At 66.2% G+C, this 461,373-nt stretch carries 437 protein-coding genes, 3 tRNA genes, 3 pseudogenes and 1 riboswitch (2 of these 444 running past the window's edge); of the genes and pseudogenes, 227 read left to right on the top strand and 216 right to left on the bottom strand.

Annotated features, from left to right (window positions below; translation table 11 throughout):
* Positions 1–633, top strand: partial view of an ABC transporter ATP-binding protein gene (locus tag JOF56_RS28655; RefSeq protein ID WP_209642591.1) — the 3' portion only. The gene continues 66 nt to the left of window position 1, outside the view; only the last 633 of its 699 coding nucleotides appear in the window; its start codon lies off the left edge, out of view; the stop codon is at positions 631–633.
* Positions 630–1,931: an ABC transporter permease gene (locus tag JOF56_RS28650; protein WP_307855297.1), complete on the top strand. Its 1,302-nt coding sequence runs from the start codon at positions 630–632 to the stop codon at positions 1,929–1,931. The genes JOF56_RS28655 and JOF56_RS28650 overlap by 4 nt, the downstream gene beginning before the upstream one ends.
* A 175-nt stretch (positions 1,932–2,106) precedes the next feature.
* On the opposite strand, the gene JOF56_RS28645 is transcribed toward JOF56_RS28650, so the two are convergent.
* Positions 2,107–3,018 carry a proteasome assembly chaperone family protein gene (locus JOF56_RS28645; protein WP_209642590.1) on the bottom strand — a complete coding sequence of 304 codons (912 nt, stop codon included), beginning with the start codon at positions 3,016–3,018 and terminating at the stop codon, positions 2,107–2,109.
* Between the two features lie 89 nt (positions 3,019–3,107).
* Positions 3,108–6,209: a family 78 glycoside hydrolase catalytic domain gene (locus JOF56_RS28640; RefSeq protein ID WP_209642589.1), complete on the bottom strand. Its 3,102-nt coding sequence runs from the start codon at positions 6,207–6,209 to the stop codon at positions 3,108–3,110.
* A gap of 369 nt (positions 6,210–6,578) precedes the next feature.
* Here JOF56_RS28640 and gltB point away from each other — a divergent pair, with 369 nt between their 5' ends.
* Complete coding sequence (gltB, locus tag JOF56_RS28635; RefSeq protein WP_307855296.1) at positions 6,579–11,069, top strand: glutamate synthase large subunit; 4,491 nt, start codon at positions 6,579–6,581, stop codon at positions 11,067–11,069.
* Positions 11,062–12,513, top strand: a complete 1,452-nt coding sequence (locus JOF56_RS28630) for a glutamate synthase subunit beta (protein ID WP_209642587.1) — start codon at positions 11,062–11,064, stop codon at positions 12,511–12,513. The genes gltB and JOF56_RS28630 overlap by 8 nt, the downstream gene beginning before the upstream one ends.
* Positions 12,514–12,566: 53 nt before the next feature.
* Here the strand turns inward: JOF56_RS28630 and JOF56_RS28625 are convergent, their stop codons facing one another.
* From JOF56_RS28625 to JOF56_RS28610, 4 genes are all read right to left on the bottom strand, one after another.
* Positions 12,567–13,220 carry a DUF3558 domain-containing protein gene (locus JOF56_RS28625; RefSeq protein ID WP_209642586.1) on the bottom strand — a complete coding sequence of 218 codons (654 nt, stop codon included), beginning with the start codon at positions 13,218–13,220 and terminating at the stop codon, positions 12,567–12,569.
* A complete protein-coding gene (locus JOF56_RS28620; RefSeq protein WP_209642585.1) occupies positions 13,217–14,074 on the bottom strand; it encodes a hypothetical protein in 858 nt (285 codons plus the stop codon). The genes JOF56_RS28625 and JOF56_RS28620 overlap by 4 nt, the downstream gene beginning before the upstream one ends.
* A gap of 251 nt (positions 14,075–14,325) precedes the next feature.
* On the bottom strand, positions 14,326–14,526 hold the full coding sequence (locus JOF56_RS28615; RefSeq protein ID WP_209642584.1) for a hypothetical protein: 201 nt from the start codon (positions 14,524–14,526) through the stop codon (positions 14,326–14,328).
* Between the two features lie 342 nt (positions 14,527–14,868).
* Positions 14,869–15,993, bottom strand: coding sequence for an FAD-dependent monooxygenase (locus tag JOF56_RS28610; protein WP_209642583.1), 1,125 nt, complete (start codon positions 15,991–15,993; stop codon positions 14,869–14,871).
* Between the two features lie 119 nt (positions 15,994–16,112).
* Between JOF56_RS28610 and JOF56_RS28605 the strand changes: the two genes are divergently transcribed.
* The 4 genes from JOF56_RS28605 (at position 16,113) to JOF56_RS28590 (ending at position 19,722) form a co-directional block, all read left to right on the top strand.
* Positions 16,113–17,057, top strand: coding sequence for a TetR/AcrR family transcriptional regulator (locus tag JOF56_RS28605; RefSeq protein WP_209642582.1), 945 nt, complete (start codon positions 16,113–16,115; stop codon positions 17,055–17,057).
* 11 nt (positions 17,058–17,068) lie between these two features.
* A complete protein-coding gene (locus tag JOF56_RS28600; RefSeq protein ID WP_245378436.1) occupies positions 17,069–18,424 on the top strand; it encodes a phenylacetate--CoA ligase family protein in 1,356 nt (451 codons plus the stop codon).
* 45 nt (positions 18,425–18,469) lie between these two features.
* Positions 18,470–18,967 (top strand): hypothetical protein, encoded by a 498-nt coding sequence (locus JOF56_RS28595; protein ID WP_209642581.1) that lies wholly within the window; start codon positions 18,470–18,472, stop codon positions 18,965–18,967.
* Between the two features lie 269 nt (positions 18,968–19,236).
* A complete protein-coding gene (locus tag JOF56_RS28590) occupies positions 19,237–19,722 on the top strand; it encodes a DUF3592 domain-containing protein (protein WP_209642580.1) in 486 nt (161 codons plus the stop codon).
* Here JOF56_RS28590 and cobN read toward each other — a convergent pair.
* Complete coding sequence (gene cobN, locus JOF56_RS28585) at positions 19,705–23,286, bottom strand: cobaltochelatase subunit CobN (RefSeq protein WP_209642579.1); 3,582 nt, start codon at positions 23,284–23,286, stop codon at positions 19,705–19,707. The two genes, JOF56_RS28590 and cobN, sit on opposite strands and share 18 nt — an antisense overlap.
* A gap of 56 nt (positions 23,287–23,342) precedes the next feature.
* A riboswitch (cobalamin riboswitch) is annotated at positions 23,343–23,410 on the bottom strand.
* A gap of 93 nt (positions 23,411–23,503) precedes the next feature.
* Here cobN and JOF56_RS28580 point away from each other — a divergent pair.
* The 6 genes from JOF56_RS28580 to JOF56_RS28555 all read left to right on the top strand — a co-directional run bounded on the left by JOF56_RS28580 (position 23,504) and on the right by JOF56_RS28555 (position 29,198).
* Complete coding sequence (locus JOF56_RS28580) at positions 23,504–23,794, top strand: hypothetical protein (RefSeq protein WP_209642578.1); 291 nt, start codon at positions 23,504–23,506, stop codon at positions 23,792–23,794.
* Between the two features lie 4 nt (positions 23,795–23,798).
* Positions 23,799–25,508, top strand: a complete 1,710-nt coding sequence (locus JOF56_RS28575; RefSeq protein ID WP_209642577.1) for an alpha/beta hydrolase — start codon at positions 23,799–23,801, stop codon at positions 25,506–25,508.
* A gap of 68 nt (positions 25,509–25,576) precedes the next feature.
* Positions 25,577–26,041: an LppA family lipoprotein gene (locus JOF56_RS28570; protein ID WP_209642576.1), complete on the top strand. Its 465-nt coding sequence runs from the start codon at positions 25,577–25,579 to the stop codon at positions 26,039–26,041.
* A gap of 15 nt (positions 26,042–26,056) precedes the next feature.
* Positions 26,057–27,097: a ferredoxin-like domain-containing protein gene (locus tag JOF56_RS28565; RefSeq protein ID WP_307855295.1), complete on the top strand. Its 1,041-nt coding sequence runs from the start codon at positions 26,057–26,059 to the stop codon at positions 27,095–27,097.
* Complete coding sequence (locus tag JOF56_RS28560; protein WP_209642575.1) at positions 27,094–27,720, top strand: precorrin-8X methylmutase; 627 nt, start codon at positions 27,094–27,096, stop codon at positions 27,718–27,720. The genes JOF56_RS28565 and JOF56_RS28560 overlap by 4 nt, the downstream gene beginning before the upstream one ends.
* Complete coding sequence (locus JOF56_RS28555) at positions 27,717–29,198, top strand: precorrin-2 C(20)-methyltransferase (RefSeq protein ID WP_209642574.1); 1,482 nt, start codon at positions 27,717–27,719, stop codon at positions 29,196–29,198. Before JOF56_RS28560 ends, JOF56_RS28555 begins: the two co-directional genes overlap by 4 nt.
* Before the next feature lie 217 nt (positions 29,199–29,415).
* On the opposite strand, the gene JOF56_RS28550 is transcribed toward JOF56_RS28555, so the two are convergent.
* The 5 genes from JOF56_RS28550 to JOF56_RS28530 all read right to left on the bottom strand — a co-directional run bounded on the left by JOF56_RS28550 (position 29,416) and on the right by JOF56_RS28530 (position 33,411).
* Entirely contained in the window at positions 29,416–29,874 is a 459-nt protein-coding gene (locus JOF56_RS28550; protein ID WP_209642573.1) for an NUDIX domain-containing protein, read from the bottom strand.
* On the bottom strand, positions 29,871–30,869 hold the full coding sequence (hemC, locus tag JOF56_RS28545) for a hydroxymethylbilane synthase (protein ID WP_209642572.1): 999 nt from the start codon (positions 30,867–30,869) through the stop codon (positions 29,871–29,873). The genes JOF56_RS28550 and hemC overlap by 4 nt, the downstream gene beginning before the upstream one ends.
* A 538-nt stretch (positions 30,870–31,407) precedes the next feature.
* Entirely contained in the window at positions 31,408–32,217 is an 810-nt protein-coding gene (locus tag JOF56_RS28540) for a S1 family peptidase (RefSeq protein WP_372448393.1), read from the bottom strand.
* A 403-nt stretch (positions 32,218–32,620) separates the two neighbouring features.
* On the bottom strand, positions 32,621–32,776 hold the full coding sequence (locus JOF56_RS28535; protein WP_209642571.1) for a hypothetical protein: 156 nt from the start codon (positions 32,774–32,776) through the stop codon (positions 32,621–32,623).
* A 419-nt stretch (positions 32,777–33,195) separates the two neighbouring features.
* Positions 33,196–33,411 carry a hypothetical protein gene (locus tag JOF56_RS28530; protein ID WP_209642570.1) on the bottom strand — a complete coding sequence of 72 codons (216 nt, stop codon included), beginning with the start codon at positions 33,409–33,411 and terminating at the stop codon, positions 33,196–33,198.
* Between the two features lie 188 nt (positions 33,412–33,599).
* On the opposite strand from JOF56_RS28530, the gene JOF56_RS28525 reads away from it, so the two are divergent.
* Positions 33,600–34,919 (top strand): NsdA family TPR-like regulatory protein, encoded by a 1,320-nt coding sequence (locus JOF56_RS28525; RefSeq protein ID WP_245378435.1) that lies wholly within the window; start codon positions 33,600–33,602, stop codon positions 34,917–34,919.
* On the top strand, positions 34,916–35,791 hold the full coding sequence (locus tag JOF56_RS28520; protein ID WP_209642569.1) for an aminoglycoside phosphotransferase family protein: 876 nt from the start codon (positions 34,916–34,918) through the stop codon (positions 35,789–35,791). Before JOF56_RS28525 ends, JOF56_RS28520 begins: the two co-directional genes overlap by 4 nt.
* A gap of 586 nt (positions 35,792–36,377) precedes the next feature.
* Here the strand turns inward: JOF56_RS28520 and JOF56_RS28515 are convergent.
* The gene (locus JOF56_RS28515; RefSeq protein ID WP_209642568.1) at positions 36,378–36,782 is read right to left on the bottom strand and encodes an IolE/MocC family protein; all 405 of its coding nucleotides are present in this window, start codon (positions 36,780–36,782) and stop codon (positions 36,378–36,380) included.
* Positions 36,783–37,285: 503 nt separating this feature from the next.
* Here JOF56_RS28515 and JOF56_RS28510 point away from each other — a divergent pair.
* Genes JOF56_RS28510 through JOF56_RS28485 form a run of 6 tightly spaced genes read left to right on the top strand, consistent with a single transcriptional unit; the run spans position 37,286 to position 40,756 of the window.
* The gene (locus JOF56_RS28510; protein WP_209642567.1) at positions 37,286–37,642 is read left to right on the top strand and encodes a hypothetical protein; all 357 of its coding nucleotides are present in this window, start codon (positions 37,286–37,288) and stop codon (positions 37,640–37,642) included.
* Complete coding sequence (locus JOF56_RS28505) at positions 37,639–38,118, top strand: hypothetical protein (RefSeq protein WP_209642566.1); 480 nt, start codon at positions 37,639–37,641, stop codon at positions 38,116–38,118. The genes JOF56_RS28510 and JOF56_RS28505 overlap by 4 nt, the downstream gene beginning before the upstream one ends.
* On the top strand, positions 38,115–38,336 hold the full coding sequence (locus JOF56_RS28500) for a hypothetical protein (RefSeq protein ID WP_209642565.1): 222 nt from the start codon (positions 38,115–38,117) through the stop codon (positions 38,334–38,336). Before JOF56_RS28505 ends, JOF56_RS28500 begins: the two co-directional genes overlap by 4 nt.
* A gap of 16 nt (positions 38,337–38,352) precedes the next feature.
* On the top strand, positions 38,353–39,495 hold the full coding sequence (locus JOF56_RS28495) for a hypothetical protein (protein ID WP_209642564.1): 1,143 nt from the start codon (positions 38,353–38,355) through the stop codon (positions 39,493–39,495).
* Complete coding sequence (locus tag JOF56_RS28490; protein WP_209642563.1) at positions 39,492–40,019, top strand: hypothetical protein; 528 nt, start codon at positions 39,492–39,494, stop codon at positions 40,017–40,019. The genes JOF56_RS28495 and JOF56_RS28490 overlap by 4 nt, the downstream gene beginning before the upstream one ends.
* Entirely contained in the window at positions 40,016–40,756 is a 741-nt protein-coding gene (locus tag JOF56_RS28485; protein WP_209642562.1) for a DUF7341 domain-containing protein, read from the top strand. The genes JOF56_RS28490 and JOF56_RS28485 overlap by 4 nt, the downstream gene beginning before the upstream one ends.
* Positions 40,757–41,105: 349 nt before the next feature.
* On the opposite strand, the gene JOF56_RS28480 is transcribed toward JOF56_RS28485, so the two are convergent.
* Positions 41,106–41,477 carry a hypothetical protein gene (locus JOF56_RS28480; RefSeq protein WP_209642561.1) on the bottom strand — a complete coding sequence of 124 codons (372 nt, stop codon included), beginning with the start codon at positions 41,475–41,477 and terminating at the stop codon, positions 41,106–41,108.
* Between the two features lie 249 nt (positions 41,478–41,726).
* On the opposite strand from JOF56_RS28480, the gene JOF56_RS28475 reads away from it, so the two are divergent.
* From JOF56_RS28475 to JOF56_RS28440, 8 genes are all read left to right on the top strand, one after another.
* Positions 41,727–42,329, top strand: coding sequence for a ParB/RepB/Spo0J family partition protein (locus JOF56_RS28475; RefSeq protein ID WP_209642560.1), 603 nt, complete (start codon positions 41,727–41,729; stop codon positions 42,327–42,329).
* On the top strand, positions 42,326–43,240 hold the full coding sequence (locus JOF56_RS28470) for a hypothetical protein (RefSeq protein WP_209642559.1): 915 nt from the start codon (positions 42,326–42,328) through the stop codon (positions 43,238–43,240). The genes JOF56_RS28475 and JOF56_RS28470 overlap by 4 nt, the downstream gene beginning before the upstream one ends.
* Before the next feature lies 1 nt (position 43,241).
* Positions 43,242–43,637 carry a hypothetical protein gene (locus JOF56_RS28465; protein WP_209642558.1) on the top strand — a complete coding sequence of 132 codons (396 nt, stop codon included), beginning with the start codon at positions 43,242–43,244 and terminating at the stop codon, positions 43,635–43,637.
* Between the two features lie 2 nt (positions 43,638–43,639).
* Positions 43,640–44,092 (top strand): 6-pyruvoyl trahydropterin synthase family protein, encoded by a 453-nt coding sequence (locus JOF56_RS28460; protein WP_209642557.1) that lies wholly within the window; start codon positions 43,640–43,642, stop codon positions 44,090–44,092.
* Complete coding sequence (locus tag JOF56_RS28455) at positions 44,089–44,811, top strand: 7-carboxy-7-deazaguanine synthase QueE (protein ID WP_209642556.1); 723 nt, start codon at positions 44,089–44,091, stop codon at positions 44,809–44,811. The genes JOF56_RS28460 and JOF56_RS28455 overlap by 4 nt, the downstream gene beginning before the upstream one ends.
* Positions 44,812–44,814: 3 nt before the next feature.
* Positions 44,815–45,420 (top strand): GTP cyclohydrolase I, encoded by a 606-nt coding sequence (folE, locus tag JOF56_RS28450; RefSeq protein ID WP_209642555.1) that lies wholly within the window; start codon positions 44,815–44,817, stop codon positions 45,418–45,420.
* Between the two features lie 33 nt (positions 45,421–45,453).
* Positions 45,454–45,852: a hypothetical protein gene (locus tag JOF56_RS28445; protein ID WP_209642554.1), complete on the top strand. Its 399-nt coding sequence runs from the start codon at positions 45,454–45,456 to the stop codon at positions 45,850–45,852.
* 180 nt (positions 45,853–46,032) lie between these two features.
* The gene (locus JOF56_RS28440; RefSeq protein ID WP_209642553.1) at positions 46,033–47,256 is read left to right on the top strand and encodes a C-type lectin-like domain-containing protein; all 1,224 of its coding nucleotides are present in this window, start codon (positions 46,033–46,035) and stop codon (positions 47,254–47,256) included.
* Between the two features lie 99 nt (positions 47,257–47,355).
* Here JOF56_RS28440 and JOF56_RS28435 read toward each other — a convergent pair whose 3' ends face one another.
* Positions 47,356–48,741, bottom strand: a complete 1,386-nt coding sequence (locus JOF56_RS28435) for an IS1380 family transposase (RefSeq protein WP_443667647.1) — start codon at positions 48,739–48,741, stop codon at positions 47,356–47,358.
* On the opposite strand from JOF56_RS28435, the gene JOF56_RS58310 reads away from it, so the two are divergent.
* The 14 genes from JOF56_RS58310 (at position 48,623) to JOF56_RS28365 (ending at position 59,500) form a co-directional block, all read left to right on the top strand.
* The gene (locus JOF56_RS58310; RefSeq protein WP_245381305.1) at positions 48,623–49,162 is read left to right on the top strand and encodes a hypothetical protein; all 540 of its coding nucleotides are present in this window, start codon (positions 48,623–48,625) and stop codon (positions 49,160–49,162) included. The two genes, JOF56_RS28435 and JOF56_RS58310, sit on opposite strands and share 119 nt — an antisense overlap.
* Positions 49,163–49,671: 509 nt before the next feature.
* Positions 49,672–50,709 carry a hypothetical protein gene (locus JOF56_RS28425; protein WP_209642550.1) on the top strand — a complete coding sequence of 346 codons (1,038 nt, stop codon included), beginning with the start codon at positions 49,672–49,674 and terminating at the stop codon, positions 50,707–50,709.
* Positions 50,710–50,726: 17 nt separating this feature from the next.
* On the top strand, positions 50,727–51,152 hold the full coding sequence (locus JOF56_RS28420; RefSeq protein ID WP_209642549.1) for a phage terminase small subunit: 426 nt from the start codon (positions 50,727–50,729) through the stop codon (positions 51,150–51,152).
* 16 nt (positions 51,153–51,168) lie between these two features.
* Positions 51,169–52,746, top strand: coding sequence for a terminase large subunit domain-containing protein (locus JOF56_RS28415; protein ID WP_209642548.1), 1,578 nt, complete (start codon positions 51,169–51,171; stop codon positions 52,744–52,746).
* A gap of 10 nt (positions 52,747–52,756) precedes the next feature.
* Positions 52,757–52,912 carry a hypothetical protein gene (locus tag JOF56_RS28410; protein WP_209642547.1) on the top strand — a complete coding sequence of 52 codons (156 nt, stop codon included), beginning with the start codon at positions 52,757–52,759 and terminating at the stop codon, positions 52,910–52,912.
* Positions 52,909–54,258: a phage portal protein gene (locus JOF56_RS28405; protein ID WP_209642546.1), complete on the top strand. Its 1,350-nt coding sequence runs from the start codon at positions 52,909–52,911 to the stop codon at positions 54,256–54,258. Before JOF56_RS28410 ends, JOF56_RS28405 begins: the two co-directional genes overlap by 4 nt.
* Complete coding sequence (locus JOF56_RS28400; protein ID WP_209642545.1) at positions 54,258–54,983, top strand: HK97 family phage prohead protease; 726 nt, start codon at positions 54,258–54,260, stop codon at positions 54,981–54,983. Before JOF56_RS28405 ends, JOF56_RS28400 begins: the two co-directional genes overlap by 1 nt.
* 27 nt (positions 54,984–55,010) lie before the next feature.
* Positions 55,011–56,237 carry a phage major capsid protein gene (locus tag JOF56_RS28395; protein ID WP_209642544.1) on the top strand — a complete coding sequence of 409 codons (1,227 nt, stop codon included), beginning with the start codon at positions 55,011–55,013 and terminating at the stop codon, positions 56,235–56,237.
* 13 nt (positions 56,238–56,250) lie between these two features.
* Positions 56,251–56,667 carry a hypothetical protein gene (locus tag JOF56_RS28390; protein WP_209642543.1) on the top strand — a complete coding sequence of 139 codons (417 nt, stop codon included), beginning with the start codon at positions 56,251–56,253 and terminating at the stop codon, positions 56,665–56,667.
* Positions 56,668–56,679: 12 nt separating this feature from the next.
* The gene (locus tag JOF56_RS28385; RefSeq protein ID WP_209642542.1) at positions 56,680–56,931 is read left to right on the top strand and encodes a hypothetical protein; all 252 of its coding nucleotides are present in this window, start codon (positions 56,680–56,682) and stop codon (positions 56,929–56,931) included.
* Between the two features lie 13 nt (positions 56,932–56,944).
* Positions 56,945–57,769 (top strand): head-tail connector protein, encoded by an 825-nt coding sequence (locus tag JOF56_RS28380; RefSeq protein WP_209642541.1) that lies wholly within the window; start codon positions 56,945–56,947, stop codon positions 57,767–57,769.
* Between the two features lie 3 nt (positions 57,770–57,772).
* Positions 57,773–58,255, top strand: a complete 483-nt coding sequence (locus JOF56_RS28375) for a hypothetical protein (protein ID WP_209642540.1) — start codon at positions 57,773–57,775, stop codon at positions 58,253–58,255.
* A 12-nt stretch (positions 58,256–58,267) separates the two neighbouring features.
* Positions 58,268–58,462 (top strand): hypothetical protein, encoded by a 195-nt coding sequence (locus JOF56_RS28370; RefSeq protein WP_209642539.1) that lies wholly within the window; start codon positions 58,268–58,270, stop codon positions 58,460–58,462.
* A gap of 6 nt (positions 58,463–58,468) precedes the next feature.
* On the top strand, positions 58,469–59,500 hold the full coding sequence (locus JOF56_RS28365) for a phage tail tube protein (protein WP_209642538.1): 1,032 nt from the start codon (positions 58,469–58,471) through the stop codon (positions 59,498–59,500).
* 22 nt (positions 59,501–59,522) lie between these two features.
* On the opposite strand, the gene JOF56_RS28360 is transcribed toward JOF56_RS28365, so the two are convergent.
* Entirely contained in the window at positions 59,523–60,620 is a 1,098-nt protein-coding gene (locus JOF56_RS28360; RefSeq protein WP_209642537.1) for a hypothetical protein, read from the bottom strand.
* A gap of 274 nt (positions 60,621–60,894) precedes the next feature.
* On the opposite strand from JOF56_RS28360, the gene JOF56_RS28355 reads away from it, so the two are divergent.
* From JOF56_RS28355 to JOF56_RS28335, 5 genes are all read left to right on the top strand, one after another.
* A complete protein-coding gene (locus JOF56_RS28355) occupies positions 60,895–61,455 on the top strand; it encodes a hypothetical protein (protein ID WP_209642536.1) in 561 nt (186 codons plus the stop codon).
* 9 nt (positions 61,456–61,464) lie between these two features.
* Complete coding sequence (locus JOF56_RS28350; RefSeq protein WP_209642535.1) at positions 61,465–61,806, top strand: hypothetical protein; 342 nt, start codon at positions 61,465–61,467, stop codon at positions 61,804–61,806.
* A 152-nt stretch (positions 61,807–61,958) separates the two neighbouring features.
* Complete coding sequence (locus JOF56_RS28345; protein WP_209642534.1) at positions 61,959–64,259, top strand: hypothetical protein; 2,301 nt, start codon at positions 61,959–61,961, stop codon at positions 64,257–64,259.
* A 6-nt stretch (positions 64,260–64,265) separates the two neighbouring features.
* On the top strand, positions 64,266–65,108 hold the full coding sequence (locus JOF56_RS28340; RefSeq protein ID WP_209642533.1) for a hypothetical protein: 843 nt from the start codon (positions 64,266–64,268) through the stop codon (positions 65,106–65,108).
* Positions 65,109–65,670: 562 nt separating this feature from the next.
* A complete protein-coding gene (locus JOF56_RS28335; RefSeq protein WP_209642532.1) occupies positions 65,671–66,864 on the top strand; it encodes a restriction endonuclease in 1,194 nt (397 codons plus the stop codon).
* A gap of 39 nt (positions 66,865–66,903) precedes the next feature.
* Here the strand turns inward: JOF56_RS28335 and JOF56_RS28330 are convergent, their stop codons facing one another.
* The gene (locus JOF56_RS28330; protein ID WP_209642531.1) at positions 66,904–67,494 is read right to left on the bottom strand and encodes a hypothetical protein; all 591 of its coding nucleotides are present in this window, start codon (positions 67,492–67,494) and stop codon (positions 66,904–66,906) included.
* A gap of 88 nt (positions 67,495–67,582) precedes the next feature.
* Here JOF56_RS28330 and JOF56_RS28325 point away from each other — a divergent pair, with 88 nt between their 5' ends.
* Both JOF56_RS28325 and JOF56_RS28320 read left to right on the top strand, forming a co-directional pair.
* Positions 67,583–67,885, top strand: coding sequence for a hypothetical protein (locus tag JOF56_RS28325; RefSeq protein ID WP_209642530.1), 303 nt, complete (start codon positions 67,583–67,585; stop codon positions 67,883–67,885).
* A 30-nt stretch (positions 67,886–67,915) separates the two neighbouring features.
* A complete protein-coding gene (locus tag JOF56_RS28320) occupies positions 67,916–70,180 on the top strand; it encodes a hypothetical protein (protein ID WP_209642529.1) in 2,265 nt (754 codons plus the stop codon).
* Positions 70,181–70,188: 8 nt separating this feature from the next.
* Here JOF56_RS28320 and JOF56_RS28315 read toward each other — a convergent pair whose 3' ends face one another.
* Positions 70,189–70,392 carry a hypothetical protein gene (locus JOF56_RS28315; RefSeq protein WP_209642528.1) on the bottom strand — a complete coding sequence of 68 codons (204 nt, stop codon included), beginning with the start codon at positions 70,390–70,392 and terminating at the stop codon, positions 70,189–70,191.
* A gap of 267 nt (positions 70,393–70,659) precedes the next feature.
* On the opposite strand from JOF56_RS28315, the gene JOF56_RS28310 reads away from it, so the two are divergent.
* From JOF56_RS28310 to JOF56_RS28300, 3 genes are all read left to right on the top strand, one after another.
* Positions 70,660–71,616: a LysM peptidoglycan-binding domain-containing protein gene (locus JOF56_RS28310; protein WP_209642527.1), complete on the top strand. Its 957-nt coding sequence runs from the start codon at positions 70,660–70,662 to the stop codon at positions 71,614–71,616.
* A 406-nt stretch (positions 71,617–72,022) separates the two neighbouring features.
* Positions 72,023–72,409, top strand: coding sequence for a hypothetical protein (locus tag JOF56_RS28305; RefSeq protein WP_245378433.1), 387 nt, complete (start codon positions 72,023–72,025; stop codon positions 72,407–72,409).
* Positions 72,406–72,582 (top strand): hypothetical protein, encoded by a 177-nt coding sequence (locus JOF56_RS28300; RefSeq protein ID WP_209642526.1) that lies wholly within the window; start codon positions 72,406–72,408, stop codon positions 72,580–72,582. Before JOF56_RS28305 ends, JOF56_RS28300 begins: the two co-directional genes overlap by 4 nt.
* Before the next feature lie 56 nt (positions 72,583–72,638).
* On the opposite strand, the gene JOF56_RS28295 is transcribed toward JOF56_RS28300, so the two are convergent.
* On the bottom strand, positions 72,639–74,372 hold the full coding sequence (locus JOF56_RS28295) for a recombinase family protein (protein WP_209642525.1): 1,734 nt from the start codon (positions 74,370–74,372) through the stop codon (positions 72,639–72,641).
* 814 nt (positions 74,373–75,186) lie between these two features.
* Here JOF56_RS28295 and JOF56_RS28290 point away from each other — a divergent pair.
* Positions 75,187–76,413: an HNH endonuclease signature motif containing protein gene (locus tag JOF56_RS28290; RefSeq protein WP_307855294.1), complete on the top strand. Its 1,227-nt coding sequence runs from the start codon at positions 75,187–75,189 to the stop codon at positions 76,411–76,413.
* Here the strand turns inward: JOF56_RS28290 and JOF56_RS28285 are convergent.
* From JOF56_RS28285 to sucC, 5 genes are read right to left on the bottom strand one after another with little or no spacing between them, the layout of a single operon-like run.
* A complete protein-coding gene (locus JOF56_RS28285; RefSeq protein ID WP_209642523.1) occupies positions 76,345–77,070 on the bottom strand; it encodes a cobalt-precorrin-6A reductase in 726 nt (241 codons plus the stop codon). The two genes, JOF56_RS28290 and JOF56_RS28285, sit on opposite strands and share 69 nt — an antisense overlap.
* The gene (gene cobM / locus JOF56_RS28280; protein ID WP_209642522.1) at positions 77,067–77,810 is read right to left on the bottom strand and encodes a precorrin-4 C(11)-methyltransferase; all 744 of its coding nucleotides are present in this window, start codon (positions 77,808–77,810) and stop codon (positions 77,067–77,069) included. The genes JOF56_RS28285 and cobM overlap by 4 nt, the downstream gene beginning before the upstream one ends.
* Complete coding sequence (gene cbiE / locus JOF56_RS28275; RefSeq protein WP_209642521.1) at positions 77,807–78,988, bottom strand: precorrin-6y C5,15-methyltransferase (decarboxylating) subunit CbiE; 1,182 nt, start codon at positions 78,986–78,988, stop codon at positions 77,807–77,809. The genes cobM and cbiE overlap by 4 nt, the downstream gene beginning before the upstream one ends.
* A 24-nt stretch (positions 78,989–79,012) precedes the next feature.
* Positions 79,013–79,897, bottom strand: a complete 885-nt coding sequence (gene sucD, locus JOF56_RS28270; RefSeq protein ID WP_209642520.1) for a succinate--CoA ligase subunit alpha — start codon at positions 79,895–79,897, stop codon at positions 79,013–79,015.
* 1 nt (position 79,898) lies between these two features.
* On the bottom strand, positions 79,899–81,035 hold the full coding sequence (gene sucC, locus JOF56_RS28265) for an ADP-forming succinate--CoA ligase subunit beta (protein ID WP_209642519.1): 1,137 nt from the start codon (positions 81,033–81,035) through the stop codon (positions 79,899–79,901).
* A gap of 53 nt (positions 81,036–81,088) precedes the next feature.
* Here sucC and JOF56_RS28260 point away from each other — a divergent pair, with 53 nt between their 5' ends.
* Both JOF56_RS28260 and JOF56_RS28255 read left to right on the top strand, forming a co-directional pair.
* On the top strand, positions 81,089–82,429 hold the full coding sequence (locus JOF56_RS28260; RefSeq protein WP_209642518.1) for an OFA family MFS transporter: 1,341 nt from the start codon (positions 81,089–81,091) through the stop codon (positions 82,427–82,429).
* A 29-nt stretch (positions 82,430–82,458) separates the two neighbouring features.
* On the top strand, positions 82,459–83,169 hold the full coding sequence (locus JOF56_RS28255) for a GntR family transcriptional regulator (RefSeq protein WP_209648535.1): 711 nt from the start codon (positions 82,459–82,461) through the stop codon (positions 83,167–83,169).
* 1 nt (position 83,170) lies between these two features.
* Here JOF56_RS28255 and JOF56_RS28250 read toward each other — a convergent pair whose 3' ends face one another.
* Complete coding sequence (locus tag JOF56_RS28250; RefSeq protein ID WP_209642517.1) at positions 83,171–84,547, bottom strand: OFA family MFS transporter; 1,377 nt, start codon at positions 84,545–84,547, stop codon at positions 83,171–83,173.
* A gap of 626 nt (positions 84,548–85,173) precedes the next feature.
* Between JOF56_RS28250 and JOF56_RS28245 the strand changes: the two genes are divergently transcribed.
* Positions 85,174–85,353, top strand: a complete 180-nt coding sequence (locus JOF56_RS28245) for a hypothetical protein (RefSeq protein WP_209642516.1) — start codon at positions 85,174–85,176, stop codon at positions 85,351–85,353.
* 33 nt (positions 85,354–85,386) lie between these two features.
* Here the strand turns inward: JOF56_RS28245 and JOF56_RS28240 are convergent, their stop codons facing one another.
* The 8 genes from JOF56_RS28240 to JOF56_RS28205 form a co-directional block, all read right to left on the bottom strand.
* A complete protein-coding gene (locus tag JOF56_RS28240; protein ID WP_209642515.1) occupies positions 85,387–86,370 on the bottom strand; it encodes a TerC family protein in 984 nt (327 codons plus the stop codon).
* Positions 86,367–86,909 carry a hypothetical protein gene (locus JOF56_RS28235; RefSeq protein ID WP_209642514.1) on the bottom strand — a complete coding sequence of 181 codons (543 nt, stop codon included), beginning with the start codon at positions 86,907–86,909 and terminating at the stop codon, positions 86,367–86,369. Before JOF56_RS28235 ends, JOF56_RS28240 begins: the two co-directional genes overlap by 4 nt.
* Positions 86,909–88,315, bottom strand: coding sequence for an Nramp family divalent metal transporter (locus JOF56_RS28230; protein WP_245378431.1), 1,407 nt, complete (start codon positions 88,313–88,315; stop codon positions 86,909–86,911). Before JOF56_RS28230 ends, JOF56_RS28235 begins: the two co-directional genes overlap by 1 nt.
* A 217-nt stretch (positions 88,316–88,532) precedes the next feature.
* Positions 88,533–90,665, bottom strand: coding sequence for an acetate--CoA ligase family protein (locus tag JOF56_RS28225; RefSeq protein WP_209642513.1), 2,133 nt, complete (start codon positions 90,663–90,665; stop codon positions 88,533–88,535).
* A 4-nt stretch (positions 90,666–90,669) separates the two neighbouring features.
* Entirely contained in the window at positions 90,670–91,899 is a 1,230-nt protein-coding gene (gene frc / locus JOF56_RS28220) for a formyl-CoA transferase (protein WP_209642512.1), read from the bottom strand.
* A 13-nt stretch (positions 91,900–91,912) separates the two neighbouring features.
* Complete coding sequence (locus JOF56_RS28215) at positions 91,913–93,637, bottom strand: thiamine pyrophosphate-binding protein (RefSeq protein ID WP_209642511.1); 1,725 nt, start codon at positions 93,635–93,637, stop codon at positions 91,913–91,915.
* A gap of 92 nt (positions 93,638–93,729) precedes the next feature.
* Positions 93,730–93,990, bottom strand: a complete 261-nt coding sequence (locus JOF56_RS28210; RefSeq protein ID WP_209642510.1) for a DUF6457 domain-containing protein — start codon at positions 93,988–93,990, stop codon at positions 93,730–93,732.
* Positions 93,987–95,675: a SelB domain-containing protein gene (locus tag JOF56_RS28205; RefSeq protein WP_209642509.1), complete on the bottom strand. Its 1,689-nt coding sequence runs from the start codon at positions 95,673–95,675 to the stop codon at positions 93,987–93,989. The genes JOF56_RS28210 and JOF56_RS28205 overlap by 4 nt, the downstream gene beginning before the upstream one ends.
* 108 nt (positions 95,676–95,783) lie before the next feature.
* On the opposite strand from JOF56_RS28205, the gene JOF56_RS28200 reads away from it, so the two are divergent.
* Positions 95,784–96,758 (top strand): 2-dehydropantoate 2-reductase, encoded by a 975-nt coding sequence (locus tag JOF56_RS28200; protein ID WP_209642508.1) that lies wholly within the window; start codon positions 95,784–95,786, stop codon positions 96,756–96,758.
* Between the two features lie 158 nt (positions 96,759–96,916).
* Here the strand turns inward: JOF56_RS28200 and JOF56_RS28195 are convergent, their stop codons facing one another.
* Positions 96,917–97,732 carry a 2,3-diaminopropionate biosynthesis protein SbnB gene (locus tag JOF56_RS28195; RefSeq protein WP_209642507.1) on the bottom strand — a complete coding sequence of 272 codons (816 nt, stop codon included), beginning with the start codon at positions 97,730–97,732 and terminating at the stop codon, positions 96,917–96,919.
* Positions 97,733–97,914: 182 nt separating this feature from the next.
* Between JOF56_RS28195 and JOF56_RS28190 the strand changes: the two genes are divergently transcribed.
* Positions 97,915–98,808 carry an anti-sigma factor RsbA family regulatory protein gene (locus tag JOF56_RS28190; RefSeq protein ID WP_209642506.1) on the top strand — a complete coding sequence of 298 codons (894 nt, stop codon included), beginning with the start codon at positions 97,915–97,917 and terminating at the stop codon, positions 98,806–98,808.
* Here JOF56_RS28190 and JOF56_RS28185 read toward each other — a convergent pair.
* Both JOF56_RS28185 and JOF56_RS28180 read right to left on the bottom strand, forming a co-directional pair.
* Entirely contained in the window at positions 98,789–99,886 is a 1,098-nt protein-coding gene (locus JOF56_RS28185) for a Gfo/Idh/MocA family protein (RefSeq protein ID WP_307855292.1), read from the bottom strand. The genes JOF56_RS28190 and JOF56_RS28185 overlap by 20 nt on opposite strands.
* Before the next feature lie 239 nt (positions 99,887–100,125).
* Positions 100,126–100,719, bottom strand: a complete 594-nt coding sequence (locus tag JOF56_RS28180; RefSeq protein ID WP_209642504.1) for a hypothetical protein — start codon at positions 100,717–100,719, stop codon at positions 100,126–100,128.
* A gap of 145 nt (positions 100,720–100,864) precedes the next feature.
* Here JOF56_RS28180 and JOF56_RS28175 point away from each other — a divergent pair, with 145 nt between their 5' ends.
* On the top strand, positions 100,865–102,004 hold the full coding sequence (locus JOF56_RS28175) for an MAB_1171c family putative transporter (protein ID WP_209642503.1): 1,140 nt from the start codon (positions 100,865–100,867) through the stop codon (positions 102,002–102,004).
* Here JOF56_RS28175 and JOF56_RS28170 read toward each other — a convergent pair.
* Entirely contained in the window at positions 101,955–103,643 is a 1,689-nt protein-coding gene (locus JOF56_RS28170) for a serine/threonine-protein kinase (RefSeq protein WP_209642502.1), read from the bottom strand. The two genes, JOF56_RS28175 and JOF56_RS28170, sit on opposite strands and share 50 nt — an antisense overlap.
* Complete coding sequence (locus tag JOF56_RS28165) at positions 103,643–104,443, bottom strand: hypothetical protein (RefSeq protein ID WP_209642501.1); 801 nt, start codon at positions 104,441–104,443, stop codon at positions 103,643–103,645. The genes JOF56_RS28170 and JOF56_RS28165 overlap by 1 nt, the downstream gene beginning before the upstream one ends.
* Before the next feature lie 154 nt (positions 104,444–104,597).
* Here JOF56_RS28165 and JOF56_RS59615 point away from each other — a divergent pair, with 154 nt between their 5' ends.
* The 5 genes from JOF56_RS59615 (at position 104,598) to JOF56_RS28140 (ending at position 112,605) form a co-directional block, all read left to right on the top strand.
* Complete coding sequence (locus JOF56_RS59615) at positions 104,598–105,509, top strand: hypothetical protein (protein ID WP_281065502.1); 912 nt, start codon at positions 104,598–104,600, stop codon at positions 105,507–105,509.
* 87 nt (positions 105,510–105,596) lie between these two features.
* Positions 105,597–107,174 carry a DUF4331 domain-containing protein gene (locus tag JOF56_RS28155; protein WP_209642500.1) on the top strand — a complete coding sequence of 526 codons (1,578 nt, stop codon included), beginning with the start codon at positions 105,597–105,599 and terminating at the stop codon, positions 107,172–107,174.
* A gap of 73 nt (positions 107,175–107,247) precedes the next feature.
* Positions 107,248–108,507 (top strand): tetratricopeptide repeat protein, encoded by a 1,260-nt coding sequence (locus JOF56_RS28150; RefSeq protein ID WP_209642499.1) that lies wholly within the window; start codon positions 107,248–107,250, stop codon positions 108,505–108,507.
* Positions 108,507–109,841, top strand: coding sequence for a nickel/cobalt transporter (locus JOF56_RS28145; RefSeq protein ID WP_209642498.1), 1,335 nt, complete (start codon positions 108,507–108,509; stop codon positions 109,839–109,841). Before JOF56_RS28150 ends, JOF56_RS28145 begins: the two co-directional genes overlap by 1 nt.
* A 109-nt stretch (positions 109,842–109,950) precedes the next feature.
* Positions 109,951–112,605 (top strand): glycoside hydrolase family 3 protein, encoded by a 2,655-nt coding sequence (locus JOF56_RS28140; protein WP_209642497.1) that lies wholly within the window; start codon positions 109,951–109,953, stop codon positions 112,603–112,605.
* 74 nt (positions 112,606–112,679) lie between these two features.
* Here JOF56_RS28140 and JOF56_RS28135 read toward each other — a convergent pair whose 3' ends face one another.
* From JOF56_RS28135 to JOF56_RS59610, 4 genes are all read right to left on the bottom strand, one after another.
* Complete coding sequence (locus JOF56_RS28135; protein WP_209642496.1) at positions 112,680–114,857, bottom strand: xanthine dehydrogenase family protein molybdopterin-binding subunit; 2,178 nt, start codon at positions 114,855–114,857, stop codon at positions 112,680–112,682.
* Between the two features lie 11 nt (positions 114,858–114,868).
* Positions 114,869–115,846, bottom strand: coding sequence for an FAD binding domain-containing protein (locus JOF56_RS28130; protein ID WP_209642495.1), 978 nt, complete (start codon positions 115,844–115,846; stop codon positions 114,869–114,871).
* Positions 115,846–116,445 (bottom strand): (2Fe-2S)-binding protein, encoded by a 600-nt coding sequence (locus tag JOF56_RS28125; RefSeq protein ID WP_372448249.1) that lies wholly within the window; start codon positions 116,443–116,445, stop codon positions 115,846–115,848. The genes JOF56_RS28130 and JOF56_RS28125 overlap by 1 nt, the downstream gene beginning before the upstream one ends.
* 75 nt (positions 116,446–116,520) lie before the next feature.
* Positions 116,521–116,706: a ClpX C4-type zinc finger protein gene (locus JOF56_RS59610; RefSeq protein ID WP_209642494.1), complete on the bottom strand. Its 186-nt coding sequence runs from the start codon at positions 116,704–116,706 to the stop codon at positions 116,521–116,523.
* Positions 116,707–116,741: 35 nt separating this feature from the next.
* Here JOF56_RS59610 and JOF56_RS28115 point away from each other — a divergent pair, with 35 nt between their 5' ends.
* From JOF56_RS28115 to JOF56_RS28100, 4 genes are all read left to right on the top strand, one after another.
* On the top strand, positions 116,742–117,815 hold the full coding sequence (locus JOF56_RS28115; RefSeq protein ID WP_209642493.1) for a M20 family metallopeptidase: 1,074 nt from the start codon (positions 116,742–116,744) through the stop codon (positions 117,813–117,815).
* A 9-nt stretch (positions 117,816–117,824) separates the two neighbouring features.
* The gene (locus JOF56_RS28110) at positions 117,825–118,769 is read left to right on the top strand and encodes an SAM-dependent methyltransferase (RefSeq protein WP_209642492.1); all 945 of its coding nucleotides are present in this window, start codon (positions 117,825–117,827) and stop codon (positions 118,767–118,769) included.
* Entirely contained in the window at positions 118,766–119,905 is a 1,140-nt protein-coding gene (locus JOF56_RS28105; protein ID WP_209642491.1) for an NADH-quinone oxidoreductase subunit D, read from the top strand. The genes JOF56_RS28110 and JOF56_RS28105 overlap by 4 nt, the downstream gene beginning before the upstream one ends.
* Before the next feature lie 128 nt (positions 119,906–120,033).
* Positions 120,034–121,383 carry a S8 family peptidase gene (locus JOF56_RS28100; RefSeq protein ID WP_209642490.1) on the top strand — a complete coding sequence of 450 codons (1,350 nt, stop codon included), beginning with the start codon at positions 120,034–120,036 and terminating at the stop codon, positions 121,381–121,383.
* Between the two features lie 10 nt (positions 121,384–121,393).
* On the opposite strand, the gene JOF56_RS28095 is transcribed toward JOF56_RS28100, so the two are convergent.
* From JOF56_RS28095 to JOF56_RS28045, 11 genes are read right to left on the bottom strand one after another with little or no spacing between them, the layout of a single operon-like run.
* Complete coding sequence (locus tag JOF56_RS28095; protein WP_209642489.1) at positions 121,394–121,615, bottom strand: hypothetical protein; 222 nt, start codon at positions 121,613–121,615, stop codon at positions 121,394–121,396.
* Positions 121,596–123,050 (bottom strand): NADH-quinone oxidoreductase subunit N, encoded by a 1,455-nt coding sequence (locus JOF56_RS28090; protein ID WP_209642488.1) that lies wholly within the window; start codon positions 123,048–123,050, stop codon positions 121,596–121,598. Before JOF56_RS28090 ends, JOF56_RS28095 begins: the two co-directional genes overlap by 20 nt.
* 3 nt (positions 123,051–123,053) lie before the next feature.
* Positions 123,054–124,547 (bottom strand): complex I subunit 4 family protein, encoded by a 1,494-nt coding sequence (locus JOF56_RS28085; protein ID WP_209642487.1) that lies wholly within the window; start codon positions 124,545–124,547, stop codon positions 123,054–123,056.
* Entirely contained in the window at positions 124,544–126,301 is a 1,758-nt protein-coding gene (locus JOF56_RS28080; RefSeq protein WP_209642486.1) for an NADH-quinone oxidoreductase subunit 5 family protein, read from the bottom strand. The genes JOF56_RS28085 and JOF56_RS28080 overlap by 4 nt, the downstream gene beginning before the upstream one ends.
* Entirely contained in the window at positions 126,298–126,621 is a 324-nt protein-coding gene (nuoK, locus tag JOF56_RS28075; protein ID WP_209642485.1) for an NADH-quinone oxidoreductase subunit NuoK, read from the bottom strand. Before nuoK ends, JOF56_RS28080 begins: the two co-directional genes overlap by 4 nt.
* Positions 126,621–127,145, bottom strand: a complete 525-nt coding sequence (locus JOF56_RS28070) for an NADH-quinone oxidoreductase subunit J family protein (protein WP_209642484.1) — start codon at positions 127,143–127,145, stop codon at positions 126,621–126,623. The genes nuoK and JOF56_RS28070 overlap by 1 nt, the downstream gene beginning before the upstream one ends.
* On the bottom strand, positions 127,142–127,585 hold the full coding sequence (locus JOF56_RS28065) for a NuoI/complex I 23 kDa subunit family protein (RefSeq protein WP_307855291.1): 444 nt from the start codon (positions 127,583–127,585) through the stop codon (positions 127,142–127,144). Before JOF56_RS28065 ends, JOF56_RS28070 begins: the two co-directional genes overlap by 4 nt.
* Complete coding sequence (locus JOF56_RS28060; RefSeq protein ID WP_209642483.1) at positions 127,582–128,541, bottom strand: complex I subunit 1/NuoH family protein; 960 nt, start codon at positions 128,539–128,541, stop codon at positions 127,582–127,584. Before JOF56_RS28060 ends, JOF56_RS28065 begins: the two co-directional genes overlap by 4 nt.
* A complete protein-coding gene (locus JOF56_RS28055) occupies positions 128,538–129,068 on the bottom strand; it encodes an NADH-quinone oxidoreductase subunit C (RefSeq protein ID WP_209642482.1) in 531 nt (176 codons plus the stop codon). The genes JOF56_RS28060 and JOF56_RS28055 overlap by 4 nt, the downstream gene beginning before the upstream one ends.
* The gene (locus JOF56_RS28050; RefSeq protein ID WP_307855290.1) at positions 129,058–129,582 is read right to left on the bottom strand and encodes an NADH-quinone oxidoreductase subunit B; all 525 of its coding nucleotides are present in this window, start codon (positions 129,580–129,582) and stop codon (positions 129,058–129,060) included. Before JOF56_RS28050 ends, JOF56_RS28055 begins: the two co-directional genes overlap by 11 nt.
* Positions 129,573–129,944: an NADH-quinone oxidoreductase subunit A gene (locus tag JOF56_RS28045; protein ID WP_307855289.1), complete on the bottom strand. Its 372-nt coding sequence runs from the start codon at positions 129,942–129,944 to the stop codon at positions 129,573–129,575. Before JOF56_RS28045 ends, JOF56_RS28050 begins: the two co-directional genes overlap by 10 nt.
* A 270-nt stretch (positions 129,945–130,214) precedes the next feature.
* Here JOF56_RS28045 and JOF56_RS28040 point away from each other — a divergent pair, with 270 nt between their 5' ends.
* From JOF56_RS28040 to JOF56_RS28030, 3 genes are all read left to right on the top strand, one after another.
* Complete coding sequence (locus tag JOF56_RS28040; protein ID WP_209642480.1) at positions 130,215–131,099, top strand: DMT family transporter; 885 nt, start codon at positions 130,215–130,217, stop codon at positions 131,097–131,099.
* A gap of 96 nt (positions 131,100–131,195) precedes the next feature.
* Positions 131,196–131,549 (top strand): YciI family protein, encoded by a 354-nt coding sequence (locus JOF56_RS28035; protein ID WP_209642479.1) that lies wholly within the window; start codon positions 131,196–131,198, stop codon positions 131,547–131,549.
* A 47-nt stretch (positions 131,550–131,596) separates the two neighbouring features.
* The gene (locus tag JOF56_RS28030) at positions 131,597–132,166 is read left to right on the top strand and encodes a methyltransferase family protein (protein WP_209642478.1); all 570 of its coding nucleotides are present in this window, start codon (positions 131,597–131,599) and stop codon (positions 132,164–132,166) included.
* On the opposite strand, the gene gcl is transcribed toward JOF56_RS28030, so the two are convergent.
* The 9 genes from gcl to JOF56_RS27985 all read right to left on the bottom strand — a co-directional run bounded on the left by gcl (position 132,167) and on the right by JOF56_RS27985 (position 140,881).
* Positions 132,167–133,882 carry a glyoxylate carboligase gene (gcl, locus tag JOF56_RS28025; RefSeq protein WP_209642477.1) on the bottom strand — a complete coding sequence of 572 codons (1,716 nt, stop codon included), beginning with the start codon at positions 133,880–133,882 and terminating at the stop codon, positions 132,167–132,169.
* Positions 133,883–133,896: 14 nt separating this feature from the next.
* Positions 133,897–134,772 carry a 2-hydroxy-3-oxopropionate reductase gene (locus JOF56_RS28020; protein ID WP_209642476.1) on the bottom strand — a complete coding sequence of 292 codons (876 nt, stop codon included), beginning with the start codon at positions 134,770–134,772 and terminating at the stop codon, positions 133,897–133,899.
* 14 nt (positions 134,773–134,786) lie between these two features.
* Positions 134,787–135,602 (bottom strand): hydroxypyruvate isomerase family protein, encoded by an 816-nt coding sequence (locus tag JOF56_RS28015; protein WP_307855288.1) that lies wholly within the window; start codon positions 135,600–135,602, stop codon positions 134,787–134,789.
* A gap of 185 nt (positions 135,603–135,787) precedes the next feature.
* Positions 135,788–137,881 carry a hypothetical protein gene (locus tag JOF56_RS28010; RefSeq protein ID WP_209642475.1) on the bottom strand — a complete coding sequence of 698 codons (2,094 nt, stop codon included), beginning with the start codon at positions 137,879–137,881 and terminating at the stop codon, positions 135,788–135,790.
* Between the two features lie 90 nt (positions 137,882–137,971).
* Positions 137,972–138,289 carry a hypothetical protein gene (locus JOF56_RS28005; protein ID WP_209642474.1) on the bottom strand — a complete coding sequence of 106 codons (318 nt, stop codon included), beginning with the start codon at positions 138,287–138,289 and terminating at the stop codon, positions 137,972–137,974.
* Positions 138,290–138,379: 90 nt separating this feature from the next.
* Complete coding sequence (locus tag JOF56_RS28000) at positions 138,380–138,892, bottom strand: DinB family protein (protein WP_209642473.1); 513 nt, start codon at positions 138,890–138,892, stop codon at positions 138,380–138,382.
* 79 nt (positions 138,893–138,971) lie between these two features.
* On the bottom strand, positions 138,972–139,415 hold the full coding sequence (locus JOF56_RS27995; RefSeq protein WP_209642472.1) for a YdeI/OmpD-associated family protein: 444 nt from the start codon (positions 139,413–139,415) through the stop codon (positions 138,972–138,974).
* A 3-nt stretch (positions 139,416–139,418) separates the two neighbouring features.
* The gene (locus tag JOF56_RS27990) at positions 139,419–140,198 is read right to left on the bottom strand and encodes an alpha/beta fold hydrolase (protein ID WP_209642471.1); all 780 of its coding nucleotides are present in this window, start codon (positions 140,196–140,198) and stop codon (positions 139,419–139,421) included.
* Between the two features lie 5 nt (positions 140,199–140,203).
* On the bottom strand, positions 140,204–140,881 hold the full coding sequence (locus tag JOF56_RS27985; protein ID WP_209642470.1) for a DUF998 domain-containing protein: 678 nt from the start codon (positions 140,879–140,881) through the stop codon (positions 140,204–140,206).
* A 105-nt stretch (positions 140,882–140,986) separates the two neighbouring features.
* On the opposite strand from JOF56_RS27985, the gene JOF56_RS27980 reads away from it, so the two are divergent.
* A complete protein-coding gene (locus JOF56_RS27980) occupies positions 140,987–141,640 on the top strand; it encodes a TetR/AcrR family transcriptional regulator (RefSeq protein ID WP_209642469.1) in 654 nt (217 codons plus the stop codon).
* Here the strand turns inward: JOF56_RS27980 and JOF56_RS27975 are convergent.
* Both JOF56_RS27975 and JOF56_RS27970 read right to left on the bottom strand, forming a co-directional pair.
* Positions 141,629–142,102 (bottom strand): PaaI family thioesterase, encoded by a 474-nt coding sequence (locus JOF56_RS27975; protein ID WP_209642468.1) that lies wholly within the window; start codon positions 142,100–142,102, stop codon positions 141,629–141,631. The genes JOF56_RS27980 and JOF56_RS27975 overlap by 12 nt on opposite strands.
* 63 nt (positions 142,103–142,165) lie before the next feature.
* The gene (locus JOF56_RS27970) at positions 142,166–142,618 is read right to left on the bottom strand and encodes an Lrp/AsnC family transcriptional regulator (RefSeq protein ID WP_209648528.1); all 453 of its coding nucleotides are present in this window, start codon (positions 142,616–142,618) and stop codon (positions 142,166–142,168) included.
* Positions 142,619–142,706: 88 nt separating this feature from the next.
* Here JOF56_RS27970 and JOF56_RS27965 point away from each other — a divergent pair, with 88 nt between their 5' ends.
* The 3 genes from JOF56_RS27965 (at position 142,707) to yidC (ending at position 144,214) form a co-directional block, all read left to right on the top strand.
* Positions 142,707–143,195 carry a DUF2000 domain-containing protein gene (locus tag JOF56_RS27965; RefSeq protein WP_209642467.1) on the top strand — a complete coding sequence of 163 codons (489 nt, stop codon included), beginning with the start codon at positions 142,707–142,709 and terminating at the stop codon, positions 143,193–143,195.
* Between the two features lie 39 nt (positions 143,196–143,234).
* Positions 143,235–143,519: a DUF6412 domain-containing protein gene (locus tag JOF56_RS27960; RefSeq protein ID WP_209642466.1), complete on the top strand. Its 285-nt coding sequence runs from the start codon at positions 143,235–143,237 to the stop codon at positions 143,517–143,519.
* Between the two features lie 62 nt (positions 143,520–143,581).
* The gene (gene yidC, locus JOF56_RS27955) at positions 143,582–144,214 is read left to right on the top strand and encodes a membrane protein insertase YidC (protein ID WP_209642465.1); all 633 of its coding nucleotides are present in this window, start codon (positions 143,582–143,584) and stop codon (positions 144,212–144,214) included.
* On the opposite strand, the gene JOF56_RS27950 is transcribed toward yidC, so the two are convergent.
* The gene (locus JOF56_RS27950) at positions 144,203–144,934 is read right to left on the bottom strand and encodes an alpha/beta fold hydrolase (RefSeq protein WP_245378430.1); all 732 of its coding nucleotides are present in this window, start codon (positions 144,932–144,934) and stop codon (positions 144,203–144,205) included. The genes yidC and JOF56_RS27950 overlap by 12 nt on opposite strands.
* A gap of 130 nt (positions 144,935–145,064) precedes the next feature.
* Between JOF56_RS27950 and JOF56_RS27945 the strand changes: the two genes are divergently transcribed.
* The 3 genes from JOF56_RS27945 to JOF56_RS27935 all read left to right on the top strand — a co-directional run bounded on the left by JOF56_RS27945 (position 145,065) and on the right by JOF56_RS27935 (position 147,596).
* Positions 145,065–146,060 carry a LacI family DNA-binding transcriptional regulator gene (locus JOF56_RS27945; protein WP_209642464.1) on the top strand — a complete coding sequence of 332 codons (996 nt, stop codon included), beginning with the start codon at positions 145,065–145,067 and terminating at the stop codon, positions 146,058–146,060.
* Positions 146,061–146,168: 108 nt separating this feature from the next.
* Positions 146,169–146,819 (top strand): SAM-dependent methyltransferase, encoded by a 651-nt coding sequence (locus JOF56_RS27940; RefSeq protein ID WP_209642463.1) that lies wholly within the window; start codon positions 146,169–146,171, stop codon positions 146,817–146,819.
* A gap of 39 nt (positions 146,820–146,858) precedes the next feature.
* Positions 146,859–147,596, top strand: a complete 738-nt coding sequence (locus JOF56_RS27935; protein ID WP_209642462.1) for a pentapeptide repeat-containing protein — start codon at positions 146,859–146,861, stop codon at positions 147,594–147,596.
* Here JOF56_RS27935 and JOF56_RS27930 read toward each other — a convergent pair.
* Positions 147,593–148,183: a TetR/AcrR family transcriptional regulator gene (locus JOF56_RS27930; protein ID WP_209642461.1), complete on the bottom strand. Its 591-nt coding sequence runs from the start codon at positions 148,181–148,183 to the stop codon at positions 147,593–147,595. The two genes, JOF56_RS27935 and JOF56_RS27930, sit on opposite strands and share 4 nt — an antisense overlap.
* 132 nt (positions 148,184–148,315) lie before the next feature.
* Between JOF56_RS27930 and JOF56_RS27925 the strand changes: the two genes are divergently transcribed.
* Positions 148,316–150,151 carry a M64 family metallopeptidase gene (locus tag JOF56_RS27925; RefSeq protein WP_209642460.1) on the top strand — a complete coding sequence of 612 codons (1,836 nt, stop codon included), beginning with the start codon at positions 148,316–148,318 and terminating at the stop codon, positions 150,149–150,151.
* Between the two features lie 9 nt (positions 150,152–150,160).
* Here JOF56_RS27925 and JOF56_RS27920 read toward each other — a convergent pair whose 3' ends face one another.
* Positions 150,161–151,027: a LysR family transcriptional regulator gene (locus tag JOF56_RS27920; RefSeq protein WP_209642459.1), complete on the bottom strand. Its 867-nt coding sequence runs from the start codon at positions 151,025–151,027 to the stop codon at positions 150,161–150,163.
* A gap of 70 nt (positions 151,028–151,097) precedes the next feature.
* Here JOF56_RS27920 and JOF56_RS27915 point away from each other — a divergent pair, with 70 nt between their 5' ends.
* Complete coding sequence (locus JOF56_RS27915; protein ID WP_209642458.1) at positions 151,098–151,451, top strand: YybH family protein; 354 nt, start codon at positions 151,098–151,100, stop codon at positions 151,449–151,451.
* Here JOF56_RS27915 and JOF56_RS27910 read toward each other — a convergent pair.
* The 3 genes from JOF56_RS27910 to JOF56_RS27900 are packed head-to-tail and all read right to left on the bottom strand — an operon-like array spanning position 151,446 to position 152,857.
* Positions 151,446–151,715 (bottom strand): isocitrate/isopropylmalate family dehydrogenase, encoded by a 270-nt coding sequence (locus JOF56_RS27910; RefSeq protein ID WP_307855287.1) that lies wholly within the window; start codon positions 151,713–151,715, stop codon positions 151,446–151,448. The two genes, JOF56_RS27915 and JOF56_RS27910, sit on opposite strands and share 6 nt — an antisense overlap.
* A 32-nt stretch (positions 151,716–151,747) precedes the next feature.
* The gene (locus JOF56_RS27905) at positions 151,748–152,146 is read right to left on the bottom strand and encodes a type III secretion system chaperone family protein (RefSeq protein ID WP_209642457.1); all 399 of its coding nucleotides are present in this window, start codon (positions 152,144–152,146) and stop codon (positions 151,748–151,750) included.
* A gap of 9 nt (positions 152,147–152,155) precedes the next feature.
* Positions 152,156–152,857, bottom strand: a complete 702-nt coding sequence (locus JOF56_RS27900) for a fibronectin type III domain-containing protein (RefSeq protein ID WP_307855286.1) — start codon at positions 152,855–152,857, stop codon at positions 152,156–152,158.
* Between the two features lie 137 nt (positions 152,858–152,994).
* Here JOF56_RS27900 and JOF56_RS27895 point away from each other — a divergent pair, with 137 nt between their 5' ends.
* Together JOF56_RS27895 and JOF56_RS58295 are read left to right on the top strand one after the other, a co-directional pair.
* Positions 152,995–153,966 carry a LacI family DNA-binding transcriptional regulator gene (locus tag JOF56_RS27895; protein ID WP_245378429.1) on the top strand — a complete coding sequence of 324 codons (972 nt, stop codon included), beginning with the start codon at positions 152,995–152,997 and terminating at the stop codon, positions 153,964–153,966.
* Positions 153,967–154,053: 87 nt separating this feature from the next.
* Positions 154,054–156,942 carry a glycoside hydrolase family 2 TIM barrel-domain containing protein gene (locus tag JOF56_RS58295; RefSeq protein WP_245378428.1) on the top strand — a complete coding sequence of 963 codons (2,889 nt, stop codon included), beginning with the start codon at positions 154,054–154,056 and terminating at the stop codon, positions 156,940–156,942.
* Here JOF56_RS58295 and JOF56_RS27885 read toward each other — a convergent pair.
* Positions 156,914–157,375: a MarR family winged helix-turn-helix transcriptional regulator gene (locus JOF56_RS27885; protein ID WP_209642456.1), complete on the bottom strand. Its 462-nt coding sequence runs from the start codon at positions 157,373–157,375 to the stop codon at positions 156,914–156,916. The genes JOF56_RS58295 and JOF56_RS27885 overlap by 29 nt on opposite strands.
* A 125-nt stretch (positions 157,376–157,500) precedes the next feature.
* Between JOF56_RS27885 and JOF56_RS27880 the strand changes: the two genes are divergently transcribed.
* Positions 157,501–158,451: an alpha/beta hydrolase gene (locus JOF56_RS27880; protein ID WP_209642455.1), complete on the top strand. Its 951-nt coding sequence runs from the start codon at positions 157,501–157,503 to the stop codon at positions 158,449–158,451.
* Here the strand turns inward: JOF56_RS27880 and JOF56_RS27875 are convergent.
* The 8 genes from JOF56_RS27875 to JOF56_RS27840 form a co-directional block, all read right to left on the bottom strand.
* Positions 158,444–159,655 (bottom strand): FAD-binding protein, encoded by a 1,212-nt coding sequence (locus tag JOF56_RS27875; RefSeq protein WP_307855285.1) that lies wholly within the window; start codon positions 159,653–159,655, stop codon positions 158,444–158,446. The genes JOF56_RS27880 and JOF56_RS27875 overlap by 8 nt on opposite strands.
* Positions 159,656–159,714: 59 nt before the next feature.
* On the bottom strand, positions 159,715–160,476 hold the full coding sequence (locus tag JOF56_RS27870) for a hypothetical protein (RefSeq protein ID WP_209642454.1): 762 nt from the start codon (positions 160,474–160,476) through the stop codon (positions 159,715–159,717).
* 291 nt (positions 160,477–160,767) lie between these two features.
* The gene (locus JOF56_RS27865; protein WP_209642453.1) at positions 160,768–161,439 is read right to left on the bottom strand and encodes a DUF899 domain-containing protein; all 672 of its coding nucleotides are present in this window, start codon (positions 161,437–161,439) and stop codon (positions 160,768–160,770) included.
* Positions 161,440–161,495: 56 nt separating this feature from the next.
* Positions 161,496–162,434 carry a phosphotransferase family protein gene (locus JOF56_RS27860; RefSeq protein ID WP_209642452.1) on the bottom strand — a complete coding sequence of 313 codons (939 nt, stop codon included), beginning with the start codon at positions 162,432–162,434 and terminating at the stop codon, positions 161,496–161,498.
* Positions 162,431–163,465: an acyl-CoA dehydrogenase family protein gene (locus JOF56_RS27855; RefSeq protein WP_209642451.1), complete on the bottom strand. Its 1,035-nt coding sequence runs from the start codon at positions 163,463–163,465 to the stop codon at positions 162,431–162,433. The genes JOF56_RS27860 and JOF56_RS27855 overlap by 4 nt, the downstream gene beginning before the upstream one ends.
* Positions 163,466–163,474: 9 nt before the next feature.
* On the bottom strand, positions 163,475–164,671 hold the full coding sequence (locus JOF56_RS27850; protein WP_245378427.1) for an acyl-CoA dehydrogenase family protein: 1,197 nt from the start codon (positions 164,669–164,671) through the stop codon (positions 163,475–163,477).
* Positions 164,672–164,700: 29 nt separating this feature from the next.
* Complete coding sequence (locus tag JOF56_RS27845; RefSeq protein ID WP_307855284.1) at positions 164,701–165,081, bottom strand: winged helix-turn-helix transcriptional regulator; 381 nt, start codon at positions 165,079–165,081, stop codon at positions 164,701–164,703.
* 30 nt (positions 165,082–165,111) lie between these two features.
* Entirely contained in the window at positions 165,112–165,819 is a 708-nt protein-coding gene (locus tag JOF56_RS27840) for a Gfo/Idh/MocA family protein (RefSeq protein WP_245380137.1), read from the bottom strand.
* Positions 165,820–166,099: 280 nt separating this feature from the next.
* Here JOF56_RS27840 and JOF56_RS27835 point away from each other — a divergent pair, with 280 nt between their 5' ends.
* Together JOF56_RS27835 and JOF56_RS27830 are read left to right on the top strand one after the other, a co-directional pair.
* Positions 166,100–166,522, top strand: a complete 423-nt coding sequence (locus JOF56_RS27835) for a YciI family protein (protein WP_209642449.1) — start codon at positions 166,100–166,102, stop codon at positions 166,520–166,522.
* Positions 166,522–167,754, top strand: coding sequence for an RNA polymerase sigma factor (locus JOF56_RS27830; protein ID WP_209642448.1), 1,233 nt, complete (start codon positions 166,522–166,524; stop codon positions 167,752–167,754). The genes JOF56_RS27835 and JOF56_RS27830 overlap by 1 nt, the downstream gene beginning before the upstream one ends.
* Here JOF56_RS27830 and JOF56_RS27825 read toward each other — a convergent pair.
* Both JOF56_RS27825 and JOF56_RS27820 read right to left on the bottom strand, forming a co-directional pair.
* A complete protein-coding gene (locus JOF56_RS27825; protein ID WP_209642447.1) occupies positions 167,751–169,979 on the bottom strand; it encodes a helix-turn-helix domain-containing protein in 2,229 nt (742 codons plus the stop codon). The genes JOF56_RS27830 and JOF56_RS27825 overlap by 4 nt on opposite strands.
* Positions 169,976–170,554 (bottom strand): TetR/AcrR family transcriptional regulator, encoded by a 579-nt coding sequence (locus JOF56_RS27820; protein WP_209642446.1) that lies wholly within the window; start codon positions 170,552–170,554, stop codon positions 169,976–169,978. The genes JOF56_RS27825 and JOF56_RS27820 overlap by 4 nt, the downstream gene beginning before the upstream one ends.
* Positions 170,555–170,609: 55 nt before the next feature.
* Between JOF56_RS27820 and JOF56_RS27815 the strand changes: the two genes are divergently transcribed.
* From JOF56_RS27815 to JOF56_RS27780, 9 genes are all read left to right on the top strand, one after another.
* The gene (locus tag JOF56_RS27815) at positions 170,610–171,809 is read left to right on the top strand and encodes a cytochrome P450 (RefSeq protein ID WP_209642445.1); all 1,200 of its coding nucleotides are present in this window, start codon (positions 170,610–170,612) and stop codon (positions 171,807–171,809) included.
* Between the two features lie 108 nt (positions 171,810–171,917).
* Positions 171,918–172,892: an ABC transporter substrate-binding protein gene (locus JOF56_RS27810; protein ID WP_209642444.1), complete on the top strand. Its 975-nt coding sequence runs from the start codon at positions 171,918–171,920 to the stop codon at positions 172,890–172,892.
* A gap of 188 nt (positions 172,893–173,080) precedes the next feature.
* Positions 173,081–174,292, top strand: coding sequence for an ABC transporter substrate-binding protein (locus JOF56_RS27805; protein ID WP_209642443.1), 1,212 nt, complete (start codon positions 173,081–173,083; stop codon positions 174,290–174,292).
* 2 nt (positions 174,293–174,294) lie between these two features.
* The gene (locus tag JOF56_RS27800; protein WP_209642442.1) at positions 174,295–175,185 is read left to right on the top strand and encodes a branched-chain amino acid ABC transporter permease; all 891 of its coding nucleotides are present in this window, start codon (positions 174,295–174,297) and stop codon (positions 175,183–175,185) included.
* Positions 175,182–176,141 carry a branched-chain amino acid ABC transporter permease gene (locus JOF56_RS27795; RefSeq protein ID WP_209642441.1) on the top strand — a complete coding sequence of 320 codons (960 nt, stop codon included), beginning with the start codon at positions 175,182–175,184 and terminating at the stop codon, positions 176,139–176,141. Before JOF56_RS27800 ends, JOF56_RS27795 begins: the two co-directional genes overlap by 4 nt.
* The gene (locus tag JOF56_RS27790) at positions 176,138–176,893 is read left to right on the top strand and encodes an ABC transporter ATP-binding protein (protein WP_209642440.1); all 756 of its coding nucleotides are present in this window, start codon (positions 176,138–176,140) and stop codon (positions 176,891–176,893) included. The genes JOF56_RS27795 and JOF56_RS27790 overlap by 4 nt, the downstream gene beginning before the upstream one ends.
* Positions 176,890–177,594 (top strand): ABC transporter ATP-binding protein, encoded by a 705-nt coding sequence (locus JOF56_RS27785; protein WP_209642439.1) that lies wholly within the window; start codon positions 176,890–176,892, stop codon positions 177,592–177,594. Before JOF56_RS27790 ends, JOF56_RS27785 begins: the two co-directional genes overlap by 4 nt.
* 62 nt (positions 177,595–177,656) lie before the next feature.
* Positions 177,657–178,067 carry a glycine-rich domain-containing protein gene (locus tag JOF56_RS61165; protein WP_504739842.1) on the top strand — a complete coding sequence of 137 codons (411 nt, stop codon included), beginning with the start codon at positions 177,657–177,659 and terminating at the stop codon, positions 178,065–178,067.
* A 12-nt stretch (positions 178,068–178,079) separates the two neighbouring features.
* Positions 178,080–178,949, top strand: a complete 870-nt coding sequence (locus JOF56_RS27780; protein ID WP_209642438.1) for a phosphotransferase — start codon at positions 178,080–178,082, stop codon at positions 178,947–178,949.
* Between the two features lie 22 nt (positions 178,950–178,971).
* Here JOF56_RS27780 and JOF56_RS27775 read toward each other — a convergent pair whose 3' ends face one another.
* The 4 genes from JOF56_RS27775 to boxC are packed head-to-tail and all read right to left on the bottom strand — an operon-like array spanning position 178,972 to position 184,481.
* Entirely contained in the window at positions 178,972–179,808 is an 837-nt protein-coding gene (locus JOF56_RS27775; RefSeq protein ID WP_209642437.1) for an amidohydrolase family protein, read from the bottom strand.
* Positions 179,809–181,401, bottom strand: coding sequence for a benzoate-CoA ligase family protein (locus JOF56_RS27770; RefSeq protein ID WP_209642436.1), 1,593 nt, complete (start codon positions 181,399–181,401; stop codon positions 179,809–179,811).
* A gap of 12 nt (positions 181,402–181,413) precedes the next feature.
* Positions 181,414–182,835 (bottom strand): benzoyl-CoA 2,3-epoxidase subunit BoxB, encoded by a 1,422-nt coding sequence (gene boxB, locus JOF56_RS27765; protein WP_209642435.1) that lies wholly within the window; start codon positions 182,833–182,835, stop codon positions 181,414–181,416.
* Between the two features lie 2 nt (positions 182,836–182,837).
* Positions 182,838–184,481 carry a 2,3-epoxybenzoyl-CoA dihydrolase gene (gene boxC / locus JOF56_RS27760; protein WP_209642434.1) on the bottom strand — a complete coding sequence of 548 codons (1,644 nt, stop codon included), beginning with the start codon at positions 184,479–184,481 and terminating at the stop codon, positions 182,838–182,840.
* Between the two features lie 119 nt (positions 184,482–184,600).
* Here boxC and JOF56_RS27755 point away from each other — a divergent pair, with 119 nt between their 5' ends.
* Positions 184,601–185,044 (top strand): GNAT family N-acetyltransferase, encoded by a 444-nt coding sequence (locus tag JOF56_RS27755; protein WP_209642433.1) that lies wholly within the window; start codon positions 184,601–184,603, stop codon positions 185,042–185,044.
* Between the two features lie 103 nt (positions 185,045–185,147).
* Here the strand turns inward: JOF56_RS27755 and JOF56_RS27750 are convergent, their stop codons facing one another.
* Together JOF56_RS27750 and JOF56_RS27745 are read right to left on the bottom strand one after the other, a co-directional pair.
* Entirely contained in the window at positions 185,148–185,624 is a 477-nt protein-coding gene (locus tag JOF56_RS27750; protein WP_209642432.1) for a hypothetical protein, read from the bottom strand.
* Positions 185,625–185,780: 156 nt separating this feature from the next.
* A complete protein-coding gene (locus tag JOF56_RS27745) occupies positions 185,781–186,983 on the bottom strand; it encodes a kynureninase (protein WP_209642431.1) in 1,203 nt (400 codons plus the stop codon).
* Between the two features lie 200 nt (positions 186,984–187,183).
* Here JOF56_RS27745 and JOF56_RS27740 point away from each other — a divergent pair, with 200 nt between their 5' ends.
* Both JOF56_RS27740 and JOF56_RS27735 read left to right on the top strand, forming a co-directional pair.
* Positions 187,184–188,962 (top strand): glycoside hydrolase family 76 protein, encoded by a 1,779-nt coding sequence (locus JOF56_RS27740; protein WP_209642430.1) that lies wholly within the window; start codon positions 187,184–187,186, stop codon positions 188,960–188,962.
* Between the two features lie 24 nt (positions 188,963–188,986).
* A complete protein-coding gene (locus JOF56_RS27735) occupies positions 188,987–191,722 on the top strand; it encodes an AbfB domain-containing protein (RefSeq protein ID WP_209642429.1) in 2,736 nt (911 codons plus the stop codon).
* Positions 191,723–191,782: 60 nt separating this feature from the next.
* Here JOF56_RS27735 and JOF56_RS27730 read toward each other — a convergent pair whose 3' ends face one another.
* Entirely contained in the window at positions 191,783–192,493 is a 711-nt protein-coding gene (locus JOF56_RS27730) for an anti-sigma factor family protein (RefSeq protein ID WP_209642428.1), read from the bottom strand.
* Positions 192,493–193,038: a sigma-70 family RNA polymerase sigma factor gene (locus tag JOF56_RS27725; protein ID WP_209642427.1), complete on the bottom strand. Its 546-nt coding sequence runs from the start codon at positions 193,036–193,038 to the stop codon at positions 192,493–192,495. The genes JOF56_RS27730 and JOF56_RS27725 overlap by 1 nt, the downstream gene beginning before the upstream one ends.
* 134 nt (positions 193,039–193,172) lie before the next feature.
* Between JOF56_RS27725 and JOF56_RS27720 the strand changes: the two genes are divergently transcribed.
* Both JOF56_RS27720 and JOF56_RS27715 read left to right on the top strand, forming a co-directional pair.
* Positions 193,173–194,099, top strand: a complete 927-nt coding sequence (locus tag JOF56_RS27720; protein WP_307855283.1) for a DUF1996 domain-containing protein — start codon at positions 193,173–193,175, stop codon at positions 194,097–194,099.
* Between the two features lie 120 nt (positions 194,100–194,219).
* Positions 194,220–195,143: a hypothetical protein gene (locus JOF56_RS27715; protein ID WP_209642425.1), complete on the top strand. Its 924-nt coding sequence runs from the start codon at positions 194,220–194,222 to the stop codon at positions 195,141–195,143.
* Positions 195,144–195,219: 76 nt separating this feature from the next.
* Here JOF56_RS27715 and JOF56_RS27710 read toward each other — a convergent pair whose 3' ends face one another.
* The 6 genes from JOF56_RS27710 to JOF56_RS27685 all read right to left on the bottom strand — a co-directional run bounded on the left by JOF56_RS27710 (position 195,220) and on the right by JOF56_RS27685 (position 200,988).
* Positions 195,220–196,101, bottom strand: a complete 882-nt coding sequence (locus tag JOF56_RS27710; protein ID WP_307855282.1) for an endonuclease/exonuclease/phosphatase family protein — start codon at positions 196,099–196,101, stop codon at positions 195,220–195,222.
* Positions 196,102–196,367: 266 nt separating this feature from the next.
* Positions 196,368–196,838, bottom strand: coding sequence for a MarR family winged helix-turn-helix transcriptional regulator (locus tag JOF56_RS27705; protein WP_209642423.1), 471 nt, complete (start codon positions 196,836–196,838; stop codon positions 196,368–196,370).
* Between the two features lie 33 nt (positions 196,839–196,871).
* Positions 196,872–197,723 carry an LLM class flavin-dependent oxidoreductase gene (locus tag JOF56_RS27700; RefSeq protein WP_307855281.1) on the bottom strand — a complete coding sequence of 284 codons (852 nt, stop codon included), beginning with the start codon at positions 197,721–197,723 and terminating at the stop codon, positions 196,872–196,874.
* Positions 197,724–197,752: 29 nt separating this feature from the next.
* Positions 197,753–199,270, bottom strand: coding sequence for an alpha/beta hydrolase (locus JOF56_RS27695; RefSeq protein ID WP_307855280.1), 1,518 nt, complete (start codon positions 199,268–199,270; stop codon positions 197,753–197,755).
* A 72-nt stretch (positions 199,271–199,342) separates the two neighbouring features.
* On the bottom strand, positions 199,343–200,074 hold the full coding sequence (locus JOF56_RS27690) for an ABC transporter permease (RefSeq protein WP_245378426.1): 732 nt from the start codon (positions 200,072–200,074) through the stop codon (positions 199,343–199,345).
* A gap of 59 nt (positions 200,075–200,133) precedes the next feature.
* A complete protein-coding gene (locus JOF56_RS27685) occupies positions 200,134–200,988 on the bottom strand; it encodes an ABC transporter ATP-binding protein (RefSeq protein WP_209642421.1) in 855 nt (284 codons plus the stop codon).
* 103 nt (positions 200,989–201,091) lie between these two features.
* Between JOF56_RS27685 and JOF56_RS27680 the strand changes: the two genes are divergently transcribed.
* On the top strand, positions 201,092–201,772 hold the full coding sequence (locus JOF56_RS27680; RefSeq protein ID WP_245378425.1) for a MerR family transcriptional regulator: 681 nt from the start codon (positions 201,092–201,094) through the stop codon (positions 201,770–201,772).
* Here JOF56_RS27680 and JOF56_RS27675 read toward each other — a convergent pair.
* Positions 201,760–202,641 carry a hypothetical protein gene (locus JOF56_RS27675; RefSeq protein WP_209642420.1) on the bottom strand — a complete coding sequence of 294 codons (882 nt, stop codon included), beginning with the start codon at positions 202,639–202,641 and terminating at the stop codon, positions 201,760–201,762. The two genes, JOF56_RS27680 and JOF56_RS27675, sit on opposite strands and share 13 nt — an antisense overlap.
* Before the next feature lie 86 nt (positions 202,642–202,727).
* On the opposite strand from JOF56_RS27675, the gene JOF56_RS27670 reads away from it, so the two are divergent.
* The 6 genes from JOF56_RS27670 (at position 202,728) to JOF56_RS27645 (ending at position 206,702) form a co-directional block, all read left to right on the top strand.
* Entirely contained in the window at positions 202,728–203,288 is a 561-nt protein-coding gene (locus JOF56_RS27670) for a hypothetical protein (RefSeq protein WP_209642419.1), read from the top strand.
* Positions 203,289–203,494: 206 nt separating this feature from the next.
* On the top strand, positions 203,495–203,710 hold the full coding sequence (locus JOF56_RS27665) for a putative signal transducing protein (RefSeq protein WP_209642418.1): 216 nt from the start codon (positions 203,495–203,497) through the stop codon (positions 203,708–203,710).
* A 74-nt stretch (positions 203,711–203,784) separates the two neighbouring features.
* A complete protein-coding gene (locus tag JOF56_RS27660) occupies positions 203,785–204,408 on the top strand; it encodes a response regulator transcription factor (protein WP_209642417.1) in 624 nt (207 codons plus the stop codon).
* A gap of 70 nt (positions 204,409–204,478) precedes the next feature.
* A complete protein-coding gene (locus tag JOF56_RS27655; RefSeq protein ID WP_209642416.1) occupies positions 204,479–204,886 on the top strand; it encodes an ATP-binding protein in 408 nt (135 codons plus the stop codon).
* A gap of 23 nt (positions 204,887–204,909) precedes the next feature.
* On the top strand, positions 204,910–206,334 hold the full coding sequence (locus JOF56_RS27650; RefSeq protein WP_209642415.1) for a PAS domain-containing sensor histidine kinase: 1,425 nt from the start codon (positions 204,910–204,912) through the stop codon (positions 206,332–206,334).
* On the top strand, positions 206,331–206,702 hold the full coding sequence (locus JOF56_RS27645) for a response regulator (RefSeq protein WP_209642414.1): 372 nt from the start codon (positions 206,331–206,333) through the stop codon (positions 206,700–206,702). The genes JOF56_RS27650 and JOF56_RS27645 overlap by 4 nt, the downstream gene beginning before the upstream one ends.
* Here the strand turns inward: JOF56_RS27645 and JOF56_RS27640 are convergent.
* Together JOF56_RS27640 and JOF56_RS59605 are read right to left on the bottom strand one after the other, a co-directional pair.
* Positions 206,643–207,044: an STAS domain-containing protein gene (locus tag JOF56_RS27640; RefSeq protein WP_209642413.1), complete on the bottom strand. Its 402-nt coding sequence runs from the start codon at positions 207,042–207,044 to the stop codon at positions 206,643–206,645. The two genes, JOF56_RS27645 and JOF56_RS27640, sit on opposite strands and share 60 nt — an antisense overlap.
* Positions 207,045–207,444: 400 nt before the next feature.
* Positions 207,445–207,573, bottom strand: coding sequence for a hypothetical protein (locus JOF56_RS59605; protein WP_281065498.1), 129 nt, complete (start codon positions 207,571–207,573; stop codon positions 207,445–207,447).
* A 45-nt stretch (positions 207,574–207,618) separates the two neighbouring features.
* On the opposite strand from JOF56_RS59605, the pseudogene JOF56_RS27635 reads away from it, so the two are divergent.
* Positions 207,619–207,992, top strand: a pseudogene (locus JOF56_RS27635) (response regulator); the annotation flags it as partial.
* A 77-nt stretch (positions 207,993–208,069) separates the two neighbouring features.
* Here the strand turns inward: JOF56_RS27635 and JOF56_RS27630 are convergent.
* The 5 genes from JOF56_RS27630 to JOF56_RS27610 all read right to left on the bottom strand — a co-directional run bounded on the left by JOF56_RS27630 (position 208,070) and on the right by JOF56_RS27610 (position 210,300).
* Positions 208,070–208,696, bottom strand: coding sequence for a DUF4360 domain-containing protein (locus JOF56_RS27630; RefSeq protein ID WP_245378424.1), 627 nt, complete (start codon positions 208,694–208,696; stop codon positions 208,070–208,072).
* 247 nt (positions 208,697–208,943) lie between these two features.
* Positions 208,944–209,029 (bottom strand) — tRNA-Ser (locus JOF56_RS27625).
* Between the two features lie 11 nt (positions 209,030–209,040).
* Positions 209,041–209,124: transfer RNA gene (locus tag JOF56_RS27620), tRNA-Leu, on the bottom strand.
* A gap of 17 nt (positions 209,125–209,141) precedes the next feature.
* Positions 209,142–209,214, bottom strand: a tRNA-Gly gene (locus JOF56_RS27615).
* Between the two features lie 339 nt (positions 209,215–209,553).
* Positions 209,554–210,300 (bottom strand): helix-turn-helix domain-containing protein, encoded by a 747-nt coding sequence (locus JOF56_RS27610; protein ID WP_209642412.1) that lies wholly within the window; start codon positions 210,298–210,300, stop codon positions 209,554–209,556.
* A gap of 75 nt (positions 210,301–210,375) precedes the next feature.
* Between JOF56_RS27610 and JOF56_RS27605 the strand changes: the two genes are divergently transcribed.
* Both JOF56_RS27605 and JOF56_RS27600 read left to right on the top strand, forming a co-directional pair.
* Complete coding sequence (locus JOF56_RS27605) at positions 210,376–211,215, top strand: SDR family oxidoreductase (RefSeq protein ID WP_209642411.1); 840 nt, start codon at positions 210,376–210,378, stop codon at positions 211,213–211,215.
* A gap of 68 nt (positions 211,216–211,283) precedes the next feature.
* The gene (locus JOF56_RS27600) at positions 211,284–213,686 is read left to right on the top strand and encodes an ATP-binding protein (RefSeq protein WP_307855279.1); all 2,403 of its coding nucleotides are present in this window, start codon (positions 211,284–211,286) and stop codon (positions 213,684–213,686) included.
* Here JOF56_RS27600 and JOF56_RS27595 read toward each other — a convergent pair.
* Positions 213,681–214,562, bottom strand: coding sequence for a radical SAM/SPASM domain-containing protein (locus tag JOF56_RS27595; protein WP_209642410.1), 882 nt, complete (start codon positions 214,560–214,562; stop codon positions 213,681–213,683). The genes JOF56_RS27600 and JOF56_RS27595 overlap by 6 nt on opposite strands.
* Before the next feature lie 84 nt (positions 214,563–214,646).
* On the opposite strand from JOF56_RS27595, the gene JOF56_RS27590 reads away from it, so the two are divergent.
* Positions 214,647–215,606, top strand: coding sequence for a GGDEF domain-containing protein (locus JOF56_RS27590; RefSeq protein ID WP_209642409.1), 960 nt, complete (start codon positions 214,647–214,649; stop codon positions 215,604–215,606).
* A 3-nt stretch (positions 215,607–215,609) separates the two neighbouring features.
* Here the strand turns inward: JOF56_RS27590 and JOF56_RS27585 are convergent, their stop codons facing one another.
* A complete protein-coding gene (locus tag JOF56_RS27585; RefSeq protein ID WP_209642408.1) occupies positions 215,610–217,217 on the bottom strand; it encodes an FAD-binding oxidoreductase in 1,608 nt (535 codons plus the stop codon).
* Positions 217,218–217,328: 111 nt separating this feature from the next.
* Here JOF56_RS27585 and JOF56_RS27580 point away from each other — a divergent pair, with 111 nt between their 5' ends.
* A complete protein-coding gene (locus JOF56_RS27580; RefSeq protein ID WP_209642407.1) occupies positions 217,329–219,425 on the top strand; it encodes a BTAD domain-containing putative transcriptional regulator in 2,097 nt (698 codons plus the stop codon).
* On the opposite strand, the gene JOF56_RS27575 is transcribed toward JOF56_RS27580, so the two are convergent.
* Genes JOF56_RS27575 through JOF56_RS27560 form a run of 4 tightly spaced genes read right to left on the bottom strand, consistent with a single transcriptional unit; the run spans position 219,426 to position 224,564 of the window.
* Entirely contained in the window at positions 219,426–220,598 is a 1,173-nt protein-coding gene (locus JOF56_RS27575) for a cation:proton antiporter (RefSeq protein ID WP_209642406.1), read from the bottom strand.
* A gap of 11 nt (positions 220,599–220,609) precedes the next feature.
* A complete protein-coding gene (locus JOF56_RS27570) occupies positions 220,610–221,092 on the bottom strand; it encodes a cation:proton antiporter regulatory subunit (RefSeq protein ID WP_209642405.1) in 483 nt (160 codons plus the stop codon).
* Positions 221,093–221,094: 2 nt separating this feature from the next.
* Entirely contained in the window at positions 221,095–222,888 is a 1,794-nt protein-coding gene (locus JOF56_RS27565) for an ABC transporter ATP-binding protein (protein WP_209642404.1), read from the bottom strand.
* The gene (locus tag JOF56_RS27560) at positions 222,885–224,564 is read right to left on the bottom strand and encodes an ABC transporter ATP-binding protein (RefSeq protein WP_209642403.1); all 1,680 of its coding nucleotides are present in this window, start codon (positions 224,562–224,564) and stop codon (positions 222,885–222,887) included. The genes JOF56_RS27565 and JOF56_RS27560 overlap by 4 nt, the downstream gene beginning before the upstream one ends.
* Before the next feature lie 107 nt (positions 224,565–224,671).
* Here JOF56_RS27560 and JOF56_RS27555 point away from each other — a divergent pair, with 107 nt between their 5' ends.
* From JOF56_RS27555 to JOF56_RS27545, 3 genes are read left to right on the top strand one after another with little or no spacing between them, the layout of a single operon-like run.
* Positions 224,672–225,439 (top strand): siderophore-interacting protein, encoded by a 768-nt coding sequence (locus JOF56_RS27555; protein WP_209642402.1) that lies wholly within the window; start codon positions 224,672–224,674, stop codon positions 225,437–225,439.
* Between the two features lie 59 nt (positions 225,440–225,498).
* On the top strand, positions 225,499–226,284 hold the full coding sequence (locus tag JOF56_RS27550; RefSeq protein ID WP_209642401.1) for an AfsR/SARP family transcriptional regulator: 786 nt from the start codon (positions 225,499–225,501) through the stop codon (positions 226,282–226,284).
* 43 nt (positions 226,285–226,327) lie between these two features.
* Positions 226,328–227,782, top strand: a complete 1,455-nt coding sequence (locus tag JOF56_RS27545) for a hypothetical protein (RefSeq protein WP_209642400.1) — start codon at positions 226,328–226,330, stop codon at positions 227,780–227,782.
* 72 nt (positions 227,783–227,854) lie between these two features.
* Here the strand turns inward: JOF56_RS27545 and JOF56_RS27540 are convergent, their stop codons facing one another.
* Positions 227,855–229,492, bottom strand: a complete 1,638-nt coding sequence (locus JOF56_RS27540) for a hypothetical protein (protein WP_209642399.1) — start codon at positions 229,490–229,492, stop codon at positions 227,855–227,857.
* A gap of 59 nt (positions 229,493–229,551) precedes the next feature.
* Positions 229,552–232,620 (bottom strand): AAA family ATPase, encoded by a 3,069-nt coding sequence (locus JOF56_RS27535; protein ID WP_209642398.1) that lies wholly within the window; start codon positions 232,618–232,620, stop codon positions 229,552–229,554.
* Positions 232,621–232,765: 145 nt separating this feature from the next.
* Between JOF56_RS27535 and JOF56_RS27530 the strand changes: the two genes are divergently transcribed.
* Positions 232,766–233,140 (top strand): YccF domain-containing protein, encoded by a 375-nt coding sequence (locus JOF56_RS27530; protein WP_209642397.1) that lies wholly within the window; start codon positions 232,766–232,768, stop codon positions 233,138–233,140.
* A gap of 19 nt (positions 233,141–233,159) precedes the next feature.
* Positions 233,160–233,639 (top strand): alpha/beta fold hydrolase, encoded by a 480-nt coding sequence (locus JOF56_RS27525; RefSeq protein WP_209642396.1) that lies wholly within the window; start codon positions 233,160–233,162, stop codon positions 233,637–233,639.
* A 46-nt stretch (positions 233,640–233,685) separates the two neighbouring features.
* Here JOF56_RS27525 and JOF56_RS27520 read toward each other — a convergent pair whose 3' ends face one another.
* Positions 233,686–234,027, bottom strand: coding sequence for a hypothetical protein (locus JOF56_RS27520; RefSeq protein ID WP_209642395.1), 342 nt, complete (start codon positions 234,025–234,027; stop codon positions 233,686–233,688).
* 291 nt (positions 234,028–234,318) lie between these two features.
* On the opposite strand from JOF56_RS27520, the gene JOF56_RS27515 reads away from it, so the two are divergent.
* Positions 234,319–234,819 carry a DinB family protein gene (locus tag JOF56_RS27515; RefSeq protein WP_209642394.1) on the top strand — a complete coding sequence of 167 codons (501 nt, stop codon included), beginning with the start codon at positions 234,319–234,321 and terminating at the stop codon, positions 234,817–234,819.
* 45 nt (positions 234,820–234,864) lie between these two features.
* Here JOF56_RS27515 and JOF56_RS27510 read toward each other — a convergent pair whose 3' ends face one another.
* Positions 234,865–235,827 carry a sporulation protein gene (locus JOF56_RS27510; RefSeq protein ID WP_209642393.1) on the bottom strand — a complete coding sequence of 321 codons (963 nt, stop codon included), beginning with the start codon at positions 235,825–235,827 and terminating at the stop codon, positions 234,865–234,867.
* A gap of 181 nt (positions 235,828–236,008) precedes the next feature.
* Here JOF56_RS27510 and JOF56_RS27505 point away from each other — a divergent pair, with 181 nt between their 5' ends.
* Complete coding sequence (locus JOF56_RS27505) at positions 236,009–236,629, top strand: lipoprotein (protein WP_209642392.1); 621 nt, start codon at positions 236,009–236,011, stop codon at positions 236,627–236,629.
* A 50-nt stretch (positions 236,630–236,679) separates the two neighbouring features.
* Complete coding sequence (locus JOF56_RS27500; RefSeq protein ID WP_209642391.1) at positions 236,680–237,000, top strand: hypothetical protein; 321 nt, start codon at positions 236,680–236,682, stop codon at positions 236,998–237,000.
* Positions 237,001–237,158: 158 nt separating this feature from the next.
* Here JOF56_RS27500 and JOF56_RS27495 read toward each other — a convergent pair whose 3' ends face one another.
* Positions 237,159–237,653, bottom strand: coding sequence for a DinB family protein (locus tag JOF56_RS27495; protein ID WP_307855278.1), 495 nt, complete (start codon positions 237,651–237,653; stop codon positions 237,159–237,161).
* A gap of 13 nt (positions 237,654–237,666) precedes the next feature.
* Positions 237,667–240,375: an ATP-binding protein gene (locus tag JOF56_RS27490; RefSeq protein WP_209642390.1), complete on the bottom strand. Its 2,709-nt coding sequence runs from the start codon at positions 240,373–240,375 to the stop codon at positions 237,667–237,669.
* 78 nt (positions 240,376–240,453) lie between these two features.
* Here JOF56_RS27490 and JOF56_RS27485 point away from each other — a divergent pair, with 78 nt between their 5' ends.
* Together JOF56_RS27485 and JOF56_RS27480 are read left to right on the top strand one after the other, a co-directional pair.
* Positions 240,454–240,756 (top strand): hypothetical protein, encoded by a 303-nt coding sequence (locus JOF56_RS27485; RefSeq protein ID WP_209642389.1) that lies wholly within the window; start codon positions 240,454–240,456, stop codon positions 240,754–240,756.
* Between the two features lies 1 nt (position 240,757).
* Positions 240,758–241,264: a YceI family protein gene (locus JOF56_RS27480; RefSeq protein WP_209642388.1), complete on the top strand. Its 507-nt coding sequence runs from the start codon at positions 240,758–240,760 to the stop codon at positions 241,262–241,264.
* 18 nt (positions 241,265–241,282) lie between these two features.
* On the opposite strand, the gene JOF56_RS27475 is transcribed toward JOF56_RS27480, so the two are convergent.
* Positions 241,283–241,687: a PaaI family thioesterase gene (locus tag JOF56_RS27475; protein WP_245378423.1), complete on the bottom strand. Its 405-nt coding sequence runs from the start codon at positions 241,685–241,687 to the stop codon at positions 241,283–241,285.
* A gap of 84 nt (positions 241,688–241,771) precedes the next feature.
* On the opposite strand from JOF56_RS27475, the gene JOF56_RS27470 reads away from it, so the two are divergent.
* Both JOF56_RS27470 and secD read left to right on the top strand, forming a co-directional pair.
* Positions 241,772–242,119 (top strand): hypothetical protein, encoded by a 348-nt coding sequence (locus tag JOF56_RS27470; RefSeq protein ID WP_209642387.1) that lies wholly within the window; start codon positions 241,772–241,774, stop codon positions 242,117–242,119.
* 49 nt (positions 242,120–242,168) lie between these two features.
* Positions 242,169–244,409: a protein translocase subunit SecD gene (gene secD / locus JOF56_RS27465; protein ID WP_209642386.1), complete on the top strand. Its 2,241-nt coding sequence runs from the start codon at positions 242,169–242,171 to the stop codon at positions 244,407–244,409.
* Between the two features lie 34 nt (positions 244,410–244,443).
* Here the strand turns inward: secD and JOF56_RS27460 are convergent, their stop codons facing one another.
* A complete protein-coding gene (locus JOF56_RS27460; RefSeq protein WP_209642385.1) occupies positions 244,444–245,076 on the bottom strand; it encodes a TetR/AcrR family transcriptional regulator in 633 nt (210 codons plus the stop codon).
* Positions 245,077–245,157: 81 nt separating this feature from the next.
* On the opposite strand from JOF56_RS27460, the gene JOF56_RS27455 reads away from it, so the two are divergent.
* Both JOF56_RS27455 and JOF56_RS27450 read left to right on the top strand, forming a co-directional pair.
* The gene (locus JOF56_RS27455) at positions 245,158–245,901 is read left to right on the top strand and encodes an enoyl-CoA hydratase/isomerase family protein (protein ID WP_209642384.1); all 744 of its coding nucleotides are present in this window, start codon (positions 245,158–245,160) and stop codon (positions 245,899–245,901) included.
* Positions 245,894–247,318: an AMP-binding protein gene (locus JOF56_RS27450; RefSeq protein WP_209642383.1), complete on the top strand. Its 1,425-nt coding sequence runs from the start codon at positions 245,894–245,896 to the stop codon at positions 247,316–247,318. Before JOF56_RS27455 ends, JOF56_RS27450 begins: the two co-directional genes overlap by 8 nt.
* A gap of 25 nt (positions 247,319–247,343) precedes the next feature.
* Here the strand turns inward: JOF56_RS27450 and JOF56_RS27445 are convergent, their stop codons facing one another.
* The 3 genes from JOF56_RS27445 to JOF56_RS27435 all read right to left on the bottom strand — a co-directional run bounded on the left by JOF56_RS27445 (position 247,344) and on the right by JOF56_RS27435 (position 250,613).
* Positions 247,344–247,859 (bottom strand): AMIN-like domain-containing (lipo)protein, encoded by a 516-nt coding sequence (locus tag JOF56_RS27445; RefSeq protein WP_245378422.1) that lies wholly within the window; start codon positions 247,857–247,859, stop codon positions 247,344–247,346.
* A 194-nt stretch (positions 247,860–248,053) separates the two neighbouring features.
* Positions 248,054–249,403 (bottom strand): helix-turn-helix transcriptional regulator, encoded by a 1,350-nt coding sequence (locus tag JOF56_RS27440; RefSeq protein WP_209642381.1) that lies wholly within the window; start codon positions 249,401–249,403, stop codon positions 248,054–248,056.
* Positions 249,404–249,455: 52 nt separating this feature from the next.
* The gene (locus JOF56_RS27435; RefSeq protein ID WP_209642380.1) at positions 249,456–250,613 is read right to left on the bottom strand and encodes a VanZ family protein; all 1,158 of its coding nucleotides are present in this window, start codon (positions 250,611–250,613) and stop codon (positions 249,456–249,458) included.
* 256 nt (positions 250,614–250,869) lie between these two features.
* On the opposite strand from JOF56_RS27435, the gene JOF56_RS27430 reads away from it, so the two are divergent.
* The gene (locus tag JOF56_RS27430) at positions 250,870–251,646 is read left to right on the top strand and encodes a GAF domain-containing protein (protein WP_209642379.1); all 777 of its coding nucleotides are present in this window, start codon (positions 250,870–250,872) and stop codon (positions 251,644–251,646) included.
* Between the two features lie 131 nt (positions 251,647–251,777).
* Positions 251,778–252,935: a GAF domain-containing sensor histidine kinase gene (locus JOF56_RS27425; protein ID WP_209642378.1), complete on the top strand. Its 1,158-nt coding sequence runs from the start codon at positions 251,778–251,780 to the stop codon at positions 252,933–252,935.
* On the opposite strand, the gene JOF56_RS27420 is transcribed toward JOF56_RS27425, so the two are convergent.
* From JOF56_RS27420 to JOF56_RS27410, 3 genes are read right to left on the bottom strand one after another with little or no spacing between them, the layout of a single operon-like run.
* Positions 252,927–253,577 carry a response regulator gene (locus JOF56_RS27420; RefSeq protein WP_209642377.1) on the bottom strand — a complete coding sequence of 217 codons (651 nt, stop codon included), beginning with the start codon at positions 253,575–253,577 and terminating at the stop codon, positions 252,927–252,929. The two genes, JOF56_RS27425 and JOF56_RS27420, sit on opposite strands and share 9 nt — an antisense overlap.
* A complete protein-coding gene (locus JOF56_RS27415; RefSeq protein ID WP_209642376.1) occupies positions 253,543–254,535 on the bottom strand; it encodes a glycosyltransferase family 2 protein in 993 nt (330 codons plus the stop codon). The genes JOF56_RS27420 and JOF56_RS27415 overlap by 35 nt, the downstream gene beginning before the upstream one ends.
* On the bottom strand, positions 254,532–254,843 hold the full coding sequence (locus JOF56_RS27410) for a hypothetical protein (protein ID WP_209642375.1): 312 nt from the start codon (positions 254,841–254,843) through the stop codon (positions 254,532–254,534). Before JOF56_RS27410 ends, JOF56_RS27415 begins: the two co-directional genes overlap by 4 nt.
* 242 nt (positions 254,844–255,085) lie before the next feature.
* On the opposite strand from JOF56_RS27410, the gene JOF56_RS27405 reads away from it, so the two are divergent.
* Together JOF56_RS27405 and JOF56_RS27400 are read left to right on the top strand one after the other, a co-directional pair.
* Positions 255,086–255,499 carry a pyridoxamine 5'-phosphate oxidase family protein gene (locus tag JOF56_RS27405; RefSeq protein ID WP_209642374.1) on the top strand — a complete coding sequence of 138 codons (414 nt, stop codon included), beginning with the start codon at positions 255,086–255,088 and terminating at the stop codon, positions 255,497–255,499.
* Positions 255,500–255,642: 143 nt separating this feature from the next.
* The gene (locus JOF56_RS27400) at positions 255,643–256,041 is read left to right on the top strand and encodes a hypothetical protein (RefSeq protein WP_245378421.1); all 399 of its coding nucleotides are present in this window, start codon (positions 255,643–255,645) and stop codon (positions 256,039–256,041) included.
* Here JOF56_RS27400 and JOF56_RS27395 read toward each other — a convergent pair.
* Positions 256,038–257,537, bottom strand: a complete 1,500-nt coding sequence (locus JOF56_RS27395; protein ID WP_209642373.1) for an MFS transporter — start codon at positions 257,535–257,537, stop codon at positions 256,038–256,040. The genes JOF56_RS27400 and JOF56_RS27395 overlap by 4 nt on opposite strands.
* Positions 257,538–257,616: 79 nt before the next feature.
* Here JOF56_RS27395 and JOF56_RS27390 point away from each other — a divergent pair, with 79 nt between their 5' ends.
* Entirely contained in the window at positions 257,617–258,240 is a 624-nt protein-coding gene (locus tag JOF56_RS27390; protein WP_209642372.1) for a TetR/AcrR family transcriptional regulator, read from the top strand.
* Here JOF56_RS27390 and JOF56_RS27385 read toward each other — a convergent pair whose 3' ends face one another.
* The 3 genes from JOF56_RS27385 to JOF56_RS27375 are packed head-to-tail and all read right to left on the bottom strand — an operon-like array spanning position 258,241 to position 260,823.
* Complete coding sequence (locus tag JOF56_RS27385; protein ID WP_245378420.1) at positions 258,241–258,435, bottom strand: NAD(P)-dependent oxidoreductase; 195 nt, start codon at positions 258,433–258,435, stop codon at positions 258,241–258,243. It abuts the gene before it with no gap.
* Positions 258,436–258,479: 44 nt separating this feature from the next.
* A complete protein-coding gene (locus tag JOF56_RS27380) occupies positions 258,480–259,007 on the bottom strand; it encodes a DUF305 domain-containing protein (RefSeq protein ID WP_209642371.1) in 528 nt (175 codons plus the stop codon).
* Positions 259,008–259,038: 31 nt separating this feature from the next.
* Positions 259,039–260,823: a sigma-54-dependent Fis family transcriptional regulator gene (locus tag JOF56_RS27375; protein ID WP_209642370.1), complete on the bottom strand. Its 1,785-nt coding sequence runs from the start codon at positions 260,821–260,823 to the stop codon at positions 259,039–259,041.
* A gap of 161 nt (positions 260,824–260,984) precedes the next feature.
* On the opposite strand from JOF56_RS27375, the gene JOF56_RS27370 reads away from it, so the two are divergent.
* The 10 genes from JOF56_RS27370 to JOF56_RS27325 all read left to right on the top strand — a co-directional run bounded on the left by JOF56_RS27370 (position 260,985) and on the right by JOF56_RS27325 (position 271,496).
* Positions 260,985–261,215, top strand: coding sequence for a hypothetical protein (locus JOF56_RS27370; protein ID WP_209642369.1), 231 nt, complete (start codon positions 260,985–260,987; stop codon positions 261,213–261,215).
* An 88-nt stretch (positions 261,216–261,303) separates the two neighbouring features.
* Complete coding sequence (locus JOF56_RS27365; RefSeq protein WP_209642368.1) at positions 261,304–262,953, top strand: ferritin family protein; 1,650 nt, start codon at positions 261,304–261,306, stop codon at positions 262,951–262,953.
* A gap of 4 nt (positions 262,954–262,957) precedes the next feature.
* On the top strand, positions 262,958–264,007 hold the full coding sequence (locus JOF56_RS27360) for an FAD-binding oxidoreductase (protein ID WP_209642367.1): 1,050 nt from the start codon (positions 262,958–262,960) through the stop codon (positions 264,005–264,007).
* Entirely contained in the window at positions 264,004–265,173 is a 1,170-nt protein-coding gene (locus JOF56_RS27355; RefSeq protein WP_209642366.1) for a ferritin family protein, read from the top strand. Before JOF56_RS27360 ends, JOF56_RS27355 begins: the two co-directional genes overlap by 4 nt.
* Complete coding sequence (gene mimD / locus JOF56_RS27350) at positions 265,170–265,553, top strand: propane 2-monooxygenase effector subunit MimD (RefSeq protein ID WP_372448233.1); 384 nt, start codon at positions 265,170–265,172, stop codon at positions 265,551–265,553. Before JOF56_RS27355 ends, mimD begins: the two co-directional genes overlap by 4 nt.
* A 9-nt stretch (positions 265,554–265,562) precedes the next feature.
* Positions 265,563–266,600, top strand: a complete 1,038-nt coding sequence (locus JOF56_RS27345; protein ID WP_209642365.1) for an amidohydrolase family protein — start codon at positions 265,563–265,565, stop codon at positions 266,598–266,600.
* A complete protein-coding gene (locus JOF56_RS27340) occupies positions 266,597–267,301 on the top strand; it encodes a metal-sulfur cluster assembly factor (protein ID WP_209642364.1) in 705 nt (234 codons plus the stop codon). The genes JOF56_RS27345 and JOF56_RS27340 overlap by 4 nt, the downstream gene beginning before the upstream one ends.
* Entirely contained in the window at positions 267,298–268,323 is a 1,026-nt protein-coding gene (locus JOF56_RS27335; protein ID WP_209642363.1) for an NAD(P)-dependent alcohol dehydrogenase, read from the top strand. The genes JOF56_RS27340 and JOF56_RS27335 overlap by 4 nt, the downstream gene beginning before the upstream one ends.
* Positions 268,324–268,339: 16 nt before the next feature.
* The gene (gene groL / locus JOF56_RS27330; protein ID WP_209642362.1) at positions 268,340–270,031 is read left to right on the top strand and encodes a chaperonin GroEL; all 1,692 of its coding nucleotides are present in this window, start codon (positions 268,340–268,342) and stop codon (positions 270,029–270,031) included.
* 259 nt (positions 270,032–270,290) lie between these two features.
* Entirely contained in the window at positions 270,291–271,496 is a 1,206-nt protein-coding gene (locus JOF56_RS27325; protein WP_209642361.1) for an Nramp family divalent metal transporter, read from the top strand.
* Here the strand turns inward: JOF56_RS27325 and JOF56_RS27320 are convergent.
* From JOF56_RS27320 to JOF56_RS27265, 12 genes are all read right to left on the bottom strand, one after another.
* Entirely contained in the window at positions 271,459–271,815 is a 357-nt protein-coding gene (locus tag JOF56_RS27320; RefSeq protein ID WP_209642360.1) for a hypothetical protein, read from the bottom strand. The two genes, JOF56_RS27325 and JOF56_RS27320, sit on opposite strands and share 38 nt — an antisense overlap.
* Entirely contained in the window at positions 271,812–272,144 is a 333-nt protein-coding gene (locus JOF56_RS27315; protein ID WP_307855277.1) for a hypothetical protein, read from the bottom strand. The genes JOF56_RS27320 and JOF56_RS27315 overlap by 4 nt, the downstream gene beginning before the upstream one ends.
* The gene (locus JOF56_RS27310) at positions 272,141–272,425 is read right to left on the bottom strand and encodes a hypothetical protein (RefSeq protein WP_209642359.1); all 285 of its coding nucleotides are present in this window, start codon (positions 272,423–272,425) and stop codon (positions 272,141–272,143) included. Before JOF56_RS27310 ends, JOF56_RS27315 begins: the two co-directional genes overlap by 4 nt.
* Before the next feature lies 1 nt (position 272,426).
* On the bottom strand, positions 272,427–272,666 hold the full coding sequence (locus JOF56_RS27305; protein WP_209642358.1) for a hypothetical protein: 240 nt from the start codon (positions 272,664–272,666) through the stop codon (positions 272,427–272,429).
* An 11-nt stretch (positions 272,667–272,677) separates the two neighbouring features.
* Complete coding sequence (locus JOF56_RS27300; RefSeq protein WP_209642357.1) at positions 272,678–272,905, bottom strand: hypothetical protein; 228 nt, start codon at positions 272,903–272,905, stop codon at positions 272,678–272,680.
* Positions 272,906–272,916: 11 nt separating this feature from the next.
* Positions 272,917–273,174 carry a hypothetical protein gene (locus JOF56_RS27295; RefSeq protein WP_209642356.1) on the bottom strand — a complete coding sequence of 86 codons (258 nt, stop codon included), beginning with the start codon at positions 273,172–273,174 and terminating at the stop codon, positions 272,917–272,919.
* Positions 273,171–273,737 (bottom strand): SRPBCC family protein, encoded by a 567-nt coding sequence (locus tag JOF56_RS27290; protein WP_209642355.1) that lies wholly within the window; start codon positions 273,735–273,737, stop codon positions 273,171–273,173. The genes JOF56_RS27295 and JOF56_RS27290 overlap by 4 nt, the downstream gene beginning before the upstream one ends.
* Positions 273,737–276,115: an aerobic carbon-monoxide dehydrogenase large subunit gene (locus tag JOF56_RS27285; RefSeq protein ID WP_209642354.1), complete on the bottom strand. Its 2,379-nt coding sequence runs from the start codon at positions 276,113–276,115 to the stop codon at positions 273,737–273,739. Before JOF56_RS27285 ends, JOF56_RS27290 begins: the two co-directional genes overlap by 1 nt.
* Positions 276,112–276,627 carry a (2Fe-2S)-binding protein gene (locus tag JOF56_RS27280; RefSeq protein WP_209642353.1) on the bottom strand — a complete coding sequence of 172 codons (516 nt, stop codon included), beginning with the start codon at positions 276,625–276,627 and terminating at the stop codon, positions 276,112–276,114. The genes JOF56_RS27285 and JOF56_RS27280 overlap by 4 nt, the downstream gene beginning before the upstream one ends.
* A gap of 1 nt (position 276,628) precedes the next feature.
* A complete protein-coding gene (locus JOF56_RS27275; RefSeq protein ID WP_209642352.1) occupies positions 276,629–277,495 on the bottom strand; it encodes an FAD binding domain-containing protein in 867 nt (288 codons plus the stop codon).
* The gene (locus JOF56_RS27270) at positions 277,495–277,689 is read right to left on the bottom strand and encodes a hypothetical protein (protein ID WP_209642351.1); all 195 of its coding nucleotides are present in this window, start codon (positions 277,687–277,689) and stop codon (positions 277,495–277,497) included. The genes JOF56_RS27275 and JOF56_RS27270 overlap by 1 nt, the downstream gene beginning before the upstream one ends.
* Positions 277,690–277,791: 102 nt before the next feature.
* Positions 277,792–278,727 (bottom strand): LysR family transcriptional regulator, encoded by a 936-nt coding sequence (locus JOF56_RS27265; protein WP_209642350.1) that lies wholly within the window; start codon positions 278,725–278,727, stop codon positions 277,792–277,794.
* A 103-nt stretch (positions 278,728–278,830) separates the two neighbouring features.
* Here JOF56_RS27265 and JOF56_RS27260 point away from each other — a divergent pair, with 103 nt between their 5' ends.
* Genes JOF56_RS27260 through JOF56_RS27245 form a run of 4 tightly spaced genes read left to right on the top strand, consistent with a single transcriptional unit; the run spans position 278,831 to position 283,263 of the window.
* Entirely contained in the window at positions 278,831–279,688 is an 858-nt protein-coding gene (locus JOF56_RS27260) for an FAD binding domain-containing protein (protein ID WP_209642349.1), read from the top strand.
* Position 279,689: 1 nt separating this feature from the next.
* Complete coding sequence (locus tag JOF56_RS27255) at positions 279,690–280,145, top strand: (2Fe-2S)-binding protein (protein ID WP_209642348.1); 456 nt, start codon at positions 279,690–279,692, stop codon at positions 280,143–280,145.
* Between the two features lie 17 nt (positions 280,146–280,162).
* On the top strand, positions 280,163–282,511 hold the full coding sequence (locus JOF56_RS27250) for an aerobic carbon-monoxide dehydrogenase large subunit (RefSeq protein WP_209648509.1): 2,349 nt from the start codon (positions 280,163–280,165) through the stop codon (positions 282,509–282,511).
* 11 nt (positions 282,512–282,522) lie between these two features.
* Positions 282,523–283,263, top strand: coding sequence for an XdhC family protein (locus JOF56_RS27245; RefSeq protein ID WP_209642347.1), 741 nt, complete (start codon positions 282,523–282,525; stop codon positions 283,261–283,263).
* Here JOF56_RS27245 and JOF56_RS27240 read toward each other — a convergent pair whose 3' ends face one another.
* Complete coding sequence (locus JOF56_RS27240; RefSeq protein WP_209642346.1) at positions 283,264–284,178, bottom strand: LysR family transcriptional regulator; 915 nt, start codon at positions 284,176–284,178, stop codon at positions 283,264–283,266.
* A gap of 103 nt (positions 284,179–284,281) precedes the next feature.
* Between JOF56_RS27240 and JOF56_RS27235 the strand changes: the two genes are divergently transcribed.
* From JOF56_RS27235 to JOF56_RS27225, 3 genes are read left to right on the top strand one after another with little or no spacing between them, the layout of a single operon-like run.
* A complete protein-coding gene (locus JOF56_RS27235) occupies positions 284,282–284,470 on the top strand; it encodes a hypothetical protein (protein WP_209642345.1) in 189 nt (62 codons plus the stop codon).
* Positions 284,467–285,297: an AAA family ATPase gene (locus JOF56_RS27230; RefSeq protein ID WP_209642344.1), complete on the top strand. Its 831-nt coding sequence runs from the start codon at positions 284,467–284,469 to the stop codon at positions 285,295–285,297. The genes JOF56_RS27235 and JOF56_RS27230 overlap by 4 nt, the downstream gene beginning before the upstream one ends.
* Positions 285,290–286,351, top strand: coding sequence for a vWA domain-containing protein (locus JOF56_RS27225; RefSeq protein ID WP_209642343.1), 1,062 nt, complete (start codon positions 285,290–285,292; stop codon positions 286,349–286,351). The genes JOF56_RS27230 and JOF56_RS27225 overlap by 8 nt, the downstream gene beginning before the upstream one ends.
* 372 nt (positions 286,352–286,723) lie before the next feature.
* On the opposite strand, the gene JOF56_RS27220 is transcribed toward JOF56_RS27225, so the two are convergent.
* Entirely contained in the window at positions 286,724–289,147 is a 2,424-nt protein-coding gene (locus JOF56_RS27220; protein ID WP_209642342.1) for a TIM-barrel domain-containing protein, read from the bottom strand.
* A 301-nt stretch (positions 289,148–289,448) separates the two neighbouring features.
* On the opposite strand from JOF56_RS27220, the gene JOF56_RS27215 reads away from it, so the two are divergent.
* From JOF56_RS27215 to JOF56_RS27205, 3 genes are all read left to right on the top strand, one after another.
* Positions 289,449–290,558 (top strand): ANTAR domain-containing protein, encoded by a 1,110-nt coding sequence (locus JOF56_RS27215; RefSeq protein WP_209642341.1) that lies wholly within the window; start codon positions 289,449–289,451, stop codon positions 290,556–290,558.
* Between the two features lie 114 nt (positions 290,559–290,672).
* A complete protein-coding gene (locus JOF56_RS27210) occupies positions 290,673–291,104 on the top strand; it encodes a DUF6194 family protein (protein ID WP_209642340.1) in 432 nt (143 codons plus the stop codon).
* Positions 291,105–291,399: 295 nt separating this feature from the next.
* Positions 291,400–292,581, top strand: a complete 1,182-nt coding sequence (locus tag JOF56_RS27205) for an alpha/beta hydrolase (protein WP_209642339.1) — start codon at positions 291,400–291,402, stop codon at positions 292,579–292,581.
* A gap of 67 nt (positions 292,582–292,648) precedes the next feature.
* Here JOF56_RS27205 and JOF56_RS27200 read toward each other — a convergent pair whose 3' ends face one another.
* Complete coding sequence (locus tag JOF56_RS27200; RefSeq protein WP_209642338.1) at positions 292,649–293,605, bottom strand: RhiA family protein; 957 nt, start codon at positions 293,603–293,605, stop codon at positions 292,649–292,651.
* Positions 293,606–293,883: 278 nt separating this feature from the next.
* Here JOF56_RS27200 and JOF56_RS27195 point away from each other — a divergent pair, with 278 nt between their 5' ends.
* Positions 293,884–296,670, top strand: a complete 2,787-nt coding sequence (locus JOF56_RS27195; protein WP_209642337.1) for an ATP-binding protein — start codon at positions 293,884–293,886, stop codon at positions 296,668–296,670.
* On the opposite strand, the gene JOF56_RS27190 is transcribed toward JOF56_RS27195, so the two are convergent.
* Positions 296,667–297,017 carry a DUF1801 domain-containing protein gene (locus JOF56_RS27190; RefSeq protein WP_209642336.1) on the bottom strand — a complete coding sequence of 117 codons (351 nt, stop codon included), beginning with the start codon at positions 297,015–297,017 and terminating at the stop codon, positions 296,667–296,669. The genes JOF56_RS27195 and JOF56_RS27190 overlap by 4 nt on opposite strands.
* Positions 297,018–297,144: 127 nt before the next feature.
* On the opposite strand from JOF56_RS27190, the gene JOF56_RS27185 reads away from it, so the two are divergent.
* Together JOF56_RS27185 and JOF56_RS27180 are read left to right on the top strand one after the other, a co-directional pair.
* Positions 297,145–297,471, top strand: coding sequence for a YciI family protein (locus tag JOF56_RS27185; RefSeq protein WP_209642335.1), 327 nt, complete (start codon positions 297,145–297,147; stop codon positions 297,469–297,471).
* The gene (locus tag JOF56_RS27180) at positions 297,468–299,300 is read left to right on the top strand and encodes a sigma-70 family RNA polymerase sigma factor (protein ID WP_209642334.1); all 1,833 of its coding nucleotides are present in this window, start codon (positions 297,468–297,470) and stop codon (positions 299,298–299,300) included. The genes JOF56_RS27185 and JOF56_RS27180 overlap by 4 nt, the downstream gene beginning before the upstream one ends.
* Here JOF56_RS27180 and JOF56_RS27175 read toward each other — a convergent pair.
* Positions 299,281–299,739, bottom strand: coding sequence for a YczE/YyaS/YitT family protein (locus JOF56_RS27175; RefSeq protein ID WP_209642333.1), 459 nt, complete (start codon positions 299,737–299,739; stop codon positions 299,281–299,283). The genes JOF56_RS27180 and JOF56_RS27175 overlap by 20 nt on opposite strands.
* A 4-nt stretch (positions 299,740–299,743) precedes the next feature.
* On the opposite strand from JOF56_RS27175, the gene JOF56_RS27170 reads away from it, so the two are divergent.
* Positions 299,744–300,127, top strand: coding sequence for a hypothetical protein (locus JOF56_RS27170; RefSeq protein WP_209642332.1), 384 nt, complete (start codon positions 299,744–299,746; stop codon positions 300,125–300,127).
* A gap of 5 nt (positions 300,128–300,132) precedes the next feature.
* Here the strand turns inward: JOF56_RS27170 and JOF56_RS27165 are convergent, their stop codons facing one another.
* A complete protein-coding gene (locus JOF56_RS27165) occupies positions 300,133–301,131 on the bottom strand; it encodes a zinc-binding dehydrogenase (protein WP_307855276.1) in 999 nt (332 codons plus the stop codon).
* Positions 301,132–301,302: 171 nt separating this feature from the next.
* The gene (locus JOF56_RS27160; RefSeq protein ID WP_245378419.1) at positions 301,303–303,492 is read right to left on the bottom strand and encodes a patatin-like phospholipase domain-containing protein; all 2,190 of its coding nucleotides are present in this window, start codon (positions 303,490–303,492) and stop codon (positions 301,303–301,305) included.
* A 190-nt stretch (positions 303,493–303,682) separates the two neighbouring features.
* Here JOF56_RS27160 and JOF56_RS27155 point away from each other — a divergent pair, with 190 nt between their 5' ends.
* Both JOF56_RS27155 and JOF56_RS27150 read left to right on the top strand, forming a co-directional pair.
* A complete protein-coding gene (locus JOF56_RS27155; protein ID WP_209642331.1) occupies positions 303,683–307,072 on the top strand; it encodes an EAL domain-containing protein in 3,390 nt (1,129 codons plus the stop codon).
* 84 nt (positions 307,073–307,156) lie between these two features.
* Complete coding sequence (locus JOF56_RS27150) at positions 307,157–310,627, top strand: TM0106 family RecB-like putative nuclease (protein ID WP_209648506.1); 3,471 nt, start codon at positions 307,157–307,159, stop codon at positions 310,625–310,627.
* 73 nt (positions 310,628–310,700) lie between these two features.
* Here the strand turns inward: JOF56_RS27150 and JOF56_RS27145 are convergent, their stop codons facing one another.
* The gene (locus tag JOF56_RS27145; protein ID WP_209642330.1) at positions 310,701–311,192 is read right to left on the bottom strand and encodes an NUDIX domain-containing protein; all 492 of its coding nucleotides are present in this window, start codon (positions 311,190–311,192) and stop codon (positions 310,701–310,703) included.
* Between the two features lie 44 nt (positions 311,193–311,236).
* The gene (locus JOF56_RS27140; protein WP_209642329.1) at positions 311,237–312,331 is read right to left on the bottom strand and encodes a calcium:cation antiporter; all 1,095 of its coding nucleotides are present in this window, start codon (positions 312,329–312,331) and stop codon (positions 311,237–311,239) included.
* A gap of 221 nt (positions 312,332–312,552) precedes the next feature.
* Between JOF56_RS27140 and JOF56_RS27135 the strand changes: the two genes are divergently transcribed.
* Positions 312,553–313,080, top strand: coding sequence for an EF-hand domain-containing protein (locus JOF56_RS27135; RefSeq protein ID WP_209642328.1), 528 nt, complete (start codon positions 312,553–312,555; stop codon positions 313,078–313,080).
* Between the two features lie 283 nt (positions 313,081–313,363).
* On the top strand, positions 313,364–313,750 hold the full coding sequence (locus tag JOF56_RS27130; RefSeq protein WP_209642327.1) for a bacteriophage spanin2 family protein: 387 nt from the start codon (positions 313,364–313,366) through the stop codon (positions 313,748–313,750).
* A 74-nt stretch (positions 313,751–313,824) separates the two neighbouring features.
* On the opposite strand, the gene JOF56_RS27125 is transcribed toward JOF56_RS27130, so the two are convergent.
* From JOF56_RS27125 to JOF56_RS27080, 11 genes are all read right to left on the bottom strand, one after another.
* Entirely contained in the window at positions 313,825–314,964 is a 1,140-nt protein-coding gene (locus JOF56_RS27125; RefSeq protein ID WP_209642326.1) for a glycoside hydrolase family 3 N-terminal domain-containing protein, read from the bottom strand.
* A 188-nt stretch (positions 314,965–315,152) separates the two neighbouring features.
* Positions 315,153–315,629: a GNAT family N-acetyltransferase gene (locus JOF56_RS27120; RefSeq protein WP_209642325.1), complete on the bottom strand. Its 477-nt coding sequence runs from the start codon at positions 315,627–315,629 to the stop codon at positions 315,153–315,155.
* On the bottom strand, positions 315,626–316,006 hold the full coding sequence (locus tag JOF56_RS27115) for a Rossmann-fold NAD(P)-binding domain-containing protein (protein WP_209642324.1): 381 nt from the start codon (positions 316,004–316,006) through the stop codon (positions 315,626–315,628). The genes JOF56_RS27120 and JOF56_RS27115 overlap by 4 nt, the downstream gene beginning before the upstream one ends.
* 63 nt (positions 316,007–316,069) lie before the next feature.
* Complete coding sequence (locus tag JOF56_RS27110; protein WP_209642323.1) at positions 316,070–317,014, bottom strand: Ppx/GppA phosphatase family protein; 945 nt, start codon at positions 317,012–317,014, stop codon at positions 316,070–316,072.
* Between the two features lie 217 nt (positions 317,015–317,231).
* Complete coding sequence (locus tag JOF56_RS27105; protein WP_209642322.1) at positions 317,232–317,558, bottom strand: hypothetical protein; 327 nt, start codon at positions 317,556–317,558, stop codon at positions 317,232–317,234.
* A gap of 184 nt (positions 317,559–317,742) precedes the next feature.
* Positions 317,743–318,858, bottom strand: a complete 1,116-nt coding sequence (locus tag JOF56_RS27100; protein WP_307855803.1) for a cytochrome P450 family protein — start codon at positions 318,856–318,858, stop codon at positions 317,743–317,745.
* Positions 318,840–320,216, bottom strand: coding sequence for a cytochrome P450 (locus JOF56_RS58290; protein WP_307855275.1), 1,377 nt, complete (start codon positions 320,214–320,216; stop codon positions 318,840–318,842). Before JOF56_RS58290 ends, JOF56_RS27100 begins: the two co-directional genes overlap by 19 nt.
* Positions 320,213–320,809 carry a GTP-binding protein gene (locus tag JOF56_RS27095; protein WP_209642320.1) on the bottom strand — a complete coding sequence of 199 codons (597 nt, stop codon included), beginning with the start codon at positions 320,807–320,809 and terminating at the stop codon, positions 320,213–320,215. The genes JOF56_RS58290 and JOF56_RS27095 overlap by 4 nt, the downstream gene beginning before the upstream one ends.
* The gene (locus tag JOF56_RS27090) at positions 320,787–321,149 is read right to left on the bottom strand and encodes a DUF742 domain-containing protein (RefSeq protein WP_209642319.1); all 363 of its coding nucleotides are present in this window, start codon (positions 321,147–321,149) and stop codon (positions 320,787–320,789) included. The genes JOF56_RS27095 and JOF56_RS27090 overlap by 23 nt, the downstream gene beginning before the upstream one ends.
* On the bottom strand, positions 321,146–321,544 hold the full coding sequence (locus tag JOF56_RS27085) for a roadblock/LC7 domain-containing protein (protein ID WP_209642318.1): 399 nt from the start codon (positions 321,542–321,544) through the stop codon (positions 321,146–321,148). The genes JOF56_RS27090 and JOF56_RS27085 overlap by 4 nt, the downstream gene beginning before the upstream one ends.
* Complete coding sequence (locus JOF56_RS27080) at positions 321,541–322,794, bottom strand: ATP-binding protein (protein ID WP_209642317.1); 1,254 nt, start codon at positions 322,792–322,794, stop codon at positions 321,541–321,543. Before JOF56_RS27080 ends, JOF56_RS27085 begins: the two co-directional genes overlap by 4 nt.
* Before the next feature lie 385 nt (positions 322,795–323,179).
* Here JOF56_RS27080 and JOF56_RS27075 point away from each other — a divergent pair, with 385 nt between their 5' ends.
* The 5 genes from JOF56_RS27075 (at position 323,180) to JOF56_RS27055 (ending at position 328,563) form a co-directional block, all read left to right on the top strand.
* On the top strand, positions 323,180–323,524 hold the full coding sequence (locus JOF56_RS27075) for a hypothetical protein (RefSeq protein ID WP_209642316.1): 345 nt from the start codon (positions 323,180–323,182) through the stop codon (positions 323,522–323,524).
* The gene (locus JOF56_RS27070; RefSeq protein ID WP_209642315.1) at positions 323,473–324,153 is read left to right on the top strand and encodes a pectate lyase-like domain-containing protein; all 681 of its coding nucleotides are present in this window, start codon (positions 323,473–323,475) and stop codon (positions 324,151–324,153) included. Before JOF56_RS27075 ends, JOF56_RS27070 begins: the two co-directional genes overlap by 52 nt.
* A gap of 175 nt (positions 324,154–324,328) precedes the next feature.
* The gene (locus tag JOF56_RS27065) at positions 324,329–325,426 is read left to right on the top strand and encodes a 5-methyltetrahydropteroyltriglutamate--homocysteine S-methyltransferase (RefSeq protein WP_209642314.1); all 1,098 of its coding nucleotides are present in this window, start codon (positions 324,329–324,331) and stop codon (positions 325,424–325,426) included.
* A gap of 244 nt (positions 325,427–325,670) precedes the next feature.
* Positions 325,671–326,720 carry a LacI family DNA-binding transcriptional regulator gene (locus JOF56_RS27060; RefSeq protein WP_209642313.1) on the top strand — a complete coding sequence of 350 codons (1,050 nt, stop codon included), beginning with the start codon at positions 325,671–325,673 and terminating at the stop codon, positions 326,718–326,720.
* 898 nt (positions 326,721–327,618) lie between these two features.
* Positions 327,619–328,563 (top strand): extracellular catalytic domain type 1 short-chain-length polyhydroxyalkanoate depolymerase, encoded by a 945-nt coding sequence (locus tag JOF56_RS27055; protein WP_209642312.1) that lies wholly within the window; start codon positions 327,619–327,621, stop codon positions 328,561–328,563.
* Here JOF56_RS27055 and JOF56_RS27050 read toward each other — a convergent pair.
* Complete coding sequence (locus JOF56_RS27050) at positions 328,532–329,137, bottom strand: TetR/AcrR family transcriptional regulator (RefSeq protein WP_307855274.1); 606 nt, start codon at positions 329,135–329,137, stop codon at positions 328,532–328,534. The two genes, JOF56_RS27055 and JOF56_RS27050, sit on opposite strands and share 32 nt — an antisense overlap.
* Before the next feature lie 88 nt (positions 329,138–329,225).
* Between JOF56_RS27050 and JOF56_RS27045 the strand changes: the two genes are divergently transcribed.
* The 8 genes and pseudogenes from JOF56_RS27045 (at position 329,226) to JOF56_RS58285 (ending at position 336,972) form a co-directional block, all read left to right on the top strand.
* On the top strand, positions 329,226–330,578 hold the full coding sequence (locus JOF56_RS27045; RefSeq protein ID WP_209642311.1) for a cytochrome P450: 1,353 nt from the start codon (positions 329,226–329,228) through the stop codon (positions 330,576–330,578).
* Positions 330,559–331,410 (top strand): SDR family NAD(P)-dependent oxidoreductase, encoded by an 852-nt coding sequence (locus JOF56_RS27040; protein WP_209642310.1) that lies wholly within the window; start codon positions 330,559–330,561, stop codon positions 331,408–331,410. The genes JOF56_RS27045 and JOF56_RS27040 overlap by 20 nt, the downstream gene beginning before the upstream one ends.
* A complete protein-coding gene (locus JOF56_RS27035) occupies positions 331,407–332,858 on the top strand; it encodes a flavin-containing monooxygenase (RefSeq protein ID WP_209642309.1) in 1,452 nt (483 codons plus the stop codon). Before JOF56_RS27040 ends, JOF56_RS27035 begins: the two co-directional genes overlap by 4 nt.
* Positions 332,859–332,958: 100 nt before the next feature.
* Positions 332,959–333,321 carry a hypothetical protein gene (locus JOF56_RS27030; RefSeq protein ID WP_209642308.1) on the top strand — a complete coding sequence of 121 codons (363 nt, stop codon included), beginning with the start codon at positions 332,959–332,961 and terminating at the stop codon, positions 333,319–333,321.
* A gap of 21 nt (positions 333,322–333,342) precedes the next feature.
* A complete protein-coding gene (locus JOF56_RS27025; protein WP_209642307.1) occupies positions 333,343–334,128 on the top strand; it encodes an E3 ubiquitin ligase family protein in 786 nt (261 codons plus the stop codon).
* A 55-nt stretch (positions 334,129–334,183) separates the two neighbouring features.
* Positions 334,184–334,324: pseudogene (locus JOF56_RS27020) on the top strand (phosphotransferase); the annotation flags it as partial.
* Positions 334,325–334,396: 72 nt separating this feature from the next.
* A complete protein-coding gene (locus JOF56_RS27015; RefSeq protein ID WP_209642305.1) occupies positions 334,397–335,077 on the top strand; it encodes a Crp/Fnr family transcriptional regulator in 681 nt (226 codons plus the stop codon).
* Positions 335,078–335,379: 302 nt separating this feature from the next.
* Positions 335,380–336,972, top strand: a complete 1,593-nt coding sequence (locus tag JOF56_RS58285; protein ID WP_372448213.1) for an endo-1,4-beta-xylanase — start codon at positions 335,380–335,382, stop codon at positions 336,970–336,972.
* A gap of 48 nt (positions 336,973–337,020) precedes the next feature.
* On the opposite strand, the gene JOF56_RS27000 is transcribed toward JOF56_RS58285, so the two are convergent.
* From JOF56_RS27000 to JOF56_RS26990, 3 genes are read right to left on the bottom strand one after another with little or no spacing between them, the layout of a single operon-like run.
* Complete coding sequence (locus JOF56_RS27000) at positions 337,021–339,189, bottom strand: xanthine dehydrogenase family protein molybdopterin-binding subunit (RefSeq protein ID WP_209642304.1); 2,169 nt, start codon at positions 339,187–339,189, stop codon at positions 337,021–337,023.
* Positions 339,189–340,139 carry an FAD binding domain-containing protein gene (locus tag JOF56_RS26995; protein WP_209642303.1) on the bottom strand — a complete coding sequence of 317 codons (951 nt, stop codon included), beginning with the start codon at positions 340,137–340,139 and terminating at the stop codon, positions 339,189–339,191. Before JOF56_RS26995 ends, JOF56_RS27000 begins: the two co-directional genes overlap by 1 nt.
* Entirely contained in the window at positions 340,126–340,578 is a 453-nt protein-coding gene (locus tag JOF56_RS26990) for a (2Fe-2S)-binding protein (RefSeq protein WP_209642302.1), read from the bottom strand. Before JOF56_RS26990 ends, JOF56_RS26995 begins: the two co-directional genes overlap by 14 nt.
* Before the next feature lie 151 nt (positions 340,579–340,729).
* On the opposite strand from JOF56_RS26990, the gene JOF56_RS26985 reads away from it, so the two are divergent.
* Complete coding sequence (locus JOF56_RS26985) at positions 340,730–341,299, top strand: TetR/AcrR family transcriptional regulator (protein ID WP_209642301.1); 570 nt, start codon at positions 340,730–340,732, stop codon at positions 341,297–341,299.
* A 297-nt stretch (positions 341,300–341,596) separates the two neighbouring features.
* Here the strand turns inward: JOF56_RS26985 and JOF56_RS26980 are convergent, their stop codons facing one another.
* The 3 genes from JOF56_RS26980 to argG form a co-directional block, all read right to left on the bottom strand.
* Positions 341,597–342,727: an HNH endonuclease signature motif containing protein gene (locus JOF56_RS26980; RefSeq protein ID WP_209642300.1), complete on the bottom strand. Its 1,131-nt coding sequence runs from the start codon at positions 342,725–342,727 to the stop codon at positions 341,597–341,599.
* 475 nt (positions 342,728–343,202) lie between these two features.
* Positions 343,203–343,865, bottom strand: a complete 663-nt coding sequence (gene lexA / locus JOF56_RS26975) for a transcriptional repressor LexA (RefSeq protein ID WP_209642299.1) — start codon at positions 343,863–343,865, stop codon at positions 343,203–343,205.
* A 52-nt stretch (positions 343,866–343,917) separates the two neighbouring features.
* Positions 343,918–345,366, bottom strand: a complete 1,449-nt coding sequence (gene argG, locus JOF56_RS26970; RefSeq protein ID WP_209642298.1) for an argininosuccinate synthase — start codon at positions 345,364–345,366, stop codon at positions 343,918–343,920.
* Between the two features lie 180 nt (positions 345,367–345,546).
* Here argG and JOF56_RS26965 point away from each other — a divergent pair, with 180 nt between their 5' ends.
* Positions 345,547–346,392 (top strand): geranyl diphosphate 2-C-methyltransferase, encoded by an 846-nt coding sequence (locus tag JOF56_RS26965; protein WP_209642297.1) that lies wholly within the window; start codon positions 345,547–345,549, stop codon positions 346,390–346,392.
* Positions 346,393–346,400: 8 nt separating this feature from the next.
* A complete protein-coding gene (locus JOF56_RS26960; RefSeq protein WP_209642296.1) occupies positions 346,401–347,462 on the top strand; it encodes a family 2 encapsulin nanocompartment cargo protein terpene cyclase in 1,062 nt (353 codons plus the stop codon).
* 3 nt (positions 347,463–347,465) lie between these two features.
* Here JOF56_RS26960 and JOF56_RS26955 read toward each other — a convergent pair whose 3' ends face one another.
* Together JOF56_RS26955 and JOF56_RS26950 are read right to left on the bottom strand one after the other, a co-directional pair.
* Positions 347,466–348,353: a S1 family peptidase gene (locus JOF56_RS26955; protein WP_245378416.1), complete on the bottom strand. Its 888-nt coding sequence runs from the start codon at positions 348,351–348,353 to the stop codon at positions 347,466–347,468.
* Between the two features lie 74 nt (positions 348,354–348,427).
* Positions 348,428–350,848, bottom strand: coding sequence for an AfsR/SARP family transcriptional regulator (locus JOF56_RS26950; RefSeq protein ID WP_209642295.1), 2,421 nt, complete (start codon positions 350,846–350,848; stop codon positions 348,428–348,430).
* Positions 350,849–350,982: 134 nt separating this feature from the next.
* Between JOF56_RS26950 and JOF56_RS26945 the strand changes: the two genes are divergently transcribed.
* Genes JOF56_RS26945 through JOF56_RS26915 form a run of 7 tightly spaced genes read left to right on the top strand, consistent with a single transcriptional unit; the run spans position 350,983 to position 357,276 of the window.
* A complete protein-coding gene (locus JOF56_RS26945; RefSeq protein WP_245378415.1) occupies positions 350,983–351,396 on the top strand; it encodes a hypothetical protein in 414 nt (137 codons plus the stop codon).
* A 34-nt stretch (positions 351,397–351,430) separates the two neighbouring features.
* Entirely contained in the window at positions 351,431–353,218 is a 1,788-nt protein-coding gene (locus JOF56_RS59600; RefSeq protein WP_209642294.1) for a hypothetical protein, read from the top strand.
* Positions 353,219–353,222: 4 nt separating this feature from the next.
* A complete protein-coding gene (locus JOF56_RS26935; protein WP_209642293.1) occupies positions 353,223–354,032 on the top strand; it encodes an ESX secretion-associated protein EspG in 810 nt (269 codons plus the stop codon).
* 28 nt (positions 354,033–354,060) lie between these two features.
* Entirely contained in the window at positions 354,061–354,414 is a 354-nt protein-coding gene (locus tag JOF56_RS26930; RefSeq protein WP_209642292.1) for a type VII secretion target, read from the top strand.
* An 18-nt stretch (positions 354,415–354,432) separates the two neighbouring features.
* Positions 354,433–355,029, top strand: a complete 597-nt coding sequence (locus JOF56_RS26925) for a YbaB/EbfC family nucleoid-associated protein (protein ID WP_209642291.1) — start codon at positions 354,433–354,435, stop codon at positions 355,027–355,029.
* 9 nt (positions 355,030–355,038) lie between these two features.
* On the top strand, positions 355,039–356,703 hold the full coding sequence (locus JOF56_RS60790; RefSeq protein WP_209642290.1) for a WXG100 family type VII secretion target: 1,665 nt from the start codon (positions 355,039–355,041) through the stop codon (positions 356,701–356,703).
* Between the two features lie 42 nt (positions 356,704–356,745).
* Positions 356,746–357,276, top strand: coding sequence for a type VII secretion system-associated protein (locus JOF56_RS26915; RefSeq protein ID WP_209642289.1), 531 nt, complete (start codon positions 356,746–356,748; stop codon positions 357,274–357,276).
* An 8-nt stretch (positions 357,277–357,284) separates the two neighbouring features.
* Here JOF56_RS26915 and JOF56_RS26910 read toward each other — a convergent pair whose 3' ends face one another.
* From JOF56_RS26910 to JOF56_RS26885, 6 genes are all read right to left on the bottom strand, one after another.
* Positions 357,285–357,848: a MauE/DoxX family redox-associated membrane protein gene (locus JOF56_RS26910; protein ID WP_209642288.1), complete on the bottom strand. Its 564-nt coding sequence runs from the start codon at positions 357,846–357,848 to the stop codon at positions 357,285–357,287.
* A gap of 3 nt (positions 357,849–357,851) precedes the next feature.
* Positions 357,852–358,277 (bottom strand): S26 family signal peptidase, encoded by a 426-nt coding sequence (locus tag JOF56_RS26905; RefSeq protein ID WP_209642287.1) that lies wholly within the window; start codon positions 358,275–358,277, stop codon positions 357,852–357,854.
* Entirely contained in the window at positions 358,274–360,106 is a 1,833-nt protein-coding gene (locus JOF56_RS26900) for an ABC transporter ATP-binding protein (protein ID WP_209642286.1), read from the bottom strand. The genes JOF56_RS26905 and JOF56_RS26900 overlap by 4 nt, the downstream gene beginning before the upstream one ends.
* The gene (locus JOF56_RS26895; RefSeq protein WP_209642285.1) at positions 360,103–360,654 is read right to left on the bottom strand and encodes a TlpA family protein disulfide reductase; all 552 of its coding nucleotides are present in this window, start codon (positions 360,652–360,654) and stop codon (positions 360,103–360,105) included. Before JOF56_RS26895 ends, JOF56_RS26900 begins: the two co-directional genes overlap by 4 nt.
* 70 nt (positions 360,655–360,724) lie before the next feature.
* A complete protein-coding gene (locus tag JOF56_RS26890; protein WP_209642284.1) occupies positions 360,725–360,931 on the bottom strand; it encodes a hypothetical protein in 207 nt (68 codons plus the stop codon).
* A gap of 191 nt (positions 360,932–361,122) precedes the next feature.
* Positions 361,123–361,326, bottom strand: a complete 204-nt coding sequence (locus JOF56_RS26885; protein WP_209642283.1) for a hypothetical protein — start codon at positions 361,324–361,326, stop codon at positions 361,123–361,125.
* Between the two features lie 295 nt (positions 361,327–361,621).
* Here JOF56_RS26885 and JOF56_RS26880 point away from each other — a divergent pair, with 295 nt between their 5' ends.
* The gene (locus tag JOF56_RS26880) at positions 361,622–363,433 is read left to right on the top strand and encodes an AfsR/SARP family transcriptional regulator (RefSeq protein WP_209642282.1); all 1,812 of its coding nucleotides are present in this window, start codon (positions 361,622–361,624) and stop codon (positions 363,431–363,433) included.
* 234 nt (positions 363,434–363,667) lie between these two features.
* Here the strand turns inward: JOF56_RS26880 and glpD are convergent, their stop codons facing one another.
* The 3 genes from glpD to JOF56_RS26865 are packed head-to-tail and all read right to left on the bottom strand — an operon-like array spanning position 363,668 to position 367,716.
* Positions 363,668–365,353, bottom strand: a complete 1,686-nt coding sequence (gene glpD / locus JOF56_RS26875; RefSeq protein ID WP_209642281.1) for a glycerol-3-phosphate dehydrogenase — start codon at positions 365,351–365,353, stop codon at positions 363,668–363,670.
* Positions 365,354–365,362: 9 nt separating this feature from the next.
* On the bottom strand, positions 365,363–366,874 hold the full coding sequence (gene glpK / locus JOF56_RS26870; RefSeq protein WP_209642280.1) for a glycerol kinase GlpK: 1,512 nt from the start codon (positions 366,872–366,874) through the stop codon (positions 365,363–365,365).
* A gap of 14 nt (positions 366,875–366,888) precedes the next feature.
* Positions 366,889–367,716 carry an MIP/aquaporin family protein gene (locus tag JOF56_RS26865; protein WP_209642279.1) on the bottom strand — a complete coding sequence of 276 codons (828 nt, stop codon included), beginning with the start codon at positions 367,714–367,716 and terminating at the stop codon, positions 366,889–366,891.
* Between the two features lie 154 nt (positions 367,717–367,870).
* Here JOF56_RS26865 and JOF56_RS26860 point away from each other — a divergent pair, with 154 nt between their 5' ends.
* The gene (locus tag JOF56_RS26860; RefSeq protein WP_209642278.1) at positions 367,871–368,638 is read left to right on the top strand and encodes an IclR family transcriptional regulator; all 768 of its coding nucleotides are present in this window, start codon (positions 367,871–367,873) and stop codon (positions 368,636–368,638) included.
* Positions 368,639–368,827: 189 nt separating this feature from the next.
* Entirely contained in the window at positions 368,828–370,747 is a 1,920-nt protein-coding gene (gene glpK, locus JOF56_RS26855; RefSeq protein ID WP_209642277.1) for a glycerol kinase GlpK, read from the top strand.
* 1 nt (position 370,748) lies between these two features.
* On the opposite strand, the gene JOF56_RS26850 is transcribed toward glpK (JOF56_RS26855), so the two are convergent.
* The gene (locus JOF56_RS26850; RefSeq protein WP_209642276.1) at positions 370,749–371,639 is read right to left on the bottom strand and encodes a DUF1444 domain-containing protein; all 891 of its coding nucleotides are present in this window, start codon (positions 371,637–371,639) and stop codon (positions 370,749–370,751) included.
* Between the two features lie 280 nt (positions 371,640–371,919).
* Between JOF56_RS26850 and JOF56_RS26845 the strand changes: the two genes are divergently transcribed.
* Positions 371,920–377,406 carry an ATP-binding protein gene (locus tag JOF56_RS26845; RefSeq protein ID WP_209642275.1) on the top strand — a complete coding sequence of 1,829 codons (5,487 nt, stop codon included), beginning with the start codon at positions 371,920–371,922 and terminating at the stop codon, positions 377,404–377,406.
* A gap of 146 nt (positions 377,407–377,552) precedes the next feature.
* Positions 377,553–380,270 (top strand): AAA family ATPase, encoded by a 2,718-nt coding sequence (locus JOF56_RS26840; protein WP_209642274.1) that lies wholly within the window; start codon positions 377,553–377,555, stop codon positions 380,268–380,270.
* Between the two features lie 41 nt (positions 380,271–380,311).
* On the opposite strand, the gene JOF56_RS26835 is transcribed toward JOF56_RS26840, so the two are convergent.
* On the bottom strand, positions 380,312–381,124 hold the full coding sequence (locus JOF56_RS26835) for an alpha/beta hydrolase family protein (RefSeq protein WP_209642273.1): 813 nt from the start codon (positions 381,122–381,124) through the stop codon (positions 380,312–380,314).
* 405 nt (positions 381,125–381,529) lie between these two features.
* Here JOF56_RS26835 and JOF56_RS26830 point away from each other — a divergent pair, with 405 nt between their 5' ends.
* Positions 381,530–387,505 carry a ThuA domain-containing protein gene (locus tag JOF56_RS26830; protein WP_209642272.1) on the top strand — a complete coding sequence of 1,992 codons (5,976 nt, stop codon included), beginning with the start codon at positions 381,530–381,532 and terminating at the stop codon, positions 387,503–387,505.
* 59 nt (positions 387,506–387,564) lie between these two features.
* Positions 387,565–388,053 carry a hypothetical protein gene (locus JOF56_RS26825; protein ID WP_209642271.1) on the top strand — a complete coding sequence of 163 codons (489 nt, stop codon included), beginning with the start codon at positions 387,565–387,567 and terminating at the stop codon, positions 388,051–388,053.
* On the opposite strand, the gene JOF56_RS26820 is transcribed toward JOF56_RS26825, so the two are convergent.
* The 6 genes from JOF56_RS26820 to JOF56_RS26795 all read right to left on the bottom strand — a co-directional run bounded on the left by JOF56_RS26820 (position 388,054) and on the right by JOF56_RS26795 (position 391,550).
* A complete protein-coding gene (locus JOF56_RS26820) occupies positions 388,054–388,563 on the bottom strand; it encodes a hypothetical protein (RefSeq protein ID WP_209642270.1) in 510 nt (169 codons plus the stop codon).
* An 18-nt stretch (positions 388,564–388,581) separates the two neighbouring features.
* The gene (locus JOF56_RS26815) at positions 388,582–389,079 is read right to left on the bottom strand and encodes a nuclear transport factor 2-like protein (RefSeq protein ID WP_209642269.1); all 498 of its coding nucleotides are present in this window, start codon (positions 389,077–389,079) and stop codon (positions 388,582–388,584) included.
* A gap of 14 nt (positions 389,080–389,093) precedes the next feature.
* Positions 389,094–389,915, bottom strand: a complete 822-nt coding sequence (locus JOF56_RS26810) for an alpha/beta fold hydrolase (protein ID WP_245378413.1) — start codon at positions 389,913–389,915, stop codon at positions 389,094–389,096.
* Complete coding sequence (locus tag JOF56_RS26805; protein WP_209642268.1) at positions 389,912–390,856, bottom strand: M56 family metallopeptidase; 945 nt, start codon at positions 390,854–390,856, stop codon at positions 389,912–389,914. Before JOF56_RS26805 ends, JOF56_RS26810 begins: the two co-directional genes overlap by 4 nt.
* Positions 390,853–391,215 carry a BlaI/MecI/CopY family transcriptional regulator gene (locus JOF56_RS26800; protein ID WP_209642267.1) on the bottom strand — a complete coding sequence of 121 codons (363 nt, stop codon included), beginning with the start codon at positions 391,213–391,215 and terminating at the stop codon, positions 390,853–390,855. Before JOF56_RS26800 ends, JOF56_RS26805 begins: the two co-directional genes overlap by 4 nt.
* A 77-nt stretch (positions 391,216–391,292) precedes the next feature.
* Positions 391,293–391,550: a hypothetical protein gene (locus tag JOF56_RS26795; RefSeq protein ID WP_209642266.1), complete on the bottom strand. Its 258-nt coding sequence runs from the start codon at positions 391,548–391,550 to the stop codon at positions 391,293–391,295.
* A gap of 350 nt (positions 391,551–391,900) precedes the next feature.
* Here JOF56_RS26795 and JOF56_RS59595 point away from each other — a divergent pair.
* A pseudogene (locus JOF56_RS59595) lies at positions 391,901–392,035 on the top strand (DUF1996 domain-containing protein); the annotation flags it as partial.
* A 51-nt stretch (positions 392,036–392,086) separates the two neighbouring features.
* On the opposite strand, the gene JOF56_RS26790 reads toward JOF56_RS59595, so the two are convergent.
* The 10 genes from JOF56_RS26790 to JOF56_RS26745 are packed head-to-tail and all read right to left on the bottom strand — an operon-like array spanning position 392,087 to position 403,244.
* Positions 392,087–393,448, bottom strand: a complete 1,362-nt coding sequence (locus JOF56_RS26790) for an FAD-binding oxidoreductase (RefSeq protein WP_209642265.1) — start codon at positions 393,446–393,448, stop codon at positions 392,087–392,089.
* On the bottom strand, positions 393,445–394,905 hold the full coding sequence (locus JOF56_RS26785; protein WP_209642264.1) for an MFS transporter: 1,461 nt from the start codon (positions 394,903–394,905) through the stop codon (positions 393,445–393,447). Before JOF56_RS26785 ends, JOF56_RS26790 begins: the two co-directional genes overlap by 4 nt.
* 22 nt (positions 394,906–394,927) lie before the next feature.
* On the bottom strand, positions 394,928–395,461 hold the full coding sequence (locus JOF56_RS26780) for an adenylyl-sulfate kinase (protein ID WP_209642263.1): 534 nt from the start codon (positions 395,459–395,461) through the stop codon (positions 394,928–394,930).
* The gene (locus tag JOF56_RS26775) at positions 395,458–396,195 is read right to left on the bottom strand and encodes a phosphocholine cytidylyltransferase family protein (RefSeq protein ID WP_209642262.1); all 738 of its coding nucleotides are present in this window, start codon (positions 396,193–396,195) and stop codon (positions 395,458–395,460) included. Before JOF56_RS26775 ends, JOF56_RS26780 begins: the two co-directional genes overlap by 4 nt.
* Positions 396,192–396,791 (bottom strand): gamma-glutamyl-gamma-aminobutyrate hydrolase family protein, encoded by a 600-nt coding sequence (locus JOF56_RS26770; protein ID WP_209642261.1) that lies wholly within the window; start codon positions 396,789–396,791, stop codon positions 396,192–396,194. The genes JOF56_RS26775 and JOF56_RS26770 overlap by 4 nt, the downstream gene beginning before the upstream one ends.
* Positions 396,788–399,100, bottom strand: a complete 2,313-nt coding sequence (locus JOF56_RS26765) for a PEP/pyruvate-binding domain-containing protein (RefSeq protein WP_209642260.1) — start codon at positions 399,098–399,100, stop codon at positions 396,788–396,790. Before JOF56_RS26765 ends, JOF56_RS26770 begins: the two co-directional genes overlap by 4 nt.
* Complete coding sequence (locus JOF56_RS26760) at positions 399,097–399,867, bottom strand: class I SAM-dependent methyltransferase (RefSeq protein WP_209642259.1); 771 nt, start codon at positions 399,865–399,867, stop codon at positions 399,097–399,099. Before JOF56_RS26760 ends, JOF56_RS26765 begins: the two co-directional genes overlap by 4 nt.
* Before the next feature lie 13 nt (positions 399,868–399,880).
* Positions 399,881–400,789, bottom strand: a complete 909-nt coding sequence (locus tag JOF56_RS26755; RefSeq protein WP_209642258.1) for a sulfotransferase domain-containing protein — start codon at positions 400,787–400,789, stop codon at positions 399,881–399,883.
* A 30-nt stretch (positions 400,790–400,819) separates the two neighbouring features.
* Entirely contained in the window at positions 400,820–402,172 is a 1,353-nt protein-coding gene (locus tag JOF56_RS26750) for an aldehyde dehydrogenase family protein (protein ID WP_307855273.1), read from the bottom strand.
* A 1-nt stretch (position 402,173) separates the two neighbouring features.
* Positions 402,174–403,244: a phenylacetate--CoA ligase family protein gene (locus JOF56_RS26745; protein WP_209642257.1), complete on the bottom strand. Its 1,071-nt coding sequence runs from the start codon at positions 403,242–403,244 to the stop codon at positions 402,174–402,176.
* A gap of 276 nt (positions 403,245–403,520) precedes the next feature.
* Here JOF56_RS26745 and JOF56_RS26740 point away from each other — a divergent pair, with 276 nt between their 5' ends.
* Complete coding sequence (locus tag JOF56_RS26740; protein ID WP_209642256.1) at positions 403,521–404,495, top strand: ParB/RepB/Spo0J family partition protein; 975 nt, start codon at positions 403,521–403,523, stop codon at positions 404,493–404,495.
* 41 nt (positions 404,496–404,536) lie between these two features.
* On the opposite strand, the gene JOF56_RS26735 is transcribed toward JOF56_RS26740, so the two are convergent.
* The 3 genes from JOF56_RS26735 to JOF56_RS26725 are packed head-to-tail and all read right to left on the bottom strand — an operon-like array spanning position 404,537 to position 408,185.
* Positions 404,537–406,384 (bottom strand): anthranilate synthase family protein, encoded by a 1,848-nt coding sequence (locus JOF56_RS26735; RefSeq protein WP_307855271.1) that lies wholly within the window; start codon positions 406,382–406,384, stop codon positions 404,537–404,539.
* Positions 406,381–407,004 (bottom strand): isochorismatase family protein, encoded by a 624-nt coding sequence (locus tag JOF56_RS26730; RefSeq protein WP_209642255.1) that lies wholly within the window; start codon positions 407,002–407,004, stop codon positions 406,381–406,383. Before JOF56_RS26730 ends, JOF56_RS26735 begins: the two co-directional genes overlap by 4 nt.
* Positions 407,005–407,021: 17 nt before the next feature.
* Positions 407,022–408,185 carry a 3-deoxy-7-phosphoheptulonate synthase gene (locus JOF56_RS26725; protein ID WP_209642254.1) on the bottom strand — a complete coding sequence of 388 codons (1,164 nt, stop codon included), beginning with the start codon at positions 408,183–408,185 and terminating at the stop codon, positions 407,022–407,024.
* Between the two features lie 193 nt (positions 408,186–408,378).
* Between JOF56_RS26725 and JOF56_RS26720 the strand changes: the two genes are divergently transcribed.
* The 6 genes from JOF56_RS26720 (at position 408,379) to JOF56_RS26695 (ending at position 413,756) form a co-directional block, all read left to right on the top strand.
* Positions 408,379–408,870, top strand: a complete 492-nt coding sequence (locus JOF56_RS26720) for a PhzA/PhzB family protein (protein WP_209642253.1) — start codon at positions 408,379–408,381, stop codon at positions 408,868–408,870.
* A 1-nt stretch (position 408,871) separates the two neighbouring features.
* Positions 408,872–409,177, top strand: a complete 306-nt coding sequence (locus tag JOF56_RS26715) for a hypothetical protein (RefSeq protein ID WP_209642252.1) — start codon at positions 408,872–408,874, stop codon at positions 409,175–409,177.
* Positions 409,174–410,022 carry a PhzF family phenazine biosynthesis protein gene (locus tag JOF56_RS26710; RefSeq protein ID WP_209642251.1) on the top strand — a complete coding sequence of 283 codons (849 nt, stop codon included), beginning with the start codon at positions 409,174–409,176 and terminating at the stop codon, positions 410,020–410,022. The genes JOF56_RS26715 and JOF56_RS26710 overlap by 4 nt, the downstream gene beginning before the upstream one ends.
* Positions 410,019–410,633, top strand: coding sequence for a phenazine biosynthesis FMN-dependent oxidase PhzG (gene phzG / locus JOF56_RS26705; protein WP_307855270.1), 615 nt, complete (start codon positions 410,019–410,021; stop codon positions 410,631–410,633). The genes JOF56_RS26710 and phzG overlap by 4 nt, the downstream gene beginning before the upstream one ends.
* Before the next feature lie 109 nt (positions 410,634–410,742).
* Positions 410,743–412,980, top strand: a complete 2,238-nt coding sequence (metE, locus tag JOF56_RS26700; protein WP_209642249.1) for a 5-methyltetrahydropteroyltriglutamate--homocysteine S-methyltransferase — start codon at positions 410,743–410,745, stop codon at positions 412,978–412,980.
* Positions 412,977–413,756, top strand: coding sequence for a 3'(2'),5'-bisphosphate nucleotidase CysQ (locus JOF56_RS26695; protein ID WP_209642248.1), 780 nt, complete (start codon positions 412,977–412,979; stop codon positions 413,754–413,756). Before metE ends, JOF56_RS26695 begins: the two co-directional genes overlap by 4 nt.
* Here the strand turns inward: JOF56_RS26695 and JOF56_RS26690 are convergent.
* Positions 413,709–414,506, bottom strand: a complete 798-nt coding sequence (locus JOF56_RS26690) for an SAM-dependent methyltransferase (protein ID WP_209642247.1) — start codon at positions 414,504–414,506, stop codon at positions 413,709–413,711. The genes JOF56_RS26695 and JOF56_RS26690 overlap by 48 nt on opposite strands.
* 198 nt (positions 414,507–414,704) lie before the next feature.
* Between JOF56_RS26690 and JOF56_RS26685 the strand changes: the two genes are divergently transcribed.
* Positions 414,705–415,364, top strand: a complete 660-nt coding sequence (locus JOF56_RS26685; RefSeq protein WP_209642246.1) for a hypothetical protein — start codon at positions 414,705–414,707, stop codon at positions 415,362–415,364.
* Positions 415,365–415,377: 13 nt separating this feature from the next.
* Here the strand turns inward: JOF56_RS26685 and JOF56_RS26680 are convergent, their stop codons facing one another.
* The 5 genes from JOF56_RS26680 to JOF56_RS26660 all read right to left on the bottom strand — a co-directional run bounded on the left by JOF56_RS26680 (position 415,378) and on the right by JOF56_RS26660 (position 419,797).
* Positions 415,378–416,064 carry a response regulator gene (locus tag JOF56_RS26680; RefSeq protein WP_209642245.1) on the bottom strand — a complete coding sequence of 229 codons (687 nt, stop codon included), beginning with the start codon at positions 416,062–416,064 and terminating at the stop codon, positions 415,378–415,380.
* 9 nt (positions 416,065–416,073) lie between these two features.
* The gene (locus JOF56_RS26675) at positions 416,074–417,246 is read right to left on the bottom strand and encodes a sensor histidine kinase (protein WP_209642244.1); all 1,173 of its coding nucleotides are present in this window, start codon (positions 417,244–417,246) and stop codon (positions 416,074–416,076) included.
* Between the two features lie 37 nt (positions 417,247–417,283).
* Complete coding sequence (locus tag JOF56_RS26670) at positions 417,284–418,417, bottom strand: right-handed parallel beta-helix repeat-containing protein (protein WP_209642243.1); 1,134 nt, start codon at positions 418,415–418,417, stop codon at positions 417,284–417,286.
* Between the two features lie 8 nt (positions 418,418–418,425).
* Complete coding sequence (locus JOF56_RS26665; protein WP_209642242.1) at positions 418,426–418,707, bottom strand: RICIN domain-containing protein; 282 nt, start codon at positions 418,705–418,707, stop codon at positions 418,426–418,428.
* A gap of 124 nt (positions 418,708–418,831) precedes the next feature.
* Positions 418,832–419,797 (bottom strand): ArsR/SmtB family transcription factor, encoded by a 966-nt coding sequence (locus tag JOF56_RS26660; protein WP_209642241.1) that lies wholly within the window; start codon positions 419,795–419,797, stop codon positions 418,832–418,834.
* 117 nt (positions 419,798–419,914) lie between these two features.
* Between JOF56_RS26660 and JOF56_RS60785 the strand changes: the two genes are divergently transcribed.
* Both JOF56_RS60785 and JOF56_RS26655 read left to right on the top strand, forming a co-directional pair.
* Positions 419,915–420,151: an aromatic-ring hydroxylase C-terminal domain-containing protein gene (locus JOF56_RS60785; RefSeq protein ID WP_372448188.1), complete on the top strand. Its 237-nt coding sequence runs from the start codon at positions 419,915–419,917 to the stop codon at positions 420,149–420,151.
* A 292-nt stretch (positions 420,152–420,443) separates the two neighbouring features.
* Complete coding sequence (locus JOF56_RS26655) at positions 420,444–421,574, top strand: HNH endonuclease signature motif containing protein (protein WP_209642240.1); 1,131 nt, start codon at positions 420,444–420,446, stop codon at positions 421,572–421,574.
* Between the two features lie 247 nt (positions 421,575–421,821).
* On the opposite strand, the gene JOF56_RS26650 is transcribed toward JOF56_RS26655, so the two are convergent.
* Positions 421,822–422,727, bottom strand: coding sequence for an alpha/beta hydrolase family protein (locus tag JOF56_RS26650; RefSeq protein WP_245378412.1), 906 nt, complete (start codon positions 422,725–422,727; stop codon positions 421,822–421,824).
* Positions 422,728–422,784: 57 nt separating this feature from the next.
* On the opposite strand from JOF56_RS26650, the gene JOF56_RS26645 reads away from it, so the two are divergent.
* Positions 422,785–423,303, top strand: a complete 519-nt coding sequence (locus tag JOF56_RS26645) for a helix-turn-helix domain-containing protein (RefSeq protein WP_209642239.1) — start codon at positions 422,785–422,787, stop codon at positions 423,301–423,303.
* A gap of 1 nt (position 423,304) precedes the next feature.
* On the opposite strand, the gene JOF56_RS26640 is transcribed toward JOF56_RS26645, so the two are convergent.
* Positions 423,305–424,387 (bottom strand): ArsR/SmtB family transcription factor, encoded by a 1,083-nt coding sequence (locus JOF56_RS26640; RefSeq protein ID WP_209642238.1) that lies wholly within the window; start codon positions 424,385–424,387, stop codon positions 423,305–423,307.
* Between the two features lie 119 nt (positions 424,388–424,506).
* Here JOF56_RS26640 and JOF56_RS26635 point away from each other — a divergent pair, with 119 nt between their 5' ends.
* The 6 genes from JOF56_RS26635 to JOF56_RS26610 all read left to right on the top strand — a co-directional run bounded on the left by JOF56_RS26635 (position 424,507) and on the right by JOF56_RS26610 (position 432,248).
* The gene (locus tag JOF56_RS26635; RefSeq protein ID WP_209642237.1) at positions 424,507–425,676 is read left to right on the top strand and encodes an amidohydrolase; all 1,170 of its coding nucleotides are present in this window, start codon (positions 424,507–424,509) and stop codon (positions 425,674–425,676) included.
* Position 425,677: 1 nt separating this feature from the next.
* Complete coding sequence (locus JOF56_RS26630) at positions 425,678–426,373, top strand: amino acid ABC transporter permease (protein ID WP_209642236.1); 696 nt, start codon at positions 425,678–425,680, stop codon at positions 426,371–426,373.
* Positions 426,370–427,101, top strand: a complete 732-nt coding sequence (locus tag JOF56_RS26625) for an amino acid ABC transporter ATP-binding protein (RefSeq protein WP_209642235.1) — start codon at positions 426,370–426,372, stop codon at positions 427,099–427,101. Before JOF56_RS26630 ends, JOF56_RS26625 begins: the two co-directional genes overlap by 4 nt.
* A 15-nt stretch (positions 427,102–427,116) precedes the next feature.
* Positions 427,117–427,950, top strand: a complete 834-nt coding sequence (locus JOF56_RS26620) for a substrate-binding periplasmic protein (protein ID WP_209642234.1) — start codon at positions 427,117–427,119, stop codon at positions 427,948–427,950.
* Positions 427,951–428,056: 106 nt separating this feature from the next.
* The gene (locus JOF56_RS26615; protein ID WP_245380089.1) at positions 428,057–428,998 is read left to right on the top strand and encodes a helix-turn-helix domain-containing protein; all 942 of its coding nucleotides are present in this window, start codon (positions 428,057–428,059) and stop codon (positions 428,996–428,998) included.
* Positions 428,999–429,176: 178 nt separating this feature from the next.
* On the top strand, positions 429,177–432,248 hold the full coding sequence (locus JOF56_RS26610; protein ID WP_209642233.1) for a S8 family peptidase: 3,072 nt from the start codon (positions 429,177–429,179) through the stop codon (positions 432,246–432,248).
* Here the strand turns inward: JOF56_RS26610 and JOF56_RS26605 are convergent.
* The gene (locus JOF56_RS26605) at positions 432,226–433,062 is read right to left on the bottom strand and encodes a CPBP family intramembrane glutamic endopeptidase (RefSeq protein WP_209642232.1); all 837 of its coding nucleotides are present in this window, start codon (positions 433,060–433,062) and stop codon (positions 432,226–432,228) included. The two genes, JOF56_RS26610 and JOF56_RS26605, sit on opposite strands and share 23 nt — an antisense overlap.
* A gap of 181 nt (positions 433,063–433,243) precedes the next feature.
* Here JOF56_RS26605 and JOF56_RS26600 point away from each other — a divergent pair, with 181 nt between their 5' ends.
* Positions 433,244–434,182 carry an ATP-binding cassette domain-containing protein gene (locus JOF56_RS26600; protein ID WP_209642231.1) on the top strand — a complete coding sequence of 313 codons (939 nt, stop codon included), beginning with the start codon at positions 433,244–433,246 and terminating at the stop codon, positions 434,180–434,182.
* Between the two features lie 5 nt (positions 434,183–434,187).
* Positions 434,188–434,910, top strand: a complete 723-nt coding sequence (locus JOF56_RS26595; protein WP_209642230.1) for a hypothetical protein — start codon at positions 434,188–434,190, stop codon at positions 434,908–434,910.
* Positions 434,911–434,941: 31 nt separating this feature from the next.
* Here the strand turns inward: JOF56_RS26595 and JOF56_RS26590 are convergent, their stop codons facing one another.
* The 3 genes from JOF56_RS26590 to JOF56_RS26580 are packed head-to-tail and all read right to left on the bottom strand — an operon-like array spanning position 434,942 to position 436,523.
* Positions 434,942–435,586, bottom strand: coding sequence for a response regulator transcription factor (locus tag JOF56_RS26590; protein ID WP_209642229.1), 645 nt, complete (start codon positions 435,584–435,586; stop codon positions 434,942–434,944).
* Complete coding sequence (locus tag JOF56_RS26585; RefSeq protein WP_209642228.1) at positions 435,577–436,158, bottom strand: sensor histidine kinase; 582 nt, start codon at positions 436,156–436,158, stop codon at positions 435,577–435,579. Before JOF56_RS26585 ends, JOF56_RS26590 begins: the two co-directional genes overlap by 10 nt.
* 2 nt (positions 436,159–436,160) lie before the next feature.
* Positions 436,161–436,523 (bottom strand): response regulator, encoded by a 363-nt coding sequence (locus JOF56_RS26580; RefSeq protein ID WP_209642227.1) that lies wholly within the window; start codon positions 436,521–436,523, stop codon positions 436,161–436,163.
* A 95-nt stretch (positions 436,524–436,618) separates the two neighbouring features.
* Here JOF56_RS26580 and JOF56_RS60230 point away from each other — a divergent pair, with 95 nt between their 5' ends.
* Entirely contained in the window at positions 436,619–438,337 is a 1,719-nt protein-coding gene (locus JOF56_RS60230) for a sensor histidine kinase (RefSeq protein ID WP_209642226.1), read from the top strand.
* Here JOF56_RS60230 and JOF56_RS26570 read toward each other — a convergent pair whose 3' ends face one another.
* Complete coding sequence (locus JOF56_RS26570; protein ID WP_307855269.1) at positions 438,338–439,429, bottom strand: winged helix DNA-binding domain-containing protein; 1,092 nt, start codon at positions 439,427–439,429, stop codon at positions 438,338–438,340.
* A gap of 98 nt (positions 439,430–439,527) precedes the next feature.
* On the opposite strand from JOF56_RS26570, the gene JOF56_RS26565 reads away from it, so the two are divergent.
* The 12 genes from JOF56_RS26565 (at position 439,528) to JOF56_RS26510 (ending at position 448,904) form a co-directional block, all read left to right on the top strand.
* Positions 439,528–440,457 (top strand): helix-turn-helix transcriptional regulator, encoded by a 930-nt coding sequence (locus JOF56_RS26565; RefSeq protein ID WP_209642224.1) that lies wholly within the window; start codon positions 439,528–439,530, stop codon positions 440,455–440,457.
* An 8-nt stretch (positions 440,458–440,465) separates the two neighbouring features.
* Positions 440,466–441,509: an amidohydrolase family protein gene (locus JOF56_RS26560; protein WP_209642223.1), complete on the top strand. Its 1,044-nt coding sequence runs from the start codon at positions 440,466–440,468 to the stop codon at positions 441,507–441,509.
* An 81-nt stretch (positions 441,510–441,590) separates the two neighbouring features.
* Positions 441,591–442,511 (top strand): RNA polymerase sigma-70 factor, encoded by a 921-nt coding sequence (locus tag JOF56_RS26555; RefSeq protein WP_209642222.1) that lies wholly within the window; start codon positions 441,591–441,593, stop codon positions 442,509–442,511.
* Between the two features lie 42 nt (positions 442,512–442,553).
* On the top strand, positions 442,554–443,933 hold the full coding sequence (locus JOF56_RS26550) for an NAD(P)/FAD-dependent oxidoreductase (protein WP_209642221.1): 1,380 nt from the start codon (positions 442,554–442,556) through the stop codon (positions 443,931–443,933).
* Positions 443,917–444,279: a sigma-70 family RNA polymerase sigma factor family protein gene (locus JOF56_RS26545; protein ID WP_209642220.1), complete on the top strand. Its 363-nt coding sequence runs from the start codon at positions 443,917–443,919 to the stop codon at positions 444,277–444,279. Before JOF56_RS26550 ends, JOF56_RS26545 begins: the two co-directional genes overlap by 17 nt.
* Before the next feature lie 94 nt (positions 444,280–444,373).
* A complete protein-coding gene (locus JOF56_RS26540) occupies positions 444,374–445,129 on the top strand; it encodes an SDR family oxidoreductase (RefSeq protein ID WP_209642219.1) in 756 nt (251 codons plus the stop codon).
* Between the two features lie 26 nt (positions 445,130–445,155).
* Complete coding sequence (locus tag JOF56_RS26535; protein ID WP_209642218.1) at positions 445,156–445,362, top strand: hypothetical protein; 207 nt, start codon at positions 445,156–445,158, stop codon at positions 445,360–445,362.
* A gap of 133 nt (positions 445,363–445,495) precedes the next feature.
* Entirely contained in the window at positions 445,496–446,314 is an 819-nt protein-coding gene (locus JOF56_RS26530) for an NAD(P)H-binding protein (RefSeq protein ID WP_209642217.1), read from the top strand.
* 50 nt (positions 446,315–446,364) lie between these two features.
* On the top strand, positions 446,365–447,009 hold the full coding sequence (locus JOF56_RS26525) for a TetR/AcrR family transcriptional regulator (RefSeq protein ID WP_209642216.1): 645 nt from the start codon (positions 446,365–446,367) through the stop codon (positions 447,007–447,009).
* Between the two features lie 3 nt (positions 447,010–447,012).
* The gene (locus JOF56_RS26520; protein WP_209642215.1) at positions 447,013–447,390 is read left to right on the top strand and encodes a hypothetical protein; all 378 of its coding nucleotides are present in this window, start codon (positions 447,013–447,015) and stop codon (positions 447,388–447,390) included.
* A gap of 236 nt (positions 447,391–447,626) precedes the next feature.
* Positions 447,627–448,394 (top strand): 5'/3'-nucleotidase SurE, encoded by a 768-nt coding sequence (gene surE, locus JOF56_RS26515; protein WP_307855268.1) that lies wholly within the window; start codon positions 447,627–447,629, stop codon positions 448,392–448,394.
* 78 nt (positions 448,395–448,472) lie between these two features.
* Complete coding sequence (locus JOF56_RS26510; RefSeq protein WP_209642214.1) at positions 448,473–448,904, top strand: cupin domain-containing protein; 432 nt, start codon at positions 448,473–448,475, stop codon at positions 448,902–448,904.
* Positions 448,905–448,960: 56 nt separating this feature from the next.
* On the opposite strand, the gene JOF56_RS26505 is transcribed toward JOF56_RS26510, so the two are convergent.
* Together JOF56_RS26505 and JOF56_RS26500 are read right to left on the bottom strand one after the other, a co-directional pair.
* Complete coding sequence (locus JOF56_RS26505; RefSeq protein ID WP_209642213.1) at positions 448,961–450,691, bottom strand: L-aspartate oxidase; 1,731 nt, start codon at positions 450,689–450,691, stop codon at positions 448,961–448,963.
* Positions 450,691–451,437, bottom strand: coding sequence for an SDR family oxidoreductase (locus JOF56_RS26500; RefSeq protein WP_209642212.1), 747 nt, complete (start codon positions 451,435–451,437; stop codon positions 450,691–450,693). The genes JOF56_RS26505 and JOF56_RS26500 overlap by 1 nt, the downstream gene beginning before the upstream one ends.
* A gap of 97 nt (positions 451,438–451,534) precedes the next feature.
* Here JOF56_RS26500 and JOF56_RS26495 point away from each other — a divergent pair, with 97 nt between their 5' ends.
* Positions 451,535–454,672 carry an NACHT domain-containing protein gene (locus tag JOF56_RS26495; RefSeq protein WP_209642211.1) on the top strand — a complete coding sequence of 1,046 codons (3,138 nt, stop codon included), beginning with the start codon at positions 451,535–451,537 and terminating at the stop codon, positions 454,670–454,672.
* Between the two features lie 60 nt (positions 454,673–454,732).
* Here the strand turns inward: JOF56_RS26495 and JOF56_RS26490 are convergent, their stop codons facing one another.
* Positions 454,733–455,152: a hypothetical protein gene (locus JOF56_RS26490; RefSeq protein ID WP_209642210.1), complete on the bottom strand. Its 420-nt coding sequence runs from the start codon at positions 455,150–455,152 to the stop codon at positions 454,733–454,735.
* Positions 455,153–455,303: 151 nt separating this feature from the next.
* On the opposite strand from JOF56_RS26490, the gene JOF56_RS26485 reads away from it, so the two are divergent.
* Positions 455,304–457,946 carry an ATP-binding protein gene (locus JOF56_RS26485; protein WP_209642209.1) on the top strand — a complete coding sequence of 881 codons (2,643 nt, stop codon included), beginning with the start codon at positions 455,304–455,306 and terminating at the stop codon, positions 457,944–457,946.
* A gap of 6 nt (positions 457,947–457,952) precedes the next feature.
* On the opposite strand, the gene JOF56_RS26480 is transcribed toward JOF56_RS26485, so the two are convergent.
* Positions 457,953–458,408: a pyridoxamine 5'-phosphate oxidase family protein gene (locus tag JOF56_RS26480; RefSeq protein WP_209642208.1), complete on the bottom strand. Its 456-nt coding sequence runs from the start codon at positions 458,406–458,408 to the stop codon at positions 457,953–457,955.
* A 57-nt stretch (positions 458,409–458,465) separates the two neighbouring features.
* A complete protein-coding gene (locus JOF56_RS26475; RefSeq protein ID WP_209642207.1) occupies positions 458,466–459,359 on the bottom strand; it encodes a LysR substrate-binding domain-containing protein in 894 nt (297 codons plus the stop codon).
* A gap of 90 nt (positions 459,360–459,449) precedes the next feature.
* On the opposite strand from JOF56_RS26475, the gene JOF56_RS26470 reads away from it, so the two are divergent.
* Both JOF56_RS26470 and JOF56_RS26465 read left to right on the top strand, forming a co-directional pair.
* A complete protein-coding gene (locus tag JOF56_RS26470; protein ID WP_209642206.1) occupies positions 459,450–460,415 on the top strand; it encodes an MBL fold metallo-hydrolase in 966 nt (321 codons plus the stop codon).
* A gap of 1 nt (position 460,416) precedes the next feature.
* Positions 460,417–461,373, top strand: the 5' portion of a protein-coding gene (locus JOF56_RS26465; protein ID WP_209642205.1) for an FAD-dependent monooxygenase. The gene runs 636 nt beyond the window's last position; the window shows 957 of its 1,593 coding nt (coding positions 1–957); its start codon is at positions 460,417–460,419; its stop codon lies beyond the right edge, outside the window.

Raw genomic sequence — 461,373 nt, 5'->3', positions numbered from 1 at the left:
ATCCTGGCCGGCGTGGACCTGACCGTCCACAGTGGTGAGAGCGTGGCCATCCTCGGCCGGTCCGGCTCGGGCAAGTCCACCCTGCTGAGCCTGATCGGCCTGTTCGACCGGCCCGACAGCGGCCAGTACCTGCTGGGTGCCGACGACATCTCCCGGATCGCCGAACGCAAGGCCGCCGCGTTGCGCAGCGCCCAGTTCGGATTCGTCTTCCAGCGGTTCTTCCTGCTCAAGAACCTGACCGCGGCCCAGAACGTGGCGATGGCCCTGGTCAACGGCCAGGGCTGGCAGCCACGCCGGATGCGCAAGGCCCGCGTGATGGCCGCGCTGGAGCAGGTCGGCATCGCCCATCTGGCCCGCAACAAGCCGCCCCGGCTGTCCGGTGGTGAGCAGCAGCGTGTGGCCATCGCGCGTGCGCTGGTCCGTGAACCGAAGATCCTGCTGGCCGACGAGCCCACCGGAGCGCTGGACACCGAGACGGGCAACCTCGTCATCGACGCGCTGCACTCGGCCACCCAGCGCGGCTGCGGACTGATTCTGGTGACCCACGACCATGACCACGCCAACCGGATGGGCCGGGTCCTGCGCCTGACCGACGGACGGCTCTCCCCCGCCCACGAGCGGGTGGTCGCGTGATCAGGCTGTCCGGCCGGCTGCGGTCCGCGCTGATCATTGGCGGGCAGGGCATCCGGGCCCGCAAGCTGCGCACTTTGCTGTCCATGCTGAGCTTGTTCCTCGGTGTGCTCGCGGTTGTCGTGGTGCAGGCCGGTTCGGAGTTCGCGCAGAAGGAGTTGCTGGCCGACTCCGAGCTGAGCATGGCCAAGGACGGCACCCTGCAGATGTGGGTACCGCCGCACGCGGGCTCAGGCCAGGTGGCACTGGATACGTTGCAGGGCAGAGGGGACGCTGTCGCCGCGTTGAGCACGCAGGCGACCATCGGTGAACCCGGCGTCTCGCCGGTGAACCCGGGCGGTTCACCGATCGATCAGCCGGGCGGCCGCGGGCGGTCCTACCGGTGTGATTCCCAGGGCAACTGCAAGGAGCACCTGGCTGACGCGCCACCGGGCAAGGCGATCGAACTGAACCTGACCGCGTTGACCGGCGACATCCGGGTTTTCCGGCCTTTCCGGCCGGAATCCGGCCAGTGGCTGGACTTCGGCAGCGCACCCGCGCTGGCGCCCAGGATCGTGCTCAACAAAGAGGCCGCCAAGGGCTTCAACCGCTACCAGGTACCGGCGCAGATGCGGATACCGGGCAACACCGCGGACTCCACACCGCAGATCGTCGGCGTGGTCGACGACGGCGGTTACGGTCCGGCGGCCTACATCCGCGTCGACGAGCTGCTGAACTGGCTGCCCGCGGATGCCTTGAGCAAGCCCGAGAACGGCGGCCGGCTGCAGGTGCTGATCTCCCCGGCCGCGCCGGACGTCGAACAGACCCTGAAGGCCAGACTGGTCGCTCTGGGCATCGACCCGCAGCAGATCTACACCGACCGGGTCAACTCCCGCCAACGCGTGGAGTCGCAGCTGTCGCTGATGCGGCTGATCTTCCTGGGCATGGCGGCACTGGTCCTGCTGATCGGCACGGCGGGAATCCTGAACGTCGGCCTGGCGACCGTCGGTGAGCGAGTCGAGGAGTTCGCCCTGCGGCGAGCAGTCGGCACCCCCAGAATGCTGCTGGCCGGAATCGTGCTCGCCGAGACATTGCTGACGGGATTGATGACCGCGGCGGCAGCGATCGGCGCCGGCGCGGTCGGCATCAGATTCGGCGCGTCGATGTTCGGCTCACGCTTCCCGTCCCTGCGCGCGATCGACTTCCCCTGGCAGGCAGGCGTCGCCGGAGTGATCGCGGGCCTGGTGGCCGGCCTGCTCGGCGGCCTCATCCCCGCCATCCGGGCAGCCCGCATCCCCATCGCGACAGTGATGCGGGCCTAGGCTGTGTCGACGCCGACAGGATGAACCCGTGCGAATGGGCCGTTCGCACGGGTTCACCGTGCCTGAGCGGAACTGTTGCCGGGGCCGCGTTCGTTCCGTAGTCGAAGTCGTGCACGGGGAGGCCGGGGCTCAGGCAGATCTCGATACAGGCCCCACAGGACAGGCCCCAAGTGGCTCAGTCTGATTTGCCCTGTTGTTCGGCCAGGAAGCGTTCCAGCTCGGCGCCGAGTTCCTCGGCACTGGGCAGTTCGTCCGGGTTGATCAGCAGGTTGTTGTTCTGCTGGCTGGCGCTGGTGTAGGTGTCGTACTGCCGCTCGAGGGCCGCGACGATCTCGGCGACCTGGTCGGACTCGCCGACCTGGCGTTCGATCTCCTCGTCGGCGCGCCGGGATGTCTCGGTGAGCGCGCCCGGCGGCAGGGCCAGGCCGCAGGCCTTGGCGATGGCGTCCAGCAGGACCAGCGCCGAGGCCGGGTAGGTGGACTGGACCAGGTAGTGCGGAACGTGCGCGGCGAAGCCGATCGCGTCGTGGCGGGACTCACCCAGGCGGAACTCGAGCAGTCCGGAGACGTTGCCCGGCACCTGCACCTGGCTGAACAACGACGGGTAACCCGCGATCAGGTCGGGACGGCTGCCGTGCGCGGTCAGGCCCAGCGGCCGGGTGTGCGGCACGCCCATCGGGATGCCGTGGAAGCCCACGGTCAGGCGCACGCCCCAGCGGTCCACCAGCTGCCGGACCGCCTCCACGAACGACTCCCAGCGGAAGTCCGGCTCGGGGCCGGTCAGCAGCAGGAACGGTGTTCCCACCTTGTCGTGCAGCAGCCGCACCACCAGTTCCGGCGCCTGGTAGTCCTCCCAGTGATCAGTCACGAACGTCATCGTCGGGCGCCGCGACCGGTAGTCGAGCAGGCTGTCGACGTCGAACCGGGCGATCACACGGTTCTCGTAGGCCGACAGCAACTGCTCCACCACCGTTGCACCTGCGGACCCGGCGTCCATGAAGCCGTCGAAGTGGTGCAACAGCACCGTGCCGGTCAAGTCCGGCACATCCGAATCGACCTCGTACAGGTTCTCCGGCTCCAGCACCACAGCCTCCCAAGCGCGCGTTCAACCACCAACCTTCATTACAACGCGCGCGCAGCACGATTCCATTCCACGACGCCCGAAATAAGGGCTCGTTAGGGGTGATCCATATCACCGGCGAAGGTCCAGAACCCCGAAGGCACCTGGTAGACCTGGAAACCAGGCTCCACCCGGAGCAACTCCAGCTTCGGTGTCGCAGTCGCCGATCCACCTGGCACGAAAACCTCCGCCACACTGCCAACTGGCACGGCGACGGTCAAGTGCACTGTGGAGCCCACCCGGTTCCAGGCCACCGAAGCCAAGCCCCGCACGGTCCTGATCGACGTCTGCGCCCAGTTCACGCCGACCCGTGCGTCCGGCTTGACGGTGAACCGCTGATAGCCGGCGTCACCTGGCCGCAGACCTGCGACGTTCTCGTACAACCACTGCACGACCGTGCCCTGGAAGTAGTGGTCACGCGAGCGTGAGTCCAGCGGCCACATCTCCCACATCGTGTCGGCGCCGTTGTCGAACCAGTAGCCCCAACTGGGGTAGGTGCGCTGCGTGGCCACCGCGTAGGCGACGTCTGCGTACCCGTGCGCGGTCAGCACTCGCAGCAGCACGCTGGTCCCCAGAGCGCCTGTGTTCAGGTGGTTTCCCCGTGTTCTGATGTCCGCCACCAGGTTCTCCACAACCTGGCGGACCGAGCCCGACGGGACCAGGCCGAACATCAGCGGGATCGCGTTGGACGTCTGCCGGTAGTCCGGGTCCTTGTCCGTGCGATAACGGCCGTCTCGCAAGAAAGTCGCGTTCAGGGCAGTACGGCAGTTGTTCGCGACCGCGCGATAGCGTGCGGAGGTTTCGCTATGGCCCAACAGATCGCCGAGCTCCGCTATGTCGGTCAATGCGCGGTACAGGTACGCGGTCGCAGTCAGCCGTGTGTCCTCGGGCGGGTTGCCGCCGTAGCCAGGTGGCAGGTAGTCACCGAGCGCGGTGATCGCGAGATTGTTCTGCAGGCGGCCGATTTCCCAGTCCAGGTACTTGGTCACCGCCGGCCAGTGCTCCGCGGCGATCTTGTCGTCGCCGTAGATCCGGTACATCTCGCGCAGCAGGAACGGATACACCGTGGTCCATTCCGGCGAAGGCGCTGCCTCCTGATAGCCCCAGCTGCCGCTCGGCACGATCACCGGAAGCGCACCCGCGCTGGTCTGACTGTCGGCAAGGTCGTTGAGCCACTTGGAAAGGAAACGTGCGGCGCCGAACGCGTACATCATCACCGGCGCACCGAGCTGGGCGTCGCCCGTCCAGCCGTTCTTCTCGTACATCGGGGTGTCGGTGGGGATGCCGTGCATGTTGTTACGCAGAGTGCGGCTCATCGCCCGGTCCAGGCGCTCGAAAAACGGCTCCGAGCAACGGAAAGTGCCCGTGTCCGGGACCTTGCTCTGCACGACCTTGCCGTGCAGGGCGTCCGGCCGGGCACCGGTCACCTGGATGTACCGGAACCCCTTGTAGGAGAACTTGGGCTCCCAAGTCTCCACGCCTTTGCCGGCACAGATGTACTCGTCGGTCTGGTGCCTGCCGGGCACGTGCCCGTTCTGCCAGACCACATTCCCGCTCGCGTCCAGCTTCTCGCCGTGCTGCAGCCGGACCACAGTTCCCTCCGGCGCACGGACAGTCAGCTGCGTCCAACCGGCGATGGTCCGGCCGAGGTCGGCGAGGTACACGCCTGGACGCGGTTCGGTGATCGTGGCCGGCACGGTTTCGATGATCTCGATCGGCTCGTGCTGCTGGGCGACCACTGTCCCCTTGGGAGTGGGCAGGACCTGCGCCTGCCGCCAGGTCAGGGTCTTGCGGGCGTCGTAGGTCTCCCCCGCGTACAGGGAGTTCGACACGATCCGGCTCTCGGCCAGCCGCCAGTCCGGGCCGGTGGCGATCGTCGTACGGGTGCCGTCCGGGTGGTCGATCTCCAGCTGGGCGAGCAGCCGCGGTTCGCCGTGCCAGGTCGCTTTGTGCCAGTTCCACACGTTCGGTGTGGTCATGCCGTAGAAACCCCGGCCCAGCAGTACTTCGAGCGCGTTGCCACCCTGGGTGACCTGACTGGTCACGTCATGTGTCGCGTACAGCACGGTTTCGTCGTAATCGGTGAATCCCGGGTCGAGTACTTGAGTACCGACACGCTTTCCGTTGACCGTGGCGTCGTAGTAGGCCAGGCCGCTGATGTACAGCCGCGCCTTGCTGACGCGCTTGCTCAGCGTGAACTCCTTGCGCAGCAAAGGAGCTGGAGCCTCGGGAACCAGCACAGTCACTCCACTGCCCCAGGCACCCTGACCGTACGGTGCGATGACGGTAGCCGCAGTCCACGCACTGTCATCGAATTCCGGCCGCTGCCAACCAGGTTGCTCGGTTTCCGCAACCTTCCAGCCAGGTCCGGTGACCGCCAGTTGCTCCCCGGTCGCCGAGACCACCCGCACGAGCAGTCCCGCCGGATTCGTCGAGCCCGCCACGCCCCGGTTGGTCGCGACGGCCGCGATCACGACCCGCCCGGACAGCTCCGGCAACTGCGCGGTCAGTCCGGTTCTCCAGCTGTCGGTCGCCTCGGGCGCGTGCAGGATCTGCTGCCCGCCGACAAAAAGTGTGAAGTCGTCATCGGCCGTGGCCACGATCCGTGCCCCGGACACAGTCGCAGGCAGTTCGAAGGAGCCACGCAACCACCGTGTCCCTGGCGGCGAGGCCGCGGTCCAGATCCACGACGCGCCTTGCAGTCCCGGCGGCGCTTCGGGTGCGGGAGCGCCGATCCACTGGGCCTGCCAGGCGCTGCCGAGCAACGCGGTCTCCCACCAGCCCGCCGGTCCCCACTCCGACGGCCGGTCGAGTTCGTCCCAGACCCGGACCTGCCAGTCATACCGGGTACGTGGCCGCAAAGGCGGGCCGGCGTAGGGGACAGCGACCGACTTGGCCGAGGAAACCTTGCCAGAATCCCAGATTCCGTGCACCCGGATCTGGTAGGCCGTCTGGCGGGCACCAGGCGCGTCCGAACCGAGCACCCAGGACAGCCTGGGCTGCAGGACATCCGTGCCCAGCAACCTGACTGCGTACTCGGCTGATGTCTGCTCGACCCACACCCGCTGAGGTCCGATCACGCGGCCAGGGCCGGCCAACGCACCGGCGCTCATCGCTGTTCCCTGTAAGAAGACACGACGGTTCATACCCTCGCTCATTGCAGTCCTCCGTGCACATCTCAACGACACCAGTGGGTTGAAACGTTTCAATCACGCGCCGGACAACATCCCCGATCACGATGGGGATGCGGGGGATGCTACGGACAACCGGGACACTTGGCCAGAGTCCACATCGTGGAATGAGACCGCGAACACGCCCGCCGCGGGCAGCTGTCAACGGTCACGTGGGATTTGCCACGTGACATCAGGCATAACCGTGTGTTCACATTACTGTCACGAGAACCCCGGATGACCCCGGGTACCCGCCCTGCGCTGCATATTGTCCCGATATCCGGAACACCGCAGCACCCCTTTTCGCACAACGACGTGCGGCACCAGCCCCATTCGATCCCTGGGAGGGCCGCTGCTGTGACCCGCCATCAGACCGAGGGCCTGTACGACGAGCAGTTCGAGCACGACGCTTGTGGCGTCTCGTTCGTCGCAGATCTCGCCGGCCGCAAGAATCACGACATCGTGGCGAAAGCCCTGATCGCGTTGCGAAATCTGGAGCATCGCGGGGCTCGCGGCGCGGAACCAGACACCGGTGATGGCGCCGGCCTGCTGATCCAGGTACCGCACGAGTTCTTCGCCGGCGTGGTGGACTTCGCTCTGCCGCCGGCCGGCGACTACGTGGCCGGTACCGCGTTCCTGCCCGTGGAGCAGGCCGCGAGAGCCGAGGTCGTCGCCGGAATCGAAGCCGTCGTCGCCGAGGAGGGCGCGCGGGTCCTGGGCTGGCGCGAACTGCCCGTGGACACCGAACACGTCGGCCCCACGGCCAAGACGACAATGCCGTACTTCAGCCAGCTCTTCATCGCCGCCGACGGCTTGTCCGGGCTGGAGCTGGAGCGCCTGGCGTTCGTGGTGCGCAAACGGGCCGAACACGCGGTGGACGTGTACTTCCCGAGCCTGTCGTCGCGCACGATCGTCTACAAGGGCATGCTCACCGAGACCCAGGTCGACCGCTTCTTCCCGGACCTGACCGACTCCCGGGTCAAGAGCTCGATCGGCCTGGTGCACTCCCGGTTCTCCACCAACACGTTCCCGTCCTGGCCGCTGGCCCACCCGTACCGGTACGTGGCGCACAACGGCGAGATCAACACGTTGCGTGGCAACCGGAACTGGATGGACGCCCGCGAGTCGATGCTGTCGACCGACCTGATCGACGGCGACATCGAGCGGATCTTCCCGGTGATCACCCGCGGCGCCAGCGACTCGGCGAGTTTCGACGAGGTGCTGGAGCTGCTGCATCTCGGCGGCCGCAGCCTGCCGCACGCGGTGCTGATGATGATCCCGGAGGCGTGGGAGAACCACGAGGAGATGGACCCGGCCCGCCGGGCCTTCTACGAGTACCACTCCAACCTGATGGAGCCGTGGGACGGGCCCGCGCTGGTCTCGTTCACCGACGGCACGCTCATCGGCGGTGTGCTGGACCGCAATGGCCTGCGTCCGGCCCGTTACTGGGTCACTGAGGACGGTCTGGTCGTGCTCGGCAGCGAGGCCGGGGTGCTGGAGATCGATCCGGCGACCGTGGTGCGCAAGGGCCGGCTGGAGCCGGGCCGGATGTTCCTCGTGGACACCGCGGCCGGGCGGATCATCGATGATGACGAGATCAAGGGCCAGCTTGCGGCTGAGCACCCGTATGACGACTGGCTGCATGCCGGAGTAATCCGGCTGGAAGACCTGCCGTCGCGGGAACGTGAGGTACCCACACACGCCTCCCTGGTACGCCGCCAGCAGGCGTTCGGGTACACCGAGGAAGAACTGACCGTCCTGCTGCGGCCGATGGCGGCCTCCGGTGCCGAACCGATCGGCTCGATGGGCAACGACTCGCCGCTGGCGCCGTTGTCCAGCCGGCCCCGGCAGCTGTTCGACTACTTCACCCAGCTGTTCGCCCAGGTGACCAACCCGCCGCTGGACTCCATCCGGGAGGAGCTGATCACGTCCCTGCGGACGTCGATCGGGTCCGAGCCCAACCTGTTCTCCACCGTCGCGAGCGCGTGCCGGCGGATCTCGTTGTCGTTCCCCGTACTGGACAACGACGAGCTCGCCAAGATCGTGCACATCAACGACGACGGAGACCTGCCGGGGTTCCAGGCTTTCACCGTGCACGGCACCTACGACGTGCACGGCGGCGGCGCAGCGTTGCGCCGACGGCTTTCGGAGATCAGAAGCGAGGTGTCGGACGCAATTTTCCAGGGCGCCCGACTGATCATCCTGTCCGACCGCGGTGTCGACGAGAACCGCGCGCCGATCCCGTCACTGCTGCTGACCGGTGCGGTGCACCACCACCTGGTCCGGGAGAAGACCCGTACCCAGGTCGGGCTGATCGTGGAGGCGGGCGACGCACGCGAAGTGCATCACATCGCCCTGCTGATCGGTTACGGCGCCGCGGCTGTGAACCCGTACCTGGCAATGGCCAGTGTCGAGGAGATGTCGCTGGCGGAGACGTCCGAGCACGCCACCCGCAACCTGATCAAGGCGCTGGGCAAGGGTGTCCGCAAGACCATGTCCAAAATGGGTGTGTCCACTGTGGCCTCGTACACCGGTGCGCAGATCTTCGAGGCGATCGGGCTCGGCAGCGAGGTCATCGACGAGTGCTTCACGGGCACCACGTCCCGGCTCGGCGGCGTCGGTTTCGACGTGCTGGCCGACGAGGTCGCACACCGCCACCGCAAGGCGTTCCCGGCCGACGGCGTCCGCCCGAGCCACCGGGAGCTGGAGACCGGCGGCGACTACCAGTGGCGTCGTGAGGGCGAACCGCACCTGTTCAACCCGCAGACGGTCTTCAAGCTGCAGCACTCCACCCGCAGCGGCCGGTACGAGATCTTCAAGGAATACACGCGGGCGGTGGACGAGCAGTCCGCGCACCTGATGACGTTGCGTGGCCTGTTCGCCTTCAAGGTCCGCGAACCCGTGCCGATCGAGGAGGTCGAGCCGGTCAGCGACATCGTCAGGCGGTTCGCCACCGGCGCGATCTCCTACGGTTCGATCTCCAAGGAGATGCACGAGGTCCTGGCGATCGCGATGAACCGGATCGGCGGCAAGTCGAACACCGGTGAGGGCGGCGAGGATCCCGACCGCTACACCGTGGACGCCAACGGCGATCTGCGGCGTTCGGCGATCAAGCAGGTCGCCAGCGGCCGGTTCGGTGTGACGAGCGAGTACCTGGTCAACGCCGACGACATCCAGATCAAGATGGCGCAGGGCGCCAAGCCCGGCGAGGGCGGCCAGCTACCGGGTACGAAGGTGTACCCGTGGATCGCGCGGACCCGGCATTCCACGCCGGGCGTCGGGCTGATCTCGCCGCCACCGCACCACGACATCTACTCGATCGAGGATCTGGCGCAGCTGATCCACGACCTGAAGAACGCCAACCCCCAGGCCCGGATCCACGTCAAGCTGGTGTCCGAGGTCGGTGTGGGCACGGTCGCGGCGGGCGTTTCCAAGGCGCACGCGGATGTCGTGCTGATCTCCGGGCACGACGGCGGCACGGGCGCCTCTCCCCTGTCGTCGATCAAGCACGCCGGTGGGCCGTGGGAACTCGGCCTGGCCGAGACGCAGCAGACGTTGCTGGCCAACAGGTTGCGTGACCGGATCGTCGTGCAGACCGACGGCCAGCTCAAGACCGGCCGGGACGTGATGATCGCCGCGCTGCTGGGCGCGGAGGAGTTCGGCTTCGCCACCGCACCGCTGGTCGTGTCGGGCTGCATCATGATGCGGGTCTGCCACCTGGACACCTGCCCGGTCGGCGTGGCCACGCAGAACCCGGTGCTGCGTGAGAAGTTCAGCGGCAAGGCCGAGTACGTGGTGAACTTCTTCGAGTTCATCGCCCAGGAAGTCCGGGAATACCTGGCGCAGCTGGGTTTCCGGTCGATGGCCGAGGCGATCGGGCATGCCGAGCTGCTCGACACCCGGGCCGCGGTGGATCACTGGAAGGCGGCCGGGCTGGACCTGTCGCCGATCTTCCACGTGCCTTCGCTGCCGCCGCGGGCCGTCCGGCACCAGGCGGTCGCGCAGGACCACGGGCTGCAACGGGCTCTGGACAACACTTTGATCCAGCTCGCCGAGGGTGCCTTGGCGTCCGGTGACCGGGTCCGGCTGGAGCTGCCGGTCCGTAACGTCAACCGGACTGTCGGCACGATGCTCGGCTCCGAGGTCACCCGCATCTGGGGTGGTGCCGGGCTTCCGGACGACACCATCGACGTGACGTTCACCGGGACGGCCGGCCAGTCGTTCGGCGCGTTCATCCCGCAGGGCGTGACTCTGCGGCTTGTCGGTGACGCGAACGACTATGTCGCAAAAGGACTGTCCGGTGGCCGGATCACGGTCCGGCCTGATCCCTCGGCGCCGTTCGCGGCCGAGGAGAACATCATCGCGGGCAACGTGATCTGCTACGGCGCGACGTCGGGCGAGATCTTCATCCGCGGCAAGGTCGGGGAACGGTTCTGTGTGCGTAACTCCGGCGCGCTGGCGGTCGTCGAAGGCGTCGGCGACCACGGCTGTGAGTACATGACCGGCGGCCGGGTGATCGTGCTCGGCCAGACCGGGCGCAACTTCGCGGCGGGCATGTCCGGCGGTATCGCGTACGTGCTGGATCTGGCCGCGCACCGGGTCAACCGGGAGATGGTCGACCTCGACCCGCTCGACGACGCGGATCTGGTGTTCCTACGGGAGACCGTGGAACGCCACCTGGCCGAGACCGATTCGGTCGTGGCGCACGATCTGCTCGTCGACTGGGCCCCTGAACGGTTCACGAAGGTGATGCCGAAGGACTACAAGCGCGTCCTGGCGGCGCGGGCGCGGGCCGAACGGGATGGCCGTGACGTGAACGAGGCGATCATGGAGGCCGCTCATGGCTGACCCCAAGGGTTTCATCACCACACCGCGGGAGAACGCCAGCACCCGCCCGGTGTTCCTGCGGCTGCAGGACTGGCGTGAGGTCTACGAGGACTTCGCGACCGACAGGACGCAGCGCCAGGCCGGGCGCTGCATGGACTGCGGAATCCCGTTCTGCCACCAGGGCTGCCCGCTGGGCAACCTCATCCCGGAGTGGAACAACCTGGTCTGGCGGCAGGACTGGCTGGCGGCGAGCGAACGGCTGCACGCGACCAACAACTTCCCGGAGTTCACCGGGACGTTGTGCCCGGCGCCGTGCGAAACCGCCTGCGTGGTCGGGATCAACGGCGATCCCGTCACCATCAAGCGCGTCGAGATCTCCATCATCGACCGGGCCTGGGACGAAGGCTGGGTGACCCCACAGGTCCCCACCACCTTGACCGGCAAGAAGGTCGCGGTCGTCGGTTCCGGCCCAGCCGGGCTCGCCGCCGCGCAGCAACTCACCCGCGCCGGGCATCTGGTTACCGTGTTCGAGCGAGCCGACGCCATCGGTGGCCTGCTGCGCTACGGGATCCCCGAGTTCAAGATGGAGAAGTGGCGGCTGGACCGCCGGCTGGACCAGATGCGCGCCGAAGGCACCCAGTTCAAGACCAGCGTGAACGTCGGCGTCGACATCACGGTGACCGAGCTGCGTACCTCGTTCGACGCGGTCGTCCTGGCCGGAGGCGCCACCGCCGCCCGGGACCTGCCGATCCCAGGCCGCACGCTTTCCGGCGTGTACCAGGCAATGGAGTACCTGCCACCAGCGAACCGAGTCGCCCGCGGCGACCTGGCAAGCTCCCCCATCAGCGCCGCGGGGAAGCACGTCGTGGTCATCGGCGGCGGCGACACCGGCGCCGACTGCGTCGGCACAGCACACCGCCAGGGCGCTGCTTCGGTGACACAGCTGGAGATCATGCCGCGCCCGCCGGAGTCCCGCTCCGCGGCACACCCGTGGCCGACCTACCCGATGATCTACCGCGTCTCCTCAGCACACGAGGAAGGCGGCGACCGGATCTACTCGGTGTCCACAGTGGAGTTCACCGGCTCGGCCACCGGTGAGGTCGAATCGCTGAAGCTGGTCGAAGTCAAGATGGACGCCGGGAAGTTCGTACCGGTCGAGGGCACCGAACGCGAGATCCCGGCCCAGCTGGTCACACTGGCCATGGGCTTCGTCGGCCCCCAGCAGGAAGGCCTGCTCAACGATCTCGGGGTCGCCTACGACCCCAGAGGCAATGTCGCCCGCGACGAGTCCTTCGCCACCAGCGTCGATGGCGTATTCGTCGCGGGCGACATGGGCCGCGGCCAGTCCCTCATCGTCTGGGCAATCGCCGAGGGCCGATCCGCCGCAGCAGGCGTCGACGCCTACCTGATGAACCGAACAGTCCTGCCCACCCCCATCGCCCCCACGGACCGGCCTATCGCCTGACAGCAGATCGCACTGAGCGCCACAGCAACGCAGCCGTGGCGCTCAGTGTCGTTCTACTGGTTGCGGATCGTGTCCAGCACCGCCTCCGCGATCGGACGGAGAACCGCGCACGAGCCCGTTTCCCAAGGCTCCAAGCGGACCGAACGGTCAAACCTGTCCAAACGGATACCGGCGTAGCTTGTGTCCGAGGTGGCAATCGAGACATCGCAAGTCGTGGGCGACATATTGCTGGAGTAATACACCACCGGGTAACCGGCAATCTCTCCGGGCGCCCAATACCCAGGCAAGAAACCCTTGGCATGTTTATCGTACACCGCAGAGATCCCCTCGCCCTCCCTATAAGACAACGCGACGTAGATTCCCATTTGCCCATAGTTGATATCGCCGAAAAAACAGTTCGGCACAGATACCCGATCATCCCGCGCCCCGGGCTGCAGTACGACACCCTTTTCGCTGAGCGCCCGTTTCTGAGGTTCGGTGATGCCTTTGCAAGGCTCAGCGACAAACGCCTTGATATCAAGCGGAACGCGCACAGACGGAACACCAGCCGACAGTTTCGCGCTGGACGTCGTAGTGTTGGAGGCTGGCGGCGTGGTAGCTGACGCCGGACTGGTCGGTGCCGCACCACCACCATCACTACAGGCAGCGAGGAGCCCGGCAAACACCACGACGCAAACCGCCGCGATCAATCGCCGACGTGCGATCATGCTCGCCACCCCTGCGCGTAGTCGAGGAACTGCGGCGCCATGTTGGAGTTGACTTCGGTGAGCCGGTTCACGTATCGCCGATCCTGTTCGAGCTGAACGACCTTCGTGTGTAGATGCAGCGAGAGACCGCTGATCGCCGAAGCAGTGTCTCGCTCGATTTTGGCCATCGCGTCCAAGTATTGCTTGACGGTGTCGACGATCAGCGGGTGGTCGTCAATGGGGTTGCTCGTCTCCTGCCCATTGTCCTTCGCCGTCTTCCCAGCGTCGCCGACCATCTGGGTTGCCACTTCGGCAATGGTCTTGACCTTGAACACAGTGGACAGGCCACCGGTGATCACTGCGCAGGCGACTTCCACCAGTCCGGTGAGCAGAAACGAACGCAGGTCGATATTGATGCCCTTGCCTTGGCCGTAAGAGGCGAAACGCTGGGTGAGAGCGTCCATCAGCTTCGCCATGTCCGCACCGGCCTGCTGGAAGATCGCCCGGTACTTCACCAGATGCTCAGCGACCCGCAGGTACCCATTCTCCACATAGATCTGGAAACGGATGAGGTCATTCTCGAAGAGCTGAGAGTGGATGCCCTCGGGAGAGATTATGCTGAGGCGCATGTTCACCCATTCCACCCGGATCTGACCGAGCTCGCCATACATGTCCCCGTCTCGAATCGGGCTTTCGGGAGTTCTACCAGGCGGTGGGGCGCTTGGTGATTGGGTTGCTGGCGGCGGGAAAGTGAAGCATCCCTGGGTAAGGGCCGCGTACGCCTCGTTAATGGCAGTTTCGCTTACGCCGCTGACAGCCTCGGCGGCCTTGAACAGTTCGCTGGGGTCTGCCGCGTAGCCCTCCAGAACGGACACGACGTGGTAATTCGGATCTGCCTCCGTATCGACTGCCCTCGGCGAAGGTATGTCGTGACGGGTGCCCATGTCAGGCGTGAGTTCGCGGCCGGGTACGGGCCGGTAGATGCGCGGACCGCCATTGGTCTTGGGGTGCGACAGGTAGTCGACCCACGCGTTCAGTTCAGCTGCGGCCTTGGCGAGAACCGGGTCGGTGGTCGCGTTGATACCGGGCCATGGGATCGGCTGACGGCCAGGAGGGAGCACCATGGTTACCGCGCCTCCGGCATTTCGTTGGCGAGGTTGTTGAAGCGTTGCGCCTGCTCGGCGTCCATACGCTCAGCCCACGCGACGTGCTTCAGGAGCATGTCCTTGTACATGTTCAGTGAATCGATGACCTGGCCCTGATCGATGCGCAGGAACTGCAACGACGCACTGACCTGCCCGAAGAACGACATGGATGCTTCCCGCACGTCGCCGTGCCCTTCACCACCCAGCCGGACGCACCTGACCGTCCCCGCTCAACCGTCTCCTTCGCTGTGGCGTACGAATTGTTGATCTCACCGAGCCGGTGGATGACCGGATCGAGCCACAGCGCCACACCCTCCCGAACGGCCGCAGGGTTGACCGCGAATTCCTGCGTGTGGTCTCCCACTTTCCGATATCCCCCGTATGGATTGTCACCGTCGCACGCAGGGCGCGTGCGTGCGCCCATAGTGACAGGCGTGCACGTACGGTGTTTGGAAAACCACGGATTGCACTCATTGACGGTCCAGTTGGCTGGTTGATATCTGCCGTCAGTGCACGGGCTGATTTCACGCCTCGGTGAGTGCGTCCAGGGAGATGCTGTTCTTGGCGTGGGCTATCGACTCCTCGGAGGCGGGGCCGCCTGGGTTCTCGGTGGCCAGGGCCTGGTTGAGTGCCACGAATGGGCGCATTCGCTGTTCGTAGGCGGCGAAGGCGGCTGTGTGGCTGGCATTGCGGCCCAGCTCCTGCGCGAGTATGTAGGCGCCGACGAGGGCGAGGCTGGTGCCCTGCCCGGACAGTACTGAGGCGCAGTAGCCCGCGTCACCGACCAGTGCGATGCGGCCGGTGCTCCAGTTCTCCATGTGGATCTGGGCCATGGCGTCGAAGTAGAAGTTCGGTGCGCCGGTCATGGCGGCGAGGAGTTTCGGCATTTCCCAGCGCAGGCCGGCGAGCCGGTCGGCGACCATCTGTTTCTGTCCTTCGATGTCGCGGTGGTCGTAGTCCACCGGCTCGGACACGAAGCCGAGCGTGACTCGCAGTTCGGTGTTGTCCCGCACGGGATAGATGCCGCCGCCCGCGCCGGTGGCCCGGTCCTGGATCCACATCTGCCAGTTGTCCAGCTCGAGGAAGTTGGCCGCCGGGAAGATCGCCAGATACTGGCCGAGGTGCCGCACGAACTCGTGCTCCGGGCCGAAGGCGAGCCTGCGCACGGCGGAATGTGACCCGTCCGCGCCGACGACGAAGTCGAAGGTCCGGAAGCCTGCACGCTCGAATTCGACCCGGACGCCGTGCTTCTCCTGGTACAGAGCGGTGATCGAGTCGCCGAAGAGGTACTCCACCTCGTGCTTGGTCGCCTCGTACACCATCGCGGTCAGGTCTTCGCGCAGCAACTCGACGTCCTCGCTGTCGAGCCGTCCGCTGCTGATCGTGCGCTCCTCCGAGCGGAACAGCTCGTTGCCGTCACTGTCCAGCATGGACATTCCGCGCATCCGGGTGCGCGCCGCCCGCATCTGCTCGCCGAGTCCCATCCGGCCCATCACCTCGAGCGCGACGCCACGGACGTCGACCGCCTGACCGCCCTGTCGTAGATCGAGTGACCGCTCCACGACGGTCACCGAGAAACCGTTCCGAGTCAGCCAGTAGGCCAGGACCGAACCGGCGACTCCGGCTCCCGAGACGAGGACGTTCCGCATGACTGCTCCATTTGATGAGTTGTACGCTACGCCGCATACATTGGCATTAAGCTGGGACGCCGTGCCAAAACTGACCTAGTACAGACGATAATCTGTGCTAGCACAGACTGGGAGTGCGCATGCCGCCGGAACCTCGCTACCTTGGCATCGCCGACGAACTCCGGCGGCGGATCACACAGGGCGAACTGGTGCCCGGCGCCAAGGTGCCCTCAGTCCGCAAGATCGCCGCCGAGTGGGGCGTGGCCACGGCGACCGCGGCCAAGGCACTGGACACGCTGAGCCAGGCCGGGCTGGTGCGCGCCGAACCCCGCTCCGGCTTCGTGGTCGCGGACGCGAAACGTGCCGCTCCGAAACAACCTCAGTCTGTTCGTCTGCCGACGCCTCGAAACCAGGACCTGACCCGCGAACGGCTGGTACGAACTGCCATCGAGATCGCCGATGCCGAAGGCCTGGCGGCGTTGTCCATGCGCAGCGTCACGGCCAGGCTCGGCATCACAGCGATGGCGCCCTACCGGCACGTGAGAAGCAAGGACGAACTGGTCGTCCTGATGGCCGACGCCGCGTTCGGGGAGCGCGGCTACCCGGCGAAGGCGCCTGCAGACTGGCGTGCCTGCCTGGAAATCGGCGCACGGACCCTGTGGTCGCTGTACCGGCGGCACCCGTGGCTGGCCCAGCTCGGCCCGATCACCCGCCCGATGCCGTTGCCGAACCTCGCCGTGCACGCCGAGTGGGCACTCGCCGCACTGTCCGGTTTCGGGCTCAGCGCGGCCGCCCTGTGCGACCTGCACGTGCTGTTCTTCAGCTATATCCAGGGAATCGCGATCCACCTCGAACGTGAGCAGCAGGCGTTCAGCATGTCCGGATTGTCGGAGGACCAGTGGATGGACGCCCACGAGGGCGCGTTGCAGGCGGTGACCGGCATGGGCCGCTACCCCACGTTCGCCGGGATGCTCGGCACGCTGTCGGTGGAGGGCTACGACCTGGTCCTGGACGACTTGTTCGAACTGGGGCTGCGGTCGCTGCTGGACGGACTGGCGATCCGGTTCGGGCAGCCTGATGGGTGACAATCGCGGGTATGGATGATGTGGTCGCGTTCTTCCACGATGTCGTGGCGTCGGTGCCGGCGTATCCGAAGTTCCTGGGTGAGCACGGGGTCGACCCTGGATCGGTCAGGACACTGACGGACTTCCAGGTGTTGCCCATGACGTCGAAGGCCACCTATCAGAGCCGGTATCCGCTGCCGGAGTTGTGCCGGGACGGCCGGATCGGCGACATGATCGCGGTGTCGTCCGGTTCGTCCGGAACGCCCACCATCTGGCCTCGGTCCACCAGCGACGAACTGCACATCAGCGAACGGTTCGAGCAGGTGTTCCGAGAGTTCGGCGCGGACCGCAAGAGCACGCTGGCGATCGTGTGCTTCCCGTTGGGTACGTGGGTCGGCGGTCTGTTCACGCTGGCGTGCGTCCGGCATCTGGCCGAGCGGGGTTTCCCGGTCACGACAGTGGCTCCGGGCAACAACAAGGCCGAGATCCTGCGGGTCTTCCCGGAACTGGCGCCCCATTTCGACCAGGTCGTCCTGCTGGGGTACCCGCCGTTCGTCAAGGACGTGATCGACTCGGGCACCGGCTGGGCGGACCACGACATCAAGATGGTGTTCGCGGGCGAGGTGTTCAGCGAGGAATGGCGGGATCTCGTGGCCTCTCGCGGCGGTGTCCAGGACCCCGTGCGCGGCATGGCATCCCTTTACGGCACAGCGGATGCCGGTGTCCTGGGCAACGAGACGCCGCAGTCGGTGTCGATCAGGCGGTTCCTGGCCGGGAAACCGGACCTGGCCAGGGACCTGTTCGGCGATTCGCGGCTGCCGACGCTGGTCCAGTACGACCCGGCGAGCCGGTTCTTCGAGGTCCACAATGGAACACTCTTGTTCTCCGGCGACAACGGGGTGCCATTGATCCGGTATCACATCGCCGACGAGGGCGGCGTAATCCCGCACCAGGACATGCTGGACTTCTGTACCCGCAACGGTTTCACCCCGGTCAACGGGCCGGGAACGCCGTTCGTGTTCGTGTTCGGCAGGTCCTTGTTCACGGTGTCGTTCTTCGGCGCGAACATCTACCCCGAGAACGTGACCGTCGGGCTGGAACAGCCGGGCATCAGCGACTGGGTGACCGGGAAGTTCGTGCTGGAGACGTACGAGGACGCAGACCGGAACCTGAAACTGCGGATCACAGTCGAGCTGGCCAAGGACAAGCAAGGTGATCCAGCCGTGCTCGCCGAGTCGATCCGGGACCAGCTGCTACGGCTCAACAGCGAGTTCGCACACTACGTCCCGGCCGAGCGGCAGTTGCCCGAAGTCGTGCTGCGGCCACCCGGTGACCCGGAATACTTTCCCATTGGCATCAAACACCGGTCCACCCGGCCTGCCCGATAGGGCGGACACTACTGAAACAGGCGGCTGGCCTGGTTCCATGTCCACATGGACGCCGATCGCCCGGGTATCCCGCCGAAGGCCTGGCTGTTGCCGATCGGTCTTCTCACGCTGGGCACGCTGCTGACCGGATCGTATCTCGTCATCCTTCTCAGCGACGTGTCGCAGGAGACCAAGACCATCGGGATAATCATCAACCCGTTTGGTTCGGTCAGCCTGGCCATCGGCGGAGTGATAGCCTGGCAGGTCGGCAAGCTGCACCGGCTGGCGCGATCCGGTGTCACCGCCAGGGCGACTGTCACCTCGATCGACACGACCCGTAAGGTCGTCAACGGCAGGCGAGAACTGCGGATAGGCATGTCGGTCACCGTCGGCGAACTGCCGAAGTACCAGGTGACTGTCCGCGACTCACCGCCATCCCACCTCGTGAGCCTGCTTCACCCCGGCGCGTCCATACCGGTGGTGGCCGTCCCGGACGCGCCGAAACTTGTGCTGATCGACTGGAAGACGGCGGAACGGGAGATCGGTCCCGACCGACCGGAGTGAATGTCCTCGGCCAACCGATCGCCGGCCGCCAACCGCAGGCTCTCCAGGCGATCCGCGTCCTCGCCAAGCAAGAGAGGATCTCGAAGGCCTGAGAGGCCACGCCGGCACTCCGCCCCGACAACAGCTCCCAGAAGTGATGCTGTGCCCGGCGGGCGACCCCGAGTACTTTCCCATTGGCGTCAAACATCGCTACACGCGCCCGGCACGATAGGGCGGACTTCCGGAACATTCCGGTGAAATGCCCGGGCGGTCCTGCTTCCATGACAGGTATGGAGACAAGCCTGCCACGCAAAAGCTACCTCGGGCCGACGGTGCTGGCGGTAGCCGGTGTCCTGCTGCTCGGTTTCCTCCTGGTCTGCCAGGTCGCCGACGTGCCGCGCGGACTATGGGTCACATCGCTGTCACTCAGCCCGTGGGGACCGATCTGCCTGATCGTCGCGTTCCTGGTGGCGCGGCACGTGCGAAAAGTGAACCGGCTCGTGGACCACGGCATCGCGGCCAGGGCGACCGTCGAGTCGATCGACTCGACCAGCTCCAGCATCAACGGCCGCCAGGTGCTGCGGATCGGGATGTCGGTCACCGTCGACGAATTGCCGGAGTATCCGGTGACCGTCCGCAACGCGCCGCCGTACCACCTCGTCGGCATGCTCCGCCCCGGCGCGTCGATACCGGTCGTGGTCGACCCGGACACACCGGAACAAGTGCTGATCGACTGGAAACGAGCCGAACGGGAACCGTCAGGTCCCGGCCTCTAGATCACCTTCTGTGCTCAGGTACACCGACCGCAGAGCGTCCAAGGTGCTCTGCTCGGGGTGCTGCCACATGCCGCGGTCGGCGGCTTCCAGCAGACGCTCGGAAATGCCGTGCAGTGCCCAGGGATTCGACTCGGCCAGGAATTTCTGGTTCTCCGGGTCGAGGACGTAACTCGCGGCCAACTGCTCGTACATCCAGTCGGCCACCACTCCGGTTGTGGCGTCGTAGCCGAACAGGTAGTCCACTGTGGCCGCGAGTTCGAAAGCGCCCTTGTAGCCGTGTTTCCGCATGGCCGCGAGCCATCTCGGGTTGACCACCCGGGCCCGGAAGATCCGCGTGGTCTCCTCGTTGAGTGTCCTGGTGCGCACCGCGTCGGGCCGGGTGCTGTCGCCGACGTACGCCGCCGGGGCCTTGCCGGTCAACGCCCGCACTGTCGCGATCATGCCACCGTGGTACTGGAAGTAGTCGTCCGAGTCGGCGATGTCGTGCTCACGTGTGTCGATGTTCTTTGCTGCCACCGCGATCCGCCGGTATGACGTCTCCATGTCCTGGCGTGCTTGGACTCCGTCCAGGTCCCGGCCGTAGGCGTAACCGCCCCACACCGCGTAGACCTCGGCCAGGTCGGCGTCGTCACGCCAGTTCCGGCTGTCGATCAGCGGCAACAGCCCGGCACCGTACGCACCCGGCTTGGACCCGAAGATCCGCATGGTCGCACGACGCGAGTCGCCGTGTTCCTGCTGGTCAGCCTGCACGTGCGCGCGGACGAAGTTCTTGTCCAGCGGCTCGTCTAGCGCGGCGACCATCAGCACGGCGTCGTCCAGCAACGCCACCACGTGCGGGAACGCATCCCGGAAGAAACCACTGATCCGCACGGTCACGTCGATCCGGGGACGGCCCAGCTCCGCCAGCGGGATCACTTCGAGGCCCGACACCCGCCGGGACTGGTCGTCCCAGACAGGCCGGACACCGATCAGCGCAAGCACTTCGGCGATGTCGTCACCGGCCGTCCGCATCGCTGACGTGCCCCAGATCGACAGTCCGACCGAAGGCGGCCACTCCCCCGTGTCCTCGCGATAGCGCGCGAGCAGCGAGTCGGCCATGGCCTGGCCGGTCTCCCACGCGAGCCTGCTCGGGACCGCCTTCGGGTCGACCGAGTAGAAGTTGCGGCCGGTCGGCAGCACGTTGATCAGACCACGCAACGGCGACCCGCTCGGCCCGGCCGGAATGTAGCCGCCGTCCAGCGCGTGCAGGACGTGGTCCAGTTCGTCGGTGGTCCGGGCCAGCCTGGGCACGACCTCGACGGCCGCGAACCGGAGGATCTCGGTGACCACGTCGTCCGAACGCTCAAGCACCTCAGCGACGACACCAGCAGCGGCCGAGGCCGACCAGCCGGCGTCCTCCATGCCCTGGACAAGCGCTCGGGCGACCGCCTCGACAGTGTCGGTCGCGGTGCGGTCGGAGTCCTTTTCGGACAAACCAAGCGCCTCGCGCAGGCCGGGCAGCGCGGCGACCTGACCGCCCCACATCTGCCGGGCCTGCAGCATCGCCAGCACCAGGTTGACGCGAGCCTCGCCCTCGGGTGCGGCGCCCAGGACGTGCAGGCCGTCACGGATCTGCACGTCCTTGATCTCGCAGAGCCAGCCGTCTACGTGCAGCAGGAAGTCGTCGAACTCGGCGTCGTGCGGCCGATCCTCCAGGCCCAGGTCATGGTCCAGCTTGGCCGCCTGGATCAAGGTCCAGATCTGGGCCCGGACAGCCGCCAGTTTGGCCGGGTCCATCGCGGCGATGTTCGCGTGCTCGTCGAGCAACTGCTCCAGGCGTGCGATGTCGCCGTAGCTGTCGGCCCGGGACATCGGCGGCACCAGGTGGTCGACGAGTGTGGCGTGCGTGCGGCGCTTGGCCTGTGTGCCCTCGCCGGGGTCGTTGACCAGGAACGGGTAGATCAACGGGATGTCGCCGAGCGCCGCGTCCGGGCCGCATCCGGCGGACATGCCGACGGTCTTGCCCGGCAGCCATTCGAGGTTTCCGTGCTTGCCGACGTGCACCATCGCGTGCGCGCCGAACTCTTCGGCCAGCCAGCGGTACGCGGCCAGGTAGTGGTGGCTGGGCGGCAGGTCCGGGTCGTGGTAGATCGCGATCGGGTTCTCGCCGAACCCGCGCGGCGGCTGGACCATCACCACAATGTTGTCGGCCTGCAGGGCAGCCAGCACGATCTCACCGTCCGGATCGGACGACCGATCGACGAACAGCTCACCGGGCGCCTGGCCCCAGTGCTGCTCGATCTGCGCACGCGCGTCCTGTGGGAGTTTCGAGTAGGACTCGCGGTAGCGGGCCGCCGAGATCCGGATCGGGTTGCCGCTGATCTGCTCCTCGGTCAGCCAGTCCGCGTCCTGCCCGCCTGCCGCGATCAGCGCGTGGATCAGGGCGTCGCCGTCCAGCGAATCCAGGCCTGGCAGGTCGCCCACGTCGTAACCGCGTTCCCGCATCGCGGTCAGCAGCCGGACCACGCTCGCCGGGGTGTCCAGGCCGACCGCGTTGCCGATCCGGGAGTGCTTGGTCGGGTACGCCGAGAGCATGATCACGATCCGACGCTCGGCCGGTGGGATGTGCCGCAGCGCCGCGTGCCGCACGGCAATGCCCGCGACTCGTGCAGCGCGCTCCGGGTCGGCCACGTACACCGTCAGACCGTCGGGGTCGATCTCCTTGAAGGAGAACGGAACCGTGATGATCCGGCCGTCGAACTCCGGGATCGCGACCTGAGTCGCGGTGTCCAGCGGGGAGAGCCCGTCGTCGTTCTCATCCCAGCTCGCGCGGCTCGACGTCAGGCAAAGTCCTTGCAGGATGGGCACATCCAGGGCGGCGAGCGCGCCGACGTCCCACGCGTCCTCGTCACCACCGGCCGACGCGGCCGCAGGTTTGGTGCCGCCCGCTGCCAGCACAGTCACCACGAGCGCGTCCGCTTTGCCCAGCGTGGCAAGCAGTTCGGGCTCGGCGGTACGCAGCGACGAACAGTAGACCGGCAGCGCTTGGCCGCCTGCCTCTTCGATCGCGTCACACAACGTGTGCACAAAAGCCGTGTTCCCGGCCATGTGGTGGGCGCGGTAGTACAGGACCGCCACGACAGGCCCTGTGCCCGTGGTCGAGCGCTCCAGCAGGCCCCAGGTGGGCGTGGGCTCCGGTGGCGCGAATCCGAGACCGGTGAGCAGCACGGTGTCGGAGAGGAAGTTGAACAGCTCGGTGAGGTTCGCGGGCCCGCCGTGCGCCAGGTAGGCGTGCGCCTCGGCGACCACGCCGCCGGGCACCGAAGACAGCTCCATCAGCTCCGCGTCGGGCTGCTGCTCCCCGCCGAGCACGACCACCGGACGCGGCCCGGCGAGCAGCGCGTCCAGGCCTTCCTCCCAGGCACGGCGGCCGCCAAGGATGCGGACAACCACGAGGTCGACGCCGTCGACCAGCTCGGGCAGGTCGTCGACACCGAGCCGGGCCGGGTTGCCCAACCGGTAGCCGGCGCCGCTGGCACGGGCGGACAGCAAGTCGGTGTCAGAGGTCGACAGCAGCAGGATCACGCAGCACACTCCACTCCCCCGAGGTCCTCGCCCCGAGACGCAGGGACACCGCGCAGGAGTATCTGGCTCCCAGGTCGCCCTGGTGACAGTGGCGGGACCGCACCGGACTCACACCGGTTTCCTCCTGACACGCCGTTCGGACTGACCATACCCGCTGACCGGGTCTCGTTTGCCCGAAAGACCGGCTGGAGAGTGTGAAGTCCGTTATTGTCCGCTCGTGGGCTACGAGGTCGTGATCGAGTCGATGCGCAAGGCGTCCACCGCGGCGGGTGACGCGGCCGCGGCAGCGGGCAAGGTCGACCTGGGCGGTGCGGTCGACGATGTGGACACAGCCATGCCGGGCAGCACCTCGGGCCCGGCCGCGGACGCCCTGGCCAAAACTTGGGCTGATCAGGTGAAAGCCTGGAGCTCGGACGCGAACGGCTACGCGAAGGACCTGTCGACCGCGGCTGATCACTACGCCGCCAGCGAGGAAGCCGCGAGGGCCGACTTCCAAGGGTTGGGGTAGCGACATGGTGGCCTACGGCGATGTCCGCAAATGGAACTCCGGCCCGCTGGACACCGCGGTCGGCGACCTCAACAAACGCTGTGACGAGCTGCTCGGCCTGAGCGACGAGCTCGCGGCGTCCGGCAGCCCGCAGGGCTGGACCGGGCAGTCCGCCGACGCCGCCCGCCAAAAGCGTGAAGACCTCAACAACCGGATGGAGAAGCTGGTCGCCGGCGTGGCCGCGGTCCGCCGTGGCATGGGCGAGGCCGCCGACGCGGTGGAAGCCCTGTCGCACGCGGTGAAGGAAACCGACGACATCGCCCAGCACCACCACTTCATCATCCGTGACGACGGCACCGTGGTCGACAACGCGCCGGAGACCGTGCACGACCCGAAGCACATCGACGAGTACTTCCGGGAACGGCAACGGGTCCAGACCGAGCTGGTGGACCGCGTCGAGCAGGCGCTACGCCGTGCGAACGACATCGACGCCGACCTGACCGCGATCCTGAGCAAGGCCGAACGCGGCCAGATCGACGACCAGGGCGCCACCTCCCTGCAAGCCGCGCTGGACGCGGGCGCCAAACAGGGCGGGCTGTCCACACTGGAGCCGCCCAAAGGCGGATCTCCTTGGGACAACGCGGGTTGGTGGGACTCGCTGTCGGACGCGGAACGTGCCCAGCTCATCAAGGACCACCCGGACTGGATCGGCAACCTCGACGGCGTGCCCGGCGAGGCCCGTGACGAGGCTAACCGCAACCGGCTCGACGACGAACGCGCCAAGCTCGAGGCCCGCAAGCGTGAGCTGGAAGCAGACCTGGACGACAACTGGTTCGGCGGCACGTTCACCAACGCCGACGCCGAACTCGACCAGGTCAACGCCAAGCTGGACTCGCTGAACAAGATCGAGTCGACCCTGAACAAGCCCGGTGAGCGCCAGCTGTTGCTGCTGAACATGTCGAACGAACGTGCCGAGGCCGCGATCGCCAACGGCAACATCGACACAGCCGACCACGTCGCCGTGTTCACGCCCGGCCTGACGTCGACGGTCAACGGCAGCATGGACGGCTACGACAACTCCATGCAGCAGTTGCAGCTGCGTACCCAGGAGGAGCTGGAGCGCTACGGCAAGGAGGGCACGGTCGCGACGGTCACGTGGATCGGCTACCAAGCCCCACAGTTGAGCGTCGGTGGCGTGCTCTTCGACGAGAACACCGTGGCCAGCGACCACTCAGCGCAGGAAGGCGCCAAGAAGCTCGCGCCGTTCCTCAACGGGATCGACGCGTCGCGGGACAAGGACCCGAACCTGACCGCGCTCGGCCACTCCTACGGCTCCACCACGACCGGAATCGCGTTGCAGCAGAACACCGGCGTCGACAACGCCGTGTTCTACGGCTCACCAGGGCTCGGCACCAGCGATGTCGACAAGATCAACGTCCCGACCGGCAACGCGTACTACATCGAGGCCCGCAACGACCCGGTCGGCGACCTCGGCTACTTCGGGATCGACCCCAGTCACATGGACGGCATGGGCCACGTGTCCGCCAGGGAGACGACCCTGCCCGACGGCCGTCATCTGAGCGAGTCCACCGGGCACAGCGCCTACATGGACGACAGGAGCACCAGTCAGTACAACATGAGTGTCGTGGTCGGCGGGATGCCCGAACGTGCCGTGCACGACAGCGGCCGGGGTGCCGGCGATGTCCTGTCCTGGCCGATTCCAGGGACGTATTGATGCGATTGTTCGCTCTGCTCTGCACGCTTGTCCTGCTCGCCGGAGCATGCGATTCGAAAGGTGGCTCCATGTCGAAGGACGAGGCGTACGCCGAGCTGCGCAAGCGGCCGGACCTCGAACAGACCGAGGCGGACGCCCGCAAGATGCTCGACGAGATCCGCGCTGAGCTGGTCAGCCGGATCGGCATCGCGCCGTGGGAGCCCGGCAAGGGCGAGGCGTACACGGGGTCGGCGTGCGGCGGCGACTTCCAGAACATCCCGGGCGCGGAGAAACGCCGCTTCAGCTCGGGCCGCTCACCCGGCAACCTGCCGGACGCCAAATGGGCCGAGGCGCTGGAGCTGGTCAAGTCGATCGCCGGCCGGTACGGGTTCAACCGGCAGGGCACTGTCGTCGACCGGCCCAGCGACCACGAGGTCACGTTCGGCAACGACTACGGCGCCGAGTTGTGGTTCGGCACAGCCGTGAACACCACGTTGAGCCTGACCACCGGCTGCCACCTCACCCGTGAGGCCCATCAGCGCGGTACACCCTGACGTAACATCCGGCGCGTGCCCGCCTCAGCTGACCGATCGCGCCCGGACGCCTGTCCCGGCGCGATCGCCGTGCACCAGGCGGCGGACGGCGGCTTGGCGCGTGTCCGTGTCCCCGGCGGAACGCTGACAAATGCCCAGCTCAGCGTGCTTGCCACGGCTTCCGCCGAGTTGGGCAGCGGTGGCCTGGAGCTGACCTCGCGAGCCAACATCCAGATCCGGGGGCTGGCAGCGGGGGCCGAGGTCGAGCTGGCAGACCGGCTGTGGCAAGCAGGGCTTCTGCCGTCTTTGAGCCATGAACGTGTGCGCAACATCATCGCCTCGCCCCTGGGTGATGATCAACACTTGGTGGATTCCTTGGACCGCGCGTTGTGCGCGGAGCCTTCGCTGGCCGGGTTACCCGGGCGGTTCCTGATCACTGTGGACGATGGTCGCGGTGATGTGAGCGGTCTTGGCGGGGATATCGGGCTGCACGGCAACGCTTTGCTGCTCGCCGGTACCGACACCGGGTTGCGGTTCGCGGATCCGGTGCCTGCGGTGATCGTGGCGGCGTCGGAGTTCCTGGCGATCCGTGGCGTTGCCTGGCGGATCAGTGAGGTTCCTGATGGGGTTCGGCGGATTGCTTCCACTCTGGGTACGCCCGGAGCCGATCTGATCTCAGTCCCGCCACCGGTTGCGACTCCGATCGGGCAGGCCGGCGATCTGACTGTGGCCGGGGTTCCGTTGGGACGGCTCACCCGAAAGCAAGCGGATGTGTTGTGTGACATCGCACCCTGGGTTCGGATCACTCCTTGGCGTAGCGTCGTCGTGCCTGGGCAGGCCGACACCGGCCTGATCACCGATCCGCGGTCGCCGTGGCTCGGGGTGACCGCGTGCACGGGCCGGCCCGGTTGCGCGAAATCCCTTGCCGACGTGCAGGCGGACGCGGCTGCGTGGGTGCGGAATCGCACTGAGGACGTGCCGGTGCACTGGTCGGGGTGTGAGCGGCGGTGCGGTCGACCGGCGGGGCACGTGGTGGAAATGATCGCCACAGGCGAGGGATATCGGAGGAATGGGTGACCGGCTACATCCGGGACGGCGCTGAGATCTACCGCCAGTCCTTCGCCACGATCCGCGCTGAGGCGGATCTCAGCGGCCTGCCTCCGGACGTCGCGCAGGTCGCGGTCCGGATGGTGCACGCGTGTGGCATGGTCGACCTCGTTTCCGACATCTCCTACTCGCCGAAAGTCGTTGCCTCGGCACGGGCCGCCCTTCGAGGCGGGGCTCCGATTCTTTGTGACGCCCAGATGGTCGCCGCCGGGGTGACCCGCAAGCGCTTGCCCGCGGACAATGATGTTGTTTGCATGCTGGGCGATCCCCGGGTTCCCTCGTTGGCCGCGTCGCTCGGGAACACCCGGAGTGTTGCCGGGTTCGAGTTGTTGCGTGACCGGCTCGAAGGTTCCGTTGTGGCAATTGGAAACGCTCCGACTGCGCTGTTCTACTTGCTGGACATGATCGCGTCGGGAGCGGGGCGGCCCGCTGCCGTGCTGGGGATTCCTGTGGGGTTCATCGGTGCCGCCGAGTCCAAGGAAGCTTTGGCCGCCAACGATTCAGGGTTGGAATATCTGGTTGTTCGCGGACGGCGGGGTGGCAGCGCCATCACCGCCGCGGCCGTGAACGCGATCGCTAGCGAGGTGGAATGAACGGGCGGCTCTGGGGTGTGGGGCTTGGGCCGGGCGACCCGGAACTGGTCACGGTCAAGGCGGCACGGCTGATCTCCGAAGCAGGCGTGATCGCCTTCCACATGGCCCGGCACGGCCGTAGCATCGCCCGTTCCATTGCCGCGCAGTACATGCGGGACGGGCAGATCGAAGAGCCCTTGATGTACCCGGTCACGACTGAGACCACCTCGCACCCGGGTGGATATCAAGGTGCTTTGGATGATTTCTACGAGGAGTGCGCGGCTCGGCTCGCCGCACACCTGGATGCCGGGCGGGATGTTGTTGTCCTCGCTGAAGGGGATCCGTTCTTTTATGGGTCCTACATGCATCTGCACAAACGGCTGGCGCATCGGTATCCGACTCAGGTCGTGCCGGGGGTGACTTCCGTCAGTGCCGCTTCGGCTGAGCTGGGGCGGCCGTTGGTGGAGCGGGATGAGATCCTTACCGTGCTTCCAGGAACCTTGGATCCGTCGGTGCTCGCGTCCCGGCTCGCCGACACCGATTCGGCTGCGATCATCAAGCTGGGGCGTACTTTTCCGGGTGTGCGTTCGGCTTTGGAAGAGGCTGGGCGGCTTGACGATGCTTGGTATGTCGAGCGGGCCACTACCGACAAGCAGCGTGTGGAGTCTCTGAGGGACGTTGATCCTTCGACCGTTCCTTATTTCTCCCTGGCTTTGCTCTCCACGCGCGCTGGCGCTCCCGTTGCTGCTCCTCCTGTTGTTGAGGCAGCGGGTGAAGTTGTTGTTGTGGGGCTTGGGCCCGCTGGGCGCCAGTGGCTGACACCTGAGGCTCAGGACGCTCTCGCCACAGCCACCGATCTTGTCGGGTACGGGCCTTACGTTGACCGCGTTCCCCCGAATCCTCGGCAGAAACGGCATTCCTCAGACAACCGCGTGGAGGCCGAGCGGGCTGCTTTCGCTCTCGACCTGGCTCTTCGCGGTTCCCGCGTGGCCGTGGTCTCGTCTGGAGACCCTGGCGTGTTCGCCATGGCCAGCGCAGTCCTGGAAGTCGCGGATTCAGTCGAGTATTCATCGATTCCCGTCCGGATCCTGCCCGGCTTGACCGCCGCCAACGCCGTCGCCAGTCGCGTTGGGGCTCCACTGGGGCACGACTACTGCGTACTCTCGTTGTCCGACAGGCTCAAGCCTTGGGACGTCATCGCCGGCCGGTTGTCCGCCGCAGCGGCCGCCGACCTGGTGATCGCCATCTACAACCCCGCGTCGCGCAGCCGTACTTGGCAGGTCGAGACAGCCCGGGATCTGTTGCTGGAACACCGGTCCGCGGACACACCAGTAGTGATCGGCCGGGACGTCGGCTACCCAACCGAGACAATCACCGTCGCCCAGTTGGGCGAGCTTGACGGTTCCACAGTGGACATGCGATGCCTGCTGCTGGTCGGGTCGTCCAAGACCCGGCTGACCGATCGCGGGGTGGTCTTCACGCCTCGCCGGTACTCGTAGTCCCGGGCTTTGTGGTTACGCTCTCGCCTGTGATTGCGTCTCCTTTTCTGTTGAGAGATATGCCCTGCCGGGCGGGCGAACCTCCCTCAGATGAGGACGGAAAAGCGGTTCGTGCCCCCACCCTCGGTCGGCCTAGTCAAGTTCACACTTGAGCACATTAGCCACAGATACCCGTTTCCCCAGGTCAAGGGCTGAAAGTGTGCCCTCCGCGACCATGTTACGGATGGCCGGATGCCTCGACGTAGACCGCGCTGGGCGGAGTAGTCCGGGCGGCGGTCAGCCGCTCGGCCACGTCACGGTGTAGAACACTCAGCGCCTCATCCGGGGGTGACCATTGCCAGATGTCCAGTTCGCGCGTCTGCAGGCGAATCATGCGCGAGAGGGCGTCGGGGTTGTGGGTGCCCATATCGAAGATGAACGAGAACCGAGCGTGGCGGCCGGGTCGGCGTGGTGGGTTCCAGCCCAGTGCGTACAGCGGGCCGGGCGCGAGGTCTACGCCGAGTTCTTCCCGGAGTTCTCGGCGGCAGGCGTCAGCCGGGGACTCGTCCTGTTCGATCAGTCCGCCCGGCAGGTGCCAACGATGGTCACCGACTGGGCGGACGATCAGCCAGCGCCCGGCATCGTCGTGAATCAGGCCGCGGGCTGTGGCCGGGTGCGCGGGCGGGATGCGCCTCATTTTCGGGTGGCAGTGATCAGCCGTCGTGCGCCTTGGCGCAGCAGGTCCCCTGCTACCCAGGCCCCCAAGCTGGCCGGGTCGTCGGTCGGTCCCCATCCGTGCGAGCGGACCCACTGAGAACCGTCTCGGTTGAACACCATTCCGAACAACGACAGTTGCCCGTCTGCCGTGGTGTGTGCGTGTCCGGCGATTGGGCTGTTGCAATGCCCACGCAGCATATGCAGCATGGTCCGTTCGGCCGTGATGTGCAGGGCGGTGTCAGGGTCGTTGATCTCGTCCAGTAGCCGCATGACCGGCTCGTCCGATGTCCTGGCCTGTACACCGATTACGGCCGCGCCCACGGCGGGCACCATGGCCATTGTGGCCCCGTCCGCCCATGTAGCGGGCAACACTTCGGTGATCCGGTCGTCCAGGTTGATTCGCTGCAACCCGGTGCGTGCCAACAGGATTGCGTCGTACTCCCCGGCGTCCAATTTCTTGATCCGGCTGTCGATGCCGCCCCGGACACGTTCAATAGTGAAGTCGGGCCGGTAGAGGCTCAGCTGTGCTCGGCGACGTACGGCCGACGTGCCGATCTTGGAGCCGGGTGGGAGATCGGCCAGGGGGCGACCGTCACGGGAGATCACTACATCGTGTACGTCCCCGCGGTGCAGGTACGCGCCGAACTCGGTGCCTTTCGGTAGGGGCACGTCCCCGGGTACGTCCTTCATGGAGTGCACGGCGATGTCGATCTTGCCGGAGATCAGCGATTTGTCGATTTCCTTAGTGAAGTTTCCTTTGCCGCCCAACTGCGACAGGTCACCAGGCCACAGGTCGGCCGACGTCTGGATCGCCACGACCTCGACCGGCAGGCCGGGCACGACCTGTTCAATCTGGGCGATCACGCGTTGGGTCTGTGCCTTGGCGAGCGGAGTGGTACGGGTTCCGATGCGTAGCTTGGCGTCCGCGAATCGGTCGCTCAACTCGGCGGCCAGGGTGTCGGTTGCGTTGGTCATGGTGGGTGCGCTCCGCTCGGTTCAGGATCGGGCTATGGTCTCGCATGGTGGGCACAGTCGGTCATGGGGGCAGGTCAGTCGCACGCCACTCCCGGCAGCCACCCTGGTCTGGGCTGGTCCGGGTAATCGTGCCTGTCACGAGACCATCCACATCGGACTAAAGTGTGTCCATCTGCACCGCAATCGCTGCGCGCAAACCGGAGTCATACCCTGGACCGGGTGATGGACGCTCATAAGGGCGGCCGAGATCTGGGAGCCGGAGGCGGCTGCCTGCACGGCCCCCGGTGCGGATTCGCCCACGACAGCGCGACCCCGACCACCGCGCCGGCGATGGCAGGCAACAGCAGTGCCTCACAGAACTGTCCGATCAGACTCCACACGGGTGCCCCCGTCATCAGACGTCGATTGTTCGTGGCCTGCCAGGATGTGCCGCCGCGTCAGCAGCACATCCTGGCTGCCTCGCCTGAAGGACCGGCCAGCCCAGGAGGAGGAAGCTAGACCGGCCAAGCCAGGCGAGAATTTCCCCTTCTCGGAGCGGCTAGCTCACGCCGCCGGGATCGAACGGCAACCCGTACCCGGGGTCTTTCGGCGGCACCGGCAACGCCCCAACCGGCGACGGAACAGGCACACCGCGTGCCGTGTCGTAGATCCACTGCCGGTACTCCGGCGAGCTGGTGTAAACCGACTTGATGGTGCCGCACCACTGACTGCCGCCACGGCTGGCGCCGCCCGCGAGCTTCCAGCGGCCGTTCTCCTTCTTCAGGGCTGGGCCGCCAGAGTCGCCGTTGCACGGTCCGTCCGTGCCGTGCGGGTTGTCGATGCAGCTTTCCCCACCGGAGATGAGCGCGTCCGCACACTGCGAGGCTGGCACCGCTCTCGTGTCCAACTCCTGCAGCATGGTGGGCAGCGGCCCGGTGCCGTCCGGCTCGGTGATGCCCCAGCCGAGCAAACGCACTGTGTCACCAGGCTTGGCCGGGGTGCTGGCCAGCTCGATGGTTTGCAGGTTCAGCTTGCGGTCCAGCTTGAGCACGGCAAGGTCGGCGACCCGCTTCTGGGGTGCGCCTGCTGCCCAGGCCCATTCCGGGTGCACCGTGATCTTGGTGACGCCGGCGGTTTCGCCGCCCGTCGTGCGGTTGTGCGAGCCGACCCGCACATGCCAGCCCAACTCGGGAATGGTCTGGCCGGGCGGATCGGTGACACAGTGCGCGTTGGTCACCACCTGGTCGCGGAACAGCAGCACGCCGCCGCAGGTGTGAAAGTTCGGGTCGCCCTTCCAGTTGATCTGGAGCGACACCATCCAAGGGTACGGCTCCGAGGCCGCATGCCCGCCAATGATGTTCGGCTGCACACCGCCCGGTGTCTCACCGGCCGCAGCCGCTGTGGGCACTAGCACGACGGCTGCTGTTGCGGCCAGGACCGCACGCACGGCTAACCGTCGCGAACGTGGGCGGGCTTTCCGAGATGAGTCCACCTCGGACAGATTTTGCTTCACAGCTCTGGATCGTCCTTTCTTCTCTTTGCCAACAAAATCCCGGGCAGCAAACATGCGCTGGCCTGGGAAGATCGGAGTGGTCCGCACATCGGCCAGCAGATCCGGCAGTACGGCCAGGTCGGATCGGGCCGAGTGACCGGGGCCGCCGCCGTGCCACACACAGCGATCCACACCGTCACCCGGTCGATCCGGAAAGTCTTGGCATCCAACGGAAGCCGGTGCACCATCTGACGGAGGAGACCTGCCGCGGTGTCCACGGCTACTGGTCTTGCCAGTCTGCACAGCGCCCCGGCATGCCGTGAGCCCACAGCGTCGTCCCGGTGAGCGCGGCAATCACTCGGTCCCGCCGCACGATCCACGCCATATCCGTCACGACCGTGTCGACCTCCACAGCCGACTCCATGGCCTGATCCATGGCGATCTCCTTTGCAGGTAAGGCGGCACACGGATTCCGTCTGGGTAGGTGATGGGTCGGTACGGCATAGGCGGAGTAGGCGCGTCCAGCCACCACGCGGTAATTGGCTGGGTCGGTACTGCGTCCCACAACAACTCAGTGACCGGCTCTTGCTGCACATTCGGACGCGGCGCCCGTCCACGACGCCAGCCACGCTCCCGGCCGCGTTCATGACGCCCCATGGACGGCGGCCGACGCCGAGGCGCGGTCACCGGCGCCAGCCGCCAGATCAGGACCCGCGACCAGCCGAGGTGTCGAAAGGTCGGTCGCGGGCATAGGCCGGATCACGGGCGAGGTGCGGGAAATCGTCGCCGCCATGATCCGGGCGGACAAGGGAAGGGCAGGACGCGCAGGGAGGGTCGGTCGGTACTCGTCCCAGCTCACGGAACACGCTCCACAGCGGACCTCATGGCGTGGTGGCAGGCCCGGCACAGGTCCGGGTAGTCATCGGGAACGGCGACCAACTGAGCGACCGAAAACCGCCCACAACGGCCGAGCGGCTCGATCGCCACGTACCCGGCGTCCAGATCAATCTGCGCAAAGCTGTGCGCGAGCCGCGCCTCCCGAGACGTTCGCCGCATCCACGCCACGTCCACGCCGTCACCTCCTCTTGCGAGGGCTGAATTGCCCGACTTCCTCAGCCTTGACGATCAACGCGAAGATCGGGACGACCAGATACGGAGCTGTCAAGGGGCAGATTGAGGGCAGATTGCAGAGCAGTTCGGTTTGCGCGAGCAACCACGCATTGTGGGACGATCGTTGCCGTCAGCACGAAGGGACAGCCATGCGGGAAGCCAACGATCACCTTCGGCGGGCCCGGGAGCGGATGGAATCCCCGACTGCGCGCGGCGAACCGCTTACCAGGCAGGAACTGGCCGAACTGGTCAACGCGTGGGTCTATGAGAACCGCAAGCGGGTCGTTGAACTGACCGCCAACTACATCGGGAAGATGGAGCGGGGGGCGCTCCGCTGGCCAGGCACGGACTACCGTGACGGACTGTGCGCAGTACTCGGGGTGGGCACATACGTCGAACTCGGTTTCCGTAGGCCGCGCCGAACTGCATCTACTGTGGCAAACGTGGACCGCAAGGAGTTTCTTCGGACAGCCCTCGGTGTCGGTGCTGCAGCCGTGACAGGGCCGGTCGCGTTCGTCGACCTGATCACCACGTCCGAGCCCACCCCTGTGCCCTCGGTCATCGGGACAGTCGAGATCGAAGAGGTACGGACTGCAGCACGTGTTTTCTCGTCTTGGGATCACACCTATGGCGGAGGCCTGGTGCGCGAAGCTGTAGCGGCTCAGCTCCGCCACGCCGTGAACCTGCTCGGTGCGCGTTGTCCGGAACGGCTTCGCAGCGAGTTGTACTCATCTGTCGGCTACCTGGGTAACACGGCCGCGTTTATGGCGTTCGACGCCTACGCCCACGAAGACGCCCGCAAGATGTTCAGACTTGCACTGGCGTGCGCCGAAGAGGCAGGAGACTGGCATCTACGAGCTAAGGTGCTGTCCTCAATGGCGCGCCAGGCGATCTGGTGTGGTGATCCAGACAATGGGTTGACGCTAGTCGAACTTGCAATGGTCCGTGCCGACCGGCTGACTCCAGCCGAACGGGCCATGTTGCTGTCCGCTCGTGCTCGTGCGCTGGCCAAGCTGGAGCGTGCACAAGACACCGTCGGGACTGTGGGGATGGCTGATGAAGAGTTCAGCAAGATCAGCCGAAATGACGAGTCTCCGTGGATGCGGTATTACGACGCGGCCCAGCACTCTGGTGATACTGGACACGCACTGTGGGACCTCGCCGTACAGGGCCAATTCATTGGTGAGGCGCGTAACCGGCTCGCCGCAGCGGTAGCGGGTCACAGCGATGACTACCCACGGTCCCGCGCGATCAGCGGAACCAAGCTGGCGGCCCTCGTCATGGTGACAGGTGATCCTTGCGAGGCCGCGATGATCGGTTCTCGCGCGATCGCTGACGCCGGCACTGTTCGTTCCCGGCGCGCCGTTGACGATATGCGCGAGCTGCGGAGACTGGCTGCCAAGCATGAGCACGTGACTGAGGTAGCCGAGCTTCGCAACCGAATCGGTGGCCTGGTGGCTACGAAATGACAGAGATCGAGTTGCTACATGTGGCTTGCCGACAGGCCGGGCTGGATGCTTCCCGTGCCGAACTGATCCGGTCTGGTGAGAATGCGATCTATCGACTCCCGGGCGGTGTCGTGGCACGTGTGACTAGGACAGGACAACTTGCCACGGCAGCGAAGGAGGTCGCTGTTGCCAGATGGTTGGAGGAGCACGGCGTTGACGCTGTCCAGCCTCTCCAGGATGTCGAGCAGCCCATCGCAGTTGACGACCGCGCGGTGACGTTCTGGCACGAGTTGCCCCCGCACACTCAGGGTTCCACTCTGGACGTCGCCGTGATGCTGCGGCAATTGCACCGCCTCCCGCCACCGGCGTTCGCGTTACCGCGTTTGGACCCGTTCGTGCGCATCGCTGAACGAATCGAGGGTGCAGATACCCTTGCCGAGGACGACCGCGAGTGGCTACGCGAGCACCTTGAGTCGCTAAGGAAACAGTACGCGGTCCTACCTCCTGGCCTACCGACGAGCGTCGTACACGGCGACGCATGGATCGGCAACATTGCAGTCACGGCACATAGGCGCGTGCTCCTAGACTTTGAACGTTGCTCACTCGGCCCACCTGAGTGGGATCTAATCCAAAGCGCTATGAAGGTCAGATCATTCGGGTCGGCTCCAGCCGCAGAATACGTGGAGTTCGTGGCCGCATACGGCCACGACGTCACCAACTGGTCGGGCTTCCCAACGTTGCGGGATATCCGTGAACTGCGTATGACCACAATGGCCGCCCAGATGGCTGTGGCAAACCCAGCGAAGTATCACGAGCAGGCTTCGCATCGCCTGGCTTGCCTTCGCGGCGAACGCGGACCGCGGCCCTGGGCATCGTGGACGCCAGTTCCTTAGCGCAGGGGAGTTTCTGTCGTGAACGCACCCCGTCACGTGCACGGGGCTCGACCCGACATTAGGTCAGTCTGGATCACGTTCCGGGGTTGTCGCTTCGATCATGAGCTAGGCGTCACGGGCGACATGTCCATGCGTGCATAGAAAGAAGTGGACGTCCAGCGTTCGCGACGTAGTTTCGCCGGCCGCGTGAGCCCCTGGCTTGAGGTTCGTCGTTGAAAGGGAACGACATTGGAAGTCCCTATCGAGTCGTCATCTGAAGACGCCGCCCGTCGTGCGATGACATCGATGAGGAGTTGGACGAAGCCAGCGGTGATCGTGGCGCTCTCGTCGACCGCGATCGATAGCGTGCCGTTGGGATTCCGTAAGAGCTGGTAGGGCTCATCAGGTGGCAGGCTGCGTGGTGGTACGAAGACCACGATTGGATGTCTGGGCACTGCGCGTCCTCTCTTTGCACACCCCCCGGTAGGCGTGCCCTCCTGTTGGCGTGTCCGGCTTCCCTCCCCAGGGGCGCCGGACGCACCGATTGTTGATCACTGAACAGTTTTCGTGTTTGACCCTATCGTTGTTACCACAACTGTGTTGCCGCTTAGCAACCGGCGGCGTGTTGAGTCGGTGTGACCTGGTGGGGGAACTGCTCGAAGCATTCGAGTATGCCCCGCAATCGTGCCTGGTCGGTCTCGGTCAAGGCACGGTAGCGCTGTATCAGTTGCCGCTCTCCCGGGGTGATCTCCTCGCCATCGGACGGCAAGCCCGCGTCACGGATGAATGCTCTGCTGACAACGAGCACGTCAACGCCCAGCGCGGCGGCGAACCGTTCTACGACGTCGAGTGAGGGCGGACGCTTGGTGTCGGGTGAGGACGGTTTGAGGTAGTAGGCGATGGTGCCTTCCCTGAGCCCGGCGTCGCGTTCGATCTGTTTGACCGACCGGGGATCACTGTCGACCAGCGCCCGCACATGAGACTTCGGATTCGCGTGGGAACCTGACTTCACGCGGTTTCCCCCTTCTTACATTGGCCCAACCGAGTGAAATCCGCTGGGACAGCTAGCCCACCTGGCGGCAGGCGTGATCGTGCACCCGGGTCAGTCCGGGTGTCTGCATGGTCGTAGATCATCGCAGGTCCGGCCCGGCTCCAGACACCTGCGTATGTCTGGATTCTTCGCGCTGCGTAACGAGTAGCGCGACGACCTGCGCGCAGCCAGAAGGCGCGAACGTCATTCACTGTGAAGTATCCTTGACACGGCTCTCAAGATCCGGAAATGTGGACTCACCGGATGATCGTCCGGTTTACGGATTGCGGCGCCGGGGGGCGCCGTGCTAGCCGAGGCACCGGGAGGGGGCTTCGTTGCGTACTCGCGCGCTCATTTCCAGCACGCCAGGTGCATTGCTCGCTGCCTGGCTGGCGGCCATACCCGGGGCCGGGCACCTGCATGAGGTGACCGGCCGCCCGCGTTCTCATCGCCCGCGTTCATGGCATCGAAGGAGCGGCACGCCAATGGCTTCCACTACACCTACAACTCCGCGCGAGAACACCAGTCCCCCTGAGCAGTCCACCACTCCGGCCGCGAAGGTCGTCGAGCTGACCGGCTTGGACACGGTCATGGACGCTCTTGCCGTTGCGGCAGAGGACAAGAAGCTCGCCACCCAGCTGTATGACGACCTGGCGGGGATCATCAAGGCCCGCATGGGCACTGCGGAAATCGGCACTCTGGGCGGGCAGCCGGTGGTGTCATACACGCAGACCGAGCGGATCATCTTGCGGGACAAACTTGTTCGCGAGCTGCACCCGGACGTTGCCCGGGAGTGCGAGGACATCATTCCTGTCCGTACTTTTCGGTTGCTTAACCCATGACCGTCCGGCGCACGCGCCGGTCACGAGGAGCGGACGGCCCTGCACGTCCGATCCCGAACGATCCGGCGGCGATCGCGGACGAGGTCACCCGCCTGGCGGTGGCGTTGCCACTGGACTACGGCGACACGCTGGCCAGCATCACCAGGTTGTTGGTCATCGATCCGCTCAACCAGTCGCACATGGACGCCATAGTCGAGGCCGTCATTCGGTCGGCGCTGATGGACCCGTTCTACGAAACCACCGCCAACCGGTGGCGGGCACTCGTACCGCCATGGGTACGGACACAGTCCATGAGCGGTGCGACCGTGAACATGTTGCTACGCATAGGAATTCTGGTGACCACGGGGCGTTACGCGCGGTGCGACAACACAGCCTCGCGCAATGCCAACAAATGGCAGCCGATCTATGCCCTGGATCTGGTCGCGTTGCGTGATCTGCTGAGGCCCGACGCTGCGGCGTCGGCCGGGACGGCGTGATCAGCCAGGCCGGTCACGCTGACGCTGAAGCCGCCCGGCGGTGCCTGCGCGGGGACCTGCTCGCCGAGGAGCTATCTACAACGGCTCGTGAGCTGGTCGTCACTTGGCTGCACCGTGCGGGTCTGGCTGACCGTGAGGTCGCGTCGCAGACCGGCATGACTACTTACACCGCCGCGCGTATCCGTGCACGGCTGGCACTTCCTGCTGTTCAACCTTGATCTTTAGGGGATTCTCGTGGCACGTGACCATGCCCGTCTCTTAGCGTCCATTTGGGACGATGATGATTTCCTGAACCTGTCTGGTGATGCCCAGCGGTTGTACTTCCTGCTGTTGTCGCAGCGGGATCTGTCGTATGCCGGTTTGCTGCCCATGCGGCTCAAGCGGTGGGCGTCGCTGTCCACGACCACCACGGTGGACACGGTCACGGCGGCGCTGGCCGAGCTGGACGCGTCCCGGTTCGTGGCGTGCGACCACAACACCGAAGAGGTGTTGATCCGTTCGTTGATCCGCCGGGACGGCATCTACAAGCAGCCCAACGTGTTGGCGGGGGCATTGCGTGAGGCGTTCCTGATCACCAGCGGGGTCCTGCGCGGTGTGCTGGCGGCCGAGCTGCTGCGCCTGCCGGTCGACGTCGTGGGCGCCGGGCCGGAGCTTGCTGCCGCCGCGCTTCTCGCTGGCGCGAACACGTTGCCCACGGCCGTCAAAGCCGCATCGGGTGCCGGTGCCCGCAAGACCAAGAGCACCACCGTGGCCAGCGGTCGCCGACGCGCCCCAGTGGAGCCGCCACAGTCGCAGCAGGACCAGGACCAGGACCAGGACGAGGACCCTTCGCCGAACCCTTCCGGGAACCCTTCGGCGAAGGGTTCGGCGCGCCCCCTGGGGGAAGGGGGAAGGGGGTACGGGGCTTTGGTCTCCCCTCCTACGTTGGAAGAACCTGTAGTTGGTGGCGACCCGCGTGCGCGCGTACACGCGTCCACGCGCGAGGACGCCGCCCGCCTGGTCGCCGAGGAGATCCCGGGCCAGCCTCGGGCCACCGCCGGCAAGCTGGCGCGTGAGGTCTCCAAGCTGCTCGGTGAGGGCATCGACCCCGGGCACATCACGGCGGGACTGCGGGCGTGGGCGGGCAAGCAACTGGGTACCAGCCTGTTGCCCGACCTCGTGGCCGAGGCGGTCCGGGCGCCGATGATCGCCGCCACTGCGGCCCGGCGGTCGCGTTCCACCACCGATGAGCGGGTAGCCGCCGCGTTCGCGCTGGCCGACCAGTACGCCGCCGAGGAAGCCCGCCAGTCGGCGATCTCTTGGGATGCCAGGGAATCCCGGAGTGGGGACGGTGGCGGGCCGCGTGTGCTGGCAGAGGTGCTGGCGGGTGTGGCATGACCCTGGACCGGTCCGAAGTGGCCCGGCTGTTGGGCATGACGGCCAGTTTCGACCAGCGCACCGTGGGCCAGGCCGACGTGGCCGCCTGGCAGGCCGCGCTGACCGGTGTGACCTACGGCGAGTGCGAAGCCGCGATCCTGGAACACGCCAAGACCAGCAGGGAACGGGTCACGCCCGCCGACATCCTGGTCCGTATCCGCGACAGCAAACGCCATCGTGCCGAACGGCTGACCGCGCTCCCCACCGGCACCACCGACCGCGCGAAGGCCACGGCCGCAGCGAAACGCGGTATGGCCGCGATCTACGCCGAGATGGGGTGGACCTACAACGCGCAACGCACCGCGGCCATGTCGGTGACCTGCCCGGTGGCCCGCTGCTGGGCGCCGGTCGGTCGGACCTGCCGCAAGTTCGGCGACCGCTACCAGGGCATGCACCGGGAACGGGTCACCCGGGCGACCGCCGCCGGCGGCGCGCTCCCGCTGGAGACATCTGCCCCTGCGAGCACGGAGGACGTACCGACGTGACCACCATCCACGACCGACACACCGGCTGCCCGCCTGCGGAGGAGGTCACGCGAGATGAGGCCTTGGCCGCGCGCCTGGAATGGGAGGCCAGCGTTGACCAGCTGATCCAGCCCGGTCAGGCGGCGATCACCCGCGAGGACGGCACCACTGAACTCGCGGTCGTGCACAGCTTGTTGGAGCAGGTGGCCGGGGCGGTCCTGCCGGGCAACGAACGCAACGGCAAGGTGTCCAGTAATGCTTCACGGCCGCCGGGTTCGCTGGGCGCGGTGAGCTTGCTGGCCGAGATCCGCCAGGAGGTAACCCGGGCCTGCCAGGGCCACGACGAGCACGCCCAGCCGGACACAGTGGCCGAACGGCTTCGGTTGTGGGTCGGTCACGCAGACTCCTGGCAGCACCACTATCCCGACTATGTGGTGTGGGCGGCGGCGACCACATCGGACTGGGTACGCCAAGCTCGCCAGCTACTCGACCCGCCGCCCCGGGTCGCCCTGCGCGGCCAGACCTGCCCCGTGTGTGCGGCCTGCACGGTCCAGGTGTGGTCCGAGGACGACGAAGACTTCGTGCGCCAGTCCGCGCTGGCGATCGACCCGTACCGGGTCGCGGTGGTGTGCGCGGGATGCGGGCAGAGCTGGGGCGCGGAGATCTGGCAACAGCTGGCGGCCACGCTGGACCGGCAGTTGCGTCACGAAACCCTGGCCGCGCAAGGACACGGCCACGAGCCCGCCGAAATTGGTTGACCGGTCTACCTATTACGGGCATACTGGTGGGGCTAGGTACTCCTGTGCCCGCACCCAGTTGTCAGGCGTTGAGACCCCGTACAGACCTCCTCCCCCTTGGGTCTGTACGGGGTCTCCGCCATTTGGGGCTATTGCGTGGCGTGCCAACGGTTCGGCGCTGACGTGGCGAACGGGGTGCCGGTAGTCTGTCGGGCGCCAGGGCTTGAGGTTCGTAGCCTTTCAGGGGCTCTGGCGCTGCGCCCCCGGGACGGTGTTGCTGCACCATTTGACCGGGGGCGCAGTCGTATCAGCACAAACCTTTCTTAGTCCACATCGGACGGGACCTCACCCGTTGGTGCCTCAAGTGGTTTCAGCCGAGATCGGCGAGATCGGCGTGTGCCCAATCGCTCAAGTGCCGGATCTCGCCCGGCGTCCAGAAGATGGTGCGCCACTCGACTTCCATCAAGAGTCGTACCGAGTGGACAAATCGCCGATCGTGCCGGTCATCTGGGTTTGACCAATTGTAGGACTCCACGAAGTTGGCGATGTATTCGGCCAATTCCTTGCCGTGCGGGGTGTAGCACGGCTCCATGGTGTCCGCGTAGGCGAAGGCGTCGCGCAGGCCGCCGACAAGGACCAATAGCTCGTAGTCGACTCGGACGTGGACACTGAACTGAATGTCGGCCGGAACAGGGTCGCCCCCTGCCTGTTCGTACAGGTCCTCCATGATCCGCGCGGCCATGACGTCCAGTTTCGGAATGGTTTGGACACGACTGAATCGGCTCCCGTATATCCGTTCGCCGCGTGCGTGATTATTCAATTTGTAGCCTTTCAGGTGACGGTGCGGAATGTTGCTGCATCCCGCGTGTTCACCTCAAAGGGTTGCAGCAGGCCGTGACCGGGACAAGGAATACGTGGCCAGTCACCTGAACGGACCGCGCCGCCATTCGGGCCGATTACGCGCAGCGAATTGACCAGGAAAGGTGGAGTAGTGGCTAAGGTCCTTTCTCAGCAGTATCGGACCGTCCGTTTGGACGAGATCCAGCCGCACCCGGACAACCCGAACCGGGGCGATGTCGGGGCGATCGGCGAGTCCATCGAGGAAAACGGGTTCTTCGGGGCGCTGCTGGTCCAGCACAGCAGCGGCCACATCATCGGCGGGGAACACCGCTACCACGCCGCGCGGGAGAAGGGGCTCACCGAGCTGCCCGCGCTCGTGCTCGACGTCGACGACGACCGGGCACGGCGCATCCTGCTGGTGGACAACCGGTCGGCGCAGCGCGCGGCGTGGGACGACGAACGGCTGCTGGCCGTGCTGGAGGAGCTGGCCACGGCCCCGGCCGGAGTCGCCGGCACCGGGTTCACCGCCACGGAGCTGGAGGACCTGGCCGGGGTGATGGCAGACCGGCCGACGCTGGAGGAGCTAGCCGCCAAGCACGGCGAACCGAATGACGCCCTGATGCTGCCAGAGATCCGGCTCAAGGTCAGCGCGGAGTTGTTCGACCGGTGGCGGGCCGCGTTGGACCGCTACGAGGGTAAGGACGACGTCGAAAAGCTGGACCGGCTGCTGGACACGGTGGCGGTCGACCCGTGAGCGCGCCGGAGCCATTCAAGATGCTGTGCAGCTACGCCTACTTCCGCGTCAAGCGCATGGACGAGTTCCTGAGCCGCTTCCCCGGCGGGCCACCGATGTTGTTCGGCGACTCCGGCGCGCACTCCGCCCGGACGCTGGGCATTCACTTGACGCTGGAGGACTACGCGGCCTGGTGTCGACGCTGGGACAACCAGCTGACGGTGTACTCCAATTTGGACGTGATCGGCGCACCGGAAGCGACCTACCGTAACCAGAAACGCCTGGAGGCCATGGGCTTGCAGCCGCTTCCGGTGTTCCACACCGGTGAGCCGTGGTACTGGCTTGAGCGCTACCTGGACGAGGGATACACCTACATCGCGTTGGGCAAGCTGCTGGGCAACCCGGTCAACGTCGTGACGCCGTGGCTGGTCAAGGCGTTCCAGCTGGCCGAAGGACGGGCGGTGTTCCACGGGTTCGGCATGACCGTGTGGAATCTCCTGCGGGCCTTCCCGTTCTACAGCGTGGATTCCTCGACCTGGGGCCGCGGCTTCCGGTGGGGCCGGATGAAGCTGTTTGACCAGGGCCAGTGGCTGACGGTGCGGCTGCGCGACCGGGCCGCCGTGCTGCGTCACCGGGACCTCATCCGGCAACACGGCTATGACCCGGTGATGCTGGCCCATCACGACACCTACGACCGGGCCGCGATGGGCGGACTGTGCGCGGTCGCCTACCACCGTGCCGAGGCGTGGCTACGTCGGCGACACCGCCCGGTAGCGATGCCCTCGGGCCTACACAACCCGTTTCGGCGCGACCTGACCAGCGTGCCCGCCGGGCTGCATCTGTATCTGGCCGACGCCACCAAGCAATGGCTCTTACGCGGTGCCACTGGGGTGCACCGCTACGACCATCCCCCCACTATTGAGAAGGAGTGACGTGGATACCTTGCACCGCACCGTTTCCGTTGGCCCGTTCGACATCTTCTTCACCAACGCCAACAAGCCGATGGGACTGCGCGCACACTCCCACTACGGCCGGGTTCTGGTGGTGTACGACACCCTGGGCCGCCACGGCTACCCGTCGTTCAAGGACACCAACGAGGCGCTGAGAGCCCGGATTCACGAGCTCACCCGGCAGGTGTTCCGGGACGCCACCAACGAAGACGTAGCAGACCGGATCTTCGCCCACCTGGACGGCTGGGTAGCACCGGAATGGGAGAAGTTGGGCGGGGACTACCGGCTGCGCGCCATTCACCTGGACGTGGTCGGGGTCCAGGACGACATCGGCCACGACTCGTCCACCACCACCTACATGGTCAGCCGGGGAGAATGAGCGTGCACACCATCACTGTCCGGCACAACTTCGAGACCGGCCACCGGCTGCCGCATCTGCCCGGCAAGTGTCAGTCCCTGCACGGGCATTCCTGGTGGGTGGCGGTCACCTTGCGCGCCACCGAGCTGCCCGAGGACAAGGTTGTCGTGGAGTTCGGCACGGTCAAACGCCTGCTGCGCGAGTGGATTGACGACAACCTGGACCACGGCGTGATGCTGGGCAAGGGCGACCCGCTGGCCGAGCTACTCGCCGAGTACGGCAACGTGTATGTGATGCCCAACTGGCCGACCGTCGAAGCGGTCGCCGAACTGCTCGGCAAGGTCGCCCGCGACGCCCTGGCGCACATCGCGGACACCGACGGCGTCCAGGTCGCCCAGGTGACGGTGACCGAAACCCACCTGAACCAGGCAACCTGGCAACCGCCCACAGGACCTACCTCGGATGCGCGGCGATGAACGGCCCCGATCGTGCGGTGACCCTGGAGATCTCGGAACTGTTCGGCCCCACCGTGCAAGGCGAAGGCCCGAGCCTCGGACGGCAAGCCGGGTTTCTCAGATTGGGCGGCTGCAACTTCACCTGTTCCTGGTGCGACAGTGCTTACACCTGGGACGGCACCCGGTTTGATCTGCGGATCGAGCTGGAGCGCCGGGACGTCGACGACATCGCCGGGCAGCTGCGCGCCATGGCTGTACCGCTGATTGTCATCACGGGCGGGGAACCCTTGCGGCAACAGCGTTCCCCCGCATTCGCCAGGCTGCTTACCCTGTTGGCCGGTCTGGAAATCGAGATCGAGACCAACGGCAGCATCATGCCCACCCAGGCACTCATGGATTCGCCGGTCCGGTTCAACATCGGCGTGAAGCTGGCGAACTCCGGTGTGTCGGAACGGTCTCGTATCCGAGAGAAGCCACTGCGGACGTTCCGGCAGCTGGCTGACGCGGGCCGCGGTTGTTTCAAGGCGGTGTGCCGCGACCGGCGCGACGTCGCCGAGCTGGCCGCGCTGGCGGACCGGCTCGGCCTAGACCCGTCCACGGTGTGGGTGATGCCCGAGGGCCAGACAGACACCGACACCCGGCACCATCTCCGGCTGATCGCCGAGCCCGCCATTCAGTACGGCTTCAACATCACGCCCCGCCTGCACATCGCCATCTGGGACACCGAAAGGGGCCGATGACCCATGACCACCAGCCAGACTGAACAGACAGCGCCGCAAGGATTTACGGACGCCTGTGACGCGGTACGTGTGTTGCTGCGCTTCGCGGGCTACGACCCCGACCAGCCGGTGATCCGCGATACCCCGGGCCGGGTAGCGCGGGCCTTGGCCGACATGACCGCCGGCACTCGCGACGACCCGCGAACCTACCTTGACCGGGTGTTCCCGGAGCAGGGAGCGGACGGCCTGGTCGTGGTGTCCGGTATTCGGTTCGCGTCGTTGTGCGAACACCACATGCTGCCGTTCTCCGGGACCGCCACCGTCGGCTACATCCCGCGTGACGGGCGGCTGCTCGGCCTGTCCAAGCTCCCGCGCTTGGTGAACGTCTTCGCCCGGCGGTTGCAGCTGCAGGAGCGGCTGACCGAACAGATCGCCCGCACGATCCACGAAGACCTGCCCGCCAAGGGCGCCGCCTGCATGGTGACCGCGACGCACACCTGCGTGAGCGTGCGAGGCGTCACCCAGCCACACTCAACTACGGTCACCCGCGCGTGGGCCGGGTGCTTCCGCGACGATCCCGAGGCACGGCTTGAATTCCTCGGCCAGGCGGAGTCCAGCCCGGACTGGTGACCCCGCATCCCGTGAGGCTCCAGGGGGTTGCCGATGACCTCAGAGCGTCAGGTGGCCGCGGAGCGCCGCGCCCGTGCTTTGGAGCTGCGCAAGGCAGGCGCCAGCTACGAACAGATCGCCCAACAGTGCGGGTACTCCCACCGAGGCACGGCGCACCGGGCCGTCATGCAGGCCCTGGCATCCGTCGCCGACGAGCTGGCGGCCGACGTGCGGGACCTCGAACTGACGCGGCTGGACTCCATGCTGATGGGACTATGGCGCGCAGCCCGCGACGGGGACGGGTCCGCTGTGGACCGGGTCCTGAAGATCATGGAGAGGCGCGCGAAGATCCTCGGCCTCGACAGCCCCACCGACCAGACCGCCCACGTGGTCTCCCCGCTGGGGCAGGTGCGCCAGCGAGGGCACGCCTCGTGGGGGCAACACACCGCATAACCAGGACACGCCTTACCCGACTCGACGCCAGCCAGCTGGTGGAGAAATGGCGCGCCGCGTGCCGTGCCGTGGTGGTTTAGTAGGCCAGTGCCGATCCTCCCATACGCCCTGCCTGCACTGCGGTCATCCCGCGATCCCAACCCGTTCGATCGGACTGTCCCGCGTCAATCCTTTAAGGTCTTGGTCGACCAGCCGTTGACGTCAGGCCCGGTCGATGGTGAGGGCGAGTTCCACGGTTATCCATTCCTCGGGAGCGGCAGTACGGGCTACCCCGACGCCGCCGCAGTGCTGCGCAGCTACCTTGCTCACCCAGCATTCGAGGTGCAGTTCGTCGCCGATGACCTTGATGAAGAAGGGGCGGTGGTGTTCGAGGAACCGGACTCTTCCCCGGACGCTGACGTCCTATCCGTCCAGTACAAGACGGCGGCTGGCGTGGGCTGGACCGGCATCGACTACTACAAGCAGGCCGTCGAGGAAGCATCTCGGATGGTGGCTAAGCATCAGCTCGACGAATCGGATGCGCGCGCTGGTGTCTTGTTCTACCGGCTTGGCAGCGAGCTGGAAGCCGACCTGTTCATCACAGCCCGCAGGTGGTTGTTGGCTGAACGTGGTCGTCCCCACGGCAAACACCTGGCGAACATTGTTTCCCCAGAGGAGGCGCTCGCCCTGATGGGGCTGTATCTGCGCTGGCATTACCAGCCAGTCATCATCGGCGGCAAGAGCGTTCGATGGCATCCCACCTCGATGCGGCACTGCGCCGCGTTCATCGCCATGCCAGCCTTTGAGCGATGGAACCAAGCTGGCCGCGCCTGGTGCGACACCAATAGTGACCTAACTCTGGAGTCGCTGAATAAGACCTTCCTCACTCGGGTGTCGCGGGCATTCAAGTTCCGCGACAACATCTTCGGCCTTTCGGCAACCATGATCGAACACGAGCCTGAGGAAATGCTCTGTGAACTCGACTCGCTGCTTTTCACGCTGGTTAGCGCGTTCGATATCACTGCCCGCATTGTCGACCACATACTCATGCTGAACACCAGCGGGATCGGTGCGGCCTGGCAGAGAGTGAAGAGGGGCAAGTGGCAATCCAACCTACAAACCCACGCGCCGACTCTCTATGACTACACCAAAGTCGGCAGCGAGATGCAACGAACCTTCCAGGTGTTGCGATGGCTACGTAACAGCGTGCACAACGAGGCTCTCGACCTTATGCGCGATGGCGGCACCTACATGGTTACCGTGTCCAGCGAAACCCAATCACGCCTCAGGTCTTTTCTGCGGGAAGGACACCCCGGCTGGACAGCCGACACTCTGGGCATCCAGGTGCAGCCACCAGGTGGCGCCACAGCAGCTAAGCCTGAATCCACCGATTGGTTTTGTTGTGGATCTTGGATGGCTTGTTGATCTTGGCGTTTGGTTCGGGGCGTGTGGGTTCGGCTGGCTTGTCCAGCGTGTCCACGTGGTGTTCTCCGGTCGGGCCTGGTGAGGCGATATTGGTGGTGGTCAGGCGGCGTGTGGTGGGCCGGTTGCCGCTGCGTGCAGGCCGGTGAAGGCATCGGCCCAGGGCCAGTGTTGCGGCAGGTGCAGGATGTCGCGGCCTTGGGGCCGGGCCAGACGGGCGGGGACGCAGACGAGGTGGCGGCGCAGGGTCGCACCCCGGGCCGTGGCGTGAAAGACGCTGGCGAGCGATCCGGTGGCGCGCAGCAGGTTGTGGCTGATCGCGGCGCAGACGGCCCAGGCGGCGTTGGCGTCGAAATGCCCGGAGGGCAGGTGTGCCAGGGGGCCGTCGATGAGGTCGGCGAAGGTGGTTTCGATGATCGCGTGGCGTCGGTGGGTGAGATCAGCGTCCACGGTGGACTGTGTGGTGTCGGTGAGAAACGCGTGGTAGCGCCAGACCGGGAACAAGATGTCGGTGTGGTTCTGGTCTTTCACCCGGCGCACCACCAGTCGCGCGGTGATCTCGTGGCGGGTCCCGGCGAACGCGGTGTACCCGGTGTCGGCGACCTCGGCATCGGAGATCAGCTCCCCGGTGTCGGGATCCTCGACCGCGCCGGGGTAGCGCACCGGGATCCACGCATCGGCGGGGATGGTCGCGATCGCGGCCTGGATCGCACGGTTGTGGGTCACGGTGATGGAGAATCGGGCGCCCGCGCGGCGAGCGGCGGACACCACGGCGCCGGCGTAGTAGGCCGAATCGGCACGCACCAGGATCCTTGCCCGTGCTCCGGCCGCTTTCGCAGTGTTCAAGGCCTCGGCGAGCAGACCGGCCGCGCCCCGCGCGGAGCCGGCGTTGCCACCACGCAGCCGCATCGCGGCGATCAGCGGCGCCGCGAGCGGGCTGGAGATCGTCGCCACCAGCGGCGACAACCCGCGTAACAGCAGCGAGTAGCCACCGACCTTCGCAGGCCCGAACCGCGCGCCCCGCTTCTTCTTGCCATACACACGGCGCAGCAGCGAATCAATGTCCACATAGGTCATCTGCTCTACCCCTGCGAGCACCGGCGTTGTGGTGGCGAGCGTGGCCAGCATCGCACGCAGCACCGCGGTCAACTGCAGGACGTGGCCGTGGGTGAACGACCGCAGGAACGATCCCAGCGTCGAGGGCGCGTACACCCCGCTGAACAGCCGTTTCATTCCGCCGTGGCGGATCACATCCAGATCATCGATACAGTCCGCGCCTGCGACCATCCCGGCTACGATCGCGGCGACCTTCCCCGCCGGGTTCGCTCCGGTCGACGGGATCGGCGCGTTCGTGATCTCCACTTTCTCCGTGACCAGCTGCGACATCCTGGCCCGTTCGGCCAGTGCCATCACCGGCACCAACCCCGCGCACGACACGAGATTCTCTTCATCGAACCGGACGGACGCCCTCGACCACCTATGCGACAATCTCACTGAAAGTGCCTTCCACCACACGCGACTTGAGAACCTCAGAGACTCTCATTATCGCAGGTCAGAAGGCACTTTCACTTATTACACGCCGCCCCGCACGACAATTCATCGGTGGATCCAGGCTAAGTGGTTGCCAGGGACTGGCCGCTACAGCGTCACTGTCCGGCGCACGGGCGCGCCAAAGCCAGCCGACCCGCTCGCCGGGCAACTCGTGCTGGATGTGCGCCGCTTCATCAACAAGCTGTTTCCCGCTGCCCTCACCGCTCTGAACGACATCATGCAACTAACGCCGTTGAATCGGGTGCCTGGCTACACCGCAACCTTGGAGAACCCATCGCGTGTCAACTTGCCATGGACGCACAGCGACACCACCGGGCATCGCCTGCGCATCCTGTACGGAATCACAGAACTGGCCTGACTAGCCGCGATGAGGTGTCGCGCGTGGACACGATAGCGCGGCGTTGGACGGTGAGCTGCCATGGCAAAGCGGCCCTGTCTGGACTGTCGTACCCCCACGACTGCGACGCGTTGCGTTTCTTGCCGGCGGCAGCGTGAACGGGTCCGATCCGCCCGGCGAGGGAGCACCACCCAGCGTGGATACGGTGCCGCGTACCGACGACGCCGCGAAGCCGTCATCGCCACGGCCACCCACTGCTGTCTGTGTGGCATCCCCTTCCTGCCCAATGAGCCCAGGACAGCTGAACACATCATTCCGATTCGCTTCGGTGGCCGAAATGGACCACTGGGCGCTGCTCACGCTGCGTGCAACTACGGGTGGAGGGGACGGACCAGGTAGGGGGTACCCGGAGCCGCGAGGCTGACCAGGGGAAACACGACCCATTCCCTACCCTCCTAAGACTATGTACGGGTCTGGAGTCTGACGGAAACGTGGGCGACTGACACCGGGTGTGGTGGCATGCTACGGGAGTGACCGCATCATCCGAATCGAAGCAGAACACAGCACACGCCTCTGCCTTGACCACGCCAGATGCGAAGGCGACGTCTGAGGCGGTGCTGATCACAGGCGCCAAGCGCTGGATCGGCGAGGCTCTCGACGCCTGGACCGAGGGTGACCAGGCCAAAGTGGCCGTAATGGCGCCTATGGCTGTAGAGCTGCTCGGGAAGGCGACCCTTTGGCGGGAGAACCCAGTCCTGCTGGTCCAGCTGACCGACCAGCACGAGGCGTCGCTATTCCTGCTCGCTACCCAGCCTGATCTGATGGCCAAAGGCATCAAGACCATCGGCCTACAGGTCGTGATAAATCGCTTGGTCAAACTGCTCGGCGACCTTCCAGTGGCCAAGGATCGGCAAAAGCGCATCGCTGATGTCCGCAACGGGGCGATTCACGTAGGTGCCACTGGGGAGCTGCGGTACGTCCTGCTCGACTGCTTGTCTGTCCTCGGAGTGCTGCTGGAGCGGCTAAGCATCGAGCGAAAAGATTTCTTCGGGCTACACATCTACACGGTTGATGCGCTCCTGGACGAGCATAGGACGGAGATCTCCCGCCAAGTCGCGGTCAAGATGGCTACGGCCCGCGCGCGGCTGACTCGGCTGGAGGAAGCCCTTGGTGAAGCCGCGTTCGACATGGCATGCGGCGAACTTGAAGGGCAACGACGGACCCTTGATCCAGACGACTTCTTCCCCAGCGGCGGCGTAGTTGACTGTGTCTGCCCTGAGTGTGGGTCAAAGGCTCGGCTCTTCGGGGACGTAGACGTCGCCCGGGATTCTGACTACGAAGTAGAGGCGTTGGGCAATGGTGAGTACGACGGCGTTGTAGTGTCGTATTGGCGGGCGAGCCTCGGCCCCCGGGTCTTCTTCTGCATGGTGTGCAACTTGCAACTTCATGGAACTCAAGAGCTGGCCGAGGCGGCCCTGCCGTCTCGATACTTCGAAGTCAGCAGCGAACAACTTGGGCCGGACTTCGACATCGACGAGCACGCGCGCGCCTTGTACGCGCACGAATGACATCGGTGGTGGTGGCCATGGCCGGTCGTGGCCCCACACCGAAAGACCCATCGAAACGGCGACGCCGCAACGTCGATCCGACCCCGACCACTGTCGTTGTCACGGACGGTGAGGTACGGGGGCCTGAACTGCCGGACACAGTGGACTGGCCGGAACAGACCCGTCGGTGGTGGAACACCTGGCGTACCTCACCGCAGGCACAGTCCATGACCCCTACGGACTGGGACTTCCTGCTGGACACGGCTTTGCTGCACGCTGAGTTGTGGTCGGGTGTGGCGTCGGTCGCGCCGGAACTGCGTTTGAGGGTGGGGAAACTGGGCGCTACCCCGGAGGATCGGCAGCGGTTGCGGATGCAGATCATCGAACCTGGCGACGCGCCGCCGCCGTCGTCGCGACCGGGCCGGTATTCCCACCTGAAGGTGGTGTCCGAACAGGACGATTGACCGGTCGGGGGGCGCGATGCCCTGGCGTGGTCCCCGATATCCCGGTGAGTTTCCGTCTCTCGGCTGGTCGCTGTTGGAATGGTGGGCCGAATTCCTACCCGCCCCCAACGACGCCGATTCGCCGTTCCTGCTGACCGACGAACAAGCCCGGCTGGTGATCCGCTGGTACGCCGTGGACCCGGTCACCGGCGCGTTCCTCTTCCGCCGTGGTGCTTCCCGACGGTCGAAAGGCTGGGGCAAGAGCCCTCTCGAAGCAGGCAAAGCGATTGGTGAGCTCGCCGGACCGGTCCGGTTCGCCGGATGGGACGCCTACGGCGAACCCGTCGGGCGCCCCTGGGGCACTGCCGGCGACCCGCCGCCCTGGGTCCAGCTCGCGGCGGTTTCCGAGGACCAGACCGACAACACCTACGGCGCGCTCTACGACATGTTGGTAGCCAACGACGGCCGCGCGGCGGACGAGCTGCGTATCGACGTTGGGTTGACCCGGTGTTTCCTGCGGGACCGGCCCGGCAAGCTGGAGCCGGTCACCGCGTCGGCCGGTTCCCGTGAGGGCCAGCGCATCACCTATGCGGTCCTGGACGAGACACACCTGTGGCTGCTGTCGAACGGTGGTCGCAAGCTCGCGCGCACGTTGCGCCGCAACGTAGCCAAGATGCAGGGCCGGTCGTATGAGACCACCAACAGCTACACGCCGGGCGAGCAGTCGGTAGCCGAGGAAACCCACAAGGCCGTCAAGAAGGCCGCGGCTGGGATCTTCTACGACGCGGTGGAAGCGCCGGAAGTCAGCGAGGACGCGCCGGACGCAGTGTTGCGCGCTGCGCTTGCGGTGGCCTACGGCGATGCCCACTGGGTTGACCTGGATCGGCTGGTCGCGGAGATCCGCGACCCGGACACCGAGTGGGAAGACGCGTTGAAGTTCTTCTTCAACCGGCCAGCCGACGACCGGCTGAAGGCGGTGGAAGAGAAGCGGTGGACTTCCCTGGCCCGGCCGGACATCCAGGTTCCGCGTGGCGCGCGGATCGGGCTGGGCTTCGACGGGTCCATCTCCGACGACGCAACCGCGCTGCGCGCGTGCACGGTCATCGACGGCAAGCCTCACACGTTCGTGATTCGCGTGTGGACCCGGCCGCCGAAGGCTCCGCGAGGTTGGCGTATCCCGCGCTCGGAGGTTCACGAGACGGTGGCGTGGGCGTTCGACTACTACCGGGTCGGGTTGATGCTGTGCGACCCGGCGAAGTGGCACACCGAAATCGAGGGCTGGGCCCAGACCTACGGTGACGAGCGGGTCATTTTCTTTGACACCAACAGTCTCATTCGGATGTCCCGTGCGTGTGACCGGTGGCTGACCGCTGTGGCCGAAAGCTTGTACTCGCACGACGGCGATGCGATCACCACGGATCACGTGCTTGCCATGCACCGCAAGAAAGTGCACCTGCGTGAGGAAGACGACGACGGCCGGACGAAGTACGTGTTCGTCAAAGGACCGGACCGCCGCAAGATCGATGCCGGGATCGCGGACGTGCTGGCGCTCCAGGCGGCCATGACCATGCCCGACGAGGAGCCGACCGCCGACCCCTGGGCGGTGTACGCCTAAGGAGAAAACCATGTCGCCCAACGAGATCGCGCTTGCCGTTCTGCTGGTCATCGCGGCCGGTCTCATCGTGTCCGGCGTACTGGTCCTGTCCGTCGCGGCCGGACTGATCGTCGCTGGTGTACTGGTCGCGGCGCTCGCCGCGTTGTTCCTGGTGGAGGTCGAGTGAGACTCTCCCAGAAGTTCACCACCCCACCAGGACGCGACCGCAAGAACTGGACAGAGCCACCCTTCTGGCAGCTCGACCACCTACGCCGGACCTGGGAGACCTCCAGCAACGGCCGGGAACGCATCGAAAACGACTTCCCGGGCTACGTCCAGCACGCATACAAAACCAACGGCGTGATCTTCTCGTGCATCCTGGTGCGGCAGCTGGTGTTTGCCGAAGCCCGGTTCGCGTGGCGCGAGATCAGCGACGGCGGGCGGCCCGGTGATCTGTTCGGGTCGCCCGAACTGGGCCTACTGGCCAAGCCGTGGCCGACCGGCACCACGGGCGAACTGCTCGCCCGGATGGAATCAGACGTCTCGCTTGCCGGCAACTTCTACGCCACCACCGTGGACAAAGCCGGGCGAGTAGGACGGGCCGCGACCGGCCCGGGACGCCGGATTGTGAGGATGTCACCAGACCGGGTCACGATCGTCATCGGCTCAGAGTCAGGCGACCCCGACGCCCTGGACGCCCAGGTGATCGGGTTCGACTACCAGCCCCGCGACGGCGAACCGGTCGCCCTGCTCGCCGACGAAGTCAGCCACTACTCACCGATTCCCGACCCCCAAGCCCGCTGGCGCGGCATGTCCTGGCTCAGCCCGGTGCTCGAAGAGATCGCCGCCGACAAAGCCGCAACCCTCCACAAGCGACGGTTCTTCGAGAACGGCGCCGTGCCTAGTCTCGTGGTGACGTTCGACAAAGACGTCCAGCCCGAACGGTTCGAACGGTTCCGCGCCGCGATGGACGCCCGCCACAGGGGAGCCCTCAACGCATACAAGACCTTGTTCCTGGGCGGTGGCGCGGACGCGAAAACGATCGGCACCGACTTCCAGCAACTGGACCTCAAGGGCGTGCAGGGCCACGGCGAAACCAGGATCGCGGCCGCGGCTGGCGTCCCGCCCGTGATCGTCGGCCTGTCCGAAGGCCTCGCCGCCGCAACATACAGCAACTACGCGCAAGCCCGGCGCCGGTTCGCCGACGGAACGATCAGGCCCTTGTGGCGGATGGCCGCCGCCAGCCTTCAGACCCTCATCCTGCCACCCAGTGAACTGGCGTCGCTGTGGTACGACGACCGCGACATCCCCTTTCTGCGCGAGGACCGGCGCGACGTCGCCGAGATCCAAGCCCGCCAAGCGTCCACCATCCGCCAACTCGTGGACGCCGGGTACGAGGCAAGCACAGTCGTTGCCTCCGTGGCCGCTGAGGACTTCAGCCTGTTGCGCCACACCGGCCTGTTCTCCGTCCAGCTCCAGCGCCCGAACACCACCCAGCCGCAAGGCGCACCGTTCGAACAGGAGGACCTGTAATGGATACCAAAAGCCTCCGGGTTCAGATCAAGGACGCCGACCGAGGCGAAGTGACCGCAGTATTCGCCACCCTCAACACCATCGATTCCGACGGCGACGTAACCGTCCCCGGAGCGTTCACCGACGGCGCCCCGGTCCGCATCTCCGCCTACGGACACACCACATGGCAGGGCGCCCTACCCGTCGGCAAGGGCGTCATCCGCACCACCGACACCGAGGCCATCCTTGACGGCCAGTTCTTCCTGGACACCACCGCCGGTAAGGACACCTTCGCCGTCATCAAGGCCATGGGCGAGCTTCAAGAGTGGTCCTACGGCTACGACCCGGTCGCGTTCTCCTACGGCGAGAAGGACGACAGGCCGGTCCGGTTCCTCGAAAGCGTCCGGGTCCACGAAGTGTCCCCGGTCCTGCGCGGCGCAGGTGTGGACACTCGAACGCTCGCCGTGAAAAGCAGCACCATGACTTTCGTCGAGGAAGCACAAGCGGTCCTGACCGCCGTGACCACCCTCAACGAACGAGCCGCAGACGTCTTGGCGAAGCGGCAGACCAAAGGCAAAGGCCTCGGCGCCCAGTCCACGGAACTACTGACCCAAGTAGACACCGAGCTGAAGCGCCTGGCATCCCTGCTTGCCACGCCCGAAACCCCGCCGAACAACGACATCCAGCGGGAGTACTTGCGGCTTCTCGCACGCCGGGCGAACCCGCACCCCTCATTCACCGCGTAATCGCACGTCTTCGCCAAGGAGAACCCTATGCCTTTTCCTGCGCTGAAGGAGGCCCAGGACCACCTGGCCGCCAAGCAAAAGGAACTGTATGACATCTTCACCGAAGCTGGCCCCGACCTGGACATGGACCTGATCAAGTCCATGTCCGGGACCAGCACGGACAAAGTCGCCGAGATCCGTGCCCGTAACGACGAGCTGGACGAACTCGGCCAGAAGGTCGACGACCTCCAGACCGTCGCCAAGGCCTTCGCCCGGTCGCGCCAGGACCCGGAACGCACCGAGCCCGGCGCCGACACCGGCACCACCACCCCGACTCGACCGGGGGAAACCAAGAGCCTCGGCCAGCTGTTCACCGAATCCCCGGCCTACAAAGGCATTCAGGGACAGGTCGGCCCCGAGTCGCACTTGGACATTGAACTGAAGGCACTGTTTCAGACCACGGCCGGGTGGCTGCCGGAGACCACCCGGACCGGCACCGTGGTCCCGTTCGCGACTCGCCCGGTCCAGGTCATCGACCTCATCCCCGGGACCAGCACCACCCAGGCCGCCGTGGTCTACATGGAAGAGACCGTGTTCACCAACACGGCCGCCGAAACCGCCGAAGGCGGGACCTACCCGGAAGCCGCGTTGCAGCTCGCCGAGCAGTCCAGCCCGGTGCGCAAGATCAGCGTGTGGCTGCCCATCACCGATGACCAGCTGGAAGACGAGCCCCAGGCACGCGGGTACGTCAACAACCGGCTGCCGTTCATGCTGCGCCAACGGATGGACGGCCAGATCCTCGTCGGCTCCGGGACGGCGCCGAACCTGCGCGGCTTCCTCAACACACCAGGCACGCAGACACAGGCCAAGGGAAGCGACCCGGTACCGGACGCGATCTACAAGGGCATGGTCAAGGTCCGGGTGACCGGCCGCGCCCTGCCCAACGCGGCCATCATCCACCCGCTTGACTGGCAGGACATCCGTCTACTGCGGACCGCCGACGGCATCTACATCTGGGGCAGCCCCAGCGAAGCAGGACCCGAGCGCATCTGGGGCCTCGGCGTGATCCAGTCCGACGCCGGACCGGAAAACACGGCCCTGGTCGGCGACTTCGCCAACTTCTCCGAGCTGTCCACCCGGCGAGGCGTGGACGTGCAGGTGTCCAACAGCCACGCGGACTTCTTCATCAACGGCAAGCAGGCCGTCCGCGCTGACGTGCGGGCCGCGCTGGTGATCTACCGTCCGGCCGCGTTCTGCACCGTGACCGGAATCTGAGGGAGACCCGGACATGCCGATCATCGACAACACCGGCAAGGTCCTCGGCGGTGTGGGCCTCGGCCGTCTCAAACCCGTTGCTGCCGTCTACGACTTCGCTGTAGACGGTGGCGCGGTCGGCGACATCCCACTGAGGGGCGATGCTGTCCCGGCTGGCGCGATCATCGTGGACGCGCTTCTCCATGTCGATGGCGCCCTGGTCTCCGCCAACGGCACTGCCGCCCTGCGGGCGGAGGCTGCCGGGGACATCCAGACAGCTGCCGCCGCAACGGCTGCACCGTGGAACGGGACCGGCCCGAAACGGGCCAGCCTCACCGCCACCAGTCCACCCGTGAAGACCACCGCCCGACGGCCGATCGTGCTCAGCATCGGCACAGCCGCGCTGACCGCTGGCCGGTTCACCGTCGTGCTGTGGGTCGTCGAGCTGTAGGAGGTACAGACGGTGGCGACCAACCAGAACACCACGCCGGGGCTCGTGTCCCCGGTCGTGTCCGGCGGCCAGGTGGAGATCACCGCCCGGCTGTACCGCACCACGGACGACCGCCTTGTCCAGGAAGGCCACCCGGACGCCGCTTTCCTCTACGCCACACCTGGAATGCGCATCCCGGTCAGCGAGGCCCAGCGGTACGGACTCATGCCGACATCCACCACGGCCACTCCGGGCAAGGCACGCCGCAAACCCACCGGTTCGTGATGGGGGTGAGGGGATGCCGTTCGATCTCGGGGACACTGTAGAGCTGACGGCCGAGTGCCACGCCGCCGGCGGCCAGCTCGCCAACGCGGCCACGGTGACCCTCACCATCACGGCACCGGACGGCACGAGCGCCACTCCGGCGGTCATCAATCCGCCCGGCGAGGTCGGCCAGTACAGGCACAACCTCGTTCCTGTGCTGGCCGGGCGGCACCTTGTCCGCTGGGTCTTCACTGGCCCGAATGACGCCTACACCGATGCGTTCGACGTCGAGCCTGCCAATGTGCCGTTGCTGCTGTCGCTGGCCAACGGCAAGCGGCAACTCAACATCACCACCACCGACCATGACGAGGAGATCCGCGACTACCTGACGTCGGTGACCGATGTGATCGAGGCGTTGTGTGGCCCGGTCGTGCCCCGCTCGGTGGTCGAGGTCCACGACGAACATCGGGTAGCCGTGCTCGTGCTGCGACAGCCGCCCGTGGTGGCCCTCCAGTCGGTGACCCCGGTCCTGGACTACGGCACTGCGCACGCCGTGTCCGATCTCGACATTGACAACGACACTGGAATCCTGCGCCGCACAGACGGCCGGTGGATTACCGGCGGCCCCTGGCGCGCGACCTACCGGGCCGGGCGGCCGGTGACACCAGGAGGTATCCGGCTGGCTGGGCGGATCATCCTGGACCACTTGTGGCGCACCCAAAACGGCAGTGACGGCCTGCCCGCGTTGGCACATGACGACTACGCGGTCAGCGAACCCATTCCCGGCCTGGGCTTCGCGGTCCCCAACCGCGCGCTGGAACTGCTAGAGCGCTACCGACGCGCCCCGGAGGTGGGCTAAACGATGGATGTTTCCCGAATCCCCGCGGCCATCGACGGGCTACTCGCGTTGTGCACCACCGCAGCCAAGCCAGGCGGACCGCTGCACCGCGTGCACGTCTACGACGGTCCACCCGTGACCGACCTCGCCGATCACCGCATGCTGTTCATCGGTGACACCCCTGACAACCTGGAATCGGTGGCAGGCACGCAAACCTTCGCCGACCTCGGCGCCGGGCAGCGCGCCGAAACCTTCGCGATCACCTGCACCGCCGTGGCCCGCTCCGGCGACACCACCATGAAAGCCCGCCGGGACTCCGCCTACGCCATCATGGCGGCCGTCGAACGCCTGCTTCGACCCGGTGAGCCCGGCGCGGACATCACCCTGGGCGGCGCCGTGCTCTGGGCCCACGTCTCCGGCGACATCGCGCTGTCGCAACTCCAATACGCCAAAGGATCGCTCGCCAAACTCACCTTCGCCGTGACCTGCCGAGCACGCCTCACCTAGGAGCATCCCCGAATGCCTGAGAGCCCCAAAGCCACGGCCAAGGTGCGCAACATGACCGGCGAACCGCGACGACTGCCGGCGGCCGGGCGGGTCATCCAGCCCACCGAAGTCATCACCCTGCCCGCCCACCTGGCCCAACTGCTGGCCGAGCAACCCGGCTGGGACCTCGTCGCACCCCGCAAGCCCGCCAGCAAGGGAGAGGAGTAACCACCCATGGCACCAACCGGGACCGGCCTGTCCGCTCAGCTGGGCATCGGCGAGGAAGCCACCATCGGCACCGCCGTGGCCCCCACTCGATTCCTGCCGTTCACCAAGGAATCGCTCGCCGGGGAATTCAACACCGTGCGCAACGACGTCCTGCAGGCCGGAGGCCAGTACCGCCGCGCCTCCCAAGACGTCCGCACCACCCGAACCGCCAAGGGTTCTGTGGAACTCCCGGTGACCGACCGGTCTTTCAGTGTCGTGTGGAAGCACGCGCTTGGCGGCACACCGGTCATCACCGACACCGCACCGACCGGCGGCAAGATCCATCGCATTCAACCGGCGCCTCTCGGATCGAAATCCCTCACCATCCAGAAGGGCGTCCCGGAACCGGTCAGCGGCTATCCCGTGGCAGCGTTGAACTACATCGGCGCCCGGATCACCGAGTGGACCCTAGGCGTGAAGGTCAACGATCTGTTGCGGCTCAAGCTGGACCTGGACGCCTGGGACGAAGTCCCCGACGCCCCTGCACTGGCCGTCGCGAACTACCCGCCCATGCGCCCGTTCCACTTCGCACAGTGCACCATCAAAGCGGGCGGGACCGCGTCGACCACCAACGGCATCGTGTCCGTGACCGGCGGCACGCGGCTGAACCGGGTCACCGGCTTCGAACTCAAGGGCACCAACCCGATGGCCACGGACCGGTTTTTCCTTGGCGCATCAGGACTCAAAGACGAGCAGATCGAAAACGACTTCCGCGACCTGACCTTGAGCCTGGACGCCGAGTTCAACCGCACCCAGGTCTACGACGCCTACCGCGCCGGTACCTGGGGACCAGTCCAGATCACCTTCACCGGCGGGCTGATCGCCACCGGGGTCAACGCCGCGCTGGACATCATCCTGCCCGGCACCCGGTTCGAGTCCAACCCGGTCCAGGTCGACGGCCCCGACATTGTGGAAGCCAAAGCAGACCTTGTCATCGAAAGCGACGACACCAACGTCCCCATTCAAGTCACCTACACCACGGCGGACACAGTCGCGTGATTCGTTAGTCCTGTTGCGACGGTCATATCTTGGGTAGCTGTCCTCGCCGCAGAAGTGCTCGGCCAGCGGCGAGAGTGCTGTGAATTTGCTGCGCAGTGATGGGGATCGAGTCTTCCCCGCTGCGTCTCACGATGCTGATGAAGGCGCCTTCAACGCGGCCGTCCACGATGGCTCCGTGGACAAGGAACGGTTTCAGTTCTTCGTCCTGGGGCGGAATGGACACAACCACAAGACCGCTGCCAGGGCTCGTGCTAACAGCGTCGATCTTCAAGCCAGTGGGGAACGGGAAAAGGCGATTCTCAAGGACTTGGCGATAGCGGCGGAGGATATTCCCGTCGAGTGGCACCGGCTTAAGCGACTTGATGGACTCGCCACCTGGCACCTTCTTGGTCTCCATTCCGACAACGACAGCGCCACCTTCTTCGGCGTTGCCAAACCGGCTGATCGCCTGGGTCAGGGAGATCTGTCCACCGCCGTTCGAGAAATCGTAGTGCTGAGCTTTGACGTCGAGCCAAGGTCCTTCCCTTTGTCCAATTAGGAGGTCCGCGCGGCCGCCAAGAATGAGATCAATGACCGTCTGGCGCGTGACTTCACCAGATGTGGCAGCCTCAAGAAGGGTTACGACACTCTCGGCAGTGTCGTACAGGTGTTGAAGGGTCTTGCCTCGGGTCGGAATCCCAAGCACGGCGGTGTGGAAGTACGGGGCGGAGGATCGATAACCATCGACGCTGAGGGAGATTAGATCCGCCCTGTTTCGTTGTAGCAGCGGCTTGATCAGTGGCGTCACCACAGCCTGAAGTTGGTCATCGTTGTCGAGGTACTCGTTACCCTCGAAGCTGATGTTGACGGCAAGGTGGCCATCATCAGTCAGCACGAAGGAAATCGGTTCGACGATGGATTCCTTGGGCTCGTACTGATCATCCGGTGCGTGATCGATAAGAACCGGCTCGGGCTCGACCTCGTCTTCGCGCTCCTTTCGAAGCGCGCGGGCAAGGTCCGTCGCGGTCACGGCAGCGAGATCGTTGCGTTTGATCACGATGGAGCCCGCCCCGTCATACCATCGACGGGCCTCGCCAAAGATCCATTCATAGTCGCTGACGCGTCGGACGGTAGGGAGCATAACGAGGAGGGTTCCACATGATACCGGCCTCTGTCTCGCTGGAAGCCCGCTCGGCTGCATCCAGGACTAAGGGGACTAAGACGAACCATGGCGTTACTCGGCCTGGAGTACCTGCGCGAGGTTGTATAGCGCTTCTGTAACGGCATTGACATCGCGCCTTTCCGGATCGCCGGGCAGGCAAGTGTGCTCACCCGTTCGAGGGGCGCGGTCCAGCGTGAGCGCCGCGAACCCCTGTGGCATCCCGTCCCGCACGTGCCTGGGCAGGAGGCCGTTCATGGTCGCGGTCAAGGTCGAGGGCACCGAGGAATTCCGGCGCCTCGCCGTTCAGCTCAAGCAGGCCGGGCGGGGAGACCTGAGACGGGAACTCGCTCGCGCGATGCGGGAAGCCGCGGCCCCGGTGGTCCAGGACGCGCAAAGTCGGGTGCAGTCGCTTTCAGTGACCGGCGCCAGTGGTGGCGCGTCGGCTCGGGCGGCCCGTGCCGCAACGGCCTTGGGCCGCCGCAAGGCGACCGACCGGGCGAAGAACCGCGCGCATGCTCGCGCAGGCCTGCGAGCGACGATCGCCCGTTCGGTCCGGGCACGGGTCAGCACCTCGGGCACGTCGGCCAATGTGCGCATCCACCTGAACAAGAACGTGCTCCCGCCTGACCAACGCACGCTGCCCGGTCATCTCAACGAGGGCCGTTGGAAACACCCCGTGTTTGGCAACCGGGACATCTGGGTCGCACAGTCCGCGCCTCCGGCGTGGTTTGACGACGCGATGCGATCGGGCGGCCCACGCATTCGACAAGAGGCGTTCGACGTCGTCGAGCGGTTCATCGACAAACTGGAATAGGAGTCCACAATGGCCAAATTTGTCCTCGACGACATCGACTATCCCTTTGACACAGACCATCTGTCCAACCGCGAGGTGATCCTTCTGGAGAAGGTCACTGGAGCGAGCATCGGCTACCTGGTGGACAGCTTCAACAGTCACGGAGGTACCGGCCGTAACGCGTTCTTCTGGCTGGCGCGGCGCCGCCTGGGCGAACACGTCGAGTACGACGAGCTGGACTACAACTACGCGGCCCTCCAGTTCATCCCCGATGCCCCCGGCGAGCCGGACAGCGAGGAGCCCGCCGAGGAGCGGCCGGACCCTACCGAGGCACACCAGGATGGCGTCAACCCCGTCACCGAAGGAAAGTAGCCCAGTACAAGCCGTATCTCCTGTTGCTGTGGAACATCAAGCCCGCTGACGTCGACGAGATGTCTTACGTGGACTTCCTGATGTGCGTTGATCTCGTTGAGCAACGACTGGCAGACGTGAAAACCGGATGACGCCGCAAGGGGTGAAACCCCTTGCGAGATCTGATCTTCACCATCCTAGGCATCGACCGTGGCTCACCAGCGCTCAACAGCGTGGGGGACTCGGCGGACAGGGCGCACGACAAGCTGAACGCGTTCGGTTCCCTGTCGATCAAGAGCCTGGCCGGGGTCAGCGCAGGGGCGGCAGCAGCGGGCACAGCCGTCGGGGGCGCGCTGGCGGGCTTGACTCTCGCGTTCGGCGGGATGGGCGCGGCAGCGCTGGCCAACAACGCCCAGCTCAAGGCGTCGTTTGGCGGCCTCTGGGACGAGATCCGCCAAGGAACAACCGAAGCTGCCCAGCCTCTGATCCCGGTGTTCCAGAACGTCGCCGGGCAACTGTCGGAATCGTTCCGGTCAATCCAGCCTGATCTCCGCGAACTGTTCTCGTTGGTAGGCCCAGGGATCGAGACCCTGACCGAGGGGTTCACCGGGTTCGTGTCCAACACGATGCCCGGGGTCAAGGAAGCGGTAGCCTCCTCACAGCCAGTGTTTGAAGGCCTGCGCTCCCTGGCCGAGCAAACAGGCACCGGCGTGTCTGACTTCTTCAGCAACATCAGCACCGCCGCGCCGTCCGCAGGGCAAGCACTGTCCGAAGTGGGCGGAATCGTCCAGGACACACTGGGGTTCGCCGGAACCCTGTTCGCGCAACTGTCCACCTCCGGCGCCCCGGTCCTGCGTGATCTGCGCGAACTGTTCTCCGCACTGACCTCCACAGTGTCCAGCCTCGCCGCTGGTGCGTTGCCGGTGTTGTCTGCGACCGCAAGCAGCGTGCTCAACATCTTGACCGGTGTACTCGGCGTGATCCGCCCATTGTCAGGCGTGCTCGGGCCGCTGGCCGGTATCGCGCTGAGCGTCGCCGCGTCATTCAAACTGTTCACTGGGATCGGCGCGGGCGTCGCCTCAGCAGCCACCGCGTTGACCGGTTTCGCCAGCCGTGCCAAGGAAGCTGCCGCCGCCAGCGGCACACTCGGCGCCGGAGCTGGGACCGCCACTGGTGCCCTGGGCAAAGTCGGCGGTGTTCTGGGCAAGGTCGGCGGGGCGATCCCCGTGGTCGGCGCCGCCGTCGTGGGTTTGGGCGCCATCTTCGAACTGATCTCCGAAGACACCGAGAAGACCAACCAGCAGCTCAACGCCACCGGTACTGCGATGAGCAAAGTGGAAGCCGCCACCCAGAGAGTCAAACAAGCCCAGGAACAGTACGACGAGGCCGTCCGGAAGTTCGGCCCGACCTCGCAGGCCGCGGCTGGAGCACAACGCAATCTCTCCGAGGCGGTGGAGGCTGAGGCCCGCGCGCAGAAGCAGGCCGCGGACGCGACCAAGACGCACACCCAGCGCATCAGTGAGCAGACACTGGCGGTCTTCGGCGCGATCGGGTCGCAACAGCAGTACCGGGAAAGCATTCTCGCCGAGCAGCAAGCCCGCCAGAACGTGATCAGCAGTCTGCAGAAGCACACCGCGTCGTCGCTGGAGGGCAAGCAGGCAACAGAGGGATGGAACTCCGCCATTCTGCAAGCCATCACCCAGGCGGGCAACTACAAGGCGTCCCTGGTGACCAGCGGTGTCGAGGCCGACATCAACGCCGCCAAGGTCAAAGGGATGAACGAGGAAACCCTTCGGCTGGCTCAGATCTACGGCACGAACGCGCCTCTCGCGCTGCGCCAAGCCATCGGCGCGATGGACCAGACCGCATTGTCGGCCGCTGGGATCACGGTTCAGGTCGACGCCGCCGGAAACAGCATCTTCAACCTCAAGGGCAAGACCATCCGCCTGGATGCGGACGACAACCTGACTCCGAAAGTCCATGCGGCACAAGCAGCCGTCGACCGGTTGCGCAATGAACCGTGGATCAATATCTACATGCGGATCGTCACCCAACCGCCGGCAGGCGGCGGAGACATCCCGTTCCCGCTACCGCCCATGAACGCTGCCGGCAACATCCTCCGGTTCGCGACCGGCGGCCGACTCACCCCGATGGCCGCCGGTCGCGCCACGATGGTTCCGCCCAACACATGGCGGATCATCGGCGACAGGGCGAAGGATGACGAGGCGTACATTCCGATCAACCGGTCATCGCGCAGCCAAGCGTTGCTCGCCGAGACTGCGAACAGGATGGGGTTTGACCTCACTCCCCGCACTGGCACCACCACATCGGCCCCGAGAGGCGGCGGGGCCACGGTCACCCCGGAAGCTCTCGCCGAGGCGCTACGGATCGCGTTGACCGGTGCACGGCTGCGGCTGGATGACTCCCTAGGCCGATACGTGCGGCTCGACACCCGGACCAACGCCCGGAGGTGAACCCCAATGCCCTTTTACCTCGGACGCCTCGGCGCGCTGCGCCAGCTGCGCGACCCCATGAAAGGACTCGACGCGACCAACGAGAGGCTCGGCGCCACCCACCGATCGCTCAACGGAACCACCACGGTAGACACCCTCGGGCACAAGCGGACCTACAAACTGCAATGGGACTATCTCACTCACGACGAACTGTCCTACGTGGAAGCCCTGTACCTCGGTTTGATCGACGGCCCGCTTCGCCTGATCGATCCGCAACGCAAGAACCGGCTCGCCGCCCAGGCATCCTCAGGCGGCAGCCGGTTCCGCAACATCGCCGGATTCACCCCGACACAAGGAACCGTGACCTTCACGCCGAGTACTCCACCGCCCGAGGTGTTCGCCGCCGGTGCGATCACGTGGGCCATTCCGGCCACGACCGGCGGCCGGTTGATCGTCGGCGACAACCTCACCGGCCGCGTGCCGCTTATCACCGGTGAACAGGTCACGCTTTCCATCTACGCCACAGGGGAGGGCCTCACCGCTCGGGCGGTGGTGGTGCCGTTCGACGCAGCGGGCGTTGCCGGTGCACCGGTGTTCGGTCCCGCCATCGGACTGACCGCCGTGTACCAACGACTGGCGGTCACCCTCACGCCGAACACAGGACAAGCAGGGTGTGCGGTCGGACTCGACGTGCCCAGCGGCGGCCCAGCCGGGATGGTCACCACCACCGGGTGGCAACTCGAAGCCGCCACAACGGCGTCGCCCTGGGGTCCAGGCAGCGGCTGCCCGGTTGTCGTCGTGGAGTCCCTTGCAGACACCTATCCCGAGTACGGATACCACGCCTCAACGCTCACCCTACTAGAGGCTTAAGCAAAAGAACCGCGATAAGTTCGCTAGAGAACACCAAACGGCCGATTGACAATCAGAGACGGCTGCTGAGATCCGCGAGCAATGTAGCGTATGGGACGACCGCCCACTAATGTCGTAGGGCGGATCTGGCGTCACGAGGGCGGGGTTGAATATGGCGCGGAAGCGCGGATTCTTCGCGGAGCTTGAGCACCAACGCAGGCAACGGGAACTTGCAGAGCGACGTTTTCAGGCAGAACAGAAGCGATTGGCTGACCGAGCCGTGCGAGAGCAGCAGCGCTCCGAGCAAGCGGCCCAACGCTCCGAAGCGCAGGCGATACGTGAGCAGCGAGCCCAGCACCTACAGGAGCAACAGGCCCGTGCCCTTGAATTGACCGCAGGGGTCAATGCGCGTCTCGCTGAGTTGGACACGATTCTCATCGGCACCGAACCCCGAACGTTCTCGTTCAAGCAACTTCGGCAGACATACAAACCTACGCCGTTCAACCCTGGCAGCGTGGCCCCATCCAAGCAGCCACCATCTTGGGAGCAGTACGCTCCCCCACCACCCACAGGCTTAGGACGAATGTTCGGCAAGACCAGCCATGAGCGCGCCGTCAAGGACGCTCAGGAACGTTTCGCCCAGGAAAAAGCCAAGCACGAAGACCACGAGCGCCACCGACTAGCATCGCTCGCCCAAGCCAAGTCCCGGCACGCAACAGCCGAAGCGTCCCAGCGCCAACAGGTGGAGCAGAACAACACTCAGGTCGACCAGTTGGAGCGAGACGTCACGGCAGGCGTACCCGGGGCTGTTGAAGACTACTTCGAACTGCTCCTTGAAGCGTCGCCGTTGCCGGATGATCTGCCCGTTGATGTGGAGACGGCATATCAGGGCGACGCCCGCAAGCTGCTGATCGTCCGTGATCTACCCGGAGTAGGCGTTATCCCGGAAACGCGCGAGTACACCTATGTCCGCACCCGTGACGAGATCACCGCCAAACCTCGACCAGCCAAGGAGATCAAGCAGCGCTACGCCAACCTGGTTGCCCAACTCGTACTGCGCACCATGCGCGATGCCTTCGACATCCATCCGACGGAGGTCGTCGATGAGGTGGCGGTCAACGGCCACGTGTCCACTCGCAACAAAGCCACAGGCCAACCAGAACGTCCCTGTCTGGTCAGCGTGTCGGCAACACGTGCGCAGTTCGCGCAATTTGTTCTCGACGAACTAGATCCCACGGAGTGTCTCCGGCATCTCAACGCGCTCATCTCGCTCCATCCATGGGACCTCGAGGCGGTTCGCCCGATCTTCGACCCTGACTTGTCCAAGTACCGGAGGGTCGACGCGCACGACGCCGCAGCCGGGCTCGACGCCCGACCAGTATTGGTTGAGATGCGGCCGTTCGAGTTCGAAATCCTCGTCAAGCAACTGTTCGAAGCGATGGGTATGAAATCCTGGGTCACCCAGGCATCCCGCGACGACGGCGTCGACGCGATCGCGGTCAACGAAGACCCGATCATGGGCGGAGTCTGCGTCATCCAAGCCAAGCGCTACCGCGGGGTAGTCCCTGTCGAGGCGATACGTGCGCTCGCCGGCGTCATGGACGACAAGCGCGCCAGCCGCGGCGTGCTCGTGACCACCTCGTGGTTCGGCAAGGCAACTGAGGATTTCAAAAACCGGCACGGCAGAATCCAACTCATCGGAGGACCCGAACTCAAACATCTCCTCACCGAACACCTCGGCCTCGACGTTGTGATCGGCCCGCTCAAACGTCGCTGAGCACGCAGCACAGCCACACTAAGAGCAATACCCGAACGCCTACGGCAAAGACCACTCTACTGTGTTCCTGCCGTTCACGATCTTGGCAGCGCCATCCGGCAGAAACACCTCGACCCCGCCCGCGTACTTCTTGCCCGGCTGCCAGTGATCCAGCGGCGGCCCGATCCGCTGATGTCGTGGCACGCACGGCCCCATGGAATCCGCCCGGATCGTCCCCGAGGTCACACCTCGGGAGTCCACGGACGTAAATTGCGTGACGAGGTCCTGACTCTCGGCGGAGTCGGTGAAACCGGGACCGGTCGCGACCTCCAGCCACACCACCTTGCGACGGGTCCCCGGCGGCGGCGGCCCGCCCGGGGACACGCCTGCCGCGCACTCAGACACTTTGGTCACGGTGAACCGAAGAGTGCAACCCGGGTCAGTGTGGCTCTGGCAGGACGACCCAAAACCGGCGTACTCGCCCAACACCCGGGACAACACCGGAGGCCTGCTCGCAGACGCCACACCGGACACGGCCGATGCCGGCGTGCCACCACCGCCACCACCGCCGCCGCCGACGTCGGCCTGACCGGTGCACCCGCCGGTCAGGACGGCACACGCCACCACCGCAGCAGCGAATACGCGGTTCACTCTCCACCCCTTTTCCCTTGGTCCCTGCCCGCGCCCCCAGGCGCCCGGCAGGAGATCGTCACACCCCACACCACCCTGGAGCGGCCACATGGACCAACTTCCGGCCATCGGTATCAGCGGCGCCTTGGTGCTGGTGATCGCCTACCTACTGGCCTCGAACTTCCGCGACCGCGTTCAACACGAACGCGCCCTAGCCGTGCGCGACAAGGACCACGCCGCAGAGCTGGCCCAAGCCCGCGCCACCCACGAAGCGGACCTAGCCGGGTTACGCGCCCGGCTGGCCGCCCTGGAACAACGCCTCGGCGAACTGGAAACCGAACTCGACCGCGAACGCGCCCTACGCCGGGCCGCTGAAGACGCTGCTGCGCAAGCCCGCCGTGCCCAGCAGTAACCACCGTCGTGTCGTGAGTGGAGGTCGCCGATGCTGTCGACCGGAAACCCCGCGCTGGATGACGCACTGGCCGAAGCCCTGGCCCAGCCTGTGCGCGAACCGGTCTGGCGTCTGCTCGTCGACCTCGGCGGCGACGGCACCTTCAGCCACCCCTGGTCTGACCTGACCTCGCTGGCTACCGATATCCAGGTCGACCGGGCGATCACCGGGGACCTGCCGGAAGGCACCAGCCTGACCGAGGGCTACGCCTCCGCCAGCCTGACCGCCCGCCTGGAAGGCCGCTTCCTGGGCGGCACATCGATTATCGACGCCGTCACACCCCACAGCGGCAACCCGTCCTGGCCCGGGGTCGGCCTGCGCTACGACCTCGGTATGCGGACCCGGATGGGGCCGGTGCTGCTACGACAGTTCACCGGCTCCATCCGCACCACGACGGCACGGGCATCCACGGGCGCCGTCGAGATCACCGCCGCCGACGGAGCGGAGCGGCTGCGGGCAGCCATCACCCTGCCGTCCATCAGCCTGGACGGGCTGCAACTCGCCCGGTTCGGCGACGGCTACCGGTACTGGATGAACAGCCAATGGATCGTTGACTATGTCCTACGCGCCAACGGCCTGCTCACCTCCGCGCCACCGATGCCGGGCGCGATCCTCGCCGTCACTGGACATGGCTCACTGGCCCCGGAAGTCGGATTCGGCGGACAACCCACCGGATCAACCGGCACCTACACAGGTCCGCTATGGACAGACGGGCCGGACGGGATGCTGGCCCCGAACGGCGGCGGCCCCATCCCGCCCTACACGGCCAGCTATACCGGCGACGGGCAAGTTACCTTCACCGTCGGGGCCGGATTCGGGATGGGCCTGTGGGTTCACCACGGCGCCGGAGCGCCACTCGGCGGAGGACTCGCCACGGCGCCCCTCGTCGAAGTCCAGCCCGCTGACCAACGGTGGGTCCGGCTCACACTGAACCCCAACGGCGGTATCGCTGTGGTGATCCACAACATCATTCCCCAGGACGTCACCGTGACCTGCCCCATCGTCCTGGATGCCACGGTGCGGTGGCGGTTCATCGGCGCACACCTGCTCTTCAGCGCTGGCACTGTTCCCACCCGACCCACCGAGGTCACGGTTACCTGGTTCGTGGACGGCGTCACGGCCACCACCCGCGCCACGGTGAACCTGCTCGGCGGCGGCGAATACCCGTCCGCGCTTGCCGTTGTCAGCGTTCCCCGCCCTATCAGCGGCGTGCACGTCTGGTCGTCGGCAACACCACCCAACACGGGCGAGTGGCCGCGGCTTCCCACCATCCGGCCCGCTGACATTGAGCCTGGCCTGAACGAACTGACCTACCTGCCCGCGATCGCAGGCCGAGACTCGTGGGACTTGCTGAAAGAGGTCGCGGCGGCAGAGTACGCCGTGCCCGGATTCAACGAGTCGGGCCGGTTTTCCTTTCTCAACCGCAACACGCTCACCACTCGCCGCGCGGCGCCTCCGACCGCGACACTCACCACAAGTGACCTGGCCGAAGTCACTGCTACGACCAGTATGGACAGCGTCCGCAATGAGATCACCATTTCAGCCACCCCGGCCTACACCCGTGATCTCAGCGTGTTGATCGAGTCCACCGACCCGCAGTCCTATGTGGTGGCGGCCAACGGTGGCCTCACCCGGGTAGTGGTGCTACCGGAGGGATCGGTCACCCTCACCACCGGGCCCATCCGCGCTGTCACGACCGCGAACTGGAACGACACAGTTCGCAGCGGGTTCGTGGCAAGCCGAGTGGATCAGCCCACAGTGGAGGTCACCAGCGGTGTGGCAGTCTCGGTACGGCGACTGACTGGCACTACCGCCCGGATCTTCATCACCAACCTCAACGCCTTCGCTATCCGGCTGGCCACCAACGAGGCAACGCCCCGGCCAGCGTTCCGTGTATCCGGGACACTGGTAACCGCCGACCCGGTCCGTACCGACACCGTCACTGATGCGACGTCGATTGCTCGATACCGGCGCCGGTCGCTCGACCTGGCCACGCAACCGTGGCGGCAACGTGTCGAACCGTTTCAGGCCCTCGCTGGGACATTGCTCGACGAACTGGCCCAACCAACCGCCGTCTACGACCGCATCCCCGTTCTCGGCGACCCACGCCGCGCACTCACCGACACGGTCACCCTCACCTATCCCACCACGACAAAGGCGTCCATCGTGGGAATCACTCGGCGACTGTCCACAACAGATGGACTCGTGGACGAGCTGACCATCCGTCCTCACAACCCGCAGAATCCCAATCCATAACCGGAGGTCTATGGCGCCCACGGGCAATGCTCGGCCATCTCGTCGTACTGCCGGTTCACCGCCTCGTCCACACCTGGCGAGTCAGGATGAACAACCGCGCGATCACCCAACCCGACACTCCACAACGCGTACCACAACGACAGCGCCGCACGCGCGTAGTCGTCATCCGACAAGCCCTCACCCTGGATAGTCACCGTGAATGAGCGGTCCACGGCCACATGGTCCGCCACAGACACGCTCACTGTCCAGCACCCAAACGTGTTTCTATTCAACACAAGCGTCCGTCACGATTCTCAGTTCCCATACGCAGCAGCCAATTGACTGGATTGCTGGCTACAGGCTCCACGACTCGCGACGGCAAGAATCCAGACTAGCCGATTCCTGCGGCCACAACGACCGGTCGCACTGACCCATAGCCCGCCGCCCCCGCACCATCCCGGCTGCGGGGCATATGGCATGCCCAACAAGAGGAGAAGACATTGACCGACTACGGCATTGACGTGTCGCACTGGAACACCGTCACCGACTGGAACGCCGTGCGCGGCAACGGAATCCAGTACGTATCAATCAAACTCACCGAATCGACAATCATGGTCGACCCCGCCGCCGGTGGACACGTCGCGGGTGCACGCGCCGCCGGCATCAGACCTGGCGGCTACCACTTCGCCCGTGATCTCGACGTCGACGCACAGGCCGACCGTTTCTGCGACAACCTGAAGCGACACGGCCTGCTCGGCAACGGTTCGCTGGTCCCGATGCTCGACATGGAGGCCGCGGAACTGCGCGACAATGCGAACTCGTTCGTAGCCGCGTTCATCCGCCGATACCGCATCGCCAGCGGCCAGAACAAGATCCTGATCTACGCGAACTTGGACTGGTGGCGCAACGTTCTCCGGCCTGGCGAATGGGCCGACGGCGACGTGTACCTGTGGATTGCCCGCTACAACGGCAACCCAGGTAACCCCGGCTGGTCCCACGATCGCCTGGCGCTGCATCAGCACACCAGCAAGGGAACGGTTCCAGGAGTTGCCGGCAACGTCGATCGCAACGCGACCGTCGGCGCTTTCACACTGGACATGCTGACGCTCGGCGGAACCAGCGCGCCCCCGGTGCCGTCCCCGCCGCCAGGGCCGAGTGACAACACCTACACCGTGGTACCTGGCGACACATTGTCGGAGATCGCCGCACGGTTCGGCACCACGTGGCAAGAACTTCAACGCATCAACGGAATCCCCGACGCAAACAAGATCTTCCCAGGCCAGGTACTCAGGATCTCCGGCAGAGCACCCGCACAGCGGACATACACGGTAGTGCGTGGCGACACCCTGTCAGGGATCGCCGCACGGTTCGGAGCCACTTGGCAAGAACTCCAGCGCATCAACGGAATCCCCGACGCAAACAAGATCTTCCCAGGCCAGGTACTGCGACTGCCGTAAGCGTCAAGATCAAAGAACTTCATAGCGAGTCTTGCTGAAGATAGCAGTACGACACCTGGGTTGCCTACACACAACGTTGCGACGCAAAGATTTTTGAGAGAGCACCCGTCCTGGTGCGCTGGTGCACTGGTGCAGCACCACTACGAAGTTTTTTTGAAGAGGGGCCGCGCCCCTGCGACGCCGCTATCACAACACCAATCGTTGAACCGGCCACAGTGCCGAATACGACCCTAAGCCATAGCGGAAAGTCAAAGCCAGCAAGCACTTCTGACCAAGTGGACACAATCCCGCACACCACACTCACAACCACGAGCGTTCTCGTCGAGTGCTTCGCCACCCGCACAGTATTACCCACCTCGTACCGCATTGGCCACCTATACCCGCGATCGACCCCGACACCTCCCACATGGCGCTGTGGTTCTACGCCCTAGTGCTCACGGGCTGGCTCGCCAGCGCCAGTGTCCGCGACTTCGTCCACCTCTACGCCTATTTGGACAATCTCCTACCCAGAAAACTGAGGAACACAACCATGACCACCTCACGTCCCCGCCCGCTACGCGTCGCCGCATCCATCGTTGGCGGCCTGACCGCCCTGGTGTCCGGGCTGGTCGGCTCTGGCCTGCTCACCGGCGGTCAGGGCGACGCCGTAACCGGCATCATCACCGCCGTGATCACCCTGCTTGCAGCGTTCGGCATCACCCTCACCGCAGAGCCGAAGGTCACCCCGCTGGCCGACCCACGTGACCACCACGGCCGCCTCCTGATCACCAGTACCGACAGCGAGGCCGCATGACCACCAGGCTGAGTGTGCTGGATGTGCGGTCGATCCTCACCGCCGAGGAACTAGCCGCCGCGCAGGCCAACGTCGACGCCGCGCCACCCCTGAACCCTGAACAGCTCGACGTTCTGGGCGACATCTTCCGCCCTACTGTCCAACAGCTCACCGTCCAGCAGGCAAACCCCTAACGCCACAGAGGCCCGGTCCCCACCTGCCAGGGGGCCGGGCCTCTCTTTGCAGTGTTTCAGGCGGCTGCGTCGGCGCCGTCGGTCGGAACGGGCCGGGGCGTGAACCGGAACCCCGGATCGATCGTCGTAGTGTCCAGACCGTTGACTACTCGGCGGTTCGTAGGGTGGATCTGTGGCCGCATAATCGTGCGCAGCACGGTCCGCAACTGCGTGATGTCCAGTTGGGCCATCACCTCACGCGCATTCGGTCCGATCACAGTGGACAAGATCGGTGGCACCGTCGCACGGTCCACGCGTTCCTGGGCCTTCTGCAAACGCTCCAACAAGGCTGGCTCGATCGACGCGAAACTCTCCGGGCTGACCTTGCCCGCACCGGCCGCATTGCGCCACCCTTCCAACTCAGCGCGGAGGGTCTTGACCTCCTTTTCAGCCTCCTCGGCCTTGCTGGCATGCTCGGCCAGCCGGAAAACGCTCGCCGCGTCCGGACGTTCCAGCAACAACAGCGCTTGTTCCATCAGCCACGCGTCCACCCGTACCTGATCCCGCGAGACACACCCGGTCTTGCGGCATTGATACCGGCCGGTGCCGTTGCGCTCCTTGGAACGGCTCAACGGTGCCCCGCACACGCCGCATTCCGCGATCCCCGACCACCAATACTTCACCCGCTGCCCGTCGCGCAGCTTCCCGCGATCCTGGCGAGTCAGCCGGGCGGTCAACGTCCGGTGCTCGTGTTCAGTGATGATCGGCGTCCAGGTCACCGTGACCGGCACCGACACCGTGTTGCCGCCCTCGTCCGTGGTGGTCGTGGTCAACACCTGCCCGTGGTACTGCCGTAAACCGGCCGCCGCCTTCGACAACGCGATCTTCTTGACCTTCCGGCAGTCCCACACCGTGGGGAACACGTACGGCTTCTTGTCCTTGTTGAGTTCCCTGCTCACGTTGCGCGGCGTCTCGCCCGCCAGCACCCGCGACACCACCCGCTCCGCCAACGCCCGGCAGTCGTCGCTTTCCATCCTTGCCAGCAGCCGCGCCCAGCCCCCGGCATGCTTGTACTCGTCGACCAGGTTGCGGATCAGCCGCACGTCCCACCGACGGTCACGCGGGCACGGCACACCACGCTCATTCAGTTTCCGCGCGATCGCCGTCAACGGCTTGCCCGCCATACAGTCGTTCACGATTTCCCGGATGACGGCCTTCTGGTCCTCGTCGACCAGCCACCCCAGCGAGTCACCGGTCTCGGGGTCGTAGTGCACGCGGTACCCGAAGGCGACCGGTCCGGCTGGCTCCCCCGCGCGTGCCTTGCGCTTCACACCCCGCTTGACGTTGATCGAAATCGTGTCCGACTGGCCCTCAGCCTCGGCCGCGTCCCGTGCGGTCGCCCGCCTGTCCGCCGGATCGGTCATGTCATAGATCCGGCCCCCGTAAGCCCAGTAACACCCCACCTCGATCAACAGGTCACGCAGTTGGGTGTAGACCTTCAGGTCACGCAGCATCCGGGCATGATCAAACGTCCACACCAAGTTCGCCTGTCCGGCCTCCAGCGCGGCACGTAACCGAATGAACTCCGGTCGTTCTTCGGTGGCATACGGCGACGCACTCAAGTGGTTGTCACAAAACGTCGCCACATGCTCAATGCCGAACTGCTGGAAGAACTCTTCTCCCTCGTCCTCCTGCGACTCGACCGAGGCCTCCCGCCCCTGCCCATCATGCGACGCCCGCAGATACCGAATCCCGCGCAGCGTCGGCATCGTCTTCATCATGCGCAAACGCGCGATTGACCCCTTGCTCATCTCTGCACCCCCCGCAGATCAACAACGTTGATGATCAGCCTAGACCTGACCACCGACAACCGCTCTGACCTGCAAAGATGTACCCGTAGTCCGCTCATGTCTTAACACCCTAAGAACGAACTACGGCCTGCCCCAGGGTAACCACACAAGCCCAGGACACCGCACGCTTCCGACCGCCGGCGCCTTTGGGGCGTTGATGCATTTCCCTGAGAAGGGGACACCAGTTCGGGCCGGGTTTCGCTCGGGCGCGCCGGGCTTGGGCTGGTCGCCGCTGCGCTGCGGTGCCCTGGACTTGTGTGATCAGGCTCCGCCCGGGCCGACCGAGGGTGAGGACACTCAGACCCGACCTCTGCTGCACTGACGCGCTATTGGCTTTCTGGGGCTCGGTAACCGGGGCTGGGTTCGCGTCCGGGGGAGCTGACCGGGCACGCCAGACCTGGAGCCTGACGACCACCTTGAACCTCCACAAGAGAATGACCCCACCTATTCCAGCACAACAGCGACCACACACCAGCGATCGACTCCGACTAAACCCCACCGCCCCAACACATATAGACAGTCCCCCACCCAACCCGGGGGGCGTCCCCGCTCCAGTCTACCGAGGGTGCATGATCATCGGGGGGGTTCCAGGGGTGAGTCGGTGCGAATGGGCCGTTCGTTCGGGGTTCACCTGGTTGCAGCAAGGGTTGGTTGCGCTGCGGAGTAGGTGGCGCTCGATGGGGTGAATGGGTTGAGGGGTAAGGACTTTCACGTGTTGTGCGCGTAGGGTGGAGGCACGGGGGAAGTTGCGTCGCCGTTGTGGCAGAGCAGTGATGTGGAGCTGGTTGAGGCTCTCGCTGCTCTGGAAACTCGGATGCGGCAAGACTATTCTGCCATGCTTGACCTTGTGTCGGAGTTGGACAGTCGTTGGTGTGCTGGGCGGCTTGAATATTCCAATACTGCCGCTCTTCTTGTTCATGCGTTGCGGATTTCGCGGGGTGAGGCCCGGCAGCGGATCGGGCAGGCGGAGCAGTTGCATGAGGTGACCATGCCGAGCGGGGCGGTGGCCGACGCGGCGATGCCCGTGACAGCGGCCGGGCTCAAACAGGGCACCCTCGGGGCAGGGCATGTCGAGGTTATCCAGAAGACCCTGGGCAGTATGCGGCATCTGGATCGGGAACAGCGCGCCTGGGCCGAGGAGCTGATGGTGGCCAAGGCCGCGGAGGATGATCCTGGTGCGCTGGCCCGGTACGCGGCGCGGTATGTGCGGGAGATCGTGGATCCGGACGGGGCTCCTCCGCCGGACGAGGAGCCGCAGCGGCCGGAGCGGGAGTTGCGACGCCACACCTTCCGGGATGGGCGGATGGAGTTCAAGGGGCGGCTTGACGCCGAGACCGCCTCACTCTTCGAGGCGTTGCTCGCGCCGTTCGACAAGCGCGACAGCGACGACACGCGCAGCTACGCCGAGCGTGGGGGTGACGCCTTCGCCGACGTGTTGCAGAAGGCGGCCAACTGTCCGGATCTTCCGACGCACAACGGGGTGAAGACCGAGGTTGCGTTCACGATCTCGCTGGATGCCCTGGAACGGGCCCTGGGGGAGACGATCCTTCCCGGCAACCTGAGTGTGTCTGATGCGCGCAGGATTGCCTGTGATTGTCATGTTCTTCCGGCCGTGATGGGTGGGGCGTCACAGCCGTTGGATGTCGCAAGTCCCGCTTATGTGGTGCCTGCTCATATTCGGCGGGCTCTCGTGCTGCGGGATCGTGGGTGTGCTTTTCCTGGTTGTGATCGGCCTGCCAGTGTGTGCCACAGTCATCATGTTCAGTCCTGGTTGCAAGGCGGGCCGACACAGCTGGGGAATCTGGCGCTCCTCTGTGGACAGCACTATAGGCTCATACATCGGAGTGAGTGGGAAGTCGAGCTGGTCAATGATGTTCCGTACTTCACGTCACCGGCCTATGTGGATCCGGCGCGACAACCGAGGCGGAACGCCTTACACAGAGTTCTTGAGCCAGGAAATTGCCGCTTGGACAGTCGGGACAGACGTCACGTCTTCAGGTAGAGGTGGGCGACGGACTATGACGACTGGGATTTCCACGTGCCTGGCCGCCGTAAGTTTCGCGGAGGTCATGGTTCCGCCGCTGTCCTTGGTCACGAGTACTTTTACGTTGTGGGAGCGCATCAAAGTGAGCTCGTTGTCTGCTGTGAAGGGGCCGCGGTCGAGGATTACCTTCAGGTTTCTGGGCATTGGCGGTTCGGGTGGTTCTACCGAGCGGGCCAGGAACCAGTGGGTGTCGAGGTGGGCGAAGGCCTCCAGTTCTTCTCTTCCTGTCGTCAGGAAGACGCGGGTTGCTGGGAGGGATGCGGCTGCCTCCGTGACGCTGCCGACCCAATGCCAGTTGTCGCCCGGGGTTTCCTGCCAGCCGGGGCGGCGCAACACCAGGAAGGGGATGCCTAGCTCTGCCGTCACCGCGGCGGCTGTGGCGGTCATTGTGGCGGCGAAAGGGTGGGTGGCGTCGATGACAGCACTGACGGGGTTCGATTCCAGCCAGGTTCGAAAACCTGCGCGGCCGCCGAAGCCTCCTGTTCGGGTTTCTCCGGGTGGCAGCCTGGGTTCCCGGACTCTGCCCGCGAGGGAGGAGATCACCCGGAACTGGCCTGCCAGGTCCTCAGCCAGACGGCGGGCTTCGCCTGTTCCGCCGAGCAACAACACTGTCATGGGCGGGCGCGGGCGACTGAGTAGAGGTGGCTGTCCAGGAATTCCGCTGCCGAGAGCACCTGGCCGACGATGATCACCGCGGTCCGTTTGATCCCGGCTTCGTGTACCTGCGCGGCGATGTCCGCGAGGGTGCCGCGCAGGACGATCTCGTCCTCCCGGCTGGCGTAGGCGACGACCGCGACTGGGCAGTCTGGGCCGTAGGTTGGGGTGAGTTCTGCGATGACCTCGTCGATCCGTTGCACCGCAAGGTGAAGCACCATGGTGGAACGGCTCTGGCCAAGCGTTGCCAGGTCCTCGCCCGGGGGCATCGGGGTGGCCCGGGCCGAGGTCCGGGTCAGGACAACAGTCTGGCCGATGCCGGGAACAGTGAGTTCACGTTTCAACGATGCCGCGGCCGCGGCGAAGGCAGGGACACCAGGAGTCACGTCGTAGGGAACACCGGCCGCGTCCAGCCGGCGCATCTGCTCGGCCATCGCGCTGTAAACCGAGGGGTCACCGGAATGCAGACGGGCGACGTCCAGTCCAGCAGTATGGGCTGACACCAATTCTGACGTGATCTGGTCCAGATTCAGGTTCGCGGTGTCGACCAGGCGCGCACCGGGCGGGCAGAACTCCAGCAACTGCGTGGGGACGAGTGCACCTGCGTACAAACAGACGGGTGAGGCCGCGATCAGTCGCTGGCCTCGGACCGTGATCAGGTCCGCCGCGCCTGGTCCGGCTCCGATGAAATGCACTGTCACGACTGATTCTCCTTGGTCACGGCCCAGATTGTGACTGGCATGAGGGGGCGCCAGCCGGTGAAGCCTCCTACTGGCGAACCTCGGCTCACCGAGATCCGCACGAGGTCTCCACCCAGTCGAGCGTGCCATTGGGCCACAACAACCTCGGACTCCATCGTGACCGCATTCGCCACGAGCCGTCCGCCGGGGCGCAGTGCGGCCCAGGCCCATTCGACCATTCCGGGGACAGTCAGACCGCCGCCGATGAACACCGCGTCCGGGGTTGCGAGACCGTCGACAGGGGCAGCAGCGTGGGAGACCTCAACACCGGGCACACCTAGGGCGCGAGCGTTGATCGAAATCCGGGCTGCGCGTACGGCGTCGCGTTCTACGGCGATGGCGCGGCAAGACGGGTGCGTACGTGACCATTCAATGGCGATGCTGCCTGCGCCTCCGCCGACGTCCCACAGCAATTGGCCGGGTATCGGGGCGAGTCTCGACAAAGTAATGGCGCGTACTTCGCGTTTGGTGAGCTGGCCATCGCTTTCGTATGCATCATCAGGAAGGCCGGGCACGTTCGGCAACAACCCTGTGCCCCGGCATTCCACAGCCAGAATGTTCAGCGTGGAGGAGATGCCATGCCAATCGGCCGCTGTGGCAGAGACCTGTGATTCGTCGGGTCCGCCAAGTCGAGACAGCACCGTCATGACGCTGCCGCCGTAACCCCGCCCCACGAGCAGACCTGCGACCTTGGTGGGCGTGTCGCCGTTCTCACTGAGAATCAGGAGCCGGCGGCCGGGATGGATGGCCGCGTTCACCACTTCGAAGGGTCTGCCGACTGTGCTGATGACCTCGACGTCCTGCAGGGCCCAGCCCAGCCGGGCGCACGCCAGCGACACCGAGGACGGGTGCGTGAGCACCCTGACCGGGCCGAGTTTGGAGCCGATTCCGTAGAACATCGGGTCCCCGCTGGCCAGGACGCACACAACTCGGTCGCGATAGGTCTCCAGCAGGCCTGGCACAGCGGGCATCATCGGCGACGGCCACGCCACCCGCTCCGCCGTAACCGAAGCCGGTACCAGGTCGAGCTGACGTTTACTGCCCAGCAGGATGTCGGCCTTCGACAGCGCCCGTCGTGCGGCGCCGGTAAGGCCGTCCCAACCCTCTGCGCCGATACCGACGACCGTCACGGAACTCATCAGGTCGGGACGATAAGCGCGGTCCTAGCCGTTGAGCAACTCCCGTGCCAACGCTGCCGTCGCGCTCGGCGTCTTGCCGACCTTGACGCCCGCTGCCTCAAGGGCTTCCTGCTTGGCGGCGGCGGTACCGGCCGAACCGGACACGATCGCGCCCGCGTGGCCCATGGTCTTGCCCTCCGGCGCGGTGAAGCCCGCGACGTAGCCGACGACCGGCTTGGTGACGTTCTCCTTGATGAACGCCGCCGCACGCTCCTCGGCGTCGCCGCCGATCTCACCGATCATCACGATCAGCTCTGTGTCCGGGTCCTCCTGGAACGCGGCCAGGGCGTCGATGTGCGTGGTGCCGATCACGGGGTCGCCGCCGATGCCCACCGCGGTGGAGAAGCCGATGTCCCGCAGTTCGTACATCAGCTGGTAGGTCAACGTGCCCGATTTGGACACCAGGCCGATCTTGCCCGCGGTGGTGATGTCGGCCGGGATGATGCCCGCGTTCGCCTTGCCCGGGGAGATCACGCCGGGACAGTTCGGGCCGATGATCCGGGTCTTGTTGCCCTTCGCGCAGGCGTGCGCCCAGAAGTAGGCCGAGTCGTGCACCGGGATGCCCTCGGTGATCACGACCGCGAGCCCGATGCCGGCGTCGATCGCTTCCACTACAGCGCCTTTGGCGAACCTGGGCGGGACGAAGATCACCGTGGCGTCCGCGCCGGTGTCGGCCATCGCCTTGCCCACCGAGTCGTAGACCGGCAGGTCCTTCTGTCCGATCTCGACGGACTGGCCGCCTTTGCCCGGTGTCACGCCGCCCACGATGGTCGTTGCGGCGGCGAGCATCCGGGCGGTGTGCTTGCGGCCTTCCGAGCCGGTCATGCCCTGGACGATGACCTTGGAATTCTCGTCGATGAAAATCGCCATGTCACACCCCTGCCAGCTTCGCTGCCTGCTCGGCAGCCGCGTCCATGGTCTCGATCTGCACCACACTGGGCAGCGCGGCCTCCGCGAGAATCCGCCTGCCTTCCTCGGCGTTGTTGCCATCCAGCCGGACCACGATCGGCTTGTCGACCTTGCCGAGGAACTGCAAGGCCTGCACGATGCCGTTGGCCACCGCGTCGCACGCCGTGATGCCGCCGAAGACGTTCACGAAGACGCTGCGCACGTCCGGATCGGACAGGATGATCTCCAGGCCGTTGGCCATCACCTCGGCCGACGCGCCACCACCGATGTCCAGGAAGTTGGCGGGTTTCACGCCACCGAACGCCTCGCCCGCATAGGCCACGACGTCCAAAGTGGACATGACCAGGCCCGCGCCGTTGCCGATGATGCCGACCTGACCGTCGAGCTTGACGTAGTTGAGGCCCTTGGCCTTCGCGGCCGCCTCGAACGGATCCTCCGCGGCGGTGTCCACCAGATCCGCGTGTCCCGGGTGACGGAAGGAAGCGTTGTCGTCCAGCGTGACCTTGCCGTCCAACGCGATGATCTCGCCGCGCGGGTCCGCCACGAGCGGGTTGACCTCGACCAGGGTGGCTTCCTCGGCCACAAAGGCCTTCCACAGCTGCACGATCACCGGTGCGGTGGCCTCGGGCAGTCCGGCCGCGGCGGCGATCTCGCGGGCTTTGACCAGGTCCACGCCTTCGACGGCGTCGATCGGGATCCGGGCCAGGGTGTCGGCGTTGTCCTCGATCTCCACGCCGCCCTCGGCCGAGGCCAGGGCCAGGAACGTGCGGTTGGCCCGGTCGAGCAGGAACGAGACGTAGTACTCCTCGGCGATCTCGGACGCCGGGGTGACGAGCACCTTGCCGACGATGTGGCCCTTGATGTCCAGGCCAAGGATCGCTTCGGCGTGCGTTGTCACGTCGTCGGTGCTGCCGGCCAGTTTCACGCCGCCGGCCTTGCCGCGCCCGCCCGTCTTGACCTGGGCCTTGATCACGACCGGCAGGCCGAGGATACGGGCGGCGACGACGGCGTCCGTGGGACTGGCGACGACCCGCTGCGGGCCGACCGGGACGCCGTGCTTCGAGAAGAGCTCTTTGGCTTGATACTCGTACAGGTCCACGTTGTAGACTGTATGCAGTATGGACCTGCCTGTCCAGAGCTGAGGGAGGCGTGATGTATCCATCGGTACGGGATTGCTTCGGCCGGACCTACCAAGTGGGACCGGAGCCGCAAGAGCTGATCGGGCGGCCCAGGACATGGATGGCCTGGCTGCCCTGGGCCGCGATGGCGGCCACCGGGGTCATGCAGTACGCCTTCGGGTCCCTGGTCCCCCATCTGGCCGAACGCGGCTGGACGATCGGCGGGACGCTGTGGCTGCTCGCCGCTTGGACGGTCTTCCAGGCGATCGCGGGATTCCCCACCGCCTATCTGCGTGAGCGCGGCAAGCTCGGCCCGCGGGCAGTCATGGTGCTCGGCGCGGTGCTCATGCTCGTCGGGCTGGTTTCCTTGGCACACTTCGATTCCTACGTCGCCGCGCTACTCGGTTACTCGGTTCTCGGCGGCACCGGCGCCGGCCTGGTGTACGCGACCTGCACGTCGACTGTGGCCAAGTGGCACCCCGAACAGATGGCCTCCCGGGTCAGTTTCGTGACCGGAGCATTCGCTTACGGAGCCGTCCCGTTCGCCGTGGCCTTCCTCTTCACGCCGCCGGCCATCGCCCTCGACATCACCGCGGTGCTCGTCGCGCTCGTGGTCGCCGGGACAGGCATGTTCTTCCGTGACCCGCCTGCGAACTGGTGGCCGCCGCAGATCGACCCGCAGGAATGGGCCGTCGACCGGCGCCGCAGCCCATCCCGGGCGGTGCGCCAGTTCTCCGTGCGGGAAGCGTTGCGCACCGGTGTCCTGCCGCTGATGTACTTCGTTCTGCTTGCCGCCAGCGCGGTCTCGCTGTTCAACGTCACCTTCTTCGCGACGCTCGGCGCGCACATGAACGTCGGCCTGGCCGTGATCGCCTTCGGGACCGCGATCCTGTTGGGCGCCAACGGTGCCAGCCGTGCGCTGGCGATCCGGGTCTCCGAGCGGCTCGGCCGCCGGCGGGCGATCGGCGTCGTGCTCGTGGCGCAGGCGATCGGCCAGATCTGCCTGGCCGGCGCGGCGTCCTCCGGATCGGTCTTCCTGCTCCTGCTCGCGGTCACGCTGGCCGGCGCGGGCGGCGGCGCGTTCTATCCGCTTTTCGCGAGCCTGGCCCGGGAGTATTTCGGCGACCGCGACATCGCCAAGACCCATGGGGTGGTCTACAGCGCCAAGGCATTCGGCGGCGTGATCGGCGTCGGACTCGCCGCGCTCGCCGTACCGGATTGGGGATTTCCGGCGGTATTCTTGCTATCCGGGATCGCGGCGCTCGGGTCGGCGATACTGAGCGTGCGGCTACGCCGCCCAGGACATGTATCGACGCTTCCCATAATGTATGTTGTAGACACAATGTCGTCCGTTGGGCCAGGAGGCACTCGGTGAACGAACCCGTGATCCAGCTCCCCGAGTCGATGGGGGGCGGTAAGCGGGGTGGACGTGGTGCGCTGAGCGGGGCCGCTACCCAACGGGTCGAGCGGCCCGCTCCGCTGCGCGAGGCGGTCCACACCGCTCTGATCGAACTGATCATCAACGGAACCCTGCAGCCAGGTCAGCATCTTGTCGAGCTTGAATTGGCGCAGTACCTGGGAGTCAGCCGGCAGCCGGTGCGCGAAGCATTGCAGCGCCTGCAAACCGAGGGCTGGGTGGATCTGCGCCCGGCGCAGGGCGCGTTCGTGCACACGCCGACCGAAGAGGAAGCCGACCAACTGCTGAGCGTGCGTTCGGTACTGGAGACGCATTCCGCGCGACTGGCCGCGGCCCGGGCAGGCGAAGCGGAAATCGCCCGCCTGTGGGAACTCCAGCAGGACGGCGTGCGCGCGGTCGAGTCCGACGACGCGGAAGGCATGGTCGAGGCGAACGCGGCGCTGCACGCATACATCACGCAACTGTCCGGCAATGCCGTGCTGGCAGAGCACATCGCGTTGGTCGAGCGCCGGGTTCGCTGGTACTACCGGCCGATCGCCCGGCCCCGCGGGCACGACGCGTGGAACGAGCACGCCGAGCTGATCAAGGCGATCGCCGCGCACGACACCGACCTGGCAAGCATGATCATGAACCGACACACCGAACGGACCCGGCAGGCGTATCACGACCAACGCACCGCCGAGTCCGATCAGGCCTGAACTACTGGGAAACCGCGAGCCCACCGGCCGCAGTGACCTCCTTGGCCTCTTTCTCCCGCGACTCGGCACGCGGGTGGCCTGGCTGCTTGAGCAACAACGTCAACAGCGCGGACAGCAAGGCGATGCACCCGGCGAGAACGTAAGCGCCGGTGTATCCCCATGCCAGAACCACGCCCGCGGCCAGGCCACCGCCGCCGATCCCGCCGACCAGTTTGGCGCTGTAGACCAGGCCGTAGTTCGACGCGTTGTTGTTCTCGCCGAAGTAGTCCGGCACCAGCGCGGCGAACAAGGGGTAGAACGCGCCGCCGCCGAAGCCGTTGACGAACGCGAAGACCATGAACAGCCACAGGTTCCCGGTGTTGCCGGCATAGAGCACGCCGAACTGCGCCACAGCGGCGATCAGCAACACCAGTGTGAGCGTCCGGCGGCGGCCCAGCCTGTCCGACAGCCACCCGCACAGGCCTCGGCCGACACCGTTGACCACGGCGAGCACACCGGCCGAAGACGCCACGATGAACGGCCCGAATCCGCTCTGTTTGGCGAACGGCACCTGGAAGTTGATGCCGAACAGGGAAACCCCGCCGATGATCACCAGGCAGACCCACATCAGCGGCAGCATCCCGGTCTTGATCGCCTCCATCGGGGTGAACTGCCGGACCGCCGGCGGGTTGCGGACCAGGCTCTTGTTCTTCCCGCTGTTCCAGGTCAGCGGGTCGACCTCCGCGGGCCACCAGTTCTTCGGCGGGTCACGGAACAGCAGCCCGCATGCGCCGACCATCAGCAGCATGTAGACGCCGACGAGGTCGAGCACCAGCACGAAGTTCCCTGGCGTGAACACGTAACTGAAGATGAAGATGAACGGCACGGTGCCGTAGGCGAAGCCGCCGTTGACGAAGCCGGTCCGGGCGCCGCGCTTCTCCGGGTACCACTTGCCCACCATGTTGATGCAGGTCGCGTAGACCAGGCCGGCACCGGTGCCGCCGAGCACCGAATAGCCGATGAACGCCAGCACCAGATTGCCGCTGTGTGCGATGGTGAAATAACCGATACCGCTGCACAACGCGCCGATCAGCATCGCCGTGCGGGCCGGCATGATGCCTTTTTCCCGTAGCCTGCCCGCCGGGAACGCCACACCCGCCTGGAATACCGCCCAGACGCTGGCCAGCCAGAACGCGTCGTTCAACGACCAGCCGTGCACCTGCTCCAGGGTTTCCTCGGCCGCGCCCCAGCCGTATTCGAATACGCTGACCGCCATCATCGCCAGCCAGGGCAGGAACACCATCCAGCCCCGGGAGCGGCCCGTGATGTCCCCGGGTGTCTCACCCACCCGGTAGATCCGGCCATTGTGGTCGGTGATCTGTTGAAAACTGGTCGCCATGCAAGCCTCTCCTGACCGATTGCGAAATCGGATTTGGATCACTGCGCCTGCGACCGCAGGCAGGCGTTTCGCTTGTCCGCCAACGCCAGCACGGTGCCGCCACGCTGGTGCGGCACCGCGACCAGCCACATCCAAGCCCACTGGATTGCATACTGAATGCGACCTGAAACCGATAGTGGCCTCGATCACCGGAGAAGTCCAGAAATCTTTTCCAAGAATTCTCCAAAATCCCGCCAATCCGCAGAAAAAGGACACAAAAATGTCCGCATCGAGTTCAGAATCGTGATAAGTCCTTTTCGGGAAGCTCGCCTGAATCGCCCACCAATGCGACGAAAGTCCCCACAGGGCTGAACATAAAGAAAGAGCAAAGAGAAGTAAATAAAATGGAATTCCCCGGATGCCGCGCGACGCCGCCGTTCGCAGTGGCGTACAGCACCTCCCGGTTGCCACGCGCGTACATGGGTATTCAACTGGAAGCAGCCGGACGAGACCCCGTTCACAACACGATCCGCAGCGGTTGAACACATAGAGTGATGTGACATCACCCACTGTGCGGAACGCCCGTACGGATTGTATGCTGTAGGCAGTCGACCAGAGTGGCGACCGAGAAGGAGGAGTTGAGTCTGATGAGCAGGATCCGGGAGATCTTCGAGACTCTCACCCGTGGTCCGCTGGGCGCTTCGGCGGACGGCGGCAGGATCGGTGTGGGACTCACGGCCGCGATGGCGCGCGCCGAGCAGGGTCTCTCCGCTGAGGTCGAGACGTACCTGCGGAACAGCAAGAAGGCAGACGCCAAGACGGTCTGAGCCACCGTCCTGACGCCTGCCCCTGGGTACCGATCAGTCTGCCGAGACGGTCACCGACTCGGGCTCGCTGTGCTTCGGCTGCTTCCGGACTTTGATCAAGCTCGCCACCGTCGTCACTGCCAGTGTGCCGAGGATGATGCCGAGCGAGAGCAGGATCGGAATCTCCGGAGCCCAGCTCACACCGTCGTGGTGCATCGCCTCGAACACGAGCTTCACGCCGATGAAGGCCAGCACGACCGACAGCCCCTTGCTGAGGTAGACGAGCTTGTCCAGCAAGCCGCCGATCAGGAAGAACAGCTGTCGCAGGCCCATCAGGGCGAACGCGTTCGCGGTGAACACCAGGTAAGGCTCCTTGGTGAGGCCGAAGATCGCCGGGATGGAGTCCAGGGCGAACAGCAGGTCCGTCGTGCCGATCGCGACCATCACGATCAGCATCGGCGTGACCAGCTTGCGCCCGTCCACCCGGGTGGTGATCCTCGCACCGTCGTAGGAGTCCGTGGCCGGCAGAACCTTCTTGACCACACGGAGAACCGCGTTTTCCTTGAACTCCTCCTCGTCGTCGTCCTGGTGGCGGATCAGCTTCCAGGCGGTGTAGATGAGGAACGCGCCGAAAACGTAGAACAGCCAGTCGAATCGGGAGACCGCCTGGGCACCCACCGCGATGAACGCACCACGCATCAGCAGTGCCAGGACAATCCCGATCGACAGCACCTTCTGCTGGAACTGCTTGGGGACAGCGAAGGCACCCATGATGATGATGAACACGAAGAGGTTGTCCACCGAGAGCGAGTACTCGGTGACCCAACCGGCGAAGAACTCACCGCCGGCCTGTCCACCCGCGAACAGGGTCACACCGAGTCCGAAAAGGACGGCCAGACCCACGTAGCACGAGACCCAGGCCGTACATTCCCGCATCGAGGGTTTCCGCGGGTTGCGCGACACCAGATAGAAGTCGAACATGATCATTGCGGACAAGCCGGCCACTGTGACCAGCCAAACCCATGTGGGGATGTTCATCGGGACTTGCTCGCCTCCCGCCTGCGTTTACGGGCCTCTCGCGCCTCCCACATGACACGCGCATGTGAGGCGTAGCGTTCATAGACCCGCAGCGCAGCGGGGTTATGGTCGGACATCCGGCGCCACCACTGCGGCGCCAGGCGTTCGTGCAGCCAGAGGAACCCGAACGCGAAACCCGCGCTGATCAATCCTTGGTAGGCAAGGAAACCGAGGACGTCGGGCGGGCCACCGGGTTGTCCGGTCAGCACCAGGCGAGTCAGTACCTCCTGCGCGAGCCTTGCCAGGGGGAAACCGATCAGCCAGTACAAGCAGACGGGTGCGAACCCGCCGATACGGACTTTGCCAAGGGCCAGCAGGATGCTGTAGACGGCGCCGAGTAGCCCGAGTGGCAACCCGAGCGCCAGTGCCGCCACCATGGCCCAGCCAAGTGGCTGTCCGACGAGAAGGGCCATCAGGCCGGCCACGGTGCCGGCGAAGAAACCGACGGCGAATCCGGGAAGGCCTACTTCTGCCAGCTCGCGTACCCGTGCAGTGTCCATCAGCCCACGACCACCCCGAAGCGCAGCAGGCTGAAGAACAGCATGCCCAGGTAGAACACCGCGCCGAAGCCGATGATCGCGTTGGTCCACCACTTCGGACGGATCGGCTTGGGCAGCATCTTGTTGTTCACCAGCAACAACACGACGCAGTAGGCGCCCATGGCGAACGTGGACAGGAACGCCAGGATGTCCAGCACCGACTCCGGGCCGTCGGCAGGGCCGAACAGCAGGATCAGGATGCCGAACGTGATCACGCCCCACAGGAACCCGGCGTACAGGTGCGACATCTTGAACCGCTTGGCGCCCTTAACGAAGAAGTACGTCATGTCGGCCTGACCGCGCGAGAACGAGTCGAAGAGCCCCAACGTCGCGTTCAACCCGATCAGCGCGATGAATCCGAAGAACAGGCCACCGAGCACCGAGCCGCCTGCCGAGGCGAACGCGTCGGACATGGCAGACAACGCGGCGGAACGGTCACCGGACTCGATCAGTGTCTTGACGTCCGGGTTGGCCCGGGCCGCGGACTGGGCCAGCACCGTGAACGAGATGGTGACAAGCATCGTGATGCCCCAGAACAGAAGCAGGGCATCGAAGGTGACCCAGCGCCGCCACCCTTTCCACTTGCGCATCTCGTCGGGGTTCTCGGTGTCGAACATGAACCCGCGGTTGGGCATCTCCTCTTCCTCACCCGCGTGGCGCAGGCCGCGCAGCTTCGGAATGTGCGAGCCCATGCCGGCGCCGCTGTCCCGCAGGTGCAGCGTGTACCACATCTGCTGCATACCCGATGGGCCGGCGAACGCGATCGATCCCACGAGGATGGGGAACCAGGCATCCGTCAACGCACCTGATGGCATGTAACCGAAGGCGAACATGCCGCCGAGGGTGGAGGCCAGATCGTCCCAGCTGCCGACCATCGAGGCGATCACCGCGGTGCCGACGACCAGCAGGCCGATCAGCAGCGCGAGCACGTTCTCCAGCAGGTTGTAGATGACCCTGGCGAGGCTGAACAGAATGCCCACCAGGATCAAGGCAACGCAGGCTGTCACGACCCACGGTATGCCTGTTATCTCCTCGAACGCCGCGGCGCCCGCGGAGAGGTGGCCTGGCCAGATGTAGACCAATATGGCGGTGACGAAGAAGAACCACATGATCGGTTTGAACACACGGGCCGCACCGGTGAAGATGCTCTCGCCGGTGGCCATCGCGTAGCGGGCCATCTCGAGCATCACCACGGCCTGCAACGTCACACCGATCAGGAACAGCCACCTGATCTCCGGGCCGAAGACCAGCACCAGCCTCGGCCACATGTACGACTCGCCCATCCCGACACCGAGGGCGACCAGGAAAACCGTGGGTCCAAGCAGGTGGATCGACGGTGGTGCCTCGGGCAGGGTTCGGATGGGCATGGGATCGAGCCGACCGGCTCGCCACACTCTCTCCTCGCCGGCGACTAATTTCGGCCCGGCTGCCGGGGTTTTCGAGGTATCCATCTCCGACCCCTCTCCTTTGAGGAATTTCCGATGTAACGTCCCGGTCGGACAACCCCCTGTGTTTTCCCTTTTCCTTTCGACCTCATGGCGGGCACCGTGAGCGCGGCACCCGCCACGAGGGGTCTCGCGGTTGTCAGCCGAGCAGTCCAGCTGCCCGGGCCCACCGGTACTTCGCACCTAGCACAGCCACTGGACGCTCAGTGGTGTACGGGTACGCCACAATGCGCCTGTCGTAAAGGTATTCGCAAGCCTGTTCCACCTCGACGTCACCGGCCAGGGATGCCACCACCGGCTTGTCGATGCCCTTGGCCCTGGCCTCCTGCACAACTCGCGCGGTCAGTTCGGCGAACACCATAGGGGGTGTGACGATGGTGTGCCAGTAGCCGAGGATCAGCGCGTGGATGCGGGGGTCTTCCAGGCCCAGCCGGATGGTGGCCTCGTAGGTGGACGGCGGTTCACCACCGGTGATGTCGATCGGGTTGCCCGCGGCACCGAACGGCGGGATGAACCTGCGGAACGCTTCGTCGAGATCCGGCGGGATGTCCATCAAGGACAGTCCCTCCGCGACGACGGCGTCCGACAATAGCACACCCGAACCGCCCGCACCCGTGATGATGACGACGTTTTCGCCTTGCGGTGCGGGCAAAAGCGGCACACCGCGGGCGTACTCGAGCATCTCGTTGAGACCGGGCGCCCGGATCACACCGGCCTGCTTGAGGATATCGTCGTAGACCTTGTCGTCACCGGCGAGCGCACCGGTGTGCGAGCTGGCCGCCCGTGCGCCCATCGCAGTGCGGCCCGCCTTGAGCACGATGACCGGCTTCTTCTTGGTCATCTCCTTGGCGGCCTTGACGAACGCGCGGCCGTCCTTGAGGTCCTCAAGGTGCATCGCGACGACATTGGTGTTGTCGTCCTGGGCGAAGTACGTGATCAGGTCGTCTTCGTCCACATCGGACTTGTTGCCCAGCCCGACGATCGCCGACACGCCCATCTTGGTGGACCGGGCGAAGCCGAGGATGGCCATGCCGATGCCACCACTCTGCGACGTCAGCGCGACGCCACCCTTCACGTCATAGGGTGTGCAGAACGTCGCACAGAGATTCTGCGGCGTGTAGTAGTAGCCGTAGATGTTCGGGCCGAGCATCCGGATGCCGCGCCGCTGGGCGATCTCGACGATCTGGTCCTGCAGCTCGTGGTTGCCGGTCTCGGCGAAGCCGGACGGGATCAGCACGGCGGCCGGGATCGCCTTGTCGCCGCACTCCTCCAGCGCGCCCGGCACGAACTTGGCCGGGATGGCGAACACCGCGACGTCCACATCGCCAGGAATGGCGGTGACCGACGGATACGCCTTCTTGCCGAGGATCTCGTCGGCCTTGGGGTTGATCGGGTAGATCTCGCCCTGGTAGCCGCCGTTGATCAGATTCTTCATCACCGAGTTGCCGATTTTGCCGTCCTGGTCGGACGCACCGACCACGGCGACGGCCTTCGGGTTCATCAGCCGGGTCATCACCCGCAGGATCTCCTCCTGCGGGATCTGCCTGCGCTCGGCCACCGGACCGGCCTGCAGGATGATCCGCACGTCCGCGGCGATCGCGCCATCCTTGGACGCGAACACCGGGTTGAGGTCGAACTCGGCGATCTCCGGGAAGTCGGTGACCAGTTCGGACACTCGCCGGATGACGTCGGCCAGCGTGTCGGCGTCCACCGGGTCGGCACCGCGGGCGCCCTTGAGCACCTCGGCCGCCGCGATCCCGTCCAGCATGGACACCGCTTCGGCCTGGTCGACCGGGGCCAGCCGGAAGGTGACGTCCTTGAGGACCTCGACCAGCACGCCACCGAGCCCGAACGCGACGACCTTGCCGAAGGTCGGGTCGGTGGTCGCGCCGATGATGACCTCCTGGCCACCGCCGACCATCTGCTGCACCTGCACGCCGTCGATCCGCGCGCCGGCCTTGTACTGCTTGGCGTTGGCGATGATCGTGTCGAAGCCGGTGGCGACCCTGTCCGAATCGGACAGTCCGACGAGCACACCCCCGGCCTCGGTCTTGTGCAGGATGTCCGGGGACACGATCTTCATCACGACCGGGAAGCCGATCTTCTCGGCCAGGTTCACCGCCTCCTCGGCGGTGGCCGCGAGTCCTTCACCGGGTGTCGGAATGCCGTAGGCGTCGCATACCCGCTTGCCTTCCGGCGCGGTCAGCGCCTCACGGCCCTCAGCACGAACCTTGTCCAGGATCTCCCGGACAGTCTCGGCATCGTAGCTCATAGGTCTAGATCACTCCGTTCGCGGCGAGCTCGTCGAGCTCCTCTTCGCCGACGCCCAGTTCCTGGACGTAGATATCCCGGTTGTGCTCGCCGAGCAGCGGGGAGCGCTCGACCTCCGCGATGGAGTCCGACAGCTTGATCGGCATGCCGACCGTGGTGAACTCGCCGCGCTGCGGGTGCGGAACGTCGACGACCATGTCGTTGGCGCGCAACGACTCGTCCTCGATGATCTCCTTGGTGGACAGGATCGGGCCGCAGGGGATGTTGTGCTTGTTCAGCATCGCCAGCACGTCGTACTTGCTGTGGTTGATCGACCATTCCTCGATCAGCTGGAACATCTTGTCCAGTTTGTTCAGCCGGGCCTCCGGGGTGGCCCACTCGGGGTCCTCGGTCAGGTCCTCCCGGCCGATCAGCTTCGTGATCGGCTCCCAGCCCACCGGCTGGACGATCACGTAGACGTAGTCGTTCGGACCGCCTGGCGCACAACGGACTGCCCAGCCGGGCTGGCCGCCACCGGATGCGTTGCCCGAGCGTGGCACCGCGTCGCCGAACTCCTTGTTCGGGTACTCCTTGAGCGGGCCGTGAGTCAGCCGCTGCTGATCGCGGAGCTTGACGCGGGCCAGGTTGAGCACCGCGTGCTGCATCGCGACAGTCACGCGTTGGCCGCGGCCGGTCTGCTCACGCTGGTACAGCGCGGCGAGAATGCCTGCCACGGCGTGCATTCCGGTACCGGAGTCGCCGATCTGCGCGCCGGTGGCCAGCGGCGGCCCGTCTTCGAAGCCGGTGGTGCTCATCGAGCCGCCCATGGCCTGGGCCACGACCTCGTACGCCTTGTAGTGCGTGTACGGGCCGTCGCCGAAACCCTTGATCGAGGCGTAGATGAGTCTGGGGTTGAGCTCCTGCAGCTTCTCCCAGGGAAAACCCATCCGGTCGACCGCGCCGGGGCCGAAGTTCTCCACCATGACGTCGAACTTGCCGATCATCTCGGTGAACAGCTGCTTTCCCCGGTCGCTCTTCATGTTCAGGGTGATGCTGCGCTTGTTGCAGTTGAGCATCGTGAAATAGAGACTGTCCACATCCGGCAGGTCCCGCAGCTGCTTGCGGGTGATGTCACCGGTCGGTGCCTCCACTTTGACCACATCGGCTCCCAGCCAAGCCAGGATCTGCGTGGCGGAGGGCCCGGACTGGACGTGGGTGAAGTCCAGAACGCGCACACCGTCGAGTGCCTTGCCCATATCGGAGCCCTCCCTACTTGTACATGGTCTGGTTCATCGTGCCGGGCGCGTAGACGTCCGGGTCGACCCAGACGTTGATCAGCGATGGCAGGCCGGACTCGCGGGCGCGGCGCAGTGCGGGCCCGATGTCCTTGGGATCACGTACTTCCTCGCCGTAACCGCCGAGCATCTTGGCGAACTGGTCGTAGTGGACGTCGCCGAGCGTGTTGCCGACGCGGCCACGGTCCTCGCCGTACTTGGCGATCTGGCCGTAGCGGATCTGGTTCATCGAGGAGTTGTTGCCCACGATGCCCACGAACGGCAGGTTGTACCGGACCAGGGTCTCGAAGTCCCAGCCGGTCAGCGAGAAGGCGCCGTCACCGAACAGGGCGACGACCTCCTTGTCCGGGCGGGCGTACTTCGCCGCGAGGACAAAGGGAACGCCGACCCCCAGTGTCCCCAGTGGACCCGGGTCCATCCAGTGGCCGGGCGCCTTGGGCTGCACGACCTGGCCGGAGAAGGTGACGATGTCGCCGCCGTCGCCGATGTAGATGGAGTCCTCGGTGAGGAACTCGTTGATCTCGTGCACCAGCCGGTACGGGTCGATCGGGCTGGCGTCCGACAGCTGGCGCGGCAGGCGCTTCTGGAAGGCGGCGTCCTCGACGCCCCGCAGCTCCTCCAGCCACGACTTGCGGTTGGCGGCGCCGGTGCTGGTGCGGCCGGACGCGGCCTGGGTGACCGCGGCGAGCACAGCACCGGCGTCGCCGACGATGCCGAGGTCGATGTCGCGGTTCTTGCCGACCGTGCGGTAGTCCAGGTCGATCTGGACCACGGTGGCCGAGGGCGAAAGCCGCTTGCCGTAACCCATCCGGAAGTCGAACGGGGTGCCGACGATGATGATCAGGTCCGAGTTCTGGAACGCGTAACGGCGTGCCAGTTGCAGGTGGTGCGGGTCGCCAGGCGGCAGCGTGCCACGGCCTGAGCCGTTCATGAACGCCGGGATGTTCAGCGTACGAACGAATTCGATCGCGTCGTCGCTGCCCCGCGTGGTCCAGACCTGGCTGCCCAGCAGTACACAGGGCTTCTCGGAGTGCACGATCAGGTCGGCCAGGCGCTCGATGTCGGCCGGGTCGCCGACGGACTTGGTCGACGCGCGGTAACGGCCCGCCTCAGGGATGCGGGCCTTGGCCAACGGCACCTTCGCGTCCAGGATGTCGCGCGGGATCTCCAGGAACGACGGGCCGGGCGCGCCGGCGAGGCTCTCGCGGAACGCCATCGACACCAGGTCGGCGATCCGCTCGGTGTGCGGCACACCAGCGGCGAACTTGGTGATCGGGGCCATCATGTCGACGTGCGGCAGGTCCTGCAGTGAGCCCATCTTGTGCTGGCTCAGCGCCCCCTGACCGCCGATCAGCAGCATCGGGCTCTCCGCACGCAGGGCGTTGGCCACGCCGGTGACCGCGTCCGTCGTGCCTGGGCCCGCGGTGACGACCGCGCATCCGGGCTTGCCGGTGATCCGCGCGTATCCGTCCGCGGCGTGCGCCGCCACCTGCTCGTGCCGTACGTCGACCACTTCGATGCCCTCGTCGACACAGCCGTCGTAGATATCGATGATGTGGCCGCCGCAGAGCGTGAAGATCACATCAACGCCCTCGGCCTTGAGTGCCTTGGCCACGAGGTGACCACCAGAGATCATCTCGGGCTCGGCGGCACCATTGGATGCTGCGTTCTCGGGCACCGCCTGGGCCGTTTGTGCCATCTGTGGTCAGCTCCTCGGGTCGCATACTGCATACCGTATGTACTTCATAGTGGACCTCTTGATGTCCCTTTGTCCAGAGTTCGATCCGCCGCTCAATCGCGCCAGTCGACGCCCCGCCAGCGTTCCACCAAAGTGGACACTCGCGAGGCGGCTTCGGTCTGGGGAATCCCCCGGCCCACCGCAATTCCGAGCAGGTAGAAGGTGAGCGCGACAGCCGCGCCACCGACATCCCTGGCCACATACCGGGCCAGGGCGAGTAGTTCTGCTATGTCCAGTTCGTCCGGCCGCACGCCGAGTTCGGTGCAGGCCAGGTCAGTCCACTCCGCCGGCAGGTCGCGAGGGTAGACCTTCATGTCCGCCGTCCCTTCCGCAGTCGTCGCTGACTTGCGTCCAGTCGTTCGGTCACCCCCCGCGCGTCCAGCAGTTCCAGCAACGGCACCGCCACTCGCCTGCTGGTACGCAGCGCGGTGCGGACCTCGGCGACGGTGAACATGTCGGGCAGGTCGCCCAGGACGGCCTTGGCCAGGTCGATCGCGTCCGGCCGGAGGTAGACGCCATCGGCCAGCCGGATCAGCAATCCCTTGGCAACGGCCGCGTTCAGGCGCTTCGGCGTCAACCCCAGTTCGTTGAGCCGTGGTTGTTCCGGCGCGGCGAACGGCTCCAGGGCCAGGTCCTCACACAGCCGCTCGATCGCGTCTCGCGGCCCCAGCACAAGCCGGCCGCCGAGCATCCGGATCCCCAAACCCCGTGATGCCCGCGCCAGCGGTTCGACCAGGCGCCGGTCCGGCAAGTCGAGCACTTGCGCGGCAACAGGTTTCGGCATCGCCGGATCGTCCGGATGGCCGGCCACATAGTCTTTGACCGCGTCCAGCAGGGCGGCGCGAAGCTTCTGGAACCGGTCAGGATCAAACAGCCACTCCCCCACCGACGGCGCCCGCGGGACCGTGCACCCCATTGCTGTCAGGTCACTTCGCCGTACCATGCCACGCCTGCGCAGCTCGGCGAGACCGTCGGCGGAGGCGTCTCGTTTGGACAGTTCGATCGCACGCTCGGCCACGGCGCCACTGCGCTTGAGATCGGGCGGCAGAATGTCCAGGACAGTCACGCCTGCGACCACCTGACGCCTCGCCGGATCGTGCAGCAGGCCGGAATCACCGATTCTCAGCGGCAAAGCCGACTGCAGGGTCAGGCGCGCGACCGCCGGGCCCAAATGGCGCACGTGCGCTGGTATCGCGGCTGAGCCGACGTGCAGGACGAGCTCCCGTGCCGGCATGCCGGATTTGTCCAGCATCTTGAGCCGGACGTCGACGACCGATACGAACCGCCAGCTGTTGACTGCGACCAGAGCCTGGCCGCGGCGCATCCGGCGGGGATTGATCCCCTCTACTGTCATCACCACCCGGCTGGCCGCGGCCACCTGGACTCTGGGCCTGCCAAGCGATTCCAGCGACTCGATCCGCACTCGCCGTCCGGTCGGTGCGATCACCAGTTCGTCGCCGGTATTCAGTCTCCCCACCGCAAGCGTGCCCGTGACAACGGCCCCGGCACTGTCGTCCACCCAGATCCGCACCGCGGCGTCGGGGTCCGGCAACGGCATCCGGTCGGCCAGCCGGTCGAGCGCCGACCGTAATTGCGCGATGCCCTGCCCGGTCAGGCCACTGACCACAACAGGTTCGGCGTCGGCGAGGCTGGTACCGGCCAGCTCAGCCCGGGCGCGGCGCAACACGGGCAACGGATCGGCCAGGTCGCTGCGGGTGATGACCAGCAGGCCTTCCCGAATTCCCAACGCATGGAGCGCGGCCAGATGCTCGCTGGACTGCGACATCCAGCCCGCGTCAGCGGCAACCACAAGGAGTACAGCCGAAACCGGGCAGATCCCGGCCAATGTGGCGGAGGCAGGCAAGTCCGCCAGTTCCACCATTCGCCCCGACGGCAATGGTGTCCACGCCGAGCCGCGCACCGGTGTCATTCCGGTGAGCCGCTGCACCAGTGTCGACTTTCCGTGATCGGCGTGGCCCGCCGTGGCTAGCAACCACATCGCGCATATCGCCTCTTACCAGGCATTTTCATGCCTCCTCGACACCGTTGACCGAAGGTGTTCATACGGTATACTGAATACACTATCGACGCAAGAACGGAGCCGCCCGTGAGAGTTGCTGTTCTTGGCGCCGGTGCGATCGGCGCGTATGTCGGAGCCGGACTCCATCGTGCTGGAGTCGAGGTTCATCTGATCGCCCGTGGAGCCCATCTGCAGGCGATCAAGGCGTCGGGTCTCAAGGTACTCAGTCCACGCGGAGACTTCGAGGTCCATCCGAACGCAACCGACAACCCGGAAGAGGTCGGCCCGGTCGACCACGTCTTCCTCGGCCTGAAAGCCAACCAGTACGCAGCGGCGGGGCCGATGGTCCAGCCGCTGCTGCACGAGACGACCACCCTGATCACCGCCCAGAACGGCATCCCCTACTGGTACTTCCACGGGTTGCCCGGTCCGCACGAGGACCACCGGATCGAAAGCGTCGACCCGGACGGCACAGTGAGCAGGGCACTACCGGTCCAGCGGGCCGTGGGCTGCGTCGTGTACGCGGCGACCGAGATCGAGGCGCCCGGGGTGATCCGTCACCTGGAGGGCACCCGGTTCTCGATCGGCGAACCAGACCGGACGATCTCCGTGCGCTGCAAACAGTTCGCCGACGCGATGGTGGCAGGCGGGCTCAAGTGCCCGGTCGAGGCCGATCTTCGCAACGACATCTGGATCAAGCTGATGGGCAACATCGCGTTCAACCCGATCAGCGCCCTCTCGCGGGCCACCATGGCATCGATCTGCAAACATGGCGCCGCCCGCGAACTGGTCGTCAGGATGATGACCGAAACCCTCGAGGTCGCCGCCGGCCTCGGCTGCCACCCGCGGATGTCGATCGAGCGCAGGCTGGCCGGCGCCGAGCGGGCGGGTGACCACAAGACGTCCACCCTCCAGGATCTGGAGAAGGGCAAGCCCCTCGAGCTGGACGTGATCATCAAGGCGGTCGTCGAGCTGGCCGATCTGACCGGCGCCAAGGTACCCACATTGCGCGCCATCTCGGCCGTGGCCGACCTGTTGAACGAGCAGCTGACCGCCGCCTGACCCCTTTTACGGGTAGCCTCCGGGCCGTGTTGCTGCGCCAGCTCGAGTACTTCGTGGCCTTGGCTCACGAGCGACAAATCTCGCGCGCAGCGTAGGCGTGTCACGTTATCTGTCCACAGTGGAGAACCGGGGTGGCCGGGACGTTCCCGGCCACCCCGCTACAGCAGGATCCCGTCGGCGAAGAAGTCGTCCACGACCGACAGCGTTCCGCTGGCGCGGACCTCGTTGTAGACGTGCTGTCCCACCGCGACGTCAAGATCGGCCACGCCGAAGGGCGTGAACACGGCCGGCCGATCGGCGGGAACATCCACCGATCCGGTCATGACGTCGTACAGCGTGCGGCCGCTCAGGTGGACGTCGTCGGCGAAGTTGGCGGCCGAGCGCATCACCTCCGGCGCCAGGTCCCGCCGGGATATCTGCAGAACAACGGGGTTGTGCCCGAACCACGCGGGGTCGTGCACATGAGCACCGTCCGCGCTGGTCGCGAACACCACCAGGTCCGAGCTCGCAATCACATTCCGTATCCCGGAACTCAGATCCACCCGTCCGCCCCGGCGTTCCACATAGGACCGAAACGCCGTCGCACGCTGGCCTGCCGGGTCGTAGGCGTGCACCTCGTCGAATCGCCAGCCGGTCGCGGTCAGATACGTGTGCACATAACGGGCGACCCGCCCCAGCCCCACGAACCCGAGCCGGGCCCGGCCGCGATTGCGGCTCAGCCAGCCTGCCGCGAGCACGGTCAGCGCGGCCGTCCGGACCGCCCTGATGGTCAAGTTCTCCATGCACGCGAACGGATGGCCGGTGTCGCCCTGCTTGAGCACGAGGATCGCCTCCCCTGCCCCGCCTGTTGGAGCGCTGCCTGCGCCATGCGTGCGATATGCGGCGTCGACGATCTCGATGACCTGACGTTCCCGCCCGTGCAACACGCGCCGCACCTGGCTGCCGGACAGCACAGCGAACGACGGAACCAGCATCAACAGCCTCCTCAGCGCGTCCGCAAACGGCTGCAGGGAGTTGGCGGCGCGACAGCAAGCATGCTCGCACAGAACCCAGGCTCTCGTCACTGATCGGGGTCACGCGATCACACCAAGCCAGTGTCATGCATACGTGGGCAACTCATGGGATCGTGGTACTGGCCCGACCACAAAGAGGTTTGATGTCCACTGACCGGTTCGTGCACTCCGCACTGTTCTACCGTGGCGCGGAGGAGTACCTCGCGGGCACTGTGCCGTTCGTCAGCGAGGGCCTGGCGCTGGGTGAAGCGGTGGCCGTCATCGTGCCGCCCGCACGGCTCGGGCTGATCCGGCAGGTACTGGGTGACTCGGCCGGGCAGGTGCACCTGGTCGACATGGCCAAGGCCGGCCGCAACCCCGGTCAGATCATCCCCGGCGTGCTGCGGGCCTTCGCCGACGGCCACGAAACCCCGGTCCGGATCATCGGCGAACCCGTCTGGCCGGCGCGTTCGGCCGCCGAATACCCGGCATGCGCCCAGCATGAGGCCTTGATCAATTATGCGTTCGCCGGCCGGCGGGTGAACATCCGCTGCCCGTACGACGCCGAGACACTGTCCCCCGAAGTCCTCGCGGACGCCGGACACACGCACCAAGGCGACGCCTACGACCCAGACGCGGTGATCGCGAAGTACAACGAGCCGCTGCCCACTCCCACGGACGCCGAGTACCGCTGCGTGGAAGCCGCGACTCTGGCCGACACCCGTCGCTTCATCACCAAATTCGGCACCCAGGCCGGTCTGGGCGCCCGCGTCGACGACCTGGTCCTGTGCATCGACGAACTCGCAGCGAACAGCATCCGACACGGCGGCGGTACAGGCACAGTGTGCGCGTGGATCGAAGCCGGAAGCGTCATCTGTCAGGTCAACGACAGCGGTTACCTGGCGAATCCGCTTGTCGGCCGTATCCCCGCGCCCGCCATGCAGATCGGCGGACGAGGCCTGCTGATGGTCAACCACATGGCCGACCTCGTCCGGATCCACACCACACCGGAAGGCACCGCCATCCGGATCTACTTCACTACACCGGCGGCGGGCTGAGCGGAACGGCCGCCGGGCGTTCGCAGGTGCTCATGACCTCCACCGACGTGCCGGTTTCGGCCGCGGCGAGCAGTGACTCCATGATGTCCAGGACGTGGTAGGCGAGGTCGCCGCTCGCGCGGTGCGGCGTGCCGTCGGTGATCGCCTGCACCATGTCGGCGACGCCGTAACCCCGGTTCGACCCCGGATACCCGCCGGACGGCTGCACGACAATCCACTGTGGATCATCCGGGCGGAAGACCGAAACCGTCCCCTCGAAGGTGTTCGGATCGGGTACCGAGATCGACCCCTCGGCGCCATAGATCTCGATTCGCGGCAGCTGACCTGCCCAGACCCCGAAGCTCAGCACCAACGTCGACAGCGCGCCGTTGGTGTGCTCAAGCACGCCGGTGACATGCGTGGCCACGCCCACCGGGAAGATCGTGCCCGCCCGTGGACCGCTGCCGATGGTCCGTGTGGACTCCGGCGTGGACGCCATACCGACAACCCGCCGAACCGGGCCAAGCAGGGTGATCAGAGCGGTGAGGTAGTACGGGCCCATGTCCAGCAGAGGCCCACCACCGGGCTGGTAGTAGAACTCCGGGTCCGGATGCCAACGCTCCGGCCCAGACGACGTCATGAACGCGGTCGCCGCGAACGGCACGCCGATCCCACCTGCGTCCAGCGTCGCTCTCGCGGTCTGTACGCCCGTCCCCAGAACTGTGTCCGGCGCGCAGCCCACCTTCAGGCCGGCCTTGTCCGCCATGGAAAGGATCTCTTTCGCATCGACCGTGTCGACCGCCAGGGGCTTCTCGCCATAGACGTGCTTTCCCGCCGCGATCGCGCTGCGAGCGACAGACGCGTGCGCCGCCGGGATAGTCAGGTTGAGGATCAGGTCGATGCCGGGATCGCTGTAGATCTCCTCGACGGAGGCGGCGCGGACTCCCGGATGTTCGGCAGCCACCGCCATCGCCCGGTCCGGCAACAGGTCCGACACCGCGACCACACGCGTGTTCTCCAGCCGCTGCAAGGTCTCCAGGTAGATTTTGCTGATCACGCCAAGCCCGACGACCCCGATTTTCGCGGCATCGATTGTCACAGAAGCTCTCCCCTCGCCGACTGCCCTTGCCATCCGCGTTGGTATCCCTTGGCACCACAATCAAAACATGGTTCGCGTCTGGTGAGGTGGGCCGATCGTCGGGCTCTGCTTGGGTTTCTGCCCCCAACAGTGACCCCGAGCCCCGCTGGAACGTCGGCCAACGGCCCGAAAGGCTCGATTTTACACTGAGTAGAGGCGGCCTTGAGCTCGTCGGCGCGGCAGGCCCAAGGTAAGAACCTCTATACCAGGGGGATCTCCACCGCCACCTGGTGCTCGTGGTGCTCGACAATCAAGGTCAGCATCCGGGCTTCCTCGGGCGGGCCTGGATAGAACGTCCTGCTGTCCACTACTACGTCCTGCAGGCTGGACGAGGCGCTGTCTGTGCTGCGGTACTGGGTGCCTGTGTCGTCCCAGGCGCGCCAACGCCAGCGGGAGTCCCAGAACTTGATCATTGTGTCCGGGGTCCAGTCGTGGTCTGTGGGGACTGCCGATCTGAGGATCAGCATGGTCGACCAGACTTCGAGGCTTACCAGGGTTATCGTGACCTCTCCTTGGATGAACGTATGTCCTGCCAGGGAGATGACGCGCAGGGGTTTGCTCGCGGGTGAGTCGGCTGTGACCGGGCGTGGGGAGGTGCGGGCCATGGTCTTGCGGAGGTCGGTGAGGATTCGTTCGGCGTCGGCCGGTCTCAGGGCGCCCGCGGCGATCAGGCCGGTGGCGATGCCTTCCAGCTCCGGCAGGTTCAGGGTGCCGGTCCGGCTCCCCTCGGGCACCTGCCGGACCGAGCCCAAGCGGTCGCCGATCACTTTCTCCAAGTATGCCCGGCCGTCCATTCCGCAATACTGCACCATTGATCAACGAGTAGACATGCTTTGCCCGGGCCGATCACATCGGACCACTCGGGCAGACATCCGGCAACCCGGGTATTCGGCGTCCAAAGTAGCAATTCGGGCGTTGCGGTGGGTGTAGGTTCAGCGCGTGACCGTGCTGCTGGTGGCTTACGGATTCGGTTCGCTCGCGGTGCTGCTGTGGATGTTCACCCGATTGGCCCGACGGCCTGGGAACCTGCCCTTGTGGGCGCTGACCGGATTGGTCGCGTGCTGGGCGATCGCGTTTCCGCTGGGGCTGGCCGCCGACCGTGAGGCGACTGTGCTCGGTGTCGCGCCGATGGTGTCCCGGCTCCTGCAGCATGGGGTGCTGTTGGTCGGGGTCAACTGCCTGATCGCGTTCTTTCTTTTCTCCGCGCTGGAGGCTGAGGTCGCTCGCCGGCGGGTGTTGCGGTTCGGGGTTCCGCTTGTCGTCGCGCTGGCGATCCTGACTGTGGCGGTCGTGCTTACGCCAGAAGGAGTACGGACCAAAGATCACACGGTCACCAGTGTGGCCACCTTCTGGGTGACGGCAGACCTCTATATGGCGTTCGGTTTCGCGGCGACTGCCATTTGGGCGCTGCGGTACGCCCGAGAGGCCGAACGGAGGCTGGCACGTGGCCTAAGAATCGCGTCTGCCGGGCTGTTCGGGATTGTGCTGGCCGACTGTTTGTTCGTGCCGGCGATCATCATCCGTTGGGCGGGCGGGGACGCGGCGCCGCCGGCACTGTCTGCCAATGGCGCGGCGGAGACGACGCTGGGCTGGTACGGAGCGATGTTCTTCCTGCTGCCGGGGATTGTGCTGTGCCTGATCGGGATCAGTTACCCGGCCGCGATGATCCGGCTCGGCGCCCTGCGGGTCTGGTGGCGGCACCTGCGGGCCCACCACCGGCTTGCTCCACTCTGGACAGAGCTGAACTCGCACTTCCCGGAGGACCGGCTCAGCCGTGTCCCGGTCGGCCGCTGGCGGGACACGTTGAGCCTGCGAGGCGTGCACCGCCGCTACTACCGCCGGGTCATCGAGTGCCGGGACGGGCTGGTGCGGATCAGCCCGTACATCGATCAGCAGCAAGGCGACGACCTGGCCGCCAAACTCAAGGAAGCCTTGCGGGCACACGCTTGCGGGCAGGCCGCTACTCAGGACGCGGTGCCGTTGGCCGTCCCTGACCGGGACGGCCTGGACGCCGATGTCGAGCAGCTGATCACACTGGCCTACGCGCTGCGACGCGCAAAGCCGCAGCCCGCTCTGTAGCGATGATCGCGCTCGACGCCGAAACCGCGCCGGCCGCCGCGCAAGCGATGCCGAAGTAGAGCGACAGTTCGTTCCCGGACAGCACAGAGATCAACATCCACGTCGCGATACCGAACAACGCTCCCAGTATCAAAGCGGTGTAGCGCGCCGCCGGCCGGTAGTACCCACGGCGCAGCGTACGCACGGTGGATTCCACGTACGCCAAGGCGAACAACCCGAGCAGCAGACTTCCGGTCCCCATGGCGCTGGCCATCGGATGCTGGTCGACCACCACCGTGAACGTCTGCACGGCCGGCAGTCCGCTCTCCCGCTGCCAGCTCACCTCGCCGCTGACCGTGCCGCCCACGATCCATCGGGCGACCGGCGGCAACGTCACCTTGGTGGTGAAGCTGCCATCCGGTCCGGGCGTGATCGCCGGGCTCGTGGCTGACCCCAAAGGAATCGACGCGCCCCTGATCCGCATCTCCACCGGGCCGGACACGCCACCCGTCCCGCTTATGGTGACCGGTTTGCTGAGATCCACCACGACCGGGCCCGCGCCCGGCGTCCCCTGGATCGTGGCCCCGGCTTGTTCGTCGTGGGAAAGCCTGAAGGGTGCGAGCAAAGCAACGGCGATTACGCCAAGGAGCGCAATCGCCGCGACCAAAGCGGGTATCTTCGGCCGGTCCGGTTCGGCCGACTGATCGGCAAGGGCCGGATCACCGGCCTTGGTGACGACGGTGAGTTCCTCGCGGGCCGCCGATCCGGTTGCCAGGCTGGCGGCCACGCGTGGGGACAGGCCCAGTACCGGGACTCCCGACCGTTCCAGCCAGCCTTCGCCGTACACAGTGGTCGCCGCCGCGGCGAGATCCACCGCGAACGACTCCGCATCCGTGTAGCGACTGGAAAGTTCACGCGCCACACTGCGCATGACAACAGTGGCCAACGGTTCTCCAACGGCTTCGATCCGCTTGGGATCGGCGAAAATGTGCTGCCGGATCAGGGCCAGCGCGCCGCTCGCACGATCGAACGGCAACTCGCCGCTCAACATCTCGTACAACACAGTCCCGGCCGCGTAGACGTCCGCGGCCGGGGAGAGCGTGCTGCCCATGGCTTGTTCCGGCGCGATATACGCCGGTGTGCCAAGGATCTGGCCGCCGTGGGTGACCAGCGTGGCGCCTTCACTGATCACCTGGGCGATGCCGAAGTCCGCGACCTTCACCAGCCCCGCCATATTGAACAGCAGGTTCTTCGGCTTCACGTCAAGGTGCAGGACACCCGCGGTGTGGGCGGCGTGCAGCCCCGACAACATCGCCAGGGTGATCGCGCAGGCCTGCTCCTTGTCGATCCCGCCTTCGTGAAACCGGTCGAAAACCGTGCCACCGTCGAGCTTCTCCATCACGAGCAGGTTCTGCACGTAGTCGTAGACCGGCACGATGTGCGGGTGGTCCAGGCTGGCCAGCACCCGCGCCTCGCGGTCGAACTGGACGTTGGCCCTGGCCCGGTCGGCGACCTCCGGCGGCAGCTGCTTGATCGCGACATGCCGGCCGAGCGTGCGGTGCACGCCGCTGTAGACTTCACCCATTCCGCCAGAACCGATCTGTGCCCCGACTCTGTACTGCGGCAGGGCATTGACCATGCTCAACGGTGCTGTCGCCATCAGTGAGCCTCGGTGGTGGTGTCCATCCGGCGGGTCGTCATCCCGATCGTAGGATCATCGGGACCCAGTTCCGGCAACGGTTCCGGAATCGGGTGCGGCGTAAGGTATCCGAGGATTAGCCCGATCGCAGCAGCGACAAGAATCAGCGGAATTTCCACCGCGGGCGCGGGCGGCACCAGCCGTAGCACCGAAAGCGTCACAACCGCGACAAGTCCGGCACCGATTCCTCCCGGCAGGAACCGCAATGCGCGCCGCCACCGGTTCGGCGACAGTTTGTGCCGCGCCAAGGCGAACAACGCGCCCGCCCAGAGCAATGCGGTGAGTCCAAGCATCGCAAGGCCGAATACGCCGTACACCGACCAAAGCGAGCCACGCACATCAACGACCGTGCTGGCCGTACCGACGACATCCCGGTCCGTGTTCACGATGTCGATCGTGGTCGGCAGCAGGCCGATCGCCTGGCCTTCCAGATCGGCGAAGTCCATGACCAGCGTCCTGGTGACCGTCTGACCAGGTGGTACCTCGAACGGAACCGTGGTGTCGTAAGCGAAGAAGGTCAACGCCAGCGCCACACCGGAGACCCGCACACTGCGGATGGCCACCAGTTTGTCGCTCTGGTTGACCGCGGTGACCGTCAGCTCGGCCGGCCGGTTCGGTTCGATCGTGACAGTGTTTCCGGTGACTTCCTTGCCATCCAAGGTGATTTCGACACTCAGTGGCTCGGCGGCCGCTGCGGGTGTCGCACCGAACAGGACGGCACTGAAGGCGAAAACAACCCCCGCGGCAACCACGCGTCTCATAGGGCATCCCGTTGTCGTTGTCGTTGGTGAATTCTGCACAGGGATGCTACAACCTGTCGGCAGCTCGAAAAGGGGAGTAGTAACCATGCGCACGACTTCACGAACAATCGTCGCCCTTTTGGGCAGCATCGGCGCCTTTTTGGGCGCAACACCGATGGCGACCGCGCAGAGTAGTAGTCAGCCGGTACCCGAGCGGATCTCACTGAATCCCAACCGAGGGCTCGCCGGATCGAGCTTCACCATCTCGTGGTCGGGATTCAGCGACGACGGATACCGCTGCAAGGGTGTTATCTCCTTCCGCTGGGACGAGAAGATCCTCTTGGCGGAAAGCGAGTTCTATCCGCCGGACTCGGGCAGTATCGGCGCCGTGGTTCCCAGCAACGCCGGGCCTGGAGACCACTTCGTTACCGCCAGGTGCAATGGATTCGCCGCCGAGGCGGGCTACATCGTGGACCCCCCTCCTCCGCCTCCAATCAGCTCCAAGCCGTCCGGTCCTCCGTATCCGCCGCCTCCGAACGAACCGCCGCCAGGCAACCCGCCACCACCCGGAGAGCCACCGGTGAACCAGCCACCGCCTCCTGGCAATCCGCCTCCGCGCAACCGTCCCTCCACCACCAGGCGGACGTCCCGGCCACCGGTAACCACCACCAACCCGCCGGGCACCACGACCCCGCCACCACCCGTTCAGACCGAGCTTCCTCCACTGTCCACTGCGGACCCAAAGCCGCAGTCCGACGGTGACCTCGAGCTGGATCGGCTGACAGTCGGGCCGGGTGAGTCGTTGTCCGCGACCGGCAAGGGGTGCAAGCCGGGTGCTGCCGTAACACTGATGTCAAAGGATGAGCGGGTCGGTGGAACCGTCGCCGACGACAAGGGGAACTTCACGACTTCCGTCAAGTTCACCCGCGTGGAGCCGGGGCGGCACTGGGTCACCACCAACTGTGGCGTCACACTCACCGCCGCGGTGGACCAGGTTGTGACCAGTTCCAGCGGTGGCCAGAACAGGACGCTGGTCATCCTGGTGTTCTTCGTGCTCGTGGGCGCTTCCTTGATCCGCTTCAGATAACCGAAAACTCTCTGCAATCCACCTTGTCGAGCGCACCGAAGTACTGGTGCGCTCGACTTTGTGTGAGTGGGCGCGGGGAGGAATGTCATGAATGCCTTACACAAGCGGCGCAAGCCGCTCGTGATGGCCGGCGCACTTTTGCTCAGCACAGCACTCGCCGGGTTCGTGCCCGGTACCGCGGGCGCGTCGAGCCACCGGGAGGCCCCGCTCATCGCGGCCGATCCCACTGTGGACAACACGGATGTCTACGCGTTCGTCAGCCCTGACAACCCGGACACGGTCACGTTGGTGGCCAACTGGTTCGGTTTGCAGGAGCCGAACGGCGGACCGAACTTCTATCCGTGGGCCACTGACGCCCGCTACGACATCAACATCGACAATGACGGCGACGCCAAGCCGGATCTGACCTACCGGTGGACATTCGAGAACGACGACCGGCGTGGCCGCAACACGTTCCTGTACAACAACGGCCCGATCACCTCGCTCGACGACGAGAACCTGTTGTTCCGGCAGAACTACAAACTCGAGGTCATCGACGGCGACGGCCGGGACAAGACACTGGTGCGCAAGGGCAAGGTCGCACCGTCGAACGTGGGCCAGGCGTCCATTCCGGACTACCGGCCACTGCGTGACCAGGCGATCACCAAGCTGCCCGGCGGCGGCATGAGCTACGTCGGCGCGGCCGAGGATTCGTTCTTCCTCGATCTGCGGGTGTTCGACCTGCTCTACGGCGGCGACCTGTCCGAGGTCGGCCAGGACACCCTGCGTGGCTACAACGTCAACACGATCGCCATCCAGGTTCCCAAGGCCCACCTGGCACTCAAGGGCGACGCGAAGCGCAACCCGGTGGTCGGCATCTGGAGCGACACCGAACGCAAGACCATGCGCCTGTCCCCCGGTCAGGCGAAGCCCGAAGGACCGTTCGTGCAGGTTTCCCGGCTGGGCAACCCGCTTGTCAACGAAGTGGTCTCCTCAGTGGCCCTGAAGGACGCGTTCAACGGTCTGACGCCCGACAAGGACGGCACCGTGAAACCGTTGCTGGACCGGGTGACCAGTCCTGAGGTGCCGAAGCTGCTGGAAGCGATCTACAAGCTGAAGGCACCGCCGACCCCGCGCAACGACCTGGTGGAGATCTTCCTGACCGGCATCACGACCAAGGCCGGAGGCCCGATCAAGGCGGATCTGAACTCGCAGCTGAACAACGCGGACGTGAACTCGAAGAAGTTCGTGCCCTCGGAGATGTTGCGGCTCAACACGTCCATCGCGCCGACGCAGACCCCGAACCGGCTCGGCGTGCTCGGCGGGGACCTGCAGGGCTTCCCCAACGGCCGCAGGCTGGCCGACGATGTCGTGGACATCGAACTGCAGGCGCTGGCCGGTGCCGCACAGTCCGGGCAGATCGTACCCGCACTGGCCGCCGGGGACAAAGTGGACACCAACGACCGCGCGTTCGAGCAGAAGTTCCCGTACGTGGCGCTGCCGAGCAACATGGCAGTGAACACGAACACCTCGGTCGCCAATGTCGCGCCGAGCGCGAACGTCATCGGTGACATGCCGGTCGGGCCGATGCTCGGCGGCGCTGCCGGTGCGCTCGCATTGGCAGGCGGCGGGTTGTGGATGTGGCGCAGGCGCCAGTCCCGGCCGCGGCACGCAGCACAGTCCTGAACAACCCCTGAATGACTGCTGGAGGCGCGGCAGCCCCGCGCCTCCGGTGTCCACTCACCTTGAGGTGCCGGCAATGAAGGTTTTCGGCGTCCTGCTGGCCGCTGTCTTGCTGACTGTGGCCGTGGTCTCCCTGACTCGATCCCCCTCCGCGAGCGTCGCGGCCGAGCCGGTCACCCGGCAGAACCGGCTACAGCTGACCGTGGAGTCCTTGCAACGCAAGCTTACCCGTGTACCCACCGACGTCAGCGGCTGGGCACAGCTGGGCAGCTCCTATGTCGAACTCGCGCGGATCACCGCCGACTCCACCTACTACGGTAAGGCCCAAGGTGCGCTGGATCGCTCGCTCAAGCTCGCGCCAGAAGGCAACGGTGAGGCGATGACCGGAATGGGTGCGCTGGCAAACGCCCGTCACGACTTCGCGGCCGCCAAGGACTGGGCGACCCGGGCGCAGGCCGTTCTCCCTGACACCGCTGAGGTTTACGGTGTTCTGGCGGATGCCTTGACACAGCTCGGTGACGACCGGGGCGCGATGGACGCTGTTCAGCGGATGCTCGACCTGCGGCCGAACGTCGCCGCTTTCAGCCGTGCCTCTTACCATTTCGAACTCCACGGCCAGCAGGCCGAAGCACAGCAGGCCATGCAGCGCGGCCTGGAGGCCGCAGCCTCGGGCGACGAGGTCGCGTTCTGTCAGTACCAGCTCGGCGAGCTCGCCTTCAACTCAGGCCGGCTGGACGAAGCCACAACACACTACGAGCAAGGTCTGGCCGCAAGCCCCAATGACCCCACACTTCTCCAGGGGCAAGCGAAGGTCGCTGCCGCCCGCGGTCGTGTCGACGAAGCTCTTAACGGCTATCAGCAAGTTGTCGCCCGCGCTCCGCAGTACATCCCGGAATACGCACGTCTGCTGTCTTCCGCAGGCCGCACCGAGGACGCCCAGAAGCAGTACGACATCCTTGCCAAGCAGGCGAAACTTCTGGCCGCCGAAGGCGCGACCGACGACCTGGTCGCCGCGATGACCGCAGCCGACCGCGGCGACAAAGCCGAAGCCCTCACCCACGCGCAAGCAGAGTGGGCACGCAGGCAGAGCGTGTTCGTCGCCGACGCGATGGCCTGGGCCCTGCACATCAACGGCCGGGACGTCGAAGCCCTGCCCTATGCGGAGAAGGCAGCCTCCCTGGGCTGGCGTAACGCCACGTTCGCCTACCACCGCGGGATGGTCCTCGCCGGGCTCGGCCGGACCGCCGAGGCCACTCAGTTCGTGACCGAGGCGCTCGCGATCAATCCGCACTTCCCGGACGCACCGGAAGCCAACAAGTGGCTGGGGAGCCGATGATGATCCGGCGTCTCCTGGTTCTGCTTTCCTTATGTGCGGCCGTGTTGCTCATTCCGGCAGGTATCGCCTCGGCTCACCCGCTCGGGAACTTCAGCGTCAACCACTACCATGCCCTGCACCTGCATCCGGACCGGATCGATCTGAAGTCGATTGTGGACATCGCCGAGATCCCCACCTTGCAGGAGGCATCCCGGCCCGCCGGAAGCCAGTGCGACGACCTGGCCAAGGCCTTACGAGCCCGTGTGGACGATCAGGCACTGATCTGGTCGGTACGATCGTCGGCCGTCGAGTTCCCGCAGGGACAGGCCAATCTGACGACCACGCGTCTGACGTGTGACCTGACCGCTCCGGCCAGGATCACTGAGCCGGTGACGGTGATGTTCAGCGACTCGTACCGGGCCGACCGGGTCGGCTGGCATGAGATCACGGCCGTCGGCACCGAGGTCAAGCTGGACTCACCGGTTCCGGCGACCAGTGTCAGCAACGAGCTGCGCAGCTATCCGGAAGACCTGTTGTCGTCTCCGCTGGACGTGCGTGAGGTCGTGATCAAGGCCGAGCCGGGCGTGGGATCGGCTCCGGCCGCGGCCACGGCACAGGCCTCGGACGGCGGTTTCGGTCTCGCGGCGAAGTTCAACGACCTGGTCGGCACGGCCGATCTCACGCTGTGGCTCGGCATTCTCGCTGTGTTTCTCGCGCTTGTCCTCGGCGCTTCGCACGCGGCACTTCCTGGTCACGGCAAGACTGTGATCGCGGCGTATCTCGTGGGGCGTAAGGGAACCGCGAAGGACGCCGTGATGGTCGGTGCCACGGTGACGCTCACGCATACAGCCGGAGTGTTGATCCTGGGGCTGCTCATCAGCGTGTCAAGCGTGCTGGCGGGTGAATCCGTGCTGCGCTGGCTGGGTGTGGCGAGCGGTCTGCTGATCACCGGTGTGGGGATCTTCCTGGTCCGGTCGGCGTTGCGGCAACGGTCCGGTAATGGGCACGGACATGGCCACGGGCACGGGCACGGGCACGGGCATCGCTTCAGCAAGGCCGGCCTGCTCGGTCTGGGCGTCGCGGGCGGTCTGGTCCCCAGCCCGTCGGCTTTGGTCGTCCTGCTCGGTGCGATCGCGCTGGGCCGGACCTGGTTCGGCGTCCTGCTGGTTCTGGCCTACGGCATCGGAATGGCCGGAATGCTGACGGCGGCGGGGTTGCTGCTGGTGCGGTTACGCGATCGGATGGACCGGCTGTCCAACCGAATCCAGCGCTACACGCGCTTCACCCCCATCCTCACCTCCGTGATGGTGCTGGTAGTCGGTAGCGGCCTGACGATCCGCGCGCTGGCGGGCTGACCCGCGAGAGAGCGCTTCCATCAACCTCTTGACTGGACCGGTTCAGGCGAGTGAGGATCGGCGCGGCCCTGCCGCCACAGTGATGTCGCGCCTCGAGAACGGACCCGTCATGCGGAAGAGATCAAGACCCTACGGGAAAGCCGTAGCCGCCCTTGTCGGAGCGATACTTCTCACCGCCGTTCCCGGTGCCGCCGCCGAGCCGGAGGCATCCGGACAAGGCCACGGGCCGCGCCAGCCGGTTGCCGGTCAGCCGGACTTCGACCACAACGGCTGTGCGCGGATCGACAAGAAATTGCCGGTGCTCGCGGACTGGCCGAAGGTGCGGAGCAAGATCCAGCCGCGGTTGCTGGACGAGTGGCGAATCGCCAAAACACTGTCTTCCATGACGCTGGCGGAGAAAGTCGGCCAGATGACCCAGCCGGAGATCGGCGCGATCACACCGGACGAGGTCAGGCAGTACAACATCGGTTCGGTACTCAACGGCGGCGGCTCATGGCCCGGCCGGGACAAGCACGCTCCTGCAAAGGCGTGGCTCGACCTCGCCGACGCCTACTGGCAGGCCTCGGTCAGCACCCGCACCAAGATCCCTGTGCTGTGGGGCATCGACGCCGTTCACGGCAACAACAACGTTTTCGGTGCCACTCTCTTCCCACACAACATCGGCCTCGGCGCGGCACAGGACCCGTGCCTGATCCGGGACATCGGCAAGGCGACCGCGGAGCAGATCCGCGCCACCGGCCAGGACTGGGCGTTCGCGCCGACCCTCGCGGTCGTGCGGGACGACCGGTGGGGCCGGACCTACGAAGGTTTCTCCGAGGACCCGCGCATCACCCGGGCGTACGGCTACGAAGCCACGCGTGGCCTGCAGCAGAACGACTCCCGCCGGTTGGACGACGACGGCGTGCTGGCCACTGCCAAGCACTTCATCGGTGACGGCGGCACGATCGGCGGCAAGGACCAGGGCGTCAATCCGGCTGGCGAAGCCGACATGATCAACATTCACGGCCAGGGCTACTACGGCGCGCTCGCGGCGGGCGCGCAGACCGTGATGGTCTCGTTCAACAGCTGGACCAACACCGATCTCGGGATCAACGAGGGCAAACTGCACGGCAGCAAGAAGGCCGTCGACGACATCCTCAAGCGCAAGATGGGCTTCGACGGCCTGGTGGTGTCCGACTGGAACGGCATCGGCCAGGTCACCGGCTGCACCAACGCCAGCTGCCCGCAGGCGATCAACGCCGGGATCGACATCGTGATGGTGCCCAACGACTGGAAGGCGTTCATCGCCAACACCATCGCGCAGGTGGAAAGCGGCCAGATCCCGATGTCCCGGATCAACGACGCGGTCACCCGGATCCTGCGCGTGAAGCTGCGTTCGGGCCTGATGGAGGCGCCGAAGCCGTCCGCACGTGACCACGCGGGCTCGGCAGACGCGCTGGAGGCCAGGAAGCTCGCCCGTGAGGCCGTGCGCAAGTCGCAGGTGCTGCTCAAGAACAACAACAAGGTCCTGCCACTCTCGCCGCGGTCGAAGGTCCTGGTGGTCGGCAAGAGCGCGGACAGCATGCAGAACCAGACCGGCGGCTGGACGTTGTCCTGGCAGGGAACCGGCAACACCAACGCCGACTTCCCCAACGGCACCACGATTCTGGCCGGCCTGCGCGAGCAACTCGGCACAGCCAACGTGACCTTCAGCGAGAATGCCGAAGGCGTCGACCCGGCCCAGTTCGACGCGGTCATCGCCGTGATCGGCGAGACTCCGTACGCCGAAGGTGTCGGTGACTTGGGCAAGCGTTCGCTTGAGGCAGCGAAGATCTACCCCGCTGACCTCGCCGTGCTGGACAAGGTCCGCGGCAAGGGCAAGCCGGTGGTCACCGTGTACGTCGGCGGTCGTCCACTGTGGATGAACAAGGAGCTCAACCGGTCCGACGCGTTCGTGGCGGCCTGGCTGCCCGGTACCGAGGGCGGCGGCGTGGCGGACCTGTTGGTCAGGGACCGTTACAGCTACACGGGCAAGCTCTCGTACTCATGGCCGAAGAGCGCCTGCCAGACCCCGCTCAACTTCGGACAGCCGGACTACGACCCGTTGTTCAAGCTCGGCTACGGCCTGCGTAGCGGCGAGCGCAGCACGATCGGCCAGCTCGACGAGACCGCGCCGGAGTTCGGCTGCAGCGGCGGGGGTGGCGGCGGCAACGCCACCGAGGACCTGGAGATCTTCAACCGCACGGATGTGGCTCCGTACAAGAGCTTCATCGGCTCCCCGGACAACTGGGGCGGCACCGAGATCGGCCCGGACGGCACAGCAGCGCACACCAACATCAACGTCGTCCAGTCCGATGTGAACGTCCAGCAGGACGCGTTGAAGACCACCTGGACCGGCACCGGCGCCGGCCAGATCTACATGCAGAACCCGGCAGGCGGCAGCGATCTGCGTGGCTACCTCAACGCGGAGGGCACCCTGGAGTTCGACGTGATCGTGCACCAGGCACCGGCCGCCCGGACCGTGGTCAGTGTCCACTGTGTCTATCCATGTCTCGCCGAGGTGGTCGCCACCAAGCTGTTCCGAGACCTGCCCGCGGGCACGAAGAGCACGGTCAAGATCCCGCTCGGCTGCTTCGCGGCGTCCGGTCTGGACTTCGAAGTGGTCAACACCCCGTTCCTGGTCTACACCGAGGGCGCCTTCTCGGCATCGTTCGCCAACGTCAGATGGGTCCCCAAGGGCGCCCAGTCCCCCGACGCCAAGAAGTGTTCCGACCTGGTCGACTGATCGGCACCTGGCATGTCCCCAATGCCACATTGGGGACATGCCATGCCCCCAATGTGGCATTGGGGGCAAAGTTTCTACAGAAGTTTGTCGAGGGTGATGGGTAAGTCGCGGATGCGTTTGCCGGTCGCGTTGTGGACCGCGTTGGCGACCGCGCCCGCCGCGCCCACGATGCTGAACTCGCCGATTCCCCTTGCGCCCAGCGGGCTGAGGTAGGTGTCCGGGTAGTTCAGGAAGTGCACGTCGATCGGCGGGACATCGGAGTTCACCGGCACCATGTAGGACTGCATGGTGGCGTTGGCGAACCTGCCGTTGGCATCCAGATGGGTGGCTTCCAGCAGTGCATGGCCGATTCCCATGATCAGGCCGCCGGCGATCTGACTGTGCGCGGACTTCAGGTTCACGATTGTCCCGGCGTCCACCACGCAGAGCATCCGGGAGACCCGGGGTTCGGCGGTCCAGCGATTCACCCGGACTTCGCAGAAGGTCGCGCCGAACGAGCGGAAACCGCGGACCGGGTCGTTCACCCGAGGTGAGGCGGCGGTCGCCTCCACCGCGGGTACATCCAGCTGCGTCAGCAGAGCTCCGAAGGTGATCGACAGATCGCCCGCGATCAGCGACCCGTCCGCGTACCGGACTTCCTTGCCCTGGAAAGGCGACCCGGGTGTCTCGGCCGCGAATTTCACCAAGGCTGTCCGAGCGGCGTCGGCGGCCAGTTGAACAGCCGGACCATTGGTCGAAGTCGACGACGAGCCGCCGGCGTTGGCCGCTGTCGGCGAGGACGAGTCACCCAGTTCGGGAATGACCCGGCTGACCGGAATACCCAGCTTGTCCGCGGCCAGGATCGCGAACACCGTGGATTGCCCGGTCCCGAGATCCGCTGCCGTGCCGGAGACTTTCACTGTCCCGTCGGACTGGAACCTGACCTTGATGGAAGCATCACCCCGGCCGGCCGAGTACGTGGCCGTACCAATGCCCATTCCGACCAGCCAGTCGCCGTCGATCACCGATCTCGGCGCGGGATTACGCCGCGACCACCCGAATTTCTCCGCACCGATGCGGTAGCACTCGTCAAGATGTTTGCTCGACCAGGGCCGGCCGTTGCTGGGAACAACCGGAGAGTCGTTCTTGCGCCTCAGTTCCAACGGATCCATACCGAGTTTCTCGGCCAGTTCGTCCATCGCGCTTTCCAACGCGAACGACCCATTGGCCTCCTGCGGCGCGCGCATGATCGTTGTCGGTGGCACGTCCAGCCTGACCACGCGCCGTGAGACATGGAGGTTCGGGCTCGCGTACAACGAGAGCGACAGGTTCGCCACGGGCTCGTAGAAGTTGCTGGCAGGAGACATCGATGAAACGCCGTCATTCTTGATCGCGACCAGTCTGCCGTCCTTGTACGCGCCCAGCGCGACTGTTTGAGTCGACTGAGGACGGTGGCCGACGATGGTGAATGTCTGCTCACGGGTCAGAACCGTCTTGATCGGACGGCCAAGCGCACGTGCTGCGGCCGCAGTGACCGGCGTATGCGCCCAGTTACCCCACTTGTTCCCGAAACCTCCGCCCACATAGGGATTGTGCACGTGAACCTTGGCAGCATCGATGCCTAGAGTGTTAGCCATACGTGTAACGACCAGCCGCACGCCCTGGCTGACTGTGTAGATCGTCAGATGATCCCCGGTCCAGCTCGCGAGCGTGGCGTGTGGCTCCATAGCGATGTGGTTGTTGACCGGAGTCGTGTACGTGGCCGACACCGTCACCTCGCTTGCGGCCAAGGCCGCGTCGATCGACGGAACTCCTGGAGCAAGCACGTCGACAACCGGCGTTCCGCTCGGCGGCGGGGTCGCGTTGGGAAGTCCTGTTTGGAAGGATGTCGCAGGCGTTCGCTCGGTGTACGTCGTCTTGATCAGGGATGCCGCGTCCCTGGCCTGTTCGAAGGTTTCCGCCACCACCAGGGCGATCAACTGACCGTAGTAGCGGACTTCCATGTCCTGTAACGGAGGTCTGGTCTCGTCGTTCTGTGCCTGGGTGTAGGCGAACAGTTTGAGCGAGTTGAACGGGCTGTACACGGCCAGCACGCCAGGCGCGGCCAACGCGGCCTCGGTCTGCATGCTCGTGATCGTTCCCAGCGCGATCGTGCTGGTCACGACATAGCCGTAGGCGAGGCGATCGATCTTGTGGTCGGCTACATAGTCTGCCGTACCAGTGACTTTGAGCGGCCCGTCAACGCGGTCGACCGGCTGTCCCACTGGACTCATCTCTGCTGGGCTCATCGCACACCCCGCACGGACATCAGCGCGCGAACGATCGTCCGCTGAACCAGTTCGACCTTGAACGCGTTGTGCTCCAACGGCCGTGCGTCCTGGACCGCCAGCCGGGCGGCTTCAGCAAACGCTTGCTCAGTCGCCGGCTCGCCCCGCAACGCTTCCTCGACCTGCGGCAGGCGCCAGGGCCGCGTGCCCACTCCCCCGACCGCGACCCGGGCCTCCAGCACCTTGTCCTTGCCCACATTCAACGCCACAGCCGCCGATGTCAAGGCGAACTCGTACGACTGCCGGTCACGGACCTTCACGTACGCCGACATCCGGCCCCACACCAGCCGTGGCACCTGCACCTGTGTGATCAGCTCGCCGGGCCGCAGCACATTCTCAACCGATGGGGTGTCACCAGGCAGCCGGTAGAAATCGGCAAGCGGGACGATCCGCTCTCCTTCCTTGCCCTGCAACCGAATTCTCGCGTCCAATGCGACAAGAGCCACCGCTAGATCACTGGCATGCGTCGCAACGCAGGAACTGCTCGTCCCCAGAATGGCGTGCGCACGGTTGAACCCGGTCTGAGCCGGACAGCCACTGCCAGGCACACGCTTGTTGCACGGCATCTGCACGTCACGGAAGTAGTCACATCGCGTGCGCTGCAACAGGTTCCCGCCGATGCTGGCCATGTTGCGCAGTTGCCCCGACGCGCTGGCGAACAGCGCCTGCGAGATCACCGGGTAGAGCGTGCTGACATCGCGGTTCAACGCGACATCGCTCATCCGCTCCAACGCACCGATGGCGATGCCGTCCCGGCCGCGTCGGATTCCCCGCATCGGCAGGTCGTTGATGTCGATGACCTGGGACGGCGTCATCACATCAAGCTTCATCAGATCGACCAGAGTCGTGCCGCCTGCGAGAAACGCGGACTGCTCAGCAGCTAGATTTATCGCGTCATTGGTCGTGACCGGTGCGGCGAACGTGAACGCGTGCATCACGCCTCACCTGCTCGCTTGATCGCCGCTTGGTTGATTGCCGTGACGATGTTCGGATACGCACCACAGCGGCAGATGTTGCCGGACATCGCCTCCCGGATCTCGTCGCCCGACCGCGCGTGCCCTTCCTTGACGACCGCGACCGCAGACATGATCTGCCCGGATGTGCAGAACCCGCACTGGAAGGCGTCGCACTCGATGAACGCCTGCTGCATCGGATGCATGCCGTCGCCCGGAGCCAGGCCTTCGATCGTCGTGATCCGCTTGCCGCGAAGCGTCGCAGCAAGTGTCAGGCACGACACGACGCGCTTGCCGTCCACGTGCACAGTGCATGCCCCGCACTGACCGCGGTCGCAGCCTTTCTTGGTCCCGGTCAGGCGCAAACGCTCGCGTAACGCGTCCAGCAGCGTGACACGCGGGTCGATCCGCAGGGTCTCGGGTTTGCCGTTGATGAAGCACGAGACCTCGACCAGGCCGTCGTCCTCGGCAGCGGCCGCCATCTGGGGCAACGCGACCTGCCCGGCAACGGCCACACCGGCCGTGGCCGCTGCCGCGTGGGTGAAGAAATGCCGCCTGGACCAGCCATCGCTGGTATCCATCGAACCTCCTGGGTGGTGGCGGAGTAGTTCGGTGGCGGCGGAAGGCGATGATATCCGGTTACCGGTTCACCGGGCTCATACTTCGGGCAGCGGCGGCTGCTCCCCCTGTTCCTGCTTCTGCTTCTTGGCCTCGGCGATGACGGTGTTGGCCAGCTCCACGCAGCCATCGCAGATGAAAACGCCGGGACCCGCGACGAGCTGGGCGACCTCCGTCTGCGGACGGCCGCAGAAGCTGCACGCGAGCAAGGTTCGTGTTGTCATGTGTCCACGGTAGCCCTGAGGTCTAGCCTGACTGAGTGGATCTTCTCGCGTCCGCCATCCCCCTGCTGGCGATCCCGTCCACCGCGGACCGGCCCGACGAGCTGCACCGCGCGCTGGAGTACGTGCTGGACTTCGTCGGCCCCGGGTTCACCGTCGAACGGTTCGAGTCGAACGGCAAACCGAGTGCGCTGGTCTACGCCGGGAAGCGGCGCCGGTTCCCGGTGATCCTCAACGGGCACCTCGACGTCGTCCCAGGCACGCCGGACCAGTTCGTTCCCAGGCTGGAAGGTCAGCGGCTGTACGCCCGCGGCGCGCACGACATGAAGGTCTCCGCCCTGGTAGAGGCATTGGTCTTCCGTGAACTGGGGTCGTCGCTGCCGATCGCGCTGCAACTGGTGACCGATGAGGAGGTCGGCGGCCGGCACGGCACGCTGCACCAGCTCGAACAGGGCGTCGAGGGCGATTTCGTCGTGATCGGCGAGCAGAGCGCGCTCCGGCTGGTGACCGACTCCAAGGGCATCATCGGCGCGAACCTGTGGGCGACAGGCCGGACCGGGCACAGCGCGTATCCGTGGCTCGGCGACAACGCGCTGGGCAAGATCCTGCGCAGCGTGGAAAACATCCTGACCAAGTATCCGGTGCCGGCCGAGGAGGCCTGGCAGACCACAGTCAACGTCGCCCGGATCGAGACACCCAACCAGGCCCGCAACCAGATCCCCGCGAAGGCCGAGGCGTGGCTGGACATCAGGTTCCCGCCGGGCACCGACCTGGACGGCCGGACCGAGTCGGAGGTGGCCGACTACCTGCGGAGTCTCTGTGTGGAGGGGGTGTCGGTGGAGATCATCTACGCCGACCCGCCGCACAAGGCCGACCGGTCGCGTCCCGAGGTCCTGGCGCTCCAGCAGGCTGCCCGCAACCAGGGCTTCGACGGCGATTTCCTGCGTAAACACGGCGCCGCGGACGGGCGGTTCTACTACCAGCGCGGCATCGACGCGGTGATCTTCGGCATCGGCGGCGATGGGCTGCACGGGCCGGCGGAGTACGTCGACATCACCACGATCGAGCCTTATTACCGCGCGTTGCGGGAGTTCCTCGCTGGGGCGTTCTAGTCTCGATCCATGTGGATGTCGTGGCGTACGGCGACACAACGGGCGCTGTACGCCGAGAACGGTTTCTACCGGCGCACCGGGCAACCGGCGCGTCATTACCGTACTTCCGTCCACGCTTCCCCGCGCTACGCCGAGGCTCTGCTCAGCCTCATGCCGGACGCTGAGGAGATCGTGGACGTCGGTGCCGGAAGCGGGGAGCTGCTGCTCTCCGCCGATCGCGATGTGCACCTCATTGCGGTCGAGATTGCTCCGCGCCCAGCGCGGCTACCTGCTCGGATCAATTGGGTGCAATCGCTGCCGTCGTCGATCAACGGCCTGGTCATCGCCAACGAATGGCTCGACAATATCCCGGTCGACGTGGTCGAACAGACGCCCGACGGGCCGCGGCTGGTGATGGTCTCCTCCTCAGGCTCGGAGTGCCTCGGCGATCCACCTTCAGCCTCGGACCTGGAGTGGCTTTCCCGCTGGTGGCCATTGCGTGCGGTAGGTGAACGCGCCGAGATCGGGCTCCCCCGTGACCAGGCCTGGGCCGACCTGGTGAGCCGGGTTTCCCGGGGCGTTGTGGTGGCCGCCGACTACGCGCATTTCCTGGGCGCCCGACCGCCGTTGGGGACGCTGACCGGCTACCGGGACGGTCTTGTTGTCACGCCCGTGCCTGACGGTTCGTGTGACATCACCGCGCATGTGGCGCTTGACTCGTGCGCGGCCAGTGTGGACGTTTCCTCCTCTTTGCTCACAACTCAGCGGGATGCGTTGCGTGCACTGGGAATCCGTGGCTCTCGGCCGGACATTTCATTGGCTCGGACCGACCCGCCGCGATACTTGCGTTCGCTGCAGCAGGCAGGCGAGGAAGCCGAGTTGATCGACCCCGGCGGGCTGGGCGGATTCGGCTGGCTCGTTCAGTCGATCGACACCTGTCTACCGGCGTCGCTGAGTGCCAGGATGGTGGGATGAGCACGGAACGCACTGTCGCGATCGGCTCGGCCATCGGCAGCGAGGACATGGTGCTGAACATCGGGCCTCAGCACCCCGCCACGCACGGCGTCCTGCGGCTGCGGCTTCGCCTGGACGGCGAACAGATCTCCGACGTGGAGCCCATCATCGGCTACATGCACCGGGGTGCGGAGAAACTGTTCGAGGTCCGGGACTACCGCCAGATCATCGTGCTGGCCAACCGGCACGACTGGCTTTCGGCGTTCGCCAACGAACTCGGCGTGGTGCTCGCCGTGGAACGCATGACCGGCATCGAACCACCGGTGCGGGCGGTGTGGGCCCGGATGCTGATGGCCGAACTGAACCGTGTGCTCAACCATTTGATGTTCCTCGGCTCGTATCCCATCGAGCTCGGAGCGATAACCCCGATCTTCTACGCCTTCCGCGAGCGCGAAACCCTCCAGGCGGTGATGGAGGAAGCAACCGGCGGCCGGATGCACTACATGTTCAACAGAGTCGGCGGTCTGAAGGAGGACCTGCCCGACGGCTGGCTCTCCCGCGTCGGCTCAGCCATCGCGGCAGTCCGTCGCGGCACCCGCGAAATCGAGAAACTGATTCGTGACAACGAGATCTTCCACGCCCGAACTCGTGGCATAGGCGTGCTGACAAAAACGCAAGCCGCCGCCTACGGCGTCTCCGGACCGATAGCAAGAGCCAGCGGCCTCGACTTCGACCTCCGCCGCGACGAACCCTACCTCGCGTACTCCGAACTGGACATTCCCGTGGTCACACGGACCGAAGGCGACTGCCTGGCGCGCTTCGAATGCCTCGCCGACCAGGTCTACGCCTCACTCGACCTCGCCGAAGCCTGCATCGACCGCCTCTCACAGCTCCCGCCCGGCCCCATCAACGTCAAGGTCCCCAAAATCCTCAAGGCCCCCGCAGGCCACACCTACGCCTGGACTGAGAACCCGCTCGGCATCAACGGCTACTACCTGGTGTCGCGCGGCGGGAAAACACCGTGGCGAATGAAACTGCGCTCAGCATCCTTCAACAACGTCCAGGCCATCCCCGAACTCATGAAAGGCGCCCTGCTCGCCGACATGATCGCCATCCTCGGCTCCATGTTCTTCGTAGTCGGCGACATCGACAAGTAGAACCTGTTTCGTAGCAGGCAGAACCAGCGATTTTTACGTTTGCCAGTTTGTATCTGGTGGACGGTGTGGGCGCTCATCTCTGCCGGAAGACACCACCGATGGTGTCTCGTGGCTAGGGATGGAGTCCGATGAGAAGTGGATTGACCCGGCGGCTGGCTGTGACAGGCCTGGCCGCGGCAATGACACTTTTGGCGCTGACGCCCGTGACGGCGACCGCGGCCCCTGCGGCCGCGGAATCGCCTGCCGTCAGTGAGTTCATCGTCAAGTTCCGTGACGGCGTCGCGGCACGCGACGCGTTAGTGGCCCAGAAGTTGCGCGTGGTCGGCGAGGTTTCGGTCGGCGCGGTGCTGGTGAAGGCTGACCAGCGGCTCGACACCAAGGCCAGCAACGCCGTTCTCAACAGCTTGAAGGCTCGTGGCGACGTCATGTTCGCGGAGCCCAACGGCGTGCTGCAGGCCGACCTGACGCCCAACGATCCGATGTATCCGCAGCAGTGGCACTACTTCGAGGCCCTGGCCGGCGCCCGTGTGGACACGGCGTGGGACTCGGGCTTCACCGGCAGCGGCGTGCGGGTCGCGGTGATCGACACCGGCCGGACGTCGCACACCGAGCTCAACGCCAACTACCTCGGCGGCTACGACATGATCACCAACGCCGCCGCGGCGCGTGACGGCAACGGCCGGGACAACAACCCGCAGGACCAGGGTGACTGGCAGGCCGCGGGCGAGTGTGGCGTGGGGACACCGGCCCGCAACAGCAGCTGGCACGGTACGCACGTGTCCGGAACTGTTGCTGCTCTGCGGAACAACGCTGTCGGTGTCTCGGGCGTGGCGCCGGCGGCCAGGATTGTTCCGGTGCGTGTGCTCGGACGTTGCGGTGGCACGTTCGCGGACATCATCGACGGAATCACGTGGGCGTCGGGTGGCGTGGTCGCGGGTGTCCCGAACAACCCGAACCCGGCCCGTGTGCTGAACATGAGCCTCGGCGGTTCCGGTGCGTGCCCGGCGGCACTGCAGGCGGCCATCAACGGCGCGATCAGCCGCGGTTCGTCGGTTGTCGTATCGGCCGGTAACAGCAACCTGAACGCTTCCACCGCCACCCCGGCGAACTGTGCCGGTGTGATCACGGTGGCGGCGAGTGACCGGCAGGGCAACCGCGCGGTGTACTCCAACTTCGGTGCCACAGTGGAGATCACAGCTCCGGGTGGCGAGACCTCGCCGACCGTCGCCAACGGCGTTCTGTCCACATTGAACGCGGGAACGACTGTGCCGGGTGCCCAGTCCTACGCCTTCTACCAGGGCACCAGCATGGCGGCGCCGCACATTTCCGGTGTGGCCGCGTTGATGCTGCACAAGAACCCGGGTCTGACCCCGGCGCTGCTGGCGTCCAGGCTCCGGGCTCGAGCGATGCCGGGTAGCTGCGTCGGCGGATGCGGTATCGGCCTGGTCGACGCGCGAGCAAGCGTGGCAGCTGCCTAGTCCAACTGCCCTAGTCGAGCGGTAGTGCGATGTGGTTGATGGCCACCACCCGGCCATCAACCACACGCAGCACAACACGTTGCCCGAGCCGGAGCATCCGCAGCGAACTCTTCGAGAACGCTTGCGCGTCGAAGGACAATGAGCGGCCGTCGTCGAGCAGAACCGTTCCGCTCCGCGTCGAAGCCGAGAACGTCGCGACGGTCGCCTGCACGTCACCCTCCAATCGAGACACCGAGAACAACCTGTGGCAGAACGGATATCAGCACAGTCCCCAGGGCCGCGACGCCGATCGCCACGCCGACCGGTCGCTTCACCTGTCCGAACTGGACAGTCTCCGGCCGGGCGGCGAACAGCCGGCTGGCCCAGGCCAGGTAGTAGAACAAGCCGATCACGGTGTTCACCGCCATGATCACGGCCAGCCAGCCGTACCCACCGAGGATCGTGCCCTGGAAGACCACGATCTTGGCGAACAATCCCGCCAGCCCTGGCGGCAGACCGGCCAGGCAGGCCAGGAAGAACGCCAAAGCGACTGCCACAAGAGGGTTCGTGCGAGCCAGACCACGGTAGTCGTCCAGCATTCCCCCGCCATGCCGCCCGACCCAGCCGACGAACGAGATCACCGCGAACACACCGATGTTCATCAGCGCGTAGATCGCGACGTATCCGATGGTCGCGGCCACCAGCTCGCCCAGCGGCGCTCCTCCCCCAGCCGCGCCGAGCGGCGCGAGCATGTACCCCGCCTGGGCGATCGACGACCAAGCAAGCAGTCGGATAACGGTCTTCTGCCGCAACGCCACCAGATTGCCGACCGTCATGGACACCGCGGCCAGCACAGCGACCAGCGGCCCCCAGACGTCGGCGAACGGCGCGAACGCGATGCTCAGGACCAAGGCCAGCCCGGCGAACCCGGCCGCCTTGGACACCACGGACAGGAAAGCCGCGACCGCGACCGGTGACCCCTGATACGTGTCCGGCGCCCAGAAATGGAACGGCACGGCCGAGACCTTGAACCCGAAGCCGACCAGCACCAGCACGACGCCGACACCCGCGACGGATTCCAAAGGAGACGGTGTCGCCAGCACGGCCCCGATCCGGTCGAGGAAAAGCGTTCCGGTGGCGCCGTAGACCAGGCTGATCCCGAACAGCATCACGGCGGTGGACACCACCGAGACCAGGAACATCTTCACCCCGGCCTCGGACGACCGGCCGTCATACCGGCGCAACGCCACCAAAGCGAACAGCGGCAATGACACAACTTCCAGCGAGACCAGCAACGTGACCAGATCGCGCCCGGCTGCGAGAGTAAGCGCGCCGGACAACGCGCCCAGAATCAAGAAGTAGAACTCGCCGGCCGGCAGGCGGGTATCACGGATCTCCACCTGCGCCATCAGCACCACGATCACACCGGCGATCAGCATGACCGACTGGAACAGCAGCGTGAAATCGTCCACGACGAACGAGCACGAACCGTCCACACAGAACGTTCCACGCGTCCGACCCCCTGCTGTCAAAGCAATCTCAGCGCCGCCTGCCAGCACGATCCCACCGATGGCCAATGCATCGACGCGCGGCAGAAATGTCTCGGCCACCAGCACCAGAATGGCCGCGAGCGCGAGGATCAGCGGCGGTGCGATGGCCAGATAGTCGATGTCCTGGACGGCCGGCATAGGTCATCCGCCCCCAGACAGATAGGCACTGACGGTTTCCGCAGTCGGGCCCAGCACCAGACCGGGCCAGATTCCCACGACGAGGACCAGGACCACCAACGGAACCCAGGCGACCATCTCCGACCTGGTGACGTCCATGATCCCGCCGTCCCGGCGCCACGCGGCGACCGTTCCCTGCGCGACCTTCCGCAGCATGACCAGGAAATAGGCCGCGGTCAGCACGGCCCCGATCCCGGCGATGACCATGTAGGCCAGGTACAGACCACGGTCGAGGCTTTCGGCCGGATTGAACGCCGCCAGCATGGCGAGCATCTCGCCCCAGAACCCGGCCAGGCCGGGCAGGCCGAAACTGGCGACCGCGGCGATGATCAACAGCACGCCCAGCCGCGGCGCCAGGGTCAGGGTGCCGCCCCCGATCTTGTCCATATCCGTGCTGCCGAACCGCTCTGCCATGCCACCTACCAGGAAGAACAGCAAGCCAGTGATCAATCCGTGAGCAATGTTGGCCAACAGCGCCGCGTTGACGCCAGCCGCTGTAAGGGTGGAAATCCCGAGCAGCACGAACCCCATGTGACCGACACTGGAGAACGCGATCAGCCGTTTGAGGTTGCGCTGGGCCAGACAGGCCAGCGCCGCGTAGACGATCCCGATGACCCCGAGCGCGCCCAGGAACGGCGCGACCGCCAGGGCACCTTCGGGCAGGGTCGGCAGCGCGATGCGGATCAGGCCGTACGTACCCATTTTCAGCAGGACACCGGCCAGCAGCACCGATCCGACGGTCGGTGCTTCGCTGTGCGCGTCCGGCAGCCAGGTGTGCAACGGCCACATCGGCACCTTCACCGCCAGCCCGCCGGCGACCAGCACGAAGGCGATAATCTGGACGGCACGGCTCATCCCGGCGCCGTCACGGGCCGCAAGCTCCACCATGTCCAAAGTAGACGTATTGCCGTAGATCACGAGCAGCCCGACGAGCAGCACACCCGAGCCGAGCAGTGTGTACAGGATGAACTGCCGGGCGGCCCGGACCCGGCCCGCGCCGCCCCAGCCGGCGATCAGCGCGTACATCGGGATCAGCACGACTTCGAAGAACACGAAGAACAGCAACAGATCCAGAGAAATGAACGTGCCGAGCATGCCGACCTCGGTCAGCAACAGCAATGAGACAAACGCTCGCGGACGCTCCAGCCCGGCTTCACGGCGTGCGACATAGATCATTCCCAGCAGGCACAGCAGGGCCGTGAGAATCACCAACGGGACCGAAACGCCGTCAATACCAAGATGAAACCGTAGCCCGATCGGGGGAATCCACGAAAGATCGGTGACCAGGTGCATCCCGCCGCCGACATAGCTGAACGACATGGCAGCCACCACGGTCAACACAAAAGTGACCGCGGTGATCACAATGCCCAGCACCACGGCGATTCGCTCGGGTACGGCCAAAACCGCGATACACCCGATCAGGGGAATCGCGAAGAAGAGCACCGGAAGCACGCTCATTGCAGCACCACCACCCCGACCGCGATCAACACGACCCCGGCGAGCACAGCGGTGACATAGAACTGCGGATTCCCGTTCTGTGTCAGCCTCAGTACCCCGCCGAGCGCACGCGCCCCGCGGCCGGTGCCGCGAACCGTCTGCCCGACAACGGAATCGTCGACCCGCACAACGCCGTTAGCGAGCTTCACCACTCCCCTGGCCACAGTTCGCTCGTAAAGATCGTCCGTGCCGAAAGCGGAGGCGAAAACGCCTCGCGCCCGGCCCAGCAAGACCGCCGGATCGCGCGCAGGGTCACGCCGCCAGGCCAGAAACACCAGCACCGCACCAATTCCAGCCAACACAACGGACAACACCGCGCTCAGCAATTCCGGCCGCAACTCCTCGACCCACACCGCGCCCAACCCGAGCAGCAACGACGCTGTTGCGAGAACTGCCAACGGCACCAGCATGATCTTCGACGCCTCATCGACCTCGGGACCATTCGGGCCGAAGAACGTCCGCAACCAGGCACGCGTGGTGTATGCCGCGGTCAGCAAAGCGGTGACCAGCAACCCGGTCAAGACCAGCCAACCGGTGGAATGCTCCGCCGCGGCCACGACCGCGTCCTTGCTGAAGAACCCGGCCGTCGGCGGAATCCCAGCCAAGGCAGCGAACCCGACCGTCATTGTGAGGAACGTGACGGGCATGCGACGGCGCAGGCCACTCATGTCGGCCATGAGGTTGCTGCCCACCGCGATGATCACGGCGCCCGCGCCGAGGAACAGCAGGGCCTTGAAGGCGGCGTGGGAAAGCAGATGACCGACGGCCTGGGTCCGGCCGCCGACCGCGAGCGCCGCGAACATGACGCTGAGCTGGCTGATCGTGGAGTACGCCAGCACGCGTTTGAGGTCGTCGGTGACCAGTGCGGCCAACGCGGAGCCGATCATGGAGATCACCGCGATCAGGCCGAGGATCTCCAGAGTCAGCGGCGCGGCCAGGAAGACCGGGAACAGCAGCGCGACCATGTACGCCCCGGCCGCGACCATCGTGGCGGCGTGGATCAGGGCGCTGACCGGCGCCGGACCGGCCATGGCATCCGGCAGCCAGCTGTGCAGCGGAAACTGGGCCGCCTTGCCCACCACACCGACCAGCAACAGCAAGGTTCCGGTCAGCACGGTGCCCGGGGACATCGTGGGGACCGCCGCGATGACGTCGGAAACCCGGAACGAGCCCGCCGCGACACCAAGCACAAAGATCCCGAAGAGGAAACCCACATCACCGAACCGTGTCATCAGGAACGACTTCACCGCGGCGGCCGTGGCGCTCGGCTTCTCCCAGTGGTGGCCGATCAGGAAGTACGAGCAGACGCCCATGATCTCCCAGCCGACGTAGATGACGATCAGGTCGGCCGACAGTACGACGGTGAGCATCGCGGCAGTGAACAACGAGACCAGTGCGGCGAACGCCGGATACCGGACGTCGTGCTTCATGTACCCGATCGAGTAGATCTGGATCGCCAGGGCGACAAGCGTGACCATCACCGCGACCGTCGACGACAGTTCATCGGCCCGCATGCCCAGCGTGATCGGGATCGTTCCGGTCGGCGTCAGCAACGCACGGGTCTCGAAGGGCTCGAGGAACGTCAACGCGATCGCGAAGCCCGCGCTCAGCCCGGTCCCGGCCACCGCGAACCAACAAGGCTTGATGTAACGACTGAAGAGCATTCCGAGGAGTGCCGCCACGAACGGGAACAGGACAATGAGCGCGGCCGTCATAGCTTTTCCTCGTCGCGCTCGTTCAACTCGGTCATCGCGTCGATGGCTATCGTGGCGCGGTTGCGGAACACCTGCAGCACGATCGCCAGGCCCAGCCCGACCTCCGCGGCCGCGATGACGATCACGAACAAGGTCAGCACCTGCCCGGACCCGAGTCTGTCGGCCAGCCAGACATCGAAGACGACCAGGTTCAGGTTGACCGCGTTGAGCATCAGCTCGACCGACATCAGGACCAGGATGGCGTTGCGCCTGGCCAGAACGCCGTAGACACCGATGGAGAACAGCATCGCGGCCAGCACAACCGGGTACGCGACGTGCATCAGCCATCACCGTCCCGCGGCGGCCCGATATCGGTGCGGGACAACACGATCGCGCCGACCAACGCGGCCAGCAGCAACACCGACAGCACCTCGAACGGCAGCACCCAGTACCGGAACACGCTCGCCCCAATGCCAGCAGCCGAGCCACTCACCGAGCTACCCACGTCGACGTAGGCATGCTGGAATCCGCTCACCAGAACTGTGACCAGAATTCCAGCGGTGGCCGCAGCGACAGCTATCGCTGCCGGCCGATTACGACTGTCCAAATCAGACGAACGACCGATCGGTGCGCGCGTGAGCATGATGCCGAACAGCAGCAGCACGACGACCGCGCCGACGTAGATCAGCACCTGTACCCACGCGACCAACTCGGCTGTCAGGACCAGAAAGCACGCCGCGATCGCGCCGAAGCTCACCACCAGCCACAGCGCGGCCCGCACGAGCTGTTTTGTCGTGACCACCACGACCGCGGACGCCAGGGCGACCACGCCCAGCAGCACGAACACGATCTCCGCGCCCGTCATTTGCCGTCCTCTTCGCGCTGGACCGTGTCCATCCAGGTGCCGAGCAGATCCATCTCGTGGGTGAGGCCGGCGATCTGCTGTTCGGCGTACTCGAATTCCGGCGACCAGAACAACGCGTCGAACGGGCACACTTCGATGCAGATCCCGCAGTACATACAGAGTGAGAAGTCGATGGCGAACCGGTCGAGCACATTCTTGCTGCGGGCACGGCCGCCTTCGACCTCGGGCGGCTGGACTTCCTTGTGCGATTCGATGTAGATGCACCAGTCCGGGCATTCCCGGGCACACAGCATGCAGGATGTGCAGTTCTCCTCCAGCAGCGCGATCACGCCCCGGCTGCGCGGCGGGAGGTCGGGCTTGACTTCCGGATACTGCCGCGTGACCGACCGGCGGGTCATCGTCCGCAACGTGACGGCCAGTCCTTTGAGGATTCCCTTCACGACGCCACCACCTTCACCACACCGGTCAGCGCGAGCTGCGCCAGGCTCAACGGCACAAGCACCTGCCACGCGAGCTTTTGGAGCTGGTCGGCCCGCAGCCGCGGATTGCTGACCCGCAACCAGATCACGACGAACGCGAGCACGAAAACCTTGGCCAGAAACCAGACCGGCCCCAGATCGTCCGACGCGAACGGCCCACGCCACCCACCGAGGAAAAGCACGGCCGTCAACGCGCACAACACAACAATCCCCGCATACTCAGCCAGCAGGAACAGCGCGAACCGCAACCCCGTGTACTCGGTGTACGGCCCCAGCACAATCTCCGAGTCCGCAACCGGCATGTCAAAAGGCGGCCGCGCCAGCTCAGCGAGCCCGGCGACAAAAAAGATCAGCAGTGCGGGCGCCTGCCACAACAACCACCAGGGCGACCACGCCTCGACAATCCCACTCAACGACAGCGTCCCCGCCGCCATCGCAACAGACGACGCCGCAAGCACAAGCGGCAGCTCATACGCCATCAACTGCGCCGCACTCCGCAACCCGCCCAGCAACGAGTACTTGTTCCCGCTGGACCACCCCGCCATCACAGACCCGAGCACACTCACACTCATCACCGCGAGCACAAAGAAGAGCCCGATATCCAGATTGACAGCGACAAGCCCAGGCCCCACCGGAATCACGACAAGCACGATCATGTACGGCAGCAACGCGACCGCAGGCGCCAGCGAGAAAACTCGCCGATCAGCCTCGGTAGGAACAACATGTTCCTTCTGAACGAACTTCACCCCGTCGGCGATGAGCTGCGCCCACCCATGAAACCCACCCGCATGCATCGGCCCAAGCCGCGCCTGCATATGCGCCATCGCCTTGTGCTCCATCTGCCCCACCAGCAACGGCAGAATCAGAAACGCCGCCACCACAAGCACAAGCCGGAGCACAACCTCCAAAATGGTCATGAGTCCTGCCTCCAGTCGGTGGGGACTCCGGGTGGCAGGTTGCGGCGGCGTTTGGGTTTGCCCAGGTCGGTGAGGGACTGGCCGGGGTCTACTTCGCCGGGCCATTGTTTGGCCACGCGGCTGGCGAGGACGAAGGACTTGCGCAGGGGGTTGCCTTCGAAGCCATCGGGCAGCAGCAGCGGGATCAGGTTCGGGTGGCCTGAGAAGGTCACGCCGAACATCTCGTGGGTTTCGCGCTCGTGCCAGTTCGCGCCCTTGTAGACGCCGGTTGCGGTCGGCAGCACGAAAGGTGCGTCCAGCAGGGTTCGTAGCAGCAGGTGGTGCTTCAGAGAGGTCGAGTAGACGTGGGCGACGATTCGGATTCCTTCGTCGAGTTCGTCCACTGCGGTCAGGAAGTCGAAGAAGTCGCAGGCCAGTATGTCGCGTGTGTACTCAAGGGCGGGAATCCAGTTGGCGGCCGGGACGTCCACGCTTTGCTGTCCGTGGGCTGTCTCGGCCCGACCATAGGGGAAATCGTCAAGATCCATCGGGCACCCGCTCGAAGGCCGGGTATTCCGGTGAGCCGCGGGTGGCCCAGTCCTCGTCGCCGATCTTGGCCTGGAGTTTCATGATCCCGTGCAGCAGCGCCTCCGGGCGGGGCGGGCAGCCGGGGATGTAGACGTCGACGGGGATCAGCTGGTCGACGCCCTTGGTCACGCAGTAGGAATCCCAGTACGGCCCGCCGCAGTTGGAGCAGGCGCCGAACGAGATCACGTATTTCGGCTCGGGCATCTGCTCGTAGAGCCGCTGCACGGCGGGCGCCATCTTGTCGGTGACCGTCCCGGACACCACCATCAGGTCTGCCTGCCGGGGGCTGGGCGCGAACGGGATCACGCCGAGCCGGATGAAGTCGTGCCTGCTCATCGAGGTGGCGATGAACTCGATCGCGCAGCAGGCCAGCCCGAAGTTGAACACCCACAACGAGTACCTGCGTCCCCAGTTGAGGATGAACCGCATCGGCTTGGGAACCTGCGAGATCATCCCCAGGTCGGTCACGCCCACGACAGGACCCCCTTGCGCCAGGCGTACAAGATCCCCACTGCCAGAAATCCCAGGAAAACGAACATCTCGATCAACGTCGCCAGCCCGAAACCGGGGGCCGCGAACACCGTCGCCCACGGAAAAAGAAAAACAGCGTCCACCGCGAACACGACATACAGAAACGTGAAGACGTAATACCGCACGTACGACTGTGCCCAGCCGCCACCGACCGGGTCGACGCCGCACTCGTATGTCAGCAGCTTCTGGGGCGTGGGACGGGCCGGGCGCAGGAGCCGGTTCGCACTCAGCGCGACGGCCACGAACACAGCGCCGACTACCAGGAGCAACGCGATCAGTCCGTATGCTCCGAAGTAGCCCTGCACTGGCGACACCTCCGACGAGACGCGCTGCGCTGTGTGTTGGATCACATCATGGTCGCTTACGCACCTTTCGTCTACCGAAAGCCCACAGGTGGCCATGCGGCGTGAGCATCAGCAGAACCACAGGTGAAGACCGGTCGACCGCCCTTAGGGGGACCACTTCACAAGCCCCTTAGGGGTCACCCATTAGAGTCTCCTGGTGCATTTCGATTCGATCTCGAACCGATCACTACTTACACCCTCACGGGCTGTCACCTGTATGGACTCGGCCAGGTGACGTTCTGGCTCGTGGCGGCCGTAGCCGGAGCCCCGCTGGTCGCCCTGGGCGCTGCACTGCAGCAAAACGCGGCTGTGCACTGCAAGAACATGGGTTTTCTGCGGCTGCTGACGCAGCTCGTACGCAGGCCCAAATGGGTGCTCGGCTCGGCGACCACGCTCTGTGGCGCCGTTATGCACATCATCGCCCTGTCGAATGGTCCGCTGACCGTTGTGCAGCCGCTCGGGATGAGCGGGCTGCCGATCGCGGTACTGATCGCGGCGGCCATCGACCGCAGGCGGGTGTCCGCCGGTGAAATGTTCGGCACGTTCGCGGTGAGCGCGGGGCTCGTGAGCCTCCTGCTGCTGCTCCCGCACGAGTCGAGCCGCCCTACGCTCGACGGCCCTTCAGCGGCCGTGCTGTGCGGCAGCGCGCTCGCCCTGATCCTCGGTACCGCGTTCATGGCGCGGCGCAGCACCGGCGCGGTCAACGCACTCTTCCTGGCGATCGGCTCTGGCGTCGCGTACGGCGTGTTCGCCGCGCTGACCCGGGTCGGCGGCAGCTCCGCGATCAACGAGATGTCCGGCACGGTCATCTGGGTGATCGGCCTGGCCATCGTGTTCTGCGTGATGGGCCTGCTCTTCCAGCAGAACGCCTACCGCACCGGCCGGTTCGCCCTGAGCTACGCGACACTGCTGGTGGCCGACCCGATCACCGGCGCACTCATCGGCGTGATCGTGCTCAACGAGCAGCTGCCCACGTCGTTCCTGGCCAACGTAGGCGTGCTGGCAGCCTGCGCGGTCACCATCTCCGGCGTGGTCGTGCTCACCAGGCTCCACCCGCCGCACCACGCGGTCGCCGACCCCGCGCCGCCGCCCGCACGAGAGCTCGTCGGCGTGTAGCCACCCCTGGAAAAAAATCTTGAAACTCGTGTCGATGTGGCGGCGGGTCGTTCGACGCGTCAGTGTCAGGCAAGGTCAAGCACCCAAGGAGACACGATGCGGTTCATGATGATCGTCAAGGCCAACTCGGAGACCGAGGCCGGCGTCATGCCCACCCAGGAGGAACTGGCGGAGATGGGCCGGTTCAACGACGAGATGACCAAGGCGGGCGTGATGCTGGCCGGCGACGGTCTGCGCGACAGTTCGAAGGGCTTCCGCGTCAGCTACGGCCCCGGCGGCGCGGAGAAGGTGACCGACGGCCCGTTCGCCGAGGCCAAGGAGCTCGTCGCGGGTTTCTGGATCATCGAGGTGTCCTCGAAGGCCGAGGCCGTGCAGTGGGCCAAGCGTGTGCCGTTCCGCGAGGGTGAGCTCGAGGTCCGTCAGGTCTTCGAGGAAGCCGACTTCGCGTAACCAGCCCGTTCACCTATACACCGTTCGATATATTTACCGAACGCCATATGGGTGAAGTATCCGTTCTACGCAGACGTAGGATCGGATATCTGGCCGACACTGTTGTGGTGCGCAACAGAGTCGCGGCTGCCATCGGCTCAGCTGGGTTCTTCGTACTGGCCCCCGGGATCGTCGGGGGCCTGATCCCCTTTTTGATCACCAGTTGGGAATTCGAACCATTCTGGCCGCCGCTGCGCGTGATCGGCTGGGTGTTGCTCATCGCCGCGGTCGCCGTGCTCGTCTCGGCGTTCGTCCGCTTCGTGGCCGAGGGCTTCGGCACACCCGCGCCGGTCGCTCCACCTGAAAAGCTTGTGGTGGGCGGGTTCTACCGGTACGTGCGCAACCCGATGTACATCGCGGTACTGAGCACGATCATCGGCCAGGCATTGATCCTGGGCCAGTTGCTGCTGTTGGTGTACGCCGCTGTCGTGTGCGCGGCGTTCTACGCGATGGTGCACTGGCACGAGGAACCTGCACTCAGGCGCAGCTTCGGCAATCAGTACGACACGTACAAGGATGCCGTGCCCGGGTGGTTGCCGCGGATGCGACCGTGGCAACCACCCAAAACAACTTCGTAGCTAGGGCAAGGGTTCGTACTCGCGGACGGCGGCGATCGACGTGCCGTTCGCGGTGTTGGCCTCCCGCTCGATCATGATCTCGACGAGCACCGGCCTGCTTGTGGCGTCGGCCTGTTTGCGGGCCCACGACAGGGCGTCCGCGATCTCGCCGGGCTGCGTGACACGGCGGCCGGAGCAGCCGTACGCCTCCATGATCTTGACGTTGTCCGATCCGTTCGTGTCGTAGTGCAGGTCGACTTCGTAGTTCATCTGATAGCCGCCGTGATCCTCGGCCATCCTGATCAGGCCGAGATACTCGTTGTTCAGCATGATGAGCACGAACGGAACGTCGTACTGCGCGGCCACAGCGAGCTCCTCGACCAGGAACTGGAACGAGTAGTCACCGACGATGCCCACGACCTCGGCGTCCGGCTCGCTGTGCTTGAGCGCCTTCTTCACCCCGATCGCGGCGGGGATCTCCCACCCGAGCGGGCCGGCCTGGCCGCAGACCTGGTAGTGCCGCGGCTTGTGCGCCAGCTGGTGCTGGCCGGACCAGATCTGGTACAGCCCGATCGCGGTCACGAAGTAGGTGTCCGGACCGTAGAACTCGTTGATCTCCTTGAACACCCGCGGCGCCTTGACCGGCACGGTGTCGAAGTCCTCACGCCGGGTCAGCGTCGCCTTCAACTCCTGGATCCTGGCCACCCACGCTCCAGGCTCGCCCTTGGCGTTGCGTGCCTTGGCGACGTCGAGAATGGCCTGCAGGAACAGTTTCGCGTCCGAGACGATGCCGAGGTCCGGCGCGAAGACCTTGCCGATCTGGGTCGGCTCGACATCGACGTGGATGAACCGGCGCTCACCCCGGTAGGTCTCCAGGTCGCCGGTGTGCCGGTCACCGAACCGCGCGCCCACCACGAGAACCAGGTCCGACTCCAGAAAGGACGCGTTGCCGTAGCGCTGGGACGTCTGGATTCCGGTCATCCCGGAATACAGCGGGTGATCCTCGTCGATCGCGCCCTTGCCCATCAGCGTTGCCTGCACGGGGATCTGCAGGTACTCGGCGAGCTCAAGCAGTTGCTCGTGCGCCTCGGCGAGGATCACGCCGCCGCCGGCCAGCAGCAGCGGGCGTTCGGCGGCCAGCAGCATGTCCAGCGCGCGTTCCACCCGCGGCAGGTGCGGGGTCACGACGCTGATCGGCAGCGGCACGTCGATACTGGCGTCCCATTCGATCAGCTGCTTCTGGACGTCCACCGGCAGGTCGATCAGGACCGGCCCGGGCCTGCCGGACTGGGCGATCCGGAAGGCCTCGCGGAAGATCCACGGCGCCTGCGCGGCTTCCTTGACCTGCACCGCCCATTTGGTGACCGGCTTGGCGATCTCGACGATGTCGACGGCCTGAAAGGCCTCCTGGTGCAGCTTGCTCGACACCGCCTGGCCGGTGATGCAGATGATCGGGATCGAGTCGGCCAAGGCCGTGTACAGGCCGGTGATCATGTTGGTACCGGCCGGGCCGGACGTGCCGATCGCGATACCGACCTTGCCGTTGGTGCGGGCCCACGCGTCGGCCATGTGGGTCGCGCCTTCCTCATGCCGGACGATCAGGTGCTCGATCCCGCCGACCACCTCAAGAGCCTTGTACAGCGGCAGGATCGCGGCGCCGGGGCACCCGAAGGCGGTGTCCACGCCCTCGGACTTGAGCACTTCGACCACGGCCTGCATCGCGGGAATCTTGGGCATGGAATCCTGCCTTTCTAACCGCGGCTGGAGAGCTGTTCGGTGACCTTCAAAAGTGCCGAGTGGTCCAGGGAGCCGTGTCCCATCGCCCTGGCCGCGGCGATCAGCTGGGCGACGAGCCCGGTGACCGGCAGGCTGACGTCGGCCTGCCGTGCGGCGGCCAGCGCGATGCCCATGTCCTTGTGGTGCAGGTCGATCCGGAAGCCCGGCGCGAACTGGCGCGCCACCATGGTCTCCCGCTTCAGATCGAGGATCCGGCTGGCGGCCAGGCCGCCCGCGAGTACGTCCAGCCCGGTCCTGGCGTCCACGCCGGACGCTTCGAGCAGCACGATCGCCTCGGCCACCAGGGCGTACGTCCCGCCGACCACGAGCTGGTTGGCCGCCTTGACGACCTGCCCGGCGCCATGCGGGCCGACGTGCACGACAGTCTTGCCCAGTAGATCGAACAATGGCTTGGCAGCGTTGAAATCCGCTTCCTCACCGCCGACCATGATGGACAGTGCGGCGTTCTTGGCGCCCGCCTCGCCACCGGAGACCGGGGCGTCCAGCACACGAACGCCCTTGGCCTTGGCCGCTTCGGCGATGGCCAGTGAGCTCTCCGGACGGATCGTGCTCATGTCGATGAGCAGCAAGCCGTCCTTGGCGTTGGCGAGCACGCCGTCCTCGCCGAACACGACCGACTCGACGTGCGGGTGGTCGGGCAGCATGGTGATCACGACCTCGGCCTGTGTCACCGTTTCCGCCACGTTCGCCGCCGCCGTGCCGCCCGCCTCGGCGAACGCGCTCAGCGAGGCCGGCACGACGTCGAAACCGATCACGTCGTGACCGGCATCGACCAGGTGCACGGCCATCGGGCTGCCCATGATGCCCAGGCCGATGAAGCCCACCGTCATTTGGTTCCTCCGAATCAGGCCCGCAGATCGCGGGGTAGCCAGTCGAAGCTGTCGGCGCTGGCGCCACTGGGCTTGTATTCCAGGCCGATATAGCCGTCGTAGCCGTTGTCGGCGAGTTCGCCGAGGTAGCCCGCGACGGCGAGCTCACCGGTGCCGGGCTCGTTGCGGCCCGGCGCGTCCGCGATCTGGACGTGCCCGATCTGCTGGACATACTGGGAGACAACAACATCCAGGTCGTCACCGTTGACGGCCAGGTGGTACAGGTCCGCGAGCAGTGCGACGTTGTCGACGCCGCCCTCGGTGCGTACTCGCTGGATCACAGCGAGCGCCTCAGCGGCGGTCTTCAGCGGATACTTCGGCGCGCCACTCAGCGGTTCGATCACGATCGTGGCGCCGATCCGGCCGGCTGCCTTGGCCGCGAGTGCGATGTTCTCGCGTGCGACCTCGTCCTGCTCGGCCTCGGATACACCATCGATCCTGTTGCCGTACAACGCATTGAACGTTCGGCAGCCGAGCCGGTCGGCGATCTCGACCGCGACCTCGATGTTGTCCCGGAACTCGGCTGTGCGGGCAGGTGAGGACAGCACGCCCCGCTCGCCGCCGGGCATGTCACCGGCGAAGAAGTTCAACCCCACCAGGCGCACGCCCTCGTCACGGATCGACCGCACGAATATGTCCACATCGGACTCGCTCGGCACCGGGACGTCGAACGGCCACCAGAACTCGACCGCGTCGAACCCGGCCGCCTTGGCAGCAGCCGCCCGCGCGGGCAACTCCAACTCGGTGAACAGGATCGAGAGGTTCACGTCGTACCGGAAGCGATGGTCCACGCCCCGCTCCTTCGTTATTTCGTAGTGTGGAATCTTTCTTCCGTCCTACGAAACGATACTTCCACTCCCGACACGCGTCAACGCTTCATAGGTTTGCCCCCAAAGTGGCGTTGGGAGCATTGAGCGCTCCCAACGCCACTTTGGGGGCATACAGACCCGGAGGGGGTGAGCTGGGTTGTGAGGTGCTACGGCTGCCAGTCGTGGTCGGGGCCGACGGCGACTGGGCCCGCGTGCAGGCCGATGATTCGCAGGACGACCCCATCGACCGGCAGCCACTGTTCCTCGGTGCCGAGTTCGTTGCCGTACTGGTCGCGGCGGACGATCGTGGTCCGCTCAGTGACCCGGCCCTTGCCCTGGACGACCGCGATCACGTCCCACTCCAGCCGGTCGTTGACCGCGGGTCCGTCCGGGGTGGCGGCGTGCGAGAACTGGAGCTGGTACCAGGCGTGTTCCAGGGCCGTGAGGACGTTCGCCTCGTAGTCGCCGGCGACCGGGACACCGTTCCAGTTCACCGCGAAGCTGAAGCCGCCCCACTCCCAGCCGGCGCGGTTGTGGACGCTGCGCAACAACACCGTCTTGCCACGGGATTGCTCGTCGGTCGGATCGAGTTCCCCGGCACCAGTCGATTCCACAATGGACGGCCAGATCGCGTCGCTGTCGACCATGAGCTTGTCCCACAAGTCCTGGCGGGCCTGGATTATCGCCGCGTACTCGGCCTCGAAGCGCTCGTGCAACGCGCGTGCCCGCGAGACGAGCGATTCCTGGTGCGGCGTGTCCTTGAACGTCGCGTCGGCGTCGTTCATGAACCGGACCGGTTCCTGCCGGTCGTCGGACCGAATCGGCGTCTCGAGTGTGTCGGCGTTGGCCAGGACCTGGTCATACGCCTGCGCCAGCTTTGCCAATGACGCTTCCCGGACTCGCTCGGCCTTCTCGAACACGGCCAGCACTGCGGGGTGGTCCGGGAATCGCGTGCGGATCTCCTGCAGCGAGGAGTCGTCGAGCAGCCAACCGGTCTCCCTGAGCGCGGCCCGCGTCCGGGGCAGCTCCGGGGCGTGGAACGGAAACGACTGGTTGATCTCGAATGTGTCGCCGTCCCAGCCCTCGATGTTCTGCTCAAGCAGCTCCCACCGCGTCTGGACGGTCGCCACCTGCTGAGCGGTCGACCATGCCGTGGACGACGCCTCGATCCTGCGGTCGGCTTCGGCGATCCTCGCGTCGATCGCCTGGATGTCCGGGTCGTCCGCGGCGGTTTCGCGGTTCCAGTCCGCCGCGATGGACCAAAGCCGGTCGTAGACACGGGATCTGGCGTTCTGCATCGCCTGGGAGACGCGGTACGCGTCGTTTTCGTCGAGCCCGGCGAACGGGTCACCTGCGGCCAGTTCCTCCAGTTCGGCCAATACCGGCAGCGCGCCTTCCAGCCCTCGGGCCTTGATCGCGGCCACGCGGTTGGTGGTCGCGGTGGCGATCCGCGTCTCCAGTTCGGAGATCCGCTCGGCGGAGAGGTAGGTCTGGATATCCTCTTCGGACAGTCGACGGGTGAGGTAGTGCACCGCTTCCAGGGTGCGTTCGGTGGAGATCCAGTCGCCGGTCTCCTCGGCGGTGGAGAAGTGCCTGTCGAGTTCACTTTCCAGGCGCCGGACGTGTTCGGCGTTGACCCCTTGCCCGGCTTCGGCGCGTAACCGGGCTATCTCGGCGAGCAGGTCCTCGGTGCCCTGCACAGTCGCCAGCAGCGCCACGGCTTCGTCCAGGTTGCCTTCGACCCACTCGTAGCGCCCGCTTTCGACGTAGTTCCGGGCCGCGTTGATCCTGCCTTTCGCCTGCGACAGGGCGACGTGATCATCCTGGATTTCCTTTGCCGGTGCGGACTCCTCGACCGGCATGGGTGCATTGCCGCTGAGCCGGGCGCGCCACTCCTCGATCCGCGTGACGATCTCCGTCTTGAAGCGGTCCGGCACATCCCGCACGTATTCCTCGGCCTTGGCCAGCGTGCTGGTCAGAACGTAGTCAGCGTCGTAGCCGGAGTCCAGCTCCCGCTCCACCCGGTCGAGCTGCATTTTCGCGGCCCGGACCATCCGCTCGGCTTCCTCGGCCGCGACCGCCTCGTCCACCGCGGCCCGCAACGTCGCGATCTCCGCGTGCAGAACGGCGGTTTCATCAACCGGTAGCCCGGCAAGCAATTCCAGGGCACGGTCCAAATTGTCGCTTGCCGAATCATAACGGCGTGACTCGAAGCTGCTGTGCGCGCTGCGTATTGACCGCTGTGCGGCCGAAAGAGACATACCGGCAGCACATCAGTAATCGCCGAACTCGCGCACCGCACTATCGGGCGGCCATCCGGGTGCCCCGCCCACCCCGGACCAGTCAGTTTGCTACAACGCGAACCGAATCCAGAGTGCTGTCCACCGCATCCGGGATGTACATGCCTGCCGCGAGAAGAACGTATGGTCGGCGCCGACCGCGTCGGCCATCAACTCCTGGGCTTCCCGCAGCACTCCGTGATCCAGCCGGCGCCCGTCCAACCCGTTCGGGGTCAGCACGTCGGCAGTGAACACATTCCTGCCGACCACCTCGAGCACCCGTGGGTCTATCCCGCGCCCCTGCTTGTGGCCGGGCGCGTTGAAGGGCACGAAACCACGCTCGTGATAGTCGCGCAGCGCCTCAAGCACGGGTGCTCGGCTGTGGTCCATACTCCTTGGATCGCCCGGTCAAGGCCTTCTCAAACGTCCCGTTGCGGCAACGGTTCGGCTCCGTCCACATCAAAACGTGGACCGGGCGCCTCAGCCCATCGTCTTCGAACCGTCGAGGCCTTCGCGGATGATGTCGGCGTGGCCGGAGTGCTGCGAGGTCTCGGCGATGATGTGCATCAGGACGCGGCGGTTGGACCAGGCCGCGCCCTTCTCGAACCATGGGGCCTCGGGCAGCGGGTGTGACTCGTCCAGGTCGACTGTCCGGACCAGTTCGTCGGTCCGGGCGGCGATCTCCTCGTACTGTGCGAGCAGGCCTTCGAGGGTCTCGTTGCCCCGCATCGAGAACTGCGCCTCCCAGTCCACCTGCTGCTTGAACATGCCCGCGGCACCTTCGAGGATGAAGTTCGCCCACCCGCGCTCGGTCGCCGCGACGTGCTTGATCAGGCCGCCGAGGGTCAGCTCGCTGACCGTGGTGCGCTGGTTGGCCTGCTCGTCGGTGAGGTTCTTGACGGTGAACTTCAGGAAACCGCGGTGCTTGGCCAGCATCTGCAGGAAGTCCGCCCGCTCGCCCGTGGTGACCGGCTCGGTGTAGGTGCTGCTCATGGTCTTCGCCTTTCCTCGGTTGCCCTGGTGAGGACAACTCTAGGAACAATTGCGGTCAGTTCCTGTCCGCATTGCGGCCTTATTTTCCGGACTTCAGGGACTCCACCGCCTTGGCGATCCGGCGCAGGCGGGTCTCGGGTGTCTTGGCGTCCTCGACCGACAGCACCCAGCGCAACTGATGGCTGTAGGCCATCTTGTCGAAGGCCTCGCGGGCTGCTTTCTCACCGTCGAGCGCCGCGGCGAAGTCGGCGGGCACGGTCACCACACGCGGCTCGGTGTCCAGCTCGAGACCGACCTCGATCTCGTCGCCGCCGGCCACCCCCGCCTTGGCCCGGTTCTCCGAGCTGACCGACAGCAGGAACCGGCCGCCCATCCGGGCGATGGTGTTGCGGTACGTGTGGCCGTTGATGGTCACCACGACCGGCGGCCTCTTGCTGGTGCCGAGTTCGGCCACGACTTCGTCGGGGACGTGGATCCCGGTGGTGTTCTTGCCGGTCTGCTCGAGCACGGTACGGAACTTCATCGTTCACTCCTCGAAGAACTTGATCAGCACCGGCGCGATGATCTCCGGCGGGACGTCGTGGGCCTGGTCGAGAAGAACATGATGCCGCCCGGCCGGCAGAATCCGGAGCACTTCCTGGACGCCTTGGCGGATCCACGGCAACGCGGCGTCGCCGCCGTCCATCACCAGCGTCGGCACCGAGACCGAAGCCGCGCGGGCGGGCACGGAGAAATCTCGCAGGATTGCCGCGTCGTACACCAGAGCGTGCGCTGAAGCCGCCATCCCAGCCCAGAAAGGCGTGCCACGCATGGAAGTCACGTACTCCACCGGTACGTTGACGATCTCGACCAACCAGTACTGGATGGCGTCCTCGCTACGGCCGGCCGCGATCAGCTCGGCCACCCGGTCGCCCCAGTCGGCCGGGACCGCCCTGCGAGCGCCTTCGACGATGTACGGCGGCTCCCACATCGCCAGTCTGCTGACCGGCACGCCGTGTGCGGCTGCCTCCAGCCCGATCATGCCCATCCCGGAACTGCCGTACACACCGGCGGATCCGCCTGCCTCGGCGATGACCGCGGCCAGGTCCTCGTAGTCACGTTCCACCGAATACGGCTTGGTGTCACCACTTTGGCCACGCCCGCGCCGGTCGTATGTGAACACGGTGAAGAACGGCCGGAGCACCTCGGCCAGCGGCTGTTCGCCGGAGCTGTCGCCAGGCCCGCCGCTGAGCAGGATCACTGGCGGCCCAGAGCCTGCACGCTTGTAAACGATCTCGGTTCCGTCAGCGGAGATCACGGTTCCCATCGCGATCACCGGTCCGCGTGCCGGTAGAGCTGCACGGACGTGGTGGCCAGCCAGGTGAACGCCGCCAGCACGCCGACGGTGAACGCCAGGATCCCGAAGCCCGGCCCGGCGGCGAGCCCGCCGAACGCCAGCAGGAACACCACACCGGTGATCCGCGAGTACATCGCCCAGCCACGCCCGGCGAACCGGCGCGCGATCACGAAGCACGCGGCGATGAAGCAGAGGAACCCGATGCCACCACAGACGAAGTGCAGCGTGCCCGCCATAGTCGGCTGTGTCGGCAGACCGACCACGTCACTGGGGAATCCCGGTACCGGATCGGCCGGGAAGAACCCGCTGGCGACCATGCCCAGACCGAACACGCCGATCAGCGCCGGACCCCACGTCCCGCCCATGCCACCGCGTAGTAACCGGCGTATGCCGACCGCGGCCGCGATCACCATCAGGCCGGTGAGGATCAGGTTCGTGGTCTGGATCCAGCCGACGTCACCGTTGGCCAGCACGCTCCACGGATGCTTCGTGAGATCGAAACCGTCTCTCGTGAACGCCTGGACCAGCGACACCACGACATAGAAGGGACCGGCGAGCACGCCGTAACCCAGCAGGGACTTGGTGATGCGCGCGGGGTGCGGGGTCCGGGTGTCGGCGGCTTCGGTCTCCGGTGTCCAGACAGCTTGAGTCATGAGGTCTCTCCTTTTCACCTGGTCAACGCCTCGACGAGAACTAGACCGTACAGTACTGTAGCGAGTACTGACCCGTCTAGTACTATTCGGGCAAGGAGGCTGATCATGGGAATCGCGGGTGTGGGCGTCGGGATGGAAGAAGGCCGGTCCGCCCGGAAACGCCGGCTGATCATGGAGGCCGCGACCACGTTGTTCCTGCGCAACGGCTACCAGGGCACGAGCATGGACGATGTCGCGGCGCTGGCCGCGGTGTCCAAGCAGACGGTCTACAAGAACTTCACCGACAAGGAAGGGCTGTTCAGCGAGATCATCCTGGGCGTCTCGGCCACGGTCGACGCGTTCGTCAAGCTGATCGGCGACAAACTGCACAACAGCACCGATCTCGCCAAAGACCTGCCCGCGCTGGCGCGGCAATACCTGCATTCGATATTGCGGCCGCAGGTCCTGCAAATGCGCAGGCTACTGGTGGGTGAGGCCGCGCGATTCCCCGATCTCGCGCGCACTTACTACGAACGCGCACCCGAACGCGTCCTCACCGCTCTCGCGCCCGAGTTCCAGCACCTGGCCGAGCGCGGACTGCTACGCGTGCAAGACCCGGCATTGGCCGCCAAGCACTTCGCTTTCCTTATTCTCGGAATCGCGTTGGACAAGGCGATGTTCTTCGGTGACGACACCGGGTTCACCACCGAGGAACTGGACCACTTCGCCGATGAAGGGGTCCGGGTATTCCTCGCCGCTTACGGCGGGTCAGCCGATTAGTGTTTCCGTCTGTACCGTGCTGCGGTCGCGGACACGCTCGCCACGTTGCACCATCGCCGTCGCGATGGCGGTCGCGATCACCCGTCCGGCTGAGTCGGTGAGCTCCCCGCGCAGGTGACAGACCTGCTTGCCACGGCGGACAACCGTGGCCTTCCCGATCAACGTGCCGGGCCACGCGACCCGCAGAAACTGCACATGCAGATCCAGTGTCGGCGCGAATTGCCCTGGCCCCAATGTCGCGGCCAGCGCCGGTCCCATTGTGTCGTCGAGCATCGCCGCGAGAAAACCACCCTGCACATGCCCGGCGGGGTTGGTGAATCTGTCACTCGCCTCGAACTCGACCTCGATCGTGCCCTCCTGTGGATCGACTTCCCGCAGTTTCCAGCCGAGGGTCGCCGCCGCGGCCGGGGCCGGCGTGCGACCGGCCATCATGTCCCAGAAGAATCCCGTTGGCGTAGCCATGGCGCACACTATGCCGGACAGGCCGGTGTCAAAGGGACACTTCACACCGAAGCGTGTACGCGCTCAGCGCGGCTCGATCTTGGTGCTGTGCAGGTGTTCGTAGACAACGCTCGTGCGCACGTCGGCGACTTCCGCACGCTCTGTGATCTGGTCGATGACAAACGCGTAAAGGTCTTGGTTGTCCCGCACGGCCACGTGCACCAGGAAGTCCTCACTGCCCGACACCACGAAAACCCCGATGGTCTCGGGCAACGTGGTGATCCAGTTGCGGAACGCCTCGATGTTGCGCCGCGACGGCGGCCTGATCCGGATCGCGATGAGCGCCTGCACGGCCCGGCCGATCGCGGCCAGGTTCACGTCGAGTACGGCCCCACGGATCACACCACGCTCCCGAAGCCCTCTCGTCCGCTCGAGCGCGGTGGACGGCGCGACACCAACTGCGGACGCGATGTCGCGGTTGGTGCGCCGTGCGTCCAACTGCAGCTCCCGCAGGATCGCCGTATCAAGTTCGTCCAGATCCACGCCAGCCACCTCGCTGCCGAATTAAGTTCACCGATATTGCCGTCGTTCCCAAGAAGAGATTAGCGTTTATGGCAATTCCCGCATGAACGAGAGGTCAAACGTGTCTTCAGGCATTGTCGGTTTCGCCCCCGACGAGATCGTCACCGGCGAGGCGACCCGGGCCGCCCAGCTCAAATGGGTGGTCGTGGTCGACGAGAGCATCCCCGCCGGCCGGATGGTCAACGCCGTCGCCTGCATCGCGGCGAGCACCGGCCAGGCGGTCACCGGCTTGATCGGGCCCGGCGGCCCGGACGCGTCCGGCCAGTACCACCCCGGACTGCCGTGGGCCGGCTGCAGCGTCCTGCGGGCCACACCCGGGCAGATCGCGGAGATCAGGGAGAAAGCTGTGACCAGTGCGGGTGTTCTTCTCGCCGACATGCCCATGAGCGCGCAGACAAACCGCGTCTACGACGAGTACCTCGCCGAACTGGCCGAGACCAAACCCGCCGATCTCGCCACTTGCGCGATCAGCGTGATCGGCCCGCGCAACCGGATCGCCAAGCTGGTCAAGGGACTCCAGCTGCTGGCATAGCCCGGTACGCTGGAACTCGACCGGACGAAAGGGGGCGCCATGCCGCGGCTTCAACTGCTGCTCGCGGTGTTCCTGCCGGTCGCGTTCGTCCTGTTGACGTTCAACGGTTCCGGCCCGATCGCGCTGGCCACGGCGCTGACCGCCGGTATCGCGATCATCCTGTCGATCTGTGTCCTGCCGGCACCGACCGGTGCGCCCGCACGGACCCGGGCCATCGCGTTACGCGAACGCGCGCGCCGCAGTGTTTTTCTTCGCCTGCGCGATCCCGACGCCTCCGGCAGGCCACGTCCTCGAGCTCCAGGAGCCGCAGCAGCGGCTGCCTGAGTCACCCCGCAGCCGCTTTCCGCCTGTCCTTCTTCCCCTGACATGACGGAGTGCTGCTTGCCATGTTCGATTTCCTTGACGTGCCCGCAGAAGGCGCGTTCCATCTGGTCGCCTGGCTGGCCACCGCAACCGGTACCGCGGCGGCGATCGTGCTGTTCACCGCGTGTGTCCGGCTGTTGCTCCACCCCCTTGCCCGCTCGGCCGTCCGCGGCGAGAAAGCCCGCGCCGCGCTGGCACCGCAGGCGGCCGGGATCCGCGAGAAACACCACCGGAATCCCGAGCGCATGCAGCGGGAAATGCTGGCCCTGTACCAGGATTCCGGTACCTCGCTGTTCGCGGGCTGCCTGCCGATGCTGCTGCAACTGCCGGTTTTCATGGTGATGTACCACCTGTTCACCGCCCCGGCCATCAACGGCACGGCGAACGGCCTGCTCAGCGAGGTGATGTTCGGCGCGCCACTGGGCAGCCGCCTTTTCGGCTCCGGCGGCGGCCTGGTCTTCGCCGTGCTGTTCGTAGCCTTGCTCGTGGTGGGTTACTTCTCGTCACGGGCACTGCCGCCGGAGACTCCGAAGTTCATGCGGCTGCTGCCGTTCGGCACCTCGTTGGCGGTGGTGGTAGTTCCGTTGGCAGCCGGGCTGTATCTGCTCACCACCACGACTTGGACGGTGGTCGAACGGGCATACCTACGCCGATAGCCGGTACGCCTCAAGGCGTTCGACAAGATCCAACGGGCGGGAGAACGCGGGAAGGTGACCGCCGGGCATCTCGTCCGGCGTGAACCCCAGGCGCTCCTGGACGATCCGGCGCTGGAACGCCGCCGGGAACATCCGGTCGTCCTGGCAGAGCAGGAACCTGGTCGGCACGTCCGGCCAGGCCCGCAACGGCCACGGCTTGGCGAACGGCGTCCCGGACTGGACGATCTCGCCCTCGGCCAGCACCTCGGCGAGCACGCCTGCCGGAACGTCGTGCAGGAACGTGAAAAGCGGGTCGAACGGGCTGTCGCCGGGCACCCCGAACGACTCCTTGAGCTCGCGTTCGGCCTGGTCCTGCCCGGTGGCCGTCCACCACTCACCGGCGGACTCACCGGGTTTCGGGGTCATCGCGGCGACCATGACCAGCAGGTCGGCCTTGATCCGCGTGCATGCGATCGGCGCGGAGAACCCGGCCAGGGACTGGGCGACCAGGATCAGGTCCCGCCGGTCGCCGACGGCCTCGACGATCGCGTCGGCGTACTCGTCGAACCCGGCCTCGTCGTCATCGGCAGGCAGGTCGACCGCGACCACGTCGTGGCCACGCTTGCGCAGTTCAGGAGCCACGAACCGCCAGTGACTGGCCTGGCCGCCGGCACCTGGGATGAGTACATAGGTCGCCATCGGGCCTGCCCCCTTGTTCGCGAACTGTTCCTCGTCCCACATTAGCGTTCCCGGTGATCAAGGACTCGCGGGACGATTCCGCCGGCTTTTTCCGCGCCCTGAAGTATTCGCCGCCTGAATCACCATCTCGGCAAATGGCTATTCTGATCAGGCCGTCGGCAGAGGAGGACCATTGCGCGTCACCATCGCTGAAGTCGCCAGACGGGCGAGAGTGAGCAAAGCGACCGTCTCGCGGGTGCTCAACAACAAGGGCGATGTGGACGCCTCGACAGCGATCCGGGTCCGCGAGGTCATCGCGGCGACCGGTTACACGCCGAGTGCCCGCGCGGTCGGCCTCGCCAAGGGCCGTACCCAGACTGTCGGCATGTTGGTGCCGGGACTCACCTGGCCGTGGATGGGCGACGTGCTGCAGGGTGTCGCCGACGTTCTGGAAGCCATGGGTTACGGCTTGCTGCTCAACACGATGAACCGTGGCGCCGACTCTTTGACGCAGTTCGCCCGGCACGTGTCGGCCAACGCCTTCGACGGGCTGTTGCTGATCGAACCGCCGGACACGTTGAGCTACATCAGCGGCCTGCACGAGTCGGGATTCCCGATGGTGATGATCGACGACCGCGGTGATCATCCCGGTTTTCCCTCGGTGGCCACGAGCAACAAGCAGGGTGCCGTGGATGCAGCCCGGCATCTGCTGGCCACCGGACGGCGCCGGATGGCGGTCGTCACCGGTCCCTCCCAGTTCGGCTGTACCAGGGACCGGACCGACGGTTTCCGTTCGACGCTCGAGGACGCCGGCGTCCCGCTCGAGGAGAAGTTCCTGATCGAAGGCGACTTCACCCGTGACGGTGGCCGCGAGGCGATCCAGCCGCTCCTGGAAGCAGGCGTGGAACTGGACGGTGTCTTCGCTCAGAACGACCTGATGGCTGTCGGCGTGCTCGACGCCTTGCGCGCGGCTGGGCGTGCGGTGCCCGATGACGTGGCGGTGATCGGCTTCGACGACATCCCTATCGCCGCGCACACCCAGCCTGCGCTTACGACCGTGCGTCAGCCGTCCCGTGAGATGGGTGAGGCAGCGGCCCGGATGCTGCTGTCGAGGCTGGCCGGGGAGCCTTTCCCGCACGAGCCGCACATCGTCCCCACCTCTTTGATCGTCCGCGACTCCGCACCCTGAGGTCCCCTGGGAAGCCCCGCACTACCTCCCTGCCTACCCATAAGGGCAGGCTTGCGACCGGGCCGGGCTGAGACAATCGGCCGGATCCGGGCCATTTCGGAGGTGTGCATGGAGTCGAGCGCAGACCGGGTCCAGGCCGCCAACGCCGCGTTCATGGCGCACACCGCGATCCAGGCCCGGTTCTACGACGACTACCTGCTGGCCGCCAGCACGGCAGGCTGCCTGCAGATCGTGCTGCTGGCCGCGGGCCTGGACACCCGGGCCTTCCGGCTGGACTGGCCCGACGAGGTCCGTCTCTACGAGCTCGATTCGCCGCAACTGCTGGCGTACAAGGAGAAAATACTGTCCGCGAGTGCCGCCGTGGCCCGTGGCGGCCGTACGGTGCTGGATGTCGACCTGCGTTCGGATTGGCCCGCCAGGCTCATCGATGCCGGTTTCGAGCCGTCCGGCCGCACGGCTTGGCTTGTGCAGGGCGTGCTCATGTACCTCTCCGAGACCGAGGCAGGCCGGTTGTTCACGTCGATCGGCCGGCTGTCGGCAGCCGGCAGCCGGCTCGCGTGCGAACAGACCGGAGGCCGGGCCGGGGACCGCGAAGACCCGGTGGAGCAGCTGTGGAAAGGCGGACTGGGCTCGCGAACAGTCGACTGGCTCAGCCGGCACGGCTGGGACGTCCAGCTCTATCGCGGAACCGAGCTCGCATCGGCGTACGAACTCGCTCCCCCGCCCGCGGTCAGTTTTGTGATCGCCACCATGACCTGATGCTGTGCCGGCAGCCTGGCACGGGAGAACAATGGACAGGTGTCACCCAGAGCCGAACGCAGGCACAAGGCGTCGATCCAGGTGCGATCGCAGGACTACGCGCGTCGCCTGGAAGGCCTGCGTTACCTGGAACGGTCGGCCGGTGGCGGGCAGGCGCACCGGCAGGAATGGCTCGACCATGTCTGCGACCAGCTCAGGGGCGATCACCCGATCCAGTGGCGGCTGCTGATGTACCGCCTGCTGCACACCCATCTGCGGCCGGACAAGGGCGGGTTCTGGCCCGGCCTGGATCTGCACCTCGGCCAGGCGCGGCTGTCCGGCTTCGACCTCTCCGGCTGTGAAGTCCACCGTGCGGACTTCGGCTGGACCAGATTCGACGGCGACGCGCGGTTCGCCCGCACCACGTTCACCGGCACTGTCCGGTTCGAGAAGGCCTGCTTCGCCCGGCACGCGTTGTTCAACCAGACGACCTTCGGCTCACACGCGCTGTTCCACAACGCGACTTTCACCGGCAACGCGATGTTCCCGGATGCCGGGATCGCGGGTGAGGCCCGGTTCTTCCACGCCCGGATCTCCGGCCGGGCCGACTTCACCGGGGCCAGGTTCGGCGACGACGCGAGTTTCGACGACGTGTACTTCGGCGGCCGGGCACTGTTCCAGAACGCGACATTCGCGACAAAGGCCCGTTTCGACGACGCCGTGTTCCGCGGCCGCGCGATGTTCACCGACACCTCGCGCGTCCTGACCAACGCCGTGAAATTCCGCTGGCCAGGTTAAACGGCCTCGGCCGCGAGGGTGATGGCCAGCCATTCCAGTGCTGCCTCGGTTTCCGCGTCGTCCCGGTCGATCAGCCAGTTCAGCAGCACACCGTCCACAGTGGAGATCAGGAACCGGCTCAGCACCCTGGTGGGTGAGCGCCAGGTCGTCTTGTTGCGGACCGCCAGGTCGGCGAGGAACTGTTCGGCGAGCGTGCCGAGCACGCACTGGTGCTCACGGACGATCATGGTTGCCGCTGGACGGCGTAACGCGTGTGCGACGAGTTCGACGACGGCCTGATGCCCGGCCGGATCGTCCCGATAGGACCCCCATAATCGGCGCAGGGCCGTTCGCAGGGAATGCTCGACCGCGCCGCTGGCCCGCAACGCGACCGCGGCGGCTTCGGCCACATCCGCGAACACCGCTGCCATCAAGGCGTCTATCAGCTCTTCCACCGAATGGAAGCAGTAATGCACAACGGCAGGCGGCACCTTGGCCTCATGGGCGATCCGGCGGGTGCTTGCCGCGGCAACGCCTTCCCGGGCCACCACCCGGAAGGCGGCAGCCACCAACTGCTGGCGTCGTTGTTCTGCAGGGACATGCGCCACTGCAAGAGCATAACCGGCGAGAACACTGTAGACAGCCGACTTGGACAGGCGCCCCACTCGCCCGAGCGCGGTGAGAACTCCGTACTTTCGGCTCTGCACAAGGATGTCCGGTTGTGCCTAGCGTGCGAGCACATGTGGAGACGCGCGCTCGTGACGGCCGCGGCGGCTGTACTGCCGTTCGTAACGCCGATTCCAGCGGTCGCCCAGGCGGCGACCGTCGTGCCGGTCCGGATCACCGGCGATCCAGCGAAACGCTTCAACATCGTCATTGTCGGTGACGGCTACACCGCCGCCGAGATGCCCCGCTTCCGGGAACACGTCGACCGGCACATGAACGTGCTGATGACACTGGAACCGTTCAAGACCTACCGCAGTTACCTCAACGTCTACGCGGTCGAGGTGCCGTCCGCCGAATCCGGTGTCAGCTGCGACCCGGACCTGACCTCGCCACGCCGGAACACCCCGCTGGGCATGGCGTTCTGGGGCGGCTGCAACTCCGCGAGCGTGCAGCGGTTGCTGACAGTCAACAACGCCGCCCTGACGCAGTACGCGAACCTCGTGCCTGGCACCAACGCGGGCAACCGCCAGCTTCTCGCGATCGGCAACAGCAACACCTACGGCGGCGCGGGCGGAACGTACGCGACCGCGTCGGGCGGGAATGCGCTTTCCGCATTGATCACGCCCCACGAACTCGGCCATTCGTTAGGCGGCTTGGACGACGAGTACGACTACTACTCACGCGGTGTTCGCGGCGACGCCTACACCGGCGGCGAACCGTCGTCGATCCACCACACTTTGTCGACCACGCAACAGATGCAGGCCCAGCGCAGCAAGTGGTGGCGATGGCTGGGCGAGCAGAGTGAATCCGGCGGCCCGATCGGCCGCTACGAGGGCGGTCTCTACAGCGGCAGTGGGGTCTGGCGGCCGAGCAGGCACTCGATGATGAAGTCGCTGGGCTACTACTTCGACCAGATCAGCCGGGAGCGCATGACCCAGCGGATCTCGGGCAAGACCAGCATTCTGCAAGACGGCACACCGAACTCCGCGCCGATCGGCGCCGATCGGGCGGTCTGGGTCGAGCCGTTGCACCCAGCGTCACACACGTTGACGGTGACCTGGCGGCTGGACGGCCGGGTCCTGCCGACCGACGGCAGCCGGAGCGTCGACCTGCGGACAGTCCGCCCCAGCCCTGGCAGGCACACACTTACGGCGACCGTCGTCGACCAGACCGATTTCGTTCGTGATCCCGCGATCCGGAATTCGTCGGCGCTCACACAGACCCGGACATGGACCGTGGACACCTCGATCCGCACACCGCGCAACCCGGTTCCGGCAGATTTCACATCGTCGACGCCCACTGGAAACCCCGTCGGCGCGCAAGACGTCGTCTACGCCGAGACCACGCGGCCGGTCGACCAGATCCTGGCCGTGCGGTGGGCAATCGACGGCCGCCAGGTACCGAACCCGGGCAACGACCGTGATCTGGACCTGTCCCGGTTCCAGCTCACCGGAGAACACACGCTGACCGCGTCCCTGCCCAGCCGTACTCTCACCTGGAAGATCGACGCCACCGCGCCCGCGGTGAACTACGAACTGTCCAAGCCGGTGAGCAAAGTCGACCGGCCCGGCCAGCCGACGGAGTACGTGTTCGACGCGCCGTTCACGATGAAGCTCAGCGCGACCGACAACACTCCCGGCTACAACATCACCGAGTTCCGGGTCAACCGCGACGGCTGGTTCAACTACTTCGGCTGGCCGACCGACGCAGGCGCGCCGTTCCTGTTCACCCCCGAAGGCACGAACATCGACAATCTCGTGTACGGCAAGCTCGGCGAGCCTCGGCTGTCCCCTTGGGACAACGTGCCGCCCGGCTACGGCCGGCACACCATCGAGTACCGCGCGGTCGACTCGGCCGGCAACGTCGGCGCGACCGGGAAGTTCATCGTGACGCTGCAACGGCCGAGCTGACGACCGTGTTCATCGCGTGACGAACCGCACCGCGTGGGTGGTGAACGCTCTGGCCGCTGGGCTGCGCGGCGCACTTTTCCGCCAGGCCAGCGCCAGTTTCCCACGCAGGTCGGCACCGGTGATCCTGAGCGCCCGCAGCCCGGGCCGGTTGCGGACGATCGACTCCGGCAGGATCGCCATGCCCAGCCCGAGCTCCGCCAACTGGGCGAGCACCAGCGGTGTCCCGGCCTCCAGTGTCACGTGCGGCTGAAAACCCGCTGCGGCACAGGCATTTTCCAGGATCGCACGAATGCCTGTGCCGTTCGGCAGGCAGATCAGCGGCCGGTCCTTCAGATCCCGGATCGGGATCCGGCTTCTGGTGCCTTCGCCGCTGACGGCCGCGACCAGTGGCTCATCCGACAGCGTGTGCAGCTCAAGATCGGCGGGCTCGTCGGCGACACCGATGATCGCGACATCCAGCCGCCCGGCCCGCAGGTCGTCCATCAGATCGCTGGAGTGCGACTCCGCCAGCGTGATCTCCACAGCCGGGTGGCTCGCATGAAATCCAGCGAGCATTCCCGGGATGTCCACATTGTGCGACGTCACCATGCCGATCGCGACATGCCCACGCACCAGTCCCGCGAGCTCGTCGACAGCAAGTCTCGCTCCGTCCACCGCCGCCAAAGCCGCCCGTGCGAACGGCAGAACCGTCCTCCCAGCTTCCGTCATCGTGACCGCCCGGCCTGAACGGTCCAGCAACTCCTGCCCGAACTCCTTCTCCAGCTGCCGGATCTGCGCGCTCACACCAGGCTGGGCCACGTGCATCCGCGCCGCGGCCTTGGTGAAACTCGCCTCTTCGACCACAGCCACGAAGTACGCCAGCTGCCTCAGCTCCATAAGCAATGATTCTAGCTATCAGAAGATCTATCTCTTGGACTTCTGGCACGTCAGCGATCACGCTGGAGGCATGAAGAAGGCAGCAACCCCTGAAGACCTGGCCCGTCTGTTCGTCGAATACGCCAACGCGGGCGACGCCGAAAGCCTGACCCGGCTCTACGAACCGGACGCCGTCCTGGACTTCCCCGCCGGAACCCACCACACCGGACACGACGAGATCCGGGCCGTGCTGACGCAGCTGGTGTCCGCCGGTCTCGAGTTCACTGTAGAGGCTGCGCTGCCCACCTTGATCACCGGCGACATCGCCCTCACGGCCACCCGGCCGGCCGACGGCACAGGCGGCCGCACCCAGGTCGCCCGCCGGCAGGCCGACGGCTCCTGGCTGCGGATCCTCGACCGCCCGGAAGCCCCTGTCACGTCATGACAATGTGTCCGGCACCGCCTGCGTGAAGAAAATCGCGTCATACCCGCGAATCCGGTCGAGCGCGCCGGCCGGCATCATCGCGCCCTCACTCAGATAGCGCGCACAGGACCAGTCGAACGAGTCATATGTCAGGGCAAAGCCGTGGCGCTTGCCGGCCGCGTCGAGAACCGCACAGGCAGCCGGCGTCACCTCCTGGCCGATGCCGTCTCCGGGGATGAGCGCGATGCGGTGCGTCTGCATGGCGAAATCGCACCAGATCGGCACCGCAGCCGCCACCCCACAGTGAACAACAGGAATCAGTAGTCGTCGCCGCCGAAGAATTCCGATTCCAGTTCGTCGGCCGCACCCGCGATCAGTGTGAGCGGATCGGTGAACTCGTGGATATCGAGATTGATCAGCGGCAGTGAATGCCGGATCACCACGTGCTCGCCGATGATCGCCGCGCCCCCGGAGATCGTGGTGTGGCCGATCGCCTGCAGCAGGGCATGCAGATCGACATTGCGGGCCAGTCCGATCGGTGTGGCGATCTGGACCCACTCGTATTTCTGGTCCAGTTCCTCCCGCGCCACGATCATCACCTGCGTGCGGTCACTGTCCTCGTCGAATGTGTAAAGCAGCCGGATCTCGCCCGCTGTCTCACTGACGATGTCATATTCGGTCCGTACGTACTCAGCCAGCTCATCCCAGGTAGCCACCAGGAAACCCTAACCAATCCCGGTCGTCTGGTGTGCGGTGTTCGTGGGTTCGCCGAATCGATATGGTCTCACCCGATATGTCGCTTTTTTCTCATTCGGCAGAGTGACCATACCGAATGCGTTCACATCGGGATCGAGCACGCCCGACACCACGAAGTCCGGCGCCCCATCAGGTTTGATCTCCAGCAGAAATCCCTCTTCGTCGCTGGTGCGATCCTCCCAGGTGAACTTGACACCGTTGGCGTGCACGATGGTCACAGTGAAATTGGCCGGCGTGCCCTTGGCGTCCTTCACCACGGTCTTGTCGGCCGGTCCTCCAGGCAGCGTCTTGGGCTTCACCCAATCCTCGTCCTCGTTGGGGTTCTCCTCGAACTCGCCGGGCGGCAACGTGAGCTCCACCGGCGCCGAAGCCGTGCCGTAGTAGGGCCGGATCCGGTAGTAGAACGGCGTTTGCGGGATCAGGTCCGGATGCCGGTACTTCGTCCCGGCGGGCGGCAGGTATCCCAGGATCGTGTACGTGCCGTTCGGCTCGGTCGCGTACTCCACGACCTGCCCGGCCGCAGCTGGATCCGTGGCATGCCAGGCCAGATCGATGTTCGTCGGCGTCGTCAGGGTCGCCGTCAAGTTGGGTGGCGGCGGGGCGTCGTCCGCAGGACCGGCCGAACAACCGGCCAGCACCACGAGCGGCACGGCCGCGAGGCGCCTGATCACCGCTGCCTGTCCACAGAATCCTCCGGTGCAAGGGTTCCCGGCGGCGGCGGGTTTCTCAGCCTACGGGCAGTGATCGCCCGCTAGCAAGAGGCGGCCTCCGGGTGGCTGCTACCGTCGTGGAAACGGAGGTGGGGCTGATGACGGGCAAACGGATAACGATCCGTGACGTCGCCCGGTCGGCCGGTGTCTCCTATCAAACCGTGTCGCGGGCGCTGAACGACAAGGGCGAGATCGACGTCTCCACCAAGCAGCGCGTGCTGGATACCGCGCGGGAGCTGGGTTACCGGCCCAGCCGCTTCGCCCGCGGCCTGGTCCGTCAGGACTCCACGTCGATCGGGCTGGTCATTCCCAACCTGCTCAACCCGTACTTCACCGAGGTGGCGTCCGGCGCGTTGGACGCGGCCCGCAAACGCGACTGGCACGTGGTCGTCTACGACACCGCCGACGACGCCGGTCAGGAACAGTCCACGTTGAGCATGGTCGGCTCCCAAGTGGACGCCGTGATCGGCTATTTCAGCCAGCCGGACGCGGTGATCGACCAGTACACCAGCGGTATGCCGGTGGTCCAGATCGGCCGGGAGGACGTCACCGGCCGGTTCGGCTCGATCCAGGTGGACGGCGAGGACGGCGTGCACGCCGCGATCGCGCACCTGGCCGCGGGCGGGCGTCGGCGGATCGGCATGCTCGACTACGACTACGACGAGCCCAGCAGCCGATACCAGTGGTACGCCGAGGCGATGCGCGAACGCCGGCTCACCGGGTGCGTGATGCCTGCGGCGCAGTCCATTGAGGGCGGTCAGCGCGCGATGGCCGCCATGCTCGAGGCACATCCCGACCTCGACGCGATCCTGACCTACAACGACGTGATCGCCATCGGCGCGATGTTCCAGGCACGGCTGCTCGGCCGGCGCGTGCCCGCCGACATGGCGGTGATCGGGTTCGACGGCCTGGCCATCGGCAACATGGTCGAGCCGCCGCTGTCCAGCGTCCGGATCGACACCCGCCAGGTCGGCGCCGTGGCCATTGACCAGGTCGGACAGCTGCTGGCCGGGCAACGTCCCGAGGTGGCCGTCATCAGGGCCGAGCTCATGCTGCGCGGCTCCGCCTGATCCTTGACATCCGGGACGCACGCGTTTCACACTCGACTCACGTGACCGGTCACGTGACCGATCACGGAGCCAGGGTGAAAGGTGATCATGTACATCGACGACGTGTCCCCGGGGTACGGCGCCCAACCAGCACGGTCCGCCTTCACCTCGGATGCCTTGACGCTCGGCCTGAACGGTGAGTGGCGTTTCCACCTGTCCCCGAGCCCGGTCCTGGCGCCCGACGGAATCGAACAGGCCGCCTTCGACGACTCGGCCTGGGTCTCGCTCCCGGTTCCCTCGAACTGGCAGATGCACGGGCACGGCAAACCGGCCTACACCAACGTCCGGTACCCGTTCCCGGTCGATCCGCCCCACGTGCCTTCGGACAACCCGACCGGCGACTACCGCCTCGCTTTCGACCTCACGCCGGAATGGCTCTCGCAGCCGGTCGTGCTGCGTTTCGACGGCGTCGACTCGTGCGGGCGGGTCTGGCTCAACGGCGAAGAGCTGGGCGTGACCAGGGGCAGCCGCCTGCCGGTCGAGTTCGACGTCAGCGGCCTGCTCCAGGAAGGCCGCAACGTGCTCGCGGTCCGTGTGCACCAATGGTCTTCCGGAAGCTACCTCGAGGATCAGGACATGTGGTGGCTGTCGGGTATCTTCCGGGACGTCACCCTGCTGGCCCGGCCGGTCGGCGGCATCAACGACTATTTCCTGCACGCCGACTACGACCACTTGACCGGCCACGGTCGGATCCGCGTCGAGACCGAGGCCACGGCCTGGCTTTCCGTGCCCGAACTAGGAATCCTGCGCGCACCCGCGGATTCCCCGATCGACGCGGGCGTGGTCGAACCCTGGACCGCTGAGGCTCCTCGGCTCTACGAGGGCTACCTCGCTTCCGACACCGAACGCGTGCCCGTCCGGATCGGCTTCCGCACAGTGACCATTGAGGACGGTCAGCTCAAGGTCAACGGCCGCCGGATTCTGCTGAAGGGCGTCAACCGGCACGAACACCACCCCGTGCACGGGCGGGCCGTCCCCCTGGAAACCGCACGCGCCGACATCCTGTTGATGAAGCAGCACAACATCAACGCGGTCCGCACCAGCCACTATCCCCCGCACCCGGCATTCCTGGACCTGTGCGACGAGTACGGCCTCTGGGTGATCGACGAGTGTGACCTGGAAACCCACGGTTTCACCGAGGTCGGCTGGAACCGCAACCCCAGCGGGGCCCCGGAATGGCGCGACGCCTACCTCGACCGCATGACCCGCATGGTCGAACGCGACAAGAACCACCCCAGCATCATCATGTGGTCGCTGGGCAACGAAGCCCACACCGGCTCGAACCTCGCCGCCACCGCCGCCTGGGCCCGCACCCGCGACCCAGGCCGCCCCATCCACTACGAAGGCGACGCGGCCTGCGAGTACGTGGACGTCTACAGCAGAATGTACGCTTCCCACTCCGAAGTGGACGAAATCGGCCGGACCACCGAAATCCCCTTCATCCTGTGTGAATACGCCCACGCGATGGGCAACGGCCCCGGCGGCCTGCTGGAATACCGGGAGCTCTTCGAAAAGTACCCCCGCTGCCAGGGCGGTTTCATCTGGGAATGGATCGACCACGGCATCACGCAGCTCACGCCGGACGGCCGCGAGTTCTTCGCCTATGGAGGCGACTTCGGCGAAGAGCTCCACGACGGCAGCTTCATCGTCGACGGCCTGGTCTTCCCCGACCGAACCCCCTCCCCCGGCCTGACCGAACTGGCCAAAATCTTCGAACCACTCCGCATCACAGCCGCACCCCAGCCTGGCCCAACTCCCACTGCTTCCCCCGCAAACCGCCCCCAGACCAGCCCCCACCCTCCCGGGGGGCGTCCCTGGTCCAGTCTATCGGTGGGGGTGGCGCGGGAGGGGATTTCCGCGGGGGCTGTGGACAACCTGCGGGTGCGAGTGGCGAATTTGTTCGACTTTGCAGGGCTTGACCTGCTGAAGTTCGAGTGGAATCTGGAGCAGGAAGGCGTTGAGGTCGCCTCCGGGCCCCTGGATGTCCCGGCGATCGAGGCAGGGCAGGAAGCCACGGTGCAACTGCCGGATCTTCCTGAAACCACAAGGGAATCCTGGCTCACGGTCACCGCGAGCCTCGCCAAGGACACGTCCTGGGCGCCGGCCGGGCACACGGTCGCCTGGGGACAGATCCAGGTCCAAGCGGGGACGAACACGCAGCAACAGCCGGGAGACCTCACCCTGGGCGAGTTCGACCACGAAGGGACGCTGCGGAGTATCGCGGGAATCCCGGTCCAGGGACCAAAGCTGGATCTGTGGCGCGCCCCGACTGAGAACGACCGCTACTCCGACGAGCCGCGCTGGCGCGAACTGGGCCTGCATCGCCTGCAGCACCGGATCATCAGTGTCCACAACGGAGTCGTGCACAGCCGGGTCGCACCAGCCGCTCAGGACTTCGGCATGGACGTGAAGTATCACTGGACCGGCAACGACAAGACACTGACTCTGACGGTCGACATCGAGCCCGAAGGAGACTGGCCCTGTCCGTTGCCCAGGCTGGGCTTGCGAATGGCGTTGCCGGGCACGTTCGACCGGGTCGAGTGGTTCGGCCGGGGGCCGGGCGAGGCCTACGCCGACAGCCACCAAGCAGCCCGAGTAGGCCGTTTCAAGGCGACAGTCGACGAGTTGCAGACGCCTTACGTTGTCCCCCAAGAGAACGGCAACCGCGTGGATGTCCGTTGGGCAACTCTGACCGACGGCGACAGGACACTGCGGATCGAGGGTGGGTTCGACTTCGCGGCCCGCAGGTGGACGAGCGAAGATCTCGACGCCGCGAAACACACGACCGACCTGACGCCCAGCGACTGGATCCACCTGAACCTCGACATCGCACAGAACGGACTAGGCACGGCCACTTGTGGCCCTGGCGTCCTGCCGCAGCATCAGCTGCACGCCCAGAAGGCGAGCATCACTCTGACGTTCCGCGCGGTTTCCTGAGGTTGTCGGCGTAGGCGTTGACCGAGGCAGCGAGTTTGTCCAGGTCGGCGCGCATGCGGGCGAGGCCGTTGGCGTCCAGCGCCATGGCCTCGCCGATGATCGCGGGGATGCCGTCGGCGCGTTCCCGCAGGGCCAGGCCTGAGTCGGTGAGGCTGATACGGACCGACCGTTCGTCGTCGGCCTGCCGGGTGCGGCGCACGAGCCCGGCCGTCTCAAGGCGCTTGAGCAGGGGCGAGAGGGTGCCGGAGTCGAGGTTGAGCTCGGTGCCGAGCTCCTTGACCTGCCGGTGGTCCTCCTCCCACAGCGCGAGCATCACGAGGTACTGGGGATACGTCAGGTCCAGGTCTTCGAGCACCACGCGGTAGAGCGAAGTCACGGCCCGGGACGCCGAGTAGAGCCCGAAACACAGCTGGTCATCCAGTCGCAGTGACATCCCGACATGGTGCCTCAGCGACCGCGCACAGGCAACTCAAGTGCCTTAAATCTCATTACGCCCAACTCAGTTGTGCACAATTCAGTTGTGGCCTACCTTGAAGACATCACTCCAAGGAGGCAGAGATGACCGCCAATCCGCACAACATCAGCCTTGAACCGGCCGCGCAGGCGTTCGCGGAGGCCACCGACACGCCACCGTACCTGTTCCAGCTTCCGCCCGCCGAAGGCCGCAAGGCTGTGGACGGCGTCCAGGACGGCCCAGTCGAGATGCCGCCTGCCGACATCGAGACCCTCAACGACGTCCCTGGCGTCCCCGAGGTGCGGATCGTCCGTCCGCAGGGCGCCACCGGCCCGCTTCCGGTGATCGTCTACATCCACGGCGCCGGCTGGGTCTTCGGTGACTTCCACACCCACGAGCGCCTGGTGCGCGAGCTGGCCGTCGGCACCGGCGCGGCTGTCGTGTTCCCGGAGTACGACCGCTCGCCGGAAGCGCGCTACCCCGTGGCGATCGAGCAGAACTACGCCGCCGCGAAGTGGGTCGCCGAGCACGGCGCCGAGAAGAACCTGGACACCGCCCGGATCGCCATCGCCGGTGACTCGGTGGGCGGCAACATGACCGCGGCCGTGACGCTGATGGCCAAGCAGCGCGGCGACGTGAGCTTCCGTCAGCAGGTGCTGTTCTACCCGGTCACCGATGCGAACTTCGACACCGAGTCGTACAGGACGTTCGCAGAGGGCTACTTCCTCGGTCGCGAGGGCATGAAGTGGTTCTGGGACCAGTACACCACCGACCCGGCCCAGCGCGCGGAGATCACCGCGTCGCCGTTGCGGGCCAGCCTGGAGGAGCTCAAGGACCTGCCGCCCGCGCTTGTGATCACCGGCGAGGCCGACGTGCTGCGTGACGAAGGCGAGGCGTACGCCGCCAAGCTGCGTCAGGCCGGCGTGCCGGTGACCGCGGTCCGCTACCAGGGCATCATCCACGACTTCGTGATGGTCAACGCCCTGCGTGAGACGCACGCCGCCGAAGCCGCCATCACGCAGGCGATCGGCGTGCTGCGCAGGGCGCTCAGCTGAGCAGTTCGCCCACCATCGCGTTGGTGAACTTGCCCTCGGGGTCGAGTGAGCGCACCAACTCCCGGAAGTCCGGCAGTCGTTCGTACCGCGACCGCAGGACTTCCGGGGCGATGCGGAAGATCTTGGCCCAGTGCGGCCGCGGCGCGAACGGCGCCAACTGCTCCCCCACAAGCGAAACCACCGGCAGCACTGCGGCGGTGTCCGCGATCCAGGTGAAATGGATGCTCACGGTGTCACGCCGGTAGTACGGGCTCAGCCACATCTCGTCCGCCGCGATGGTCCGGATCTCACTGATCTGCAGCACCGGGTGGACTTTCGCGCGGATGGCGTCGATCGCCCGCAACGCCGCCACCGCGTCGGACCGGCCGACCATGAACTCGGTCTGCAGTTCCTCGCCCGCGCTGGGCGTGAACTCGGGCCGGAAGTGCGGCAGACGTTCGAACGACCGGCCCGCGATTCCCAGCTGCGGCGTGCAGTTCTCCGGCGACATCCCCGGCACCGGATGCCTCGGCCCATCAGCCGCAACCGTGCCCTCCGGCACGAACTCCGGTTCGTCCACGCGCTGTTTCACCCAGACCTGGTTGATCTTCGAACTGCTCCAGTCGGTGAACAGGCTGACGCTGTACGCACCACCAAGCACACCAAGGATGTCGGAGTCCAACGGCAGTCCTTCGTGGACATACTGGCGAATCTCGAACGCAGGCACCAGATCCAGCGTCATGCTGGTGACAATGCCCAGCGCACCGAGGTTCACGACCGCACCGGACGGATCCGTGATCTCCACGACGGAACCGTCAGCCGTGACGATCTCCATCCCCGCGACAGAACTGGCCAGGCTGCCGTTGCGCACACCCGACCCATGCGTCGCGGTGACGCACGCGCCCGCAACCGAGATATGGGGCAACGAAGCCAGATTCGGCAGGGCAAAGCCCTTCGCGTCCAGCTCCTCGGAGAACTCCGCGTACCGCAGACCTGCCGACACCTTCACCTGCGCGGCTGCCGAGTCCACCTCGACCACCCTCGGCAGGTCGCCGACAGAGACGAGCTCGCCGGTGGTGTCGGCGAGCTCGTTGAAGGCGTGCCTCGTGCCCAGTGCCCGAATCCGGCCGCTCCCCGCGACCAGAGACTGCACCTGGCCGACTGTGGACGGTCGATGGATCTTTCCCGCCCGGTAGGTGATGTTGCCTGCCCAGTTTTTCGCCACCAGGTCAGTATGGCCAGAAGTGCTCGCGATGTCGCCTGATCAGTCGCCGCGCCGGCCGGTCACGTGGTGGACAGCCGCTTGCCCAGTTCGGCCGCGACCAGGGGGGCCAACTCCGGGCCGAGCAGGCCGGCCAGCATCTTGGCGATCACGGCCGGATCGGCGCCGCCGGCCGACAGCTTGGTCAGCTCCGCGAGCAGCTGGGCGGTCTGGACGTCGTTGATCTCCCTGATCGCGGCGATCACCTTGGCCTCGTCGTCGGACAGCTCAGCCATCGCCATCTTGATCGTGTTGGCGTGCACGTCCAGGTTGCGGGCGTAGTCGACCAGCGTGAAGCCCTTGCGGCCGTCCAGGAAGCTGGGCCACGCCCTGGTGAGCTGCTCGTGAATCTGCCTGAGCATCAAGTCCTGGTTGGCGTCCAAATCGACCTCCTCGGTGGTGCCCAGGTTCCATGGGCGGGTATCGTCGCAGGCCGGGCTGGCCACAACGCTGAGATGCAGGTGGCTGGTGTGCGGGTTGGGGCCACTGTAGGCACCCCACGAGCCCTGCCAGATCCGTTTGTGCCAGATGATGTACTTGATCCGGTTGTCACCACTGGCAATGAGCCGCTCGGCGAGCCAATGGCAGTCCAGGCCGCCTGCCGGGTCATGGGTGAAGTCCCGGGCGGTGACGATTCCTGGTCCGTACCACGGGTTGTGATCGCTGGTCCGGTTCTGGTGACTGGTGTCCCCAATGGATCCGTCGGAGGCCATGTTGCGCCCTGGTGCGAGCTGGTTCAGTTGACCGAGCAAGGTGTCGAGAGCTCGCGCGACTCGCCATGCCACGGGATTTCCTTTCGCCGCACGGGTTGACCATTGGTGAACTTCGCAGGCATGCCCCCAGTACTCACATTCATGCGCAGACATCCCCCACTGCGTTCAATTCACAGCGTACCGGAAAGCGCATACGAACGGCGGCCAGGTCGCCAATGCCAGTCCCAATGGCCCTGACCCGCACTTTCGCCACAGATGGCCAACTGGACGGAAAGTCGCCGACATCCAGCGTCCACATAGGACTATCCAGAATGGCGGGCCAGGGCGCCTCACAACGGCTGACCAGCGGTTTTCACAATGTGGCTAGTATTCGTCGCGGTAGCGCATCTCTGGGCCTCCTGCCTGCAGTCCGAGCGAGCGCGCCCGGCCTTTCGGCTCTTCCCATTCCTCTTGGCGGCCGAGAGCGGTCACGTCGAGAAAGGCCGTGGTACTTGGCATACCGTCAAGACCGCGTGCGTACGTGGAGTATGTGTGGAAGACACGGTCGCCGTCACGGAGGAATGCGCTCAGGCCCGGGTATTCGCCGTCCGGTTTTGTCGCCTCGTAGTCGTGGTTGAACCGGCTGCCGAAGGATGAGTACCAGGGCGTTGCCCAGCCCATTCGCTGCTTGAACGGGGTGATCTTGGCAAGTGGGGCGAGCGAGACGACCGCGAATGTCGTATTGCGGACGTGCAGGTGGGTAAGGTGCCCGATCTGGTCCAGGAATGCCGAGCAGCTGCGGCAGCCCAGTTCCCATTCGGGGGCGAACATCGCGTGGTAGATCACCAACTGCAGGCGGTCCTCGAACATGTCCAGCAGGGTGAGCTCACCCGACGGCCCCTCGAACCGGTAGTCCTCGGTGACCTCGACCATCGGCAGCCTGCGGCGGTCGGCGTTCAGCACGTCGCGGGCCCGGGTCGCGGCCTTCTCCTTGACCAGCAGTTCCTCGCGGGCCTTGCGCCACTCGTCGCGGGAGACGATCTCAGGAAGACTCATTTTTCGCTCCTTCGGTCCGGCCTTCACCGGGTACTGACCCCGGCTTGGCCCGGAACTCATCGGAGCCGGTCGAGCTGCCGGTCCAGCAGTTGCCTGGTGTGGGCCATGACCTGCTCGTGGCGGGCGCCCTGGTATCCGCGCGGCATGCCTTCGACGATCATGATCAGGAACAGATAGCAGCGGTACATCGCGAGCCGGCGCCGGATGTCCCCGGTGAACTCAAATGGGCCGTAGCCGTCGAAGAAGGCCTGGTCCTGTTCGATGTCGCCGAACAACGCCAGCGAGACGAACTCCGCGACCGGATCGGCCCACATGGCGCGTTCACCGTCGACCAGGCCGCTGATCCGGCCGTCGTGCACCAGGATGTTGCCGTCCCACAGATCGAAATGCACCAGGACCGGGGTCCGCACGGCGTCCAGCAGGTGCTCGTTGGCGTGCACGAGGCCGCGGATCTCAGCGATCGGCAGCGGCGCCTCGTAGCGTTCCGCGTCGGCGAGAATGTCGGCCATCATCGCGGTGAACGCGGCCCGCCAGCCGGGCAGGAGCCGATTCTGCGGATAGCCGAACCCCGGGCCGGTGATTTCGTGCAACGCGGCCACATGCCGTCCGAGTTCGGTCCGCAGCCCGGCCGGTTCAGTGATCGCCGAGCGCTGTCCGAACCAGTTGGCGCCCGGCAGTTCGGTCATCAGCAGGAACTCGTTGCCGGAAATGTGCACGACTTCCGGTACGGGCGCTTTGCCCAGGGCCGCGCGATAGAACTCCGCTTCGGTACGCATCAGGCCGTGTTCGTAGGTCAGCGCAGGCGCTTCCGGGTCAGGCGCGACCTTCAACACGAGACCGGTGCCGTCGGTCAGCTTGATCCGGTAGGCCGTGTTGTAGCTGGCTTCCGTCAGCTCGGACCACTCCCGCACGCCGCCACAGTCCACACCGGACTCGGTCAGCACCCGGCCGAGGTCCTCACGGTCAAGCCGGCGCCGGTATTTGTGCGTGTTCACAGGCTCAGGCGATCAGCCAATTGCCCGGACTCTCCCAGGAGCAATTCGTTCGTTTTGGCGCGCTTGTAGTACAGATGAGCGTCGTGCTCCCACGTGTAGCCGATTCCGCCGTGTACTTCGATGGTCCGTGCGGCGACACGGAACGCGGCCGGGAGAACAAGAGCACGCGCATGTGCGGCCGCGACTGGAAGTTCCTCCAATGCATGGGACGCGGCCCATGCGGCGTGCCGGACCACGGAGTACGCCAGCTCGTAGTCCACATAGGAATTGACGCAGCTGTGCTTCACGGCTTGGTAGGAACCGATGAACCGGCCGAACTGCACGCGAACCTTCGCATACTCCACAGCCATTTCCATCGCACGCGCCAAGATCCCGACCGACTCTGCTGCCAGCGCCACCGCCGCGAGGTCACCAGCGTGCGCAACAGCAGCCGTGTGGTCACCGGCGAGGCGCCGGGCCGGTGTTCCGGCGAAAGTAAGACGGGCGAACCGGCGAGTGGGGTCGTAGCTCACCAACGGGGTCTTGGCGACGTCGGCCAGGTCGACAAGGTAGATGCCGTCATCTGTCTGGACAAGCGCGATATCGGCGCTGGCGCCGTCGAGCACCGGTCCCGTCTGTCCGTCGAGCTTGCCGGACGACACAGTCACGTCTCCGCGGCCGGACACCGCAAGAACCTCACCGGACGCGATCGACGGCAGGAATTCCGCTTTCGCAGAGGTGTCTTCCGTGGCCAGCAAGAGATCCGCGGCGAGCACAGCTGACGACAGGTACGGCGAAGGGACGAGTGCGCGGCCGATTTCCTCAAGAACGATCGAGCGCTCGATCTGGCTCGCGCCGACACCGCCGAACTCCTCGGGAATCGCCAGCGCGGTCAGGCCCAGTTCACCCGCCATCCGGCGCCAGAGGTCGCGGTCGAAGTCCGGGCCGCCGTCGACGACCGTGCGGACCTTGGCCATCGGTGCCTGCTCCTGGAAGAACTTGCGCACCGACGCGCGCAGGTCCTCCTGTTCCTGGTTCAGGACAAGTTGCACGAACGCTCCTCAGCGTTGGGTGCCCACCTTCAGCTCACGGAAGGGCACATCCCGGTCGACCGACGGTTCCTTGGGCAAGCCGAGAATCCGCTCGCCGATGATGTTGCGTTGCACCTCGCTGGTGCCGCCCGCGATCGCGGCGGCGGGCGCCTGGTTCATCCCGACGGCACGTTCGGCCGCCGCTGAATTCTTTGCCTCCCAAGCGATCGCGTCGGTACCCGCGACCGAACCGGCGACCTCCACGGCGTACGCCTGGTTCAGCGCGCCGACAAGCTTGGCCACCGATCCACGCGCGCCGGGCGCGATTCCCGCGTGCGCTTCTTGCCGCAAGCGAGCCGTGAACAGCTGCAATGCGCGTTGGCGGGCATACAGCTCGGCGAGCTGCTGGCGGATCACAGGGTCGCCCTGCACGCCACGATCGCGTGCTGTCGCGGCCAGCACCGAGTACGCCAACGGGTCGGAGCGCCGCACCACCGCGGCACCGATGGACACACGCTCGTGCGACAACATCGTGACCGCGGCGCTCCAGCCCCCGTTCACCTCGCCGATCACCGAGTCCGCGGGCAGCCGGACACCTTCGAAGAAGACCTCGTTGAACGGCGCCCGGCCGGTCATGTCCTTCAGCGGACGCACTGTCACCCCAGGCGCGTGCATGTCCACGATGAACATGGTGAGCCCGCTGTGCTTGGGCACGTCCGGGTTCGTGCGGGCGAGCACGGCGCCGTAGTCGGCCAGGTGCGCGACCGTGGTCCACACCTTCTGACCGTCCAGCACCCACTCATCGCCGTCCCGGACCGCCTTGGTCTGCAGGCTGGCGACGTCAGAACCGGCGCCGGGCTCGGAGAACAGCTGGCACCAGATCTCCTCGCCGCGCACCAGCGGCCGCAGATACCGGGAACGCTGCTGGTCGGTGCCCAGGTCCACAAGCGTCGGCCCGCACATCCCGAGGCCGACGACAAAGATCGCGACCGGCAGGTCGAAAGCCTTGGCCACGTCGTTGAACGCCAGCTGTTCGCGCTGGCCCAGCCCTTGCCCGCCGTACTCGGCCGGCCACGTGATGCCGGCGAACCCGGCATCGTGCAGGGCCGCCTGGAAGCGCTTCGCGGTGGCCACATCCTCCGGCGGGACCGGCGCACCGGTGTGCTCGGTCAGCCATTGCCTGGCCCGGTCCCGGAACTCGGCCAGTTCGTCCTCGGTGACGCCCATCCCCGGAACCTACCTACTGGCAATTAGGTTCACAATGATCGAGCGGGCCTCTTCTGGGCGTCGTAGGCGGCGCGGGCCTGTTCGACCTTGTCCAGGCTGGCGGTCGCCCAGTCGGCGAGGTTGGCGAACAGCGGCGCGAGGCTCAGGCCCAGTTCGCTGATCTCGTACTCCACGCGAGGCGGGACCTCCGCGTGATAGGTGCGCGTGATCAGGCCATCACGTTCGAGCTGGCGCAGCCGCTGGGTCAGCACCTTGGGCGTGATCGCGGTGATGCGGCGTTCCAGTTCAACGAACCGCTGCCGCCCGAACTGGTGCAACACCCACAGGATCGGCGTGGTCCACCGGCTGAAGACGATGTCGACCACCGGCGAGATCGGACAGGCAAGCTCCGGATCAGCTGTGTCACGCACCACAATGCCCTCATTTCCCAATACTTTCCTCTAGGTACCTACTATACGCAGGAAGGTAGCTTCGTCCGGGACAGAGTTCGGGATGCTGTAGAGCTTGCCGCGGTACTCCGAGCCCTTCAGCGGCGCGTCGAAGAATCCGTCCACATCGAACTCCACGGGTGACAGCTCGGTGACCCAGCGGCGGGCCGCGAACTCCGCGTTCCACGGCAGGTCGATGGTGATCACGTCGTAGCTGTCGGATTTGGTCTGGGCCTGCTGGATCAGCTGCTGACGTTGGCCGTCCGCGCCCTCTGGCAGGTCGACGCTCACCACATCGCCGATCCGTCCACTGTAGACGACATGCTTGAGCACCCGTGAGTACCGCGTGTACCGCAGGACGTGGCAGACCGCGAGCATCACGCCGGCGTCCTCGGCCGCGCGGACGATTCGTTCGCAGTCCGCTTCGGACGTCGCCATCGGCTTTTCCAGCAACAGGTGGTAGCCGCGCCGGGCCAGTTCGGCGGCCGGGTCCACATGCGACCGGTCCTGTGTGGCGATCACCGCGATGTCCGCCAGCCGTGGCTTGTCAAGCAGGTCGCGCCAGTCGTCGAACACCGCGTCCGGCGGCACGTCATGCGCGTCCACGAACGCCTTCTGCGCCGCGGGCCGGGGTTCTGCGACCGCGACGACGCGCGCCCCGGCCTTCGTGGCACATGCGGCATACGTCGTCCCGCGGCTGCCCGCGCCGACGATCACCATGGTCACCAAGCGGAGATCCCTCCCGCAGGGATTGTTGACGAAACTTCCTGTGATTGGCCGGCCATGGTCTACCATGGCCCGGGTCTGCGTGCGCACCCCCTGAACTTGCCGCCTCGACCATCGGCCCCGAAGCTGTCCTTCTGGGAGCGGTCCGGCTGACCCTGACCGCGGCCGACGAGGCCCTGCGACAGCAGACCGGAAAAATGTCCCGGACCGATGTCCGGGCGGCGACGGCGGCTTCGACGTCTCTGGCATACGGCAACCAGAGAGGACAACGACCATGAAGTACATGATCATGCTGATGGGGTCGCAGAGGGACTACGACATGCTCACCGGCAAGGCAGGCGACCGGCCCGCCTGGAGCGCCGAGGAGGTCGGCGCGCTGCACGAGTTCATGACGAAGTGGAACAACGACCTGGTCGCGTCCGGTGAGTTCGTGGACGGCCGGGGCCTGAGCGCACCCGTGCACGCCCGGCGCGTGTCGTCGAAGGACGGCGTGCCCGTGGTGACCGACGGGCCGTACCCGGAGACCCAGGAGGTGCTCGCCGGATACACGATCGTCGAGTGCGAGAGCTTCGACCGCGCCACCGAGATCGCCGCACAGCTGGCAGACACTCCGCATCCGGAACACGCCCAGCTGGATCATGACTGGTACGTCGACATCCGGCCGATCGACGAGCAGCCGCCCGTGCCGGAGGTCTGATGACGGGCGAGGTCGAGGGCCTGCTGCGCCGACTGGCGCCGCAGGTCCTCGGCGCGGTGGTCCGGCGGTACGGCCATTTCGACACCGCCGAGGACGCGGTCCAGGAAGCCCTGCTCGCCGCCGCCACCCAGTGGCCCGCGGACATGCCGCAGAACCCCCTGGGCTGGTTGATCACCGTCGCCGCACGCCGCCTGACCGACTTGTTGCGCAACGAGCAGGCCCGTCAACGCCGAGAGGACACGGTCGCCCAGCGCACCTTGCCCGAGCAGTGGCTCGCCCCTGCCGCCGACCGGCCGCCTTCGGACTCCGACGACACGCTGATCCTGCTGTTCATGTGCTGTCATCCGTCGTTGTCCGCGGCGTCCCAGATCGCGCTCACCCTGCGCGCTGTCGGCGGCCTGACCACAGCGGAGATCGCGCGGGCTTTCCTCGTCCCCGAAGCCACCATGGCCCGCCGGATCACGCGGGCGAAGCAGAGCGTCAAGGACAGCGGCATCCCGTTCGCCATCCCGCAAGGCCCCGCCCGTGACGAACGGCTCGGCGCTGTCCTGCACGTGCTGTACCTGATCTTCAACGAGGGCTACGCGACAACGTCCGGCCCGGATCTGCAGCGAGCCGACCTGGCGAGCGAGGCCATCCGGCTGACTCGCCTGGTCCACGCCCTGTTGAGCGACAACAACGAGGTCACCGGCCTGCTGGCGTTGATGCTGCTCACCGACGCGCGCCGACCGGCCCGCACCGCACCCGACGGCGGCCTGATCCTGCTGGCCGACCAGGACCGGACGCGGTGGGACCAGTCGTTGATCGCCGAAGGCGTAGCCCTGGTGAGTGAAGTCCTTCCCCAGCGCGATGTCGGCCCTTACCAGCTGCAGGCCGCGATCGCCGCCGTCCACGACGAGGCCGCCACCGACGCCGACACGGACTGGCCACAAATCGTTGCCCTGTACGAAGTCCTGCTCCAGATCACCGACAACCCGATGACAGCGCTGAACCACGTCGTCGCGGTGGCAATGGCCGAGGGCGCGACCGTGGGCCTGGCCCGGCTCGACGGACTCGCCGATGACGACCGGATCGCCGACCACCACAGATTCCACGCCGTCAAAGCCCACCTCCTGGAGATGTCCGGCGCCACGGATCCGGCACGCGCGAGCTACCAGGCCGCCGCCGGCCGGACCAGCAGCCTGCCCCTTCAGCGCTACTTGCACAGCAAGGCAAACGCCTTGGCGGACTAGGCCTTTCCCGAGCCGTTGCCCGGCATTCCCCTCAGCCGCATCCGGATGTCCTCGGCATGCGGGTCCTCCAGCTGTTCGTACAACGCGAGTGCCGCATTCCACGAATCCGTGGCCGAATCCTCGTCGTCCATTGTGTTCAGGATGTCGCCACGACGAGTCAGCGAATCGGCTTCGCCCCAACGATCCACCGCCTCGCGACGGACCACAAGGGACTTCTCGACGTATTCCAGCGCCTTCGCCGGATCACCCAGTGCGGCATACACGTCGGCGACTTTCACCAGTTTGCGACCCTGGCCGTAGAGATCGTCGATCTCCTCGCACATGCGCAACGCCTTCTCCGCCGTGGCAAGCGCTTCGGGCAACTGTACCGACTCACGGTAGACGTCGCTCATCGCGACCAGGGCCGCGGCCTGTCCTTCCACATCACCCAGCTGGAAGAACAGTCGCAAGGCCTCCTGCGCGTACGAGTCGGCCCGGCGCATCTGGCCGCGGTCGATCGCCATCGCGGCAAGGCCTTCGAGAATCCAGGCCTGACCGTGCCGGTCCCCTGTTTCCTGCCGGATCGCCATCGCGTCGGTGTACAGCCGCTCACACCGGTCGTAATCGCGAAGCCATCGGCAGGCCACGGCCAGGTTCGTTCCGATCCATCCTTTGGCGGGCCGGTCGTCGGCGGCGTCGTACGCGAGTTCGTGGGTGGCCGTCCACACACCCCATGGCTTACGCAGCAACAAATAGTCGAACAGAGCGACAGCCAGGCGCCAGACTGTTCCCCGCAGTCCGTGATCAGCGGCCAGCCGGCTCACCGGCACGAAGTTCAGCAGTTCGGCGTCACACCAGCGGAACGCTTTCACCGGATCGTCGAACACCATCGGCGTGACTCGGGCGGCGATCGGCTCGAGTTCGAGAACGTGCAGACGGAATGGCGCCAAAGTCTCGTTCGCGTTCACCGCGGTGTGCAGATACCAGTCGGTCAGCCGTGACACGGCGGCCAGCCGGTCGGCATCGGTATCCTCAGCCTGCCCGCATTGCAAGCCGTACAACCGAAGCAAGTCGTGCGTCCGGTATCGGTCGCGGCTCACCTGGTCCAGAAGGTGCATGCCCGCCAACGTCTTGAGCAACGCATTGGCCTCGGCGGTGCCGACGCCTGCCGACGCGGCAGCAGCCGCGACACAGACATGCGGTCCGGGATGCAGGCTCACCAGCCGGAACATCCGTGCGGTCGCCTCGTCCAGACTGCGATACGACCATGAGAACACCGTCATCACCGCGACTGTGTCGTCGACGGAAAGCATTTCCAGCGGCTGGCTTTCGGCGGCGAGTTCCTGTGCGAGCGCGCTGACCGGCAGGTCCGGCTGATTGTTCACCCGCTCGGCCGCGATCCGCAGCGCCAAGGGCAGATACGCGCACTGGCGAGCCAGTTCGGCCAGCGCCTCTGCCTGACCCGCGGCCCGGTCGCCACCGATGACAGCACTGATCAGGCTGGCCGATTCGACACTGCTCAACGGCCCCAACGGGACCCGGACGGAGTTCGTCCGCACGGCCAGCCCGGACAGCCGGTTGCGGCTGGTGACGATCACCGCGCAGCCCGCACCGCCCGGAAGCAGGTGCTCGACCTGCTTGGAGTTCAGGGCGTTGTCGAGCACCACCAGCACTCGCCGGTTGGCGAGCACCGACCGGAACAACGCGGCCTTGCGGTCCAGCCGCCCAGCAATCTCGTCGGCCGGAACACCCAGCGCGCCCAGGAACTCCTCGAGTGACTGCTCGGGCGACACGGGAATTCCGTTGCCGGCGAACCCGTTCAGGTCGATGTACAGGTGACCGTCGGGATAACGACCGGCGATGTCGTTGGCCAGCCGTAGCGCCAACGCGGTCTTGCCCACGCCAGGCGGGCCCTCGATCGTGACGACCCGCAATGTGCCAGGGTCGCCGTCCACTCCCAACGCCTCGCCGAGCGCGCGTAACTCGCCAGCCCGCCCCACGAAACTCGCGGTGGTGGCGGGCAACTGGGCGGGCCTCAGCGACCGCACGGCCGCCAATGCGATCAGTTCACCGTCGGCTTCCAGGACCTCGTCGCACCGCCGGGCCAGGTCGGCCGATGGCGGCGCGCCGTTCTTGACCTTGCTCAGCCAGCCGGGTGTGTAGCCGGTCAGCTTCGCGAGTTTGCGCCAGGACAGGTCGCGCTGGGCCAGCAGATGCTCCAGTTCACGGCTGAATGCCGAGGTCACCGGGCACTCGCCAGGAGTTCGGTGAGTGCCTCGTCGAGCGCGGCCGCTGGGTCGCCGTCGGGCTGTTTCACCCAGTCGAGCAGCACGCCCAACGCCACCCCGATGGCCGCGTCGACGAGTACGCCCTTGCCTGGAGCACGGCTGGTCATCTGGTCCCGGATCATCTTCCGCCCGGTGACGATCATGCCGAGGTTGGCCGACCACAGCTCCGGAATCGTGACCATCAGCAGGTCACGCTCGTATCGCGCGGCCCGCTCCTCGTCGGTGAGACCACCGAAGGCCACCCGCAGCGCGTCCCGGAGCGCTTCGACCGGGTGCGTCGTGCCCGGCTGGGCGGCCAGAGCCGCCGCGATGGTCTCGGCCAGTGAGTAGTAGTCGTCCAGGACGGCCAGGTCTTCCTTGGTGGCGAAGTAACGGAAGACCGTACTCGGCGCGACCTCGGCGGCTTCGGCGATCTGATCGACGGTCGTGGCCTGATAGCCCTGCTCGCGGAACAGCCGCAGGGCGTGCTGCTGGATGGCGGTCCTGGTCCTGGCCTTCTTGCGTTCCCGCAGGCCGGCCGCTTGTCTCTGCACGCAACCAGGATAGCCTTTGACAGTCCACTCTCAAATCGGAGTAGACTCTCAAAATATGACGAACCCAGTTCAGCTGCCCACCGAACGTGACCCTCGTTGCCCCTTCGATCCACCTGCGGAACTCCGCCGGATACAGGCTGAGCAGCCCGCGACCCCACTGGCCTTCCCGGACGGCCATGTCGGCTGGCTGGTCACCAGCCACGCCGCCGCCCGAACCGTGCTGACCGATCCCCGGTTCAGCACCCGCCCCGACCTCAAACACCCGGTCTTCGCCGCCGCGCCCAGGCCAAGCGGCATGCACGAGCCCGCGGCGCCAGGCTGGTTCGTCCACATGGACCCGCCTGAGCACACCCGCTACCGGCGGCTGCTCACCGGGCAGTTCACCGTCCGCCGGATCAAGGCACTTGAGCCCCGGATCGCCGAGATCACCCGACAGCGCCTGAAGGCCATGGCCACAATGGACCCGCCGGTCGATCTTGTGCGGGAGTTCGCGCTGCCGATCCCCTCACTGGTCATCTGCGAGCTGCTCGGCGTGCCGTATGACGATCACGAGTTCTTCCAGCGCCAGACCACGATGATGGCGAGCGTCGAGAACACACAGGACGAGTTCATGGCCGCGTTCGGCGCGCTGGCGGGCTATCTCGGCGAACTGGTGGTGCACAAGCGCTCCCAGCCGGGCGACGACCTGCTGAGCGGACTGATCGCCCAGGGCGGTTTGAGCGACGAGGAGCTCACCAATATCGCCGTGATCCTGCTGATCGCCGGGCACGAGACGACCGCGAACATGATCGCGCTCGGTACTTTCGCACTGCTGCGGCACGGCTGGACACCAGCGGCTCTGGCCGACGATGCCGCGGTTGAGGAATTGCTGCGCCACCTGTCGATCGTCCATCTTGGAGTACCCAGCCGAGTGGCCATTGAGGACGTCGACCTGGAAGGTGTTCTGGTTCACAAAGGAGAGACGGTGGTGATCTCGCTGCCGGCCGTCAACCGGGATCCGGAGTTCTTCCATGAGCCGGACGCATTGATCCTCGATCGGCCGGACGCGCGCCGGCATCTGGCTTTCGGCGGCGGTGTCCACCAGTGTCTGGGCCAGCAACTGGCCCGCGTCGAGCTCCGGATCGCCTGTCGGGCGTTGTTGGAAATGTTCCCCACGCTGCGCATCCGTGTCCCAAGTGAACAGATCCGGCTGCGTGAGAAAACCGCCGCCTACGGCGTATGGGAGCTACCGGTCACATGGGACGCTCAACGGTGAGCTCGCGCATAGTTTGAAGAAAACCACCCATCGGGCTGGCGTCGCGCGACCCGGCTGTGGTCTCATCGCCGTGATCGTTCTTGCTTATGTCGCCAGGAGAAACCCGTCATGCGGCGCATTGCCCTGTCCTGTGTCCTTGCCTTCATGCTCTCGAGTTGTTCCGCCCTGGGCGGTTCCAGCGAATCGAGTCAGTCCTCTTCGGGCGGTCTCGAGCAAACCAAGGTGACAGTCGGCACATTGCCCATTGTGGACACCGTTCCGCTGGCGATCGCCCAGGAAAAGGGCTATTTCAAACAAGAGGGTCTCGAAGTCGAGGTGAAGTCGCTGCCGGGTGGCGCGGCGGCGGTGCCCGGCCTGGCCAACGGCGAGCTGCAGTTCGCGTTCGGCAACTATGTGTCGTTCTTCACCGCACAGGCCAAGGGGGTGCTCGACATCAAGCTGGTGGCCGACGCCTACCAGGCCACCCAGGGCATGTTCCTGATCATGACGGGCAAGGGTTCCGAGGTCGGCAAGCCGCTCGGCCTGGCGGGCAAGAAGATCGCCATCAACACCAAGTCGAACATCGTGGAGCTGACCGCACGTTCCAGCCTCGAGGCGGCCGGCGTCGACCCGAAGACGGTCACCTTCACCGAGATCCCGTTCCCGGACATGCAGGCCGCCCTTGAGCGCAACAACGTCGACGCGGCCTTCATGGTCGAGCCGTACATCACCCAGTCGGAGCGTTCCGCCGGGATGGTGCCGGTGCTGGACGCCGCGACCGGCGCGACCCAGGACGTGCCGATCGCCGCCTGGGCCACCAGCGCCAAGTTCGCCCAGGCCAGCCCGAAGACCACCGCCGCGTTCCAGCGCGCGATCGTCAAGGGCCAGCGCGACGCGGCCGACCGGCGGCTGGTCGAGCAGACCGTCCCGACCTACGCCAAGGTCGACAAGGACACCGCCAGCCTGATGAACCTCGGCAGCTGGCCGACTTCGCTCAGTGCGGTCCGGATGCAGCGCGTGATCGACCTGATGAAGAAGTACGGCGTGCTCGACAAGCCGATCGACCCGGCGGCGATGATCTTCGCCGGCCCGGCTCCGTTCTGATTGGACCCGTCTTCGCGCTGGCCGGAGTCACAAAGCGGCAACGAGAGGCGATCATCCGACCACTAGGTCGGCCTGTCGTCGCGGAGTACGTTGTGTGTTCTTGACGGCCGGGTTCACCACTGTTGACACAAGTTCATAGGGTCGTCAAGATACTGTCGAATCAGGGGCCTAGGGAATCGAGGTCAGTGATGACGGCTGTTTCTCGGCGACAGATGCTGGGCCTGCTGGGCGCGGCCGGCACGTTGACAGTGCTTCCCGGTTGCGGCAGCAGTCTCGGCGGGGGCAGCGGGGATTCCGGCGGCGCGGAGAAGACCGTCAAAGTCGGCCTGGTGATCCCCCAGTCAGGCACCTACGCGGCCCTCGGCACCGACATGAAGCGCGGCTGGGATCTCTGGCTGGAGCGCAACGGCGGCAAATTAGGCGGCTATTCGGTAACGACGGTCACCGCCGACGAGGGCGAAACGCCACAGACCGGTGTTCCGGCAGTACAGAAAGTGCTGCAGTCCGACGGTGTGAACGTGGTCGTGGGAATCGTGAACTCGGCGACGGCACTGGGATGCGCACCGCTTGTCGCCGAGGCGAAGAAGCTCCTTCTGGTGGCGAACGCGGGCGCGGCGGCGGTCACGGACCCGGCGAAGCCCAGCCCGTACGTGTGGCGAACCTCGTTCCAGAACGCCCAAGTGGCGTCGGTGCTCGGCACATACCTCGGCAAGGAGCGCAAGCAGGAAGGCGTTTACGTCATCGCGCCCGACTACGCGGCGGGTACCGAGGTCGTGAACGGCTTCACCAAAGCGATCCAGGCGGCCGGCGGGACGGTGATCGGCAGCGCCAAGCCACCGTTCGCCACGACCACCGACTACCAGCCGTTCCTGTCGACGATCCGTTCGTCCGGCGCGAAGGCCACGTTCTGCTTCTTCTCCGGCGCCGAGGCGATCGCGTTCGTCAAGCAGTACAAGCAGTTCGGGCTCGCCGGCTCGATCCCCCTCTACGGCTCGGGCTTTCTGACCGAGGGCAAAGTGCTTACCGCACAAGGCGACGCGGCGCTGGGTGTGCAGACTTCGTTGCACTACAGCGATCAGCTGGACAACCCCGCAAACCGCGCGTTCGTCGACGCGTACAAGGCCAAGCACAACGAATCACCGAGTGTGTTCTCGGTCCAGGCCTGGGACTCCGCGAACGTGCTGAGCCGGGCGCTGAAGGCAGCCAACGCGGTCGACGGCGACGCGCTGGGCAAGGCACTGGGCGGCGTAGGCTCCATTGAGGACAGTCCGCGTGGCCCATGGACGTTCGAGGGGCAGAACCCCAAACAGAAGATGTACCTGCGAACCGTGGAGAACAAGGGCGGCACGCTGGTCAACGCGATCACGGCCGATCTCGGCGTCACCGGCCAGTTCAGCTGATCATGGGCGCGTGGCTGGACGCCAACCTGGTCGGTGTCGTCAACGGGTTCGCCATCGGGTTCCTGCTGTTCATCGTCGCGGTCGGGCTGTCGCTGGTGTTCGGCATGATGGACGTGCTCAACCTCGCGCACGGTGCGATCTTCCTGATCGGTGCGTACGTCGGCGCGGCACTGATCGGCGGTGACGCGACCTGGGGCAGTTTCCTCGGTGCGCTGGGGCTGGCCGCCGTGCTCGGGCTGGCGGGCGGCGGCCTGTTGTCGGCGATGACCGAACCGCTGCGCAAACGCTCACACCTCGATCAGGCGTTGCTCACTCTTGGCGTCACGCTGGTCGTCGCCGAACTGCTGGTGATGGTGTACGGCGACGACCCGTTGGCCGTCGGCGCGCCGCCAGGGCTGGACGACTCGGTTCCGATACTCGGTGCCGCGTACCCGACCTATCGCTTGGTCCTGATCGGGATCGGCGCGGTCCTCGCGGTGATCGTCTACGTCACCGTGGAGCGAACGTCGATCGGTGCGCTGATCAGGGCGACGGTCGCCGACCGCGACATGGTGGCCGTACTGGGTGTGGACAATCGCTTGGTTCGGGTCGGGGTGTTCGCGTTCGGCTCGATGCTGGCCGCGGTCGCCGGTGTCCTGGGTGGACCGATTTACGGCGCCCGCCCGGGACTCGACTCGACCGTGCTGATCCTGGCCCTGGTCGTGGTGGTGATCGGCGGACTCGGGTCGGTTCGCGGGGCGCTGCTCGGCGCGCTGGTGATCGGCCAGATCGACTCGCTCGGCCGGGCCCTGTTCCCGGACGGCGCGTCGTTCATCTTGTTCGGGGCACTGGCTTTGGTGCTGGTACTGCGACCCCAGGGACTGTTCGGCGGCCGGACGGGGGCACGGTCATGAGTGTGGCTCTGGAGCCCAAACGCTTGCTTGTGCCAGGCGCCACCACGCTGGCCGTGGTGGTTCTGGCCTTGGCGCCGCTGTTCCTGGCGCCGCTGTTCCTGGCGCCGTTCGCGATGAACACGCTGAGCCGGATCCTGGTGTTCGGGTTGCTGGCGGTGAGCCTGGATCTGCTGGTCGGGGTGTCCGGTCTGCCTTCGTTGGGGCATGCGGCCTACTTCGGTGTCGGGGCGTATGCCGCGGGATGGGTCTCGATCAACGTCACCAGTGCGATCCCGGTGCCCTTGATCGTCGGAGCCGTCGCGGGCGCGATCGGGGCTGCGGCAACGGGATGGATCACGGTCCGCGCGCATGGCGTGTTCTTCCTGATGCTCACGCTGGCCATCGGCGAGCTCCTGCACCAGCTCGCGCAGACCTGGGAGACAGCGACCGGCGGGGCCAACGGCATGGCCGGCATCCCGCCCGCCCGCGTCGGCGGAGAACCTTTGCTGTTCGCGGGTCTTGTCTACTGGTACATCCTCGCCGCGTTCATCCTGGGATTCATGATCGTGTGGATCGTCAGCCGGTCGCCGTTCGGTGCCGCGCTGAAAGGCATTCGTGACAACGAACCCAGGATGCGAGCGCTCGGATACCCCACGCGTGTCTACAAGTACGGCGTGTTCGTGCTCGCCGGGTCGATCGCCGGAATGGCCGGGGCGTTGCTGGCCGCCCAGCAACGACTCGTCACTCCGGCCGATCTCGGGTTCGCGACGGCCGCGCTGGCACTGCTCGCGGTGATCATCGGCGGCGCGGGCAGCCTGTGGGGCCCGGTCATCGGAGCCGCCGTGGTGATCATCGTCCGGGACGCGATCGGACCCAGCCTTGACGGGCACGGCGCGTTGCTGCTGGGTTTGGTCTTCATCGCTGTGGTGTACGGCCTGCCGCGCGGCACCGCCGGGATCGTACGGAGGCGACGATGACAGACGTGTTGCGGTGTCAGGGTTTGTCTCGTAGCTTCGGTGCGTTGAAAGCCGTGAACGACGTCAGCCTGACCGTGATTCCGGGAGCCCGGCACGCGTTGATCGGACCGAACGGCGCGGGAAAGAGCACACTGTTCAAGCTGATCACCGGTCTGCTGCGCAGTGACGGCGGGACCGTCTCGCTGACCGGCCAGGACATCACCGGTTTATCCGAAGTACGGCGCTGCCGTTTGGGCATCAGCCAGACACTGCAGCACGCGAGCCTGTTCCCGACCATGACCGTGGCCGAGAACGTTGTCCTTGCCGTGCAACGACATGACGGCCGCATCTCACTGCTTCCCCGCCGCCAGAAGGCCGTACACGACCGAGCCGAGGACCTGCTCACACAGGTCGGCCTCAAGGGGCGCGGGAACGTCACCGTCAGCGCACTGTCCCACGGCGAGCGCAAACAGCTCGAGGTCGCCTTGGCTCTGGCGTGCAATCCCAAGCTGCTGCTGCTCGACGAACCGGCGGCCGGGATGTCGGCGGCCGAACGAGGCCGGCTCGCCGAGCTGGTCAACGAGTTGCCGGCCGACGTCGCCGTGCTGTTCGTCGAGCACGACTTGGACCTGGTCTTCGAACTCGCGGACACCGTGACCGTGCTGAACCTCGGCCAGGTCCTGCTCTCCGGCGACCCTGACCAGGTCAGGGCAAGCTCCGAGGTCCGCAAGGCCTACCTCGGTGCAGGCAGCCGAAAGGAGCTGTTCCGTTGACCCCGCTGCTGCAGGTCTCCCAGCTACGCTCCGGCTACGCGGGCAGCACAGTGCTGGACGGCGTCGACCTGACCCTGGAGCCGGGCTCAATCCTGGGTTTGCTGGGCCGCAACGGCGTCGGCAAATCCACCCTGATCATGACCCTCATGGGCCTGGTTCCCACCACATCCGGCACAGTCCTGCTGGACGGTGTGATGTTGCCGGCCCGCCCCCACAAGATCGCCCGTGCCGGCGTCGCCCTTGTCCCCCAAGGCAGACGCGTCTGGGCCCCACTGACCGTGGGCGAACACCTGAAACTCGCCACCCGCCACGCCCACCCCGGCACCTGGACAGCCGACTCCGTGCTGGATCTCCTCCCCCGCCTACGAGAGCGCCTCCGCCAACCAGCCGGCTCACTCTCCGGCGGCGAACAGCAAATGCTCGCCATAGCCCGCGCCCTGGTCACCAACCCCCGGCTGGTCCTGCTGGACGAACCATCAGACGGCCTGGCGCCGGCCATCATCGAGTCCATCATGGACGTGATCCGCCAAATGCAAACCGAAGGCGCCGCGGTACTCCTGGTCGAACAGGACCTGCACCTGGCATTCGAAGTGTCGGACGAGATCGCAGTCCTGGACCGCGGCATCATCGTCCACCGAACAGACACCGAATCCTTCCGCGGCGACCCCGACACAGCCCACAGATTGCTGGGCGTCGCCTGAGAGACCCCGGATGCGCGCAGCCTTCTCCGCATCAACAATCCCCCAAGGGGATCCCTTGACGAGTGTTCGACGGAGCTGTACTTCCAGCCCTCCTGCTGAGCTGCAGTCACCTGTTGTCTTGCCGCCCAGCGAGTACATCGGGTAGGAAGGTGTGCGCCGACAACCCGGATGGGCATTTCCGCCCGAGCCAGGAAGTTGACAAGGGATGGCACCAGTTCATCCTGAACACCGTCGACTACGCGGAGTTCTGCGAGCGGGTTGCTGGCCGCTTTCTCCACCATGTACCGGACGAGTTCACACCACCGCGCGCTGACCTTGCCAGCACGGTGGCCGTGCTGGCACCTACGGTGGCAGCGTTGAGGGAAGCTGGGTTCGATGTGGATCCTGAGTTGTGGGCGACGGGTTCGGTCCGGTGCTCCCAATGCCACTCGGGGTGCACCAACTGCGGGCAGGGCGAAGACCCGCACTGCTGACCAGGGAGAGGTATGAGCATCCACCGCGTTTGGGAAGACCTACCGGCCAGTGTCCGCGACGCCGTAGAGCGCCACGTGGGTCAGGTCATCAAGACCGACCACGCGTCAGCGGGCCGTAATTCGGACTTGACGGTGTCCCTGTGGACCGCTGACGGCGTGGTCTTCGTCAAGGGGATCGCGGCGGATGCCCCCAACGTGTACATGCACAGAGCGGAAGCCGCCGTGAGCGCATTCCTGCCAAGCGACCTTGCACCACAGTTGCTGTGGGAGATCGAAGAGGACGGCTGGTATCTCCTCGGGTTCGAACATGTTGCCGGTCGCCCCGCCGACTATGAACCGGGATCGTCTGATCTTTCCTTGGTGGCTGAGGCAGTGCGCATCATTGGGCGCACCGCCGCGCCGCCGCTTGGGGTTGCCCGTCGTGTCATGGCGCAACAATGGGCGACTGCCTTGAAAGGAGCGTTGAACACGAAACTTCCTGACGATGCACATCCGTGGTCAGTCACCAACATCACGCTGCTTGCCGAGTGGGCGGCCCAAGCACCCGCTCACATGGGTGGCTCCAACCTGATTCACTCGGACCTCCACTCCACCAATGTCCTCGTCTCGGATCGAGCACGTCTGGTCGATTGGGCATGGTGGCGATCCGGGGCCGCGTGGATCGATCCCGCAATGCTGATTATTCGGCTCATTGCGGAAGGTCATCGGCCCGAACACGCCGAGAACTGGGCGCGGCAGTTCGCCGGGTTCGCACAGGCGTCCGCTGAGGCACTAACCGTGTTCGCCGCGTCGGTCCTCCGGCTCTGGGAGCGGAAGTTCCCGACGACAGATGCCACGGCCGCAGCTCGACAATGGGCGAAGTACCGCCTGTCACAACACTGAATATTGTCGCAGGTCAACCTGCTTAGATCCCCAGTCCTGGGAAGATTTTGGCAGCATTGCCGGACAGCACACCCTGCAGGATGTCGTCGGGGAGGCCGATGGTCGTGAGGGCTTGGGCGTTGCGCCGGATGCCGGGAACACCGGGCCAGTCGGTACCGAAGATCCATTTGGTGGCGAGCCGACGCAGGTCGAACCGACCGTAGTACTCCGGAAGCTTCCTGGGCGGGAGGCCGGCGAGGTCGAGCCACACGTTGGGTTTGGCAAGGGCGAGGAACGCGGCTGTGTCATACCACCACCCGCGACCACCGTGAGCGAACACAAAGTTCAGGTCGGGGAACTGTTCAAGAACGTCCAGCATCAACTCCGGATTGCCGTACTTGGCCTGCGACCCCGGAAAACTGGAAACACCGGAATGCAGGATCACCGGAACGCCCCGCTCAAGGCAGACGTTGTAAGCCGCATACAGCTCCGGGTCATCAGGCGCAAACCCACCGTGCACCGGGTGGATCTTCAAAGCGACGGCGCCCAGGTCCAACTGACGTTCCACTTCGGACGAAACAGGATGGTGCAGGTGAGGGTTGACATTGGCCACCAAGCGAAAGCGATCCGGGTTGTGCTCGAAGATCGGCAGCAGGTCCTCAATCGTCTGCATGCCTGTAGCCCGCGGACTGTACTCGCAGAACAGCAGGGCACGGGAGACTCCCTCAGACTCCAGCAAGGCGTCCAGGCGCGAAGGGATCGGGTCGCCTGAAGCCGAGTAGACGTCGCGCCACGACCCGCCGAACTCGGTCGCCCACTCCAGCCAAGCCGGCTTCAAAGTGGACAGCCGGGGCACGTGCATGTGCGCGTCTACGAGCATTCAGATCGCCGGGGCCGGGGTCAGTGAGTCGTACACCTGTTCCCGCAACACGTTTCGGCGGATCTTCCCGGTCGCGGTCTTGGGCAGCTCCACGACTGTGATCACTGCTCTTGGCCGCTTGAACGCGGCGAGGCCCTCACGGCACCACGCGATCAGCTCGTCGGCGTCCACTGTGGCCTCGGCCGCCGCGACCACACAAGCGACCGGTTTGTCCAGACCATCAGCGTCGGGAGCCGCCACCACCGCGACCTCGGCCACGCTCGGGTGCTGCAGCAGGCGCTCTTCGACCTCCGCCGGTGAGACCCAGATACCGCCTGCCTTGAGCATGTCGTTGGAACGACCGAGACAGCTGTACGTGCCATCCTCATTGCGCATGTACGTGTCGCCTGTGCGCAGCCATTCCCCTTGGAACACTTGACGTGTGGTCTCGGCCCGGCACCAGTAGCCGGTCGCGATCGACGACCCGCGCAGGTACAGATCCCCCGGCTGGCCGCAAGCCACGATCTCAGCGCCGTTCTCGTCACGCAACTGAACGTCATAACCAGGGACCGGGGCACCGGACGATCCTGGGTGCACCTGTCCGGAGCGGTTGGACAGGAAGATGTGCAACGCCTCGGTCGAGCCGATCCCGTCGAGCACCTCCAGGCCGAACCGGTCCCGGATTCGTTGGTACAACACGGGTGGCAGCGCCTCGCCGGCCGAGATCCCCTGCCGGACACCGGCGAATGTGTCGTCCGCGATATCACTGTGCAGCAAGGCCGAGTAGAACGTCGGCACGGCGTAGAACAGCGTCGGCTGCTCGGACTTGAGGCGTTCGGCGACCAGTTGCGGTGTGGGGCGGGTTCGCTCCAGCACTGTGCTGGCACCGAAGGCGAACGGGAAGAAGCACGAATTCCCGATACCGTAGGCGAAGAAGAGCTTGGCCACCGAGAAACACCGGTCATCCGGGGTTATGCCGAGCACGCCTTTGCCGTACGCCTCGGCCACCATCCGGATGCTGGAATGCCGGTGCATCGCGGCTTTCGGCAGACCGGTCGTTCCCGAGGTGTACAGCCACAGCGCCGGCGAGTCCTCCCAGGTGTCGTACGGCCTGCGCGGCAGATCTCCCTCAAGCTCGAGCCATTGGTGGACTCGGACACCACGCCGGGCGGCGAACTCGACCTCCCCGTCCAGCACTACATCGGTCACCTCTGGCGCCGCCGCAACGGCCGCGTTGGCCACCCCTGCGAACTCGGTCGACACGCTCAGCACCCGCGCACGGGAGTCGGCCAGGACCTTGCCCAGCTCCGGACCGGTCGCCATGGTCGAGATCGGCACCGGGACCGCACCCATGTACATCGCGCCCAGGATGCCCGCGAGCAACTGGATGTCGTCGGCCATGCAGAGCATCACGCGCTCTTCCGGGCGCACCCCGATGGACTTCAGCGCGGCCGCGCTGCGACGGACCTCCTCGGACAGTTCGCGGTAGGTGAGCGTCCCGGAACCGGCCACGACTGCCAGCCGTTCTCCCCGGCCGGCCTTGACATGCCGGTCGACCAGGTACTCGGCCGCATTGAACGGCATACTGCCTGGCTTCGTTGACAACGCAGTCATGACCGCCGTCCCTCAGTGGAAGTACACGTATTCGTAGTCGAACGGTTTGCCGTTGATGCCGTTGGTGGGCGGGGCCACCCAGCTGGCGATCTTGCCGCGTTCGTAGACCGGCCGCATCATCGACCGGACGAACGCGAGGTCTTCGCTTGTGGGCAGCCACTTCCCGCGGCCTTTCTCCCACGTCTGCTCGTCGACGATCGAGCCGTCAGGGGTGATGTGGAAGCCCGAGTGCATGCCGACCGAACGGTTGAAGCCGACGTGCGGCAAGGCGAAACGATACCCGATCCCGGCGTCGGCGAGGATCTTGTTCCACCGTTTGATCCCGCTGGCACAGTCCGCGGTGTACTCGCCGCGCAGGTCCAGGTTCAACGCCAGCAGCGTGGACAGCTCGTCGGTGGCCCAGGTGCCGTCGGCGTTCGGGCGTTCGATGGTGATGCCGTCCTCGGTCAGCTGGTGGTCGTCCTTGCGGCGCTCCTCCAGCCAGCGGCCCTTGAGCCCGGCGGTGAAGTAGTTCGCGGCGTTGGTGGACGTCTCGCTGCCGAACAGGTCCAGTGACACCGTGTAGTGGAAGTTGATGTATTTCTGGATGATGTCCAACGGGATGCCGCCGTGCTTGGCGATGTCCAGGGTGTCGTGCTCACGGATCAACTGGGCACTGCGCATCACCACGCGGTCGACGCCGGTCGTGCCGACGAACATGTGGTGCGCTTCCTCCTTGAGCATGAACTCGCACGTCCGCGACAGCGGGTCGAAAGCGCTTTCCTTCAACGTGCCCAGTTGGTATTTCCCATCCCGGTCGGTGAAGTACGTGAACATGTAGAACGCCAGCCAGTCCGCGGTCTCCTCGTTGAACGCGCCCAGAATACGCGGCGAATCCGGGCTGCCGGAGTTACGGACCAGCAACGCCTCCGCCTCTTCACGGCCTTCCCTGCCGAAGTAGGCGTGCAGCAAGTAGACCATCGCCCACAGATGCCTGCCCTCCTCCACGTTGACCTGGAAGAGGTTGCGCAGGTCGTACAACGAAGGCGCGGTGAGCCCCAGCAGTTTCTGCTGTTCCACCGACGCGGGCTCGGTGTCGCCCTGGATCACGATCAGCCGCTGCAGATCCGCCCGGTACTCGCCGGGCACCTGCTGCCAGACCGGCTGTCCTTTGTGCTCACCGAAGGCGATCCGGCGATCCGGCTTGGGCTCGGCCAGAAAGATCCCCCACCGGTAGTCCGGCACGTTCACATGGTCGAAGTGTGCCCAGCCGTCGCGACCGACGCTGACAGCCGTGCGCAGGTAGACGCCGTGGGTCTCCAGCGCGGGCCCCATCTCGCCCCACCAGTTCATGAACTTCGGCTGCCAGCCCTCCAGCGCTCGCTGCAGCCTGCGGTCGCTGGACAGGTCGACGTTGTTGGGGATCCTGTCCTCGTAGTTGATCGAGGTGGTCATGCTCAAACCCGTTTCCTGTCGAAGATCGCCTTCTGCCCGGTGCCGTAGCGGCGCAGCGCGCCGGCGTCGCCGGAGGCGTTCGGCCGGATGAAAATCCAGTTCTGCCAGGCCGACAGCCGGCCGAAGATCTTGGTCTCGATGGTCTCCGGCCCGACGAACCGGTGGTTGGCCTCCATGCCGGTGCACGCGTCCGGGCTCAGCGAGGCGCGGCTCTCCACGACGATCCGGATCTCGTCGGCCCAGTCCAGGTCGTCCGGGATGTCGGTGACCAGCCCGAGCTCGTTGGCCTCGGCAGGGCCGAGACGGCGATCGGTCTCCTTGCCGCGCAGCCATTCCAGGTGATCCTGATGGCCGTAGAACCTGGATTCCAGGCGCGAGATGCCATTGCCCATGGGGAAAAGGCCGAAGTTGACCTCGGTCAGCTGCAAGGCCGCCCTCAGGGGACTGTCTTCGTCGTCTGTCGGCGGACCGTCCAACATGTACTGACGGTCGGCGGCGAAAGCCAGCTCTGCCAGCATTCCGGTGAAGCAGCTACCCGGTTCGATCAACGCGATCAGGCTGCGGCTGGTCACGTCCAGCCGTTTGAGGGTGCGTTTGTAGTAGTGCAGGATCTCGGTGACCAGCCAGTCGTCCTGATGGTCGAGCAGCAGTCGTTCGTAGGCCATGACCGCGTCGATGTCGCCCTCGGTCTTGATGATCCAGGTGCCGAGCGCGGACTCGTTGGTCCGCAGACGCAGGATCAGGTCGTCCAGTTCACGCGTGACGGCCAGCGGCCAGAACCCGGCGTCCGCACCGGGCACCGCGGATGGCGCTGCTGTCCGCGGTGCCCGCACAGTGATGATCACCGCCGAATCGGCCCGGCCGAACTCCGCTGTGACGTGGTCGTAGCGAATGCCGTCGTCGCTGATCTCGCGGTTGAGCGGGGTCAGTTCGACGCCGGTCGCGCCCTGTGGCCGGTTCGACCTGGCGGCAAGCTCATTGGCGCGCTGCCGCGTGGCCTCCTCGAACTGGCGCGGCGCGGCCAGTTCGTCCACCAGCCGCCATTCCAGGGCGGTCTTGCCTTTCACGCCGTCGGACCTGGTCGCGAACACGTCGGCAAGGTCCTTACGCACCCTGCGCTTGTCCACAACTCGGGTCAGCCCGCCCGTGCCAGGCAGCACGCCAAGCAACGGCACCTCAGGCAACGAGACCGCCGACGAGTTGTCGTCGACCAGCAGAATGTGCTCGCAGGCCAAGGCCATCTCGTAGCCGCCGCCCGCGCACGAGCCGTTCACCGCCGCGAGGTAGGTCTGCCCGGTGAAGTCCTCCATGGCGTTGCGGGTCTCATTGGTGAACTTGCAGAAGTTGACCTTCCACTCGTGCGCCGATGCCGCGAGCATCCGGATGTTGGCTCCCGCGCAGAACACCTTGTCCTTGCCGCTGGTCAGGATGACCGTGCGGACCTCCGGATGCTCGAACCGCAGCCGCTGGACGGCGTCGTAGAGCTCGATGTCCACACCCAGGTCGTACGAGTTCAGTTTGAGCTCGTAGCCCTCGACGATGCCGCCGGCCTCGTCGACGTCCAGGACCAGCCACGCGATCACCCCTTCGACCCGCAGCGTCCAGTGCCGATAGCCGCTCGGGTGCGCGTCGAAGGAAACATCCATGGGGCCTCCTCGGCTACGAAGGTACCCCATCATTTTCTACAGAAGTTACGGCTCGCGTCAATGTTCTGTAGAAGAATAGGCCACGACGCCGGGCTCTGTTGACGGGTTAGATCCAGTACATGATCACCATCGACACCCTGGCACCCGATGACCGGCCCGCTTGGGAGGGCCTGTTCGAGGGATACAACACGTTCTACGAACGCGTCCTGCCCACGGACCGCTACGACCGTGCGTGGCGGGAGTTCCAGGACGGCACCAGGATGCACGCGCTGGGCGCACGGCTCGACGGCCGTCTGGTCGGCATCGTGCATTTCCTGGTCCACGCCAGCACAACCTCGCCCGATGTCTGCTACCTGCAGGACCTGTTCACCGCGCCGGAGGTCCGCGGCCGAGGCGTGGCCCGGCAGCTCATCGAAGCGGTCCGCGACTGGGCCGACGAGCAAGGCTGCTCACGCGTGTACTGGCACACCAAACAGGACAACCACACAGCTCGTCTGCTGTACGACAAGGTGGCCGAGAACAGGGGCTTCATCCATTACGTCATCCCGCTGAAAGCGCTCTGAACCGTCAGGCCCCACGACGCTGACGCACTGGAACACAACCAACAGCGATCATGGCTCCGGGCCACCGATGGGCGGCCCGGAGCCATGATCCCTCACTCAGTTGTCAGCAGGTGATGTTCACTTGTGGCCCAAGAGCTTCCCTTGCAATGGCCGGTGGCGTTCCGTTGAGGAACACGACGATGCCGATCGCGTAGCTCTGCCACATCCCGTTACGGCAGTTCTCGATGTCCGACAGGCCGAAACCTGAGGTGGGAGATCCGGACGTGCCCTGTGTGCCATCTCCGACCGGCTTGCCTTTGTAGACCAGGAGAACTCCGAGATCGATGGAAAACACCTGGCCGCCGCAAGTGACCTTGGCATCAGCCACGACCTGCGATCCTCTACGCACCGGGGTGCCGGGGTCGAGCACGCAGGTCGTCAGGATTCCCCCGCCGGCCGACGACAGTTCGACAGCGCCTCGTGGGGCGTCCTTGGCCGCGACCGCATCAAGGGTGAGTCTTGAGGCCTGCGGCGCGGCGTTGGCCGGAGCCGCTGTGACAAGCGCCGCCAGCACAGCGACCACGGCTAACGCGGCGCTCATGCTGATGCTGTGAAATCGGTCCCTGACAAGCATGTGGGATACCTCCAGAGAGTTCGTTTCCGCGGGTCGGCGCGCCGTGATCCTTCCTACTCGTGACCAGGAGCGTTGGCTTGAGTAATCGAGGTACTCACACCAGCCGACCGGGAAAGACGTGCCCTACTGCGGGGCGGTCAGATCCCTGATCCTTGCCATCGCGGCGTGCAGTCCGGTGAAGCTGGTCGACAGCGGTGACAGGCCGATCCGGATTCCGTCCGGCTGCCGGAAATCGACGATCACCCCGTTGGCGATCAGGAGTGGGGCGAGGTTTTCGGCGTCCGGGTGGGTGATTGTCACGTGCCCGCCGCGGATCTCGTCCTCGCGGGGTGAGGCGACGGTGAAGTCCGGGAGCCATTCGTCGGCGAGTTCGATGGCCAGGCGCGTCAACGCCGTCGACTTCGCCCGTACGCGGTCGATCCCGGCTTCGGCGAGCAGTTTCACGCCTTCCTCGACCGCGGCCAGGCCAAGGACGTTGGGTGTGCCGGACAGCATTCGCCGGATTCCTTTGGCAGGCCGGTACACCGGGCCCATTTCGAAGACGTCCTCGTTGCCGATCCAGCCCGCCAACGGGGTTTGCAGCTCGTCGTGGTGCTCGGCGCGTACGTAGAGAAAGGCCGGGGCGCCCGGCCCCGCGTTGAGGAACTTGTAGGTGCAGCCGACAGCGAAGTCCGTTCCGGTCGCGTCGAGCCGCACGGGAATCGAACCGGCGCTATGACAGAGGTCCCACACCGTCACTGCGCCTGCGGCGTGCGCGACGTCGTTGATCGCGGCCATGTCGGCGATGAAGGCCGAGCGGTAGGCGACATGAGAGAAAGTCACTGCCGCCGTTACATCGCCGACAACCTCGGCGACCTGCTCGGGACGGACGCCACCGGCAGGGTCGGACTCGATCCACCGCACAGTCAGACCTAGTTGCGCGGCAATCGCCTGCACGACATAGCGATCCGTCGGGAAATTGTCGGTGTCGGTCACGAGTTCGGGCCGCCCCGGCCGCATGGCGACGGCGGCGCGCAGCACCTTGTGCAGACAGATCGTGGTCGAGTCGGCCACGATCACCTGGCCGGGCGCCGCGCCGAGCGCCGTGGAGCCCAGCAGGTCACCGACCTGTTCCGGCAGCTGCATCCAGCCTTCTTCCCAGGACCGGATCATCCTGGTCCCCCACTCGTGGGTCACGAGCTGGTGCAGCCGGTTGAGCGTCGCGGTCGGAGGACGGCCGAGCGAATTGCCGTCGAGGTAGGCCACCACACCGGGGTCCCCGATCGGCAGGAAACGGTTGGCGAACTCGGCCAGTTCGTCCGCCGCGTCCAGCGCCCGCACGTCCATCAGCACTCCTCTTTCAGCAGGTCCACTGCTTGCACACTGGCACACCAACGGCCTGCGACGTCAGAGTGATCTTCGTTTACAACGTTGGCACAACGTTGTAAGAACGCTACGATCAACGCGCACCAGGCTCCCCCTGCACCTGGAGGCCCGACAATGTCGTCGTCACGCCGTCATGCGTTCGTCAGAGCCACAGCCGGCCCATGGCGGCTGTGGTGATCAAGGCACTCATCCTGGCGATGGTGGTTTCAACGGCTCCGGCCGTGACACCCGCGACGACTGTGTGCTTCCTGTCCTGCGACACCTTGGATCCGTCCAGGGTCAAGCAGGAGACGTTTCCCGTGCCGGAACGTCAGATCAACGGCAGACGCCTGGTGCTGCACGTCTCCGACGCGGATGGAATGGCCTGGGGCAGCATCGACAACGGCGTGACCGGTGACTCCGTATGGCTGGACCGGTCGTGGGACGGCGGCGCGACCTGGGAAGGCTTGCTGGGCAAGGCAAGCATCCCAGGAACGTGGACCGGGACACGGACCTTGATGTACAACATCTCCGATCCGGGCGCGCATCGGCGCGGCCTGATCCGGGCCTGTGGCGACGCGCGTGCGGTCGCGTGCACGGACTGGATCTATCCAACGGTCTGCGATGTCCGTTGCGACAGAACGGATGCCTCGCAGGCAGTCGATCCCGTCCAGCCGGTTGCGCCGACGACGTTGTTCGGGCGGGTCATCAGGTTGTACACCGACCAGAACGGGATGGCCTGGGGCAGCATCGAAGCGGGCGGCGCGGGTGACGAGATCTGGCTCGACCGGTCGTGGGACGCGGGTGTCAGCTGGCCTGGTGGTTCGTCGCTGGGCCGGACCTCTACACCGGCAGCGGCGACTTCGGCCAGAACCACGATGTTCGCCACCCGCGACCCTCGCGGCCGGCACTACGGCGGCGCGGTCCGGGCCTGTGGCAGGGAATCCGGCCACGCCCAGGGCAGCTGTACGGCCTGGGCCCGGCCGGTTCCCAGTCGTTCGTTCGCCGCAGCGGACGCGCTGATGTACTCCTACGATCCCGTACAGGCATGGTGGCCGAGCAGTTGGTGGAACTCGGCTGCCACCCTCACCTCGTTGACCGACTATGCGGCACGGACCGGAAACCGGCAGTACGACTGGGTTATCGCGCGGACCTTCGATGTCAACCGCGGGACCTTCCCAGCCGGTCAGCGTGGTACGGACCCGATCGAGGGCAACTTCATCAGCCGGGCGGTCGACGACGCCGGGTGGTGGGGCCTGGCATGGGTGGCCGCCTACGACCACACCGGCGACGCACGGTATCTGAGCATGGCAACAACCATCGCCGGCTACCTGCACCAGTACTGGGACCCAAGCACTTGCGGCGGCGGGGTTTGGTGGAGCCGCGAGCGTACGTACAAGAACGCGGTCACCAGCGGCTTGTACCTCCGGCTGAGCGCGGCCGTGCACAGGCGTACACCGGGTGATTCCGTGTGGCTGCAACGTGCGCGGACCGCGGCGGACTGGTACCTGGCCAGCGGGATGATCAACTCCGCCGGGCTGGTCAACGACGGCCTCACCCAGGACTGCCGTAACAACGGCCAGACAGTCTGGACGTACAACCAAGGTCTGGCGATCGGAGGGCTGATGGAGGTGTGGCGCGCGACCGGTGAGACGCGGCTACTCGACACCGCCCGGCGGCTGGCCGATTCCGCGGTCACCGGCCTGACACGCAACGGGATTCTCACCGAATCGTGTGACATCGGCACGAGTTCGTGTGACGACAACCAGAAGCAGTTCAAAGGTATCTTCATGCGGTACCTCGCCGAGCTCGGCCACCAGCAGTTCACCGCCCGGCAGTCGGCCTCGATCTGGGCGGCGGACCGGGATCCGCTCAACCGGATCGGCCAGCGCTGGGCCGGCGGCAGTCCCAACCAGACCGACTGGCGCACCCAGGCCAGCGCCTTGAGCGCACTGCTTTAACCCCTGCGACCCCTGGAGTCATCGATGTTCCGTCGCCAAGTGCTCGGCGCGGTCACGGGCCTGTTGCTCGTGACCGCGGCACTGGTGGCGCCTGCCGCGTCCGCTGCCACGTGGACGCCGAAGACGCCGCCCTTGACCACACCGTGGACCAGTCAGGTCTCGCCGGCCAACGCCCTGCCCGAGTATCCGCGCCCGCAGCTCGTCCGCTCGGAATGGCTCAACCTCAACGGAGTCTGGGAGTTCCGGGGCACGCCGGAGAACAGCACGCCGCCGATCGGCCAGACGCTGCCGGAAGGCGTGCTGGTGCCGTATCCGATCGAGTCCGCGTTGTCGGGGATCATGCGGCACGAGGACAATATGTTCTACCGCCGCACCTTCACCGTTCCATCCACATGGGACGGACGCCGGGTCAGGCTCAACTTCGGCGCGGTCACCTGGGAGACCCGGGTCTGGGTGAACGGGACCCAGGTCGGCACCCACACCGGCGGATTCGACGCGTTCTCCTTCGACATCACCGGCGCGCTGCGAGCCGGTGCCAACGAGATCATCGTGGGTGCGTACTCGCCGGTCGACGGCAGCACGTTCCCGATCGGCAAACAACGCCGCGATCCCAGCGGCATCTTCTACACGGCCGCATCCGGGATCTGGCAGACCGTGTGGCTGGAACCGGTCAACGCCAACCACATCACGCGCCTGGACACCACACCGAATCCGGGTGCCGGCGCGTTGGACCTGGTGGTGCAGGGCTCGGCCGGACAGGTGCGGGCAGAGGTGCTGACCGGTGGCACGGTCGTCGGCAGCATGACCGGCTCGGTCGGTGCGAACATCCGGATCCCGGTCCCGAACGCCCGTCTGTGGTCGCCGGACGACCCGTTCCTGTACGACCTGCGCGTCACCATGCTGACCGGCGGCGACACTGTCACCGGGTACTTCGGGATGCGGTCGCTCGGCAAAGCTGTGTCCGGCGGGGTGCTGCGGCCGATGCTCAACGGGAAGTTCGTCTTCCAGCTGGGCACGCTCGACCAGGGTTACTGGCCGGACGGCATCTACACCGCGCCGACCGACGAGGCCCTGCGCTTCGACCTGGAACGCCAGAAGGCGTTGGGCTTCAACATGGTCCGCAAGCACATCAAGGTCGAACCGGCCCGCTGGTTCTACTGGGCCGACCGGCTCGGCCTGATGGTCTGGCAGGACATGCCGGCACTGGACGCGGTCGACGACACACCCGCCCGCAGCCACGCGAACTACGAGTCGGAGCTGGGCCGGATCATCAATCAGCTCAAGGGAATCACGTCGATCGTGCAGTGGGTCCCGTTCAACGAGGGCTGGGGCGAGTACGACAACCAGCGCATCGTCGACCTGGTCCGTTCGATCGACTCGACCAGGCTGATCAACCACAACTCCGGCTCCAACTGCTGTGTCTCCGATCCGGAGCCTGCCAACGGCGACATCGTCGACGACCACGCGTATCAGATGTCCAGTGGCACAAGGGTTCCGTCCACTTCCAGGGTCGCGGTGCTCGGTGAGTACGGCGGGCTCGGGCGCCGCATGGTGGGGCACGAGTGGCAGCCTGGCGCCGGGTTCGCGTACGGCGAGCTGTTCCCGGACGAGACGTCGTTGACCAACCGCTATGTGGAGATCACCAGGGAGGTCGGCCGGTTCGTGCAGACCCGGGGCCTGTCCGGGTCGGTCTACACCGAGCCGTACGACGTGGAGAACGAGGTCAACGGGTTCTACACCTACGACCGCCGCATCCTGAAGATGACCGAGGACCGGGTGCGTCAGGTCAACCTGGAGGTGCTCGCCAAGGCCGCGGGCACCGAGGTCGGACGTGGTGAGCTGGTCTCGCTGCGGGTCACCACGCCGGGTTACACGAACCGGTATCTGCGCCACCGGGGCAGCTTCGCCCGTACAGACGTGGACAGTGGCGATGTGTCCAAGCTGGACAGCACGTTCTGGGCGCGGCCCGGCCTGGCCGACGCGTCGTGCCTGTCCTTCGAGTCCCGTAACTTCCCGGGCGAGTACCTGCGGCACGAGTACTCGCGGATCCGTAAGGACCTCAACGACGGGTCCGCCGCCTTCGCCGGGAACGCCACGTTCTGCGCCCGGTCCGGTTCCGGCGCGACAGCCCTGGAGTCCTTCGACGTCCGCGGCTCGTACATCCGGCACTTCAACGAGATGGTCTACCTGGCGCGGCCCGGCGGCCCGAACCCGTGGGACACGCCCTCGACCTTCGCCGAGGACACGACCTGGGCCGCCACAGTTCCGCTGTGGCGCAGCGGTGCGAGCCTTCCGGTCAACTCGGTCCAGTCGTTCCAGGTCACCACGCCCGGCTTCACCGATCGATTCCTGCGTCATCAGAACGGCCTGGCCAGGACCGACGTGGTCAACAGCGGCAGCCCGGCCCTGCTGAAAGCCGATGCCTCGTTCGTCGTCCGCCCGGGTCTGGCCGACCCGTCGTGCTATTCGTTCGAGGCCCGCAACTTCGCGAACAACTACCTGCGGCACTCGGCGTTCCGCGTCCGCCTCAACCCGTCCGAGAACTCGGACCTCTATCGCCGCGACGCCACCTTCTGCGCCCAGCCAGGGGCAACGCCAGGCAGCGTCCGGCTCGCCTCGATCAACGAACTCGGCACTAACGTCCGCCACTACGCCGCCGAAGTCTGGGTCGCCTCCAACGCAGGCCCCCACCCCTACGACAACCCCAACTCCTACCCCGCCGATGTCAGCTGGTCAGCCGTCACGCCGTGGGCTCCGTAACGAGGTGGAGTGTGCTTGCCCGTCCCGCCCCCTACGCGGGACGGACAAGCACACGTCTTGTTAGACGCTGGTGCTGACGTATCTCTTCCCGTCGGTGTTCTCGACGATGACAGCGGTGACGTCCTTGGCGTTGATCAGGGCGGAACCGTCGAGGGTCGTGCCCTCGGCGATCTCCTTGCTGGGCACGACCCAGCTGCCCGCGGATTCGTGGGTGCCGTCCTTGCTGACCACGATCAGGCGGCACTTCTCACCTGCGGGAATTCCGCTGACGGCGGCGTTGAGCCGGACCCAGCCCGCCGCCGGGGTGACCCGCACAGTGATCCGTGCGCCGGTTTCGGGGTCGGTCGAGCTGGCGAAACGCACCCCGGCCGGCTGGGTCGCGGTCGGGCCCGGGGGTGCGCCGCCCGCGATCGGCGGCTGTTCTGTGCTGGTGGACTGGCCGACGAAGACGCCACCGGTGACCAGGGCGGCCGCGACGACCACCGCGGCGGCGGCGGTGAGAAAGCCGGACCGGCGCTTGGCCGCCGTTGACTCCGAGCGCATGCGGCGCAAAGTGCGTTGCAGCACCAGGTCCGCGTCCTCCGGGTAGCCCTCCAGCAGTGCCTCTGGCGGCACTTCGCCCAGAAACTCCTGCATCTCGCGCAATGTGTCTGTCTCCTGCCGGCACTCCTCGCACCCGGCGATGTGCTGCTCCACTTCGGCGACCTGGTCGGGTGCAAGCTGCCCGGCGACATAGGCGTCGATGTCCACGTGCTGTTCGGACATTGTCATCAGGCCACTCCTTCCATTCCGGCGCCGCGTGTGGAGAACATGTCGCGTAACGCGCGTAGGGCGTAGTAGGACCTCGATTTCACGGTGCCCGGCGGTATGCCGAGCGTCTCCGCGGCCTCGTTCACGCTCTGCCCACGGACATAGATCTCGACGAGCACAGATCGATGGACAGCCGGCAGTTGGTCCAGTGCGTCCAGCACAACCATCGAGTTGACCACCTTGTCGGCGTGGTCACGTTCAATCGGTACCGCGGCCGGTGATTCGGCCACTTCCTTCGGCCGGGCGTTGCGGGCTCTGACGTTGTCGGTGATGATGTTGCGCACCACCGTGAGCAGCCAGCCACGCACCGAGCCCTTGCCGTTGACCAAGGCGTCCGGGTGTTTCCACGCCCGGATCAACGCCTCCTGAACGACATCCTCGGCCGTGGCCCGTTCACCGGTCAGCCGCGTCGCGTAGGCGAGCATGGCCCGGCCGTGTTCCTCGAACAACGACCGGATCAGCGCCTCGTCTGCGACTTGGCGGTGACGAGTCCCGAACCCGCCCATCCGTTCACACCTCCACCGGCTCCCTGCCTTCGGGAGTCCCCTCGAGTACTCGCCCTACACGCGTCTCGTTCCCAACAGGCTCACTCGGAATATTGTGATGTGCATCACAGTAGCCGGATGTGCGAGGATCAGCCGTGGGGTTACGTGGCGCACTGACAGCCGTGCTGTGCAGTATTTCCACCCTGTCCGGCGCCTGCAGTACCGAGGGCGGCGATTCGGACTACATCGAGATCAGCCAGGTGCAGCAGCAGGCCCGGACTTCACCCGAACCGAGTACATGGGTCTCCGAATGCGGACGCAACGAGACCGGCCACCGCAACGCGGACAACGTGGTCGCCCAGCCACAGATCCCGGCAGGCGCCCACCACACCCACGAGTATGTGGGGAATCTTTCGACAGACGCCTTCTCCACGGACCAAAGCCTCGCCGCCGCGGCGACAACCTGCCAACTCGATGACCGCTCCACCTATTACTGGCCCGTCCTACGCCTGACGGAGCAACAAGGCGACGATGCGCATGCCACCGGCGGCGGCATGGACGGCAATCACGGCAAGATCTTGCCGCCCGCTTCGGTACGCATCGAATATCGCGGCAATCCGGCAAGCAATGTCGTTGCGATGCCTCGGTTTCTGCGCACCATAACCGGCAACCCGGTTGCCGTGTCACAGAACGGTCAACACGCCGAGCGCGTGCAATGGAGCTGCTCCGGCGATCGCAGCCGTGTCACCAACCGCTATCCGCGATGCGCGACCGGCCAGCAAGTGGTGCGGATCTTCGACTTCCCCAGCTGCTGGGACGGCAAGAACACCGACAGCCAGCTGCACCGCAGCCACCTGACGTTCCCCACGGGCGGCGGCGTCTGCGCGATCGGCACCTTTCCCGTGCCGCAGTTGCACATCGAGGTGGCATACGACGTCCCCGCCGGCGCCCGGTACGCGATCGATTCCTTCCCTGAGGAGCGCCGCAGCCCGACCACCGACCACGCGATGTACATCGACGTGATGCCGGATTCCTTGATGGCACAGGTAGCCGGCTGCCTGAACCGGCTCTCACCCTGCTGACAAACGAGTGTGACCCAGACCACTCGAAGAATGTGTGAACCGTTCTGGGGCGAGCCGCGTGTCTTGGCCCGAGCGGGTCGGCAGCAGGCCGGAACCCCAGCCTCTCTGGAGTGAAATCCCATGGTGCGTAAGCATGTTGTGTCCTTTGCTGCCCTCATCACGGTCGGCGTCGCGGCCCTTTCGGCTTGTGGCAACGAATCCGGTGTCGCCACCTCGGCGGGTGTCGACGAGAAGGCCGCGACCGAGCAGGTCGATCAGAGCGGCCTGGAAAACCTGACGCTGTTGTCCGGCACGGCGAAGTCCAACAACGCCCCGGCCGACACCGGTGACTGGGCCAAGGGCTCCGACGGCACCCTGAACACCGCGGCCAGGAATGTCGCGAGCAAATGGGTACAGCTCAAGGCAAGCAAGGCCGGTGAGCTCAATCCGGTGGTCGTCAACGGCGCCGGGCTGACGCTTTACCGGTTCGACAAGGACACCGCGAAACCATCGAAGTCCAATTGCAACGGTGACTGCGCGGTGACATGGCCGCCGGTGACAGTCTCGCCGGGCAGCCGGATCTTCATCGCCGGCATCAAGAAGGCGGACGTCGGCGTGGTCAAGCGGGACAACGGTGAGCTGCAGGTGACCATCGGCGGCTGGCCGGTCTACCGCTTCAACAAGGACAAGAAGCCGGGCGACACGCTCGGCCAGGGCGTGGGCGGCACGTGGTTCGGCGTCACGCCGGACGGCAAGAAGGCCGGTGCCCCTGCCCAGACCCCGAACCCGACCACCCCGCCGCCTGCCAACGGCCCCAAGGCCACGAGCGCGGTTCTCTTTGACGACGCCAACTTCAGCGACAACGGCCCGTCACAGGGCGTCGGCGGCAAGGGCTGCCAGAACCTGTCCAGGCCCGGCGTGACCTCCTCGGTGTCCGCCTCCGGTTCGCTGAAGCTGTGGACTGAGAAGGACTGCAAGGGCAAGTCGCTGGTGGTCGACGGGGACGTCACCGATCTGGCGAAGGTCGACTTCGACAACAAGCTCGCCTCGGTCTTCCTTGGCTGATCCTCCCACCACAGCCGGTGCGGCCCTCTGGCCGCACCGGCTTCCCTTCTCTGGAGCAAAGGCCGGGCTGATGTGGCTATCGCAGGGTGACCATGGCCTGGATCGGGAAATGATCCGACGGGTACTGGCCGTCCTTGGCGAAGGTGTTGATACCGGCCGCGTTCACGGTGACATTGCCCTTGGTCAGGATCCAGTCGATCCGGTAGCCGTTGGGCCGTATGCGGCGATACCCGTGGTAAGTGGCGTAAAGGGGGGTGGCCTGCCGGGTCGCGGCGAGCCACGAGTCGGTCATCCCGCCTTTGGTCACCAGGGTGTCATAGCTGGGCGCGTTGCCGGCGGGATCGTTGAAATCACCCAGCAGCAGGACCGGCAGCCCCGGCGCGAGCCGGGCGATCCTGTTGCGGACCAGCTCCGCACTGCGTTGACTGGCGTTCTCCGACTTGTTGTCGAAATGTGTGTTGACAGCGAAGAACTCCTTGCCGGTGCGCCGATCGGTGAACCGCGCCACGGTCACCATCCGGGGAACGACGTTGCCCCAAGTGATCGAACCGACCACCGATGGCGTGTCGGAAAGCCAGAACTGCCCGGATTCCCGCAACGAGAGCCGTTCGGTGTCGTAGAAGATCGCGGTGAACTCGCCGCGATTGCCGCCTTCCCTGCCCACCCCGATCCAGTCGTAGCGCGGCGGCAGGTCACGGTCGATGTCCTGCAACTGCCCGGACAGCCCTTCCTGCGTACCGAGCACAGTGGGCAGTTCGCGGTTGAGAAGTTCAGCCATCACCGCACGCCGCTGCCGCCAGGAGTTCGGCCCTGTGTTGGCGGCGAACCGCAGGTTGAACGACATCAGATGCAGCGAATCCCCCTGGGCCGGGCCCAGCACAGGTGCGGGCTCGGCGGTGGCGGTCGCGATCCCCGTCAGCAGTCCGAGGCTGACCCCCAGCGTCACAACCAGACTCACGATGCGAGTGGACACTGCTACACCGTGCCAAGCCTTTGTTGCCACAGGCCGATTGCGGCGCGAAATCCACCTGATCAGCCGAGTCCCGGCACGGCCGGCACCAGATCGGCCACTGTGGCCACCGCCTGCGTCCACCAGATGATCGATCGCCGTGACAGCCGGGATTTCCCGGGTCTGACGCTTTCCCGATCTTGTCGATAACTCGTCCAGCACAGCCATAGGACGCATCACGAAGCCATCACGTTGACTGGCAAATACCCGAAACTCTAGATCTGACGCCTGCAGTCGGAGTGGATGCTCTCGGCCACCCGGACGAGTTGCTCACCCACGGTAGCGATCAGGTCGGGCGCGATCTGGTCGATCACGCGCCGCCGGGCGCTGGCCAGATGCGCCGGGTATGCCGCTTTCAGCCGCTGCATGCCTTCCGGTGTCAGCATGGCGTTGTACCCACGGCCGTCGCCGTCGCAGCGCCGCTTGACCACCAGGCCGCGCGACTGGAGGTTCTCCACGACACGGGTGATCCTGCTGGCCGACAGCGCTGTCGCCAGGGCGAGGTCGGCCATCCGCAGCATGTGGTGCTCAGCTTCGGACAGGTGCATCAACACTGCGTAGTCCGTCAGCGACAGGCCGGTGGACCGCAACAGATCGTCGTCCAACGCACGCGGCAACGAGACCGTCAGCCGTTGGATCGCGCGCCACAGCACTTCTTCGCGCGCGGTCAACGGCCGGTCGGTCATAACGCAGAGTATAGCTTGCGTGTAAGCAGACTCTTATATTCGTGGCCGAACCGATTCGGCCACGAACCGGACAAACCCTTCCGGATCAGGTTCGTCCGCCGTGGGCTGGAGGACAACCGTGTCGGCGCCAGCTTCGGCGTAGCGCTGAACGGCCTCCGCGACCGTGCCCGCATCGCCCGCGACACCAGCACCCGGTGCGTCCGGGTCGGCATTGAGCCGTTCGGCGGCGTCCGGCCCGGTGGCGGTCAACAGGTAGACCACCACTTCGTGCTTGTCCGTCCGCCCGGCCGTGGCGCGTCCTTCGTCTATCAGACGGCGCGCTTCGCGTACGCCTTCGACTGACGTGCTGGCCGTGAGGATTGTGCCGTCCGCTGCCTCGCCGCACAGCTTGATCGACCGTGGGCCCGTCGCTCCCGCGAACACTGCGGGTTTGCTCACAGGTGGCCAGTCGAGCGCAACCTTGTCGAGGTTCACGTAACGGCCCTGCGTTGTCACAGTCTCGCCGGCCAGGAGCGCACGCATTGCCAGGAGGTGCTCACGCAGCAACGTGACCGGCGACTCGACCCGTGCGCCGACCTGTTGCATCCAGTCCTGCACACCGTGGCCGACGCCTGGGAGGAATCGGCCTGGGAACAGCCGTTCGATGGTGGCGATCTCCATCGCGGTCAGCGCGGCATTGCGGAACGGCACCGGCATCAGGCCGATCCCGACCCGCAGCCGTTCGGTCCACGCCAACGCGGCCGACGCGGCGGCGATCCCGCTCTCCAGGAAGCAGTCCTCCCACAGCCACAACTGGTCCAGACCGGATTCGTCGGCCGCGCGGGCCACGTCACGCAGGCGTTCGGGCGGAAACTGGGGACGGAACACAGCGCCAAGAGTGATCACCAGTCATTCCTACCCGCCGGTCCGCCACGTCACAACCGGTTTGCCTGAGTGCCGAACGGCGGCCGGTCGGGCCGGCAGCTCGTGCCGGGCGCGGGCAGCTTCAGGTCGATCAAGTACTGCGATCGGAGCCGATCGGTACACGATCCGGTGATGTCGTGGCCGTGTCCCTCGACCACGACAAGCCGCGCGTTCCCGAGCTCCCGCAGTGCGTTTCGCGCCGAGGACAACGGCGTCACCGGGTCGAACCGGTTGTTGATCAGCAGAGCGGGCGTGGCCGACCGCAGCCGCCACGAGCCGGTGTACCGCTGGGGCGGAGTCTGCCAAGTGGCACAAGGCAAAGCGAGGTAAAGCCAGTGCCTGCCGTAGTGCGGGGCGTGGACGTCGAACGATTCGGCCATAGTGGACCAAAGCCCGGGAACCCGCGGAACGCCGACGTCCACGCATGAGATGGCGATGAACGAGTCCAGGAAGTCCGGCCGGGACACCGCCGCGCTCAGGATGTCCTTGACCGTCTGCGCGGACCCGGCCGGGCCTTTCTCCAGCTCGGCAAGCAGCGTTCCCAAGGCGGGCCAGCCGTGCTGGGTGTCGTAGAGCAACGAGGCATGAGCCGGAACGACATAGCGATACCGGACCTGCAGCGCGTCCTTTCCTTGTCCCACAGTGATCGGCGCCTCGCGGAGCCGGTCAAGCAGACGGGCGTTGCGGCCGAGGACATCCGGGCCCGCGAAGGCACATCCGGGTGCGGTGCAGTACCGGGCGAACTCGCGGAAGACCTCCTCAGTGCCCGCCGAGCGATCCCACAACAGGCCGAGTGCGTCGTTCGTGTATGCAGTGGGATCGATCATGGCGTTGAGCTGCAGGGCACGGACTCGGTCACCGAACAGGGCACCATAGACCTCACCGAGGTAACTGGCGTAGGAGCCACCGGTGTACGTCAGTTTCGAGTCGCCGACAGCGCGGCGAAGAAGATCCAGGTCACGAGCAGCGTCCACAGTGGTCAGATGCTGACTCTGCCGCGAGCACTTCGCCGCGATCGTCCGGCTTGCCCGCGTGGCCTGACGTTCCTCGGCCGGGTTCGCCGGAGGTTGCGGCAAGTCGGCCCAGAACTGCTCCTGTTCGGCGGCTGACGCGAAGCAGTGAATCTGTCCACTTCGGCCGATCCCCCGCTGGTCAAAGGCGACAATGTCGAACCTCGCGGCGAGTTCCCCGGACAGCAGACCGTCTTTGGCCGCACTGAGGCCAGAACCGCCTGGCCCACCGACGGCCGTGAACAACGTGCCGATCCTCTCATGAGGCGACGTCGCCCGCTGCCGGAGCACCGCCAGCCCCCTCTTGACGCCGCGTGGCCTGGCGTAGTCGAGGGGAACATCAGCGATCGCGCATTCGTAGCGCTCCAGCCCATGCTCAGTGCACGGCGCCCAGCCCAAACGCGGTGTCGACGCAGCATCTGCTTGCGCCACAAGGCTGTTGACCGGCGGGGCGGCCGGACCTCCAGCGGTGACCGGACTGACAGCAGTGATCAACGCGGCGACGAGAAGTACCCTCACTCAGCCGATTCTGGCGCGGCCCCACTTACCCGCGCGTCATCCTTTTGACTGACGCGACATCACCGGTAAGTGCTAACGCCGTATCACCCGGCGCAACACGATCGGAGCCACCACGAATCCGATCGCGGCCCACGCGCCGAGCACCCCGACAGTCTCCAGGTGGCGCCAGGACTGGCCGATCTCGGCGACGGCGAGCGAATCCGGCAGCAGGGCTGCCCGCATCCCCAGGCCGAGCCAGTAGATCGGCAGCAGTTGACCGGCCCACTGCAGCCATTCAGGCAGTGCGGTAATCGGGTAGAACACGCCGGAGACCAGCACCAGCAAAGTGATCAGCAAGGTGCCGAAGCTGAGACTCTGCGGGCTGCGCAGCAATGAGCCGATCACCGCGCCGATCGGCAAAGTCGCGATCAGGCCGAGAAAAAGCACCCAGATCAGCATGAGCCATGACTGCGGGCTGCCGAGCGACAGGCCGCCGAAGAGAAACGCGCACGGAACAAGCAGGATCACCAGAACGGCGGCAGTGATCGCAGACTGACCGACTATCCGGCCGGTCAGATACCCGGTCACTCCGTTCGGAATCGCCTTGGAGCGCAACAAAGTACCGTCCATCTGGTCCATCATCAGCGCCATCGCCAGGCCCATCATCCCGATCAGCACGACATTCATGCCGAGAATGCCCGGAATCGCCTGTGAACCAATGGAAAAGTTGGTGCCAGGAACTGCGGTCCCGCGCAATGTGTACAGCACTACCAGGGGAATGACCGACGGCCACACCCAGCCAAGCATCTCCCCGGGATTGGTCATCGACTGCCTGCATTCAATCCACCCCCGCTGCAGACCAGCCCTGACTGCTTGGACCTGCGTCATGCGCTTACCCCCGACTCGAACTGGCGGACCATGGACAGGTAGACGTCCTCCAGACTGACCCGGCGTACCTCGAGGTCCTGGATTTCCTTGTCATATTCAGAGAACAGGTTCCGTACGTGATCGGTCGCATCGTCCACCGAGTCCGCATAGGACCGATCACCGCGGCGGTAGCGGACCTCGGACTTTCCGGAGATCTGGGCGGCGAGCTCAGCGGCTGTACCGGATGCGGCAATCCCGCCACCGGCCAGGATCATGATCCGGTCCGCCAGTTTCCCGGCTTCGGCGAGGTCGTGGGTGGTCAGCAGGATTGTGGTGTCCAGCCGGCGCACCAACTCGTGGAAGTCCTGCCGCGCCTCAGGATCGAACCCGACTGTCGGCTCGTCGAGGAACAGCAGCTCAGGGCGGCCGACCAGGCCGATGGCCACGTCCAGCCGACGTCGCTGCCCACCGGACAGCAGCGCGATCGGAGTCTTGGCCTGCCCGGTCAGTCCAATGAGGTCAAGCAGATCACCGACCGCGTAGGGTGTCCCATAAGGCGTGTAGTAGCGGGCGATGTGACCGAGCAGTTCGCCGACGCGCCATTTCCCGTGATCACGCCAGGACTGCAGGACGATACCCAGCCGGGCCCGCCACTTCTCGTTTCCGCTACCCGGGTCGGCGCCGAGTACTGTCACGTCTCCGCCGGTGCGTTTCCGGAATCCGGCCAGGATTTCGACAGTGGTCGTCTTACCGGCGCCGTTCGGGCCGAGCAGAGCCAGTACCTCTCCGCGCGCGAGGTGGATGTCCACGCCACACAGCACATCGACCGGCCCGTATCGCATTCGCAGACCATGGGTTTCGACAACATTCATGGCTTCAAGTATTTCATTGAAGTTCAATGTTGAAACTTTTCCCGGAACCCCACAGTTGAATACCGCTTTCAGGGCGGTAACCTTCAAACACGGAGGTGAAGCCATGCGACCGATCGACCTGGCCAGGGAGGCGGGAATCTCGACTCAGGCGGTCCGCAACTACGCGGACGCCGGTGTGCTGCCCGCCGCCCCGCGGACGCCGTCCGGCTACCGCACCTTCGACACCCGCCACCTCCAGGCTCTGCTCACCTATCGCGCGTTGGCAAGGGGCTACGGCGGCGAAACCGCGCAGGCGATCATGCAGGCCGTCAACGCGCGAGACGTGCCCAAGGCGTTGGCGCTCATCGACGCCAGCCACGCGGCCCTGCATGAGCAGCGCCAATCCCTGCAGGCGGTGGGCAAAGCGCTCGAAACAATCGCCGGGCAACCGTCGGCCACGCCGCCGCATTCGGACATGCGCATCGGCGAGGTCGCGGCCTTCCTCGGCGTCCGCACGTCCGCTCTGCGCGTGTGGGAGGCGGCCGGGCTACTCAGTCCACAGCGGACTCCAGGGACGAAGTACCGGACCTACGGCCCGGCCGACATCCGGCACGCCCGGATGATCCAGATGCTGCGCAACGGCCACTATCCCCTGCCGATGATCAAGCCCATCCTCCAGGAACTGCGCGGATCAGGCAGCACGGACGCCCTGCGCGCGGCCATCGCCCAGCGGCAGACGGCGCTGACCATGCGCGCGACAGCGATGTTGGCCGGGGCAAGCCACCTGAACGGCTATATCACGTGATTCCGCCGCAAAATCGACACTGCGCTCACGGTGGCGTAACCGCGCCACTCCAACTCCGCCGCCGGTGAGTAGCTCTTGAAATCGACCCGCCACCCGCCGTCTTCCTCCTGCTGATCGGCCAGCCTGGCCAGCTCGTCGGCGATGACACCGGGCGCGAACAGCTTGCGTGCCGGGCGGTCCGGCACGGGCGCGAAGTTCAGTGCCCGCAATGTCTCACCCTCGGAACCACCGGCCACCGGCGCGAGCCCGTTGTCCGGCACAAACTTCCCCAAGTGGTCGAGCAATTCAGCAGCCTGCGGGTATTTCTCATAGGCCGCGTCCAGGAACTGGATCGCGAACGACAGGGCGATCGCGTGCGGCGCCGAATCGACCTCGGCGATCGCCCGCAGACAATATCCGGCCGCCCGCTCAAGCCAGGGATGTCCGGCCACGGCCGGATCCTCGACCTTGAGCGCCACCGCGGCCACAAAAACCGTGCTGTGCAACGTCGAGACCGCGGGATCAGCCTGTACCCAGAACGGCGCGCTGGCAGTCGGATCGGCGACCGGCAACGCGAACGGAACACCACCATCCGCCAGCGAGATCGACTCCAGCCAGTCACACACCTCAACCGCACGCGGCGTCGTCGCCGGCGCGATCTCCGCAAAGACCTCAAGCGCGTGCAAAGCACCACCCGGCTGACTCTCCGGCGCACGCAAATCCGGCTCAAGCCCCCACCCATAACCACCGTCCGGATTGCGATACCCGTCAACGGCCGCCAGCACCGCGCCGACATCAGTCCGGCCGAGCAACAGCTCGAACCTGCGACGATCCAGAACCCGGGCATGTCCGGCCATGAAGGATGCTGCAGCTGCGAGATCTACCGTCATACAGCCCACAATGACACGGCACTCCCCCATGCCGTCTTGAACGAATCGGACTTCGTCACCTGGCACGAACGTGTACAAAGGACACCATGGGTATCGGGGGACGAATCCTTGGCGCAGCCACGGCAATGATCGCCCTGAGTGCACTGTCGGTCGCCGACGGCAACATAGTCCAGCAGAAACGTCAGGCCGAGTTCGCCGCCGCAGCCATGGCCCGCGCCGACACCTGGTACCGACAGACCCTCCAGTACTCCCAGGACGGCTGCTATCGCCTCGGAACCGGCTACGCGGCAACGGACTGGAGCACCCTTGGCGGCTGCCACCCGCCCTACTACCGGACCGACTGCTCCGGTTTCGTCTCCATGGCCTGGAACCTCCCCCACAGTTACGCGACCCCGCGCCCCGGCCCCGGCCAGGACCTGGGCGACCTGACCGAACAGATCCCCAAGGACCAGCTGTCCAAAGGCGACGCCCTGGTGGCCCCCGGCAAGCACGTCCGCCTCTTCGAAAAATGGCTCAACACCGAACAGACCCGTTATCGCGCCTACGACTTCGGCTCAACCCCGGTCAAGCACCAGGACTACATCTGGGGCGCCGCCGGAGAGTACGAATACACGCCCGTCCGATATGTCCGAGCAACAACTGCCTAATCGTGGTGCTGCTTTGTGACTTTTGTGTTTGACACAGCATGAGTAGAGGCTTCGTGTCAAATCGAGCCGCCCCAGCCCCGGACACCAAAGCAAGAACGTTCGAGCGGATCGCGGGTAGCCCACCGCTCAGTGGGCCGACGATCACGCGCCTGCCTTCACAACTGGCCGTATGGTGGGGACATAGGCTATCCCGTCAAGGAGTGCGCATGATCGAGCTTCTTCGCTCCAACGATCCTGTACTGGTCTCGTTCATCCGTTCGGTCCTGACCGACGCGAAGGTCGGGCACAGTGTCGCGGACTCGCAGATGAGCGTGATCGACGGTTCGATCGGCGCGGTCCAGACCCGGGTCATGGTCGCCGAGGAAGAATTCGACAAGGCCACGCAGCTGCTCACCGAGGCGGGTGTCGACCTCAAGCAGTAGCCTGCCAGGTGATCCATCCCGCGCGGACGATCCCCGTTGACTAACCTCGGCAGGGTCCGGAGGGAATCGGCGACATGATCCGAGTGCTGCTGGTCGAGGACCACGGCATGGTGGCCGAGGCGCTCGGGCTCGGACTGCGTCAGGCCGCGGACATCGAGGTGGTCGGCCAGGCCGGCTCGCTCGCCGCGGCGCTCGCCGATGCCCGGCACTGGCGGCCGGAGGTCGTGGTCCTGGATCGCAGGCTGCCCGACGGCGACGGCATCACCGCGATCGGCGACTTCGGCGCGCTCGGCGCCCGGGTTCTCGTACTGACCGGGGAGGCCACCGCGTCGGTGGGTGCACGGGTCGCCGAGGCCGGCGGCGCCGGACTGGTGCTCAAATCCGCCCGATTGGACGAACTGGTCGAGGCGGTCCGCAAGGTCGCGGACGGGCAGGTCGTGTTCGATCCGGCGTTGCTCGCCGGAGTGGTCAACCGGCTGACCGGGCGGCTGCGCGGCAGCACCGCACCGCTGACCGCACGCGAGCGGGAAACCCTTGTGCTGCTTGCGGATGGCGTTGGCACGACGGAGATCGGCGAGCGGCTCGGCGTGGCGCGCAACACCGCGCGCAACCATGTTCAACGCGTTCTGGAGAAGCTCGGCGCACGGTCCAAGCTGGAAGCGGTCGCCATCGCCCGCCGGGAGGGCCTGCTCGACTGATGCAAATGCACTAGCACGACTGAGCACGCTGCGTCTCGTGCCCGCCTTGGCGATGACACAGAGTTCCAGGGTGCGGCAACGACCGGACTATGACGCCGAACTGGACGTGACCGATGGTCACGACAGTGTGGCGGCCATTCGTCAGCTCGTCCGCGACAGCCTCATCGCGTGGCGGTACCGCGGCAGGCACGACGACGCCGTGCTGATCATGTCCGAACTGGTCACCAACGCCCTGCTGCACGGCTGCGGGGTGCCGGTCCTCCGGCTGAGCGGGACATCGTGGCGGTTACGCATCGAGGTCAGCGACGACTCCCCCGTCCCGCCCACCATCCGGACCGCGGGCGCGGACGGCGGCTGGGGTCTGCGCCTGATCGACGAGATGTCGCTGAACTGGGGTACCTCACCGCGCGGCATCGGAAAGGTCGTGTGGTGCGAACTGGGTACCGTCCTCGCACCAGTGGGATCGGCAGCCTCCTGAGCCCAGCTGTGCGAAGCTACGGTATGAGCGCGCGCGGCGGTGTTCCCGAGCCTGCCTTCGAACTGCTGGTGCGGGCCGTCAGGGATTACGCGATCTTCATGCTCGACCCGGCCGGGAATGTGCTGACGTGGAACACTGGCGCGGAGAAAATCAAGGGATACCGGGCCGAGGACATCATCGGCCGGCATTTCTCCACCTTCTACCCACCGGGTGATATCGCGGCCGGAAAACCCGCACGCGAACTCGAAACAGCCATCGCCGACGGCAGCATGGAAGACGAAGGCTGGCGCCTCCGCCAGGACGGCACCCGATTCTGGGCCAACGTCGTCATCACCGCACTCTTCGACGACACCGGCCGGCTGCTCGGGTTCAGCAAGGTCACCCGGGACATGACCGAACGCCGCGCCGCCGAGAACGCGCTGCGGGCCAGTGAGGAACAGTTCCGCCTGCTCGTGCAGGGTGTACTGGACTACGCGATCTTCATGCTCGATCCCGGCGGGCATATCATGACCTGGAATGCCGGCGCGAAGCGGATCAAGGGATATCAGGCGTCGGAGATCATCGGGCAGCACTTCTCGGTTTTCTATCCGCCGGAGGACATCGAGGCCCAGAAACCCGCACGCGAACTGGAAAAAGCCATCGCCGACGGCAGGCTCGAAGACGAAGGCTGGCGCCTCCGCCAGGACGGCACCCGATTCTGGGCCAACGTCGTCATCACCGCACTCTTCGACGACACCGGCCGGCTCCGCGGCTTCGGCAAGGTCACCCGGGACATGACCGAACGCCGCGCCGCCGAACAGACGTTGTCCGAGCGGCAGCGTCTCGTCTCTCACCTGGTGCAAGCGCAGGAACTGGAACGCAGGCGGATCGCGTGGGACGTGCACGACGACTCGATCCAGGCGATGGTCGCCGTGGGCATGCGGCTGCAACTGCTCGCCGAACGCCTGCCCGACGAGCAGGCCCAGGCCGTCCGCCAGCTCGACGAGTCGGTCCGCGGCGCGGTCGGCCGGTTGCGGGAGCTGATCTTCCGGCTGCGGCCGCCTGCGATCGACGAGGGCGGCCTTGCCGAGGCGCTCAACGGATATCTCAACGACGTTGTCACCGGCTGGGGCCTGACCTGCAGCCTGCGGTACGAAATCGACCGCGAGCCGCCGCCCGAGAGCGCCGTGACGATGTTCCGTATCTGTCAGGAGGCGCTGGCCAACGTCCGCAAGCACGCCGAGGCGAACTTCGTGGAGATCGTGGTCACCACCGTGTATCCAGGTGTGCTGGTCCAGGTGATCGACGACGGCATCGGCGTGGGCCGGGCCGGACGGGACCAGCCTGATCATTTCGGCGTCATCGAGATGCGCGAACGCGCCGAGACCGCAGGCGGCTGGTGGGCCATGCGCCAGGGCCCGGCCGGTGGCACGATCGTCGAGTTCTGGCTGCCCATGGCCCAGCCATGAGGCGGCTCAGCGTCCTGGTCGCCGACGACGACCCGATGATCCGCGAGGTCCTGCGCGACGTCCTCGAGGCCCAGCCCGACCTGGAGGTGGTGGCCGTCGCCAAGGACACCGACGAGGCCATCGCGCTCGCCGGACTGCACACCCCGGCCGTGATCGTGCTCGACGTGCGGATGCCTGGCGGCGGCGGAGCCCGCGCCGCCCGCGAAATCGCCCCCCTGTCACCGGGAACGAGGTTCCTGGCCTTCTCGGCCTACGCCGACGCGGGCGTCATCGCCGAAATGAGGGACATAGGCGTGACCGACTACCTGCTAAAAGGCGTTACGAACGTCGAGCTTGTGGACGCCGTTCGGCGGCTCGCCGGCGCTTGAGCTCAGCGCCGACTCGACTGTCTCGAACACGGCCAGCACCTGGTCGAGACCGGCCACACCAAGCACACGGGCGGCGAACGACCCACCGTGAGCGACTCGAAGTGACCGGTGCTTTTGTTCGGCGTCCCGGTTTGCTTCGAGCATGACGTGCAGTGCCGCCGAGCCAAGGAATGTGACACCTGTCAGGTCGAGCAGAATGATCGGCGCGGACGCGGCCAGGCCACTGCCGAGCGCGGTGGCGAAGTCCTCTTCCGACGCGAGGTCGATCTCACCCGCGACGCGCACGATCACGGCCGTGGTGTCCTCGGTGACATGCCAGCTGAACAGGTCTTCGCCAGGCACCGTGCCGTCCCCTTCCCGGGGAAGTCGGGTTCGCTTGGCCTCTCAGCCTAGTCCCCAGCAGCCGCGGCGATGGTAACGGTTCATGACGTGGACAATCGCTGTGCGTGACCGGACGTGGGGGCCCGTGCCAGGTTTCTGGCACGGGCCCGTATGTGTCGGCCGAAGCCGTTGCCAGAGTGCAGGGACGGCTGGCGGCTCCCGGCCGAGTAGCAGGGGATGCTTCGCGCCTTCGCTCTATCCATGAGTACGACGAACAACCCCCGGAAGGTTCAGGTGCGCCAGGTCACGTGATGTCGCGCCGGACGCTGATCAGACGGGCAGCCACGGCGGCTGTCACGGCATAGCCGATGAGCACAAGGCCACCCGCCCACATCGGCAGCAGCCATTCCGCATAGAAGAATCACACGAAGGCGAACGTGACCGCGGCGACCATGTTGCGGATCAACGCGCTCAGCGCGGCTCCGAACAAGGACCAAAGCGCTGTACTGGCAATGGAACCGAGCAGTACGATCGGTACTTTTCCAGTCACGACCGGGCGGTGCGGAGGCTCTGCGGATGGTGGCCGCCGAACGGCCCGGACGTTGTGCTGATGGACCTGCGGATGCCCAAAATGGATGGTGTCGAGGCCACCCGCCGGATCCGGGCCGAGTATCCGGACGTCCAAGTTGTCGTACTGACAACGTATTCCGACGACGAGACTGTGTTCGCGGCACTCCGAGCCGGTGCGCGCGGGTATCTGACCAAGGACGCCCGGGCCGGTGAGATCGCCGAGGCGATCGCCGCCTGATCGCGGCCGGGAAGTCCAATGTGGAGATAGCCGGGGAACTGGTGATCACCGAGGCGACAGTGAAGACGCACATCAACAACCTGTTCGCCAAGGCGGGCGTACGCGACCGCGCGCAGGCCGTCACGTATGCCTTTCGCCATGGAATGGCTCGACCGAACTAGACACGTGCCGGAACACCCTCTTCCCGCGGGCAATGCGGGAAGAGGGTGCCCAGCTCTGTTGTCTGCTGTGGACTAGGTCAGCAGCGCTTCCAGGCGAACCGGTAGCGGCTGTTGGGGTTGCGGTCCGGGGAGTCCATCGAGATCCAGCTGGAGGTGGTCTGCGGGTTGGATGTGCCCGCGCTGACCCGCAGGTGGGTGTTGATGTTCAGATAGCGCTGATCGTCGCAGGGGGCGTAGACGACCGAACCCGGGTCCACGGAGTCCGTGGTCACCCAGTCGTCGCGCAGCGGGCCCTGGAACGGGTGGATCTCCTTGACCGTGGTGGAATCACCCTGGAAGTAGTAGTTCGCGCCCTGCCAGGCCTGCGCCCCGGCCTGCAGACTGATCCGGCCGCGGTACTCGGCGCGCACGATCCCCCAGGTGTACCCGGACGGGACTTTCACATTCACAGTTATCTGGCAGTTCTTGCGGAAGTCGGTCGCCCCGGCGCCGACGCCCACCCGGGCCACGTAGTTGCGGTGGACCAGTGTGAACTCGGAGTTGTCGCTGGCGACCGCGACTTCCGTTGTGCCGACCGGACATCCGGAGCCGTTGGCCGAGACGATATCGACGGTGACCCGCCCGACCGGGGCCTCGTCCACAGCCGCCACCGTAGGCGCGTTGGCACATAAAGCCATGACAACGGCAAGTACTGAACTGAGCATTGAGGCACCTTTCGAAGACAACCATCCAGTAGCGGGCCCTGCACGCAGGGTAGCCCTGTCACCGGATCTCGGAAGCCTACGGATGGAGCAATACATTGCTCGGCAAGCACTTTCCCCCGGCTGCAACTGGCATCTGGGAAGGTATGCAGGTCAATGATCCGACGAGCTGACCTTCGTCCGGGCGTCCCGCAGGCCGGTCAGTGTCCACAACAGACAAGTCGCCGTCCGCCCAGGCGGTCAGGTCGTGCGGAGGACGCGCGGATCGAACGCGCGCCGGGTGTCACCCGGACCACGGATTAGCAATCCGGTGCCTTACCGCTCGGCCAGTCCTCCTCGTGTACCCGTGCCCCTGGCAGGAGTCGAACCTGCACGCCCTTGCGGGCAAACGAGTTTGAGTCGTTCGCGTCTGCCACTTCCGCCACAGGGGCCTTGCCTTCAGTTGCAGAACGGCCGGAGGGCATCGAACCCTCTTCTTCAGGGTGGAAGCCTGACGTGTCCGCCGAGTTCACCACGACCGCATTGAATACAAACCGCACCGGCGGGAGGATTCGAACCCCCTGGACGCGGGTTTGGAATCCGCTCCGCTGCCGACAGCTCGCCGATCTGTCATCAAAGAAATGCGTGAAAACAAAAGCCGCCCGGATCGGTTCCCCGATGGGCGGCTCCCGTGCGGCTGACAAGAATGCCTTGTCAGGGCGGGGAACCGCTGCACCCCTGGCCACGCCAGGAGCCGTTGGGCAAGCAACCGGGAGCGATCACGCTGCCACTCGGCCGCGTCCCTCGCTTCCAGCTACTCATCTTGACTCCTCAACTCGGTGTGACAGTGGAATCATGACCGAAGCCACTGGGCACGTCAATCAATATTCCAAGGGACCACATTGCCTGGCCGCCGGCAGCTCGCCCCTGAGGAACGCACTGGGTGGTACCCCCATAATGCGGCGGAATTCGGCGGTCATGTGCGAATGGTCGTAGTAGCCGGCTTCGAGGGCGAGTTCCGACCACGGCCGGGTGTGCGCGTGGGCCAGCACGGTCCGGACCCGGTTGATCCGGGCGAACCGTTTCGGTGGCATGCCGACACCTTCGGTGAAGAGGTTGCGCAGGTGCCGTTCGCTGACGTGCAAGCGTTTCGCACTGTCCCTGATGTCGTTTGTGGACAGCAGCCGGGCGGCTTCGCCGACCAGCTCGCTGTTGGACAGGTCAGCCGGCCCGCCCGACCTACCGGCCACCAACGCTTCGGCGAACCGTACCGGGTCCGCCCAGTGCCGAGCAAGCAGTTGGCCGGGCTCACCCCAGAGGTCGCCGAGCGGGACAACCTGGTCCACGAGATCACGGGCCGAGCGGCCGAGCAACAACCGGGCCCGCCCGGGCCGGAGCCGGACCTTCACACACGACGGCCCTTGCCGGCCAAGGTAGTACAGCGCCTGTGTCCGCGGCCCCATCACCACAAGCTCCGGTCGCCGTCCGGGAACCGACCGCAGGACAAGCGTGGTCGCGGCGTCCGGCGCGTCGAGCACCATCTGCTCGCCCGTCATGGACGCGACGAGCATCTCGTCCACCCAGGGCCGTAGCCCGGCAGAGACTTCGACGGCACGTTCCTCCAGCACGTTTCCACCCTACGCACACCGAGATGTGCCGAAACTTCATAGAGCTCGCCCATGCCCGGACGGCACGGTTGACGCATGATCCTGATCACCGGGGCCACCGGAAACATCGGAACCCACGTCCTGTCCCAGCTGACCGGCGCAGGTGCGCCGGTACGCGTCATGGCCCGCAACCCCGCCAAGCTGCGAACGACCGCCGAGGTCGTCCAGGGTGACTTCGAAGACCCCGCTTCCCTGACCAGGGCGCTGGCCGGGGTGCGGGCCGCGTTCCTGGTCACCACGCCGCAGAAGCCGATCGCGGACCACGATGTGGCCTTCGTCGAAGCCGCCGAAGGCGCTGGCGTGCAACGAATCGTGAAGTTGTCGGCGATCACGGCCGCGGGTGTCCAGGCCGATTCGTCCTGGCACCTGCTGACCGAGCAGGTCGTACGGGCGAGCGGCCTGGATTGGACGATCCTCAAACCGTCCAGCTTCGCCTCGAACCTGTTGCAGTTCGCGGATATGATCAGAGCAGGCGAACCGGTCCCCGACTGGAACGGGCCCGGCGCACTCGGTGTGATCGACCCGCGTGACGTGGCCGCGGTCGCTGTCAAGGCGCTGACCACAGAAGACCACATCGGACAGAGCTATACCCTGACCGGCCCCGAGCTGCTCACGTTCGGCGAGCAGATCCGAATCCTGGAGCGAGTCCTGGGCCGGCCGGTCAGGTCGGTGGACGTCCCGCTGGACACCGTCCGCGACATGATGATCGGCAACGGCATGGACCCGGCCGCGGTGGAGATGTCGCTGATCGGGATGCGCCAGGCCATCGCCGGTGACTACGCGATCGTGACCGGCGACGTCGCCAAGGTCCTCGGCCGGGCACCGACCGGCTTCGCGACATGGGCAGAGGACCATCGGGCGGCATTGGCCGGGTGACATCGACCGTGCCTGCGGTCGCAGCCGGTACCGTGGCCCTGGGGTCTCGGACTTCGGAGGTGGGCACGGTGAGCCGGCCAGGCAGATGGTCCGACGACTCGATTCCGGTGCCGCAGGACGGCACCCGTTCCGAGATGTCCGGCACCGCCGGTGACGTGGTGCAAGCCCGCGATGTCACCGGCGGAGTGCACTTCCACCGCCCCGAGCGTGAACCGGCGAGGCGGCCGCGGCAACTGCCCGGCGACGTCCGCGGATTCGTCAACCGGACGGCCGAGCTCGCGCGGCTCGACTCCTGGCTGCCACAGGACGAGAACGAACTGGGCGTCACCGCGCTCGTGGTCGTCGCGGGCACGGCAGGCGTCGGCAAGACCGCGCTGGCTGTCCGCTGGGCTCATCATGTGCAGGACAAGTTCCCGGATGGTCAGCTGTACCTGAACTTCCGCGGCTACGACCCTGGGCAGACCGTGTCGCCGGAACAGGCACTGGACGGGTTTCTGCGTGCCCTCGACATCGCGTCGTCGGCCATTCCCGCAGACCTGGAGGCCAAGTCGGCGCTCTACCGGTCACTGCTCGCCGGGCGGCGGATCCTGGTCGTCCTGGACAACGCGGCCACCGTGCGGCAGGTCCGGCCGTTCTTGCCGGGCACGGCGGAAAGCCTGGTCATCGTCACCAGCCGCAACCGGCTCTCCGGGCTGGTCGCCCTGGACGGTGGCCGCCGGGTGACCTTGGAGATCCTCGCCGAGGACGACGCCGTCCGGCTCATCACCTCGATCACGAGCGACTACCGGGCCGGCGACGATCCCGCTGAGGTCGCCGAACTGGCCCGGCTGTGCGCACGGCTCCCGCTCGCCCTGCGGATCGCGGCCGAGCGGGCGGCCAGCAGGCCGTGGATGCCGCTGGACCAGCTCATCCAGGACCTGCGCAACGAGTCCGGGCTTTGGGACGCGCTGTCGGCGGACGACGGCGAGGAATCCGACGCGGTCCGGACCGTGTTCGCCTGGTCCTACCGGGCGTTGCCGGAGAACGCGGCGCGGATGTTCCGGCTGCTCGGCCTGCACCCAGGCCCCGAGTTCGGGGTGACAGCGGCGGCCGCACTCGCCGGGACGACGGTCCCTGAAGCGCGCCACCAGCTGGACGTGCTGGCCGGAGCGCACTTGCTGGAGCAGACCACACCTGATCGCTATCAGTTCCACGATCTGCTTCGCGCGTACGCCACCGCCCAGGCACACCACGAGGAATCCCTTGACGCGCAATACAAAGTACTGCGCAGAGTGCTCACGTGGTATCTGCATTCAGCGAGTTCGGCGATCACGGCGATGGAATCGGCTCAGCAAGCCGTGCCGCTCGATCCGCTGACGGACTCCGTTGCGCCGCTTGACTTCACCAGCCAGCAGGACGCGGTGCACTGGTGCGAGACCGAGCAGGACAACCTGTTCGCGGCGGCACGCGCGGCCAGCAAGGCCGGCATGTTCCGCATCGCATGGCAGCTGGTCATCGTGCTGCAGCCGTACGCTGTCGGACATCTCTTTTCCGGCGACCTGCTCACCTTGGCCGAGATGGCGCTCGACGCCGCGCAACGAGACGGTGACACACGCGGTGAAGCCGCATCCTTGGCAGCACTGGCCAACGTCAACTCCATCCACAGCCGGTTCGGCCACGCCATCGATCAGCTGACCAGCGCCGTGGCCCTGTTCGCCGAACTGGAGGACCGGACAGGCACTGCCCTGGCGCTGACCAGTCTCGGTGTGGTGCATATGGTCAGCAGGCAGTTCGCCGAAGCCCTCGGTCCACTGCACCAGGCGCAGACGATCCTGCACGAGCTCGGGGACTCCCAACGGGAGTCGTACGCGCTGTTCAACATCGGTGAGGCGAATCTCGGCCTTGGCCGGCTGGCGGACGCCGCCGAAACCGTACACCGGAGTCTGGTCCTCTGCAGAGAGGCCGGGGACCGGTTCAGTGAATCCGTGGCCCTGATGAACCTGGCCAGGATCCATGCCGAGCGGGGTGAGACGGCCGAAGCCACCGGGTTCGCCCAGGAGGCGCTCGACCTCGGGCGGGCTCAGCAGGAGCCCCGGCACGAAGGCTGGCTGTTGCTCGAACTGGGGCAGATCCAGCAACTGGACGGACAGTTCGACGAGGCGCTCGTCTCGTATCAGCGTGCCGCGACTCTGCACCGCGCACTGCGTGCTCCGCAACGCGAGGCACGAGCCCTGGACGGCACAGGCGAAACGTACCGGCGGCTCGGCCGGGCGGCCGAAGCGGTCGATTTCCACCGGCGTGCCGTCGCCATGCTGCGTGACCTCGGAAATCGCTGGCTTCTGGCGAAAGCTCTTGGCAATCTCACCATCGCCCTGACCGAGACAGGCAACGCCGACGACGTCGAGGATCATCGCCGTCAAGCCGCGGCGATCCTGGCTGACTACACCGATCCTGAGGCAGTCAGCCTGCGCGAGCAGATCCTGGAGTCATGACAAGCCAGTGCGCGGCGTGCAGGTGCCCCCTTCGATCGGCAGGCAGCGCGGGCCGGATGCACTGGAGTTCACGAGCCCGGCCAGGGCGTTCGCCATCGCCTCGCCGGTCAGGACCGTCCCCACTGGATCGTGGCGGACATTGCCGACCGGTAGCCAGCGAGCCATCACGCACGGCCAGACGTCGCCGTCCGGACCGATCGCGACTCCTTCGCCGCAGTGGCCACAGAGTTGCGTCACATCCGGCGATGTGCCTTGATCACTCCGGCCGAGCCTGCGTTCCCGGTCGACCTTGATATCGCGTGCCCCGAGGCTTTCCAGATCCGCGCGAACCAGGTCCAGCCGCTGGCCCATGTCGACGACGCACACCTGCACAGGGATGCCACGCCTGATCGCCTCGGCCAGATTGGCCCTCGTCCGCGCATGACTGCCGGCCCGGCCGGTCACGGCATCGTGCGTGTCCGCGGAGTAGTACGAGATCTGCAGTGCGACATCCGGCGTCTCGTAGAGCCGCCACAGGTTTTCCCCGACATGGAGCAGGTTCGTGAAGACGCCCACCCGGAGGCCTGCGTCGAGCGCATACCGCACCAGGACGGCAAAAGAGGGATGCAAGGACGGTTCGCCGCCGATGAACTGGACCATCTGCAGGCCGTGGTGCACGGCACCGTCGATCACTCGCCGCCAGTCGTCGGCCGTCATGGTTCCGTGCCCGCCCAGGGGCGAGGAATCGGCGTAACAGTGGACACACCGCAACTGGCACCGGCCAGTCAGTTCGAGTGCCAGATAGCTGACCCGATCGGCTAGGCGCATGCGGCATCCGCCCTTCAACTCGGCATACAGCGTCGCAGGGAAGGGTGAACCGGTCAACGTCACGCGCACGGGTACACCTTTCACTCCACTGAGCGCTGTATCACCGGCCCGCCTAGGCGATAGTCTCTTCGGCCGAAGGGAGACTGCCCCGATATGAGCAATTCGCCGAGCTGCGACTCCTGTGGCCGGCCGCATGGCGCCTGGGCGACCGACCGGCTGACGTTGTTGCTGGACAGGTGGGGTTGGGACGCACAGGCACAGGAGATCCTCGCGGCGTCGCAGTCGACCGCCCTGGTGATCGTCGACCTGGACAACTTCAAACGCGTGAACGACCGGTACGGCCATGTCGCCGGTGACGCGGTGTTGAAGGCGGTTGCCGACACGCTGCGACACAGCACACGAAAGGGTGATTTGCTCGGCCGGTACGGCGGCCACGGCGGTGACGAATTCCTTGTGCTGCTGCCGGAAACGGACATGCACGACGCCATGATCGTCGCCGACCGCATCCGGCAGGACATCCGCGCGACGGTCGTCCCCGCACCGACCGACGGCGGCACGGTCCGGATCAACCGGGTCACGGCGTCGTTCGGCGTATCCGTCGGAAACCCCGGCACAGACTTGGAAGCGCTCGTCGTAGAGGCAGACGCCGCCCTGCGCCACGCGAAACGCACCGGCCGGGACCGAGTTCGTGCGCCCAGCCGAAGGTCGATGCGGATGCCTGCGGCCATCCTGGCCGCAGGCGCCGCTGTCGGCTTGATCGTCGTCTCCCTTGTCGGCGACACGCCCCGGGTCGAGCAGGTCGCAGCCGAACCGTCCACAGAGCTGGGCATCGCCCCGCAACTGCCGACGGTCACGTTGCCGCCGGTCACCGTGCCCACCACAGTCACGATGACCGCGACCGTGCCTCCGCCGAAACCACAGGCCCCGGTCGTCCGGCAGCAACCGAAACGCCCTGCCCAGACCCCGGGCGCGCCCACGGCACCCGCTTCAGAGGAGCAGCAGCCCACCCCTCGCGAGCTGGAGAAACCAAGCCCGACCCCGGCACCGTGCCGGGTCTGCGACCTGATGGACGCCGCGATCAGCGACTACATGCGCTTCCTGCCGACTCGCTGAGGTTCACGCGGGCCGGATACCGAGCTTGTGGGTGAATAGGTCCCGCGGGTCGTACTTGGCCTTGACCCGCTGCAGGCGTGGGTAGTTTCCCTGGTAGTACAAGGCATGCCAGGGCACACCCGAGGTGTTCCAGGCCGGGTCGGCCAGGTCGATGTCCGGATAGTTGATATAGGAGCCGTCGTTGATCCCGTTGGGCACCGGCACGCCACCGGTGCCGGCGTACACCGACTTGTAGAACTGCCTGATCCAGTCGATGTTCCGGGCGTCGACGCCCGGGTCGGCCGTGTCGTTCTGCCAGGCCGCGATATAGACCACCTTGAGGATCGCGTCCCGTTGCGGCATGGCGGTCGCCGCCGGGCTGACCGCGTTCACCTGGCCGCCATAGGAAACCAGCCACGTCATCATCATCCCCACCGACGGGTCTGGTTTGGACATACGGCCGTAGATGGTGTCGATCTGACTGTCCGCGAACGTCTTGCGAAGGTAGGCGGCCTTGTTCTTCTGCCTGGCGGGAGCCCCCAATTCCTCCACCGCGGACCGCATGTTGGCCAGGAAAGGCACCGCGGCCGGCGCTATGAAGGACGTACCACCGCCGACACCGGCGGTGACGGCGTCGAAGTAGTCCTTCAATCTCTTGGCGGCATCCGGCAACGAACCGTCGATCGTCCCGGTCACCAGCAGCTCCCCAGGCAATACCGGATTGGCCTGATTGCCGATCATGAGCACGGAGAACAGACTCGCGTTGGGATTGCCGGGCGCACTGTTGCGTTCGTGCCATTCCCCGTGATTGCGGATGAGCCGGCGGAACGACTCGGCACTCATGTCTTTCCATGACCAGTACGCGATGCCGGACAACGCGCTCGGCGGCGGCTTGGGCAGCAGTTTGGTCGGATCGTTGCCCGTCGCGCCTGGCGAGCGCAACCAGTACCGCGTGACCACACCGAAGTTCCCGCCGCCGGCACCGGTGTGCGCCCACCACAGGTCGTGGTTCGGGTCATCCGGTTCACGTGTGGCCACGATCGCCCGAGCCCGCCCGGAACGGTCCACCACAACGACTTCCACGGCATACAGATAGTCCACAACGGACCCCATCGCCCGTGACAACGGACCGTACGCGCCGCCTTGGATATGCCCGCCCGCGGCCACAGTCCCGCACTGACCACCGGGAATCGTGACGCCCCAGCCGTAGTACAACGTCCGGTAAACGTCCGACAGCAACGCGCCCGGCTCGATGACGAACGCGTTGCGCTCGTCATCGAAGTACACCGCGTTCATCTCGACCATGTCGATGATCATGTGCGGCTGCGGGTCGCCGACGAAGTTCTCATAGCAGTGCCCACCACTGCGAACCGTGACCCGCTTGCCCGCGCGCACCGCCTCGTTCACCACCCGGACCACTTGGTCCGTGGACCCGACGATCCGGAACGACTCGGGCCGCGGCGCGAACCGCCGGTTGATCGGCCGCAGGACGAGGTCCTCGTACCGCGGGTCACCCGGTCTGATGCTGACCGGCCCCACCTTGTCCCGCCCCTGGTCGGCAACTGCCTGACCAGGCCAGGCGACCAGTGCGCCGGCCGTGGCGGTGGTAGTGAGAAATCCTCGGCGATCCATGGTGAACACCCCTCTTGGTCGTGTCGTCCCCTGCCGCGCAGGCTAGGCAACCGGGCTGCACTCAACATGGATTCTTGACACGTCATGAATCCGGTCGGGCACAATGGGATGGTGACGCTGCATGTGGGGGTGCTTGGTCCGCTGACAGTTCGCGACGCGGACCACGAGATACGAGTCGCGGCAACCAAACAGAGACGCCTGTTGGGCCTGCTTGCCCTGCACGCGAACGAAGTCGTCAGCCGCGAGGAGATCATCGACCTGCTGTGGCCGGGCAAACCACCCCGCAGCAGCTCGGAACTGGTGACGGGCTACGTTTCCCGCCTGCGGCGTGCGGGCCTGCGGATCGACCTCATCGGCCCGGGCTACCAGCTGACCGCGCACACAGATCTGCAGGCGTTCGAAACCCACGTCCGCAACGCGGACCTGGCCCAGGCGTTGGAATGCTGGCGCGGCCCGGTTCTCGCCGAGCTACGCGACCATCCCGCCGGTATCGCGATCACTCAGCAACGTCTCCGCGTCGCAATGGAATTCGCCGATCATGCAGATCATGCGCTCGTCGTCTGCCACCTCCAGCCGCTCGCCGACGAGGAGCCACTCCACGAGGGTCTGCACGCACGTCTGATGCTCGCCCTCGCCGGCGACGGCAGGCAAGCGGCCGCGTTGGAGGTGTTCACCGCGATCCGATCAAGACTGGTCAGCGACCTCGGAATCGAGCCGTCGGCCGAACTACGAGCAGCCCACCAACGCGTACTGAGCCACGAATCCACCGAACTGGTCACCACACTGTCCAACGCGGACAACGCGATCGCCGCGGCCCGAGCCGCGTTCACGTTGACATACCGCACATTGGACGCACGGACAGCAGCCTTGTACCAGATGCTCGCGGTCGTGCCCGCCCCCGACTTCAGCCCGGATCTGGCATTGTCGCTGGCGGAAAGCCAGCAGCGCCTCGACCGGCTGGTCACCGCCCAACTTCTGCGGTCGACCCCCGACGGCCGGTTCACCTTCCACGGCCTGCTCCGCGTGTTCGCCGCCGACCTCACGACCTCACCACCCACCCAGGTCTACGACTGGTGCCTGGCAAACCTCTGTGCAGCAGCCGATGCGCTCTACCCGAACGACTTCCCGAGCCCAGTTCCCCGCCCACGCACACCCGCCTCCTTCACCGACGCCCAGACAGCCCTGACGTGGCTCGACACCGAACGCCCGCTCCTGGTCGGCGCGGTCAAGAAGGCGCCTGACACGACAGCCTGGCAACTGGCAGCCCTGCTACACGGCTACTTCACCATCCACCCGCACATCCAGGACTGGGAAACCGTTGCCACCAAAGCCCTGCAGGCCGCCAACGACCATCCCCAGGCCCGGATCCTCGCGGCGCAAAGCATGTCCGACGTCCGCAACCGCCAAGGCAACCTGCCCGAAGCACTCGGCCACGCCAACCAAGCCCTGGAGCTGAGCAGATCCCTGGACTGGCTGCCCGGGGAGATCAACGCCCTGGTGCATCTGGCCTTCGTCCAGACCACCGCCGGCGACCTCACCCAGGCCACACGGAACGCGCAGGCACTTGCCGCGCTGAGCCCCGCGGCCGGAATATTCGTCTTCGGCCACATCGCCTTCCACCGAGGTGACCTCGAACAAGCCAACACACACATGACCGCAGCGACGCACGTGAACACCCCGGGCATCACGGTCATGAGGCTGGTCGCCCTGGCCGAGATCCAGCGCGAACTAGGCGACCTGCAAGAAGCGCAGAAGCACCTCGCCGAAGCCCAAGTCGTGGCCCGGCAGCCGATCCAGAGCTGGGTCCGGACATTCCTGCTGAGAGCCCTGGCCGAACTGCACAGCGAGAAAGCCGAACACATCAAGGCCCTGGAATACGTCCACACGGCCATGACCGTGGCCGCCACCCTCGGCGACCCGGTCTTCGAATGCGAGACCCTCCAATCCCTCGGAACGGTCTGCCGCCGCCGCGGTGACCACCGCGAGGCGATCAAGTACTACTTCCGCGCCCTCGACCTCGCCCACCACACGGGCCGGGCCTACACCCAGACCGCCACGCACCTCGATCTGGCCGCCGCCCACCAAAGCCTGCAGGACCACCGTCAGGCCCTGTCCCACGCCACCCAGGCCGCCCGAACGGCCCGCCATTCCGGCTTCACCCGCCTGCTCACCCACAGCGAGCGGTTGATCAAGGAGCTGACCCCCTGATCAGCTCTTGGCCAGCTTTCGCTGCCAGAAGTAGGCAACCGGTTCGACCACTCGCGCGGCGACCGGCCCGAGGATGGCCATGAGCAGCACATAGGCCGTGGCGAGCGCGGCGAGCTGACTGTCGACGGCTCCCGCGGTGACCGCAAGCCCGGCGATCACAATGGAAAACTCGCCCCGGGCCACCAGCGCGGCACCTGCCCGGGCCCGGCCGAGCCGGCCGATCCCCTGCTGCCGCGCGGCGAACCAACCCGTGATCACCTTCGTCAAGGTCGTCACCACAGCCAGCGCGACCGCGAACCCCAGCACAGGTGGGATGGTCTTGGGATTGGTGTTGAGCCCGAACACCACAAAGAACATGGCGGCGAACAGATCCCGCAACGGCTCAAGCATCTTCGTGGCGTTCTCCGCGGTCGACCCGGAAATCGCGATGCCCAGCAAGAACGCCCCGACCGCGGCGGAAACCTTCAGCTGCGCGGCAACCCCGGCGACGAGAAGCGCGGCCCCGAGCACACGCAGCAGGAAAACCTCCGGCTCCTTGCTGTCGACGACCATCGAGACGTACCGGCCGAACTTCAACGCGATCACGAGCACAACCGTGATCACGATCAGCGACACCCCGACCGCTGTCAGTCCGCCCCACAACGTCGCCCCGGCCAGCAAAGCCGTGAGAATAGGCAGATACACGGCCATCGCGAGATCCTCGAACACCAGGATCGCCAGCACCACCGGGGTCTCCCGGTTGCCGAGCCGCCCGAGATCCCCCAGCACCTTCGCGATGATTCCGGACGACGAGATGTAGGTGACGCCGGCCATCGCCATCGCGCCGACCGGTCCCCACCCCAGGATCAGGGCGACCGCCGCCCCGGGCACCGCGTTCAGCACCAGGTCGAGCAGCCCGGCCATCCAGGACCGCTTGAGCCCGGTCACCAGTTCCTCGGCCGAGTACTCCAGTCCCAGCAGCAGAAGCAGCAGGATCACGCCGATCTCGGCACCCAGTTCGGCGAACTCCTCGATCCCCTCCAGGGGAATGAGCCCGCCCGCGCCGAAGGCGAGACCGCCGAGCAGGTAGAGCGGGATCGGTGAGATACCGATCTTCCACGCGATGCGGCCGAGCAGGCCCAGACCGAAGAAAACCGCTCCCAGTTCGATCAGGGAGATGGCGGTGGTGTGCACTTGTCCCTTTCTCAGCCGTTTTCAAGAACGTCGACGGCCCGTTTGAGGCCTTCGGCTGTGCCGACTGTGACCAGCATGTCGCCGCCAACAAGCTGGAAGTCCGGCCGTGGCGAGGGGTGCACGGTGCCGTTTCGCACGATCGCGACAACGGACACGGCTGTCCTCGTACGCAGGGCTGTGTCGCCGAGCGTGGCCCCGTCGAAGCGTGAGCCCGGCGCCAGCGGGAGCTGGCGCGTGGTGATGCCGGTGAGGTCCCGGTGCTGGTCCTCCAGCTGGATCACCAGCTGTGGCGCGCCCAGCAGGGTGGCCAGGGTCGCGGTCTCCTCGACGCTCATCGCGATCGACGCCACGCACGAGTCAGGGTCGTCCTGTTTGGAGACGATCATCTCCATCCGGCCGTCACGGTAGGTGATCACACCGATCCGGCGGCCGCTCCGAGTGACGAAGTCCTGACGCGTACCTATCCCTGGCAGGGGTGTCACCTCGACGTTCACGGTTACGACTTTAGCCCGCCGGGCTGAGTACCGTGCGCCAGTGGGTTCCGGTCACCGCGTATGCCGGTCCAGCTCCACCACAGCTCGGCATACCGTCCACCTGCGGCGAGCAGGTCCGCGTGTGCTCCGGACTCGACGACCACGCCACGGTCCAGCACGAGCACACGGTCGGCTCGTTCGGCCTGTGTCAGCCGGTGTGCGACCACCAGCGTCGTCCGGCCGCGCGTCGCCGCATCCGCGGCCTCTTCCAACACACGCGCTCCCGCGCTGCCCGCTTCGGCCGTCGCCTCGTCGAGCACCGCCACCTTCGGGTCGGCGAGCACAAGCCGTGCGAGTGCCAACTGTTGGGCCTGTGCTGCGGTCAGTTCGTGCGCGCCTTCGCCGACCTCGGTTGCCGGACCGTCTGGCAACGCGCGTACCCACGCCGTGGCCCCGACAACGTCGAGCGCGGCAAGGACTTCGTCGTCAGTGGCAGTGTCCCGAGCGAGCCGGATGTCGTCGAGCAGCGTCCCGGAGAACACGTGCACTTCCTGGCTCAGCAGCGCGATGTAGTGCCGGACTTGGCTTTCCTCGATCGCCGTGAGGTCGACGCCACCGAGTTCGACCGTGCCGCCGACGGGCGCGAGAACACCCGCGGCGACGCCGGCCAATGTGGTCTTTCCTGCGCCACTGGCACCAACCAGCGCGACGCGTTCGCCAGGCTCGATACGCAACGAGACGTCGTGCAGGACAGCAGGGCCGTCGTAGTGATGCACAATTCCCCGGAGCTCGAGGCTCGCACCGGACGGCTCAGCGGGCTCGGCTGGACCGTCAGGCGGATCCAGCGCCGCGACCCCGGCCAACCGCGCCATGCTCGCGCCTGCCTGCTGAATCTCGTCGAACACCATGATGAGGAACCCGACGGGGTTGAACAGCCGGTGAAAGTACAGAGCCGCCGCGGTCACCGCGCCGACCGTCACGAGATCGCCCCGTACCAACAGGAATCCGATCACAAGCACGGCTGTCAGCCCGACGAATTCCGCCCGGTTGACGCGCGACGCGAACCGCGTGAACAACCGGAAGACCGACAGCGACAGATTCATTGCCGTTGCAGACCGATCGGTGATGCGCGCGGTGTGCTCACCCTCCAACAGGTACGCACGAACCGTTGAGCTACCGCGTAGCGAGCTGGCCATGGCCTGCGTACGTTCACCGATCGCGACGCGTTCCTTCGCGTAGAACGGGCCGGAACGCGGCAGGTACCAACGCAACGCGATCACGTACATGGGCGCGGCGGTCAGACCGGCCAGGCCGAGACGCCAATCCAGCGCGAACAACCCAGCGCTGGTAAGCACAATCGTGAACCCGGACTGCACAAGCTCCGGAACGGTCGTCGTGATCGCCCGTGTGACAACGGAAACGTCATCGCCAGCGCGGGAGAGCAGGTCTCCTACACCGACCTTCTCCAACGTGCTGGACGGCAGATGCAGCGCGCGGTCGAGCACACGTTCCCGGATGCGTGCCAGCACGGTCTCTCCGACGCGTGCGACCAACGCGGTTCCTATCCCCACAAGCACACCCGTACCGAGCGCGGCGACTACGAGGATGACCACGATCGTGATGATCCGTCCGGCTCCTGCACCGGTGGTCACATCATCGACCAGCGAACCCAGTACCCAGGGCGCAACCAGTCCGGCTGCACTGGCCGCGAGCATCACGAACAGCGCGGCGGTTGTCAGCTTGCGCTGTGACAGCAGTTCGGAACGCAGCATCGCCCACGTCTGCTTGGGCGACGCGATCGGCAGCAGCTCACTCATCGCAGCACCGCCTTGCGGTAGGTCTCGTCTGATTCCGCGAGCTCCGCGTGCGTACCGATAGAAGTCACATGACCGTCCTTGAGAACAACTACGCGGTCGGCTTTGCCTAGCAGTGCGGGACTGCTGGTCACCACAACCGTGCTACGGCCCGCACGCGCAGCGGTGAGGCGTTCCGCGATCAGCTCCTCGGTCACGGCGTCGACTGCTGTGGTCGGGTCGTGCAGCACAAGCACGGGAGGCGCGGCCAGCAACGCGCGGGCCAACCCGATCCGCTGCCGTTGCCCGCCGGACAGCGAACTACCACGGTCGGTGACCGGGTGGTCCAAACCCGACGGATGAACGTCGACGACATCCTCGGCTGCCGCAGCCGCGACCGCTGCCGCGAGCTCGTCGTCAGTCAGTTGCGAACCTGCGGAGAGGTTCTCGCGCAAGGAACCTTCGAACAAGGCAACGTCATGCTGCTCGACCAGAATCGCCCGCCGACGGGCGTCGATGTGCAGCTCCTCAGCCGGAATACCGTCCAGGAGCACCTTGCCGTCATGGTCAGCGACCTGCCCCGCCAGCACGGCGAGCAAGGCATCGGTGTCCCGCTGGTCGTAGGCGACGACACCGAGCAGCTCCCCCGGCGCCAGGTCGACGTCGACCGAATTCAACGTCCGGTACGAAACCCCCTGCAAGGCAACTGATATCTCGCCGTTCGGGACCTCGCGCGAGCCGTGCCCGACCTGCGGCTCAGCGCTCAGCACAGTGGCCAGCCGGGCCGCCGAGGCACGCGCGGTCGCCGTGAGTTGTCCACAGAAACCCAGTGTCCGCAACGGTTCCGAGATGAACTGGGCGAGCCCGATCACGGTCACCAACTCGCCGACGGTCAATCGGCCGGTCAACGCGAACCATCCCGCGAACCCGGCGACCGCCGCGAGGAACAGGCCGCTCGTCGCAGCCGTAACCCCTTGATACAGCCCTGTTGTCGCAGCTGTCCGCAAGCTCGCCTGCAAAGCCTGCGTACTGGACTTGCGGTACCGCGACGCGGCCGTGTGCTGAGCACCGATCCCACGCAACGTGCGCAACCCGCCGACAAGGTCCGTCGCCAGGGCCGTTGTCCGTGCGGCCGCCTCCTGCTGCGCCGCGCTGTGACGAGTCAACAGCGGCGCAACCCGCGTGGTGAGAAGCACCAGAAGCGGCACGCCGACCAAGACACCCAGCCCCAGCGGAATGTCGATCGCCAGCAACGCGACGGACGACACGACCAGCGCGGCAAGCGCGGCGATCCCCATCGAAACGGCGCGAATGAACATCGCGGCCCGTTCGGCGTCGGACGAGGCCACGGACAGCAGCTCGCCCGAGCGCATGCCCGTACGGTGACCGCGCGGGTCAAGCACCCGTTTGGCCACCTCTACGCGTAGGTGGTGGGTCTCCCGTTCGTACGCGAGCACGGACTGCCGTGAACCGAACCGCCAGGCCGACGCGAGCACGCCGAACAACGCGGCGAGCCCGACCACCGACCATCCCAACGCGACCCAGTCACCAGTGGCCACTGCCCGGTCGATCACCAGACCGATGGCCACCGGGACCGCCGCCTCCGCCGCCTGATGTGCCGACAACAGCAGCACACCGAACAACACCCGGCCCCAATGCCGCTTCAACGCGCCTGTGAGCAATCCCCGAGCCCCCTGCATTTCCGAGTCCACGTTGCCGATCAAGCAGCAAGCCGAGGCCAACCTAACGGATTGAAGTTAGGTTAGGCTAACCGCTAGATCAGGATCACAGAAGGGGACGCACACCGATGACCCAGGCGACCACCGTTGTCAAAGCGCGGCGCCAACGGCCGATGTTCGTCACTGTCACCGCGGTCCGCGCCCTGTCGCAACGCATGGCCCGGATCACACTGGCCGGCGACGAGATCGCCACCTTCGGCTACGCCGGCCCCGACCAGCTGGCCAGGATCTTCTTCCCGGTCAGCACGGACTTCCGGCTGCCGGTGACCGAGCAGTGGTGGCCGGAGCTGCAGGCGATGCCCGCCGACCGCCGGCCCGTCATGCGCAACTACACGGTCCGTCGGATCGACCATGCCCGCGGCGAACTCGACATCGACTTCGTCCTGCACGGCGACAGCGGGCCTGCCTCGGCTTGGGCCTGCGCGGCCAAACCCGGCGACCGGATCGGCGTGCTCAGCGACGGCGCCGACTACCAGCCCGCGGACGCCGACTGGCAGCTGCTGATCGGCGACGAGACCGCGATCCCGGCGATCAGCTCGATACTCGAGACGCTGCGGACACCCGCGATCGTGCTGCTCGAAGTCGCCGACTCGCTCGACGAGATCGAACTCGCCGCACCGGCGACCTGGTTGCACCGCTCCGGCAAACGCGGCGCCCAGGTTCTCAGCACGTTGCGCTCCACGACTTTCCCGTCCGGCAAGCCATATGTCTGGGTGGCCGGCGAGTCCACATTGGCTACGTCGGTGCGACGGTATCTGGTGAACGAACGGTCCGTCGGCAAGGACCTGATCTACTTCTGCGGCTACTGGCGAGCTGACCGGCCCGCCTACGACTGAAATACCGGCTGCCTAGCGTGTGGCACAGCCGTGGCACACCCGCGTCACGCTGTACTGGTATGGGCGTGGATAGGGGTGTGCTGCGGCTTTGCCAGCCGGCCACCGGGTGGTACCTGCGGCTCGTGGGCGCAGTCAGGGTTTCGGGCACGGCGGACTCGTGGGAGTCCCGTGCCGTCGGCAGCCGCAAGGCGCGGACGCTGCTCGCGTATCTGGGGGCGCAGCGTCAGGACGTTGTCACCGTCGACCAGGTCATCGATGCACTGTGGGACGGCGCTCCGCCGCAGGAGCCCGAGGCCAATGTCGCGACCCTGGTCAGCCGGCTGCGGGGCAGGTTCGGGCCGGATGTGATCACTGGCGGGCGGTCCGGCTACCGGCTGGGCGAGTCGGTCCAGGTCGATCTTTACGAAGCCTCCGCGTTGGTCGTGAGAGCTGAGACCCTTGCGAACACGGCCCACAGTCTGCTGGTCGCCGAGCAGGCCATGAAGGTGCTCGACGATCTGCCCGTCCTGGCGGAGTACCCAGCGGCTGCGTGGGCGGAAGAGGCCCGCGCGCTGCAGGATTCGTTGCTCCGGCGGGCGTGGCACGCGGCTGCGGACAGCGCGTTGCGGACCGGCGCGCCGAGGCTTGCCCAGGTTCTGGCGGAGACCTTGATCTCCCGGAACGCGGTGGATGAGAAGGCTTATCAGGTTCTGATGCGTGCTTGCGTGACCGGTGGGGATTCGGCGCGCGCTGTCGTGACTTATCAGCGGCTGCGCAGTGCGCTTGCCGCGGAGAAGCGTGCACCGTCGGCTGCGAGCCGGGATCTGGTTGTGGAGATCCTGCGCACGGATGCCGCGACCGGGTGATCGCGGTTTGTGCTGAGTCTGGTGGAGAGGGACAGTGAGACCCATGTGGCGCGCCGATCTGATCGCCGAGCAGGACGTGGCGGAGCTTCCCGCTTCCCGCTTGCCTGCCAGGCCTCCGTCGCCTTTACTCGCGGCTGGGAATCAGGCCATGGCACGGGTGGTTGCTCAGCCACAGATGTTCGCCCAGCTGTGGGGTGTCGGCTCCGTGATCGATTCCGCTGTGGATTTGGTCGGCGGACTTGTTCAGGGCATCGTTGGGCAGTCGCTGCGTGGCTCCGTCGGGCGGGGTGGTGACAATAATCCTGGCGACGTTCTTGTTGTGATGCGGTTGCTTGCCGCTGCTGGGTACGCGGACGCTGATATGGCGGGCGCGATTACTCGTTTTCAGCGTGAAGTCGTGGAGATGTCCCGGCCTGATGGGCGGGTGGACCCTGGTGGGCGGACTTTCCGTGCTCTGGCTTCTGCTTCCTCTTCTTCTGCTGCCGCTCCTGCTCCGGCCGAGGTGGCTCCTTCTTCGGCGGGCGCGGTTTCGGCTGATCCGGCTGGTATCGAGGCTGAGCTGGCGGCGCTTGCCGCTCTGCAGAGGCAGGCTCCCAAGAAGGGCGGTGAGGAGTCCGGGCCTCAGCGCGCGGAGCTCGTCGAACGGATTGGGGAGCTTCGCAAGGCCATCAAGGGGATTTCCGATCCGGAGCAGAGGGCGCGCTACTTCGAACGCCTTACCGCTGTTGCTCCTTTCTACAGTCAGTACAGCAACAAAGCCTTTCTGCATACCACTGTCAAGATCGTCAACGACTCCACCTGCAATATTACGACTGTTGCTATGGGGTTGGAGCTTCTTGGTAAGTCTGCGGGTGACTATGTTGGGGATCGCGCCCGGCTCGAGATCGTCGAGCACTGGGTGGAGGGTCGGATCGGGTCGGAGATCAATACCGATTCGGCTCGGCTTCCCGACTTCTTGCAGCTTGCCGCGATTGTGGAGAAGCTTGGCGGTGTCACCGATCCGAGCGAGGAGCAGCTTAATGAGGCTCGGCGGGTTGCCCTTAATGAGTGGATTACCAAGGGCGCTTCTGCCTTGATTACTTTGTTTGCCCGGTTCGGGGTTAAGGCCGAGGAGGTTACCAGCCCGGAGTCGAAGGACTTGCGGGCTATTGGGGCTAAATATCGGGATGACCTGCTCAAGATCGCGAGTGGACGGGAGGCGGCTGGGAAGCACGAGGTTATCGGTGGGGATGATGTCAAGGATGTCGCCCTGCATGAGTCCAAGGTTGAGCTCAATGGGTACAAGGAGTGGGTCAAGCAGCGGTTTGAGCCGCTTTTGGCGGAGGGGCGGCCTGTTTGCCTTGGCATGTTCAATCACTGGACCCGGTTGCAGTCTATTGATGACGAGCATATTGTGATTGATGATCCCGGTGGGGGTCGGCGCGCCAACCGGACCTTTACTTGGGAAGCCGCTCGCGCTGTCGGGTTGTTTTGGCATTCCGTTGTTGCCCAGGGTTGACAGCTTTGAATTTTGCTTTGCCGTTTGGCCATCGCTCCAACAGAGTCCTGGATCCCGTGAAGACGTACAAACTTAGGACCCAGCGCTCCCGATGTCGTAGAACTTGTCTTTGTTCTTGACCTTATCTTTCTTGTCTTCTGGGAATGGGAATAGGACGTGTCCTGAGTATGCGGAGTCCTCGCCTATCTCTGCGCGGGTTCCGGTGACTGTGTCGGCGGCTGCGGCTACTGCTGTGCCGCCTGCTCCTTCGGCGAAGCCCATGAGACGGTGGCCTGGGCTCATCATGTCGCCTGGGCCGATTATTGCCCCGTTCGCCAGGGTTGCTGCCCACTTGGGGATCTTGGCCGCGAGTCTGGCCCAGGTTCCGGCGATCTCTACGAGGTCTCCGTTTGTCGATGAGTAGGTCTTTGGATTGACACCCCAGCCGAAGGCTGGGGTCCAGTGGGCCAGGTGGGCGCAGAGGGCGATGGCCGACTCCGACCAGTCGTAGGCGTATTCGGGGACCTTGGCCGCGTGGGCTTCCATTGCTTCCCATTGGGCGTCTATCGAATACTGCTCACGTTCTTCGCCGCTGCCTAGGTTGATCAGGGCCGTCAGCATTTCTTCGTCGAACTGCATCAGCCTCAGGGCGTTGTCGCCGGTCTCGATCATGCCTGTGTCGGTGTTCACCACGAACCAGGTCTTGCGGGTGCAGTCGATTCCGGCGCGCAGCAGCTCCATTCTCAGTTCTGGGTGGTCCCGGAACAGGATCATGAACACCTCGTTCAGGGAGCCGCTGCGGGCACTGAATCCCTTTCCCCACGTGATGATCTGGTCATCGTACGTATTTATTGAGTTGACTTTTCCTTCTGTTCCCAGTTCTTTGAAGGCTATCTGGCGGGCGCGGGTCTTTTTGTCCGGGGCCGCGCCTTGCAGGGAGCTTGGGGTCAGATTTTCGTTTCCCTGACTGTCTCCGTAGACCATTCCTTTGTTGACCTTTTTGTAGGTGGTCATTCGGAGTTTTGGGTTTACCGCTATCGCGCCGCGGTTCGCCCGGATCTTGTCTACCAGTTCCTTCTGTTCCTGGGTCAGGTCGGGGGTTTCCATCTCTGGGATTGTTACTTCTGATTCACCTTTTTTCAGGGTTATGTTCGTGCCTTCTTTTGCGCTTCTCTTGGCTGTGGGCAGTACTGTGGGCCAGCTTTCGACGTCGCCGGGTTCTATCGTTGGGGCCGCGACGGGTGGACGGGTGGCTGGGGCCTGCGTTGGGGCTGGCGCCGGGGCTGCGGGGCGGGCTTGGGCCAGAGCCCGGATTGTGCGGCCTTTGGGGTCTATTCGGCCGTCGGGTTTGGGGAGCTTTACCACTTCGGTTTGGAAACGGGTGATCGCGGCCGCCATGTCCGCGTCCATGTATCCGGCTGCGGCGAGCAGGCGCATCACGATGATTATGTCGCCTGGGTTGTTGTCGCCGTTTGTGCCTACTGAGCCGCGCAGCGAGTCCTCGGTGAAGCCGTGGACTATGTCGCCTGCTGTTTCCACCGCGGAATTGATCATGGAGCCGATGCTCCAGAGCTGGGCGAAGACCTGGGGCTGCGCCGCCATCCGGGTCATGGCCTGGTTTCCCGCCGCGAGCAGGGCCGAGGGTGGCCCGCCGGTCACCATCGGTCCGGGTGTTCCCGCTGTCTCCTGGTCAGCCTGCTGTTCGACCCGCCGCATACGGGCAACGATCACAACCCTGTCCTTCGCCCACAAGCTCTGAACGGGCGCCCATGTGGCCAGGGGACTGCAATCTATTGTGGACGTTCGACCAGCCACTGCCTGGATGCTGGGTCCTCTGGCGTGAAACGACAGACATACCCGGTGCTGACCCCCGTGCGCAACTCCTCGCCGAGGAGTGGATCCGCGTCCGCTATCGCGTCGATCGCGCGTTTGAGGGCCTTACGCACTGAGGTTCTCGCGCGTTCGGGTGAGTCGGGGAAACGCCCTACCGCGCCGGCCAGTTCGCCGGCCACGGACTCTCGCTCCAGCCGCAATCGCGCTGCTGTGCCCAGGTCCGCATTACGGTCTGCGTCGCCGATTGCCTCGTCGAGGGCGCGCAATCGGGTGCGGAACGCTGCGACGGCTGGGTCGTCCTGCAGGTCCTGTCTTGCCTCGAGGATCGCGTGGCTGGACATGTCGAATGCCGGGATGTCGCGGCCCGGCTGCTCGAGCAGGAGGCTGAGGTAGTGCAGGCCGACCATGTCCGGCAGGCCGATCCGGTTCTGTCCTATCTGGACTGTCCAGCCGCTGCTCTCCCGGCGCAGCACGATCGACGCGTCCACTGGGTCCAGGTCCGCGGCCTTGGCCTGCCACTCGTCCGCGCGCTGGCTCATGTCCATCTTCCGGGCGTCGTCGGCCGCCTCGCCCAGCAACTCCCTGGCCCGCATGAGGTCGCCTGGACGGCCCCGGGCGATCAGGGCCTCGGCCAGCTGGGCCCGGCTCAGCGCGTTGGCCGGCCGGTGCCCGAGCCGCAGGTTGTCCCGTACCGCCTGTTCGAGGTATGTCACGGCCGCGTTCGTGTTGCCCAAGGTCAGCTCTGCCAAGCCGATCGCACGCGATGCCGCGCCGAAACAACTTGTGGCGAGCGACGGCATCACCGGCAGTCCGGCGAACGGCCGGATGAGGTCGGCGGCTTCGCCGGCGAGGCCGGGGTCGTCGAGCACAGCCGCCGCTTCGATCAGGCCGACCATCGCGGTCAGCCAGGAACTTGTGCTCTGCAGGTTCGCCAGGCCGATGTCGAGCAACGGCGCCAATGCCGCACGCGCCTCGGTCAACCGGCCGTCGCGGGCGAGGATCAGCACGGCGCTGGCCCGGAAGCCGTACTCGGGCTTGGCCAGGCTCGTCGAGACCAGGGTGCTCGTCACCAGCTCGGCCAGCTCCCCGACCCGGCCCTGGAACCACCGGATGGACAGCAACTGGCCTCCGTAGTACCCGGGTGCGTCAGCGTCACCGACATCGACGCCTTCCTGCAGACACGCCGCCGCGGCGTCCTCCGCGTCGGCCAGCCGTCCGGCACGGATCAGGTGCATCACGTCCATACAGGTCACGAGGTACCTGGTGGTCGCGACCCCCAATGCCGCCGACTGCTGCCTGAGCTCGGTCAGCGAACGCTCGGCGCCCGGATCGCCCAGCAGATACCGATCTGCCGTCAGCCACAGCAGTCCGACGAGCGCGAGCATCCCGTCACCAGCCGCGGAGGCGGCGACGATCTGCTCCTCGGCAAGGGCCATACGCTTGCTCGCGTGCTCGGGCGCCAGCATTGCGTGGTGTGTCAACGAAAGCGCCTCGGCCAATGCGTGCTCGTCGCCGGACGCGCGGGTTTCCGCCAAGGCGTCGAGTACGTCCTGTACAGAACCGCCCTCGTAGTACGCCTCCGCGGCGAGCCGTACTTTCAGCAGACAACGCAGCCCGCGCTCTTCCTCAGGCAACGCGCGTAACGCGGCCCGTTGCTGTGCGAGTACGCGTTTGCGCACGGTGTCGTTGCGGTACTGGTGCACCCATACGCCACCAAGGCCGAGCACAGCCCTGGCCAGCAGAACCGGGTTGCCTGACAGTTCCGCCGCCTCAGCGCCCACCTCGTACGCAGCCCGCGCGTCCGTCAGCCGCCCGCAAGCCAGGACCGCGTCGGCCCGTTCGATGAGCAACTCCGCACGCGACGCCATCGTGTGCACGTGTTCGGAAAGGTCAACCGCACGGTCGAGCAACTCGGCGGCCTGCTCGTAGGCGTAACCACGCCGTAGTGACGCAGCCGCCTTACGGCATGCCGTGATGGCGAACTCCGCGTCAGCCGGGGAGCGATGCGCCGCCGCGAATGCATGGTGGGCCACCCGCTCAGTGCTCCCGGCCAGCAGCTTCGCTGCGGCAGCGTGCGCGTCGAGCCACTCAGCGTGGTCGAACACGGCGAGCGCGGCTTCTCGCACCAGGTCGTGGAACCGCAGGCCGTCGTGGCCCTGCTGCAGCAATCCGGAACTGGTCAGTGCCTGCACCACAGCCGCCTGCGTGGTGCCCACGAGCGCAGCGACTTCCCCGGCCGTACCGTCCACACCGAGCAGCGCGGCGAACGCCAGAATGCGTTGCACGCGCGGGTCGAGACGGCCGATCGCGCCGGCGATCGCGTTCTCGGCGGTGACATGGCTTGTTCCGGTTCTTGCTGCCTGCGCGAGGTGCAACGGGTTGCCGCCGGTCATGTCCAGCAACACTTTGACCGTCTCATCGTCAGCGTCACGCAAGCCGTGCGCTGACAACAGGGCTGCCGAATCCTCGAGGCCGAACGGCCTCAACGTCACCGTCGTCGCGTCACGTTGCAGCTCGGTCAGCAACTCGTCTGCGCCTACGCCTGGCCGTGTCGCGAGCAGCAGCACCAACGGCAACCGGTCCAGCGCGTGCACGAGGAAGCGTGTCAGCAGCAAGGTGCTCGCGTCCGCGTAGTGCACGTCGTCGATCACGATCATCGTCGGGATGTTCCGCCTGCTTGTCATCAGCAGATCAGCGACCGCGGCGAACCGTGCGAACCGTTCCGCTCCGACGACGTCACCGCCTGCGTCCGACGCGAGCAGCCGCGCACCCTCCTCCCCCGTCAACGCGGGCAGCAGTGCGGGCCACGGCCACAGCGCAGGTGCGCCACCGTGCGGCCAGCACCGGCCGCGCACGACTTCGAAGCCCTCGCGTTCGGCCAGTACCGAGGTCCGCTCACACAGCCAGGTCTTGCCGACACCGGCCTCACCGGTCAGCACCACCGCCTGCCGTCGGCCTTCCAGGGCACGGGCCCGGATACCGGCGAGCATCGAGAGCTCGTCCAGTCGTCCGACGAATGTGTCCACATCCGCGAGTCTGCCGCAGGTCGTGACCATGGCGCAGCCCTGCCGGAGCGGCTGATGTCAAAAGGTGCCCAATTGGGTAGCCGACCGGTTGCCCGTGATCACAGTTCGGCGACGACGGCGCCCGGGTCTCTGCCACACTGGCCCCATGCGAACTGTGCTGAACGTGATCTGGCTCGTGCTCTGCGGGTTCTGGATGTCCCTCGGCTACCTGCTGGCCGGGATCATCTGCTGTGTCCTGATCATCACGATCCCGTTCGGCCTGGCCTCGTTCCGGATCGCCAACTACGCGCTCTGGCCGTTCGGCCGGACCATCGAGCCGCGCCGCGAGGCCGGCGCCGCCTCGGTGATCGGCAACGTCATCTGGATCATCTTCGCCGGCTGGTGGCTGGCCATCGGCCACGTCGTCACCGGGTTCCTGCTCTGCATCACCATCATCGGCATCCCGCTGGGCGTGGCCAACTTCAAGATGATCCCGATCTCGCTGGTCCCGCTCGGGTCGCGGATCGTGCCGACGCAGTAGTACCCGCGCCGCGAACTCAATGGTCCGCGAGGGCTACGCCTGGGCGGGTTCGTCCTACCGTCGTGGCGGTTTCGGCACGCAGATGGCCATCGAGGACACCGAGAACCTGCGTCGCCACTTCACCAAGACGTTCGGCAAACCGAAGGTGACGTTCCTGCACGGCCAGTCCTGGGGCGGCAACATCGCTTCGAAGGCGGCCGAGAAGTACCGGTACGACGGTGTCCTGCTGACCAACGGTGTGCTGGCAGGCGGATCGCGCGGCTACAACTACCGGGTCGACCTGCGTGTGATCTACCAGTACTACTGCGGGAATCACCCGAGGCCGAGCGAACCGCAGTATCCACTGTGGATGGGCCTGCGCAAGGACTCGACCATGACCGGCACCGGCCTGCGGGCCCGGCTACAGGAATGCACCGGCGTCGAGTCCAAACCGGAGGATCGCACTGCGTTGCAGCAGCGCAATCTCAGCGACATCCCCGGCGTCGGGATCGCCCCCTGAGCAGCTGGTGCCCGGGTCGCCCTACCGGCCCGGGCACCAGCGACCATCACCCGACGACCGAACGGCCGAACGCCGGCTCCCTCGGAACAGGCGGCAGCGCCGGACTGAGGCAGCTCAGAGCCTCGGTCAACGCGACACAGGCCGGGCCCACCAGGCCCGCCTCCAGCCGCCCGGCCGCCAGCCGTACGGCCTCGGCGCCACGGGCGACCATGCTGGTCTCACCGATCGCTGCGGTGTACGCGAGCGCACCACGCAAGTTGTCGCGTACGACGTGCAAAACAGCCTCGCCGCCCTGCTCCAGTTCATGCAGGGCCACGCCGACCTCAGTCCTCAGCCGCAGGCCGGGCGTCAGCGAGACCGATGGCATGACCGCGTTGTGACTAACCATCCCTGTCACTCTCCCCTTATGGCCGCTTGCCGGCCAGGACGTCGTTGTCCACTGAGGTCCAATTTTCCCCTACCGGCCGCTGTCCAAACGAAGACCCCCAACATGCGACAGTGGACATCGTTCAGTCACCGACAGCTGTCCCGGCCGTGGGGGCCGGTCGCGGCGAGAAACAAGTACACCTGCCAGATCGTGGCAGCAGGACCGGAAACCGGTCCATTCACCGAAAGAATGAACTATCCGTCCACACCGGACACGGGGAAAACCGCTCGACACCTGTGCCATGATCGACAGATGTCCCGCCTGGATCTGCTGCGCTGGCAGTTCGAACTGACCTGGTCGCTGCTGGAACTGCATCTCGCGGAACTGCGAGAGGACGACTTCCGCTGGGAGGCCGCTACACAGTCCTGGAACGTCCGTCAGGATGCCGACGGGCGTTGGCTGCCGGACTGGGACGAGTCCGAGCTGTCACCGATCCCAGTGCCGACGATCGCATGGATGACCTGGCATATCGGCTGGTGGTGGTCAGTGACGCTGGATCACGCGCAGGGCCGCACACCCCGTGACCGCACGGAGATCACCTGGCCGGCCGACGGCGGCGTGGAATGGTTGCGCGAGTTACGCTCCGAGTGGCTCGCCGTCCTGGACACCCTGGATCTCGACGCACCCGCCCCATTCCCCTGGCAGAACGACCCGTCGATGACGGTCGCGCACATGGTGGCCTGGGTAAACGCCGAACTGATGAAGAACTCGGCCGAACTCGGCCAGCTCCGTCTGCTTCGCGCAGCCCGATAGCCGGGTCCGCGGGCCGCACCGGCGACCCGCGGCCCTGTCAGAACATCAGCCTTCTTCTTCGCCGCCGCCCTCGTCGTCGCCGCCGTCGAACATCTCACCGATCATCATGCCGCCGAGCACACCGGCTGCCGCACCGGCGACGATGCCGCCCATGCCTCCGCCTCGGTGGCCTCCGTGGTGGCCGTGGTATCCGTCTCCGTGGTGGCCGTGGTGTCCGTCGTAGCCCTGCATCATGTTGCCGCGTCGGCTGGCCACGCTGTCGAGCCACTCGCCGAAGATCCGGGCCCAGTCCATGTCGACGGCTTCACGGTGTGAGGCCTCGAAGCGGCCGATGAAGTCACCGCCACCGCCACCGAACATGCCGCTGCGCTTGTCGGCCTCCAGCACGACCGTCAGGCCGCCGGGCGCGGCGACCATGGTCAGCTCGACCTCGTTGATCCGGCCGGCGAACTGCGACGGCGGGTAGAACTCGATCTCCTGGAAGAACGGCAGCTCCTGGCGGATGCCGTAGATCCGGCCGGCCTCCAGGTCGGCGGACTTGAAGTGGAAACCCAGCTGCCCGAAGCCTTCCAGCACCGCGTCCTGCGACTCCAGCGGCACGACGTAGACCGGGTCGAGGTCGCCCTTGTCCACCGCCTTGGCGATCGACACCTCGGTACGCAGGCCGAGCTCCATCCGCGGCAGGCGCTGGCCGCCGACCTCGGTCACCGGGACCTCCCAGGGCACCGGGATGGTGAACGGGATCGTGCGCTCCTGCTTGGCCGCCAGCCTGGTCGGGCCGGCCACGACCACCCGGTGGAACTCGACCATGCCCTGGCCGCTGTCGCCGCGCTCGACCCTGGTGACCAGCGACAATGCGATGTGCTCGATCTCAGCGTCGCCGTCGCCGCCGAGCAGGCGTACCTCACCGGACAGTGAATCGCCGGGCATGCACCGCGGGTCGGCGAGCACGGTGTCCACCGAAGGCCCTCCGACGCCAAGCTTCTGCAACATCTTCTTGAACACCATGCGGAGTTTCTTCTCCTTGTTTCGTGAGGAGGGCGGACACATGTGCAACGCCACTCTAGAGCCCGAAGTTCCGGACAAATCGCCCGCCCGTGTCCGGTCTTTCCGCCAGTGTCGGGCCGGTCGGAGGGCAGGCCGCGTAATGCCCGCAAGTCCACCCCGATGGCCTGGCTAAACTGCGCGCATGGGGGCTTTGACCAAGAATTTCCGCCTGGCCGCTGTCATGATCATGGCGGTGACCGCCTGCGAGTCCGAGCCGGGTCCGAGTCCGGCTTCGAGTTCGCAGGGCGCGCGGCCATGGCTCGACGACACCAAGCCGGCAGCGGCCGAGGGCAAGGTCGGCGGCGCTGACACAGCGTGCAAACTGCCCGTGCAGTTCGACACGGCGGCCAAGTGGAAAGCCAAGCAGGTCACGTCGGCCGAGGAGGGCGGCTCACTGACCAACCAGGGCACGTTCACCATGGTGTGCGAGATCGACGCCAAACCGGCCGGCAACCTCGGTTTCCTCCGCGTCTGGACAAGCAGGACCACCGGCCAGGCCCGAGCGGCACTCGACAGATTCCTGGCGGACGACCGCAACATCACCGTGCCCGAGATCCGCGAGGTCAAGGTCGCAGGCGCCACCGCAGCAGAAGTCACCTACGTGCGTGACAACCCGACCGCCGAGGTCAAGAAGCGCGAACGCGTCCTGGTCGTGCCCACTCCGGACGGCGCCGCCCTGCTGCACCTCGGCGGCCTGGACGACGAGGAACACGACCAGATGCTGCCCGCATACGTCCTGGCCAAGCAGACCATGAAAATCTAGTTTCCCGGCATCCGGACAGTGCAATAGCCGACCGGAAACGTCGTTGCACAATGATTGACCGCTACGGGATCGGCACCGGATCGAAGCAGGCCGTAACAGGGCACTCGATCCGGTCGATTATCTCGTGTGTCACAGGCCTGACAAAATGGTGTTTCGACATTTTTCGAGGCTGTGGACAGCACGTTTACCTGGAGTGGAAAGAGCTGGTCCCGGAAGGCACCAAGATCAAAGATCTCGAGAGCACCGATCAGAGCACCAAAATTCTCAAGGCCATGCTCCTCGGCGACTCGACACATGGATTCGGGCCGCTGATCCGCAAGTACTACGTCGACACCACCAAGAAATTCCCCACGATTCCGCGCGTCGTCTGATACGAACAGAATCGCAGGCGGCTGCCATCACCTGGATCAGCCGGGCAGGAAACTCCGCGATCTCACTCGCAGGACAACGGACTCGATGAGGCCGGAATACCGGACCGTCTCAGGCCGGGGTGCGGACGCCGGGCGGCGCGCCGCAGCCTGGCCACGGTTCAGGCCAGTTGGCCGCGGATGTCACGCAGATGATGCCGCACCTCGTGCAGTGTGTGCACGGCCAGCCATTCCAATGAACGCTCCGTCGGTTCCGGGAAGTTGTAGACGAGGCTACGCGCCCAGTCGCTGTCTCCCAGCCGATCGAGCACGTTGGTGAACAGCTGCGCCGCGTCGGTTGCCTGCCGGGCGACGTCCTCCGGCGTCTGTTCGGCGTAACCGTCGTGGTCCACGCGCTCGTCCCGGCCCATTGGCGGGCAGGACGGATTCTCGATCCGGCGCGCCGACAATGCACGTTCACGCTGTACCAGCAGCACATCCCGCACGTGGCAGGCGTACTCCAACGGCGACCAGACGTCCGGCCGCGTCCTGATGGCCAGGTCCTTGGCATTCCGCAGGATGTCCGCCATCTCCTCGACCGCGACCCGGATCGCCGGTCCGGCCTGGCGAGCCGTGCTCAGGTCGTAGCTGAAACCGCACTCCTCACAGTGATCCACCGGTCCACGGTATCTAGCCACCGGTTTCCCGCACACTCCAGGTGGCGATCTCGGTCCGGGTGGTGTAGCCGAGTTTGGCCAGGATACTGCGCACGTGCGATTCCACCGTGCGTTCCGACAGCACCAGGCGTTCGGCGATCTGCCGGTTGGACATCGCGTCGCCGATCATCATCGCAACTTCGGACTCCCTGGGCGACAACGGGTTCGCCGAACGAGACGCGGCCCTGATCCGGCCCATCAGTTCGTCCGTTGTGGATAGCGGACCGGGCAGATCGAGCCGCCGGAATTCCGCCGCGGCTTCGGCCGCCAGCTTGCGGGCTTCCGGTAGATCGGCGTGTTTTCCTTGTTTGACAAGAGCTTTGGCAAGGCCTAGGCGGCTCAGAGCGAGGAACGGCAACGCGCCGATTCGTGCGTTCATCTCGATCGCCAGCCGGAAGTGCTCGACGGCTTCGGGCACACGGCCAGTGGTCAGCGCGAGTTCGCCGAGCATCCGGGGTGACGCGCCCGCGCAGAACACCGCGCCCGAACCGTCGGTCAGGTAATCGGGTTCGAGGTCGACGAAGCAGCGGTAGACCAGGTCCGCTGTCTCCACATCGTCCAGCATGACCGCGACAACGCCGATGTGGAACACCAGTGGCGCCCAGCGAGGCCCGACCGCGAGATGCTCGGGCATCCGCCGGAACACCTCGAATGTCGCCCGCGCCGACGCGAGGTCACCCATCAGCACGTGTGTCACCGGCACGAAGATCTGGGCCAGCGCGATCTCCGGCACGCTGCCGAGCACCTCGATCGCGGTCCGGCCGTCGTCAGGCTCCATGGTGCCGCGCAGCATGCAGATCTGGTGCAGGAAGGCGAAGTACATCCCCGTTGTGGCTACGGTGTCGAGCCGTTGCGCGATCTCACGCGCGGCCTCGTTGAACGCCATCGCGCGGTCGAACTCGCCGACCAAGGCCGCTCTGGTGGCCCGCATCCGGTTGAGATGCCACCACGCCAACGCGTGCCGGTGTGTTGTGGCGAACCGTTCGATCTGGTTGAGCTCGTAGTCCACAGCTGCCAGATCACCGCACTGGAACCACGCGTCGAGCAGCCAGAGGTGCCCCCAGAGCGCAGCAAGCGGTTGTTCGGCCGTCTCGGCCAGCTCACAGGCCCGGCGGCCGAGTTCGACTCGTTCCGCCCAGTACTGCGGCGCGCACAGCGTGAAATGCCTGGCGTGGACGCTGTCCAGCAGTGCGTCGGGGTCGCCACAGTCCTCCGCGAGTTTCAACGCCTGCGCCGAGAGATCCCTTGCCGTGACAGACCCGGTTTCGGCCGCCGCCATCGCACGTTTGGCAAGCAGCCGCGCGCGGATCGGATCGGGCTGGGTGGTGGCCAGCGCCTCGGCACACAGCCGATCCACTGCGGTGATCGTCTTCGGGTCACCCATCCCGGTGATCACGAGTGCGGCCGCGGCCCGCAGGTCAGGACGGTTCTCGGCGTCCGCCAGCCGGGCGGCCTGCACACAGTGCCGCACGCTCTCCGTCGCCCGGCCGGCGAGGAACTCGGCCCTGGCAAGCTCCAGCGTCAGCTCGGCGTCCGGGGCCCGCAGGGCGAGCTCAGCGAACTCCACGGCCTCGTCATAGGCAAGATCCTTGATCGCGGCGGCCGCGGCGAGCCTGGCCCAGTGAACACAGTGGACTGTCCAATCCGTACTCCCGGACAGTCGCCAGTGGTTGGCGATCCGGCCCGCGGCACTGGTGTCGGACCGTTCCAGCGCTTGCGCGGCTCGCTGGTGCAGCGCCATTCGCTGGGACGGCGCCAGTTCCTCGTACACCGCGTCACGGACCAGAGCGTGGGTGAACGAGATCGCCGGGGCCGACCTGAGCACACCTGCCCGGACCGACTGGTCGAGCAGGTCCGCGACCGTCGCCTCGTCCAAGCCGCTGACCTCGGTCAACAGCGACGGGTCGATACGTTCACCGAGGACACTCGCGGCACCGAGCAGATCCCGGGCGTTGTCCGGGACCTGGGCCAGCACCAGGTGCCGTAGCTCGGGATGGCCGTCGAGATCGTGGTCGATCAGCATCCGCACGAACAAGGGGTTGCCGTTGGTCTTCGCCGCCACCTCGGCGGCCATCTGCTCAGCCGCGGGTGCTTTGATCCGCAGCCAGTGCGCGATGTCCGGCGTGTCCAGGCCGGTCAGCCGGATCGAGCGCATTTCGCTGGACCGCAACAGATCCGGGAGCCGGTCGGCCAGCGGCGAGCCGTCAGCCGCCCGGAACGTGCCGAGAATGAGCGCCCGGGTTCGCGCCAGATCCCCGGCCAGATGGCTCAGCAGTTTGAGCGACGACCGGTCCGCCCAGTGCAGGTCCTCCAGGATGATCAACAGGCCACGCTCGGCGGCGGCCTCCGTCAGCGCGTCCGTCGCGTCGGCGAACATCGCGAACCGCGCTGACGCGGAGTCACCTGTCTTCACAGAGAGTGCGTCACTCAATTGAGGGATGTCACGAGCCAGACGGCGCCACGGCCACAGCGGCGGCATGCCCGGGTCGTCCACTGCGTACCCACGGGCGACCGGTACGTCGTAGTCGTTGGCCATGTCCGCAACGGCCATCGCCAGACGCGTTTTGCCTATCCCCGCATCCCCGCTGACCAGCAACAACCTGCCTGATCCGGCGGACGCGGACACCAGCGCGCCGCGCAACTGGGCGAGCTCACGCGTGCGTCCGACGAGCGGCAGATCCATGCCTCAGTATCGCCATACGGGGGCAAGTTCAGTACTCGTACTGAACTGCTCGCGGGGCGCCGGCCAGAGACTTCCGGCATGTACGCACAGCTGACTTACTTCAACCCGCGCACCCCGGCCGAGGTCGCCGCCGACGAATTCGCCGCCCGGGAGCGGATCGTGCCCCTGATGCACGACTTCGACGTACGCGCCTATGTGCTGCGTCGCGACGACGGCTCCCAGGTGATCGTCACGCTCGCCGACTCCGAGCAGATCCTGCTTGACGCCCAGAAGGCGATCATCAACAGCAAGCTGCTGCCGGGCGAGGACCCCGCGCTGCTGGCCGGAGCCGACCGAGTCGAGATCTACCCCGTAGTCGCCATGTACCCCGAAGGAGAATGACATGACCACGACCCTCGCCCTGTCGGCCGGCACCTGGCAGCTCGACCCGGCGGCAAGCACCGCGACCTTCCGCGTCGGCAACCTCGGCCGCACAGTCCACGGCACAGTCCCCCTGCTCGAAGGCACTCTCGAGGTCTCCGACGACGGCCGGCCGGCCGACGTGCACGGCAGCCTCGACCTCGGCGCAATCGCCACCGGCAACGACCGCCGCGACAAGGATCTGCGCAAACCCAGCCTGCTCGACCTCGAAAACCACCCGACCATGACCTTCGCGTCCCGCACCATCACCCCGACCGAAACCGGCTGGCACGTCACGGGCCGCCTGCGCGTCCGCAACATCGCGGTCCCAGTCTCCGGCGACGTCACCTTGTCCACAACCGACCCCGCCACTGCAACCCTCACAGTCACGGCGAGGTTCGACCGCAAACCCATCGGCATCCGCGCGCCGCGCTTGCTCATCGGCAGATTCATCGACGTGGCACTGACCGCGACCGTCCGCGCTACGTGATCTCCTCGAAGACGGGGTTCACAGCACGGCCTGTGTCTGGGTGACGCGGGCGGCGAGCTTGCCGGAGTCGTCGACGACGTCGGTTTCGATGACGATGATCCGGCGGCCGCCGTGCAGCAGCCGGGAGCGGGCAGTGGCGTAACCCGAGCGGATGGCACGCAGGAAGTTCGTCTTCGACTCGATGGTGGTCGTGCCCTGCGCGCCTTCGGGCAGGTTGAGGAAGGCCAGGGTGGCGGCGTTGGCGTCGGCCAGGGTCATCACCGCGCCGCCGTGCAGGGCGCCGCCGACGGTACAGCGGGACGGCGCCCACGCGAAGCGGCTGACCATCTCCTCTTTGGACTGGCTGACCACCTCGATCTCCAGTTCGGCCGTGAACGGCATGAGTTCCCGGAACATCGATGTGGCCTGTTGGTCAATGGACATGCCCGGTTGTCTATCAGACGCGGGCCACTCGTCCCCACTTCTGTGGTATTCAAGGTATGTCCCTGTGCCCAGTGGTAGGTGATCATGGCAGCCGCACGAGCAGGCCGGTTGGTCCTGCTGATGCTGGCTGCCGTTTTGATGGCCGTCGGGATCTCGGTCTCGCCACACGCCATCGTGTCGGCGCCTTCGGACGAGTCGAAAGACGCGACGATCCAGCACGAGGTGGTCGTCAGCGCCATACCGCCCGGCCGCGTGATGGGCCGGCCGGTGGCCGATCCGACGTTGCTGAAGGTCCAGAGCTCGGCTGAGTTCACGCTTCAGCCCAGCGCGGGGCCAATGCTGGCGCGGCTCGGCGTCGTGCACGAGGACGGCCCGCAGGTCACCCGCGAGGCCCAGCTTCCGGCCACCGGCAATCGCGCTCCTCCGGTCTGACAGGCACTTCGCTTCCCTGTCGGACCCCCCTTGTTTGAGGAGACTTCCTTTGTCGCGCGCGCCCGCGCGGCAAGGCATGGCCGGACGCCTTGTAGCGTCCCTCTTTGTCCTTGCCGCGTCCGTTTATCTTGTCCTGACCACTGCGCCCCGGCTGGGGCTGGACCTGCGTGGCGGCACGCAGGTCGTACTGGAAACCCATGACTCGCCCACTGCCGAGGCCGACGCCGAGGCGACTGACCGGACGCTGGAAGTGTTGCGCCGCAGGGTGGACGCGCTCGGCGTGGCCGAGCCGATGCTGGCCCGCTCGGGTGACAACCGGATCATCGTCGAGCTGCCTGGACTGCAGAATCCCGAAGAGGCCGTCGCCGCGATCGGCCGGACCGCACAGCTGTCGTTCCATCCTGTTCTCGGTGTCGGTGAAGGCCAGGCCGACCGCGTTCTGCCTGACGAGAGCGGGCAGAAGCTACGGCTGGGGCCTGCTGCGCTCAGCGGCGAGGGAATCGAGGACGCGTCTGGGCAGACCAACACACAGGCCGGGCCAGGCTGGTTCGTCGCCGTCGACTTCACCAGTGATGCCGCCCGATCGTGGGAGCAATTGACCGCGAAGGCCGCGTGCGCTGCGCCCGGCGATCCGTTACGACGGGTCGCGATCGTGCTGGACGACAAGGTGATCTCGTCACCTCAGGTCGACCTCAACACCTCGTGCAATGTCGGGATGATCGGCGACAAGATGCAGATCACCGGCCAGTTCTCCCCCGCTGAGGCGAAAGATCTGGCGTTGCTGATCAAAGCCGGTGCGCTTCCGGTGCCGGTCGAGGTCATCGAGCAGCGGACGGTCGGCCCCGCGCTGGGCGCGGCCGCGATCGAGGACAGCGCCCGCGCCGCGGTGATCGGGCTCGTGCTGACCGCGGTGTTCCTGGTGGCGGTGTACTGGCTGGCCGGATTGCTCGCTGTGTTCGCTTTGGCCTGCTACGCCTTGGTTTCCTATGCCGCACTGCTCGCGATCGGGGCGACGCTCACGCTGCCGGGCCTGGCCGGGTTCGTGCTCGCCATCGGGATGGCTGTGGACGCGACCGTGCTGGTGTTCGAGCGCGCCCGTGAAGAACGCAAATCCGCATTGCCCCAGGCGATTGAACGCGGTTTCCGCGGTGCATTGTCGGCGATCGTCGACTCCAATGTCACCACATTGCTCGCCGCAGGCCTGTTGTTCCTGCTGGCTTCGGGCCCAGTGCAAGGTTTTGGCGTCACACTGACCGTTGGTGTGCTCGTGTCCTTGTTCACGACCCTGGTCCTGACCCGAGTCCTGCTCAGGCTGGTGAGAAAGCCGCGTCTGTCGGGCCTGACGCACGACGGCGGCGTGCGGCGCTGGGTCAATCGCCAGAATCCCGATTTCCTGGCCAAGCCTCGCCGTTGGCTGGTGGGCGCGGGGACTGCGATCATGATCGCCCTGGCGGGCATGATCTTCGCCGGCCCGAGCCTGGGCGTGGAGTTCACCGGCGGCCGGGTGCTGGAGTACAGCACGCCTGGAGCCGTGGATGCCGACCGGGTCCGGACTGCCGTCAACGATGCCGGCTTCCCGCGTGCGGTTGTCCAGACCTCGGGTGACAACGCGGTTTCCGTGCGGACCGAACCGGTGGATCAGCCTGCGGCGGAACGTATCCGGGCTGCCGTGGCGTCCGTGAGCGGCTCGGCGACCCAGATCCGGGACGAGCAGATCGGGCCGAGCCTCGGCGCCGAACTGCGGACCAAGGCCCTGATCGCGCTCGGTCTGGCCGTACTGGCCCAGCTGGCCTACCTCGCGATCCGCTTCGACTGGCGGTTCGGCGTGGCCGTTGTCGTTGCCCTGGCCCAGGATGTGCTGCTGATCCTCGGCGTTTTCGCATGGCTCGGCAAAACCATGGACGGTGTGTTCCTGGCGGCTTTGCTGACTGTCATCGGCTATTCGGTCAACGACTCCGTCGTGGTGTTCGACCGTGTCCGTGAACTGCGCGGCAAACGCCAGAAAGATCCGTTCTCCCGTGTGGTCGGCGCCGCGGTCCTGCAGACGTTGCCCAGAACGGTGAACACCGGTATCGGTGTCCTCTTTGTTCTCGGGGCTCTGCTTGTGCTGGGCGACGGTTCGCTGGCGGACTTCGCCCTGGCATTGCTGTTGGGCCTGGTCGCCGGAACTGTTTCCACAGTGGCGACCGCCGGTCCGATGGCGATTCTGCTGGAACAGCGGTCACCCCGGCGTGCCGCAACAACCCGCCCGAAACCACGCGCTCGCACAGGAAACGGCGCCGTGGTCTGACCCTGGTGGGTGGTTGCCGAGTGGCGACCACCCACTATGGAGCTCTCGTAACCGCTTGTACGTCGATGACGACTGAATGCACCGACTCAATCGAGCAGTTCGCGCCGAGTGCTCCGAGGGCCATCTCGATGTAATGCGCGGCAAGGTCGTCCAGCTTCAGCGGTCCATCCGCGGAATACCAGTGCGAAATGCCGCTGCACATCTCCAGCAGCGCGAGCCTGGCCACGCGTGGTGCGCTGGTCCGCAGCAGGCCCTCACGGCAGCCGGTGTCGATCGCGTCCTGCCAGAGATCCTCGTACTGATCACGCAACGCCACGATCTCCGGCCGCCGCGATTCGGACAACGCCCGGATCTCGCCGTCGACCACCCTGGTCTCCAGCTTCTGCTCGGCGTGCGTCATCACGTGCAGTGCAATGAGCCGGGCAATCCGCTCCACCGGCGAGGTGACGTCCGCGAGCAATCGGGCCGCATTATCGAGCACACGCTCCAGGCTGACCCGCATGATCGACGCCAGCAGGTCCTCTTTTGTGCCCATGTAGTGGTACAGCGTCGCCGATGACAGCCCGGCCGCCTCGGCGAGGTCGCGGATGCCGGTGCCGTGGAACCCCCGCGTGGCGAACAGTTCGATCGCCGCCTGCCGGACCCGGCGTTCCGTCGTCTCAGACATCACCACTCCGCTCTCTTGACCGGCACCGTACTGCACACCTACCTTCAGATTCTATCGATCGATCGATAGACGAGAGGAAGTGTGGTGGGAGTCGACTACGAGTGCCAGGACGGCGTCGCCCGCCTGCACCTCAACCGGCCGGAACGCCTCAACGCCGTGAACACCGCGTTGACCGAGCAGTTGGTGAGCGCGTTCGACCAAGCGCGTGACGCGCGGGTGATCGTGCTGGCCGGGCGCGGCCGGGCCTTCTGCGCCGGTCACGACCTCAAAGAACCGCTGCCGGTCGAGAGCGCGCTGGACACACGCCGTCGTCTCGAGCGGATTCAGGACGTCACACGGCGCATTCGCAGCTTCCCCGGCATCGTGATCGCGGCTGTCCACGGCTACGCACTGGGCGCGGGCTGCGAGTTCGCGCTGGGCTGCGACCTGATCATCGCCGACGAGACCGCCCAGTTCGGGTTCCCCGAGGTCGGTGTAGGCCTCAGCGTGACCGGCGGCATCTCCGCGCTGCTGCCCAAGCTCGTCGGCCTGCCCCGAGCGAAGGAGATGCTCCTGCTCGGCGACCGGATCTCGGCCGCTGAGGCCGCCGCGCTCGGCTTGATCAACCGTGTTGTTTCCGCAGGTCAACACGAGGACACTGCATGGGAGCTGGCAACCCGGATCGCCGGCCGGCCCGCAGTCGCAGCGAGCCTGGCCAAGCGGGTACTGGATCTCGGCCTGGACGCCACCCTGGATCAAGCGCTGGCCAACGAGGTCGAGCACGCCATCCTGACCACGACATCGGGCGAGAACGAGGCACCGCGTAAGGAGTTCGGCCATGGCTGATCTGGTTACCGCGCTGCGTGAGGCCGCCCGACGCTGGCCGGCGACGACCGCGTGGACGTTCGATCCAGACACGCATCTCACCTTCGCCGAGGTCGACTCGTTGACGTCCGGTTACGCCCAGGCATTGCGGGACAAAGGAATCCGAGCAGGCGACCGGGTCGCGGTGCTGCTGCGCAACCAGCCTGAGTTCCCACTGGTCTGGTTCGCGCTGATGAAGCTGGGCGCGGCGATGATCCCGCTGAACGTGAAATACCGCTCGGTGGACGCGACACATGTGCTGCAGTCGTCGGGCGCCGTGGCTGTGGTCACCACCGAGGAGTTCCGGCCGCTGCTCGAATCGATCGGCGCGCCGGCCACGCACTACGTCGAAACCCTGGTGTGCCAGCCGGGTTTCGTGCAGCAACCGGTGAACCCCGACCACACGGTGAACATCCAGTACACCTCCGGGACCACCGGGCGCCCCAAGGGATGCGTGCTGTCGCACCGGTACTGGTCGCAGATCGGCGGGAGCATGGTCGAGGGTTTCCCGAACCTGAACGACCAGGACACCATGCTGACCGCGCAGCCGTTCCACTACATCGATCCACAGTGGAACGTGGTGGCCGCGTTGCTGTCCGGTGCGAGACTCGTCGTACTGGACGGTTTCCACCCGTCGAGTTTCTGGGCGAAGGTGCGCGAGCACAAGGTGACGTATTTCTACTGTCTCGGCGCGATGCCGGCATTGCTGCTGAAGATGCCGTCCGATCCGGCTGATCGCGATCACCACGTCCGGGTGATCCAGAGTTCCGCCATTCCGCCCTCGTCGCACGCGGAACTGGAACGGCGATGGGGCGTGAAATGGTACGAGGCCTTCGGCATGACCGAGACCGGCGCGGATATCAAAATCACCGACGAGGACCACGACGCCTTCGTCGGCACGGGATGCCTCGGCAGACCGGCGGCGCGCCGCGAAGCCAAAATCGTGGACGGCGAATTGTTGTTGCGTGGTCCCGGAATGATGGACGGCTACCTCGGCGAGCCGGATGTGTTCACCGACGGCTGGTTCCGAACAGGTGATCGCGCCCGAATCGACGACGACGGTCGCGTCTACCACCTCGGCCGGATCAAGGACACAATCCGGCGCAGCGGCGAGAACATCGCGGCGCACGAAGTCGAGGAAGTGCTGATGAGCCACCCCGGAGTCCAGCTCGCAGCGGTGATCGGCGTCCCCGACGAGATCCGCGGCGAGGAAGTCAAGGCATTCCTCGTCGCGACCGCCGCGGAGAGTGAACTGACCGAGTACTGCTCACAGCGACTGGCCTCGTTCAAAGTCCCCCGATTCTGGGAATTCCGTGACGACCTGCCGCGAACACCGTCCGAGCGGGTGGCCAAAGAGCAACTGCGTCGTGCGGGGCAGCCCGGTTCTGAGCCTTCGTGAGCAGGACCCACGAAGGCTCAACTGATCACCAGAAGTGCGCGACGTCGACAACGATGCGGTTCGGCAACGTCAGCACCCGGAAAGGCAGCCGGGACCGGACACCGAGCCCGACCGTGGTCGTCCCCTCGAACGAACCGGCCCACGCCACCTGCCGGAACGCCTGATAGCCGGAAACATTGACCAGCTCAGCCCGATTGGCGGGCGTATAGGTCAGATTCCCGTTCTGATCATAAGCCGGGCCGCCGACAACGACCTCCAGCTTGGCCCCGCCACGCAACGGAACCAGCCTGCCGCTCCCGTCCTCATACACCTGATCGACATAGGTGACGTGATAGCCCTGGGTATTGCCCCTGAAGTCGACCACCAGCCGGTCATAACAATCATGTTGCCCAGACCGAATGTCCACCAGTTCGGTGGCCAGCGCCCACGGCGCCGACTTCGTCAGCGAACCCCACGTAATCCCGCAGTACGACGGCGTCGCCGACGCACTCACAGGAACAGCAAGAGTCATGGCCACCACCGCGGCCACCATCAAACTCATCCGTCTCATCCGTCGAAAGATCATTTCCGACTCCCTCGAAAAAAGCCGCGAACACGGCTACCCAGTGAGACGCATCACACCTCGGCCAGTTGCCTGCTGTCCAAAACTCCCGGATAAACCCGAATCCACGTGATTATCATTCGCCAAACCGGCCAGGTAATTGGCAATACGACGAATCAGCCCCACCCGCGAGCCTAGAGGAAGCGGCTGTCAGAGCCGCGGGACCGTACGGCTGTGGCGAGGTCGGCCCGCCGTTTGATGCCGAGTTTCTGGTATATCCGGGTGAAGTGGAACTCGACGGTCTTGGTTGTCACCGAAAGGCCTTGTGCGATCTGCTTGTTGGACTGGCCGGACAACGCCATGTCGACCAACTGGTTGAGGGGCTTGGGCTCGGTGTCCGCGCCGGCGCCCATGATCACGAGCTCCAACTGGTCGGCGAGGCTGGCCGCGCCACATGCCCTGATCATCCCGAATGCCCGCGGCGCCAGGGCGGAGGATGACTTCACGTCCCACTGCGCCAGATACCGGGTGGCTTCCTTCAGCAGCAGCTCTCCCCCGGTGTGCCAGCTGAGCGCGGCCCTTGTCGCCAGCGCGAGGCCGAGCGCACGCGGCGTGCCCCATGCGCGTGCATGGCCCACTTCCTCGTCGCTGAGCCGGATCGCGGCCGTGCGATTGCCGAGAATGCGGTACGCCAACGCGGCGTACGACCGCCAAGGCAGCATCGCTGGGTTCGTCGCTCCCCATTCGCCGAGCCGCCGGGCGCACTCGAGTTGATCAGCCAGCGCGCCTGCCGCGTCGCCGAGGGACAGCCGGAGCTTTCCCCTGCTGTGCAACACATAGTTGTATACCACGTACTCGGGCAGCTCCCCGGCCATTCCGCACCGGTCGAGCAGTTCGCCCGCGTCCTGGAAGGCCGACAGTTCGGTCCACGCGTCGAGCAGCGCCGAGCACGCCCCGACCCACGGCGACGACTTGCGGTCGTCGGTCAGCTCCATCGCGTGGTGCGCGTCGGCCGCCGCCTGCAATGGTTTGCCTATCCCGGTGTTGGCGATGGCACGGATTGTGTACGCCCACGGGGTCACCCGCTCGCGCATACGATTGATCTCGGCTGCGCAGAAGGCAAGGAGTTCGGGGAAATCCTCCGTCCGGACCATGGCGGCGGCGACGTGTGAGGACAGGACCACTCGCTGGCGTTCGTCCAGTTCCAGCCCGTCTCGCTGGATGGCTCGCTCAGTCAGCTCACGGATCGCGCGCGCCGGCCGGTCGGTCCGCATACTCAGCATGTACGCCTGGAAACCGGCCCAAAGCCGGGTGTCCGGATGGATGACGTCGGCTTGCGAACGGGCGATGTGCGCCGTGGAGCTCGCCGTACTGGCCAGTGAAACCCGTTGCCAGTCAAGCAAGTCCGCGACATCCGGCTGCAACGGGCGGAGCCGGTCCGCGGTTTGCGCCAGCATGATGAGGCTCTCGGCCGACCGCTGGCGCGCATGCAACTGCCATGCCATGGCGGCGACGTCCCGTGCGTTGCCCCGGGGATCGACCAAGGTCCGTTCCTCTCGCGCCTTTCCCCCAGCGTAGCGCTCAGTTAAGGCGTCATCACCCCCTGGAAGCAGATACTTTCAACTCTTCGGTACGGCCGTCTCGGGCAGGTTTGAGAACGGCGACGTTGGTCGTCCGTGTCAGCCGTTCGTACGGCGCGGGCTCGCCGCCGAAGAACACCGCCAGCGGCGACCAGATCCCCACGACGAACAACGAGATCAGCATCCCGGCCGGGATCAGCAGTTGCTCCGGGCGGCCGAGGACGTCCCAGTGGTCCACCGAGAGCGCGATCCACACCAGCCACATCGGCGACAGCAGAATCCCGTTGCGCACCAGCCACGACAGCGGGCCGGCCCGGCGCCCGCCGGTCCGTTCCACCTTCAGCAGCATGGCCCGTTTGCCCACAGTGGACCCCGTGATCACCGGCACGAGCAGGAACCACACCACGGCCAGCACCACCACGATCGGGCCCTGGCCGGCGCTGGTCCCGCCGAAGAGAACGATGAGCCCGAGCACGAACCCGGTCAGGACAAAGAACCCGACCGCGTCGGTCACCAGTGCGAACAGCCGACGACTGGGTGTAACCCTTGTGGCGTAACGGCTTCGCTCACCCTCGGACTCAAGCGGTGGCAACAGCCGGCCGAGCGGACCGGCGATCAGCCAGCCGATCGCGGCACCGGCCGTGTTGAGAATCAGGTCATCCACACTGAACAGCCGGTACGCGCACGGGTACACGAACCACAATCCGGTCAGCTGAGTCAGTTCGAACAACAGCGAGACGCCGAACCCGATCGCGGTCGCCGCGAGAAACCGGCTCTTTGCCATGTATCGCAGGAAGAATCCGAGCGGCAACAGCAGCACGACGTTGAGCGTGGTACTCCACAGAGCAGGGTTGCGCATCATCGCGCCGAGGCTCCACCGGCCACGGGAGCGCTGCTCGACGACCTCGATGAAGTAGAACGGCCGCAACTGCGGCGTGCTGGCGTACGTCTGCGTCGCGCAGTACGACTCCGGGTTGCGCGGCAACGGAATCACAGTCTGCATGACCGCCGCGAGCAGATAGAACAGAAAACAGTAAAAGACCAGGGTCGCCCAGCCTCCCGCCCGGCCACGCCGCCGATAGGAGACAACGGCGACCGGCAGCATCACCAGCAGCGCGATGAGCGGGAAAACCGACAGCGCTGTGGTGACAGGCAACAGATACGTGGCGACCACGACCGAACTAATACCCCGCGGAATGCCCTCGGCAAACTCGCCCGAACGCAGTCAAAACGGCATGCTCCCAATGGCCGGATCCACGGGCGTGTGACGAGATCATCAACAACGGCGTTACAATCGAACATCAGTTCGAACACACTCGGCGGGACGGCAGTTATGCCGTCCACTTTAGATGCAGCGTGAATTGCTCCGATCCGCTTAACTGCGGCCGGATCGTTCGCCTGGCCCAGACCAGTTGGCTAACCTCCGGAGTATGGCCGAGGAATCTCTCCTGCGCGAGCTACGGCAACGAGAGACGTGGTTGAGGGCTTCCAACGAGCTGACCGGCGCTTTGCTCGGCGGACAGCCCGCCGATGAGGCATTGAAACTGGTCACCCGGCGGGCCGCCGAGATCTCCGGAGCACCGTTCGTGGCAGTCGCCCTGCCCGATCGCGACGGGGAACATCTGGTGTTCGAAGTGGTCGGCAACCCGGCCGCCGCGCACATCATCGGCATGCACATCACAGTCGGCAACAGCCTTGTCGGCAATGTGTTCACCACGGGCGAGCCGCTGATCGTGCCGGACATCTGGGAAGCGGCCAACCAGCTGGAGATCGAGTGGGCGGGCGGGCCGCCTGCCCAGCTGAAGAAACTCGAGTCCACGGTCATGGTCCCGTTCACCGCGGGCAAGACCGTCCTCGGGGTACTGATGATCTCGCGGGGCCGCGGCCAGGAGCCGTTCGGGGACTCCGATCTGGAGATGGTGGAGGCGTTCGCCGCGCATGCCGCGCTAGCCATCGAGTTCGCGCGGGCGCAACAGGACCGGCAGCGTCTTGCGGTGTTCGAGGAACGCGACCGGATCGCGCGTGACCTGCACGATCAGGTGATCCAACGGCTGTTCTCGATCGGCCTCGGCCTGCAGGGACTCACCAGGCTGGTCACCAAACCGGAGGTCGGCAGGCGAGTCGCCGGCTTCGCCGACGAGCTCGACCAGACGATCCGGGAGATCAGGCGCACCATCTTCGCTCTGCAAGACACACCTCGCCGCTGACGCTCCGGGCCCGCTGACCGATCTCCCCCTCGGTGAGATCGGTGCTTTCCACTCTCGCCGTGGGCCCTGGTACCCGACAGGGTCCAACTACCCTTGTGTCCCGGGCCGGAAGACACCGCATCATGTACAACATGGACCCCGACGCGATGGCCGGGCTCCTGGCGGAGTCCAGGCGCAGGGAAGCATGGTTGCTCGCATCCAACGAGATCACCGCGACCCTCCTGGCCAGTGACGGCACCGAAGACGAGCTCCGGCTGATCGCCGCGCATGCCCGCGAGGTCGCCGGGGCACCGTTCGCGGCGATCGCCCTGCCGGACGAGGATCAGCCGGGGGTACTGGTATTTCACGTGGTCGTCGGCGTCGAACGCCTGGAGGGCGCGACGATCAGCGTCGAGGGGACGGCGTCCGGACTCGTTTACAGCAGCGGCGAGGCGTACTTGATCGACCAGTACGGCGACGCGGCCGCCTCCTGGCAGGGCGACGACGGCGACGTCTCCCCCGGCGATCTCAAAGGCCTCGGGTCCGCGGCGATCGTCCCGCTCAAGGCCGGTACGGACACCCTGGGCGTCCTGCTGCTGTGCCGCCGGCGGGAGGAACCGCTGTTCGGCCCGGCCGACCTGGAGCTGCTGCGCAACTTCGCCGCGCATGCCGCGCTGGCCCTGCGTTACGCCACCGCGCGTGCCGACCAGCAGCGGCTGGTGGTGTTCGAGGATCGCGACCGGATCGCCCGCGACCTGCACGACCTGGTGATTCAGCGGGTCTTCGCGACCGGCATGGCGCTGGAGGCCGCGGCGGCGATCGTCCCGGTGGACCCGGACGACGCGTCCGCCCGGATCAGGCAGGCCGTCGACGACCTCGACGAGACCATCCAGGAGATCCGCACGACGGTGTTCGCGTTGCAGGCCCCGCCGGAGGAAAGCCTGCGCTCGCAGGTGCTCGAGGCGGCCAACTACGCGACCACGGTGCTCGGGTTCCCGCCGTCGGTCCGGTTCCTCGGCCCGGTGGACACCACGGTCTCCCCCACAACGTGTGAGCAGTTGCTTCCCGTGCTTCGTGAAGCGTTGTCCAATGTGGCCAGGCACGCGCAGGCGTCCGCGGTGGCCGTGGAGATCGCCGCCGGCGAGGACCTGCTGCTGCGGGTGATCGACAACGGTGTCGGCATGCCGTCCGGCGGCCGTCGCAGCGGCGTCGCGAACATGGCGGTCCGCGCACGCCGGCTTGGCGGGACGTTCAATACCGTGCCCGCCAATCCAGGGACCGAGTTGCGCTGGCGCGTGCCGTTACGGTGATCGCCTGCGGCTCTGGCGGATCTCGGTGGCCAGCACAGCGGCCTGGGTCCGTCGGCGCATGCCCAGTTTGGACAGCAGGTTGGACACGTAGTTCTTGACCGTTTTCTCGGCCAGGAACAGCCGGGTGGCGATCTGCCGGTTGGTCAGGCCCTCGCCGATCAGCTCCAGGACCTTGCGTTCCTGTTCGGTGAGCTCCGCCAGCTGGCCGGCCGGGCCGCCACCGGTACGCAGCCTGGTGAGGACCTGGGTGGTCGCGGTCGGGTCGAGCAGCGAGCCGCCCTCGGCCACAACCCGGATCGCACGGATCAGTTCGCCGCCTCGGACCTCTTTGAGCACGTAACCGGCCGCGCCTGCCATGACCGACTCGAACAACGCCTCGTCATCGGCGTATGACGTCAGCATCAGGCAGGCGAGATCGGGCATGGTCGCGCGCAGCTCCCGGCAGACCTGAACGCCGTCGCCATCGGGCAGGCGCACGTCGAGCACTGCCACGTCCGGCTTGATCACCGGAACGGTGGCCAGCGCCTCCGCGGCTGTGGATGCCTCCCCCACCACGCAGATGTCGGGGTTCGTACCCAGCAACGCGACAACGCCCTTGCGCACGACTTCATGGTCGTCGAGCAGAAAGACCCGGATGGCCATCCGTCCACGGTAGTAGCCCCGGTGGGACCAAAGGAACCACGTTTGTCATACGAATGAGCGCATGCCACGGTGAGATGATCCTGAACAGCAGAAAGACCGGATACAAAATTCCGGCCGCCAGCATCCGCCGCCACGGCTCACCACTCGGCCTGAGCCGCTGTACAAGTCCCGGCGCCAGCAATGCGCCCAGCCACGCGGCGTTGCCCGTGGCGATCGTCAACGCGAGTACCCCGGCTGTCAGCGGTGCCGCGAGCCAAGGCGCGACAAGTGCCGCCGCTCGTGGCCATGTCAGTTTGCGTACGTACTTGAGACTGCGGAAATCAACGCGGGGCGATGCTTCCTGCGTGACCACGGCGTTGGCGGCGTACCGGATTCCGACGCCGGCCAGGTGCAGCCTGTGGCTGAGGCTGCCGCTCCACGGGCTGTCGCCCAGCCGCATGAGTGCGGTCAGCCGGATGAACTGGCCGTTGCCGCCCAGCTTGACGTGGCCGAACGCGTCCCGGCGACGCTGTGAGGCGTCTTCGGTGGCCGTGAAGTCCAGGCCTCGCAGGCTGCCGCGCATGGCTATCCGGGACTGGACCGCACCGACCTTGCGCCCGCTGAAGAACGCGGCGACCTCTTTGAGCACGCCCGGCTCGGCACACCCGTCACCGTGGAACACGCCAATGACCGTCTGCCGGACAATGCCCTGCTCGACCGCTGAGTCCCGGATGTGCCGGTAGGCCGCGTTGAGCGCCTCGCCTTTGCTCTCGTCGGCGTCCTGGCACAGCACCCGGACCGGATATTCCGGTGAGTCGAGTGCGAACGCGGCCCTGATCGCCTTCTCGTCGGCACCGAGAATGACAATCCAGAAAGTCAGCCCGGACGCGTGCCCGGCGTTTCTCGGCCGTGGCCGCCACCACGCGAAAGCGGCAATGAAAACGCTGTAGAGCAGGAATCCCGCGAGGACGAAGGTCATTGGCACTCCCGCCATTCGTTGCCCCACGCGTCGATTCTTCGTCGTTCGAGCGTGGCGCTGAGCACCCGGAACGCGACCGAGACGAGCAATGTCCACACCATCACCGCGGCCACCGCCACCATCGCCGCCTGGTCAGGCACCAGCGTGCCCAGCAACCACTCCTCCACCTGTGCCCCGACGGGCACTGCCGCCGCTGTGAGCAGCACACCCGCCAACAGGACACAGACCTCGCCACGGTCGGATCCTCTGCGCAGCGCTCCCCGGGCGAACCCCGCTCTACGCAACGAGATCAACGTCCAGCGCACCATGCTGTCTCCTCCTAGGCTCACCTCGATCCTGCCCAGGAGGAAGGTCGAACTCCGGAGGACTCGGCCCCTTTCAAATAAGGACTTTCGCCCCGGGCGCGAGGCATGCGGATATGCGCACACTTATCCCAGGTCCTCAGCCGGACGCCCGTCGCGACAGGACGGACGCCCGGTCAAGGGCCTTTAGGCCCTATCCAACCGGTCACCTCCACAAGCACCGTTGGGAGAGAACAAAAGGGGGTGTCATGGCGGACTCCGCAGGACTGGAAGTGCTGGCTGAGCACGAGTGCTATCAACTGCTGGCCAAGGTGCCGATCGGCCGGATCGTCTTCACCGACCGGGCCCTGCCCGCGGTCCAGCCGGTCGCCTTCGTCCTGCACGAGAACAAGGTGATCATCCGCACCGCTGCCCGCAGCCGCCTGGCCATAGCGGCGACCGACACAGTGGTGGCCTTCGAAGTCGACGAGTTCACCGACGACCGCGTCCGTACCGGATGGAGTGTCGTCGCGGTGGGCCAGGCCAAACCCATAACCGACACCGACGACCTCGCCGCGGTCCGTCAGCTCGGCCTCAGGCCGTGGTCGGCCGCGGCGATGGACCACTACCTGGCGATAGGCATCGAGATCATCTCCGGCCGCAGGCTCCCGACACCTTCGTGAGCGCTTGTCCAGCCCCGACAACCGCCCACGGATGACGTGTTCCGGGAACACGAATCCCCCTGCCGAAGCGACAGGGGGATTCGTCATGCCCACAGGGCAACAGAAATGCAACGCACGTTCGTAAGCTGGCCGGACCCAAGATCATGCGAGGCGACATGACGTTCGGCTGCCGGCAGTGCTACGGCGAGGACGCCGGCACAGTGATGACCTGGTGCACCAAGAACCTGAAGATCACCAAACGGATCGTGACCGACTCCCACTTCGGCGTCTCAGTGCGCCACTGCCCGGCCTGCGACCAGCTCTTCATCGCGATCTTCACCGAGTTCGTCGACTGGACCGCAGGCGACGACGCCCAGTACTTCGACATCGTCCCCGTCACCCCGGTCGAACTCGCCAGGATCGAGGAAGCCGGCCGCACTCTCGTCACCGACCTCGGCCGCCTGGGCCACGGCCGCAAACACGTCGCCTCCTCCCACCCCACCGGCGAACCCCGCGAGGTCTTCTGGAAACACGGCGTCTTCCACGTCGAGGAAGGCCACTAGGCGGTTCGCACCTCACGAACCTGATCGGCCGGTGTGATGTGGCGCAGTACGACGAGGACGAATCCGGCGATCATGACTGTGCCGATCGCACCGATCCACGCTACCCATTGCATCCCATTGACGAAGCTCTGGCTCGCGGTTGAGATCAGTGCATTGCCCAGATTGCTCGGAAGCTCTGCGGCGACGGCGAAAGCCGAGCCGATGGTCTCCTGGGCGGCCGCTGGGACATCGGGCGGCAAGCCCAGGCGATAGACCAATGCACCGAGGCTGCCCAGCAGAGCAATCCCCGCGGCGCCACCGAATTCGTTGGCGGTCTCGGACACGGCGGCAGCCGCACCGGCACTATCGCTGGGCACTGTGGCGAGCACCAGGTCTGTCGCGATCGTGACCACAGCACCGATTCCGGCTGCGAGAACGACATTCGACGCCACGACCCACGCCACGCCGGACTGCGCACTCACTTGGGCCAACAGTACGAAGCCGGCCGCCGTGATGACGAGTCCTGAACAGACGATCACGGCCGGCCGGATCCGGGTGGCCAAAGTGGTCGCCGCGAAGAGGCCGAATGCCATACCGGCCATGCCGGGCAGGCCCCACAATGCCGCCTCGAACGGGCTGTAGCCGAGCACGAGCTGCAGGTACTGGGAGACGAACAGGCCTATCCCGGCCAGCAGCAGGAAGGTGATCGCCCCGCTGGCGACCGCGCCGCTGAACTGGGCCCGGCGGAACAGGCGCACGTCGATCATCGGGTTCGCCGAGGACTGCATCCGCCGCAGGAACAGCAGTCCGAATGCGAGGCCAACCAGGATCGAGCCGACGTATCCCCAGGCGAACCCGTCGCCTGCGAGCTTCTTCACGCCGTAGATCACTGGCAGGATCGCCGCCAGCGAGAGCACCGATCCGATCAGGTCGAACTTCGCCGCCCTCGGATTGCGGAACTCGGGCAGCAGGATTGGACCGAGCACCAGCAGCGCAACCATCACGGGCACGTTCAGCAGGAACACCGAGCCCCACCAGAAGTGCTCGAGCATGAAGCCGCCCGCGACCGGCCCGACCAAGGTGCCGCCGGCGAACCCGAGTGTCCACACGCTGACCGCGATCTGTCGTTCCCGGGGATCGGTGAACATGGTCCGGATCAACGAAAGCGTGGACGGCGCCAGTGTCGCACCGCCGATCCCGAGCAGGGCACGCGCGATGATCAGCATCTCGGTCGACGACGAGTACGCCGCCACGACCGAGGCCACGCCGAACACCGCGGCACCGGCGAGCAGGACCTTCCGGCGGCCGATCCGGTCGCCGAGGGTGCCCATGGTGATCAGGAACCCGGCCAGCACGAAGCCGTAGAGGTCGAGGATCCACAGCAGCTGCGAGCTGCTGGGAGCCAGGTCGGCGCTGAGGAACGGCAGGGCGTAGAAAAGCACGGACAAGTCCATCGAGACCAGCAGACAGGGCAGCACGATGACAACGAGTCCGAGCCACTCACGGCGAGTGGCCATGACTTCCCCCTAGATGATTACGACGTAAACGGGATGACGTTTACAACGTATACTCGATGTCAAGCGAACAAGGAGTGACATGGCGCTGAGCCGGGAACAGATCGTCGCGGCCGCGATCGAGGTCGCCGACGAGGGCGGGCTGGACGCGGTCACCATGCGCCTGGTCGGCCAACGGCTGGGCGCCACCGGGATGGCCCTCTACCGGCATATCGCCAACCGGGAAGCCCTGATCGAGGCCATGATCGACGCGGTGATCGGCGAGTTCTGCTACCCCGAGCCGCGCCCGTCGCACTGGCGGGACGCACTGGCGGCGCTCGCCCGCCAGGACTGGCGTTCGTACCTCGCACACCCGTGGATGCTCGCCGCGACGGCGACTTCACGGCCGCCGATGGGCCCGAACATGCTCAATTCCATGGAATGGGCGCTGGCGTGCTTCGACGGTTTCGACCTGACCGTTCGTGAACGGCTGTACCTCTTCAGTGTCGTGATCGCCCACGGCCAGGGCCTGGCGCTGACCTGGACCCAGGATCGCCGGCCGGGAGCCACCAAGTGGTGGCAGGAGCAACTGGCGGGCGTCGACATGCCGCGGCTGCAGGCCATTCCGGCCGAATTCGGCGACGAGGAACTCGACTTCGGCGAAGAGTTCGAGTTCGGCCTGCAGCGCGTGCTCGACGGCCTGCAGTCGTACCTGGACAACCGTTGATCAGGCCAGGTGCGGGGTGATCATCACGTTGTCGCAGTCCCACAACGGACGGCCCGATGGCAGGACCTCAGGATCCGTGACGTCCACAATGGCCCGGACGCGGCCCGCCACAGACGCGTCAGCGAGCACGTTCTGGTCCACCACGGCACCGCGTCCGGTTTCATCATCCCGATGAGTTCCCGGCTGACCAGGCATGCCGGACATCCTTGTCGGCGTCGGCAAGCTAGTTCAAGGTCAACCTAGCCGCCGGTCATCCCCTGCATCTGGTCGAGCTGAGGCTGCCGCGTGTCGATGACCTTCTGCGCCAGGGCTCGTGCTTCGGCGTCCTTGCCTTGGGCCAGCTCGGTTTCCGCGATGGTGATGGCGCCTCGGTGGTGCACGATCATCGTGTCCAGCCAGCCGCTGGTGAACTCGCCGCCGGTGGCCCCGCTCAGTGTGGCGATCTTGTCGGGCTTGATCGCGCCGGGGACCGATTCGCTGCTCCCTGCCGGTTTGTCGCCCCACTTGCCGGCCAACGCTGTCAGCTGCGGTGTTTCCGCGGCCGTGGCTTCCTCGATCGCCTTTCCGAGCTTGATGACAGTCGCGTTGGTGGTACGCCCCTGGACCAGTTTCGCCGCCTCGGTCGCCTGTTTGCCGTGCTCGACCATCCGGTGCACAAAGAAGACGTCCGGCTGGGTGTCGTCCGGCTGTTTGCCGTCAGCCGGGGCGGTACAGCCGGCCAGCACTATGCACACAATTGCCAGCAATGCTCCGCTGAGTCGTCCCATGACAGGGACACGGGCCAGGCCCAGCCGTGGTTCAGCGGGCCGGCGTGACGATGCCGTATTCGTGGATCTTGCGGTACAGCGTCGCGCGTGACATGCCCAGCAGCCGGGCCGCCCGGTTCTTGTTGCCGTCGGCGTCTTCAAGGCTGTGCACGATCGCGTCCCGTTCCATCGACTCGAGCCGGTTCAACGGCCGGCGAGCCACGGCCCGGTACTCCGCGGGCAGGTCGGCCGGCTGGATCACGCCCGATCGTTTGCGCTGCGCAACGTACTTGAGCACCTGGAAGAGCTGCGGCACGTTGCCCGGCCACGAAGCCCGCATCAGCAGATGCATCGCCGCGGGCGAGCACGTCAGCTGGGCGCCACGGCTGAGTTTGCTCAGCAGCAACGGGACCAGCTCGTTCAGATCCTCGGTGTGCCGCCGCAACGGCGGGATGTGCACGGTACGCGGGAAGTACGCCAGCAGCTCGCCGAGATCCTCCGGGTCGCCGGTGTCCAGCGTGATCGCCACCCAGGGCCGCTCGCCCGCGGAGGCGAGCTCGTCGAGCACGTCCACCAGGCCGAGCATGGTGTCCTTGTCCAGCTGGCCGACATGCCGGATCACCAACGAGTCCACCGGGTCCTCGATCAGCTCCCGGCGGACCTGCGCGCACCACTCCACGCCGCGCTCGACGTCCAGAACATGAACCCGGCCAACGGGATTACGCCGCTGGTGCACACAACGGGCCAATGTGGACTTTCCGACCCCATGTTCGCCCGCCAGCGCAAGCCATTCGCCACGACCGTAAGCCGCGTCCACCTCGTGACAGCTACGCAGCCACAACGGCGCCGAGCCGACCACACCGGGCAGGAACATCGGCAGCCGGGCGATCGACGCCACGTCCTCGTCCTCGGACTCGATCAGCTTGACACGAACCACGTTCCCGGCCACATCACCACCACGAGGCCCAGGGACCTCACGGCAGTTCATCCGGACCTTGCTACCGGTCGGCAACACCACAGTGGTGCTGATCCGGCCGTCTGCCAAGGCCTGTGTGGCGTGACCCAACAGGACCGACTGGTCGGCCGGGTCGAGCAACCGCCGCGCCCGGTCGTTCATCATCACCACGTCGTCGTTGAACGCCAGCAGGATCCCGGTCGTCCGGCGGCAGGCCCGCAGATACGCCTGGAACAACGCCAGCTCCCGGACGTCGGTGTTGCCCAGCAACGCCTGGCGGATCTGCTCGGCCGTGGTCCGGGCCAGCGCGACCAGCAGCTGGCCGGCGTCCTTGCGCCAGCACGTCAGGTCGACCGCGCCGATCGTCTTGCCGGAGATCGGGTCGTGGATCGGCACCCCGGCGCAGGCGAGGTTCTCCAGGTTCTCCGCGTAGTGCTCATGGCCGAAAACGTGCGTCGGCCTGCCGTCCTCCAGCGCGGTGCCGATTCCGTTCGTCCCGACGAACTGCTCGCCGTAGCTGAAACCGGGCGCGAGCTCCACGCCTTGCAGGTGGCGGTGCAGGTCGGGGTCCCCGGTGCGTTGCGTGAGGACCACGCCGTGCGGATCGGTGAGGATCAGGCTCACCGGCTGGCCTTCCAGCTGCTCGCCGAGCCGGGCCAGCACCGGTTCGGCCGCGCGGATCAGCGGTGTGTCCAGATTCTGCTCGGGCAGGTACGGCAACTCGATGTGATCGGCGGGTACGTCTCCATGTCGCGACCGCATCCACGAGGCCAGGATCGGGTCCCGCACCTCTTCGCGCTCAATGGACTCCGCGGTCAGGAAGCGCACTCGGGTGCGCGCGAGCGTTTGGTCGTCGGCCGGCACCGGCCGTGTTGTCTCCACGCAAAGACCTCCTGCTCGCCGCCGCGAACATCCTTGGTCACGGGCGCAGCCGGATCTGCCCCACGACCCAGGGAGCCATGACACAGGGTAGGCCGGAAAGACGCGGCAAGGTGTCTCAAATTGAGACACCCGGCGTGCCCGCACCGGCGTGTCATGGGGTGATGGCCGAGGAAACCTACAACCCGTGGACCGTGGTCAACGTCGTCTTCCACCACCTCGTCGAGCAGGGGCTGCACCCTGCCTTCGGCGAGACCGGCCATCCGGGTGAACCCGCCGCGGAGCTACTGCGCGCCCTTGGCATAACGCCCAGGGCCGAGGGCGATCTCCGCGCTGCACAGAACGTTCAAGAACACCTCGCCCAGCTGCGGGCGTCGATGTTCGGCCCTGAGTAACTGTCTCAGATTGAGACACGGAACACCGCTGGTACGGGGTTGTAATCCCTCTGTACGACGTCGGGAACCGGCGGTAAGGGAGTGATCAATGAGCCGCCAGAGTGTGGCGAGAGCCCACCAGAAGATCCAGGAACTGTCCTGGGAACCGGCATACCACACGCCGGTGTCGCACTACGGAACCGACTACACCTTCCGCAAGGCGAAGAAGAAGGATCCGCTCAAGCAGGTCCTTCGATCCTACTTCCCCATGCAGGAGGAAAAGGACCACCGGGTGTACGGCGCCGAGGACGGCGCGATCCGCGGCAACATGTTCCGCCAGGTCCAGGAGCGCTGGCTGGAATGGCAGAAACTGTTCCTCTCCATCATTCCGCTGCCGGAGATCTCCGCGGCACGCGCGATGCCGTTGCTGTTCCGGACCGTCCCCAACCCGGAGCTGCACAACGGCCAGGCGATCCAGATGATCGACGAGGTCCGCCACTCGACGATCCAGCAGAACCTCAAGCGCCTGTACATGAACAACTACATCGACCCGGCCGGCTTCAACTCGTCGCTGCGCAATTTCCAGAACGACTACTGCGGCACGATCGGCCGGCAGTTCGCCGAGGGTTTCATCACCGGCGACGCCATCACCGCGGCGAGCATCTACCTGACGATCGTGGCCGAGACCGCGTTCACCAACACACTTTTCGTCGCCATGCCGGCCGAGGCCGCGGCCAACGGCGACTATCTGCTGCCGACGGTATTCCACTCGGTGCAGTCCGACGAGTCCCGGCACATCAGCAACGGGTACGTCACATTGCTGATGGCGCTGTCCGACGAATCCAACCACCAACTGCTCGAACGCGATCTGCGCTACGCGTGGTGGAACAACCACCGCGTGGTCGACGCCGCGATCGGCACGTTCATCGAATACGGCACAAAAGACCGCCGTAAGGACAGGGAAAGCTATGCGGAAATGTGGCGTCGGTGGATCTACGACGACTACTACCGCAGCTACCTCGTCCCACTGGAGAAGTACGGGCTGGTGATCCCGCATGACCTGATCGAGGAGGCGTGGAACCAGATCTGGAACAAGGGTTACGTGCACGAGGTGGCCCAGTTCTTCGCCACCGGGTGGCTGGCCAACTACTGGCGCATCGACCCGATGACCGACAAGGACTTCGAGTGGTTCGAGTACAAGTACCCGGGCTGGTATGACCGGTACGGCAAGTGGTGGGAGAACTACAACCGGCTGTCCACACCGAACGGTCATCACCCGATCGTCGCCGAGAACGTCGACTACGTCTACCCGCACCGCTGTTGGGTCTGCATGGTGCCGTGCCTGGTCCGCGAGGACATGGTCGTGGACAAAGTGGACGGTCAGTGGCGGACGTACTGCCACGAGGCCTGCCGCTGGACCGACGCCGAGGCGTTCCGCCCGGTCTACCAGGGCCGTAACACCCCGAATATGGGCCAGCTGATCGGTGCTCGGGAGTGGGAGACGATGTACCACGGCTGGAACTGGGCCGATGTCGTGTCCGACATGGGTTTCGTGCGTGACGACGGCAAGACCATGGTCGCGCAGCCGCACCTGGACCTGGATCCGAAGAAGATGTGGACGCTGGACCACCTGCGCCGCATGCCGGAAGTCCAGAGCCCCAACGTGTTGCTCAACCAGATGTCGGACGCCGAGCGCGCCGCGTTCGTGGCCGACTACAACCGCCAGGGTCCCGCCGGCCGTCCCGCCCCTGCGCAGTAAAGCCATGGGCGACAAGCACCACGTGAGGTTCGAGCCCGTCGGCGTGGAGATCGAGGTCGATGAGGACCAGACGATTCTCCGCGCCGCGGCCGAGCAGGGCGTCATGCTGATGCACGGCTGCAAGGAAGGCCAGTGTGCCTCCTGCAAATCGTTCATCCTCGAAGGCGATGACGTCGAGCACGACAAGTACTCCACGTTCGCCCTGCCCGACTACGAAAAGGATGAGGGGTTCACCCTCCTCTGCCGGGCGCACGCGTACGAGGACCTGACCATCGAGCTGCTCAACTACGACGAGGAGATGATCCGCTCAGGCCTGCCGATCCAGCAGGCCCGGGTGGAGGTCGTGGCCAACGACAACGTCACCCACGACATGCGCCACCTCGTCGTCCGGCTGATCGAGCCCGCGTCGCTGAAGTTCTTTCCCGGTCAGTACGTGGACTTCTCGATCCCGGGCAAGGACGAGACACGCTCCTTCTCCATGGCCAACACCTCCAGCGGCGCGGACGGACTGCTGGAGTTCGTCATCAAGGTCTACCCCGACGGCCTGTTCTCGAAGTTCCTGGACACCGAAGTCGCGGTCGGTGACCAGCTGGACATCACCGGGCCGTTCGGGGTATTCACACTGCGCGACGCGCCGGACGCCGATCTGATCTTCCTAGGCGGAGGCGCGGGAATGGCACCGATCCTCGCGCTGCTGCGGTCCATGGCCGAGCGCGGGATCACGCGGCAGGCGACGTTCTACTACGGAGCCCGGCGGCGCAAGGATCTGTGCTTCGAGAAGGAACTGACCGCGTTGACCGAGACCCTGCCCGGGTTCCGGTACATCCCGGCGTTGTCCGCGCCGGAGGACGGCGACGGATGGGAAGGCGAAGTCGGCCTGATCACCGATGTGGTGCGGCGTCTGGAAGGCGACATCACCAGCGCCGACGCGTATGTCTGTGGTCCGCCACCGATGGTCGAGGCGGCCATCGAACTGCTGCCCGCGCTTGGCGTGGCCGACAAACGAATCTTCTTCGACAAGTTCACCACGACCGGTGAAGCGGAGGACCGATGACATCAATTCAGGAGCGTAGCGTCCCGAAGCCCGTCTTCACCGACGCGGAGGCGGGCGCGAAACAATTCCCGGACTCGAATGCCCGGCGGTTCAACTACTTCACACCACAGAAACGCAAGCAGAGCCACTACGAGGACGTCACCGTCGAGGTACAGCCCGACCCGCGCCACTACCTGGCCCAGGGCTGGTTGTACGGCTTCGCCGACGGCCAGGGCGGCTACCCGCTCGAGTGGACAGTGCTCAAGGCCTGGGGCTCGGACCGCCCTGTGCCCGAGCGCGGACCCGGTTCCGGCGGAAAGGGTTACGACTGGCCTGCCCATGGCTGGCACGAGTTCCGTGACCCCAACGAGGAATGGGAACTCACTCTTTATCGCTACAACTCCAATGTGGTCCGTCAGCTCAATCAGAACATCGAGGCGGCCCGCCAGGCTAAGGCGTTCGAGCAATGGAACCGCAATTGGGTGCAATTCGTGGCCCAGCACGTCGGCGCGTGGATGCACGTCGACCATGGCCTGGGTCTGTACCTGTTCGCCAACGCCAACCGCAGGGCGCCGACGAACATGCACAACAACGCGATCTCGGTGAACAGCATGCACCGGATTCGCGCGGCCCAGGACCTCGCGCTGTACAACCTGACCCTCAGCGAGGAGCTGGAAGGCTTTGACGGCACGGCACACCTGGAGACCTGGAACTCCGACCCGGTCTGGCAGGGCGTCCGGGAGACCGCCGAGGAGCTCACCGGGATCTGGGACTGGTGCGAGGCGGTCTTCGCCGCGAACGTCGTCTTCGAACCGCTGGTCGGCGAGATGTTCCGCAGCAACCTCGTCCAGCAGGCGGCACCGTCCAATGGCGACTTCATCACCCCGACGCTGATCGGCGCCGAGGAGTACGACTTCGCCGAGCGGGATCTGCGCTACACCAAGCCGATGTTCCGCCTTCTGGTCGACGACAAGCAGTTCGGCGCGGAGAACAAGAAGATCCTGCAGCAGTGGTTGTCCACCTGGGTTCCCCGCTGCCTGCGGGCAGTCCGGACCCTGCAGCCGTTGTGGTCGCAGCCGGACGCCCTGCCGCCACGTTTCGAGGACGGCCTCGACCGCGCCAAGAGCCGGTTCAGCGCGATTCTCGCCGACCTGGATCTGCAAGCACCGAAGGAGCTGAGCCAGTGACCGCGACGTCTTCGTCAAAACAGACCGTGCCGAGTCCTTTTGAGAGCAACAACACCGCGTCCAACATGTGCGGCTTCACGCTGATGAACAACCAGGTCGGCGCGATCGTCGCGGAAGTCATGCGACACAAGCAGAACGTCACCATCACTCCGCTGCCGTCGATGATCAGGGTCGACGCCAGGGGCCGGATGGACGTGATCTACGCGGAGATCGACGAGGCCGCCGGAGAGGAGGAGGGCTGGTTCAACGCCGCTGAGTTCGAGGAGAGCATGTCCACGCACTACGGCCGCATGATCCACGAGGACGACCGGACGATCATGTTCGCCAACCCCGAGGACGCCGCCGAGTACCTCGATTTCGACCTCGTCGCCCGCAACTAGGGAGCTGTCGTGTACGAGAAAGATGGCGAGAAGTATTTCGTGGTCGACGGCCACACCCACTTCTGGGACGCGAGCCCGCAGAACTGGGTGGCCGGCCAGGAGCAGTACGCCAAGGGCTGGATCGAGTGCTTCCACGCCTACCAGGGACTGGGGCCCGCCGAGACCCACTGGTCCATCGAGGATTTCATGAAGTACCCCGAAGAAAGGATGATGAAGGACCTCTTCGACGACGGTCACGTCGACATCGCCATCTTCCAGCCGACGAATCTCCGCCAGTGGTACAAGGAGGGCTTCAACACCACCGAGGCCAACGGTGCCATGGCCGAACGGCACCCCGGCAAGTTCATCGTCAACTCCACCTTCGACCCGAGGGAGGGAGAAGACGGCCTGAAGACCTTTTCCGAGCGTGTCAAGCGCTGGAACTGCAAGGGAGTAAAGCTCTACACAGCCGAGTGGCGCGGTGACTCCCGCGGCTGGAGCCTGAAGTCCCCTGACGCGGCTCGCTACCTGGAGAAGGCGCAGGAGCTGGGCGTGAAGAACATCCACGTCCACAAAGGCCCGACCATCTGGCCGCTGGACAAGGACGCGTTCGACGTGTCCGATGTGGATTACGCGGCGACGAACTTCCCCGAGCTGAACTTCATCGTGGAGCACGTCGGCCTGCCGCGCATCGAGGACTTCTGCTTCATGGCGACCCAGGAGCCCAATGTATACGCGGGTCTTTCCGTGGTCGTCGGCGGCCTGATGCACGCACGACCCAGGTTCTTCGCCAAGGTGATGGGCGAGCTGATGTTCTGGCTCGGTGAGGACCGGCTGGTCTTCGGTGCCGACTACGCCATCTGGGAACCGAAGTGGCAGGTGGAGGGTTTCGTCGACTGGCAGATGCCCGACGGCGAGGAGTTCTCCGACTACGGCAAGCTCAGCATCGATCAGAAGAAGAAGATCTTGGGTCTGAATGCCGCCCGGCTGTACGACATCGACATTCCGGCCGAGCTGCAGCCCGTGGCGGAAGAGCCAGCCGTTGAGCCGGTTGGTGTCCCGTCGTGACTGGCGCGCTCCAGGCCCAGACTGCTTTGCACGGAGCAGTCTGGGCCGCGCTGGGCACAGTTCTGGACCCGGAACTCGACGAACCGCTGACCGATTTGGGGTTTGTATCACACTGCGGGGTCTCCGACTCCGGCTCAGTCACAGTGCGGCTGCGGCTCCCGACGTACTTCTGTGCGCCGAACTTCGCTTTCCTGATGGTCGCCGACGCGTATGACGCCGTGACCGCCGTGCCAGGAGTGCGGAGTGTGGACGTTCAACTGCTCGATCACTTCGCGTCCGATGTGATCAACAACGGTGTGGCCCAGCAGAAGGGTTTCGTGCAGTCCTTCGAGGGCGAAGCCGTGCAGGAATTGCATTCCCTACGTGCCGACTTTCTGCGCAGAGCGGTGCTGGCCGGGACCGACCGCGTCTGCCGCTCACTGCGTGTACCACCTGACTCTCTCGTCGGGATGACTCTCGGAGAGATTGCACCGAGCGCGGACCTGTCCCGGCTCCGGGCCCGCAGGCAAGCGCTTGGTCTGCCGTGCACAGACCAGGACCCGCTGCTCATCGATCCCGCGGACGGGACCGCGATCCCGGCGATGGACCTGCGCAGGCATCTCGGTCTGGCGCGGGTCACCAGGGTCAGCCAGGAAGCCAATTCCGGAGTGTGCCGAGGCATGCTCCGAGTTCGATATTCGTCTTCGGAGGAGGACTCATGAAGGCCGTCCGGCTGCATGCCTACCATCAGCAGCCCGTCGTGCAGGACGTGCCCGAACCAGGCGTCAAGGGACCGTTCGACGTTGTGGTGAAGATCGGCGGGGCAGGTGTGTGCCGTACCGATCTGCATATCATCGAAGAGCAATGGGCCGAGAAGTCCGGCGTGACCCTGCCTTACACGATCGGGCACGAGAACGCGGGCTGGGTTCACGAGATCGGTTCCGCGGTGTCCAATGTGGCCGTCGGCGATACGGTCATCCTGCATCCGACACCGACGTGCGGGCTGTGCCAGGCGTGCCGCGCGGGCGACGACATGCATTGTGTCAACAGCACTTTCCCGGGGATCAACACCGACGGTGGTATGGCCGAGTACCTGCTGACGTCCGCACGTGCATGCATCAAGTTGAACCCCTCGACTCGACCCGAAGACGTCGCCGCGCTGGCCGATGCAGGGATCACCGCCTACCACGCGGTTCGCAAGGCAGTTCCGTTGCTGTATCCAGGAACGGTTTGTGTTGTCAACGGGGCCGGTGGGCTCGGGCATATCGGTATTCAGGCGCTGGCCGCGCTGACCGCGACCACGATCATTGTGGTGGATCGCAATGAGGATGCACTGAAGCTTGCCTCCACATTGGGTGCCGATCACACTGTTGTGGCTGATGGCAAACACGTGGCAGCCGTGCTCGACTTGACCTCTGGTAACGGCGCCGAGGTCGTTCTGGACTTCGTGGCCGAGCAAGGCGCACAGCAGGACGCGTTCGCCATGACCCGGCGTGCCGGTTCGCATTTCGTGATCGGCTACGGCAGCAATATCGACATCCCGACGATCGACATCATCTCGACCGAGCGCAACGTCATCGGCAACCTGGTCGGGACGTACAACGACCTGGCCGAGCTGATGGTGCTGGCGCAAGCAGGCAAGGTCACCTTGCACACCAGGCAGTACCCGTTGGACGCCGCGCTTGACGCGCTGGCCGACCTCGATGCCGGCCGGGTCCGCGGCCGAGCGATTCTCACGCCGTGACATAAGGAGTTCGACTGTGGCGAAGGAACTACGCTTCGGCTCGGAAGCCCGTAACCACCTGCTCGCCGGGGTGGACAAGCTCGCCGACGCGGTGAAGTCGACGCTGGGCCCCAAGGGCCGCAACGTGATCATCGAGAAGATCACCGGTTCGCCGGTCGTGACCAACGACGGTGTCACGATCGCGCGGGAGATCCACCTGAAGAACCAGTTCGAGAACATGGGTGCGCAGCTGGTGAAAGAGGCTGCCATCAAGACCAACGACGTGGTCGGCGACGGTACGACCACCGCCACCGTCCTCGCTCAGGCAATCGTCCGCGAGGGCATGCAGGCGATCAACTCCGGCGCCAACCCCGTCCTTGTCAAGCGTGGAATCGATCTCGCAGTCGGAAAACTGGTGTCATACCTGGAATCCGTCGCCCACCCTGTCGCGTCCGAACAGGACTACGCTCGAGTCGCGGCGATCTCCGCCAACGACGATGACAGCGTCGGCGAGGTCATCGGCACGGCACTGCACACTGTCGGCGATGGCGGCGTGGTGACCGTCGAGGAGTCGCCGCGAATCGGGATGTCGGTCGACTTCGTGGAGGGCTTCGAGTTCGACAACGGCTACATTTCACCCTATCTGGTGACCGACCCCGGCCGTCTCGAAGCTGTCATCGACGACCCGTACATCCTGATGTGCAGCGAGAAGGTGACCAAGGTCCAGGACCTCATGCCGGTGCTCGACAAGATCATGCGCGCGCCCCGGCCGTTGGTGCTGATCGCCGAGACCGTCGAGGGCACGGCGCTCTCGATGCTGGTGCACAACCACGTCAACGGCAACTTCCAGGCGGTCGCGGTCCGTGCCCCCGGCTTCGGTGACCGTCGTCTGCACAAACTCGAGGACTTGGCTGCGGTGGTCGGCGGCTCAGTGCTGTCCCGCCAATCCGGCTTCACCATGCAGAACATGACGCTGGACCAGATGGGCCGCGCCAAACAAGTCCGCGTCACGGAGAACACAACCACCATCGTCGACGGCTACGGCACACCGTCAGATGTCGAATTCCGCGTCACCCAACTGCGCGCCGAACTGGAACGCGCCCAGTTCGGCGTGGACGAGGAAGTCCTCACCGAACGAATCGGCGCCCTGACAGGAAAAGTCGCTGTCATCAAAGTCGGCGCGGCCACCCCTGCCGAACTGAAGGAGTTGCAGCACCGCGTCGAGGACGCCTTGTCCGCGACCCGCGCCGCCATGGCAGAGGGAATCGTCGCCGGCGGCGGCGCAGCCCTCCTGCACTCAGCACATGTACTCGACGACTTGCAGCTCTCAGGCGACTACGCGATCGGCGCCGGCATAGTCCAACGCGCCCTTTCCGAACCCGCCTTCCTGATCGCCGCGAACGCCGGCCACCAAGCAGCCGACGTCCTCGCCCAATCCAAGCAGATGGGCCCCGACGAAGGCTTCGACGCCCTGCACGAACGCTACGGAAACATGGTCGAAATGGGCATCATCGACCCCCTGAGAGTCTGTCGATCCGCCCTGCAGAACGGAGCCTCAGTCGCCGGCCTGCTCCTGACCACAAACTCCCTCATCGCCGAGGAACAAACCCCATGGGGAGGCAGCGCAGCCCTGATGACCGAATTCGGCCCACTGGACGAAGGCCTCCACCAACCCTCCCCCGACTCCAGCACCCCCCAATCCCTAGGCCTGGGCCCCTCAGTCGGCTGAAGCCACCAGAGAACCCGCCCCAGCCCGCCGACGCCGCGGCGGCTGGGGCACCCAACCCAGGCCTCCGGCCCCCGGAATCCAGTCTACGGCGGGGTCTGACAGGTTTGGTGTTGTCGCAGGTCATGGCTGTGGCGGGCCGGTTCTGTCGGAGCCTGGGACTACGCTGGATTCCGGGGGACGAGGGCCACGCTGGACAAGATCATCGCGAGGGCCGGCATCGTGAATCCATCCATGCAGCTTCCCCGGAGGTGGGGCCGCCATGTCCACTGTGACTTCACCGCGGGCGAGAACGCGGACTGTGACCATGCTTGGGCCGGCGTTTGTGGCGGCTGTGGCGTATGTCGATCCTGGCAACTTCGCGACGAATATTACGGCGGGGGCTCAGTTCGGCTATGCCCTTGTCTGGGTTGTGGTGGCGGCGAACTTTGTGGCCATGCTTGTGCAGTATCTGTCCGCCAAGCTGGGGATTGCGACAGGGTCGGATCTGTCCGAGCAGTGCCGGGAGCGTTATCCGCGGCCGGTTACGCTTGGGCTTTGGGTTCAGGCGGAACTTGTTGCGATGGCGACGGATCTGGCCGAGTTCGTGGGCGCGGCTCTTGGCCTGTATCTCCTTTTTGGAGTGCCGTTGCCGGCCGCGGGGTTGATCACCGCGGTTGTCTCGTTCGGGTTGTTGGAGCTCACCCGACGGGGTTATCGGCCATTTGAGCTGGCGATCGCAGGACTCCTCGGGATTGTGTTCATGGGGTTCGCCTACTCGTTGGTTCAGGCTGGGAGTGCGCCTGATGCCCAAGCGCTTGTTCCGTTGGATACAGGCAACGACATGCTCGTGCTGGCTGTCGGCATTATCGGGGCGACGGTTATGCCGCATGTCATCTACCTGCATTCAGCACTCACGAAGGTTCGCAAGCTGCCCGCGACCAAGCAAGTCCTGAAGGCACAGCGGGTCGACGTGATGGTCGCACTCGGCACGGCCGGGCTGATCAACGTGGCGATGCTTGTGCTCGCGGCCGCGGTTCTGCCGGGGCTGGGTGACGCGGACCCGATCATGTTCGCGCACGAAGAACTCGGCCGGATGCTGGGTGGTGGTGCGGCGCTGGCGTTCGCGGTGGCGCTGCTGGCGAGCGGACTCTCGTCGTCCAGTGTGGGTACGTACGCGGGTCAGGTGGTGATGAGCGGCTTCATCCGGCGCAGCATCCCGCTTGTGGTCAGAAGAGGCGTCACGATGCTGCCCGCGCTGGTGGTCCTCAGCCTGGGCCTGCCGGTCACCGAAAGCCTGGTCATCTCGCAGGTGGTCCTGAGCTTCGGTATCCCGTTCGCCCTCATCCCCCTGGTCCTGCTGACCCGCAGACAAGACGTCATGGGCCGGTACGTCAACCGGAAGTCGACCACCATCGTCGCGGGACTCTGCGCGCTGGTGGTCACCGCTCTCAACCTCTACCTTGCAACGTCGGCGATCCTCGGTTGACCCGGTTGCACGACGGCCGATACGCCGCGATCAGCGAGTTGACGATCATTCCGCGATGCGCCGACGTTCCGCCAGGCACGTCGTAGCAGGCAATGTGCACCTTCCACTTCGAACCCGCGCGTGCGATCCAGCGGTGCGCCTGCGGATGCCGGAACGGAAAACCCTCGGCGTCCAACGAAGAACTCTGCCCGGCATAGATCACGGCGAACCGGTTGGGGGCGGCCTCGGACAGCACGGCGTACACGGCCGGCCGGGCGGGCGCGACCCACCCGGCCAGCAGTCGCGGCCCGTCGAACAGATAACCCACAAGGTTGATCATCGAGGCGTGTACCCCACAGTCTCATGCAAGCGAGAGCGCCGACGCCCCGTGACAGGACGCGGCCCAGACGGCGGACTCGGCACAATCTGCTCGGCGAATCCGTACAACAACGGCAAAGCGCTCGCCACCACACGGCCGGTCCGATTGATGTGCTCCACCCCGGGAACGATGTCCGAAGCGTGTCCCCGAACAGTTGCGACACGTTCGGCACACTCCGACAGATTCGAAGCGATCCGGGTCAGCAAGGACCCGATCCAGAACAAGAAGACCGCCAGCCCAGCGATGAGCAGCACAATCTCCACGACGGTCAGCACAATCAACGTGGTCACGATCCACCCTCCCGGGTCGAGGCGACCACCCGGCCGAGGAACAAGTGATGCCGCAATCCTTCAGCAAGCACAGCGTCCACAGACTCGGCAGTAGCGGGAATCAAAGCCGCCCGGGCGGTATTGGTACTGACCTCAGCCAGCGTGTCTCGCACCTCGGCCACCCGCCGGTCGATGATCTTCACGAAATACACGAGCAGGCTCAGCAACGCGACCACAGCGACAATCACCACCGCACCCAGGACGAGAATCACCGTCCAATAGGTCATCTCGGCTTCCGGCATCTCAGCCTCCCAGCCTTTCCCGGCCGCGCCGCAGCCCGGCCACAATCGTCGACGCGTGGTCCATTGTGGTCTCCAGCGCGGCAAGCGGCTCGGTGTTCACACGGGCCTCCTGCAAAGAAGCGTTGATCCGCGGCGCCTGCCGGCCGATCTTGTACGCCAGCACGATGATCGGCACCACCAACGCGACCACCACGAGCACGACCACGATCCCGATGATCAGTCCAAGGTTCCAGCCGGCCACCACAAACCCCCTCAGACCGTCTCGGTCCAGTCCCGCACCGGCTTCAATGTCGCGTTCACCGACCCGAGCCGAGCAGGAACTGTACTTGTCCGTGCGGCGATCGACGAAACACCGCCGACCACAGCCGCCAAAGTCCGGTGTATGTGCCGCAAATGCAGAATCACCCGCAGCAGCCCGATCCCGGCCCCGGCAATGATCAGAGCGGCGCCCACGAGCGTGACCCACGCGACGACTGGCATAACGTCCTCCTTCAGCCGTCCAGCAGTTTCTGCACGCTGCCCGCGTACCGAACCGCACCGACCTGAACTTCCTTGATGGTCTTGTCCGTCTCGGCGAGCAATCCCGGCACGGGTTCCAAAGCAGCGTCCAGAGCGGCCCCGTCAGCCAGAATCGAGTCGGCGGCCGACCGAATCCGTTCCAGGGCGGCAAGAATTCGATTGATCAGCACCAGCACCACCGGCAGCACGATCACGATCAGAGCAATCGCACCGATCCACCACAAGGTCATCGCGACCTCCCGAACATCCGGACGAAGAAGCGCTGCAATGCGGCGGCAGTCGCCTGCCACCAGATGCTGAAGCCCTTCGCCGGTGCGGTCGGTGCAATCCGTTGCTCACCGCGTTGCCACCGGGGAATGTCCTCGGCCACGTTCTCGGCAAACGTCTTCATCAACACCGCGGCGACGTCGGCGACCATGCCACGGCCGAACTGAGCAGCCGCCCCGGCGATCTCGACATCCTGTGACACGAGCACTTTCGTGCCCTTGCCGACGCGAACCAGGGTCGCCGTGACAGCCAAGCTGGCTTGGCCCTTGCCTTTCTCCTCAGCACCTTCCGCGTTCAACACGACTTTGCGCGCGGCTTCGTCCTTCGACACGATGTGCGCGGTCCCGGCGAACTGCATGGACACCGGCCCGAGCTTGGTGATGACGCGGCCCTTGTAGGTGTTGTCGTCCACGACCTCGGTGAGCTCGGCGCCAGGCAGGCACGGCGCCATCCGCGGCACGTCCAGCAGGTACATCCACACCTGGTCGACCGGCGCGGCAACCTCGAACTCGTTGTCGATACGCATCAGCTACCCCTGACCGGAGGCGCACCGGAGACGTCCTGCCCTGTCGTGATGGCCTCCCAGACCCGATCGGGCAGCAGCGGCATGTCGATGTTGCGAACCCCGGTGTCCGACAACGCGTCCATCACCGCGTTGACAAACGCGGCCGGCCCGCCGACAGCCGCGCACTCCCCGACGCCTTTGGCACCGATCGGGTGGTGCGGACACGGCGTGACGACCTCGTGCAGCTCGAAACCCGGTGTCTCCCAAGCTGTCGGCAACAGGTAGTCCATGTAGTTCGAGCCGACGCAGTTGCCTTGCGAGTCGAAGGTGATGAATTGCATGTTGGACATCGCGTAGGCCTCGGTGAGCCCGCCCATGATCTGCCCTTCGACAATCATGGGATTGATCCGAACCCCGCAGTCGTCCACGGCCACAGTCCGCAGCACGTCCCAGACGCCGGTCTCGGGGTCGACCTCGACTGTCACGATGTAGCAGGCGAACGGCCAGGTCAGGTTCGGCGGGTCGTAGTACGCGTTGTTCTCCAGGCCTGGTTCCATGCCGTCGGGCATGTTTCCGTATGCGGCCATCGCGCATTCCTGGATGCTCACGCCCCGCCCAGGCGCGCCGCGAACTGTGAACCGGCCCAGCTCCCACTCGATGTCCTCTTCGGACACCTCAAGCAGGTGCGCGGCGAGTTTCCGTGCCTTCGCCCGGATCTTGCGTGCCACCATCGCGACCGCGGCCCCGGCGACCGGCGTGCTCCGGGAGGCATAGGTTCCCATACCGAACGGCGCCGTGTCGGTGTCACCTTCCTCGACGGTCACGTCATCGGCGGGGATGCCCAGCTCGTGCGCGACGATCTGCGCCCACGTCGTCTCATGGCCCTGACCTTGGGTTTTCGCACCGGTACGCAAGATCGCCTTGCCGGTGGGGTGCACCCGCAGCTCGGCCGAGTCGAACATCTTGATGCCGAGAATGTCGTATTCACGGCTGTTGCCCGCACCCAGCGGCTCGGTCATCGTCGAGATCCCGATCCCCAGCCGCCGGCCACGCAGCCGCGCTGCCGCCTTGTCCTGCAGGAACGCCTCGTACCCGATTGCACTGAGGCCGAGGTCGAGGCATTTGTGGTATTGCCCCGAGTCGGTCAGGAAGCCGAACGGCGTGCGATACGGGAACTGATCGTCCCGGACCAGGTTCATCCGCCGGAACTCGACCGGATCCATCCCCAGGTCGATCGCTGCGGCGGCCATCAGCCGTTCCTGGAAGAACATCGCCTCGGTGACCCGGAACGAACACCGATAGGCCACGCCACCAGGCGCTTTGTTGGTGTACGCGCCGCGCGCCGTGATGTGTCCGACCGGGACGTCGTAGCACGCGAACGCCGAGTGCACGAGCCCGATCTTGAACTTGCTCGGCTGGGCGTCGGAGAAGAACGCGCCCTGATCGGTGTCCGCGTGGAACCGGACGCCCAGGATCTTGCCGTCCCGGCGCAATGCCAGTTCACCGTCGAAGTACATATCCCTGGCGAACCCGGTCGAGATCAGATTGCCCGTCTTGTCCTCGGACCATTTGACCGGTTTGCCCAGCAGGATCGAGCACAGGATCGAGCAGACGTACCCCGGATACACCGGGACCTTGTTGCCGAATCCGCCGCCGATGTCCGGCGAGACAATCCGGATCATGTGCTCGGGCAGTTCGGCCACCAGCGCGACCGCCGCCCGGATGATGTGCGGGGCCTGAGTGGTCATGTACACGGTCAGCTTGCCGGTGGCCGGGTTGTAGTCCGCGACGGATCCACAGCATTCGATCGGCGACGGGTGCGACCTCGGGTAGTGCAGCTTCATCCGGGACACCACGTCGGCCTGGGCGAACGCCCGGTCGGTGGCCTCCTTGTCACCGACCTCCCACTGGTAGCAGACGTTGCCGGTCTGGCCTTCCTTGTCGTCCCGGATGATCGGAGCATCTTCAGCAAGCGCTTGCTTCGGACTCACGATCGCCGGCAATTGCTCGTACTCGACGACGATCGCCTCACAACCGTCCTTGGCGATGTACGGGTTGTCGGCGACCACGCAGGCCACTTCCTGCCCCTGGAACCGGACTTTGTCGGTGGCCAGGACCGCCTGGGTGTCATAGGACAGTGTCGGCATCCACGCCAGATTGCGTTGCGCGGCCATCTCTCCGGTCAGCACCATCCGTACACCCGGGATCTGCCAGGCTTTGGAGGCGTCGATGGACTTGATCCGCGCGTGCGCCACCGGGCTGCGCAGGATCTCCATGTACAGCATGCCGGGCAGGACGATGTCATCGGTATAGTTGCCGCGGCCACGGATGAACCGGTCGTCCTCGACCCGCTTGCGACTCGCACCGAGACCGCCGATCTTGACCTCGTCAATGGTCATGACGTGCCCCGCATCTTGTCCGCCGCCCACAGGACGGCCTTCACGATGTTCTGATAGCCGGTGCAACGGCAGAGATTGCCCGACAACGCCCAGCGGACCTCTTCCTCGGTCGGGTCCGGATTGCGCTCGAGCAAAGCCATCGCGGACAGCATCATCCCGGGCGTGCAGAATCCACATTGGAGGCCGTGTTCCTGACGGAACCCCTCCTGCACGGGATGCAGCTCACTTGCCGAAGCCATACCCTCCACTGTGGTCACTTCGTGCCCGTCGGCCTGGACGGCGAGCATCGTGCACGACTTGATCGGCTTCTTGTCCACGAGCACAGTGCACGCGCCACAATTGGTTGTGTCACAGCCGATGTGGGTACCAGTCAAGCCGAGCCCGGCCCGCAAAAGATGAGCCAGCAGGACGCGCGGTTCGATCTCCACAGTCCGCTGCTCGCCGTTGACAGTGATCGTCACACGCCGTTCGGTGATCGTCTCCGGACGGATCTCCCGCAGATATCCAGTCATCTCACGCCGCCTCAACCAGGCTTGACGACAGCCCACGCGTGACAAAAGCCTTGACCACCTGGCGTTTGTAGGCCGCGCTGCCACGATGATCAGTCCTGGGCTCGGCCGCTTGCGCCGCCAGCCGTGCCGCCTCCGCGACCACGTCCGGCTCCAGTGTGGTTCCGGCCAGAACACGTTCGGCTTCGACGGCCTTGATGTTGTTCGGCCCCACACCGGTCAACGCGATCCCGGCGCCGGCCACCTTGCCGCCGTTGATCTCCAGCGCGACCGCGACCCCCACTGTGGCGAAGTCGCCCACGCGTCTTTCCAGCTTGAGATATCTGCCGACGCGTGTCCCGGCCGCCGCCGGAACACGTGCCTCGACAGCGATCTCACCAGGTTCCAGCGCTGTCTGGAATGGACCGAGAACGAACTCGGCCATCGGGATGGCACGCCGACCTGCCGCGCTGGCCACAAGTATCTCCGCGTTGAGGGCAAGCATGACCGAGGCCCAGTCGCCTTGCGGATCCGCATGGCAGACCGATCCCACGAGGGTGCCCCGGTTGCGCACGAGCGGATCGGCGATCAACGGGGCGGCCGCGGCCATGGTGGGCTGCCGATCTCTCAACTCCGCGGAGAACTCCAGGTCGGCGTGCCGGCAGAGGGCCCCAACGCGCAGGACACCGTCGGCGTCCACGTCGTGGTAGTCCAGCCCGGGCACACCGTTGATGTCCACGAGCACTTCGGGCGCGGCGAACCGCAGCTTGATCATCGGCACCAGACTCTGGCCACCGGCAAGCACTTTCGCCTCGTCACCGTAACTTCGCATCAGCTCGAGCGCCTCGTCGAGCGACCGAGGCGCCTCGTACCGGAACTGGGACGGGTACATCACCCCTCCTCGTCGGGCACGGCGACCGGCAGCGACTCGTCGGAGGGGTCGGGCCGCGGCTCCTGGTGCGGCGGCCACGGCCCAGCGACGGGCCGGCTCGCTACCTTGAGCCATCGGACCACCGCCGGGAACGCCTCGGGCGGGTTCTCGATCATCTCGTACAGGCGCGGATTGCCGGCCGACTCGTTCGCCATTGAAGGCGCCTCCTCGCAGGGACCTCCGGGCTGACAAACCCATGGTCGTCAGGCCGTGACGGAGAGGCAATCCGCGGCTAAGCCTTTGCTTATTGCCGGAGCTCAGCTCCACAATGTGACGTAGACGGGCGGCTTGAACCTCGATGGCAGCACCCCTGCGCCGGGCTCACGCATCACGCGCAGTGCAGTCGCTGTGGACAGGAAGTGCCTGAAGGTCTCCGCGGCGATCGATCTCCGCTCCGGTGTCAATGTCGTCAGGTACCAAACGGATTCGGCCGGTGTGACCGATGTGTTCACTACCTGCAGCTCACCGCGGCGTAGGCGTGCGGTGATCAGGTGGGCCGGGGCAATCGCGACGCCCTGACCGTCGGCCGCTGCCGCCCAGGCTGCGGTCTGGCTGGGGAACACCCGGATGCGTTCGTCCGGGACACGCAGCCGGCGCAGCAGTTTCCCGATGTCACCGGCTGGATCGGTGGCCGACGAATCAGCCAGCCAGATCCAGCGGGCCGGGCCGCCCGGCGGCCTCGAACCGGTGACCACGACAAGCCTGGTCCGGAAGACCGGTTCGCTCACGGTGTCCTCACTGGGCCCGAACCCCGGTCCCAGCGCGACATCCGCGAACCTGTTGGCCAGCAGGACCGGCATCTCCCCGGTGGCCGCGCCGCCCGCCGAGGCATCGATCCTGCGACCAGGTCGTTCGCTGAACGCGGTGACCAACGGCGTCGCCACGAACTCCAGCAGCGTGCTGGACGCGACCACGCGCAACTGGTCCGGAATGCCTTTGCCGGTCCGGACCGCCTGCTCGGCGTCCGCACCGAGCGCGACCATCTGGGACGCGACAGGCAGCAGACGGCTGCCCGCAGTGGTCAGCCGCATCGTCGGGCCGGCACGCTCCACCAAGGAATCACCGAACTGATGCCGCAACGCACCGAGCGCCTGCGACACCGCCGGTTCACTCACGCCAAGCGCGCACGCTGCGGCTTTGACCGAGCCAAGCCGGGCCACCAGCACAAACGCACTCAACTGGGTGAGCGTCATACGAACATTCTCGCCCTGAATGCCTCGTGGTGGCGCGCTCTTAAGCGAATACTTATCGCCACATTGCTCCACCCGCGCGCCAGATCGCACCTTGGGAGGACCTATGCAAGTGCCGGCACCGTTTCAGTACCAGAAAGCAGCCAGCGTGGAGCACGCGCTGACGCTGCTGGCTCAGTATGGAACCGAGTCGATGGTGGTCGCCGGCGGGCACAGCCTGCTGCCGATGATGAAACTGCGCCTGGCCCATCCCGAGGCACTGATCGACATCAACGGCCTTGACCTGGCCGACATCCGGCTTGTGGATTCCAGGCTCCGTATCGGTGCGCTTGTCCGGCACGCCGCCCTGTTGTCATCCTCCTTGGCAGGCACACATCTGCCGATCCTGCACGACGCCGAACGGGTGATCGCCGATCCGATTGTCCGCAATCGTGGCACTGTGGGCGGTTCACTCTGTCAGGCCGACCCGTCAGAGGACCTTTCGGCCGCATTCGCCGCGCTCCGGGCGTCATTGATCGCGGTCGGCCCGGCCGGCAAACGAACGATCCCCGCCCGTGATTTCTTCACCGGGCCGTACGAGACTGCTTTGGACCACGGTGAATTACTGACCGAGATCCAGGCTCCTGTCGGGAAAGCCAGCGCTTACGTCAAAGTGGAACGCCGGGCCGGTGACTGGGCCGTCGGCGCTGCTTGTGCCGTGCTCACGATCTCGGCTGACGGGATCGTCACCGATGCCGGAATCGGTCTGGCCGCTTTGGGTGCCACCCGATTCGTGGCTGCCGAGGCAGAGGACTTCCTGTGTGGCGGACCGGCGACTGAGGAGAGGTTCGCAGAGGCCGGGAAGATTGCTGCCGAGCACTGCAATCCGTCAGCCGACCAACGCGGGCCTGTCGTGTACAAACGGCACCTCGCCGGCGAACTGACCACTCGAGCGCTGCGGCTGGCCGCAAGTCGGGCGGCGTGACATGCAGATCACGGTGACCGTGAACGGCCGGGAGTACGTACGTGAGGTCGAGCCCCGGCTGCTGCTCGTGCATTTCCTGCGTGATCACCTGGAATTGACCGGCACCCATTGGGGTTGTGACACTTCGAACTGCGGCGTCTGCGTGGTCCATCTCGACGGCGTGCCGGTGAAGTCGTGCACGGTACTCGCGGTGATGGCCGATGGCCAGGACATCCGGACAGTCGAAGGGCTTTCCTGGGGCGCCGAACTCGATCCGGTTCAGCGTGGCTTCATCGAGTGTCACGGATTGCAGTGCGGGTTCTGCACATCCGGGATGATGATGACCGCGCGCTGGCTGCTGGACACCAATCCCGACCCGTCCGAGCAGGACATCCGGGAGGCGTTGGCCGGGCAGCTCTGCCGTTGCACGGGGTACGAGAACATCGTGAAAGCCGTGCGTTGGGCGGCCGAATCGTGAGCGCCAACGGATCGCCGATGGGTTTCGGCCGGATGCGCCGCAAAGAAGACGCCCGGTTCGTCCGGGGCCGTGGTACCTATGTCGACGATGTCCGGCTTCCCGGAATGCTGCACGGCGCCGTGCTACGAAGTCCACTCGCGCACGCCCGAATCGAGTCGATCGACACCACCGCGGCTGAGGCTCACCCGAAAGTGCAAGCCGTAATCACCGCATCGGAGTTGGCGGAACGGGGATTGGCGTGGATGCCGACACTCTCCTATGACACACAGGCCGTGCTGGCGTCGGACAAGGTGCGGTTCCAGGGCCAGGAAGTCGCGTTTGTCGTGGCCGAGGACCACTATGCCGCCCGGGACGCGCTGGCCTTGATCGATGTCGAGTACTCCCCTCTGCCGGTTGTCGCCGACGCCGGGACTTCGCTGGACGAGTCCACTGTGGTCATCCGAGACGACTTGAAAGACAAGCAGGACAACCGCATCTTCGACTGGGAAGCAGGCGACAAGGCGTCGACCGACGCGGTGTTCGCAAAAGCCGATGTCGTTGTGGCGCAGGACGTGCTCTATCCCCGCGTGCACCCGGCACCGCTGGAGACGTGCGGGATCGTCGCCGATTTCGACCCCATCGCCGAGAAGCTCACAGCATGGTCGACGACCCAGGCGCCGCACGCACACCGCACGCTGCTCGCGTCGGTCCTCGGCATTCCGGAGCACCGGATCAGGGTGATCTCGCCGGATGTCGGTGGCGGATTCGGCAACAAGGTCCCGATCTATCCGGCGTACCTCTGCGCGGTGGTCGGCTCGATGATCACCGGACGGCCGGTGAAATGGGCCGAGGACCGCTCCGAGAACCTGATGACCAGCGCTTTCGCCCGTGACTACCATATGCGCGGCGAGATCGCGGCCACCTCGGACGGCAAGATCCTGGGCCTGCGGGTGCGGGTTCTGGCCGACCACGGCGCGTTCAACTGCACTGCCCAGCCCACCGATTATCCGGCCGGGTTCTTCCACATTGTCACCGGTTCCTACGACCTGCAGGCCGCCCACTGCGAAGTGACCGGCGTGTACACCAACAAAGCACCGGGCGGGGTGGCGTACGCGTGTTCGTTCCGCATCGCCGAGGCTTCCTACCTGGTCGAACGACTCGTCGACATGCTGGCTCTGGAACTGGATACCGACCCCGCGGAATTGCGGATGCGGAACCTGCTCAGGCCAGGGCAGTTTCCGTATGTCTGCCCGACCGGCTGGGAGTACGACTCCGGCAACTACCCCGCCGCACTGGAACTCGCCATGAAGACCGCCGGCTATGAGGCCTTACGTGCCGAGCAGGCCGCGAAACGCGAACGCGGCGAGTACATGGGCATCGGGATCAGCTGTTTCACCGAGGCGGTCGGAGCCGGGCCCCGCAAGCACATGGACATTCTCGGCCTGGGCATGGCCGACGGCTGTGAACTGCGTATTCACCCAACCGGGTCGGCTGTACTCAGAATTTCCGTGCAATCGCAGGGACAAGGCCACGAGACCACGTTCGCCCAGATCGTGGCGCACGAACTGGGAATCAGCCCGGACGAGGTCGAAGTCGTGCACGGCGACACCGACCAGACGCCGTTCGGCCTGGGAACCTACGGCTCCCGCTCGACCCCGGTGTCCGGAGCGGCCGCGGCTGTGGCGGCGCAACGGGTCCGGGAACGGGCCAAGCTGGTCGCGTCGGCAATGCTCGAAGTCAGCCCGTCGGACCTGGATTGGGAACGCGGCCGCTGGTTTGTCCGGGGTGCCCCGACAATCGGCCGGACCATCACCGAGATCGCCGCTGCCGCGCACTCTTCTTTGGAACTCCCGGACGGTGTCGAAGGGCATCTGGACGCCAGTTGCGTCTACAACCCGCCGAACCTGACGTTCCCGTATGGCGCCTACATCTGCGTTGTGGACGTCGATCCCGGAACCGGCCAGGTGAAGGTCCGGCGGTTCATCGCCGTCGACGACTGTGGTACCCGGATCAATCCGACCATTGTGGAGGGTCAGATCCACGGCGGCCTGGCCGACGGCATCGGAATGGCGTTGATGGAGCTGATGGCCTTCGACTCGGACGGCAACTGCCTCGGCGGCTCCTTCATGGACTACCTGCTGCCCACCTCAGTCGAGTGCCCGCCGTGGGAACTGGGCGAGATGGTCACCCCGTCACCGCATCATCCCCTTGGGGCAAAGGGGATCGGCGAATCGGCCACCGTCGGGTCACCGGCCGCGGTCGTCAACGCGATCATGGACGCACTGAAACCCTTCGATGTCCGGCATGCCGACATGCCCCTGACGCCCGCGGCGGTGTGGTGCGCGATCCAGGGCCGGCCGCTTCGCAGCGACCTGGCGATCGAATAAGGAGGCGGTCAATGTTCGACCGGGTGGACACATTGCGCTCCGGCCGCACCCCGTTCGTGGTGGCGACAGTCGTCCGGGCCGAACGCCCGACCAGCGCGAAGCCAGGCGATCGCGCGGTCGTACTGGCCGACGGATCAATGGAGGGTTTCGTCGGCGGCAGCTGCGCGGAATCAACAGTGCGCACCCAGGGCATGCGCCTGCTCCAATCCGGCGAATCGACCCTGTTGCGAATCACTCCGACCGCTTGCGCCGAGACAGTCACCGAGGGCCTGGTCACGGTCGGAAACCCATGTCTGTCAGGCGGTTCGCTGGATATCTTCCTCGAAGCCGTGCTGCCACCCAAGCTGGTGTACGTACTCGGTGACGCTCCGGTCGCCCGTGCACTCGTAAAGGTCGGCAGGGCACTTGGCCACGACGTCCAGCAAGTTTCGTCAACCGCGGAAGTCCCCACCGACCTCACAGCTCTGATCGTCGCCTCCCATGGCCACGACGAAACCGAACCTTTGCTCGCCGCCTTGCACGCCAACGTCTCGTACATCGGTCTCGTCGCCAGCCCTCGCCGAGGCCGCGCGGTCCTCGAATCCATGGACATCACCGACGACCAACGCCACCGCGTGCACACCCCCGCAGGCCTCGACATCGGTGCGCGCACACCCTCTGAGATCGCTCTTTCCATCTACGCCGAACTGCTCACCGAACACCCGGCAATCACCGTCGCACCCCCGGTCATCGACCACTGCCACCCGGTCTGATCAACTCCACAAGGTCACGTAGACCGGCGGCCGGAACTTCGCGGGCGGAAGGCCGGAGCCGGGTTCACGCATGACCCGCATTGCCGCCGCACCATGCAAGAACTGCAGGAATGACTCGGCTGCGGCGGATCGGCGTTCCGGGGAGAGTGTGGTGGCGTACCAGGTCGTGTCCATGGGCGTGACGGGCGTTTGCACCGCGCGGAGTTCACCGCGACGGATCTGAGCGTGGACAAGATGAGCGGGCGCCGGAGCAATGCCCGCACCATCAGCAGCGGCCGCCCAGGCAGCGGTCTGGCTCGGGTAGACGCGGATTCGGGTGTCGTCGACGTTCATCCGGCTCAGCAGTCGTGCGCAGTCACTTCCCGGATCGGTGCCCGAAGGCCCGACAAGCCAGTTGGGATTACGGACCGGTCCGCCCGTGACGACTATCAGGTGGGTCCGGAAGATCGGTTCGCTGACGAGCTCCATGTCGCCGCCCAGATCAGGGCCGATCGCGACATCCGCGAACCGGTTCGCCACCAGCACTGCCAGTTCGTCGCTGGCGGCCACGCCCGCACTGGAGGTGATGTCGCGGGACGTGAACGCCTCGAGCAATGGCGGCGTCACGAACTCGACGATTGTGCTCGATGCGACCACGCGCAATTCCTCAGGTGCACCGAGACCGCTCCGAACGGCTGCCTGCGCGTCAGCGCCCAATGAGACCAGCTTCGAGGCAATCGGAAGCAATCGCCCACCGGCCGGTGTGAGCTGCATGGCCTGCCCCGACCGGACAATGAGCTGATCATCGAACTGCTGCCGCAGGGAGCTCAACGCCTGGGAAACCGCGGGTTCGCTCACACCGAGGGCGTCGGCCGCGGCCTTCACCGAACCGAGCCGGGCCACCAGCACGAACGTACCGAGCTGGGTGAGCGTCATACACAAGGATGCTACGGCGTTAGGCCGGTCGGCGGAGTCGCTCGTTAAGGGAATGCTTAAGCGACTGACGCAACCGGCCGCGCACCGGCCTAACATCCGCAGGATGGAGGAAGTGCTGCGAGACATCTGGCGCGCACACGAGCAGGACAGCACAGACGTGGTTTCCAGCGGACGATCCTGCAAGGCGATGCGCCACATCGGCGACGAACCGGTGGACGACGACCTGCGCGCAGCCTGGCGAGCCAGGCTCGAACGCGAGGGCAAATATCGCACCGAGCAAGCGCGGCAATGAACTCGGTCGATGACCTGACCGGAAAACTGCGCGGCGGCGGCTACCTGGCCGACCGCGGCCTGGCCACGGCCACCTTCGTGGCACTGTCGCTGAACCGGCCGTTGCTCCTGGAGGGCGAAGTCGGCGTAGGCAAGACCGAGATAGCCAAGGTCCTCGCGACAGTGCTGGGCCGGGACCTGATCCGCCTCCAATGCCACGAAGGCATCGACACAAACCAGGCATTGTACGAGTGGGATTACGCCCGCCAACTGCTCTACATGCGCCAGGCAACCGAGGTCAAAGCGGTCTTCGGCCCTGAATTCCTACTGGAAAGGCCGCTGTTGCACGCCGTACGCGCCGGCGACCGAGCAGTCCTGCTGATCGACGAGATAGACCGGGCAGACGACGAGTTCGAGGCATTCCTGCTGGAAGTACTGTCCGACTTCCAGGTGACCATCCCCGAAATCGGCACGATCAAAGCAGACAAGCCACCCCTGGTCGTCCTCACCTCCAACAGGACCCGTGAACTGCACGACGCCCTCAAGCGCCGATGCATGTACCACTGGATCGACTACCCGTCAGCCGAACGTGAAATCGAGATCGTCCTGTTGAGGCAACCCGACATCGCTGAATCGTTGACACGCAAGGTAGTCGAAGCGGTAACTCGCCTGCGCAAGCTCGACCTGGCCAAACCACCAGGCGTAGCGGAAACCATCGACTGGGCAAGAACACTGACCCTGCTAGGCCAGACATCGCTCACCCCAGACGTCCTGGACCTGACCCTCGGCGCGGTAATCAAGGAGCGCGACGACCTGGACCTAGCCCGAGCCTCCCTGCACGATGCTTAGCAATCTGGTCCACTTCGGACAGAGTCTGCGTTCGGCAGGCCTGACAGTCGGAACGGGAGACCTCCTCACCTTCACCGCCGCCCTGGACCGCCTGGCCCCAACCGACCTGCAGGACCTCTATTGGGCCGGCCGGACAACACTGGTGACCCGAAGAGAAGACATCCCCGTCTACAACCAGGTCTTCCGCGATTTCTTCCTGAACCCGACCAACCCGGCAACCGAGCTCATGAAACTCAAGACAGCGGCGGAAGGTGTCGAAACAACCTTCGACATCCCCGAAACCGAACCAGGCCAGGAACGCGAAGAAGCACTGCTCGGCCTGATGGCGTCCACAGTAGAGGTTCTACGATCCAAAGAACTCTCCGCGTGCACCGACCAAGAGCTGGCAAAGCTACGCCGAATCCAACTCATCCCCCCAAACCGCCGAACCCGCCGAACCGAACCAACCCACACAGGCCACCTGGACATACGTCAAACAATCCGCGCCACCATGCGAACCACCGGAGACCCAGTCCGGCTGCTGCACAAGCAACGCCGAACCAGACCACGACCAGTCGTCCTGATCCTGGACGTTTCCGGCTCAATGGCAGACTATTCACGCGCACTGCTGCAGTTCGCCCACGCCGCAAAAAGATCCGCGGACAAAGTCGAGATCTTCTGCTTCGGAACGCGCCTGGCCCGCATCACCCACCAACTCCGCCACCGCAACCCAGACACAGCCCTTCAGCAAGCCGCCCACCAAGTCACAGACTGGGACGGCGGCACCCGAATAGGCCACTGCATGACCAACCTCCTCCGAACCTGGGGCAGAGTCTGCCGAGGAAGCGTAGTCATGATCTGCTCCGACGGCCTGGACCGCGGCTCCCCCGAAACACTCACCCAGGCCATCGAACGCCTCTCCCGCCTATCCCACAGAATCATCTGGATCAACCCGCACCACATCACCGAAGCCCGCCCCCTAGGCCTCATGATCGCCACCCCGCACATCGACACCCTCCTGACTGCACCAACCTTGGACGAGCTGGCCACAGCGATAAGGTCCGTCAGCACCTGAAACCCTTACAGCGAATCAGGCTTGCCGAAAGTTCGACCTGGCGTGATGGACACCCAGGCGGGTAGGAACTCCTTGCCAGAGAGTGACTCAAAGCCTTGGCGCGGTTCGATTTTACACGGGGTGGAGGCGGCCTTAAGCTCGTCGGCGCGGCAGGCCCCACTTGGCTTTGGCCGAGAACCCAACCCTAATCATTGGGCCTGCCCTTTAGTCCTGGCGCGGCCGCCTCAGGGGTTCCCGTGTCAAATCGAACCGCGCACCAGCCACCAAGGCATAGCCCGGCAATCACAAGCGAGAGATCAGATCCACAGTAGGAACAGTATCGAGTGAGGCCGGATCTCACCAAAGACCCGGCCTCACCCAGTGACAGCAAACTCAGTGCACGACAGTCACACCATGAGTCCCGCCGCGAAGTTTGACGAGAATCCCGCCAAAGGGGTTCGCCTTCACACTCCACCCAACGGAGACATCAGCCAACGGACCGACAGTCTCGGCAACCGGACGCCCATCCACCAAAACCCGAGAAGGCTTACCCTGCCCGGCAATCATGATCTGAGTCTCGGCAGGAGCGCCAGAAACAACCATGTTGGTCACCCCGTACCCGCTATGAGCGACAAAAGTCCCACCGGTAGGACTGGTAGCGTGAGTAAGCCCGGCCCCGGGAGCGTAAGTCCACCCGGACCGATCGGTACGGTCAAGGTCGTTCAATCCCCAAGGCTGCGGCCAAACTCCGTCGATCCGCTGGTTGAAGCCGATAGCCGCACCAGCCCGGAGATAAAGCGGAAAATCATCCAAAGTAGACATGACAGTATGCCGCCCACTGTCCAGCATCGCTCCGGTATGCAAGTCGATCCACTTCCCGGCAGGAAGATAGACCTCAACCGGAGTAGGAACCCCCGCAGCGGCGTCAGCTTCATTCCGGTCAGCCGTAACCGGAACAGCCAGCAAATCCCGTCCGATCAGCATGTGCTGGTCAGCGGTCCAGGCCTGTTCATCGGACGGATAGTTGAAAGCCATCGGCCGGACAATCGGCTCACCGGTGCGAGCGGCCTGCTGGGCAAGCCCATAGAGATAAGGGTAGAGCGCGTAATGCAACAACACCTGGTCCCTGAACCGCGCAACGGTTTTGTCGTCGTAGCGCCAAGGAGTGGCGTTGCGCCCAGCCCCACCAACCTCGAAAACCGGTGACACGGCAGAGAACTGAGCCCACCGAGTGAACAAAGTCGGACTAGGAGCCCCGGTCCCACCGCCGTTGAAGCCTCCAGTATCGGTACCCCAAGCAGGATGCCCAGCCAGCCACGAATTGAGCCCGCGACGAACCGACAACCTCAAACCATCATAAGTAGCCTGCGGATCCCCACCCCAGACACCGTTCACAATGGACGGCATCCCGGTGTACCCACCACGCCACAACATGGTGTATTTGTCGCCGTAAAGCTTACGAAGTACATCTGCCGTAGACTGCGCATACCGAACAGGGTTTGTGTTCATCAGCAGCGTCCCCGGCCCGCCGGCAAAAGTAGCGTCCTCGAGTTCGAACTCCTCCCCGCGGTCGCCCTTCACCATGTCGATCCCCAGCGAGAAGAGCTTCTCCAGCTTGGCCTCGAAGTGCGCACGGGTCGCGGGATTGGTGAGATCGAGCTGCAAAGGATCGGTCCGGTCGGTCTGAATGAACGACCCGGACGGATAGTCGGTCACCGGGCAGGGCCGTTCAGCCGCGACTGTCCGAACATGTGGTGAAACCCAGATCCCGAGATGCACGCCCCGAGCCCGGAGATCAGCGACCATCTTCGCCGGATCGGGGAACTGCGCGGTGTCGAAAGTCAACGTCCCGTTGCACGCGTACCGGCTGTTCTGCGCCTCACTGGGCAGCTTGGTCGAAGTCTCCCAAGGGTTGTCGATCCATTCGGTCGCCAGCGGAATCCCCCGATCCAGCAACTGCCCGACGTCATCGACAACAGTGGCCTGATCCGCCACCGTGTCACGCCAATGAGTCAAAGCGAACTGCCGTGGAGGCGGCAAAGTCGGATATCCGGCCTTGGCACTGTAGGCACGCACCACTTCGGACGGACCGCCCGCATAGATCTCGTAGTCCAGCCGGTCGGTCTTGAAACACAGCTGAGTCCGGTCCGGCTGCCCCAGCACAACGGGACACGGCGGCGGAGTCGTCGAACAATGCGGCGGATCGTCCACCGCGTTCGGAAACGCCAGCCTGCCGATCGCCGCGGTGTCCGGGAACACCGCATATCCGCGCGAACTGAGGAAGAACGGGCTGGGCGCGCCGCTCTTGTTGCATCGCCCCAAAGTGGAGGCACCCGTGAAGTACGCCTTGTTCAGCAACGTCCGGTGCCGCAGATCCGTGAAGATGAAGTTCGACCCACCACCCAGGAAATGCTCGGCGTCATCCCCGGTGAGCGCCTCGTAGACCTGAGTTACTCCTGCCGAGGGCTCGAAGCGCCACTCCACGCGCAGTCCGCGCTGGGACGACCGGACAATGACCTTCGCTGTCCGCGCCGCCTCGTCCGTGGCCACGGTGTAGATCGTGGCGCCGCGGTCGCGTTTGCTGGACACCAGATTGGTGAGCCGGTGAGTCGAGCCGTCGGCAACCTGATAAGCCATCCGACCACTGGGACCGGCCGTGTCCCCAGCGGCTTGACTGATCAACCGACGAGGGCCGTCGAAGAACTCCAGCCGGAACGGCGAATCGTCCACGCTCCAGCGTAATCCAGGTGACGCTTCCGCCGCCGTGACCGGCAGGCCGGCCGCGATCAGCGCCACTACAGCCAGCACCCTACGCATGATCCTCTCCCAGTAAGCCGGGTGCGGCGGCTACACCTCCGATGTATACCGGCAAACGGTCATGGAGGCAACAATCGGGCGGACCATCCCATCATCCAACTCCCACAAAGCGAGACCCGCGAGAACTCCAAGGACACCTCGGTCAGCGCCAGGATCGCCCATCCGGCGGACACCAAACCCTCTAGTGCAGATGCACTATGGTGATATCTGTCGGCGTGCGTCCAGCAGCGCGGCAATCCCCGACGCCTCCTTGTCGTGCGTGAAAACAAAGGAGCGCGTTGTGGCGCAAACCTCGTCAATCTTGGATATATCAGACGAACCGTACCCGGATGGCATCGTCGTTCTGCGAGTCCGCGACGCGATCGACGCGTCCAACAGCGACCAGTTCGCCGACTACCTCAACACCAAGATCCCCGAAGACGTCATCCATATCGTTGTCGACCTGGGCGAACTCACGTTGCTGTCGACCTCGGGCGTACGCGTGCTGATCGAGCAGACCAAGTTGCGCAGCCTGCTGACCGTTGCCCCGGCTCCGCACATCCGCAAGATCCTGGACCTCACGTCCAGCCCCGGTGAGCTGGCCGTGTACGACAGCGTCGTCGGGGCGATCGCGGCCTGCCGCACCACACCGGAGATAGCCGAACTGCGCCAGGAGATCTACGGCCTGCGTGCCGCGTTGCGGACAAGACCGATGATCGCCAGAGCCCTGGGCCTGCTGCAAGGCCGCTATCAGATGTCCGATGTGGACAAGGCGTTCGTGCTGCTGCGCGAGAGCGCGCAGCGCCACAACCTCAAGCTGCACACCCTGGCCGGCGCGCTGCTCGCAGCTCCCCCGCCTCGGTCGGTCGAGGAATGGTTCCCCGGGCGGGTCCGTCGGCCGGCACCACCACTGAGCTTCCAGCCGTTCGACAAGCAGCACAACCGCACCGCTGTACTGGCCACCTTCCTGGAGAAGACCATCGATCTGATGGACACCACCACGGGTGACCTGCAGCTTCTCGACGGCCCCAACGCGCTGCGACTGGAACAGCACCGCGGTCTGCCACCCGAGTTCATCGACTTCTTCGCCGTCGTCAGCGATTCGAGCACCCCGTGCGCGCTCGCCCTGCAGCTCAAATCCCGCGTGGTCGTGCCCGATGTGGCCACCGATCCGACCCTTGTCGGCACCAGCTCCGGGAAAATGGTCCTGGACGTGGGAATCCGCTCGCTCCAGAGCACGCCACTGCTCACCCCGGACGGCCGCTGCGTCGGCATGGTCTCCACGCACGACTCCCGCACCGGCAGGACACCCACCGAGAAGCAGACCCTGCAACTCGACCGGGACGCCAAGGAACTGGCGATCTGGCTGGACTGGCACCAACGGACGATCGTGCTCGACGCCCTGGAGTACATCCACCAGCACGCCAAGTGACAGCCGCGTCTCCCGGTCCGTTCGGGCAGAACACCGCTTTGAGGCTTTTCACCGCAAGCTCGATGCTTTCCCGGGAAAAGTGCCAATCGCAGCTTCAATGAGACACTTGAAGGTATGGATCTCGAGGAACTGAAGGGCCAGATCACCTTCGACGGAGTGCGGGCATTGGAGCACGAGGGAGACACGTACTACCTCTATGACCCGCACAGCGATCTCCCACCCGAACGACAGATGCCGTTCGTCACGATCGTGACCGGCGATCGCCACGACGACTTCTCCCGGCTGGACGAGCCGGGGACCTACCGGCTCAACATCGGGCTGACCAAGGCCACGTTCACCGCGCGGTTCCAGCAGGAGGGCGAGATCGACTACGCCGCACGGGACGTTGTCATGCGCCATCCGGTCTACGGCGGGCAGTACTGGGTCTGCGTCGTGAATCCCACTGATATCAGCGTTATCCGGCCACTGATGGCCGAGGCGTACCAGTTCGGCGTGCGCAAGTACAACAACCATCAGGCCCGCACGTCCGGCCATAGTGGACAGTAGGGACAGCCCTACCACCTTGTCTCGTGCGGACCGGATGGTTCGGCTGAGCTGAGCCCACAATGCTTATGGCATGCGAAAAACACTCGTCACCGCAGTCGCCATCGCTGGAATCTCCATTCCTGCCGCCGCCTCCGCCTCCGCTGAGACAGCGCCGGTGTGGGCGTCCTGTGCCGGTGCGCCGGTCCAGGAATGCACCACGATCGAAGTACCGCTGGATTATCAGAAGGGTCACGGCCAGCGGATTTCGCTGGCCGTGTCCCGGATCAGAACCGCGAAGCCCGAGTTACGCAGAGGCGTGCTGCTGCTGATTCCGGGTGGCCCCGGCAATTCGGGCCTGTACCGACCGGCCACCCTGGGCGCGCGGCTGCCGCAGGAAGTCAAGGACCGCTACGACCTTATTGGTTTTGACCCACGTGGCGTCGGGCAAAGCACACCGCTCGACTGCAAGCTCGAGCCTCGGGACCTTGACCCGAACGGGTTCATGGCATGGCCCGGACCGGGTGGCGACATTTCCGAGAACATCAACAAAGCCCGCCGCGTCGCCAAGGCGTGCAACGAGAATGGCGGCGAACTCATCCGTCACCTCACCACCCGCAACGAAGCCCGCGACATCGACCAGATTCGCCGCGCTCTCGGCGAGCGTCAGATCTCTTACTGGGGCGTGTCATACGGAACCTACGCGGGTGCTGTGTACGCCACGATGTTCCCGGGCCGCACAGATCGTGTTGTCCTCGACAGCAGCGACGATCCAGACCCACAACGCGTCGCCTACGGTTGGGTCAAGAACTTCGCCGTCGGCGCCGAAGACCGATTCCCCGATTTCGCCGCGTGGGCTGCAGAACGTGACGCAACCTATGGCCTCGGCGCCACTCCCGCCGCCGTGCGTGCCACATTCCTAGCGCACGCCGACAGTCCTTCGCTCCCGCCGAATGCATTGCGCGCCGGTATGTTCAGCGCTATCTACAACAACTCCACCTTCCCGCTGCTGGCCGAGTACATGCGCGCGGCCCGGGCCGGCGACCCGCTGCCCACCATTCCCGTCCCGCCGCCGGACCAGTACAAGAACACGTACGCCGTGCTGACCGCCGTCGGCTGCAACGATGTCTCCTGGCCGAAGTCGGTCGACCACTACGCTCGCGCTGTCGCTCAGAACCGCGTTGCCTTCCCGCTCACCGGCGGAATGCCCGCCAACATCACGGCTTGCGCGTTCTGGCCGACCCAGCCCATCGAGCAGCCGACCCGCGTCACCCCCGCCGGCCCTTCGAACATTCTGATGATCCAAACCATGCGTGACCCCGCCACCCCGCACTTCGCGGGCGTCAGGATGCGTGAAGCCTTCGGCCACCGCGTCCGCCTTGTCTCCGTCAACACCGGCGGCCACGGCGCCTATCTGGTCAACGGAAACGCTTGCGGAGACGCCACCGTCACGAAATTCCTCGTTGACGGCACCCGCCCCGCCACAGACATCGCCTGCTGATTGTTCGAAAACAAACCGCCGGACGGGACATGCGGTCCCGTCCGACGGTTTTCGTGGTGCGACAGGCTCACACCTTGAAGTCGCTCGTCGGGCCGGAATGCGTGCACCTGGCCGCTGAGAACTCGCGCAATTCACCGCCTTCGTATCCGGTGATATTGTAGAAGTCACCCACCCGGGGGAGGTCTCTCGAACCGAACATTCCGGCCGAGAAAATACCGTTGGAGTAGGTGCCGGTACCGTTGGTCAGGTCGCCAGGACCACCTTGAATGGGGGTGACCCGCACATCGGTGTACTGCCCGGTCGGATTCACGCGGGAGAACGTCATCTTCTCGCGCAGGGCGATGATGTCGTCCCTGTGGTCCGATGCGTTCACGCTTGAGGTGTTGTCGACCGACCACTTGTTCTCCGCGCTGAGAGTCGCGGTCCGCGAGAAGATCCCCGGCGGGAACTGGATGTTCACCGGATTGGTGATGGAACCGATGTCGAGCACCTCACCCTGGGCGAAGGAGCCGGCCGCCAGGTAGTACTTGGGGTGTGGCGTGAACGTCAGGTTGAGGTTCGGCTGGGACTGGACCGCGAAGGTACCGGCCCCGGACATGCCGATGCCGACGCTGGCCTGCTTGAGCGGGATGGTGCCGTCCTCCTTGATGTACAGCGATCCCACCTGCGCGTTGTTGGTGGGCGTGCTCGTGAACGTGTAGGCGCCGCGGGACGGCTGCGAGAACCCGATCTGGTTGCCGGGCGTCTCGGCGGTGCCGGTCTTCACGATGCTGGGATCCGCGGGCCAGGTCTGGGACGCGTCGAAGTAGACGCCGGGCAGCAGTTGCCCCGTCTCCGACCAGACGAACGAGTAGTCGATGGTCCATTTGAACACCACGGTCGTGGAGGGGTAGGCCGGCTTCGAGAACCAGGCCAGCGACATGGCATTCGGAACCCCGAGGTTCGGGTCCTCCTGATACATGCACATGTCCACGAAATTGGTCGACTTGTTGACGACGCGCAGGGTGTATTCGGTACCCGCCATAAGACAGCACTCCCGGTGTGATGAAATAATTGTTGTCGTGGCGGGAATCCGGTTCCGCTCGCCACGAGAACGACATTAGGCCGATACACCCGGCCGGGTATATTAGGGAAACCCCTACGAGTCCCTCATTCCACATTGCCGATCATGCCGGGACACCATGGACTACAGCCCGCCGATTGTGTAACCTTCAATGGGATCTTTTCCATCCGGCGCACCCTGAGTGGTGCCATCGGATCACCAAGTGGGGACTTGGTTGAGACATTCGGGGGAGCCGTCAGGTGACAGAACCATTGCTGGAGCGTGCCGCGGAGGTCAGCGCTCTGCATCAATCGCTGGAGAGACTGGCTGAGGGCCACGGTGGTATCGTCCTCGTGGAGGCTCCCGCCGGCCTGGGCAAAACGACGCTGTTACGGGTGGCGCGTAGCCGTACACCGGCATTGGGGCTGGGAGTCCTGACGGCGCGCGGCGCAGAGCTGGAGCGGGACTTCACGTTCGGTGTGGTGCGCCAGCTTTTCGAGTCGGTATTGCCGAAAGACGTTGCGGCACGGGAAAAGCTGTTCACCGGCGCGGCGCGACCCACCGAGCGCCTGTTCGCCACCGCCGACAGCGACAGCAGTCCTGACGACCTGCCGAGTTCCCTGTTCCCGCTGCTGAACGGCCTGTACTGGTTGCTGGCCGGCCTTTCGGAGATAGCACCGCTGGTCCTGGTGGTCGACGACGCGCAGTGGGCCGACCTGCCGTCGTTGCGGTTCCTGGGATTCCTGGCCAGGCGGCTCGACTCGGTCGCGGTGACGATGATCATCGCCAGCCGGACGGGGCCGCACGACGACGAAGGTCTGCTCGACGACATCCTGGCAGCCGGCGACGTGACATTGCTGGAACCCAAGGAGCTCAGTACGGCCGCAGTCGCCGGCCTGGTCAGGCAAGCGCTCGGACAGGACGCGGCCGACGAGTTCTGCGCCGCCTGCCATGCCGTGACCGCAGGCAATCCGCTTTTCGTACGGGAATTGCTGCGCGCCCTGGCCGCCAACGGCATTCGCCCGGATGCCGCCGCAGCGGCGACCGTCAAGTCGACAGGGCCAGATGCCTTGCGCCGCCACGTGATCGCCAGGTTGCGGCGCGAGCCGTCCGGCATACAGCAGGTCGCTCGGGCGGTCGCCGTGCTCGGTGATGACACAGATCTCGCGCTGGTCGCTCGCCAGTCCGGCCTGACACCGCTGGCAGCCGCCGCCGCGGCGGAGCGTCTTACCCGCCATGGCATCTTCGATCACGACGACCCACCGGCATTCGTGCACGCGGTCGTCCGGGACGTCGTACTGTCGTTGATCCCTCTTGCCGAGCGCAGTGCCGAGCATGAGCGGGCGGCGGCCGTGCTGCGGGAAGCAGGTGAGCCAGTCGCCCGAGTGGCCTCACATTTATTGCGTACCACGCCTGACGCGAATCCCGACCGAGTCAATGTATTGCTGGCCGCAGCAACCCAGGCGAGAAAGCGTGGTTCACCCAGTGGTGCGACGGCATACTTGCTACGAGCAAGAAACGAGCCACCGCCGCCACCGATGCGCTCCGAAGTGAGCAGGCTGCTCGGCATATGCGAAGCCCGCCAGTACGCACTCGTCGACGCCGAGACACATCTGCGAGAGGCGTGGGAGACAGCCGGCTCTCCGGCCCAACGCGCGCTGTGTGCCTACAGTCTGGCTCGATTCCGCAACGTCTGTGGCGCGCCGAAAGAAGCGGCCATCCTGCTGACGCAGGCTCTCGCTGAACTGCCGCCCGGACAGAACGCCGAACTGGCGGCCGAGTTGGAAGGCGAATTGATCGGTATCGCCCGCAACGATCTGGGCGGCAGAACCCGGCTGCTGGAACAGCTCGCGTCATTCCAGAGTCGGCCGTCCGCCGTCGCGGACGCTCACCAGGCGGCGGAGACGGTCTTCTCCGGCGGACCGGCCGATGCCGCTGTCACGCTGGCCCTGCGAGCCCTGAACAGCGACCTCCTCACCCCGAACCGGGCAGCGATCTGGTCGGCGGTGCACGTGCTCATCGTGGCCGACCGGCTGGACGAAGCCGAACAGCACCTCAACCTGACCATGGCCGCATCCGTCCAGAATGGACTTCTGTTTCCGGTCCCGATGATCAGGGCGTACCTGGCCAGAATCGCTTTTCTCCGAGGCGATCTCGCACAGGCACGCGAGCACGTCGACCTCGGTGTCGCGGGCAGTCACGGCCCGAAGGCCGCGTTGCCGGCGCTGAACGCGACCGACGTGGACCTGCTCATCGAGGATGCCCAACTGGCCAAGGCCGAAGCGGTCGTGCAGAACAGCGTGCTGTCCGGCAATGCGGAACCTCGTACCGCCCTGCATCTGTGGCTGCTCGGCGCCCGGACCCGGCTCAGAGCGGCACAAGGAAATGTGAACGCCGCGCTGGCCGATGCGATGTTGTGTGGGCGCCTGTACCAGCAGTGGGGTGCCGTTCGCCTGCTGGATGTGCCCTGGCGCCTTTCGGCAGCCGATGCCGTCCAGCGTCTCGGTGAACGTGACCGTGCGGTCGAAATCCTCACTGAGGAGTTGCGTCTGGCGCGGGCTTTCGGCGTGCCGCGCCGTATCGCGACAGCACTGAGAGGCGCCGCGGCACTCGCCGGTACCTCCCACGCGGCGCGTGAGCTGCTGCAGGAGGCCGTCGACCTTCTCAAACGCAGCCCCGCCCGGCTCGAACTCGCTAGAACACTCGCTCAACTGGGCGCCATACATACTGAGTGTGGAGATCATCAGGCCGGGTCACAGGCCATCCGGCAGGCGGCTGGACTGGCGTCGGATTGCCAAGCCCGTGGCCTGGTGGACCGGTTGGCGCTGTGCGATGCCCGGCCGCGGTCGGGCGTGCACGCGTTCACGCCCGCAGAAGGACAGGTGGCCCACCTGGCGGCCACCGGGCTGACCAACCGGCGGATCGCCGAACGCCTCTTCCTCAGTGAGAAGACCGTTGAGGCCCATCTCAGCCGCGCCTACCGGAAACTCGGAGTGCGCTCCCGCACCGAACTCGCCGTGCACATGACCACGGTCGCGAAGACCTAAGCCTCGATCGCGCGAGCCTGACGAAGCCAATCGGTGAAAAGCTCCGCGTCAATGTCGTCGATTGCACCGAGCTTCACCGAGGCCATTTCGCGGGCACCCGGTTCAAGGCGGCCGGACGGGTCGGTGATCTCCTGCCCCTTCCAGAAGCCGAAGGTGACGTGGCGGGGGTAGGCCTTGATGAGGCAGACCGGGGATTTGCCGGGCGTGGGTCCGAGGCTCCAGACGGGGTGACCGTGCCAGACGGCGTCGGTGCCGGGCAGGACCTCGTTGATCAGCGGCAGGAGTTTCGAAGCGATCTCGCGCTGCGCGGCGGGCAGGGCGGCGACATAGTCCGAGACAGTAGCCATGGTGAAGGACCTTTCCTGAGGGTGACTTGCCCAGGCGTCGGCTCGGCGATACGACAGGGAACGGGTACATTCCCTGTCACATGGACTCGGCCGACGTCGGGGTGTCACCCAGCAGAAAGGCAAGCCGATGCGCTACCTGATGATCGCCATGAACGACGAGAACACCCCGGCCCCGGACGAGCGCTTGTTCACCGAGATGGCCAAGTTCGTCGAAGAACTCACCGCGTCCGGCGTGCTGCTGGCCACCGGCGGACTCGACCCGGCAGGCACCAAGGTGGTGTCTTCAGGCGACGACATCACCGTGGTCGACGGCCCGTTCGCCGAGTCCAAGGAGTCCGTCGGCGGCTTCGCGCTGATCGAGGCCCGCGACAAGGACGAGGCGCTGGAGCTGTGCCGGCGGTTCCGCAAGATCGTCGGCGACGGTGAGAGCAGGATCCACCAAGTGTTCGGATGATCGAGACAGTCTGGCGGCTGGAGTCGGCCAAGATCATCGCCGGCGTCACGCGGATCGTGCGTGACGTCGGCCTGGCCGAGGAACTCGCACAGGACGCCCTGGTCGCGGCGTTGGAGCAATGGCCTGAGTCAGGCGTCCCGGACAATCCGGGCGCCTGGCTGATGGCCGTGGCCAAGCGCCGCGCCATCGACCACATCCGGCGCGCCCGAATGCAGGACCGCAAGCACGAAGAACTCGCCCGCGAGCAGTACGAACCCGAGCAGGACGACGTCCTGCGGCTGATCTTCCTGTCATGCCACCCCGTGCTGCCGACCGAAGCCCAGGTCGCGCTGACGCTCAGGCTCGTCGGCGGCCTCACCGCCGCGGAGATCGCACGCGCGTTCCTGACCACCGAACAGCAGATCTCGCAACGGATCACGGCCGCCAAACGCACGCTCGCCGAGAAGAACGTCCCGTTCGACCTGCCCGCCGGGGACGAGCGGTTGTCCTCGGTGCTCGGCGTGATCTACCTGATCTTCAACGAGGGCTACTCGGCGACATCCGGCGACGACCTCATGCGGCCGGGACTCTGCCTGGAAGCGTTGCGGCTGGGGCGATTGCTCGCCGAGCTGGCGCCGCACGAGGCCGAAGTCCACGGCCTGATCGCATTGATGGAGATCCAGGCGTCGCGCGAAGCCGCCCGCACCGGCCCTCACGGCGAGCCGATCCAGCTGCACGAGCAGAATCGCGGCCGTTGGGACCAGCTGCTGATTCGCCGTGGCTTCAAGGCAATGTTGCGTGCCCGCGAGCTCGGCGGACGGCCAGGGAGGTACGTGCTCCAGGCCGCCATCGCTGTGTGTCACGCGCAGGCAAGGACAGCCCAAGACACCGACTGGGCGCAGATCGCGGCTTTGTACACAGCTCTGACACACTTCATGCCCACGGCAATCGTGCAGCTCAACCGTGCGGTGGCCGTCGGCAAGGCCCAGAGCCCGCAGGCCGGACTCGACCTGGTCGATTCGCTCACCGACGATCCCGCGCTGCGTGACTACCACTTGCTGCCGAGCGTCCGCGGCGATCTCCTGCTGCAGCTCGAACGTTACGAAGAGGCCCGTCTGGAATTCGCCCGGGCAGCCGCATTGACCAAGAACGCCGCCGAGCGCGCCTTCCTGCTCCACCGTGCCGAAGAGATCGAAGTCCCGGCCGGCGTCACTCTCGGACAGTCCACACAAGACTTTCTGGCCGGGTTCAGTTCGGCGACAGCCCGTTCGTACAGTCAAACACTCGATCGGGTCGCCAGGACTCTCGGTTCTGAAATACCTCTGAGTTCGCTGACGGCACAAGACATCACCCGGGTGTTCACTCTTGCGTGGAAGGACGTGGCACCCAAAACCTGGAACCGGCACCGGGCGGCGATCCGCTCGTTCGGCGACTGGGCCGAATTGGACGACCTCGCCGCCGGAATCGAACGACGCCCCGAAACCCAGGTGGTGACCGAACAGATCGGCCCAGCCGAGCTCGAAGCCCTCTGGGCCCAGGACCTGCCACTACGTGAGCGAACCCTCTGGCACATGCTGTACGAGTCCTCAGCCGGCGTGAAAACGGTGCTGTCTCTCAACGTTGAGAATCTCGACCTCGAGGACCGCCGTGCGTGGGCTGGAAACACCTGGGTCAGTTGGCGTTCCGAAACCGCAAAGCTGTTGCCACAACTGGTGAACGGCCGGACTTCAGGCCCGCTGTTCCGCACCAGCCGGCGCCCGGAGCGCCGATTGTCCTACGAACGTGCGGAATATTTGTTCAAACAAGCCACCGGTTACACGCTCAGCCGTCTCAAATCTCGTCGCCCTTGAGCCTCACTGTCGTGAACCTCTGGAACTGCTGCACCAGTGGCCCCATCGCCAACGCGATCAGCAAGGTGCCGAATCCGACAACGCCACCCAGAATCCAGCCGATGGTCAGCACGATCACTTCGATCACGGTGCGCACCATCCAAACGGGCTTGCCCGAGACACGCACTGCGCCGGTCATCAAGCCGTCCCGAGGCCCGGCCCCGAACCGCGCTCCCAAGTAGACGGCATCGGAGAAGGTCAGCATCACCAGTCCGATGCAGTAGAAAAGCAACTGCTGGGTGAAAGTGCCTGGCGGGTGCAGGAAAAGCGCTGCCAGATCCGCGGATGTGCCGATCAGGAGAACATTCAGGAAAGTCCCGAGTCCCGGTAGTTCCCTCAGTGGAATCCAGCACAGCAGGACGACGATCGAGGTCAGGTTCGTCGCCCAGCCGAAGGTCATGCCGGTGTGCAGCGAGATGCTGGGTGAAATCGACGAAATCCTGCCCGCCTGGCTGACCGGCCTCAGGCAGCGCCGTGACCTGTTGCTGTCGCTGGTCGCCACGCACCTGCCTGGCTGGACTGTCGGCCCATCAATGGGCGGCCTCTCCGTGTGGGCCCAACTCCCTGCCCCCGTCAGCTCAGCATTGGCAGCGGTAGCACCACAGTTCGGCGTATCGCTGGCCGCGGGCCCGCGCTTCGGGATCGGCGGCGCCTTCGAACGGTTCGTGCGCCTGCCCTACTCACACGATGCGGAAGCCATGACAGCAGGAATCAAAGGCATCGCTTCGGCATCGGCAGTTGTCCAAGCCGGACGCAGAGCGGACACACCACCAGCCGCACTGGCCTGAAGGTGCTAATGCCGGACACGGACGACGAGCTTGCCGGTGGCGCGGTCGTGCTCCATGTCGTCGTGGGCCTGCGGCACCTGCTCCAAGCCCTCGTAGACACGGTCCACCGGAAAGGCCAGCCGGCCGGCGGCGACCGCGTCGAGGATCTCCTGGAAAGCCTCCCGAGGCAGGTCGGCGGCGTCGCCGAAGTAGCCCGCCAGGCGCACACCCCTCGGCAGGTACTCGTTCGGAGAGAAGTCCCGCACCGTCCACTGGTTTGAGAGGCTGCCGCCAAAACAGCCCGTACCGTGCACGCGCACCGCGCGTAGCGTGTCCTGCAGCGTCGGCGTGCCGACGAGATCAAGGGCGGCGTCGACACCGTCCGGGTACAGCTCGCGTACGGCGGGCGCGACCTCGCCGGTATCGAGCAGGGGGTGATGGACGCCGTGCTCCTTCAGCAACGTGAGACGGTCGTGCCTCCGGGTGGTGGACAGCACCGTGGCACCACGCCATATGGCGAGCGCGGCGGCGGCCAGGCCCACAGAGGAGGTTCCGCCGCGGATCAGCACGGACTGATCAGGCCTCAGGTCCAAACCGACGGTGAGTGAGCCATAGGCGGTCTGCACCATCTCCGGCAGGGCACCCAGCACCTCCCAGGGCAGGTCGGTGTCAACGGGAATGACCTGCGACAGCGGCACCGACGTGTACTCGGCGTAGCCACCGTCGTAGGTGCGCCCCATGTCCCCCATCATCGCGACAACCTTCTGCCCGACAGCCAGCCCACTGGCCACCGGGGCCGCGTCGACAGTGCCGGCCGCCTCGATACCAGGCACCCGGGGAAAACTCACCCCCTCACTCAGACCCAGCCGAAGCTTCAGCTCGGAGCGATTGAGGCCGAACGCCTCGACCCGGATGCGCACCCAGCCGTCCCGCTCAGGCGGAAGTGGAAGCGTGGTCAGCCGCAAGTTGGCCACAGGACCAGGGGCCGAGAGCCGGACAGCACGCATCGTGGTCGGCGAGGACATCATGGGCCTGCTTTCTCCCGGGGTCAGAACCTCCAACGGCGATGGTCAACGCGCAGCCCCCGCAGCTTCATTCCCGACTCACATCGCTCGGTTCTGTCACGATGACTCCCCTGATACTCACCCAGAGTCGCTATCTTGACAGCCGGGACCCACAAGACTGGGATTTCCGGGCTATTCAAGGGGTGTGAGTCGCAGGACTGGGTTCACCGGGGAGGTTCCGTCGAACTCTTCGGCCAGTTCGTTGCCGGCCAAGGAGATCATGTGGTCGAAGGTGCCATCGATTTTTTGGGTGTAGGGCTCCGGCATGGGGGGCTTGTGGGGACCGTGGAACCAGGCGCTCATCTCCGCGGGGATTGGGTAGCGTGCGGCGCGTTCCTTGTACAGCAAGGACCTTGCTTCCGCTTGGAAGGCGACCTCGCGGTACTCGCGCAATGCGAGCCTCATTCGTATCCAGCGGTACCTGTCTGTCCTTGTGAAGCCTTCGGCTTCGTCTGGGAACTGGGCTGTGAAGCGTTCCTTCAGCATGGTTCCGGCGTCGCGGCCTCGTAGCGCCAGGCGTGCGATGACTTCGGGTTGCATGAACAGGTTTGTGCCGCCTTCGCCTGGGCCTTGCTGGATTGTCGCGATGCGTCCACGGAATCCGGGCAGAGCGGACTGCATTGTGTCGCGCCAGTCCATGAATGTGTTCAGAATCCGGCCGAAGAAGCTCAGCACCGACGGGCCGACCTCGGTGTACGGCTGCTGGGCCGTGCTGGCGTCCTGGTCGGGCAGGATCACCTCCTGGTCTTTCCTGATCTTTGTATCTTCCGAGGAGAGGCTCAGCCCGAAGGTGGGCCAGCGTGGCAGCAGTGAGTCGAAGAAGTGGATCGGGAAGTTGCTGGTAATACCGCCGTCTGAGAACCAGTGCGGTCTGCCGTCCTTGAACAGCGGCACCGGGCAGATCAACGCGGGCAACGGCAGGCTCATCCGCGCGGCCATCACCACCGGCATGTCCGCCGGTTCGGGCAGCCACTGCAGGGAAACCTTGTGGTCACGGCAGGACGCGTCGTCGACCACCGACACACACATCTGCTTGATGATCCGGTCCGGCACCACGCCTTTGAGGCACTCCGGGCAGAACTGCCAGCGGTCATCCGGCTGGAACGGCAGCTGGTACGGCCGGCTTCCCGACAGATCCGTGGTCATCAGCGCCAGGTTGATCACCCGCTCGCCGCCCTCCACAAAGGACCCACCACGTGGCCGGCCGGGGCCGTGCCACAGGTCGCCGAACGTCAACGCACGCGAGTGGTCGATCCCGGCCAGGTCGTCGATCCGGTCGGCCAGCCAGGTCGCCAGCGGCGGCACGCCGGTGGACTTCGCCATCCCCGACCACCGGTCCAGTGCGTTGGGGGTGTAGGCCTCGGCCCCTGGTATCAGCCCGAAACGGTGTTTGCGGTAGTTCATGATCACCGGCCAGCACGCCGTACCGTAGATCAACGCGAAGGCGGCTACGACCGCGAAGGTCAGCACCAGCCAGGCCGTGACCACGACCGTGCCACCCACCAGCCAGGCCGACAGATCCAAGCGGTAGAGGAACAAACCGGAAAGCCCGAGCACCAAGGGGATCAGCAGGACAAAGGTGATCCTGCCGAACCGAGGCGCGACCGCCTTGACTGTCCACACCGCGGCCACCAGGGCGACCGCCGCGAGCACGGCCGCGACTATCCAGTGTGTACCGTCCCACGCGTCCGGCGGCAACACCCACCGCAGCGAGTAAGGCCCAAGCAACCACAACGCCAGCGACAGGAACAGCGTCACGGTTGCCAACGGCTTCACAGCGGTCACGACGGCCACAAGCACTGACGTGAAACGCACCCGCCCGGTCGTCGCCTTCCCCTGCATGAGCGCCGCGATCAACCGGAAAAGCTTGTGCAGACTCGCCTTCGGCTGAAACAGCTGCGGCATACGCCAGCGCGCGTCCCCCTTGCCGGACACCAGCCAGATGACCAACCCCGCCAACCCAGCGAACCCGGGCCGTACCTTGTCCCCTTCAATAGGCCCGACGGGTTCCGCGTACCGGCCGTACTCCGCGGCTGCCGTCGCCGACGCACCAATCGCACCCGCGGACGCTCCACCCACGGACCTGAACATGTAGTGCTCAGCGAGCGCACAGACCGCCAACGGATAGATGACACCGCTTGTCGTACCGCCACGCATCGTCAGGTCGCATGAGCGCCGCAGATAGTCCGCATATTTGTCCGGCTCGGTCTTGGCCATACGGTCGGCCATAGCCGGTGACCACCGCAAATGTGTGTCATCTTCGGACGGACCGGGGCGCGGTTCGTCGCCGTACGCCATCACCTCAGTGATGCATGGATCCATCAGGGCCTCCCCCGCCAACGTTTTCCGGCAGTCCTATATCGCCGTGAATCGGGACGTGTTGCATACCTTTTCACCAGTCCGCAGCGCGAGGTGAACTACCAGGTCAGGCTCTTCATGTAACTCTTTCGGAGTAATGACGAGTCCATCATAGGACGTCCGTTGTCAAGAAAAGGACATCAAATCCGAGGTTGTGGTCGTATGCCGCGTCCTCGTCACCCATACTGATCGCTGCACACCACAACCGGGCACGGAGGTAGGCGTCCTGCGCGCGCACCGAGGTCGCTATGGCAAGCGGTCCCGTATCTGGCACAAGCTCGCGATAATCGGTCTCGCGTTCACGGTGCCGTTGGCGGGCGCCACATATCTGTTGCTGGACGCGAGTTCCCGCCGGATCGAGTTCACCGGCAACGAACAACGCGGCCTGGAATACCTGCGCCCGCTCGGCGCGCTACTGCCCGAACTGGCCAGGCACAAAACGGAGTTCGAGCAGGTGCGGGACGGTACCCGCCCGGCCGGGGACCTGCTGGCGTTACAGGAGAAGATCGACGCGCACTACGCCGAACTGATCGAGGTGGACAGTCGTCTCGGCGCCGACCTGCGGACGACCGCGCCCGATCTGAGCGTAGGCGCGATGCCGTCCACACAGGCCGGTAACTGGCACGCGTGGAAGGTCAGCCCACGCGCCCCGGTCGGCACGGATGCCGCCCACACGCTGCTGATCAGCGACGTCCGGACGTTGATCACCTACGTCGGCGCGTCGTCGAACCTCGTCCTGGACTCCGAGCTGGGCACGTATCACCTGGCCGACGCCATGATCGTGTGTGCGCCCGAACTGGTCGACCGGGTCAACCGCCTCGGTGACGACGTCGACACCCTGCTCGCCGGCGGCGACATCACGTTGCCGGACCGCACCAAGATCGCCGGTGACGTGCGGATGCTCGTCCGGCACGCGGACGTCATCCAGGACAACCTGTTCACGACGTTCCGCGCGATCGGTGACAGCCCCGAGACGCATTCCGTTCGTGAGGCACTCGCGCCACAGTTACGGGCTGCGTACATGGCCGTCACGGACCTCGCGACCACGACCACACGCGATTTCGTGGAGTCCGGCACGGTCCGTCTAAACCGCGCGGACTACAAGCGTTCGGTCGAGAACGCGTCCAACGCGATGACATCACTGTGGACAGCCATATTCGAGCAGGAAGGCCGGCTGCTGCAGCTGCGCCAGAGCAGTGACATCGGGGACCGCACGCTCGCGCTGTCCATGGTGCTCGTCGCGTTCATCATCACCATGCTGCTGACGATCTGGCTTGCGCGACGGATGAGCGGCGACGTCGGTGCCGTCGCGCGTGGTGCAACACGACTCGCGGGCGGCAACTTGGCGGAACGCGTACAGGTGCGTAGCCGCGACGAGATCGGCGACATGGCGACGGCGTTCAACGGCATGGCGCAACGGCTGCAGGACATGGTCGAGGATCAGCAACGGTCCGCGCAGCAGCTGCAGGCCGAGCACGACTTCATCGACGCGATCGTGAACGTCGCGGGCAGCCTGGTGATCGTGTTCGACCGGGAGGGCCGGATCGTCCGGTTCAACAAGACCTGCGAGACCACGACCGGATACACGTTCGACCAGGTCGCCGGCCGGACATTCTGGGAGGTGTTCCTGCCGGAGTACGAACGCGGGCCGGCCGAGGCCTACTACCGGAGCCTGAAGCCGTCGAGCTTCCCGGAGCAGTTCGAGTACACGTGGGTCCGGCAGGACGGCGCCGAGATCTGCGTGGAGTGGTCGAACGCGGGCCTCGTGAACGACGAGGACGAGGTCACGCACGTCATCGCGACCGGCATCGACGTGACCGCGAAACGCGCGGCCGAGCGTGACCTGCAGGACGCGCAGGAACGGTTCCGGCAGGCGTTCGAGCACGCGTCGATCGGCATGTGCCTGGTCGCCAAGGGCGCCCGGTTCATACAGGTCAATCCGGCGTTATGCAAGATGCTCGGGCGCACGAAGCAGGAACTGCTCGACATGAGCGTGCAGGACGTCACGCATCCCGACGACTTCGCCGTGGGCGGTGTGGCAGTTGCCGCGATGATGGCAGGCAGCGACGAACCGTTCCACGGCGTGAAGCGCTACTACCACGCTGATGGGCACATCGTCTGGGGCCAGGTGACCGTGTGCGTCGTGCGGTCCGACAAGGGGCCGCTGTACCTCGTCACGCAGATCGAGGACATCACCGAACGGCGTGCCGCGGAGGCACGGCTGGTTCATCAGGCGCTACACGACTCCCTCACCGGGTTGCCTAACCGTGCGTTGCTGATGGACCGTCTCAAGCAGGTGCTCGCTCGCGCGGACAGGCACCCATCGCTGACGGCCGTCGTCTTCATCGACCTCGACGGCTTCAAGGACATCAACGACAGCCTCGGACACGACGTGGGCGATCACGTGTTGCGTGAGATGGCGCGCCGGATCAGCCAGCAGGTCAGGCCCGCGGACACCGTCGCGCGGCTCGGCGGCGACGAGTTCGTCGTGCTCTGCTCGGACCTGCAGAACGAACAGAACGCCGTGGAGATCTCCGAGCGACTCACCTCGGCCGTGGCAAAGCCCGTCACCGTCGGCGGCTACGAGGTCGAAGTCACGGCCAGCCTGGGCATCTCGTTGTCCGACGGCGAAGCCCTCACCCCCGAGGACATGCTGCGTAACGCCGACGCCGCGATGTACGGTGCCAAAACGCAGGGCAAGAACCGCTGGGAGATCTTCGACGAGACCCGCCGTGCCCGCGCCGTCGACCGGGTCGCTATCGCGTCGAGGCTACGGCAGGCCTTACGGGACAACCGGTTCGTCCTGCATTTCCAGCCCGTGATCGAACTGGGCACCGGCCGTGCGGTCGCCGTGGAGTCCCTGGTCAGGCTCGACGACCCCGGCCGCGGTCTGCTGCCGCCTGCGGCGTTCATCCAGGTCGCCGAGGACAGCGGCCTGATCGTGCCGATCGGGACGTACGTTCTGGAGGAGGCGTGCCGTCAGCTCGCCGAATGGCGTGCGGACGGCCTCGTACCGGCTGATTTCCGTGCCGCGGTCAACCTTTCCGCACGTCAGGCCACCCAGCCCGACCTCGCCCGGACCGTGGCCCGGGCCCTGGACGGTGCGAACCTGGAGCCGACCGCGCTGGCCCTGGAACTCACCGAGACGGTGTTGATGGACGCCGACACCTCGACGCTGCGGCAACTGGAAGAACTCCGTGAAATGGGCGTCGGCCTGGGCATCGACGACTTCGGCACCGGCTACTCGTCGCTGAGCTACCTCAAACGGCTGCCGGTCAGCATCATCAAGGTCGACCGTTCGTTCGTCGCGGGTCTGTCCACCGACCCGTCCGACCGCGAGATCGTCACCGCCGTGATCCGCCTCGGCCAGGCCCTCGGCCTCACCACGATCGCCGAGGGCGTCGAGGACGTCTCCCAGTTCACGATGCTCCAGGAACTCGGCTGCGACCAGGCCCAGGGCTACCTGCTCGGCCGTCCCCAGCTCGATCCGCCGATCCTGGGCGCAGGCAAGAACGGTGTCGTTTCGACCGCCAAACCCTCCTGAAGCGACTCGCCGGGGCCGGGGTCCCCGGTTCGGGACGGGTTTGCGGTAATACTGCCTGGCGTGCTCGTCACTCCGGACGGTCCCGTGATCTCGCCCGCGGACCTGGTAGATCTACTGGAGTGTGGGCATCGCAGCGCGCTGGACTACGCCTTGTCGGCCAAGGTGGAGGGTGCGCCGAAGCCCGAAGCACCGCAGAACCTGTTGGTGGCCAAGCATGGACTGGCCCACGAGCAAGCGACGCTGACGAAGCTGCAGGAGAAGTACGGCGCCGGAGTGATCCGGATCGAGTTGCCCGCACCGCAACCGCAAGCGCTGGTCAAGGCCGCCGCCGAGACACGGGTGGCAATCGAGTCCGGCGCGCCCGTGATCTATCAGGCCGTCTTCTACGACGGGAAGTTCTACGGCCGCGCGGATTTCCTGATCCGGACCAAGGACGGGGAATACGAACCGCACGACACGAAGCTGACCCGGCATCCCAAACCGTCCGCAGTTCTGCAACTCACCACGTACGCGGCCGCGTTGCGGGACGCGGGATACTCGGCCGGCCCGGAAATGCATCTCATTCTGGGTGACGGGACGACGCACTCCTATCGTGTCAACGATTTCCTCCCATTGGTAACGCATTTGCGGGTCCGTCTACAGGAACAGCTGGCGGAGCCGGCGAAGCTGCCTCCCCGGTTGTGGGCGGATGAGCGGCCCGCTTGTGTGACATGCAAATTCGGCCAGCACTGCGCTTCCGGTCGGGAGGCCTCACGGGATCTTTCGCTGGTCGCCAATATCCGGACTGACCAGCGCCGGAAGCTTGTCGCGGCGGGTATGTCCACGATCGACCACCTGGCGAACGCGACCGCGGCGGACCGGCCGGGCACCATGTCGGTGGCAACGTTCAACGGACTGCGGGCGCAGGCGACGATCCAGGTCATCCAGGATGATTCGCGGACCGCCGAGGATCCGGTCGGCAAGGTGGCGTACGAGGTCCTTTCCGACAGTGCGCTCGCCGCACTGCCGGAACCCAGCCCGGGTGATGTGTTCTTCGATATGGAGGGCGATCCGTTCGCCCTGGCGGGAACCGGATTGGAGTACTTGTTCGGTGCGGTGACCGTGGCTGAGGGCAAAGAGGAGTTCCAGCCGTTCTGGGCGCACAGCCGAGCCCAGGAGAAACGCGCTTTCGAGGATTTCGTCGACTTCGCACTGGAACGCACCATCACCCATCCGGGTGCGCACATTTATCACTATGCGCCGTACGAAGTGAACGCGCTGAAGAAACTCGCTGCACTGCACGGCACGCGTGAGGACGCGGTCGACACGTTGTTGCGGGCCGGTTCGCTGGTCGACCTTTATGCCGTGGTGCGTAAGGGATTGCGGGTCTCGCAACGGTCCTACTCGATCAAGTACCTGGAACCGTTGTACATGCCGGACAAACGTGCCGGTGATGTCGTCAACGCGGTCTCCAGCATCGAGGCGTACGAGGAGTACCTGACGCTGCTCGCGGCCGACGACGTCGGCGAAGCCGAGGCGGTGCTGGACGGGATCAAGGACTACAACGAGTACGACTGCGTTTCCACGCACCGGCTTTACCGGTTTCTGCTGCAGGTCCGGGCCGAGGCGGGCATCGAGCCGCACCAGCCCGACGTGTCCGAAATGGACGTCCTGATCGACGAGACGGCCGAAGCCGAAGCAGCCCAGCGCCGCGCGGAACGTGCGGCCCGGATCGCCGCCGTGGTCGAGCCTCTGCTGGACGGGTTGCCGGACGACCCGGCGGACGCGACCGAGGACGAACTGGCTCGCGGCCTGCTCGCGGCCAGTGTGGGCTATCACCGCCGCGAGACCAACCCTGCCTGGTGGGACTTCTTCCGGCAGGTCGGCGCCCCACTGTCCGATTTGGAATCCGACACGGCGTGCACCGTCCCGGTCTCGGTGAAGGCCGAGCAATGGGCGATGCCCAGCGGCCGGGTGCGTAATGCCAAGCGCTTGCTGCATGCCCGGTGCGATCCGGACCGGCCGCATCCGTTCGGGCCGAACGACCAAGTCCGAATGCTGTATTCAGGTAGTCCGGTGAACTGGACCCGGAATGCCAAGATCGTCTCCGAGACCGCCGACACGCTGACCGTCGAGGAGAGCGCGAAGCCGGACGAGATCACGTCCGATCTCCCGATAGCCGTGCTGCCAGGCGATCCGGTGAAGCCACAGCCCAAGGACGAGGCCGTGTACTCGCTCGCGGAAGGCTCGATCGAGATCCTGCCGATGCTGCCCGCACACCCCGGCATCGATCTGCTGCGCAGGCTCCCGCCGCAGACCCGTCACGGCAGCCTCCCCCAGGGCGAAGACCTTGTCGCAACAGTGATTTCGGCGGTCGACGCGCTGGACGGATCGACGCTGGCCGTGCAGGGCCCGCCCGGTGCCGGCAAGACCTACCTGGCCGGCCGGCTGATCGTGCACCTGATCGGCAAGGGCAAGTCGGTCGCGGTGACGTCCAACAGCCACAAGGCCGTGGAGAACGTGCTCAGCTCGGCCGTGGCGGCCGGACGTGAGCTCGGCGTCGTGATTCCGTGCGCGAAACGCGCGAAAGGCACTCCTGCCAAGGATTGCGAGTGGGATCAGCCGAAGGACAATCCTTCTCTGGTGCGGTGGCGGGCCGATCAGGGCGGCGGGTATCTCGTCGGCGGCACGGCGTGGACGTTCGCCAATGCCGCCATGCGGGACGAGAAGTTCGACGTGCTGATCATCGACGAGGCCGGCCAGTTCGCCTTGGCCGACGCGCTCGCCGTGTCGACGTGCACTCGAAACCTTGTGCTGCTTGGTGATCCGCAGCAGTTGCCGCAGGTTGTCCAGGGTACGCACCCAGCCGGTGCGGATGCGTCCGCCCTGGGGCATCTGCTGGGCGACGCTGATGTGATCCCGCCGCACCTGGGCTACTTCATGGACCAGACTCGGCGGATGCACCCGGACGTCTGCGACCCGGTGTCCCGGTTGTCCTACTCCGGTCTGCTGCACGCACACCCGACCGCTGCCGAACGCCGGGTCGAGGGCATCGACCCTGGGTTGTACGTCCAGTACGTCGACCACAGCCACAACATCACGAGTTCGCCCGAGGAAGCCGACGCCGTGGTCGCGGCCGTGCGATCGCTGATCGGTCGCAAGTGGATAAACGGGTCACACGCGCAGGCCTTGAGCGATTCGGACATTCTGGTGGTGGCACCGTACAACCTGCAGGTCAGAATCGTCCGGCGGGCGTTGGACGAGGCCGGGTTCGCCGAGACCCGGGTCGGTACCGTGGATCGGTTCCAGGGTCAGGAGGCGCCAGTGGTGCTCGTCACCATGACGTCGTCGTCCGCAGTGGACCTGCCGCGTGGGCTCGACTTCCTGTTGTCCCGCAACCGTCTCAACGTGGCTTTGTCCCGCGCGCAAGCGCTCGCTCTGCTGGTTTGCTCGCCACGGCTGGTGCAGGCGGACATCCGGGACGTCGAGCAGATGCGACTTGTGTCCGGGATGATCGGCCTGCAGGCCGGCGCCCGGTCGTGGCCGGTCGCCGGCCAATCGACAGGTTTGTCCTAAGGCCCTCCCAGGATCGGTGAGCAGACTCGGTGGCGGCGTGCCCCGCACTCGCGCTGCGATCTCCCAGATAGCACTATTGGGCAAGGGAATCGAAGAACTTGCGGGCCTCTTCGGTCTGCGCCGCGAAAGCCAGCTCCGTAGGTTCGAAGATGACCCGCCGCTCCGAAGCCTCGGCGTTGACGACGAACTCGGGCAGCTCGGTGAGCGGCGGCGCGATGCAGAACAGCAGGATGCAATATGGGACGGACACAAATCCCAGCGGCGACAGCGACTCGGGCGCCACCACGACAGAGGCTTCCTCGAGCATTTCGCGGGCCGCGGATTCCTGCCAGGTCTCGTGTTCCTCGATGAATCCACCGACCAGGGCAAGCTCGCCGACCGGCGGAATGGATCGGCGCACCACCAGCAGTCCTGTTCGGTCACCTTCCACCACAGGTTGAAGCACCACGGCCACGGGTGACGGGTTCGCCCAGACCTGTTTGCCGCACGAGGGGCACTTACGTGGGTAACCCGGCACATCGCTGTGCCGGGCTCCGCAGTATGAGCAGAAGGTGTCGCGTTCCATGCCCTGAAACTACTTCATGACGTTGCAGCCGCTGGCTGTTGTATTCACGGACTGACGGCGAGGAAGAGGAACGCTGCCAGGAGTCCAAGGTGGACTCCTCCCTGCAGCAGCGTCGCCCGGCCGGGAACAATCGTGAGCGTGCCCGTGACCACCGTCAACGCGAGCAGGACCATGTGTGTCGGGCCCAGCCCCAGCATGAGCGGCCCGTCGAGCCAGATCGACGCGATCGCGATCGCCGGGATTGTCAGGCCGATACTCGCCATCGCCGACCCCAGCGCGAGGTTCAGGCTCGTCTGCACGCGATCACGGCGGGCGGCGCGAACCGCGGCGAGTGTCTCCGGCGCCAGGACCAGCAAGGCGATCACAACACCGACAACTGCCAGCGGAAACCCGGCCGCGACAACGCCCGCCTCGATCGCGGGCGACACGGCCTTGGCGTTGCCCACGACCGCGATCAACGACACCATCAGCAGTCCCAGGCTGATCAACGCCGCCCGGGAGGTCGGCGGTTCGGCGTGCACCTCGTCGTCGAGGATCTCACCTTCGTCGTTGAGCGGCAGGAAGTAGTCCCGGTGCCGAACCGTTTGCATGGCAACGAAGAGCGCATACAAGCCCAGCGACGCGATTGCGGCGAAAGCGAGCTGTGCGGGCGTGAACTCGGGGCCTGGCTTGCTGGTCGTGAATGTCGGCAGCACCAGACTGAGCGTGGTGATCGTGGCGACGGTCGCGAACGCGCCGCCCGTGCCTTCCGAGTTGAACACCGCGATCCGGCGGCGTAGGGCGCCGATCAGCAGTGACAGCCCCATGATCCCGTTGCAAGTGATCATGACCGCGGCGAAGACCGTGTCCCGGGCCAGTGATTCGGCGCCGGCCCCGCCACCGATCATCAGCGTCACGATCAACGCCACCTCGATGACGGTGACCGCTACTGCAAGCACAAGCGAGCCGTAGGGCTCCCCCACGCGGTGCGCGACGACCTCCGCGTGGTGCACCGCGGCCAGCACTGCCCCGGCGAGGACCAGCGCGACGAACGCCATGACCACCATGGGCAGATCCCTGCCCCAGGTCAGCAGCAACACCGCCTCTGCCAGGACAGGAACCAGGACAGTCCACCGCGAGAAAGCTCGTATCGCTGTCATGATTCCTTTCAGGTAGGACTGACCTGCATAAACCCTATCCGAAAACGGTCACCGTTCCGGACCGGACAGCTTGGCGCGGCCGGCCGTTCGTGGCCGGAACCATTCCGTCGCTTGACACATCAGCCGTCTGGAGACCTCTATCACCCCGCAGTCCTACTCCATTCAGGGGTGACCTAAATGGCCGATATTCCGATTACGACATTCGGCCTACCGTCGAGCGCATGGCGAGCGAACTGCAGCGGCGCAAGGTCACCGGTGTCTTCACCGCGATGGACGCCGACCACGACGGATTTCTTGCCGAGCGCGACTTCCAGGCGTTGGCCGAACGCTGGGCCGCCGTGCGGGGGCCCGGGGACCAGGAGCGGCTGACGCGGATCATGCTCGGCTGGTGGGCGACGCTGCTGGCCGCCTCGGATCAGAACCGGGACGAGCTGGTCACCCTCGACGAGGTCCTGCTCGTGGTCGACCAGCTGCCCGGCATGCCCGAAGCCGTGACCGCGACCGCCGACGCGATGTTCGAGGCGATCGACGAGAACCAGGACGGCCTGATCTCCGCCGCGGAGTACCGGCAGATGATCGAGGTCTTCAACGGCCGGCCAACCGACACCGACGGCATCTTCCCGCTGCTGGACAGCAACGGCGACGGCAGTCTGTCCCGTTTGGAGTTCACCGAGTTGTGGCTGGAGTTCTGGGCGGGTGACAACGCCGACGCGCCGGGCACCCTCGTCTTCGGCCCACTCGGGACGTGACCCCTGCAAGAGGCGCATAAAGCCCTGCTCAGTGCGACCGGGTGCTTACGCACGGCATGCCCCTGGTATCCTGTGTGTGCGGAGGGGAGTACCCACCCGGTCGAGATCGTCAATTCGGCAGCCCCATGTGGCGGTCCGGTCTCGGCGCCACGTGACGTGGTTGGGGAGACCTCCGGTTCGGACAAGAACCGGAGGGAGTGTGTGTCCTGGAATTCCGCGAAATCCTCGGCTCATGTCCTATCCGGCTGCCCGGACTCGACGCCTGCTCCAGGGAAGGATATCGATGAAGCGACTCGCCACCGTCGTGCTCGGCGCCGGCCTCGTGTTCGCGCTCGCAGGCTGCGACGCGATCCAGCAGGCCCAGCAGACCGCGGACAGCGTCAGCAGCGGCGTCAATACGGCCACCGTCTGCGTCGACGCGATCCGAGTCGCCGGCTTCACCCCCGACTCCGCCGACCCCCAGGCGGCCGTCGACAAGGCCAAGGCCACCGGCGACGAGCTCACAGCGCTGGCCGCCAAAGCCGGCGACACAACCGTCAACCAGGCCATCAACGACCTGGCCACAACCATGAAGGCCACCACGGTCCAGGACCTGGCCAGTGGCCCGGCCGCCTGGCTGCAGCGCAAGGCCGACCAGGTCTCCGCCCTGACCAAGGCCTGCTCCCCATAACCACAGGCACCAGGAGAGCCCCGGGCGACACGCCCGGGGCTCTCCTGGTGTCCGACCATGTTTCTGCGAGGGAGTCAGCACATTCCTTTGCTGGTCAGTACATGCTGCACGGCGTCACGCAACCTGTCAGCGGAAAGCTCACCCGATCGGGTTGCCGCTTCCAATCGGTCAAGCACGTCGCCGACGCGCGCGCCGGACGACCACAAGGCGACATCCGCACCCGCCGCGATCGCCCGTAAAACCGCTTCCGGCAAGTCATATCGGTCGGAGATGGCCCGCATCCCGCCAAGATCGTCGGTCACGACAAGACCGTCGAACCGGAACTGCTCACGCAACAGTTTGTACGCGGCCGGCGACAGTGTCGCAGGCTCCTGACCTGTCAGGCCGGGCACGACCAGGTGCCCCACCATCACCGCGACCCGGCCGTAGTCGCCCAAATCCTGATACGGCACCAGATCCGTGGCCTCAAGGCTGTTCAGGTCCGCTGTGACCGCAGTTGTCTTGTGGGAGTCGGAATCAACGTTCCCGTGCCCCGGAAAGTGTTTCAGGACAGGAGCAACACCGGCCGATGACAGCCCGGCCGCGAACGCGATGGCGTACTGCTTCACCTTGGCCGGATCGCCGCTGAACGAGCGATCGCCGATCACGGTGTTGGCAGGCTTGCTGGACACATCGACCACCGGGGCGAAATTCATCGTCACGCCCGCGGTGCTGAGGAACTTGCCGCGGTCGGCGGCCTGGGCCCTGACCTGATCGGGTGACATCGTCGCGGCCATCTGCCGGGCGCTGGGAATGCTTCCGGCAAGCGGGTCGACAGTCTGGACCCGGCCGCCTTCCTCGTCGATCGCCACCGTCAGCGGCACCTTGGCCGCCGCCCTGACCTGCGCAAGACGGCCATCCACCAGCAATCCAGCCGGGTTCGCGTGCACAAAGACGCCACCGACCTGGTAATCACGAACAGGCTTGGTGGCACCGTCGACGTTGCCCGGCACCCCGATCATCAGCAACTGCGCGAGCCGCTCACGTACAGACCACGATGCGGCAACCGAATCACACGAAGGTGTGACGGGTGGGTCATGCTTGCGGACCTGCTTCTCCAAGGGGGCTGGCGCCGCCACAGGAACCCCAGGCACCTCATGCTCAACGAGAGTCGTGGCCAGCAGCACCCCGGCCGCCGCGGCAGCCAGGAGAAGACCGCGTCTCGCCCGCTTCACGCTGCCACGTTAGTGGCCATGACGATCAACACCAAACACACGGTCAATCGAATTGCCCGGCGAGCAGCCCAGCCACGGTCTCGTCCAACAGCCGGAGCTGCAACACCTTCGTCAGATCGGTGGCCATCAAACGGTGGCCGTTCCCACCGGGCAGCATCGACTCAGCCAACTCGCCGGCCGCTCTGGTGTCAGGGCTCGATGCGGATGATGTCCAGCTGGACCTTCATCAGGGGCAGTACCCGGCCTGGTACTGAGCCGGATGGGGTCTCGCCGATCCGTTCGGCGCCCATGGCCAGGTAGAAGCCTTCGGCGTACGGTTCGGCGTCTATGGTCAGCTGCTTGAAGCCGGCTGCCTGGGCGGTCTGGGTGGCGTGGTGCCACAGTTTGCGGCCGAGGCCTGTGCCGATGTTGGCTGGGTCGAGCCACATGTTGCCGAGTTCGCCCTCGGGTGGGTCTCCGTCGATGCTGTAGAAGCCCAGGATCTTGGATTGGCGCTCCGCCACGACTATTCGGCGGTCGAGGACGTCCTGCGGGGCGAAGGTCAGCTCTGCGCGGCAGGCTTCCATGAAGTCCTTGTCGTAGCCCCAGTATGCCTTGGAGCGCAGTGCTATTTCTCCCAGCAGTGTGGCCTCGGCGGGCCTGGCTGCCCGAAAGATGACTGTCATACCACCTGTCCTTCGGATTGGGTCAGGGTTGTGATCAGGTTGTTCGGCTTGCCGGCCAGGCGTGCGACGAGCCTGCGGTTGATCACCGGCAGGTTCACCATTCGCATGGAGGCGCGGCGGATTTGGAGGTCTACAGTGGACCTTGGAGCGAACCACCGGGCGCTGCCCCGGCCGGTCTTCTGCTTCTCCTCGGCGACTGGGCGCCAGAGCTTTTCGTACCGCACAAGGGCTTGGCCGATCGACTGGTCACGGGCGAGCTGATCAGCCAGTATGTAGGCGCCCGCTATCCCGAGTGAGGCGCCTTGACCGGCGAGCAGGGACACCGCGTAGCTCGCCTCGCCAATGAGAACAACGCGTTCGGTGCTCCAGGCCGGCATCACGATCTGCCCCAGCTCCTTGACTCTACCACGACATTTCACGAACCAGGTCGTCAGGAGCTGTCAGGCAGCCTGGAAGGCGCTGCGTTCCACCAGACGCGGGTCTTCCAGCAGGCGGATCAGCAGGCCTTCCTTGGTGGACCAGGGGCAGATGTTCACCTGCTCGTGGCCTGTCGCGGTGAGCAGTGCTTCGGCGACGACCGCGCCGGCCAGTGACTGCTGGGCGCGATGGCGGGAAATACCGGGGAGTTCGGCGCGTTGGGAAGCGCGAAGCTTTGCCAGGCGCGGAATCCACTTTTGCAGGTCGGCCAGTTGCAGGTGCCGCGGGACGTACGGGCCCTCGCGCTGCGGGCGTGCACCGGCGAGCCGGGCCAGTTGCTGCATGACTTTCGAGCAGCCTACCGCTGTGCCGACGAGTTCCTTGCCGGATAAGGATTTCCGCACCCGGTCGAGCACCTCGGCGCGCATGTCGGGCAGTGTTTGACTGCTGTCCAACCAGGTCCGGGTCAGCGTACGGGCACCGAACGGCAGCGAATAGGTCGCCAGCGGCTGGATTCCGGCTCCTGTGGCGATTTCGGCCGTGCCGCCGCCAACGTCCAGCACAGTCAACGGCCCGGCCGAGTGGCCGAACCACTGCCGGGCCGCGATGTAGGACAGGTGCGCTTCTTGTTCACCGGAGAACGTCTGCAATTCGACGCCTGTTCTTCGGAACACACGTCGGATGATCTGGTCGCTGTTCGCCGCGTCCCGGACCGAGGACGTCGCGAACCCGACCACTGGGACACCTTGCGGGATCCTGCGCTGGGCGGCCGAAACGGCCGCGGTGATCCGGTCGATCGCGTCCTGGCCTATGCGGCCGTGCGAATCCATCGCCTGATCGAGCCGCAGCCGGATCTTGTGGCTCAGCACCGGCCACAACGGCGAACTCCGCGCGCGCTCCACGACCACCAGATGCGCGCTGAAACAACCTATGTCCAGCACACCTACCTGGGTCGACTGCGCACGCATCGGTCACCTCACCTCAACCAATCCCGAATACCCTCTCACGCCGAAACAGAAACCCTGGCAAAGACACCCCGCCACAGTCAAGCCGATAGACCAAGCGTCACGGGCCAAACACATCGCAAACGGCCTACGTCACTTCGCACAGTCAGAGTAGACGTATGACGAAAGGTGTTGGCCTACCGCAATCTCCGCGGCTGTCCTCTGTCACCGGAGCGCACCGCTAGTCCACGGGTTCACGCACCGGCAGGAGTTCGGGCTCGCTCATCTGGGCCGGGATGGCCAAAGGTGCGACATCAGCCACTCTCGTGGCGTATTCCTCCAATGCGGCACGGTGTTCTTCCAGGGCGCGTACGTAGGCTGCGCGCACATCGTTGCCATGGCGCAACTCGTAGTAGATCGCCAGCAGGGACGATGCCTGGACCTGCGCGGTCAGCTCCGAGGACGGCTGGGGTGCCGCGGAGACGTCGGGCGCCTCCTGGAACAGCAACTCAGCGAACTCAACCCGGGCATGACCTGCCGCACGGTCACTCACGAACTGATCGGTCATATCCGGCACGGTAACCCGTCAGTCCACTCCGGACCGAGGGTTGCGGCCGGATATCACTGGTCTGGTCGGCCCTTGTGACCTGACCGGGTAACGGCCCCTACATTCCGTAATGACCATCGTTTTCAGCTTTGGACGCACTGGGAAGGGCGTGTCTCCGCCGCGACGGAGACACGCCCTTCAGAGGTCAGCGCAGGTTGACCGGCAGCGTCACGTGACCGTTGGAGATGAACGAATGGCTCGGCTCGAGCTCTTCGGGCGCCATGGCCAGCTTGAGGCCCGGGAAACGGTCGAACAGCGCGGGTAGTGCGATCTCCGCCTCCATCCGTGCCAGTGGCGCGCCAAGGCAGTAGTGCACGCCGTGACCGAACGCGAGATGGGTCTTGTCCGGCCGGGTGATGTCGAACGAATCCGCCGTGTCGCCGAACACCGAGCGATCACGGCCTGAGGCGGCGTACGCCGCCAGGATGGCGTCGCCCCGACGGATGGTGACATCGTTGTCAAGCTCGATGTCCTCCACCGCGTACCGCAGCGGCAGGTACGCCACCGGCGCCTGCCAGCGCAGCGTCTCCTCGACGACGTCCGCCCAGGAGCTGGTGCCCGAACGCACCAGCTCCAGCTGTTCCGGATGGGTCAGCAAAGCCGTGACCGCCTGGTCGAGCAGGTTCACCGTGGTCTCGTGGCCCGCCGAGATCACCAGGATCAGCGTGTCCACCAGCTCGGCTTCCTCCAGGTGCGAGCCGTCCTCCTCGCGCACCGCGATCAGCCCGCTGGCGAGGTCGTCACCGGGGTTTTCCCGTTTGGTGGCAACGAGTTCGTGCATGATCTGATACAGCCTGACCACATTGGCCTGTGCCTGCTCGGCGGTGAGGGTGGTGTCGAAGACGCCGTCCACCACTTCGCGCAGGCCCGGCCGCAGCGAGCCCGGCACGTCGAACAGCTCGCAGATCACCTCGATCGGGACCGGGTACGCGTAGCCCTCCCGCAGGTCCACCGGCTGTCCTGAAGAGGACGCAGCGTCCATGGTGTCCAGCAGGCGCGCGGTGATCTGCTCGATCCGCGGCCGCATCGCGGCCACCCGGCGCGGCGTGAAAGCCTTGGACACCAACGAACGCAGCCGCCGGTGGTCGGCGCCGTACGCGGTGAACATGTTCTGCACCGAGACCCAGAGGTGCATCGGCCAGTCCTCGGTGATCTCACCGTTTATGTAACGCAGCCAGTGCATCCGTGGGTTCTTCGACACCCGTGAGTCGCTCAGCAGCCGCCGGAGCGCCTCCTGGGTGTTTACCGACCACGCCACCACTTCGCCAGGAAGCTCCACCAGCGTCGCGGCGCCTCGCTCGGCGAGTTCGGCGCCTTCGGTGTGGATGTCTCGTCCGGTCGGGTCGAGGACATAGGGGCACGAGGTGCGTTCCATGGGGTTTCTCCAGGCGTCTCGTCAGGTTGGACGGGCACACTTACCGGGGTGAAACGCACGGGGAGCGCTGTCAGCGCACGGTGGAACGGGCCCGGCCGCCAGGCCAGCTCGTCCACGGCGACGGCCAGCCGCATGTCGGGCAGGCCGTCCAGGAGTTTCTCGATGGCGACCGACGCCATCAGCCGGGCCTGCTGCTGCGCCGGACAGGAGTGCTGGCCGGCGCTCCACGCCAGGTGTGCCCGGTTGCCCGAACGCTGCTGGTTGGCCAGGGCGGGATCGTTGTTGGCAGCGGCGAAACTGATCACCACGGGCTCGGCGGCGGGCAGCCGCACACCGGCGAAGTCGGTGTCCTGCACGGGATAGCTCGCCGAGTAGTTGGCCATCGGCGGGTCGGTCCAGAGCACCTCGTCGAGCGCTTCCTCGACCGGCAGGCTGCCGCCGGACAGGTCGCCGGCGAACCGGTCGTCGGCCAGCAGCAGCCGGATCCCGTTGGCTATCAGGTTCTGCTCGGGCTCGGTGCCCGCTCCCATCAGCAACACCAAGTGGTGCAACACTTCCTCGTCCGACAGCTGCACGGGGTGCGCCATCATCCACGAGGGAACGTCCTGGCCGGGCCTGCTGCGCTTGAGCGCGATCAGCTCCAGCATCGCCTGGGTCAGCTCGGCGTTGGCCTTCTCCGGATCGATCATGTCGAAGATGCCGCGCATGCCCGCGACCATCCGTTCGCCCAGCTCCGGCGGGCAGCCGTAGAGGTGGTTGAACATCATCAGCGGCAGCAGGCCCGCGTACTCGGCCAGCAGATCGGCCTCGCCCCGCGGGCCGAACCGGGCGATCAGCCGGTCGGCGGTGCGCTCGACCTCGGCCCGCAGCGCGTTCGAGTCCACTCTGGCCAGTGAGTCGGTGACTGCGGACCGGTACCGCGCGTGCGCCGCGCCGTCGGCGAACAGGGCGTTCGGCCGGTACATCATCATCGGCAGCACCGGGCAGTCGGCCGGCATCTTTTCCTGCCATGCCAAGGGGTTACGCGGGAACGTGTTCGGGTTGCGCAGCACTTCCAGCGCGGCGTCGTACCCCACCACGAGGCTGGCGGACACGCCAGGCGCGAGCTCGACCGGCGCGACCGGGCCGTACTGGCGTAGCACCTGGTACGTCTCGGCCGGATTCGCGGCGAATTCCGGGCCGTACAAGGGCATCCGGCCGTGTTGCACGGGACAGGCCTGTCCCGGTGCGGCTTGCGAAGTCACACGTTCTCCTGGGTGCGGGTTAGCAGGTAGTCGACCAGCGCGATGAGCGCCTGAGTGGACGAGCCGGGGTCACGGGCGTCGCAGAACACCAGCGGTGTCTCGTCGAGCAGGTCCAGCGCGTCGCGCAGTTCCTCGCCGGGAAACGACGGCGCGCCTTCGAATTCGTTGACCGCGACCGCGTAGGGCACGCCGAGTTCCTCCAGCAGGCCCATGACTTCGAACGAGTTCTCGAGGCGGCGGGTGTCGGTGAGCACGAGCGCACCGAGTGCGCCGTACGCGATGTCCTTCCAGATCTGGGTGAACCGCTGCTGGCCGGGCGCGCCGAACAGGTAGAGCACCAGTTCGTCGTTGAGCGTCAGCCGGCCGAAGTCGAGCGCGACCGTGGTGGTGTTCTTGCCGTTGACCCCGGCGAGGTCGTCGACACCGGCGCCGGCCTGGGTCATCGTCTCCTCGGTCCGCAGCGGGCGGATCTCGGAGAGGGTGCCGACGAAGGTGGTCTTGCCGACCGCGAAGTGCCCGACGATCAGCAGTTTCACCGCCGTCCGCACAGTGTCACGCAGGTACACGCCGTCAGAGGCGAGCGCGGAGCCCATCTAGTACGTCCTTCAGAAGCTTTACGTCCGGGCGGGTGGTGTGCGGGACAGCGGCGTGCGTGGCGATGTGGCCGCTGTCGACGAGGTCCGACAGCAGGACCTTGGTGACGCTGATCGGCAACGACAGGTGCGCGGCGACCTCGGCGACCGACAGCGCGCCACCGCGACAGAGCTCCATCAGCCGCCGTTTCTCCGGCGTCAGCCCGGCCACGTTCTCGCGCGTGGCCATCACGACGGTGACGACGTCGAAAGTGTTGCGGCTGGGATGGGCGCGGCCACCGGTGACGACATGCGGCCGCACGAGGGCCCGCTCCCGCCGATAGCCCTGCGGGCCGGTCATACCGGACTACCGGCGTCCTGTCGCGGCGGGCTGGTCAGCTCCTTGCCCAGGCGCTGCACAAGTTCCTGCAGCCGGAAGGAAACCGCCTCCATGTCGACCCGTTCGGAGGCCGACACGGCGAGGTACGCGCCCGGCCCGGCGGCCACCAGGAACACGTAACCACCGGGGAATTCGCTGACCGTCTGCTGCCATTTCGCCGGTGTCTCACCGCAGAACTCCGCGGTGTTGCGGGCCAGGGCCTGCAGGCCGGACATGGCCGCGGCGTGCCGTTCGGCGTCGTCCCGGTCGATGCTCCCGGAGTGCGCCATCAGCAACCCGTCCGCGGACAGCAGGATCGCGTGCCGTGTCTCGGGCATCTGCATGGCGTTGTCCAGCATCCAACCCAACTTGTTCATGCCGGTGTGTTCCCTTCAACGGCAGGAGGAGAGACCGTACGGCCGGAGCGTGTGCCGCGCTGCCAGGCTGCGAGGCCGGTGGCGGTGCGTTCGTTGGGCTGGACGGGTTTGGTCGCGGGCGGGGGCGTGACCGGCTCCGCGGTGGCCCGGTCACGGCGCTTTCGCCGTGGCAGGCCGCCCGCTGTGCGGTCGACGTCGCCGGTCTCTGCTTCGGCTGCCGGCGCCGGTCCTGGGGTGACCGCGACGTTCGGCATCTGGGGCTTGGCGGCCCGGGTGAGCAGCTCGGTTGGCAAGAACACGACAGCGCGCACGCCCCCGTAGGGCGAGCGTGTATCCACTGAGATGCGGAAGCCATAGCGCTTGGCGAGTACGCCGATGACGGCGAACCCGATCTGCGGCGGGTCGCCGAGCCGGTTGATGTCGCTGCTGCCGTCGCCTGCCAGCAGGCGGGCCGCACGCTGCAGTTCTTCGACGGTCATGCCGACGCCCGCGTCGTCGATCATGATGACCATGCCGTTGTGCGTCTGCTGGAAGTTGACCTCGACCATGGTGTTCGGCTGCGAGTGGCGGGCGCCGTTGTCGAGCAGCTCGGCCACCGCGAGCACGACTGGCTCGACCGCGCGGCTGACGACGGCGATGTCGGCCTCAGCGGGGACGCTGACCCGCAGGTAGTCGCGGATTCGCGAGGTGGCGCCACGAACCACGTCGGTCAGCGCCGACGCCGAACGCTGCTGCCCGGGCCACGATCCGCACAACACAGCCGTGGCCTGCGCGCGCCGCCCCAGCTGGGAGTTCATGTGGTCGATGCGTAACAGATCGGCCAGCACGTCGGGATCATCGTGCCGCTCCTGCATCGACGAGATCGCCACCTGCTGTTCGTTGGCCAGGCTCTGGACGGCACGCATCATCGACTTGACCGTCGCCTTGGCGGACTGCTCGCCGCGGGCGGTCGCTCGCTGCACAGACTCGGTGAACAGCTCGATCGCGCGGCCGTGCGCCTCCGCGAGCTGGGGATATCGCGGGCCGGGCACGTCGACCGGCCGGTGGCTGAGCGCCTCGGCCAGCGCGGGCAGCCGCGTGGCGATCAGGTGGTTCTCCTCCTCGGCCCGCATCCGCAGCCCGGCTTCCGCGGCGGCGCAGCGATCGCGCACGTCACGGGCGGAGCGATGCTGGCGAACCAGCAGAAATACGGCGAGCAGCACGGCGGCGAGCAGGAACCAGAAAGCCACCGCGAGTGTTTGTTGATCCATCAAATCCTCTGGTGCGGGCGTGTAGCCGGATCCCAGTGAGTCATTGCGGCATTGATCTCTATCACGGGAGCCGGTGCGGCTCCAAGTGGCAGCAGCAGTTTCCCTCCGATGGAGCAACCGGTCGCACAAAGCACTATCATATGTCCATAAAGGACACCTATTACCGGTCCCATTTCCTTCTCGCGCGACCTTTGAAATGCAGCTTTACCATTTCCTCCGCACCTGTAGGAAGCCGCACGCGCCCAACAGGGCGAGTTTGGACACACAGAATTCACAGTCGCTTGTGCCCCCAAAGTGGCGTTGGGGGCGTTGAGTGCCCCCAACGCCACTTTGGGGACATACCTCCAGGCGATCGGGTGAGAGCGCTTCCACAGCGCTCGCCCTCATGCTCACGGCAGTCGCGGCGACGGCCACGGCGCCCGGCGCGGCGGCGAACCCGCCCTGGCCCGGCACGCCCGGCTTCGGGGCCAACGTCACGATCTTCGATCCGAGCATGCCGGTCAGCCAGATCCAGGCGGCCCTCGACGCCACACACGCCAAGCATGCCGACAACGAGATGGGCACCCAGCGGTACGCCTATCTGTTCAAACCGGACACATACGGCACCGCCGAGACCCCACTGCAGATCAAGGTCGGCTACTACACCGAGATCGCCGGGCTGGCAAGTACAACGTGCGCGTGCCGGACGCCCGCAAGAACACGCGTGGCATCACGTGGGCCAATGGCGTGACACCGGGCCGCACGATCCCGATCTCGGACTTCTTCGTGGCCAAGCCGTCCGACTCGGTGCGGGAGATCAACAGTCAGCTCGCACGCGGCAAGAACCTGCTGCTCACACCGGGCGTCTACGACATCGCGCGCAGCATCGAGGTCAAGTGGCCCAACCAGGTCGTGCTCGGCCTCGGGCACGCGACTCTCACTGCGGTCAACGGCGCGACTCCACTCGAGGTCGGTGACGTTCCTGGCGTGGTCGTCGCCGGTGTCACGGTCGACGCGGGCCTCAAGGAGTCGCCAGTCCTGCTGCGGGTCGGCAAGAAACGCGGCTGGAGCTGGAGTTCTCCGCACAACCCGACCACGCTGTCCGATGTGTACTTCCGGGCCGGATACAAGGTCGGCAACCGCGTCAAGAAGCACACGCTGCATGGCGCGGGCGTCTACGTGTTCAACCAGAACAATCCGGCCATCCACACCGAGAACGGGTTCGAGGTCCCGCAGACGCCAGGCGTGAAACTGCGCCACATCATGACGGTGAATCTCGGCGCCGGGACCATCGACCATGTCGTCAACGGCGTAGGCGACGCGGCCGACACCACCAAGGTCGGCCAGCCCGTCTACATCAAGGAATATCCAGCACCGTAATCCGGCACCTCAAGATCACCCGCCCTGTCCGACCCCTCCGATACTTTGGCCTGACAGGGGGACCATCGAATGGCGGTTATTGCCGCGTCCCGTCTGCTCTGGCGAGGCCTACCAGAGCAGACGGCGCCGTGGCATCCTTGAGCGCTCAACAGCCATGACCCAAGGAGGCTGAGAAGTGCGAACCACCCCGCCGTTCCGCGCCGACCACGTCGGCAGTCTGCTCAGGCCGGAGAACCTGCTGGCGGCGCGGAAAGAGCAGTCGGCCGACCTGCGATCCGTGGAGGACCAGGCGATCCGCGACGTCGTGCAGCTGCAACGCGACGCGGGCCTGCAGTCGGCCACCGACGGGGAGTTCCGCCGCACCTCGTGGCACATGGACTTCATCTACCGCCTCGGCGGCATCAGCAAGGGCGACGACAAGATCAAGGTCCAGTTCCACAACGCGGACGGCGACCTGGAGTTCACCTCGGCCGCACTGCATGTGGACGGTCCGATCAGCCTGCCGGAGACCATTTTCGCCGACCACTTCACCTTCCTGAAGTCGGTCGTCGAGCCGGGCGTGACGCCCAAGCTGACCATCCCGTCGCCGAGCATGGTGCACTACCGCGGCGGCCGCTCGGCGATCGATCCCGCGGTCTACCCCGACGAGGAACAGTTCTGGGCCGATCTGTCGGCGGCGTACGCAGCCCAGATCGCCGGTGTCGCCGAGCTCGGCTGCACCTACCTTCAGCTCGACGACACCAGCTTCGCGTACCTCAACGACCCGCTTCAGCGCGCCGCCCTCACCGCCCGCGGTGACGACGCCGAACACCAGCATCTGCGCTACATCAAGCAGGTCAACGCCGCTCTCGCGGGCAAACCCGACGGTCTGACCGTGACAACTCACATGTGCCGCGGCAACTTCCGCTCATCCTGGGCAGCCGAAGGCGGATACGACTTCGTCGCCGAGGCGCTGTTCTCCGAGCTCGCCGTGGACGGGTTCTTCCTGGAGTACGACGACGCCCGGTCGGGCAGCTTCGCGCCGCTGCGGTTCGTGCCGCCCGGCAAGATGGTCGTGCTCGGGCTCGTCACCACCAAGCGTGGTGAGCTCGAGGACAAGGACGACCTCAAGCGCCGCATCGACGAGGCCGCCAAGTACGTCCCGCTCGACCAGCTGTGCCTGTCCCCGCAGTGCGGTTTCTCGTCCACTGTGGAGGGCAACGTGCTGACTCGTGACCAGCAGGCCGCCAAGCTCGCGCTGATCGTCGAGACCGCCGCGGAGGTATGGGGCTGAGCATGACCGGCAGGGCGGACGACCTCCGCCCTGCCGGTCAGGGCTCCGTCATCACCGGCCCGAAACCCACTGTCCACTATGGCCATAGCCGGTGTTGACCGCCGTCACGACCTCGCCCCGGCTCCCTCGATAGTTTCGAAGGAAGCATGATCTATTTCGGTGACTTTAGGTGTGAGCGTGGCTACCGTCAAGACATCGCCGCAGACCTTCGAGGTTCGGCCTGAGCTGGCGTAGACTGCCCATCATGCCTGCCAGAGCCAGCAAGCCGACTAGCGGCGAAAGCGCGCCCGCGAAGATCACCATTGCGGACATCGCGGCCGAAGCCGGAGTTTCGGTTCCGACAGTTTCGAAGGTGATGAACGGCCGCTCGGACGTCGCGGCCGAAACTCGGCAACGCGTCGAGGAGATCATCCGGCGGCACGGCTACCAGCGGCGTTCCGACGAGCGCAACCGGCGGTCGAACCTGCTCGAGCTGATGTTCCACGAACTGGAAAGCGCCTGGGCCCTGGAAATCATCCGTGGCGTGGAAAAAGTCGCCAGCGACAACGGAATGGCAGTCGTGCTGTCGGAATCGCAGGGCAGGCTCCGGCCCGGGCAGAGCTGGCTGGAGAACGTCCTCGCCCGCAGGCCGGTCGGCGTCGTCGCGGTCTTCTCCGACCTGAGCACAGACCAGCTCGCGAAGCTGCGCGCCCGCGACATCCCCGTAGTCGTAGTGGACCCAGTCGGCGAACCGACCGCGGAGACACATTCGATCGGCGCGACCAACTGGCAGGGCGGCCTCACCGCGACCCGTCACCTGATCGAACTCGGCCACCGTCGCATCGCGATGATCGGCGGCCCCCAGAACGTCCTCTGCAGCCGGGCCAGAGTGGACGGTTACCGCGCCGCCCTCGAAACCGCCGGCCTGACCGTGGATCCAGAACTCGTTCGGCATGGAGACTTCCACGTCGAAGCCGGTTATAAGCAGATGCTTCCCTTGCTGGCTTTGGAGAATCGTCCGACGGCCGTGTTCGCGGGGAGCGACTTGCAGGCGGTTGGCGTTTATGAGGCTGCCCGGGCGGCCGGTCTGCGTGTGCCGGAGGATTTGAGTGTTGTCGGGTTCGACGATCTTCCGGTTGCCCGGTGGGTTGGCCCGCCGCTGACCACCGTGCGCCAGCCCCTGCAGGAGATGGCCGCGGCCGGCGCTCGGATGGCGATCGTTCTCGCTAGTGGTGGGCAACCTGAACACCATCGGGTAGAGCTCGCGACCAGCCTGGTTGTCCGGTCCAGTACTGCCGCTTGTCCGAGTCTCTGACCAGTTCTCTGTTGGGTGGCTACGGTTTTGCGTGCAGGGCCTGGCGTGATCGTCTTCTTTGGACGCCAGTGCCTACTCCGCTCAGGTGAACCCCGTGCGAACGGCCCTTTCGCGCGGGTTCGCCTCTTGCCAACCCCTGCTGATCTTGCTTCCCCTGTAGACCGGAGCAGGGACGCCCCCCCCCCGGTGGTGGGTGGGGGCTGCTCTCTTGTGGAGGGTGCGGGTTTTTGTTTACTGGGTTGGGTTTTGCTTCTTTTCGCTGGTGATTGTGGGTCCCTTTCTTTGGAGAGATTGTGCCCTGGCCGGGCGGGCAAACCTCCCTCAGATGAGGACGGAAGAGCGGTTCGCGCCCCCACCCTCGGCCGGCCTGCCCCAGGGTAACCACACAAGCCCAGGACACCGCACGCTTCCGACCGCCGGCGCCACACCGCATCGTGCACTTCATTGAAAGGCGACACCAGTTTGGGGTTGGGTTTCGTTGCGGGGCGCCGGGCTTGGGTTGCTTGTCGCTGTTCTGCGGTGCCCTGGACGTGTGTGATCAGGCTCCGCCCAGGCCGACCGAGGGTGAGGACACTCAGACCCGACCTCTGCTGCGCTGACGCGCATTTTCGTTGCTGGGGCTCGGTAACCGGGGCTGGGTTCGCGACCGGGAGCGCTGACCAGGGCTCCACCACTGGCTCAGCCCGGCAACCGGAGCCAGGTTCACGGCCGGGGCGCTGGGCGGGTGCGCCAGGTGCGAGGTCTACTGTGGACAGGATGGGCCGGGCATCGAGTCATGGTGGGGTGTCTGGTCGCTATAGGGGGCGGCGGGATTGTGGTGGTTGGGGATCTGAGTTTTTGGCCGGTCTTCTTCTAGGGTTCGGGGTTGACAGCGACGCCTAGCACAATGGGGTGCGGCATGCTTCTTCGGGTTTTTATTGCTTTTTCCGTTTTGGCCGGGCTTGCGTTTGGGGCTACGCCTGCGTCTGCCACCGTATTGGTTCCGGATTTTGGGAGTAATCCTGGTAATCTTGTGATGTATCGGCACACTCCTTCTTCTCTTCCTGCCGGCCGGCCGGTTGTGGTGGCCTTGCATGGGTGTACGCAGAATGCCGCCGGCTATGGGGATGGTTCGGGGTGGGCGCAGTTGGCCGATCAGATGAAGTTTACTCTTGTGCTTCCGGAGCAGAAGAGTGTGAACAATTTTAACAAGTGTTTCAACTGGTTCGAGCGCGGTGACACTACTCGTGGTCAGGGTGAGGCTGAGTCGGTTGCCCAGATGGTTCGGCGTGCTCGTGATGATGCTGGTGCTGCACGTGTTTATGTCACTGGACTGTCTGCGGGTGGGGCTATGACTGCGGTCATGCTTGCTGCCTACCCAGAACTGTTTACTGGCGGTGGGATTGTGGCTGGGTTGGCCTATCGTTGTGCTTCGAGCATGATCGAGGCTTTTTCTTGTATGCATCCTGGGCGGAATCTCAGTCCGGGTCAGCTTGGCGATTCAGTGCGTGCCGCCAGCTCTCACGCTGGGCCTTGGCCGACTGTGAGTATTTGGCAAGGCACCGCCGACTATACCGTTTCTCCGTCGAATGCGACTGAGCTGGTTGAGCAGTGGACCAATGTGCATGGGGTTCCTGCCGTCCCGACGGAAACCGGCATGGTCGCTGGTTATCCGCATGCGCGGTATGGCTCTGTTGTCGAGACCTACACGATTACCGGTATGGGGCACGGGCAACCTGTCGATCCCGGTACTTGCGGTCAGGCCGGCGCTTACTTTCTTGATGTCGATGTCTGCGCCGCTGGGCGGCTGAGCGATACGTGGCAGTTGGGTGTCACGGCCCGAGGAGGGCTATCGATGCTTTGACCGCCACTTCTGTTATGTCGCTGATCCGGCCGCCGTCTTCGACGGTGGTCGCGGTCAGTTCTCGCAGGCCGCCGAAGAGCATGATCACCAGGGGGCGGGACACCGGGCCTATGCCTTCTTTGTGCCATTGCGGTGTGTCGCAGAGGGTTTGGATCATCACGATGAAGGCTTCCATCGTGTTGCGTTGCAGCAGACGGGCCGCCTCCCCCAGCGACGGGACCTCGCGGATCCAGCTCAGGGTCAGGGCCGGGGTCGACTCGAAGCAGCCGATCCAGGCCTCGACCGCTTGGCGGACCTGGGTTCGCCAGGCCACAGCCGGGTTCACGGCGGCGGTGATCTCGCGGATCACGGCGGCGTTCGATGCGGTGAGCAAGGCGACGAAACAGGCTTCCTTGGTTTCGAAGTGCTCGTAGAAGGTCCGGCGCGAGGTGCGGGCGCGGCGGACTATGTCGGCCACCGTGGTGTTGCGGTAGCCGACGGCCGCGATTGACGCCTCCAGGCCGCTGAGCAGGCGCTGGCGGAACTTGCCTGGATCGTCGTACGCGGCATCGGTCTGGTGCTGCACGGTCGTCACCGTGACAACGGTATACCACCTTGCGCCGTTTGGTACTCCAGCGTACCGTCGGTACGGCCGCGTACCACTCGGAGAAGGTGTTGTCTCAATGACGACTGCGACGCTTCCGCCAGGCCCGAATGTGCCTCCCGTTGTGCAGGCTGTGTACGCGCTGACGGTCCCGCGTCGTGGGATGCCTCAGCTGTGCAAACGGTACGGCGACGCCTTCACCGTCAACGCGCTCCTCTTCGGCCGTGCTCTGGTACTCAGCAATCCCGCAGAGATCAAGCAGCTGTTCCTCACTCCACCGGACATTGTGGACAACCTGGAGCGCAACCTCGGCCGGGTTCTTGGTCCCGGCTCGATGTTTGCGCTGCGTGGCGAGCAACACCGCAAGCAGCGCAAACTGCTTGTCCCGCCGTTCCATGGCCGCAGGCTTGCCGCGTACGAGCAGATCATCGAAGAAGAGACTGTGCGTGAGCTGGCCCGGTGGCCTCAGGGCCGGTCGTTCGCGACCTTGCCCTCGATGATGCGCATAACCCTCAACGCCATCCTGCGTGCGGTGTTCGGCGCCGAGGGCGAGGAGTTCGATCAGCTGCGCGAACTGCTGCCGCGCGCTGTCACTTTTGGCTCGCGGCTTGCGGTTTTGCCGATACCCACGGTCGACTGGGGCCGGTGGAGCCCGTGGGGCCGCTTCTGGTTGATGCGCCGTGAATACGACGCCATCGTCGAAAAGCTGATCGCCAAGGCGGAGCAGGACAAGAACCTCGACGAACGCAACGACGTCCTGGCGCTGCTGCTGCAAAGCCGTTACGACGACGGCTCGAAGATGAGCCACAGCGACATCGCCGACCAGTTGCTCACATTGCTTTCCGCCGGGCACGAGACCACGGCGACCACGCTCGCCTGGGCGGTCGAGCGGCTTCGCCGTCATCCCGAAGTGCTGCAGGACCTTGTCGCGGAGGTGGACGCGGGCGGCAGCACGCTGCGTGAGGCGACAATCCTCGAGGTGCAGCGCACCCGGCCGGTCATCGACCTGGTGGGCCGCCAGGTGAAAGCCGAGAGCCTCCAGCTCGGCCGGTGGACGCTGCCGAAAGGCGCCGCGATCATCGTCAGCATCAGCCTGTTGCACGAGAACGAGTCGGTCTTCCCGAACGCACGCAAGTTCGACCCGTCCCGGTTCGTCGGCGCGCGACCGGATCTGTACCAGTGGATCCCGTTCGGCGGGGGCACGCGCCGCTGCCTGGGCGCGGCGTTCGCCAATATGGAGATGAACGTTGTGCTGCGGACCATGCTGCGCGACTTCACGCTGATACCGACCGCCGAAGGCGACGAGCGCTGGCATTCACGTGGCATCGCCAGCGCTCCTGGAAAAGGCGGCCAAGCGCTTGTTCGCCGCCGGGCTCGGCAAACCGGACCATCCGTACAGACAAGGAGCACTGATGCCGCAACGACGCCCTAGGATCACCGGCCGTCCGGTGATGATCACCGGCGCGGCCTCCGGCATCGGCCGTGGCCTGGCCATGCGCCTGTCCCGGCTCGGCTCGCCGGTCGCCATCGCCGACGTGGACGAAACCGGTCTGAAGGCGACCGCTTCGGCACTGAGCGGTCCGGTGCTCACCAGAGTCCTCGACGTGCGTGACGCAGCCGATCAGTTACGGTTCGCCGACGAGGTACGCGAGTGGCTCCCGGCGCCGTTGGCCGCTGTGTTCAACAATGCCGGTGTCGCGGTGAGTTCGACCGTGCTGGATTCGGTCCCCGAGGACGACGACTGGCTGCACGACATCAACTTCCACGGCGTGGTGAACGGGACCAGGGCGTTCCTGCCGATCCTCGTCGCGCAGGACGACGGCGTCATCGTGAACACGTCCAGCGTGTTCGGGCTGGTCGGCATGCCCACCCAGAGTGCGTACTGCGCGGCCAAGTTCGCGGTCCGGGGCTTCACGGACTCGCTGCGCCAGGAGTTGCGCGGCACCGGGGTGAGCGCTGTCAACGTGCATCCGGGTGGCATCAACACGAACATCGTCCGCAATGCGCGCATCCGCAAGGATCCAGAAGGCCGCGGCCGGACCAAGGACGAAATGGCGCAGCAGTTCGAGGCCATGACGATGACCTCGCCGGAGAAGGCCGCGGAGATCATCCACCGCGGGGTAGAACAGGGCAAAGCCCGCGTTCTCGTCGGGCCGGACGCCTATGTTTTCGACGCGCTCGCACGAATCGCGCCCACCCACTACTACAGCGTGCTCGAGCGCCTGCAGGCCAAGCTGCGCGCCAGGCAACAGGAGTCGGTATGAGCGACCACGTCGACGTCCTGATCATCGGCGCCGGACTGTCCGGAATCGGTGCGGCACACCACATTCAGTCCGCCTTTCCGCGCAGGAAGTACGCGATCCTCGAGGCGCGCGAGGCCATCGGCGGCACGTGGGACCTGTTTCGTTACCCAGGCGTCCGATCGGACTCGGACATGCACACGCTCGGTTACCGGTTCAAGCCGTGGACACAGGCCGAAGCGATCGCCGACGGTCCGTCGATCCTGAAATATGTCCGCGAAACCGCCGCCGATGCGGGCATTGACAAGCACATCCGGTTCGGGCACAAGGTCGTCGGCGCGTCATGGTCGAGTTCGGACGCCCGCTGGACGGTCGACGCGGTCCACAATGGACTCACTGTCCGACTGACTGCCGGTTTCCTCTACGTATGCACGGGTTACTACCACTACGACGCCGGTTACCAGCCTGATTTCCCTGTTATCGAGCAGTTCGGCGGAACGGTCGTACACCCTCAGCACTGGCCGGAGAACCTGGACTACGTCGGCAAGAAGGTCGTCGTGATCGGCAGCGGCGCCACAGCGGTGACGCTCGTGCCCGCCTTGGCGGAGCAGGCCGAGCACGTGACCATGGTGCAACGCTCCCCCACGTACATTTTGGCGTTACCTGCCAAGGACGTGATCGCCAACAGCCTCCGGCGACTGATCGGGCCCCGGCGGGCGTACTCGATCGTGCGCTGGAAGAACGTGCTGATGGCCACCCTGATCTACCAGCTCAGCCAGCGGCGGCCGAAGGTCATCAAAGCGATGATCCGCAAGGCGGCCGCCAAGCAGCTGCCACCCGGCTACGAGGTCGACGTCCACTTCAAACCCCGCTACAACCCTTGGGACCAGCGGCTGTGCCTGGTCCCCGACGGCGACCTGTTCACCGCGATCCGGCGCCGGAAGGCGTCCGTGGTGACCGACCGCATCCAGGAATTCACCCCTTCAGGGCTACGCCTGGAATCCGGCGCGCAGCTCGACGCGGACATCGTCGTCACGGCCACCGGGCTGCGGCTGCTGGCCCTCGGCGGCATGCGGCTGACCGTCGACGGTCACGACGTCAAACTGCCGGAGACCATGGCGTACAAGGGAATGATGCTCAGCGGTGTGCCGAACTTCGTCTTCACCGTCGGCTACACGAACGCGTCGTGGACGCTCAAAGCCGACCTCGTCAGCGAGTTCACCGTCCGCCTGCTGGGTCATCTGGACGCCAACGGCTACACACAGTGCGTCCCGGTCAACGACGATCCCCGCGTCACCGAACAGCCGCTGCTCGACTTCGACGCCGGCTACGTGCGGCGTTCCATCGACGAGTTCCCTCGAGCGGGTTCCCGTCAGCCGTGGCAGATGGGCATGAGCTACGCCCACGACGTGGTGAAGCTGCGGCACGGCCGGATCGACGACGGCGTCATGCGATTCACGGCACTGCGCTGAGCGTTCGTCCGCGGGGCCCAACCCGAGTCCCCTGCGGAGTGTCTTGTTCACATGCTCCAAACCGTTCGGTAAGAATCTTACTGGCAATGGTGACGTCCACATGATTCCGATGGACGTCACCAGGGATATCGGCACCGGCAAGCTCGATCCACGGCTGTTCAACATCACCAAGCTCGTCGAGTTCGGATTCGACGACGCGTCCCGCACGGACATCCCGCTGATCGTCAGCGGCGGCTCCGGCGGCCGGGAGTTGCGCAGCCTGGGCAGTAAGGCCGTCAAGGTGGAGAAGGCCGCGGGCATCCGGACGTTCGGCTCGGCGCAGCGAATCTGGCTGGACGGCCCGGTCCGGGCGACCCTGGACAAGAGCGTGCCGCAGATCGGCGCTCCTGCGGCGTGGCAGGCCGGTTACACCGGGGTCTCCGGTCGCGACCGGAGACCCCCGTACTGGGTTAGTCTCCCCTGAGACCGGATCCGGGGGGAACGCATGGCTTTGATCATCATCGGGATTCTGGCGATGGGTGCCGCGGTTGCCGGCTTTTTCCTGATGCGGCGGGCAAGAAGCGAGCTGCACACGATGATCGGCACCGAGACGCTGACCATCCCGGAGCTGGAGGACCTGCGCCGCACGTCCGACGAGCTCGGTGCCAAGGGTGGGTTCCGTAAGTTCACCGAGGTGGTCGGGGCCGCGCATCCGCATCCGGACGGCCCGCTGACCTCGGAGATCAGCAAGACCGAGTGCGTGTGGTACCGCTACCGGATCGACCGGCAGTACGAGCACGTGGAGTACCGCGACGGCAAGCGGCATCGCTCCCGGCGGACCGAGAAAGTCGCCGAGCACACGTCCGCCACGGGATACGCGCTGATCGACGAGCAGGGCCTGACCATCGGTGTGGACCCGACGGGCACCAAACCGGACGGCGTGGAACAGACCGTCAACCGGTTCGAACCACATCAGGGCGACGGCCGCGCCAACGTGTTCGGCATCGAACTGCCGTCGTTCTTCGGCGGCAACGACAGCACGATCGGTTTCGACTACAAGGAATGGCTGATCCGCCCTGGCCGCCGGATGTACATCCTTGGTGAGGTGCACGACAAGATCGGCCCGCTGGTCATCGCGCGGCCCGAGCAAAAAGGGCACTACATCATTTCCACCCGTACCGAGGACGAACTGCGCAAAGACCGCGTCCTGCGGCACAAGCTGCTGGCCATCGGCGTGATCGTGGCCTTCGCCGCGGGCCTCGCCCTCACCATCGTGGGCATTGTCCGGTAGGAATCCAGTCGACCGGCCGGACCACGAAATGATCCGGTAGGCGCATGGGCCGCCCTGCTGGGTGCACTCGGACCTGATGCCCAGCAACCTGCTCGTCACCGGCGACCGGCTCGCCGCCGTCATCGACTTCGCCACTAATCCGATCATCTCGGCCAACGCCCGGTATGTCATCCAGGAGATCGTCACCGGCCACTGAGGACGCGGCCGGTATCGGCCGATTGGGTGGTTTCGGTGCTCTCCGAGCCCGCGGTCCGGTAGATGTTCTGGGGTGCGAAGTGGCCCGCAGCGTCTGTTGCTGAGTGACCTGCTGTCTTCGCAGCAGTGGGCTTCGCTGGTGCGGACCGGAGTCCGGCGTACTTTTCCGCCCGGCAGCGAACTGGTCCGCCAAGGTGACAGCGGCACACATCTTTTCGCCATTGTGCAAGGCAGAGTGCGGATCACGTACGACACGCCGGACGGCACATCAGTGCTGATGGCCATCCGTGGCGCAGGCGACCTGGTCGGCGAGTTCGCCTCGCGTGACGGCAGGCCACGGTCGGCTTCCGTGGTGGCGCTTGATCCATGTCACGCGTACCGATTACGCCCGGAGCAAATGCGTGCGGTCGCCGAGGAACAGCGGATGGGCGACGCGCTCGAGCAGTACATGACCGGCAAGTTCCGCCAGCAGTGTGAGTACAACGCCGCGTTGTTCCATCTGCGTGGCGCTACGCGGCTGGCTCTTCTGCTGGTGTGGATCGTCGACGCCGCCGGGCCACTGCATCCGGATCCGTTCTCGGTCCGGGTCACGCAAAGCGTTGTCGCCGAGATGCTCGGCTGGTCGCTGGCCTCGGTCAAGAACGCACTGGCCGAGCTACGCTCCCAGGACCTGGTCCGGTCCGAGTACGGGCGGTTCGTGGTGACTGATCTGGCCGGTCTGCGCCGGCTCGTCCCCGCGAGCGAGCACTGGTGACCCAGATCGCGGCGAATGGGCTGATCCTGGCCGGTCCGGCGGCCCGCGAGATCATCACAAACATCACGCAGTGACGTCATTCCGATAGTTTCGATAACTACACTGTCGGGCATTCCTCCGGCCGCAGGAGGGTTCGTTCTTTCGCATGGGCGAACACAAAGTCTTGACGGACCGTGATCAGCGTCATACCTTGCGAAAGAGTCATTGATTAGCTCGAAACTTTCGACCCTGCCTTGCGTACCCGCTTTGGTGCGCCCCCGAAAGTCGAGCGCCGTCATGCCTTGTGAACCCAAGGAGGACGTATGTCCAGAACTGCTGTAATCATGGCCGGGCTGCTCTGCGCGGCCGCCGTGGTTGTGCCCGGCGTGGCCAACGCCGGGACGACATTGGGAGCGTCGGCCGCGGAGAAGGGCCGGTACTTCGGCGCCGCCGTCGCCGCGTACAAGCTGGGCGATTCGGTGTACACGGGCATTCTGAACCGTGAATTCAACATGGTGACGCCCGAGAACGAGATGAAGATCGACGCCACCGAGCCCAACCGGAACCAGTTCTCGTACGGCAACGCCGACCGGATCGTCAACCACGCCCGCTCCCGGGGAATGCGGGTGCGCGGCCACACCCTGGCCTGGCACTCCCAGCAACCAGGCTGGATGCAGAACATGAGCGGCAGCGCCCTGCGCCAAGCCATGCTCAACCACATCACCCAGGTCGCGACCTACTACCGCGGCAAGATCTACTCCTGGGACGTCGTCAACGAAGCCTTCGCCGACGGCAACAGCGGCGCACGCCGCGACTCCAACCTGCAACGCACCGGAAACGACTGGATCGAAGCCGCCTTCCGCGCCGCACGCGCCGCCGATCCGGGCGCCAAGCTTTGCTACAACGACTACAACACCGACAACTGGAGCCACGCCAAAACCCAGGCTGTGTATCGCCTGGTACAGGACTTCAAGAACCGTGGCGTGCCCATCGACTGCGTAGGCCTGCAGTCGCACTTCAACAACAACTCGCCCTACCCGTCGAACTACCGTACGACTTTGTCCAGCTTCGCGGCGCTGGGCGTGGACGTGCAGATCACCGAACTCGACATCCAGGGCGCCTCTGCCACGACCTACGGCAACGTCGTCAAAGACTGCCTCGCCGTAGCCCGCTGCAACGGCCTCACCGTCTGGGGCATCCGCGACAGCGACTCCTGGCGCGCCAGCCAAACGCCCTTGCTGTTCAACAACAGCGGCGGCAAGAAACCCGCCTATGACGGCGTCCTCAACGCGCTGAACGGCCGTAGTACCGCCTTTTCGGGGCTCGCGGACTGCCGTTCCGGTTACGTGGGCCTGACTTTCGATGACGGGCCGAACGCCGCCACCACCACACAGTTGGTCAACGCGGTGCGTACAGCCGGTCTCCGGGCGACCTTCTTCAACATCGGCAGCAAGGTCCAGCAGAATCCCGCGCTGGCCAGAAGCCAGACGGCCGCCGGGATGTGGATCGGCAACCACAGCTGGACACACCCGCACCTGACGCAGATGAGCCAGGCTCAGATGCGCTCCGAGCTCACCCAGACTCAGCAGGCCATCCAGCAGGCGGCCGGCGTGACGACAAAGCTGTTCCGGCCGCCGTACGGCGAGACCAACGGCACGCTCAAGTCGGTCGAGGCACAGCTCGGCCTCACTGAGGTGCTCTGGAACGTCGACTCGCGGGACTGGAACGGCGCCAGCACGGCCCAGATCGTGCAGGCGGCGTCGAGCCTGCAGAACGGTGGCGTGATCCTGATGCACGACGGCTACCAGACCACGATCAACGCCATCCCGCAGATCGCGGCCAACCTCAGCAGCCGCGGCCTCTGCGCCGGCATGATCTCGCCGTCGACCGGGCGGGCGGTCGCGCCCACATCCTGACGAAACCCGGTGTGCCCCTTGCCTTCCGGCGAGGGGCACACCGTGTTCTCAGTCCAGCAGGTCCTCGATCATGATCGGGATGTGCCGGATGCGGATGCCGGTGGCGTTGTGGATCGCGTTGGCGATCGCTGCCGCCATGCCGACCACGCTGATCTCGCCGATGCCTTTCGCGCCGACGGGATTGTGCAGCGTGTCCGGGTACTGCACGAAGTGCACATCGACTTGCGGGATGTCGGCGTTGACCGGGAGCAGGTAACCGGCGAAGTCGCCGTTGGCGATCCGGCCGTTCTCCTCGATCTCCATCCCCTCGTGCAGGGCCGCCGACACGCCCCAGATCATCCCGCCGATGATCTGGCTGCGGGCCGCCTTCTCGTTGATGATCCGGCCGGCGTCGAACACCCCGAGCATCCGGGAGATCCGCGCCTCCCGGGTCCACTTGTGCACCTTGACCTCGACGAACTGCGCGCCGAACGAGCTGAACGAGTGCTTGGTCATCTCCTCGCCGGGTGCGGACGAGCCGGTCGCCGACAGCGACGGGCGATCCAGCGCCCGCAGCAGTTCGCCGAAGGTCATCGACCGGCCACCCGCCAGCACGCGGCCGTCCTCGTACGACACCTCCATGCCTTCGAACGGCGCGCCCGGAGCCGCTGCCACGGCCAGCAGCTCGTCGATCAGGTGCGAGGCGGCGACCATGATCGCTGAGCCCGCGCTCGCGGTGGCACTCGAACCACCGGACATACCGCCCGGAGGGAAAGCCGAGTCGCCAAGCCGGGGCACGACCTGGGACGGCGAGATGTCCAGAGATTCGGCCCCCACCAAGGAAAGCACGGTCAGCAGGCCGGTTCCCGGATCCGCGCCGCCGGTCGAGACCACAGCTGTGTCGTCGTCTCGCAGGGTGACTTCTATCGTGGCCGGGAAGCGGATCGCGGGGAACATGGCAGTGGCCGTGCCGACACCGACCAGCCAGTCGCCGTCCTCGTGGCCGTTCGGCGATCGGTTCGCCCAGCCGAACCGCGCCGCACCGATGCTGTAGCACTCGTCGAGGTGCTTGCTCGACCACAGCAGATCGTTGCCCGGCGGTGCGGTCGAGTTGTTGCGCAGGCGCAGCTCGATCGGGTCCATGTTCAGCGCGATCGCCAACTCGTCGATCGCGCTCTCCAGCGCGAAGGACCCCGGAGCCTCGCCTGGTGCCCGCATGAACGTGGTCGGCGGGACGTTCAACGGCACCATTTTCTGGCTGATGGCCAGGTTCTGTGTGGCGTACCACTCGCGGGAGGTGCCGTGCGAAGTCGGTTCGACGAAGGAGCGGTCCATCGCCGTGCTGCACCACGAGTCGTGCCGCAGCGCGATCAGCGAACCGTCCTCCGCCGCGCCGAGGGCGATCTTCTGCACTGTCGCGGCCCGGCCCGCAGTGGCGGTGAAGACCTGTTCCCTGCTCAGCACGACCTTGACCGGCCGGTCGAGGACCTTGGCCGCCGCCGCTGCCAGGAACGCTGCGACGGAGGTGTGCCCCTTCCCGCCGAACGCCCCGCCCACGAACGGATTGATCGTGCGCACCGACGAGAGATCCGTGTTCAGCGCCTCCGCCAGCTCCATCGCCTGGAGACTGGCGGCCTGGTTGCCGCTGTACATCGTCAAGCCGCCGGAATCCCACACCGCGACAGCCGAATGCGGCTCCATCGCGGCGTGGTTCTGGGTCGCGGTCGAGTATGTCGCCTCGACGACCACCGGACTGGCCGCCAGGGCGTCCTCAATGGACTCGACGCCGTCCGCGAGAACCTCGAGACTCGATGGCGCCCCGCCCCGGCCCGGCGCGTCCTCGGCCGACGGCAGGCCATCCTGCAACGAGGTCAGGGCCGGGCGCTGGAGATACGTGACCTCGACGGTCATCGCCGCGTCCCGGGCCTGCTCGTAGGTCTCCGCCACCACGAACCCGATCGGCTGACCGTAGTAGGCGACTTCCTTGTCCTGCAGGGGAACCCACGTATCACCCAGGAACGGGGAGTGCGCGGTCCGCAGCTCCAGCGGGTCGAACGGCGAATACACGCCGATCACTCCCGGGGCACTCTTGGCGAGTGTCACGTCCATGGCCTGGATCTCGCCGTTGGCGACCGTGCTGAGCACCACGTACCCGTACGCCATGCCCGGGAAGTTGTGGTCCGCGCCGTACTTGGCCCCGCCGGTGACTTTCAGCGGGCCGTCCACCCGGCTGGTCATCAGCGACTCCCTTCGATCAGTGCGCGAACAATGGTCCGCTTCAGCAAAGACGGCTTGAAACTGTTGCCGGACAACGGCTTCACACCCTCGACAGCAACTTCCGCAGCCTCTTCGAACGTCTGCACAGTCGCGGGCTTGCCTCGCAGAGCCGCTTCGACCGAGGACAGCCGCCAAGGCACAGTCGCCACGCCACCGACCGCCACGCGAGCGTCGGCGATCTGGGAATCCTGGATGTCCAGGGCGACCGCGGCCGAGGTGAGCGCGAACTCGTAGGACTGCCGGTCGCGTACCTTCACGTAGGTGGAACGCTCAGCCCAGTCCAGTCGCGGCACCACGACCTCAGTGATCAGCTCACCCGGGCGCAGGTCGTTCTCCACGTCAGGCGTATCGCCTGGCAGGCGGTAGAAATCGGCCAGCCGCACGGTCCGGGCACCCTCGGATCCGGCCAACCGGATCTCCGCGTCCAGCGCGACGAGGGCGACCGCGACATCGCTGGCATGCGTCGCCACGCACGAATCGCTCGTACCCAGCACCGCGTGCATCCGGTTGGCGCCCGAGATCGCCGGGCAACCGCTGCCGGGAACTCGCTTGTTGCACGGCATGGCGACGTCCCGGAAATAGCCGCAACGGGTGCGCTGCAACAGGTTTCCGCCGATACTCGCCATGTTCCGCAACTGCTGCGAGGCACTCATCAGCAGGGCGCGTGAGATCACCGGGTACACGCCGGGGTGCGCCGCGATGTCGCTCATCCGCTCCAACGCGCCGATCCGCAGGCCGTCACTCGTGTCGATGCCCCGCAACGGCAGCTCGTTGATGTCCAGCACATGCTGCGGCGTCAGGACGTTGAGCTTCATCAGGTCGACGAGCGTGGTCCCGCCGGCGAGGAACGTGCCCGGCGTGGCCAGTGCCGCTTCGACCGTGTCAGGCGCTGTGAATTCAAACTGCCGCATCGGCCCTCCTCGCCTGTTCCACGGCCGCGATGATGTTCGGGTACGCGGCGCAGCGGCAGATGTTGCCCGACATGAACTCCGGGACATCCTCGACGCCGCTCTCGACCGCGGCGACCGCGGACATGATCTGACCGGACGTGCAGAACCCGCACTGCAGGGCGTCCTGATCGACGAACGCCTGCTGGACCGGATGCAGATCGTCCCCGGTAGACAGTCCTTCGACTGTTGTCACCGGGCGCTTGACCGTGGCGGCGAGCGTGAGGCACGACAGCACGGGCCGGCCGTCGACGTGCACCGTGCACGCGCCGCACTGGCCCCGGTCGCAGCCCTTCTTCGGACCGGTGACGTCGAGGCGTTCCCGCAGGGCGTCCAGCAGTGTCACGCCGGGATCGACACTCAGTTGCTCGGTCTTGCCATTGATTTCCAGAGAGATGTCCACCAGATCTCTTTCCCGCGGACCACCGGAATCGGATATGTATCCGCTTCCCTTCACCACCGAAGGTAGCGGATTGTTATCCGCATCGCAATGAGCCGGAGCAGCTCCAGGTCCTGTACTAGATTCAGGGCCGGAGAAGACAGCTGGAGGCACCATGACGACGGGATCGGTGAGCCCCCGGCGTGCGGACACGCGGCGCAACCACGAGCTGATCCTCGCGGCGGCCCTGGAGTCGCTGACCACATGCGGCGAGGTCTCGTTCAACGCCATAGCCAAACAGGCGGGCGTCGGCGTCGGCACGGTCTACCGCCATTTCCCCACTCCAGAGGCCCTGGTGCTGGCAGTCTACCGGCGCGAGGTCCAGCACCTTGGCGACGTTGTGCCATCCCTGCTGGCCAACAACCCACCAGAGCAGGCATTCCGGGCATGGACCGGCCACCTGGCCCGCTACACCATGACCAAGCGAGGCCTGGCCGCCGCCATCCGCACAGCCACGACCTCCCAGGAACAACTCTTCGCCGAGTCCTACAAAGTCATGCTCACAGCCGTCACAACCTTGCTCAACGCCAACATCAAAGCCGAAACCGTACGCAGCGACCTCGACCCATCCATCGTGCTACGCGCCCTCGGCGGAATGTTCTTCCTCCCCACCGGCGACAACGACTGGCAAGCCCAAACCGAACGCCTCACAGACCTCCTCTGGAAAGGCATGCGCGCAGACTGAGCCCAGCGGCCCGCGAACCCCTCGAAGGCAGGAAGTATCTCAAGCCGCTGAAAAAGCAGCCGGGAAGACTGAAACAGTCTCTTCTCTTCCCACGGCGCTAAGTGCTGGAACGTAACCAACACAAGGCAACCAGCACTGGTACCGCAACGTTCGGCTGGAAGCTGAACTCCAACGTAACCAACGGCGCTGACGTGCCCAGCAATGACCCCTTCGAAACCACAACCGGAACACCGCGTTGACCGGGAACAGGCAGCAATCATCGACAAGTACCCGGCCACCGTTTTACTGGGGTGATGGTTAGAAGGGTGCGGGTTCGTAGGGCTCAGGTGTGGTGGTGTGGACGCGGTGGGCGGGTGTGCGGAACACCAGCGTGCCCGGCAACGGCTGGGTCATGTCCCAATCACTACGCTCGCGCATCAGATTATGTTTACGGCACAAGGCGTTGGTGTTGTCCACAGAGGTCACACCGCCATCGGCGTACCGCACGGTGTGGTCGATCTCGGAGCGATCGGCCGAGCGCCCGCAGCCGGGTTGTCTGCAGGTGCGGTCCCGGAGCCGGATGTGGCGTGCCAAGGCGGCTGAGGCATACCGCCGCCGACTGACTTCCAGGACTTGGCCGTGTTCGTCGGTGATGACGCGTCGCCACATCGCATCCTGGGCGAGCTCACGCGCGTATTCGGCTGTGATGGGGCCGTGGCCACTGATCTCGCCGGGTAGGCGATTCAGGCCGAGCAGGGTGGACATCGGCACGGTGACGTTGAGGTTCACCCGCAGCCGCTCGTTGTTCTTGCCCAGCACCAAGTCGAGAAAAACATCCGCGCGGCATTGGGCCAGGGTTTTGTCGGGGGTTTTGACTTTGTTGGCCAACATGTTGATCTGGTCGTAGGCGGCCTGGGCTTCATGCGGTTCGAGGGTGATGGCCAGCTGGCCCATACCGTCGGGCAGATCCCGGCCGGTCACATCACGGTCGGCTTTCGCGGTGCGGCGCAGACGTTCCGCGGCCGACGGATCCACGGCGATCACGTGGTAGCGCACACTGTGCCGGAACCGGCTCGGGTTGGCGCGTTTGCCGAAGGCGAGAACCTTCGACTCCACCCGCCGGGCCTGCTCCTCGGTCAGTACGGAGGTGAGATCGTTCATCGCTTTGGCGCGGACGTAGTCGATCTCGCCCGCTTCCAGTGCGTCGGTGGTCGCGGGTAGCCGGGTGACGAGATCGCGGGCTTGGGAGATGTGGATGGCCGCGGTGTGCGGGTTCATCGCCAGCTCGAGGGCCACTTCCTCAGGAGCGCCGTCGGCGAGGTCGGTTCCAGCACGCCCGGGTGCACGCAATTCGGCGAACCGGGCCAGGAGCCGGGCTTTGCGTGCGTCGCAGAAAGCCCGGGCCTTGTCCACGTCGATCAGGCTGTCGAGGACTTGGTTGGCGTTCATCTGATGAATAGGGATGTTTGCCGGCGGGGTGGTGTCCCGGAGGGCAAACAGCGTATTCTCGCCCATATGTTCACACTACCGGAACAACCCGGCAATGACGTCACTCTATCGGGTGTTCTTGATGGTACTTGCTGCCTGTTTCCGGGCAAAGCAGTATTGCGGTTGTGGTTTTGAAGGGGTCATTGCTGGGCACGTTAGCGCTGTTGGTTACGTTGGTGTTCCCGGCTTCCAGCGTCTTTTCGACTTCCGGCGCCGGTCGTATTGTGTTGGTTACGTTCCAGCGCGTTAGCGTCGTGGGAAGGGAAGAGATTTTAGGGAGAAAAAACCTTTACAGAGAATGACCCAAAGTCTTGGCGCGGTTCGATTTGACACGGGGTGGAGGGGTTCCCGTGTCAAATCGAACCGCGCACCAGCCACCAGAGGAAAACCCGAACACAGCCACCAAGGAAAGCACAGCAATCACAGGAGCGAGAACTCACACACTACGCAGCACCGACACCACAGTCCCGAGAATTATCGCGGAGTCGCCGTCGATGACGTCGTAAGCCGGGTTGCGAGGTTCAAGGTATACATGACCATTACGGCGGCGGTAGACCTTGACGGTGGCTTCGTCGTCGAGCATGGCGGCGACTATCTGGCCGGAGTGGGCCTCGGATTGCTGGCGGACTATGACTATGTCGCCGTCGCAGATTGCTGCGTCGATCATTGAGTCGCCGCGGACTCGCAGGCCGAAGATTGTGCCGCGGCCGGTGAGGCCTCGGGGCAGGGTGAGGACGTCGTCGACGTGCTCCTCTGCCGCGATGGGGGTTCCCGCTGCGATGTGGCCTACCACTGGCACCGGGACTGAGTCCTCACTGGACTCCCGAGCCGGGGACTCCTGGAGGAACGCGCGGACGTCCATGGGGCGGGACACCGCCGCGCTTCGCCTGAGGAAACCTTTTTCCTCCAGGGCAATCAGGTGTTTCGATACCGAGGAGGACGATCGCAGGCCCACTGCTTCGCCGATCTGCCTGTTGCTCGGCGAATAGCCTTCTCTGACCACCCAGTCCCGGATTGTCACCAGGATTTGCTGCTGACGCGGTGGCAGGGCCGAGGGGTCCAGGTGTTCGAACGCATCAAAGTCGTTGTAGGTGGTCACGCGGGAATGGTAGCCGCCCGTACGGCTGCCATTCCCGCCCGACACGGCAAGCTCAGTCGTTGCCTGATTCCATCGCCGCGAGGTCCAGCAGTTCGTCGTCGTCCGGGACGTTTCCGCGGGACGCGATCACCTCGGCGCCGCCCTCGGGCATCGCGCCGATGAGCTCGGTCCGGGGGGGCTGGGCCACTCCGATCAGCGTCGAGTGCTGGCTGCCGACCATGCCCAGGCCCGCGTACTGCTCGAGCTTGGCGCGGGAGTCGGCGATGTCGAGGTTGCGCATGGTCAGCTGGCCGATCCGGTCGACCGGGCCGAATGCCGAGTCCTCGGTCCGCTCCATCGAGAGCTTGTCCGGGTGGTAGCTGAAGGCCGGCCCGGCGGTGTCCAGCAGCGAGTAGTCGTTTCCACGCCGCAGGCGGAGGGTCACCTCGCCGGTGATGGCTGTGCCGACCCAGCGCTGCAGGGACTCGCGCAGCATCAGCGACTGCGGGTCCAGCCAACGGCCTTCGTAGAGCAGACGGCCCAGCCGACGGCCTTCGTTGTGGTAGTTGGCGAGGGTGTCCTCGTTGTGGATCGCGTTGACCAAGCGCTCGTAGGCCTCGTGCAGCAACGCCATTCCTGGCGCCTCGTAGATGCCCCGGCTCTTGGCCTCGATGACGCGGTTCTCGATCTGGTCGGACATGCCGAGGCCGTGCCTGCCGCCGACCGCGTTGGCCTCCAGCACCAGGTCCACGGCTGAGGCGAACTCCTTGCCGTTGATCGTCACCGGCCGGCCCTGCTCGAAGCCGATGGTGACGTCCTCGGTCTCGATCTCGACCTCGGGGTCCCAGAACTTCACGCCCATGATCGGCTCGACGAGCTCGATGCCGGTGTCGAGGTGCTCCAGCGCCTTGGCCTCGTGGGTCGCGCCCCAGATGTTCGCGTCCGTGGAGTAGGCCTTCTCCGTGCTGTCGCGGTAAGGCAGCCCGCGCTCGATCAGCCACTCCGACATCTGCTTACGGCCACCGAGTTCGTTGACGAAGTCGGCGTCCAGCCACGGTTTGTAGATCCGCAGGGACGGGTTGGCGAGCAGGCCGTAGCGGTAGAACCGCTCGATGTCGTTGCCCTTGAAGGTGGAGCCGTCGCCCCAGATCTGCACGCCGTCCTCGAGCATCGCGCGCACCAACAGCGTGCCCGTGACAGCTCGGCCGAGCGGGGTGGTGTTGAAGTACGCACGGCCGCCGGACCGGATGTGGAACGCGCCACAGGCCAGCGCCGCGAGCCCCTCTTCGACGAGGGCGGCACGGCAGTCGACCAGGCGGCCGATCTCCGCGCCGTACGCCGTGGCACGCCCGGGCACCGAGGCGATATCGGGCTCGTCGTACTGGCCGATGTCAGCGGTGTAGGTGCACGGTACGGCACCTTTCTCGCGCATCCACGCGACCGCTACCGACGTATCGAGGCCGCCAGAGAAGGCGATGCCGACGCGCTCGCCGACGGGCAGAGAGGTGAGAACCTTGGACACAGATGAGAGTATGCACGCCTCTGGATGGTTATGCAAAACCGGGTCACGAGTCCACTGTGAACCACCCGTTCGTGCAGGCCCGAACCCCGGCTGGCGGATACCCCTCGATCGCCCCGCATTGCAGTCTCGAAACCGGCTGAGCGATGACGTGCCCTCCGGCACAGTGAGGAGCAAACCCGGATGTCCACTGTGAAGTCCACGGTCGAATCGGTCCTGCGCAGCGACTACCAGCGTTCGATCGCCGCGTACTGGAACGCCGAGAAGGATCCGGTGAACATCCGGCTCGGCGACGTCGACGGGCTGTATCACCACCACTACGGCATCGGTGACTACGACCCGGCCGTGGTCGGCGACGACGAGGCCACGATCGCCGAGATGCACCGGCTGGAGACCGCGCAGGCCGAGGTCCTGCTCGACCACCTCGGCGACATCCGGCCGCAGGACCTGTTGATGGACGCCGGTTCCGGCCGCGGCGGCACCAGTTTCATGGCCGCCCACCGGTTCGGCTGCCAGGTGGACGGGGTCAGCATCTCCGAGTCCCAGGTCAAGTTCGCCAACGACCAGGCACGGCAACGCGATGTCGCCGACCGGGTGCGGTTCCACTTCCGCAACATGCTCGACACCGGGTTCGAAACCGGTGCCATGCGCGGGATCTGGACCAATGAGACCACGATGTACGTCGACCTCGACCAGCTGTTCGGCGAGTTCTCCCGGCTGCTGTCGCCCGGCGGGCGCTACGTCTGCATCACCGGGTGCTACAACGATCTCACCGGCGGCCGGTCGCGTGCGGTGAGCCAGATCGACCAGCACTACATCTGCAACATCCACCCCCGCAGCCAGTACTTCAAAGCCATGGCCGCCAACGGGTTCGTCCCGATCAACGTCGTCGACCTGACCGCGGCCACGATCCCCTACTGGGAGCTGCGGGCGCAGTCCTCGGTGGCGACCGGGATCGAGGACCCGTTCCTGACCGCGTACCGCGAGGGCAGCTTCCACTACCTGCTCATCGCCGCCGACCGAATCTGATGCCGGTCATGACCTCGTGTGCCCCGCCGCGCGTCCAAGGCCCGTCCGGCCTGGGGACGACGGCCGCGCGGCTGGTGCACGATCCGGGATACGCAGAACGGCCGTGGGGCAACGGAACAGCGCCGCCGTTGTACGTACCTGTCGTCGAACGGATCAACGACGCGCTCGCCGACGAAGTCGACGACCGGTTGGTGGCCTGGGCCGGGAGCTGCGGATTCGTCGACGACGAACTCGTACAGCTGCGCAAAGCCGGGTTCGGGCGGCTGGTCACGCTCGCCCACGTCGACACGGACGACCCCGACCGATTGCTGATCGCCGCGCAGATGAACGCCGCATGGTGGGCTGCCGACGACCGATACGCCGACGACACCGAACAAGGAGCGACCCCGACCGAACTCCCTCCAAGACTCGCACTGGTCATGGCGGCGATGGACCCCGTCGCACCGGCAGGAGAATTCTCCAAGCAGCTCGACGAGGCGCTGCGGGCCGATCCCATTCTCGTGGCGCTGAACTCCGGCGTCGGCCACATGACGCGCCACGGCTCACCCGCACAGGTCCAACGGGTCTGCTACTCCACATTCGCCATGTTCGTCAGCTGGAACGCCTACGCCGCATGGCGTTACACCGGTGCCTACCCTCCCGCATGGGAGTACCTGGCCGCCCGGCAGCACGACAGTTTCTACACATCGATGACGCTTGTGGACATAGTCGGCGGTTACGAGCTACCCGCCAACCTCTACTACGACCCACGCGTCCGCCAGGCACTCACGCAGGCGGGCACCGCATCCGTCATGGTCAACGACCTGCATTCGGTGGAAAAGGATGCAGCGGACGAAAAACCCGTGTGCAACATGGTTCTGCAGATCGCAGCCGACCGCGACTGTTCCATAGAGGAGGCCACCGAGATCACTGTCGGCCTGCACAACGACCTCGTGCACGACTTCGAGGCCGGCCACCACGCCCTGGCAGCCGTGCCTTCGCTGGAACTGCAACGGTTCCTGCGCGGGGTGCGGGCCTGGATGGGCGGCGGCTTCGAATGGCACGCCACCAACCCCCGTTACAGATCCTAGGAACTACTTTGAGGTGTTCCCGGTCTGCTCGTGGATCCAGCTGGAGACGACGTCGACCCGGGCGATGATCTCCCTGCCCGCCTGCGGGCAGGGAGGGCCGGTGTTGACGATGGCCACGAGCTGGCCGGTGCGGTTGTCGTCCGAGACGAAGAACGGTGCGCCCGAGTCCTCCGGGCACGGGCTGTTCTCGACTGTCCGGGCGGCGACCGGCTGGGCCTCCAGAGTGCTCTGGAGGATCTTCGCGACCGTGAACTGTCCTCGTTTGAGGTGGTCAGAGGGGTCGCGGACGGTGGCCGACAGGGAACCCCAGCCGGCGAACTGAAGCTGCTGTCCGACAGTGGGCTTCTTGGCGGCCAATGTCAGCGGGACGACATCGTTGACAGCAGCGCTGAGCTTCACCACCGCCAGGTCGTTGACGGGTGATTGCCGCACGTCAACGACCTGCGCGGTGTAGCCGCCGGGGTCGCTGTCCTTCAGCTTCCCGATCGTCACCGTCATGGTGTACGGCGGCGTTCCGCTGATCCGCACGTCCTTGATGTTGCGGAAGCAGTGCCCGGCCGTGACGACCCACTCGGGCGCGATCAGCGCCCCGCTGCAGGCACCGCTACGCACACCCCCGCCAGGCACGGGAATGTCGTCCGATGTCAGTTTCGCGTTGAACGGCAGCACTGGATTCGGCGCGGGCCTGCTGGTGACGGTCGCCTGCGGCTCCGGTGCCCCGACATTCGCCAGCCCGCCGTGACCAGCTGGTTTGTCCTGGTAGGACGCGATGACCGTTCTCAGGTCACCGCCGGTCAGGACGTAGGCGGACGCCGCGCCTGCCCCCAAGACAGCCGCGACGGCCAGCACCCATAGCCGCCGGCGTGGGCGACTTCTCGCACTCCTGCTCATCACCCATCTACACGGATGAAAACTCCAGTCGGTTGTCACTCACATGTTGTCGCTGGTCAGACACAGGGTGTGCGCTAGGACGCGAGGTACTCGTGCAGTCTTTCGGCCTGCGACCAGTGTGGGCGGGCCGCGTGTTCGCCGCCCAGATGCGCCATGACGTTGCCGATCTCCTGGTGGTACAGCGCGTCCAGGTAGCGGTCGCCGAGGTCGTTGACCAGCGCGTGTCCTTGGTAGAGCAACATGAGCGCGCCGTGCGGACGGCCAAGGGCGTACATCGCGCTGCCTGCTGTGTGCAGGGCCAAGGCGTACACCGTGGAAACCTTGTGTTGTGAGTACAGATCCGTCGCCCGGCGGGCGAGTCGCAACGCGTCCCTGACACGGCCGCGTTCGAGCTGAACGTTCGCGTTGCATGCCAGGAAAACGGCCTGAGCTTCGTTGTTGCCGAGTCTTTCGGCGGCGGTGAGACCGATGCCGCAGACGGCGAGCTGCCGCACGAGGTCACCACGCCTGAAGTAGAACCTGGCCAGGCACAGGGCAAGTCGCCACGCGCGTTCCTGATATCCCTGCTCCACCGCGAGATCGAGCATCCGGTGCATGCTCGCCGACTCAACGGCGAACCAACGCATCGCGTCCGCCGTGGTCTGCATCGGCGGTGTCTCGGCGGCCGGGTATTCAACCGGGGACTGTGGTGACCAGATGTGGTCCGGCAGCAGCTTGCAGGCTTGTTCGGCGGTCTGCACGTAGTAGTCGAGCAGCCGGACGGTCGCGGCTTCCAGTTGCTCAAGCGGTTCCTCGGCGGCGATCCGGGTCATGAACCTGCGTTCAAGGCCATAGCAGCCGTAGCGGTCACGGCCGTTCTCGCGCAACAGGTGCACCGCGGCAAGAGTGTCCAGATTGGACCATGCTTCGTCGGTACGAGTGCCGGTCAACGCCGCTGCGGCGTACTGGTCGATATCGTCTCCGCCGTACCGGCCCAGCAGTCGCAACTGCCGCGCCGCCGATGGCTCCAGCCTGCGATAGGTCCGTTCGACAGCCGCATCGACAGCCACGCGCGGCTTGCGTCGCTTGCCGGACAACTCGACGACCATGTCACGTAAAGTCCATTGTGGACTATTCATGAGCCTGCCCGCGACGATGCGCAACGCGAGCGGCGACCGGCCGCACAGGTCAGCGAGCTCCATCGCGGCCCGCCGGTCAGCCGCCACACGATCCCGACCTGCGAGCATCCCGAGCACAGTGACGGCGTCATCCGGAGCCAGGACGTCAACCGGGAGCGGCACCGCCCCCTCTGTCACGATCAGATCGTCCAGCCGGTGCCTGCTCGTCACGAGCACAACGCACGAAGAAGCGCCCGGCAACAGCGGACGTACCTGGTCAGCCGAATGTGCGTTGTCCAGCAACACAAGCATCCGCCGACCGGCGAGCAGCGAACGGTACAACGCCGATCGTTCCGTCACGCACGCCGGAATCCTTGCATCGGCAACGCCCAACGCACGCAGGAATCCCGCCAGCACGACACCCGGATCCATCGGCTGATCATCGAATCCTTTGAGGTCGACAAAGAGCTGACCATCCGGCATGTCGAGCGTGTGCGCGCTGTGCAACGCCAACGCGGTCTTACCCACGCCCGCAGGACCGGTGAGCACTCTGACAGCCGGGTCCGATTGGCGCAGGCCGGCTGCGAGCTCGGCCAGTTGCCCGTCCCGGCCGACCAGGCCGCGATTCTGCCGGGGCAGCTGTGCGGGTGTCGCGACTGGAGGGTCGAAGCTGTCGTCGGCGCCGGTCAGCACCAGCTGGTAGGTCTGCTGCAGGCTGCTGCTCGGGTCCACGCCCAGTTCGTCGGCCAGCGCGGTCCTGGTCTGGTGGAACAGCCGGAGCGCCTCGGCTTGCCTGCCGGTTTCGAACAGGCCTCGCATCAGCAGTTCCACCAGGGGTTCCCGGGTGGGGTGGGACTCCACGGCGTCCCGCAGATCGGCGATGACCTCGGTGATCCGGCCGAGCTGCGCCAACTGCTCGCCGAGATCCTGCAGAGCCACCAGCCGGGCCTCGTCCAGCCAGGCCGCAGCCTGATCACGTACCTGCGCAGCCGGAACGTCGGCGAGCACCGGGCCACGCCACAACGCCAGCGCCGAGCGCAACAACTCGACCCCGTCGGCCGCGGACACAGTCCTGGCTTGCGTGATCAGGTCGTCGAAACGGGTCGCATCCACCATGCAGCGGTCGGCCACCAGCTGGTAGCCGGGCGCCTTGGTGATCAGTTCGACGCCGTTGCCGAGGACTTTGCGCAGCTGGGCGATGTGTCCCTGCAACGCCGCTCGCGCGCTGGGCGGCGGGTTGTCGTCCCACGCCATGGTCATCAGCCGGTCCGCGGACACGACCTTGTTCAGCTCGAGGGCGAGTGCCGCCAGCACGGTACGCCGCTTGGCCGCACCGAGTTCCACGAGCTGCCCGTCGGTGCCGATCAGCTCGACGGGTCCGAGCAGGCGTATCCGCATGTGTTGCTCTCCAACAACGCGATGACAGGGGGATGAGAGCCACGTTGGGCGCGCGTTGGCGAGACATTAGCGAATCATGACAACGTCGGAACAACTGGTTCCGATGCCGCACGCCCAACCTTCCCCAGGACGCCATGTACGACGATCAGCCCGTTCAGCCCGCCGACATGTCCAAACGGCTGTCCGCACTCGCCGCGAACATGGCGACTTTGCGCCATGACATCGAATCCGGTCAGCTCACGCTCGACCCCGAGGCGGGAAAACAGATCCGCGACATGCTCGCCAAGCAGATCGACCAGGTCGACGGCTGGCTGGAGCAGGCTCGTGGCCTGGCCCGCCGGGCGCCGCTGGGCGAGAACCCGGTCGGTCACGCGATGGCAGGCAAGTTCGAGCAACGAGCCGGCGGCGAGGGGACCTCGTTCGCGGCGGTCTTCAGCAGCTACCGGCAGGTCCTGCAGGACACCGACGACACCGTCGGCGAGGCCATGCGGCTCTACCGCGAGACCGAGGACCGGACCAGCGACACCTTCAAGAAGCTGGCGAATTGACCGGATCGACCTCCTCACAGGGAAAGAGCGGGCGATGACCTTGCAGGAGCCGAACCGGCCGGCGATCCAGGAGATCGAGAACTGGGGCGCGCGCAGCCACCGGGAACTGTACGAGTCGGTGCACATCAACAACGACCCTGGCCAGGCCGCGGCGCTGGCCGGCGAATGGGTCTCGGTGGGCGAGCACATCGGCGAGGCGTCCCAGGAGATCGCGCGCAGCCTGCAGTCCAGCGAGTCCGGCTGGCAGGGCGCCGCGGCGACCAAGGCCCGTGGCGCGATGATGCAGCTGTCCTCGTGGAGCGAGAGTGCCGCGCAGACCGCGGCCGGAGTCGGCGCGCGAGTGGCCGACCAGGCCCGGATCGCGCAGAAGGCCCGGGACACCATGCCCGAGCCGGTCGAGTTCGACCTCGGCGCGATGCTCATGCGCGGCTTCGCCACCGGCGGGCTGATCGGGCTCGCGATCGCGGCGGCCGACGTGAAGGTGGCCAGTGACCGGGCGAATGCCGCGCACCAGCAGGCCGTCCAGGTCATGGCCACGATGGAGAACGAGTCACGCGCGGTGGACAACGACGTCCCGGTGTTCGCGATGCCACCGAATCCGGTCCGCGGTGAGCAGACCGGTCAGCCGATGATGCTGCGTGGCGGCACGACGCCGGACGGCGGTGCCGAACCGGCGCACCTGCCGCAAGGTCAGGTGGTCGAGCCCGCGATCCCGCAGTCCGGCATTCCCGCGGGCCAACCGGGATCGGCGATCGACCCGTCGGCCATCGACCCGCGGTTGGGCGGCAGCGCGGTGAATCCCTCGGATGCGCCCGCTTTCACCAGTGGCGGCGGCCCGGCCGGTGCGCCGCCTTTCCCGGGCAGCACTCCCGGCTCTCCAGGTGCGCCTGGTGTTCCCAGCATTCCTGGTGTTCCCGGCGCGGGCGGACAGCCCAGCGGGTTCGCCAGCCCGGCCGACCAGTTCCTGGCCTCGACCGCGGGCGGTGGCTCTGGTGATTCGACTACCCGCCAGAATGCCGCCATGCCCCCATTGCCCAACACCTTCGGGCCGTCCGGTGGCGCGCCGAACTTCACCGCACCGAATTTCGCGACGCCGGACTTCACGACACAGCGCCCAGGGACAACAACGGCACCTCAGGGCACGCCTCCCCCGTTCACCATGCCGGGCGGCATGCCGCCCGGTACCGGCCTCGGTCCCAACCAGGATCCCGCTCGCCGGCAGCAGCCACCGATCCCGCCCATCCCGCCGATTCCCTCGACGACGGGTGGCGGCCCCTTCAACCCTGGGAATCCTGGCAGCTTTCCGCCCGGAAGCACTCCTCCCGGGGCGCGGCCGCCGACCGGCATGCCCACACCGCCGCCTCCGTTCGCACCACCGCCGTCAGGTGTCCGTGGCATGCCCACTGGCTTCCCGGGTGGTGGCGGTGGCCCGGGTGGCAGCGGCTTCACCGGCGGTGGAGGTGGCGGCGGTGGCGCGGGTGCACCCGGATTCACTGGCGGCGGTCCCGGAGCGGCTGCTGCCGCGGCCGGTCAGTTCGCCGGTCGCGGCGGTCCCGGGTCGCTGGCCGGCGTGGGCCCGGTCGGCGGACCGGTCGCGCCTGACGAAAGGGTTCTCGGCCCGCGCGGTGGCGGCGCCCCCGGCCAGCCTGGCGCACCCGGCGCGATGGGTGGCATGGGCGGCATGGGTGGTGGCGGCCGCAAGGAGGACGACGCCGAGCGCCGGTCGAAGTACGTCGATGGCGAGCAGGTGATCGAGGTACCCGGTGCCGACCTGCCGCCGTCGGTGATCGGCGGGGCCAAGCCGAAGAAGCAGCAGGGCTGAGGCTGTGCCGAACTCAGGGACAGAGTCCGTTCGGGTCGAGCCCGACTACGTGGTGTCGGAACGGGAGTTCGACATCCTGTGCGGCGATCTCGGCCTGGGCCAGGTGCCGTACCCATTGCAGGTACCCAGTGCCGGCCAGACGATGTCCGAACGCGGCCGTATCCGTGAGGATGTGCACCGCGCCCTGGCCGACCGTGGTCTTGCCACCGGCGGTCAGATCCGGGCGGGTCTCGAGGACGCGTTGACGCTGCTACTGCAGCACGACGTGTCCATCGACTCGGTCGGGTACGCGGGCGGATCGTTGCGGGCGCTCGCGGTCACCGACCACGACACGGCTGTGCTCGCCTGGATGGCCAACGAGAAGGTCAACCTGGCCGAGATCCGGCCGACCTCGCTGGCGCCGTCGATCGTCGCGCTGCTGCCTGAGGGCGAACCGGCTCAGGGCCGGACGATGTCCGTGCAGGCTTCGGCGCTGACGGCCGCCATCGAGTACGACAGTGACGATGACGACGACCCGTTCGCCGGGGATGACGACGAACGAACCGCGCTGACCCGGGCCGGGATGTCCGCCGAGGACGCGAGCGCTTTGCTTGACCTGGCACGCAACCGCGTGGCCGGCGGCCAGTTCGGCGTGTCCCTGCACGGCAGACGGGTGCCTCCGCTGATCACCTGGCTGGACACGAATCTGGGCCGTCACCTGATGGTCAGCGAGGACTCCTGGCTGAGTTTCGCGCCCGCCGACAACGAACGCATCGAACGGCGGCTGGCCGACGTGCTGGCCGCCGCGACCGAGCAGACCAGGGCCCGCCGGTGAGCCGGGCCCGACGAAGGAGGAACCGGCCATGTCGTTCGATGTAGTGGTCGACGATCTGCGTGCGCACGCCAGTCATCTCGACGGCCTGATGGACCGGTTGAGCACAGCGATATCGGCGGCGAACACCGTCAGCATGAGCGACGACGCGTACGGCCTGCTCTGCTCGTTCCTCCCGCCGATCGTCAACCCGATGGAGCAGGAAGGCATCGACTCGCTCAACGCCGCGAGCGAGGCCGTCGGCACCACTGCCGGGAACGTCCGGATGGCCGCCGACACCTACGAGCAAAGCGACCAGGCCACCTCGCAACCCTTCGCGGCCACCTTGTCGGAGTCGCCCACCACCCCGCGAACGGCCGCCATGGCGCCGATCATCCGCAGCTGACAGTGATGGAGAACAACCATGTCCCAGCCTGACACCGGTGGCATTGCCGGGTTTGTGCGCGACCCGGAAGCGATGCAGCTGCGCATCCAGCAGTGGGCGCAGGGCTTCGAGGCCAAGGCTGAGCGGTACAAGGCCGCGCAGGCACAGACCGAGCAGCTGCGGCTCAGCGCCGCCAGCTCCGACGGCAGCGTGCGGGTGACTGTGCGTGCCGACGGGACTGTCTCGGACCTGGAGTTCACCGAGAAGGTGCGCTCGATGCCGTTGACCGAGTTGTCAGCGCAGATCCTGGGCACCATGCGCCGCGCCCAGTCGGGTATCGCCGACAAGGTCAATGAAGTGATGACCGAGCAGCTCGGCGACGAGGACCAGCAGACCAGGGCGGTGACCCTGGACTCCTTGCGGACGCGGTTCCCCGAGCAGGACCCGGTCACCGAGGAGCCCGGCAGCGACAACTGGGACTACCCGGACGAAGGCGCGCCGCCCGCGCAGCATTCGGCCACCCCGCCTGCGCCCCCGGTCCCGCCACCGCCTGCTCCGCCGGCGCCTCCGGCCCCGCCCCGGCGCCGTCCGCGGCGGGATGACGAAGACGACGACTTCGACCCGTTCAGCGAATAAGGAGAGTTCGTGAGCAACCCGTTGGTCGCTGAACGCAAGGACTCCACCCAGGGTTTCAGTGGTGTGCCGTTGCTGGAGTCGGTGAACGACACCAGCAAGGCCATCGAGAGTGGTGACTGGGCTGCTGGTGTGCTGGGGGCGGCCGGGACCGCGCTGGACGCGTTGGGGATGGCGCTGGATCCGTTCGGGGCGATCTTCTCGGCTGGTGTGGGCTGGTTGATCGAGCATGTGGGGCCGTTGTCGGATGCGTTGGATGAGTTGACCGGGGATCCGGATCAGATCAAGGCGCATGCGCAGACGTGGACCAACATCGCCGGTGAGCTGGGGTCGATCAGCACCGAGATGGCCAACCTGATCGCCAGCGACACCGCGTCCTGGACCGGCGAGTCCGCGGACGCCTACCGCGCCCGCAGCACCGACACGGCGAATCTGATCGGGGCGGCGAAGGCGGCCGCGGAGGGCGCGGCCAGCGGGATCGGGACCGCGGGTGAGGTCGTGGCCGCGGTCCGGACACTGGTGCGCGACATCATCGCTGAGCTGGTCGGGCATTTGATCAGCTGGGCGTTGCAGGTGTTGTTCACGCTGGGGATCGGGATGGTGTGGGTGGTGCCGCAGGTGATCGGGGCGGTGGCCAAGACCGCGACCAAGATCGCCGGGCTGACCACCAAACTCGTCCAGGCGCTGGGCAAGCTCGCCCCGATGCTCAAGAAACTCGGCGGCGCCTTCGGCGATGTGAGCAAATCACTCAAGAACGTCAAGCCGGGCAAGGCCCCCAGCCCACGGCCCGCCCCGTCGCCGGGTACCCGGAGCATGTCGGACTCCAGGGGCGGGCGCGGCGACCAGGTACACAACGACTCGTCGCCCGGCAGCAACATGCCGGGACTCAACAGCAACACCACACCGAGCTCCGCGGCGCCGACGCCCACTCCATCGGGATCGACTCCGAACCCGGCACCCACACCGTCCGCACCGACCCCGTCGGCGCCGACGCCCACGCCAGGGCCGAACAGCCCGTCGATCGGCACCGGCCCGATGCAGGGCACCGCGCCCAACGGCCAGAAGTACAACTTCAGCCCCAACCAGGTCCAGTCGGTCCCGTTGAAGGACAGCAACGGCAACACCATCGGGATCTCGTACCCGACCAAGTCGGACGACGTGACCAACGTGACCGACTGGGCGGGCAAACCCAACCGGCACAGCGACGGCTCATACCTCCCGGACTACGCGTCGGGCGGCAAGGCGAGCAAGAAGCCGTCCAAGCAGGCGCCGTGGAACGGCAACGATCCGTTCTACGTTCATGCGCACGCCAACCCGAACAAGTTCTCGGTGAACGTGAACACGGCCGCACCCGGCCAGCCGCCGAACTGGCAGAAGGTGCGAGTCGACGGCAACACCCATGGCCAGCTCGTGAACAGCAACCAGCACTTCCAGGCGGCGTCCCAGGCCAATCCGCAGCGGCCGGTGGTGTACATGTCATGCAACTCGGGTAACCCGACCGGCAACGCCGCGTCCAGCTCGGCCAGTACCGTGCACAGCGGCGGTCACGCCGGCGATGTGTTCGCACCGACCGGCACCGGCTCGCGGGTCACGAACGGCAACAACTCCTGGTACGGCGTGAAACCCGGCACGGACGGCTCAGGCGGGACGATACCCGGCGAGTTCGTGAAGTTCTGAGCCGTACAGTGAGCGACGAGTCGGTGGAGAAGGAGCGGTAACGTGGATGTACCCCCCGGTCAGAGCGGCGAGCGCGACAACTGGGCGATGCTGCTCGACCCGGCATGGCAGCCACGGTTCCCCGATGAGCAGCCGCCGGTCCAGGCGATGGCGGGCGGCTGGCCGTTGGACGCCGACGGCAACCCCGGCAAGTTCGAGCCGAACCCCGGGTTCGTGCCGGCCACGGCCACCAGCCCGACAGATCCGATCGACGCGGTGCTGCGCCTGGTCGCCAGCGGCCAGGCGCCGGTCGACGAGCTGATCCCGACGGTGCGGGACGCGATGCTCGAGGTCGCGGTGTCCGAGGACGGCTACCCGCTCATCGGGCCCGCGCCGGATGGTGCGCCGTGCGTCGCCGTGGCGACGGCCCCGTTTCACCGTCAGCGCATTGGGTCCGTGGAGCACTGGGGCACGGTCACGGCCGAGCAGTTGCTTGAGCTGATGCCGTCGGACACCGACATCCTGCTCAACCCCGGCGGGCCGGCGTCCCTGCGCCTGCTCGCCAGCGCGTTGCGAGACAGCTACACCCGCTGACCCCGCAGTCAGCGGGTGCTGACCGGCCCGGCGAACAGTTCGGCCAGATCGTCGAACCGGATCACCATCAGGGCACCCAGCAGTCCGATCACGGCCGTCACCGCGGCCACGACCGGATCAACACTGTCCATAACAGACAGTGTGGCCGCACCGAGGACGGCGACCAGCAACAGAAGCGCGTTGCGGACCACGTGCCGCTGGGAAAGTGGAGTACGCGCAGGCCCGAAGCAGCGACACACGGCACCGGACCTGCGCGTAACCGCACGCCATACGGCGGCGGTCAGCACACCGAACAATCCCACTGCCAGCAGCAGGCCGGCACCGGCGAGCCAGCGCCCAGCGGAGATTCCGACCGCCATCAGCACAGACGCGGGCAGCACCAACGCCGTGATCGCGAACTCCGCCGCGACGGTGGCCAACGCGAACAGACCCGTCCATCCAGCCGGGATCCCGAACGCCGGAACCGAAGCCACGAACTCCGCGTAGTCAGCCGCGCTGCGGACCTTGCTCACCGCGGAGACCAGCAGGACCAGTCCACACAGGACCATCGCGCCCACACTCACGTACGGCATCGTTCACCTCTGACCGATCGGGCGGAGCACCACACCGATCAGCGCGTCCGCCGCGATGTAGCCGAGTCTCCTGGAATCGTTGCTGCGCGCGGGATTGTCGCCGAGGACCAGCAGCCTGCCCTGGGGGACGACCGGGCCGGGTACCGAGATCTGTGCGGGCACTGGATCACCCGGTACCGCAACCGCGCGTTTCACCATGCGACCGTCAGTCGGATCGCCTGGCATGGCACCGGATACCTGCACGACGACGACCTGACCGGTCTGGACACGGTCCAGTCGTGACCGCCGCACCAGCAGCCGGTCGCCGGACCGGTAGGTGGGCTCCATGCTCACCCCGTGCACTGTCACCACGAGCAACCGCTTGCGCATCACCACAACCCATGCGACAAGAGCGGCAACCACCACGGCCGCCAGCACTACCCAGATCACCAGGACACCACCTCTTCGTAACCCGACGCCTGCAGCCGGAACAACCGCGCGTACTCCCCCGATGCGGCGATCAACTCGTCGTGCGTGCCGCGTTCGACGACCTGCCCGTCGGCGATCACCGCGATCACGTGGGCGTCGCGGACTGTACCGAGCCGGTGCGAGATCAGCACACTCGTTGCTCCGTCGCGGTGCCGCCGGAGGCTGCTGTGCACTTCGTACTCGGCTTCCGCGTCCAGGCCGGAGCTGGGCTCGTCGAGGATCATCAGATCCCTGCGGTCACGCAGGAATGCCCGGGCCAGCGCGACCCGCTGCCACTGACCGCCGGACAGCAGCACACCGGTCTCGGGGTCGGCCCGGTCCGCCTCGTCGAAGAACATCCGGGACAGCAGGGTGTCGTAGCCTTTCGGCAACGCGGTCACCATGTCGTGCGCGCCCGCTCTTTGTGCCGCCGCGACCACCCGGTCCCGGTCGTCCATATAGGACACATCACCCAGGCCGACGTTCTCGGCCGCACTCAGGTCGTAGCACATGTAGTCCTGGAACACCGCGCCGATCCGGGCCCGCAGGTCTTGCACCGCCATCTCGCGCAGGTCCACCCCGTCCCACAGGATCGCGCCACGATCCGGGTCGTAGAACCGGCAGAGCAGCTTGACCATGGTCGACTTCCCGGCACCGTTGAGCCCGACCAGGGCCAGCGACTGTCCATGCGGGATGGTCAGGTTCACGCCTCGCAGCACCCAGGGCTGGTCCTCGGAGTAACGGAACCACACGTCCCGCAGCTCGATGCCGGTGCGCAGCGGCGGAATCTCCTGCGGGACGGCCGCGACAGCCAGATCCGCCGGCTGTGACTCGATCTCGTCGAAGTGGTCGAACAGCAGCATCGAATGGTGGGCCGAGGCGAGCCTGATGACCAGCATCTGCAACGCGCTCTGCACTCCGCCCACGGCGGCGACGAAGATCGCGACGTCACCGATGGACAATTTTCCTTGCGTGGCAAGCCATACCGACCACACCAGGCCACCGGCCGCCACTACCGCGGTCAGGCCCGCGAGCAGCCCTTCCGTTCGGGCGTCCTTGCGGTCCTGGCCGTCCACGGCGTTCTGCGCGGCGGTCAACTCGGCCAGCATCCGCCGCCGGAACAGATCACCGAGACCGAGCAGCCGCAGTTCCTTCGCCGCGTCCAGGCTTGAGAGCAACTCCGCATAGAACGCCTCGCGCCGTTCGGCAGGGGTGATCGACCACATCACCTGTGCCCTGGCCCGGCTCAGCCGCAGGTGCGCGATCAGCGCGGGGATCGCGGCGACCAGCACGATCAGCGCCATGCCGAGGTTGATGACGAGCAGCGTGCCGAAGAACCCGCCCAGCGTCACGGCCGCCTGTAGCGAGCCGAGTCCGTCGTCGACAAGCTGCCCGGGACCGCTGCGACCGGTCTGCTGGGCCAGTTGGAGTTTGTCGCGGAACCTCGGGTCCTCTATCCGCGCCATCCCGGTCAGCCGGTTCACCGCCTGGTACAGCCGGTCCATCGCCACCACGGAAACAGCCCGGTCCAGCCGCTGCTTCAGGTACTGCGATCCCACCGGCAGCAAGCCGGCGAGCAGTCCTGCCGTCGCGAGCGCGACCGCCCACGGAAGCAGCGTCACCCACGCCCCACCGGCGGCCAGACCGTCCAGCAACATCTTGGTGCACCAGGCCGTCGCGATCGGCACGACGCCGCCGAGCAGGCACAACACCATGTACAGCGGTGTACCCGCCGGAGCCGCCTGCCTGGTCAGGCGGACAGCCCCGACCAGCAGAGTCAGCACCCGGCGGGCACCAAGAGTGGTGTTCACAGCGCAGCCGGCACCGGCAGCGCCGCCATTTCCCAGCCGCTGGCTTGTACGACGCCGTCATCGCCAACAAGGCACATCGCGGGATACCCCTTGGCACCGAACGCCTTGTGCACCGGCGCCTCCTCGTTCGGCTCAACCAGGACGTCGCCCACCTCGCCGAGGCGCGCCACCATGTCGGTGGTCTCCTCGACGCTGCCGGAGGCGACTGCGATCACGCGGCCGTTGAAGCGGGTGGCGTACTCGATGAACTGCGGCATGCGCTCCTTGCACGGCTCACAGTTCGGAGAGAAGAAGCCGATCAGCAGCGGCGATCCGATGATGTCCACATTGGTCAGCTCGGTACCGCCGACCGTGGTCGCCGCGAAGGCGCCGACAGCGGAACCGGCGGGCAGCGCGATGTCGTCGTCGAGACCGGCGGTCTGTTGCTGCTGGACCAGCTGCAGGGCCTCGTTCTGCTCCCGTAGCCGCCGGATGATGCCGAAGCTGAGGAGCAGGTCGATGACGCACAGGATTCCGACGAGCACGACGGCGGCAGTGAGGATAGCCATGAGAACTCCGGGACAAAGAGAGGGCTGACTGGATACCGCGAGCGGCGATCGCCACTCACAGTGTTCGAAATCAAGGTCCGCAGGTCTTGTAAGCCACGCACGGGCCGCAGGTCTCCCTGCAGGGGCCGGTCAGCGCACAGCGCTTACGGAAATCAGTGCGCTCACGGCAGTAGCAGTGCTTGTAGTACGGGTCCGGCGGGCAGGCCGCACCCACATCGGCCTTGGCCACGAACACACTCAGCAACCTGTCGCCGAGCACCCTGAACGTCTTGCGCATGTACCGCGCTCCTCTACTTCCTCCGCGCCGAATGCCGTCGGCAGCGCACAACATAGGAAAAACCGGTACACGACAGCGACAACACCGATGCACGCGCGCGTGTATCGGGCGTGGACCAGGCTGTCGTGGTCGAGATGCCACCGCTGTGAGTGGCGATCCGCTTGGGCACATCACCACTCACAGCGTTTGAATCAGCCGCAGCGCCTGAAGACGTAACAGGGGCCGCAGAACTCCTTACAGGCACCGTTCGTTGAACAGTTCCGCCGGAAGTCGCTGCGCTCACGGCAGTAGCAGTGCTTGGTGTACGGGTCCGGCGGGCAGGCCGCACCCACATCGGCCTTGGCCACGAACACGCTCAGCAACTTGTCGCTGAGTGCCCCAAATGTCTTGCGCATGTACCGCGCTCCTCTACTTCCTCCGCGCCGGGTGGCGTCGGCAGCGCACAACATAGAAAACTGCGGTACACGGCTATGGACATCCCGGATACACATCCGCGTGTATCCGGGAGCCGGCGGATCAGGGCTGACAGGACGTAGGAAGGCCGGTACATGACAGCGGGCTTCGCACATACACGCTCGCGTGTATCGGATGTGCAGCAACGTGACATCCGTGTATGGCGGGGTTGATGCAACCTCTGGGAGAGTTCTAGCGTCGTTGCCTGATGTGATCATCAACAACCGGGAGAGGTGTGTGCCTTCGATCGAGTTCAGGATTCTGGGGAGAATCGAGGTACACACGGACGCGGGGACCGTCGCGCTTGGCTCGCTCAAACAACGAATCCTGTTGGCCACGTTGCTGCTCAACCCGGGCCGCACGGTGCCGGTACGCAAACTGATCCGTTCACTCTGGGGTGAAGAGCCGCCACCGTCGGCAATGGCCAATCTACGCACTTACGCCAATCGGCTCAGACAGGTGATTCCGGACTGTCCCGGCGGCGGGCAACGCATCACCGGGCGGGCGGCCAGCTACGAACTCGCGCTGCAGCAGGATGAACTGGACCTGCACGTGTTCACCAAGCGCGCGGGCACTGGCCAGGTAGCACTGTCCCGAGGCGACCACGCCACCGCGGCACGTCATCTCGGCGAGGCGCTTTCCGCCTGCCGCGGCGCGGTTCTGGAGGATCTGGCCGACAGTGAGGCCCTCGCCGGGTTGATCGCGCCGGTGGAGGAACTGCGACTGTCGGTGACAGAGGACTACCTCGACGCGCGGCTCGGCCTGGGTGAGCACCGGGAGATGATCGCCCCGCTGCGGGCGTTCGTCGCGGAGCATCCCTTGCGGGAACGCGCGTGGGCACAACTGGTGACCGCGCTGTACCGATCCGGAGACCCGGCAGGGGCTTTGGCCGTCTACGCCGACTGCCGCCGTGCGCTCGCCGACCATCTCGGCCTGGAACCGTCGCCGGAACTGGCCGAACTGCACCAGGCAGTGCTGGACCGCGACCCCCGGCTGACCCGTGCCCCGGCCATCTCCATCCACGCGAAGACACCGCAAACGCCGACGCCACGGGAGCTCCCGGTGCGCTGCCAGGCGTTCGTCGGCCGCGTACAGGATGCCGCTCCACTGCACGATCTCCTTCTCCAGCCGGAGCATCATGGCCCCAGAGTGGCTGTGGTGCATGGTCCGTGCGGTATCGGCAAGAGCGCGCTGGTCCTGGACGTGGCGCACCAGGTCGCGCCGCAGTTCCCCGGCGGGCAGCTGTACATCGACCTCGGTTCGGACGGACCGGCCACACGCGTGCCCCAGCGACTGTTGCGGCACTTGGGCGTACCCACATCGGACATTCCACGCGAACTCGATGAGGCTTCCGCGGTACTGCGCTCACACCTGGCACACCGCGCCGTTCTGCTGGTCCTCGACGGCGCGACGGAACCCGCGTCGCTGCGTAATCTCGTGCCCGCACTGGGGTCCTGCGCCATGCTGATCACCAGCCGGTCGCCGCTGATGCTGGACGGGGCCGAGCACTTCGCGCTCGGCCCGCTGCCGGACGCCGAGGGACACGAACTGCTGGCCCGGCTGGCCGGACAGGCCAGAGTGGACGCCGAACCCGCCGCGGCGGCCGAGATAGTCCGCTACTGCCACGGGATCCCGCTCGCACTGCGGATCGCGGGCACGATCCTGGCCTACCGCCCGGCCCGGTCGTTGTGCTGGCTGGCCCGCCGGCTGGCCTCCGAGCAGCACCGCCTGGACGAGCTCAGCTTCGGCGGGGAGTCGATCCGGGCGTTGTACTCCTCGGCGTTCGACCCGGTCGGCCAGGACCCGCTGGCAGCCGCCGCCTTCCGGTTGCTGGGCCGGCCCGGCTTCGAGGTCTGCGGCATCACCGAGGCGTCCGCCGCGATCGGCGTCGGCGCCATGCGAGCCGAGGCCGCACTGGACCGCCTGGTCGATCTCGGCCTCGCCGAATGGGTCGAACGCGACACCTACCGGCTGCCTCCGTTGATGCGCTTGTTCTCCGCCGAACTCGGTGCCGAGGTCCCGCCGCAGCGCTCGGCAAGCGCCCTATGAGCTAGTGAGTTCCTGACGGAAGTCAAACGGTGTATCGGCTTTGTCGCGCTGGTCATTTACGCCTCGCAACACGCCCGACATCGCCCCGGCCGGGCTGGGACGAGGCTACAGCGAAGTTGTCGGTTGCGTGGGGCGGGGTGGACCGCGGTTGGGGGTGGGCGGCCCCCGTAGGGGGTCGGCATGTAACAGCGCCCGGCTTTGGCGACAAAGCCCGTCCGAGCGGAGCGAGGACAATTAACACTGCACGAAGCTGAGCCTGGTGGCGTTGGCTGTGGCGTCGTCTGGTTGTTCCTGGGCGGACCGTTCGGCGTGCACGCGGGAGAGGTAGCTCTCGAGCTCGTGCTGCCGTTTGGCGTCGTCCCAGTCCAGCAGGGGTGCGATCAGGGCGGCTACCTCGGTGGCCGCCCTGACACCGCGATCCCTTTGTTCGATGGAGATCCGGGTCCGGCGTGTGAGGACGTCCTCCAGGTGCAGGGCGCCCTCATGGGAGACCGCGTACACCGCCTCGGCCTTGAGGTACTCCTCGGCGCCGGGGATCGGTGTGCCGAGATCGGGTTGTTCGCCGATCAGCCACAGCAGATCGTGGATCGCGGTTCCGTAGCGCTGCAGCAGATGTTCGACTCGGTCCAGCGGGATGTCCGTGCGGCGGGCGAGGTCCTGCCGGTCGCGCCACAGCTCGTGGTAGCCCTCGGCGCCCACGATCGGCAGCTCACTGGTCCGGGAAACCTTCACCGCGCCGGCGATGTTCTTGGCCGCGACGTCCACGGCGTCCTCGGCCATCACGCGGTAGGTCGTGTACTTCCCGCCCGCGATGAGTACCAGGCCTGGCACAGGATTGGCGACTGCGTGCTCACGGGACAGCTTGGTCGTCTCAGCGGCTTTCGCGGCGAGCAACGGCCGCAGGCCCGCATACACGCCTTCGATGTCGTCACGCGTGATTGGCTTACGCAGCACGGCATTCACATGGTCGAGCACGTAGTCGACGTCCGCGCGGCTGGCAGCCGGGTGGTCGAGGTCGAGGTTCCACTGTGTGTCGGTGGTACCGACGATCCAGTGCCGGCCCCACGGGATGACGAACAGCACGCTCTTCTCTGTCCGCAGGATCAGCCCGGTGTCCAGGTCGATCTTCTCCCTGGGCACCACGAGGTGGATGCCTTTCGAGGCCCGGACGGTGAAGGGCGCGGGGATTCCGGCGGCCTTCGACATCTCGTCGCTCCACACGCCGGTCGCGGCGACCACGACACGGGCCCGGATGTCGAACTCCGTGCCGCTCTGCAGATCGCGGACGTGCGCGCCGATGACCTTGTCGCCGTCACGCAGCAGTTCGGTCATCCGTGTCCTGGTGAGAACGGAGGCACCGAGTTCCGCGGCGGTACGCGCGATCGTCATGGTGTGCCGGGCGTCGTCTACCTGTGCGTCGTAGTACTGGATTGCACCGATCAGGGCATCCGGCGCGAGGGCTGGTGCGACCTCGAAGGCGTGACGACGGCTGAGATGACGATGCCGTGGCAGGGCGCGTGCCCCACCCAGGGTGTCGTAGAGCATCACGCCGGCGCCGATGTAGCCGCGCTCCCACACCCGGTGCCGCAGCGGCACAAGGAACTTCACCGGGCGCACCAGGTGGGGAGCCAGCTTCGTGAGCAACAGCCCACGTTCCTTCAACGCCTCCCGCACCAGTTTGAAGTCGAGCTGCTCCAGGTAACGCAGGCCGCCGTGGATCAGCTTGCTGGACCGGCTCGACGTCCCCGCGGCGAAGTCCCGGGCTTCGACCAGCCCGACCGACAGTCCGCGGCTGGCGGCGTCGAGCGCGATCCCGGCCCCGGTGACGCCGCCACCGATGACCAGGACGTCGACTTGCTGGGTGCTCAGCTTCTGCAGCGCCTCAACGCGGTATCGCGGGGAAAGTGGTACGGAAGGCATGTTCATCTCCTAGTTGACGTCGACCCAGTCGAGCGTGCGGCCGACAGCTTTCTTCCAGCCCGCGTAGCCCTCTTCACGCTGCTCGTCGCTCCACGTCGGCTGCCAGCGACGGTCCTCGTTCCAGTTCTGTTCCAGCTCATCGGTGGACTTCCAGAACCCGACGGCCAGCCCGGCCGCGTAGGCGGCACCGAGCGCGGTGGTCTCCGCGACCACCGGCTTGGACACCGGCACGCCGAGAACGTCCGCCTGCATCTGCATGCACAGCTGGTTGGCCGTCACGCCACCGTCCACACGCAACACATCGAGGGTCACGCCGGAGTCGTTCTGCATGGCCTCGACCACGTCCCGGCTCTGGTAGCAGATCGCCTCCAGCGTCGCCCTGGCCACGTGCGCGTTGGTCGTCGCGCGGGTGAGTCCGACGATGGCGCCACGTGCGTCGGACCGCCAGTACGGCGCGAACAAGCCTGAGAACGCTGGCACGAAATAGATCCCGCCGTTGTCGGCGACCTGCGACGCCAGCGTCTCGCTCTGGGCCGCGCCGTTGATGATGCCCAACTGGTCACGCAGCCACTGCACGGCCGAGCCGGTGACCGCGATCGAGCCTTCCAGGGCGTAGACCGGCTTGTCGTTACCGAACTGGTAGCACAGGGTGGTGAGCAGGCCGTGCTTGGAACGCACCAGCTCGTGACCGGTGTTGAGCAACAGGAAGTTGCCTGTGCCGTAAGTGTTCTTGGCTTCGCCGGGCCGGAAACAGACCTGGCCGACGGTGGCCGCCTGCTGGTCGCCGAGGTCGCCGGTGATCGCCACCTCGCCGTGCAGCGGGCCGTTGGCCCTGGTGGTGCCGAAGTGTCCGGAGGACGGTTTGATCTCCGGCAGCATCGCGGCCGGGATGCCGAAGAACGAGAGCAGTTCGTCGTCCCACGCCAGGGTTTCCAGGTCCATCAGCATGGTGCGGCTGGCGTTGGTCGGGTCGGTGACGTGCTGGCCGCCGTCCGTCCCACCGGTCAGGTTCCACTGCAGCCAGGTGTCGGTGGTGCCGAACAGCGCTTCGCCGTTCTCCGCGTCCGCCCGGACTCCCTCGATGTTCTCCAGGATCCACTGCAGCTTGCCGCCGGAGAAGTAGGTCGCCGGAGGCAGCCCGGCCTTGCGGCGGATCACGTCGCCCTTGCCGCTGCGCTCCAGTTCGGCCGCGATGCGGTCGGTACGGGTGTCCTGCCACACGATCGCGTTGCAGTACGGGCGGCCGGTCCGGCGGTTCCACACCACAGTGGTCTCGCGCTGGTTGGTGATCCCGAGCGCGGCCAGGTCGGACACGGACAGATTGGTCTTGGTGAAAGTGGATTCGATCACCGAGCGGGTGCGTTCCCAGATCTCGGTGGGGTCGTGCTCGACCCAGCCCGGCTTGGGCATGATCTGCTCGTGCTCGAGCTGGTGGCGGGCGATCTCGTTGCCACCGTGGTCGAAGATCATGAACCGGGTGCTGGTGGTGCCCTGGTCGACGGCTGCGACAAAGTCCGGCATGGAGGTTCTCCTTCTCAGGCCGACGGCTGGAGGTCTTTGGCGGGCGCCGGAGCGGCTTGGATTTCGTCCTCGGCGGGCAGGAACTTCTCGATGAAGTACTTGTAGATCGCGGCGCCGATCAGGCCGCCGATCACCGGGGCGACGACGGGTATCCACCAGTACGGGAAGCCGTACTGGTCGGTGAACGCGGTCTCGTAGCCGGTGAGCCAGGACGCCAGCCGCGGCCCGAAGTCCCGGGCGGGGTTGATGGCGTACCCGGCGTTCGTACCCCAGGCCATGCCGATCGCGACCACGGAGAGCCCCACGAGCAGCGGGGTCATGTTGGCCAGCGGCGAGGAGTTGCGCAGGTCGGTGATGGCGAAGATGACCAGGACCAGGATCGCGGTGCCGATGATCTGGTCGCGGAAGGCACCCCAGTCACCGACCGGAAGCGTGCCGTTACCCGGCAACGTCGAGAACACGCCCTGGGTCTTGATCGTCAGCCCGGGGTCCTTGGCGTTGAGCACCTCGGTGTAGTTCCAGCGCACCAGCATCGCGGCCAGGAAGGCGCCGGCGGTCTGGGCCAGGGCGTAGGGCGCGACCTTGCGCCACGAGAAGCCTTTGAACACCGCCAGAGCGACCGTCACCGCGGGGTTGAGATGGGCTCCGCTGATCTTGGCGGCGACGTACACGCCCAGCGTGACGCCCAGCCCCCAGGCCCAGGCGATGCTGTCGTGATCACCGATCCCGGCGGCCACGACCTGGGCCACCACCCCGCACCCGAACAGGATGAGGATCATCGTACCCACGAACTCGGCGGCCATCTCGCCGCCGAGCCCGCGGGCCCTGAGGTTTCGCACCATTGCTTTCCTCCACAAAGGACACCCGGTTCCCCTGGCGGAGCGAACGTTAAGATCGTGGAAAGACCAGGTCAACGAGGTGAGGTCGACATTGTCGAACGCTCGCGGAGGCTGTTCGACATTGTCGAATCACAGCCGGTGGAGTTAGGGTCGCGGCGTGCCGGGTCCCATCCAGTCGATCGAACGAGCCGCGGCGATCCTGCGGCTGCTGGCCCGCGGCTCCGGCCGGCTCGGCGTGGGTGAGATCGCGGAGTCGCTGGAGCTGGCCAAGGGCACCGCGCACGGCATCCTGCGCACCCTGCAGGGCGTCGGGTTCGTCGAGCAGGACCGGGACACCGGCAAGTACCAGCTCGGCGCGGCCCTGCTGCACCTCGGCACCAGCTACCTCGACGTCAACGAGCTGCGCTCACGGGCCATCAACTGGGCCGACGCACTCGCGGCGCGCAGCGGCGAAGCCGTCCGGATCGGAGCGCCGTTGGAAGGCCGGGTGCTCGTGGTGCACCACGTCTTCCGGCCGGACGACTCCCTGCAGACTCTCGACGTCGGTGCAATGCTGCCATTGCACGCGACCGCACTCGGCAAAGTCCTGCTGGCCTTCGACGTGACCCTCGTGGCATCGTTGCGCGGCGGCGAACTGGAGGCCTACACCCGGCGCACCCTGGCGTCGCCCACAGCGGTCAAACGTGCGCTGGCCAAGGTCCGGGAAGCGGGCTGGGCGAGCGAACTCGGCGAGATGACCCCCGGCGAGGCCGGGATCGCGGCCCCGATCAGGGGTCACGGCGGCATAGTCGTCGGCGCGATGGGAATCTCCGGCGCGGTGGAACGCCTCTGCGACCCGGACGGCAGCCCCAAACCAAGCTTGCTCGGCTTTGTCCGCGACGCCGCACGCGCAGTTTCACGAGATCTCGGAGCTTCACGGTGGTGAGTCGATGACTGAGTCTCCGGCTTGGTCGCGCTGGTCATTTACGCACCGCAACACGCCCGGCATCGCCCCGCCCACAGCGGCGGCGAGCCCCGAGCGAAGAAGCCGGTTGCGTGGGGTGGGGTGGAAATGGCCGGCTTTGGCGACCAAGCCCGCCCGAGCGAAGCGAGGGCAGTCCAACACGGTGGTGACATGCAGCGCTATGTGATGTCGATTGATCAGGGCACTACGTCGACTCGGTGCATTCTGTTCGATGCGCGAGGGCGATTGGTGTCCGTGGTTCAGCGGGAGCACCAGCAGCATTTCCCTCGGCCTGGCTGGGTGGAGCACGACGCGACCGAGATCTGGCGCAATCTCAGCAAGATTGTTCCCGAAGCACTGGCGCAGGCTGGGGCGAGTGCGGAGCAGGTGGTCGGGCTGGGGATTGCCAACCAGCGTGAAACCACCGTGTTGTGGGACCGGCGAACGGGAGTGCCGGTCGGCCGCGCGATCGTCTGGCAGGACACGCGCACGGACGGCATGATCGAACAGCTTGAGAAGGAGCCCGGCGCGAAGCGCGTTCGCGAACTGTGTGGCCTGCCGTTGGCGACGTACTTCTCCGCGCCCAAGATCCGTTGGCTGCTGGACCAGACGCCTGGGCTGCAGGAACGGGCCGAACGTGGCGAGGTGCTGTTCGGCACGATCGAGAGCTGGCTGATCTGGAACCTCACCGGCGGCCTGCACATCACCGATGTCACCAACGCCAGCCGGACCATGCTGATGAACCTGCGCACCCTGGCGTGGGATCCGCAGTTGCTGGCGTTCTTCGACATCCCGCACGCGATGCTGCCCGAGATCCGGTCGTCCACAGAGGTCTACGGCACCACGGCCACTGTGGTGCCCGGGATCCGGATCGCGGCGGCGCTCGGCGACCAGCAGGCGGCGTTGTTCGGCCAGACCTGTTTCGCCCCCGGCGAGGCGAAATGCACTTACGGCACAGGCAGTTTCCTGCTGCTCAACACCGGCCAGAACCTGGTGCTGAGCACCCACGGAATGCTGACCACGGTCGGGTTCAAGATCGGCGACGAGCCCGCGGTGTACGCGCTGGAAGGCTCGATCGCGGTGACCGGCTCGCTCGTGCAGTGGTTCCGGGACGGCCTGGAGCTGATCAGCAGCGCCCCGGAGATCGAAACCCTTGCCCGGACAGTGGAGGACAACGGCGGCTGTTACATCGTGCCCGCGTTCTCCGGGCTGTTCGCGCCACATTGGCACAGCGAGGCCCGTGGTGTGATCGCCGGTCTCACGTCGTACATCACCAAGGGGCACTTGGCCCGCGCGGTCCTGGAGGCGACCGGCTGGCAGACCCGCGAGGTGGTCGACGCGATGAACGCCGACTCGGGCCTGGCGCTGTCCACGCTCAAGGTCGACGGCGGCATGACCGCGGACAACCTGCTCATGCAGTTCATCGCGGACGTCCTCGATGTGCCGGTGGTCCGCCCGATGGTGGCCGAGACCGTCTCGCTCGGCGCGGCCTACGCAGCCGGTCTGTCGGTGGGGTACTGGCCGGACCTGGAAGGCCTGCGACGCAACTGGCACCGGGCCGGCCAATGGCAGCCCGCCATGTCCCCGGCGCGTCGGGACACCGAGTACGCCCACTGGCGTCAGGCAGTGGAGCTGACCTTCGGCTGGATGCGTCCCGCCTCTGGTTCCCGCCGCCCGGCCGGGACGGATCTGATCGAGGTCATCCTCGACGACCACCGCCGCATCGAGCACCTTCTGCGGGAGCTGCGCAACGAGGACGCCGACCGGGCCAAGGTGCTCGCCGAGCTCTCGGCCATGCTCACCGCGCACTTCACCGCCACCGAACGAGTTCTGCATCGGCGAACCGAGATCAGCGCCGACCTTGTCTCCTTGTCCGAACAGGACCTGCTCGCGCTGGAGGAAACGATCAGCGCGCACATCCGTGACGAGGAACGTTCGCTGCTCAACGAACTCCGGAAATCACTGTCCCCTTCGGACCGGACAGCTCTCGGCCGGGCATTCAAAGCCGAACAAAGCAGGCATCTGACTCCGGTACAGCGTTTTGAGGCAGTGGTCGCGCACAGCGTGACGGCCCGCCTACCAAACGGTTGACTCAGCGCAATTCCGTCAGCAGTTCGGTGAAATCGGCTGGGTAGTAGGTGACGGTGTCCTCGCCGATGACGTCGTTCTGGGGGCCTGCGTGGGCGATTGGCTCGAGGAATCCGGCACCGGGGCGCCACCAGTGCACGGCTGGGGTGAGCAGGGCGGGGCCGCCGGGGATCTCCTCGTAGTAGGCGTCGGCGAGCCGTGCGATCTCGCCCACCGCGAACTGGGCTCCGGGGGCGTCGCGGATGATGTGGAAGATCAGCGTGCCGTGGTTGGGCATTGCGACAAGCACGCCGTACGGGAAGTCGGGGGCACCGGTCGTGGCCTCGACCACCCAGGGCATGACCAGCACCAGCGAGGCTGTGTAGTCGTTGCCCCTGAGGACATACACGCCGTCGTCGCTGACGTTGTACGAGTCCGGCAGCTGTCCGCACAGGTTGTCCATGCCTGCGTCGTAGAGGGTGTCGATGCCGTGGCGCTGGACCTGGGCGTCGTTGAGGATGCTCATGAGGTCTGGATGGTCGAGCGCGAACACGACGAGCAGGCCGGGCGCGATCTCCCGTGCGTAGGTCCACCACTCCACCGGGCTGCCTTCGACTGGGCGCAGGCGTACGTAGATGCGGTCGAGTAACAACTCCGTCGGACCGTCGAGCTCCGGCGCGCCGCCGGTCAGGACGCTGACTATCCGCTCCAGGCGCTCGTCGATCAGGTCCGGCCACTGGTCGGGCGGGGCGTCGGTCACGGCGTCGAGCAGCGGGGCGAGCCCGATTTCGAGCTCGTCGGGCGCGAGGACCTGCACCCTGTCCTCATGGACCACGACTCTCCTGCCGATGAACGCCGGGCTGCGCCGGATCAGGTTGCGTACGCGTTCGTGCTGGCCGGCCGTCAGGTTGTCCACCGGCAGGAAGTTACAAGATCCCTACGAACTGATCAGGCGTTTGGTAAAAATCGGCCTACGCAGAGCACTGTTTGTGGCAGACCTTGCGCGATTCGCCTGCCGCACGGTGTGGCCTGGGTCGCCTTTTGTAGGGAACCTACAATGCAGTGGCTCCGGCACGCGCGGTTCGGCACATAGCTGTACCCACCGGTAATCCAGCAGGGTAGTCAGGTATGTGTCAGGCGGCGCTCCGAGATCCGGACGTCGCCTTCTGTGTTGTGGGTACTTGGAGGCTCAGCCGGTGTTCAGTCGTGTCGCCATCGTCAACCGGGGAGAGGCCGCGATGCGGCTCATCCACGCCGTGCGGGATCTGTCAGCGGAGACCGGGACGCGGATCGAGACGGTCGCGCTCTACACCGACGCGGACCGCACAGCGACGTTCGTCCGCGAGGCGGACATCGCGTACTCGCTGGGCCCCGCCTCGGCGCGTCCCTACCTCGACCACGCCGTGCTGGAGCGGGCACTGGTGGAAACCGGGGCCGACGCCGCGTGGGTCGGCTGGGGGTTCGTGGCCGAGGACCCGGCGTTCGCCGAGCTGTGCGACAAGATCGGCGTGACCTTCGTCGGCCCGAGCGCGGACGCAATGCGCAAGCTCGGCGACAAGATCGGCGCGAAGCTGATCGCCGAGGAAGTGGGCGTCCCGGTCGCGCCGTGGAGCCGTGGCGAGGTCGCCACCCTCGAAGACGCACTGCGAGCCGGCACCGAGATCGGCTACCCGTTGATGCTCAAGGCGACCGCGGGTGGTGGCGGGCGCGGCATCCGGATGGTCGCCTCAGCCGATGACCTGGCCGACGCCTACGAGCGCACGAGCCAGGAAGCGTTGCGTGCCTTCGGTTCCGGCGTGGTCTTCCTGGAGCGCCTGGTCACCGGCGCCCGGCACGTCGAGGTCCAGGTCATCGCCGACGGGCAGGGCACCGCGTGGGCGCTGGGCGTGCGGGACTGCTCCGTGCAGCGGCGTAACCAGAAGATCATCGAGGAGTCCGCCTCACCGGTGCTGTCCCTCGAGCAGACCGCTGAGCTGAAGGCGTCGGCCGAGCGGCTGGCGCTGGCCGTGGACTACCGCGGCGCGGGCACTGTCGAGTTCCTGTACCACCCGGGCGAGAAGCTGTTCGCGTTCCTCGAGGTCAACACCCGGCTGCAGGTCGAGCACCCGATCACCGAGATCACCACCGGCACCGACCTGGTCAAACTGCAGCTGCACGTGGCAGGCGGCGGCAAGCTCGAAGGCCCGCAGCCGGCCGAACTGGGCCACGCGGTGGAAGCACGGCTCAACGCCGAGGACCCGGACCGCGACTTCGCCCCGTCCCCCGGCCGTATCGCGCGGCTGGCGCTGCCCGCCGGCCCTGGCATCCGTGTCGACACCGGTGTCAGCGAAGGCGACAGCATCCCGGCCGACTTCGACTCGATGATCGCCAAGATCATCGCCTACGGCCGCAACCGGGACGAGGCGCTGGCCCGGCTGCGCCGCGCGATGGCCGAGACGATCGTGATCATCGAAGGCGGCGCGACCAACAAGAGCTTCGTGCTCGACCTGCTCGACCAGCCCGAGGTGATCGACGCGAGCGCCGACACCGGCTGGATCGACCGCGTACGCGCCGAAGGCCGCCTGGTCACCCACCGGCACTCCGCGATCGCCCTGGCCGCAGCCGCGATCGAGGCCTACCAGGACGAGGAGGAGGTCAGCTGTCAGCGGCTGCTGTCCACCGCGCACGGCGGGCGCCCGCAGGTGCAGCACGAGAGCGGCCGTCCGCTGGACCTCAAACTCCGCGGTGCCGGTTACCGCGTGAGCGTGGCCCGCGTCGGTCAGAAGCGGTTCCGCGTCGGCATCCTGTCCGGCGCCTCGGACGTGCACTCGGCCGACGTCGAGATCGACCGGTTCGACGAGCACACCGGCCAGATCGTGGTCAACGGCCGCCGGTTCCGGCTGGTCTCGGCCACACACGGGCCGACCCACCTGGTCGAGGTCGACGGCATCACCCACCGGATCAGCCGGGACGAGGGCGGTGTCGTCCGCTCCCCGGCGCCCGCGTTGGTGGTCGCGACGCCGTTGTCCGTCGGCGACGAGGTCGAGTCGGGCGCGCCGATCCTGGTGCTTGAAAGCATGAAGATGGAGACGGTGCTGCGTGCGCCGTTCCGTGCCCGGGTCCGTGAATGCCCTGTGTCAGTGGGAAGCCAGGTCGAGACCGGCGCCCCGCTGATGCGCTTGGAGCCCCTCGCGGACGAAGGTGCCGAAGAAGAAGCCGCTGGCGCGGACGAAACCGTCGAGATCGATCTGCCTGCCGAGCCGTTGGACGTGTCCGCGGCCGAGCGGGTCGAGCGCGGTCTGCAAGACCTGCGCAGCCTGCTGCTGGGCTTTGACGTCGACCCGCAGGACCGCAAGCGTGTGCTGACCGGGTATCTGGCCGCACGGGCCGAGGTCGGTGGCCGGCCGCTGCCGGGCGAGCTCGACCTGCTGACGGTGTTCGCCGACCTGTCGGAGCTCAGCCGCAACAAGCCGGGCGGCGAGCTTGAGGAACCAGGCAGCCCGGTACACAGCCCGCGCGAGTTCTTCCACAGCTACCTGCAGAGCCTGGATGTCGAGCGAGCCGGTGTCACCGAAGGCTTCCAGGCCAAGCTGAAGCGGGTGCTCGGCCACTACGGCATCGCCGAGCTGGACCGCACGCCGGAGCTGGAAGCCGCGGTCTTCCGGATCTTCCTTGCGCAGCAACGGATGTCGGCCGACGTCGCGGTCGTCTCGGAGCTGCTGAGGCATTGGCTGGCCGGGGCACCGCCGCTGGAGTCATTGAGCGAGCGTGCCGGGCTCACCTTGGAGCACTTGGTTGCGGCCACACAGGTGCGGTTCCCCGCGGTGTCGGACCTGGCCCGCGGTGTGGTGTTCCGTTGGTTCGCCCAGCCGCTGTTGCGCCGCAACCGTGCCAGGGTCTACGCGGCTGTCCGCAACGAGTTGCGTTACCTGGACCAGAATCCGGACGCGCCGGACCGTGCCGAGCGGATCCAGGCCATGGTGGCCACTGCTGAGCCGTTGGTACGGATGGTCGGCCAGCGGATCGGGCGCAGCGGCGACCACGCGCCGCTGTTGGAGGTGCTGACTCGCCGCTACTACGGCAATCGCGGGTTGTCCGAGGTCACTGCGCGCGACAGCGCGGGCTGCCGGTTCGTCACCGCTGAGCACACCGGTGCAGCTGGGGTGACGCGTGTGGTCACCACCGCCGTCGACATCGCCGCGCTGCCCGACGCGATCGGCGCGGTCGGTACGTTCGCCGCCGACGTCGCCGAACGCGGGCTCGTCGCTGATCTCTATGTCACGTGGGAAGACCAGCCGGACGCCGACACGATGGCGGTGCGGCTCGGGGAGCTCATGGCCGAGCGTTCCCTGCCCGCGGGCGTCCGCCGGATCACCACCACTGTCGCCGGCACCAGCGGCGCGGTGATGCACCACCACTTCACGTTCCGGCCCGATGGCACGGGTTTCGTGGAGGACCGGCTGATCCGTGGCCTGCACCCGCAGATCGCGCAACGCCTGCAACTGCAGCGGTTGCGCGAGTTCGAGCTGACCCGGCTGCCGTCCGCGGACGAGGAGATCTACCTCTTCAAGGCGGTCGCCAAGAGCAACCCGGCCGACGAGCGGCTCTTCGCCATGGCCCAGGTCCGCGACCTCACGCCGTTGCGTGAGACCGACGGGCGCCTGGTCGCCCTGCCCGCGGTGGAGGACGCGATCACCGCGTGTCTCGACTCGATCCGCAACATCCAGGCGCAACGCCCGCAGAACAAGCGGTTCGACACCAACCGGATCATGATGTACGTCTGGCCGGCGACCGAACTGACCGCGGACGAACTCAACACGCTCGTCCAGCGCATCCTGCCGACCACCGCGGGCGCCGGACTGGAGGAGGTCCAGTTCCTGGCCCGGCAGCGCGCCGACACCGGTGAGCTGATCGAGGTGGCCGCGCGGATCACCATCGACTCGGGCAACGGCAACGGCGCGCGTCTGGACGTCGGTGAGCCGTCGACGGAACTGGTGCAGCCGCTGGACGACTACCGCCAGAAGGTGCTGCGCGCGGCGCGACGCGGGAACGTCTACCCGTACGAGTTGACGGATCTGCTTGCCGGACCGAGCGGCAGCTTCGTCGAGCACGATCTCGTCGACGGCGCCCTTGTGCCAGTGGACCGGCCCAAGGGCAAGAACACTGCTGCGATCGTCGCGGGTGTTGTCACGACGCCGACTTCGCGGTGTCCTGAAGGCGTAACCCGCGTGGTGCTGCTCGGCGACCCGACGAAGGCGCTCGGCGCGTTGTCGGAGCCGGAGTGCTCACGGGTGATCGCCGCGCTCGACCTGGCCGAGCGGATGCGGGTTCCGCTGGAGTGGTTCGCGCTCTCGGCGGGTGCGCGGATCTCGATGTCCTCGGGCACCGAGAACATGGACTGGGTCGCCGCCGCGCTCAAGCGGATCGTCACGTTCACCCAGGACGGCGGCGAGATCAACATCGTGGTCGCCGGGATCAACGTCGGCGCCCAGCCGTACTGGAACGCCGAAGCGACAATGCTCATGCACACCAAGGGCATTCTCGTGATGACGCCCGACTCGGCGATGGTGCTGACCGGCAAGCAGTCGCTGGACTTCTCCGGTGGTGTGTCGGCCGAGGACAACTACGGCATCGGCGGTTACGACCGGGTGATGGGCCCGAACGGCCAGGCGCAGTACTGGGCGCCGAACCTGCCGGCCGCACGCGACGTGCTGATGGCGCACTACGACCACACCTACGTGGTGCCCGGCGAGACGACGCCGCGCAAGACCGAAACCACAGACCCGGTCGACCGTGACGTCTCCAGCTTCCCGCACACGATCGCGGGCAGCGACTTCAGCACTGTCGGGGAGATCTTCTCCGCACAGCACAACCCGGACCGCAAGAAGCCCTTCGACATCCGCACGGTGATGCGTGCGCTGTCCGACCAGGACCACCCGGTGCTGGAGCGCTGGGCGGGCATGGCCGACGCCGACACTTCGGCCGTGCAGGACGTGCACATCGGCGGCTGGCCGGTCTGCCTGGTCGGGATCGAGTCGCGCGCAGTGCCCCGCCGCGGCTTCCCTCCCACCGACGGCCCGGACACCTACACCGCGGGCACCCTGTTCCCACGGTCGTCGAAGAAGACCGCGCGGGCGATCAACTCGGCATCCGGTAACCGGCCGCTGGTCGTGCTGGCGAACCTGTCCGGGTTCGACGGCTCGCCGGAGTCGATGCGCAAGCTGCAACTGGAGTACGGCGCGGAGATCGGCCGGGCGATCGTCAACTTCGAGGGACCGATCGTCTTCTGCGTGATCTCCCGGTACCACGGCGGTGCGTTCGTGGTGTTCTCCAAGGCACTCAACCCGAACATGACCGTGCTGGCGCTGGAGGGCTCGTTCGCCTCCGTGCTCGGCGGTGCGCCCGCGGCGGCTGTGGTGTTCTCCGGCGACGTGAACAACCGGACCGCGACCGACCCACGCGTGACCGAACTCCAGGCGCAGGTCGCAGCGGTCAGCGGCGCCGAGCGTGCCGCGCTCAACGCGCAGCTCGCCGAGGTCCAGTCCTCCGTCCGTGCCGAGAAACTCGGTGAGGTCGCCGCCGAGTTCGACCGTGTGCACAGTATTCAGCGCGCGGTCGAGGTCGGCTCGGTGGACGCGATCATCAGCGCCGCCGAACTGCGGCCCAGGATCATCGAGTCCATCGAGCACGGCATGAAGATCTGACCACCGCTCCCACCGGAACCGGCCGTGGCCCTTGGGCGCGGCCGGTTTTCGTTTTATTTGTCACGCTCGCACGAAACGGCTTTGGCAATGCCTCACGGTTCTCACAGTCGCTTCCGATAGCCATTCGGCGTGGGTACGCTTTTGCTGTGTTGTCTGCATCGCCGCAGAGAATTCCGTTGCCTGGCAGGCAACGGGAATGCGAAAGGCTCACCGCGCTGCTGTCCGGTATTGCCCATGCAGCAGGCGGAGCGCTGGCATTCCACGGGGACATGGGTATCGGGAAGACCGCGCTCGTCCGGTTCGCCGTCACCGGGGCGACCGGCTTCACCGTTCTCTCCATCGCCGGGCACGAGGCAGCCGCAGGCGTCCGGTTCGCCGCACTGCATCACCTGCTCGATGCCATGCCAGAGCAGGTATCCGCTGAGGCTCTGCGGATCACGCAGGCCCTGGAAGGCGGGGCGGACGGTGGGCTCGCCCTGTCGGCCCAAGTGCTTCGGCTGTTTCGCCGAGCGGCGCGGGAACGCCCACTGCTGTGTGCCGTGGACGACGCGCACTGGCTGGACGAACCGTCGCTCGACGTATTGTCCTTTGTCGCCAGACGGATACAGGGCGAGCGTATCGGGATACTTCTTGCCTATTGCGACGAAACCGGCAGAACAATGCCCGGCATTCCCGCACATCGGCTCGCGGCACTCAGCCAGGAGGCGAGCCGTGAAATCATCCGGACCACCGTGCCCGATCCGGGTGTGCGCACGGTTGTGGCCGAATCGGCGAAAGGCAATCCGCGAGCACTGATGGAGCTGGCCGAATCGCTGACGCCCGGCCAGCTCCGGGGAGACCTGCCAGCGCCACAAGTGCTGGCCCCGCACAGCGGTTTACGCCGCGCGTACCGGGCCCGGCTGGACCGGCTGCCGGCCGACACCCGATGGCTGGTCCTGCTGGCAGCCATCGATGATCAGTCCGATGTGGACACCCTGCTTCGGGCGGCGGCCGTGAGCGGCGTGGACATCGCGGCTCTGGAGCCTGCGGAGTCCGCCGGGCTGGTTCGCGCCGAGGGCACGACCGTGGTGTTCCCGCAGCCGCTGCTCCGCGCAGTCGCGTACCACGAGGCACCGCTCGCCCAGCGCACAGCGGCTCACCAATGCCTCGCTCAGGCCGTGGACCCCAGAAGGCAACCGCTGCGGCATGTTCTGCACCGCGCCGCCGCGGCGAATGGTCCCGACGACCAGCTCGCCGCCGAACTGGAACGGGCCGCGGCCGAGCCTGCACCGGATCACGCCACCTGGTCACAGGCACTGGAACGGGCCGCGGATCTGACCAGCGACGCGGACACGGCCGCCACCAGACTGATCGCCGCGGCCCGGCACGCGTGGCGCGCGGGTGAACCGAACCGGGCACGGACATTGGTCCGCCGTGTCCCCACGATGGTGGTTTCCGTAGCTGTCCGGGCACAGTCCAAGGTTCTGGCCGGTGAGATCGAACTGCGGGCCGGCTTGCCCGACACGGCCCGTCGCACGCTCCTGGCGGCAGCCGACGATCTGGCGACTCGCGACCGGTACCTCGCCCTGGGCGCGTTCATGCGTGCAGGCGAGGCTTTGTGCCTGTCTGGCGGTTACTCCCGCTATCCCGAGATCGCACGGCAGGCGCTGGCACTGCGACGCCCGGACGAGCCTGCTGTCGTCCAGTCGATGTTCGACCACTTCGCCACGCTGTCAGCGACCTTCCGTGGCGACCACAGCCGGGCGGTTGGCCCGTCACGACGGCTGTTCGACCTTGTTCCCACCCTCGACGACACCGACACGCTGACCCGGACCAGCATGGTCGCGATCTTCCGGGGCTCCGAGGCGCAGGCACTCCGGCTGGCCACTCGTGCGATCCGGACCGCGAAGGCGGACGGCGACGTGTCGGCGCTCCCCCAGGCGATGGAGGCCGCCACGCTGGCAGAGTTCGCGCTCGGCCGCTACGACAACGCGACAGCCGGGCTGGAAGGGCTCCGGCTGGCCCGCGAGAGCGGGCAGGACAACCTGGCCGGCAACTACCTGGCCCTGCTCGCGGTACTCGCCGCGATGACCGGCGACCGGGAGAGCTGCCTCCTACGCCTGCAGGAGACCGCGGCCCATCTGACCGGCGACGGCATCGGCCGCGCGAAAGCATTCGGCAACTGGGCACTGGCCGCGCTCGACCTGGCCGACGGGCGATACCCGGACGTGGTCACGCGCCTGCAGGCAATGATCACCGATCGCAGCGGCAGCGGACATCTCACCGTGCAGGTCGCGGCCACACCACACCTCGTCGAAGCCGCCGTCCGGTGCGGGCGGCGGACGCTCGCCGTCGAGGCGTTCAAGGTTTACGACTCCTGGGCCGGCAGTACCGGCAGCCCGCACTGGCTGGCGCTCTCGGCCCGGTGCCACGCGTTGCTCACCGACAACACCGACGAAGCCGAAGCGCACTTCCGTGCCGCAGTGGAGCACCACGTACTGGGTACCGGCGAATTCGACCTGGCCCGTACCCGGCTGCTCTTCGGCCAGTACCTGCGCCGCAGGCGAAAACCCAAGGCAGCCAGAGAAGTCCTGCACGACGCACTGTCCACATTCGAGCGATTCGACGCCCGGCCATGGGCCGAGCAGGCCGCCGCCGAACTACGCGCCGCCGGGCACCAGGTCCTGCCCCGCGATGCCCAGACCGTCGGGACGCTGACGCCGCACCAGATCCGTATCGCCCAACTGGTGGCCGAAGGCGCGACGAACCGGGAAGTGGCCGTCCGGATGCTGATCAGCACCCGGACGGTGGACCACCACATGCGCAACATCTTCGCCAAACTGGGCGTTCGATCCCGCGTGGAGCTGACAAGACTGATGGCCTAGCCGGGCCATGGTGGGCAGACCTCGGCCCGGCCAGGCCTTCCTCAGCAGCTGTTGCTGCGGAAGTTCGAGACGTCGAGCCCGGAGAACCCGCAGAGGAACGGGGTGAACCGGGTGTCGGCGCTGACGTGGCGCTTGAAGAAGGACACGACTGCCCGGGAGACCGTGCCGTTCGACTTGGTCGGGAAGAAGTGATCGGCGCCGGCGCGCTCGAGGTAGGACTTCGGGCCGCCCAGCGAGTTGTAGAACGGGATGGCGTGTGAGGCGGGTGCCGCGACGCTGTCGTTCTGGCCGCCGATGATGAACACCGGCTCGGTCACCTTGCTCCAGGTCTTGTTGGTGTGCCATGGGGCGAGCGGGACACCGGCCTTGACGGTGCCGGTGGTGTCCTTGGCGAGTGCCTCGAGTGTGCCGCCGCCGCCCATGGACCAGCCGGACACGCCGCGCCTGCTGCCGTCGGCCTTGTCGCGCACCGCGGCCGGGGCCGAGTTGACCGCCCAGTTCAGCGCCGCGAGCAGTTGGTCGCCGCGGGCGTCAGGGAAGTCGAACGGGGTGTTGGTGTTGACGCCCACGACGACGAAGCCCCAGGACGCCACCCGCGGGCCGAGCCAGTTGAGGGCGTTCCAGTCGGAAAGGAAGCCTGGAGCGAAGGCCACGACCGGGTACTTCCCGGCGGTGTTCGGGTAGTACGCGGTCCCGCCGCCGAAGCCCGACTGGCCGAAGATGGCGCTGGAGCTCGTGCTGAAGCTGCCGTCGCCGGTGATGTTGGCCGCCGTGGGAGCCTGACCGATCTCATCGGCGAAGGCCGGCGCGGTACCGACGCCGGTGACCAGTGCCAACGCGGTCACCAGTGCCATGGCCGCTCTTGTCAGCCGTGTCGCCCAGGTACCTCGTTGTGGTGTGGGGCTGGAAATCTGTGGCTTCACTCCGAGTTCCTTCCGCACAGGGAGAGAACCGCGTGTGCGGCTCCCGTGAACCGTCGTCCGGAATGGTGGACGCCGAGCCGGGCCACGGCATCGGCAAAATCACCGGCCTTCGCCGGCCGGCCGGCCGACTTCGTTCAGCTGCCGAACGAAATCCCCAGGTCAGGCAATCCCCGCCGGGCCTCTTGACGTGGTCAGCGCCGTGCCGTTAATTGGTTCAGGCACTGGACAAATTAGAGCCGCGACCGAGCACTACGGGGCACGGAAGGAGGCATTGCGGACAAATCCGCAGCTTCGGGGAAACAACGTAGTTGGCCCGGATTCCTGTTGGGAGAGTAGATGATCCGCAGAAAAATGGCGGCTGCGGGCAGACGCGTGGTGTCTGCTGTGGCCGCCGTGCTGGCAGGTTTATCGGTGGTGCCGGCCATCGCCACCGCCGCGCCCGTGGACGATCCTTCGTTCCGGGCGCTCGTGTTCTCCAAGACCGCCGGGTTCCGGCACGACGCCATCCCGGACGGCATCGCTGCCATCCAGAAACTCGGCCAGGAGCACAACTTCACGGTCGATTCGACAGAAGACGCGACAGCCTTCACCGACGCGAACCTGGCCCGCTACCAAGTAGTGATCTTCCTGTCCACCACGGGCGACGTTCTCGACGACACCCAGCAGGCCTCCTTCGAGCGCTATGTCCGCGCCGGCGGCGGCTACGCGGGCGTGCACGCCGCGTCCGACACGGAATACGGCTGGGCCTGGTACGGCTCGCTGGTCGGCGCGTACTTCAAGCAGCATCCGGCGCCACAGCAGGCGACCGTCAAGGTCGAGGACCCCGCGCACCCGTCCACCCAGGGCCTGCCGACCCTGTGGTCACGGACCGACGAGTGGTACGACTACCAGACCAACCCCCGTTCCAAGGTGCACGTGCTGGCCGAGCTGGACGAGAAGTCCTACACCGGCGGGACGATGGGCAGCGACCACCCGATCACCTGGTGCCAGGACTACGACGGCGGCCGCTCCTGGTACACCGGCCTGGGGCACACCAAGGAGAGCTACACCGAGCCGAACTTCCTGCACCAGCTGCTCGGCGGTATCCAGACCGCCGCGGGCGTGATCCCGGCGGACTGCTCCGCCTCGCAGGACAAGAGCTTCGAGAAGGTCACGCTCGACGACAACACCTCCAACCCGATGATGCTGGACATCGCCCCCGACGGGCGCGTGTTCTACATCGACCGGCTCGGTGACGTGAAGGCGATCCGCCCGACCGGTGGCGTGACCACCGCGGCGCACCTGAACGTGTTCACCTCCAACGAAAGTGGCCTGCTCGGCATCGCGCTGGATCCGGCCTTCGCCACGAACAGCCAGGTCTACCTGTATTTCTCCCCCACCGGCAAGGACGTCGACCGGCTCTCCCGGTTCACGGTCAAACCGGACAGCACGCTCGACCTGGCCAGTGAGAAGGTCGTGCTGGAGGTCCCGGTGCAGCGGGCCGAGTGCTGCCATCACGGCGGCGGCATGGTGTTCGACAAGCAGACCGGTGACCTGTGGCTGGCCAACGGCGACAACACCAACCCGTTCGCCTCCGACGGCTACACCCCGATCGACGAACGCCCAGGCCGGTCGGCCTGGGACGCCCAGGGCACGTCGGCCAACACCAACGACCTGCGCGGCAAGGTGTTGCGTATCCGCCCGCAGCCGGACGGCACGTACACGATCCCCGCGGGCAACCTGTTCCCGCAGGGCACGGCCAACACACGGCCCGAGATCTACGCCATGGGCATGCGTAACCCGTTCCGGATCGGCATCGACCCCAAGACGCACAAGCTCATGGTGGCCAACTACGGCCCGGACGCCGGCACCGCGAGCGCGACGCGCGGTCCAGAGAACACCGTCGAGTGGGACGTGCTCAACCAGCCTGGCAACTACGGCTGGCCGTACTGCGTCGGCAACAACCGCGCGTACAACGACTACAACTTCGCCACCAATACCTCAGGTGCACTGTTCAACTGTGCCAACCCTGTGAACAACTCCCCCAACAACACCGGTCTGACGAACCTGCCACTGGCCCTTCCGGCGATGGTCTACTACCACGCCGCGACCGAGCCCGCGTTCCCCGAACTCGGCGGTGGCGGCGCGCCCATGGCCGGCCCGGTCTACCGGTACGACCCCACTCTGGCGTCCGGCCGGAAGTGGCCGGCGTACTGGGACGGCAAGGCCATCTTCGGCGAGTGGAACCAGAACAAGCTGTACTCGTTCCAGCTGGGCGAAGACGGCAGCAGGCTGACCGACATCAACCAGATCCTCTCGTCGTTCGGCTTCAAGAAGCCGATGGACATGAAGTTCGGCCAGGACGGCGCGCTGTACCTGATCGAGTGGGGCTCGGGTTTCGGCGGTGACAACACCGACTCGGGCATCTACCGGATCGACTACGTCCAGGGCAACCGGGCACCGATCGCCCGCGCGACGGCCGACCGCACGTCCGGCCCGGCGCCGCTGACCGTGCGTTTCTCCAGTGAGGGGTCACGCGATCCGGACGGCACGCCGGTCACGTTCGCGTGGGACTTCCAGGGCGACGGCGCTACCGACTCCACTGCGGCCAACCCGACGTTCACGTACCAGTCGAACGGCAACTTCAGCGCCACGCTGACGGTTTCCGACGCGGGCGGCCGGACCTCCACCGCCAACGTGCCCATCGTGGTGGGCAACAGCGCGCCGACGGTGACGCTGAACGTGCCACCGAACGGTGGCTTCTTCGACTGGGGTGACCAGGTCCGCTTCGGCATCACGGTCAGTGATCCGGAGGACGGCACGATCACCTGCACCGACGTGAAGCTGCAGTCGATCCTCGGCCACGACTCGCATGGCCACCCGTTGGAGCAGTACACCGGGTGTTCCGGTGCAGTGCAGACCACGTTGTCGTCCGGCCACAGCGACAGCGACAACGTGTTCGCTGTGCTGGAAGCCAGTTACACCGACAAGGGCGGTGCGGGTGGCGCGGCCCCCCTTACCGGCCGTGCCGAGGCGTTGTTGCAGCCCAAGCACAAGCAGGCCGAGTTCTTCACCGCGACCGGCCGGACAGCGGGCACCGGGACCGGTGATCCCGGCGTGCAGGTGGAGACCACCAGCGACACGGCGGGCGGTTTCCGCAACATCGGGTCCATCGAGGACGGCGACTGGTGGTCGTTCAACCCCACCAACCTGTCCAATGTGGATTCGATCCGGTTCCGGGTGGCGTCCGGCTCCAGCGGTGGCGTCATCGAGGTGCACGCCGGCGCCGCGGACGGGCCCCTGGTCGGTTCCGTGCCCGCACCGGTCACCGCGGGGTGGCAGGTCTTCACGGATGTGACGCTGCAGTTGAGCAATCCGCCGGCCACGACCGGGCCGTTGTACTTCGTGGCCCGCAAACCGGCCGGAAGCACCAACAACGGCGGGCTGTTCAACGTCAACTGGGTCGACTTCATCGGCAAGGGCGTGACCGACAACCAGCGGCCCAGCGTGACCGCCACGGGCAGCCCGACCCGGGGAACGGCGCCACTGACGGTGAACTTCCAGGCCGCCGCGACCGACCCCGAAGGCGACCTCCCGCTGACCTACCAGTGGGACTTCGGCGTGGCCGGGGCACCGAAACCGGCCACACCCGACGCCACCTACATCTACACGGCACCAGGCACGTACCAAGCGTCGGTCACGGTGACCGACTCGCGGGGTGCGGCCAAGACCGAACGCGTGCCGGTCATCGTCGACAGCCCGCCGGTGACCTGCCTGTCGGGCCGGTCCGACAGCTTCGACGGGCAGCTTGACCGTGCCAAGTGGACGGTCATCAGGGAGAACCAGGACCTCGCCGTGTCCGGCGGAAGCCTGCGTATCCCGACTGCCAACGCCGACATCTACGGCTCTGGCAACACCACGCCGGTGCCCAACATCGTCGTGCAGCCCGCACCGGCCGGCGCGTGGCAGGCCACGACCAAGGTCAGCCTGGCCGCACGGGACGCCTACCAGCAAGCCGGTCTCGTGCTCTACGGCGACGACGACAACTACGCCAAGATGGTGCTCGAAGGCCGTGGCACCGCGGACGCGAACGCCCGGATCTTCCAGTACATCCGGGAGGAGAACGGCGCTCCGAACGAGGTGACCGCGTCCAACACCCCGAACCTCGGGGCGGCCTATCCGGACACGGTGTACGTCCGGCTGGCCAGTGACGGCACCCGCCTGACCGCGTCCTACTCGGCGGACGGGCTGTCGTGGACGCAGATGCCGGAGACCGGCAAGCTCATCGCCGGCATCAACAACCCACGCATCGGCCTGATGTCCTTGTCCAGCACCGGAAACCGTCCGGTGGTCGAGGCGGCGTTCGACTGGTTCCAGATGGTGCCGGACGACACCGCCACCGCGCCCACGCCGAACGACGAGTTCGCCGGAACCTCGCTGGACGCCTGCCGGTGGGGCACGATCGTGCGGCATGACCCGACAGCCATGCGGGTCGCGGGTGGCAACCTGGAGTTGGACACCACGACCGGTGACATCTACGGCACGAGCAACACCGGGCCGAAGAACTTCATCCTGCAGACACCGCCGAGCGGTGACTGGACGGTGGAGACGAAGGTCGATGCCAGTGCGCTCAACGAGCAGTACCAGCAGGCGGGCCTGATCGCCTACCTGGATGACGCGAACTACGTCAAGTTCGACTTCGTGGCCGACAACACGGCCGGTTCGGCGGTCTCCCGCCGGATCGAGCTGCGTAGCGAGGTCGGCGACGTCATCCAGGACCCGCAGCCCCAGGTGGGAAGCCTCACCCAGGGCGTCTGGTGGCTCCGGTTGGTCAAGCAGGGCAACACGTATCGCGGATTGTATTCCGCGGACGGGACAGCATGGACAGACCTGGGTCAGGCGGTGACCAACGCCGCCGTGGCCTCGGGCAAGGTCGGGCTGTTCACCCTCAGCGGCAACCAGACGGCATCGAAGACGGCCAAGTTCGACTACTTCCACGCGTCTTGGGCACAGCCGTCCGACAAGGACGCTCCAGTCACCACCGCGGTCACCGACCCCGCTGGTGAGTGGGCCGCTGCGCCGGTGAAGGTCACGTTGTCCGCGACCGACTCCGGCAGCGGTGTGGACCGTACTGAGTACACAGTGGATGGTGGCGCGTGGACGCCGTACACCGTGCCGTTCACGGTCAGCGGCGACGGCACACACCAGGTGGGCTACCGCTCAGCGGACAAGGCAGGCAATGTCGAGACCACCAAGTCCTTGACGGTCAAGGTGGACACGACAGCGCCGACCGCAACGGCGGCGACCACCCCGGCAGCGCCGGACGGCCAGAACGGCTGGTTCACTTCCAGCGTCTCGGTCGCGGTAACCGCGGCCGACGCGACCTCGGGGCTCGCCAAGACCGAGGTCAGTGTCGACAATGGACCGTGGGCGGCGTACACCGAACCGGTCAGCGTCGCCGCCGACGGCAGTCACACCGTGGCCTACCGTGTCACGGATGTCGCCGGCAACACGTTCTCCGGTTCCCTGCCGGTGAACAAGGACGCGACCGCACCGCTGACGTCGGCACAGTTCGCTGCGCCGAACGACGACGGCTGGCACAACGGCGCCATCCCGGTCGCATTGTCCTCAGTGGACCCGGCGTCCGGAGTGGCTTCGACGCAGTACTCCCTGGACGGCGGGCCGTGGAAGCCGTACACCGAACCGGTCAACGTGACCGGCGACGGAACCCACACCGTGGCCTACCGGTCCACCGACCGGGCAGGCAACGTCGAACAGCAGAAGGCCGCCACGGTGAAGATCGACGGCACCAAGCCGACGGTCCTCATCTCGGGGATAGCCGACGGGCAGATCTACGGCGACAGCCAGGATCTGCGGATCAGCTGGCAGGCCGTGGATCCCACCTCCGGGATCAAGACCGTCAGCGGCGCACTGGACAGCAGGCCGTACACGTCCGGATCGCTGCAGGCACTGTACGAACTGGGACTCGGCATCCATTCGCTGTCGGTGACGGCAGTCGACAAGGCCGGCAACCAGACCGTGCAGACGGTCACGTTCGGGGTCACCACATCGACCCGGGACGTCGGCAACCTGGTCGACCGGTTCCGTGCGGTGGGCTGGTTGTCGCAGGCCAGTGCCAACAAGTTGCAGACGCAGCTGACCAAGGTCCGTAAGGCCGAGGCTGCCGGCAACGACGCGAAGACCGTGAAGGAACTGCAGGCGTTCCGCAAGCTGACCACCAGCCAGCAAACGGTGCCCAACGCCGAGGTCCGCCAGATCCTCACCAGGGACACCGACGCGCTGATCGCGCGGCTGTCCGTCCGGATCAAGTAACCAGCCGGGGCGGGGCGCCTGCCAGGGCGTCCCGCCCCCTTCACGGTAGGGAGCAACACATGATCCGCAGAATCGCGGTGCTCGTGATCATGGCGACCGTGCTGATGGCAGGCCCCGCCTTCGCCCACGGCGGCCCGATCAAGCTGGAAGTGCAAGGCGACGGCGGCCAGGGCGTCAACGCCACGGTGATCTACCAGAACGACGGCCACATGGTCACCGACGAGGTCGTTCTCAGCTACACCGCGATCAGCGCGGACGGCCGCACAGCCGGACCAGTCCGCATGATCGCCTCATCCGAAGGGCAGGCGTTCTACACCAGCCAGCAACCACTTCCCACCGGAAACTGGACGGTGACAGTCACCGCCACCCGCCCGTCGGCCGCTCAGAAGACCGTCGCCATCACATCAACCGTCCTGCCCGCGAAACCCGCGGCTGCCATGGCAACCGAAACCCCGACCAGCACCATCATCATCCTGGTCATCGCGCTGGTATCCGTCGTCGGCGCTTGTGCGGCCCTGCTTTTGCGACGCCGGACAGCACGAACGTGACTATCTCGGGAACTCGCCGCTCGATGGACATGGCAAGGGTGGCACCGTGATCCCTGCGACGGGCTCGTCGCGCACGATCGGCTCCACCCTCGATGCCTCAGTGACCTGGGTGCGCAACCGATCGGCCAGCTCACGCGTGCGGGTCCCGGACGACGGCACCACATGGATGACGGCGCCCAGTCGGCCGGGTTTGAGCAGGTCCCGAAGTTCGGGCTGGTTGGCGAAGACGCGCCGGTACCGATCGTCGACTTCCTGCGAGGTCTCGGTGACGACCTTCGCGATCTGTGTGTCGCCTGCCAGTGCACCGGCGACCCGCGTCATGTCCTCGTCCTTCTGGACATAGACCATGATGGTGTCGCTGCACACCTGATGGTTGCCGAGTGGCATCGGGCCGCGCGGTTCTGCCGACTCAGAGCCTGATCGCCACAGCAGTACTGTGGCAACAACCCCCGCCACGATGACTACCAGAGCCCCCATCCGCAGCAACCGTTTTGTTCTCGGTGCTGTCACGCCGGCCATCATCGCATTTCACTTGGTCTCCCGCACCGAGAATCGGGCGATCGTGTCGCCGGCGACGGTGTAGACGCCGCGGAACTTCCGGGTGGTCCCGTCGGTCTGGAAGGCGGTGAGTTCGGCGGTGACGACGTTGCCCTGGACGGACAGGACGACCAGGTCGTCACGGTCGGTCGTGGCGAAACCGGCGGCGAACGCCTCGAAGGGCTGGCCGACGTTCTTCCCGCCGAGGGACCATGCGAGCTGGTAGTCCTTGGCGTTGATCGCCTCGAAGTAGGCCCGCACGACACTGTCGGGGGTCGATGGGACCGATGTCGTCGTCGCGGTGGTGGCCGATGCTGTGGTCTGTGGTGGTGAGGACGGCCTGGGCGTCGTGGTCTTCGGCTTCGCGGTGTCCTTGGCCGTGTCCAGCGGCGGCGCCACCGGCCGGCCCTCCACCACTAGCCCCAGGCCGCACGCGCTGATCAGGGCGAACATCATGGCGGCCGCCAAAGCCTGTCCCAAGCGCTTCACCGGACAAACGTAGCCTAGAGAAACCTCAGAACGGCCGAAGAGAACTCGTCAGGTGCTTCCAGCCATGGCACATGACCCGCGTTGCGCAACACCACTCGTGTCACCGACGGCAGGGCCCGATGCAACGAATCCACGGCCCAACGAGGCCGGATGTCCTGTGCGCCGTCCACGATCAGCGTCGGAACCGCCAGCACGCGACATGCCTCGGCGTCCAGCCGTGGCTCCGCGCTCATCGCCGCGTTGCACTCGTAATTGACCTCGAACCACGGATCGGCCATCCGCTCCGCGTAACCGACCGCTTTCCCAGAGTCGGCGAAGTCCGCGGACCATTGCAGTATCGCGAGTTCCCGGTCCTCGGCCTCGGTACGGGCGCTTTCCTTCAGCTCGGTCAGCCGCGCCTGGCCAGACCCCAGACGTGCGGCGAAGTTCCGTTCGTAGTGCTCATGCCAGTCCCAGCCGAGGCCGGTGCCGGACACGTAGACAAGCTTGCTGACCTGATCCGGATGATCCAGGGCATAACGCAACGCCACCGTCGCGCCCCATGAGTGCCCAAGCACGGCCACGCGATCCCACCCGAAATGCCTGCGGACAGTGTCCAGATCCTGAACCGTGCGCGCCAGCGTGTACGGACCGCGTCGTTCCGATCGTCCGCATCCACGCTGATCCCAGCGAATCACCCGCATTCTCGTGGCCAGGACCGCCGCGAGATCACCGAACATGTCCCACAAGCCGGGACCGCCGTGACACATGATCAGCGGCTCGCCCTGACCGGTGCCGGCCGTCCAGAGCCGGCATCCGTCCTGCGTGACGACCACGTTCTCAACCGAAGTTCTCAACCGAAGACGGGACAGGAAACCAGGGCCACGCCCACCAGGATCCAGACTCCCACCCAGATCGGCAACGCCACAGCCGCAGCTGCCGTCAGACCGCACGACAGGGTCTGCCGTACCCGGCCAGCGGGCCGCGTACCGGAGCGCAGGCGAGCAAGCCGGACGTCCACCGCGTCCCTTGCCATCGCCAGCGCGCCCGAAGGTGCTCCATCAGCGGAAACGCCGACCAGCGCGGCATGCACATCGGCATGGCCGCAGGCCCGGATGGCCGCCACGTCCGCGGCCATCTCGACCAGGACCCGGACTGCCGCCGGAGCCTGCCGGAAGAGCGGGACGACAGGCAGCGCGGCCGCCAACGCGTCAACGCATGTGATCAAAAGATGGTGGCGTCCGCGCAGGTGAGCGTGCTCGTGCGCAAGGACCGCCCGTACCTCGCCTGGTGACAGGTGACGTGTCAGGCCTTCGGTCGCGACCACCACCCCAGGACGCCCGGCGAGGCTGAAGGCCAGCGGCCGGTCGTGCTCAAGCCACAACATGCCGTCGTCCCGACGCGCGGCGAGGCTCAGCACGGCGAGGTGATCCTGCGCGATCCGCTTGCGGCGACGGGCAGTACGAATCGCGATCACCGGAAACCTGCTGACCACGGCGAGGAAGACCACGGCGGCGAGCAACCCGATGATCTCCTCGATGCGTGGCGTCGCGCCATGGGCTACCGACATCCAGCACTTGTGCAGCAACGCAAGCATGTTGGTCGCCGGACTGTGGTTCGGGATCAGGAACAGGGCAACGCCTGCCGCTGCCGCCGCCAGCACACCGACAATGGACAGAAGCCACCCGACAAGCAGGACAACAGGGTCAAGACGGGCCGTATCGGCACGCCGCAGCACAGCGGGAACGACCACACCGGCCGCGAAGGCACCGACAAGCAGCGCGAGCGCCGCGATCACCGACTACCGCCCTTCCTCCGGAGAGCCTTGCGAAGCAGGACCGACTCCTCCTCGGATGCCGATTGAACGAAGTGCAACAACGCCGCCTCGGGATCACCTGACGATGCGAGCACGTCCCGCAGCGTCCGCGCGGCGACCTCGGCCCGGGTGCGAGTGGCGTGGTACAGGTACGCCTTGCCTTCCAGTTCCCGCCCCACCCAGCCCTTCCTGTGCAGGTTGTCCAGCACGGTCATCACCGTGGTGTAGGCGAGTTTCCGGCCGGTGTCCAACTGGTCCAGCACGTCCCGGACCCTGATCGGCCGCGCGGCCGACCACACCACGTCCATGACCGCCGACTCAAGCTCACCGAGACCGTGCATACAACCTCCACGACCACACTAGCCAGCCGTCCCGCTCCCGACCGGCCGAGATGCGCTGCCCGAATCCATGCCGTCGCTCACATCTGCCTGCGCCGGGTCATGATCATCCCGGCCAGGCCCCACACCCAGGCCGCCAGAACCGGGAGCAACAACCACAAATTGGTCGTCGCCACCGCGAGAACGCCGACCAGCGCGCCGAGCACGAGCGGCGCGACGATGACCGCGCGATCACGGTTGACCACAGCCCCGATCAGCACCAGCCACACGGCGAACACCGGAAAGTACAGAACGACCTTCCCGCCGATCGCCACCAACGTGCCGTCCATCACAACCACCGAACCTTCTTGGCACCCGACCACCTGGCATTCCACTCTCCACTCCGGACACTGCCAGAGCACGCGGGCGACCAGCTCGGGCCGAGCCTACTACTGCATCTAGTACGCGGACGCGCAAGGCGCGGGTTTGACAACGAAACGATAACGACACCCGCACGGTTGAGCCTATCTACTATCGAGCTTCGTATTCACCGGCGAGAGCCCCCAGTCCCGGAAGTCTCTTCCCGCAGCTGGCGGCCGCGGGCAAGGCCGAGGGCGTCCTGAAGTCCTTGAAGGACAAACGTGCGGCATTGCTGGAGAAGATGTCAGCGGCGATCGCCCGCGGCGCACAACGTCCGCAGGGCTGACTGTACTCAGTGGACTCGTTCCCCGAGGAGGACCACAACCCGCTGTCCGACCACGACGACTTCGCCAACGTGATGAACCAGTCGATCATGAAGCGGCTGGTGGACTGCGTCGACAAGAACAAGACCTGCCAGGAGTGAGCAGCCGGATCAGCGCTGGGCATCGTGACGATGCCCAGCGCCGTCCCCGGCCTACCTGGCGGGCGGGATGTTGTAGTTCAGCCGGAACAGGTTCTCCGGGTCGTAGCGGGACTTCAGCTCCGTCAGACGCCGGTAGTCCTGGTCGTTGTAGACCGCGCGCACGTCGTCCGGAGAGGCGTCGCCGTAGGTGAAGTTCAGGCCACAGCCGATCGACCACGGCGCCATCGCGTTGGCCAGGTCTGCGTGAGCAGAGACCGCCGTCGGCAGGTCCACCGGCCCGATCCGGCTCAGCGCGCCCAGAGCGTACGCCGCGTCCCGATGGTTCACCGCGTTGGGTACCTCGGGTTCACGGCCGTAGGCGCCGCCCATGTGCCGCAGTTCCAGGATGAACTTGTGCTGCGCGCCCGGACCTGCGTTCTCCAGGAGCGTCTGGATCGCCTTGTCGTCCAAATCGGACAGCATCGCGTTCGTGCCGTGGTACGGCATCGGGTCGGTCGGATCGTTGTAGATCGTCCCCGCCTCGGTGTACGGCATCTCCCGCAGCCCTTCCATAAGACGCGATCCTGCCGTGAGAAGCGGTGCGACGAGCTTCTCGCCAGTGGCGGCGTCGCCCAGGAAGGCGATACGGATGTGCACGACGTGCTTTCCGCGCAACGGTTCCGGGATCGGCGGAATGTCCGGGAACGGCACCACACCCAGCGAGGAGGTCATCTCGTCGGGCAGGTCGTCGGTCCACCGGCGCCACGCCGGGACCACGTCGCCGGCAATCGAGCCGTCGAAGAACAGGCCACCACCATAGAGTTGGTCCACCTCGACCAGATCGACCTCGGCGGCGGTGGCGATGCCGAAGTTGTCCCGCCCGCCACGCAACGCCCAGAACAGATCCGGGTCATTGTCGACAGTCACGTGCCGGTACCGGCCGTCCGCGGTCACCACGTCGATCTGGCGCACGTGGTCTGCGGCGTAGCCGTACTTCCTGCCCATCAAGCTCATGCCACCGGCGAGCGTGTACGCCATGGCCCCGACGTTCGGCGCGCTGCCCGAAAGTGGCGCAAGGCCGTGCGGCGCAGTCGCTTCGACCACCTGTGCCCATCGCACGCCTGCCTCGAACCGGACAGTGCGCTTGCGCGGGTGCACCTCGATCGCGTTCATCCGAGAGGTGTTCACCAGCAGGCCACCACGCAAAGTCGAGAAAGCGTGCCCGGTGCCTTGCACCGCGACCGGGAGGCTGTTGTCCACTGCGAACCGCACAGCCGCACGCACGTCGTTCGGTCCGGTGGCACCGACTACGACATCCGGTTCACGCGGGAATGCCGTCTGCATACCCGCGGTTTCCTGCTCGTATCCCTTGTCGCCAGGCTTCAGCACGGGCCCGGCGATGTTCCGGGCCAACTCGCTGACGTCGAGTGTCATTTCGGTGCCCCCTTCTGTTGTCCTGAATGGTCGCTTCGGGGCAGTAGGGCCACCGCGGCGATCGCCACCGCGATCAGCGCCAGACCCGCCACCCACAGCGCGTTGTGCAGTCCGTCGACGAACTGGATGCCTTGCTCCGGAGGAAGCTTGCCTCCGGCGCCACCGTGCGACAGCCCGGCGTAGACCAACGCTCCGAGCACGGCCACGCCGAACACCTGGCCGATCTGACGCAGGGCGTTGACGATCGCCGACGCCATCCCGGCGCGTTCGGCCGCGACCGCGGACATCGCGATCGTGGTCGTCACCGTCCCGCACAACCCGATACCAACGCCGAGTGCGACGAACTGCCACCACATCTCGCCGATGCCACTTTTGTTGTCCAGCACCAACAGCGCCAGCGTGGCGGCACCGGACAGCAGGAGACCGAAGACCATCGGGCCGCGCTCGCCCACCCGCTCGACGAGTTTCCCGGTGAGCGCCGCCGCGATGGCCAGCGAAACACCGAGAATCGCGATGTTCAGACCGGCCGATACCGGCGACTCGCCGCGAACCTGCTGGAAGAAGGCGCTGAGGTAGACGATCACACCGATGAACCCGAAGAACACCACAAACGCGGCGGCGTTGGCGACGGCGAACCCGCGGTAGGCGAACAACTTCACGTCCACCAGCGGTTCGCGTTTCCGCCGTTCCCACAGCACGAATCCGGCCAGCGCGGCCACACCGGCCACGAAGCACCCGATCACGAGCGGCGCGTCCCAACCGGCCGCCTGTCCTTCGATCACACCGAGCACGAGCAGCGCAATGGACACAGTGGACAGCACCGCACCCCACCAGTCGAATCCGGCCTCGGCGGGCACGCGTGGCAGCTTCGGCACCGATTTCGCGGCCACCAGCAACAGGATCAAGGCCAGCGGGACGTTGAACAGGAACACCCAGCGCCACCCGGCGGCATGCACCAGCACCCCACCGAGCACCGGTCCCAACGCCATGGCCAGACCAGAACTGGTGGACCACAGGCCGATCGCCACCGCACGTCTGCGCTCGTCCTCGAAGGTGGCACGGATGATGGTCAGGCTGCCCGGCACCAGCAAAGCCGGGCCGATTCCCTGCAGCACCCGGCCAAGCAGCAGCACAGGCACCGACGATGCCAGGCCGGTCAGCAGCGACCCACCGGCGAACAACCCGATGCCCAGCAGGAACAACCCTTTCCGACCATAACGGTCACCCAGCGTGCCACCCGCCACCAGCAAAGTCGCGTAGACAAGCACGTAGGCGTCGACGATCCATTCCAGGTCGGTGGCATTGGCCTGTACTGCCTGGCCGATCGCGGGCAACGCCACGCTGACCACGGTCGTGGACATCACGGCCAGGAAAAGCCCGCCCGACACCACTGCAAGAGACGCCCACGCCCCAGGAGCCACGCCGGCTGTCTGCGGGCGGGAGTCGGTGCTGGTCATCGTCACCTCCAGGAATGTCCTTCTAGGGGGAGTTACCCACAGTCGACCGGCCGGACACGTCAAGCGCCGCAATGATCCGGTCCGCCGCGGCCTCCGGTGTCGCCGGGCCGTAGTTGTCGATCACGAGATCGGGCCCCTGTGGGAACTCCGCCAGCGTGTCCATGCCGACAACGTCCTGCTCAGCGGTCTCGTACAGTTCGGTCCGGCAGCCCCGATCGCGTAGTTGCGCAACCGGGACCCGCAACCACACCTCGATGTAGCCGGGGATGGCACGCCGGTTCCATTCGTGCACCTCGTGGAACAGCGAGACGGTCGCGCAAATGACGAGGTGTCCCTGTTCGGCCAGTTCACGGGCGAGGCGGGCGTAGTACCGGGCGAGCTTGAGCCGTTCGTCCCGGCTGTATCCAGGGGTGTACGGCAGCATGGCGCGCAGCGCGTCGCCGTCCAGCAACACCGGTAGTTGTCCCATTGCCAACAAGCGATCACGCACATGTGCGGCCACTGTGCTCTTACCGGCACCGGCCAAGCCCGTGATCCACACAACGCCCGCCGTCATGACGCCCGCACCGCGATGTCGTCCAGTGCTCGCGCGATGTCCAAGCCGACCTCCAGGTCGGACGGATGATCGAACTCGCACCACGGGTCGGCGACCGGGATCGCGGTCACCGGCACCAGTCGTTCGGCCACCAGGTGGCGCAGCAGCCCGGTCATGTCGAGGGCGGGATCCACACCTGCCGATTCGACAGCCGCCCACGCCTGCGGTGTCCAACGCACCAAGCCGATGTACTGCCCGCGTACGTCCGCCGTGGTCCGAGGCTTGCCACCGATGTCCACCACAAACCCGGAATCGTCGAGCGCGAACGTTTCCGCGTCGCCGAGTGGCTGGCTGAAACGCTTGCGCCACAACGATTCCCAGTCCGGGTCGTAGGCGATGGCCAGCGGCACGTCCTGCGCGGCGAGCGCCGACGCGGTGGCCGCGCCGTAGATGATGTCGCCGTAACCGGCCAGCAGCGGCTCGTCGAGCAGCCATTCCCTCGCAGTGGCAAGCGATCCGACCATGGTCGTGCTCGCCCACCGCGAGTTGTGGAACGTCGGCAGACCGGTTGCCCGGACGGCCTCGCTGTGCCAGCCGGTCACCACGCCCACCTCACGAGCCCCGGCCGCCCGCAACGCGGCGACCTGACGCTCCAGCAGCGTGCTTCCGGCCAGCTCCACCAGGCATTTCGGCCGATCGGTGGTGAACGGCCCGAGGCGCGAGCCCCGGCCCGCGGCCAGTACCAGTCCTCTCATGGGAATCCTCCGAAGAAGTCGCGGTAGGTGGCTATGTCCACGCCGGCGAACGGTTCCTCCCGCTCGGGGTGCCACATCATCCCGGCGACGGCGGCGTCCCGGTGGCGCACCGCTTCCACCACGTCACCGCACATCCCGGTGACCTCGAGCTGGGACGGGGCAACAACCGGCGCGAGCTGGTGGTAGCTGTTCACCTCACGCACGCCTTCCCGGCCACGCACGTCGTGCCGCGTGGCAACGTGTCCGTCCACCGATGTCAGGGCCCCACCGAGGACATGAACCAGCAGTTGCATGCCCCGGCAGACGCCCAGCAACGGCGTCCGCGTGGCCAGTGCCCAGTTGAGCAGTCCGGTTTCGGTCTCGTCCCGAAGCGGGAACGGTCCGCCGTACGCCACGAGGTCGTCCCCACCGGTCAACAGAATGCCTTGCACACCAACGGTTTCAGCGATGTTCACGGCCAGGTCGGGCACGTTCGGCAGCGGAACGGGAGTTATCCCGCACGCTGCCAGGAACCGCGGCCAGCGCACGTCCAGCGCGTCGCGCGACTCGCCGTGCTCGGTCAGCGGCAGGCACCGCTGCGAGACCCCGATGATCATGTCAGTACGGCGACCAGTTCGCTCGCCGCGTCGATGTCCAGGCCGGCGACCTTCGTCCATCTCCGGAACTGCGACTCACCCACACCGATCACCGCGGGCACACCGGTTTCCAGTGCACGCAACGCCATGTGCGAGTTGACTCCGCCGAACGCGGTGACCAGCCCGGCGATGCCCCGGGCGAACAGCCAGTCGTAGCCGGGATCGGCGCTGGCGATCAGGGCGATCGCGCCCTCCGGCGGGTCACCGGCGTCGATGTCCGCCACCGGGCCGACCGCCCGGCCCCGGGTGACGAAGTTCGGCCGGGTGTCCTGCGAACGGAAGCTCCAGACGTCGGCGGGCCTGGTGACCAACGGCGGCAACGACACCAGCTGGCCCAGATCGTGCCGTTCCCGGCTATGCTCGATCGCCCGGCACAGGAACTCCCTGTCATCACACGGGTTGCCGGTCAGCGCGGTCACTGCCTGGATATCCACAAAGGACATGTCGGCGGCGTCGAGACCGCATTGCTCACCCAGCTGTCGCACAGCCACAAGCACATCGCTGAGTACCCGGGTGAACTCGAACTTCGCCTGTTCCCGGCCACGGATGGCACTGCCGGCGAACTCCAGCAGCTCGTCGGCGCCGAACGACAGCCCGGCGGCCCGGATCAGCTGCTCGATCTCCAGGCGTTGCACGCCGGTGAGCCGGAACTCCGGTGCCGGCTCGACATCCTCGCGCGGCGCGGACCAGTCGAAGTAGACCTCCGGCTGCTCGTCGTACCGGGGCGACAGGATGTCGTAGGTTCCCGGCCGCAAGTGCCCGTACCGCTTGAGGAACGCGTCCCGGTCCAGGGTGGCGAAGCTGCGCCGCAGTTCGCTGGAGACCAGGTCGAGGCTCGCGATGAACGCAGCCTTGTCGGCCGGTTGCAGCACGCCCTCGGTCACCAGGTCGTCCAGCAGTTCGGTGGCGACGAACGCGGCACGGGCCAGACCGGCGAACGGCAGCGTGCCGAACTGCACGCATCGGGTCACCAACTGGGCCACCCCGGCGGCACCGGAGAAGGCGGGGCCCGAGTCCAGGCCACGCAACTGGTCCAGGTCGCGCCAGACCAGGTCACCCATCACCAGCCGGTCGGTCAGCGCACGCAACGTATCGGTGAACGCAGACCGTTCGGCAGTGTCGAGCACATCCAGCGACGCCATCCGAGTGTCGGTGCGCAGCCCGTGCGCGGATACCACTACCTGGGATTCAAGCTTGTCGTGCAAGTGCGGATTCGCCGCAAGGGTGTCCACTGCGTGGTCCACCAGTTTGTGCGCCACCGCATCCGGGACGCCCGCAGGCAGCAGCGATGCCGCGCTCGCCCGCACGTCGATGTACGGCAGGCCGGCGAAATCCACCAGCAGCGGTGTTCCGCACAGGTCCCGGTATCCGTACCGCTTGCGGGCCTGGGCCCACGTCAGATCGGTGATCAGGCTGCGGTAGAGCGAGAGCGCCAGCGGACGCGGATGCAGGCCGATCATCTCGGCCGGGTTCCAGTCCGGCATCACGCCATAGATCGCCCGTCTGCCAGGGACTTCCGGATCCGGCTGTTGGCCCGCGGCAACGGCCTGGGCGACGGCATCGAGCGCGTTGTGGTGCTGTGCTTCCGGAATCCGGGCACCGCCGACCACCAACGGCCGTACCTGCAACAGGATCAGCTCATCGTCGTCGGACACCGCGAACTCGATGTCGAGTGCCGAGATCGCGGTCAACGCGCGTAACTCGGCGAGCAGCGCGAGCACACCCGCGATCGGCGCGGACGGCGGACGGGCGGCCGAGGAGTACCTGGCGCCGTACCAGGTGTGCAGCTTTCCTTCCGCGCCACTGGTCACGGCGTCCGTGGCGGCACTCTCGACCCAGTTGACCACGTAGTACGGCGCCCCGGTGCTCGGATGGCACGAGCACGCGACCCCGCTCATCCACGAGTCGCGCAACTGTGGCTGCACAAGCACTTGGTCGTCCGGTCCAGGTCCGCCGTAGGACGAGAACACGTCGTCGATCGCACGGGCCAGCTCGTCGCGCCCACGTAATCCCTGTAACGACAGGAACTGGCCGGCCATGGACTCCGAGAAGGAGTCCTCGGCCGCGGCGCTGCTGCGCACGATCAACGGGCCGCCGGCCCAGTCCTGTGCGGTGATCCGGTCCAGTTCACGGTCCCGGTGGCACTGCCAGTCCGGCAGGGCCACCAGGTGAAGGGGCAGCACCCGCGCCTTGGTCACCGCGGAGGACAGCCTGGCGAGCGATTCCGCCTTGGTGCCCAGCCGGATGGTGCCCGACGGGGTCGTGTTCACCGCGCATTCCTCCCGCGCAGCCGGGCCACCCACATCTTGGTGACATACGGGACATCCACGTGGTCGCGTCGCTCGGCGCCGACCAGCCCGCGAATCCCGGCCAGCACGTCGTCGAACTTCTCGCCGGCCTGCTGGCCCAGGGTGGAGTGCGAGGACCAGGCGTCGCACCAGACGTCGCTGGACACCTGGCGGGTCATCCGGCCGGAGATCACCACAGGTGTCTCGAACAGGCCGCTGGCCTCGATCGCAGGTGTCTGGTCGGCCCGCCGCGTGCCGTAGTCGTAACCGGGGATGTGCTGCTTGATCAGGTCCTCGATCCGTGCCTGGAACGGCTCCTCGAGGTCCCGGTGGTTCCAGCAGCAGGCGAACCAGCCGCCGGGCTTCAGGATCCGCGCGGTCTCACGCAGCGCGGCGGGCCGGTCGGTGCGGTCGAACGACGAGCCGAACGTCACCAGCGGGTAGGTATCCCCGGGCCGCCCGGTCGCCTCGCCGAAGCCCTCGAACCATTGCACGCCAGCCATACCCTGCGTCCGGCCTTCGCCGACCTCACGCATCGCCTGGGTAGGCTCGACCGCGTCCACACGCAATCCGTTCTCCAGCAACGGAATCGTCAGGTGCGCGGACCCGGCGCCGACGTCGCACACCAGATCGCCGGGAGCCACACCAGCGACAGCCAGCGTCGCAGTGATCACTTCGGACACATAGTCCGGCCGCGAGGCATAGTCCGCGGCATAGGGCGTGTAGTCGAACTGAGTAGTGACAGTCATGGTTTCTCCCTTGTCAGACAGCGGCCACGGCTTGGTCGACGGCCACGTGATACCCGAACCGCGCTGCGGTGGCGGCCAGTGGTGCGTCAGCGAAGACTTCCGCGATGCCCGGCTGGTCGATCCATTCACGCCACTCGCCTATCGCACCGCGCCGCATGATCCGGGCGGAGCTGGTCCGGGCATCACCGGAGCTCTCGACCACGCGGTCCTCGTGGGCCCGCATAGCTTCGAACGAGCTCTGATGCGTGGCTTCGGCGATACGTTCGACGCTCGCGGTGATGCCGAACGCGGCCAGCATCGCGGTCACGGCGGCAATCGGTTCGGTCTTCAGGTCCTCGAAACGAACCACGGCGAACCGGCGGAACTGTGCCGCGGCGGCGAGCCAGTGTTCATGGAAGGCGGTCCACCCGGCGACCGGCGTACGGCCGTCGCCGATCCGCGTGCCGCCCAGGTAGTCGGCGAAAGTGCTCTTGCCCTTCACGTTCTCCTCGTCCTGCCACCACGACTCGGAGAAACCGCGGAACCACTTGTAGCCCGAGTAGATGGTGTCCCTGGGATCACGCACCAGCAGCAGCACACCGCCGAGCGGAACGCCGTCGAAGACCTCCGGATACAGGTGGGTCTTGACCAACCGCCGGGCCGAGTCCCCAGCAGGCGCACCGGTCTGGTCGCGATCCGCGGTGGCCGCCATCCGTTGCCGGTAGCCGGCGTGGTTCTCCGCGGGTGCCGCCGAGCCGTCCTCGGCCAGCACCTCGGTGTACGGGTCCAGATAGTCCAGCCCCAGTTCCTGCACGATGTTGCCGACCAGCGCGTTGCCGGCGCCGGGGTCACCGGCCACCACCACGTCACGCTCGCCGAGCAGCCGGGCGTTGTGCCGGTGCAACCGCACCGGGTCCCATCCGGCGACTGGGTCGTTGTTCATCGCCGTCTCCTCTTGCTCCAGTGGGTTCGCTCAGCGGATGAAAGCCTTGGCCCGCATGAGGAACCCGGCCAGGTAGTCGTCGTGTGGCAAGCCGGGGGCGATCCGGTGGGTCGGGTGCCCGCCCAGGTGCACGTTCGAGATACCCGGCTCGGCCAGCAAGGCGTCGACCAGGTGCTCGTCGTCGGTGAAAGCCGTCAGCACCAACGAATCCCGAAGTGGTGCGACGCCATCGGCTTGCTGCCAGGGCGCGACCCAGACAGACGGGAAGGGCAGCTCCACACCGGCCCGGTCGTCGGCCCGGTCCAACAGGTGCACCGCGGGTCCGAGCACTGCGCTGCCGTCGCCGAGGTCGTGTACCACCTCGCCGAGCAGCGATCTGGCTCCGGCCGCGCGGTCAAGCAGATGCTTGGCCATCTGGGTGGCGACTTCCAGTGGCTGCACCGGAAGCACTGCCTTCTCGTCCTCAGGTGGCAGGAAAGGCAACTGCCCCAGGCGATCCGCGATCGCCTCGGCGACCGCGGCCGGATCGTTCTCAACGAGCACGGCTGTGGTGTTCACGCAGCCTGTGCCGCCGTGCCCGGCGATCGACTCGGTGATGACCGGCAGGTGTTCCCGCCAGTCGTCGCCGGTCACCAGGATTTTCGTCCGGCCCGGTCCCTGGGGCAGCACAGCCGGATCGTCCTGGTACCGGGCCACCACATCGGCCCCGCCGTACACCATGCCGAGATCCGTCCCGCCCATCAAGGCGTCCACGCCATCGTGATCAGTGGGCAGCAACACAACGTGATCGTCGGCGAACCCGGCCGCACGCAAAGCAGTGATCAGCCTGTGCGGCGTGAACGGCTCACGGCGCGACGGGCGCACCGCCACGCGGTACCCCAAGGCCAGCGCCTCGGGCCACAGGCTATGCGTGCCAGGGTGATTCCCTGCCGACTGCACGGCGAACACCTCACCACGCCTGGTCCACAGCCCGCTTCCCTTGCGGGTCAACGGATCACGCCAGTCGTAGACGGCTCCCTGGGGCCGGGCCTGTTGCACACTCAGGTGGGCCCGTGCGACCCGATGGGCCACATTTCCGCGTGCCGTACGGACAACCGAAATCGGCATCCCGGCCACACGACTGACTATGCGGTCGTACTCCTGCGGCGACTGGCCGTTCAGCGTCGCGTTCTCAAACAGCTCACCGGCCTTGACCAGCGCGGCAGCTCGTTCGTCCGCAGTCAGTGGACGCGCGGCGCGCAACGCCGACAGCGCTCGGCTGACGAACACCGGCGGTACCAGGCTCAGTTCGGCTGCCGGGGCACCGGTGACTTCCGTCAGCGCCATTCGGCGCTTGGTGCGATAAGGCCCTCGCGGTCCGAGGGCGTCCAGAACCAGAGTCACGTCAGTACACACCCTCGATGACGTCCTGTTCCTCGAATTTGGCCACCGGGCCGACATCGCTCACCGAATCACCCAGTTCGGCCGGCACACGCACTGCCATGTCCCGCTCCACGTTGTTGGGCAACAGGAACGACCTGCTCACGTGCGTGGTCACCACCTGGCCGCGCTCACCGGGCTCCACCGGCCGGCGGGTCTCCGGGTCGAGCACCGCGAAGGTGTTCCACGGCCAGAACGGGTCGAACACAGGTGCGCCGGCAGCTCGGCGCTGCGAGGCGAACCCCAGTGTCAACGTGTTGCCGAAGTGTCCGAAGAGGACTGTTTCGGGGAAGACCTCGTCGCGATACAGCTCGTAGGAGTCCTGGTCCAGTTGCGTTCCACCCCACCGGATCGCACGGACCTTGGTGTTCACCAGCTCCACCAGCTCGTCGCTGGCGGCCAGGCGTTGCAGTAGCGGCGGGGTCGCGACCAGCACGGCGACATCCTGCGTACGCAGCACATGCGCGGCCTGTTCGACCAAGTGCTCGCTGTAGGCGTCGGCCTCGTCCTTACGACCGGCGGCGATCAGGCTCTTGACCCAGCGTGGATCGAGGTCGACCGAGAAGCAGAGCCCGCCACGCCCCAGTGCCGCCCGCCGGATCAGCTCACCGACCACGTGCGGCCCGGTGGGAGTAACCGCCAGCCAGTCCGTGCCTCGCGGCACGTCATGCGCGTCCATGTGCGCGTCGTCCCAGGCGAGCAGCCTGTCAAGCCAGTCCCGCAACAACACGACCCGCTTGGGGGCACCGGTTGTACCGCCGCTTTCGAACACGCCGATCGCGCCGGGGTCGGCGCCGTAGCCGCGTGGAATGAGATCGCGTGCCGGCGCTTCCCGCAGCTCAGCGGCTATGTCAGGGAAGCGCCGCAGATCGGCGTACGTGGTGATGTCCGCCCGCGGGTCGAAGTCGAGCGTACGGGCGCGGCGCAGCCAGAAGGGCGAACCGGTCTCGGGGTCGAAGTGCCACGCCATCGCCGCCCGTACGAGCTCGTCCGGATCGGGATGCCCGGCGGTCAGTACGGCCGTTGTCGACGGCATAGCGAAACCTCCTGGGAATAATTGCGTGGGATGCCATTCATGACGGCTGCGTCATTTGCCGTTCTCCCGACGTTAACCAGAAACCCGAAATGCGGGAAGCGTCAAAGCGGGAGGCGGTCCGGCGGCTGTCCAACCGGGCGGGTTCCGCAGTTGGACAGCGCGTTCCAGCACAAATGCGGAGGAGTGATCAACCCATCTTTGGGGTAACGCTCAAGTAAGCAGTGTGTGAACGCAGACCGAACAGGGCGATAACGGACATTCTGGGAGGAGACGGCATTGGGGACTCCATCCGGGGCGCGCGGAACCGAACACGGGGCTGACGCAGTCGATGAATGGCATGCAGGACCGGTGGTGCGTGTTCCTATCGCGTCGTTACGCGAGGCTCATTCGCCACGGATCGACGGTGAGGACCCGGATCACGTCCGGGCATTGGCCGAGACCACGGAGAAGCTGCCCCCGATCGTCGTGCACAAACCCACCATGCGGATCATCGACGGGATGCACCGGCTGCGCGCGGCGCAGCTGTGCGGCCACGAGGAGATCGAGGCACGGTTCTTCGGCGGCACCGAGGACGAGGCATTCCTGCTGGCCGTGCGGGCGAACATCGTGCACGGCCTGCCTCTGTCGCTGGCGGATCGCAAAACCGCGGCAGCGAACCTGCTGGCCGCCAACCCGCAGTGGTCCGACCGGATGATCGCGAGCAAGACCGGGCTGGCAGCCAAAACCGTGGGCGCCCTGCGTGGCTACGCGTCCGGCGAGGGTTCCAGCCGGATCGGCCGTGACGGCCGGGTCCGGCCGGTGAGCGCCAACGAGGGCCGCCAGATCGCCAGCGAGTTATTCAGCCGCGACCCGGCCTTGTCGTTACGCAAGGTGGCCCGGGCAGCGGGGATCTCACCGGAGACGGCCAGAGACGTCCGCCGCCGGCTCGACCGCGGCGAGGACACTGTGACGCCCCAATCAGCGACGCCCCCGTCAGCGCCTCAGCCGAGATCGCCCAGCCCGGCCGAAGCCGAGGACCCCGGCCCGAGTCTGCAGTCGGCCCTTTACCGGCTGCGCACCGATCCCTCGCTGCGGCTGACCGAGTCCGGCCGCGCGTTACTGCAAATTCTGGGTGCGAACTCGTCACTGAACGGACCCAGACTGCAGTCTATTTTAGACAATGTGCCCGAGCATTGCCGGGATATCGTCGCGAAAGCCGCCAAGGAGTGCGCCCAGGTGTGGCATTCGGTGGCCGGACGACTGGACCCCTGAAATTACCGTCACACCGTTTCGATAACCCTACCGGCGACACGTCATTCCAGCAATTCCCGCATCCGATCGGCGAGGATGTCCACGCCGTCGCGGGTAAGGATCGATTCGGCATGAAACTGCAGCGAGGAAAATCGCGGACCGCGCAACGCGTGTACCTCCCCGGTATGCGGATCACGGCAGACCTCGACTCCCCCGATACCGGGGCAGTCCACTTTGTCCTGACCTGACCGGGCGGCGAAGGTGTTGTAGAAGCCGGCCACGCGCTGCCTGCCGAACAGGTCGATCGTGCGCTGCGCGCCCTGGTTGGGGACGTCCCGGCGGACCAGGTCCAGCCCGAGCCGCACACACAGGGCCTGATGGCTCAGGCATACCGCGAGAAACGGAGTGCCGCGCTCCAGCAAGGTGTCCACCGCCTGCCGCAGGTGGGCGATCTTGGGATGACCACCGTCGCGCGGATCGCCCGGACCAGGGCCCAGGACCACGACGTCGTAGCCGTCGAACCGGTAGCTCTCGTCGAACCTGCGGACGGTGACGTCCAGCCCCAGTGACCGCAGCTGGTGGCCGATCATCAGGGTGAACGTGTCCTCGGCATCGATCACCAGCACACGGCGGCTGGCCAGTGCGTCCACCTGCGTGGGCTCGCCGCTCGCATCTGCCAGCCAGTAGCGGGCGACGGTCTGGTTGCGGGCCGCGAGAGCGTCGAGCACTCCCGGGTCCTGGCCGAACCTGCCGCCCGCGTCCAGGGCGTTGATCAGACCGGCGGCTTTGGCACGCGTCTCGGCTACCTCCGCGTCCGGGTCAGAGTGGCGCACGAGCGTCGCGCCCGTTCCGATGGCGATCCGGCCAGCGCGGTCGATGTCGGCGGTTCGGATGAGGATCGACGAGTCGAGCGTGCGCCTGCCCTGCTCGTCGCGGCCGATGAGAGCGAGCACGCCGCTGTAGTAGCCGCGGCCGTGTGGCTCGTACTCGGCGATCACCCGGCACGCGCTCTCCAGCGGGCTGCCGGTGACCGCGGGTGAGAACAGCGTCTGCCGCAGCACGTCACGCGGATCGCGGAAGCTGTCGCCCTCGATGAAGTACTCGGTGTGCGCCACCTTTGTCATCTCGCGCAAGTACGGGCCACTGACCCGGCCACCTGCGTCGCAGATGCCGCCCATCATCTTGAGTTCCTCGTCGAGCACCATGTACAGCTCGTCGGTCTCCTTGTCGTCAGCGAGAAAGTCCATCACCTCCGCGCGGTCCGGACCACCGGCGGGATAACGGTAGGTGCCGCTGATGGGAGTCATCACCGCCTTGCCGTCGAGCAGGCTCACGTGCCGTTCAGGCGTGGCGCCGACGAAGGTGTGCTCGCCGGTGTGTACGACGAAGGTCCAGTACGCGCCGGACTCGTGGTCCAGCAGCCTGCGGAACACCGAAAGCGCGCCGTCCGGCTGACAGCCCTGCAACTGCGCCACGTATGACCGCTTCACCACGAAGTTCGCCCCGACCCCGGCACCGATCTCGGCATCGACGATCCGGCGGACGATATCGGCGTACTCCTCGTCACTGACGTCGAAGTGCCCGTCCCGCACCGGAGTCGGCGCGTCCGGCAGCTTGGCCAGCACTTCCACAGTGGACACTTGAGCGTGTTCGGTGACAGTCATCGCCAGCAGCGGCGTGCCGTCGTCCACGCAGTCGTAGCCACGTTCGGCGATCTGCCGGTATGGCACGACCGCGAGGACGTCTGGACCGGAAACGTTGTCCCGCAAGGGGATGTCAGCCAGCGCACCGGGGGTGGACACGTCGCCGACCAGCACGTCGAGCACGCCGCGGGTGCCCGAGTCCGGGCGGTGCAGCAACGCGAACGACGGTGGGTCGGCCGCCAGGATCCGCTCCAGCAGTGCGGTCACGCCGTCATCTCCTTCGTCGTCTTCACCACCGCACACCGTTGCGCCGCATAGCTCACTGCCATCCGATGGTGATCGGCAGAGAAGTCCGCCACCGCGTCGGCCACGAGGAAGGTCTCGATGTCGTTGCTGAACGCCTCCACGGCCGTCATCAGCACACCGACATGTGCGTACACACCGCAGACCACCAACTGGTTCCGCCCGGCCCATCGCATCCGCTGCAACAGATCAGAGTGGACGAAGGCGCTGTACCGCCACTTGGTGAGCATCCAGTCCCCCGGCTGCTCGGCCAGTGGTTCGACCAGCTGCCGGTCGGCCGGGTCGACTCGCATTCCCGGGCCCCAGAAGTCCTTGAGCAGCCCGCGTTGCTCGCTGTCCATGCCGCCAGGCTGTGCGCTGTAACACACCTGCATGCCATGGCCGCGGGCGAACTCGACCAGCCGCGAGCAGTTGGCGACCAGTGGTTCTGCGACCACGCCGGGAAACGGGCGCATGAAGTAGCGCTGCATGTCGTGGATCAGCAGCACCGCACGGCCTGGATCGAGATCCCAGCCGGCGATGTTGTCCGGCAGCTCCCCCGCTGTCGGCAGGCAGTAGGGCTCGATCGTTGCCAGCCCTGGCATGTCGTCCTCCTCTCGGGTCAGCCGGTCCAGGCCGAGACGACCCGCAGGGCCTGTCCCGGATTGAGCCTGGGATCACAGAGGCTCGTGTACTTGTCGCCGACCTGGCCCACGTCGGTCTCGCAGGCGACGCACTCGGTCACGTCCTCGGTCGCGGTCTCCAGGTGCAGCCCGCCTGCCACGGCTCCGGCCCGGCTGACCGCTTCCTGGAACGCCGCGGTCTCCTCCACGATCGTGTCGACGAACCGGGTCTTGAGGCCCTCCGGCGACACGGTTGTGTTGGCGTGCATCGGATCACACAGCCAGATGACCGGGTATCCGGCTTCCCGGACCGCGGCGGCCAACGGAGGCAACACGTCGCCCACCGCGTCGGCACCCATTCGGGCGATCAGGGTCAGCCGGCCTGGCTCTTGCGCCGGGTCCAGCCGGGCACAGATCGCGAGCACCTCCTCAGGCGTAGCGGTCGGCCCGACCTTGCAGGCCACCGGGTTCAGCACCTTGGCGAGCAGATCCATGTGCGCGCCGTCGGCATGCCGAGTGCGTTCACCGATCCACGGCCAGTGCGTGGATGTCAGCAACAGCCGGCCGTCATCCTGTTCGCGCACCATGGGAATCTCGTAGTCGAGCAGCAACGCCTCATGGCTGGTCCAGACCGGCAGGTCGCCGGCCAGTGGCGTCGGCCGGTCGGTCCACCCGAGGTGAGCCATCACACGCCGGGCGGCGTCGTACCCGGTGATGAGCCGGTCCGGGTCGGGTCTGCGGGCCCGCAGGTCGGGCTCGGGGCCGTTGACCATGTGCCCGCGGTAGACCGGCAGCTCGCGATCCCCCACCTGCTGAGTGGGTTTGGAGCGCGGTTTGCCGAACTGGCCTGCCATTCGGCCGGTGGCCACGACCGGGCGTCGCGCGATCATCCGCAGCACTCCGGCAAGCATCTCGATCAGCCCGACGCGGCGGGCGACACCCGTGGCGTTCGCGTCCGCCGGGTCCTCAGCACAGTCACCGGCCTGGATCACCTTGGCGCGACCGGCCGCGACCTGCGCCAGATCACGCCGTAACAACTCGACATCCGCCAGGGTCACCAGCGGCGGGCTGGCGCCGAGCTGGTGACGCACATCCCGGACGTGCTGGGGGTCGTCCCACGGCGGTTGCAGCTTGGCCTCGACGGCCGGATTGAGATTGGACATGTTCTCCTCCAATGCAATCCTCGAAAACTAACGACGGCGCGTGGATCACGTCAACGGCGTGAAAACCACGTCCAACCGGTGCGGGTACACAGTTGGACGATCAGGCTTTGACACGCTTGCCGGACGATAAGGCTTGCCGTACAACGAAAGATACCTGGACAAGTGTATTCCGAAAAGGACGGAGCTGGGAAGGATGACCAGTACCACCAAGGGTTTCGGCACCGACGTGGAACTGCGCGAACGCAACCGGGCCGTGGTCGAGGCGTACCTGGACCAGATCGCCGGACAGAAGCGGCTGACCCGGCACGAGTTGTTCGCCGAGGACGGCAGCGCGGGCCTGTGGACCACCGAGACCGGTGAGCCGATCGTGATCAGCGGGATCGACAAGCTGGCCAAGCACGCGGTGTGGTCACTGGAAAGCCTGCCGGACTGGCGCTGGTACAACATCGAGGTCTTCGAGACCCAGGACCCCGGCCGCTTCTGGGTGGAGTGCGACGGTGAAGGCAAGATCATCTTCCCGGGCCACCCGGTCGGCCACTATCGCAACCACTTCCTGCACTACTTCCGGTTGGAGGACGGCAAGATCAAAGAACAGCGGGAGTACATGAACCCGGTGATGCAGATGCGCGCACTGGGCCTCGACATACCGAAGGTCCAGCGCGGCGAGATCCCGGCGGACAAGTGACATGTACATCACTGTGGCGTGGTGGCAGCTCGACGGGTCCGGGCAGACCGTGGACTCCCTGCACGACCAGTTACGCACGGAAGGCGTGCAGGCGTGGCGGGACGTACCGGAACTGTGTTTGAAGCTGTGGATCGCCGACCGTGACGCCAATCGTTGGGGCGCGGTGATGGTATGGGACAGCGAGCCCGACGGCCCGCTGCCACCCAACCGGGCGGCCGAGCTGATCGGCCGCCCGCCGGCCGAACGCCAATCCTTCACAGTGGCCGAAGCGGTTGTGAATCCCCTTCTGGCAAGGAGTCTCGGATGACCGGCTATGCGATCGCGGACGTGTTCACCGAGGAGCCGTTGCAGGGCAACCCGGTGGCGGTGTTCCTCGACGCGACGGGCATCCCGGCCGACGGCATGCAGCGGATCGCCCGCGAGATGAACCTCTCAGAGACCACATTCGTGCTGCCGCCCGAGAACGACGGCGACGCGCGAGTACGGATCTTCACCCCGGTCAACGAGTTGCCGTTCGCCGGCCATCCCCTGCTGGGGACCGCGGCCGTGCTGGGTGCGGGCAGGTCGTCACTGCGACTGGAAACCGCGATGGGCACGATCCCGTTCACCTTGGACCACAACGGTTCTGCTTCATCGGCCACCATGTGCCAGCCAGTACCGACCTGGGAACCCTACGAGCACACCGAGCATCTGTTGTCCGCGCTGGGACTGTCCGAATCGACACTCCCTGTGGACATCTACCGCAACGGTCCCAGGCACGTGTTCGTCGGCCTGGCAAGTGTCGCCGCACTCTCGGCGGTCCGGCCGGACCAGCGTGCCCTGGCCGAGCACTTGGACGTGGCCGTGAACTGCTTCGCACCTGCTGAAGGCCATTGGCGGGCAAGGATGTTCTCTCCCGCCTACGGCGTGGCCGAGGACGCGGCGACCGGTTCGGCCGCCGGACCGCTCGCGGTGCACCTGTTGCGGCACAACCAGATCGGTTACGGCGACCAGGTGGACATCTGGCAGGGCGTGGAAATGGGCCGGCCCTCGTTGATGCGGGCCAGGGTGACCGGCTCGGCCGGCCGGTTCGGCCTGATCGAGGTCGCCGGCTCGGCGGTGGTGGTGGCCCGCGGCGAATTCGCCCCGAACGGAGGACTGCCATGGGCGTGAACACAGCATTCAGTCCGGTGGGCGCCGAGTTCCGGCACCCGGCGGCCGATCCGATCACCTTGCTGCGCGACTGGCTGACCACGGCCGGCGAGCGAGGTGTCCAGGAACCGGGCGCGATAGCGCTCGCCACGGTCGCCGCGGACGGCAAGCCGTCCAGCCGGATGATCCAGACACTGCGGGTGAGCGACCGCGGCCTGGTCTTCACCAGCCACTCGGTCAGCCCCAAGGGCCGGGACATCGCGGCCACCGGCCGGGCGTCCGGCGTGTTGTACTGGCGCGAGACCAACCAACAGGTCACCGTGTCCGGCCGGGTCGAGCAGCTGCCGGCGCAGGAGGCCGACACGATCTGGTACGCCAGGCCGGTCAGCACCCACCCGATGTCGGTTGCCGCACACCAAAGTGAGCCACTGATCGACGAGGACGCGTTGCGGGCCAAGGCCGAACAGCTCGGCGCCGCCGGCAAGCCGTTACCTCGTCCGGAGACGTGGGTGGCCTACGAGCTCGTGCCCGACACGTTGGAGTTCTGGCAGAGCACACCGGACCGGCTCTACCAACGCCTGCGTTACGACCGTTCGGCGGAGGGGTGGTCGGCCGTTCGCCTGCAACCCTGAGAGAGGTGAGGTCCGGGCCGGACGCGGGTACACGTTCTGTGTGAGATGCCCCCAATGTGGCATTGGGGGCAAACGTACTGAGTCACCGTTACTGGAGGAGGACAGGACGATGTCGCAGATCGGTGCCACCGTGCTCGGGTATCCCCGGATCGGGCCGCGCCGGGAGCTCAAGCGGGCCGTGGAGGCGTATTGGGCGGACCAGATCAGCGCGGACGAACTGACCACCACCGCGGCCGAGCTACGTGCTTCCACCTGGCAGGAACTTGCCCGCCGTGGCCTCGACTCCGTGCCCGGCAACACATTCTCCTACTACGACCACGTTCTGGACACGGCCACGCTGTTCGGTGCCGTACCGGAAAGGTTCCAGGACACCGGACTGTCCGAATTGGACAGGTACTTCGCGATGGCCAGGGGACGGCCCGACCTCGCGCCGCTCGAGCTGACCAAATGGTTCGACACCAACTACCACTACCTGGTGCCCGAACTCGCGCCGGACACCAGGTTCACGCTGGCCGGACGCAAGCCGGTGGACGAGTTCGAGGAGGCGATGCGGCTCGGCGTGCGGACCCGGCCGGTCCTGCTGGGGCCGTTGACCTTTCTGCTGCTGGCCAAGCCCGCGCCTGGTTCACCGGACGGGTTCACCCCCTTGAAGCTGGCTGATTCGTTGGCCGAGTGCTACATCGAGTTGCTCGAACAACTCCACGAGGCGGGCGCGGACTGGGTGCAGTTGGATGAGCCAGCTTTCGCCGCTGACCGTTCCGCAGCCGAACTCTGCGCGTTGCGGGATGTGTACGCCCGCGTCACCGCCGCGACCAATCGGCCGAAACTACTGGTGGCAGGGTACTTCGGCGATCCAGGACCGGCCTTGCCGATCCTGGCGGAGTCGGGTGCCGAGGCGGTCTCGATCGACTTGGTGTCCGCCCCGGAACTCGCGTTCGAGCTCTCCGAAATGCCTGGTCTACGCACCAAGACCGTTGTCGCGGGCGTGGTCGACGGACGCAACGTGTGGCGTACCGACGTCGACCAGGCATTGTCCCGTTGTGCGGCAATGGCCGGCTCGGTCGGGGAGCTCGCTGTGTCGACGTCCTGCTCCCTGTTGCACGTGCCCTACGACGTGGACGCCGAAACGGGTCTTGACCAAGATGTTCGAGCGCGGCTTGCCTTTGCCCGGCAGAAGGTCGACGAGGTCGTCGAGCTCAATCGTGCGCTGCAGTCGGGAGCATCGGCCAACCACAAGCATCAGACCACCTCAGCTCGGCGAGCCAGTGAACCGATCGACGAGCAGAAACGCCGTCGCGCCCCTTATTCGGAGCGGGAACACGCGCAACGCGCGCGGCTGGGGTTGCCCTCGTTGGCCACGACGACCATCGGATCGTTCCCCCAGACGCCTGACGTCCGGCGGGCCCGGGCCGACCTGCGTGCCGGCCGGTTGTCCGAGTCGGAGTACCGCAGGCGGATGCGGGCCGAGATCGGCCGGGTGATCCGGCTGCAGGAGCGGCTTGGCCTGGACGTCCTGGTGCACGGCGAGCCTGAGCGCAACGACATGGTGCAGTACTTCGCCGAACACCTCGACGGGTTCGCGACCACCGAACACGGCTGGGTGCAGTCCTACGGATCGCGGTGTGTCCGCCCGCCGATTCTGCACGGGGATGTCTCCCGCCAGGCGCCGATCACGGTCGAGTGGAGTTCGTACGCCCAGTCGCTGACCGGCAAACCGGTCAAGGGCATGCTCACCGGGCCGGTGACCATCCTGGCCTGGTCGTTCGTCCGCGTGGACCAGCCACTGGCCCAGACCGCCGACCAGGTTGCCCTGGCCCTGCGCGACGAGGTGGCGGACCTGGAGCAGGCCGGGATCTGGATCGTGCAGATGGACGAGCCGGCTCTGCGGGAGCTGTTGCCGTTGCGCGCCAAGGATCGCAAGGAGTACCTGAGCTGGGCGGTCGGGGCCTTCCGGCTGGCGACCGCCGCAGCCGCGCCAGGCACCCAGATCCACACCCATCTCTGCTACTCGGAGTTCGGCGACGTCATCGATGCCATCGACGGGCTCGACGCGGACGTCACCACGATCGAGGCGGCCCGGTCGCACATGCAGGTGATCGACGACTTGCGCGCCGCGGAATTCGGCCGTGGAGTGGGGCCTGGCGTGTACGACATCCATTCCTCGCGCGTGCCGTCGGAGGACGAGATCGCCAAACGACTCATCGCCGCGCTGCACGTGGTGCCGCCCGAGCGACTGTGGGTCAACCCGGACTGCGGCCTGAAAACCAGGGCCTACGCCGAGGTGGAACCCGCTTTGCGCAACCTGGTCCGCGCGGCTGCCCGGGCGCGAGGCGGTCAGCTCGCATGAGCGTGTACCGGCCGTCTCCCGACGCAGCCGATCATCGCCTTGCCCACGAGCTCGCGGCCGCCGCCGGGACACTGCTGCTCGACCTGCGTGCCGATCCCCCGGCTGACCTCGGCGAAGCCGGGGATCGACGCGCCAACCGGCTGCTGATGGACCGGTTGGCCGACAGCAGGCCCAGCGACGCGATCCTGTCCGAGGAGTCGCGTGACGACCCTGCCCGGCTGCGCCACGACCGGGTGTGGATCATCGATCCGCTCGACGGCACCAGGGAGTTCGCTGAGCCGGGACGCACGGACTGGGCTGTGCACGTCGCCCTGTGGGCAGATGGCGCCCTGATCGCGGGTGCGGTGGCGTTGCCCGCGTCCGACCAGGTGTTCTCCACCTGGCAGCCACTCGTTGTCGGGCACGACCCGAATCCGCGAGTGCTGGTGGTGAGCCGGACCCGCCCGCCGTCGTTCGCACCGGCGCTGGCACGCCGGTGGAACGCGATCCTGCGGCCCATGGGTTCCGCCGGTGCCAAGACCGCGGCGGTGCTGACCGGGCAGGCCAGTGCCTACGTGCACGCCGGAGGCCAGTTCGAGTGGGACTCAGCGGCTCCGGTGGCCGTCGCGCTGGCCTGCGGACTGGATGTGCGCAGACTCGATGGCAGTGCACCGCGGTACAACCAGGCCAACCCGGCATTGCCCGACATCGTGATCTGCCGCCCGGACAGCGGGCTCTGGCCCGCGCTGTCAGGGCTTGCGGCCGACGGCTCCCACGATGAGCCGTTGCATCGGTGACAGCTCACGCAACCGGGGGCCGTCCGGCCACCAGTCCGCCAGTGTCACCAGACCCGGGTTCACCAGGTCCAGACCAGTCAGCATGGCCTTGATCTGCTCCTGGGTACGAAACCAGCCGGGGAACCCGGCGTCGCTGTAGACCTGCCGGATACCCGCGGCGAGATCGGCCAGCTCGTGGTCTGGACCAGGATCGAGCAAATGGGACAGGGCGACATACGACCCGGACGGCACCCCGTCGATGTAGGACGCGACGATCCCGGCCGGATCCCGTTTGTCGGGAACGTGGTTGATGATGCCGACCAGGAACAACGCGACCGGCAGGTCGAAGTCGATGTACTTCGTGACGGTCGCGTTCTCCAGGACCTGGCGCGGCTGCCGGAAGTCCACGTCGGCCATGTGCGTCTGGTCGTTGTCGGCCAGCAACGCCCGGCCGTGGGCCAGCACAGCCGGGTCGACCGAGGCATAGACGACTGTGGCCTCGTGGTTGTTGCGCCGGGCCACCTCGTGGGGGTGCTCGGTGGTGGGCAACGGCAGGGTCGTGCCGAGCTCAAGGAACTGGCTGATGCCGATGTCCGCGGCCAGGAAGCGGACCACACGGACGGTGAACTCGCGGTTGTCCCACGACGCCCGGCCGAAGTCCGGGTCGAGCGCGAGCAGCCGGTCGCGGATGTCGCGGTCGGCCTGGAAGTTCTCCTTGCCGCCGAGCATGGCGTCGTAGACGCGGGTGATACTCGGCCGCGTCGTGTCCACACGGCGAGCGTCATCACCCCGAGACGTCATCCCCGATGTCCCCGATCCCGATCTGGTTGCGTTGTCCAACCTTGTTCACCGTGCACACTACCGGGTTGACACAGGACGACGGCGCACATACATGGGTTACGCCACAATGGCGGGGTGTTCGACACTGGGGCTGAAGTTCGCGACCGCCTGAAACAACACTGGTGGCGCATGGCATTGATCGTGGTGACACTGCTGATGGCAGCGTTCACCTGGTACGAACCGGTTGTCGCGGTCTTCGCCGCGATACCCATGCTGATCTGGTGCTGGGGCCTGGCCCAGTCGGACCGGGCCGGACTGGTCATCGGCCTGATCCTGCTGGTGCTGACAGCGTGGATCCTGATGCCACGTGTGCTGGGCCTGTCCGGACAGTGGGTGCCGTCGGTCTTCGAGGTGTGCCTGTTCCTGCCGATCCTCAGCGCGATCATCTGCGCGGACAACAGACGGCCCCAGCGGGCCCGCAGCCGGATGCCCGCGGTCTGGTTCTCCGCGTTCGCTGTCGCAGGCATTCTCACGGCGCTCTACACCGTGGTGTTCTACATGGAAGGCGACACCGGCAACGAAGGCGTCTGGCCAGGCCCGTCCGGACTCCAGGTCGTCGAAGGCGAACTGCAATGCGGCTCCGGCGGCTGTACCCGCCAGTTCGTGGCCACCGGGGACCGCGCCCCGGAACGAACCCGCGCCTACCTCGACTCACACGGCTTCACCGCCCAGCAACCCGACGGTGGCTGGGAATGCCGCGTCACCGGCCTTCTGTTGACCTACAAGGCATGCGCGGTCCTCAAGGAGGTGTCGCCGACGAGTGCCCGGGTGAGCTGGTCCATCATCTGACGCAGGAGCCGGATCACGCCGGGCTTCGCGGCGTGATCAGTCCTGTCTCGTAGGCGATCACGACGGCCTGGGCACGGCTGGTGAGGCCGAGTTTGGTCATGGTGCGGTTGAGGTGCGTCTTGATCGTCGCCTCGCTGACGGTGAGGTCGCCGGCGATCTCGTTGTTGGTGCGGCCGGTCCCCACCAGCCGCAGGATCTCCCGTTCCCGTGGCGTCAAATGGCTCAGGCTGGGGGTTTCCGGCGTCCGGACCCGGCGTGGCCGCCGCACATAGGCCTCGACGAGGCGATTGGTCACCGACGGCGCGAAAAGCATGTCCCCGGCCGCGATGGTGTGCACCGCGGAGATCACTCGCTTCGGTTCGGTTTCCTTCAGCAGGAAGCCCGAGGCCCCGACGCTCAGTGCGGCGTAGACGTACTCGTCGAGGTCGAACGTGGTCAGCACGATGACACGCGGTTTGGGGTCCGGCGCCTCGGCGAGGATACGTTCGGTGGCCGTGATGCCGTCCATGACAGGCATCCTGATGTCCATCAGGATCACGTCGGGCCGGGTCTCGGCAGCAAGCGCCATGGCTTCGTGGCCGTCGGCGGCCTCACCGACCACATCCAGGCCGGGTGCGGCACGCAGCAGCGCGGCGAGACCGGCGCGGATCAAGATCTCGTCATCGACGACCAGGACTGTGGCCGGGCGTGATTCCCTCATCACAGACACTTATATCGCTGGTGGCGCACCCGTGCCTTCGTCATCCGGGCCAATCGGCAGCGTGAGTTCGACCACGAACCCGCCGTCACCGCGCCAGCCTGCGGAAAGGGTTCCCTGATAAAGCGCTGCCCGCTCGCGCATGTTGATCAGACCGTTGCCGCCGACCGGACCTGGCTCCGACGGTGTGCCATACGCGTTGGCGACTCGCACGGTCAGCTGGTCGGCCTCGAGACGCACCAGAACGTTCGTGGCGGCCAGACCGGCGTGCTTCATGACATTGGTGAGTGCTTCCTGGACGACCCGATAGGCACACGCCTGCAGCCCTGAAGGCAGTTGCTCGATGTCCGGCCCCGCCATGACGAGGGTTACCGGCAAGCCTGCCGTACGCATCCGGCCGACCAGTTCAGGCAGGTGTGCCAGGCTCAATGCCGTATCGCCTGGCTCGTCTTCGGTCCGCAGCAACTTCAACAGCCGACGCATGTCCCGCAGTGCTTCCCGGCTGGTGGCCGCGATGGTGTCCACGGCGGCACGCGCTGTCGGCGGGTCGTCGTCGAAGACATAGCCCGCCAACCCGGTCTGCACAGCGATCACCGACATGTGATGAGCGACGACATCGTGCAGTTCCCGGGCGATACGCACTCGCTCGTCGGTCACCGCGCGCTCGGTCCGTGCTTCCTGCTCGATCCTCAGCTGCTCAGTCAGCACGGCCAGTTGCTGGTTGCGCAGTCCCAACTGGCGGCCGACGTTGCCCATCGACCACGCGATCACCGGAATCATCACCGCCTCGGCAACCGCGACATACCAAGGAAGTTGTGTCCGCTTGGCAGCGAAGAGCAAGACCGGCACGAGTGCCGTGGTACACCACGCGGTGATCTTGGGCGGCCGCAACGACGCGACCGTGTAGAGGAGCAGGATCGGTCCCCAGAAGTTCAATCCGAGCTGGTCGTAGCCGAGCGCGAGATAGGTGAACAGCATGCCGGTGCTCACCGCCAGGGCGATCACCGGCACGCGTCGCCGCGCCGCGAGCGGCAGGAAGATCAACGCGGTGAGCACGTAGGGCACCGGGTCGGATCCCCAACTGCGGGGCGAGTATTGCATGCCGACCAGCCAGGCGATCACAATGGTCGCGACGGCGACCACGATGTCCATGCCCGGGATGATCGTCTTCCCGCCACCGCGCATCAGCACAGCATAGAGGCCGCTCAACAACCGTACTGGGCTATGAGGTCGTGTTGCCCGCGGTCCGCAGACGCTGGTCTCCGGCGGGGATCGAACATGGTGCGCCACCGGCGTTCATGAGTCCGGGCGGTTGCAGGGTCCACGCCTCACTCGAGTTGTCGCCGTCGTAGTCCGAAAGCAGCCGGTTGTTGGCGAACCTGTTGTGGTAGGAGGCGCATTGCCGTTCCAGTCCGGGGTTTGTCTGGACGCAGGCAGCGTCGCAGAACTCGTCGCGGTAGAACCCGGCACGCCCGGTCCGGGTGAACGTGTTGCTCTCCACGGTGTTGAAGTTGCTGCGGTCACGGATCTTCACCGGATCGCCGTTGATGTAGGAGAACCTGTTCGCGTTCATGGTGTTGCTGGAGCTGAAATGGGTGACGTACAGGCCGTGGATGTGGCCGCCGTAATTGCCGTGGTTCTCGATGTTGACGAAATGGTTGTTGTTGATCCTGTTGCCCGAGGAGTTCGTCAGCACGATCGCGCCCCAGCCATAGCAATCCGCTCCGCAGGGCGCCCATTTGCTGCCCAGGTGCGTGAATACCATGCCGAAGAACGTGTTTCCGTTGAGGCCCTTGCTGCCGGGCTTACGCATCGGCGGCGAGTACGTCTCGTCGGCGATGTCACGCTCCGAGTCGCCGTACATCGACACCGCGCCCGCCGAGTAGTACTCGACCTGCAGGTAGTAGAAACGCAGACCGCTGTCTCCCCCGTCGTACATGGGATCGGCCTGGTCTCTGGGCAGCCTGGGTTGCAGCCAGAACCCACTCGGCTTGTCCGCCAGGTTGCGGAACACCGGCCGGCCCGCGATCCCGGCCTCGCCTTCGCCGTACTCGTAGTCGACGGGCATGAACGAGATGGTGTGCCCGGGAACGTAGAACCGCCAGTCGTGCATCGGCGGCGCGACATAGGTTCCCTGTTTGATCCGTACCTCCACATCGGTCGTGGGTTTCGAGCTCCGCAGTACTTCCTGGACCCGCACCAGGCTTTTCACAGCGGTCGCCGGGGTCAGGCCGTCCGCGCTGTCCGAGCCGGTGACCGACATGTGCACGGTGAAGACGTCTGCCGCGTTGGCAGTCGCGGTACTGAGGCTCGTGGCGACCAGGACACCGATCGCCAATGCCAAGCCGAGACGCATGATTCTCCTTACGGTTCGGGGCGAAGATAGAACAACTGGTTCGACTTTGTGGCGTCCGCGCAGGCCCACTGGATCAACGGGGCGCCATTACCCTGGCTTGCACCAGTGAGGTCCAGGCATTTCTCGCTGTGCACCGGCCGCGCCCGGACCGCGACGTCCACACCGCCACCCTCGACGTAGTCGAAACGGAACTGCTGGTTCGCCTGTGGGATACCGGAACCTGCGACCAGCCCTCCCGCCACCACCAAGGCGATCGCGCCACCTGCCCACCTGTGTGATCTTCGAGCCATGCAACGCCCTCCAGAAACCTGCGGTTCATTGCGGGCACAGTCGCCCGTCGGGATCGTGGATCGCATACCGGCGGCCGGTCAAAGGTTTCCGCCACTGTGGAAACGCTTTCGCTCATCTGCTGTGCTACGAAAAGCTTCCAGCCATCAGCGCAAGGCCGAGTGAGGTGACCGTGTGCAGCATCGACTGGCCGTTCTGGCGGCTGGTGACGAGACCGGCCGCACGAAGCATGGACGCCTGTTGACTCGCGGTCGACAGGGTCGTGTCCGTACGCCGGGCTACTTCACTTGTCGTGCAAGGGCTTTCACCGATGGCTTCGAGCACTTTGGCGCGGGTACGACCAAGCAGAGAAGCAAGCGATCCCCGGGAGCCGTCGACGGCGGACCAGCCCGGTCGATGCTGGATCGGATACACCAGAACCGGTTCGAAGTCACCATCGAGGAAAGTCGTCGGCAGCCCTTGACAGAAGAAGGACGGCACCAGCTGAAGACCCCGGCCACCCAGATGCAGTTCATGCTCGACCGGGTATCCCATTTCCAGCACGGGATAGTGCCATCGCGCGGTCGGGTGCAGCGCTTGGACAAGGCGCTCGAATCCGCCGTCGGCCATCAGTTTCGCCTGCGTGGCGCGCTCCTGGTTGATCCGCCCACTGATGCGATCCCAGTACGGTGCAAGGCAGGACGCGAAATACCGGTCCACCGCATCGGCAAGCTGGACGACGGATTCCTTTCTGCCGTCGGCAAGTGAAGTCGTCCACGACGGCAACTGCCGCCCACCGGCCAGAATGGCCAAATCCTTGCGAAGCCGTCGTTTCGGCGTACTGCGTATCGCCTCGAGGCCGTCGGCAAGCGAGAGCTGGTTGGTCATCGGGGTAAGGAAGTCGACCGCGTAACCGGACTGTGGCACAAGATCAGTCAGCAGCCGGGTGGTCACCGGCGTCTTGGTGACCACCGATCTTCGCCACTCCTCGTGGACCGGCGCCCCCTTGCGCTGACGCAACCGGTACAGGCTGAGCAGTATCTCCCACATCGGTTGCGCAGCACTGATTCTCGTCCTGGTCAGGTCCTCGGGTGTGAAATAGATGCGCAGCACGGATCCCCCTCCGCCCAGATCCCCAGTTCCGGCGGCCGACGCTAGAACACCACGACTGCCCGGCGGCAGGGTCAAAGAGAGAAATACCGCCAAAGTTTAGGCGCGTACCGCCACAGTTTGACGACGAACGGTGCAGGCTCTCACAACAGTGGCAGCCACACTTCGTCGACGATCTCGTGGATCGACTCGCCCGGCGCAGAACCATGGACCAACCGAGTCCGCCACGTAACCGCAACCGCGGACTCCGCCCCAGCGCCCGCACTACTCATCCGCCCCGACGGCTACATCGCCTGGGCAGGCAAAGACCCCGACACCCTAAAAGCAGCCCTCACCCGCTGGTTCACCCCAAACTAACCCGTCGACCCAAGATAACCAAAACAAAACCCAAGAACCGAAAAAATCCCTTCCCTTCCCACAACGCTAACGCGCTGGAACGTAACCAACAGCGCTAACGTGCCCAGCAATGACCCCTTCAAAACCACAACCGCAATACTGCTTTGCCCGGAAACAGGCAGCAAGTACCATCAAGAACACCCGATAGAGTGACGTCATTGCCGGGTTGTTCCGGTAGTGTGAACATATGGGCGAGAATACGCTGTTTGCCCTCCGGGACACCACCCCGCCGGCAAACATCCCTATTCATCAGATGAACGCCAACCAAGTCCTCGACAGCCTGATCGACGTGGACAAGGCCCGGGCTTTCTGCGACGCACGCAAAGCCCGGCTCCTGGCCCGGTTCGCCGAATTGCGTGCACCCGGGCGTGCTGGAACCGACCTCGCCGACGGCGCTCCTGAGGAAGTGGCCCTCGAGCTGGCGATGAACCCGCACACCGCGGCCATCCACATCTCCCAAGCCCGCGATCTCGTCACCCGGCTACCCGCGACCACCGACGCACTGGAAGCGGGCGAGATCGACTACGTCCGCGCCAAAGCGATGAACGATCTCACCTCCGTACTGACCGAGGAGCAGGCCCGGCGGGTGGAGTCGAAGGTTCTCGCCTTCGGCAAACGCGCCAACCCGAGCCGGTTCCGGCACAGTGTGCGCTACCACGTGATCGCCGTGGATCCGTCGGCCGCGGAACGTCTGCGCCGCACCGCGAAAGCCGACCGTGATGTGACCGGCCGGGATCTGCCCGACGGTATGGGCCAGCTGGCCATCACCCTCGAACCGCATGAAGCCCAGGCCGCCTACGACCAGATCAACATGTTGGCCAACAAAGTCAAAACCCCCGACAAAACCCTGGCCCAATGCCGCGCGGATGTTTTTCTCGACTTGGTGCTGGGCAAGAACAACGAGCGGCTGCGGGTGAACCTCAACGTCACCGTGCCGATGTCGACGTTGTTGGGGTTGACCCGACTTCCGGGTGAGATCAGCGGTTATGGGCCGATCACGGCCGAGTATGCCAGCGAGCTTGCGCAGGATGCGATGTGGCGGCGGGTGATCACCGACGAGCACGGCCAGGTGTTGGAGGTGAGCCGACGCCGGTACGCCTCAGCCGCCTTGGCACGCCATGTCCGGTTGAGGGACCGAACCTGTCGGCAACCCGGCTGCGGCAGAACAGCGGATCGCTCGGAGATCGACCACACCGTGCGGTACGCCGATGGCGGTGTGACCTCTGTGGACAACACCAACGCCTTGTGCCGTAAACACAACCTCATGCGCGAGCGTAGTGATTGGGACATGACCCAGCCGTTGCCGGGCACGCTGGTGTTCCGCACACCCGCCCACCGCGTCCACACCACCACACCTGAGCCCTACGAACCCGCACCCTTCTAACCATCACCCCAGTAAAACGGTGGCCGGGTACTTGTCGATGCTTGCTGCCTGTTCCCGGTCAACGCGGTGTTCCGGTTGTGTTTCGAAGGGGGTCATCGCTGGGCACGTCAGCGCCGTTGGTTACGTTGGAGTTCAGCTTCCAGCCGAACGCTGCGGAACCAGCGCTGGTTGCCTTGTGTTGGTTACGTTCCAGCACTTAGCGCCGTGGGACAGGAAGGGATCTATTTTGGATTCCCTTGGTTGCTTGTCAGCGGAGTTGGGTGAGCAGCCATTGGGTTACGTTGGTGAGCAGTGCGGCGTCGACTGGTTCGCTGAGTAGGCGGCGGTACGACCGCATGGATGCTGGACCGGGGTCGCGGCGCAGTACGTGGGTCAGGTCTGGGATTCGGCGGACTTCTGCCTTGGCCAGGTTGGCTATCACTTCCAGATCGGCTGGGTCTACCTGGATGTCCTTTTCACCGGTGATTGCCAGGGCTGGAGTGTTGATGCGGGCCAGGTCCGGGCGTGGGTCGTAGGCCAGTTGCTCGCGCCACCACTGGGCGTTGATCCGCATGCCGGCGACTCGGGTTGTGTCGGCTGCTTTCAAGCGGGTCAACTGCCGGGCCGCGAAACGACGCAGTAGAGGGCGAACCATGCGCGGCAGGCTGTCCGCCAGTTGAGCGAGCTGCCATTGCACGGCCTCTTCTCCAGGCCTTGCGTAGCCGGCTAGCAGCACGACGGCTGATATGTCGGTGTGCGCGGCCAACCACGCTGCATGTACCGCGCCTTCGCTGTGTCCGAGTACGCCGACCGCGTGCGGACGGATCTCGGGGTGTGCGCGCATGGCACGCAGGGCTGCGGCTGCGTCGGCTCGGTTGTCCAGGAATCCGACCTCGCGCCAGTCGCCCTGGGTGGCGCCGACGCCGCGACGGTCGTAGCGCAGTGACGCGATTCCGTGCTGGGCAAGCGTTGTGGCCAGTGGGCGGCCTAGGTTCATGCGCAGACGTCCTGCGTTGGAGTCACGGTCGATTCGTCCAGAGCCGGGCAGGCACAACACCGCAGGGTGTGGTCCTGGTCCCGCTGGCAGGGTGAGGGTGCCCGCGAGGGCGAGCCCGTCGTCGGCTTGGGCAGTCATCTCGATCTCGTGCAGAACGCTCACGCTGGTCTCCGTCATGCCGCCTCCATCGTTATCAACTTTGATAAAGGTATCAGAGGTTGGAATAATGTGTCCATGGCGACCTTGGACTTGCTGCTACACCCCGTCCGCCTGCGGATCCTTCGCACGCTCCTGGACGGGCACCCCGCCACGACCACGCAACTGCGCGAACGGCTGCCCGACATCCCGCCCGCGACCATGTATCGCCATGTCGCGGCCCTGGCCACCGCCGGAGTGCTGGAAGTGCTGGACGAGAAGCGAATCCGGGGCGCAGTCGAACGTACCTACCGAGTGCGCTGGGACCGGACCGAACTCGACCCGGCCGCCATGACCACCGACGACCACCGACGGGCCTTCACCGCCTTCGTCGGCGGCCTCCTCGCCGACTTCGACGGCTACCTGGCCAGAGACACGCCCAACCCCACGGCCGACGGCGTGACCTACCAACAAGCCGCGCTCTGGCTGACCGACGCCGAGATGGCTGAACTACTGGCCGAAGTACGCGCGGCCGTCACCGCCCGGATAGGTCGCGCTTCCAGCCCTGACCGCACCCGCCGCATGATCAGCCTCGTCGCCATGCCGGCCGACGAATGACTCAACGGAACAAGGCAGTAAGAAGGTCTTCGCCGATGCGGCGGACTGGTTCGAGGTTGAGTTGGTAGTACGCGCGTCGGCCGACGTGGTCCACAGTGACCAGACCGGCGTCGCGCAGGCGGGCGAGATGGCGGGACACCTGCGGGACAGTCATGCCGCTGCGGCGCGCGAGTTCGGTCGGAGTGAGGGGTTCACGGGCGATGGCGCGGGCTATGCGCTGGCGTTGGGGGTCGCGCAGGACTTCCAGCCGTAGATGCACTGTGGAGTGTCCGGGTTGCTCGCTTCCCTCTGGCAGCAAGGGGAACTGGATGACGGCGGGGAAGCCTTGCTCGTGTTTGACCAGCAGGTGGGGACGGCCGAAGACCGATGGTGTGATCAGGCAACGGGTGGTGGCGACGGGGACGATGCCGTGGTGGAACTTGTCGAACACCACTCTGGGTGGGTCGGGCAGGTAGGCCGCTGAGGCATCCAGGCCTGTCAGGGCTTGGGCCGGGCCGTCGGCCGACAGTGCACGGCGCAGGGCCGGCAGGCGCGATTTGATCAGTCTGCGCGCCTTGGCCAGGTCTGAGGCGAGTGCGTCGGCGGCCGAATTCAGCAGTTCGATCAAGTCGGTGCGCAGGGCCGTCGGTGATGTGAGCAGCCGGTCGGCCAGTTCGGCGCGGGTTGTGGAGCGTAGTTCGGCGGTCGCGCGCAGGCCTTTCTGCTGGGCGGGGTCGGTCAGCACCAGGTCGAGGGGTTCACCGGTGTTGCCGCCACGGATCGCGTAGCCGGTGAGTTCGGCGAACCGGGCCTGCGGAAGCGCCTCGATGTCGGCGAGTTCCTGGGTCAATGTGCGATCGCCCGCCGCATGCAGCGGCACGAGGTAGCGAGCGCGATAGGACGCCCATAGCGGGGACCAGGCGCGGATACGCCGTCGCAGTTCCGAGTCGAGTGATTCGTCGAGGCCACGGGCCCAGCGCCACGCTCCCGGATGGTGTTCCGGTTCGGTGTAAGCGTGCAATGCCGCGGTCAGTTCCGCCAACGGCGACTCGCCGACGGCAAATGACGCCGAGGTGGCTCCGGCAAGCAGCAGCACCACGCTCACCAGCGCACCTCCCGGACATTTACCGCGATCGCGGTAATGATAGGCGTCCGGATTCAAATCGCTCCTAGGGTTTGCGAACGCTTCTTCCGCGAATCGGTAACCATTCCCCCGGAGTTTCCATGTCCTTGCGAATTCCTCCCGAACTGCTCGCCATCCTCGGTGGACTCCGGCCGGTGCTGGACGAGGTGAGCCTTGACCTGCACGCCCGGCCGGAGACCCGGTTCGAGGAGCACCACGCGGCGGCACGGCTGACCGCTGAGCTCACCGGTGCCGGTTTCGAGGTCGACAAGGGTGTGGCCGGTTTGCCGACCGCGTTCGTGGCGACCCATCGGGGTGTCACAGATGGGCCGACCATCGCAGTGTTGCTCGAATACGACGCCCTGCCCGGCGTAGGCCACGGCTGCGGGCACAACCTCATTGCGGCCGGCGGCCTGGTCGCGGCGATCGCAGTCGCGAGGACAGGTCATCCGGGCACGCTCGCGGTGATCGGCACGCCGGGTGAGGAAGGCGGCGGCGGCAAGATCCTGATGCTGGACCAGGGCGTGTTCGACGGCGTCGACGCCGCGGTGATGTTCCACCCCGCGGACCGCAGCCTCCGCGCCCGGCACTCGCTGGCTTCTGCCCACCTGCGCGTCACGTTCCACGGCAAAGCGGCACACGCGGCCAAAGCGCCATGGGAAGGCCGGTCAGCGGCCGCCGGTACACAGGTGTTCTTCGCGGCGATCGACGCGATGCGGCAGTTCATCCAGCCTGCGGCAAGGATTCACGGGATCGTGGCGCACGGCGGGGATGCGCCGAACGTGGTGCCCGAACGCGCCGAGGTCGACCTCTACGTCCGAGACCAGACCGCCGCCGCGCTGGAAACCCTGATAGGCCGGGTCCACGCCGCGGCGGAGGGTGCCGCGACCGCGACTGAGACCACTGTGGACATCTCCGAAACAGCGCCACGATACGCGGAACGGCACAACAACATGGTCATGGCCGACCGGATCGCGGACTACACAGCCTCACTCGGCCTGGAGCTCGAACCACCTTCCCCTTCGAACGCCGCGGGCTCGTCGGATATCGGCAACGTATCGGCCCGGCTGCCAATCATCCACCCATACGTGCAGATCTGCCCGCGCGACACACCCGGCCACTCCGAACGGATGCGTGACGCCGCTGCCACAACCGAAGCGCGCGACGCCACCCAGAACATGGCGACCGGTCTCGCGGCACTCGTGCTCGACCTGCTCGGCGACCCGGGCCTGTTGGCCGCCGCGCACGCCGAATTCACCCAAGGCGCGTGACATGGAGAATCTCGTCAACACGTTCCTGAACTGGGACCTGATCTGGGGCACGTTTCCCCGGCTGTTGCGGGAAGGACTGCTGAACACGCTGGCGATCGCGGCGGGCGCGATCGTCCTGGGCACGGTCATCGCCCTGCTCGCTGCGATGCTGTTGTTGTCACAGCGATGGTGGGTCCGGCTGCCGGCCCGGATCTACGTGGACGTCTTCCGCGGGCTGCCGGTGATCATCACCGTGATGGCCGTCGGGGTGGGCCTGCCCGCCGCCGGGGTCCGGCCGTTCGGCACCAGCCCGTTCGGCTACGCGATCCTCGCCATCGGCATCATCTCCGGCGCCTACACCGCCGAGATCTTCCGGTCCGGCATCCAGAGCGTCGACGCCGGGCAGATGCACGCCGCCCAGGCACTGGGCATGAGCTACCTGCGAGCGATGCGCCTGATCGTTGTCCCGCAAGGTATCCGGCGTGTACTGCCCGCGATGACCGGCCAGTTCGTCAAGGACATCAAGGAAAGCTCGCTGGTGTACCTGCTCGGGCTCGCCGTGGGCCAGCGCGAACTGTTCTTCATCGCCCAGGAGGAGGTCGCCCGGACCTACAACTCGTCACCGCTGATCGCCGCAGGCCTGTGCTACCTGATGCTCACGATCCCGTTGACCCACTTCGTCAACCACCTCGACCGACGCCTACGGGGAGCACGATGACCGCGTTACTACGTGTCGAACGACTGTCCAAAAGCTACGGTACGCTCGAGGTGCTCCGGGAGGTGAGCGTCGAACTGCGGCGAGGCGAGACGCTGTGCGTCATCGGCCCGTCCGGGTCCGGCAAGTCCACTTTGCTGCGATGCCTGAACCTGTTGGAGAGCCCCGATTCCGGTGACGTGTGGCTCGGCGGCACCAAACTGACCGATCCCCGCGCCGACCTCGACGCGGCCCGTGCCCGGATCGGTATGGTGTTCCAGCACTTCAACCTGTTCCCGCACATGACCGTGGAACGCAACATCTCGATCGCCCTCACCACGGTCAAAGGCATGAACCGCGAGCAGGCGCACGGAATCGCGTTGCGCAAACTCGAGGAAGTCGGTCTCGCGGACTTCGCCGGTCAACGCCCGACCCGGCTGTCCGGCGGGCAGCAGCAACGCGTCGCGATCGCCCGGTCGCTGGCAATGGAACCGGAGGTGATGCTGTTCGACGAGGCCACCTCCGCACTCGACCCCGAACTTGTCAAAGACGTGCTCGCGGTGATGAAGGACCTCGCCGCCGGGGGCATGACGATGGCGGTCGTCACCCACGAGATGGGCTTCGCGCGGGAGGCGGCCGACCGGGTCGCGTTCATGTGCGACGGAGTCCTCGCCGAGATCGGCACCCCGAACCACATGTTCGACCAGCCCGGTCACCCCAGGCTGCGCCAGTTCCTCTCGCAAGTTCTCTGATACCTGGAGCCCTCCGTGCGTATTCTCCTGGCCATCACCGCCCTCACCCTCACCGCATGCGGAACCGCGCAACCCATTGCGTCCTCCGGCTACTCATTGGTCCAGTCCGGTGTACTGACCGCGGGCACGCAGTCCGAACAGCCGCCGTTCGCCATGGCCGACAAGGCAGGCAATCCCACCGGCTTCGCCGTCGACCTGATGAACGAGGCCGCCGGCCGGATCGGTCTCAAGGTCCAGTACAAAACCACCAACCTGCAAGGCATTCTGGCCGGCCTGTCCGCCGGGCAGTACGACGTCGGAGTCGCGGGCGTGGGCGTGACCGAGGAGCGGCGCAAGAACGTCGACTTCACCCGGCCCTACTACTGGGGCTACACCGCCGTCGTCACGCTCAAGGAGTCGCCCGGGCAGAAACTGGCGGACTTCACCGGCAAGCGGGTCGGCGTGGTCAGCGGCGCCGTGCAGGAGAAGTTCGTGGACGAGCGGATGGCCGGCACCGAGAAGGTCAAGTTCAAAGACCAGACAGCCATGATCGGCCAGCTGTTGTCCAAAGGCGTGGACGCCATCGTGCTCGGCGGGGCCGACGCCGAGGAGTACGTCGCCCGGCAACCAGTGCGGATCGCCGCACAGCAGGACAGCACCCAGGGCAGCGCGTTTCCTCTGCGTAAGGGCGGCGACCCCAAGCTGCACGCTGCCCTGGACAACCAGATCGACGCGATGATCGACGACGGCACATACGTGCGGCTATACCGGAAGTACTTCAAGGCGCCGATCGCGGCCGACCTGCTCAAGGAACGCCCTCGGCTGGCCGACAAGATCCGCGGCACCGACCTCGCCCCGACCGGCCGCTGACGGAAAGGTCCTTTGTAGAGTTACCTCGCCTTCATGCCGGTATTGTCCGGATAAGCGGGGATTCTCAGGGGAAAGTCCGGATGACAACTCCGTGGCGGCTTCTACTATGGAGATTGTGTTCCGTCGGATGCTTCTGGTCTTTCTCGGCGTGGCCGCTGTGGTCCTTGTACCGTGGACGGCCTACCTCGCCCGCACACTGCCCGACCATTTCAGTACTGGGCAGTGGCGGGTGGCGTGGGTCGGCTTCGATGCGGTGCTTGTGTGTTGCTTCGGACTGGCGGCCTGGCTTGGTTATCGCCGTCGGCGTGCGGCAGTCGCATTGCTGGTCGCGACTGCCGCGTTGCTGTGCTGTGACGCGTGGTTCGACGTCGTGCTCGACTGGACCTCGTCGGATCGATGGACCAGCATCGTCCTTGCCGCCGGCATCGAGGTGCCGATCGCCGTGCTCCTGGTGTTGCGGGCCCGCGCGATGGTGGTCGGCGGCATGCGACGGCGGACTCTCACCATCGATGACATCGAGCTCCAGCAGAACCCGGAGTGTGTGGCCGTGATGAGCGTCCTCAGCGCAGCACCGGCGACGGTCGAACACCTGGCCACCACCCTGGAACGCCCGGCCACCACTGTCCACTCAGTACTCCATCAGCTGGCCCGGACCGGGCACGTCCGCCGGGTCCGAGGTGGACGGTGGTCGCTCGTTCCGCAGGATCTGAGAGAGCCCGAGGTCGACGGCCTCGACCAGGCGGACCGGACTGTCGTCACGACCTACCTCGACGCGAAGTACGACACCGAACTGCGCCTGCTCACCTGGGCCGCGGGCCACCGGCAGGAGTTCGGGGCCTGGGGCAAGGCACACCGCTCCCGGCTGCACCTGACCGAATCCGAGCTCGCCGCCTTCGACGCCGAGTACGCCGAACTCCTCGCCCGGTACTGCCTGCTGCGCCGGCATCCCACTGCGGACACCCGCGAGGTAGCCGTCCGCTGGTACGCCTTTCCATCACCGGACCCGGCACCTGAAGCCGTGAACTCTATTCGCGCGAGTGACGGATAGCGCGTGAGAGTGATCATCGGCCGGCAGCGACCTGGGGCGTTGCCGCATGGGTTCTGGAGGGTGGATGGCCCGGAGATGGGCTTGGTTAAGCGTAATCGCAGCGGTGGTGACCTCGGGTTTGGTCGCGCCAGGTGTCGGGGCTGTCGCGGCATCGGGTGCTGAACCCGCGGGGCCGACAGTGACCTTGCTCACTGGGGACAAGGTCACCTTGGGCGGTATGTACGGGGTGAACGTGCAGGCAGGCAAGGGGCGTAAGCACGTCAACTTCTTCTCACGGACCGACGTGCGCGGTGACACGCACGTGGTGCCTGATGACGCGGCAGCCCTGCTGTCCCAAGGAAAGCTCGATCCGCGGCTGTTCAACGTCAGCGAGCTGGTACGAGCCAGCTACCACGACAAGTCACGGGATCGGCTGCCATTGATAGTGGACTACGCCGGTGCGGCCCCGCGCATGGCGGGTGTGCAGGTCGGCCGGGAGCTGCCTGCGCTGAATGCCGCTGCGGTGTCGATTGAGCGGACACCCGAATTCTGGGCCACCGCGCGGAATGCCCGGCATATCTGGCTTGACGGACCAGTCCGCGCGAGTCTCGACCAGTCGGTACCACAGATCGGTGCCCCCGAGGCGTGGGCGTCCGGGCACACGGGCGCGGGCACGACCGTCGCCGTGCTGGACACCGGAATCGACACAACGCATCCGGACCTGTCCGACGCGGTCACGGCCGAGCAGAACTTCACCGGCAGCGACACCTCGGACGACCGGACCGGGCACGGCACGCACGTCGCTTCGACCATCACCGGCAACAGCGCGAAGTACCGGGGTGTCGCGCCGGATGCGAAGCTGCTCAACGCCAAGGTACTCGACGACTTCGGCGGCGGCCTGGAATCGTGGATCATCGCCGGGATGCAGTGGGCCGCGAGCCGCGCCGACGTGGTCAACATGAGCCTCGGCAACACGTTCCCGAGTGACGGCGCCGACCCGTTGTCGCAGGCGGTCAACCGCCTCACGGCCGAGACCGGTGCGCTGTTCGTGACGGCCGCGGGCAACTCCGGCGGTCTGATCGGCAGTCCCGGTGCCGCCGACGCCGCGCTGACTGTCGGCTCCGTCGACAAGAAGGACGACCTTGCCGCCTCCTCCAGCCGGGGCCGTAAGGACGGCGCGATCAAGCCGGACATCACCGCGCCGGGCGTGGACATCGTCGCGGCCAAGGCGAAGAACGGCCAGATCGGTGACCCGGCCGGTGATGGTTACGTGTCGCTGTCCGGAACCTCCATGGCCGCGCCGCATGTCTCCGGTGCCGCGGCCGTTCTCGCCGGTCAGCACCCGGACTGGAGCGCCGATCGGCTCAAGGCCGCGTTGATGGGCAGTGCGAAGCCCAACGCCGCGTTGAGCGTGTTCGAACAGGGCGCGGGCCGGGTGGACGTCGCGAAGGCCGTCACATCGACGGTTTCCGCGTCGGTGGGCAGCTTCAGCCTCGGCACGGTGCAGTGGCCACACCACGATGACCAGCCGATCAAGAAGCCCATCACCTACACCAACACCGGTAGCGCGCCGGTGACGCTCGGTTTCACCACTGCCGTCATCGGGCCGAACGGATCCCCTGCACCGCAAGGGATGTTCACGGTCGAGCCCGCGCAGCTGACCGTGCCCGCCGGTGGACAGGCCACCGCGACGGCGATCACCAATACCAAAGTAGATGGTACCGACGGTGCCTACAGTGGATCGATCATCGCCGCCGGTGATGGTCAGTCGGTGCGCACGCCGATGACGGTGAACCGCGAGATCGAGAGCTACGACGTGACTGTGAAGGCCATCGACCACAACGGTACGCCGACCGGGATGTACTGGTCCAATATCACGGATTTCAACAACCGCGTGCAGTACCAGCCGTACGACCCGTCCGGCATCGTGACGGTGCGGGTGCCGAAGGGCGAGTTCGTCGTGACGGGCTCGGTTCAGACAGAGATCGCCCAGTTCCAGTACCGGAACACCGAGTTCGTCGAGCCGGCCGTCATGGTCACCGGCGACACCGAACTCAAGCTCGACGCACGGCTGGGCAAGCAGGTCGGCTTCACAGTGGACAGGCCGAACGCCAAGGTCGGCTCCGCCCGGTTCCAGTACACGGTCAGGACAGCCTGGGGTGGATTCGGCGTCACAGCCGACATCCGGAACTACGACAGCTACATGTTCAAACCGTCCACCATCTCGAAGAAGGACAGACTCACCTTCGTCGCGGAAGCCCGTATGGGCGAGTGGAACGGCGCTTCGTTCGACGGCAGCCCGTACATCTACCACGTGCGGCACACGGAGAACGGCGCGGTACCACAGCACCTCCAGTGGCACTTCCGTAACTCCGAGCTCGCGAAGGTGCGATCCGAGCACGCGGCAGCCACACTGGGCAAGGTCGGCTACCGGGAGAACTTCCTCACCCTGCCACTGCCCAGCACGCTGACCGAGTACTACACGCCGAACGAACCATGGGAGTCCTTCTTCCGGGAAGGCAACGACCCGGCGAACGGGGAGGAAACCGCGCGGATCCAGCAGCGGCCGAGAAGCTTGCCGCTGGGCCGTACGACCACGGAACGCTGGAACACCGGCGTGTTCGGGCCCGCGCTGCCGAACACGAACGGACGGTTGCATCTCGCTTCCCGGACCGGTGACCGGATCAACCTGTTCCTGTCGCTGTTTGCGGACCAGGGTGCGAGCAGGCTTGGTTACGCCGAGGCCGAAGGAACCACGGCACTCCTGCGGGATGGCAAGCTCGTCGGCGAGTCTCCGATGCCGGGCAACGGAAAGTTCGACGTCGCGCCGGAACGCGCTCAGTACACGATGCGTACGTCTGCCGACCGGTCCACTCGCACCAGATTGTCCACAAAGGTCAGTGCCGAGTGGACGTTCACCTCGGAGCACGTCTCCGGCCAGGAAACCGACCTGCCGTTGCTGGCCGTGCGGTTCGCACCTGACCTCGACGACCGCAACGCCGCACCAGCCGGGAAACGCTTCACATTCCCAGTATTGGTGCAGCGCAACGGAAGCGACGTCACCGGCAGGGTGTCGACACCGGTCGTCGAGGTGTCCTACGACGACGGTACGACCTGGCAGGCGGCAACCGTCAAACGTGATCACGATCAGTGGAAGACCACGGCCGACCACCCGGCCGGCGCACAGTTCGTGTCCCTGCGATCGAGCGTCACCGACCCGGACGGGAACGCGCAGCGCCAGACGATCATCAGGGCGTACGCACTGAAGTGACAGCACCGGAAGTGGCGGCGACCGGGGACACCCGCCGCCACTTCCCGTTTGTGCGCCAGGCCGGGCGGTCCAGGGTCACCAGGGCGATGGCGATCACGCACCACAGTGCGCCGGTAAGCCAGTCCATCCGAGCGGCGTCCGCGCCGGTGAAGCCGAGCGCGGCGTAGCTGATCGTGCCCTGGGCGACGTGGAAGACCAGTGCCATCAGGCCGCTGCCGCCCGTGCGGTTGAACAGCCAGGCGTAGACCAGGGTGATCGCGAAGGTCACCGGAATACCGAACAACGCCAGCCTGCCCGCCGCGACCAGTGGCAAGTGCCACAACGCGACGATCACCCCGAGAGTGGCGGCGGCGCGCAGCGGGGACCATTTCTGTTGCAGACGCGGCAAAGCGTAGGCTCGCCAGCCTGGTTCCTCCCCGAGTGGCCCGTCGAGCGGGTTGACGAACCGGAACGCGAAGAGCAGTCCGATGTCGCCCCATGCCATGGTGCCGAAGTCTGGAGCGGGGGCGTTGAAGATCGTCACGTTCGCCGCTGTTGCGACGGCAAGCACCGCGAGCGGCGTGGCGATCGCCACCACCCACCAGCGCCATCCGACGCGCCAATGGGTCATCCGGGCGAGTAGTTCGCGGTAACCGGCGCGGCCGTCGGTGACGCCCACGACGATGAGCGCTGCGATCACGGGCCCGACGGCGAAGAAGGACGTCGGGGACAGTCCGGCGGCGTAGAACGGCCACGGCCACCAGGACAGGGCGAAAGTGAGAACGAAGAACGCGGTGAGGCGGTGCCTGCGGGACCACTCGGCGATCGCGGACATCAGTTCCTCCTGAGGTCGACGGATGCCGTTGACGGTGCGCCACGCCGCGGGGCCGCCGGTAGCGGGTGATCCCGGGCCACGGACAAGGGTTTTCCCTCGGACCGGCAGGGTTTTCCCGCTGCCCCGGCGGTGGGTGCGGCGGCCACAGTGGCACCAAGACAACGCCACCGAGGAGAAGCTCATGATCGAGACGCGTGGACTCACCAAGCGCTACGGCCCGACTCTCGCCGTCGACGACCTGTCCTTCACCATCCAGCCCGGCCGGGTCACCGGTTTTGTCGGCCCGAACGGTGCGGGCAAGTCGACGACCATGCGCATGATCCTCGGCCTGGACCGGCCGACGTCGGGTCACGCCCTGATCGACGGCCGGCCGTACGGCGACCTTGACCATCCATTACGGACAGTCGGCGCCCTGCTGGACGCGAAATGGGTGCACCCCAACCGATCGGCTCGATCACACCTGCGCTGGCTGGCTCGTTCCAACCGGTTGCCGGCCGGCCGGGTGGACGAGGTGCTCGACCAGGTCGGCCTGACCGCCGTCGCCGACCGCCGGGCCGGGACGTTCTCGCTGGGCATGTCCCAGCGACTCGGCATCGCCGGCGCGTTGCTGGGCGACCCGGGAATCCTGCTGTTCGACGAGCCGGTCAACGGACTGGACCCGGAAGGCATCGTGTGGATCCGCCAGCTCATGCGGCACCTGGCCGGTGAGGGGCGCAGTGTCCTGGTGTCCAGCCACCTGTTGCCGGAGATGGCGCTCACCGCGACCGAACTGGTCGTCATCGGGCGCGGCCGGCTGATCACCCAGAGCTCGACCGCGGACTTCGTCGACAAGGCTGCCACATCCAGTGTGCGGGTACGCAGCCCGCAACTTCTGGAACTGGCGGAAGTCCTTATGCGGCAAGGGATCGAAGTGCACGCCGCCCCGGACGGCGACCAGACGTTGGTCGTGACCGGCACCGATACCGCCCAAGTCGGCGAGCTGGCCGCGCATGCCGGAGTCGTGTTGCACGAACTGGCATTGCACCGAGGCTCGCTCGAAGAGGCGTTCATGCACATCACCGGGCACGACGTCGAGTACGCCGCCGGCAACCAAAACGCACTCGCCACCACAGGAAGGTGACCGTCATGTCCTTCATCGCAGCGGAACGGATCAAGCTGACCTCGACGCGGTCCCCATGGTGGTGCGCCGCTGTCGGTGTGGCGGCCACGATCGGCGTGGCCTCGGTCTCCATGATCACGGGAGACGAGACCGGATTCACCGGCGTGGCGTCGACCCAGCTGGGATACGGCCTGGGCATGGCCGTGGTCATGGTGATGGCCACCCTCGCGGTGACCACGGAGTACTCCGTCGGCATGATCAGGACGACGTTCCTGGCCGGGCCCAAACGGACCGGTGCCCTGCTCGCCAAGACATTCGTCGTGGCGATCGGCGCGGGACTGATCGGTCTGCTCGCCGCGTTCGGCAGCTGGGCGCTGGGGCTGATCCTGATGCCGGACGCCGACCTCGCGTTGCACGGCTCGGCCGAATGGCGGCAGGTCGGTGGCGTCGGCCTGGTCTACCTCGTGTCGGCCGTTTTCGCTGTGGCGGTGGGAATCCTGGTCAGGCACACGGCGGGCGCTGTGTCGCTGGTGCTGACCTGGGCCCTGATGCTCGAGCAACTGCTCGCGCTGATTCCCGGCTTCAAGTCGCTGGCCGAGTGGCTGCCTTTCGAGGCCGCCAAGCAGTTCCTGCTCGCCGGCCAGACCTCGGAAGGCACACAGCCCTGGGTGGCCATGGCCTACTTCGCCGCTGTGGGCGGTGCCCTGCTGGCGGCAGCGATCGCGGTGGCCAAGCGTCGGGACGCCTGACACCTGTCCGCGTGGGTGAGCCGGATCCGGCTCACCCACGCAGGTACGTGAGCACCGCCAGTACGCGCCGGTTGTCGTCTGCGCCCTGGTGCAGGCCGAGCTTGGTGAACACCGAGCGCACGTAGGCCTCGACGGTCTTCTGACTGAGATAGAGCCGCTGGCAGATGGCCTGGTTGGACCGGCCTTCGGCCATCACCTTCAGCACGTCCCGCTCCCGTTCGGACAGATCGTCCAACGGGCTTCGAGTGCGTTTGCGCCCGACCAGTTGCGCGACGACGGACGGATCGATCACCAGCCCACCCGCGGCCACTCTGCGGATGGCGTCGGTCAGCTCGGCGAGGTCGGCGACGCGCTCCTTGAGCAGATACCCGGCACCCTGCGCGCCGGATTCGATCAACTGGAGTGCGTAGTGCGGCTCAACGTGCGCCGAAAGCACCAGCACGCCGACCGACGGGTGGTGCTCACGCAGCGTCCGGGCCGCGTCCAGGCCTTCGGTGCTGTGTGTCGGCGGCATCCTGATGTCGACGACGACCGCGTCCGGCGGGTCGTCGCGGACACGGTCGAGCAACGACGCCGCGTCCCCGACCTGTGCCACGACCTCGAACCCTGCCTCGGTGAGTACTCGCGCCACGCCTTCGCGAAAGAGCACAGCGTCATCGGCGATCATCACGCGCATGGCAGATCAGCCATCACTCGATCGCTCTCCACGTGCAAGCGGCCGCCGTGGGCCTGCACGCGGTCGGCAAGCGCACTCAGATCCGGTCCTCGCCCGGCTCCGACGGCCAGTACCTCGACTGTCACATGACCTCCTGGCTCACGGACGGCGACCTCGGCCCGGGTGGCTCCGGCCATGTTCCCCAGCGTTTCGGACACCACGAAATAACAGGTCCGTTCGACCGAATCGGCAAGCCTCCCGGCAGGCACCGCGGAGACGACAACGGGCACCGGGCACCGGTCGGTGAGCGAAGCGAGTGCTGGTCCCAGACCGGCTTCGGTGAGCAGAACCGGATAGATGTCCCTGGCCAGATCCCGTAATTCCGCCATCGCCAGACTCAGCTCTGACCTCGCTTCGGCGACGAGACCGGCCGCGTCGCCGGTGAGGGTCCGGCCGGCAAGGCCGAGGGCCAGTACAACGGAGGCGAGACGCTGCTGGGCGCCGTCGTGCAGTTCCCGCTCGAGCCGGCGCCGGAAATCGTCCGCCGCGTCGACGATCCGCGCCGCGAGCTCTGGGCTTGCCGAGTCGCGCATCGTCAGGTCCCGGCGGCCAGGAGCTGACGCACAAGGTCACCGCTCAACGCCGACTTCGCGATGAACCCGACAGCGCTGCTGACGTCGATGAGAGCGCCATAGTCCTCTCGCGAGCGACTGGACACCAGCACCACAACCGGCGGTTTATCTTGTGCGACAAGTGCTTTGGCTACGGTGAAACCGTCCATGTCGGGCAGTCCCACATCGAGCAGCACCACGTCCGGGCGTAACTCGGACACGGCCGCGATCGCCGCTGCACCGTCAGCCGCCTCGCCGACCACGACGAGCCCGTCGGCCACCAGGACACGGTGCGCGAACGACCGGAAGGCGGCGTGGTCGTCCACAATCAGCACCCGGGGCACCATCCCGCGATGGTCGCAGCCCACCAGTCCCGGCGGCTACAGGGACAACCCTGTGTTCAGCGGTACCGGCCTGGTCGGCGCTGCATTACCGTGCGGTCGTGGACGGCACCGCACACCGGTTCGCCCGGTCCGGGCACGGCCCGGTCTTCTGGATCCTGCTCTGGGCCGCAGTGGTCGCGGCCGAGTTCGGTGCGCTGGTTCCCGTCCTGTTCGAGAGGGACGTGCCCGTCGAGGCGGTCGACGTCGTTTTCCGGCTGATCGGCGGCTCGTTCGCGGCGTGTGGGCTGATCGCCTGGCATCGCAGGCCGGACAACCGCAGCGGCCCGTTGATGACCGTCACCGGCTTCGCGTTTTTCGTCAGCCCGCTGTCCGGCCAGCTCGACTGGCCGGCCGCGCGAGCGGTGAGCATGTGGCTGCCGGACCTGTGGGTGCTGTTCTTCGTCCTGCTCGTGCTGACGTTCCTGACCGGCGGACGCGTGCAGACCAAGGCGGACCGGGTGCTCGCTGGTGCGGTCCTGGTGGAGCTGGTCATCCTGGCTCCACTGTGGATGTTGTTCGCCGACGGCACCCCGATCGCGATCTGGCCGCACGAGCGGGCCGCGGAGATCATCGACATCGCCCAACGCGTCACATTGCTGGCCGCCGTGACAGGTACAGCCGCGGTTGTCGCTGTGCGTTGGTGGTCTGCGTCCGCACCAGGCAGGCGGGCGCTGGCGCCGGGTGTCGCCGGTGCCGTGTGCCTGCTGCTGTTCGCGGGACTGCTCTTGGTCCAGTTCCTGACCGGTGAGAAGTCGTTGGCGCTGCTCTGGATCGCGGCTTGTTCGCTGGTCGCGGTGCCTGTCGTGTTCCTGCTCGGCCTGCTGCGGTCCCGGCTGGCCCGCGGCGGACTGGCGGGCCTGTTCCGCGGCCTGCGCACCATGCAGCCCGCCGATCTGCAGGGCGCCCTGGCCAAAGCGCTCGGCGACCCCGACCTGGTCGTCGGATACCCGGCAGCGGACGGCTACGTCGATCTCGACGGGCAGCCGGTCACCAGGTCAGGGTCGACGGCCGGCATCGAACGCGACGGCCGGCAAGTGGCGGTCCTCATCTACGACCGATCCCTGGACGACGACCCCGAACTGGTCGACGCCGTCACCTCCGCGGCGACCATCGCCTTGGAGAACCAGCACCTCAACGCCGAGGCCCAACGACGTCTGGCCGAAGTGGAGAGCTCGCGCGAACGAATCATCGCCGCAGGCGACGCCGAACGCCGCCGCATCGAGCGCAACCTGCACGACGGCGCCCAACAGGGCCTGGTCACCCTGGCGATGCAACTGTCACTGATCCAGCGCGAAATCCGCCGCAACCCCGCGGACGCCGAACACCTCGTCACCTCCGCCAGCGACCAGCTCGCCCAGTCCCTGGCCGAGCTGCGCGAACTGGCCCGCGGCATCCACCCGGCCGTCCTCGACCAGGGCCTCGAAGTCGCCCTCGACGCCCTGGCCACCCGATCAGCGATCCCCGCGACAGTACGGTGCGACCCAGGCCCGCGACTCCCCCAGCCAGTCGAATTCGCCGCCTACTTCGTCGCCTCCGAAGCTCTGGCCAACGCGGCCAAGTACGCGCACGCAAGCGCCGTGACCATCAGCCTGCTACGAACCGGCCCCCAGACGATCATCGAAATCACCGACAACGGCATCGGCGGCGCCGACCCATCCACCGGCACCGGCCTCCGCGGCCTGTCCGACCGCGTCGAAACCCTGCATGGTCACCTGATAGTGCTCAGCCCGCCCAACGCCGGAACCACCATCAGAGCCGAACTACCGGCACAGCCGTAGTCAGCCTGCTATCTCAACGCGGTCGCTTTCCTTGTCGGACAGGAACAACGCCATTTGCTGCCCTTCCTCAGTGACGGCTGCGCGCTCGGTGCGGGAGAAGCTGCGCAGCGGGGTGACTGTCACGGTGTCGGCGTTGACTTTCCAGGTCGCGGAGACTCGGCCGTCGAGGAGGAGGACGCGTTCGCCCGCGACTGAGAGGTTGCGGTGTGGGTCGTCGATGATGCGCGTGCGGTCGTCGTAGCCGAGGATCGCGTTGTCGAATGCGGGCAGGAACCGGACCGGGGCGGGTGTGTCGGGGTCGGGGCGTGGGGCGTCGGGGAGGTCCAGCAGTTCCCGGCCTCGCTCGTCTCGGAAGGTGACGAGTTCGTCGCGTATCGAGGCGATCGCAGCCGGCAGTCCGGCCAGGCCGCTCCAGGCTCGGACGTCGGCTGAGGCCGCGGGGCCGAACGCGGCCAGATAGCGCCGTACCAGCGCCTGCCCGACGGGGTCGGAGCCGTCCGAGGACGGTGGATCGATTTCGCGGCCCACCCAGGCGGAGAGCACGGCGTTGCGTACTCCGCCCTTCGTGCGCCAAAGCCCACGTGGCGGTATCTGCACCGTCGGGATGAGGGCGGCTATCAGCATTTCGCCGATCGGCCGCGGGCCTGGCGCGGGCCAGCGCTCGGCGAGGGCACGCGCGAGTTCGGGCATTGAACGGGGCTCGCCGTCGGCCATTACCGCGCGGCCTGCAGCTGCGAGCTCCTCGAGGTCAACTCCGTCGAGTTCGCGGCGATAGACGCCGAGTACGCGTTGACGCAGCATCGGGTCGTGACGTGCCCGCCAGGCCAGGACGTCGTCGGCGGTGAGCAGGTGCACTGTGCGGCGCATGAGATGGGTCCGCACCACGCGCCGTTCGGTCAGCAGATCCGAGAGCGTTGCCGGGTCGAACGCACGCAGCCGTGACCAGAGTCCGACGAAGGGTTCCTGCGGTTCCTGCGCTTGCAGACCACCGAGGTGCGCGACGGCATCGAGGACCGGCATGTCGGCGTGGTCGAGCAGCAACTGCCTGGCGAGCGTCGCGCGGTTGAGCGCCCGGATGTCCAGAACGGTCACGTGGTTCCCCCTCGATCGTTCGATGCATCTGCCACGAGAGCAATACTCGCAGGAGTAAAGGACAGGATGTGTCCGCTTCTCAGGGCAACATAGAGATTGTGCCGAAAACATCCGCGCGATTGCTCGCATTGCTCTCGCTGCTCCAGGCGCGCCGCGACTGGCCAGGCGCGCTGCTGGCCGAGCGGCTGGACGTCAGCCCACGCACCGTACGCCGTGACGTCGACCGCCTGCGCGAGCTCGGCTACCCGATCATGACCTCCAAAGGACCCGACGGCGGCTACCGCCTCGACGCAGGCACGCAACTACCGCCCCTGCTGTTCGACGACGAACAGGCCGTCGCCCTCGCAATCGCCCTCCAGACCGCCGCCACCCCCGGCCTCGAGGAGGCCTCGGCACGCGCGTTGAACACCGTCCGCCAGGTCATGCCCGCACGGCTACGCCACCGCATCGACGCCCTCCAAGTCACCACCGTCAGCCGACCCAACCCGCATGTCGACCCCCAAGTCCTCGTGGCACTCAGCGCCGCCGTCCACGCGCGTGAAGTCCTACGCTTCGACTACAACGCGACAACCCCACCCCGCCGCGTACAGCCCCACCACATCGTCACCTGGAGCGGGCGCTGGTACCTCCTGGCATGGGACCTCGACCGCGACGACTGGCGCACATTCCGCGTCGACCGAATCACCCCGCGCATCCCCACCGGCCCCCGCTTCACGCCACGCGAACTGGCCGACGTAGGTGCCTTCGTCGCCAGCAGATTCAAAGGCTCCGACGGCTTCGGCGACTGGCCCTGCCGCGGCGAGGTGATCCTCGACCTCCCCGCATCAGTCGTGGCCGGCTACACCTACGACGGAGTCGTCGAAGAACTCGGCCCCCACCGCTGCCGCCTCATCCTCGGCGCCTGGTCCTGGCCAGGCCTCGCCGCCAACATCGGCAGATTCGACGCCGACATCGAAGTAGTCGCCCCACCCGAACTCAAAGCCGCCTTCGCCCACCTGGCCCACCGCTACACCAAGGCGTCGTCCTAGATTCCGGTATGACCACTCTCCGGTTCCAGGGTGTGCTGTTGCCCGATGACGAGCCCCGGGAGCTGTGGCTGCTCGGCGACCGGGTGACGTTCCAGCGTCCCTCCGGCGACTGGTCCACGGCCTCGGCCGGCGGCTACCTGGTGCCCGGCCTTGTGGACGTCCACACCCATCCGGGTTGTTCACCGGACGGTGGATTCGACGCACAGGACTTCGCCGGGCACTGCCTGGACCACCTGCGAGCGGGCGTCACCACACTTCGGTTCCCGGGACTGTCCGCCTCCGCCGAGATATCGCACGCACACCACCTGCCGAGAATGGTCGGTGGCGGCAGATGGCTGGCCTGGTCGGGACTTTCAAGCCACGCAGAGTTCCATGTGGTCGTCGACGACCTCGCCACCGAGGCGGCCGCCGACGCGGCAAGGACCGGCTGGTGCAAGGTCTTCTGCGACTGGGACTTCGAAGCCGATCCAGTCCCGCTGGAGATCCTGCGTCAGGTGGTGGAAGCCGTCCACGCAGTCGGCGGCCGGGTCGCCGCCCACGCCCAGTCAGGCGCAGGGGCCTACAACGCCGCCGCAGCCGGAGTCGACTCGATCGAGCACGGCATGGGCATGCCCTCCACAGCAGTTCCCCTGATGGTCGCCCACGACTGCGCTTACGTGCCCACGCTGTCGGCCTTCGCATCACAAGTCGAGCACCGCAAGGCCAGAAACCGCCGACGCGACCAGACCTGGCTGGCCGGATACCAGACCATGATCGAACGCGTCCGGGACGCCCACGACGCAGGCGTGACCGTACTGGCCGGCACCGACCGTCAACCGTTCGGCGCCGTAGCCGACGAGGTCGAGTGCCTGATCCAGGCCGACCTCCCACCCACGGCCGCCATCGGCGCCGCGAGCTGGACCGCCCGCACCTGGCTGGGGCTCCCCGGGTTCATGGAGGGCGATGCGGCGGACTTCGTGATATATCCGGAAGATCCGAGAACCAACCCTGCCGTCCTGCGCCACCCGAGCCATGTCGTACTGCGCGGGAAAATGATCAGGCAACCTGGGTGACACCATCGGATCCAGGTCGGCAACATCACGTTCCAACGTTGGTATGTGTGGCGATTTCGGGCCACGATGGGCTCAGGCGACATGACCAGATTGGGGCGAGGGTTGACGGATTCCGAGGTGCATCTCCAGCCGGGTGGCGCGGAGGATCTGGAGGAGGCAGCGGCCGTTTTCATGAAGCTGCGGCCGCGGCTGTTCGGGATTGCGTATCGCATGCTCAGCAGTGCCTCGGAGGCTGAGGATCTGGTGCAGGAGGTGTGGCTGCGGTGGCAGGCGTACGACCGGAGCACGGTGGCGAATCCGGGTGCGTTCCTGGCTACAACGACGACTCGGCTTGCCATCAATGCGCTTCAGTCAGCGCGCGTTCGGCGTGAGACCTACATCGGGCCGTGGCTGCCTGAGCCTGTCGATACGAGTGCGGATCCCTATCTGGGTGCTGAGCGTGGGGAGGCGCTTGAGTTCGCGGCACTTTTGCTGATGGAGAAGCTCACGCCCAGTGAGCGGGCCGCGTATGTGTTGCGGGAGGCGTTCGATTATCCGTACTCGCAGATCGCCGAGATTCTGCAGTCGACCGAGCCTGCGGTGCGTCAGTTGGTCAGCCGGGCCCGTAAGCATGTGGCGGGTGAACGGCGTACACCAGCGACTCCGGCTGCGCAGCGGGAGTTGCTGAGTACGTTCATCGCGGCTGCGCGTTCTGGTGACATGAGTGCGTTGGAGCAGCTCTTCGCGGCGGATGTGACGAGCGTGTCCGACGGCAACGGCATGGTGCGTGTCGCCCGTGTGCCTGTGGTGGGTGTGACGCGGGTGACGAAGTTCCTGGCCGCGTTTGCGGACTGGTTCTGGGTCGGTATCGACCTGCAGTGGGTGGATACGAACGGGCAGGCTTCCGTTGTGCTGCGGCGCGATGGTGCTGTGCTCGCTGTGGTTTCTGTCAGTGCTACGACCGAAGGCATCGATCAGGTGCTGTGGATGTTCAACCCCGAGAAAATCGCTGCGGTTTCCTGACTCGCGGGCGTCACAAACCGGGGTGCTATCCGGTCGTGACTGATGACTGCGAGAGAAGAAGAGGACACCGTGCAAACGATTCTGGTAGTCGGCGGTGGCTACGCCGGCTTCTACACAGCCTGGAAACTGGAGAAGAAGCTCCGGCGGAACGAAGCGCGGGTCGTGGTGGTCGATCCACGGCCGTACATGACGTACCAGCCGTTCCTCCCTGAGGTGCTGTCCGGCTCGGTCGAGGCCCGGCACGCCGCGGTGTCGCTGCGCCGGCACCTGAGGCGGACCAAGCTCATCCCGGGCAAGGTCGTCGCGGTCGACCACGAGCACCGGACAGCCGTCGTGCGCCCTGCCGACGGCCCGGAGTTCGCGATCGGTTACGACATCATCGTTGTCACGGCCGGTGCGGTGACCCGCAAGCTGGCCATCCCGGGCGTGGCCGAGCAGGCGATCGGCATGAAGCACGTCGAGGAGGCCGTGGCGATCCGGGACCGGCTGCTGACCGCCTTCGACCGCGCTTCGGCGCTCGAACCTGGCCCGCTGCGCCGCAAGCTGCTCACCGTGACGTTCGTGGGCGGCGGATTCTCCGGCGTGGAAGGGTTCGGCGAGTTGCTGTCCCTGGGGACTTCGCTGATGCGGACGTACCCCGAACTGGACCCGGCCGAGCTTGACTTCCACCTGGTGGAGGCGCGCGACCGGATCCTGCCTGAGGTCACCGACGGACCCGGCCGGTGGGTGGTGCGGTCGCTGGAGAAGCGCGGGGCGCACGTACACCTCAACGCCCAAGTGGTCTCCGCGACCGACGGGCACGTGGTCCTGTCGACCGGGGAGGAGTTCGACTCCGACCTGATCGTGTGGACGGTCGGCAACGCCGCGAACCCGATGGTGCGCAGCCACACCGACCTGCCCATCGACGAGCGCGGGATGCTGGTCGTGCGAGCTGACCTGCGGGTCGGCACCGAGAGCGAACCGGTGCCGGACGCCTGGGGTGCCGGTGACGACGCGGCGGTCCCCGATCTTGCCGCGGACCAGCCTGGCGCGTTCACGGTGCCGAACGCCCAGAACGCCGTGCGGCAGGGAAAGCTCCTGGCCAAGAACATCGTGGCCACGCTCCGCGGCCGGAAGGCGAAGCAGTACGTGCACCACAGCCTGGGCACCGTCGCCACGCTCGGCCTTGGCCGGGGCATCTTCCAGTACCGTCGGATCGTGATCAAAGGGCTTGCGGCCTGGCTGATGCACCGGGGATACCACGTGCTGGCCGTGCCGAGCTGGGAACGCAAGATCCGCGTGCTGGCGATCTGGCTGACCGCCTTCGTGTTCGGCCGCGACATCGTCTCGCTCGTCTCGGTGCAGGATCCCCGCCAGGCGTTCCGCACCGACGGCGAACCGGGGGAACCGTCCCTCCGGCTCGAGCATGCCCATCGAGCATGACGACGCGGTGCGCAGGTTCGCCGACGCCTGCCGTCTAGGAGCCGTCACCGAACTGCAGGCGGCGTTGCACTCTGACGCCGTTGCCGTGTGCGACAGCGACGGCCAGGTGCCCGTACCTGGCGTTGTGTACGGCGCGGAAGACGTTGCGCAGCTTGTCGTGGTCCTGTTGTGCGGGCGACCGGGCACCGAGCTGACCATCGAGGCAGTCAACGGCCGGGCCGGGCTGGCGTTGCGTCGCGCAGGCCAGGCCGTTGTGGTGGTCGGCGTCCGGACGATCGGCGCCGGCATCGTCATTCTCTGGATCGTGCTCAACCCGGCCAAACTGCGTGGCTGGCATCGTGCCTGACCAGAATTTCGCCCGGGCTGTCACAAGCCGGGAGCCTGTCCTGTCCTAGCTGGCACCGGACGGCACCGGCCGCCCGTCGGACTGGAGGTTAGTCATGAAGATCGTCGTGATCGGCGGCACCGGCCTGATCGGCTCGAAACTCGTTGCCAGGCTTACCGAACACGGCCACGAGGCGTTGGCGGCGGCACCGAACACAGGCGTCGACACCCTTACCGGCGAAGGTCTCGCCGAGGCCTTGGCCGGCGCGAACGTCGTGGTCGACGTGTCGAACTCACCCTCCTTTGAGGACACCGCGGTCATGGAGTTCTTCGAGACCTCCACCGGCAATCTGCTCGCCGCGGAGGCAGCGGCAGGAGTCGGTCACCACGTCGCCCTGTCGGTGGTGGGCACCGATCGGCTGCAGAAGAGCGGCTACTTCCGGGCCAAGAGCGTCCAGGAGAAGCTGATCGAGAAGTCGGGGATCCCCTACTCGATCGTGCACGCGACGCAGTTCTTCGAGTTCGTGAAGAGCATGACGGACGCGGCCACCGACGGCGACACCGCCCGGTTCGCACCGGTGCTCTTCCAGCCCATCGCGAGCGACGACGTCGCCAAGGCGGTCGGCCGGACCTCTGTGGGCGCACCGCTGAACGGGATCGTCGAGGTCGCCGGGCCCGAGGAGTTCCGGATGGACGAGTTCTTCGCCGATGTGCTGGCCAAGCGGGAAGATCCGCGTTCGGTGGTCACCGACCCGCACGCGAGCTACTTCGGAGCCGAGCTCGACGAGCGGACCCTGGTTCCGGGTGCCGGCGCGATCCTCGGTGAGATCCGTTACAGCGAATGGCCCGGCCGGACCGTGTCCTGGAAGTAGCACATTCACCGCACGCGGAGGACCAGATGAGCGAAGAAGCCTTCCTCAACGATCTCGAGCACAACGTCGAAGCGGAGCTGACGATGGCCGAGGGCCGGCTGGACGAGGAAACCTCGGGCGAACCGATCGACGAGTGGCTGTTCGACCCGGCGGACGCCCAGCGCGAGGAGGTCGGCCTGCGCAGCCTTCTCGGCGCGGTCGAGGCCATGGAGGACGGCTCCGACCGCCCGTGACCACTGACATGTCCGCCTAACCGCTGATCTGTGGTCCCGGTCACCTCGACGCCACTTTCCCCTAGGTACCTATTGGTTGCCCCGCAGTAGCTTCGCCGAGTCCGTACCCGAACTCACAAGCAGGGGAACCATCATGATCGTGGTGACAGGAGCCACCGGCAATGTCGGGAGGCCGCTCGTCGCGGCCCTCGTCGAGTCCGGCGAGCAGGTGACGGCCGTCAGCCGGACAGCGTCCGAGGTGCCTGCGGGAGTCCGGTATCACCAGGCCGACATGGCCGAGCCGGAGAGCCTCAAGCCCGCCCTCGACGGAGCCGAGGCGGTGTTCCTGCTGACTTCCCCCGGCTTCATGGCCAACGGCGATCTTCAGGACGTGGTCACGGTCGCGCGGGCGGCCGGTGTCCAGCGGGTGGTGTTGCTGTCCTCCCAGGGCGTGGGCACGCAACGCCACCCTTCGGTTCTGGAGGACGCCGTCACGCAGTCGGATCTGGAGTGGACAATGTTGCGGCCGGGCAACTTCGACTCCAACGCGCTCCAATGGGCCGAAATGGTCCGCACGCAACGAGTGGTCGAGGCGCCGTTCGGCGACGTCGCGTTGCCGGCCATCGACCCGGCCGACATCGCCGAGGTCGCCGCCGTCACACTGCGCGAGCCGGGGCACGGCGGCAACATCTACACGCTGACCGGGCCGATACCCGTCTCACCCCGGCAGCAGGCCGCGGCGATCGGGGACGTCCTGGGCGAGCCAGTGCGGTTCGTCGAGCTGAGCCGGGAACAAGCACGGACCCGGATGCTGGGATATATGCCAGAACCGGTCGTGGAGGCCACCCTCGGCGCTCTCGGCGCTCCCTCCGCCGCTGAGCAAAGTGTCAGCCCCGATGCCGAGCGACTGCTCGGCCGCCCGCCCCGCACCTTCGCCGAATGGGCGGCACGCACCGTCGCCGCATTCAGGTGAGACTACACTATAAAACCGATCGATCGGTTTTATAGTGTACTGTGGACGGCATGGGGAACGAAGATCGGCGGGACGGCCGGCTGGTGCGGGGTCAGCGCACCAGGGAGACTGTTCTGGACGCCGCTGTCGCTTTGGCTTCGGTACACGGGCTTGAGGGTTTGTCGTTCGGACAGCTCGCCGGGCATCTCGGCGCCAGCAAGTCGGGGCTGTTCGCGCATTGGAAGGACAAAGAGCAGCTACAGCTCGACGCCATCGACTGGGCACGCAAACAGTGGACCAAGCGCGTCATGGCGCCCGCCCTGCGTACACCGCCGGGCCTGCGGAGGGTGTTCGCGCTGCATGAGGCGCGCTTGGCCTTCTACGCGGATGGTGTACTGCCTGGCGGGTGCTTTTTCCTTGCCGCTCAAACGGAATTCGACGATCGGACCGGCGCGGTACACGCTCGTACGGCTGAGTCGTTGCACGACTGGCTGGAGTTCATCCGGTCGCTGATCGACGAGGCCGTCGCCCTTGGCGAGCTGCCCGGCGACCTGGACATCGGCCAGCTCACGTACGAGATCGACGCACTGGGCGAGTCCACAGTGGTCCATTCGCGGTTTGTCGGCCACGAGGTGACCTTTGCCCGCGCTCGCCACGCCGTGCTGGAACGGCTGCGGGCACTGGCCACCGATCCCGCCGTTCTTCCGGAGGACTGAATCGTGCTGAGAAGCTCGTGGACGCCCGGACCGGCTGGGCTGGACGGCCAGTTACTCGTCAGTGTCACGGAATTCACTGCGAAACATCTCTGGTACATGCCGGGGATCTACCGGGCAGGACGAGATCTGGCGCAACTGTGGCCGAACCTCGACGGTGCCGTCGGGCATTGGCTGTGGATGGAGCCGTTGCGACGCAGGTGCGGTGCGGTCTCCGTATGGCAGGACAAGAAAGCCATGCGGAGTTTCGTCGGCCTGCCGGTCCACCGGCAGATCATGCGCACATACCGGACACGCGGGACAGTTCGCGCCACCACGTGGACCGCCGACGACCCGGACCTGACCGACGTGTGGCGGCAGGCAAGGAAGTTCCTGCACAGATAGTTGCGGTCGATCACATCAGTCACGTATCCAGTTGTGCGCGCACCACGGTTGAGCAAGCCGAGTCAGCAACACGCCCAGCCCCAGCGACACCACGACGATCCCGATCACGGTTTGCGGCTCACCGGGTTCCCATGGCTCGTCCGCGTGGTCTCGAACAAGATCGAGACCACCACGAAGAACAGGAACACTAGGGTGATCCGTGGCGGATGTCGGTGACGACGTGAGGACGGGTGGACGTGGCGGTGCCCCGGGTTCTGATCACGAACGATGACGGTATCGACTCGCCTGGCCTGCTGGCGCTGGCCCGGTGTTCGGTGGATCTCGGCTGGGAGACGGTCGTCGCCGCTCCTGTTCAGGAGTCCAGTGGCACTGGCGCGGGTCTCAATGCCGCGTTCGCCGACCGGCAGGTTGCGGTGCAGTGGCGCGAACTTCCCGGGCTGCCGGATGTCGAGGCCTTTGCGGTCGCTGCGCATCCCGGTTTCATTGTGTTGGCCGCGTGCGGTGACGGGTTTGGCCCCAGGCCTGATTTGGTGCTGTCAGGCATTAACCGGGGCGCGAACTTGGGGCGGGCTGTGTTGCACTCCGGCACGGTGGGTGCTGCCGTGACAGCCGGTATCAACGGCGTACGGGCGCTCGCGGTGTCGCTCGACGTCGCGCTGAGCCGGAATGCCGAAGCATACTGGGAAACCGCGTCGAAGATTGTGCGGCTGCTGTTGCCGTCCGTCGCGCGGTTGGACCAGGGCAGTGTGCTCAACCTCAATGTTCCCAACGTTCCTGAGCTCGACGCGGATCGCTCCCCGCGTTGGGCGACGCTGGCGTCCCACGGCCGCATTCAGTCCAAGGTCACCCGGATCGGCGACAACGCCATCGAACTCGCGGCGGTCGAAGTGGACGGCCGGCTGGAGCCTGGAACGGACGCCGCGGTGCTGGCGGAGGGATATCCGACCATCACAGCGCTTCGTTCGATCAGTGAGGACTTCGATCTGCAGGGATCATCGACCTGATGTCACAGCACGGCATGCTGTCCGGTCTCAGTTGGTGCACGGCCGGATCCTGCCGGCCACAGGCAATCGAGGGACGAGATGAGCTCCGAACACGGGCATGACCTGAGGTATCCCGACTCGGCTGGGCCGCCTCCGCAGATCGACGTGGTCGCGACGGTGCCGGGCGCGCCGCAGATTCCCGAGGGTGCCGAGGCGATGACCATCCTGGTCACCCTGCCACCCGGTTCTCCCGGTGCGCCACCACACCGGCATTCCGGCCCGGCCTACGGGTACGTGATCAAGGGCGAGATCGTCTTCGAACTGGAGGGCCTGCCCGAGCGGGTCGTCAAGGCGGGCGAGGCTTTCTGGGAGCCGGGCGGGGACGTGATCCACTATCAGGACGGCAACCATCTCACCGACGACGAGTCCGCGTTCGTGGTCACCATGTTCTGCGCGCCCGGCCAGCCGATGCTGATTCCGGTGAGCGCTGAGGAACTGGAAGCCCGGCGCGACCGCCGGGCACCGCGCTGACAAACAAGGGCTGACGATCAGGGGCGGGGACCCGGCCGGTTCCCGCCCCTGAAGCCCTATTCCACGAGTTTGCCGGCTGTGGAGACCTCCCGCATGAGCGAGGCGATCTCGGCCGGCACGGGTGGGATCTGTTCCCGCTCGATCCGTCCTGGGCCCGCCCACACGAGGTTCACCTGCAGCCCGGGATCGAGGTGCGGATAGTCCGAACGGTTGTGGCAGCCCCGGGTCTCCCGGCGTTCGATCGCGGCTTCCAGGGTGGCACGGGCCGCGATGGCCGACGCCTTGAGGTCGAAGGCGTGTGCCAGGTCCTGGAAGCCGGCGAGATCGGGATGCACGCCGACTCCTGTCATCCGGTCCTCGATCTCGGCCAGCTCGGCCAGGCCTTTGCGGAGCCCGGCCTCGTCCCGGAGAACGCCCGCGTGCTCGGTCATGGTGTCACGCAGCGCCCGCTGCAAAGCACGGACATTCTCCGGACCGTCGGCGGCAAGCAGTTCGTCCACCTCGTCACTGGCCTCCGCGAGCACGGTCGGCGAACGACGCTGGGCGGTCAGTTCGGCCGAGTAACGAGCTGCTGTCTCGCCGACGATCCGCCCGTACACGAGCAATTCGATCAGCGAGTTGCCGCCGAGCCGGTTCGCGCCGTGCAGCCCGCTCGCCGCCTCGCCGATGGCGTAGAGACCCTCGACCCCAGTCGAGTGGTCCTCCGGCCGCACCCACACGCCACCCATCGAATAGTGCGCTGTCGGCGCGATTTCGATGGGATCCCTGGTGATGTCCAGCATCTGCAGCTCAAGCAGTGTCTGGTAGACCCGCGGCAACCGGCGCATGATCGTCTCGCGCGGCAGGTGCGACACGTCCAGCCAGACACCACCGTGGGGCGTCCCACGGCCTTCCTTGATCTCGGTGTACTCGGCCAGCGCAACTCTGTCTCGTGTGGACAGTTCCATCCGCTCGGGGTCGTAGCGGGACATGAACCGCTCCCCCAACGCGTTACGCAGGACGCCGCCCTCGCCGCGGGCCGCCTCGGACACGAGCGTCCCCGCCGCGTTCTCCGGTTCGATCAGCCCGGACGGGTGAAACTGCACAAGCTCGGGGTCACGGATGCGGCCACCGGCGAGCACAGCCAGACGGAACGAGTCGCCGGTGTTCTCGTCCCGGCGTGACGAAGTGCGCCGCCAGATCCGGGTATGCCCGCCCGCCGCCAGGATCACGGCATCGGCATGGATCACATACCGGTTGCCGTTCTCCACATCGAAGCCGTACGCGCCGAAGACGACATTGTCACGCACCAGGATCCGCGTGACGTAACACGTGTCGTGTATCGGGATGGCCAGCTGGGCAGCCCGGTTCACGAGCGTCCGTTGGATCTCCAGACCCGTGTAGTCACCGGCAAACGAGGTACGCCGGTAGGTATGCGCGCCGAAGAACCGTTGTGAGATACGGCCGTCTTCCTCGCGTGCGAACGGCATGCCCCAGCGTTCGAGGTCGGCGATGCCCCGCGGGGCGTTCTCGGCCACGATCCGCACTGTCTCGGGGTTCGCGAGCAGATAACTTTCCTTGATGGTGTCGGCGGCGTGCTGCTGCCAGGTGTCCTCAGCGTCCATTGTGGCCAGTGCGGCGTTGATACCGCCTGCGGCCAGCGTGGTGTGCGCGTCGGACTTCGGCCGTTTGCCGACCACGAGCACGTCGACACCGCGCTCGGCCAGTTCGATGGCGGCGCGCAGACCCGCGCCGCCGGTGCCGATCACGAGTACCGATGTCGCGATCCGCTGTTGCGCGTGGGACATCAGCGTGCCTGCGCGAGCCAGTCAGCGAGGCTGATCTGCCCGAGCTGGGCGCCGTCCCGGGGAAGCAACGCGTCGGCATCCAGCTCTGCGCCGAAGTAGCGGCCCTCAGAGTCGGCGACGACCTCACGCGGGTCGTTGCGCGCGGTCAGCACAGTGCGGATCCACTCGGCGAACCCCAACTGCTCTGGCCCGGCCACTTCCAGCATGCCGTCAAGCGGCTTGCCCACGGCCGTACGGCCAACGGCGGCAGCGACATCTTCGGCCGCGATCGGCTGCACGCCCACGTCAGGCAGGCGCACGACGCCGTCCACCATCGAGGTACCGGCGATCGCCTCGGCGAACTCGAAGAACTGGGTGGCGTGCACCAGCGAGTACGGCAGACCGGAGCCCCTGATCAGCGCCTCCTGCACCACCTTCGCCCGGAAGTACCCCAGCTGCGGCGACCTTTCGGTACCCACCACCGACAAGGCGACGTAATGGCCCACGCCCGCCTCCTTGGCCGCCTCGACCAGGTTCTCGGTGGAGGTGCGGAAGAACGCCAGCACGTCGTCGTCCGCGAACGACGGCGAGTTGGACACGTCGACCAGGACATCCGCGCCCAGCAGCACCTCCTTCACCCCTTCACCGGTCAGGGTGTTCACGCCCGTCGACGGCGAGGCGACCACAGCCTCGTGACCGTGCTCCCCGAACCGGGCCACCAGTTTCGAGCCGATCAAGCCGGTGCCGCCGATGACGACGATCTTCATGGTCTGTCCCTTCCCTGGACGATCAGTCACCAGCCAGGACAGGACAGCCCCGCGATCTGTGACAGGAAACGTGGCATGCTGGCTGTGGGGAGGACAGATGGAGGGTCAGAGACGACTTGCGGTGCACCGCACCATCCTCGTGGTGGACATCGAGGGGTTCAGCTCGCTGACCAACGTCGAGCAGCCCGCGGTCCGGGCTGGCCTGTACCTGGCGTTGCAGGGCGCGTTCGAGAAGGCGGACATCCCCTGGTCGGAGTGTATTCACGAGGACCGGGGCGACGGGGTGTTCGTGCTGGCGCCACCGCAGGTGCCGAAGTCGCTGTTCGCGGAGTTGCTACCAGGTGCACTGGTGGAGGCCCTGCGGCACTACAACAGCCAGACTGACGACCGGATGCGGATCCGGTTGCGGATGGCGCTGAACGCGGGTGACGTCACCCCGGATGGAAACGGCGCGTCCGGGGCGGCGATCAACTTGGCGTTCCGGCTGATCGACGCCCCGCAGCTGCGGGAAGCGCTTGCGGAGTCGGCGGGCCTGCTGGCCGTGATCTCGTCCGCCTACTTCTACGACGACGTCATGCGGCACAGCCCGCCTTGCGACCTCGCCACGTTCCGGCGGGTCCGGGTCGAGGTCAAGCAGACCGACTCCCTCGCGTGGATCTGCCGGCCGGACGACCCTTATCCGCCGGGCGGCAACCGGGACGAGAGCTGGGAGGTCGAGCGGCGCTACCTCAACCTGGTCGCCGAGGAGCACGCCACCTTCGAGATGTTCCAGGTCGCCAGGGCGGGGATGCCGCTCGGTGCGCCGTTCGACGAGTACTACGTGATGCCGCCGATCACCCGCAGGCAGACCACGGGGAAACGTTCCGAGCTGACCGGCGCGGGCACTGATCCAGTGAACGCCATCACGGATGCCCGGCGCGTGCTGCTCCTGGGCGGTGCCGGGGCCGGCAAGACGACCTTCCTCAACTGGATGGCCTATGTCGCCGCCACCCGTGGCCAGGAGGGGCCGTGGCGGGATGTGGTGCCGTTCTTCCTGTCGCTGCGGCACTTTCCGTCGGCGCGGATGCCGCAGCGCCCTGAGGAGCTGCTGGCCACGGTCGCGCCGACGCTCACCGGCGGGAAGCTCGCCGAATGGGTGGACGAGCTGTTCACCAAGGGCCGCGCCATGCTGCTTGTCGACGGCCTGGACGAGCTGGTCGCCGACCGGCGCAACGACGTCAAGCGCTGGCTGGAACGGTTCGTCCGGACTTATCCGGAGGCCCGCTATGTGGTGAGCACGCGGCCGTCGGCGGTGGACGACAGCTGGTTCCTGGACCTGCCCGGCCGGACCGGCCTGATCAGGTTCGAGCTGCTCCCGTTGAGCAGCAGCGGGCTGGACCAGGTCATCGAGCACTGGTACCGGGCCGCCCGCACCCAGGAGTTCGACACCGACCAGCAGCAGTGGCTCAGCGCCTGCGAGGCGAGCCTGCGTGACAGCCTCGCCACCCGGCCGAACCTGCGCACCCTGGTCGCCAGCCCGTTGCTGGCCGCCCTGTTGTGCGCCTTGTACCGGCAGAACAACCAGTACCTGCCGCGAACCCGCAGGGAGCTGCTCGACCAGTCACTGGACCTGCTGCTGGGCCGCTGGGACAACATCAAGGTCAGCGCGACCGACGACAGCCACCACCGCGTGGCGGTGGAGGAAGAGCTGCAACTGACCAAGGCGGAGCAGCTGATCCTGCTGGAACGGTTCGCCGCGCCGATGGTCCGGGGCGCCGAGCTGATGGTGTCGCGCGCCGATGCGGAGCGGCGGCTGGAAAGGGCGATGACCGGGCTGCGGTCGCAAGGACTGGCCCCGGACCGGCTGTTGCAGCACATGCTCGTTCGTACGGGCCTGCTGCGTGAGCACCCCGCCGAGCAGAAGATCCAGTTCGTGCACCGGACGTTCCGCGACTACCTGGCCGCGGCCGACATGGTGAAGGCCGGCGAGCTGGAGACGCTCGTCGAGAACGCGCACAAGGACTCCTGGTACGAGGTGGTCTTCATGGCCGCCGCCCAGGCGCGCGAACGTGAGGTCGCCGACCTGCTGCAACGCCTGCTCAGGCAGGCGAGCCAGACCAAGGACCAGCGCCTGGCCGACCGGCTGCAGCTGGTCGCCGCGGCCTGTCTGGGTTACGCCGACGTCGTGTACCCGGACCAGGTCCGTGTCGACGTGCAGAACGCGGTCCGCCGGCTGATCCCGCCGACCGACTTCCACGAGGCGGAGATGCTGGCCAGGGCCGGCCGGTTCGTGATCGAGCTGCTGCCCGGACCGGACCAGCTCACCGGTCCGGGAAAGGACACCGTCTCGCCGTTCGTGATCCGGACCCTGGCGATGATCGGCGGCGAGGAGGCGTGGGAGAAGATCCGGCCGTTCACCGCGATGCACCAGTCCACAGTGGTCGACGAACTGCTGCGCGGCTGGCGCGAGTTCGACTTCGCCGACGACTACGCCCGGTTCCTGCTGTCGCAAGTGGACTTCGGTGACCGGGTGCTGCCGGTGCGCCGATGGGATCTGCTGCCGCGGCTGCGCCACCTGACGACGTTGACGGCACTGAAGGTCATCGGCGACGTTGCCCTGGAGGACGGCCGGGACGGCATCTACCCGCTGGCCGCCTTGCGTAGCCTGCGCTCGCTGGAGATCGTGGCCAACCAGACCATCCGCGATCTGAGCCCGTTGGCCCGCAGCCACACACTCCGCGTCCTGCGCATCACCGGGCACAGCAAGCTGATCGACCTGTCCGCGTTGGCCGGGTGCACTGTGCAACGCCTCACCCTGCTGCCGGTGGCACGGACCGAGCGCGACTCGATGATGGATCTCACCACCCTGGCCGGTGCCCCGCTGACATCCCTGTCGATCAACCATCCCAGGCTGGCCACCGGCCTGCACGACCTGCCCGGCGAGCTGCCGCTCGTGGACCTGGAGATCATCAACCGGCCGGACAAACGTTCCCTGCTCGGGATCGAACGGTTCACGGCCCTGGAGAAGGTGACCGTCCACGGCGTCCCGGCAGACGCGGAGGTCGAGGCCCTCGCCACGCTGCCCGCGCTGCGGCATCTGGTGCTCAAGACACCGGAACCCGTCGGCGCACTGGCCCGGCTGTGGCCGTTGGGGCGTTCGCTGGACGTGCTGGAGCTGGACGGCGTGCACGATCCAGTCGCAGCCGAGGCGGCGATCGGCCCCGACTTCGAGGCGGAGCTGCGCATCGGCTCGTGACCGTCCACAGTAGAGCACTGCCCGTGGCCGCCGGCGGCCACGGGCAGCACCGGGGGCGGCTCAGCCCACGTAGTGCAGGCAGATCCCTTGCTTGTTCTGGTAGGCGATGTTCGCCTTCACCTTCACCACACCATTTCCTACGGCCACGTTGTGCACGGTGTAGACCGCGTCACTGTCGAAGTTCTCGTTGCCGACACCAGTGCATTCGACCGCACTCACCGCGACGGCCTGACCGGCGGAGACCGGCAGGTTGCTGAGCGTGTACCACGCCATACCGTTGTTGAATCCGAAGAACTGGGTCACCGACAGCGAACCCGCGGTCGTGGCCGAATTGGCAGCGGCGTCGGCCACGGCAGTGTGTTCCGGCAGTGGCGCGGGCGCCGCGTTCGGAGCGGCGGTCGCCTGCGATGAACCGATGATGGCACCTGTGGCACCTGCCGCGACAACAAGCCCCACAAGTGTTTTCTGGACGGTGTTCATGAGTTCCCCTTTCCTGTGAACGCGGGACAGAGTCACACCGCCGGACCGGCCGCGACAGAGTAAAGCTCCTACTCAGAAAGTGGAGATCTTGGCGAGATTCGTGTAGTCGTGGGGTCAGCGCGCTGAACTTGGGATGTTCAGAGGGGGCTGCATGCGTGTCGGCATGACATGGCCGCTGCTTGGCCGCGGCCAGGAGCTCGCGCTGCTCGAATCAGTACTCACCGACGTCATCGAAGGCCGGGCGCAGGTCAACGGCGTCGCGTTGTACGGGATCTCCGGCGTGGGAAAGACCAGGTTGCTACGGGCGGCACTCGCCTGGGCGGCCGAATGCGGCTATACGACGCAGTTCATCAGGGCGACGAAAGCAACAGCGTCGGTGCCACTCGCCGCCGTCTCGAACCTGCTCGTCGGCGACCTGCCGGAAAACGGTTCGCAGTGGGCACCTTTTGATCTCTTCCACCTTGCCAACCGGCGGCTGCGTGCCTGGCGGGAGAAAGGCCCGCTGATCATCGCCGTCGACGACGCCCACCTGCTCGACGAGGCCTCGGCGGCGTTGGTGCACCATGTGGCCGCGTCCGGGACCGCGGCGGTCCTGCTGACTGTCCGCAGTGGACAGCGTGCGACCGACGCGATCGTCGCGCTGTGGAAGGACGAGCTGGTCCAGACTTTCGACGTGGGCGCGCTGCCGAACCCGGTGATCGACGAGCTGGTGCGGCGGACGTTGCCGGGCCAGGTCTCCGGGATCGCAGCCGCGCGCCTGCGCCGTCTGGCCGAGGGGAATCCGCTGTACCTGCGGGAGCTGCTGCACGCGGGAATCCAGACCGGCACGTTGCACGACGACACCGGGATCTGGGAGTGGTCCGGTTCCGGCGGGGCGTGGCGGCTTCGTGAGCTGGTGCTGGCCCGCGTGCAGGCAGCCGGGCCCGACGCGCAGGCCGTGGCCGAGCTGGTCGCCTGCGGTGAGCCGGTTCCCCTTGCCATGGTCGAGGATCAGGCCGGGCTGACCGCCGCCGAACAGGCCGGGCTGGTGGAACTCGTGGTGGACGAACGCCGGTCCGACGTCCGGCTCTGCCATCCGGTCTACGGCGAAGTGCTCCGGGACGCGCTGCCGCCGATCCGGGCGCGTGCGGTGTACCGGCGACTGGCGGAATGGCTTGGCAAGACTCCCCTGCGCCGGCGTGATGACGTGCTGCGGCTGGCAACTTGGCAGGTCGCCGCCGGTCTTCCGGCTGACATAAGGATATTGATACCCGCCGCGCTGCAGGCGGCCGCACGGCAGGACTTGGAGCTGGCGGAGCGGCTGGCCTGCCGCGCAGCCGAGACCAAAGAGCCCGTCGCGGTCACTGTGCTCGGGCACGTGCTGAGTTTCCGTGGGCGGCACCGTGACAGCGCCGCGCTACTGGCTGACGGCCCACCCATCGGCGCGGCACCGACCGAGCGCGGCCTCTGGGCCGTACAGCAAGCCAACACGCTGTACTTTGCTTTGGGGCGACAGGACGACGCGAAAGGCCTGCTGGGCACCGTACTGCCGGAAGCCCCGCCGAACAGCGGCATCGGCGGTCTTCAGCCGATGATGCTGCTGACCGAGTCACGTCTCGAGGAAGCGATCGCGTACGCCCTGCCTGTCCTCACCTCGGCCGACGAACTGGCGGACTCGCGGATCTTCGCCTACACGGCCGCCATGACGGCGCTGACGCTGATGGGCCGTACCGACGAGGCCCTGCTGCTGGCCGACGAAGGCGAGCAGCTCATGACCGCCCGGCGCAGCGAGATCCGGCTCGGCGGAACCTATTTTCGCATCGCGCGGTACACAACCCTGCTGTACAAGGGAAAACTGGCCGAATCCAGACAGCTGGCCGAACGTGAGTACCACAACGCGGCAAGCACAGGCGACAGCGTCGCCGTGGCGTTGTGGGCCGCCCATCGTGGGGTCCTCGCCCAAGTACGCGGCGACCTACGGCTGGCGGTCACCTCATTGCGTGAAGCCGTCGCCCTCGACGACCGCGAAGATCGGCATTCCTTCCACAGCCTGCACAAGATGAGCCTCGCGGGAGCGTTGGCCATGACAGGGGACACCGTCAACGCGGAGCAGTGGTTACGTCAGGCAGAGGAGAACGCCGCGACAATCCCACGCTTCTACGCAGCACACGCACAGACCAATCGCGCGAGAGTCGCAGCCGCTGGAGGCGACCAGCGGCAAGCGGCAGACCTGGCGCTGCAGGCGGCCGATCTGGCCCGGGAGCGCGGTCAGCTCACGCAGGAAGCGTTTGCGCTGCACGAGGTCGTCCGGCACGGAGCCGCCAGGCGCGTGTCGGGGAGGCTCACGGAAGTGGCCAACCGCACCGACAGCGACCTCGCAGCCGTCTTCGCCGACGCAGCCTACGCCCGGACTCGTTTCACAGGAGCACTGCTGGACGAGGTCGCCACATCGTTCAGCGTGCTCGACGCACCGCTTTTCGCCGCAGAGACCGCTATCGCGGCAGGCCATGCGTACTTCGCGGCGGGCCGGGTCGCGCAAGGAGCGATCGCGTTCGAACGAGGACGGATGTTCGCCTCCGAATGCCCGGATGCCCGCACATATGGCTTGGTCGTCAACACCTCGGCCGCGTCTTTGACCAAACGCGAGCGACAGGTCGCCTGGCTGGCAGCCACCTCGATGAGCAGCAGCACCATCGCGCAGCGGCTCGGCCTTTCGGTCCGCACAGTCGACAACCACCTCGGCCGCGTCTACACCAAACTGGAGGTCCCCAACCGCGTCGAACTCGCGAAAGTGTTGCTGCCCTCGACAACGTGATCGTCACTACGGGGAGACCGCGATCCTGACGTCGATCGGACTGTCAGGATCGAGAATGTAGTGCTCGGTAACGGTTGCGCGGTACAGGCGTAGGCGGGCGTCCCCAGTGACGTTGGCGGTGCCGAATTCCTTGAGGCCGCCGCGCACCGACGCCCGGGAGAACACACCCAACCCCGGTTCCAGCTCATCGTCCGGCAATTGCCTGGCAGTGGCCACCATGTAGACGGCCTGCCCGGTAAGCGGCCGGACGGTGGAGTCGTACACAACGATCGCCAGTTCCGGGCGTACTTCCAGATTCCTCGAGTGGCGTGCGTCCGTTGCGGAAACCCAGTACAGGTGGCGATAGTCCTCAGTCGCGAACCACACCGGCGAGGCCCACGGCACACCGGCCTCATCCGCGGTGGCCAACGTCATGAACGAGTTCGCATCCAGCACCGCACGTGCGATCGAATCCCCAGACATGGCGCGCAGCCTATGCGATCGGTTGGAACGCTCCCCTCCGGCGAGCGAAACTGAAGCTCAGCCGAGCATCCGCGTGCAGTAGCGGACGAACTCGTCCGCACGCCGGTTCAGCCGCATGGTGCGCGGCCAGGCGATCACCACTCTGGCATCAGGCACCGGCTCGGCGATTTCCTTGATCACGACCGGATATCCCTCGTATGTCCGGTCGTTGGCTGGGCGCTGCACCAGCAGTGCGTAACCCATTCCGCGACCGACAAGGGCCCGCGTCAGCTCGTAGGTGGTCGGCCGGTACGTCACCCGGGGCACCAGATTGAGGCGTTGGTAGATCGCGAGAGTGTCGTGTGAGCTGGGTGGCGCGCTCAGCAGCACCATGGGTTCGGGCGTGAGTTCTTCGAGCGAGACCGTCGGCTGGGCGGCCATGGGGTGATCGGCGGGGAGCAGGATGTGCGGCCGGATCGTGTACAGCGTGGTCCGGGCCAGTTCCGGCGACACTTCCATGTCGTACAGCAGCGCGATGTCCAGTTCGCCGCTGAGCAGTCGTCGTTGGAGGACGTCCTGGGTGTCCTCGGTGAAGTCGATGGTGAGTCCGGGGTGGTCGGCTGAGAAACCCTGCAGGAGCGGCGGCAGAACGGTCGGCGCGAAGGTGACGTAACAGCCGACCGAGAGCACGCCGGTGAGTGGGCCCGCGCCCGCAGCGGCGCTTTGCAGGTCCTCCGCCTGACGCAACAGCTGCCGGGCGTGGTGCAGCACCTGGCTGCCGGATGGCGTCAGCGTGATGCCGTGGGCCTTGCGGCGCACGCACAGTTGCACTCCGAGTGCGTTCTCCAGCTCGGTCAGCGCCTGGGAGAGCGTCGGCTGGGAGACGTGGAGACGGCTCGCGGCGTTGCTGAGCGTGCCGCTCTCGGCGATCACCACGAAGTACTGCAGCTGCCGCAGGGAAAACCGACTCATAGGCTTTTCCTATGTCGTTCAGAGATTTCTTGTACTTTACCAATGAATGCGGTGGTGTCACGGTGTGTGCAGGGCAATCTGGAGGTGGGCATGGCGGCCAAACCGTTCGCGTCCTCGGCCGATCTGGCCGAGAAGACCGAAACGCTCGAGATCCTCGCCGACGGCGTCTACGCGCTCACCGCGGAGGGCGACCCGAACGTCGGGGCGATCGAGGGAGAGGACTTCCTGGTCGCGTTCGAGGCCAGGGCGACCCCGGTCGCGGCGCGGGAATGGCTGGACAGGCTGCGTGAGCACACCGGAAAGCCAGTCCGCTACCTGGTGCTCAGCCACTACCACGCGGTGCGCGTGCTCGGTGCGTCCGCGTTCGACGCCGACGTGATCATCACGCATGAGAACACCCGGAAACTGATCGCCGAACGGGGCAAGCAGGACTGGGACAGCGAGTACGGTCGGATGCCCCGGCTGTTCAAGGAGCCCCAGTCGATTCCTGGCCTGACGTGGCCGGACGTCACCTTCTCCGACCGGCTGGCCATCGATCTCGGCGGTGACCGTGGTGAGTTGGTCCTGCAGTACTGCGGGCGTGGCCACACCGCGGGTGACATCGTCGCGTGGCTGCCGCGTCAGCGTGTGCTGTTCGCGGGCGACCTCGTGGAGGCGCAGGCCGCGCCCTACACCGGGGACGCGTTTCACACAGATTGGTCAACCGGGACGCTCGATCGGGTGAAAGCGTTCGAGGCGGAAGTCCTTGTCGGCGGGCGTGGCGTCGTTCCGCGTGGCCGGGACGCGGTGGACGCCGCGATCGAACAGACTCGGAACTTCCTGAAGGTCATGCTCGACAAGGTCGGCGCGGTGCATGCCCGGGGCGGAACCCTCAAAGAGGCGTTCCACGCCACCCACGAGGCGCTCGCGCCCCAGTACGGCCGCTGGCCGATCTTCGAGCACTGCCTGCCGTTCGACGTGCAGCGCCTGTGGGACGAGTTCGACGGCATCGACTGGCCACGGATCTGGACCGCCGACCGCGACCGCGAGGTCTGGAACCAGCTGCAAGGGGCGTGAGATGCCCTCGTCGTACGACGCGACACCGGTCGCGGTCATCGGCAACGGCCCCGTCGGGCAAACGGCGGCGCTGTTGCTTGCCCGGTGGGGCATCCGGGTGCTGCTGCTCGACCAGCGACCCCGCCGGGACGCGGTGGGCTCGAAGGCGATCTGCCAGCAGCGGGATGTCCTGGACATCTGGATGTCGGTCGGCGCGGGCCGGATCGCGCACGAAGGGCTGACCTGGACCACGTCCCGCACCTTCCACCGCGACCATGAGCTGTTCGCCTGGTCCTTCATGGACACTGGACGTTCGCCCCTGCCGCCGTTCGTGAACCTCTCCCAGGGCCGTACCGAGGCGATCCTCGACGAGTGCATCGCCGCCCAGCCCTTGATCGACGTGCGATGGAACCACGAAGTCGTTGACATCGAACAGGATTCCACCGGGGTGACGCTCACGTGCACCACCGGTACTGTGCGTGCGGCGTACGCCATCGCGTGCACAGGCTCACGCAGTGAGGCAATCCGGAGCCTGCTCGGTGTCACATTCGACGGGCAGAGCTTCGATGACCGGTTCCTGATCTGCGACATCAAGGCGGACCTGCCGGGCTGGGAGACCGAGCGCCGGTTCTACTTCGACCCGGCCTGGAACCCCGACCGCCAGGTCCTCATCCACCCGTGCCCGGATTCGACGTACCGCATCGACTGGCAGGTGCCCGACGACTTCGACCTCGACGCCGAACAGGCAGCCGGGCGGCTGGACGCGCGGATCCGGCAGATCATCGGCGACCGGCCGTACGAGATCGTGTGGAAGTCGGTGTACCGGTTCCATTCCCGCTGCGCCGACCGGATGCGCGCCGGCCGGGTCCTGCTCGCGGGCGACTGCGCGCACCTGGTCTCCCCCTTCGGCGCACGGGGCCTGAACTCCGGGGCCTCCGATGCCGAGAACGCCGCTTGGAAGATCGCCTTCGTCCTGCAC

The sequence above is a fragment of the Kibdelosporangium banguiense genome, from assembly GCF_017876405.1.
Classification (GTDB): Bacteria; Actinomycetota; Actinomycetes; order Mycobacteriales; family Pseudonocardiaceae; genus Kibdelosporangium; species Kibdelosporangium banguiense.
The sequence above is the reverse complement of the archived record's forward strand: the minus strand, read 5'-3'. Positions and strand labels throughout refer to the sequence as shown.

Bases quoted from the DNA above. Each gene is read 5' to 3' on its own strand.
- JOF56_RS26635 (WP_209642237.1), top strand. From the start codon at position 424,507: ATGTCCTTGCGAATTCCTCCCGAACTGCTCGCCATCCTCGGTGGACTC.
- JOF56_RS27605 (WP_209642411.1), top strand. From the start codon at position 210,376: ATGATCCTGATCACCGGGGCCACCGGAAACATCGGAACCCACGTCCTG.
- JOF56_RS28195 (WP_209642507.1), bottom strand. From the start codon at position 97,732: ATGCTGGTTCCGTCGTTCGCTGTGCTGTCCGGCAGCCAGGTGCGGCGC.
- JOF56_RS28100 (WP_209642490.1), top strand. From the start codon at position 120,034: ATGAGAAGTGGATTGACCCGGCGGCTGGCTGTGACAGGCCTGGCCGCG.
- JOF56_RS28375 (WP_209642540.1), top strand. From the start codon at position 57,773: ATGGATGTTTCCCGAATCCCCGCGGCCATCGACGGGCTACTCGCGTTG.
- JOF56_RS27325 (WP_209642361.1), top strand. From the start codon at position 270,291: ATGTCCACTGTGACTTCACCGCGGGCGAGAACGCGGACTGTGACCATG.
- JOF56_RS27800 (WP_209642442.1), top strand. From the start codon at position 174,295: ATGGGCGCGTGGCTGGACGCCAACCTGGTCGGTGTCGTCAACGGGTTC.
- JOF56_RS28210 (WP_209642510.1), bottom strand. From the start codon at position 93,990: ATGAAGGTCTACCCTCGCGACCTGCCGGCGGAGTGGACTGACCTGGCC.
- JOF56_RS27140 (WP_209642329.1), bottom strand. From the start codon at position 312,331: ATGACAGCGATACGAGCTTTCTCGCGGTGGACTGTCCTGGTTCCTGTC.
- JOF56_RS26670 (WP_209642243.1), bottom strand. From the start codon at position 418,417: ATGCGTCTCGGCTTGGCATTGGCGATCGGTGTCCTGGTCGCCACGAGC.
- JOF56_RS27550 (WP_209642401.1), top strand. From the start codon at position 225,499: ATGGGCGTGGATAGGGGTGTGCTGCGGCTTTGCCAGCCGGCCACCGGG.
- JOF56_RS27675 (WP_209642420.1), bottom strand. From the start codon at position 202,641: ATGACGGTAGATCTCGCAGCTGCAGCATCCTTCATGGCCGGACATGCC.
- metE (WP_209642249.1), top strand. From the start codon at position 410,743: ATGTCGCAGATCGGTGCCACCGTGCTCGGGTATCCCCGGATCGGGCCG.
- JOF56_RS27410 (WP_209642375.1), bottom strand. From the start codon at position 254,843: ATGGTGCGCTGGACGTTGATCTCGTTGCGTAGAGCGGGGTTCGCCCGG.
- JOF56_RS28145 (WP_209642498.1), top strand. From the start codon at position 108,507: ATGATCCGGCGTCTCCTGGTTCTGCTTTCCTTATGTGCGGCCGTGTTG.
- JOF56_RS26485 (WP_209642209.1), top strand. From the start codon at position 455,304: ATGCGTGTCGGCATGACATGGCCGCTGCTTGGCCGCGGCCAGGAGCTC.
- JOF56_RS27545 (WP_209642400.1), top strand. From the start codon at position 226,328: ATGTGGCGCGCCGATCTGATCGCCGAGCAGGACGTGGCGGAGCTTCCC.
- JOF56_RS27080 (WP_209642317.1), bottom strand. From the start codon at position 322,794: ATGGATCAACAAACACTCGCGGTGGCTTTCTGGTTCCTGCTCGCCGCC.
- JOF56_RS26800 (WP_209642267.1), bottom strand. From the start codon at position 391,215: ATGCACGGTCTCGGTGAGCTTGAGTCGGCGGTCATGGACGTGGTGTGG.
- nuoK (WP_209642485.1), bottom strand. From the start codon at position 126,621: ATGCACGTCGCGTACCCGGTTGTGCTGGCCGCGATGCTGTTCTCCATC.
- JOF56_RS26585 (WP_209642228.1), bottom strand. From the start codon at position 436,158: ATGCGCGACTCGGCAAGCCCAGAGCTCGCGGCGCGGATCGTCGACGCG.
- JOF56_RS27090 (WP_209642319.1), bottom strand. From the start codon at position 321,149: ATGACCGGCCCGCAGGGCTATCGGCGGGAGCGGGCCCTCGTGCGGCCG.
- JOF56_RS26615 (WP_245380089.1), top strand. From the start codon at position 428,057: ATGGAGATTGTGTTCCGTCGGATGCTTCTGGTCTTTCTCGGCGTGGCC.
- JOF56_RS28575 (WP_209642577.1), top strand. From the start codon at position 23,799: ATGGTGGCCTACGGCGATGTCCGCAAATGGAACTCCGGCCCGCTGGAC.
- JOF56_RS28455 (WP_209642556.1), top strand. From the start codon at position 44,089: ATGAACGGCCCCGATCGTGCGGTGACCCTGGAGATCTCGGAACTGTTC.
- JOF56_RS28400 (WP_209642545.1), top strand. From the start codon at position 54,258: ATGGATACCAAAAGCCTCCGGGTTCAGATCAAGGACGCCGACCGAGGC.
- JOF56_RS28305 (WP_245378433.1), top strand. From the start codon at position 72,023: ATGGCGCTGTGGTTCTACGCCCTAGTGCTCACGGGCTGGCTCGCCAGC.
- JOF56_RS28080 (WP_209642486.1), bottom strand. From the start codon at position 126,301: ATGACGGCCGCGCTCATTGTCCTGTTCCCGTTCGTGGCGGCACTCCTC.
- JOF56_RS27865 (WP_209642453.1), bottom strand. From the start codon at position 161,439: ATGAGTCTTCCTGAGATCGTCTCCCGCGACGAGTGGCGCAAGGCCCGC.
- JOF56_RS59600 (WP_209642294.1), top strand. From the start codon at position 351,431: ATGACCTTGCAGGAGCCGAACCGGCCGGCGATCCAGGAGATCGAGAAC.
- JOF56_RS26505 (WP_209642213.1), bottom strand. From the start codon at position 450,691: ATGTCCCACGCGCAACAGCGGATCGCGACATCGGTACTCGTGATCGGC.
- JOF56_RS27310 (WP_209642359.1), bottom strand. From the start codon at position 272,425: ATGCCGGAAGCCGAGATGACCTATTGGACGGTGATTCTCGTCCTGGGT.
- JOF56_RS28355 (WP_209642536.1), top strand. From the start codon at position 60,895: ATGGTCGCGGTCAAGGTCGAGGGCACCGAGGAATTCCGGCGCCTCGCC.
- JOF56_RS27025 (WP_209642307.1), top strand. From the start codon at position 333,343: ATGGCTTTGATCATCATCGGGATTCTGGCGATGGGTGCCGCGGTTGCC.
- JOF56_RS28535 (WP_209642571.1), bottom strand. From the start codon at position 32,776: ATGGATCAGGCCATGGAGTCGGCTGTGGAGGTCGACACGGTCGTGACG.
- JOF56_RS27650 (WP_209642415.1), top strand. From the start codon at position 204,910: ATGAGCGCGCGCGGCGGTGTTCCCGAGCCTGCCTTCGAACTGCTGGTG.
- JOF56_RS27030 (WP_209642308.1), top strand. From the start codon at position 332,959: ATGATTCCGATGGACGTCACCAGGGATATCGGCACCGGCAAGCTCGAT.
- JOF56_RS28555 (WP_209642574.1), top strand. From the start codon at position 27,717: ATGAACGGGCGGCTCTGGGGTGTGGGGCTTGGGCCGGGCGACCCGGAA.
- JOF56_RS26655 (WP_209642240.1), top strand. From the start codon at position 420,444: ATGAACGCCAACCAAGTCCTCGACAGCCTGATCGACGTGGACAAGGCC.
- JOF56_RS27265 (WP_209642350.1), bottom strand. From the start codon at position 278,727: ATGACGCTCACCCAGTTGAGTGCGTTTGTGCTGGTGGCCCGGCTTGGC.
- JOF56_RS27430 (WP_209642379.1), top strand. From the start codon at position 250,870: ATGGCCGAGGAATCTCTCCTGCGCGAGCTACGGCAACGAGAGACGTGG.
- JOF56_RS26560 (WP_209642223.1), top strand. From the start codon at position 440,466: ATGACCACTCTCCGGTTCCAGGGTGTGCTGTTGCCCGATGACGAGCCC.
- JOF56_RS27200 (WP_209642338.1), bottom strand. From the start codon at position 293,605: ATGGCGGGTACCGAATACACCCTGCGCGTCGTCAACAAGTCGACCAAT.
- JOF56_RS27680 (WP_245378425.1), top strand. From the start codon at position 201,092: ATGCGACCGATCGACCTGGCCAGGGAGGCGGGAATCTCGACTCAGGCG.
- JOF56_RS26540 (WP_209642219.1), top strand. From the start codon at position 444,374: ATGAAGATCGTCGTGATCGGCGGCACCGGCCTGATCGGCTCGAAACTC.
- JOF56_RS28285 (WP_209642523.1), bottom strand. From the start codon at position 77,070: ATGACAGTGTTGTTGCTCGGCGGAACAGGCGAAGCCCGCCGTCTGGCT.
- JOF56_RS27255 (WP_209642348.1), top strand. From the start codon at position 279,690: ATGCAGATCACGGTGACCGTGAACGGCCGGGAGTACGTACGTGAGGTC.
- JOF56_RS26865 (WP_209642279.1), bottom strand. From the start codon at position 367,716: ATGGTGCGAAACCTCAGGGCCCGCGGGCTCGGCGGCGAGATGGCCGCC.
- JOF56_RS26730 (WP_209642255.1), bottom strand. From the start codon at position 407,004: ATGCCAGGGCTGGCAACGATCGAGCCCTACTGCCTGCCGACAGCGGGG.
- JOF56_RS28055 (WP_209642482.1), bottom strand. From the start codon at position 129,068: ATGGATCTTGACGATTTCCCCTATGGTCGGGCCGAGACAGCCCACGGA.
- JOF56_RS27285 (WP_209642354.1), bottom strand. From the start codon at position 276,115: ATGACCATTGACGAGGTCAAGATCGGCGGTCTCGGTGCGAGTCGCAAG.
- JOF56_RS26665 (WP_209642242.1), bottom strand. From the start codon at position 418,707: ATGGCTCGAAGATCACACAGGTGGGCAGGTGGCGCGATCGCCTTGGTG.
- JOF56_RS26930 (WP_209642292.1), top strand. From the start codon at position 354,061: ATGTCGTTCGATGTAGTGGTCGACGATCTGCGTGCGCACGCCAGTCAT.
- JOF56_RS28525 (WP_245378435.1), top strand. From the start codon at position 33,600: ATGCGGGAAGCCAACGATCACCTTCGGCGGGCCCGGGAGCGGATGGAA.
- JOF56_RS28030 (WP_209642478.1), top strand. From the start codon at position 131,597: ATGGGTGAAGTATCCGTTCTACGCAGACGTAGGATCGGATATCTGGCC.
- JOF56_RS28295 (WP_209642525.1), bottom strand. From the start codon at position 74,372: ATGAGCAAGGGGTCAATCGCGCGTTTGCGCATGATGAAGACGATGCCG.
- JOF56_RS27420 (WP_209642377.1), bottom strand. From the start codon at position 253,577: ATGGCCATCCGGGTCTTTCTGCTCGACGACCATGAAGTCGTGCGCAAG.
- JOF56_RS27705 (WP_209642423.1), bottom strand. From the start codon at position 196,838: ATGACCGACCGGCCGTTGACCGCGCGCGAAGAAGTGCTGTGGCGCGCG.
- JOF56_RS27470 (WP_209642387.1), top strand. From the start codon at position 241,772: ATGGCAGCCGCACGAGCAGGCCGGTTGGTCCTGCTGATGCTGGCTGCC.
- JOF56_RS26625 (WP_209642235.1), top strand. From the start codon at position 426,370: ATGACCGCGTTACTACGTGTCGAACGACTGTCCAAAAGCTACGGTACG.
- JOF56_RS27920 (WP_209642459.1), bottom strand. From the start codon at position 151,027: ATGGAGCTGAGGCAGCTGGCGTACTTCGTGGCTGTGGTCGAAGAGGCG.
- JOF56_RS27275 (WP_209642352.1), bottom strand. From the start codon at position 277,495: ATGTACCCGTCCCAGTTCCGGTACGAGGCGCCTCGGTCGCTCGACGAG.
- JOF56_RS27110 (WP_209642323.1), bottom strand. From the start codon at position 317,014: ATGCGTGCGCAGTCGACCCAGGTAGGTGTGCTGGACATAGGTTGTTTC.
- JOF56_RS26745 (WP_209642257.1), bottom strand. From the start codon at position 403,244: ATGCCGTCGACAACGGCCGTACTGACCGCCGGGCATCCCGATCCGGAC.
- JOF56_RS27980 (WP_209642469.1), top strand. From the start codon at position 140,987: ATGGGAATCGCGGGTGTGGGCGTCGGGATGGAAGAAGGCCGGTCCGCC.
- JOF56_RS27290 (WP_209642355.1), bottom strand. From the start codon at position 273,737: ATGCGTATCGACAACGAGTTCGAGGTTGCCGCGCCGGTCGACCAGGTG.
- JOF56_RS26695 (WP_209642248.1), top strand. From the start codon at position 412,977: ATGAGCGTGTACCGGCCGTCTCCCGACGCAGCCGATCATCGCCTTGCC.
- JOF56_RS27725 (WP_209642427.1), bottom strand. From the start codon at position 193,038: ATGGGCGGGTTCGGGACTCGTCACCGCCAAGTCGCAGACGAGGCGCTG.
- JOF56_RS27370 (WP_209642369.1), top strand. From the start codon at position 260,985: ATGGCCGAGGAAACCTACAACCCGTGGACCGTGGTCAACGTCGTCTTC.
- JOF56_RS26965 (WP_209642297.1), top strand. From the start codon at position 345,547: ATGTCCACTGTGAAGTCCACGGTCGAATCGGTCCTGCGCAGCGACTAC.
- JOF56_RS27210 (WP_209642340.1), top strand. From the start codon at position 290,673: ATGGATCTCGAGGAACTGAAGGGCCAGATCACCTTCGACGGAGTGCGG.
- JOF56_RS28360 (WP_209642537.1), bottom strand. From the start codon at position 60,620: ATGCTCCCTACCGTCCGACGCGTCAGCGACTATGAATGGATCTTTGGC.
- JOF56_RS27810 (WP_209642444.1), top strand. From the start codon at position 171,918: ATGCGGCGCATTGCCCTGTCCTGTGTCCTTGCCTTCATGCTCTCGAGT.
- JOF56_RS27270 (WP_209642351.1), bottom strand. From the start codon at position 277,689: ATGGCGAACGAGTCGGCCGGCAATCCGCGCCTGTACGAGATGATCGAG.
- JOF56_RS27585 (WP_209642408.1), bottom strand. From the start codon at position 217,217: ATGGATCGCCGAGGATTTCTCACTACCACCGCCACGGCCGGCGCACTG.
- JOF56_RS28595 (WP_209642581.1), top strand. From the start codon at position 18,470: ATGGACGCCGATCGCCCGGGTATCCCGCCGAAGGCCTGGCTGTTGCCG.
- JOF56_RS27665 (WP_209642418.1), top strand. From the start codon at position 203,495: ATGATCGAGCTTCTTCGCTCCAACGATCCTGTACTGGTCTCGTTCATC.
- boxB (WP_209642435.1), bottom strand. From the start codon at position 182,835: ATGACCACCTCGATCAACTACGAGGACAGGATCCCCAACAACGTCGAC.
- JOF56_RS27360 (WP_209642367.1), top strand. From the start codon at position 262,958: ATGGGCGACAAGCACCACGTGAGGTTCGAGCCCGTCGGCGTGGAGATC.
- JOF56_RS28380 (WP_209642541.1), top strand. From the start codon at position 56,945: ATGCCGTTCGATCTCGGGGACACTGTAGAGCTGACGGCCGAGTGCCAC.
- JOF56_RS27780 (WP_209642438.1), top strand. From the start codon at position 178,080: ATGAGCATCCACCGCGTTTGGGAAGACCTACCGGCCAGTGTCCGCGAC.
- JOF56_RS27175 (WP_209642333.1), bottom strand. From the start codon at position 299,739: ATGACCTTCGGCTGGGCGACGAACCTGACCTCGATCGTCGTCCTGCTG.
- JOF56_RS28060 (WP_209642483.1), bottom strand. From the start codon at position 128,541: ATGACCATTTTGGAGGTTGTGCTCCGGCTTGTGCTTGTGGTGGCGGCG.
- JOF56_RS26600 (WP_209642231.1), top strand. From the start codon at position 433,244: ATGATCGAGACGCGTGGACTCACCAAGCGCTACGGCCCGACTCTCGCC.
- JOF56_RS27505 (WP_209642392.1), top strand. From the start codon at position 236,009: ATGGGGGCTTTGACCAAGAATTTCCGCCTGGCCGCTGTCATGATCATG.
- JOF56_RS27530 (WP_209642397.1), top strand. From the start codon at position 232,766: ATGCGAACTGTGCTGAACGTGATCTGGCTCGTGCTCTGCGGGTTCTGG.
- JOF56_RS28035 (WP_209642479.1), top strand. From the start codon at position 131,196: ATGCGGTTCATGATGATCGTCAAGGCCAACTCGGAGACCGAGGCCGGC.
- JOF56_RS27590 (WP_209642409.1), top strand. From the start codon at position 214,647: ATGAGCAATTCGCCGAGCTGCGACTCCTGTGGCCGGCCGCATGGCGCC.
- JOF56_RS27105 (WP_209642322.1), bottom strand. From the start codon at position 317,558: ATGACCGATCAGTTCGTGAGTGACCGTGCGGCAGGTCATGCCCGGGTT.
- JOF56_RS26790 (WP_209642265.1), bottom strand. From the start codon at position 393,448: ATGACACTCGACGTCAGCGAGTTGGCCCGGAACATCGCCGGGCCCGTG.
- JOF56_RS27295 (WP_209642356.1), bottom strand. From the start codon at position 273,174: ATGACCTTGTGGTGGATCGGTGCGATTGCTCTGATCGTGATCGTGCTG.
- JOF56_RS27000 (WP_209642304.1), bottom strand. From the start codon at position 339,189: ATGACCAGCCGGGTGGACGGCCCGCTGAAAGTCACCGGCGGGGCCAAG.
- JOF56_RS27095 (WP_209642320.1), bottom strand. From the start codon at position 320,809: ATGGGCTCCGCGCTCGCCTCTGACGGCGTGTACCTGCGTGACACTGTG.
- JOF56_RS26885 (WP_209642283.1), bottom strand. From the start codon at position 361,326: ATGCGCAAGACATTTGGGGCACTCAGCGACAAGTTGCTGAGCGTGTTC.
- JOF56_RS26595 (WP_209642230.1), top strand. From the start codon at position 434,188: ATGTCCTTCATCGCAGCGGAACGGATCAAGCTGACCTCGACGCGGTCC.
- JOF56_RS26550 (WP_209642221.1), top strand. From the start codon at position 442,554: ATGACTGCGAGAGAAGAAGAGGACACCGTGCAAACGATTCTGGTAGTC.
- JOF56_RS27045 (WP_209642311.1), top strand. From the start codon at position 329,226: ATGACGACTGCGACGCTTCCGCCAGGCCCGAATGTGCCTCCCGTTGTG.
- JOF56_RS28480 (WP_209642561.1), bottom strand. From the start codon at position 41,477: ATGGCCGCGCGGATCATGGAGGACCTGTACGAACAGGCAGGGGGCGAC.
- JOF56_RS26510 (WP_209642214.1), top strand. From the start codon at position 448,473: ATGAGCTCCGAACACGGGCATGACCTGAGGTATCCCGACTCGGCTGGG.
- JOF56_RS28205 (WP_209642509.1), bottom strand. From the start codon at position 95,675: ATGTGGTTGCTAGCCACGGCGGGCCACGCCGATCACGGAAAGTCGACA.
- JOF56_RS26760 (WP_209642259.1), bottom strand. From the start codon at position 399,867: ATGACTGTCACTACTCAGTTCGACTACACGCCCTATGCCGCGGACTAT.
- JOF56_RS26825 (WP_209642271.1), top strand. From the start codon at position 387,565: ATGATCCGCAGAATCGCGGTGCTCGTGATCATGGCGACCGTGCTGATG.
- JOF56_RS26535 (WP_209642218.1), top strand. From the start codon at position 445,156: ATGAGCGAAGAAGCCTTCCTCAACGATCTCGAGCACAACGTCGAAGCG.
- JOF56_RS28000 (WP_209642473.1), bottom strand. From the start codon at position 138,892: ATGAGCAGCACCTACACCGAGCCGGTCACCACGGGCGAGCGGGCGGAC.
- JOF56_RS27115 (WP_209642324.1), bottom strand. From the start codon at position 316,006: ATGCCGGCCTGGAGCACCGAACGCGTTGTTCTCATTGGCGAGGCGAGC.
- JOF56_RS26910 (WP_209642288.1), bottom strand. From the start codon at position 357,848: ATGCCGTACGTGAGTGTGGGCGCGATGGTCCTGTGTGGACTGGTCCTG.
- JOF56_RS27775 (WP_209642437.1), bottom strand. From the start codon at position 179,808: ATGCTCGTAGACGCGCACATGCACGTGCCCCGGCTGTCCACTTTGAAG.
- JOF56_RS27230 (WP_209642344.1), top strand. From the start codon at position 284,467: ATGAACTCGGTCGATGACCTGACCGGAAAACTGCGCGGCGGCGGCTAC.
- glpK (WP_209642280.1), bottom strand. From the start codon at position 366,874: ATGCCGGACTTTGTCGCAGCCGTCGACCAGGGCACCACCAGCACCCGG.
- JOF56_RS28600 (WP_245378436.1), top strand. From the start codon at position 17,069: ATGGATGATGTGGTCGCGTTCTTCCACGATGTCGTGGCGTCGGTGCCG.
- JOF56_RS26475 (WP_209642207.1), bottom strand. From the start codon at position 459,359: ATGAGTCGGTTTTCCCTGCGGCAGCTGCAGTACTTCGTGGTGATCGCC.
- JOF56_RS28020 (WP_209642476.1), bottom strand. From the start codon at position 134,772: ATGACGGTGGGCTTCATCGGCCTGGGCATCATGGGCAGCCCGATGGCC.
- JOF56_RS27250 (WP_209648509.1), top strand. From the start codon at position 280,163: ATGGGTTTCGGCCGGATGCGCCGCAAAGAAGACGCCCGGTTCGTCCGG.
- JOF56_RS27965 (WP_209642467.1), top strand. From the start codon at position 142,707: ATGAACGAGAGGTCAAACGTGTCTTCAGGCATTGTCGGTTTCGCCCCC.
- JOF56_RS28390 (WP_209642543.1), top strand. From the start codon at position 56,251: ATGCCGATCATCGACAACACCGGCAAGGTCCTCGGCGGTGTGGGCCTC.
- JOF56_RS26755 (WP_209642258.1), bottom strand. From the start codon at position 400,789: ATGAACAACGACCCAGTCGCCGGATGGGACCCGGTGCGGTTGCACCGG.
- JOF56_RS26525 (WP_209642216.1), top strand. From the start codon at position 446,365: ATGGGGAACGAAGATCGGCGGGACGGCCGGCTGGTGCGGGGTCAGCGC.
- JOF56_RS26545 (WP_209642220.1), top strand. From the start codon at position 443,917: ATGCCCATCGAGCATGACGACGCGGTGCGCAGGTTCGCCGACGCCTGC.
- JOF56_RS26925 (WP_209642291.1), top strand. From the start codon at position 354,433: ATGTCCCAGCCTGACACCGGTGGCATTGCCGGGTTTGTGCGCGACCCG.
- JOF56_RS26945 (WP_245378415.1), top strand. From the start codon at position 350,983: ATGTACGACGATCAGCCCGTTCAGCCCGCCGACATGTCCAAACGGCTG.
- JOF56_RS27525 (WP_209642396.1), top strand. From the start codon at position 233,160: ATGGTCCGCGAGGGCTACGCCTGGGCGGGTTCGTCCTACCGTCGTGGC.
- JOF56_RS26950 (WP_209642295.1), bottom strand. From the start codon at position 350,848: ATGCGGATACGCCTGCTCGGACCCGTCGAGCTGATCGGCACCGACGGG.
- yidC (WP_209642465.1), top strand. From the start codon at position 143,582: ATGTTCGATTTCCTTGACGTGCCCGCAGAAGGCGCGTTCCATCTGGTC.
- JOF56_RS28570 (WP_209642576.1), top strand. From the start codon at position 25,577: ATGTCGAAGGACGAGGCGTACGCCGAGCTGCGCAAGCGGCCGGACCTC.
- glpD (WP_209642281.1), bottom strand. From the start codon at position 365,353: ATGCCTTCCGTACCACTTTCCCCGCGATACCGCGTTGAGGCGCTGCAG.
- JOF56_RS27985 (WP_209642470.1), bottom strand. From the start codon at position 140,881: ATGACTCAAGCTGTCTGGACACCGGAGACCGAAGCCGCCGACACCCGG.
- JOF56_RS28320 (WP_209642529.1), top strand. From the start codon at position 67,916: ATGCTGTCGACCGGAAACCCCGCGCTGGATGACGCACTGGCCGAAGCC.
- JOF56_RS28520 (WP_209642569.1), top strand. From the start codon at position 34,916: ATGACAGAGATCGAGTTGCTACATGTGGCTTGCCGACAGGCCGGGCTG.
- JOF56_RS27165 (WP_307855276.1), bottom strand. From the start codon at position 301,131: ATGTCCTCGCCGACCACGATGCGTGCTGTCCGGCTCTCGGCCCCTGGT.
- JOF56_RS27120 (WP_209642325.1), bottom strand. From the start codon at position 315,629: ATGACAGTCATCTTTCGGGCAGCCAGGCCCGCCGAGGCCACACTGCTG.
- JOF56_RS26490 (WP_209642210.1), bottom strand. From the start codon at position 455,152: ATGAACACCGTCCAGAAAACACTTGTGGGGCTTGTTGTCGCGGCAGGT.
- JOF56_RS26725 (WP_209642254.1), bottom strand. From the start codon at position 408,185: ATGTCCAATCTCAATCCGGCCGTCGAGGCCAAGCTGCAACCGCCGTGG.
- JOF56_RS26960 (WP_209642296.1), top strand. From the start codon at position 346,401: ATGACCTCGTGTGCCCCGCCGCGCGTCCAAGGCCCGTCCGGCCTGGGG.
- JOF56_RS28445 (WP_209642554.1), top strand. From the start codon at position 45,454: ATGACCTCAGAGCGTCAGGTGGCCGCGGAGCGCCGCGCCCGTGCTTTG.
- JOF56_RS27425 (WP_209642378.1), top strand. From the start codon at position 251,778: ATGGACCCCGACGCGATGGCCGGGCTCCTGGCGGAGTCCAGGCGCAGG.
- JOF56_RS28090 (WP_209642488.1), bottom strand. From the start codon at position 123,050: ATGCCGGCCGTCCAGGACATCGACTATCTGGCCATCGCACCGCCGCTG.
- JOF56_RS27750 (WP_209642432.1), bottom strand. From the start codon at position 185,624: ATGAGCGCCGCGTTAGCCGTGGTCGCTGTGCTGGCGGCGCTTGTCACA.
- JOF56_RS28180 (WP_209642504.1), bottom strand. From the start codon at position 100,719: ATGGACGGCCGGGCATACTTGGAGAAAGTGATCGGCGACCGCTTGGGC.
- JOF56_RS27260 (WP_209642349.1), top strand. From the start codon at position 278,831: ATGCAAGTGCCGGCACCGTTTCAGTACCAGAAAGCAGCCAGCGTGGAG.
- JOF56_RS28110 (WP_209642492.1), top strand. From the start codon at position 117,825: ATGTGGATGTCGTGGCGTACGGCGACACAACGGGCGCTGTACGCCGAG.
- JOF56_RS27190 (WP_209642336.1), bottom strand. From the start codon at position 297,017: ATGGCTACTGTCTCGGACTATGTCGCCGCCCTGCCCGCCGCGCAGCGC.
- JOF56_RS27850 (WP_245378427.1), bottom strand. From the start codon at position 164,671: ATGGGCGTCACCGAGGACGAACTGGCCGAGTTCCGGGACCGGGCCAGG.
- JOF56_RS27365 (WP_209642368.1), top strand. From the start codon at position 261,304: ATGAGCCGCCAGAGTGTGGCGAGAGCCCACCAGAAGATCCAGGAACTG.
- JOF56_RS28365 (WP_209642538.1), top strand. From the start codon at position 58,469: ATGGCACCAACCGGGACCGGCCTGTCCGCTCAGCTGGGCATCGGCGAG.
- JOF56_RS27385 (WP_245378420.1), bottom strand. From the start codon at position 258,435: ATGCCTGGTCAGCCGGGAACTCATCGGGATGATGAAACCGGACGCGGT.
- JOF56_RS27660 (WP_209642417.1), top strand. From the start codon at position 203,785: ATGATCCGAGTGCTGCTGGTCGAGGACCACGGCATGGTGGCCGAGGCG.
- JOF56_RS28070 (WP_209642484.1), bottom strand. From the start codon at position 127,145: ATGACGGGCGCGGAGATCGTGTTCGTGCTGCTGGGCGTGGTCGCCCTG.
- JOF56_RS28395 (WP_209642544.1), top strand. From the start codon at position 55,011: ATGCCTTTTCCTGCGCTGAAGGAGGCCCAGGACCACCTGGCCGCCAAG.
- JOF56_RS59615 (WP_281065502.1), top strand. From the start codon at position 104,598: ATGGCGACCGCGCAGAGTAGTAGTCAGCCGGTACCCGAGCGGATCTCA.
- JOF56_RS28130 (WP_209642495.1), bottom strand. From the start codon at position 115,846: ATGCACGCGTTCACGTTCGCCGCACCGGTCACGACCAATGACGCGATA.
- JOF56_RS27225 (WP_209642343.1), top strand. From the start codon at position 285,290: ATGCTTAGCAATCTGGTCCACTTCGGACAGAGTCTGCGTTCGGCAGGC.
- JOF56_RS28255 (WP_209648535.1), top strand. From the start codon at position 82,459: ATGGGGGGCGGTAAGCGGGGTGGACGTGGTGCGCTGAGCGGGGCCGCT.
- JOF56_RS28250 (WP_209642517.1), bottom strand. From the start codon at position 84,547: ATGGCGACCAGTTTTCAACAGATCACCGACCACAATGGCCGGATCTAC.
- JOF56_RS27480 (WP_209642388.1), top strand. From the start codon at position 240,758: ATGACCACGACCCTCGCCCTGTCGGCCGGCACCTGGCAGCTCGACCCG.
- JOF56_RS28230 (WP_245378431.1), bottom strand. From the start codon at position 88,315: ATGCCCATCCGAACCCTGCCCGAGGCACCACCGTCGATCCACCTGCTT.
- boxC (WP_209642434.1), bottom strand. From the start codon at position 184,481: ATGGATGTTTCCTTCGACGCGCACCCGAGCGGCTATCGGCACTGGACG.
- JOF56_RS26650 (WP_245378412.1), bottom strand. From the start codon at position 422,727: ATGACGGAGACCAGCGTGAGCGTTCTGCACGAGATCGAGATGACTGCC.
- JOF56_RS28325 (WP_209642530.1), top strand. From the start codon at position 67,583: ATGGACCAACTTCCGGCCATCGGTATCAGCGGCGCCTTGGTGCTGGTG.
- JOF56_RS27925 (WP_209642460.1), top strand. From the start codon at position 148,316: ATGTGGAGACGCGCGCTCGTGACGGCCGCGGCGGCTGTACTGCCGTTC.
- JOF56_RS27730 (WP_209642428.1), bottom strand. From the start codon at position 192,493: ATGACAATGTCCGAACAGCACGTGGACATCGACGCCTATGTCGCCGGG.
- JOF56_RS28240 (WP_209642515.1), bottom strand. From the start codon at position 86,370: ATGAACATCCCCACATGGGTTTGGCTGGTCACAGTGGCCGGCTTGTCC.
- JOF56_RS27740 (WP_209642430.1), top strand. From the start codon at position 187,184: ATGGCGGCTGTGGTGATCAAGGCACTCATCCTGGCGATGGTGGTTTCA.
- JOF56_RS28140 (WP_209642497.1), top strand. From the start codon at position 109,951: ATGCGGAAGAGATCAAGACCCTACGGGAAAGCCGTAGCCGCCCTTGTC.
- JOF56_RS28625 (WP_209642586.1), bottom strand. From the start codon at position 13,220: ATGATCGCACGTCGGCGATTGATCGCGGCGGTTTGCGTCGTGGTGTTT.
- JOF56_RS26500 (WP_209642212.1), bottom strand. From the start codon at position 451,437: ATGAAGATCGTCGTCATCGGCGGCACCGGCTTGATCGGCTCGAAACTG.
- JOF56_RS26890 (WP_209642284.1), bottom strand. From the start codon at position 360,931: ATGCGCAAGACGTTCAGGGTGCTCGGCGACAGGTTGCTGAGTGTGTTC.
- JOF56_RS27335 (WP_209642363.1), top strand. From the start codon at position 267,298: ATGAAGGCCGTCCGGCTGCATGCCTACCATCAGCAGCCCGTCGTGCAG.
- JOF56_RS28505 (WP_209642566.1), top strand. From the start codon at position 37,639: ATGACCGTCCGGCGCACGCGCCGGTCACGAGGAGCGGACGGCCCTGCA.
- JOF56_RS26720 (WP_209642253.1), top strand. From the start codon at position 408,379: ATGACCAGTACCACCAAGGGTTTCGGCACCGACGTGGAACTGCGCGAA.
- JOF56_RS28605 (WP_209642582.1), top strand. From the start codon at position 16,113: ATGCCGCCGGAACCTCGCTACCTTGGCATCGCCGACGAACTCCGGCGG.
- JOF56_RS27830 (WP_209642448.1), top strand. From the start codon at position 166,522: ATGACGGGCGAGGTCGAGGGCCTGCTGCGCCGACTGGCGCCGCAGGTC.
- JOF56_RS28415 (WP_209642548.1), top strand. From the start codon at position 51,169: ATGCCCTGGCGTGGTCCCCGATATCCCGGTGAGTTTCCGTCTCTCGGC.
- JOF56_RS27180 (WP_209642334.1), top strand. From the start codon at position 297,468: ATGATCGAGACAGTCTGGCGGCTGGAGTCGGCCAAGATCATCGCCGGC.
- JOF56_RS27755 (WP_209642433.1), top strand. From the start codon at position 184,601: ATGATCACCATCGACACCCTGGCACCCGATGACCGGCCCGCTTGGGAG.
- JOF56_RS26995 (WP_209642303.1), bottom strand. From the start codon at position 340,139: ATGCGGCAGTTTGAATTCACAGCGCCTGACACGGTCGAAGCGGCACTG.
- JOF56_RS27565 (WP_209642404.1), bottom strand. From the start codon at position 222,888: ATGAGTGAGCTGCTGCCGATCGCGTCGCCCAAGCAGACGTGGGCGATG.
- JOF56_RS28490 (WP_209642563.1), top strand. From the start codon at position 39,492: ATGACCCTGGACCGGTCCGAAGTGGCCCGGCTGTTGGGCATGACGGCC.
- JOF56_RS28260 (WP_209642518.1), top strand. From the start codon at position 81,089: ATGTATCCATCGGTACGGGATTGCTTCGGCCGGACCTACCAAGTGGGA.
- JOF56_RS28155 (WP_209642500.1), top strand. From the start codon at position 105,597: ATGAATGCCTTACACAAGCGGCGCAAGCCGCTCGTGATGGCCGGCGCA.
- JOF56_RS26775 (WP_209642262.1), bottom strand. From the start codon at position 396,195: ATGAGAGGACTGGTACTGGCCGCGGGCCGGGGCTCGCGCCTCGGGCCG.
- JOF56_RS26715 (WP_209642252.1), top strand. From the start codon at position 408,872: ATGTACATCACTGTGGCGTGGTGGCAGCTCGACGGGTCCGGGCAGACC.
- JOF56_RS26680 (WP_209642245.1), bottom strand. From the start codon at position 416,064: ATGAGGGAATCACGCCCGGCCACAGTCCTGGTCGTCGATGACGAGATC.
- JOF56_RS26685 (WP_209642246.1), top strand. From the start codon at position 414,705: ATGGCATTGATCGTGGTGACACTGCTGATGGCAGCGTTCACCTGGTAC.
- JOF56_RS27400 (WP_245378421.1), top strand. From the start codon at position 255,643: ATGCGAGGCGACATGACGTTCGGCTGCCGGCAGTGCTACGGCGAGGAC.
- JOF56_RS26770 (WP_209642261.1), bottom strand. From the start codon at position 396,791: ATGATCATCGGGGTCTCGCAGCGGTGCCTGCCGCTGACCGAGCACGGC.
- JOF56_RS27735 (WP_209642429.1), top strand. From the start codon at position 188,987: ATGTTCCGTCGCCAAGTGCTCGGCGCGGTCACGGGCCTGTTGCTCGTG.
- JOF56_RS28300 (WP_209642526.1), top strand. From the start codon at position 72,406: ATGACCACCAGGCTGAGTGTGCTGGATGTGCGGTCGATCCTCACCGCC.
- gcl (WP_209642477.1), bottom strand. From the start codon at position 133,882: ATGCCCAAGATTCCCGCGATGCAGGCCGTGGTCGAAGTGCTCAAGTCC.
- JOF56_RS27895 (WP_245378429.1), top strand. From the start codon at position 152,995: ATGACGGGCAAACGGATAACGATCCGTGACGTCGCCCGGTCGGCCGGT.
- JOF56_RS27320 (WP_209642360.1), bottom strand. From the start codon at position 271,815: ATGATCAACCTTGTGGGTTATCTGTTCGACGGGCCGCGACTGCTGGCC.
- JOF56_RS27035 (WP_209642309.1), top strand. From the start codon at position 331,407: ATGAGCGACCACGTCGACGTCCTGATCATCGGCGCCGGACTGTCCGGA.
- JOF56_RS27805 (WP_209642443.1), top strand. From the start codon at position 173,081: ATGACGGCTGTTTCTCGGCGACAGATGCTGGGCCTGCTGGGCGCGGCC.
- JOF56_RS28610 (WP_209642583.1), bottom strand. From the start codon at position 15,993: ATGCGGAACGTCCTCGTCTCGGGAGCCGGAGTCGCCGGTTCGGTCCTG.
- JOF56_RS27040 (WP_209642310.1), top strand. From the start codon at position 330,559: ATGCCGCAACGACGCCCTAGGATCACCGGCCGTCCGGTGATGATCACC.
- JOF56_RS27245 (WP_209642347.1), top strand. From the start codon at position 282,523: ATGTTCGACCGGGTGGACACATTGCGCTCCGGCCGCACCCCGTTCGTG.
- JOF56_RS27670 (WP_209642419.1), top strand. From the start codon at position 202,728: ATGGGTATCGGGGGACGAATCCTTGGCGCAGCCACGGCAATGATCGCC.
- JOF56_RS27915 (WP_209642458.1), top strand. From the start codon at position 151,098: ATGAAGAAGGCAGCAACCCCTGAAGACCTGGCCCGTCTGTTCGTCGAA.
- JOF56_RS27510 (WP_209642393.1), bottom strand. From the start codon at position 235,827: ATGGTGTTCAAGAAGATGTTGCAGAAGCTTGGCGTCGGAGGGCCTTCG.
- JOF56_RS27460 (WP_209642385.1), bottom strand. From the start codon at position 245,076: ATGTCTGAGACGACGGAACGCCGGGTCCGGCAGGCGGCGATCGAACTG.
- JOF56_RS27880 (WP_209642455.1), top strand. From the start codon at position 157,501: ATGACCGCCAATCCGCACAACATCAGCCTTGAACCGGCCGCGCAGGCG.
- JOF56_RS27555 (WP_209642402.1), top strand. From the start codon at position 224,672: ATGACCCAGGCGACCACCGTTGTCAAAGCGCGGCGCCAACGGCCGATG.
- JOF56_RS27160 (WP_245378419.1), bottom strand. From the start codon at position 303,492: ATGGATCCATGCATCACTGAGGTGATGGCGTACGGCGACGAACCGCGC.
- JOF56_RS26495 (WP_209642211.1), top strand. From the start codon at position 451,535: ATGGAGGGTCAGAGACGACTTGCGGTGCACCGCACCATCCTCGTGGTG.
- JOF56_RS28010 (WP_209642475.1), bottom strand. From the start codon at position 137,881: ATGTCTCTTTCGGCCGCACAGCGGTCAATACGCAGCGCGCACAGCAGC.
- JOF56_RS27940 (WP_209642463.1), top strand. From the start codon at position 146,169: ATGGAGTCGAGCGCAGACCGGGTCCAGGCCGCCAACGCCGCGTTCATG.
- JOF56_RS28135 (WP_209642496.1), bottom strand. From the start codon at position 114,857: ATGAGTCCAGTGGGACAGCCGGTCGACCGCGTTGACGGGCCGCTCAAA.
- JOF56_RS27450 (WP_209642383.1), top strand. From the start codon at position 245,894: ATGGCTGATCTGGTTACCGCGCTGCGTGAGGCCGCCCGACGCTGGCCG.
- JOF56_RS26580 (WP_209642227.1), bottom strand. From the start codon at position 436,523: ATGGTGCCCCGGGTGCTGATTGTGGACGACCACGCCGCCTTCCGGTCG.
- JOF56_RS28005 (WP_209642474.1), bottom strand. From the start codon at position 138,289: ATGGACCACAGCCGAGCACCCGTGCTTGAGGCGCTGCGCGACTATCAC.
- JOF56_RS27380 (WP_209642371.1), bottom strand. From the start codon at position 259,007: ATGGGACGACTCAGCGGAGCATTGCTGGCAATTGTGTGCATAGTGCTG.
- JOF56_RS28510 (WP_209642567.1), top strand. From the start codon at position 37,286: ATGGCTTCCACTACACCTACAACTCCGCGCGAGAACACCAGTCCCCCT.
- JOF56_RS28150 (WP_209642499.1), top strand. From the start codon at position 107,248: ATGAAGGTTTTCGGCGTCCTGCTGGCCGCTGTCTTGCTGACTGTGGCC.
- JOF56_RS26830 (WP_209642272.1), top strand. From the start codon at position 381,530: ATGATCCGCAGAAAAATGGCGGCTGCGGGCAGACGCGTGGTGTCTGCT.
- JOF56_RS27520 (WP_209642395.1), bottom strand. From the start codon at position 234,027: ATGGTTAGTCACAACGCGGTCATGCCATCGGTCTCGCTGACGCCCGGC.
- JOF56_RS28340 (WP_209642533.1), top strand. From the start codon at position 64,266: ATGCCCTTTTACCTCGGACGCCTCGGCGCGCTGCGCCAGCTGCGCGAC.
- JOF56_RS27485 (WP_209642389.1), top strand. From the start codon at position 240,454: ATGTACGCACAGCTGACTTACTTCAACCCGCGCACCCCGGCCGAGGTC.
- JOF56_RS27630 (WP_245378424.1), bottom strand. From the start codon at position 208,696: ATGCTCAGTTCAGTACTTGCCGTTGTCATGGCTTTATGTGCCAACGCG.
- JOF56_RS26980 (WP_209642300.1), bottom strand. From the start codon at position 342,727: ATGAACGCCAACCAAGTCCTCGACAGCCTGATCGACGTGGACAAGGCC.
- JOF56_RS28245 (WP_209642516.1), top strand. From the start codon at position 85,174: ATGAGCAGGATCCGGGAGATCTTCGAGACTCTCACCCGTGGTCCGCTG.
- JOF56_RS27475 (WP_245378423.1), bottom strand. From the start codon at position 241,687: ATGTCCATTGACCAACAGGCCACATCGATGTTCCGGGAACTCATGCCG.
- frc (WP_209642512.1), bottom strand. From the start codon at position 91,899: ATGGGCAAGGCACTCGACGGTGTGCGCGTTCTGGACTTCACCCACGTC.
- JOF56_RS27975 (WP_209642468.1), bottom strand. From the start codon at position 142,102: ATGGCTACGCCAACGGGATTCTTCTGGGACATGATGGCCGGTCGCACG.
- JOF56_RS27950 (WP_245378430.1), bottom strand. From the start codon at position 144,934: ATGTGGGACGAGGAACAGTTCGCGAACAAGGGGGCAGGCCCGATGGCG.
- JOF56_RS27055 (WP_209642312.1), top strand. From the start codon at position 327,619: ATGCTTCTTCGGGTTTTTATTGCTTTTTCCGTTTTGGCCGGGCTTGCG.
- JOF56_RS26605 (WP_209642232.1), bottom strand. From the start codon at position 433,062: ATGTCCGCGATCGCCGAGTGGTCCCGCAGGCACCGCCTCACCGCGTTC.
- JOF56_RS27280 (WP_209642353.1), bottom strand. From the start codon at position 276,627: ATGACTGGATATCTGCGGGAGATCCGTCCGGAGACGATCACCGAACGG.
- JOF56_RS27645 (WP_209642414.1), top strand. From the start codon at position 206,331: ATGAGGCGGCTCAGCGTCCTGGTCGCCGACGACGACCCGATGATCCGC.
- JOF56_RS28590 (WP_209642580.1), top strand. From the start codon at position 19,237: ATGGAGACAAGCCTGCCACGCAAAAGCTACCTCGGGCCGACGGTGCTG.
- JOF56_RS26630 (WP_209642236.1), top strand. From the start codon at position 425,678: ATGGAGAATCTCGTCAACACGTTCCTGAACTGGGACCTGATCTGGGGC.
- JOF56_RS27500 (WP_209642391.1), top strand. From the start codon at position 236,680: ATGATTGACCGCTACGGGATCGGCACCGGATCGAAGCAGGCCGTAACA.
- JOF56_RS59610 (WP_209642494.1), bottom strand. From the start codon at position 116,706: ATGACAACACGAACCTTGCTCGCGTGCAGCTTCTGCGGCCGTCCGCAG.
- JOF56_RS27130 (WP_209642327.1), top strand. From the start codon at position 313,364: ATGAAGCGACTCGCCACCGTCGTGCTCGGCGCCGGCCTCGTGTTCGCG.
- JOF56_RS26710 (WP_209642251.1), top strand. From the start codon at position 409,174: ATGACCGGCTATGCGATCGCGGACGTGTTCACCGAGGAGCCGTTGCAG.
- JOF56_RS27185 (WP_209642335.1), top strand. From the start codon at position 297,145: ATGCGCTACCTGATGATCGCCATGAACGACGAGAACACCCCGGCCCCG.
- JOF56_RS26645 (WP_209642239.1), top strand. From the start codon at position 422,785: ATGGCGACCTTGGACTTGCTGCTACACCCCGTCCGCCTGCGGATCCTT.
- JOF56_RS26785 (WP_209642264.1), bottom strand. From the start codon at position 394,905: ATGACCAGCACCGACTCCCGCCCGCAGACAGCCGGCGTGGCTCCTGGG.
- JOF56_RS27405 (WP_209642374.1), top strand. From the start codon at position 255,086: ATGGCGGACTCCGCAGGACTGGAAGTGCTGGCTGAGCACGAGTGCTAT.
- sucD (WP_209642520.1), bottom strand. From the start codon at position 79,897: ATGGCGATTTTCATCGACGAGAATTCCAAGGTCATCGTCCAGGGCATG.
- JOF56_RS26470 (WP_209642206.1), top strand. From the start codon at position 459,450: ATGGCGGCCAAACCGTTCGCGTCCTCGGCCGATCTGGCCGAGAAGACC.
- JOF56_RS28165 (WP_209642501.1), bottom strand. From the start codon at position 104,443: ATGAGACGCGTGGTTGCCGCGGGGGTTGTTTTCGCCTTCAGTGCCGTC.
- JOF56_RS27415 (WP_209642376.1), bottom strand. From the start codon at position 254,535: ATGACCTTCGTCCTCGCGGGATTCCTGCTCTACAGCGTTTTCATTGCC.
- JOF56_RS27835 (WP_209642449.1), top strand. From the start codon at position 166,100: ATGAAGTACATGATCATGCTGATGGGGTCGCAGAGGGACTACGACATG.
- JOF56_RS27560 (WP_209642403.1), bottom strand. From the start codon at position 224,564: ATGCAGGGGGCTCGGGGATTGCTCACAGGCGCGTTGAAGCGGCATTGG.
- JOF56_RS27235 (WP_209642345.1), top strand. From the start codon at position 284,282: ATGGAGGAAGTGCTGCGAGACATCTGGCGCGCACACGAGCAGGACAGC.
- JOF56_RS27795 (WP_209642441.1), top strand. From the start codon at position 175,182: ATGAGTGTGGCTCTGGAGCCCAAACGCTTGCTTGTGCCAGGCGCCACC.
- JOF56_RS28215 (WP_209642511.1), bottom strand. From the start codon at position 93,637: ATGGCACAAACGGCCCAGGCGGTGCCCGAGAACGCAGCATCCAATGGT.
- JOF56_RS28550 (WP_209642573.1), bottom strand. From the start codon at position 29,874: ATGAGGCGCATCCCGCCCGCGCACCCGGCCACAGCCCGCGGCCTGATT.
- JOF56_RS27690 (WP_245378426.1), bottom strand. From the start codon at position 200,074: ATGACCAATCCCGGGGAGATGCTTGGCTGGGTGTGGCCGTCGGTCATT.
- JOF56_RS27390 (WP_209642372.1), top strand. From the start codon at position 257,617: ATGGCGCTGAGCCGGGAACAGATCGTCGCGGCCGCGATCGAGGTCGCC.
- JOF56_RS26590 (WP_209642229.1), bottom strand. From the start codon at position 435,586: ATGCGCGTGATGATCGCCGATGACGCTGTGCTCTTTCGCGAAGGCGTG.
- JOF56_RS28410 (WP_209642547.1), top strand. From the start codon at position 52,757: ATGTCGCCCAACGAGATCGCGCTTGCCGTTCTGCTGGTCATCGCGGCC.
- JOF56_RS28370 (WP_209642539.1), top strand. From the start codon at position 58,268: ATGCCTGAGAGCCCCAAAGCCACGGCCAAGGTGCGCAACATGACCGGC.
- JOF56_RS27220 (WP_209642342.1), bottom strand. From the start codon at position 289,147: ATGCGTAGGGTGCTGGCTGTAGTGGCGCTGATCGCGGCCGGCCTGCCG.
- JOF56_RS28105 (WP_209642491.1), top strand. From the start codon at position 118,766: ATGAGCACGGAACGCACTGTCGCGATCGGCTCGGCCATCGGCAGCGAG.
- folE (WP_209642555.1), top strand. From the start codon at position 44,815: ATGACCACCAGCCAGACTGAACAGACAGCGCCGCAAGGATTTACGGAC.
- JOF56_RS27960 (WP_209642466.1), top strand. From the start codon at position 143,235: ATGCCGCGGCTTCAACTGCTGCTCGCGGTGTTCCTGCCGGTCGCGTTC.
- JOF56_RS28225 (WP_209642513.1), bottom strand. From the start codon at position 90,665: ATGAGCTACGATGCCGAGACTGTCCGGGAGATCCTGGACAAGGTTCGT.
- JOF56_RS58295 (WP_245378428.1), top strand. From the start codon at position 154,054: ATGTACATCGACGACGTGTCCCCGGGGTACGGCGCCCAACCAGCACGG.
- JOF56_RS27770 (WP_209642436.1), bottom strand. From the start codon at position 181,401: ATGACTGCGTTGTCAACGAAGCCAGGCAGTATGCCGTTCAATGCGGCC.
- JOF56_RS27990 (WP_209642471.1), bottom strand. From the start codon at position 140,198: ATGGGAACCGTGATCTCCGCTGACGGAACCGAGATCGTTTACAAGCGT.
- JOF56_RS28350 (WP_209642535.1), top strand. From the start codon at position 61,465: ATGGCCAAATTTGTCCTCGACGACATCGACTATCCCTTTGACACAGAC.
- JOF56_RS28335 (WP_209642532.1), top strand. From the start codon at position 65,671: ATGTTCGGCAAGACCAGCCATGAGCGCGCCGTCAAGGACGCTCAGGAA.
- JOF56_RS58285 (WP_372448213.1), top strand. From the start codon at position 335,380: ATGTCCAGAACTGCTGTAATCATGGCCGGGCTGCTCTGCGCGGCCGCC.
- JOF56_RS26555 (WP_209642222.1), top strand. From the start codon at position 441,591: ATGACCAGATTGGGGCGAGGGTTGACGGATTCCGAGGTGCATCTCCAG.
- JOF56_RS26675 (WP_209642244.1), bottom strand. From the start codon at position 417,246: ATGCGCGGTGGCGGGAAGACGATCATCCCGGGCATGGACATCGTGGTC.
- JOF56_RS26835 (WP_209642273.1), bottom strand. From the start codon at position 381,124: ATGGCACTGGTGACCGCGTTGGCACTGGTCACCGGCGTCGGTACCGCG.
- JOF56_RS27060 (WP_209642313.1), top strand. From the start codon at position 325,671: ATGCCTGCCAGAGCCAGCAAGCCGACTAGCGGCGAAAGCGCGCCCGCG.
- JOF56_RS27490 (WP_209642390.1), bottom strand. From the start codon at position 240,375: ATGGATCTGCCGCTCGTCGGACGCACGCGTGAGCTCGCCCAGTTGCGC.
- JOF56_RS27445 (WP_245378422.1), bottom strand. From the start codon at position 247,859: ATGAGTTTGATGGTGGCCGCGGTGGTGGCCATGACTCTTGCTGTTCCT.
- JOF56_RS27885 (WP_209642456.1), bottom strand. From the start codon at position 157,375: ATGTCACTGCGACTGGATGACCAGCTGTGTTTCGGGCTCTACTCGGCG.
- JOF56_RS26985 (WP_209642301.1), top strand. From the start codon at position 340,730: ATGACGACGGGATCGGTGAGCCCCCGGCGTGCGGACACGCGGCGCAAC.
- JOF56_RS26895 (WP_209642285.1), bottom strand. From the start codon at position 360,654: ATGGCTATCCTCACTGCCGCCGTCGTGCTCGTCGGAATCCTGTGCGTC.
- JOF56_RS26480 (WP_209642208.1), bottom strand. From the start codon at position 458,408: ATGTCTGGGGATTCGATCGCACGTGCGGTGCTGGATGCGAACTCGTTC.
- JOF56_RS28235 (WP_209642514.1), bottom strand. From the start codon at position 86,909: ATGGACACTGCACGGGTACGCGAGCTGGCAGAAGTAGGCCTTCCCGGA.
- JOF56_RS27715 (WP_209642425.1), top strand. From the start codon at position 194,220: ATGGTGCGTAAGCATGTTGTGTCCTTTGCTGCCCTCATCACGGTCGGC.
- JOF56_RS26955 (WP_245378416.1), bottom strand. From the start codon at position 348,353: ATGAGCAGGAGTGCGAGAAGTCGCCCACGCCGGCGGCTATGGGTGCTG.
- JOF56_RS26780 (WP_209642263.1), bottom strand. From the start codon at position 395,461: ATGACGGCGGGCGTTGTGTGGATCACGGGCTTGGCCGGTGCCGGTAAG.
- JOF56_RS27685 (WP_209642421.1), bottom strand. From the start codon at position 200,988: ATGAATGTTGTCGAAACCCATGGTCTGCGAATGCGATACGGGCCGGTC.
- JOF56_RS27395 (WP_209642373.1), bottom strand. From the start codon at position 257,537: ATGGCCACTCGCCGTGAGTGGCTCGGACTCGTTGTCATCGTGCTGCCC.
- JOF56_RS28170 (WP_209642502.1), bottom strand. From the start codon at position 103,643: ATGGCGACAGCACCGTTGAGCATGGTCAATGCCCTGCCGCAGTACAGA.
- JOF56_RS27840 (WP_245380137.1), bottom strand. From the start codon at position 165,819: ATGGTGATCGTCGGCGCGGGCAGCCGCGGGACGACGTATGCCGCATGT.
- JOF56_RS28125 (WP_372448249.1), bottom strand. From the start codon at position 116,445: ATGGATACCAGCGATGGCTGGTCCAGGCGGCATTTCTTCACCCACGCG.
- JOF56_RS28420 (WP_209642549.1), top strand. From the start codon at position 50,727: ATGGCCGGTCGTGGCCCCACACCGAAAGACCCATCGAAACGGCGACGC.
- hemC (WP_209642572.1), bottom strand. From the start codon at position 30,869: ATGACCAACGCAACCGACACCCTGGCCGCCGAGTTGAGCGACCGATTC.
- JOF56_RS28640 (WP_209642589.1), bottom strand. From the start codon at position 6,209: ATGAGCGAGGGTATGAACCGTCGTGTCTTCTTACAGGGAACAGCGATG.
- JOF56_RS27995 (WP_209642472.1), bottom strand. From the start codon at position 139,415: ATGAAGTTCCGTACCGTGCTCGAGCAGACCGGCAAGAACACCACCGGG.
- JOF56_RS27135 (WP_209642328.1), top strand. From the start codon at position 312,553: ATGGCGAGCGAACTGCAGCGGCGCAAGGTCACCGGTGTCTTCACCGCG.
- JOF56_RS27300 (WP_209642357.1), bottom strand. From the start codon at position 272,905: ATGCCAGTCGTCGCGTGGGTCACGCTCGTGGGCGCCGCTCTGATCATT.
- JOF56_RS28190 (WP_209642506.1), top strand. From the start codon at position 97,915: ATGTCCACTGACCGGTTCGTGCACTCCGCACTGTTCTACCGTGGCGCG.
- JOF56_RS27145 (WP_209642330.1), bottom strand. From the start codon at position 311,192: ATGGAACGCGACACCTTCTGCTCATACTGCGGAGCCCGGCACAGCGAT.
- JOF56_RS27790 (WP_209642440.1), top strand. From the start codon at position 176,138: ATGACAGACGTGTTGCGGTGTCAGGGTTTGTCTCGTAGCTTCGGTGCG.
- JOF56_RS28630 (WP_209642587.1), top strand. From the start codon at position 11,062: ATGGCTGACCCCAAGGGTTTCATCACCACACCGCGGGAGAACGCCAGC.
- JOF56_RS27355 (WP_209642366.1), top strand. From the start codon at position 264,004: ATGACATCAATTCAGGAGCGTAGCGTCCCGAAGCCCGTCTTCACCGAC.
- JOF56_RS27745 (WP_209642431.1), bottom strand. From the start codon at position 186,983: ATGGACGTGCGGGCGCTGGACGCGGCGGACGAACTGGCCGAGTTCGCC.
- JOF56_RS26530 (WP_209642217.1), top strand. From the start codon at position 445,496: ATGATCGTGGTGACAGGAGCCACCGGCAATGTCGGGAGGCCGCTCGTC.
- JOF56_RS28085 (WP_209642487.1), bottom strand. From the start codon at position 124,547: ATGAGCGTGCTTCCGGTGCTCTTCTTCGCGATTCCCCTGATCGGGTGT.
- JOF56_RS27085 (WP_209642318.1), bottom strand. From the start codon at position 321,544: ATGAACAAGTTGGGTTGGATGCTGGACAACGCCATGCAGATGCCCGAG.
- cbiE (WP_209642521.1), bottom strand. From the start codon at position 78,988: ATGAGTTCCGTGACGGTCGTCGGTATCGGCGCAGAGGGTTGGGACGGC.
- JOF56_RS27815 (WP_209642445.1), top strand. From the start codon at position 170,610: ATGACGAACCCAGTTCAGCTGCCCACCGAACGTGACCCTCGTTGCCCC.
- JOF56_RS27515 (WP_209642394.1), top strand. From the start codon at position 234,319: ATGTCCCGCCTGGATCTGCTGCGCTGGCAGTTCGAACTGACCTGGTCG.
- JOF56_RS27240 (WP_209642346.1), bottom strand. From the start codon at position 284,178: ATGACGCTCACCCAGCTCGGTACGTTCGTGCTGGTGGCCCGGCTCGGT.
- JOF56_RS27075 (WP_209642316.1), top strand. From the start codon at position 323,180: ATGCTCACGGCAGTCGCGGCGACGGCCACGGCGCCCGGCGCGGCGGCG.
- glpK (WP_209642277.1), top strand. From the start codon at position 368,828: ATGCAGCGCTATGTGATGTCGATTGATCAGGGCACTACGTCGACTCGG.